The sequence below is a fragment of the Mesorhizobium sp. ISC15 genome (assembly GCF_037162615.1).
Classification (GTDB): Bacteria; Pseudomonadota; Alphaproteobacteria; order Rhizobiales; family Rhizobiaceae; genus Mesorhizobium; species Mesorhizobium mediterraneum.
Map to the genome: position 1 here is coordinate 5,009,366 of NZ_JAVSPX010000001.1, position 448,036 is coordinate 5,457,401.

At 63.1% G+C, this 448,036-nt stretch carries 433 protein-coding genes, 1 tRNA gene, 2 other RNA genes and 15 pseudogenes (2 of these 451 cut by a window edge); 165 read left to right on the forward strand and 286 right to left on the reverse strand.

Annotated features, from left to right (window positions below; translation table 11 throughout):
* Window positions 1-238 carry the 3' portion of a DUF1772 domain-containing protein gene (locus tag RPG13_RS24060; RefSeq protein ID WP_127292338.1) on the forward strand. It extends 191 nt beyond the left edge of the window, so only the last 238 of its 429 coding nucleotides appear in the window; its start codon lies off the left edge, out of view; it ends in the stop codon at window positions 236-238.
* A gap of 19 nt (window positions 239-257) precedes the next feature.
* Here the strand turns inward: RPG13_RS24060 and RPG13_RS24065 are convergent, their stop codons facing one another.
* A complete protein-coding gene (locus RPG13_RS24065) occupies window positions 258-716 on the reverse strand; it encodes a MarR family winged helix-turn-helix transcriptional regulator (RefSeq protein ID WP_292222924.1) in 459 nt (152 codons plus the stop codon).
* A 98-nt stretch (window positions 717-814) separates the two neighbouring features.
* Here RPG13_RS24065 and RPG13_RS24070 point away from each other — a divergent pair, with 98 nt between their 5' ends.
* Complete coding sequence (locus RPG13_RS24070; protein WP_128243768.1) at window positions 815-1,576, forward strand: glutathione S-transferase family protein; 762 nt, start codon at window positions 815-817, stop codon at window positions 1,574-1,576.
* Here RPG13_RS24070 and RPG13_RS24075 read toward each other — a convergent pair.
* Together RPG13_RS24075 and RPG13_RS24080 are read right to left on the reverse strand one after the other, a co-directional pair.
* Window positions 1,539-1,772 (reverse strand): annotated as a pseudogene (locus RPG13_RS24075) (FAD-dependent oxidoreductase); the annotation flags it as partial. The gene RPG13_RS24070 and the pseudogene RPG13_RS24075 overlap by 38 nt on opposite strands.
* A 2-nt stretch (window positions 1,773-1,774) precedes the next feature.
* Window positions 1,775-2,185 (reverse strand): winged helix-turn-helix transcriptional regulator, encoded by a 411-nt coding sequence (locus RPG13_RS24080; RefSeq protein WP_095483407.1) that lies wholly within the window; start codon window positions 2,183-2,185, stop codon window positions 1,775-1,777.
* Window positions 2,186-2,321: 136 nt separating this feature from the next.
* On the opposite strand from RPG13_RS24080, the gene RPG13_RS24085 reads away from it, so the two are divergent.
* Window positions 2,322-3,215, forward strand: coding sequence for an SDR family oxidoreductase (locus RPG13_RS24085; protein WP_128243767.1), 894 nt, complete (start codon window positions 2,322-2,324; stop codon window positions 3,213-3,215).
* A gap of 52 nt (window positions 3,216-3,267) precedes the next feature.
* On the opposite strand, the pseudogene RPG13_RS24090 reads toward RPG13_RS24085, so the two are convergent.
* Together RPG13_RS24090 and RPG13_RS24095 are read right to left on the reverse strand one after the other, a co-directional pair.
* A pseudogene (locus RPG13_RS24090) lies at window positions 3,268-5,180 on the reverse strand (potassium transporter Kup).
* A 103-nt stretch (window positions 5,181-5,283) separates the two neighbouring features.
* Entirely contained in the window at window positions 5,284-6,024 is a 741-nt protein-coding gene (locus RPG13_RS24095; RefSeq protein WP_337126199.1) for a pyridoxine 5'-phosphate synthase, read from the reverse strand.
* Between the two features lie 111 nt (window positions 6,025-6,135).
* On the opposite strand from RPG13_RS24095, the gene RPG13_RS24100 reads away from it, so the two are divergent.
* On the forward strand, window positions 6,136-6,540 hold the full coding sequence (locus tag RPG13_RS24100; protein ID WP_095483403.1) for an STAS/SEC14 domain-containing protein: 405 nt from the start codon (window positions 6,136-6,138) through the stop codon (window positions 6,538-6,540).
* A gap of 36 nt (window positions 6,541-6,576) precedes the next feature.
* Here RPG13_RS24100 and RPG13_RS24105 read toward each other — a convergent pair whose 3' ends face one another.
* The 9 genes from RPG13_RS24105 to RPG13_RS24145 form a co-directional block, all read right to left on the reverse strand.
* A complete protein-coding gene (locus tag RPG13_RS24105; RefSeq protein ID WP_292500221.1) occupies window positions 6,577-7,704 on the reverse strand; it encodes an ATP-dependent DNA helicase in 1,128 nt (375 codons plus the stop codon).
* Window positions 7,705-7,853: 149 nt separating this feature from the next.
* Window positions 7,854-8,240: a nitrile hydratase accessory protein gene (locus tag RPG13_RS24110; RefSeq protein ID WP_337126201.1), complete on the reverse strand. Its 387-nt coding sequence runs from the start codon at window positions 8,238-8,240 to the stop codon at window positions 7,854-7,856.
* Window positions 8,227-8,886 (reverse strand): nitrile hydratase subunit beta, encoded by a 660-nt coding sequence (gene nthB, locus RPG13_RS24115; protein WP_337126203.1) that lies wholly within the window; start codon window positions 8,884-8,886, stop codon window positions 8,227-8,229. Before nthB ends, RPG13_RS24110 begins: the two co-directional genes overlap by 14 nt.
* Window positions 8,883-9,494, reverse strand: a complete 612-nt coding sequence (nthA, locus tag RPG13_RS24120) for a nitrile hydratase subunit alpha (RefSeq protein ID WP_095483485.1) — start codon at window positions 9,492-9,494, stop codon at window positions 8,883-8,885. The genes nthB and nthA overlap by 4 nt, the downstream gene beginning before the upstream one ends.
* Before the next feature lie 66 nt (window positions 9,495-9,560).
* A complete protein-coding gene (locus RPG13_RS24125; protein ID WP_337126205.1) occupies window positions 9,561-12,725 on the reverse strand; it encodes an efflux RND transporter permease subunit in 3,165 nt (1,054 codons plus the stop codon).
* On the reverse strand, window positions 12,722-13,957 hold the full coding sequence (locus RPG13_RS24130; RefSeq protein WP_337126207.1) for an efflux RND transporter periplasmic adaptor subunit: 1,236 nt from the start codon (window positions 13,955-13,957) through the stop codon (window positions 12,722-12,724). Before RPG13_RS24130 ends, RPG13_RS24125 begins: the two co-directional genes overlap by 4 nt.
* Window positions 13,958-14,124: 167 nt before the next feature.
* Entirely contained in the window at window positions 14,125-14,721 is a 597-nt protein-coding gene (locus tag RPG13_RS24135) for a LysE family translocator (RefSeq protein WP_337126209.1), read from the reverse strand.
* A gap of 151 nt (window positions 14,722-14,872) precedes the next feature.
* The gene (gene ilvN, locus RPG13_RS24140; protein WP_095483396.1) at window positions 14,873-15,445 is read right to left on the reverse strand and encodes an acetolactate synthase small subunit; all 573 of its coding nucleotides are present in this window, start codon (window positions 15,443-15,445) and stop codon (window positions 14,873-14,875) included.
* Between the two features lie 84 nt (window positions 15,446-15,529).
* Window positions 15,530-17,311: an acetolactate synthase 3 large subunit gene (locus RPG13_RS24145; RefSeq protein WP_126105945.1), complete on the reverse strand. Its 1,782-nt coding sequence runs from the start codon at window positions 17,309-17,311 to the stop codon at window positions 15,530-15,532.
* Window positions 17,312-17,786: 475 nt separating this feature from the next.
* On the opposite strand from RPG13_RS24145, the gene RPG13_RS24150 reads away from it, so the two are divergent.
* A complete protein-coding gene (locus tag RPG13_RS24150) occupies window positions 17,787-19,589 on the forward strand; it encodes an NAD(P)/FAD-dependent oxidoreductase (protein ID WP_126105944.1) in 1,803 nt (600 codons plus the stop codon).
* Window positions 19,590-19,602: 13 nt separating this feature from the next.
* On the opposite strand, the gene RPG13_RS24155 is transcribed toward RPG13_RS24150, so the two are convergent.
* Genes RPG13_RS24155 through RPG13_RS24165 form a run of 3 tightly spaced genes read right to left on the reverse strand, consistent with a single transcriptional unit; the run spans window position 19,603 to window position 21,058 of the window.
* Window positions 19,603-20,130: a GNAT family N-acetyltransferase gene (locus tag RPG13_RS24155; protein ID WP_126105943.1), complete on the reverse strand. Its 528-nt coding sequence runs from the start codon at window positions 20,128-20,130 to the stop codon at window positions 19,603-19,605.
* 48 nt (window positions 20,131-20,178) lie between these two features.
* Window positions 20,179-20,487, reverse strand: coding sequence for a hypothetical protein (locus tag RPG13_RS24160; RefSeq protein WP_126105942.1), 309 nt, complete (start codon window positions 20,485-20,487; stop codon window positions 20,179-20,181).
* A gap of 4 nt (window positions 20,488-20,491) precedes the next feature.
* On the reverse strand, window positions 20,492-21,058 hold the full coding sequence (locus RPG13_RS24165; RefSeq protein ID WP_095483391.1) for a helix-turn-helix domain-containing protein: 567 nt from the start codon (window positions 21,056-21,058) through the stop codon (window positions 20,492-20,494).
* 154 nt (window positions 21,059-21,212) lie between these two features.
* Here RPG13_RS24165 and RPG13_RS24170 point away from each other — a divergent pair, with 154 nt between their 5' ends.
* Window positions 21,213-23,051 (forward strand): ATP-binding protein, encoded by a 1,839-nt coding sequence (locus RPG13_RS24170; RefSeq protein WP_126105941.1) that lies wholly within the window; start codon window positions 21,213-21,215, stop codon window positions 23,049-23,051.
* A gap of 293 nt (window positions 23,052-23,344) precedes the next feature.
* On the opposite strand, the gene RPG13_RS24175 is transcribed toward RPG13_RS24170, so the two are convergent.
* Complete coding sequence (locus RPG13_RS24175) at window positions 23,345-24,136, reverse strand: GGDEF domain-containing protein (protein ID WP_126105940.1); 792 nt, start codon at window positions 24,134-24,136, stop codon at window positions 23,345-23,347.
* 104 nt (window positions 24,137-24,240) lie between these two features.
* Window positions 24,241-25,209, reverse strand: a complete 969-nt coding sequence (gene miaA / locus RPG13_RS24180) for a tRNA (adenosine(37)-N6)-dimethylallyltransferase MiaA (RefSeq protein WP_126107432.1) — start codon at window positions 25,207-25,209, stop codon at window positions 24,241-24,243.
* On the opposite strand from miaA, the gene serB reads away from it, so the two are divergent.
* Together serB and RPG13_RS24190 are read left to right on the forward strand one after the other, a co-directional pair.
* Entirely contained in the window at window positions 25,199-26,086 is an 888-nt protein-coding gene (gene serB, locus RPG13_RS24185) for a phosphoserine phosphatase SerB (RefSeq protein ID WP_126105939.1), read from the forward strand. The two genes, miaA and serB, sit on opposite strands and share 11 nt — an antisense overlap.
* Entirely contained in the window at window positions 26,083-26,646 is a 564-nt protein-coding gene (locus RPG13_RS24190; protein WP_095483387.1) for a GNAT family N-acetyltransferase, read from the forward strand. Before serB ends, RPG13_RS24190 begins: the two co-directional genes overlap by 4 nt.
* Here the strand turns inward: RPG13_RS24190 and RPG13_RS24195 are convergent, their stop codons facing one another.
* The 8 genes from RPG13_RS24195 to RPG13_RS24230 form a co-directional block, all read right to left on the reverse strand.
* Window positions 26,647-26,907: a pilus assembly protein HicB gene (locus RPG13_RS24195; RefSeq protein WP_337126221.1), complete on the reverse strand. Its 261-nt coding sequence runs from the start codon at window positions 26,905-26,907 to the stop codon at window positions 26,647-26,649.
* Window positions 26,904-27,314: a putative toxin-antitoxin system toxin component, PIN family gene (locus tag RPG13_RS24200; RefSeq protein WP_245457996.1), complete on the reverse strand. Its 411-nt coding sequence runs from the start codon at window positions 27,312-27,314 to the stop codon at window positions 26,904-26,906. Before RPG13_RS24200 ends, RPG13_RS24195 begins: the two co-directional genes overlap by 4 nt.
* 71 nt (window positions 27,315-27,385) lie before the next feature.
* Window positions 27,386-28,900 (reverse strand): DegQ family serine endoprotease, encoded by a 1,515-nt coding sequence (locus tag RPG13_RS24205; protein WP_126105937.1) that lies wholly within the window; start codon window positions 28,898-28,900, stop codon window positions 27,386-27,388.
* Window positions 28,901-29,047: 147 nt separating this feature from the next.
* Window positions 29,048-29,236, reverse strand: a complete 189-nt coding sequence (locus RPG13_RS24210; RefSeq protein WP_126105936.1) for a DUF2065 domain-containing protein — start codon at window positions 29,234-29,236, stop codon at window positions 29,048-29,050.
* A gap of 6 nt (window positions 29,237-29,242) precedes the next feature.
* On the reverse strand, window positions 29,243-30,187 hold the full coding sequence (gene hflC / locus RPG13_RS24215) for a protease modulator HflC (RefSeq protein ID WP_126105935.1): 945 nt from the start codon (window positions 30,185-30,187) through the stop codon (window positions 29,243-29,245).
* Complete coding sequence (hflK, locus tag RPG13_RS24220; RefSeq protein WP_126105934.1) at window positions 30,187-31,290, reverse strand: FtsH protease activity modulator HflK; 1,104 nt, start codon at window positions 31,288-31,290, stop codon at window positions 30,187-30,189. Before hflK ends, hflC begins: the two co-directional genes overlap by 1 nt.
* 143 nt (window positions 31,291-31,433) lie before the next feature.
* A complete protein-coding gene (locus RPG13_RS24225) occupies window positions 31,434-31,952 on the reverse strand; it encodes a dihydrofolate reductase (protein WP_126105933.1) in 519 nt (172 codons plus the stop codon).
* Window positions 31,952-32,971: a DUF4424 domain-containing protein gene (locus tag RPG13_RS24230; protein ID WP_126105932.1), complete on the reverse strand. Its 1,020-nt coding sequence runs from the start codon at window positions 32,969-32,971 to the stop codon at window positions 31,952-31,954. The genes RPG13_RS24225 and RPG13_RS24230 overlap by 1 nt, the downstream gene beginning before the upstream one ends.
* Window positions 32,972-33,105: 134 nt before the next feature.
* On the opposite strand from RPG13_RS24230, the gene cobF reads away from it, so the two are divergent.
* Window positions 33,106-33,879, forward strand: coding sequence for a precorrin-6A synthase (deacetylating) (cobF, locus tag RPG13_RS24235; protein WP_126105931.1), 774 nt, complete (start codon window positions 33,106-33,108; stop codon window positions 33,877-33,879).
* Between the two features lie 36 nt (window positions 33,880-33,915).
* Here cobF and RPG13_RS24240 read toward each other — a convergent pair whose 3' ends face one another.
* The 6 genes from RPG13_RS24240 to RPG13_RS24265 all read right to left on the reverse strand — a co-directional run bounded on the left by RPG13_RS24240 (window position 33,916) and on the right by RPG13_RS24265 (window position 38,536).
* Entirely contained in the window at window positions 33,916-34,257 is a 342-nt protein-coding gene (locus RPG13_RS24240) for a winged helix-turn-helix domain-containing protein (RefSeq protein ID WP_095483377.1), read from the reverse strand.
* An 89-nt stretch (window positions 34,258-34,346) separates the two neighbouring features.
* Window positions 34,347-35,459 carry a molybdenum ABC transporter ATP-binding protein gene (gene modC / locus RPG13_RS24245; protein WP_126105930.1) on the reverse strand — a complete coding sequence of 371 codons (1,113 nt, stop codon included), beginning with the start codon at window positions 35,457-35,459 and terminating at the stop codon, window positions 34,347-34,349.
* The gene (gene modB / locus RPG13_RS24250) at window positions 35,456-36,160 is read right to left on the reverse strand and encodes a molybdate ABC transporter permease subunit (protein WP_126105929.1); all 705 of its coding nucleotides are present in this window, start codon (window positions 36,158-36,160) and stop codon (window positions 35,456-35,458) included. The genes modC and modB overlap by 4 nt, the downstream gene beginning before the upstream one ends.
* A gap of 15 nt (window positions 36,161-36,175) precedes the next feature.
* Window positions 36,176-36,973 (reverse strand): molybdate ABC transporter substrate-binding protein, encoded by a 798-nt coding sequence (gene modA, locus RPG13_RS24255; RefSeq protein WP_206437506.1) that lies wholly within the window; start codon window positions 36,971-36,973, stop codon window positions 36,176-36,178.
* Window positions 36,974-37,271: 298 nt separating this feature from the next.
* The gene (locus RPG13_RS24260; RefSeq protein ID WP_126105928.1) at window positions 37,272-38,066 is read right to left on the reverse strand and encodes a thymidylate synthase; all 795 of its coding nucleotides are present in this window, start codon (window positions 38,064-38,066) and stop codon (window positions 37,272-37,274) included.
* A gap of 158 nt (window positions 38,067-38,224) precedes the next feature.
* Window positions 38,225-38,536 (reverse strand): DUF2853 family protein, encoded by a 312-nt coding sequence (locus tag RPG13_RS24265; RefSeq protein ID WP_095518624.1) that lies wholly within the window; start codon window positions 38,534-38,536, stop codon window positions 38,225-38,227.
* 169 nt (window positions 38,537-38,705) lie between these two features.
* Between RPG13_RS24265 and ssrA the strand changes: the two genes are divergently transcribed.
* Both ssrA and RPG13_RS24275 read left to right on the forward strand, forming a co-directional pair.
* Window positions 38,706-39,064: a transfer-messenger RNA gene (gene ssrA, locus RPG13_RS24270) on the forward strand.
* 143 nt (window positions 39,065-39,207) lie between these two features.
* Window positions 39,208-39,756 (forward strand): AAA family ATPase, encoded by a 549-nt coding sequence (locus RPG13_RS24275; RefSeq protein WP_337126222.1) that lies wholly within the window; start codon window positions 39,208-39,210, stop codon window positions 39,754-39,756.
* Between the two features lie 65 nt (window positions 39,757-39,821).
* Here the strand turns inward: RPG13_RS24275 and RPG13_RS24280 are convergent, their stop codons facing one another.
* The gene (locus tag RPG13_RS24280; RefSeq protein ID WP_126105926.1) at window positions 39,822-41,027 is read right to left on the reverse strand and encodes a multidrug effflux MFS transporter; all 1,206 of its coding nucleotides are present in this window, start codon (window positions 41,025-41,027) and stop codon (window positions 39,822-39,824) included.
* Between the two features lie 163 nt (window positions 41,028-41,190).
* Between RPG13_RS24280 and RPG13_RS24285 the strand changes: the two genes are divergently transcribed.
* The 4 genes from RPG13_RS24285 to RPG13_RS24300 all read left to right on the forward strand — a co-directional run bounded on the left by RPG13_RS24285 (window position 41,191) and on the right by RPG13_RS24300 (window position 43,041).
* A complete protein-coding gene (locus RPG13_RS24285; protein ID WP_126105925.1) occupies window positions 41,191-41,880 on the forward strand; it encodes a TetR/AcrR family transcriptional regulator in 690 nt (229 codons plus the stop codon).
* 118 nt (window positions 41,881-41,998) lie between these two features.
* Window positions 41,999-42,532: an SspB family protein gene (locus RPG13_RS24290; protein WP_126107430.1), complete on the forward strand. Its 534-nt coding sequence runs from the start codon at window positions 41,999-42,001 to the stop codon at window positions 42,530-42,532.
* 18 nt (window positions 42,533-42,550) lie between these two features.
* The gene (locus RPG13_RS24295) at window positions 42,551-42,796 is read left to right on the forward strand and encodes a DUF4169 family protein (protein WP_095483369.1); all 246 of its coding nucleotides are present in this window, start codon (window positions 42,551-42,553) and stop codon (window positions 42,794-42,796) included.
* A 20-nt stretch (window positions 42,797-42,816) separates the two neighbouring features.
* Window positions 42,817-43,041, forward strand: coding sequence for a ribbon-helix-helix domain-containing protein (locus tag RPG13_RS24300; protein ID WP_126105924.1), 225 nt, complete (start codon window positions 42,817-42,819; stop codon window positions 43,039-43,041).
* A 2-nt stretch (window positions 43,042-43,043) separates the two neighbouring features.
* Here RPG13_RS24300 and RPG13_RS24305 read toward each other — a convergent pair whose 3' ends face one another.
* The 3 genes and pseudogenes from RPG13_RS24305 to RPG13_RS24315 form a co-directional block, all read right to left on the reverse strand.
* A complete protein-coding gene (locus tag RPG13_RS24305; protein ID WP_337126223.1) occupies window positions 43,044-47,117 on the reverse strand; it encodes an AsmA family protein in 4,074 nt (1,357 codons plus the stop codon).
* A gap of 103 nt (window positions 47,118-47,220) precedes the next feature.
* A pseudogene (locus tag RPG13_RS24310) lies at window positions 47,221-47,734 on the reverse strand (hypothetical protein).
* 105 nt (window positions 47,735-47,839) lie between these two features.
* The gene (locus tag RPG13_RS24315; RefSeq protein WP_337126224.1) at window positions 47,840-49,252 is read right to left on the reverse strand and encodes an FAD-binding oxidoreductase; all 1,413 of its coding nucleotides are present in this window, start codon (window positions 49,250-49,252) and stop codon (window positions 47,840-47,842) included.
* A gap of 106 nt (window positions 49,253-49,358) precedes the next feature.
* Between RPG13_RS24315 and RPG13_RS24320 the strand changes: the two genes are divergently transcribed.
* A complete protein-coding gene (locus RPG13_RS24320; RefSeq protein ID WP_095483365.1) occupies window positions 49,359-49,847 on the forward strand; it encodes a thioesterase family protein in 489 nt (162 codons plus the stop codon).
* Window positions 49,848-50,097: 250 nt separating this feature from the next.
* Complete coding sequence (locus tag RPG13_RS24325; protein WP_006335908.1) at window positions 50,098-50,295, forward strand: hypothetical protein; 198 nt, start codon at window positions 50,098-50,100, stop codon at window positions 50,293-50,295.
* A 41-nt stretch (window positions 50,296-50,336) separates the two neighbouring features.
* Here RPG13_RS24325 and RPG13_RS24330 read toward each other — a convergent pair whose 3' ends face one another.
* Window positions 50,337-50,816 (reverse strand): Lrp/AsnC family transcriptional regulator, encoded by a 480-nt coding sequence (locus RPG13_RS24330; RefSeq protein WP_095483364.1) that lies wholly within the window; start codon window positions 50,814-50,816, stop codon window positions 50,337-50,339.
* 89 nt (window positions 50,817-50,905) lie between these two features.
* Here RPG13_RS24330 and RPG13_RS24335 point away from each other — a divergent pair, with 89 nt between their 5' ends.
* Window positions 50,906-51,811: an EamA family transporter gene (locus tag RPG13_RS24335; protein ID WP_337126225.1), complete on the forward strand. Its 906-nt coding sequence runs from the start codon at window positions 50,906-50,908 to the stop codon at window positions 51,809-51,811.
* Here the strand turns inward: RPG13_RS24335 and RPG13_RS24340 are convergent, their stop codons facing one another.
* Window positions 51,812-52,717, reverse strand: a complete 906-nt coding sequence (locus RPG13_RS24340) for a dienelactone hydrolase family protein (RefSeq protein WP_095483362.1) — start codon at window positions 52,715-52,717, stop codon at window positions 51,812-51,814.
* 213 nt (window positions 52,718-52,930) lie between these two features.
* On the opposite strand from RPG13_RS24340, the gene RPG13_RS24345 reads away from it, so the two are divergent.
* From RPG13_RS24345 to RPG13_RS24355, 3 genes are read left to right on the forward strand one after another with little or no spacing between them, the layout of a single operon-like run.
* Window positions 52,931-54,304: a cytochrome P450 gene (locus RPG13_RS24345; protein ID WP_126105913.1), complete on the forward strand. Its 1,374-nt coding sequence runs from the start codon at window positions 52,931-52,933 to the stop codon at window positions 54,302-54,304.
* 10 nt (window positions 54,305-54,314) lie between these two features.
* On the forward strand, window positions 54,315-55,109 hold the full coding sequence (locus RPG13_RS24350) for an SAM-dependent methyltransferase (protein WP_126105912.1): 795 nt from the start codon (window positions 54,315-54,317) through the stop codon (window positions 55,107-55,109).
* A gap of 48 nt (window positions 55,110-55,157) precedes the next feature.
* Window positions 55,158-55,409, forward strand: coding sequence for a hypothetical protein (locus RPG13_RS24355; protein ID WP_101954435.1), 252 nt, complete (start codon window positions 55,158-55,160; stop codon window positions 55,407-55,409).
* Window positions 55,410-55,418: 9 nt separating this feature from the next.
* On the opposite strand, the gene RPG13_RS24360 is transcribed toward RPG13_RS24355, so the two are convergent.
* Window positions 55,419-57,731, reverse strand: coding sequence for a glucose/quinate/shikimate family membrane-bound PQQ-dependent dehydrogenase (locus RPG13_RS24360; protein WP_127292411.1), 2,313 nt, complete (start codon window positions 57,729-57,731; stop codon window positions 55,419-55,421).
* A 253-nt stretch (window positions 57,732-57,984) separates the two neighbouring features.
* Here RPG13_RS24360 and RPG13_RS24365 point away from each other — a divergent pair, with 253 nt between their 5' ends.
* Together RPG13_RS24365 and RPG13_RS24370 are read left to right on the forward strand one after the other, a co-directional pair.
* Window positions 57,985-60,675, forward strand: a complete 2,691-nt coding sequence (locus tag RPG13_RS24365) for an ATP-dependent helicase (RefSeq protein WP_337126226.1) — start codon at window positions 57,985-57,987, stop codon at window positions 60,673-60,675.
* The gene (locus tag RPG13_RS24370; protein ID WP_337126227.1) at window positions 60,672-61,109 is read left to right on the forward strand and encodes a hypothetical protein; all 438 of its coding nucleotides are present in this window, start codon (window positions 60,672-60,674) and stop codon (window positions 61,107-61,109) included. The genes RPG13_RS24365 and RPG13_RS24370 overlap by 4 nt, the downstream gene beginning before the upstream one ends.
* 9 nt (window positions 61,110-61,118) lie before the next feature.
* Here RPG13_RS24370 and RPG13_RS24375 read toward each other — a convergent pair whose 3' ends face one another.
* Entirely contained in the window at window positions 61,119-62,315 is a 1,197-nt protein-coding gene (locus RPG13_RS24375; protein WP_337126228.1) for an MFS transporter, read from the reverse strand.
* Between the two features lie 153 nt (window positions 62,316-62,468).
* On the opposite strand from RPG13_RS24375, the gene RPG13_RS24380 reads away from it, so the two are divergent.
* On the forward strand, window positions 62,469-63,044 hold the full coding sequence (locus tag RPG13_RS24380; RefSeq protein WP_126105907.1) for a TMEM175 family protein: 576 nt from the start codon (window positions 62,469-62,471) through the stop codon (window positions 63,042-63,044).
* Between the two features lie 6 nt (window positions 63,045-63,050).
* Here the strand turns inward: RPG13_RS24380 and RPG13_RS24385 are convergent, their stop codons facing one another.
* A complete protein-coding gene (locus RPG13_RS24385; protein WP_029351415.1) occupies window positions 63,051-63,332 on the reverse strand; it encodes a hypothetical protein in 282 nt (93 codons plus the stop codon).
* Between the two features lie 133 nt (window positions 63,333-63,465).
* On the opposite strand from RPG13_RS24385, the gene RPG13_RS24390 reads away from it, so the two are divergent.
* The gene (locus RPG13_RS24390) at window positions 63,466-64,332 is read left to right on the forward strand and encodes an SDR family NAD(P)-dependent oxidoreductase (protein ID WP_337126229.1); all 867 of its coding nucleotides are present in this window, start codon (window positions 63,466-63,468) and stop codon (window positions 64,330-64,332) included.
* Between the two features lie 3 nt (window positions 64,333-64,335).
* On the opposite strand, the gene RPG13_RS24395 is transcribed toward RPG13_RS24390, so the two are convergent.
* The 3 genes from RPG13_RS24395 to RPG13_RS24405 form a co-directional block, all read right to left on the reverse strand.
* Window positions 64,336-64,764, reverse strand: coding sequence for a low affinity iron permease family protein (locus tag RPG13_RS24395; protein ID WP_164547170.1), 429 nt, complete (start codon window positions 64,762-64,764; stop codon window positions 64,336-64,338).
* 93 nt (window positions 64,765-64,857) lie between these two features.
* Window positions 64,858-65,499 carry an antibiotic acetyltransferase gene (locus RPG13_RS24400; RefSeq protein WP_337126230.1) on the reverse strand — a complete coding sequence of 214 codons (642 nt, stop codon included), beginning with the start codon at window positions 65,497-65,499 and terminating at the stop codon, window positions 64,858-64,860.
* 96 nt (window positions 65,500-65,595) lie between these two features.
* Entirely contained in the window at window positions 65,596-66,090 is a 495-nt protein-coding gene (locus RPG13_RS24405; RefSeq protein ID WP_442921394.1) for a CreA family protein, read from the reverse strand.
* 209 nt (window positions 66,091-66,299) lie between these two features.
* On the opposite strand from RPG13_RS24405, the gene RPG13_RS24410 reads away from it, so the two are divergent.
* Window positions 66,300-66,878 (forward strand): SCO family protein, encoded by a 579-nt coding sequence (locus RPG13_RS24410; RefSeq protein ID WP_337127049.1) that lies wholly within the window; start codon window positions 66,300-66,302, stop codon window positions 66,876-66,878.
* Between the two features lie 65 nt (window positions 66,879-66,943).
* Complete coding sequence (locus RPG13_RS24415) at window positions 66,944-67,816, forward strand: 50S ribosomal protein L11 methyltransferase (RefSeq protein ID WP_337126232.1); 873 nt, start codon at window positions 66,944-66,946, stop codon at window positions 67,814-67,816.
* Window positions 67,817-67,850: 34 nt separating this feature from the next.
* Here the strand turns inward: RPG13_RS24415 and RPG13_RS24420 are convergent, their stop codons facing one another.
* The gene (locus RPG13_RS24420; RefSeq protein ID WP_095483353.1) at window positions 67,851-68,036 is read right to left on the reverse strand and encodes a hypothetical protein; all 186 of its coding nucleotides are present in this window, start codon (window positions 68,034-68,036) and stop codon (window positions 67,851-67,853) included.
* Window positions 68,037-68,307: 271 nt separating this feature from the next.
* Here RPG13_RS24420 and RPG13_RS24425 point away from each other — a divergent pair, with 271 nt between their 5' ends.
* On the forward strand, window positions 68,308-70,152 hold the full coding sequence (locus RPG13_RS24425; RefSeq protein WP_337126233.1) for an aminopeptidase P family protein: 1,845 nt from the start codon (window positions 68,308-68,310) through the stop codon (window positions 70,150-70,152).
* Window positions 70,153-70,181: 29 nt separating this feature from the next.
* On the opposite strand, the gene RPG13_RS24430 is transcribed toward RPG13_RS24425, so the two are convergent.
* The 23 genes and pseudogenes from RPG13_RS24430 to mraZ form a co-directional block, all read right to left on the reverse strand.
* Window positions 70,182-70,478, reverse strand: a complete 297-nt coding sequence (locus RPG13_RS24430; protein WP_337126234.1) for an AzlD family protein — start codon at window positions 70,476-70,478, stop codon at window positions 70,182-70,184.
* Window positions 70,475-71,203: an AzlC family ABC transporter permease gene (locus tag RPG13_RS24435; RefSeq protein ID WP_337126235.1), complete on the reverse strand. Its 729-nt coding sequence runs from the start codon at window positions 71,201-71,203 to the stop codon at window positions 70,475-70,477. The genes RPG13_RS24430 and RPG13_RS24435 overlap by 4 nt, the downstream gene beginning before the upstream one ends.
* A gap of 148 nt (window positions 71,204-71,351) precedes the next feature.
* On the reverse strand, window positions 71,352-72,044 hold the full coding sequence (locus RPG13_RS24440) for a DUF2461 domain-containing protein (protein WP_337126236.1): 693 nt from the start codon (window positions 72,042-72,044) through the stop codon (window positions 71,352-71,354).
* Window positions 72,041-74,191 carry an NAD-dependent DNA ligase LigA gene (ligA, locus tag RPG13_RS24445; RefSeq protein ID WP_337126237.1) on the reverse strand — a complete coding sequence of 717 codons (2,151 nt, stop codon included), beginning with the start codon at window positions 74,189-74,191 and terminating at the stop codon, window positions 72,041-72,043. Before ligA ends, RPG13_RS24440 begins: the two co-directional genes overlap by 4 nt.
* A 237-nt stretch (window positions 74,192-74,428) precedes the next feature.
* A complete protein-coding gene (gene recN / locus RPG13_RS24450; RefSeq protein WP_292624797.1) occupies window positions 74,429-76,099 on the reverse strand; it encodes a DNA repair protein RecN in 1,671 nt (556 codons plus the stop codon).
* Between the two features lie 13 nt (window positions 76,100-76,112).
* On the reverse strand, window positions 76,113-76,982 hold the full coding sequence (locus RPG13_RS24455) for an outer membrane protein assembly factor BamD (protein ID WP_127205066.1): 870 nt from the start codon (window positions 76,980-76,982) through the stop codon (window positions 76,113-76,115).
* Between the two features lie 215 nt (window positions 76,983-77,197).
* Window positions 77,198-78,133: a UDP-3-O-acyl-N-acetylglucosamine deacetylase gene (gene lpxC / locus RPG13_RS24460; protein ID WP_095483341.1), complete on the reverse strand. Its 936-nt coding sequence runs from the start codon at window positions 78,131-78,133 to the stop codon at window positions 77,198-77,200.
* A gap of 284 nt (window positions 78,134-78,417) precedes the next feature.
* Window positions 78,418-80,070: a cell division protein FtsZ gene (ftsZ, locus tag RPG13_RS24465; RefSeq protein WP_292624794.1), complete on the reverse strand. Its 1,653-nt coding sequence runs from the start codon at window positions 80,068-80,070 to the stop codon at window positions 78,418-78,420.
* 67 nt (window positions 80,071-80,137) lie between these two features.
* Entirely contained in the window at window positions 80,138-81,445 is a 1,308-nt protein-coding gene (ftsA, locus tag RPG13_RS24470; RefSeq protein ID WP_095483339.1) for a cell division protein FtsA, read from the reverse strand.
* Entirely contained in the window at window positions 81,442-82,383 is a 942-nt protein-coding gene (locus RPG13_RS24475) for a cell division protein FtsQ/DivIB (protein ID WP_292624793.1), read from the reverse strand. Before RPG13_RS24475 ends, ftsA begins: the two co-directional genes overlap by 4 nt.
* Window positions 82,371-83,297, reverse strand: a complete 927-nt coding sequence (locus tag RPG13_RS24480) for a D-alanine--D-alanine ligase (protein WP_127205062.1) — start codon at window positions 83,295-83,297, stop codon at window positions 82,371-82,373. The genes RPG13_RS24475 and RPG13_RS24480 overlap by 13 nt, the downstream gene beginning before the upstream one ends.
* A gap of 300 nt (window positions 83,298-83,597) precedes the next feature.
* The gene (gene murB, locus RPG13_RS24485) at window positions 83,598-84,563 is read right to left on the reverse strand and encodes a UDP-N-acetylmuramate dehydrogenase (RefSeq protein ID WP_292624791.1); all 966 of its coding nucleotides are present in this window, start codon (window positions 84,561-84,563) and stop codon (window positions 83,598-83,600) included.
* Window positions 84,560-85,966 carry a UDP-N-acetylmuramate--L-alanine ligase gene (gene murC, locus RPG13_RS24490; protein WP_128285671.1) on the reverse strand — a complete coding sequence of 469 codons (1,407 nt, stop codon included), beginning with the start codon at window positions 85,964-85,966 and terminating at the stop codon, window positions 84,560-84,562. The genes murB and murC overlap by 4 nt, the downstream gene beginning before the upstream one ends.
* Complete coding sequence (gene murG, locus RPG13_RS24495; protein ID WP_337126238.1) at window positions 85,963-87,090, reverse strand: undecaprenyldiphospho-muramoylpentapeptide beta-N-acetylglucosaminyltransferase; 1,128 nt, start codon at window positions 87,088-87,090, stop codon at window positions 85,963-85,965. The genes murC and murG overlap by 4 nt, the downstream gene beginning before the upstream one ends.
* 1 nt (window position 87,091) lies before the next feature.
* Window positions 87,092-88,243, reverse strand: coding sequence for a putative lipid II flippase FtsW (gene ftsW / locus RPG13_RS24500; protein ID WP_127206669.1), 1,152 nt, complete (start codon window positions 88,241-88,243; stop codon window positions 87,092-87,094).
* On the reverse strand, window positions 88,243-89,646 hold the full coding sequence (murD, locus tag RPG13_RS24505) for a UDP-N-acetylmuramoyl-L-alanine--D-glutamate ligase (protein WP_127206668.1): 1,404 nt from the start codon (window positions 89,644-89,646) through the stop codon (window positions 88,243-88,245). Before murD ends, ftsW begins: the two co-directional genes overlap by 1 nt.
* A gap of 8 nt (window positions 89,647-89,654) precedes the next feature.
* Window positions 89,655-90,736: pseudogene (gene mraY / locus RPG13_RS24510) on the reverse strand (phospho-N-acetylmuramoyl-pentapeptide-transferase).
* Window positions 90,737-90,760: 24 nt separating this feature from the next.
* A complete protein-coding gene (locus RPG13_RS24515) occupies window positions 90,761-92,194 on the reverse strand; it encodes a UDP-N-acetylmuramoylalanyl-D-glutamyl-2,6-diaminopimelate--D-alanyl-D-alanine ligase (protein WP_128243168.1) in 1,434 nt (477 codons plus the stop codon).
* Complete coding sequence (locus RPG13_RS24520) at window positions 92,191-93,645, reverse strand: UDP-N-acetylmuramoyl-L-alanyl-D-glutamate--2,6-diaminopimelate ligase (RefSeq protein WP_292624782.1); 1,455 nt, start codon at window positions 93,643-93,645, stop codon at window positions 92,191-92,193. Before RPG13_RS24520 ends, RPG13_RS24515 begins: the two co-directional genes overlap by 4 nt.
* A 54-nt stretch (window positions 93,646-93,699) precedes the next feature.
* A complete protein-coding gene (locus RPG13_RS24525) occupies window positions 93,700-95,433 on the reverse strand; it encodes a peptidoglycan D,D-transpeptidase FtsI family protein (protein ID WP_292624780.1) in 1,734 nt (577 codons plus the stop codon).
* The gene (gene ftsL / locus RPG13_RS24530) at window positions 95,430-95,807 is read right to left on the reverse strand and encodes a cell division protein FtsL (RefSeq protein WP_095483327.1); all 378 of its coding nucleotides are present in this window, start codon (window positions 95,805-95,807) and stop codon (window positions 95,430-95,432) included. Before ftsL ends, RPG13_RS24525 begins: the two co-directional genes overlap by 4 nt.
* A 4-nt stretch (window positions 95,808-95,811) precedes the next feature.
* A complete protein-coding gene (gene rsmH, locus RPG13_RS24535; RefSeq protein ID WP_095483326.1) occupies window positions 95,812-96,843 on the reverse strand; it encodes a 16S rRNA (cytosine(1402)-N(4))-methyltransferase RsmH in 1,032 nt (343 codons plus the stop codon).
* Window positions 96,840-97,298, reverse strand: coding sequence for a division/cell wall cluster transcriptional repressor MraZ (gene mraZ, locus RPG13_RS24540; RefSeq protein WP_095483325.1), 459 nt, complete (start codon window positions 97,296-97,298; stop codon window positions 96,840-96,842). Before mraZ ends, rsmH begins: the two co-directional genes overlap by 4 nt.
* A gap of 407 nt (window positions 97,299-97,705) precedes the next feature.
* On the opposite strand from mraZ, the gene RPG13_RS24545 reads away from it, so the two are divergent.
* On the forward strand, window positions 97,706-98,821 hold the full coding sequence (locus RPG13_RS24545; RefSeq protein WP_337126239.1) for a cystathionine gamma-lyase: 1,116 nt from the start codon (window positions 97,706-97,708) through the stop codon (window positions 98,819-98,821).
* On the opposite strand, the gene RPG13_RS24550 is transcribed toward RPG13_RS24545, so the two are convergent.
* The 7 genes from RPG13_RS24550 to RPG13_RS24580 form a co-directional block, all read right to left on the reverse strand.
* Window positions 98,811-99,116 (reverse strand): type II toxin-antitoxin system RelE/ParE family toxin, encoded by a 306-nt coding sequence (locus RPG13_RS24550; protein WP_337126240.1) that lies wholly within the window; start codon window positions 99,114-99,116, stop codon window positions 98,811-98,813. The genes RPG13_RS24545 and RPG13_RS24550 overlap by 11 nt on opposite strands.
* Window positions 99,113-99,397: a type II toxin-antitoxin system ParD family antitoxin gene (locus tag RPG13_RS24555; RefSeq protein WP_126105879.1), complete on the reverse strand. Its 285-nt coding sequence runs from the start codon at window positions 99,395-99,397 to the stop codon at window positions 99,113-99,115. The genes RPG13_RS24550 and RPG13_RS24555 overlap by 4 nt, the downstream gene beginning before the upstream one ends.
* Window positions 99,398-99,577: 180 nt before the next feature.
* Window positions 99,578-99,975, reverse strand: an RNA gene (gene rnpB / locus RPG13_RS24560) — RNase P RNA component class A.
* A 59-nt stretch (window positions 99,976-100,034) separates the two neighbouring features.
* Window positions 100,035-100,814, reverse strand: a complete 780-nt coding sequence (locus RPG13_RS24565) for a lytic transglycosylase domain-containing protein (RefSeq protein ID WP_337126241.1) — start codon at window positions 100,812-100,814, stop codon at window positions 100,035-100,037.
* A 186-nt stretch (window positions 100,815-101,000) separates the two neighbouring features.
* Window positions 101,001-101,768, reverse strand: coding sequence for an N-acetylmuramoyl-L-alanine amidase (locus tag RPG13_RS24570; protein WP_337126242.1), 768 nt, complete (start codon window positions 101,766-101,768; stop codon window positions 101,001-101,003).
* The gene (locus RPG13_RS24575) at window positions 101,765-102,484 is read right to left on the reverse strand and encodes a J domain-containing protein (protein WP_095483319.1); all 720 of its coding nucleotides are present in this window, start codon (window positions 102,482-102,484) and stop codon (window positions 101,765-101,767) included. Before RPG13_RS24575 ends, RPG13_RS24570 begins: the two co-directional genes overlap by 4 nt.
* Before the next feature lie 377 nt (window positions 102,485-102,861).
* Window positions 102,862-103,065, reverse strand: coding sequence for a hypothetical protein (locus tag RPG13_RS24580; protein WP_095483317.1), 204 nt, complete (start codon window positions 103,063-103,065; stop codon window positions 102,862-102,864).
* Window positions 103,066-103,243: 178 nt separating this feature from the next.
* On the opposite strand from RPG13_RS24580, the gene RPG13_RS24585 reads away from it, so the two are divergent.
* From RPG13_RS24585 to RPG13_RS24595, 3 genes are read left to right on the forward strand one after another with little or no spacing between them, the layout of a single operon-like run.
* Window positions 103,244-107,161 (forward strand): hydantoinase B/oxoprolinase family protein, encoded by a 3,918-nt coding sequence (locus tag RPG13_RS24585; protein WP_337126243.1) that lies wholly within the window; start codon window positions 103,244-103,246, stop codon window positions 107,159-107,161.
* 31 nt (window positions 107,162-107,192) lie between these two features.
* Window positions 107,193-108,491, forward strand: coding sequence for a DUF3419 family protein (locus tag RPG13_RS24590; protein WP_337126244.1), 1,299 nt, complete (start codon window positions 107,193-107,195; stop codon window positions 108,489-108,491).
* Entirely contained in the window at window positions 108,488-109,153 is a 666-nt protein-coding gene (locus RPG13_RS24595) for a class I SAM-dependent methyltransferase (RefSeq protein ID WP_337126245.1), read from the forward strand. The genes RPG13_RS24590 and RPG13_RS24595 overlap by 4 nt, the downstream gene beginning before the upstream one ends.
* Before the next feature lie 5 nt (window positions 109,154-109,158).
* On the opposite strand, the gene RPG13_RS24600 is transcribed toward RPG13_RS24595, so the two are convergent.
* The gene (locus RPG13_RS24600; RefSeq protein ID WP_337126246.1) at window positions 109,159-110,538 is read right to left on the reverse strand and encodes a serine hydrolase domain-containing protein; all 1,380 of its coding nucleotides are present in this window, start codon (window positions 110,536-110,538) and stop codon (window positions 109,159-109,161) included.
* 222 nt (window positions 110,539-110,760) lie between these two features.
* On the opposite strand from RPG13_RS24600, the gene RPG13_RS24605 reads away from it, so the two are divergent.
* Both RPG13_RS24605 and RPG13_RS24610 read left to right on the forward strand, forming a co-directional pair.
* On the forward strand, window positions 110,761-111,552 hold the full coding sequence (locus tag RPG13_RS24605; RefSeq protein ID WP_292499778.1) for a glycoside hydrolase family 25 protein: 792 nt from the start codon (window positions 110,761-110,763) through the stop codon (window positions 111,550-111,552).
* Between the two features lie 80 nt (window positions 111,553-111,632).
* On the forward strand, window positions 111,633-112,808 hold the full coding sequence (locus tag RPG13_RS24610) for a lytic murein transglycosylase (protein WP_095483473.1): 1,176 nt from the start codon (window positions 111,633-111,635) through the stop codon (window positions 112,806-112,808).
* A 224-nt stretch (window positions 112,809-113,032) separates the two neighbouring features.
* Here the strand turns inward: RPG13_RS24610 and RPG13_RS24615 are convergent, their stop codons facing one another.
* On the reverse strand, window positions 113,033-113,926 hold the full coding sequence (locus RPG13_RS24615) for a LysR family transcriptional regulator (protein WP_337126247.1): 894 nt from the start codon (window positions 113,924-113,926) through the stop codon (window positions 113,033-113,035).
* A 131-nt stretch (window positions 113,927-114,057) separates the two neighbouring features.
* Here RPG13_RS24615 and RPG13_RS24620 point away from each other — a divergent pair, with 131 nt between their 5' ends.
* Window positions 114,058-114,789 carry an SDR family oxidoreductase gene (locus RPG13_RS24620; protein WP_095482943.1) on the forward strand — a complete coding sequence of 244 codons (732 nt, stop codon included), beginning with the start codon at window positions 114,058-114,060 and terminating at the stop codon, window positions 114,787-114,789.
* Window positions 114,790-114,801: 12 nt separating this feature from the next.
* Here the strand turns inward: RPG13_RS24620 and RPG13_RS24625 are convergent, their stop codons facing one another.
* On the reverse strand, window positions 114,802-116,022 hold the full coding sequence (locus RPG13_RS24625; RefSeq protein ID WP_095482869.1) for an alanine racemase: 1,221 nt from the start codon (window positions 116,020-116,022) through the stop codon (window positions 114,802-114,804).
* A gap of 230 nt (window positions 116,023-116,252) precedes the next feature.
* Here RPG13_RS24625 and RPG13_RS24630 point away from each other — a divergent pair, with 230 nt between their 5' ends.
* Both RPG13_RS24630 and RPG13_RS24635 read left to right on the forward strand, forming a co-directional pair.
* Window positions 116,253-117,170 (forward strand): DMT family transporter, encoded by a 918-nt coding sequence (locus RPG13_RS24630; RefSeq protein WP_095482870.1) that lies wholly within the window; start codon window positions 116,253-116,255, stop codon window positions 117,168-117,170.
* A gap of 36 nt (window positions 117,171-117,206) precedes the next feature.
* Window positions 117,207-117,338 carry a hypothetical protein gene (locus tag RPG13_RS24635; protein ID WP_280953341.1) on the forward strand — a complete coding sequence of 44 codons (132 nt, stop codon included), beginning with the start codon at window positions 117,207-117,209 and terminating at the stop codon, window positions 117,336-117,338.
* 678 nt (window positions 117,339-118,016) lie between these two features.
* Here the strand turns inward: RPG13_RS24635 and metF are convergent.
* Window positions 118,017-118,934 (reverse strand): methylenetetrahydrofolate reductase [NAD(P)H], encoded by a 918-nt coding sequence (metF, locus tag RPG13_RS24640; protein ID WP_095482871.1) that lies wholly within the window; start codon window positions 118,932-118,934, stop codon window positions 118,017-118,019.
* Window positions 118,934-119,956: an ArsR/SmtB family transcription factor gene (locus RPG13_RS24645; RefSeq protein ID WP_095482872.1), complete on the reverse strand. Its 1,023-nt coding sequence runs from the start codon at window positions 119,954-119,956 to the stop codon at window positions 118,934-118,936. The genes metF and RPG13_RS24645 overlap by 1 nt, the downstream gene beginning before the upstream one ends.
* A 143-nt stretch (window positions 119,957-120,099) precedes the next feature.
* Between RPG13_RS24645 and tsaA the strand changes: the two genes are divergently transcribed.
* The 4 genes from tsaA to RPG13_RS24665 all read left to right on the forward strand — a co-directional run bounded on the left by tsaA (window position 120,100) and on the right by RPG13_RS24665 (window position 123,076).
* The gene (gene tsaA, locus RPG13_RS24650; protein ID WP_337126248.1) at window positions 120,100-120,621 is read left to right on the forward strand and encodes a tRNA (N6-threonylcarbamoyladenosine(37)-N6)-methyltransferase TrmO; all 522 of its coding nucleotides are present in this window, start codon (window positions 120,100-120,102) and stop codon (window positions 120,619-120,621) included.
* A complete protein-coding gene (locus tag RPG13_RS24655) occupies window positions 120,618-120,929 on the forward strand; it encodes a DUF2293 domain-containing protein (protein WP_095482874.1) in 312 nt (103 codons plus the stop codon). Before tsaA ends, RPG13_RS24655 begins: the two co-directional genes overlap by 4 nt.
* A 120-nt stretch (window positions 120,930-121,049) precedes the next feature.
* Entirely contained in the window at window positions 121,050-122,009 is a 960-nt protein-coding gene (locus RPG13_RS24660; RefSeq protein ID WP_095482875.1) for a D-amino acid aminotransferase, read from the forward strand.
* Window positions 122,010-122,233: 224 nt separating this feature from the next.
* The gene (locus RPG13_RS24665) at window positions 122,234-123,076 is read left to right on the forward strand and encodes an SDR family oxidoreductase (protein ID WP_095482876.1); all 843 of its coding nucleotides are present in this window, start codon (window positions 122,234-122,236) and stop codon (window positions 123,074-123,076) included.
* A gap of 56 nt (window positions 123,077-123,132) precedes the next feature.
* Here RPG13_RS24665 and RPG13_RS24670 read toward each other — a convergent pair whose 3' ends face one another.
* From RPG13_RS24670 to ettA, 4 genes are all read right to left on the reverse strand, one after another.
* Complete coding sequence (locus RPG13_RS24670) at window positions 123,133-123,750, reverse strand: MOSC domain-containing protein (protein ID WP_292648418.1); 618 nt, start codon at window positions 123,748-123,750, stop codon at window positions 123,133-123,135.
* Between the two features lie 142 nt (window positions 123,751-123,892).
* Window positions 123,893-125,014, reverse strand: coding sequence for a beta-ketoacyl-ACP synthase III (locus tag RPG13_RS24675; RefSeq protein ID WP_337126249.1), 1,122 nt, complete (start codon window positions 125,012-125,014; stop codon window positions 123,893-123,895).
* A gap of 95 nt (window positions 125,015-125,109) precedes the next feature.
* The gene (gene tam, locus RPG13_RS24680; RefSeq protein WP_337126250.1) at window positions 125,110-125,898 is read right to left on the reverse strand and encodes a trans-aconitate 2-methyltransferase; all 789 of its coding nucleotides are present in this window, start codon (window positions 125,896-125,898) and stop codon (window positions 125,110-125,112) included.
* A gap of 47 nt (window positions 125,899-125,945) precedes the next feature.
* Complete coding sequence (ettA, locus tag RPG13_RS24685; protein ID WP_095482880.1) at window positions 125,946-127,595, reverse strand: energy-dependent translational throttle protein EttA; 1,650 nt, start codon at window positions 127,593-127,595, stop codon at window positions 125,946-125,948.
* Between the two features lie 40 nt (window positions 127,596-127,635).
* Here ettA and RPG13_RS24690 point away from each other — a divergent pair, with 40 nt between their 5' ends.
* Together RPG13_RS24690 and RPG13_RS24695 are read left to right on the forward strand one after the other, a co-directional pair.
* Window positions 127,636-127,839 carry a hypothetical protein gene (locus RPG13_RS24690; protein ID WP_095482881.1) on the forward strand — a complete coding sequence of 68 codons (204 nt, stop codon included), beginning with the start codon at window positions 127,636-127,638 and terminating at the stop codon, window positions 127,837-127,839.
* Between the two features lie 18 nt (window positions 127,840-127,857).
* Window positions 127,858-129,153 carry a GGDEF domain-containing protein gene (locus tag RPG13_RS24695; RefSeq protein WP_095482882.1) on the forward strand — a complete coding sequence of 432 codons (1,296 nt, stop codon included), beginning with the start codon at window positions 127,858-127,860 and terminating at the stop codon, window positions 129,151-129,153.
* Window positions 129,154-129,180: 27 nt separating this feature from the next.
* Here the strand turns inward: RPG13_RS24695 and RPG13_RS24700 are convergent, their stop codons facing one another.
* Window positions 129,181-130,194 carry a ribonuclease T2 family protein gene (locus RPG13_RS24700; protein WP_095482944.1) on the reverse strand — a complete coding sequence of 338 codons (1,014 nt, stop codon included), beginning with the start codon at window positions 130,192-130,194 and terminating at the stop codon, window positions 129,181-129,183.
* Between the two features lie 205 nt (window positions 130,195-130,399).
* On the opposite strand from RPG13_RS24700, the gene RPG13_RS24705 reads away from it, so the two are divergent.
* The 3 genes from RPG13_RS24705 (at window position 130,400) to RPG13_RS24715 (ending at window position 134,330) form a co-directional block, all read left to right on the forward strand.
* Window positions 130,400-131,335: an alpha/beta hydrolase gene (locus tag RPG13_RS24705; protein ID WP_337126251.1), complete on the forward strand. Its 936-nt coding sequence runs from the start codon at window positions 130,400-130,402 to the stop codon at window positions 131,333-131,335.
* 173 nt (window positions 131,336-131,508) lie between these two features.
* Window positions 131,509-132,684 (forward strand): CaiB/BaiF CoA transferase family protein, encoded by a 1,176-nt coding sequence (locus tag RPG13_RS24710; RefSeq protein WP_095482884.1) that lies wholly within the window; start codon window positions 131,509-131,511, stop codon window positions 132,682-132,684.
* Window positions 132,681-134,330: a thiamine pyrophosphate-binding protein gene (locus RPG13_RS24715; protein ID WP_095482885.1), complete on the forward strand. Its 1,650-nt coding sequence runs from the start codon at window positions 132,681-132,683 to the stop codon at window positions 134,328-134,330. Before RPG13_RS24710 ends, RPG13_RS24715 begins: the two co-directional genes overlap by 4 nt.
* A 243-nt stretch (window positions 134,331-134,573) precedes the next feature.
* Here RPG13_RS24715 and RPG13_RS24720 read toward each other — a convergent pair whose 3' ends face one another.
* From RPG13_RS24720 to RPG13_RS24740, 5 genes are all read right to left on the reverse strand, one after another.
* Window positions 134,574-135,023: a CHRD domain-containing protein gene (locus RPG13_RS24720; protein WP_095482886.1), complete on the reverse strand. Its 450-nt coding sequence runs from the start codon at window positions 135,021-135,023 to the stop codon at window positions 134,574-134,576.
* Between the two features lie 164 nt (window positions 135,024-135,187).
* Window positions 135,188-136,159: an ABC transporter substrate-binding protein gene (locus RPG13_RS24725; RefSeq protein ID WP_095482887.1), complete on the reverse strand. Its 972-nt coding sequence runs from the start codon at window positions 136,157-136,159 to the stop codon at window positions 135,188-135,190.
* A gap of 81 nt (window positions 136,160-136,240) precedes the next feature.
* Window positions 136,241-137,377, reverse strand: a complete 1,137-nt coding sequence (locus RPG13_RS24730; RefSeq protein WP_128243193.1) for an ABC transporter permease — start codon at window positions 137,375-137,377, stop codon at window positions 136,241-136,243.
* Window positions 137,374-138,252 (reverse strand): ABC transporter permease, encoded by an 879-nt coding sequence (locus RPG13_RS24735; RefSeq protein WP_095482889.1) that lies wholly within the window; start codon window positions 138,250-138,252, stop codon window positions 137,374-137,376. The genes RPG13_RS24730 and RPG13_RS24735 overlap by 4 nt, the downstream gene beginning before the upstream one ends.
* Before the next feature lie 408 nt (window positions 138,253-138,660).
* Entirely contained in the window at window positions 138,661-139,452 is a 792-nt protein-coding gene (locus RPG13_RS24740; protein WP_128243194.1) for an ABC transporter ATP-binding protein, read from the reverse strand.
* A 128-nt stretch (window positions 139,453-139,580) separates the two neighbouring features.
* On the opposite strand from RPG13_RS24740, the gene RPG13_RS24745 reads away from it, so the two are divergent.
* A complete protein-coding gene (locus tag RPG13_RS24745) occupies window positions 139,581-139,985 on the forward strand; it encodes a cupin domain-containing protein (protein ID WP_127206596.1) in 405 nt (134 codons plus the stop codon).
* Window positions 139,986-140,008: 23 nt separating this feature from the next.
* On the opposite strand, the gene RPG13_RS24750 is transcribed toward RPG13_RS24745, so the two are convergent.
* The 5 genes from RPG13_RS24750 to RPG13_RS24770 form a co-directional block, all read right to left on the reverse strand.
* Window positions 140,009-140,386: a hypothetical protein gene (locus RPG13_RS24750; protein ID WP_128243195.1), complete on the reverse strand. Its 378-nt coding sequence runs from the start codon at window positions 140,384-140,386 to the stop codon at window positions 140,009-140,011.
* Window positions 140,387-140,388: 2 nt separating this feature from the next.
* Window positions 140,389-141,840, reverse strand: coding sequence for a dihydropyrimidinase (hydA, locus tag RPG13_RS24755; protein ID WP_095482893.1), 1,452 nt, complete (start codon window positions 141,838-141,840; stop codon window positions 140,389-140,391).
* A gap of 63 nt (window positions 141,841-141,903) precedes the next feature.
* Entirely contained in the window at window positions 141,904-143,154 is a 1,251-nt protein-coding gene (locus RPG13_RS24760; RefSeq protein WP_126105854.1) for a Zn-dependent hydrolase, read from the reverse strand.
* Window positions 143,155-143,157: 3 nt separating this feature from the next.
* On the reverse strand, window positions 143,158-143,604 hold the full coding sequence (locus RPG13_RS24765; protein ID WP_128285508.1) for an endonuclease domain-containing protein: 447 nt from the start codon (window positions 143,602-143,604) through the stop codon (window positions 143,158-143,160).
* Between the two features lie 112 nt (window positions 143,605-143,716).
* The gene (locus RPG13_RS24770) at window positions 143,717-145,045 is read right to left on the reverse strand and encodes an aspartate aminotransferase family protein (RefSeq protein WP_337126252.1); all 1,329 of its coding nucleotides are present in this window, start codon (window positions 145,043-145,045) and stop codon (window positions 143,717-143,719) included.
* 254 nt (window positions 145,046-145,299) lie between these two features.
* On the opposite strand from RPG13_RS24770, the gene RPG13_RS24775 reads away from it, so the two are divergent.
* Both RPG13_RS24775 and RPG13_RS24780 read left to right on the forward strand, forming a co-directional pair.
* On the forward strand, window positions 145,300-145,929 hold the full coding sequence (locus RPG13_RS24775) for a TetR family transcriptional regulator C-terminal domain-containing protein (protein ID WP_128243199.1): 630 nt from the start codon (window positions 145,300-145,302) through the stop codon (window positions 145,927-145,929).
* Window positions 145,930-146,148: 219 nt separating this feature from the next.
* Window positions 146,149-146,985 carry an SDR family oxidoreductase gene (locus RPG13_RS24780; protein ID WP_095482897.1) on the forward strand — a complete coding sequence of 279 codons (837 nt, stop codon included), beginning with the start codon at window positions 146,149-146,151 and terminating at the stop codon, window positions 146,983-146,985.
* A 129-nt stretch (window positions 146,986-147,114) separates the two neighbouring features.
* On the opposite strand, the gene RPG13_RS24785 is transcribed toward RPG13_RS24780, so the two are convergent.
* From RPG13_RS24785 to RPG13_RS24810, 6 genes are all read right to left on the reverse strand, one after another.
* Window positions 147,115-147,492 carry a DoxX family protein gene (locus tag RPG13_RS24785; protein WP_095482946.1) on the reverse strand — a complete coding sequence of 126 codons (378 nt, stop codon included), beginning with the start codon at window positions 147,490-147,492 and terminating at the stop codon, window positions 147,115-147,117.
* Window positions 147,493-147,552: 60 nt separating this feature from the next.
* The gene (locus RPG13_RS24790) at window positions 147,553-148,011 is read right to left on the reverse strand and encodes a carboxymuconolactone decarboxylase family protein (protein WP_095482898.1); all 459 of its coding nucleotides are present in this window, start codon (window positions 148,009-148,011) and stop codon (window positions 147,553-147,555) included.
* Window positions 148,012-148,023: 12 nt separating this feature from the next.
* Entirely contained in the window at window positions 148,024-148,542 is a 519-nt protein-coding gene (locus tag RPG13_RS24795) for an RrF2 family transcriptional regulator (RefSeq protein WP_128243200.1), read from the reverse strand.
* Between the two features lie 113 nt (window positions 148,543-148,655).
* Window positions 148,656-149,969, reverse strand: coding sequence for an NAD-dependent dihydropyrimidine dehydrogenase subunit PreA (gene preA / locus RPG13_RS24800; protein ID WP_128243201.1), 1,314 nt, complete (start codon window positions 149,967-149,969; stop codon window positions 148,656-148,658).
* Window positions 149,970-149,971: 2 nt separating this feature from the next.
* A complete protein-coding gene (locus RPG13_RS24805) occupies window positions 149,972-151,336 on the reverse strand; it encodes an NAD(P)-dependent oxidoreductase (protein WP_128243202.1) in 1,365 nt (454 codons plus the stop codon).
* A gap of 139 nt (window positions 151,337-151,475) precedes the next feature.
* Window positions 151,476-152,192 (reverse strand): gamma-glutamylcyclotransferase, encoded by a 717-nt coding sequence (locus RPG13_RS24810; protein ID WP_337126253.1) that lies wholly within the window; start codon window positions 152,190-152,192, stop codon window positions 151,476-151,478.
* A gap of 178 nt (window positions 152,193-152,370) precedes the next feature.
* Here RPG13_RS24810 and RPG13_RS24815 point away from each other — a divergent pair, with 178 nt between their 5' ends.
* Window positions 152,371-153,147, forward strand: a complete 777-nt coding sequence (locus tag RPG13_RS24815; RefSeq protein ID WP_127205697.1) for a VOC family protein — start codon at window positions 152,371-152,373, stop codon at window positions 153,145-153,147.
* Window positions 153,148-153,576: 429 nt separating this feature from the next.
* On the opposite strand, the gene RPG13_RS24820 is transcribed toward RPG13_RS24815, so the two are convergent.
* Window positions 153,577-154,065 carry a hypothetical protein gene (locus tag RPG13_RS24820; protein ID WP_245461510.1) on the reverse strand — a complete coding sequence of 163 codons (489 nt, stop codon included), beginning with the start codon at window positions 154,063-154,065 and terminating at the stop codon, window positions 153,577-153,579.
* 194 nt (window positions 154,066-154,259) lie between these two features.
* Between RPG13_RS24820 and RPG13_RS24825 the strand changes: the two genes are divergently transcribed.
* Entirely contained in the window at window positions 154,260-154,652 is a 393-nt protein-coding gene (locus tag RPG13_RS24825; RefSeq protein ID WP_095482903.1) for a DoxX family protein, read from the forward strand.
* 20 nt (window positions 154,653-154,672) lie between these two features.
* On the opposite strand, the gene RPG13_RS24830 is transcribed toward RPG13_RS24825, so the two are convergent.
* The gene (locus tag RPG13_RS24830) at window positions 154,673-157,114 is read right to left on the reverse strand and encodes a GcvT family protein (protein ID WP_337126254.1); all 2,442 of its coding nucleotides are present in this window, start codon (window positions 157,112-157,114) and stop codon (window positions 154,673-154,675) included.
* Between the two features lie 243 nt (window positions 157,115-157,357).
* Window positions 157,358-158,896 carry a trimethylamine methyltransferase family protein gene (locus RPG13_RS24835; RefSeq protein ID WP_158302498.1) on the reverse strand — a complete coding sequence of 513 codons (1,539 nt, stop codon included), beginning with the start codon at window positions 158,894-158,896 and terminating at the stop codon, window positions 157,358-157,360.
* Between the two features lie 218 nt (window positions 158,897-159,114).
* Between RPG13_RS24835 and RPG13_RS24840 the strand changes: the two genes are divergently transcribed.
* On the forward strand, window positions 159,115-159,705 hold the full coding sequence (locus RPG13_RS24840) for a transglycosylase SLT domain-containing protein (protein WP_095482907.1): 591 nt from the start codon (window positions 159,115-159,117) through the stop codon (window positions 159,703-159,705).
* A gap of 13 nt (window positions 159,706-159,718) precedes the next feature.
* Here the strand turns inward: RPG13_RS24840 and RPG13_RS24845 are convergent, their stop codons facing one another.
* From RPG13_RS24845 to RPG13_RS24870, 6 genes are all read right to left on the reverse strand, one after another.
* Window positions 159,719-161,935: a dipeptide ABC transporter ATP-binding protein gene (locus RPG13_RS24845; protein ID WP_095482908.1), complete on the reverse strand. Its 2,217-nt coding sequence runs from the start codon at window positions 161,933-161,935 to the stop codon at window positions 159,719-159,721.
* Between the two features lie 48 nt (window positions 161,936-161,983).
* Window positions 161,984-163,141, reverse strand: coding sequence for an ABC transporter permease (locus tag RPG13_RS24850; RefSeq protein ID WP_095482909.1), 1,158 nt, complete (start codon window positions 163,139-163,141; stop codon window positions 161,984-161,986).
* 12 nt (window positions 163,142-163,153) lie between these two features.
* Entirely contained in the window at window positions 163,154-164,188 is a 1,035-nt protein-coding gene (locus RPG13_RS24855) for an ABC transporter permease (RefSeq protein WP_095482910.1), read from the reverse strand.
* Between the two features lie 225 nt (window positions 164,189-164,413).
* Window positions 164,414-166,066, reverse strand: coding sequence for an ABC transporter substrate-binding protein (locus RPG13_RS24860; RefSeq protein ID WP_127205702.1), 1,653 nt, complete (start codon window positions 166,064-166,066; stop codon window positions 164,414-164,416).
* Window positions 166,067-166,439: 373 nt separating this feature from the next.
* Window positions 166,440-172,487 carry a translocation/assembly module TamB domain-containing protein gene (locus RPG13_RS24865; protein ID WP_337126255.1) on the reverse strand — a complete coding sequence of 2,016 codons (6,048 nt, stop codon included), beginning with the start codon at window positions 172,485-172,487 and terminating at the stop codon, window positions 166,440-166,442.
* Complete coding sequence (locus tag RPG13_RS24870) at window positions 172,487-174,415, reverse strand: autotransporter assembly complex protein TamA (protein WP_337126256.1); 1,929 nt, start codon at window positions 174,413-174,415, stop codon at window positions 172,487-172,489. Before RPG13_RS24870 ends, RPG13_RS24865 begins: the two co-directional genes overlap by 1 nt.
* A 376-nt stretch (window positions 174,416-174,791) precedes the next feature.
* Here RPG13_RS24870 and RPG13_RS24875 point away from each other — a divergent pair, with 376 nt between their 5' ends.
* The 7 genes and pseudogenes from RPG13_RS24875 to RPG13_RS24905 all read left to right on the forward strand — a co-directional run bounded on the left by RPG13_RS24875 (window position 174,792) and on the right by RPG13_RS24905 (window position 187,493).
* Window positions 174,792-180,272: an alpha-2-macroglobulin family protein gene (locus tag RPG13_RS24875; protein ID WP_337126257.1), complete on the forward strand. Its 5,481-nt coding sequence runs from the start codon at window positions 174,792-174,794 to the stop codon at window positions 180,270-180,272.
* Window positions 180,273-180,533: 261 nt separating this feature from the next.
* A pseudogene (gene pbpC / locus RPG13_RS24880) lies at window positions 180,534-182,623 on the forward strand (penicillin-binding protein 1C).
* Window position 182,624: 1 nt separating this feature from the next.
* Window positions 182,625-183,350 carry a M15 family metallopeptidase gene (locus tag RPG13_RS24885; protein WP_127205339.1) on the forward strand — a complete coding sequence of 242 codons (726 nt, stop codon included), beginning with the start codon at window positions 182,625-182,627 and terminating at the stop codon, window positions 183,348-183,350.
* A gap of 244 nt (window positions 183,351-183,594) precedes the next feature.
* On the forward strand, window positions 183,595-184,623 hold the full coding sequence (locus RPG13_RS24890; RefSeq protein WP_095482917.1) for a sulfate ABC transporter substrate-binding protein: 1,029 nt from the start codon (window positions 183,595-183,597) through the stop codon (window positions 184,621-184,623).
* Between the two features lie 32 nt (window positions 184,624-184,655).
* Complete coding sequence (gene cysT, locus RPG13_RS24895; protein ID WP_095482918.1) at window positions 184,656-185,507, forward strand: sulfate ABC transporter permease subunit CysT; 852 nt, start codon at window positions 184,656-184,658, stop codon at window positions 185,505-185,507.
* Window positions 185,500-186,384: a sulfate ABC transporter permease subunit CysW gene (gene cysW / locus RPG13_RS24900; RefSeq protein WP_127205340.1), complete on the forward strand. Its 885-nt coding sequence runs from the start codon at window positions 185,500-185,502 to the stop codon at window positions 186,382-186,384. The genes cysT and cysW overlap by 8 nt, the downstream gene beginning before the upstream one ends.
* A 68-nt stretch (window positions 186,385-186,452) precedes the next feature.
* Entirely contained in the window at window positions 186,453-187,493 is a 1,041-nt protein-coding gene (locus RPG13_RS24905) for a sulfate/molybdate ABC transporter ATP-binding protein (RefSeq protein ID WP_126105834.1), read from the forward strand.
* A gap of 67 nt (window positions 187,494-187,560) precedes the next feature.
* Here the strand turns inward: RPG13_RS24905 and RPG13_RS24910 are convergent, their stop codons facing one another.
* Window positions 187,561-188,037 carry a GNAT family N-acetyltransferase gene (locus RPG13_RS24910; RefSeq protein WP_095482921.1) on the reverse strand — a complete coding sequence of 159 codons (477 nt, stop codon included), beginning with the start codon at window positions 188,035-188,037 and terminating at the stop codon, window positions 187,561-187,563.
* Window positions 188,037-188,318: a type II toxin-antitoxin system TacA family antitoxin gene (locus RPG13_RS24915; protein WP_127205341.1), complete on the reverse strand. Its 282-nt coding sequence runs from the start codon at window positions 188,316-188,318 to the stop codon at window positions 188,037-188,039. The genes RPG13_RS24910 and RPG13_RS24915 overlap by 1 nt, the downstream gene beginning before the upstream one ends.
* Before the next feature lie 271 nt (window positions 188,319-188,589).
* Between RPG13_RS24915 and RPG13_RS24920 the strand changes: the two genes are divergently transcribed.
* Both RPG13_RS24920 and RPG13_RS24925 read left to right on the forward strand, forming a co-directional pair.
* Window positions 188,590-189,576 carry a sulfate ABC transporter substrate-binding protein gene (locus tag RPG13_RS24920; protein ID WP_127205342.1) on the forward strand — a complete coding sequence of 329 codons (987 nt, stop codon included), beginning with the start codon at window positions 188,590-188,592 and terminating at the stop codon, window positions 189,574-189,576.
* Window positions 189,577-189,827: 251 nt separating this feature from the next.
* Window positions 189,828-190,277, forward strand: a complete 450-nt coding sequence (locus RPG13_RS24925; RefSeq protein ID WP_006202816.1) for an RrF2 family transcriptional regulator — start codon at window positions 189,828-189,830, stop codon at window positions 190,275-190,277.
* A gap of 47 nt (window positions 190,278-190,324) precedes the next feature.
* On the opposite strand, the pseudogene RPG13_RS34990 reads toward RPG13_RS24925, so the two are convergent.
* The 15 genes and pseudogenes from RPG13_RS34990 to RPG13_RS25000 form a co-directional block, all read right to left on the reverse strand.
* Window positions 190,325-190,487 (reverse strand): annotated as a pseudogene (locus tag RPG13_RS34990) (IS5/IS1182 family transposase); the annotation flags it as partial.
* Window positions 190,488-190,591: 104 nt separating this feature from the next.
* Window positions 190,592-191,139, reverse strand: a pseudogene (locus RPG13_RS24935) (dihydrofolate reductase family protein).
* A gap of 222 nt (window positions 191,140-191,361) precedes the next feature.
* Window positions 191,362-192,288 (reverse strand): SRPBCC family protein, encoded by a 927-nt coding sequence (locus tag RPG13_RS24940; RefSeq protein ID WP_127205344.1) that lies wholly within the window; start codon window positions 192,286-192,288, stop codon window positions 191,362-191,364.
* A complete protein-coding gene (locus tag RPG13_RS24945) occupies window positions 192,285-192,626 on the reverse strand; it encodes an ArsR/SmtB family transcription factor (protein WP_095482948.1) in 342 nt (113 codons plus the stop codon). The genes RPG13_RS24940 and RPG13_RS24945 overlap by 4 nt, the downstream gene beginning before the upstream one ends.
* 274 nt (window positions 192,627-192,900) lie before the next feature.
* Complete coding sequence (locus tag RPG13_RS24950) at window positions 192,901-193,449, reverse strand: gluconokinase (RefSeq protein WP_442921353.1); 549 nt, start codon at window positions 193,447-193,449, stop codon at window positions 192,901-192,903.
* A 7-nt stretch (window positions 193,450-193,456) separates the two neighbouring features.
* The gene (locus tag RPG13_RS24955) at window positions 193,457-194,443 is read right to left on the reverse strand and encodes an ABC transporter permease (RefSeq protein ID WP_337126258.1); all 987 of its coding nucleotides are present in this window, start codon (window positions 194,441-194,443) and stop codon (window positions 193,457-193,459) included.
* Complete coding sequence (locus RPG13_RS24960; protein ID WP_127293490.1) at window positions 194,440-195,420, reverse strand: ABC transporter permease; 981 nt, start codon at window positions 195,418-195,420, stop codon at window positions 194,440-194,442. The genes RPG13_RS24955 and RPG13_RS24960 overlap by 4 nt, the downstream gene beginning before the upstream one ends.
* Window positions 195,417-196,985, reverse strand: a complete 1,569-nt coding sequence (locus RPG13_RS24965) for a sugar ABC transporter ATP-binding protein (protein WP_337126259.1) — start codon at window positions 196,983-196,985, stop codon at window positions 195,417-195,419. Before RPG13_RS24965 ends, RPG13_RS24960 begins: the two co-directional genes overlap by 4 nt.
* 71 nt (window positions 196,986-197,056) lie before the next feature.
* The gene (locus RPG13_RS24970) at window positions 197,057-198,181 is read right to left on the reverse strand and encodes a sugar ABC transporter substrate-binding protein (RefSeq protein WP_095482929.1); all 1,125 of its coding nucleotides are present in this window, start codon (window positions 198,179-198,181) and stop codon (window positions 197,057-197,059) included.
* 298 nt (window positions 198,182-198,479) lie between these two features.
* Complete coding sequence (locus RPG13_RS24975) at window positions 198,480-199,508, reverse strand: LacI family DNA-binding transcriptional regulator (protein WP_126105826.1); 1,029 nt, start codon at window positions 199,506-199,508, stop codon at window positions 198,480-198,482.
* A 237-nt stretch (window positions 199,509-199,745) separates the two neighbouring features.
* Window positions 199,746-199,961, reverse strand: coding sequence for a hypothetical protein (locus RPG13_RS24980; protein ID WP_095482931.1), 216 nt, complete (start codon window positions 199,959-199,961; stop codon window positions 199,746-199,748).
* A gap of 128 nt (window positions 199,962-200,089) precedes the next feature.
* Window positions 200,090-200,500 (reverse strand): SRPBCC family protein, encoded by a 411-nt coding sequence (locus tag RPG13_RS24985; RefSeq protein ID WP_095482932.1) that lies wholly within the window; start codon window positions 200,498-200,500, stop codon window positions 200,090-200,092.
* Window positions 200,497-200,820, reverse strand: a complete 324-nt coding sequence (locus RPG13_RS24990; protein WP_128243215.1) for an ArsR/SmtB family transcription factor — start codon at window positions 200,818-200,820, stop codon at window positions 200,497-200,499. The genes RPG13_RS24985 and RPG13_RS24990 overlap by 4 nt, the downstream gene beginning before the upstream one ends.
* Before the next feature lie 314 nt (window positions 200,821-201,134).
* On the reverse strand, window positions 201,135-202,106 hold the full coding sequence (locus tag RPG13_RS24995; protein ID WP_127205348.1) for a squalene cyclase: 972 nt from the start codon (window positions 202,104-202,106) through the stop codon (window positions 201,135-201,137).
* 267 nt (window positions 202,107-202,373) lie between these two features.
* Window positions 202,374-203,546, reverse strand: a complete 1,173-nt coding sequence (locus tag RPG13_RS25000; protein WP_337127051.1) for an MFS transporter — start codon at window positions 203,544-203,546, stop codon at window positions 202,374-202,376.
* A 236-nt stretch (window positions 203,547-203,782) separates the two neighbouring features.
* Here RPG13_RS25000 and RPG13_RS25005 point away from each other — a divergent pair, with 236 nt between their 5' ends.
* Entirely contained in the window at window positions 203,783-204,070 is a 288-nt protein-coding gene (locus RPG13_RS25005) for a DUF3175 domain-containing protein (protein WP_095482934.1), read from the forward strand.
* 45 nt (window positions 204,071-204,115) lie between these two features.
* Here RPG13_RS25005 and RPG13_RS25010 read toward each other — a convergent pair whose 3' ends face one another.
* On the reverse strand, window positions 204,116-204,892 hold the full coding sequence (locus tag RPG13_RS25010) for a FadR/GntR family transcriptional regulator (protein WP_127293480.1): 777 nt from the start codon (window positions 204,890-204,892) through the stop codon (window positions 204,116-204,118).
* Between the two features lie 100 nt (window positions 204,893-204,992).
* Entirely contained in the window at window positions 204,993-205,889 is an 897-nt protein-coding gene (locus RPG13_RS25015; RefSeq protein WP_095482936.1) for an NAD-dependent epimerase/dehydratase family protein, read from the reverse strand.
* A 155-nt stretch (window positions 205,890-206,044) separates the two neighbouring features.
* On the opposite strand from RPG13_RS25015, the gene RPG13_RS25020 reads away from it, so the two are divergent.
* Window positions 206,045-206,971, forward strand: coding sequence for an NAD(P)-dependent oxidoreductase (locus RPG13_RS25020; RefSeq protein ID WP_127293478.1), 927 nt, complete (start codon window positions 206,045-206,047; stop codon window positions 206,969-206,971).
* Window positions 206,972-207,178: 207 nt separating this feature from the next.
* Here the strand turns inward: RPG13_RS25020 and RPG13_RS25025 are convergent, their stop codons facing one another.
* The gene (locus tag RPG13_RS25025; protein WP_095482938.1) at window positions 207,179-207,976 is read right to left on the reverse strand and encodes a FadR/GntR family transcriptional regulator; all 798 of its coding nucleotides are present in this window, start codon (window positions 207,974-207,976) and stop codon (window positions 207,179-207,181) included.
* A gap of 135 nt (window positions 207,977-208,111) precedes the next feature.
* Complete coding sequence (locus RPG13_RS25030; RefSeq protein ID WP_095482939.1) at window positions 208,112-209,101, reverse strand: sugar-binding protein; 990 nt, start codon at window positions 209,099-209,101, stop codon at window positions 208,112-208,114.
* A 430-nt stretch (window positions 209,102-209,531) separates the two neighbouring features.
* On the opposite strand from RPG13_RS25030, the gene RPG13_RS25035 reads away from it, so the two are divergent.
* The 13 genes from RPG13_RS25035 to RPG13_RS25095 all read left to right on the forward strand — a co-directional run bounded on the left by RPG13_RS25035 (window position 209,532) and on the right by RPG13_RS25095 (window position 221,744).
* Window positions 209,532-210,272 carry an ATP-binding cassette domain-containing protein gene (locus tag RPG13_RS25035; protein WP_095482940.1) on the forward strand — a complete coding sequence of 247 codons (741 nt, stop codon included), beginning with the start codon at window positions 209,532-209,534 and terminating at the stop codon, window positions 210,270-210,272.
* A 40-nt stretch (window positions 210,273-210,312) separates the two neighbouring features.
* Window positions 210,313-211,311 (forward strand): ABC transporter permease, encoded by a 999-nt coding sequence (locus RPG13_RS25040; protein WP_126105818.1) that lies wholly within the window; start codon window positions 210,313-210,315, stop codon window positions 211,309-211,311.
* 105 nt (window positions 211,312-211,416) lie between these two features.
* The gene (locus tag RPG13_RS25045) at window positions 211,417-212,184 is read left to right on the forward strand and encodes an SDR family oxidoreductase (protein WP_127293476.1); all 768 of its coding nucleotides are present in this window, start codon (window positions 211,417-211,419) and stop codon (window positions 212,182-212,184) included.
* 92 nt (window positions 212,185-212,276) lie between these two features.
* The gene (locus tag RPG13_RS25050; RefSeq protein ID WP_126103272.1) at window positions 212,277-213,263 is read left to right on the forward strand and encodes an IS5 family transposase; all 987 of its coding nucleotides are present in this window, start codon (window positions 212,277-212,279) and stop codon (window positions 213,261-213,263) included.
* Window positions 213,264-213,708: 445 nt separating this feature from the next.
* Window positions 213,709-214,536 (forward strand): AraC family transcriptional regulator, encoded by an 828-nt coding sequence (locus RPG13_RS25055; protein WP_127293474.1) that lies wholly within the window; start codon window positions 213,709-213,711, stop codon window positions 214,534-214,536.
* Window positions 214,537-214,639: 103 nt separating this feature from the next.
* Complete coding sequence (locus tag RPG13_RS25060; RefSeq protein WP_127293472.1) at window positions 214,640-215,083, forward strand: SRPBCC family protein; 444 nt, start codon at window positions 214,640-214,642, stop codon at window positions 215,081-215,083.
* Window positions 215,084-215,114: 31 nt separating this feature from the next.
* A complete protein-coding gene (locus tag RPG13_RS25065; RefSeq protein ID WP_127293470.1) occupies window positions 215,115-215,909 on the forward strand; it encodes an FAD binding domain-containing protein in 795 nt (264 codons plus the stop codon).
* A gap of 50 nt (window positions 215,910-215,959) precedes the next feature.
* Complete coding sequence (locus RPG13_RS25070; RefSeq protein ID WP_127293468.1) at window positions 215,960-216,442, forward strand: (2Fe-2S)-binding protein; 483 nt, start codon at window positions 215,960-215,962, stop codon at window positions 216,440-216,442.
* Between the two features lie 14 nt (window positions 216,443-216,456).
* A complete protein-coding gene (locus RPG13_RS25075) occupies window positions 216,457-217,824 on the forward strand; it encodes a xanthine dehydrogenase family protein molybdopterin-binding subunit (RefSeq protein WP_127293466.1) in 1,368 nt (455 codons plus the stop codon).
* Window position 217,825: 1 nt separating this feature from the next.
* A complete protein-coding gene (locus RPG13_RS25080) occupies window positions 217,826-218,836 on the forward strand; it encodes a xanthine dehydrogenase family protein molybdopterin-binding subunit (protein WP_337126260.1) in 1,011 nt (336 codons plus the stop codon).
* A 9-nt stretch (window positions 218,837-218,845) separates the two neighbouring features.
* A complete protein-coding gene (locus RPG13_RS25085) occupies window positions 218,846-219,727 on the forward strand; it encodes an AAA family ATPase (protein ID WP_337126261.1) in 882 nt (293 codons plus the stop codon).
* Between the two features lie 53 nt (window positions 219,728-219,780).
* Window positions 219,781-220,857: a vWA domain-containing protein gene (locus RPG13_RS25090; protein WP_337127052.1), complete on the forward strand. Its 1,077-nt coding sequence runs from the start codon at window positions 219,781-219,783 to the stop codon at window positions 220,855-220,857.
* Window positions 220,857-221,744, forward strand: a complete 888-nt coding sequence (locus tag RPG13_RS25095; RefSeq protein WP_185928306.1) for an amidohydrolase family protein — start codon at window positions 220,857-220,859, stop codon at window positions 221,742-221,744. Before RPG13_RS25090 ends, RPG13_RS25095 begins: the two co-directional genes overlap by 1 nt.
* Window positions 221,745-221,993: 249 nt before the next feature.
* On the opposite strand, the gene RPG13_RS25100 is transcribed toward RPG13_RS25095, so the two are convergent.
* A complete protein-coding gene (locus RPG13_RS25100) occupies window positions 221,994-223,427 on the reverse strand; it encodes a DHA2 family efflux MFS transporter permease subunit (protein ID WP_337126262.1) in 1,434 nt (477 codons plus the stop codon).
* Window positions 223,428-223,628: 201 nt separating this feature from the next.
* Here RPG13_RS25100 and RPG13_RS25105 point away from each other — a divergent pair, with 201 nt between their 5' ends.
* Both RPG13_RS25105 and RPG13_RS25110 read left to right on the forward strand, forming a co-directional pair.
* Window positions 223,629-224,630 (forward strand): ornithine cyclodeaminase family protein, encoded by a 1,002-nt coding sequence (locus RPG13_RS25105; protein WP_337126263.1) that lies wholly within the window; start codon window positions 223,629-223,631, stop codon window positions 224,628-224,630.
* Complete coding sequence (locus RPG13_RS25110; RefSeq protein ID WP_337126264.1) at window positions 224,627-226,108, forward strand: HAL/PAL/TAL family ammonia-lyase; 1,482 nt, start codon at window positions 224,627-224,629, stop codon at window positions 226,106-226,108. Before RPG13_RS25105 ends, RPG13_RS25110 begins: the two co-directional genes overlap by 4 nt.
* Window positions 226,109-226,125: 17 nt before the next feature.
* On the opposite strand, the gene purU is transcribed toward RPG13_RS25110, so the two are convergent.
* The 15 genes from purU to RPG13_RS25185 form a co-directional block, all read right to left on the reverse strand.
* Window positions 226,126-227,007: a formyltetrahydrofolate deformylase gene (purU, locus tag RPG13_RS25115; protein ID WP_337126265.1), complete on the reverse strand. Its 882-nt coding sequence runs from the start codon at window positions 227,005-227,007 to the stop codon at window positions 226,126-226,128.
* The gene (locus tag RPG13_RS25120; protein ID WP_095482635.1) at window positions 227,004-227,804 is read right to left on the reverse strand and encodes a 3-methyl-2-oxobutanoate hydroxymethyltransferase; all 801 of its coding nucleotides are present in this window, start codon (window positions 227,802-227,804) and stop codon (window positions 227,004-227,006) included. Before RPG13_RS25120 ends, purU begins: the two co-directional genes overlap by 4 nt.
* Before the next feature lie 37 nt (window positions 227,805-227,841).
* Window positions 227,842-228,156 (reverse strand): MocE family 2Fe-2S type ferredoxin, encoded by a 315-nt coding sequence (locus tag RPG13_RS25125; protein WP_095482636.1) that lies wholly within the window; start codon window positions 228,154-228,156, stop codon window positions 227,842-227,844.
* Window positions 228,157-228,201: 45 nt separating this feature from the next.
* The gene (locus RPG13_RS25130; RefSeq protein WP_095482637.1) at window positions 228,202-229,290 is read right to left on the reverse strand and encodes a fatty acid desaturase family protein; all 1,089 of its coding nucleotides are present in this window, start codon (window positions 229,288-229,290) and stop codon (window positions 228,202-228,204) included.
* Between the two features lie 91 nt (window positions 229,291-229,381).
* A complete protein-coding gene (locus RPG13_RS25135; protein WP_337126266.1) occupies window positions 229,382-230,563 on the reverse strand; it encodes an aldose 1-epimerase family protein in 1,182 nt (393 codons plus the stop codon).
* A gap of 16 nt (window positions 230,564-230,579) precedes the next feature.
* Window positions 230,580-231,362: an ATP-binding cassette domain-containing protein gene (locus RPG13_RS25140; RefSeq protein ID WP_442921395.1), complete on the reverse strand. Its 783-nt coding sequence runs from the start codon at window positions 231,360-231,362 to the stop codon at window positions 230,580-230,582.
* Window positions 231,359-232,363: an ABC transporter permease gene (locus tag RPG13_RS25145; RefSeq protein WP_245457993.1), complete on the reverse strand. Its 1,005-nt coding sequence runs from the start codon at window positions 232,361-232,363 to the stop codon at window positions 231,359-231,361. The genes RPG13_RS25140 and RPG13_RS25145 overlap by 4 nt, the downstream gene beginning before the upstream one ends.
* Before the next feature lie 61 nt (window positions 232,364-232,424).
* A complete protein-coding gene (locus RPG13_RS25150; RefSeq protein ID WP_095482641.1) occupies window positions 232,425-233,366 on the reverse strand; it encodes a sugar ABC transporter substrate-binding protein in 942 nt (313 codons plus the stop codon).
* Between the two features lie 68 nt (window positions 233,367-233,434).
* Window positions 233,435-234,349, reverse strand: coding sequence for a sugar phosphate isomerase/epimerase family protein (locus RPG13_RS25155; protein WP_337126268.1), 915 nt, complete (start codon window positions 234,347-234,349; stop codon window positions 233,435-233,437).
* Between the two features lie 26 nt (window positions 234,350-234,375).
* Entirely contained in the window at window positions 234,376-235,473 is a 1,098-nt protein-coding gene (locus tag RPG13_RS25160) for a Gfo/Idh/MocA family protein (RefSeq protein ID WP_337126269.1), read from the reverse strand.
* 35 nt (window positions 235,474-235,508) lie between these two features.
* Window positions 235,509-236,585 (reverse strand): ABC transporter ATP-binding protein, encoded by a 1,077-nt coding sequence (locus RPG13_RS25165; protein WP_127293444.1) that lies wholly within the window; start codon window positions 236,583-236,585, stop codon window positions 235,509-235,511.
* Window positions 236,586-236,589: 4 nt separating this feature from the next.
* Entirely contained in the window at window positions 236,590-237,681 is a 1,092-nt protein-coding gene (locus tag RPG13_RS25170) for an ABC transporter ATP-binding protein (RefSeq protein WP_127293442.1), read from the reverse strand.
* Complete coding sequence (locus RPG13_RS25175; RefSeq protein ID WP_127293440.1) at window positions 237,678-238,637, reverse strand: carbohydrate ABC transporter permease; 960 nt, start codon at window positions 238,635-238,637, stop codon at window positions 237,678-237,680. The genes RPG13_RS25170 and RPG13_RS25175 overlap by 4 nt, the downstream gene beginning before the upstream one ends.
* Window positions 238,634-239,494, reverse strand: a complete 861-nt coding sequence (locus tag RPG13_RS25180; protein WP_127293438.1) for a carbohydrate ABC transporter permease — start codon at window positions 239,492-239,494, stop codon at window positions 238,634-238,636. The genes RPG13_RS25175 and RPG13_RS25180 overlap by 4 nt, the downstream gene beginning before the upstream one ends.
* 77 nt (window positions 239,495-239,571) lie before the next feature.
* Entirely contained in the window at window positions 239,572-241,185 is a 1,614-nt protein-coding gene (locus RPG13_RS25185) for an extracellular solute-binding protein (RefSeq protein WP_337126270.1), read from the reverse strand.
* Window positions 241,186-241,555: 370 nt separating this feature from the next.
* Here RPG13_RS25185 and RPG13_RS25190 point away from each other — a divergent pair, with 370 nt between their 5' ends.
* A complete protein-coding gene (locus RPG13_RS25190) occupies window positions 241,556-242,587 on the forward strand; it encodes a LacI family DNA-binding transcriptional regulator (protein ID WP_095482648.1) in 1,032 nt (343 codons plus the stop codon).
* A gap of 67 nt (window positions 242,588-242,654) precedes the next feature.
* Here the strand turns inward: RPG13_RS25190 and RPG13_RS25195 are convergent, their stop codons facing one another.
* The 7 genes and pseudogenes from RPG13_RS25195 to RPG13_RS25225 all read right to left on the reverse strand — a co-directional run bounded on the left by RPG13_RS25195 (window position 242,655) and on the right by RPG13_RS25225 (window position 249,334).
* The gene (locus RPG13_RS25195) at window positions 242,655-243,689 is read right to left on the reverse strand and encodes an aliphatic sulfonate ABC transporter substrate-binding protein (RefSeq protein ID WP_127293434.1); all 1,035 of its coding nucleotides are present in this window, start codon (window positions 243,687-243,689) and stop codon (window positions 242,655-242,657) included.
* 40 nt (window positions 243,690-243,729) lie between these two features.
* A complete protein-coding gene (locus RPG13_RS25200; RefSeq protein WP_127293432.1) occupies window positions 243,730-244,638 on the reverse strand; it encodes an ABC transporter permease in 909 nt (302 codons plus the stop codon).
* 10 nt (window positions 244,639-244,648) lie between these two features.
* The gene (locus RPG13_RS25205; RefSeq protein ID WP_127293430.1) at window positions 244,649-245,485 is read right to left on the reverse strand and encodes an ABC transporter ATP-binding protein; all 837 of its coding nucleotides are present in this window, start codon (window positions 245,483-245,485) and stop codon (window positions 244,649-244,651) included.
* Window positions 245,486-245,502: 17 nt separating this feature from the next.
* Window positions 245,503-245,826, reverse strand: a complete 324-nt coding sequence (locus RPG13_RS25210) for a 4Fe-4S dicluster domain-containing protein (protein ID WP_126105794.1) — start codon at window positions 245,824-245,826, stop codon at window positions 245,503-245,505.
* Window positions 245,823-247,457: an FAD-binding protein gene (locus RPG13_RS25215; RefSeq protein WP_337126271.1), complete on the reverse strand. Its 1,635-nt coding sequence runs from the start codon at window positions 247,455-247,457 to the stop codon at window positions 245,823-245,825. Before RPG13_RS25215 ends, RPG13_RS25210 begins: the two co-directional genes overlap by 4 nt.
* Before the next feature lie 51 nt (window positions 247,458-247,508).
* A pseudogene (locus RPG13_RS25220) lies at window positions 247,509-248,095 on the reverse strand (thioredoxin family protein).
* Window positions 248,096-248,383: 288 nt separating this feature from the next.
* Window positions 248,384-249,334: a heme/hemin ABC transporter substrate-binding protein gene (locus tag RPG13_RS25225; protein WP_127293426.1), complete on the reverse strand. Its 951-nt coding sequence runs from the start codon at window positions 249,332-249,334 to the stop codon at window positions 248,384-248,386.
* Between the two features lie 411 nt (window positions 249,335-249,745).
* Here RPG13_RS25225 and RPG13_RS25230 point away from each other — a divergent pair.
* From RPG13_RS25230 to RPG13_RS25240, 3 genes and pseudogenes are all read left to right on the forward strand, one after another.
* Window positions 249,746-249,997: pseudogene (locus tag RPG13_RS25230) on the forward strand (TonB-dependent receptor plug domain-containing protein); the annotation flags it as partial.
* A gap of 136 nt (window positions 249,998-250,133) precedes the next feature.
* Window positions 250,134-251,648, forward strand: a complete 1,515-nt coding sequence (locus tag RPG13_RS25235) for a TonB-dependent receptor domain-containing protein (RefSeq protein WP_337126272.1) — start codon at window positions 250,134-250,136, stop codon at window positions 251,646-251,648.
* Between the two features lie 2 nt (window positions 251,649-251,650).
* Window positions 251,651-252,736, forward strand: a complete 1,086-nt coding sequence (locus RPG13_RS25240) for a siderophore-interacting protein (protein ID WP_337126273.1) — start codon at window positions 251,651-251,653, stop codon at window positions 252,734-252,736.
* Here the strand turns inward: RPG13_RS25240 and RPG13_RS25245 are convergent.
* From RPG13_RS25245 to RPG13_RS25285, 9 genes are all read right to left on the reverse strand, one after another.
* Window positions 252,733-253,170, reverse strand: coding sequence for an aconitase X swivel domain-containing protein (locus RPG13_RS25245; RefSeq protein ID WP_292225507.1), 438 nt, complete (start codon window positions 253,168-253,170; stop codon window positions 252,733-252,735). The genes RPG13_RS25240 and RPG13_RS25245 overlap by 4 nt on opposite strands.
* Entirely contained in the window at window positions 253,167-254,414 is a 1,248-nt protein-coding gene (locus RPG13_RS25250) for an aconitase X (protein ID WP_292627266.1), read from the reverse strand. The genes RPG13_RS25245 and RPG13_RS25250 overlap by 4 nt, the downstream gene beginning before the upstream one ends.
* Before the next feature lie 66 nt (window positions 254,415-254,480).
* Window positions 254,481-255,545, reverse strand: a complete 1,065-nt coding sequence (locus tag RPG13_RS25255; RefSeq protein WP_126105786.1) for an ABC transporter ATP-binding protein — start codon at window positions 255,543-255,545, stop codon at window positions 254,481-254,483.
* Window positions 255,545-256,333, reverse strand: a complete 789-nt coding sequence (locus RPG13_RS25260; protein ID WP_292650680.1) for an ABC transporter permease — start codon at window positions 256,331-256,333, stop codon at window positions 255,545-255,547. The genes RPG13_RS25255 and RPG13_RS25260 overlap by 1 nt, the downstream gene beginning before the upstream one ends.
* Window positions 256,333-257,202 (reverse strand): ABC transporter permease, encoded by an 870-nt coding sequence (locus tag RPG13_RS25265; RefSeq protein ID WP_292650678.1) that lies wholly within the window; start codon window positions 257,200-257,202, stop codon window positions 256,333-256,335. Before RPG13_RS25265 ends, RPG13_RS25260 begins: the two co-directional genes overlap by 1 nt.
* A gap of 28 nt (window positions 257,203-257,230) precedes the next feature.
* Window positions 257,231-258,292 carry an ABC transporter substrate-binding protein gene (locus tag RPG13_RS25270; protein WP_292640684.1) on the reverse strand — a complete coding sequence of 354 codons (1,062 nt, stop codon included), beginning with the start codon at window positions 258,290-258,292 and terminating at the stop codon, window positions 257,231-257,233.
* A gap of 56 nt (window positions 258,293-258,348) precedes the next feature.
* The gene (locus RPG13_RS25275) at window positions 258,349-259,323 is read right to left on the reverse strand and encodes a PfkB family carbohydrate kinase (RefSeq protein ID WP_292723434.1); all 975 of its coding nucleotides are present in this window, start codon (window positions 259,321-259,323) and stop codon (window positions 258,349-258,351) included.
* On the reverse strand, window positions 259,320-260,354 hold the full coding sequence (locus RPG13_RS25280; RefSeq protein ID WP_164547167.1) for an ADP-ribosylglycohydrolase family protein: 1,035 nt from the start codon (window positions 260,352-260,354) through the stop codon (window positions 259,320-259,322). The genes RPG13_RS25275 and RPG13_RS25280 overlap by 4 nt, the downstream gene beginning before the upstream one ends.
* A gap of 2 nt (window positions 260,355-260,356) precedes the next feature.
* The gene (locus RPG13_RS25285; RefSeq protein ID WP_095482664.1) at window positions 260,357-261,082 is read right to left on the reverse strand and encodes a GntR family transcriptional regulator; all 726 of its coding nucleotides are present in this window, start codon (window positions 261,080-261,082) and stop codon (window positions 260,357-260,359) included.
* A 106-nt stretch (window positions 261,083-261,188) separates the two neighbouring features.
* Here RPG13_RS25285 and RPG13_RS25290 point away from each other — a divergent pair, with 106 nt between their 5' ends.
* Window positions 261,189-261,662, forward strand: a complete 474-nt coding sequence (locus tag RPG13_RS25290; RefSeq protein WP_337126274.1) for a hypothetical protein — start codon at window positions 261,189-261,191, stop codon at window positions 261,660-261,662.
* Between the two features lie 80 nt (window positions 261,663-261,742).
* Here RPG13_RS25290 and RPG13_RS25295 read toward each other — a convergent pair whose 3' ends face one another.
* The 4 genes from RPG13_RS25295 to RPG13_RS25310 form a co-directional block, all read right to left on the reverse strand.
* Window positions 261,743-262,003 carry a DUF2934 domain-containing protein gene (locus RPG13_RS25295; RefSeq protein ID WP_126105782.1) on the reverse strand — a complete coding sequence of 87 codons (261 nt, stop codon included), beginning with the start codon at window positions 262,001-262,003 and terminating at the stop codon, window positions 261,743-261,745.
* Window positions 262,004-262,083: 80 nt separating this feature from the next.
* Window positions 262,084-262,290: a hypothetical protein gene (locus RPG13_RS25300; RefSeq protein ID WP_095482666.1), complete on the reverse strand. Its 207-nt coding sequence runs from the start codon at window positions 262,288-262,290 to the stop codon at window positions 262,084-262,086.
* A 100-nt stretch (window positions 262,291-262,390) separates the two neighbouring features.
* On the reverse strand, window positions 262,391-262,696 hold the full coding sequence (locus RPG13_RS25305; protein ID WP_128243938.1) for a DUF1236 domain-containing protein: 306 nt from the start codon (window positions 262,694-262,696) through the stop codon (window positions 262,391-262,393).
* 323 nt (window positions 262,697-263,019) lie between these two features.
* Window positions 263,020-263,334, reverse strand: a complete 315-nt coding sequence (locus RPG13_RS25310) for a hypothetical protein (protein ID WP_095482668.1) — start codon at window positions 263,332-263,334, stop codon at window positions 263,020-263,022.
* Window positions 263,335-263,598: 264 nt separating this feature from the next.
* Between RPG13_RS25310 and RPG13_RS25315 the strand changes: the two genes are divergently transcribed.
* On the forward strand, window positions 263,599-263,745 hold the full coding sequence (locus RPG13_RS25315) for a hypothetical protein (protein ID WP_164547166.1): 147 nt from the start codon (window positions 263,599-263,601) through the stop codon (window positions 263,743-263,745).
* Between the two features lie 56 nt (window positions 263,746-263,801).
* Here RPG13_RS25315 and RPG13_RS25320 read toward each other — a convergent pair whose 3' ends face one another.
* The 6 genes from RPG13_RS25320 to RPG13_RS25345 all read right to left on the reverse strand — a co-directional run bounded on the left by RPG13_RS25320 (window position 263,802) and on the right by RPG13_RS25345 (window position 266,010).
* Complete coding sequence (locus RPG13_RS25320; protein ID WP_095482670.1) at window positions 263,802-264,095, reverse strand: hypothetical protein; 294 nt, start codon at window positions 264,093-264,095, stop codon at window positions 263,802-263,804.
* Window positions 264,096-264,215: 120 nt separating this feature from the next.
* Window positions 264,216-264,560 carry a hypothetical protein gene (locus tag RPG13_RS25325; RefSeq protein ID WP_164547165.1) on the reverse strand — a complete coding sequence of 115 codons (345 nt, stop codon included), beginning with the start codon at window positions 264,558-264,560 and terminating at the stop codon, window positions 264,216-264,218.
* Entirely contained in the window at window positions 264,539-264,736 is a 198-nt protein-coding gene (locus tag RPG13_RS25330; RefSeq protein WP_126105781.1) for a hypothetical protein, read from the reverse strand. Before RPG13_RS25330 ends, RPG13_RS25325 begins: the two co-directional genes overlap by 22 nt.
* Window positions 264,721-264,987, reverse strand: a complete 267-nt coding sequence (locus RPG13_RS25335) for a hypothetical protein (protein WP_337126275.1) — start codon at window positions 264,985-264,987, stop codon at window positions 264,721-264,723. The genes RPG13_RS25330 and RPG13_RS25335 overlap by 16 nt, the downstream gene beginning before the upstream one ends.
* A gap of 1 nt (window position 264,988) precedes the next feature.
* Window positions 264,989-265,207: a hypothetical protein gene (locus tag RPG13_RS25340; RefSeq protein WP_127206587.1), complete on the reverse strand. Its 219-nt coding sequence runs from the start codon at window positions 265,205-265,207 to the stop codon at window positions 264,989-264,991.
* Window positions 265,204-266,010: an N-acetylmuramidase family protein gene (locus RPG13_RS25345; RefSeq protein WP_337126276.1), complete on the reverse strand. Its 807-nt coding sequence runs from the start codon at window positions 266,008-266,010 to the stop codon at window positions 265,204-265,206. Before RPG13_RS25345 ends, RPG13_RS25340 begins: the two co-directional genes overlap by 4 nt.
* Before the next feature lie 80 nt (window positions 266,011-266,090).
* Here RPG13_RS25345 and RPG13_RS25350 point away from each other — a divergent pair, with 80 nt between their 5' ends.
* The 5 genes from RPG13_RS25350 (at window position 266,091) to RPG13_RS25370 (ending at window position 268,288) form a co-directional block, all read left to right on the forward strand.
* The gene (locus RPG13_RS25350) at window positions 266,091-266,276 is read left to right on the forward strand and encodes a hypothetical protein (RefSeq protein WP_127206585.1); all 186 of its coding nucleotides are present in this window, start codon (window positions 266,091-266,093) and stop codon (window positions 266,274-266,276) included.
* A gap of 124 nt (window positions 266,277-266,400) precedes the next feature.
* On the forward strand, window positions 266,401-266,568 hold the full coding sequence (locus RPG13_RS25355; protein WP_167391021.1) for a hypothetical protein: 168 nt from the start codon (window positions 266,401-266,403) through the stop codon (window positions 266,566-266,568).
* 132 nt (window positions 266,569-266,700) lie between these two features.
* Window positions 266,701-266,901 carry a hypothetical protein gene (locus RPG13_RS25360; RefSeq protein WP_337126277.1) on the forward strand — a complete coding sequence of 67 codons (201 nt, stop codon included), beginning with the start codon at window positions 266,701-266,703 and terminating at the stop codon, window positions 266,899-266,901.
* 149 nt (window positions 266,902-267,050) lie between these two features.
* On the forward strand, window positions 267,051-267,221 hold the full coding sequence (locus RPG13_RS25365; protein ID WP_164759374.1) for a hypothetical protein: 171 nt from the start codon (window positions 267,051-267,053) through the stop codon (window positions 267,219-267,221).
* Between the two features lie 515 nt (window positions 267,222-267,736).
* Window positions 267,737-268,288, forward strand: a complete 552-nt coding sequence (locus tag RPG13_RS25370) for an acyltransferase (protein WP_127206649.1) — start codon at window positions 267,737-267,739, stop codon at window positions 268,286-268,288.
* 436 nt (window positions 268,289-268,724) lie between these two features.
* Here RPG13_RS25370 and RPG13_RS25375 read toward each other — a convergent pair whose 3' ends face one another.
* Window positions 268,725-269,438 carry a class I SAM-dependent methyltransferase gene (locus RPG13_RS25375; protein ID WP_337126278.1) on the reverse strand — a complete coding sequence of 238 codons (714 nt, stop codon included), beginning with the start codon at window positions 269,436-269,438 and terminating at the stop codon, window positions 268,725-268,727.
* A gap of 161 nt (window positions 269,439-269,599) precedes the next feature.
* Here RPG13_RS25375 and RPG13_RS25380 point away from each other — a divergent pair, with 161 nt between their 5' ends.
* Entirely contained in the window at window positions 269,600-269,875 is a 276-nt protein-coding gene (locus RPG13_RS25380; protein WP_337126279.1) for a hypothetical protein, read from the forward strand.
* Between the two features lie 16 nt (window positions 269,876-269,891).
* Window positions 269,892-270,326: a hypothetical protein gene (locus RPG13_RS25385; RefSeq protein ID WP_337126280.1), complete on the forward strand. Its 435-nt coding sequence runs from the start codon at window positions 269,892-269,894 to the stop codon at window positions 270,324-270,326.
* On the opposite strand, the gene RPG13_RS25390 is transcribed toward RPG13_RS25385, so the two are convergent.
* The 4 genes from RPG13_RS25390 to RPG13_RS25405 all read right to left on the reverse strand — a co-directional run bounded on the left by RPG13_RS25390 (window position 270,323) and on the right by RPG13_RS25405 (window position 275,286).
* Window positions 270,323-270,985, reverse strand: a complete 663-nt coding sequence (locus tag RPG13_RS25390; RefSeq protein WP_337126281.1) for an SGNH/GDSL hydrolase family protein — start codon at window positions 270,983-270,985, stop codon at window positions 270,323-270,325. The two genes, RPG13_RS25385 and RPG13_RS25390, sit on opposite strands and share 4 nt — an antisense overlap.
* 54 nt (window positions 270,986-271,039) lie before the next feature.
* On the reverse strand, window positions 271,040-273,772 hold the full coding sequence (locus tag RPG13_RS25395) for an SGNH/GDSL hydrolase family protein (protein ID WP_337126282.1): 2,733 nt from the start codon (window positions 273,770-273,772) through the stop codon (window positions 271,040-271,042).
* A gap of 329 nt (window positions 273,773-274,101) precedes the next feature.
* Window positions 274,102-274,932, reverse strand: a complete 831-nt coding sequence (locus tag RPG13_RS25400; RefSeq protein ID WP_245457989.1) for a thermonuclease family protein — start codon at window positions 274,930-274,932, stop codon at window positions 274,102-274,104.
* 57 nt (window positions 274,933-274,989) lie between these two features.
* Entirely contained in the window at window positions 274,990-275,286 is a 297-nt protein-coding gene (locus RPG13_RS25405) for a hypothetical protein (protein ID WP_126105775.1), read from the reverse strand.
* Window positions 275,287-275,503: 217 nt separating this feature from the next.
* Between RPG13_RS25405 and RPG13_RS25410 the strand changes: the two genes are divergently transcribed.
* Both RPG13_RS25410 and RPG13_RS25415 read left to right on the forward strand, forming a co-directional pair.
* Window positions 275,504-275,722, forward strand: coding sequence for a hypothetical protein (locus RPG13_RS25410; RefSeq protein WP_337126283.1), 219 nt, complete (start codon window positions 275,504-275,506; stop codon window positions 275,720-275,722).
* 374 nt (window positions 275,723-276,096) lie between these two features.
* Window positions 276,097-276,297, forward strand: a complete 201-nt coding sequence (locus RPG13_RS25415) for a hypothetical protein (protein ID WP_337126284.1) — start codon at window positions 276,097-276,099, stop codon at window positions 276,295-276,297.
* A gap of 480 nt (window positions 276,298-276,777) precedes the next feature.
* On the opposite strand, the gene RPG13_RS25420 is transcribed toward RPG13_RS25415, so the two are convergent.
* Window positions 276,778-277,200, reverse strand: coding sequence for a YidB family protein (locus RPG13_RS25420; protein ID WP_292625634.1), 423 nt, complete (start codon window positions 277,198-277,200; stop codon window positions 276,778-276,780).
* A gap of 242 nt (window positions 277,201-277,442) precedes the next feature.
* Here RPG13_RS25420 and RPG13_RS25425 point away from each other — a divergent pair, with 242 nt between their 5' ends.
* Window positions 277,443-277,655, forward strand: a complete 213-nt coding sequence (locus RPG13_RS25425; RefSeq protein WP_126105771.1) for a KTSC domain-containing protein — start codon at window positions 277,443-277,445, stop codon at window positions 277,653-277,655.
* A gap of 366 nt (window positions 277,656-278,021) precedes the next feature.
* Here RPG13_RS25425 and RPG13_RS25430 read toward each other — a convergent pair whose 3' ends face one another.
* On the reverse strand, window positions 278,022-278,207 hold the full coding sequence (locus tag RPG13_RS25430) for a hypothetical protein (RefSeq protein ID WP_126105769.1): 186 nt from the start codon (window positions 278,205-278,207) through the stop codon (window positions 278,022-278,024).
* 102 nt (window positions 278,208-278,309) lie between these two features.
* Here RPG13_RS25430 and RPG13_RS25435 point away from each other — a divergent pair, with 102 nt between their 5' ends.
* Together RPG13_RS25435 and RPG13_RS25440 are read left to right on the forward strand one after the other, a co-directional pair.
* Window positions 278,310-279,173, forward strand: coding sequence for an ATP-dependent DNA ligase (locus tag RPG13_RS25435; RefSeq protein ID WP_337127053.1), 864 nt, complete (start codon window positions 278,310-278,312; stop codon window positions 279,171-279,173).
* A gap of 75 nt (window positions 279,174-279,248) precedes the next feature.
* Entirely contained in the window at window positions 279,249-279,542 is a 294-nt protein-coding gene (locus RPG13_RS25440) for a hypothetical protein (RefSeq protein WP_126105767.1), read from the forward strand.
* Window positions 279,543-279,891: 349 nt separating this feature from the next.
* Here the strand turns inward: RPG13_RS25440 and RPG13_RS25445 are convergent, their stop codons facing one another.
* From RPG13_RS25445 to RPG13_RS25490, 10 genes are all read right to left on the reverse strand, one after another.
* Complete coding sequence (locus tag RPG13_RS25445; RefSeq protein WP_337126285.1) at window positions 279,892-280,245, reverse strand: hypothetical protein; 354 nt, start codon at window positions 280,243-280,245, stop codon at window positions 279,892-279,894.
* A gap of 297 nt (window positions 280,246-280,542) precedes the next feature.
* Window positions 280,543-281,406: a hypothetical protein gene (locus tag RPG13_RS25450; protein ID WP_206437503.1), complete on the reverse strand. Its 864-nt coding sequence runs from the start codon at window positions 281,404-281,406 to the stop codon at window positions 280,543-280,545.
* Window positions 281,406-281,897, reverse strand: a complete 492-nt coding sequence (locus tag RPG13_RS25455) for a hypothetical protein (RefSeq protein WP_126105766.1) — start codon at window positions 281,895-281,897, stop codon at window positions 281,406-281,408. Before RPG13_RS25455 ends, RPG13_RS25450 begins: the two co-directional genes overlap by 1 nt.
* Before the next feature lie 2 nt (window positions 281,898-281,899).
* Complete coding sequence (locus RPG13_RS25460) at window positions 281,900-282,343, reverse strand: hypothetical protein (RefSeq protein ID WP_337126286.1); 444 nt, start codon at window positions 282,341-282,343, stop codon at window positions 281,900-281,902.
* 52 nt (window positions 282,344-282,395) lie between these two features.
* Complete coding sequence (locus tag RPG13_RS25465; RefSeq protein WP_337126287.1) at window positions 282,396-284,861, reverse strand: hypothetical protein; 2,466 nt, start codon at window positions 284,859-284,861, stop codon at window positions 282,396-282,398.
* Window positions 284,861-285,460: a hypothetical protein gene (locus tag RPG13_RS25470; protein WP_126105763.1), complete on the reverse strand. Its 600-nt coding sequence runs from the start codon at window positions 285,458-285,460 to the stop codon at window positions 284,861-284,863. The genes RPG13_RS25465 and RPG13_RS25470 overlap by 1 nt, the downstream gene beginning before the upstream one ends.
* Window positions 285,461-285,758: 298 nt before the next feature.
* Window positions 285,759-286,010 (reverse strand): hypothetical protein, encoded by a 252-nt coding sequence (locus RPG13_RS25475; protein WP_095482685.1) that lies wholly within the window; start codon window positions 286,008-286,010, stop codon window positions 285,759-285,761.
* Between the two features lie 214 nt (window positions 286,011-286,224).
* Window positions 286,225-287,214, reverse strand: coding sequence for a Coat protein (locus RPG13_RS25480; protein WP_126105762.1), 990 nt, complete (start codon window positions 287,212-287,214; stop codon window positions 286,225-286,227).
* Between the two features lie 203 nt (window positions 287,215-287,417).
* A complete protein-coding gene (locus tag RPG13_RS25485; RefSeq protein WP_337126288.1) occupies window positions 287,418-288,329 on the reverse strand; it encodes a hypothetical protein in 912 nt (303 codons plus the stop codon).
* 212 nt (window positions 288,330-288,541) lie between these two features.
* Window positions 288,542-289,114, reverse strand: coding sequence for a hypothetical protein (locus RPG13_RS25490; protein ID WP_337126289.1), 573 nt, complete (start codon window positions 289,112-289,114; stop codon window positions 288,542-288,544).
* Between the two features lie 285 nt (window positions 289,115-289,399).
* On the opposite strand from RPG13_RS25490, the gene RPG13_RS25495 reads away from it, so the two are divergent.
* Window positions 289,400-289,717, forward strand: a complete 318-nt coding sequence (locus RPG13_RS25495; RefSeq protein WP_095482688.1) for a YMGG-like glycine zipper-containing protein — start codon at window positions 289,400-289,402, stop codon at window positions 289,715-289,717.
* 200 nt (window positions 289,718-289,917) lie between these two features.
* Here the strand turns inward: RPG13_RS25495 and RPG13_RS25500 are convergent, their stop codons facing one another.
* Together RPG13_RS25500 and RPG13_RS25505 are read right to left on the reverse strand one after the other, a co-directional pair.
* Window positions 289,918-290,241, reverse strand: coding sequence for a Bbp19 family protein (locus RPG13_RS25500; RefSeq protein WP_337126290.1), 324 nt, complete (start codon window positions 290,239-290,241; stop codon window positions 289,918-289,920).
* Entirely contained in the window at window positions 290,238-291,998 is a 1,761-nt protein-coding gene (locus tag RPG13_RS25505; RefSeq protein ID WP_128243029.1) for a portal protein, read from the reverse strand. The genes RPG13_RS25500 and RPG13_RS25505 overlap by 4 nt, the downstream gene beginning before the upstream one ends.
* Before the next feature lie 108 nt (window positions 291,999-292,106).
* On the opposite strand from RPG13_RS25505, the gene RPG13_RS25510 reads away from it, so the two are divergent.
* Entirely contained in the window at window positions 292,107-292,721 is a 615-nt protein-coding gene (locus tag RPG13_RS25510; protein WP_128243030.1) for a methyltransferase domain-containing protein, read from the forward strand.
* Window positions 292,722-293,060: 339 nt separating this feature from the next.
* Here the strand turns inward: RPG13_RS25510 and RPG13_RS25515 are convergent, their stop codons facing one another.
* The 8 genes and pseudogenes from RPG13_RS25515 to RPG13_RS25550 all read right to left on the reverse strand — a co-directional run bounded on the left by RPG13_RS25515 (window position 293,061) and on the right by RPG13_RS25550 (window position 299,560).
* Window positions 293,061-293,630, reverse strand: a complete 570-nt coding sequence (locus tag RPG13_RS25515; RefSeq protein WP_337126291.1) for a hypothetical protein — start codon at window positions 293,628-293,630, stop codon at window positions 293,061-293,063.
* Between the two features lie 197 nt (window positions 293,631-293,827).
* Window positions 293,828-294,025: a hypothetical protein gene (locus tag RPG13_RS25520; protein ID WP_158302493.1), complete on the reverse strand. Its 198-nt coding sequence runs from the start codon at window positions 294,023-294,025 to the stop codon at window positions 293,828-293,830.
* A 33-nt stretch (window positions 294,026-294,058) separates the two neighbouring features.
* Window positions 294,059-294,256, reverse strand: coding sequence for a hypothetical protein (locus tag RPG13_RS25525; RefSeq protein WP_127205320.1), 198 nt, complete (start codon window positions 294,254-294,256; stop codon window positions 294,059-294,061).
* A gap of 61 nt (window positions 294,257-294,317) precedes the next feature.
* On the reverse strand, window positions 294,318-296,384 hold the full coding sequence (locus RPG13_RS25530) for a hypothetical protein (protein ID WP_337126292.1): 2,067 nt from the start codon (window positions 296,382-296,384) through the stop codon (window positions 294,318-294,320).
* 626 nt (window positions 296,385-297,010) lie between these two features.
* Window positions 297,011-297,760 (reverse strand): annotated as a pseudogene (locus tag RPG13_RS25535) (phage terminase large subunit family protein); the annotation flags it as partial.
* Between the two features lie 325 nt (window positions 297,761-298,085).
* Window positions 298,086-298,734: pseudogene (locus tag RPG13_RS25540) on the reverse strand (terminase large subunit domain-containing protein); the annotation flags it as partial.
* Complete coding sequence (locus RPG13_RS25545) at window positions 298,694-299,134, reverse strand: hypothetical protein (RefSeq protein WP_337126294.1); 441 nt, start codon at window positions 299,132-299,134, stop codon at window positions 298,694-298,696. The gene RPG13_RS25545 and the pseudogene RPG13_RS25540, both read right to left, overlap by 41 nt.
* A gap of 3 nt (window positions 299,135-299,137) precedes the next feature.
* A complete protein-coding gene (locus RPG13_RS25550) occupies window positions 299,138-299,560 on the reverse strand; it encodes a hypothetical protein (protein ID WP_337126295.1) in 423 nt (140 codons plus the stop codon).
* A 77-nt stretch (window positions 299,561-299,637) separates the two neighbouring features.
* On the opposite strand from RPG13_RS25550, the gene RPG13_RS25555 reads away from it, so the two are divergent.
* Window positions 299,638-299,877 carry a hypothetical protein gene (locus RPG13_RS25555; protein ID WP_292716529.1) on the forward strand — a complete coding sequence of 80 codons (240 nt, stop codon included), beginning with the start codon at window positions 299,638-299,640 and terminating at the stop codon, window positions 299,875-299,877.
* 234 nt (window positions 299,878-300,111) lie between these two features.
* Complete coding sequence (locus tag RPG13_RS25560; RefSeq protein WP_126107416.1) at window positions 300,112-300,417, forward strand: hypothetical protein; 306 nt, start codon at window positions 300,112-300,114, stop codon at window positions 300,415-300,417.
* Between the two features lie 45 nt (window positions 300,418-300,462).
* Here the strand turns inward: RPG13_RS25560 and RPG13_RS25565 are convergent, their stop codons facing one another.
* Window positions 300,463-300,897 carry a DoxX family protein gene (locus RPG13_RS25565; RefSeq protein ID WP_337126296.1) on the reverse strand — a complete coding sequence of 145 codons (435 nt, stop codon included), beginning with the start codon at window positions 300,895-300,897 and terminating at the stop codon, window positions 300,463-300,465.
* Between the two features lie 130 nt (window positions 300,898-301,027).
* Complete coding sequence (locus RPG13_RS25570) at window positions 301,028-301,774, reverse strand: tryptophan 2,3-dioxygenase family protein (protein WP_337126297.1); 747 nt, start codon at window positions 301,772-301,774, stop codon at window positions 301,028-301,030.
* A gap of 160 nt (window positions 301,775-301,934) precedes the next feature.
* Between RPG13_RS25570 and RPG13_RS25575 the strand changes: the two genes are divergently transcribed.
* Together RPG13_RS25575 and RPG13_RS25580 are read left to right on the forward strand one after the other, a co-directional pair.
* Complete coding sequence (locus RPG13_RS25575) at window positions 301,935-302,405, forward strand: Lrp/AsnC family transcriptional regulator (protein ID WP_095482700.1); 471 nt, start codon at window positions 301,935-301,937, stop codon at window positions 302,403-302,405.
* 596 nt (window positions 302,406-303,001) lie between these two features.
* Window positions 303,002-303,517, forward strand: coding sequence for a hypothetical protein (locus RPG13_RS25580; protein WP_095482702.1), 516 nt, complete (start codon window positions 303,002-303,004; stop codon window positions 303,515-303,517).
* A gap of 66 nt (window positions 303,518-303,583) precedes the next feature.
* Here the strand turns inward: RPG13_RS25580 and RPG13_RS25585 are convergent, their stop codons facing one another.
* On the reverse strand, window positions 303,584-303,970 hold the full coding sequence (locus tag RPG13_RS25585; RefSeq protein ID WP_095482703.1) for an ester cyclase: 387 nt from the start codon (window positions 303,968-303,970) through the stop codon (window positions 303,584-303,586).
* 126 nt (window positions 303,971-304,096) lie between these two features.
* On the opposite strand from RPG13_RS25585, the gene RPG13_RS25590 reads away from it, so the two are divergent.
* The 4 genes from RPG13_RS25590 to RPG13_RS25605 all read left to right on the forward strand — a co-directional run bounded on the left by RPG13_RS25590 (window position 304,097) and on the right by RPG13_RS25605 (window position 305,492).
* Window positions 304,097-304,170, forward strand: a tRNA-Gln gene (locus RPG13_RS25590).
* Window positions 304,171-304,337: 167 nt separating this feature from the next.
* Window positions 304,338-304,520, forward strand: coding sequence for a DUF3606 domain-containing protein (locus RPG13_RS25595; protein WP_095482704.1), 183 nt, complete (start codon window positions 304,338-304,340; stop codon window positions 304,518-304,520).
* A gap of 156 nt (window positions 304,521-304,676) precedes the next feature.
* Window positions 304,677-304,886 (forward strand): hypothetical protein, encoded by a 210-nt coding sequence (locus RPG13_RS25600; protein WP_126105746.1) that lies wholly within the window; start codon window positions 304,677-304,679, stop codon window positions 304,884-304,886.
* Between the two features lie 420 nt (window positions 304,887-305,306).
* Window positions 305,307-305,492 (forward strand): hypothetical protein, encoded by a 186-nt coding sequence (locus tag RPG13_RS25605; RefSeq protein WP_127293357.1) that lies wholly within the window; start codon window positions 305,307-305,309, stop codon window positions 305,490-305,492.
* A gap of 143 nt (window positions 305,493-305,635) precedes the next feature.
* Here RPG13_RS25605 and RPG13_RS25610 read toward each other — a convergent pair whose 3' ends face one another.
* The 5 genes from RPG13_RS25610 to RPG13_RS25630 all read right to left on the reverse strand — a co-directional run bounded on the left by RPG13_RS25610 (window position 305,636) and on the right by RPG13_RS25630 (window position 311,323).
* The gene (locus tag RPG13_RS25610) at window positions 305,636-307,732 is read right to left on the reverse strand and encodes an EAL domain-containing protein (protein WP_337126298.1); all 2,097 of its coding nucleotides are present in this window, start codon (window positions 307,730-307,732) and stop codon (window positions 305,636-305,638) included.
* Window positions 307,733-307,976: 244 nt separating this feature from the next.
* Window positions 307,977-309,182 (reverse strand): NAD-dependent formate dehydrogenase, encoded by a 1,206-nt coding sequence (locus tag RPG13_RS25615; protein ID WP_164759188.1) that lies wholly within the window; start codon window positions 309,180-309,182, stop codon window positions 307,977-307,979.
* A 265-nt stretch (window positions 309,183-309,447) separates the two neighbouring features.
* On the reverse strand, window positions 309,448-310,047 hold the full coding sequence (locus RPG13_RS25620; protein ID WP_292506463.1) for a YdeI/OmpD-associated family protein: 600 nt from the start codon (window positions 310,045-310,047) through the stop codon (window positions 309,448-309,450).
* Window positions 310,048-310,351: 304 nt separating this feature from the next.
* On the reverse strand, window positions 310,352-310,549 hold the full coding sequence (locus RPG13_RS25625) for a tautomerase family protein (protein WP_126105741.1): 198 nt from the start codon (window positions 310,547-310,549) through the stop codon (window positions 310,352-310,354).
* 33 nt (window positions 310,550-310,582) lie between these two features.
* Entirely contained in the window at window positions 310,583-311,323 is a 741-nt protein-coding gene (locus RPG13_RS25630) for an SDR family oxidoreductase (RefSeq protein WP_337126299.1), read from the reverse strand.
* Between the two features lie 100 nt (window positions 311,324-311,423).
* Between RPG13_RS25630 and RPG13_RS25635 the strand changes: the two genes are divergently transcribed.
* The 3 genes from RPG13_RS25635 to RPG13_RS25645 all read left to right on the forward strand — a co-directional run bounded on the left by RPG13_RS25635 (window position 311,424) and on the right by RPG13_RS25645 (window position 314,137).
* Window positions 311,424-312,329 carry a LysR family transcriptional regulator gene (locus tag RPG13_RS25635; RefSeq protein WP_337127054.1) on the forward strand — a complete coding sequence of 302 codons (906 nt, stop codon included), beginning with the start codon at window positions 311,424-311,426 and terminating at the stop codon, window positions 312,327-312,329.
* A 315-nt stretch (window positions 312,330-312,644) separates the two neighbouring features.
* Window positions 312,645-313,295 (forward strand): hypothetical protein, encoded by a 651-nt coding sequence (locus tag RPG13_RS25640; protein ID WP_292504193.1) that lies wholly within the window; start codon window positions 312,645-312,647, stop codon window positions 313,293-313,295.
* Window positions 313,296-313,414: 119 nt separating this feature from the next.
* The gene (locus RPG13_RS25645) at window positions 313,415-314,137 is read left to right on the forward strand and encodes an SDR family oxidoreductase (protein WP_442921354.1); all 723 of its coding nucleotides are present in this window, start codon (window positions 313,415-313,417) and stop codon (window positions 314,135-314,137) included.
* Here the strand turns inward: RPG13_RS25645 and RPG13_RS25650 are convergent.
* Together RPG13_RS25650 and RPG13_RS25655 are read right to left on the reverse strand one after the other, a co-directional pair.
* Window positions 314,088-315,029 carry a LysR family transcriptional regulator gene (locus RPG13_RS25650; RefSeq protein WP_337126301.1) on the reverse strand — a complete coding sequence of 314 codons (942 nt, stop codon included), beginning with the start codon at window positions 315,027-315,029 and terminating at the stop codon, window positions 314,088-314,090. The genes RPG13_RS25645 and RPG13_RS25650 overlap by 50 nt on opposite strands.
* A gap of 22 nt (window positions 315,030-315,051) precedes the next feature.
* Window positions 315,052-315,954, reverse strand: a complete 903-nt coding sequence (locus tag RPG13_RS25655; RefSeq protein WP_127204758.1) for a S1C family serine protease — start codon at window positions 315,952-315,954, stop codon at window positions 315,052-315,054.
* Between the two features lie 279 nt (window positions 315,955-316,233).
* On the opposite strand from RPG13_RS25655, the gene yghU reads away from it, so the two are divergent.
* Together yghU and RPG13_RS25665 are read left to right on the forward strand one after the other, a co-directional pair.
* Window positions 316,234-317,100 (forward strand): glutathione-dependent disulfide-bond oxidoreductase, encoded by an 867-nt coding sequence (gene yghU, locus RPG13_RS25660; RefSeq protein WP_095482716.1) that lies wholly within the window; start codon window positions 316,234-316,236, stop codon window positions 317,098-317,100.
* Between the two features lie 846 nt (window positions 317,101-317,946).
* Window positions 317,947-318,687 (forward strand): sulfotransferase family protein, encoded by a 741-nt coding sequence (locus RPG13_RS25665; protein WP_095482855.1) that lies wholly within the window; start codon window positions 317,947-317,949, stop codon window positions 318,685-318,687.
* Window positions 318,688-318,718: 31 nt separating this feature from the next.
* Here the strand turns inward: RPG13_RS25665 and RPG13_RS25670 are convergent, their stop codons facing one another.
* From RPG13_RS25670 to RPG13_RS25690, 5 genes are all read right to left on the reverse strand, one after another.
* Window positions 318,719-319,600 (reverse strand): DMT family transporter, encoded by an 882-nt coding sequence (locus RPG13_RS25670; protein WP_337126302.1) that lies wholly within the window; start codon window positions 319,598-319,600, stop codon window positions 318,719-318,721.
* A 341-nt stretch (window positions 319,601-319,941) separates the two neighbouring features.
* Window positions 319,942-320,214 carry a cell division topological specificity factor MinE gene (minE, locus tag RPG13_RS25675; protein ID WP_095482719.1) on the reverse strand — a complete coding sequence of 91 codons (273 nt, stop codon included), beginning with the start codon at window positions 320,212-320,214 and terminating at the stop codon, window positions 319,942-319,944.
* The gene (gene minD, locus RPG13_RS25680; RefSeq protein WP_337126303.1) at window positions 320,211-321,026 is read right to left on the reverse strand and encodes a septum site-determining protein MinD; all 816 of its coding nucleotides are present in this window, start codon (window positions 321,024-321,026) and stop codon (window positions 320,211-320,213) included. The genes minE and minD overlap by 4 nt, the downstream gene beginning before the upstream one ends.
* Before the next feature lie 115 nt (window positions 321,027-321,141).
* Window positions 321,142-321,906, reverse strand: a complete 765-nt coding sequence (gene minC, locus RPG13_RS25685) for a septum site-determining protein MinC (RefSeq protein ID WP_337126304.1) — start codon at window positions 321,904-321,906, stop codon at window positions 321,142-321,144.
* Between the two features lie 170 nt (window positions 321,907-322,076).
* Window positions 322,077-322,514 carry a hypothetical protein gene (locus RPG13_RS25690; protein ID WP_337126305.1) on the reverse strand — a complete coding sequence of 146 codons (438 nt, stop codon included), beginning with the start codon at window positions 322,512-322,514 and terminating at the stop codon, window positions 322,077-322,079.
* 279 nt (window positions 322,515-322,793) lie between these two features.
* On the opposite strand from RPG13_RS25690, the gene RPG13_RS25695 reads away from it, so the two are divergent.
* Complete coding sequence (locus tag RPG13_RS25695; RefSeq protein WP_337126306.1) at window positions 322,794-323,507, forward strand: SOS response-associated peptidase; 714 nt, start codon at window positions 322,794-322,796, stop codon at window positions 323,505-323,507.
* Here the strand turns inward: RPG13_RS25695 and RPG13_RS25700 are convergent.
* The gene (locus RPG13_RS25700) at window positions 323,504-323,764 is read right to left on the reverse strand and encodes a hypothetical protein (RefSeq protein ID WP_337126307.1); all 261 of its coding nucleotides are present in this window, start codon (window positions 323,762-323,764) and stop codon (window positions 323,504-323,506) included. The two genes, RPG13_RS25695 and RPG13_RS25700, sit on opposite strands and share 4 nt — an antisense overlap.
* Before the next feature lie 3 nt (window positions 323,765-323,767).
* Window positions 323,768-324,028 (reverse strand): hypothetical protein, encoded by a 261-nt coding sequence (locus RPG13_RS25705; protein WP_337126308.1) that lies wholly within the window; start codon window positions 324,026-324,028, stop codon window positions 323,768-323,770.
* A 135-nt stretch (window positions 324,029-324,163) separates the two neighbouring features.
* On the opposite strand from RPG13_RS25705, the gene RPG13_RS25710 reads away from it, so the two are divergent.
* Entirely contained in the window at window positions 324,164-324,343 is a 180-nt protein-coding gene (locus RPG13_RS25710) for a hypothetical protein (RefSeq protein WP_337126309.1), read from the forward strand.
* Between the two features lie 192 nt (window positions 324,344-324,535).
* Here the strand turns inward: RPG13_RS25710 and RPG13_RS25715 are convergent, their stop codons facing one another.
* Window positions 324,536-325,753: a hypothetical protein gene (locus RPG13_RS25715; protein ID WP_337126310.1), complete on the reverse strand. Its 1,218-nt coding sequence runs from the start codon at window positions 325,751-325,753 to the stop codon at window positions 324,536-324,538.
* Window positions 325,754-325,933: 180 nt separating this feature from the next.
* On the reverse strand, window positions 325,934-327,235 hold the full coding sequence (locus tag RPG13_RS25720; protein ID WP_337126311.1) for a hypothetical protein: 1,302 nt from the start codon (window positions 327,233-327,235) through the stop codon (window positions 325,934-325,936).
* A 148-nt stretch (window positions 327,236-327,383) separates the two neighbouring features.
* Between RPG13_RS25720 and RPG13_RS25725 the strand changes: the two genes are divergently transcribed.
* Entirely contained in the window at window positions 327,384-328,916 is a 1,533-nt protein-coding gene (locus RPG13_RS25725) for a nucleotidyltransferase domain-containing protein (protein ID WP_337126312.1), read from the forward strand.
* Window positions 328,917-329,384: 468 nt separating this feature from the next.
* Here the strand turns inward: RPG13_RS25725 and RPG13_RS25730 are convergent.
* From RPG13_RS25730 to RPG13_RS25755, 6 genes and pseudogenes are all read right to left on the reverse strand, one after another.
* A pseudogene (locus RPG13_RS25730) lies at window positions 329,385-329,486 on the reverse strand (BA14K family protein); the annotation flags it as partial.
* A 195-nt stretch (window positions 329,487-329,681) separates the two neighbouring features.
* Window positions 329,682-329,831 (reverse strand): hypothetical protein, encoded by a 150-nt coding sequence (locus RPG13_RS25735; protein WP_127204769.1) that lies wholly within the window; start codon window positions 329,829-329,831, stop codon window positions 329,682-329,684.
* A 3-nt stretch (window positions 329,832-329,834) separates the two neighbouring features.
* A complete protein-coding gene (locus RPG13_RS25740) occupies window positions 329,835-330,164 on the reverse strand; it encodes a DUF2934 domain-containing protein (RefSeq protein WP_128243053.1) in 330 nt (109 codons plus the stop codon).
* A 122-nt stretch (window positions 330,165-330,286) separates the two neighbouring features.
* The gene (locus RPG13_RS25745) at window positions 330,287-330,937 is read right to left on the reverse strand and encodes a BA14K family protein (RefSeq protein ID WP_127293590.1); all 651 of its coding nucleotides are present in this window, start codon (window positions 330,935-330,937) and stop codon (window positions 330,287-330,289) included.
* Between the two features lie 157 nt (window positions 330,938-331,094).
* Window positions 331,095-332,180, reverse strand: a complete 1,086-nt coding sequence (locus tag RPG13_RS25750) for a KamA family radical SAM protein (RefSeq protein ID WP_442921396.1) — start codon at window positions 332,178-332,180, stop codon at window positions 331,095-331,097.
* 182 nt (window positions 332,181-332,362) lie between these two features.
* Entirely contained in the window at window positions 332,363-333,667 is a 1,305-nt protein-coding gene (locus RPG13_RS25755; RefSeq protein WP_127293592.1) for a mechanosensitive ion channel family protein, read from the reverse strand.
* A 596-nt stretch (window positions 333,668-334,263) separates the two neighbouring features.
* On the opposite strand from RPG13_RS25755, the gene RPG13_RS25760 reads away from it, so the two are divergent.
* Window positions 334,264-334,695 (forward strand): SAM-dependent methyltransferase, encoded by a 432-nt coding sequence (locus tag RPG13_RS25760; RefSeq protein WP_126105722.1) that lies wholly within the window; start codon window positions 334,264-334,266, stop codon window positions 334,693-334,695.
* 69 nt (window positions 334,696-334,764) lie between these two features.
* Here the strand turns inward: RPG13_RS25760 and RPG13_RS25765 are convergent, their stop codons facing one another.
* On the reverse strand, window positions 334,765-336,387 hold the full coding sequence (locus RPG13_RS25765) for an ABC-F family ATP-binding cassette domain-containing protein (RefSeq protein WP_127204773.1): 1,623 nt from the start codon (window positions 336,385-336,387) through the stop codon (window positions 334,765-334,767).
* A 223-nt stretch (window positions 336,388-336,610) separates the two neighbouring features.
* Here RPG13_RS25765 and RPG13_RS25770 point away from each other — a divergent pair, with 223 nt between their 5' ends.
* Window positions 336,611-336,940, forward strand: a complete 330-nt coding sequence (locus RPG13_RS25770) for a hypothetical protein (protein ID WP_292651232.1) — start codon at window positions 336,611-336,613, stop codon at window positions 336,938-336,940.
* 64 nt (window positions 336,941-337,004) lie between these two features.
* Here the strand turns inward: RPG13_RS25770 and RPG13_RS25775 are convergent, their stop codons facing one another.
* The 5 genes and pseudogenes from RPG13_RS25775 to RPG13_RS25795 all read right to left on the reverse strand — a co-directional run bounded on the left by RPG13_RS25775 (window position 337,005) and on the right by RPG13_RS25795 (window position 342,134).
* Complete coding sequence (locus tag RPG13_RS25775; RefSeq protein WP_337127102.1) at window positions 337,005-338,228, reverse strand: hypothetical protein; 1,224 nt, start codon at window positions 338,226-338,228, stop codon at window positions 337,005-337,007.
* 119 nt (window positions 338,229-338,347) lie between these two features.
* Window positions 338,348-339,019, reverse strand: a pseudogene (locus RPG13_RS25780) (amidase family protein); the annotation flags it as partial.
* A 100-nt stretch (window positions 339,020-339,119) separates the two neighbouring features.
* Entirely contained in the window at window positions 339,120-340,592 is a 1,473-nt protein-coding gene (locus tag RPG13_RS25785) for a WD40 repeat domain-containing protein (RefSeq protein ID WP_337126313.1), read from the reverse strand.
* Window positions 340,593-340,709: 117 nt separating this feature from the next.
* Entirely contained in the window at window positions 340,710-341,480 is a 771-nt protein-coding gene (locus RPG13_RS25790) for an exodeoxyribonuclease III (protein ID WP_337126314.1), read from the reverse strand.
* Window positions 341,481-341,489: 9 nt separating this feature from the next.
* On the reverse strand, window positions 341,490-342,134 hold the full coding sequence (locus tag RPG13_RS25795) for an alpha/beta hydrolase family protein (protein ID WP_337126315.1): 645 nt from the start codon (window positions 342,132-342,134) through the stop codon (window positions 341,490-341,492).
* A 224-nt stretch (window positions 342,135-342,358) separates the two neighbouring features.
* On the opposite strand from RPG13_RS25795, the gene RPG13_RS25800 reads away from it, so the two are divergent.
* Window positions 342,359-343,345 (forward strand): IS5 family transposase, encoded by a 987-nt coding sequence (locus tag RPG13_RS25800; protein ID WP_126103272.1) that lies wholly within the window; start codon window positions 342,359-342,361, stop codon window positions 343,343-343,345.
* Between the two features lie 170 nt (window positions 343,346-343,515).
* On the opposite strand, the gene RPG13_RS25805 is transcribed toward RPG13_RS25800, so the two are convergent.
* The 12 genes from RPG13_RS25805 to RPG13_RS25860 all read right to left on the reverse strand — a co-directional run bounded on the left by RPG13_RS25805 (window position 343,516) and on the right by RPG13_RS25860 (window position 357,716).
* Window positions 343,516-344,610 (reverse strand): tetratricopeptide repeat protein, encoded by a 1,095-nt coding sequence (locus RPG13_RS25805; protein WP_126105715.1) that lies wholly within the window; start codon window positions 344,608-344,610, stop codon window positions 343,516-343,518.
* Window positions 344,607-345,518, reverse strand: coding sequence for a non-homologous end joining protein Ku (gene ku / locus RPG13_RS25810; RefSeq protein ID WP_126105714.1), 912 nt, complete (start codon window positions 345,516-345,518; stop codon window positions 344,607-344,609). Before ku ends, RPG13_RS25805 begins: the two co-directional genes overlap by 4 nt.
* Before the next feature lie 88 nt (window positions 345,519-345,606).
* Window positions 345,607-348,087: a DNA ligase D gene (gene ligD / locus RPG13_RS25815; protein ID WP_337126316.1), complete on the reverse strand. Its 2,481-nt coding sequence runs from the start codon at window positions 348,085-348,087 to the stop codon at window positions 345,607-345,609.
* Window positions 348,088-348,196: 109 nt separating this feature from the next.
* Window positions 348,197-348,421: a hypothetical protein gene (locus RPG13_RS25820; RefSeq protein ID WP_126105712.1), complete on the reverse strand. Its 225-nt coding sequence runs from the start codon at window positions 348,419-348,421 to the stop codon at window positions 348,197-348,199.
* Between the two features lie 200 nt (window positions 348,422-348,621).
* Complete coding sequence (locus tag RPG13_RS25825) at window positions 348,622-349,722, reverse strand: class II histone deacetylase (protein WP_337126317.1); 1,101 nt, start codon at window positions 349,720-349,722, stop codon at window positions 348,622-348,624.
* 8 nt (window positions 349,723-349,730) lie between these two features.
* A complete protein-coding gene (locus RPG13_RS25830; protein ID WP_337126318.1) occupies window positions 349,731-351,314 on the reverse strand; it encodes a GMC family oxidoreductase in 1,584 nt (527 codons plus the stop codon).
* A gap of 10 nt (window positions 351,315-351,324) precedes the next feature.
* Window positions 351,325-352,398: a branched-chain amino acid ABC transporter permease gene (locus RPG13_RS25835; protein WP_337126319.1), complete on the reverse strand. Its 1,074-nt coding sequence runs from the start codon at window positions 352,396-352,398 to the stop codon at window positions 351,325-351,327.
* Between the two features lie 7 nt (window positions 352,399-352,405).
* Complete coding sequence (locus RPG13_RS25840; RefSeq protein ID WP_128243067.1) at window positions 352,406-353,293, reverse strand: branched-chain amino acid ABC transporter permease; 888 nt, start codon at window positions 353,291-353,293, stop codon at window positions 352,406-352,408.
* Between the two features lie 4 nt (window positions 353,294-353,297).
* Window positions 353,298-354,026, reverse strand: a complete 729-nt coding sequence (locus tag RPG13_RS25845) for an ABC transporter ATP-binding protein (RefSeq protein ID WP_095482747.1) — start codon at window positions 354,024-354,026, stop codon at window positions 353,298-353,300.
* The gene (locus RPG13_RS25850) at window positions 354,023-354,841 is read right to left on the reverse strand and encodes an ABC transporter ATP-binding protein (protein WP_337126320.1); all 819 of its coding nucleotides are present in this window, start codon (window positions 354,839-354,841) and stop codon (window positions 354,023-354,025) included. The genes RPG13_RS25845 and RPG13_RS25850 overlap by 4 nt, the downstream gene beginning before the upstream one ends.
* 90 nt (window positions 354,842-354,931) lie before the next feature.
* Window positions 354,932-356,227: an ABC transporter substrate-binding protein gene (locus RPG13_RS25855; protein WP_095482749.1), complete on the reverse strand. Its 1,296-nt coding sequence runs from the start codon at window positions 356,225-356,227 to the stop codon at window positions 354,932-354,934.
* A gap of 55 nt (window positions 356,228-356,282) precedes the next feature.
* Window positions 356,283-357,716, reverse strand: coding sequence for an amidase (locus RPG13_RS25860; RefSeq protein WP_292713324.1), 1,434 nt, complete (start codon window positions 357,714-357,716; stop codon window positions 356,283-356,285).
* A gap of 136 nt (window positions 357,717-357,852) precedes the next feature.
* On the opposite strand from RPG13_RS25860, the gene RPG13_RS25865 reads away from it, so the two are divergent.
* Both RPG13_RS25865 and RPG13_RS25870 read left to right on the forward strand, forming a co-directional pair.
* Window positions 357,853-358,818, forward strand: coding sequence for a LysR family transcriptional regulator (locus tag RPG13_RS25865; RefSeq protein ID WP_337126321.1), 966 nt, complete (start codon window positions 357,853-357,855; stop codon window positions 358,816-358,818).
* A gap of 126 nt (window positions 358,819-358,944) precedes the next feature.
* The gene (locus tag RPG13_RS25870; protein WP_337126322.1) at window positions 358,945-359,952 is read left to right on the forward strand and encodes an aldo/keto reductase; all 1,008 of its coding nucleotides are present in this window, start codon (window positions 358,945-358,947) and stop codon (window positions 359,950-359,952) included.
* Between the two features lie 4 nt (window positions 359,953-359,956).
* On the opposite strand, the gene RPG13_RS25875 is transcribed toward RPG13_RS25870, so the two are convergent.
* The 3 genes from RPG13_RS25875 to RPG13_RS25885 form a co-directional block, all read right to left on the reverse strand.
* Window positions 359,957-361,396 (reverse strand): LuxR C-terminal-related transcriptional regulator, encoded by a 1,440-nt coding sequence (locus RPG13_RS25875; protein WP_337126323.1) that lies wholly within the window; start codon window positions 361,394-361,396, stop codon window positions 359,957-359,959.
* Between the two features lie 340 nt (window positions 361,397-361,736).
* On the reverse strand, window positions 361,737-363,167 hold the full coding sequence (locus RPG13_RS25880; protein WP_292225403.1) for a LuxR C-terminal-related transcriptional regulator: 1,431 nt from the start codon (window positions 363,165-363,167) through the stop codon (window positions 361,737-361,739).
* A gap of 26 nt (window positions 363,168-363,193) precedes the next feature.
* Window positions 363,194-363,415 carry a hypothetical protein gene (locus RPG13_RS25885; RefSeq protein WP_185928315.1) on the reverse strand — a complete coding sequence of 74 codons (222 nt, stop codon included), beginning with the start codon at window positions 363,413-363,415 and terminating at the stop codon, window positions 363,194-363,196.
* Between RPG13_RS25885 and RPG13_RS25890 the strand changes: the two genes are divergently transcribed.
* From RPG13_RS25890 to RPG13_RS25900, 3 genes are all read left to right on the forward strand, one after another.
* Window positions 363,399-363,605, forward strand: a complete 207-nt coding sequence (locus tag RPG13_RS25890; RefSeq protein ID WP_127293630.1) for a hypothetical protein — start codon at window positions 363,399-363,401, stop codon at window positions 363,603-363,605. The two genes, RPG13_RS25885 and RPG13_RS25890, sit on opposite strands and share 17 nt — an antisense overlap.
* Window positions 363,606-363,830: 225 nt before the next feature.
* Window positions 363,831-364,715, forward strand: a complete 885-nt coding sequence (locus tag RPG13_RS25895; protein ID WP_245457983.1) for a hypothetical protein — start codon at window positions 363,831-363,833, stop codon at window positions 364,713-364,715.
* 72 nt (window positions 364,716-364,787) lie between these two features.
* Window positions 364,788-365,675, forward strand: coding sequence for a DMT family transporter (locus RPG13_RS25900; protein ID WP_126105698.1), 888 nt, complete (start codon window positions 364,788-364,790; stop codon window positions 365,673-365,675).
* Window positions 365,676-365,720: 45 nt separating this feature from the next.
* Here the strand turns inward: RPG13_RS25900 and RPG13_RS25905 are convergent, their stop codons facing one another.
* Entirely contained in the window at window positions 365,721-367,142 is a 1,422-nt protein-coding gene (locus tag RPG13_RS25905) for a LuxR C-terminal-related transcriptional regulator (protein ID WP_337126324.1), read from the reverse strand.
* A gap of 249 nt (window positions 367,143-367,391) precedes the next feature.
* Here RPG13_RS25905 and RPG13_RS25910 point away from each other — a divergent pair, with 249 nt between their 5' ends.
* The 7 genes from RPG13_RS25910 to RPG13_RS25940 all read left to right on the forward strand — a co-directional run bounded on the left by RPG13_RS25910 (window position 367,392) and on the right by RPG13_RS25940 (window position 374,527).
* On the forward strand, window positions 367,392-368,120 hold the full coding sequence (locus tag RPG13_RS25910) for a gamma-glutamylcyclotransferase (RefSeq protein WP_337126325.1): 729 nt from the start codon (window positions 367,392-367,394) through the stop codon (window positions 368,118-368,120).
* On the forward strand, window positions 368,104-368,334 hold the full coding sequence (locus RPG13_RS25915) for a hypothetical protein (protein WP_337126326.1): 231 nt from the start codon (window positions 368,104-368,106) through the stop codon (window positions 368,332-368,334). Before RPG13_RS25910 ends, RPG13_RS25915 begins: the two co-directional genes overlap by 17 nt.
* A 64-nt stretch (window positions 368,335-368,398) precedes the next feature.
* Window positions 368,399-369,943: a winged helix-turn-helix domain-containing tetratricopeptide repeat protein gene (locus RPG13_RS25920; protein ID WP_337126327.1), complete on the forward strand. Its 1,545-nt coding sequence runs from the start codon at window positions 368,399-368,401 to the stop codon at window positions 369,941-369,943.
* A gap of 251 nt (window positions 369,944-370,194) precedes the next feature.
* On the forward strand, window positions 370,195-371,145 hold the full coding sequence (locus RPG13_RS25925) for a substrate-binding domain-containing protein (protein ID WP_292504108.1): 951 nt from the start codon (window positions 370,195-370,197) through the stop codon (window positions 371,143-371,145).
* Window positions 371,146-371,391: 246 nt separating this feature from the next.
* Complete coding sequence (locus RPG13_RS25930) at window positions 371,392-372,969, forward strand: sugar ABC transporter ATP-binding protein (RefSeq protein WP_337126328.1); 1,578 nt, start codon at window positions 371,392-371,394, stop codon at window positions 372,967-372,969.
* A complete protein-coding gene (locus RPG13_RS25935; protein WP_337126329.1) occupies window positions 372,966-373,982 on the forward strand; it encodes an ABC transporter permease in 1,017 nt (338 codons plus the stop codon). Before RPG13_RS25930 ends, RPG13_RS25935 begins: the two co-directional genes overlap by 4 nt.
* A 47-nt stretch (window positions 373,983-374,029) precedes the next feature.
* Entirely contained in the window at window positions 374,030-374,527 is a 498-nt protein-coding gene (locus RPG13_RS25940; protein WP_337126330.1) for a GNAT family N-acetyltransferase, read from the forward strand.
* Window positions 374,528-374,561: 34 nt separating this feature from the next.
* Here RPG13_RS25940 and RPG13_RS34995 read toward each other — a convergent pair whose 3' ends face one another.
* The 4 genes from RPG13_RS34995 to RPG13_RS25960 are packed head-to-tail and all read right to left on the reverse strand — an operon-like array spanning window position 374,562 to window position 377,508.
* A complete protein-coding gene (locus tag RPG13_RS34995; RefSeq protein ID WP_442921355.1) occupies window positions 374,562-375,191 on the reverse strand; it encodes a DUF982 domain-containing protein in 630 nt (209 codons plus the stop codon).
* On the reverse strand, window positions 375,184-375,477 hold the full coding sequence (locus RPG13_RS25950) for a hypothetical protein (RefSeq protein ID WP_337126331.1): 294 nt from the start codon (window positions 375,475-375,477) through the stop codon (window positions 375,184-375,186). Before RPG13_RS25950 ends, RPG13_RS34995 begins: the two co-directional genes overlap by 8 nt.
* Window positions 375,478-375,503: 26 nt before the next feature.
* Window positions 375,504-377,135: a chaperonin GroEL gene (groL, locus tag RPG13_RS25955; protein ID WP_095482766.1), complete on the reverse strand. Its 1,632-nt coding sequence runs from the start codon at window positions 377,133-377,135 to the stop codon at window positions 375,504-375,506.
* Between the two features lie 58 nt (window positions 377,136-377,193).
* Window positions 377,194-377,508, reverse strand: a complete 315-nt coding sequence (locus tag RPG13_RS25960) for a co-chaperone GroES (protein ID WP_095482859.1) — start codon at window positions 377,506-377,508, stop codon at window positions 377,194-377,196.
* A 355-nt stretch (window positions 377,509-377,863) separates the two neighbouring features.
* On the opposite strand from RPG13_RS25960, the pseudogene RPG13_RS25965 reads away from it, so the two are divergent.
* Window positions 377,864-378,104: pseudogene (locus RPG13_RS25965) on the forward strand (usg protein).
* A gap of 193 nt (window positions 378,105-378,297) precedes the next feature.
* On the opposite strand, the gene RPG13_RS25970 reads toward RPG13_RS25965, so the two are convergent.
* The 3 genes from RPG13_RS25970 to RPG13_RS25980 all read right to left on the reverse strand — a co-directional run bounded on the left by RPG13_RS25970 (window position 378,298) and on the right by RPG13_RS25980 (window position 380,170).
* The gene (locus RPG13_RS25970) at window positions 378,298-378,975 is read right to left on the reverse strand and encodes an outer membrane protein (protein WP_158302496.1); all 678 of its coding nucleotides are present in this window, start codon (window positions 378,973-378,975) and stop codon (window positions 378,298-378,300) included.
* Between the two features lie 563 nt (window positions 378,976-379,538).
* Entirely contained in the window at window positions 379,539-379,796 is a 258-nt protein-coding gene (locus tag RPG13_RS25975) for a DUF982 domain-containing protein (protein ID WP_095482768.1), read from the reverse strand.
* 155 nt (window positions 379,797-379,951) lie between these two features.
* Window positions 379,952-380,170, reverse strand: coding sequence for a hypothetical protein (locus RPG13_RS25980; RefSeq protein WP_164759062.1), 219 nt, complete (start codon window positions 380,168-380,170; stop codon window positions 379,952-379,954).
* Window positions 380,171-380,401: 231 nt separating this feature from the next.
* Here RPG13_RS25980 and RPG13_RS25985 point away from each other — a divergent pair, with 231 nt between their 5' ends.
* A complete protein-coding gene (locus RPG13_RS25985) occupies window positions 380,402-380,863 on the forward strand; it encodes an Hsp20 family protein (protein ID WP_095482769.1) in 462 nt (153 codons plus the stop codon).
* A 55-nt stretch (window positions 380,864-380,918) separates the two neighbouring features.
* Window positions 380,919-381,455 (forward strand): Hsp20/alpha crystallin family protein, encoded by a 537-nt coding sequence (locus tag RPG13_RS25990; RefSeq protein WP_337126332.1) that lies wholly within the window; start codon window positions 380,919-380,921, stop codon window positions 381,453-381,455.
* Here the strand turns inward: RPG13_RS25990 and RPG13_RS25995 are convergent.
* The 8 genes and pseudogenes from RPG13_RS25995 to RPG13_RS26030 form a co-directional block, all read right to left on the reverse strand.
* Window positions 381,430-381,714, reverse strand: a complete 285-nt coding sequence (locus tag RPG13_RS25995) for an EF-hand domain-containing protein (RefSeq protein ID WP_245329727.1) — start codon at window positions 381,712-381,714, stop codon at window positions 381,430-381,432. The genes RPG13_RS25990 and RPG13_RS25995 overlap by 26 nt on opposite strands.
* A gap of 823 nt (window positions 381,715-382,537) precedes the next feature.
* Window positions 382,538-382,855 carry a hypothetical protein gene (locus RPG13_RS26000; RefSeq protein WP_095482771.1) on the reverse strand — a complete coding sequence of 106 codons (318 nt, stop codon included), beginning with the start codon at window positions 382,853-382,855 and terminating at the stop codon, window positions 382,538-382,540.
* Between the two features lie 255 nt (window positions 382,856-383,110).
* Window positions 383,111-384,006: pseudogene (locus RPG13_RS26005) on the reverse strand (ribokinase).
* Window positions 384,003-384,878 (reverse strand): MurR/RpiR family transcriptional regulator, encoded by an 876-nt coding sequence (locus RPG13_RS26010; RefSeq protein WP_337126333.1) that lies wholly within the window; start codon window positions 384,876-384,878, stop codon window positions 384,003-384,005. The pseudogene RPG13_RS26005 and the gene RPG13_RS26010 overlap by 4 nt, the downstream one beginning before the upstream one ends.
* Window positions 384,875-385,852: an ABC transporter permease gene (locus RPG13_RS26015; protein ID WP_164897828.1), complete on the reverse strand. Its 978-nt coding sequence runs from the start codon at window positions 385,850-385,852 to the stop codon at window positions 384,875-384,877. Before RPG13_RS26015 ends, RPG13_RS26010 begins: the two co-directional genes overlap by 4 nt.
* 16 nt (window positions 385,853-385,868) lie before the next feature.
* On the reverse strand, window positions 385,869-387,395 hold the full coding sequence (locus tag RPG13_RS26020) for a sugar ABC transporter ATP-binding protein (protein WP_337126334.1): 1,527 nt from the start codon (window positions 387,393-387,395) through the stop codon (window positions 385,869-385,871).
* 69 nt (window positions 387,396-387,464) lie between these two features.
* Entirely contained in the window at window positions 387,465-388,523 is a 1,059-nt protein-coding gene (locus RPG13_RS26025) for a sugar ABC transporter substrate-binding protein (RefSeq protein ID WP_292713337.1), read from the reverse strand.
* Between the two features lie 44 nt (window positions 388,524-388,567).
* Window positions 388,568-389,557, reverse strand: coding sequence for a sugar phosphate isomerase/epimerase family protein (locus RPG13_RS26030; protein WP_292649674.1), 990 nt, complete (start codon window positions 389,555-389,557; stop codon window positions 388,568-388,570).
* Between the two features lie 298 nt (window positions 389,558-389,855).
* Here RPG13_RS26030 and RPG13_RS26035 point away from each other — a divergent pair, with 298 nt between their 5' ends.
* From RPG13_RS26035 to RPG13_RS26060, 6 genes are read left to right on the forward strand one after another with little or no spacing between them, the layout of a single operon-like run.
* The gene (locus RPG13_RS26035) at window positions 389,856-390,458 is read left to right on the forward strand and encodes a CDP-alcohol phosphatidyltransferase family protein (RefSeq protein ID WP_337126335.1); all 603 of its coding nucleotides are present in this window, start codon (window positions 389,856-389,858) and stop codon (window positions 390,456-390,458) included.
* 29 nt (window positions 390,459-390,487) lie between these two features.
* Complete coding sequence (locus RPG13_RS26040) at window positions 390,488-392,278, forward strand: bifunctional alpha/beta hydrolase/class I SAM-dependent methyltransferase (protein ID WP_337126336.1); 1,791 nt, start codon at window positions 390,488-390,490, stop codon at window positions 392,276-392,278.
* An 8-nt stretch (window positions 392,279-392,286) separates the two neighbouring features.
* Window positions 392,287-393,621, forward strand: a complete 1,335-nt coding sequence (locus tag RPG13_RS26045; protein WP_337126337.1) for a phosphatase PAP2/dual specificity phosphatase family protein — start codon at window positions 392,287-392,289, stop codon at window positions 393,619-393,621.
* A complete protein-coding gene (locus RPG13_RS26050) occupies window positions 393,618-394,052 on the forward strand; it encodes a hypothetical protein (RefSeq protein ID WP_095482780.1) in 435 nt (144 codons plus the stop codon). The genes RPG13_RS26045 and RPG13_RS26050 overlap by 4 nt, the downstream gene beginning before the upstream one ends.
* An 8-nt stretch (window positions 394,053-394,060) precedes the next feature.
* Window positions 394,061-394,768 carry a lysophospholipid acyltransferase family protein gene (locus RPG13_RS26055; RefSeq protein WP_095482781.1) on the forward strand — a complete coding sequence of 236 codons (708 nt, stop codon included), beginning with the start codon at window positions 394,061-394,063 and terminating at the stop codon, window positions 394,766-394,768.
* Window positions 394,769-394,790: 22 nt separating this feature from the next.
* A complete protein-coding gene (locus RPG13_RS26060) occupies window positions 394,791-395,720 on the forward strand; it encodes a phosphatidate cytidylyltransferase (RefSeq protein ID WP_095482782.1) in 930 nt (309 codons plus the stop codon).
* A gap of 15 nt (window positions 395,721-395,735) precedes the next feature.
* On the opposite strand, the gene RPG13_RS26065 is transcribed toward RPG13_RS26060, so the two are convergent.
* Together RPG13_RS26065 and RPG13_RS26070 are read right to left on the reverse strand one after the other, a co-directional pair.
* Window positions 395,736-397,727 (reverse strand): AI-2E family transporter, encoded by a 1,992-nt coding sequence (locus tag RPG13_RS26065; RefSeq protein ID WP_245329728.1) that lies wholly within the window; start codon window positions 397,725-397,727, stop codon window positions 395,736-395,738.
* Between the two features lie 206 nt (window positions 397,728-397,933).
* Entirely contained in the window at window positions 397,934-398,863 is a 930-nt protein-coding gene (locus RPG13_RS26070; protein WP_095482784.1) for a hypothetical protein, read from the reverse strand.
* 313 nt (window positions 398,864-399,176) lie between these two features.
* Here RPG13_RS26070 and RPG13_RS26075 point away from each other — a divergent pair, with 313 nt between their 5' ends.
* Both RPG13_RS26075 and RPG13_RS26080 read left to right on the forward strand, forming a co-directional pair.
* Window positions 399,177-399,434 carry a hypothetical protein gene (locus RPG13_RS26075; protein WP_095482785.1) on the forward strand — a complete coding sequence of 86 codons (258 nt, stop codon included), beginning with the start codon at window positions 399,177-399,179 and terminating at the stop codon, window positions 399,432-399,434.
* A gap of 259 nt (window positions 399,435-399,693) precedes the next feature.
* Entirely contained in the window at window positions 399,694-399,924 is a 231-nt protein-coding gene (locus tag RPG13_RS26080) for a hypothetical protein (RefSeq protein WP_095482786.1), read from the forward strand.
* A 155-nt stretch (window positions 399,925-400,079) separates the two neighbouring features.
* On the opposite strand, the gene RPG13_RS26085 is transcribed toward RPG13_RS26080, so the two are convergent.
* The gene (locus RPG13_RS26085; RefSeq protein WP_337126338.1) at window positions 400,080-400,433 is read right to left on the reverse strand and encodes a cupin domain-containing protein; all 354 of its coding nucleotides are present in this window, start codon (window positions 400,431-400,433) and stop codon (window positions 400,080-400,082) included.
* Between the two features lie 143 nt (window positions 400,434-400,576).
* Here RPG13_RS26085 and RPG13_RS26090 point away from each other — a divergent pair, with 143 nt between their 5' ends.
* From RPG13_RS26090 to RPG13_RS26100, 3 genes are all read left to right on the forward strand, one after another.
* Entirely contained in the window at window positions 400,577-400,798 is a 222-nt protein-coding gene (locus RPG13_RS26090) for an alkylphosphonate utilization protein (protein WP_337126339.1), read from the forward strand.
* 251 nt (window positions 400,799-401,049) lie between these two features.
* Window positions 401,050-401,412, forward strand: coding sequence for an SPW repeat protein (locus RPG13_RS26095; RefSeq protein WP_095482788.1), 363 nt, complete (start codon window positions 401,050-401,052; stop codon window positions 401,410-401,412).
* Between the two features lie 282 nt (window positions 401,413-401,694).
* A complete protein-coding gene (locus RPG13_RS26100; protein WP_337126340.1) occupies window positions 401,695-403,662 on the forward strand; it encodes an acyltransferase family protein in 1,968 nt (655 codons plus the stop codon).
* 33 nt (window positions 403,663-403,695) lie between these two features.
* Here RPG13_RS26100 and RPG13_RS26105 read toward each other — a convergent pair whose 3' ends face one another.
* The 5 genes from RPG13_RS26105 to msuE all read right to left on the reverse strand — a co-directional run bounded on the left by RPG13_RS26105 (window position 403,696) and on the right by msuE (window position 408,389).
* Window positions 403,696-404,457 carry an ABC transporter ATP-binding protein gene (locus RPG13_RS26105; protein WP_337126341.1) on the reverse strand — a complete coding sequence of 254 codons (762 nt, stop codon included), beginning with the start codon at window positions 404,455-404,457 and terminating at the stop codon, window positions 403,696-403,698.
* Between the two features lie 16 nt (window positions 404,458-404,473).
* On the reverse strand, window positions 404,474-405,472 hold the full coding sequence (locus RPG13_RS26110) for an ABC transporter substrate-binding protein (RefSeq protein ID WP_337126342.1): 999 nt from the start codon (window positions 405,470-405,472) through the stop codon (window positions 404,474-404,476).
* Window positions 405,473-405,544: 72 nt separating this feature from the next.
* Window positions 405,545-406,393 carry an ABC transporter permease gene (locus tag RPG13_RS26115; protein WP_128284062.1) on the reverse strand — a complete coding sequence of 283 codons (849 nt, stop codon included), beginning with the start codon at window positions 406,391-406,393 and terminating at the stop codon, window positions 405,545-405,547.
* A 25-nt stretch (window positions 406,394-406,418) separates the two neighbouring features.
* Window positions 406,419-407,783, reverse strand: coding sequence for an LLM class flavin-dependent oxidoreductase (locus RPG13_RS26120; protein WP_127293684.1), 1,365 nt, complete (start codon window positions 407,781-407,783; stop codon window positions 406,419-406,421).
* A gap of 48 nt (window positions 407,784-407,831) precedes the next feature.
* On the reverse strand, window positions 407,832-408,389 hold the full coding sequence (gene msuE / locus RPG13_RS26125; protein WP_337126343.1) for an FMN reductase: 558 nt from the start codon (window positions 408,387-408,389) through the stop codon (window positions 407,832-407,834).
* A 237-nt stretch (window positions 408,390-408,626) separates the two neighbouring features.
* Here msuE and RPG13_RS26130 point away from each other — a divergent pair, with 237 nt between their 5' ends.
* The 3 genes from RPG13_RS26130 to RPG13_RS26140 all read left to right on the forward strand — a co-directional run bounded on the left by RPG13_RS26130 (window position 408,627) and on the right by RPG13_RS26140 (window position 410,976).
* On the forward strand, window positions 408,627-409,223 hold the full coding sequence (locus RPG13_RS26130) for a DUF922 domain-containing Zn-dependent protease (RefSeq protein WP_337126344.1): 597 nt from the start codon (window positions 408,627-408,629) through the stop codon (window positions 409,221-409,223).
* Between the two features lie 210 nt (window positions 409,224-409,433).
* Window positions 409,434-410,420 carry an IS5 family transposase gene (locus tag RPG13_RS26135; protein ID WP_126103272.1) on the forward strand — a complete coding sequence of 329 codons (987 nt, stop codon included), beginning with the start codon at window positions 409,434-409,436 and terminating at the stop codon, window positions 410,418-410,420.
* Between the two features lie 187 nt (window positions 410,421-410,607).
* Window positions 410,608-410,976 carry an endonuclease domain-containing protein gene (locus RPG13_RS26140; protein ID WP_337126345.1) on the forward strand — a complete coding sequence of 123 codons (369 nt, stop codon included), beginning with the start codon at window positions 410,608-410,610 and terminating at the stop codon, window positions 410,974-410,976.
* 3 nt (window positions 410,977-410,979) lie between these two features.
* On the opposite strand, the gene epmA is transcribed toward RPG13_RS26140, so the two are convergent.
* The gene (gene epmA / locus RPG13_RS26145; RefSeq protein ID WP_337126346.1) at window positions 410,980-412,023 is read right to left on the reverse strand and encodes an EF-P lysine aminoacylase EpmA; all 1,044 of its coding nucleotides are present in this window, start codon (window positions 412,021-412,023) and stop codon (window positions 410,980-410,982) included.
* 129 nt (window positions 412,024-412,152) lie between these two features.
* Here epmA and efp point away from each other — a divergent pair, with 129 nt between their 5' ends.
* Window positions 412,153-412,719, forward strand: a complete 567-nt coding sequence (gene efp, locus RPG13_RS26150; RefSeq protein ID WP_095482799.1) for an elongation factor P — start codon at window positions 412,153-412,155, stop codon at window positions 412,717-412,719.
* Between the two features lie 285 nt (window positions 412,720-413,004).
* Entirely contained in the window at window positions 413,005-413,601 is a 597-nt protein-coding gene (locus RPG13_RS26155) for a CatB-related O-acetyltransferase (protein ID WP_337126347.1), read from the forward strand.
* Window positions 413,602-414,651: 1,050 nt separating this feature from the next.
* Here the strand turns inward: RPG13_RS26155 and RPG13_RS26165 are convergent.
* The 3 genes from RPG13_RS26165 to RPG13_RS26175 all read right to left on the reverse strand — a co-directional run bounded on the left by RPG13_RS26165 (window position 414,652) and on the right by RPG13_RS26175 (window position 416,561).
* A complete protein-coding gene (locus tag RPG13_RS26165; RefSeq protein ID WP_337126349.1) occupies window positions 414,652-415,254 on the reverse strand; it encodes a DUF6456 domain-containing protein in 603 nt (200 codons plus the stop codon).
* A gap of 116 nt (window positions 415,255-415,370) precedes the next feature.
* Window positions 415,371-416,045 carry a GcrA cell cycle regulator gene (locus tag RPG13_RS26170; RefSeq protein ID WP_337126350.1) on the reverse strand — a complete coding sequence of 225 codons (675 nt, stop codon included), beginning with the start codon at window positions 416,043-416,045 and terminating at the stop codon, window positions 415,371-415,373.
* Window positions 416,046-416,213: 168 nt separating this feature from the next.
* Window positions 416,214-416,561 (reverse strand): hypothetical protein, encoded by a 348-nt coding sequence (locus RPG13_RS26175; RefSeq protein ID WP_337126351.1) that lies wholly within the window; start codon window positions 416,559-416,561, stop codon window positions 416,214-416,216.
* An 82-nt stretch (window positions 416,562-416,643) separates the two neighbouring features.
* On the opposite strand from RPG13_RS26175, the gene RPG13_RS26180 reads away from it, so the two are divergent.
* Window positions 416,644-417,339, forward strand: coding sequence for an XRE family transcriptional regulator (locus RPG13_RS26180; RefSeq protein WP_164759060.1), 696 nt, complete (start codon window positions 416,644-416,646; stop codon window positions 417,337-417,339).
* Window positions 417,340-417,605: 266 nt separating this feature from the next.
* The gene (locus RPG13_RS26185; protein ID WP_126103272.1) at window positions 417,606-418,592 is read left to right on the forward strand and encodes an IS5 family transposase; all 987 of its coding nucleotides are present in this window, start codon (window positions 417,606-417,608) and stop codon (window positions 418,590-418,592) included.
* Window positions 418,593-418,762: 170 nt separating this feature from the next.
* On the opposite strand, the gene RPG13_RS26190 is transcribed toward RPG13_RS26185, so the two are convergent.
* Window positions 418,763-419,098, reverse strand: a complete 336-nt coding sequence (locus RPG13_RS26190) for a hypothetical protein (RefSeq protein WP_337126352.1) — start codon at window positions 419,096-419,098, stop codon at window positions 418,763-418,765.
* A 185-nt stretch (window positions 419,099-419,283) separates the two neighbouring features.
* On the opposite strand from RPG13_RS26190, the gene RPG13_RS26195 reads away from it, so the two are divergent.
* From RPG13_RS26195 to dinB, 3 genes are all read left to right on the forward strand, one after another.
* Complete coding sequence (locus RPG13_RS26195; protein ID WP_127204169.1) at window positions 419,284-419,652, forward strand: hypothetical protein; 369 nt, start codon at window positions 419,284-419,286, stop codon at window positions 419,650-419,652.
* A gap of 124 nt (window positions 419,653-419,776) precedes the next feature.
* Entirely contained in the window at window positions 419,777-420,235 is a 459-nt protein-coding gene (locus tag RPG13_RS26200; RefSeq protein ID WP_127204196.1) for a GNAT family N-acetyltransferase, read from the forward strand.
* A 500-nt stretch (window positions 420,236-420,735) separates the two neighbouring features.
* On the forward strand, window positions 420,736-421,977 hold the full coding sequence (dinB, locus tag RPG13_RS26205) for a DNA polymerase IV (RefSeq protein WP_337126353.1): 1,242 nt from the start codon (window positions 420,736-420,738) through the stop codon (window positions 421,975-421,977).
* Window positions 421,978-422,060: 83 nt separating this feature from the next.
* On the opposite strand, the gene RPG13_RS26210 is transcribed toward dinB, so the two are convergent.
* Together RPG13_RS26210 and RPG13_RS26215 are read right to left on the reverse strand one after the other, a co-directional pair.
* Window positions 422,061-422,936, reverse strand: a complete 876-nt coding sequence (locus RPG13_RS26210) for a DUF2182 domain-containing protein (RefSeq protein ID WP_128243111.1) — start codon at window positions 422,934-422,936, stop codon at window positions 422,061-422,063.
* A 9-nt stretch (window positions 422,937-422,945) separates the two neighbouring features.
* The gene (locus RPG13_RS26215; protein ID WP_126105651.1) at window positions 422,946-423,578 is read right to left on the reverse strand and encodes a DUF1326 domain-containing protein; all 633 of its coding nucleotides are present in this window, start codon (window positions 423,576-423,578) and stop codon (window positions 422,946-422,948) included.
* Between the two features lie 538 nt (window positions 423,579-424,116).
* Here RPG13_RS26215 and RPG13_RS26220 point away from each other — a divergent pair.
* Window positions 424,117-425,274 (forward strand): sulfite oxidase, encoded by a 1,158-nt coding sequence (locus tag RPG13_RS26220; RefSeq protein WP_128284045.1) that lies wholly within the window; start codon window positions 424,117-424,119, stop codon window positions 425,272-425,274.
* Window positions 425,275-425,998: 724 nt separating this feature from the next.
* Here RPG13_RS26220 and RPG13_RS26225 read toward each other — a convergent pair.
* The 5 genes from RPG13_RS26225 to RPG13_RS26245 form a co-directional block, all read right to left on the reverse strand.
* Window positions 425,999-428,467 carry a PAS-domain containing protein gene (locus RPG13_RS26225; protein ID WP_337126354.1) on the reverse strand — a complete coding sequence of 823 codons (2,469 nt, stop codon included), beginning with the start codon at window positions 428,465-428,467 and terminating at the stop codon, window positions 425,999-426,001.
* A gap of 84 nt (window positions 428,468-428,551) precedes the next feature.
* Window positions 428,552-429,835, reverse strand: a complete 1,284-nt coding sequence (locus tag RPG13_RS26230; protein ID WP_442921356.1) for a branched-chain amino acid ABC transporter substrate-binding protein — start codon at window positions 429,833-429,835, stop codon at window positions 428,552-428,554.
* Window positions 429,836-429,858: 23 nt separating this feature from the next.
* A complete protein-coding gene (locus RPG13_RS26235; RefSeq protein ID WP_128243113.1) occupies window positions 429,859-430,956 on the reverse strand; it encodes a branched-chain amino acid ABC transporter substrate-binding protein in 1,098 nt (365 codons plus the stop codon).
* Window positions 430,957-431,267: 311 nt separating this feature from the next.
* On the reverse strand, window positions 431,268-431,780 hold the full coding sequence (locus RPG13_RS26240; protein ID WP_027155108.1) for an OmpA family protein: 513 nt from the start codon (window positions 431,778-431,780) through the stop codon (window positions 431,268-431,270).
* Window positions 431,781-431,790: 10 nt separating this feature from the next.
* Window positions 431,791-432,450, reverse strand: a complete 660-nt coding sequence (locus RPG13_RS26245) for a L,D-transpeptidase (protein ID WP_077380658.1) — start codon at window positions 432,448-432,450, stop codon at window positions 431,791-431,793.
* 362 nt (window positions 432,451-432,812) lie between these two features.
* Here RPG13_RS26245 and RPG13_RS26250 point away from each other — a divergent pair, with 362 nt between their 5' ends.
* The 8 genes from RPG13_RS26250 (at window position 432,813) to lhgO (ending at window position 442,806) form a co-directional block, all read left to right on the forward strand.
* Window positions 432,813-434,531 (forward strand): adenylate/guanylate cyclase domain-containing protein, encoded by a 1,719-nt coding sequence (locus RPG13_RS26250; RefSeq protein WP_337126355.1) that lies wholly within the window; start codon window positions 432,813-432,815, stop codon window positions 434,529-434,531.
* An 846-nt stretch (window positions 434,532-435,377) separates the two neighbouring features.
* Window positions 435,378-436,502 carry an Ldh family oxidoreductase gene (locus RPG13_RS26255; RefSeq protein ID WP_292713381.1) on the forward strand — a complete coding sequence of 375 codons (1,125 nt, stop codon included), beginning with the start codon at window positions 435,378-435,380 and terminating at the stop codon, window positions 436,500-436,502.
* Window positions 436,499-437,176: a GntR family transcriptional regulator gene (locus RPG13_RS26260; protein WP_337126356.1), complete on the forward strand. Its 678-nt coding sequence runs from the start codon at window positions 436,499-436,501 to the stop codon at window positions 437,174-437,176. Before RPG13_RS26255 ends, RPG13_RS26260 begins: the two co-directional genes overlap by 4 nt.
* A gap of 25 nt (window positions 437,177-437,201) precedes the next feature.
* On the forward strand, window positions 437,202-438,374 hold the full coding sequence (locus tag RPG13_RS26265) for a mandelate racemase/muconate lactonizing enzyme family protein (RefSeq protein ID WP_337126357.1): 1,173 nt from the start codon (window positions 437,202-437,204) through the stop codon (window positions 438,372-438,374).
* Window positions 438,375-438,453: 79 nt separating this feature from the next.
* Window positions 438,454-439,431, forward strand: a complete 978-nt coding sequence (locus RPG13_RS26270) for a tripartite tricarboxylate transporter substrate binding protein (protein WP_337126358.1) — start codon at window positions 438,454-438,456, stop codon at window positions 439,429-439,431.
* A 58-nt stretch (window positions 439,432-439,489) separates the two neighbouring features.
* Window positions 439,490-439,957 (forward strand): tripartite tricarboxylate transporter TctB family protein, encoded by a 468-nt coding sequence (locus RPG13_RS26275; RefSeq protein WP_337126359.1) that lies wholly within the window; start codon window positions 439,490-439,492, stop codon window positions 439,955-439,957.
* A gap of 126 nt (window positions 439,958-440,083) precedes the next feature.
* A complete protein-coding gene (locus RPG13_RS26280; protein WP_337126360.1) occupies window positions 440,084-441,592 on the forward strand; it encodes a tripartite tricarboxylate transporter permease in 1,509 nt (502 codons plus the stop codon).
* A gap of 14 nt (window positions 441,593-441,606) precedes the next feature.
* Window positions 441,607-442,806 (forward strand): L-2-hydroxyglutarate oxidase, encoded by a 1,200-nt coding sequence (gene lhgO / locus RPG13_RS26285; protein WP_337126361.1) that lies wholly within the window; start codon window positions 441,607-441,609, stop codon window positions 442,804-442,806.
* A gap of 61 nt (window positions 442,807-442,867) precedes the next feature.
* Here the strand turns inward: lhgO and RPG13_RS26290 are convergent, their stop codons facing one another.
* The 3 genes from RPG13_RS26290 to RPG13_RS26300 are packed head-to-tail and all read right to left on the reverse strand — an operon-like array spanning window position 442,868 to window position 445,291.
* Complete coding sequence (locus RPG13_RS26290; RefSeq protein ID WP_337126362.1) at window positions 442,868-443,794, reverse strand: dihydrodipicolinate synthase family protein; 927 nt, start codon at window positions 443,792-443,794, stop codon at window positions 442,868-442,870.
* Window positions 443,791-444,495 carry a ribonuclease activity regulator RraA gene (locus tag RPG13_RS26295; protein WP_126105639.1) on the reverse strand — a complete coding sequence of 235 codons (705 nt, stop codon included), beginning with the start codon at window positions 444,493-444,495 and terminating at the stop codon, window positions 443,791-443,793. The genes RPG13_RS26290 and RPG13_RS26295 overlap by 4 nt, the downstream gene beginning before the upstream one ends.
* A gap of 10 nt (window positions 444,496-444,505) precedes the next feature.
* A complete protein-coding gene (locus RPG13_RS26300; protein ID WP_337126363.1) occupies window positions 444,506-445,291 on the reverse strand; it encodes an SDR family oxidoreductase in 786 nt (261 codons plus the stop codon).
* Between the two features lie 91 nt (window positions 445,292-445,382).
* Here RPG13_RS26300 and RPG13_RS26305 point away from each other — a divergent pair, with 91 nt between their 5' ends.
* The 3 genes from RPG13_RS26305 to RPG13_RS26315 form a co-directional block, all read left to right on the forward strand.
* Window positions 445,383-446,276 (forward strand): LysR family transcriptional regulator, encoded by an 894-nt coding sequence (locus RPG13_RS26305; RefSeq protein WP_127204162.1) that lies wholly within the window; start codon window positions 445,383-445,385, stop codon window positions 446,274-446,276.
* 69 nt (window positions 446,277-446,345) lie between these two features.
* A complete protein-coding gene (locus RPG13_RS26310) occupies window positions 446,346-447,281 on the forward strand; it encodes a LysR family transcriptional regulator (protein WP_337126364.1) in 936 nt (311 codons plus the stop codon).
* 129 nt (window positions 447,282-447,410) lie between these two features.
* A protein-coding gene (locus RPG13_RS26315; RefSeq protein WP_337126365.1) for a mandelate racemase/muconate lactonizing enzyme family protein crosses the window boundary here: on the forward strand, window positions 447,411-448,036 show its 5' portion. 532 nt of this gene lie beyond the right edge of the window; the window shows 626 of its 1,158 coding nt (coding positions 1-626); the start codon lies at window positions 447,411-447,413; the stop codon falls past the right edge of the window.

A 448,036-nucleotide genomic window follows, 5' to 3' on the forward strand; every position in this document is an offset into this window, starting at 1 on the left:
CGTTGCCTGGTGGCAGACCGGCAGTCTCGCCTATCTGGTCGGGGCGGTGCTGATCATCCTACCCTGGCCATGGACGCTGATCGCAATGATGCCGACAAACCGATTGCTGGAGGCGATGGACGCGGCTGCCACCAATCCGCGGGCCAGGGAATTGATCATCAAATGGGGCAATCTGCATCTGGTTCGCGTCATGCTTGGCGTGCTGGCGGCACTGGCATTCCTCTGGGGCAGTATCTGAGGTCGCGCCAACGGCCACATCACTCCAGGGCGGCTGGATGGCGCAGCCGCCCAAGCAGAGCCGACAAGGTTTCCAGGTCATCGTTGGAAAGCCTGGCACCGACCAGCTCCACGATCGATCGTCCGTAGACGGCCCACATGCGGCGGCGCGTCTCGCGCCCCTTGCCCGTAATGCGGATAGTCTGTCCTCGCCCGTCATCGGCAACCCTGAGCTTCTCGACCAGCCCGTCCGCTTCGAGCCGCGCCAGCAGCCGGGAGATGTTGTATTGCGCAAACAGTGTGCGCTCGATCAGCTGGAATGGCCGCAACCCACCCTCACCCGCTTCGGCTAGCTCATGCAGCACGTCGTACCAGGCAAGCGGCGGTAAGCTGCTGTCCTTCAGCGCGTCTTCGGCTCTTTCCACCAGCTGGCGCGAAACGCGCATCAGGCGCGCCCAGGCCTTGATGGCCGCGGGCGAAGGATTGGTTTTCTCCGTCATGATTGCAGCATAGGCGATAGATGCAACTGCATCAAGCTTGCCAGTGGATGCAAATGCATCTATATAGATGCAACTGCATTGATAGCGGAGGTGCTACCATGAAACATGAAATCTGCAAGATCGCCGACATCCCGGAGACGGGCAGCCTGGTGGCCGACAAGCTCGTTCTCGTCAGCCACCACCTTTGTCCCTATGTGCAGCGCGCGGCGATCTCGCTCGCCGAAAAGGACGTGCCGTTCGAACGCCTCACCATCGATCTTGCCAACAAGCCGGCCTGGTTCAAGGCGATATCGCCGCTCGGCAAAGTGCCGCTGCTGCGCGTGCAGCAGAATGGCGAAGAAACGGTGATTTTCGAGTCGGCGGTCATCCTCGAATTCCTCGAGGAAACGCAACGGTCCCCGCTTCATCCTGCCGATCCGCTGGCCCGCGCCCGCCATCGCGCCTGGATCGAGTTCGGCTCGGCCATCCTCAACGCCATCGGTCGACTCTATTCCGCACCGACCGCGGCCACCTTCCTGGCCGAAAGCGAAGGTCTGTCGGCAATGTTTGGTCGTCTCGAAGCGGAACTGGCGACTGGCCGAGCTGGACCATGGTTCGCCGGCGAGCGCTTTTCACTGGTCGATGCTGTCTATGGACCAATCTTCCGCTATTTCGACGCCTTCGATCGGATCGGCGATTTCGGCATCCTGAACGGAAAGCCGCTTGTCGAGGCCTGGCGGAAGGGATTGCACGAACGCAAGTCGGTGAAGAACGCCGTCACCCCGGATTATCCACAGCGCCTTCATGCATTCCTGCAAGCGAGGGGTTCACATCTTTCGACCATCATCCGCCGCACCGAAGCGGCCACTGCGCTTTTTTGATCCCGATCCGCCTGAACGGATCGACCACGGTTCCAGCCACCATCGAGGCAAGGATGTTTGGCGCCGGCGGGATTTTTGCCACTGACGCCACCAGCCTGTCGCGGACGAACGGCATCACGGTCGAATCCGACTGGTAGAACGGCGTCAGCATCAGCGACAGCGCCTGAAAGACCCGGACGTGCCACCGCCGCGCCTGGGTTAGGCCTCGGTAGCGTCGAAGGCGTTCCGCGCGGCGCGCACAGCGCCATGATTGAGCTCGGCCCACTGGAGCAGCTGGTGCAGCGGCCCGAACATCGAGCGTCCGAGATCGGTCAGACTGTATTCGACGCTCGGCGGCTTGGTCGGGAATACCTCACGATGGACGTAGCCGTCGCGCTGCAAATCGTGCAGCGTCTGGGTGAGCATGCGCTGTGAAATGTCAGGCACCAGCCGCCGCAATTCGCCGAACCGGTACGGCTTCTCCGCCAGCGCCATCATCAGCAGCGAACTCCATTTGTTGCTGATGCCCTGGATCACGTCGCGGACCGGACAGTCCGCAATGTTGCCCCCGCCGCTGCCCGCTTTATAGATCTCGAGCTTCGATCTCAGACTGACGATCTTGCTGTCCATCGCTGGTTCCCTACGCCTGCCTACCTCCCGCAAAACTGCCTTCTTTACGGGGGTCGGTCAATTCCTATTTTAGTGCTGGTCTCTTTTTGAGACTCATATAAGCACCCGCCGCTCCGGCGCAACGACAGGACCTCCCATGACCGAAACCCTTCTCGTCACCGGCGCTTCCGGCCAGCTTGGCCGCGCCGTCATCCATCATCTGCTGGACACGCTCAAGGTGGCGCCTGCGCGCATCATCGCCACCACACGCAACCCGGAAAATCTCGCCGAGCTGGCGGCGCGTGGCGTCGTCATCAGAGCCGCCGACTTCGACGACACGGCGTCGCTGGCCAGCGCATTCAAGGGCGCCGACAGGGCTCTGATCATCTCGACCGGCGAAATCGACCTGCTTCACGGCAAGCGGCTGAAGCAGCATCAGAACGCGGTCACTGCAGCCAAGCAGGCTGGCGTTTCGCACCTGCTCTACACCTCGATGCCCAACCCGGAGCCGGGATCGCCGGTGCTGTTTGCGGGCGATCACTACGGCACCGAACAGGCGATCAAGGCGAGCGGCATCCCCTACACGATCTTCCGCAACGGCTGGTATCAGGAGAACCTGTTCATGTCGCTGCCACACGCTATTGCCTCAGGGCAGTGGTACACATCGGCGGCCGACGGCCGCATCGCCCATGGCGCTCGCGACGACATGGCCGCGGCGATCGCCGCCGGCCTCGCTTCCGGCGCGACCGAAAGCACGACGTACACGCTGACCGGCCCGCAGGCCTATACGGTCGCCGAGATCGCAGCCCTGGTGACCGACGTCACCGGCAAGCCCCTCGAGGTTGTCCAGCTTTCGGACGAAGCGCTCACCGAAGGGCTGAAGGCGGCAGGCGTTCCCGAAGGCTTCGCCCCCATCATCACTTCCTTCGACACCAACACGCGCTCCGGTCGGATCGCCATGGTGACCGACGCGGTCGAGACGCTTTCAGGCAAAAAGCCGCAATCGCTGAAAAATTTCATCGAGGCGAACAAGGCAGCTTTGGCTGGCTGACCGCGGAGGTTGCGACAAAGGCCGTGCCCTTCGACAGGGCACGGCCTTTCGACTAGATAGCCACCTGCGTTCCGATCTCAACCACACGTCCGGTCGGGATCTGGAAGTACTCGGTCGCATCCGCTGCCGTGCGCGCCAACCCGATGAACAGCTTGTCCTGCCATACCGGCATGCCGGAATTGGGTGATGCCTTGAGCGAGCGCCGCGACAGGAAGAAGGAGGTCGTCATGATGTCGAACTTCCAGCCCTGCTTGCGGCAGATCGCCAGCGCACGCGGAATGTTGGGCTGTTCCATGTAGCCGAAGGTCAGCGTCACCCGCATGAACAGCTCGTTGATCGTTTCCATCTTGACCCGATCGCTATCGGGCACGAGAGGCTGCTGCGCAGTGACCACCGACAGGATGACGTTCTGTTCGTGCAGAACCTTGTAGTGCTTCAGGCTGTGCATCAGTGCGGTCGGCGCGCTGACTGGATCGCTGGTGAGGAACACGGCCGTACCGGACACCAGCTGCGGTTTCTTCTTCAACAAATTGCCGGCAAGGAAATCGAGCGGAATCTCGTTCCTGCGCGTCTTGTCGAAGAGATAGTGACTCCCGCGTATCCAGGTCCCCATGATCAGCCCCATGAGGCAGGCAACAGCGATTGAAACCCATCCGCCTTCCACGAATTCACAATATTTGCCAGGAAGAAGCCGGTATCTATCGTGCCAAAGAGCAGCGCGAGCGCCGCAGCGAGCGCGATCTGCCATTTCCATTGCCACCGCATCACCACAAATAGCAAAATAGTCGTCATCAGCATTTCGCCTGTCACCGAAATTCCATAAGCGGAAGCCAGGGAACTCGAACTGCCAAAGCCGACGACCAGCAGCATTACGCCGAGCGCGAGAATGAGATTCACGCGCGGCATGTAAATCTGGCCGAGTTGCATCTCGGAAGTATGCTGAACTTCGATTCTGGGCAGAAGATTGAGCTGCACCGCCTGCCGGGTCAGCGAAAACGCCCCGGAGATGACGGCTTGACTGGCGATGACAGTCGCCGCTGTTGCGAGCCCGACCATCGGTATCAGTGCCCAATCTGGCAGCATCTGGAAAAACGGATTGTCGGGCACCCCCCCGTGAGCAAGAACGAACGCGCCTTGCCCAAAATAGCTGAGTAGCAGGCATGGGAAGACGATCCAGAACCAGGCTAGCACGATTGGACGGCGACCGAAGTGCCCAAGATCGACGTAAAGGGCTTCAGCACCGGTAACCGCCAGAAAAACCGCGCCGACGGTGAGAAATGCGCCCGTTTTGGCTTCGGCAAGATAGACGACTGCATAGTAGGGGTTGATTGCCAAAAGCACCGACGGATCGTCGTGAATGTGCACCAATCCGGCAATGCCGATCGCCAGAAACCAGAGCGCCGTCACCGGCCCGAAAACGGAGGCCACTCTACCGGTCCCGAAGCGCTGCACGGCAAACAAGACGGCAAGAATCACCAGTGTAATGGGAACCACGTATGGATCGAACGCCGGAGTCACGACGCTCAGCCCTTCCACTGCTGAAAGCACCGAGATGGCCGGCGTTATGATCGCGTCGCCGAAAAACAGTGCGGCTCCGCAGAGACCAATGGCAAGAATGATGCCAGAACCGGCCGGATAAGCTTTCCGGGCCAGCGCCATAAGCGACAGGGTACCGCCTTCACCCTTGTTGTCCGCCCGAAGCACGAAAGCGACATACTTTATTGTCACGATAATCGTCAGTGCCCAGACGATCAGCGACAGAATGCCCAGAACGGCACTGCGCGGATCGGTGCCGGACGAAGCATGCAGTGCTTCGCGAAGCGCATAGATCGGGCTGGTGCCGATATCGCCGTAGACCACGCCGAGCGCGCCAAGCATCAGGACCTTGGTGCTGTGCTGTTCGACCTTAGAATGGCTTGATTGTTCGACGGGTTCTGCCTCACTACCACTGTTGGTAAGGGCCATGGACAACACTCCGATAAGCGCGCGGTGCTCTACGCTTGCTGCGATGCAATATCAAGTGCCCCAACGTGATGGCTGCCATGTAAGCAATGCGAGGCTTCCATCTCTACCACCCACAGGCCTTCAGAAATCTCTTGACCGTGCCGGCCATGCCATACTCCAACGCATCGGCTGTCAACCCATGTCCGATAGACACTTCGGCCAACGCCGGGATGCGCTTTGCCAATGCCGGCAGGTTGTTCACCACCAGATCATGCCCGGCATTGACCTGAAGCCCGGCGGCAAGTGCGGCATCGGCGGTTTTTCCCAATCTTTCCAGCTCTTTCGCGGCCTTTTCCGAATCGGAATGATAGCTGCCATACGGACCCGTATAGAGCTCGATCCGGTCCGCGCCGGTGTCGCGCGCGGCCTTCACGCCTGCTGGATCCGAATCAGAAAACAACGACACGCGAATGCCGGTTTTCTTCAGGCGTTTGACGATCGGTGTCAGGAACGCCGCGTCGGCAACGAAGTTCCAGCCATGGTCGGAGGTGGCCTGCGCCGGGTCATCCGGCACCAGCGTCACCTGCTCAGGCTGGTGCTTTTCCACAAGCGCCAGGAAATCTTCGCTCGGATAGCCCTCGATGTTGAACTCTGCCCTGGGGAATTCGTCGTCGATCAGCGCCCGGATCTCCGGCAGGTCGGAATGCCTGGTATGCCGTTCGTCGGGCCGCGGATGAACAGTCAGCCCATGGGTGCCCGCGGCAAGCGCGATGCGTCCGAGCCCGGTCACGCTTGGCCACGGCAGATCGCGCCGGTTGCGCAGCATGGCAATGGCATTGAGATTGACGGAAAGTTTTGCGGGCATTTTGCGGGTCCGGGCTGATCTTGTCGCGCATCTATACCGCCTTTGACGGGAACAGACAGGGGGTTTCCGGTGTTCCAGACGGATGGATAATGGCCAGCAAGAGGAAGAGCCGTGAACTATCTTGAAGCCGTGCCGGCGGTTCGCCGCATCGACACCGACCGCGACGACCTGTTCGCCATCGACGTCGTCGGCCATGTGGCGGCGGCCGACGCCGAAAATCTGTTCGGTTTGCTGGAGGCGGCTTACGCGCTGCACCCGAAAATCGACGTGCTGGTGCGCTTGATCGACCATGATGGCGTCGACTGGGTCGATGTGTCGGACGAAACGCTTGAACAGGGCACGGCCCGTGCCGTGGAGCATGTCGGCCGCTGCGCGGCGGTCGGCGAGCCGAACTGGGTACCCGACGCGCAGAGCTTGCTGCCTGCTTCCTTGCCCGTCGACCTCAGGCATTTCGAGGCCAAGGACGAAGCTTCCGCCTGGGAATGGCTCGGCGCCAGACCGATTGCCCCGCGCTGACGCAATCCCAGTCCACGGGGCTGCGGCTCGATCGGCCTATCTGACGATCGTCAGCCGTTCGGCCGCTCGCGTGATCGCGGTATAGAGCCAGCGCTGGCGGGTTTCCTTGAACGCCCAGCTTTCGTCGAAAAGCACGATCTCGTTCCACTGCGAGCCTTGCGCCTTGTGCACGGTCAGCGCGTAGCCGTAGTCGAAATCGTCAAAGCGCTTCTTCTGCTGCCAGGGAATATCGGCGTCCGGATCCTCGAACGCCGCCTTGAGCAGCTTGATCTTGGCGACGCCGCGGTCCGGATCGTCCTCCTCCGGTGAGACCAGCAGATTGATGCCGGGTTTCACCGTCTCGCGCGACGAGGTCATCACCTTCCACAGCGAACCGTTGAGCAGCCCCTTGGCCGGGTCGTTGCGCAGACAGACGAGTTTGTCGCCGGCCTGCGGGTAGTCGGCATTGAACCCCTTCAGCTCGCGCAGCCGCTGATTATAGCGACGCCGCGTCCTGTTGGTGCCGACCAGCACCTGGTCCGCCTTCAGCACCAGCTCCTGGGTGACGTCTTCCTTGCCGATCACCTGCGCCGTGCCATAGTCGCCGCGCATGAATTCGCGGCCCTCGCGCACGTCGAGCGCCAGCCGGAGGATCGGGTTGTCGCGCGCCTGCCGGTGGATTTCGGTGAGCAGAATATCCGGCTCATGGTCGGTGAAGAAGCCGCCGCCCGAGATCGGCGGCAACTGGCCGGGGTCGCCGAGAACAAGGATCGGCGTGCCGAAACTCAAGAGGTCACGGCCAAGCTGCTCGTCGACCATCGAGCATTCGTCGATGACGACGAGCTTGGCTCGCGAGATCGGGCTTTGCCGGTTGAGTGAAAACGTCGGCGACATCGAGGTCTTGCCGGTCACCTCGTCGGCTACAGATTCCTCGCCCTTCGGCCGGTAGATCAGCGAGTGAATGGTGCGGGCATTGAGCGCGCCCTTGGAACGCAGCACTTGCGCCGCCTTGCCGGTGAAGGCTGCGAACTGCACCTGGCCGTCGACATGTTCGGCGAAATAGCGCGCCAGCGTCGTCTTGCCGGTGCCGGCATAGCCGAACAGCCGGAAGAGCTGCGGCTTTCCAGTCTTGAGCCAGTTGGCGACCGCTTTCAGCGCATCGTCCTGTTGAGGAGAGAATTCCATCAGCGCGAGAGACCGGATTCGCGAGGGAAAGACAAGGCCGACGGCCACCGCCACCAAATTGTCGGCGGCGGGCTGCACCGCCTCCAATAACGCAAACTATCAGGCAGAAAGCGGAACGTAAAGAGAACAAAAGGTCGGTCAGCCACGACCTATCCGGTCGGGCCGGCACGACCTTCGGTCGGCCTGGGATCGTTCTCGAGCAGGATCGGCTTGCCGTGCGGCGTCGCATGCGCGGCGCGTTCCCAGGCGCCAGCGAGCGCATCGACGTCGCCCTTTCCGGCAACGCCTTTGGCCGACAGCAAATTTTCCAGCGCCGCCAGCCAGTGCTCGTAATAGTCATGGCCATCGCTTGCTGCACCCGGCTTCTTGACCTCGGCGGACAAGGCGTCCGCCCATTCGCTCCAGGAAAACAAGCCCTTGTCGTGCAGCGCAACCGTCATGGCGAAGGCTTCCGCCTGCCACGGCTCGGCGAACACCGGCGCATCGAGGCCCGCGGGCAGCTTGGCAGCGTGTGACTTCGCCTCACGCTGGCTCAAGGTAGCTCTCCCAGGCGTCGATCGACACGGTCAGCGTCGGGTCGGCGCTATCGCCCCAAATCTCCGCGCCGTCGAAAGCCACCGTATAGACCCATTGCGGGTTTTCGCCCTGGCCGTGCGCATTTGTATCAGGGAAGACAAAACCATCGCGCACAGCCTCGACGACGCCCTGCTTGCCGCGTGCGTAGCGCGGCAGCCTTGTGTGGCCGGTCGGATGAAAATTCTTCGTCCGCACGAGGTCGCCCAGTTTGAACCGCGCCGATGTGGCAATCGGCCGGTCGCAGGGGCCGCCCTTGGCCAGCACCGCCGGCACGTTTTCGGCCTTCAGCACTCGCTTTGGCGTCGCCGCAGGGTCGACCGCCTTGCCCGTGGCCAGATCGCTATCGCTGACGAAGCCGTGTCGCTTCAGCAAGGTTTCGAGCGCCTTGATCCAGATCTCATAATAGCTGGAGGCATAATAGTCGGCGGGATGCAGCGATTCCCGCGCATGCCGGCTCTCGTCGATATTCCAGGCGCCCATAGCGCCGGCGCACAGCGTCACGCCCAGCGCCCGCCTTTCCCAGTCGGCATGGAAATAAGGTTCGTCCTTTTCGGGCGCGACCGGCCCGAACCCCATCTGTCCGCCGAGATCCTGCGGCCCGTTCATGCCGGCTCCCGCGCCAGTCCGGTGCCGATCATGGCGTCGCGCGTCACCAGATCCGCCAGCCGCTCCTCGCTCCAGCCCTCGGTGCCTTCAGGCCGCATCGGCACGACGAGGTAACGCAACTCGGCGGTGGAATCCCATACCCGGATTTTTGTCGTCCTCGGCAGTGTCAGTCCGAATTCCTCGAGCACGCCGCGCGGATCGATGACCGCGCGCGAACGATAGGGCGGCGCCTTGTACCACACCGGGGGCAACCCAAGCACCGACCACGGGTAGCAGGAGCACAGCGTGCAGACGACGAGGTTGTGCGTGTCTGCCGTGTTGAAGACAGCCTGCATGTGCTCACCCTGCCGGCCGGTGTAGCCGAGCGAGCCGATCGCCGCCGTCGCGTCGCGCTTCAGCCACTCGGCATAGTCGGCATCGACCCACGCCTTCGCCACCACCTTGGCGCCGTTGCGCGGACCGATTTTTGTCTCGTAGGTGTCGACGATCACGTCGATCGCGGTCGGATCGATCAGCCCTTTCTGGGTGAGGATAGTCTCCAGCGCGCGCACCCGGGCGGCAAAAGGATCAAGCTCGTTATCGTGGTGGTGATCATGGTTGTGGGACATGGCCATAAAACTACGACTGCAAGCATCTCATCGCAAGCGCCGCGGCTTGGGCCAGCCCATTGGCCTCTATTCCGCTGCCGCCTTCTGCGGCTCGCCCTGCAACTCTTCTTCGCCCTCGAACAGCGAAGGCTGGTCGACGGCTTCGACGGGTGGCTGCTCGTCCCGACGCCTCGGCCACAGCCTGACAAGCCAACCGGAAAGATGCTCCATGTAGACATAGATGACCGGGGTGACGAACAGCGTCAGCGCTTGCGAAGCGACCAGGCCGCCGACCACCGCCACGCCGAGCGGCTGGCGCAGTTCGGCGCTGGCGCCGGTGCCGAGCGCGATCGGAATCGTGCCCATCAGCGCCGCCAATGTCGTCATCATGATCGGACGGAAGCGCATCAGGCAGGCTTTGTGAATGGAATCGAGCGGCGACATCCCGTCGCGCCTGAGCTCGAGCGCGACATCGATCATCATGATGCCGTTCTTCTTGACGATGCCGATCAGCATCAGGATGCCGATGACCGCAATCACCGACAGGTCCATTCCCGCAAGCCGCAACGCAACAAGCGCGCCGAGCACCGCCGACGGCAGTCCGGTCAGGATGGTCAGCGGATGGATGAAGCTTTCATAAAGGATGCCGAGGACGATGTAGATGGTCAGGATCGCGCCGCCGATCAATAGCCCCTGGTTGGCAAGCGAATCCTGGAACGTTTTCGCCGTGCCCGAAAAAGTAGTCGAGATCGTCGCCGGCATGCCGATCTTTTGCTTCAGCGCATTGATGCGGGTGACGCTGTCGCCGAGCGCGACGCCCTGCGGCAGATTGTAGGAGATGGTCACCGCCGGAAGCTGGCCGAGCTGATTGACGGTCAAGGCACCGGCGGTCCGATCGACACGAGCGAAGGCGCCGAGCGGCACCAGGCTGCCGCTGGCCGTTCTCACCTTGATCGCCAGCATCCTTTCTGGCGACCACTCGATTCTCGGGTCGAGCTCCATGATCACCTCGTAGCTGTCGGCGGAGCCGAAGATGGTCGACACCTGCTCGGTGCCGAAACCGCCATAGAGGCTGGAGCGCAACGTATCGGTGTCGACGCCGAGCGTCGCCGCCTTGTCGCGATCGACCACCAACGACGCCTGCAAGGCGTTGTTCTGCAAATCATTGGTGACGTCGGTGAAGGCTGCGTGATCGGCGGCCATCGCATCGGTGAGCTTCTGCGCCCAAACGTCCGCCGCGCCTATGTCAAGGCCCTGCACAACGAGCTGATAGGCGCTGGCCGAAGCGCGCGCGCCGAGCCGCAGGTTCTGCACCGGCTGCATGAAGGTTTCGATGCCTGGGACATTGGCCAGCTGCCGCCGCAGGTCCGAGAGCACCTTGTCGAGATCGGGGCGCTGGTCCTTATCCTTCAATTGCACATAGAGCCGGCCCTGGTTGAGCGCATTGTCTCCGCTGCCTACCGACCACCCGACATGCGAGACATAGGGTGAATGGGTGAAGACATCAGCCACTTGCCCCTGCAGCTTCACCATGGCGTCGAACGAAATGTCCTGGCGCGCGGTGGTCGTCACCGAAATCTGGCCGATATCCTCCTGCGGGAAGAAGCCTTTCGGCGAGGTCTGGATCAGCCAGACCGACATTGCGGCCGTCCCGACGAAGACGAGAAAAACCAGGAAACTGTGCCGCAGGCAAAAGGTTAGCAGCCAGTCATAGCCCCGCATGAAGACATTGTGTTTGTGACCTTCGCCCTGCGCTGCCTCGCGGTCGGCCTTCGACACCGACAGAAGCCGCGAACACAGCATCGGCGTCAGCGTCAGCGACACGAACATCGACGCCAGGATGGCGACCGTCACCACCACCGCGAATTCGTTGAAGATGCGGCCGATCACTCCGCCCATCAAAAGCACGGGGATGAACACCGCGACCAGCGAGATCGAGATTGAGATGATAGTGAAGCCGATTTCGCGGGCGCCCTTGAGCGCCGCGTCGAGGGCCGATAGCCCGTCCTCCTCCATGTGGCGAAAAATGTTCTCCAGCATGACAATCGCGTCGTCGACGACAAGGCCGACCGCCAGCGTCAGACCCATCAGCGAGATGTTGTCGATGGAAAAGCCGAACAGGAACATGGCGCCGAGCGTGGCGATCAGTGAGATCGGCACCGCCACCGCCGGGATGATCGTTGCCGTCACCCGGCGCAGGAACAGGAAGATCACCATGACCACCAGCGCGATGGTGAGCAGCAGCGTGAACTGCACGTCGTCTACCGCCTCGCGGATCGAAGTCGAGCGGTCGTTGAGCAGCTGGATGCTGGCCGCCGCCGGCATCTGATCCTGGAACGACGGCAGCATCGCCTTGACGCGGTCGACGACGTCGACGGTGTTGGCATCGGGCTGGCGCTGCACGGCCATGATGATCGCGCGAGTGCCGTCGTACCAGCTGGCTGTCGTCGTGGTCTCGACTGAATCGATGACGCGTGTCACCTCGCCGAGCCGCACCGGACGGCCGTTCTTGGTGGCTATGATGATGTTGGAAAATCCCGCCGCGTTGGTCAGCTGCGTATTGGCGGTGATCGTCAGCTGCTGCTTGTCGTTCTGCAGCACGCCGAGCGGCGTGTTGCTGTTGGCCGAGGCGATCGCCGTCTGCAGCTGGTCGATCGAAATGCCGCGTGCGGCGAGCGCCGTCGGATCGATCTGGACGCGCACGGCGTATTTCTGCTGCCCGAAGATCGAGACCTGCGCCACGCCGTCGATCGTCGACAGCGACGGCGAGATCACATTCTCGGCAAAGGCATCGAGATCGGTCAGCGGAACCGTGTCGCTGACCAGCGACATCAGCAGGATCGGCGCATCGGCCGGATTGACCTTGCGGTAGCTCGGCGGGCTGGTCATCTCGGGCGGCAATTGCCGCTGCGTTCGCGCGATCGCCGCCTGCACGTCGGCCGCCGCGGCGTCGATATCGCGGTTGAGCACGAACTGAATGGCGATCGAGGTCGAGCCGAGCGAGTTGGTGGTGGAGATCGAATCGATGCCGGCGATGGTGGCGAACTGCTTGATCAATGGCGTTGCCACCGAGGTCGCCATGGTTTCCGGCGAGGCGCCGGGCAGCGAGGCCGAGACGTTGACCACCGGAAACTCGGCGCTCGGCAGAGCGGCCACCGGCAGGAACTTGTAAGCGAACAGCCCGCCCAGCACGAGCGCGAAGGACATGAGTAGTGTGGCGACGGGCCTGCGGATGCAGAATTCGGAGATCATGGACGCGCCTCGCCAGTCTCGGCAACCTTGGGAGACGCTTGATCACCAGGCCCGATCGAAGCTTCGGCTTCGCGGACCGGCGAGCCGTTCTTCAGCCTTGTCTGGCCCTCGACGACGACACGTTCGCCGCTCTTTAGCCCTTCGCCGACAGCGCTGTTGTCGCCTTCAGTCAGTGCGACCTGCACGGGCCGCATCTCCACCGTGTTGTCAGGCTTGATCACATAGACGAACGGCCCCTTCTGGCTGGGCTGGACCGCAACCGTGGGAACGGAAGTCATTTCCGGCATGATGCCGGCATCAAGCACGACATTCACATATTGGCCCGGCCACAGCGAAAGATCGGCATTGGGCACGCTGGCCCTGGTTGCGATCGTGCCGGAGGCGGTGTCGACGCTGGAATCGACGAAATCGAGGGTTCCCTTGCCGATCGGTGTCGGGTCACCGTCCCTGGTCAGAGTGACTGCGCCTTCCTGCGGCGCCGCCAGCGCGTTGTGCAGCAAGGCAAGATCGCTTTCCGGAAGATTGAAGTTCACCTGCAGCGGGTCCACCTGGGTGATGGTCACCAGCGGGGTCGACGTGCTGTTGCCGTTGCTGGTAGTGACGAGATCGCCAATCGTGACGCTGACCGCGCCCAGCCTGCCGGAAATCGGCGCCGTGATCGTGGCAAAGCCAAGCTGGACCTCGTCCGCATCGATCGTCGCTTTGTCGGCGTCGACCGTGGCCGCGGCGGACTTCTGCGCGGCGATCGCCTGATCGTAGGTCTGCTGCGTGCCGGCCTGCCTGGCGACAAGATTCTTGGCGCGCTGAAGATCGGCCGTGGCACTGGCAAGCAACGCCTGGTCCTTGGCGAGCGTCGCCTGGTCACGGGCCAGTTGCGCCTTCAGAGCACGATCGTCCAGCGAGAACAGAAGGTCGCCAGCCTTCACCATTTGCCCGTCCTTGACGGCGATCGATGTGATCTGGCTCGAGATCCGCGCGTTCACGCTGACCACGGCGGGGGAGGATACGAAGCCGATGGCGTAGCGCCGGACCGGGAAGTCGGCCTTCGAAGCGGTGGCGGCAACCACCGAGGTAGAACGTGCGGCATTTGCGGCGGCCGCCGGTTTGTCAGGTGCCGCCTGCCCCGCTGACAGCATCTGCCGGACCTTCTCCGTTGCAGCGGGCGAAAGATAGAGCCCAGCCGCGACAAGGCAGGCGATCGCAAGCACCGCAAGCACGATCTTTCCACGCATCGCCAAAAAGCCTTCTATCCGACACGCCGTGGTTCGGTGGTCATATCTGGCATAACTCGCAGCCTGGTGCCGCGGTTTCACCAAATAGATAGAAGGCGCCGAGGGCGAAAAAGTGCCAAAACCCGGCATTACGAAGATTTAATGTGCAGTGCACAATAAAGCGACGGCTACCGCAGCATCGGCCACAGCGTCGCCGCCAGCAGCACGCCCATGGCGATGTTGAACCATTTCAGCCGCACCGGATCAGACAGAAAACCGCGCAGCGCCATGCCGAAACCTGCCCACGCCGAAACGCTCGGCAGGTTGACGACGGTGAAGGCTATCGAGATCAACGCCACCGAAAGAAATGGATGCTCCGGAATGGCATAGACGGCCATGGCGGTGATCGCCATCACCCAAGCCTTGGGATTGACCCACTGGAATGCTGCCGCATCGATGAAACGCATCGGTCGCGCCTTAGCCTCGCCCTTGCCGCTGAGCGAACGCGACATGGCGATCTTCCACGCGAGATAGAGCAGGTAGACGCCGCCCGCGATCTTCAACCCGGTGTGCAGCAGCGGAAACGCAGTCAGCACGGCGCCCAGACCGAAGCCGACGGCCAGCAACAGCACGAGGAAGCCGATGCTGATGCCCAGCATATGCGGAATGGTTTTGGCGAAACCGAAGTTCACACCGGAAGCCAGAAGCATGAAGTTGTTCGGACCCGGCGTGATCGAGGTCACGAAGGCATAGACCAGCAGGGCGAAGAATGCGTCGAGGGTCATGGGCTTCTTCCCAAGCAGGTCAGCAATATTGTCCTTTTACCGCAGACGCACAAAGGCCACCTCACGGCGGCAGCCGGGCCAGAAGATCAGGATCAAGGCGACAGAATAAATACAGGTGGCGCCAGAGCACTGGACCCAAAGCGCCGCACGATCACATCCCTTGCGGACCGCGGTTCAACGCCGCCACGCCGGTGCGGCAGATTTCGACCAGGCCGAGCGGCTTCATGATGGCGATGAACTGGTCGATCTTGGAACCCTTGCCGGTGATCTCGAAGATGAAATGCTCGGTGTTGGCGTCGATGACGCTGGCGCGGAAGGCATCGGCCAGCCTCAGCGCCTCGACGCGGGCTTCGCCGGTGCCGGCCACTTTCACCAGCGCGAGCTCGCGCTCCAGAGGCCGATCCTGGCCGAGCTCATGCGAGCGCACGGTGAGATCGACAACACGGTGCACCGGCACGATGCGCTCGAGCTGGTGCTTGATCTGCTCCAGCACATGCGGCGTGCCGCGCGTCACGATGGTGATGCGCGACAAATGCTTCTCATGCTCGGTTTCGGAGACCGTCAGGCTTTCGATATTGTAGCCGCGTCCGGAGAACAGGCCGATGACCCGGGCCAGCACGCCCGGCTCATTGTCGACCAGCACGGAAAGCGTGTGAGTCTCCGGCTTTTCCGTTTCCTTGGCGATGAAGTAGGCGGAGCCGGTCGGTTGAAGCTGTGCGTTCATGACATGAATCTCGATTTCAAACTTTTGAGCTAATTCTCTGTTTCCGCACGGCTTCTTCCAACAAGCCCTGCCTCGGCCTGGGGGCTACACCAGTTCCCTGCCCTTGGCGTCGATGGCGTTGGCCACCGCCTCGTCGGTCGCCTCGTCCGGCAGAAGCATCTCGTTATGCGCCTTGCCCGACGGGATCATCGGGAAGCAGTTGGCAAGTGTGGCGACCCGACAGTCGAAGATCACCGGTTTCTTCACCGCGATCATCTCCTTGATCGCGTCGTCCAGCTCGTCCGGTTTCTCGCAGCGAATGCCATGGCCGCCATAGGCTTCGGCGAGCTTGACGAAATCCGGCATCGCCTCGGTGTAGGAATGCGACAGCCGGTTGCCGTGCAGAAGCTGCTGCCACTGCCGCACCATGCCCATATACTGGTTGTTGAGGATGAAGATCTTGATCGGTGCGTCGTGCTGCACCGCCGCGCTCATCTCCTGCATCGTCATCTGCACCGAGGCATCGCCGGCAATATCAATGACCAGCGCATCCGGGTGTGCGATCTGCACGCCGAGCGCCGCCGGCAGGCCGTAGCCCATCGTGCCGAGCCCACCGGAGGTCATCCAGCGGTTCGGCTTCTCGAAATGATAGTGCTGCGCCGCCCACATCTGGTGCTGGCCGACCTCGGTGGTGATGTAAGTGTCCATGTCCTTGGTCAGCGCGTAGAGCCGCTGGACGGCATATTGCGGCATGATCACATCGTGATTCATCTTGTAGGCAAGCGAATCCCGCGCGCGCCATTTCGCGATCTGCTCCCACCATGGGTGGAGCGCCTTCTTGTCGGCCTTGGCAGTCGCCCGCCACAGCCGCACCAGATCCTCCAGCACCCGGCCGACGTCGCCTATGATCGGCACATCGGTGTGGACGTTCTTGTTGATCGAGGACGGATCGATATCGATATGGATCTTCTTCGAGTTCGGCGAGAACGCGGTGAGCCGGCCGGTGATACGGTCGTCGAAGCGCGCGCCGATGCAGACCATGACGTCGCAATCATGCATCGCCATGTTGGCTTCATAGGTGCCGTGCATGCCGAGCATGCCCATCCAGTTCTTGCCCGATGCCGGATAGGCGCCAAGGCCCATCAGTGTCGAGGTGATCGGGAAGCCGGTGAGGTCGACCAGTTCGCGCAGCAAATGGCTGGCTTCCGGGCCGGAATTGATGACACCGCCGCCCGTATAGAGGATCGGCCTTTTGGCGTTGGCCATCAGTTCGACCGCCGCCTTGATCTTTTCCAGGTCGCCCTGGACCTTAGGCTGATAGCTCGTGCGCGGCGCCGTCTGCGGCGGCACATAGATGCCCTTGGCGAACTGCACGTCCTTCGGGATGTCGACGACGACCGGACCGGGACGTCCTGTCGTCGCGACATGAAACGCCTCGTGGATGATTGCCGCGAGCTCGTTGACGTCCTTCACCAGCCAATTGTGCTTGGTGCAGGGCCGCGTGATGCCGATCGTGTCGCACTCCTGGAAGGCATCCGAGCCGATCAGCGATGTCGGCACCTGGCCGGTCAGGCAGACCAGCGGGATCGAATCCATCAGCGCATCCTGCAGCGGCGTCACCGCATTGGTGGCGCCCGGCCCCGAAGTCACCAGCATGACGCCGGCCTTGCCGGTCGAGCGCGCATAGCCCTCCGCCGCATGGCCCGCGCCCTGCTCGTGACGGACAAGGATGTGCTCGACCTCATCCTGCTGGAAGATCTCATCATAGATCGGGAGAACCGCGCCGCCCGGATAGCCGAAAACATGCTTGACGCCATTGTCCTTCAGCGCCTGCACCACCATTTCGGCGCCGGTCATTTCGCGCCGCTCGTTCTGTCCACTGCTCATCGGTCTGGTCCCGTACTGTCCGCCATCAGGCGATTGCTGGTCGTTTAGTCGTGTTTCGGGCAATAAAAAAGGCCCCCGAGGGAGCCTGTGTGTGCGCATGGGAGGTTTTCGCCCGGCGGTTACACCGCCTTGCCCACGCGCTTTCCTACTACGAGAATGAGTGCCGTTTTCATGGTGGCGGACAATAGAATTGGTTTTGCGCCGCTGTCAACGGCCAATGTGCACAACGCCAAAACGGTTCGGGGCGGTTGGCCGTGTCAGACAGGCCCGTTGGCGCCCATCGCGTTGAACCACCGTTCCGGTACGACCGCCGGCAGGATCAGTGTCCGCGATCGTCCCGATAAGCCATTGAAACCACGCCAAACTATTTGACGACGTGACGCGGCGCATAGTTTGCCGCGATACTCCGGCCAACCGGACTGGGAGGGTCCGGCAAAGCCACGATGACGACCAGGACTTCACGGGAGGAAATTTGATGCTCGACAAGGCCCCAGCCCAGAAACTGACCGACCTGCTCGACCAATTCGGTGCAGCGCTCGCCGCCGGCGACATCGACAAGGCGGTCGGGTGCTTTCAGGAAGACTGCTACTGGCGCGACCTGGTGACCTTCACCTGGAACATCAAGACCATGGAAGGTCGCGACCAGGTGCGCGACATGCTGATGAGCCAGTTGGCGAAGACAAAACCTTCGAACTGGGCGATCGCCAAGGGCGAGGACGCCAGCGAAAACGGCGAGCTGCTGGAGGGCTGGATCAGCTTCGAAACGGAGGTTGCGCGCGGCTTCGGCCATATCAGACTGAAGAACGGCAAGATCTGGACGCTGCTCACCACCATGGTCGAGCTGAAGGGCCATGAGGAACCCGCCGGCTTCGCCCGGCCGTTGGGCGCCAAGCATGGCCACGGCAAAAATCGTCCAACCTGGAAGGAGGAGCGCGAGAAGGAGGCGACTGAACTCGGCTTTATCAGTCAGCCCCACACGCTCATCGTCGGCGGCGGCCAGGGCGGCATCGCGCTCGGTGCCCGGTTGCGGCAGCTCGGCGTGCCGACCATCATCGTCGAGAAGAACGAGCGCGCCGGCGATTCATGGCGCAAGCGTTACAAGTCGCTCTGCCTGCACGACCCGGTCTGGTACGATCATCTGCCCTATATCGATTTTCCGAAGAACTGGCCGGTCTTCTCGCCCAAGGACAAGATCGGTGACTGGCTGGAAATGTACGCCAAGGTCATGGAGCTGAATTACTGGTCCTCGACCGAGGCCAAGAGCGCCACCTATGACGACAAGAAGAAGGAATGGACCGTCATCGTCCACCGCGACGGCAAAGATATCACGTTGAAGCCGAAGCATCTGGTGCTGGCGACGGGACAGTCAGGCAAGGCCAATTTGCCGAAATTCAAGGGCATGGACAACTTCAAGGGTGATCAGCACCATTCCTCCAAGCACCCCGGCCCCGATGCCTATGCCGGCAAGCGCGCCGTCGTCATCGGCTCGAACAACTCAGCCCATGACATCGCCGCAGCCCTTTGGGAGGCCGGCGCCGATGTCACCATGGTGCAGCGCTCGACCACCCATATCTCCAGATCCGACACGCTGATGGAAATCGGACTGGGTTCGCTCTACTCGGAAAAAGCCGTGCAAGGCGGTATGACCACGGCCAAGGCCGACCTCGTCTTTGCGTCCCTGCCCTACAAGATCCTGCATGAATTCCAGATCCCGGCCTACGCCGAGATGAAGAAGCGCGACGCCAAATTCTACGAGGGGCTGGAAAGGGCAGGATTCATGCTCGACTGGGGCGATGACGATTCCGGCCTGTTCATGAAATATCTCAGGCGCGGCTCAGGCTACTACATCGATGTCGGTGCTTCCGACCTCATCATCGATGGCTCGATCAAGCTGAAAAGCGGCGTCGAGGTCAAGGAGGTCCGGGAGCATTCGGTCCTGCTTAGCGACGGATCGGACCTGCCGGCCGACCTCATCGTCTACGCCACCGGCTATGGCTCGATGAACGGCTGGGCGGCCGACCTGATATCCAGGGACGTTGCCGATAAGGTCGGAAAATGCTGGGGCCTCGGCTCCAACACTACCAAGGATCCCGGCCCCTGGGAGGGCGAATTGCGCAATATGTGGAAGCCGACGCAACAGGAAGCACTGTGGTTCCATGGCGGCAATCTGCACCAGTCGCGCCACTATTCGCAATTCCTGTCGCTGCAGTTGAAGGCGCGGCACGAAGGCATCGCAACGCCGGTCTACGGGCTGCAGCAGGTCCATCACAAGGGATAGAAATTCAGAGCAGTCACCGGGACTGGCCGATGCGCTTCCAGTAGATAAGCGTACCGGTCAGCCCGCCATGCGGCTTCAACGCGTAGTCCGGTATTTCGCCGGCTAGCGTGAATCCCAGCCTCTCATAGAGGCCGGAGGCGCCCTCCTCTGCCGCTGTATCCAGGACCAGCAACGTGCGGCCTTTCTCGACAGCGAGGCTTTCGGCCGCCCGCATCAGGCGAGTCGCCACGCCCTTGCCGCGATGATCGACACGGGTCATCAGCTTGGCGATCTCGGCCCGGTGCGGCTGGTTGGGAGGACAGTCGTGCAGCAAGGTGACGGTGCCGACCAGAGCCTTGCCATCCCATGCACCGAGCACCGCTCTTTCGCCTCTTGCCGCGGCCATAAGCGATCTGGTCCAGAAGGCGCCTGCAGCTTCCGGCGCCAGCGGATGCATGAAACTGACTGATCCGCCGGTCGCAACCGTCTCAATCAGCATATCGACCAGCATTGCCTGGGCTCCCGCAGCCTGGGTCAGAGCCTTGATTTCGATGGAGCTCATGCGTGCGATGTCCTTTGACTGCGTGGAGCGATCTGCGTGTTCCAGCCGTCAATCCAGACGACTGACTCGGCGTCGCTTTCGTGCTGCCTTGATCGCGGCGATGCGATCGGTGTCCTTTGGCTGCAGATGCAGCCCGCGTTCCAGGATTTCGAGCGTATATTCCTCATAGGTCAGGCCCAGCCGCTCGGCCTTTTCCATCCGCATCAGCATCACGTCGCGGCTCGGCGCCTTCCACGCCTTGGCATGCGCAGCCTGCCAGGCAAGGAAGATATAAGGGTCGCCCTTGCCCCATGGAGGTCCCTTGTAGTCGTCGAGTGGCGGTCCGCCATTGTCGGTGCGTTTGGGACGGCGTGCCATGCGTTCAGCCTCTTGCCAGCGCAACCAAATAGTCGGCGGCGTCCGGTCCAGGAGCATGGAAGGTGCAATTCGACGGCGCGCCAAGCGCCAGGCAGTCACCGGGTTCGAGACTATGCACGACATCGCCCTCGGTGAATTCCAGCCGTCCGGAAATCAGCCAGATCTGCTGTCTGATGAAGGCGTAGGACGCGGCCGGAAAACTCACCTTGGCTCCCGCCGGCAATTGCACCCGGATCAGTTCGAGCGGCATGTCCGAGACCGGCGAAAGATGCCGCCTGATATAGCCGGTGGCGGGATCGCGCCAGACCGGCTGATCGCTTTGGCGAAGCAGCCCGCCGCCCTGCAGCTCCGCCCGCGCGATGAGGGTGGAAAGCGTCATGCCGAAGGCCGCTGCGATGCGCACCAGAAGTGCTGCGGTCGGGCTCGTCTTGCCGCGTTCTATCGTGCTGAGCATGGCCTTAGACACGCCGGAGCGGTCCGCGAGCTCCGCCAGTGACCAGTCCTTCAAAGCCCTTTCGGCGCGTATTCTCCTGCCGATGGTCGAGGAGATATCGTTCGCTATAACAGTCATTAATCCGATATATCGAAATTTCGGATTCGAGCAAGAGGCCGATCGGTTCAATTTTCGCGAATGGCTTAATGCCCTCTACACCATCCGACCTCACCCCACCTTAACCTCGCCGCCGTAAGGTCGATCGCCTGGGGAAATGGGAAACAGCCTGTCCATGTTCGTCGACCGCGAAGCCTCCGTTGGAGAGCCGGCATTGCAGGAGCGCCGCAAGGCGGAGCAGAGCGACAAGCGCATTCTGGGCAATGTCGTCCAGTGCGACGGCGCGCGCGCCACCATCAGCGCCTATGCCGCCGATGTCGAAGGCACGGTCACCGGCCATTGGAGCGTCGGCAAGATGATCTCCATCAATCTTGGCACCACGCGAACCGTCGGCCTGGTCTACGAGATCGGCAAGTCGGATCGCGCCTGGAGCAATGAGGGCCAGAACCCGATCGAGGTCAGCATCGAGCTTATCGGCGAGGTGCGCGACGGCGCCGAGCCCGGCGCCAAACCGATTTTCGACCGCGGCATCACCATCTATCCGCATATCGGCGCCATCGCCCACCGCATTCGCAGCCGCGACCTGCAGGCAGTCTATGATCTCGCCGGACGTCATTCGATCACCATCGGCACGCTGTCACAGGACGAGGCGATCGACGCCAACATCGCCATCGACGACACGCTGGCGCGCCACTTCGCTATTGTCGGCACCACCGGCGTCGGCAAATCCACCGCCGTCTCGCTGCTTTTGCGCAAGTCGATCGCCGCCCGGCCCGACCTGCGCGTCCTTATCCTCGATCCGCACAACGAGTTCGCCGCATCCTTGCCCGAACACTGCGTCAGGGTCGATTCGACGACGCTGGACCTGCCCTTCTGGATGTTCAAGCTCGAGGAATTTGCCGAAGTGCTGTTTCGCGGGCGCGAGACCGTGCCGGAAGAGATCGATGCCTTGCGCGATCTCATACCCGCCGCCAAGAACCTGTACCGCAATCCGAATTCGGGCGGCTATCTCAGGCGCGGCAGCGATGCGCTGACCGCGGATACGCCGGTGCCCTATCGCGTTGTCGATCTCATCAAGCAGATCGACGAGCGCATGGGACTGCTGGAAAGCAAGAACGACCGCCCCACTCTCAAATCGCTGAAGACGCGCATCGAATCGGCGGCCTCGGATCCGCGCTACCGCTTCATGTTCAACTCGCGGCTGATCGAGGACACTATCCACGAGACGATCGGCAATATTTTTCGCGTGCCGCATCACGGTCGCCCGGTGACCTGCTTTGAGATGGCCGGCATGCCGTCGGAAGTGGTCAATTCGGTCTGCTCGGTGCTGGCGCGCCTGGCCTTCGACCTAGCGTTGTGGAGCGAAGGCCGGCTGCGATTGCTTTTGCTGTGCGAGGAAGCCCACCGCTATATGCCGGCCGATCCGCGCCTCGGTTTTGCTCCGACCCGGCACGCGCTGTCGCGCATCGCCAAGGAAGGCCGCAAATATGGCTGCTATCTTGGTGTCGTTACCCAGCGCCCGGGCGAACTCGATCCCACCATCCTGTCGCAGTGCTCGACCTTCTTCGCCATGCGGCTCGCCAACGAGCAGGACCAGGCGATCATCCGCTCGGCGATCGCCGATTCCTCGGCCTCGACGCTGGCGTTCCTGTCTTCCATGGGCCAGCGCGAAGCCATCGCCTTCGGGGAAGGCGTTGCGACGACCATGCGGCTGAAATTCGAAAAACTGTCCGAGGATCTGATCCCCGGCACGGCCAAGCGCGAGGAAGCCTTGCCTTCCCAGGTCGGCAACGATGTCGATCTGGTGGCGATCGTCGAAAGGCTGCGCAACGTGCCAAAACCGCAGCAGGCGATGGCCTTCGCCGAAGTTGTCGATTCGAGCCGGCAGGCCGGCGATCCCAACTATCGCAAGCCGCCCGCCCCGACTGTCGCACGCGTCCAGCCGGACGACGATTTCGACATGCGCTACGGCCTGAAACCCGCGACCTTCGGCCTGCGCCCGCAGAACGATTGAGCCCAGCAGCGAATAAATCCTGAAAACTTTGTCAGTCTCTAAGCTTGGGTAAATCCCGGAAGGGAATTCATCAGGCCGGATCGAATGACGTGGCTTTCGAGAACCGGAGCGGAGCGGACATTCGAGTCCGTGAGCACGCGCATGCCCCCGAAAATCGGAATCGATTTTCGGAAAGGATCATGCGCAAACTAAAAGTGCTACAGCGTCCTTTGCGCGTCCAAAGGACGCGCGGCGCTGTAGTAGCGCAGAGAACTGCGTCAGTCGGCCGGCCTCATGAATTCTTCTCCGGGATTTCAGGCGCAGACGCGGTTGCGGCCTTGCCTCTTTGCCTCATAAAGCTGGCGATCGGCGCGGCGATAGAACTCTTCGGCGGTTTCCTTGCGATCCCAGACGGCGAGGCCGACGCTGGTGGTGATCTTCAGACGAACATTGCCTGACAGTATCGACATGTTGGCGATTGCCTTGCGGATGCGCTCGGCGAATTTGGACAGCAGTTCGGCGTCCATGTTGGGGGTGACTACTGCGAATTCCTCGCCACCCAGGCGCGCAACCACGTCGTGATAGCGCGTCATGTCCTTGAGACAATTGGCGACTGCCCGCAACACCTCGTCGCCGACATCATGGCCGTGGGTGTCGTTGACCTGCTTGAAATGGTCGAGATCAAGGATCATCAGCCCGACCGGCTTCTCGATGCGGCGGAACTCTTCGAGATATTCCTTCAGTGCATCGTCGAAATAGCGCCGGTTCTGCATGCCGGTCAGGCTGTCGGTCAGCGCCGCATGCTCCAGCGTTTCCGAACGGGCGCTGAGCGAAACCGTCATGGCGCGCAGCTTGCCTTCTTCCGTCGCCTGCTTGCGGATCAGTGGGTAGATGAAGAAAATGCCGAAGAACAGGGCAGTCGCCAAAAGAACGCCGGTCGCAAACAACAGTTTGTTGAGATAGATGATCTTCTCAACCCCGGAAGGCGTATTGATCTCTGCCGCGAAGGCCTGCAGAAGCCCATAGGCGTGAAGCGTCACCAGGCCGGCGGCCAGGATCACAAAGATAAAGACGAAAAAGGCTGATTCCGCCTTGTGAAAACGCATCTGCTCCCCGTTGGAAAATTCCCAAAGGCTTTATGGCACGGACGACCTTACGGACGGTTAATTAGGACAACTTCGACGGGAAGTCTCCCCTCAAGATCAACTTTTCAGGTTGCACTGGAAAAGGCGTCCGAGATCGTGGATCCCGCACGATCATCGGGGCGCAGTCTCAGCCATTCCGGACCCAACTGATGCCTGAACCAGGTCGCCTGGCGCTTGGCATATTGTCGCGTCGCGATCTTTGCGCGCTCGATCGCTTCCGGAAAACTCAGCTCCCCGGCTATTGCGGCTTGGAGTTCGCGAACGCCGATCGCCTTCATCGCCGGCAAATCGGAATCGAGACCAAGACTGGCGAGTTGCTTGACCTCATCGACGGCGCCCTTCTCCAGCATGCGGTCGAACCGCGCCTCGATCCGCTCCACCAGCGCCGCCCGGTCCGGTTCGATCACGAAGAAGCGTGCGCTGTCCCTGTCGATCAGCGGGCGGCCACGCGCCGCCTGCCATTCCAGGATGGAACGGCCTGACGCGTCGAGCACCTCCAACGCCCGCACGATGCGCTGGCCATCGGTCGGCTTCAGCATCATGCCTGCTGCGGAATCCTCGCGCAGCAAGATGCGGTGCAGCTTGGCCGCGCCCTGCTCCCGGAGTTCGTAGCGCCAGCGGTCACGGATCGGCTGCGGAATGTCGGGCATTTCCGAAATGCCTTGCGCAAGCGCCCGGAAATAAAGCCCGGTGCCGCCGACGAAAATCACCGGCCGCTCTGAGAGCGTGCCCTCGTCGATGAGCTTCATCACGTCGCGCAGCCAGGCGCCGGTGGAATAGGCGATGGAGGGATGGACATGCCCGTAGAGATAATGCGGGACGCGAGCGAGTTCGGCAGCGGTCGGCCGCGCCGTCAGCACGTCGAGCACAGAATAGCCTTGCATGGAATCGGTGTTGACGATGACGCCGCCCTTGCGCTCGGCGAGATCGAGCGCGAGAGCGGACTTGCCGCTGGCGGTCGGCCCGGCTATCAGGATCGCGTTCTCAACGCGGCCCTCGCCCGCCTGCCCGCCGGAATTTTTGATGCCGCTGATCGCCACGCTCGTATCCCATCCCGCCGGCCGCGCATTGTCGCCGGCGCTTGCGAATATGGCGTCACGGTCGGTCGGCGCAAGCACTGTTCGCTGGCTGGCCGAAGGCATCGCCTGCGAATTCGCTTTGCCCGAGGCGGCCGGAGCCGCTGAAACGACCGCCAGCCTGCGCGCCGTGCTCGCACCCGAACCGGTCGACGTGATCGTTCAGCAGGTCGAGGCAAGGCGAAAGAAAATCCTTATCGCCGATATGGATTCCACGATGATCGATCAGGAGTGCATCGACGAGCTTGCCGATGAGATCGGCGTCAAGGATTACGTCGCCGCCATCACGGCGCGATCGATGAATGGCGAGATCGCTTTCGAGCCGGCCTTGCGCGAGCGGGTGGCGCTGCTGAAAGGCCTCGACACTGCCGTGGTCGACCGCGTCATCACCAACCGCTTGACGCTGGCTTCCGGCGGCCGCGCGCTTGTCCAGACCATGCGCGCCAATGGCGCATGGACTGCACTCGTGTCGGGTGGCTTCAACGTCTTCACCGCACGCATCGCCGCCATGCTCGGCTTTCAGGAGAACCGCGCCAATCGGCTGATCGAGCAGGGCGGCCACTTCACCGGGCTGGTGGCCGAGCCGATCCTGGGGCGCGCCGCCAAAGCCGATGCGCTACTCGAGATTTCGGCCCGCCTGGGGCTGACGACCGCAGACGCCATTGCTGTCGGCGACGGCGCCAACGACCTCGACATGATCCGCCTTGCCGGCGCGGGTGTGGCACTTCATGCCAAGCCTGTCGTGGCGGCGGAGGCAAAATTCCGCATCGACCACGGCGACCTGACCGCGCTTCTCTATCTGCAGGGCTACCGGCGGGAGGAGTTTGTAGAGTGACGCCGATCCGCACCGAGCGGCTAATCCTGCGCAACTGGGAGGATCGCGACCGCGAGCTCTTCCACCGGATCAATTCCGACGAACGCGTCATGGAATTCTTTCCATTTCGCCGCGACCGCGCTGCCGCGGACGCCAAAATGGACGAGTTCCGCGCCTGGATCGCCGAGGATGGCTACGGTTTCGCCGCCGCCGAGATAATTGAAACGCGCCAATGCATCGGCTTCGTCGGCCTCCTCGATACCGATCATTTGCCCTTCCTGCCCGCCGGCACCGTCGAGATCGGCTGGCGGCTGGCGCCCGAATTCTGGGGCCATGGCTATGTCACCGAGGCGGCCGAAGCGTGGCTCGCCTACGGCTTCGAAACGCTCGGCCTCGACGAAATCGTGTCCTTCGCCGTTAGGGATAATCACCGTTCCACCGCGGTCATGAAGCGCCTGGGCATGATCGCCGACCCGGCCAGCGATTTCGACCACCCCGGCATTCCGGACAGCCACGCCGCGCTCAAGCAGCATGTGTTCTACAGGCTGACAGCCAAGGATTGGCGAAAAAACCGACCCTAATCAGTGCTTGTCAAACGGAAGCTCGTCGCCGGGTTGCGGCGGTTTGACGCCGACGCGATCGAGCACTTTCGAGAAATCCTCGCCCGATGCATCACCAGCCCGTCGACGCAGGAAATCGGCCGCTGTCTCCATGGCTCCCACCTTTTGCGCCACAGCCGAAGCGATCCACTGGTTCAGCGACACACCATCAGCCTTTGCCAGACGTGCAGCCGCCTCCTTGATCGACAAGGGAAGTTTCAACGGATAAGTCGCCTTGCTCATATTCGAAATCCTTCTAACAATTCGGCGGGGCTGACGACTGGAACTTCAAAACGGCCTGCCGCAGTCACAAAATCGCGGCGATTGTGAGTGACCAATGCGTCTGCCCGACCATTGATCGCTGCCTCAAGCACCATCTCATCCTTCGGGTCATTCAATTGCGGGCGCCAGAAAAAGTGCAGTTCGACCGGCTCTGCCAAGACAGCGAAGCCGGCCAGCAAACGATCCAGATCTGCAAGCGACAATCCGTGAATTGCCCTTTGCTCAGGGCGGGTCAGCACGGTTTCATATTCAAGAAACAGCGCTGTTGTCACCAATGGGCAAAACTGTCGATTTGCGACCAACCGCAAAACGGCAAATGACGCACCATTCCTGCTGCGCAGACCTGCGGTCAGAACGTTTGTGTCCAATGCGATCCGCTTCACAGGTCAAAATAGTACATCCCATGGGATGTTTCAACGTGCCTGTGAAGCTACCAGACTCAATCCATCCGGATCGTCACAAACCGCAACTCGCCGGTCTTCGACGCCAGCATCAGCAGGGCGTTCTTGCGTCCCTGCTCCTTCAATGCGGCAATCCGGTCCATGACATCCTTGGGCGTGGCGACCGATTCCTGCGCGATCTCGGTGATCACCTCGCCGGCCTGGATGCCGCGTTCGGCGGCGGCCGAATCCTTGGTGACCTCGGTGATGACGACGCCGGAGACTTCGGCGGCGATGCCGAATTTCGTCCGCGTCTCGTCGTTGAGCTCGCCAACGGTCATGCCGAGCACGGAAGCCGTCGAAACGGCAGGCGCCTTGTCGCCATTGTCCTGATCGGTGCTGCCGTCCTCGCTGCTGGCAAGCTTTTCGCCATCTTCGAGCCGGCCGAGCGTCACCTTCACGGTCTGCTCGACACCCTTGCGCACGATGACCACGTCGACAGCCTTGCCGACCGAGCTTTCCGCGACGACACGCGGCAGGTCGCGCATTTCATTGACGTCCCTGCCGTCGAACTTGATGATGACGTCGCCCGCCAGGATGGTGCCGTTGTCGACGGGTCCGCCCTTGATGACGCCAGCGACCAGCGCGCCCTTGGCCGTCGCCATGCCCAGGCTTTCGGCAATGTCGTCCGTCACCGGCTGGATGCGCACGCCGAGCCAGCCGCGCCGCGTCTCGCCAAATTGACGGAGTTGGTCGACGACGCCCAACGCGAGCTGCGAGGGAATGGAAAAGCCGATGCCGATCGAGCCGCCGGACGGCGAGATGATCGCCGTATTGATGCCGATTACCTCGCCGCTGCTGTTGAACAGCGGTCCGCCGGAATTGCCGCGGTTGATCGCGGCATCGGTCTGGATGAAATCGTCGTAGGGACCGGAATTGATGTCGCGGTTGCGGGCCGAGACGATGCCCACCGTTACGGTGCCGCCAAGGCCGAACGGATTGCCGATCGCCATCACCCAGTCACCAACACGCATCTTGCTGGAATCGCCGAATTTCACCGCCGTCAGTTTGTGCCCTTTCGGATCGACCTTCAGCACCGCCACGTCGGTCTTGGTGTCGGTGCCGACCAGCGTCGCCTTTAGCGTCACGCCGTCTGAGAAATTCACCTCGATGTCGTCGGCATCGGCGATCACGTGGTTATTCGTCACCACGATGCCCTGCTCGGCGTCGACCACGAAGCCGGAGCCCAGCGACTGCACCTTTTGCGAGCGATCGCCCTGTTCGCCGGGACGGTTCTTGAAGAAATCGTCGAAGAAATCCTGAAAGGGCGAGCCCTCTGGAAGCTGCGGCATCGGCACCGCGCCAGGCCCCTCCGTGCCCTTCACCCTCTGCGAGGTCGATATGTTGACCACGGCACCCAGCAGGCCCTGCGCGAGATCGGCGACCGAAGCCGGGCCATCCGCGGCGGCCGTCGGCGTCACCAGCGACGGGACGGTAGCGGCGCCAATAAGAAGTGCTGCAGCACCCGAAGTGAACGTCCGCCTCGCCGCGCGCAAAAAGCTGTTGGATGTCATCGAGAAGTCTCCCGGTGTCTCAGAAAGGAAAAGCGCTCGCCGAAAACGCTGCGTCGAGTCATGTTGGCAAGAAATACGGCACGTTTGCGGCTATGGCTATCGGCATAGGATAAATCCTCCGTTATCCGAAATCATAGTCCGATCACGTCACCCACCACGCACCAGCCAGACGATGCCGACGCCAACGGCGATTGCGATCAGCCCGGCGATCCGCAGCGCACTCTCCGGCATCGACAGAACTTCGCCGGCAAGTTTCTTGGCGAGGCCAGGAAAGCCGCCATAGACCAGGCCCTCTACGACGAGAACCAAGCCTATTGCCGCCAGAAAATCCTGCACCGGCCGTTACTGGCCGGTGCCTGGCTGCGCTGCCGGCGCAGCAGATGCTGCGGGCGGCGCTGTCGGTGTATCCGCGCCGGCAGGGTTGCGGAAGAAACGGAAGAATTCCGAATTCGGCGACAGCACCATCGTCGTCCCGGTATTATCCAGCGCCGTGCCGTAGGCATTCATCGACCGGTAAAAGCCGAAGAAGGCCGGATCGCGCTGGTAGGCGTCCGCGAAGGTGGCGCTGCGTTGAGCTTCGCCTTCACCACGCAGGATTTCAGACTCCCTCCGTGCCTCGGCGACGATCTCCACCACCTCGCGGTCGGCGCGAGCCCTTATGCGCTGCGCCGCCTCGTTGCCGCGCGCCCTCAGCCGCTCGGCTTCGGCCAGACGCTCAGCCTTCATGCGGTCGTATGTCTGTTGCGAGACTTCCGCCGTCAAATCGGTTCGGCGAATGCGGACATCCTCGATCTGCAGGCCGAGCGACGTGGCGTCGGGCCTCAGTTGATCGCGCACTTCACGCATCATCACGGCTCGCTCTTCCGAGAGCGCCGCCTCGAAGTCGCGCAGACCGTAAACACGGCGCAAGGCGGCGTCGAGACGCGTCCTCAATCGTGCCTCGGCCAGCTCGATCTGACCGGACACAGCGGAGCGGAATACGCGCGGATCCGAGATCCGATAGGCGATGAAGGCGTCGACCTCATAGAACTTGCCGCCCGAAACCTGGACGCGGATGTTGTCGAGGTCGAAGCGCAGCACCCTGTTTTCGATCAACTGCACGCTGTCGGCATCGAAGAAGGCGAACGGCGCCTTGAAATAGATGCCCGGCTGGCTCTTGACGTCGACGATCTCGCCGAACCTGAGCACCAGCGCCTGCTGGCGCGCATTGACAACGAAGACCGACGAATAAAGCAGGAACAGGATGACCGCTGCGATGACGGCGATGATGGGAAGACGGTTGGCCATCACTGGGTTCCTCCGAGGACCGGCGCCGGCGCCTTCTGCTGCAATGCCGGCAGCGGCAGATAGGGAACAACCCCTTGTCCGTTGCCTTGCTCGATAATGACCTTGCTGGAATCCTTCAGAACCCTCTCCATCGTTTCCAGATAAAGCCGCTGGCGCGTCACATCCGGCGCTTTGGCGTATTCGTCATAGACCGAGATGAAGCGCTGCGCCTCGCCTTCGGCCTCCTGCACGACCCGGTTCTTGTAGCCGGCCGCCTCCTCACGGATCTGTGCGGCCTCGCCGCGTGCCTGGCCGAGCTTCTGGTTGGAATACTGGTTGGCCTGCTCGACGAACTTGTCCTCGTCCTGTTCGGCGCGCTGCACCTCGTCGAAGGCATCGGCCACTTCGCGCGGCGGTGCGGCATCCTCGATCGAAATCGCGTTGACGTTCAGGCCGGCCTTATAGCCGTCCAGCGTCGTCTGGATGATTTCGCGCACTGACGCCGCAATGCCCTCGCGATCGTCGCGGAAGATGTCCTGCGCCGGCCGTCGACCAACCGCTTCGCGCATGGCGCTTTCGGCGACCTGCCGCAGCATGCCATCGGGATCGGACACGTCGAACAGATAGGCCCGAGGATCGGAGACCTGATAGGCCACAGAGAACTGGACATTGACGATGTTCTGGTCACCAGAGAGCATCAGGCCTGAACCGTTGCCTGAGGCCGTGCCGCCACCGATGTCGACGAGTTGTTCGGCGATGACGGCGGTCTCGACCGTTTCAATGGGCCACCAATGGAAATGCAGGCCTGGCTGGGAGAGCTCAGCCTTTGGCACGCCGAATCTGAGTTCGACCGCAACCTCGTCGGGCTGCACGGTATAAACCGCCTTGAACGCCCACAGCACGACAAGCGCTGCCGCGATCAGCCCGAACACGGCTGGGCTTGCGCCACCGCCACCCGGCAAAGCACGCCGCAACCTGTCCTGGCCGCGCCGGATGATGTCTTCGAGATCGGGAGGCGAGCCCTGCGGACCGCTTGGCCCCTTTGGTCCCTGCCCCCAGGGTCCTGGATTGTTGCCGCCGCCCCATGGGCCGCCGCCTCCGCCGCTTTTGTCATTCCAGGGCATGAATGTCCTTTCGCTCCCTCACGCGCCGGCCTGACGACGCAAAAATCCAGTATGGTTCTTCTATAGGGACGCGACGGCGCGCTTTCAACGCGATCGGTCGTCGTCACCGTCCGTTTTGGACCGTCGCGACCCTTTATCGTCTCTCAATGCACGTCGCGGCGTCGCTCGTAAACCGAATAGCGTGTCGCATGGCTATCCTTTTCACCGGCAGGAATGTCCTGCGAGCGGACGATGCGCCACGAATCCGGGTCGATAGGCGGGAAATGCGCGTCGCCGTCGACCGCGGCAAGGATATGGGTGACATGCAAGCGGTCGGCCAGCGGCAGCGCCTGGGCATAGATCTCGCCGCCGCCGATGATGCAGATTTCGTCGGCGCCTGCCATGCAGCGCCCGCGCACCTTCGCCAGACCGATCGCGTCGTCGAGCGAATGCACGACTTCGACGCCCTCGGCGCGCCAGGTCTTGTCGCGGGTGACCACGACGTTGAGCCTCCCAGGCAGAGGCCTGCCGATGCCTTCATAGGTCTTGCGGCCCATGATGATAGGTTTGCCCATCGTGTCGGCCTTGAACCGCTTGAGATCGCTGGAAAGTCGCCACGGCAAACCGCCGTCGCGCCCGATCACGCCGTTTTCGGCGATGGCGACATAGATCGCGACGTCCATCAGCCACCGCTCCCGCCATCGCCGCTATCGGTAGGCACCAGCAGCAAAATGTCGATGTCGCGCTCGGGGTAGAAATTTTGCGCCGTCATCTCGAAACGCGTCGGCCCGACTTTCCTGACGTTTTCGCCACAGAACGAGACCAGGTTCTTCGGGTCGCCCTTGTCGACAGTCAGCTTGAATTTGCCGATGGTGCCCGTCGCCCAGTTGCCGCCAGTGGTCAGGATATAGGCGATGCGGTTTTCGAAATATCTCGGAGTGCCGTCGGGATTGCCCTTCGCTGCCTTGCGGATCGCATTCTCGAACGTCTGGTCCATGCAGTAGCGGGTCTTATAGGCGGCGTATTGGCCCTGGAACTGGCCGTCATAGAAGAAGCTGACCGAGGAGGTGCCGCCAACGCTCGGCTTGTAGCGGTGGGCGACGCGGACTGCCTTGTTGGCTGGAAAGGTCGAGCGCCACCAATAGGTCGAGCGCAATTGCCAGAACGGCACGTAGACGGTCTTCATGCCCGAACCGTCGTCGGCGGTGTCCTCGATGATAAGGCCGCGATCGACCCAGTCGTCGGCAACCGCTTGCGGCAGCTTTGCCAATGCCGCCTTGGCCGCGTCGCCGAACGGGTAAAACGGCACGTTATGCGCCTTCAGATCGGCGCTGATGTCGATGCCGAGCGCAAACGCCTTCTGCTCAAGCTGCGGTTTTGCCACCACGCCGTCGATCGTCACCTCGAAGCCGAGGAAATTGTCGCTCTGACCGTCGGGAATCGCCGGCATCTCGTTGGGGTCGCCTTCGATGTCGGGCATCGGGAAGGCGACGATCGCGTCGACATCCCTGTCGGTGTTGTTGCGGAAGACATAGTCGACCGTCACCTTTTCCGGCGAGATATAGAGATCCTCGCTCTCCATCGCGACGGCGTCGCTGCGCGACAGGATCAGGCCGCCCGTTCCCAATTCGGCGATTGAATCATTGGCGAATACGGGCGTGGCCGAGAGCGCCAGCGCTGCGGTCAGGACATAACGGAACATGGAAGCTCCCTTGGCGAGAATGCCGGTATGACTCTAGCCGTTTCAATGTGGAGTTTCAAAGCCCTTCCGCGTACTCGTCGGCGCTTGCCAGGCTTGTCTGGACACCGACGTTCCGATCGGGCAGGAGTTCGGCCATGCGCAAGCTTCTCGTCATCGGCATCGGCGCCGGCAATCCCGACCACATGACCGTGCAGGCCATCGACGGCTTGAACCGCGCCGAGGTGCTGTTCATTCCCGACAAGGGCGCGAAGACGAACGATCTCGCAGAACTGCGCCGCCAGATCTGCGACCGATTCGTCACCAATCCAAACTCGCGCCGCGTCGAGTTCGACGTGCCGGTGCGGGCCGAGCCGGCCCCCTCCTATCGCTCGACCGTCGACGACTGGCACGAGGCGATCGCCGCGATCTATGAAGGCCTGATCCGCGATGAGCTTTCGCAAGACGGCTGCGGCGCCTTCCTGATCTGGGGCGATCCCTCGCTCTACGACAGCGCGTTGCGCATCCTGGAGCGTGTGCGCGTGAGAGGCAATGTCGCGTTCGAGCTCGAGGTGATCCCAGGCATCACCGCTGTCCAGGCGCTTGCCGCCAGCCACAGAACCGCGCTGAACCGCATCGGCGATGCGGTTCAGATCACCACCGGCCGTCGGCTCACCGAGGAAGGTTTGCCCGACAATGCCGGCAGCACCGTCGTCATGCTGGACGGCAAATGCGCCTTCAACACGCTGGACGACAAAGACCTCGTCATCCACTGGGGCGCCTATCTCGGCACGCCCGACGAGATCCTGATTTCCGGCCGCCTCGGCGATGTCGGCGACGAGATCGCGAAGACACGCGAGGAAGCCCGCCGGAAAAAGGGCTGGATCATGGACACCTATCTGCTGCGCAAGCCCGGCGAGCCTGAGGAGTAGGAGGGGTAGGCTTGGCCGGCACAGACTCCACCGACCTCACCCGGCATCGATCTCCGCCTGCAGTGCCTCCATATGCGGCGCCGCCGCGGAAGCCGCAGCCCGTTCGATGGCGCGAAAGCGGCTGACCACCGCGAGCCCCACCGAGGTCAACTGGGCGCCGCCGCCCTTTTTCCCACCGGTCTGCGCCGCGACCAGCGGCTTGCCGAACACCCGGTTCATGTCCTCGACCAGATCCCAGGCGTGTTTGTAGGACATTTCCATGCCGCGCGCCGCAGCCGAGATCGAGCCGAAGGCGGCGATCTGCTCCAGGAGCTCGATCTTGCCCGGCCCGATGCGCCCTTCTGGATCGAGGTTTATCCGCAAGCTCAGCGACGGCATTTGCTCCTCCGCAGTCACGCCACATCCATCCTAGAAGCTCTCCAGCGATACCGCTATTCTAAAATGATATAGCGACAATCATCCGGTGGTCATCCATCCGCCTCGACAGGCAAGCCGGCGCCCGTGTTCGCCCGGTCGAAGCTTACCGTCTTGACCACCGCGTAGACCTTTCGACCGAGCCGAAGTTTCAGCGTCTGTCGCGATTGCTCGGTGATCCGGGCAAGCACGGTTGCGCCATTGCAATCGATGCCGATCTCGACCGTAGGCCCCTCACCCGGTTCTATCGCCACGATCGTGCCCGGCAAGATGTTGAGCGCGCTGAGGCCCGTCGGCTGTCCGGTGGCGATCATCACATCGCGGGCACGGATGCGGATGCGCACCAGCGCGCCGACCGGCGTTGTCAGAAGCGGCACGCGGATCTCGCCCGCTGCAGAGCCAAGCACGGTCATGCCAAAGACTTCGTCGTGGCGCAGCACCGCGGTGTCCAGCACCGCGCCGCCCTCGCCGCGCTCTTCTGCCGGCAACAGGTCGAGCCGCTGCATGATCGCCCCGGTCGGGCCGCAAGCAGCGACTTTGCCTTGCGCCAGCACAACGACGTCGCTTGCCAGCCGCGCCACCTCAGAGATCGAATGGCTGACATAGACGATCGGGATTTTCGTCTCGTCGCGCAGCCGCTCGATATAGGGCAGGATTTCTGCCTTGCGAGCCTCGTCGAGCGAAGCCAGCGGCTCGTCCATCAGCAACAATTTCGGGCTGGCGAGCAGCGCCCGGCCGATCGCCACGCGCTGTTTCTCGCCGCCGGAGAGCTTTGCCGGGCGCCGGTCGAGCAAAGGACCGATGCCGAGCAGTTCGACCACCGCATTCATGTCCGCATAGCGTTCCGCCGTCGGCGTGAACCAGTGGCCGTAGCGCAGATTGCTGGCCACGCTCATATGCGGAAACAGCCGCGCATCCTGGAACACCATGCCGATGCGGCGCTTGTGCTTCGGCACGAACAGGCGCGCATCAATATCGACGAGCACACGGCCGTCGGCCGCGATCCGCCCCTTGTCGGGCCGGATCAGTCCGGCAATCATGTTGATCAGCGTCGTCTTGCCGGAGCCCGAGGGCCCGAACAGCGCAGTCAGCCGCCCGGCGCTCTCAAAGCGGGCGTCAACCTCGAAATCGCCAAGTCTATGGCTGATATCGACCACGACCGTCATTCGGTATCCATCCGCTTGCCGACGCGCCGCGCCAGCACTTCCGACGCGATAAGTGCTGCCATCGAAATGACGATCGAGATCAGCGTCAGCCTTAGCGCGCCGGCATCACCGCCCGGCACCTGCGTGAACGTGTAGATCGCCGACGGCAGCGTCTGCGTCTCGTTGGGGATGTTGGAAACGAAGGTAATCGTTGCGCCGAATTCGCCCATCGCCTTGGCGAAAGACAAGATCGCGCCGGCGATCAGGCCGGGCAGGATCAGCGGCAGCGTGATCGTGCCGAACACCCACAGCGGATTGGCGCCAAGCGTTCCGGCTGCCGCCTCGATTCTGCGGTCGACCGCCTCGATCGACAGCCGGATCGCCCGCACCATCAATGGAAAGCCCATGACAGCGCAGGCCAGTGCCGCACCGGTCCAGCGAAAGGAGAAGACAATGCCGAAATGCTCGGCCAGAAAGGCCCCAGCCGGGCCGCGCCTGCCGAAGGAGAGCAGCAGCAGATAGCCGACAACCACCGGCGGCAGGATCAACGGCAGATGCACCAGCCCATTGAGCAGCGTCTTGCCCCAGAATTGTCCACGGGCCAGCACAAGCGCGATCAATATGCCGGGCGGCAGGCTGGCAATCATCGCCACTGTCGCCACCTTGACGGACAGCCGGACCGCATTCCATTCGTCGGGAGTGAGGTCCAGCAGCCAGTTCATCTTTTGGCGTGTGCCTCAGTTGCTCGGCGTAAGGACCGTAAAACCCTGCGCCTTGAAGAGCTCGCCGGCCTTGGCGGACTGCAGGCATTTCAGGAATGCCGGCGTGTCCTTGTCCTTCGAATCCGCCATCTGGGCAATCGGGTAGACGATCGGCGGGTGCGAATCCTCCGGGAAGGTGCCGATCACCTTGACGCCGGGCTCGGCATGCGCGTCGGTGGCGTAGACGATGCCGAGCACTGCTTCGCCGGTCGAAACAAGCTTGAGCGCGGCGCGTACATTCTCGGCCTGCGCCACCTTGCCTTCGACCGAGGACCAGACGCCGAGCGATTCAAGTGCTGCCTTGCCATATTTGCCGGCCGGCACCGCCTTGAAATCGCCCATTGCAAGCCTGCCGTTGGCGATCAGCCCGGCAAGATCAAAACCGTTTTCGATCCTGGTTTCGACCATCGAATCCTTCGGCGCCACCAGCACGATCTCGTTGCCGAGCAACTTCACTTCCGTACCCGGCTTGGTCAGCTTCTTGTCGGACAGATATTTCATCCAGTCGAGGTCGGCTGAGATGAAGACATCGGCTGGCGCGCCGCCCTCGATCTGCTTGGCCAATGCGGAGCTTGCGGCGTAGGAAATAGTCGCCACCTCGCCGACATCGGCCTCGCAGGCGGTGTTCACGGCGTCCAGTGCGTTCTTCATGCTTGCCGCGGCGAAGACAATCAGCCTGTCATCCGCATGGGCAGCCGGCATAGCGGCGATCAACATCGTCATGAGACCGCCAATGGCGGCCGCCGTCAATCCGAAACCCTTGCGCACCAGCATGAAACTCTCCCCGGGGGCTTGAAAATCCGATCAGCGCGAGTCTGCCAATCGATATATCCAAATGAATATAACAAGGGAAGGCTTTTGCCAGACTTAGCCCGGACAATGGCTCAGTTAGTGGCCCGGTCAATGGCATTGCGTGTTGTTGCCACCGCTCGCGATCGATTGAGGTGGATACAGCGCAACGTCGCGGGCCGGTGCCGCAAGTCAAAGCATCGGATATCGTGGTCGGCACCGACAAACGGACAGCAGCCGAGCGATTTCGAGACAGGATCGGTAAAAGCCCGATGTTTGCGGCTCACACCGCGATCGGCGCCTTGATTGTCGCATCGGCGAGGTAGTTTTCCAGCCGGAAATCCTCGAAGCGGAAGGCAAAGAGGTCCTTCACCTCCGGATTGATCCATAGCGTCGGCAGCGCCTTGGGCGTGCGGCGCAACTGTTCGCGCGCTTGCTCGAAATGATTCGCATAAAGATGCGCGTCACCCAGCGTATGGACGAAATCGCCGGGCTTCAGCCCCGTCACCTGCGCCACCATCAGAGTGAGCAGCGCGTAGGAAGCGATGTTGAACGGCACGCCGAGAAAGATATCGCCGGAACGTTGGTAGAGCTGGCAGGAGAGCCTGCCCTCCGAGACATAGAACTGGAACAGGCAATGACAGGGCGGCAGCGCCATCGCTTCCACTTCGGCCGGGTTCCACGCCGAAACGATCAGCCGTCGGGAATTAGGATTCTTGCGTATCTCCTTCAAGAGATTGGCAATCTGGTCGATGGCGCTGCCATGGCCGTCCGGCCAAGAGCGCCATTGCTTGCCATAGACCGGGCCGAGATCGCCATTCTCGTCGGCCCATTCGTCCCAGATCGAGACGCCGTGGTCGTTGAGGTATTTGATGTTGGTGTCGCCGGCCAGGAACCACAAAAGTTCATGCACGATCGACTTCAGGTGAAGCTTCTTGGTGGTGGTGACCGGAAAGCCGCGCGCAAGGTCGAAGCGCATCTGGTAGCCGAACACCGAGCGCGTTCCGGTGCCGGTCCGGTCGCCGCGATCGGCGCCGTTTTCCAGCACATGCTTCAAGAGGTCGAGATACTGGCGCATCGGCTTCGGCTCGATTCGGGGGCTCGATTCGGGTTACCGGCCATCATAACCGACTGGCTGCCGGCCGAACATATCAAAGCGCAGAATGCTCCAACAAACAGTTACACTCTGGGGCTGGCGCGAAAATCGCGCCAGCATCCGCCGCTGCAGGATGATCCTCAGAGGCTGGCGAGCTTGCCCAGGTCCTTGGCGACCAGGTAATAGAAGGTCACACGGCTCTTGGTGTTGTCGGCCTCCATCGCCTTGCAGGTCTTTTCGATGGCCGCGTCCGCCTTGCTGCCGTCGGCGATGCCGAGCTTTTTGGCAACCCAGTTGGCCTTGACGCGATCGAGTTCCTTGGGGTCCGTGCAGGACACCAGCGAGGAATCCCGATTTCTGAGCGCAATGCCCAAATGCTTCACGATCTTGGCGACCGCGTCGGCATCTGCCGCGGCGTCGTACTTCTTCACGTCTGCGAGATAATCGGCCATCAAATTTCCCCTCGTCGGCGCCACGGGATCCGGTCGATGAGGGTTGTGGCGCGCTGCCGCAAAATGTGCGCTAAGTCGGTAACGCCTCACCGCCGCAAAGCTTCGGTTGAGACCGTTCACAAGTCAAGCCTTCGCGATGCCGTTCGACTCAGCGACAAAGCATCATTGAGGCCTTTCATTTTCCACGATCGGTCCCTATATCTGTTTGGTCGGCTTGACCGACTATGGCGATAAACAGGCGATGAAATAAGCCGTTCGGACCCGGGGGCGGTACCCGGCGCCTCCACCAAAAACCGCTCTTGTCGAAGAGCGGCTTTTGCTGGGGGCGAAATAGGATCGACGAAGGTGTAAAGATCGTACTTTTGCCCGGCATTGTACCACCGTTATCGGGCTAAACTTATAGTTGCCAACGACAACTATGCGGAAGCACGTCTCGCCGCGTAAGCGGTGCGATAGCTTCAATTCAAGCCCTAGTGGTTCGCACTTCTAGGCGGGGTTCGGAGGTACCTGGCAACAGAAACCTCCACTTCTCCCCCTTCGATTTCCCCCTTTCGATATCAAGCCTTATGACGGCAGCAGGCTTGCCGACCGTGCTTCTTGCGCTGCGCCCCGTCGCGAAGCTGTCTTGCTGGCAAATGCGGGCTGCCGCATTCATCCAAAGGACCAAAAGAATGCAAAACGATTCCGATCGATTCTTCGTGCTGACCGGTGGTCCGGGTTCCGGCAAGACCACATTGATCGAAGCCTTGCGGAAGGCCGCCCTCGCCACCTCGCCCGAAGCCGGACGCGGCATTATCCGCGACCAATCGGCGATAGGCGGCCTTGCCCTGCCCTGGCGAGATCCGGCACTGTTCGCCGAACTGATGCTGTCTTGGGAAATGCGTTCGTATCACGCAGCGCTCGAACAGAACGGCCCCGTCTTCTTCGATCGCGGCGTGCCGGACACCCTTGGCTATATCAGGCTAACTGGCCTGCCGGTGCCCGGCCACGTCAGGAATGCCGCCGAACGCTTCCGCTACGCCAGTCATGTCTTCATCGCACCACCTTGGCCGGAGATCTTTCGGCAGGACAGCGAGCGAAAGCAGACCCTCGACGAGGCTGAACGCACCTATCGCGCGCTGGCCGAAGTCTACACGGAATTGGGCTATGAGCTGGTCCCGTTGCCCTTGGCGCCGGTCGAGGCGCGACTGCTATTTATCTTCGCCGAGGCAGGCTTGTAGCTTGATCTCAGACGTCAAAAAGGCCGGGAATGAACCCGGCCTTTCTGTCGTCGATAGCGATTGCTTTATTCGGCCGGCGCTTCGACAACCTCCCGCCCACGGCCGAGCGTCACCTTGGCCAGCGTGAACGAGATCACCGCACAAAGCGTGATGCCGGCCACCATCGGCAGCGGCGTGCCGTCGAAGAACACCCCGGCGATGCCCATGGCGACCGCACCGATGGCGAAGTGCAGCGTGCCCATCAGCGCCGAGGCCGTGCCGGCGATCGCGCCATGCTCTTCCATGGCCAGCACCGAAGTCGTCGGGATCACTAGGCCGAGGAACCCGTAGCCGACGAACAGCAGCGCCGCCATCACGTCGAGCCGGTCGACGCCGGACGCCATCACGGCGAACAGGACCACCATCGTCGTCGCATAGCCGACCACCGCGAGCCGCACCACGGGCCTTAGCCCGAACCGTTCGGACAGCACCCCCGTCAACTGCGACATGCCGATGAAGGCGACCGCGTTGATCGAGAAGAACACGCTATAGACCGACGGCGATAGCCCGTAATGGTCGATCAGGATGAAAGAGGAGCTCGATAGATAGACGAAGAAGCTGGCGATCCCGAAGCCGCCGATAGACGCCAGGCCAAGGAAGTTGCGGTCGCCCATCAGGAAGCGATAGGCGGAGAGCGCAGTGCCGAACGAACTGCCTGCACGCGCCTCGACCGGCCGTGTCTCCTTGAGCGAGGTCGCCAGCAGGATGGTGGCAAGCACCGCCCCACCCGTCACCGTCCAGAACACGGCACGCCAGCCGAAATTCTCGATGATGACGCTACCGGTCAGCGGCGCCAGGATCGGCGACACCGAAAACACCAGCATCAAGAGCGACATCAGCTTGGCAGCGTCGGTCCCGGTATGCAGGTCACGCACGATGGCGCGCGGCACCGCCATGCCTGCGCTGGCGCCGAGCCCTTGCAGGAAACGGAAGGCGATCAGCCATTCGACCGAGGGCGCCAGCGCCGAGCCGATGCCGCCGACCATGAACAGTGCGAGGCCGCCATAGAGCGGCAGCTTGCGCCCGACCATGTCGGAGATCGGTCCGACGACGATCTGGCCAAAGCCCATGGACAGAAAGAAGATCAGCAGGCTCATCTGCACGGCAGCGGTGCTGGCCTGCAGATCCGCGCCGATCGAAGGCAGCGCCGGAAGATACATGTCGATGGCGAACGGACCGATCGCGGACAACAGGCCGAGCACGACCGCGATGCGGAGGAATTGGGGATTCATGGTAGCAGGTTCTTTCAAATCTGGTTTGCCGCCGACCGGCGTGTAATCCTAGGACGTTCCACCCCCATGGAATTCCGACTTCTTCAGCGGAGGGAAACCTTCATCTAAGTCCATAAATTTAGACACCCTTGTCTAATTCGTCAATCACCTCTATATAGTTTTTATGAAAGCCAACGCTTCTCCTGACACCATCCCGCCACGCGGCCACGAGGCCAAGCGCGTCTCCATCATGGAGGCTGCCGGCGAGGTGTTCTGCCGCGAAAGCTTCGCCGGCGCCAACATCGACATGATCGCCGCCGAGGCCGGCGTTTCGCGCCAGACGATCTACAACCACCATGGCGACAAGGAGAAACTCTTCGTCGCAATCGTCCGCGACCTCACCGAGCGTTGCAATGCCGGCATATTCGCCACCATTTCCACCTTTCCCGACCAGCCCAAAGACCTCGAGGCCGATCTGATCGCCTTCGCCGTGCGTATGAACCGCAACTGTGTCTGCAACCGCGATGGAAAATTCCTGCGCAAGCTGATCCAGACCGAGGGCGAGCGCTATCCCGAGCTCTTCGCCGAATGGCGAGAACAGGGACCGGGCAGGACATGGCCAGCGATCGCCGCCCGCTTCGCCCGCCTCGCCCATGCCGGTTTCCTCGACATCGATGACCCTGATGTCGCGGCACGCCAGTTCCTGGCTCTTGCCAATGCCGAATTGCAGACGACCTTCATGCTCGGCGGCACGCCTGATGACGACGAGGTGCTGCAATCGGCGACACATGGCGTGCGCACCTTCCTGCGCGCCTTCGGCAAGCGGCAGCCGGCTGCCGATGCGCAAAAGCACAGCGCGCTCGCTGGCGCATGAGCGATCAAATCTGAGGCATGCCCTCTCGCATCTGCCCTGCCGGCGTCTATATCCGGTTTACGCCGCGCTCAAGCTTGATTACAGCTATGCAGACGATTCAATGGAACCCGACAGCCACATGGCCGACGACCACATCCGCTACGACATTCTGGCCCAGGAGGCATTGCGCGGCGTCATGCGCAAGGTCCTGGCCGAGGTCGCGCGCACCGGCCTTCCCGGCAACCATCATTTCTTCATCACTTTCCTGACCGGCGCCCCGGGCGTGCGCGTGTCTTCCCGCTTGCGCGAGCGCTATCCCGAACAGATGACCATCGTCATCCAGTTCCAGTATTGGGACCTGAAGGTGACCGACACCGGCTTCGAGGTCGGGCTGTCCTTCTCCGACGTGCCGGAAAAACTGGAAATCCCGTTCTCGGCCGTGCGCGGCTTTTACGACCCGTCCGTCAATTTCGAGCTCGAATTCGACGTGAAGACGGAGACCTCGGCGGACGAGGAATTGGCCGGCCAGCCCGCTTCCGAACCGCTGGCCATCGTCGCCGAGAAGAAGCCTGAGAAGAAGAAGGCCACTGAGGCCGAAAAGAAGCCTGCCGCGGCCGACGCCGCCGCCAAGGGCGCCGAAGTGGTGTCGCTCGACGCCTTCCGCAAGAAGTGATCCGACGGGCCGCGCTATATGGCCGACATCGTCAACCTCCGCCAGGCCCGCAAGCAGAAGGCACGAGCCGACAAGGAGCGCCTGGCCGAACAGAACCGGACGCTGCACGGCCGTTCCAAGGCCGACCGGGAGCGTGACCGTCTGATCGCCGACAAGGCAGAGAAATTCGTCGCCGGCCATCGCCGCAAAACCTCGAGCGATCCGGATTCCCCCAACATCGGACCGAAAAGTGCGCCGCGGTTTTCGGACAAATCCGATGCTTGAAGTGAAGTGAGTCACGCCCGGTGAGCCCGGTCGAGAAACGCTCGGTGACCATACGCGGCCATCGCACCAGCTATTCGCTCGAAAAGCCGTTTTTCGACGATCTCGTCGCCATTGCGGCAGCGCGCAAACTGACGCTCGCCGCCCTCGTCGCCGAAATCGACGAGGCCCGGCCGCGCGATGCCAACCTGTCTTCGGCGCTCAGGCTCTACGTCTTGGATTGGGCGAAGCGAGGGATGGAAAGGTAGATCTACCCCCCGCCCAGCGACTTCAGCAGACTGTCGATCGACGAAGGTTCAAGCTTGGGTTTTGGCGCGGATTCTGCTGGCGGTGGGTTGTCATTGGCCGGCGGCGGCTGAGGCGCGCGCTCCACTTTCTGCGCCCGCGCCGCGGCGGCCCTACGTTCGGCGGCGACCCTGCGTTCGGCGTCGAGTTTGGCCTTTTCTTCCGAAGCGATCCGCATCGCCTCTTCCGCCTTCCGGCGTTGCTGTTCCTTCGCCGCCTCGTCCGCCGCTTTTTGCGCCGCCTTGGCCTTCGCTTCGGCATCCGCCTTGGCCTTTGCCTCCGCCTCGGTCTTCGCTTTGGCCTCGGCTTCAGCCATCGCCTGCGCATCCGCCTTGGCTTTCGCTTCCGCTTCAGCCTGAGCCTTTGCCTCGGCTTCAGCTTTCGCCTGCGCATCCGCCTTGGCCTTCGCCTCTGCTTCGGCCTGAGCCTTTGCCGCGGCTTGAGCCTTTGCCTCGGCTTCAGCCTTAGCCCTCGCATCTGCCTCGGCTTGCAGCCGCGCCGCTTCCTGCTGCTTGCGCAATTCCTCGGCTGCCCTGTCACGCTCGGCCTGCAGGGCCGCGTAGTAGCGCACCTCGCGCCGCAACCGCTGTTTTTCAAGCAGTGCCGCCTGCATGGCCTCGACCCGCTGCTGCTCCTTTTCAAGTGCGCGCTGGGTCAGAAACTGCGCCAGCGGCTCACTGTCGAATTGCCGCTTCGCGGCGCCAAACGGCCCATCGACGCTGAAATTCACAGTCGGATCGGAGCCGACCAGCGCTTCGTCGCCGGGCCGATAAGTGATCGAACCACTGGTGGCGACCGTGCTGGCATTCAGGTCCGCCGTGATGTCGGCGGACAGCGTCGCCGCCGGATTTTCAAGATTGACCGGCGGTGCCCTCAGCGTGCCGCCGGCAATTGTGAAGGCAATGTCCGTATCCCCAGCCGGAAAACTGCCGTTTGCGGCGATCTGCGGCGCGAAACCGGCGGTCTTGGCCGCATCGATATCGCGCCCGATCGCGTCGGCCTTGGCGATGAAGGCGCCAAAGGCGTCAGGATTGACGCCGGCAACAGTCAAGCCTTTCAGCGCCGCCGTGCCGGAACCGGACAACGCCGCAATCATCGCATCGACCGATTTGCCGCTGGTCGAAAGCGTCGCCGAGAAATCGCCGCTTCCGCTGATGCCGGCCTGTGGCACTACGGTGGCCAGATCGGCCCCGGCAAGTTTCATCTGGCCGGAGAAAAGCCCGGTGCCGTCATTGTTCTTCAGCTCGAATAGCCCGGAAAGCGCACCGCCGGAGTACTTTGCCTTGAGGTCCGAGACGCGGATGCCTTCCTGGTCGAGCTTCAGCGAAAGCGCCGCGTCATAAGCTGTGGCAAGCGGGCCGGCGACCAGCGATGCCGTGGTCAGGTCGAGTTCGGCGGTGAACGGCAGGCTGGACTTCTGGCTGAATGGAGCAGTCGGCCAAGCCCCGCCGGTGCTCAGCAAGGCCTGGTCGCCAAACAGTGCCACCGCCATCGGATCGAGATCCAGTTCATCGAGCGCCAGCGCGCCAGCAAGATGCGGCACCCCGTCCTTGACGTCGACATTGACGTCACCTGAAACCGCCGCCTCGTTGATGGCGCCGCTGAGGCCGGACAACACCAGAAGGCCATTGCCGAAGTCGGCGTCGGCCGCAAGCCACGTCGACATGCCTGTCCCCATGCCAGGCAAGCCGACGCCTGTCGTCATCAGCCACGGCTCGATGTCGGCGGCTTCCAGGCTGACCTTGCCCTTGGCGGTGGGGCCTTGTGGCGTGCCGGCAACCGTCCCGTCGAAGCCGGCTTTGAAGTCGTCGCCGGCGAGGCTGAAGCTCGTCATCATGCCGCCGCCAAGCGTGCCTCTTGCCGAGACGTCGGTGGTCGCCTCGCCAACCATGCCGAGCGGCAGCGCCGGCAGGCCGTAAAGCGCTAGAAGCGCGGTTGCGTCGGCATTCCTGGCGTTGAACGTCAGCGACACCGGTGCCTCGAAAAGCCGATCGGCTACTCCTTTGCCGGACAGCGACGCCGAAAACGCCGAGCCGCCTGCCTTGCCTTGCGCGCTGACCGCCAGTCCCGTCGTGCCATCGCCATTGGCGGCGGCACTCGTCACCAGATCGACCCGCGCATCCTGGAACAGCTCGGGATAGGCCGCCCCACGCGCTGCCAGCCCCTTCAGCACGGCGTTGCCCGGATAGTGCTGCGCCGCGACATCGACCAACGGCTTGAGGTCGACGGCGACCACGGAGGCATCGAGCTTGCCGGTCGGGCTCGCTGGGAAATCCTTGATCCGGCCGGTGGCGCTGATCGAGGCGCCGGCAAGCCCGCCAACCGAGAGCCGGTCGATTTCGAGCAGACCGTCGCGCAATCTCAGCGCCGCATCGACCGTATCGGCGGTCAACCCGCCGGCATTGACCGGCCCAGCCTTGATCTGGAAATCGAGGTCGCGGTCGGAAAAACGGTTGGCACCCTTGTCGCTGATGAAGATCGAGGCGAAGGCGGCGAGGCCGTCGACATCGAGCTCGCCACCTTCGAGCCGCATCAGCACCGACGGCCTGGCATCGTCGGGCTGGCTGGAATCGATGCGGCCCGAAAATTTCGCCTTGCCGAGAACGAGCTCGAGGTCGCTGAAGGCCTGGCGCTTGCCGGTCAGGTCGACCTTGGCCTTGAAGCCGGCGGCCGGCAGCCGGCGGATCGCCTCGTCGACATCCTTCGACAGCCAGGCGGCAAAGCCGGAAGGCTGCCCCACGGCCAGAAGCAGCGAGCCGGTGAAGCCGAAATGATCCTCGACGCTAAGCATACCGTTTGCTTCCAGCCTAGCGCGGCCGGGCAGCGTCGCGGCCAGCGACTTCACCGACCAGCCGGCATCGGCCGGCTCGGCGGAAAGGCGGACGTCGCGAACCGTCGTGTCGCCGGCCACCACCGCCGGCAGCTTCACCTCGACGGTGCCCGGTATGGTCGGCTTCGGCAAATCGAGCAGCGCCTGCTCCAACGCCGCGACACGCGCCGACAGCGTCAGCCCAGTGCCGGCCGCGGCACCAACCGCCTCATCGAACTGTACCTGCGCGCCATTGGCCTCGATCGAAAAGCGAGGGTTCGGCCCAAGCTCGACGGCAGCCTTGCCGTCGGCGGTGTAAGGATTGTCGAGCGGCCCGGTCTCGAAGCGGAATTCATCGACACCAAGCTTCCGGTGGTCGAGCGAGAATTTGCCGTTCAGCCTGAATCCCGGCTCCGGCTTGCCGGCGCTGGCCTTTATCGTCCCACTGTCCGCGCCGTCAATCAGCGCCGAACTCTTGTCGGCGCTATTCTTGTCAGAACCTGCGACCTTGAACTGGCCCGAATAGATCGCGGCGCCGTTGACGATACCGGCATTGCCGTCGGCCTCGACGACCAGCGGATAGGCATCCGGATCGGCCTTGAGCCTGAGCCGCATCTGCCCGTCGCCGCCGGCCCTGCCTGTGGACGCGATGACAGTGCTGCGCAGGCCGTCGAGCCGCAGCGAGCCGTCCATCCGCCAAGGCCCGGCCAGCGATTTGGCAGAGATCGTCGAATTGATCTCGGAAATGAGATGGCTGCGCCCGCCGGCGGCATGGCGCAGCGCGATCTCTCCGTCCGTCACCGTCAGCTTCTCGATCGAGATCTGGCCGGGATCGAAGGGCGACGACGGGCGTATCGCCCAGTCGACCGTGCCGTCGGCGGCAATGTCGATCGTCGCCTTCGGCCGCACCAGCCGCATGTCGAAAATCAGTACTTCGCCGCTCAGGAAGGGCGCCAGTTCCGCATCCATCGAAAAAGTCTCGACGGTCATTGCCGGCTGGCCGGCAGGACCGCCGGCAACAGTGACGTTCGAAAAGGTCACCGAGGGAAACGGCAGCAGCCTCGCCGTCGCATCGCCCTGAACGGTTACCTTGCGGCCCAGAATGGCGCTCGCCTCGCGCTCGAAATCGGCACGGTAGCCCGTCCAGTCGATAAAATACGGCACCACCAGCGCCGCACACAGCACCAGCACGAAAAGGCCACCGAAGATTACGAACAGGCGTGCGAGCATCAGCTCCGAAGCAGTTGATTGAAAATCAGCCGCACTCTACCCGCATCCGCGTGTCGATAAAGTGGCAATTTCTCAAACCGGCCGGCTTCCGGCGCGCGGAAACTCAGCGAGCGTCGCGCTTTGCCTGCGCCACCTTGGCCGCCTTGCGCTGCCGGCCGAGTTCCATCGCCGAGCCAGGTTCGGCGCCCTCTGGTTCACCACCGCCCGCATGCCTTTGTGCGCGGTACGCGTGTTGAACTCGGGACCGTCTGCCGCAGCACCTTGCTTCATGGACAGCGCCATGCGTGCATTGTCGAAACACGCGCCGCCAACTGGCGGCGGCGTTCGGCCTCGCCATTGAGCCGCCGCATGGCCATCGCCAGAACCTCGAGCTTCAACTGCGAGCCACCGTCGGCCTTCGAGGCGCCGGCTCCCTTTGGCGCACCCTTGCCGCGTATCTCGCGGCGGCGGCGATGCGCCTCGCCCTGGGCCTTGTCGCGCCGCTCCCGCAACAGCTTGACCAGGCCGGCAAGCTCGGCGTCGGCAAGATCCTGCACCGCCGGATGGTGCGATTTCTCTACGAGAGCATGTTCATCGGCACTTAGCGCCCGAGCCTCTTCCTTGCGTGAAATCGCCATGACACCATTCCTTCGTCTGTGACGCCTGCCTCAAAACCTCATGTCCTTGGAGTCTCGATCCAAATGGTGGTGCGGTCAAGCCGGGCACCATTTCGATCTTCACCACTATGCGGCGGGCAGTATCTTCCCAGGGTTCATGATGTTCTGTGGATCGAGCGCTTGCTTGATCGTGCGCATGATGTCGACGCTGTGGCCGAGCTCATGGCGCAGGAAGCCGACCTTGCCCTGTCCGATGCCGTGCTCGCCGGTGCAGGTTCCATCCATGCCGATCGCCCGCATGTTCAGCCGCGCGACAAACTCTTCCGTCGCCGCGATTTCCTTCGGATCGTCCGCGTCCATCAGCACCAGCACATGGAAATTGCCGTCGCCGGCATGGCCGACGATCGGCGCGATCAGCCCCATCTCGGCGATGTCGGCCTCGGTCTGCGTGACGCATTCGGCAAAACGCGAGATCGGCACGCAGACGTCGGTCGACAGCCCCTTGGCGCCCGGCCGCAGCGTCAGCGACGACCAATAGGCGTCGTGCCTGGCCTTCCACAGCTTCGTCCGCTCCTCGGCGACGCTGGTCCACAGGAACGGGCCGCCGCCATATTCCTCGGCGATCATGCCGAACGTCTCGGCCTGCTCGGCAACGCCGGCGTCGCTGCCATGGAATTCGACGAACAGGCACGGGCTTTCGGGATAGTCGAGTTTCGAATAGCTCTTCATCGCCCGCATCTGCAGCGCATTGACCAGTTCGATGCGCGCCACCGGAATGCCCATCTGGATCGTGGCGATCACCGCGTTGCAGGCCGCCTCGACGCTGGGAAACGGACAGACGCCGCCAGAAATCGCCTGCGGAATGCCTTGCAGCTTCAGGGTCAGCTGGGTGATGATGCCGAGCGTGCCTTCCGAGCCGATCAGGAGCCGCGTCAGATCGTAGCCGGCCGAGCTCTTTTTTGCACGCTTGCCGGTCGTCACCGTCTCGCCGTCTGCCATCACCGCCGTCAGCGACAACACATTCTCGCGCATCGTGCCGTAACGCACCGCATTGGTGCCCGATGCCCGCGTCGCCGCCATGCCGCCGAGCGATGCATTCGCGCCCGGATCGATCGGAAAGAACAGGCCGGTGTCGCGCAGGTGCCGGTTGAGATCCTCGCGCGTCACGCCGGGCTCGACCGTGCAGTCGAGATCCTGCGGGTTGACCGCGAGGATGCGGTTCATCCGCGACGTATCCAGCGAGATGCCGCCGCCCGGCGCATTGGTGTGGCCTTCGAGCGAGGAGCCGACGCCGAAGGCGATCACCGGCACGCGGTGCGCGGCGCAGGCCGACACGATCTCCTGCACCTCCGCCGTCGTCTCCGGAAACGCCACGCCATCCGGCGCCTGCGTCGGGATATAGGTGGTGGTGTGTGCGTGCTGGGCGCGAATCGCCTCGCCGGTCTGGAACCGCTCGCCGAGCCGCTGCTTGAGGATGCCAAGCACGGCGGCAATCCCTTCTTCGTTGCGCTCGACCGGATTGAGGTCGCTCAAAGCCATCGATTCCTCCGCGAATGGACCAGCATGCACGCTTGTCATGCATTTAATGATGATGCCTAGTCTCACCAACCACACCCTGTCCAGCGCCAGAACAAGGAAGTCTTCGATGCCGATCCCTGCCCCTTTCGTTTCCCGCCCCATGGACATCGAGAAGGACTGGATCGACTACAACGGCCATCTCAACATGGCCTATTATAACGTGCTGTTCGACCGTTGCTCCGACGAAGCGTTCGAAATGATGGGAATGGGGATGGAGGAGTATGTGAAGCAGCGGCGGCTGACCATCTACACGGCCGAAGTCCATGTCTGCTATGTCAGGGAGCTGCATCTCGACCACAAGGTCATAGTCTCCTTCCAGCTCCTCGATCACGACGAAAAGCGGCTGAGAGCCTATCAGGAAATCCGCCATGTCGACGGCTGGCTCGCCGCCACTTCCGAATCGCTGTCGCTCCATGTTGACATGTCTGGACCGAAAGTGGCGCCCTTTCCGGCCGATGTGCTGGCCAAGATCGAGGCCATGCGCGCCGCTCATGCCGCGCTGCCGATGCCGGAGCGCGCCGGCCGTTCGATCGGTATCAAGGCGCGCCGCGGTTAAAAGTGTTCCGAGGGCAATGCTAAGCCATTGTTTTCATGCGTGTCGTTGCCCTAAAGCCACTATCCGCTGTTGACTGACAGCCATTCGTCGTAAGCCGGCTTGAACCGCGACCCGACCGCCGTTAACCTTACCGAGGTTTTAACGTGAACAAGCCGAATTGAGGCGTTGAACGACTCAGCACGGCGGTCGAGAACCGTCCCTATCGAGTTGCGATACGGGCGGCTGGGCGGAAGCGGTTCGGGGAACGTGCATGAAAACCGACATCAAGGTCGAGGCGGACAGGCTAGCGGCCGACCCACGCATTAGCGACTATGACTTCTGGCGCTCGCTGAAGAACCTCAACAACGAGATCTTTCACATCGCCAACAACAACGAGCCGATCCCTTTCGCCATGATCCGCTGGCGCGCCATACTGAAGCAAGCGCGGATGAAACGCGGGCACGCCTGATCGGAGGTCACGCCGAGGCCAGCATTGCCCTTCCCTGAGAATCAAGCCGACCCCTTAAGCGCTCCCAGCGGCGAACGCGCCACCACCGGTGACGACTGAATAATCGCGGTGTTGGTCATCGCAAACGGAATGATGCGGTCGATCACTCGTTCGAGCTCGGCCACCGAGCCGACATGCGCCAGCGCGATGAAACAGTCCTCGCCGGTCACCCGGTCGCACTGGGCGATTTCCGGCAAATCGCGGATGATCTCGGCCACCACAGCCAGTTGCCCGGGCACCGGCCTGATCCGCAGCCATGCCGATAGTTTCATGCCGAGCGCGGCCGGATTGATCCGCACCGTGTAGGCCTCGATCACGCCGCTCTCCTGCAGCCGCCGGATGCGCTCGGCCACGCTCGGCGCCGACAGGCCGACCGAGCGCGCCAGTTCAGCCGTGCTGGTGCGCGCATCCTTTTCCAATAGGCGCAGGATTTTCAGATCCGCCGCATCCAGGTCGGCATTTTCGTTTCGAAGGCGCTTCAACGAAAAATCCTTGGCATTGGAAGATCAATGGTCTCTTTGGTTGATCATTATCCATATAAACCGGAAAGAAAGCCTGCGATAGTGATCCAATGGATGATTCAGCGCAAGCCCCCGCGGCAAGCCCTGCCCTCGCCGGCCCTGCCTTTGGCAAGCTGGCGACCTCGCTGCCGCCGCATGTCTGGTTTGGTGTCAGCGCCGTGTTCCATTATCTCGGGCCGGCTTTCGCCGTGCTGCTTTTCCCGCATGTCGGCGTGCTCGGCATGGCCTGGCTGCGCATCGTCACGGCCGCCCTGGTCTTCGCGCCAATGACCCGGCCGTGGACGGTCTTTGCCCGCGCCGACCGGCCGACACGACTGTTGCTTCTGGCCTTTGGTGCTTGTCTGGGCGTGATGAATTGCTCCTTCTACCTGGCGCTCGACCGGTTGCCGATCTCGCTGGTCGCGGCGATCGAATTCGTCGGCACCATCGGTGTCGAGCTGGTCGGCGTCAGAAGCCCGCGCAATCTCGGCGCGCTTGCCGTTGCGGTCATTGGCACCTTGCTGCTGATCGACGTCAAATGGTCGAGCGACCCGATCGGCCTGTTCTGGGCCTTCCTCAACGGCGCCCTGTTCGTTGGCTACATCGTGCTTGGCCATCGCGTCGCCCGCGCCGGCGCTGGCGACGGCATCGCCGGCCTTGGTGCCGCCATGGCGGTGGCCTTCCTCATCGTGCTGCCGATAGGCTTCAGCGATGCGTTGCCGGCTTTCTCGGCCCCGCCACTGCTCATCGCCGCCATCGGCGTCGGCATCTGCTCGTCGGTCATCCCCTATATCTGCGACCAGCTTGCCATGTCGCGGCTGCCGCGATCGAGCTTCGCGCTGATGCTGTCGTTGCTGCCGGTCACCGCCACGCTGATCGGCGTCATTGTGCTCCGCCAGATACCCAGCCCCATCGATTGCCTCGGCATCGCGCTGGTGGTGGCCGGCGTCGCTTTCCACAAACCGGCAAATGTCTGATCAGGCCAGCTTTTCCCTGAGGAAGGTGCTCGTCCGGCCCCAGGCGAGGTCCGCCGCGTTCTTGTCGTAGCGGGCCGCGGATGTGTCGTTGTTGAAGGCATGATTGGCACCTTCATAGACATAGACCGTGTACTCGATCTTGGCTGCATCGAGTTCCTTCTTGAAGGCGTCGATACCGGCATTGATGCGGGTGTCGAGCCCGGCATAATGCAGCAGCAGCGCCGCCTTGATCTTCGGCACATCCTCGGCCTTCGGCTGCATCCCGTAATAGGCGACGGCGGCAGCCAAATCCGGCGTGTTGGCAGCCAGTGTGTTCACCGTGCCGCCGCCCCAGCAGAAGCCGACCGCGCCGACCTTGCCGTTGCCATCCGCGTAGCTCTTGAGGAAAGCGACCGTTGCGACCGCATTGGCGGTGGTCTGCGCCGGATCGAGCTTGGAAAACTGGTCACGCGCCTTGTCTTCGTCGGCCGGCGTGCCGCTGAGCGGCGACAGGAAGTCCGGGGCGAGCGCCACGAACCCTTCCAGCGCCACGCGCCGCGCCACATCGCGTATATGCGGGTTGAGCCCTCTGTTCTCATGCACGACGATGACGGTGCCGAGCTTGCCGGATTGGCCGGCTGGCTTGACCAGATAGCCCTTCATCTCGCCACCGCTGCCGGGATAGCTGATGTCCTCGCCCGTCACGCGTGAATCGTCCTCGGCAACGATCGCCGCCCGGGCTGAATTCGCCGCCAGCAGTGGTGCGATTGCGGCGGCCGCCGCACCTGATCCGGCAAGCCTGGTCAACTGTTCCATGAAGCGCCGCCGGTCGAGCGTCAGATGCGTGTATTCATCATAGGCGTCGATCATCGCCTGGGTAATGGCGGGTCTCGTGACGGCTGGGCTGGCAGGGCTCGGTTTCGTCATGGCGCGCTCTCCTCGGCTTCTGGAAATACTCCCGCCGCGCAACATAGGGTAGAAGCCGGCATGATCCAGTCACGGATGAGTGAGGTCCCAGCACGCAGCGCGCTCCACAATGTCGGTCGCGGCCTGCATTAGCTATGGACCGCCGGAGCGTTTTCCTTAGGATGCCCAAGGGGACATCCGTAAGCTTGCGGCTATGTCGAGCTTGGGTGGGGCATGCTGGCATACAAAGTGGGGAAATGGCGCACGCTCGGGCTGATGGCCCGTTTCGCGGCCGAACCGCTGACGGCAGCGCGTAACGCGCATCGCGCCTTCGGCCTCTTCATCCGCGCTGACTACCCGCACTCGACCGCGGCAAAGCCGCGCCGCGTCTTCATGATCGCCGATGCCGAACTCTACAAGACCATGCTGTCCGATACCGAGACTTGGCGCAACGTCCAGATCAGTGCGACCAGCAAGAGGTCGGGCGCCTCACAACGCCTGTCCTACGGCATGACGAGACTGCGCGGCGAACGTCATGAGCACTATCGCAAACTTTTCGCACCGCCGCTGAAGCGACCAGCCGTCATGGCGATGAGCCCTGAGATGGCGCGGATCGCCGCTGAACAGGTCGCGAGTTGGCCGCTCGGCGCCGCCTTTCCGCTGACAGAGGCCGCAAAGACGATGGCCAAGCATTTGGCGATCGGCCTTCTCTTCGGCGACGACCACCGGCGCGCCATGCCGATCGCCGAGATGATTGCGCGGGCGATGCAGGCGAGCTGGATCGTCCCCACCCCCGCTTTCTTCCGCTGGCTCCGCGAGGCCGAGGGTCAGGAACGCGCCATCCTTTCCTGGGCGGAGGAAAAGCGCGGCAACAAGGACGCGCAGGACATCCTGTCGATCCTCGTCAACAACACCGACGAGGTGGGCAAGCCACCCTCGGTCGAACTGATCGGCGGCATCGTCAGCTTCGTCTTCGGCGCTGCCTATGACACCTGCCAGAACGCGCTGGCCTGGACCGTGATCCTGCTCACCCAGCATCCGGACGCCATGGCAGGACTGGTCGCGGAGATCGACGCGGCAACCGGCGGCAGGCCTGCTACAATGAACCGGATCGGCACGCTGCCGCTGCTCGACGCAACGATCAGGGAAGCGATGCGGCTTTTCCCGCCGGTGCCCTTGCAGATGCGCAGGGCGACCAGGACGACGATACTGGGCGCAGAGCCGATTACCCGCGGCGATCTGGTTTTGATCAGCGCCATGACGATCAACCGCGATCCATCGCTCTATCCCGATCCCGACAGCTTTCGGCCGGACCGCTGGGCCACAATCCGGCCATCGCCGTTCCAGTACACGGTATTCGGCGCAGGCGGCCACATGTGCCCCGGCGTCACCTTCGGCCTGCAGATGATGAAGATCGCGTTGGCCACCATCCTGTCGAAGCGCTCGGTGGAGCTGTCGCCGGCAGCGCGGATCGCCTACCGCACCAGAGTAACCCTGGCGCCGATCGGCAACGTCGAGGTGATCATGCGCCCGCGCGGCGAGGCTGCCCGTTCGGTCCGGGCGACCGGCCGGTTCCGCGAGCTCGTCGTGATCCCGGCACTGACATAGGAAACTGCCAATGGTCGCGCAGCAGAAAATGATCCGCATCTACGACCGGGTCATGAAGAGCAGCAAGCAGCGCCGCTACTACGGCGGCAGCGGATTCTACAATTTCGGCTACTGGGCGACGGGCGCCACGTCGCAGCGCGAAGCCAGCGAAGCGCTTGTCGACACGTTGCTGGCGCGGCTGCCGAAGAAGGACGGCCGCATCCTCGACGTCGCCTGCGGGCTCGGCGCATCGACGAAACGGTTGCTGCTGTCCTATCCGCCAGAGGCCGTCACCGCCATCAACATCTCCGCCGCCCAGGTTGCGACGGCGCGCCAGAACGCTCCCGGCGCAGCGGTGCTGCAGATGGATGCCGTCAAGCTCGCCTTCGCCGACGAAAGTTTCGACGCGGTCATCTGCGTCGAGGCGGCCTTCCATTTCGATACGCGTGCGGCTTTCGTCGCGGAAGCCTTCCGGGTGCTCAAGCCCGGCGGCGTGCTGGTGCTGTCCGACATCCTGTTTCGGGGCTTCACCTCTGCAATCTCTGATCGCCTTGGCGTGCCGAGGGCCAATCTGGTCTCCGACATTGCTTCCTACCGGGTGCTGTTCGGCGTGGCCGGCTTTCAGGACGTCAAGGTAGAAGACGCCACCGACAATTGCCTTGGCGGCTTCCGCCGCAGCCTCGTCGCGTGGCCGGCATCGGAACGGGCGAAAGGCACCATGAGCCTGAAGTCCAGCCTCGGCACCGCCATCGTCTGCCGGCTCATCGCTGGTTATTTCGGCGCTGTCGCCAAGGCCTATCTGCTGGTCTCGGCGCGAAAGCCGTAACGCGATCGCGCCACGCCGTCATCACGTTTTTGTAATTGATGGCAAATCTTGACGTTCCTGCCACAATATAAAGGAAAGCTGCTGGTGGTGACGTCGCCCACGCTGGCTGGCTCTGACAAGAAGGAACAAACGCGCATGACCTTCCCCACCCCGATCCTCGTAAGCGCATTCGTGCTTGCCGGCGCTGCCCTACTGACGCTCCGGTCCGCAGCCTTCGCTGCCACCAGGCGATCGATGGTCAAGGTCCGCAGCAACCGGCGCCGGCCTGCAAGCAGCGTGAAAAGCAATCCTGGCCTCTGAAAGAACTCTCTACTTCGGCAGCGTGTAGGCCATCACATAATCCCCCGGCTTGGTGCCGACCGAGCCATGGCCGCCGGCGACGATGACCACGAATTGGCGTCCATCGGCGACCGTGTAGGTCATCGGCGTCGACTGCCCGCCGGCCGGCAGCCGGGTCTGCCAGAGCTGCCTGCCGGTCGTCAGATCATAGGCGCGGAAGAAGTCGTCGACCGCAGCACCAAGGAAGGCGACGCCGCCGGCGGTGATCATCGGCCCACCGATGCCCGGCACGCCGACCTTGAACGGCAGCGGCAGCGGCGTCATGTCGTAGACGGTGCCGTTGCGATGCTTGTAGACGATCTTGCCGGTCCTGAGATCGGCGCCCGCGACATAGCCCCAGGGCGGTGCCTGGCAGGGGATGCCGAGCGGCGACAGAAACGGCTTCAATATCACTGCATAAGGCGCACCTTCATTGCGGTTGAGGCCCTGTTCGCTGCCTTTGGTATCGCCCGGCGGCGGCACGTCCGCGCGCGGCACCAGCTTGGAGATGAACGCCAGGTATGTCGGCATGCCGAACATCACCTGCCGGACCGGATCGACCGCCACGCCGCCCCAGTTGAACGTGCCGAAATTGCCGGGATAGATCAGCGAGCCTTGCAGCGACGGCGGCGTGTAGCGGCCCTCGTAGCGCAGTTTAAGGAACTCGATCCGGCAAGCCAGCTGGTCGAACATGGTGATGCCCCACATGTCGGCGCCGGTCAGCGGCTTCGGATTGAAGCTCAGGTCCGAAACCGGCTGCGTCGGCGAGGTGTGGTCGCCCTCGATCGCGCCGCCCGGCGCCGGCACTTCGTTGATCGGGACGATCGGCTCGCCGCTGCGCCGGTCGAGCACATAGAGGTCGCCCTGTTTGGTCGGCCCGACCAGCGCCGGCACGACGCCGGCAGCCGTGGTGATGTCGACCAGCGTCGGCTGCGCCGGCACGTCCATGTCCCAGAGATCGTGATGCACGGTCTGCCGCACCCACCGCAATTGTCCGGTGTTGAGATCGAGCGCTGTGACCGAAGAGGAGAATTTCTCGTCATTGGCGCTCCGCCCGGCGCCGAGCTGATCCGGCGTCTTGTTGCCGAGCGGCACATAGAGCAAACCGAGCTTCTCGTCGGCGCTCGCCGTCGACCACATGTTGGGCGAGTTGTTGGTATAGGTCTGACCCGGTGCCAGTGGCGTCGTCTGGTCCGGATTGCCCGAATCCCAGTTCCAAATCAGGGCGCCGGTGTCGACGTCGAAGGCACGGATGACGCCGGACGGCTCCTGCGTTGAATAATTGTCGTTGACCGCGCCGCCGACGATGATCTTGTTGGCGACGATCAGCGGCGCCGACGTCGAATAATAATAGCCCGGCTTCGGATATGGCATGTTGGCGAGCAGGTTCAACGTGCCGCCTTCGGCAAATGTGGGACAGACCTGGCCATTCGCGGCGTCGAGCGCGATCAGCCGGGCGTCGGATGTCGGCAGATAGACGCGTGCTGCACAGGGCTGGCCGGCGGCGATTTTGGCATCGGCATAATAGGACACGCCGCGGCACGTCTGGTGCTGGCGGTCCTTGTCCAGCTTGACCTGGGGATCGAAGCGCCATTTCTCCTTGCCGCTCGCGGCATCTATGGCAATGGCGAAATTGTGCGGGGTGCAAATGTAGAGCGTGTCGGCGACCTTCAGCGGCGTCACCTGATAGGTTGTCTCAGTGACGTCGTCGGGCCCTTTCACGTCACCGGTGCGATAGGTCCAGGCCGGCTGCAAATTGGCAACGTTTTCGACGGTGATCTGGTCGAGCGGCGAATAGCGCTGGCCATACTGGGTGCGGCCGTAAAAATGCCATTCGCCGGCTGGCACGTTGCCGCCGAGGTCGGCCGTTGGCGTCACCTCATCGGTATTGAGTTCGCCGGCGATATCCTTTGGATCGGTTGTCATCGAATAGCCGGCGACGGCAAGCGACGCCAGCACCGCGAGGATCAGCGGCGCGCGTCCATCGGGACCGGTGAGCCCGCGCCGCGCCCACGGCGTCAATAGCCACAACGCGATAAGCACGATGATGCCGCCGCGCGGACCGAGTTCCCACCAGTCGAAGCCGATTTCCCAGACCGCCCAGCAGAGCGTGCCGATGACGATCGCCGCGTACAGCCACAGCGCCATGGATTTGCGCCTGTAGAGCAGCCAGCCAGCGACGAGGAAGGCGATGCCAGCAATGATGTAGTACCAACTGCCGCCCAGCGAAGCTAACCAGATGCCGCCGCCACCAAGCGCCAGGCCGATGAGGAAAAGGATGAGGGAGGTAACGACGACAGCCAAGACGATGCTCCTTCGACTGGTGCGCGCTTCGCAACGCGTCTATGGGCAACCCGGCATTGCGTTCCTGCCCCGAGCACAACTTTCTCCGGCCCGCCGTGGCTGTCAAGCAAGCTCCGCGTTTTAGGCGTGGACCCACAGCAAGCTCGACGTTTTGGGTCGCGGACCCATCCAGATTGTGGTTCTACGGACTGGATAGAGAACAAAACGGAGACACTTCTGGCCTTTCGCTGCCGAATCACTACATTCGGGGGAGATGTCCGGCTTTTCGGAAGATATGCCTTTTTTTGACGAACCGAACGCGCGGCCCGTGGCCCCGTCGGGCATTGCTGCGCGCGCCATGGCTGCCCGCAGCGGCCACAACAATGCGCCCGATTATCTGAACGGGCTCAACCCCGAGCAGCGGCTGGCGGTGGAAACCACCGAAGGCCCGGTTCTGGTGCTGGCCGGCGCCGGCACCGGCAAGACGCGCGTCTTGACCACCCGCATCGCCCACATCCTCGCCACCGGTAAGGCCTTCCCGTCGCAGATCCTCGCCGTCACCTTCACCAACAAGGCCGCGCGCGAAATGAAGCAGCGCATCGGCCTCTTGATCGGCGAAGGCAATGTGGAAGGCATGCCGTGGCTCGGCACCTTCCACTCGATTGGCGTGAAGCTCTTACGCCGGCACGCCGAGCTTGCCGGGCTCAAATCCGATTTCACTATTCTTGACACCGATGATGTCGTGCGCCTGATCAAGCAGCTCATCCAGGCCGAAGGGCTGGACGACAAGCGCTGGCCGGCCAAGCAGTTCGCCCAGATGATCGACGGCTGGAAAAACAAGGGGCTTGGCCCCGCCGACATTCCCGAGGGCGACGCCCGCGCCTTCGCCAACGGCAAGGGCCGAGAACTCTACAAGGCCTACCAGGAGCGGCTGAAGACGCTGAACGCCTGCGACTTCGGCGACCTCCTGTGCCATCCGATCCGCATCTTCCGCGCCAATCCGGACGTGCTGAAGGAATATCATAAGCGTTTTCGCTACATCCTCGTCGACGAATATCAGGACACCAACACCGCGCAGTACATGTGGCTGCGCCTTTTGGCGCAGCGGCCACAATCCTCCCCCCTTGAGGGGGAGGTGCCCGCGAAGCGGGCGGAGGGGGTTGCCGCAGAAGGCACCGCCAGAGCGTCGAGCACTGCCGCACGGACCCCACCCGGCCGGGCTTTGCCCGGCCACCCTCCCCTCAAGGGGGAGGGAAACCCGCGCCCGGCCACGGTTAATATCTGCTGCGTCGGCGACGACGATCAATCCATCTACGGCTGGCGCGGGGCCGAGGTCGACAACATCCTGCGCTTCGACAAGGATTTCCCCGGCGCCACGATCATCCGGCTGGAGCGCAACTATCGCTCCACCGCGCACATCCTCGGCACCGCCTCCCACCTCATCGCCCACAATGAAGGCCGCTTCGGCAAGACGCTGTTCACCGAAAAAGTCGCAGAGGACGATGAGAAAGTGCACGTCCATGCCGCCTGGGATTCCGAGGAGGAGGCCCGCGCCGTCGGCGAAACCATCGAAGCCTATCAGCGGCAGAAGCACAATCTCAACGACATGGCCATTCTTGTCCGAGCGTCCTTCCAGATGCGCGAATTCGAGGACCGTTTCGTCACGCTCGGCCTCAACTACCGCGTCATCGGCGGCCCGCGCTTCTACGAACGCCTCGAAATCCGCGATGCGCTGGCCTTCTTCCGCGTCGTCGCGCAAGGCGCAGACGACCTTGCCTTCGAGCGCATCGTCAACGTGCCGAAGCGCGGGTTGGGCGAAGCCACCATCCGCCAGATCCACGATACCGCCAGGGCGCTGCGCATCCCGATGCTGGAGGCCGCCGCCAAGCTCGCCGAAAGCGACGAGCTGAAGCCGAAGCCGCGCGCCGCGCTGCGCGAGGTATCAGCCAATTTCGAGCGCTGGCAGAAGGCGCTGGAAACCACGCCGCACACCGAGCTGGCCGAGACCATACTGGAGGAGAGCGGCTATACCGATATGTGGAAGAACGACCGCTCGGTGGAAGCTCCTGGCCGGCTGGAAAACCTGAAAGAACTGATCCGCTCCATGGAGGAGTATGAGTCGCTGCGCTCCTTCCTCGAACATGTCGCACTCGTGATGGACGCCGAGCAGAACGCCGAGCTCGACGCCGTCAACATCATGACGCTGCATTCGGCCAAGGGCCTCGAATTCGAGACCGTGTTTCTCCCTGGCTGGGAGGAAGGCCTTTTTCCACACCAGCGCGCACTCGACGAGGGCGGCCGCTCCGGGCTGGAGGAAGAACGGCGGCTGGCCTATGTCGGCCTGACCCGTGCCAAGAAGAACCTGCATTTGTGGTTCGTCTCCAACCGCCGCATTCATGGTCTGTGGCAATCGACGATCCCGTCGCGTTTCCTCGACGAATTGCCGGAAGCCCATGTCGAGGTCGCCGAAAGCGGCAACAGCTACGGCGGTTATGGCAATTCCTATGGCGGCGGCTCGTTCGCATCGGGCCGTGGCGGCCAAGGAGCAGGAAGGCAGAACCCCTATGGCGCCTCGCGTTTCGACAATGTCGGAGCCGAGAAATCCGGCGCCTTCTCCAACACCTATGCGACGCCGGGCTGGCAGCGCGCGCAACAGAACCGCACCGAGGCAACCGACCGCAACTGGGGCTCGCGCTCCGGCCATCAGGTCGAGCGCATTGGCTATGGCGAGACCGACTCGGGCTATGGTGCCGGCCGCACCAGCGTAAAAGGCCGGACCATCGACGGCGAGCTGGTCGCCAAATCCGTCGCTGACACGCCGTCGGCCTTCAATGTCGGCGACCGCGTCTTCCACCAGAAATTCGGCAACGGCAACATTTCGGCCATCGACGGCAACAAGCTGACCATCGACTTCGACAAGGCCGGCCAGAAACGGGTTCTAGACGGGTTTGTCACCGGGGTGTGAGAGACAGCAAAATCAATAAAAAGAGCTGGATCAGACGCACGCCGACCCTCGCCGCAATCGACATCGCCACCCACATCAACAAGGTCGCGTCCTGGTCCTTCATCCTGTTCGGCGTCACCATCGTGCTCTTCGCCACGGTGCGCGCCACCGGCGCGGTGATGCCGCCTCTGATCATCCTGGTGATCTCGGTGCTTCTGGTGCGCACCAGCTTCGCCTATTTCTTCCGAAGCGTGATCGGCGAGGAAGCGCTGTGGTGGAGCTTTCCGGTCGGCTCGATCACCTCGCTCGCGCTGGCAGCGGCCTATTACCGCTTCGGTCGCTGGCGCACTATGCACATGATCGAGGACAGGCCGGCCGCCGCCGAGCCGCCGGACACCGGTCTTGGCGTGCCGCGCCAGCGCGCGAATCTTTCGCCCGAAACGCCGAACGGCTGAACGAAGGGCTCACAGCGCATATCTGGCGCCAAACGCGAGCGCCACCAGGGAAAAGATCGTGATCATGCCGGCAAAGGCCAGGCTTGCCATTGTCGCGCTTATCACCGTCGACAGGATGCCAATACCGATGACCGGCAGCGCATTGCCGCAAAAGCAGCAGATAAAGAAGGCTGAGACCACTTCGGCGCGGCGGCTGGCCGGCGCGATCTGGTTGACCACTTGCAGGCCGCCACGATAGCCGAGCGCTGCCGCGACGCCGCAGAACGCAGTCGCGGCGATCATGATGGCCATCGAAGCGAAGACCTGCGCCGCCACGACCAGGACGACGGTCGGGATCATCAGGGCCAAAGCCGCGAGCATGGTGCTGCGGCTCGAAAGGCGTGTCGTCACCAATATGGTGACGGCGGCCACGATCGCCAGTTCGAAGAACAAGGCGCCGGCCAGGGCATGGTTGATCATATGGAGCTGCTGCGCCAGTATGCTCGGCGCGAGCGCCGCGTAGAAACCGACCAGCGCCATGGCGCCGAAGCCGGTTACCGCTGGCGCCACGAAACCGGCGCGGATTTCACCAGGCACCGAGAACCGTGGCTGCATGGAGATATCGGCCAGTTTTCCCGGTTGTGAAATGGTTTCTCGCGTGCGCCAGACCAGCGCCGCGACAAGGGCAAGCACCGCCAGATAAACGACGAATGTCAGCCTTAGTGGCCACGGCGCATATTCGGCAAGCAGTCCCGCCGCCAGCGCGCCAAGACCGAGACCAAAGAAATTGGTGCTGGTGGCAATGATGGCGGCACGTGATTTGTCGTCGGTAGCGACCAGCTCGGCGAGCCAGGCGGTGCCGGTTCCCGCACCGACGCCTATACCCAAGCCGCTCAGAATCCGGGCGATGTCGAGCCACGCGACATTTTCGGCGAACAGGAAAAACAGCGCGCTGACGACCGCCACCGTCATCGCCGCCAAGGCGGCCGGCCGGCGGCCGATGACATCCGACACGCGCCCGAACATCAAAAGCGCCGCCAGGTTACCGATGACATAGACGGCATAGACCAGGGTAAGGGTGATCTGCGAGAAGCCGAACGCCTGTTTGTAGATGACGTAAAGCGGCGTCAGCACCGTGCTGCCGGCGAAAAGAACTGCGATCATGGCAGCAACGGCGGCCATTGCCGCCCTGCCGCCGAGCTCGTTATCGCACGTCATGGCGATCATTTCGACCTCCAGTTGTCAGGGAATCGTGACGCTAACGCCTGTTTCGGGCCAGGTGTTCCCCTCCTCGGACGTGCTCCTGACAGGTTTGGCGGTATTGCCGGTGGCGCTGCGCGAAATCATCTTTTAACTTCAGCGCATTGGTAAGGAGAATCCATGGGCAAGGGACGGGTCGAGGCATTTACCGATGGCGTCATGGCCATCATCATCACCATCATGGTGCTGGAATTGAAGGTGCCGCATAGCGCGGAATTTTCCGCGCTGGCACCTCTATGGCCCACTTTTCTCAGCTATGTGCTGTCCTTCATCTATGTCGGCATCTACTGGAACAATCTGCACAACATGTTCCACACCGTGCAGCGCGTCGATGGCCGCGTGCTGTGGGCCAATCTGCATCTGCTGTTCTGGCTGTCGTTGATGCCCGTGACCACCGCCTTCATGGGTGAAAACCATTTCGCGCCGGTGCCTGTCGCCGTTTACGGTGTTGTCCTGGCGCTTTGCGCGGCCGCCTACTTCATTCTGGTCGTCATACTGCATCGGCTGCATGGCAACGACACTGCCTTCGCCAGAGCGGTAGGCACCGACCGCAAGGAAAAGATCTCGGTGGTCCTCTACATCGCCGCCATTCCGCTGACCTTCGTCAATCAATGGATCAGCGTCGCGCTCTATGTGCTGGTTGCCATGATCTGGTTCGTGCCGGACAAGCGGTTCGAAAAGCAGATCGAAAAATAGGTCCGCCTAGCCTCGCATCGCTTTCAGCTTTTCCGCCACCGAGGCAGCAAGGTCGGCGTAGCGCTCCTCCAGCCGCTCGGCCGCCTTGATCACCGAAAAATCATGGCCGAATTTTTCCAGTGCCATGCGCAGCTTCTCGACGAATTCCGCCTGTTTTTCGAGCGCCGAAAACAGCGTCTTCACTTGCGCTTCGCTGATGTCGGGATTGGCAAGCATTTGCGGCACTTCGCGGCTCATCTGGTCGCCGGTAGCGGTCTGTTCTTTCAGGATCTCGATCCAGTCGGTCAATCGGTAAATCTCCTTTTTGTCAGGACAGCATGCGCAGCGCCTGCCGATGTGGTCAACCCAAGGGCGCCAAAGCGGGCTTGCGCGAGCCCCTTGCCGCGTTAAGTTCGGCGCAACTTGAACGAGGACAATCGCCATGACCACCGACGCCGAAATCCAGACCGCTTTGCCTGCGCTAGCCTCCGGCAACGTTGCCGTCATCACCGGCAGCGCCAGCGGCATCGGCCTTGCCGCGGCCAAGCGGCTGGCGGCGATGGGCCTGAAAATCGTGCTGGCCGATATCGGTGGCGCGCGGCTCGACGAGGCTGCCCGCGCCGTTGCCACGATTGCCGGCGATAACGCGGTGCTTGCTGTCGCCACCGATGTTTCCAAGGCCGACGAACTAGACCTGCTGGCCGAAAAGGCATTCGGTGCCTTCGGCGAGGTGTCTTTGTTGATGAACAATGCCGGGGTCGGCAACAATCCCGGCAAACCCTGGGAGAACCGCGACGCCTGGAAGCGGCTGCTGGACATCAATTTCTGGGGCGTCGTCCATGGCGTCGAGGCCTTCGCGCCGCGCATGCTGGCGGCCGGCAGGCCGGGCCTGATCGTCAACACCGGCTCCAAGCAAGGCATCACCACGCCGCCCGGCAACCTTGCCTACAACGTCTCCAAATCAGGCGTGAAGACCTTCACCGAAGGCCTGGCACACGCGCTGCGCAACGAGCCCAGCGCAAAGGTTGCGGCGCATCTGCTCATTCCGGGGTTCACTTTTACCGGCCTGACCGAGGGCGCGACCAAAAAACCCGCCGGTGCCTGGACAGGCGAGCAGGTGATCGACTTCATGCTGACCGCGCTGGTGCGTGGCGACTTCTACATCCTGTGCCCCGACAACGAGGCGACACGACCCATGGACGAAAAGCGCATGGCCTGGGCGATCGGCGACATCATCGAGAACCGCCCTGCTCTGTCGCGCTGGCACCCGGACCACAAGGACGCTTTCGCGGCGTTCATGGAAAGCTGACGCTTACGCCGCACGGCTCTTCGAGCCGCGCTTTTGCGCAGCGGCTTTCTTGACCGCCGCATCGGCGATCTTCTGGTCATGCCGTTTCGCCGCCTGTTCACATTTTTTGCGGATCTCCTCGACCTCGGATTCGGTCAGGTGCTCGATGCCGATAAAAGTATTGTGAGCTTTGCCGGCCCGGATCAACTCGTCGAGTTTCGTCTGAATCGCCGTGCCATCGCGGTTCTGGGTGTTCTGGATGAGGAACACCATCAGGAAGGTGACGATCGTCGTGCCGGTATTGATGACGAGTTGCCACGTATCGGAAAAGCCGAAAATCGGCCCGCTTATCGCCCAGGCCATGATGATCAGGCAGCAGATGGCGAATGTCGACGGCAGACCGGCGAGATGGGCGACGTAGTTGGCGATCTTCGTGAAACGCTTCTCTATCATGGTAGGGAGAAACAACCGGCAACCGCTCCGGGTTCCCTGAAAGGAGGGATTTCACGGAATTTCACGGACATAGCCGTGCACGCACCCGCAAGATCAGGGTATTTCGTTTTCCCAGCGGTCGAGGAAAACCTCGATGGACAGCGCCTGCATGTCGGGGACCGCCTTGGCCAGTTTCTCGACCGGCCAGTCCCACCAGGCAAGGCTTTCGATCCGCGCGGCGATGTCCGTCGCGAAGCGTTGGCGCAATTGCCTGGCCGGAACGCCGGCGACAATCGCGTAGGCAGGAACGTCGTGCGTGACCACCGCATTGGCGCCGACGACCGCGCCATTGCCGATGGTCACATCAGGCATGATCACCGCGCCATGGCCGATCCAGACATCATGGCCGATGCCGACGGATTGCGCCCGCCGCCGTTCCCGGAAAGCCGCGTCGACGCCCAGCCAGCGAAAATACTCGTTCGGGCGGTAGCTGACCTTGTGCTGGGTCAGCCGCTCAATCGGATGCTCCAGCGCGTTGATGCGGCTGTTGGCGGCGATCGAACAGAACTTGCCGATGGTCGTGTAGATCGCCTCGGCGTGGCGCTCGAAATAGGAGAAATCGCCCACTATGACTTCACGCAAGATGACCCGCTCGCCGATCGAGGCGTAGCGTCCAAGCTTGCACGCCTTCAGCTCCGCGGTCGGGTGGATACGCGGCTCGGGGTCTTTCAGGACGAGGTTTTCGGGACGGTCCATGCCGGCGCTTTACGCCGCCGCGCATGACGCTGCAAGCCGACTACAGCGCCGCGCGTCCGTTTGGACGCGCAAAGGACGCTGTAGCACTTCAAATTTCTATTTTGGCTTGCCGTTGGTCCACACCACGTTCTGGCCGTAGAGCGGCACGGTGGTGACCGACATTTTCGCCGAACCGTCCTGCACTTGGCGCGAGTGCGACAGATAGATCAGGGTCTCATTGGTTTTGTCGTAGATGCGGTTCACCACCTGCTTCTTCCAGATCAGGCTGATGCCTTGCTTGAAAACCTCCTCGCCGGCCTCGCTCATGTCGATGTCGCTGATGGTGATCGGCCCGGTCTGGCGGCAGGAGATCGAGGAATCGGACGGATCCTCGAACCAGTTGCCCTTTTGCAAGCGATCGATCACGCCGCGGTCGAAATAGGAGACGTGGCAGGTCACGCCTTCGACCTTGGGGTCCTTGATTGCCTCGACGATGATGTCGTTGCCTAGCCAGTCGACGCCGACCTTTCCGACCTCCTGGGCGAAAGCCGCACCAGCACCGATGACAAGGCATGCGGCCAAAGCGCCGCCGATCAGTTTTCGCCCAATCAGTCCTTGCAAGGAAGCCTCCTGCGGTTCGAGTTTTGCCGACCTCAGGTGGGACCGGCGGCAGCGCTTTGCAAGCGGATCATTTTTTGACAGGAATGCCGGTTGCGGCAACGCGACATCTTTGCGCGCGCGAGATCAAACCGTTAAGAGTGTTCGCCGAACAAGCTTGCGCCGATACGGCGCCAATGAAAATCACGACGGACACCCAATTGATGATGCGTTCGATACTGGTCGGCATTCTTGTCCTGATGGCAGCAGGCATCGGCTGGCTCACCTTCGACTGGTACCGCGGGCACTATGGCGGCGAGCCGTTCGGCGCGCCGTTCACGCTGGTCGACCAGAAGGGCGCTCCGGTCACCGAGGCTGCCTTTCGCGGCCACCCCAGCGTCGTCTTCTTCGGCTTCACCCATTGCCCGGAGGTCTGCCCGACCACGCTGTTCGAACTGGCCGGCTGGCTGAAGACGATGGGTGACGACGGCAAGAACCTGCGCGCCTATTTCGTCTCGGTGGACCCGGAACGCGACACACCCGAAATCATGAACGCCTATATCAGCAATTTCTCCGACCGCATGCTCGGCATCACCGGCGATCCTGACAAGGTCCACGCCATGGCCAAATCCTTCGGCATCTATTCGAAGAAGGTCGATACCGGCAACGGCGACTACACGATGGACCACACCGCTTCGGTGCTGCTGCTCAACGCCAGGGGCGACTTCGCCGGCACCATCGCCTACGGCGAAAGCTCGGACACCGCCATCGCCAAGCTCAAGCGGCTGGCGGCGGAAGGTTAGTGCATGATCCCGAAAAGTGGGAACCGGTTTTCGGACAAGATCATGCTCACAAAGAAAATCCGTGGATGACCCAAACGCGGCTTTATTTCACCACTGGAAAGACCGAGGCCGACCGTATCTTCGCGGCGTTCGAAGCAGCCTTTGAGGACGAGGGCCTGCCGATTGCCATCCTCGAAGTCGATGAGGATCGCGACATCCACGAAGTGTCGCTCTATGCCGACGGCGATGTCGATGCCGTCGAGGCGCGCGTGGAAGAGGTTCTTGCCGGGCTTGCCCTGTCGAGGCCGATTGCGCGCGAGCCCGTGCCTGATATCGACTGGGTGACGCGCTCGCTGGAGGGACTGAAACCGGTGCGCGCCGGCCGGTTCTTCGTCCACGGCGCGCATGACCGCAGGAAGCGCCACAGCGGCGAGCTCGCCATCGAGATCGAAGCGGGCCTCGCCTTTGGCACCGGCCATCACGGCACCACGGCCGGCTGCCTCGAAACACTGGAACAGGTCGTGCGGCGCGAGCACCCGCGCAACGCGCTCGACCTCGGCACCGGCAGTGCCGTGCTGGCGATCGCGGTGGCCAAGCTCGCCCACATCCCGGTGCTGGCGACCGATATCGATCCGGTCGCCATAAAGGTCGCAGCCGCCAATGCGCGGCTCAACCACGTCACGGCGCTCGTCGAAACGGCGACGGCGCCGGGCTTCCACCATCCGATCTTTGCCGCGCGCGGCCCCTTCGACCTCATCGTCGCCAACATACTGGCGCGGCCGCTGATGCGGCTGGCGCCCGAAATGGCCGGGCATGTCACCTTGGGTGGCTCGATCGTGCTATCAGGCATCCTCGACCGGCAGCGTGACGCGGTGATCTCGGCCTATGTCGGCCAGCGGTTCCGCCATGTCAGGACGTTGCACCGCGAGGGCTGGGTGACGATCCACCTCAAGCGGTGACGCGCAGCGCCTTCAAACGCAAGCAGCAAGTCGCTCAGACGTAGGGCGACCTTGCCGCCTTCCTCAGCTCTTCGCGATCGTAGCCGTGCGCTTTCAGCGTTTCGTCGTCAAAGCCAAGCAGAACGCCGCTCACATAGCGGCTCGCTTCGCGCTGGCGCGCTTCGATGAGAGCGTTCATGGCGCTTCGGAAAAATCCGCGTCTGGCTGAAATCGTGGACATGATGGTCTCCTTTGCAGTGCAATAAGAGTCGTTCCTCCACTCCAAAAAGGTAAGCTCTGCTGACCTATTTGAAAATCGCTGATTCTGCATGGCGTCTATGCGCAAAAGCGATGCTGCTGGACCAAATCCCGTCGGTTGTCAGGCGGCTGATGCTGTAGCACTTTGATCTTGCGCTGATTTTCTCCGAACCGAAGATCAGCCCAGCAAAAGTCGATTCCGATTTTCGGGGTCATGCGCTACGGTCGCGCCAGCATCCGAGGAGAGCCCCGTCATGTTCCAGACTTTTGATTCCGCCGGCGACCCAGCCGTCGGCAAGCCGCGGGTGGCGCTGCTGCGTCAATGGCTGGCGGCCAACGGCCTGGATGGCTTCATCGTGCCGCGTGCCGATGAGCATCAGGGCGAATATGTCGCCGACCGCTCGGCGCGGCTGAAATGGCTGACCGGCTTCAGTGGCTCGGCCGGCATCGCTATCGTGCTCGGCGGCCGCGCCGTCATGTTCGTCGACGGACGCTATACGCTGCAGGTGCGCCAGGAAGTCGATCTCGACATCTTCTCGATCGAAAGCCTGGTCGACAATCCGCCTCCCACTTGGATCAAGGACAATCTCGGCAAGGGCGTGCGGCTTGGCTTCGATCCGTGGCTGCAGACGATCGGCGACGTGAAAGCGCTGAAAGCTTCGGCCGAAAAATCGGGGGCGGTTTTGGTGCCGCTCGAGAAGAATCCAATCGACGCCATCTGGAAGGACCAGCCCGACCCGCCGCGGGCGCCGGTCGAGCTCCATCCGATCGCCTTTGCCGGCGAACTGGCCAAGGACAAGCTGGCACGGCTGGCGTCGGCCATCGGCAAGGATGGCGCCACCCATGCCGTGCTGACCGACCCGTCCTCCATCGCCTGGGCCTTCGACATCCGCGGCGGCGACGTGCCGCATACGCCGCTGGCGCTCGGCTTCGCTGTGCTCGCCGGCGACGGGTCGCACCAGCTTTTCATGGACCAGCGCAAGTTTTCGCGCACCGTCGCAGCTTATCTGACGCAGCTTGCTGAACTGCACGAACCCCGTGACTTCGAAGCGGCGATCGCGGCTCTGGCCAAGGGCGGTGCAAAAATCGCGCTGGACCCGGTGCTGGCGGCGGAGAAGCTCAGCATGCTGGTCGAGGACAATGGCGGCACCGTCATATCGGCGCCCGATCCAGCCCGCATTCCACGCGCCACGAAAAACCAGGCCGAGATCAACGGCGCCCGCGCCGCGCATCGCCGCGATGGCGCCGCCGTGGCCAAGCTGCTCTGCTGGCTCGACCGCCAGAAACCCGGCAAGCTCGACGAAATCGCCGTCGTCACCAAGCTCGAGGAGTGCCGCCGCAGCACCGGCGAGGAAACGCAGATGCCGTTGCGCGACGTGTCTTTCGACACGATCTCGGGCGCCGGTCCGAACGGCGCCATCATGCACTACCGCGTTTCCCGCGCCACCAGCCGAAAGCTTCAGTCTGGCGAGCTGTTCCTGCTCGATTCCGGCGGGCAGTATCAGGACGGCACCACCGACATCACCCGCACTGTGCCGATCGGCAATCCGACCGAGGAAATGCGCGAACGCTTCACGCTGGTGCTGAAGGGCATGATCGGCATTTCCATGCTGCGCTTTCCCCCGGGCACGCGCGGCTCCGAAATCGATGCCGTGGCGCGTCTTGCCCTGTGGAGACATGGCTGCGATTTCGCCCACGGCACCGGCCACGGCGTCGGCTCCTATCTGGCCGTTCACGAAGGCCCGCAACGCATCGCCAAGACCGGCACTGAGAAGCTGCTGGCGGGCATGATCCTCTCCAACGAGCCGGGCTACTACAAGGAAGGCTCTTACGGCATCCGCATCGAGAATCTCATCCTGGTGACGCCGGCCGAACCGATAGAGGGCGGCGACATCACCATGCACGGCTTCGAAACGCTGACGCTGGCTCCGATCGACACCAGGCTGGTGCGCACCGACCTGTTGACGCGTGACGAGCTGCACTGGCTCGACCAATACCACGCACGCGTGCTGGCCGAGATCGGACCGATGCTCGATGGCGAGACGCTGGCCTGGCTGGAAAAGGCAACCGCACCGCTGCCGCACGACCAGAAGTCGTGATTTTCACAAAGGCGTGTAGCAGGTTTCGTCTATCCGACGAACTGCCGGGCGAGGATCAGCACGGCGGCACCGGCCAAAAACATCGCCATAAGCCCGCCGCGCAGCGAGACCAGCCCGGCGACGATCAATGCCGCCCATTCCGTCGGCCCGGCGCCAAGGGCCGCGGGCGCCACCAGCGTCGTCAGCACCGCCGCCGGCACGGCGTTCAGCCCTGCCTCGACGCGCGGATGGACGTTTTCGAAGCGCGAGATCACCAGATGGCCGCCGATGCGGGTCAGATAGGTGGCGATCGCACCGGCGATGATGATCCACAAGGTCATGCTCATGACCGCGCCTCCACACCGCTGTGGTGCGGCGGCAGGATGACCGCGAGCAGCACGCCGGCTACGGCGCCAATGGAGACGTGCCAGGGCGAGCCCACCGTCTTGTAGGCGATGATGGAGGCAGCAGCACTGGCGACGACCACTGGCAGCCACAGTGGCCGTTTGCGAAAGCTCATGACCAGTCCGAGAAAATAGATCGGCAGCAGGAAATCAATGCCCAGCGCACGCGTATCGGGAATGAGCTTGCCGAACATCGCGCCGAGCGCGCTTTCGGTTACCCAGAACACATAGACCGGCAGGCCAAGTCCCATGTACCAGGCGAAGCCGACCGTCTCGCCGGCCTCCGCCTTGCGCTCGGCCACCGCGAACTGCGGATCGGTGAGCAGGAAATAGCCTACCGCTTGCTGGACCAGCGGCCAGTGCGCGATGCGCCGGCCGATACCGGCGGAATAAAGCACATGGCGGAAATTCACGGCGAAGATCGACAGCACGATCAGCCATGGCGCGACATGCTGCCCGAACAATTCGATACCCACCATCTGGCTCGCGCCGCCGTAAACCATGGCGCTCATCAGGACGGCTTCGAGCACCGAAAAACCATTGTCGACGGCAAGCGCCCCGAATAGCAGCCCAAACGGCGCCGCCGCCACCACGATGGGCATCGAGAGTCGCACGCCTTGCCAGAAATCGCTCTTCGCGCGGTTTTCGGAGATTGCTTCCGCCGACATCAGCCACTCCTTGGGGGATCAGTCCTAGGGAAAAGCCGTATGTAGGGAGCGCCGCTTGCCTTGTCACACCAATTCGCTTGAGCCAATGATCAGCGGAAATGATCGGCGCAGCCGTGTTGCACGTTCAGGCCTGCGCATCGGTCCGGAGCTAGTCTACCGGGATCTTGCCTTCGATCACCCTGCCCCAGTCGAGCAGCGGCCTGGCGCGCAAAGTGAAATCGACGAGCTCGTCGACCAATGCCGGCCCGTGGATTCCCGCCGGGTCGATTTCGTGCCGGACGGCGAAATGCCGGTTGCGGATGGCCGCCGCGAGATCGGCCTCAGTGACATGCTCGAAGCCACGTGGTGCACGCTTCATGCAACCTTCCGCATCAAGTTCGAGACGGTTTTGCTTCAGCGTCTTGATCAGCGCCCGGAATTCACCCGGCCGCGTCGCGATAGCCTGGCGCATCGCCAGCAGCAGCGCCGGCCCGGGCTGCCACCAAGCAACGCCGGCAAAACAGCGCTCGAGCCCGATATAGACGAACAACACGCCCTGTTCCATCTTGGTGCCGTCAGGCGAAAGAATTGCCGACAGATGCCGGTTATAGGGTCGTTTATCCTTGGCGAAACGCACGTCGCGATTGATCCGGAACAGCGACTTCTTGCGATCGCCGCGCAACCCCAGCCCCACTACAGCAAAGCGCTCGGAGAGCGTTTCGACCAGATCGCCGAAAGGATCGCGCAACTCGCTTTCGAAAAGGTCGCGGTTTTCGACAAACCACTCCCGGCGCTGATGAAAATTGAGCGCCTTGAGGAAAGGAAGGGCCTTTTGGCCGAAACCGCTAAATGCCACCGTCACGCCCTGCCGATCCGCACGAACCACGCATCCTCGTCGATCACTTCGATGCCGAGCTCGGTGGCGAGCTTGAGCTTGGAGCCGGCACCTGGTCCGGCAACGACGAGATCGGTCTTCTTCGACACCGAGCCGGCGACCTTGGCGCCTAGCTTTTCGGCCATTGCCTTGGCCTCGTCGCGCGACATTTTCTCCAATGCGCCGGTGAAGACCACCGTCTTGCCGGAGACCGGCGACGACACGCCACCGACCGGCTCCTCGTCGAGCACTGTTACTTCCGCCAGCAATGCGTCGAGCGCCTGCCGGTTATGGTCTTCAGCGAAGAAGTCGACCACCGCTTCGGCCACGATCGAGCCGATGCCGTTGATGCCGTTCAACTCCTGCCAGGCGGCGTTGCCCGGGTCGCCCTTGCCGGACGGCATGACGGCGCTTTGCCCGGTTTCGCGGAAAGCGGCAAAGGAAAGAAAATGGCGGGCCAGCCGCTTGGCGTTGGTCTCGCCGATGTGGCGGATGCCGAGCGCATAGAGGAAGCGCGAGAACTCGACCTGCCGCCGGTCGTCGATTGCCGCGAACAGCTTGCGCACCGAGGTCGCGCCGAAACCGTCGACATTCTCGAGCTTGGTCAGCGATGCTGCCTGCCGTGCCTTCAGCGTGAAGATGTCGGCCGGCGAATAGATGCGCAGCGACGGATCCTCGGCATGGAAGAAGAACTCAATCTGCTTCTCGCCCAGCCCCTCGATATCAAAAGCGCCTCGGGACACGAAATGGCGCAGACGCTCCACCGCTTGCGCGGGGCAGATCAAACCGCCTGTGCAGCGCCTGACCGCTTCACCCTCCTCGCGCACGGCGTGGCTGCCGCAGGCCGGGCAAAGCACTGGGAATGCATATGGCATGCTGTCGGGCGGCCGCTTTTCCATGACCACGTCGATGACCTGCGGAATGACATCGCCAGCACGCTGGATGCTCACCGTGTCGCCGATGCGAATGTCACGGCCTTCGCGGATCGGCTGGCCGCTATTGCCGATGCCCTTGATGTAGTCCTCATTGTGCAGCGTCGCGTTGGTCACCACGACGCCGCCGACCGTCACCGGCACAAGCCGCGCCACCGGCGTCAGCGCGCCGGTGCGGCCGACCTGGATGTCTATGCCGGTCAGGATCGTCGTCGCCTTCTCGGCGGGGAATTTGTGCGCGATCGCCCAGCGTGGCGAGCGTGACACGAAGCCCAGCCGCTGCTGCAGCTCAAGGCTGTTCACCTTGTAGACGACGCCGTCGATGTCGTAGCCAAGCGTCGCCCGGTTGGATTCGATCAGCCGGTATTGTTCGAGCAGCCCTTCGACACTATCGAACAGCTTCATCAGCGGGTTGACCCTGAAGCCAAAGCGCTCGAACGCTGCCACCATGCCCATCTGCGTGTCGGCGGGCATGGCGTTCACCGCGCCCCAGGCATAGGCGAAAAACCGCAGCGGCCGGCTGGCGGTGATCGAGGTGTCGAGCTGGCGCAGGGAGCCTGCCGCCGAGTTGCGCGGATTGGCAAAAACCTGCTTTCCGGCCTCGGCATTGCGGCGATTGAGCTCGGCGAAATCAGTGAGGCGCATATAGACCTCGCCGCGCACTTCCAATACTTCGGGAAAATCCCCCGAAAGCACATTGGGAATCTCAGCGATGGTGCGGGCGTTGGCTGTCACATCCTCGCCGACCTGGCCGTTGCCACGCGTTGCTGCCGTCACCAGCCGTCCCGCCTCGTAGCGCAGCGACAGCGACAGGCCGTCGATCTTCGGCTCGGCCGTCATGGCCAACGGCGCGTCGGCGCCGAGCCGCAAGAAGCGGCGAATGCGGCCGACGAAATCGATCACGTCCGCATCGGCAAAAGCGTTGTCGAGCGACAGCATAGGAATGGCATGGACGATCTTGCCGAATTTTTCCGAGACCGCCGCGCCGACTTTCCGTGACGGCGAATCCTCGCGCACAAGATGAGGAAAACGCTGCTCGATGGCGAGATTGCGCCGCCGCAGCGCATCGTAGGCGGCGTCCGAAATCGTCGGCGCATCTTCGGCATGGTAGCGCAAATCATGGCCGGCGATTTCCTGCGCCAACCGCTTCAGCTCGCTTGCTGCCTCGCTTTCATCAAGCGAATCGACAGGTTTTTCGGACATGCACTGCTCCTCGACGCATGATCCCGAAGCTCGGAACGATCTTCGGAAATGACTATGCGCAAAATCAAATTGCTACAGCGTCCTTTGCACGTCCGAAAGGACGCGCGGCGCTGTAGCGGCGGCGCCACAATAGATCAGGATTTTCCCGCAAGGGAGCCAGATCGTGAGAAAATCATTCCGGAACAGCAGCATGGAGCCACATCCTGACTCGATCCATAACGCCGAGCGTGAGTTCCGCTATGCTGCGGTGTTCTCCCGCAGCAGACGCTCGGCCGCCGCGCGTGCCTCGTCGGTGATCGTCGCTCCAGCCAGCATCCGCGCGATCTCTTCCTGACGCGCTGCCCGGTCCATCTCGGCGATACCGGTCGCAACCCGGTCGGCGCTGCCGGATTTGGAGATCAGGAAATGCGTCGCCGCACGCGCCGCCACTTGCGGCGCGTGGGTGACCGAAAGCACCTGCACGCGCTTCGACAATCGCGCCAGCCTTTGGCCTATAGCGTCCGCAACCGCGCCGCCAACCCCAGTGTCGATTTCATCGAAGACCAGGGTCGGCGCCGAGCCACGGTCGGCCAGCGCCACCTTCAGCGCCAACAGGAACCGTGAAAGTTCGCCACCGGAAGCGACCTTCATCATCGGCCCCGGCCTTGTGCCGGGATTGGTGCGCACCCAGAACTCGACCTGATCGATGCCGTCTTCCATGCGGCTCTCGGCCTCACTTGCCATCTCGACGATGAAGGCGGCCCGTTCGAGCTTGAGTGCCGGCAGTTCGGCCATCACCGCCTTGGTCAATCCGACCGCCGCCGCATGGCGAAGCGACGAAAGCTGTGCCGCGGAAATGTCGTAGGTCTCGCGGGCGGCGGCGGCTTGCTTCTCCAGCCCATGCAGGCGCTCCTCGCCGGCGTCGAGGTCGGCGAGATCGGCCGCCATCGTGTCACGCAGTTGCGCCAGATCGTCGACCGCCACACTGTGCTTGCGTGAGGCGGCACGCAGCGAAAACAGCCGCTCTTCGGCCTCCTCCAGCCTCCGCGGATCGTATTCGGTGGCGCGAAGTGCCGCTTCGACCCCCGACTGTGCCGCGTCGAGCGACAACATCGCCTCATCGAGCGATTTGACCACGTCTTCGAGCAAGCCGGGCGCCTCGGTCACCTTGCGCTGCAGTCGCCGCAACAGGCTGGCGAGTTGCGGCAGGGGCGAGGACGGGCCCGAGAGCACATCCTGTGCGTCGTGGATTTCCGATGCGATCTTTTCCGCCCGCATCATCGAGGTGCGCAATTCGGCTAGGTCGGCTTCCTCGCCGGGCTGGGGATCGAGCTTCGTCAATTCGGCGACCGCGGCGCGTAGATAGTCGGCCTCGCGGGCCGCCGCTTCCACCTTGGCGCGGTGTCGCGAAAATTCCTGCTCGCAGGCCCGCCAGTGCCGCCATGCCTCGCCGGTCGCCCGGGCCGCGCCGAGATGGCCGCCAAAACTGTCCAGCAATTCGCGATGGGCACCGGGATCGACCAGGGCACGCTCGTCATGCTGGCCGTGGATCTCGACCAGCGCGTGACCGACGTCGCGCATCAGCGTCACGCTCGAAGGCTGGTCGTTGACGAAGACGCGGGTACGGCCGTCTGCCGTCTGCACGCGGCGCAGGATGATGTCGCCATCGTCCTCGATAGCGTTGTCGGCAAGCAGCATGCGGGCAGGATGGTTGCGCGGCACGTCGAACACGGCGATGACTTGGCCCTGTGCCGCGCCATGCCGCACCAGCGAAGCGTCACCGCGGGCGCCAAGCGCCAGCGACAGCGCGTCGAGCAGGATGGATTTTCCAGCGCCGGTTTCGCCGGTCAGCACCGAAAGGCCGGACGAGAAGTCGATGTCCAGCTTCTCGATCAGAACGATATCGCGGATCGACAGTCTGGAAAGCATGGTGACGCGCCGCTCAGGCGCCGGTGATCAGCTTCCCGGCCTTGGCGATCCACGACCCGGCATTCTCGCGCGGCTCGAGCCCACCACTCTGCAGGAGCTTGTAGGAATCCTTGTACCACACGCTGTCGGGATAGTTGGTGCCGAGCACAGCCGCGGCAGTCTGCGCCTCCGATGTCAGCCCCATCGCATAGTAGCTTTCGGTAAGGCGCGCGAGCGCCTCCTCGACATGGCGCGTGTTGGAATAGGTCTCCACCACGTTGCGGAACCGCTTGACGGCGGCGATATATTCACGGCGCTCGAGATAGTAGCGGCCGATCTGCATCTCCTTGCCGGCGAGCTGGTCGTTGGCGAAGCGGATCTTTTCCTTGGCGTCATCGACATACTCGGAATCGGGCCAGCGCGTCACCAGATCCTGCATCGTCTGCACGGTCTGACGCGCTTCCTTCTGGTCCTGGGTGACGTCCCTGATTTGCCGGTAGTAGCTCAGCCCGATGATGTACTGGGCATAGGCGGCGTCGTCGGTCGAGGGATAGAGCGTGAGATAGCGCTTGGCCGAACCGATTGCCTCGCTATAGTTGCCCTGGCGATAGTCGGCAAAGGCGCCCATCACCATCGATTTGCGGGCATATTCCGAATAGGGATGCTGGCGGTCGACCGCACTGAATTTGCGGCTCGCCTCCTGCAGGCGCCCGGCATTCAGATTGGCGAGGCCCTGATTGTAGAGAACGTCGGCCGGCTCGGTCTGCTCGACATAGGTCGACAGGTCGACATCCTTCTCGGACGACATGCAGGCCGACAGGAACAGCGATGGAACAACCACCGAAAGCGCCAGGAAAACAGACCGATGCGGCGCTTTCGATTGACCAATTCGCTTAAAAAACATGATTGGATTCCGCCCTTTCGGCGTCATTTCAGTCGTCATTCGCTCTGGGGCAGCAGCCATAAACCATAACCGCCGTGCCCGGCAACGCTATCCCCGGCCAATCGCACATTTTTGTGGCGGCTTGGCACGGCCCGCGCACTTACATGATTTCGCCGGCCAATGATGCATTCATGCAACACAGGCCGGCGGCTATAAAACCCGAAAAACGTTAAGAATCAGATCATCCAGGGCGCGTAAACGGGCGCATAGACGGCGCTCATATCGGCCGCACGACCGCGCTCGCGGCGTGTCGTCTCGACGATCTCGAACGCCGAACGGTCCGATAAAAGGCGGCGCAACGCTGCCGCGTTCAGCCTGTGGCCGCCGCGATACGAACGGAAGCAGCCAATGAACCGGGCGCCGGCCAGCGCCAGATCGCCCATGGCGTCCATCGTCTTGTGGCGCACGAACTCGTTGGGATAGCGCAAGCCTCCCATATTGATCACGCGGTTGTCGTCACCGATCACCAGGGAGTTTTCCAGCGAGGAGCCAAGCGCATAGCCGGCTGCCCACAGCCGCTCGACATCCTTCATGAAACCAAAGGTGCGGGCCCGCGCGATATCGCGGCGAAAAATGTCGGCGTTCATGTCGGATGCGAAGAGCTGACGGCCGATCGCCGGGCTTTCGAAATCGATCTCGATCTCGAAGCGCGTGCCGTCATAAGGCCTGAACTCCGCCCAAGAGGCACCGTTCTCGATGCGAACCGGCTTGACGACACGGATATAGCGGCGCTTGACCGGCAGCGTGTCGATGCCCGCCTGGTCGATTGCCTCCACGAACGCCATGGCGCTGCCGTCAAGGATCGGAACCTCGCGGCCATCGATCTCGATGACGACATTATCGATGCCGAGCCCGAAAAGCGTGGCCATCAGATGTTCGACGGTGGCGATATGCTCACCTGCCGGGTCGCCGAGCATCGTGCAGAGATCGGTGGCGCCGACTTCGGAAACGAGCGCACGGAACTCACGGCCCTCGCTTCCATTCGAAAGCTGGAACACGACACCCGTATCGGCGTCCGCCGGCAGGAAATGAACGGTAACGGAATTGCCGCTGTGAACGCCGGTACCCGTCAGCGTCGCACGCGATTTAAGTGTCGTCTGATAGTCGTGCAAAACAAACCCCTTAGCCCACACTGCCTACGTCCGCTTCATTAGCCCGAGGGCGCGGCTCTTTTATCGGCAGGCAGGGCATTCCCCCGAATCCCGGCAAACCGACATTGCTCGGGGCGAAGATAGTGGTCCGGCAAGAAGTCTCCAAATCACGGTTTCTTACTCACTGTAACCGCGAGCCGAAGCGGATCTGGTCTCGTAACGCCCTGTTTTGCAACTGCTTTTAACGTTAACAGGCAAACGATCTCTTGTCTGCCTGTTAACAATTATTACGGACCGTTAACAGGTCAATTGGCCTGGCGGCGCAGGAATGCTGGAATCTCCAGCTGATCGTCTTCCTGGACAGCCCTGCTCTGCGGCGTCAGCCGGCCTTGGTCGTCCAACTGGCCGCGACGCGGCGCGTAAAGCTGCGGATCCTGGCTGGCAAGGCGGCGCACTTCGGGTGCCGCCTGGCGCAGTTTCGGCTCGCGCGGCTGCGCCGGCTGCAGTCGTGCAGGCTCCTCTTCGCGGCGGGTAAGGCCGTTCGTCAGGCGCTTGAGCAGTCCCATCGGTCCGCTGTTCTCATGGTCGGCCGGGCGGCCCTTGGCTTCCACTTCGGCTTTCACCACCGGCGGGAAATCCTCGACGCGCGGCATGCGCTGGGGTGCTGCGGCTACCGGTTGAAGCATCTCGCGCTGTGGCGCAGGCTGCATCACTTGCTGAACCATTGGCTGCGGCTGAGCCGGCGGCGCCTGGAAGATCTTGCTCTGCGGGCGGAAATCTTCCGCCTGGGCAGCCGGCGCGGGACGCGCCATCGCCGCGGCATTCGCCTCGGCAAGCTGGATCGCCTCAGCTACAGGATCGGCGGCGCGTGGCTCGTAGCCTCCTTGCTGGACAGGCGCCGGACGGCTTTCCGTGACCGGAGCGGCCGGGCGGCTGACCGGCTTTGGCGGAGCCGTGCGGATGGCGATCGGCGCGGCGGCGATGTCAGCCGCCGATTTGTCGATGCCGGTAGCAACCACCGAGACGCGGATAACGCCTTCGAGATCCTCGTCGAACGTCGCACCCAGGATGATGTTGGCTTCCTGGTCGACCTCCTCGCGAATGCGGGTCGCCGCCTCGTCGACTTCGAACAGGGTCAGGTCGCGGCCGCCGGTGATCGAGATCAACAGGCCCTTGGCGCCCTTCATCGAAGTCTCGTCGAGCAGCGGGTTGGCGATCGCGGCTTCGGCGGCGGCCATGGCGCGGCCCTCGCCGGAAGCTTCGCCCGTCCCCATCATCGCCTTGCCCATCTCGCGCATGACCGAGCGGACGTCGGCGAAGTCGAGATTGATCAGCCCTTCCTTGACCATTAGGTCGGTGATGCAGGCGACGCCGGAATAGAGCACCTGGTCGGCCATGGCGAAAGCGTCGGCGAAGGTCGTCTTGTCATTGGCCAGCCGGAACAGGTTCTGGTTGGGGATGACGATCAGGGTGTCGACGCATTTCTGCAATTCCTCGATGCCCAGATCCGCCGTCTTCATGCGGCGCTGCCCTTCGAAATGGAACGGCTTGGTGACGACGCCGACGGTGAGAATCCCCTTCTCACGGGCAGCGCGTGCAACGACCGGCGCGGCCCCCGTGCCGGTGCCACCGCCCATGCCGGCCGTGACGAAGCACATATGGGTGTTGGAGAGATGATCGATGATCTCGTCGATGCATTCCTCCGCCGCCGCGCGGCCGACTTCCGGTTGCGATCCCGCACCCAGGCCCTCGGTGACATGCGCGCCGAGCTGGATCAGGCGATCCGCCTTGGACATGGTCAGCGCCTGTGCGTCGGTATTGGCCACCACGAACTCGACGCCGCGCAAGCCGGCGGTGATCATGTTGTTGACGGCATTGCCGCCGCCGCCGCCGACACCGAACACGGTGATACGCGGCTTGAGCTCGGTGATGTCCGGCTTCTGCAGATTGATGGTCATTGTCTCCGTCCTTTGCCTTTCCCGCCGCTTCGCCGCCGCGGCCGCCTATGGGGCTGTCCCCGTCAATTTAAAAACTGTCTCTCAACCACTGACTCATTCGATGCAGTTTTCCGCCCGTTCCGGTCATCCTGAGACCAGAAATTCCTTTCGCCGGATGGCTCTCGAAATTCGCCATCTGCGGATAGATCAGAAGCCCGACCGGCGTCGAGAAAGCCGGTCCCTTGGCCGCCTCGGGCAGCCCCGCCACGCCGAGCGGACGGCCAATGCGCACATTGCGTCCGAGAATGCGGCGCGCCGCCTCGGGCAGGCCGGAAAGCTGGCTGGCACCGCCGGTCAGCACGACGCGCTTGCCGACGGCATTGCCGTAGCCGGATCTGTTCAGCCGATCACGCAACAGTTCGAGCGTCTCGTCGATGCGCGCCCGGATGATGCGTGTCATCACCGAACGCGGTATCTGCAGCGGCATCTCGCCATCCTCGCCGATCGGCTGTATCGAGACCAGATCGCGGTCGTCGGCACTGCCGGGCAGCGCCGAGCCATGCATCACTTTCAGCCTCTCAGCGGCGTCGAGCGAGGTCGACAGGCCCTTGGCCATGTCCAGTGTGACGTGGTTGCCGCCGATGGCGATGGCGTCGCCATGGACGAACTTGCCTTCCGAAAACACCGAGATCGTCGTGGTGCCGCCACCCATGTCAATGCAGGCTGCGCCCATTTCGAGTTCGTCGTCGACCAGTGCGGCAAGCCCGCTGGCATAGGGCGTCGCCACCATGCGCTCGACCGACAGGTGCGAACGGTTGATGCAAAGCTCCAGATTGCGCAAGGGCGCCGCGTCACCCGTCAGCACATGCATGTCGACGCCGAGCTGGTCGCCAACCATGCCGCGCGGATCACGCACGCCGCGCTCGGCATCCAGTGAAAAGCCGACGGGAAGCGAATGGATCACCTCGCGCTCGGCCCGCAGCGCCTGCTTGGCGCCGGCGGCAAGCACGCGCTTGATGTCGGCCTCGTCGGCCTCATGGCCACCGAGGTTGATGGTTGCCGAGAAGCTCTCGCTCTTCAGCCGGCCGGCCGTCATGTTGACGATCAGTGAATCGACGGTCAGGCCGGCCATGCGCTCGGCGGCGTCGACGGCGAGGCGGATGGCATGCTCGGCCCTGTCGAGATCGATGACGACGCCCGACTTCACACCTTGCGATTTCTGGTGGCCGATGCCGATCACCTGGATGCGATGCGAGCGCCCGCGCAGCAGATTGCCGTCCTCGCGTGGCTTGAGCTTGGCCACCACGCAGCAGACCTTGCTCGAGCCGACATCCAGCACCGTCATGATGCCGGATCGGCGCGACGAGGCATCGCTGTTGCCGCCAAGCCAGCTCATATTTTCGTCTCCGCCTTGCGCTTCGGCATTTTCGGCTTCTCGTTGAGCGCGGCCTGGCGCTGCGTCGCCGCCTCCGGCGTCAGCTGGACGACGAGGCGATCGGAAAGGCGCATGTCGACGGCGGCGATGTCGCGCGTCAGCAGCCCGTTCTCGTGGTCCATCCTGACCAGATCGGCGATCGCCTGGTCCTCGCCATCCTCGGGAAGCTTGACCGTGATGCCGTTCTCCAGCTTCAGGTCCCAACGCCGTTCGCCGATGCGAATATAGCCTTTGACCCGCGCAGCAAGCTCTGGATATTTCTTGACCCTGCCCAGGAAATCCGGTGCCTTGGCCGGCGCGCCAGTGCCGACGATCAGCGGGAGCAGCGCCTGCTTGCCGCCGGAGAATGGCGCGATCACGGCGCCGGACCGCTCGATCACGGAAAGCTCGCTGCCCTGCTGCCAGAGCGCGAAAGGCTCTCGCTCCTCGATGCGCACCTCCAGCGTGTGCGGATAGACCTTGCGCACCGCCGCAACCTCGACCCAGGGCAGCGTGGCTATGCGCTCCCGCGCGGCTTCGACATCGAAGCCGATCAGCGACGTCCAGCCATCGAGCTGCATCCTGTCGAGAATATCGATCTCGGAGGTTGCGCGGTTGCCAACGACCTTGATCTGGTCGACGGCAAACCCGGTGCGGGCGGTGATGCCCTGGACGATGCCGTCGACATGTCCTCCGAGATAGGCGCCATAGGCACTGCCCGATACGAGCAGCGCCGCCGACAGGATGGCCGCGGAAAACGGCGGCACCTCGAAGTCGTCCTCGCCCAGACGCGCCAGCACGCGCGCCGGCCGGCGAAGCAGACGCGGCAGCACGAAATGGTCGAACGACAACGACACACCGAACAGCGTCGGCCCGGCCGCGCCCTTCCCCTTGCCCTGTCCCCACCTCAACGCAGACACGAAGCGTCCTCCACCATCCAACTCAACAAATCCCCGAACGAGTGTCCCGCCTGCGCAGCGATTTCAGGCACCAAGGATGTCGGCGTCATGCCCGGCTGAGTGTTGACTTCGAGCCAGACAATTTCGCCGTTCTCGGAGTGTCGATCATCATAACGGAAGTCCGACCGGGAAACGCCCCGGCAGCCAATAGCTTGGTGAGCCTTGAGCGTCAGTGTCTGTATTTTTTGGTAAATATTCGGTGAAATTTTTGCAGGGCATTCGTGTTTTGATCCGCCCGCGACGTATTTTGAATCATAGTCGTAGAAGGAATGGCCGGTCGGAATGATCTCGCAGACACCGAGCGCCACGTCGCCCATCACCGCGCAGGTCAACTCCCGCCCGTGCACATAGCGCTCCACCATGACGGTATCGCCATACTTCCAGTCGGACGAACCGATGACCTGCGGCGGATGCGACTGGCCTTCGTGCACGATGACGACGCCGAAGCTCGACCCTTCATTGACCGGCTTGACGACATAGGGCGCCTTCATCGGGTGCTTGTTCTGGATGTCGAAGCGATTGACCACCTTCGATTCGGCAACCGGGATGCCGACAGACTTGGCGATCTTCTTGGCCTGCTCCTTGTTCATCGCCAGCGCCGAAGCGAGCACGCCGGAATGGGTGTAGGGAATGGCAAGATATTCGAGGATGCCCTGGATGGTGCCGTCCTCGCCGAAAGGGCCGTGCAGCGCATTGAAGGCAACATCAGGCTTGAGCTCGGCCAGCACCGATCCGACATCGCGCGAGACGTCGACGCGAGTGACCTGGTAGCCTTCCTTCTCGAGCGCATCGGCACAGGCATTCCCCGAAGACAGAGACACGGGCCGCTCGGACGAGAATCCACCCAGAAGGACGGCCACGTGCTTGCTTTTCATTTCCCGTCATTCCCTCTCACGGCGGGCCCTCTCACGGCGGGTCTGCATCTCACACGACCCGGAAAGGGCCACACACTCAAACGCTCGGAGCAGTCTCTGCTCCCATGATTTTCGCAACATCGCTTCCAGAGTCTCCCGTAGGTTGCCCCCGGACGGAAAACGCTGGTAACGCGTCGAAACGACTCAAATCAGGAAACGCTTCAGGGCAGAGAATCAGAGAGTTGATTCGCTGGCAAGTCCTTACGATTCCGAGAGATTCACTTTCCGCAAAAACGGCAACGAAAACTGTGTTGTGAGTCTTTACAGCAACTGTCCCAGGAACTCCTGGACCTCGTGCCCCGGCCGGAAATTGCCGATGCGCTTGATTTCCCAATGCAGCCGGATGCCCGAGTTTTCGAGCACACGCGTGCGCACCGTCTCGCCAAGATATTCGAGGTCGTAGCCGGTCGCGGTTCCCGTGTTGATCATGAAGTTGCAATGCATCGGCGACATCTGCGCGCCGCCGATCATCAGTCCCCGACACCCCGCCCTGTCGATCTCCTTCCAAGCCGAGGTGCCCTCCGGATTCTTGAAGGTCGAGCCGCCGGTCTTTTCGCGGATCGGCTGCACGGTCTCGCGATGGTGCTGGACAGCATCCATCGCCGCCTTGATCGCGGCCTTGTCTTCCAAAACGCCTTCGAGCACGGCCGATGTGAAGATCAGCCCGGCGGGTGCTGCCGAATGGCGATAGGCGTAGCCCATATCGGCGTTGCTCAGCGTATGCACATTACCCTTGCGGTCGAGCGCCCGCACCTCGACGACGCGCTCGCGCGTCTCGGCGCCATTGGCGCCGGCGTTCATCCTCAGCGCGCCGCCAATGGCGCCCGGAATGCCGTGGTAAAAATCAAAGCCGCCGATACCGGCCTGGTAGGCAACGGCCGCAACGCGCTTGTCGGGCGTGGCAGCCCCCGCCTTGATCGTGGTCGGCGCAATCACTTCGGCTTCGCCAAAGCCCTTGGCCGAAAGCCGGATGACGAAGCCCGCAATGCCGCCGTCGCGGACAAGCAGGTTCGAGCCGACGCCGACGATGGTCAGCGGTATCTCTTCGGGCACCGCTCTAAGGAACGCGGCGAGATCGTCCTCGTCGGCCGGCTGGAACAGTGCGTCGGCAAGTCCGCCGGCGCGAAACCAGGTGATCTTGTCCATCTCGGCATTGGGCGTGATGCGGCCGCGCAGGCCGGCAAGCCGGCCGCCAAGCTTGTCGATCAATGCCTGGCCGCGCATCATGAGGCGGTACCGCCGAGTTCCTTGGGCAGCGCGTAAGCCCACTGCGTGATGTTGCCGGCGCCGAGGAAGACGATGAAATCGCCCGGTTTCGCCAGGTCGCGGACAACAGGTGCAATCGCCGCCGGCCCTTCGATGTAGCGCGCGTCGCGATGGCCGCCGGCGCGAATGCGCGACACCAATGCGTCGGACGTCACCCCGTCGATCGGCTCTTCGCCTGCCGCGTAGACCGGCGCCACCATCACTGTGTCGGCATCGTTGAAGCAGACGGAAAACTCGTCGAACAGATCATGCAGCCGGGTAAAGCGGTGCGGCTGCGCAATGGCGATGACGCGGCCCTTAGTAGCATCGCGCGCCGCCTTCAGAACCGCCGTGATCTCGACCGGATGGTGGCCGTAATCGTCGAATATTTCGACGCCGTTCCACGAACCGGTTCGGGTGAAGCGCCGCTTGACGCCGGCGAAGGACGACAGGCCCTTCCTGATTGCCTCGGCCGAAAGCCCGAGCTCATGCGCGACGGCGATCGCCGCGGTCGCATTAGAGACATTGTGACGGCCGGGCATCGGCAGGCGCAGGCCCGATATCGTCGACTGGCCGCGGGTCTTGCGGTCGCGGATCACCACGTCGAATTCCGAGGTCGGGCCGTCCATCCGGTGATTGGTGAAACGCACATCGGCCTGCGCATTCTCGCCATAGGTGATGACGCGCCGGTCCTCGATGCGGCTGACCAGCGCCTGCACCTCCGGATGGTCGGTGCACATGACGCCGAAGCCGTAAAACGGCACGTTCTCGACGAACTGGCGAAAGGCTTCGCGCACCTTGTCGAAGGAGCCGTAATGGTCGAGATGCTCGGGATCAATGTTGGTGACGACGGCAATCTCGGCCGGCAGCTTCAGGAACGTGCCGTCGCTCTCGTCGGCCTCGACCACCATCCATTCGCCGTCGCCCATGCGGGCGTTGGTGCCATAGGCATTGATGATGCCGCCATTGATCACGGTCGGATCGAGCCCGCCGGCTTCGAGCAGCGTCGCCACCATAGAGGTCGTCGTCGTCTTGCCATGCGTGCCGCCGATGGCCACCGCCTGCCGAAAGCGCATCAGTTCGGCAAGCATCTCGGCGCGACGGACGACGGGAAGCAGTTTCTCCCGCGCGGCCTTCAGCTCCGGATTGGATTTCTTGATCGCCGTCGAGACGACAACCACTTCGGCATCGCCGACATTATCGGCGTGATGGCCGACAAAGCACTCGATGCCCTTGTCGCGCAGCCGCTGCACATTGGCGCTGTCGGCCTGGTCGGACCCTTGCACCTTGTAGCCGAGATTGTGCAGCACCTCGGCGATGCCGCTCATGCCGATACCGCCAATGCCGATGAAATGCACAAGGCCGATCGTCTGCGGCATCTTCATGCGTGCGTCTCCTTCCTGAATTCCGATACGCTTTTCTTCGACGCAATAGCCTCTGTCAGATCGGCGAGCAACCGTGCCGCGTCCGGTTTTCCGGCCGATTTCGCCGCCGCGGCCATTGTGGTCAGCCGATCCGGATTGTCCATCAGGGTACCAATCAGCGCGGCAATGCGCTCGGACGAAAGCGTGGATTGCGGATGCACTTCGCCTCCGCCTGCCGCGGCCAATGCCGCGGCATTGGCCGCCTGGTCGTGGTCGAGCGCGTGCGGATAAGGCACCAGCAGCGCCGGACGGCCGATCACCGCGATTTCCGAAACGGTCGATGCACCGGACCGCGACATCACCAGATGCGCCGCAGCGATGCGCGCCGCCATGTCGGCGAAGAAAGGCGACACCTCAGCCTCGACGCCAAGGGCGGCATAGGCCGCCTTCACCCGCTCGACATCGTCGGCGCGGGCCTGCTGCGTGATATCAAGCCGCTTGCGTTGTGCATCGGAAAGCAGTCCGACCGCCGCCGGCATTGCATCGGAAAAGAACTGTGCGCCCTGGCTGCCGCCGAACACCAGAAACCGGAAGCGCTGGTTTCCGGTCGAGATCGTGTAAGGCGTCTTTGCCGCCTCCAGCACTTGCGGCCTGACCGGATTGCCCGTCGTCACCGTCTTGGCGCCTGCAGCGCTTGAATCTTCCGGCAAAAACCCGCCGGCGATGGCATCGACGCGGCCGGCCAGCGCCCGGTTGGCGCGCCCCATCACCGCGTTCTGCTCGTGGATCAACGTCGGCACCTTGCGCCGCGTCGCCGCATAGAGCGGCGGCAGCGTCGGATAGCCGCCGAAACCGACTACGACGGCGGGCTTGATCCGGCCGATCACGGCGGATGCCTGCCGCACGCCACCCCAGATTTTCCAGAAGGCGGCGAGCACGGCAAAAGGATTTTTCGAGCCGATGGTTGCCGACTGGATCGGATGGATGCCTGCGGCCCGAAACTGACCGGCAAAACGCTCGGCGCGGTCATCGGTCGCGAGATGCACCGTCCAGCCGCGCCTGATCAGCTCGTGCGCCAGCGCCTCGGCCGGGAAGAGATGCCCGCCCGTGCCGCCGGCCGCCAGTAGGATAACGCCCCTCGACATTTCACTCCGCCGGCATGGCGCGCTGCGACGGTGCGAAGCCCAACTGCTTGCGCTTTTCCGGCCGCTTGCGGGTCAGCGCCAGCACCATGCCCATCGAGATTGCGATGGCGATCTGCGAGGAGCCGCCATAGGAGATAAACGGCAAGGTCATGCCCTTGGCAGGCATCAGCTGCAAATTGACGGCCATGTTGATAACCGACTGCAGGCCGAAAACCGTGACCAGGCCGCCAACCGCATAGCGTGTGAAATCGTCCTGCTCCTTGAGCGCGGTGCTGAGCCCGCGCAGCACGATGAAGGCGAAGATGGTCATGATGAAGAAGCACATGATCAGTCCGAACTCCTCGCCGGCCACCGAGAAGACGAAATCGGCATGGCTGTCGGGTATGACCCGCTTGACGGTGCCCTCACCCGGCCCGACGCCGAACCAGCCGCCATTGATCAGCGCATCGCGGCCCATGTCGACCTGGAACGTGTCGCCCTCGCCGGTCATGAAACGGTCGATGCGGCCGGCGACATGCGGGAACACCGTGTAGGCAGCGAACACGCCGCTGATGCCGGCGGCGCCCAGGGCGATGATCCACAGCCACGGCAACCCGGCCATAAAGAACATCACCCCCCAGGTGCCGAGCACCAGCATGGTCTGGCCGAAATCAGGCTGCGCCACCAGCAGCGAGATGACGAGGGCTAGCAGCAGCATGGCGAACAGATTGCCGGGAATATCGGGCTGACGCTTGTGTTCGGCAAACAGCCAGGCGCAGATGACGACGAACGCCGGCTTGAGGAATTCCGACGGCTGGATCGACAGGCCGGCAAGCGACACCCAGCGCCGCGCCCCCTTCACCTCGACGCCGATGTAGAGCACCGCCACCATCAGGAACAGCGTGGCGCACAGCATCACCAGCGCCATGCGTCTGATCTGCCGCGATTCCAGGAAGGAGACGGCCAGCATCACGCCAAGTGCGGGAATGGTGAAGATGATCTGACGTGTGGCGAAGTGGAAACTGTCGAGGCCGATGCGTTGGGCCACTGCCGGGCTTGCCGCGAAGGACAGCACGATGCCGAGCCCCATCAGCGACAGGAACGCAGCCAGGAACCAGCGATCGATCGTCCACCACCAGGTGGCAACCGGGCTTTTGTCGAGACGACTTTGCATTACCGTGTCCCTCCGATGAGCTTCACGCCATCAATAGTGCTCGCAGCTTGCCTGAAGGCTTCGCCACGCACTTCGAAATTCTTGAACTGGTCGAAACTGGCGCAGGCCGGCGAAAGCAGCACCACCACCTCGCCGTTGTCATCATCCCTGGCCGCGTCGCTTGCGGCATGCTCGACTGCCGCGGCCAGCGTGCCTGAAATTTCGTAGGGCACCGCCTCGCCGAGCGTCGCCGAGAAGGCCGGTGCGGCCTCGCCAATCAGATAGGCCTTGGCGATGCGCGGAAAGAGGCCCCGCAACGGCTCGATGCCACCCTCCTTCGGCAACCCGCCGGCGATCCAGTAGATGCGCGGAAAGCTGGACAGTGCGGGCGCTGCCGCATCGGCATTGGTCGCCTTGGAATCGTTGATGAACAGCACATGGTCCTTGCGGCCGACCTGCTCCATGCGGTGCGCTAGCCCAGGAAAGCTTTCCAGCCCCGACTGGATCTCGCCCAGATCGAGCCCGACCTTGAGGCAGGCGGCGACGGCGGCCAGCGCATTCTGCGCATTGTGCTGGCCGCGCAACGAGCCGATGCCTTCGAGAAAGGCAACGCGGCTATACCGGCCATGCACCGCTTCCATCAGATCGGTGCCGTCGGCGAAATAGCCGTCGGTCAGTGGCAGGCGCTTGGAAATGCGGATGACGTGCCGGCCTGCCCGCTCCAGCCGGTCAGCGAGCTGGGCGCACCAGGAATCATCGACACCGACGATGGCCGTTTCGCTGCCGGCCGCCAGCCGCTCCTTGATCGCGGCGTAGTGCTGCATCGTGCCATGACGATCGAGATGATCGGGCGTCAGGTTGAGCAGGACGCCGGCGGTCGGATTGATCGAGGGCGCCAGGTCTATCTGGTAGGACGAGCATTCCACGACATAGTGCCGCCCGGGCTCCGGCGGATCGAGCGTCATCACCGCACGGCCGATATTGCCGCCCATCTGCGTGTCGCGTCCGGCCGATTTCAGGATATGCGCCGTCAGCGCCGTGGTCGTCGATTTGCCGTTGGTGCCGGTGATGGCGATGAACGGCGCTGCCGGCGCAAGCAACGTCCGCTCGCGGCAGAACAGCTCGATGTCGCCAATGATCTCGACGCCCGAAGCGCGCGCGAGCTCTACTGTCCAGTGCGGCTTCGGATGCGTCAGCGGCACGCCGGGCGACAGCACGAAGGCTGAGAACTTCGCCCAGTCGGCGCCGCGCAGGTCGCCGGTCGCAATACCGACGGCCGCGGCATTGGCGACGCTGCCGGGATTGTCGTCCCAGGCCAGCACGTCCGCTCCGCCCTCGATCAGCGCGCGCGCCGTGGCGATCCCCGAGCCGCCGAGCCCGAAGAGCGAAACGCGCTTGCCTGCGAAGGATACGGCGGGGATCACGCGGCCTCCTATCTAAGCTTCAGGGTCGACAGGCCGACCAGTGCCAGGATGACGGCGATGATCCAGAAGCGGATCACCACCTGGCTTTCGGTCCAGCCGAGCTTTTCGAAATGATGATGGATCGGTGCCATCAGGAACACGCGCTTGCCAGTCATCTTGAAGTAGCCGACCTGGATGATGACCGACAGGATCTCGACGACGAACAGGCCGCCGACGATGACCAGCACGATCTCGTGCTTGGTGGCAACCGCGACCGTGCCGATCAGGCGCCCAGGGCCAGCGAGCCAGTATCGCCCATGAAGATCGCCGCCGGCGGTGCGTTGAACCACAGGAAGCCGAGGCCGGCGCCGATCACCGCGCCGAGGACCACCGCCAATTCGCCGGTGCCGGGCACGAAATGGATCTGCAGATATTCGGCGAACACCGCGTTACCGGACAGATATGCGATGACGCCGAAGGACGCCGCCGCGATCATGATCGGCACGATCGCCAGCCCGTCGAGGCCATCGGTCAGGTTCACCGCATTGCCGGCGCCGACGATGACGAAGCACGAGAACGGGATGAAGAACCAGCCGAGATTGACGAGAAACTCCTTGGCGAAAGGAAAAGTCAGCGACGACGAGAACGGCGCCTGGCCGTTATGCATGATCACCCAGGCGGCGATGCCGGCGATGACGAATTCAAGCGCCAGCCGCGCCTTGCCGGAAAAGCCGAGATGCGATTGCTTCGTCACCTTGAGATAATCATCGTAGAAGCCGATCGAGCCGAACCCCAGGGTCACCAGCAGCACCACCCAGACATAGATGCTGGACAGGTTCGCCCACAAAAGCGACGAGCCGATGATGCCGCACAGGATCATCAGCCCGCCCATGGTCGGCGTGCCGGCTTTCTTGAAATGCGTCTGCGGCCCGTCGGCGCGGATCGGCTGGCCCTTGCCCTGCCGCAGCCTCAGCGAATTGATGATAGCTGGCCCGAAGATGAAGACGATCAGCGCCGCTGTGATCAGCGCGCCACCGGTGCGGAAAGTTATGTAGCGGAAGACGTTGAAGACCGAGATCTTGTCCGCGAATTCGACGAGCAGTGTGAACATGCGATTCGGCCCCCGGACCTGGCTCTAGGTCTGTTTGGTGGTTGCGGCTACAGCCGGAAATCTGCCGAGCAATGCGTCGACCAGCTTGGAAAACCCGATGCCTTTCGACGATTTGATCATCACCACGTCGCCAGGCTTCAGGGCCGACAGAAGGACCAGTTTCAGATCCTCGGCGCCGGCGCGATACTCCGTCTTGATCTCACCGGGCAGGATATCGGCCAGCGCCCGCATTTCCTGGCCGGCGAGAAAGACCGTGCGCGTTTCGGTGCCGACGATGAGATCGGCAAGGGCTGCGTGAAGCTTCGCCGAGTGGTCGCCGAGCTCGAGCATGTCGCCGAGCACCGCGATGCGCCTGCCTTCGCCGGACACCGGCGTCGCGTTGAGCAGCGCCATTGCAGCGCTCATCGACGCCGGATTGGCGTTGTAGCTCTCGTCGATCAACGTGATCGAACCCCTGGGGTGGCGCAACACATGGCGCTTGCCGCGTCCACGTTCGGCCGAAAGATCGGCCAGCGCCAGCGCCACCCTGGCGATGTCGGCGCCGACCAGATGCGCGGCGCCCAGCACTGCCAGCACATTTTGCACCATGTGGCGGCCCGGCGCGCCTACCCTGGCGGTGATTTCCTGTCCGCCGATCTTGGCGGCGATCACCGAATGATCGGCATGCAGCGCGCATTTGAGCAGTTTGAAGGTCGCGCGGGCATTCTCGCCAAACCCGTAAATGTGCTCGACGCCGGCGGCTCTCGCCATCTTGTCCAGAAGCTTCCAACGCGGGTCGTCGCGGTTGAGAAGAACGGCGCCGTCCGGTTCCAGCCCCTCGAAAATCTCGGCCTTGGCCTTGGCGATCTCGTCCAGATTGCGGAAGAAGCCGAGATGAGCCGCCGCGATCAGCGTGATGATGGCGACATGCGGCCGGACCATCTTGACCAGCGGCCGGATCTCGTCGGGATGGTTCATGCCGATCTCGAACACCGCAAAGTCGCAATCTGCCGGCATCCGCGCCAGCGTCAGCGGCACACCCCAGTGGTTGTTGAAAGACTGGGGCGATGCGTGCACCTTGCCGACCGCGGACAACACATGGCGCAGCGCTTCCTTGGTGGTGGTCTTGCCCGCCGAACCGGTTACCGCGATGATCTTGGCGCTGGACCGCGCGCGTGCGGCCAGCCCTAGCTTTTCCAGTGCGGCCAGCACGTCCTGCACGACGATCATCGGCGCCGTCAGCCGTCCGAGCGACGGCAGCTTGCCCTCGGCGACGACCAGCACGCCGGCGCCGGCCTTGATGGCGGCGGTCGCGAAATCATGGCCGTCCATCGCCTCGCCCTTGATGGCGAAGAAAGCATCGCCCGGCTCAAGGCTGCGGCTGTCGATCGAGATGCCGCTAATACCTTCCGGCATCGGCCCGAGCGGTCGTCCGCCCATGGCGGCGACGAGATCCTCGGAGGTCCACAGGAAGCTCATGCGACGCGCTCCTGGAGCGCGGAGCGGACTTCCTCATGGTCGGAAAAATGCAGCGTCTCGGCGCCGACGGTCTGGCCTTCCTCATGCCCCTTGCCAGCCACGATCAGCGTGTCGCCGGCATGGAGCATGGCGACTGCCTCGTGGATCGCCTTGCGCCGATCGCCGATCTCTATGGCCCCGGGTGCGGCGGCAAGGATCGCGGCGCGGATCGTTTCGGGCACTTCCGAGCGCGGATTGTCGTCGGTGACGATAACGACATCGGCGAGCCGCGTCGCGATCTCGCCCATGATCGGACGCTTGCCCCGGTCGCGGTCGCCGCCACAGCCGAACACGACGATGACGCGACCGGTGGTGAACGGCCGTACCGAAGCCAACACGTTTTCCAGCGCGTCCGGCTTGTGCGCATAATCGACATAGACCGGCGCACCGTTGACAGTGGTGCCGACAAGGTCCAGCCGACCCGGCGCGCCCTTCAATTTCTCCAACGCCATCAGGGCTTTGGCGGCAGGCGTTCCAGTAGATATGGCGAGGCCCGCCGAAACCAGCGCATTGGCTATCTGGAAATCCCCGGCCAGCGGAAGGTCGACCTCGTGGAGAACGCCATCGACCTCGACCTCGGCACGCTGGCGGTGGCGCTCGTGCTCGACCCGCTTCAGTCTCAGGAACTCGCCATGACGGCCAACCGTCAGCACATTCAATCCCGCCGCTCTCGCCGCCTGGATCGTCGGCTCTGACCATGGATCGTCGGCAAAGATGACGGCCGGCGCGCCCTTCGGCAGCAGCGTGTCGAACAGGCGCAGCTTGGCGCGATGATAGTCCTCGACCGTCGGATGGTAGTCCATGTGGTCGCGACCGAGATTGGTGAAACCGCCGGCTGCAAGCTTCACACCGTCGAGCCGGCGCTGGTCGAGGCCGTGGCTGGAGGCTTCCATCGATGCGTGGGTGACGCCGGCATCCGCCAGTTCCGCCAGCAGCCTGTGCAGATCTACCGGGTCGGGGGTGGTCAGCGAGCCATATTCGTTGCGGCCCGGCGCCACCACGCCGGTCGTGCCGATTGAAGCGGCAGCGAAGCCCGACTGCTCCCATATCTGCCTGGTGAAAGCCGCAACCGATGTCTTGCCGCTGGTGCCGGTCACCGCGACCATGGTTTGCGGCTGCCTGCCGAAGTAGCGGGCGGCACTCAGCGCCAGCGCAAGGCGCGGATCGTCGACGGCAAGAACGGGCACCGGCAGTCCGGCGACGCGACCGCCCTTGCCGGCCACGATCGCTGCTGCGCCGCGTTTGGCGGCATCGGCGGCATAGGCGGCGCCATCCGCCTTGGTACCGGTGAGCGCGAAAAAGACCACGCCCGGTCTTACCTGGCGGGAATCCGACGAAATCCCGGTAACCTCCGTATCGAAGGAAGCTGTCCCCTCGACAGGCAGGATACCGGCTAGATCTTTCAGCTTCATCGAACCCCGTTCATCGCAACAAAATAGCGCGCAGTTGCCGGCGCGCCCTAAGAATCACTGATAGGAAACCAGCGTTGCGCCATTTTCATGGCTGAAATCTGGCTTCACGCCAAGCATGGAAGCCGAACGTCGGATGATGTTTGCAGCCATGGCGCCTGCATTCGAGGCGGCCGTCGCACCCATGCCGGGCTTTTCCGGCTTCGGTTCGTCGGCGATCGTGAGCACGATGTATTGCGGATCGTCCATCGGGAAAGCCGCAACGAAGGCGTTGAAATTCTTGTCCTTTGAGTAGCGGCCGTTGACAACCTTCTCGGCCGTTCCCGTCTTGCCGCCGACGCGATAACCTGGAACCCTGGCGTTCCTGCCTGACCCTTTCTCGGCGTTCAGTGCGTAGAGATAGCGCATGCTCTCGGATGTCTTGTCGCTGACCACTTTCTTGGCCACCGACATCGCCTGTTCCTGGGTGCGCGTCAGGAAGGTCGGATCGATCAGATAGCCGCCATTCATCAGCGCGGCGCAGCCGACCGCCGTCTGCAGCGGCGTCGTCGACACACCGTGACCGAAGGCGATCGTGATCGAATGGACCTGCTTCCAGACTTTGGGCTCGGTCGGGCGGGCAACCTCCGGTAGTTCCGTCTGCATCTTCTCGAGGATCCCCAGGCGATGCAGGAATTCGCGGTGCCCCTCAATGCCAACCGCTTCGGCTTCCTTGGCCGAACCGATGTTGGACGAGTAGATGAACACTTCGGGCACCGACAGGACCCGGGCCTTGCCATGAAAATCATGGATGGTCTGACGGCCGATCCTGATCGGACGCGAAGCGTCGAAACGGCTTTCCAGCGTCACTTTGCCGGAATCGAGCGCCATGGCGGTGGTAAAGCTCTTCAAGGTCGAGCCCATTTCGTAGAGGCCGGCCGACATGCGGTTCAAGCGGTCCTTTTCCTGCGCATTGTAGGGGTTGTTCGGATCGAAATCCGGAACCGAGGCCATCGCCATCACTTCGCCGGTCTTGATGTTGAGAACGACAGCGCCCGCCGCGATTGCGCGGTATTTCTCCATGCCTGTGGCGACCTCGTCTCGCACGATATGCTGGACGCGCAGGTCGATCGAGAGCCGCACCGGCTTCAGATCCTTGGCCACCGCAAGTCCCGACGCTTGAAGGTCGCTCAGTCCCTGTTCGTCGATGTATTTCTCCATGCCGGAGATGCCCTGGTTGTCGATGTTGGTGAGGCCGACAATGTAGGAAGAGGTTTCGCCGGCCGGATAGAAACGGCGCTTTTCGGTGCGGAAGCCGAAGCCGGGAATACCGAGTTGCATGATATCCGATTGCTGCTTGGGCGTCAGTTGCCGCTGCAGCCAGACGAAGCCGGCGCCGCTCTTCAGCTTATGGTAGGTCTGCTCGTAATCGATTTCGGGAAGCACCGTCGCCAGCTTTTCGATCGCCTCGTCGGCGTCGACGATGCGGCGTGGCTCGGCAAACAGCGATGCCGTCTTGATGTCCGTCGCCAGCACCTCGCCGTTGCGGTCGACAATGTCGGGCCGAGACGCCGTCACCCGGCTCTGCGGGCCGCCGGACAGGTCGGGATTCTGAAAACCCAGATAGACCAGCCGCCCGGTGATGGTCGAATAGATGCCGAAGAACACCGCCATCGTCATCACAATGCGGGTCCTGCCCTTGCCGCCGGTCGCCTTGCGGGCGCCTTCGACCACAATCGATCCGTCCTCCAACTTGGCGCCGCTCTTCAGCAGTCTGGCAACCCTGGCGATCAATGGAACCCTCGGAATCATTGGACGATGCCTCCGGTGACCACAGGGTCCTTGCCGCCACTATCGGCCATGCCGCCCAACGGCTGGGACGAAAGGTCCTCGATTGTGACGGGTTTTGCCGGCAGATCGTCCAGCCCGATGATCTGGCGGGCGCTGACCGGCTCGAGCTCGAGTTGCGATTTATAGATGTCGGCCAGCTTTTGCAGGCGCGACGGCTGGGTAAGCAGGCTCCAGTCCGCCTTGAGCAGGTCGATCGTATCCTCCTCGTAGCGGATCTGCGCTTGGATCTTGTGCACCGCCGCCAATTGTTCCTCGGCTTCGCGCTTGGTCTTGTAGGTCAGGGCCGCAGCCGAAACCATGACGGCGATCAGGACTATGTCGCTGGTACGAAACACGTGCTCACCTCTCTCCCGGCCGGTCGGCACCGGGAAGTTTTGGGTCAGGAAGTTTTGGAAGCCCGAAAATCGAAACGTCGCCGGCGCGCGCCGGTGCGTCGGTGCGGGCAGCAGCGCGCAGCCTAGCCGAGCGCGCGCGCGGATTGGCTGATATCTCGGCCTCATCCGGCGTCACGCCGCTACCCACCTTTTTGAAGGTGGCGGTGCGCGCTTGCGCCTCGGGCAGGTGCCGCGATCCGGTCGCCGCATCAGCGCGATCGGCGATGAAACGCTTGACGATGCGGTCTTCCAGGGAGTGGAACGTCACCACGGCCAGCCGTCCGCCCGGTTTCAGCACGCGTTCAGCCGCAAACAGCGCCTTGGCCAGTTCGCCGAGTTCGTCATTGACGAAAATGCGTAGCGCCTGGAAGACGCGGGTTGCTGGATGGATCTTGTCCTTCGGCGCGCGGCCGATATGCGTCTCGATCGCGTCGGCAAGGTCGAGCGTGCGCTCGAACGGATGTTTTTCGCGACGGTTTTCGATCATCCGGGCGATGCGGCCGGCATGGCGCTCTTCGCCAAGAAACCCGAAGATGCGGGCAAGGTCGCCCACCTTGAAGCTGTTGACGACATCGGCGGCGCTCAGGCCAGCCTGCGCCATGCGCATGTCGAGCGGTCCGTCGGCGCGGAACGAAAAACCGCGCTCCGCCTGGTCGATCTGCATCGAGGAGATGCCGATGTCGAGCACGACGCCGTCAGCGCTTTCCAGATGCTCGTCCAATGTCGAGAACGGCGCCTGAACCAGTCTGAGCTTGCCGCCCGATTGTTGTTCGAGGACACGACCCGCAGCGATCGCATCCGGATCGCGGTCTATGGCGACGACCGAGGCGCCGCTCGCAAGAATTGCTTTGGTGTAGCCGCCGGCGCCGAATGTGCCGTCGACGATCACCTCGCCCGCTGCAGGCGAAAGCGCCTTCAGCACCTCGGCAAGGAGGACCGGAATGTGACGAGCCGGTCCGCCAGCGGCGTGAGGGTCGTCGCCGTAGCCCGCCATCATTCCGGTCGCTCCCCAGGCTTCGTCCCCTGCCGAAGCTGCAAAAGCCGGGCGCGTGCTTCCGTCCCATAGGCGGTGAGCCGTCCAGGCTCCCAGATCTGAAAGAAATTGCCGCGACCGACAAACGCCGCTTCCGCGGAAATGCCCGTGTGCTCGCGGATGAAATCGGTCATCGAGATGCGGCCGTCCTGATCCAGCTTGAGAAAGGTTCCATCGCCATGGCAGAAGAACGACATGTCGTCCGCCGTCTGCAGGAAGGGGTCTTCCTGCGCGATGCGCTGCTCGTAACGGTCGAGCAGGTCGAGGCCGCCGACATCCATCGCCGGACGATCCAGGCAGCGCAACGCGTAGAGTTCCGAATAGCCGCGCTTCTGCACAACCGCACGGAAATGCGCTGGAACGGACACCCGCCCCTTCGCATCGATCCTGTTCACCGCGCTTGACAGAAACCGGTCCATTACGCGTTACGGCCGCTTGCGCCGCCGCACCCCTCTGCATCTTGCCGTCCGCGCCGCCCCGGCGCGGTCCCTGCCCAAAACTCACTTCGTTCTGAAAGGCGAAAGCAGGCAAACGCGCAGCCGCCGCGGCTGCCCGATTGGCGTACGCTTCACCCTGACGCGGAACGAAGGCTTGAATATCGAAATGGGATATCATGGGGCGTTATGGGCGTCAACGGGAATAGGCTTCACAAACGCGCGCGCCACAACCGATGAGAGCAGCTTTGACGGCACTCCCGTCTTTATGCTCCATTAAGCCTAACGAAGCGTTTAGAGCCGCTTGGCCTAACCGGAGTCGGCTTGCCGCGGGTCGCTGCCACGCATAGCGTCGGCCCGTCCTTTCCCGGTCAGAAACAAGGTTGAAATCCATGTCCGAAACAGCCAAGTTCCGCGCGGCCGCACTTCCCCATCTGCGTCGCGGCAGGCTTGCCAAGGGCGCCCCAATCCCTTTGCCCCTGACTATGGCGGCCATTTTCCACGCGCCCGGCGACGCCACCGGCTTCGATCAATATGGCCGCTTCAGCAATCCGACCTGGGACGCGGTCGAACACATGCTGGCGCATCTGGAAGACGCGCCGTGTGTTGCCTTCCCCTCGGGAATGGCTGCAATCTCGGCGGTGTTTTTTGGGTTGCTCAAATCCGGCGACCGTATCCTGCTGCCGTCGGACGGCTATCACACCACCAGAGCGCTGGCGGAGCGCTTCCTGAAATCTTTCGGCGTCGCCCACGATGTCCGGCCGACATCGACCTTCCTCGACGGCGGCTTCGATGGATATCGACTGGCCTTCGTCGAAACTCCCGCCAACCCGGGACTGGATATCTGCGACATTACGGCTGTCGCCGAAGCGGCGCACAAAGCGGGCGCGATCCTGGTGGTCGACAACACGACGATGACGCCCTTCGGCCAACGACCGCTCGATCTCGGCGCCGACATCGTTGTTGCCGCCGACACCAAGGCACCCAATGGCCATTCCGACGTGCTGTTCGGCCATGTCGCCAGCCGCAATGCGGATATCATTGCTGCCGTCACTGACTGGCGCGAAACATCAGGCGCCATTCCCGGGCCGTTCGAGGCATGGCTGGTGCATCGCGGCCTGGAAACGCTCGACGTGCGTTTCGACCGCATGTGCTCTTCCGCGGAAGTGCTGGCGCGGCGGCTGAAGGACCATCCTGCGATCAGCGGCTTGCGCTTCCCGGGGCTTAAAAGCGATCCGTCGCACAATCTTGGCCACGCCCAGATGGAGCGCTTCGGCTTTCTCATCTCATTCGTGCTCGCCTCGGAGGACAAGGCCGAGGATTTCATCAACAACTGCGCATTGATGCAGGCGGCGACGTCGTTCGGAGGCGTGCACACTTCGGCGGAACGGCGAGCGAAAAGAGGAGACGCTGTTCCGCCCGGCTTCGTTCGCCTGTCGGTCGGCTGCGAACCGGTGGAAGAGCTTTGGCAGGCGATCGAGGCGTCGTTGGACGGCATCAGCGGCTGAAGATCACGAGCCGACGTCGTCGGCCTCGATATTGCGCCGGCCATGCAGCACGCGCAGGATTTAGACTGAATCCTCGCCGACACGGTACAAGGTGAGATATTCGCCGACGACTAGATGGCGAATGCCGGGCGCAATGTCTTCGCGCGGCGCCTGAGAAAGGATGCAGGGTCAGCAAATCCCAACGCCTCTCCAAGGTGTCCACGAGGCGGACCGCCGCATTAGGATTGTGTTCGGCAATGTAGTCGCCGATAAGTTCGAGGTCGATCAATGCCTGAGGAAGCAGGCGGTATTTCACTCCTCAAGGCCCTTGGCCTCGGCTATTTTCAGATATTTGGCGCGCAATCGTTCCATGATTGGCGGCCCGTCCAGCGCCGGTCCGCTGTCGATCCCTTCCTGCACCAGCTTGCGCAACTCCTCGACAGTATAGCCGTGCAAGGCGCGCCGGTCCTTCCATTGCCTGAGCGCGTCACGGATCACCTCGCTCGCCGAAGCGTACTCGCCGGCGGCGACCACGTCGTCGACCGCCGCCGCCAGTTCCGGCGAAAGCGTGATGCTGCGTTTATCGACCTGACCCATGATGCGCTCCTGATATTGCCCGTATATATGGTACGATTTAATCGCACCAACTTCAAGAAACGCTTGTTCCTGGCACAGGCCCCGCAAGCTGATTCAGTCAATGAAGCGCCTGAACCAGCAGGCGCGCCCGAAGGCGCAACCTGCTGATATCAGGGAATTTCCTTGTAGAATCTAGAAGAAATTGCCAGCTGGCCTGTAAGCCGGGTTCTGTATGGCCCTCGCCCCTTGCGGGACGAGAACGTGGCGGCCATTCATCTTGGGCGCATGTTGCCATGCGCCTCACGCAACCTACCCGGACGGTGAGCCGGAAACAGCCCTCGAGGGTTTCCCCTCGCACCGCCCCTATTCGGTCTTGCTCCCGGTGGGGTTTACCGTGCCGCTCCTGTTGCCAGTCGCGCGGTGGGCTCTTACCCCACCCTTTCACCCTTACCACGACGGATCGTGGCGGTTTGCTTTCTGTGGCACTTTCCCTAGGGTCGCCCCCGCCGGCCATTAACCGGCACCGTGTCTCCATGGAGCCCGGACTTTCCTCACCCGCAGCCTTTCGGCTTCGCGGGTGCGGCCGCCCGGCCAGCTGGCAAGGCGTATAAAGGGGTTCACGTCCGAAAACGCAAACAAAAAAGCAGGTTGTGACTTATTACGCCGGCGCCCCAAGCGCGGCCAACTGCACCTTTACCTTGCCGCAATAGGCCGCGGATATCGGGTTCATCCGCTTGGCGCCATGCCCGGCATTATACTTCAGGATCGTGCCGCAGGTCGTGCCGCCGCCGAGGTTCCGCGCCATGGCGAGATATTTCATGCCGTATTTGATGTTGGTCTCGGGATCGTAGAGACCCTTGATCGAGCCGCTGTAACCCATCATCCGCGCCGTCGACGGCTTGATCTGCATCAGGCCGATCTCACCGGCGCTGCCGACCTGGTTCGGCTGAAAGCTGCTCTCGATCATGATGACGGCCTTGGCGAGCGAGACCGGCACACCGTTGCTGGCGGCATGACGCTCGATGATCGTAGAATACTGGTCATTGCCGCCAGCGGCCGCCGCCTTCGGCGCCGTCGCCCGACTTTTCCGGCCGATCGACGCCGTCGTCGCCTGGTCGATGCGGGTCCTGTTGCGCTTCACATGCCGCTTGGAGACTGCCTTTTTTGCAGAGGTTGGCTTTTTCACTTTTACCCCAGCTTTTTCCGCCTTTGCGGGTGCTGGTTTTTTCACCTTTACCGCAGCAGCTTTTACCGCCTTTGCGGAGACCGTCCTTTTTTCCTTCGCAGCTTGGCCGGCTTTCGGCGTGGCGATTTTGTCGGACGCAATAATGAAACCCTGGTCGGCTCGCTGGCTCAGTGGCGCGCCATTGGCCGCACCGATGGCAAAAGTCATTACGCCGGCAGCAACAGCTGCCGTTAAAACGGTCAATTTCTGCATGGGATCCTGTTCTGTCTGAACCGCGCGAAGAACTTCACGCAGGTACGCTAAATCAACATCGGAACATATGGGGGGCTGTAGGTCCGACAACTTGCACGGACCGCCTTTGACGGTCGAATTAGCGGCAATGAAGGCGAGGCAAGTCACTTTAAGTGACAGATTGTAATTTAACGACTAAGATAAAGACTACCTGGTCGGAGCTGCCCTTACGGAAGCAAGCAGTCTTTCCAGCGTGCGGATTGTCGATCCGTCGGCCACGCCATCCACTTTGCGTTGCCGGAAATGCCGCTGGAAAGCCTCGACGACGATTTCGGTCTGCCGGTCGAAAGCACCTGATATCTCCACGCCATAACCATAGAGCGCCAGCATCGACTGCACCGCCTCGACTTCAGCATCCGTGTCGCCGACTTTCAGCACCGCGCCATGCCTGACGGGTGCCGCTTCGACGAGGTGGCCGACACCGGCTTCGGACAGGGCCTTCCAGGGGAATTTCTCGCCCGGATCGATCTTGCGTCCCGGCGCGACGTCGGAATGGGCGAGCACCCGTTGAGCTGGAATCGAATGGCGCTGAACAATTCCCTTGCACAAACCGATGACGGCATCGATCTGCCGTTTCGGAAAATTCCGATAGCCCAGCGAATGCCCGGGATTGACGATCTCGATGCCGACCGAACAGGAGTTGATGTCGCTGCGTCCGAACCACGAACTCTTACCGGCATGCCAGGCACGGTCGCTTTCCCTGACCATCTGGACGATGCGGCCATCCTCATGGACGAGATAGTGCGATGAAACCTCGCTCGCCGGATCGCACAGCCAGGTTTCGGCGCCGGCGCCGGTCTTCATACCGGTGTAGTGCAGCACGACCATATCGGGCTTGGCCGTCTCGCGTCGTGGACCGAAATTCGGCGATACCCTTACCTCGGCGCTCGGCTCGTCGGGCAGGAAGCCGCTCATGCGTGCCGCAGGCCTCGTTCGATCATCTCATAGGCCGCGTTGATCGCCGCTATCCTGCTCGTTGCGATCTTGATGAACTCTTGCGGCAGGCCGCGTGCGATCAGCCGGTCGGGATGGTTGTCCGAAACCAGCTTGCGATAACGTTTTCGGACCTCCTCGAACGGTTTTCCCCGCTCGATGCCAAGCACGACATAGGGATCGGCCGCACCCAGGTCGACGTGCCGAGCCAGAATGCTCTGGTAATGCGCCTCCTCGATCCGGAAGATCTCGGCGATACGATGCAGGAACTGGCCTTCGCGCTCATGAACCAGCCCGTCAGCCTTGGCGATGTGGAACAGCCCGTCGAGAATGTCCTCCAGCATCGCGCAGTTCGAATGGCCGGAGCCGCAAAGCTGCGCCATGCGCGCGGCATAGGTCTCGAAGCCGGCGATGTCGCGCTTGGCCAGATCGTAGAGCCGCGCCACATTGCGCGTCTGCTCCTTCGGCACCTCGAATATTTGCTGGAAGGCGCGCACCTCGTCCTGCGTTACGATGCCGTCGGCCTTGGCCATCTTGGCCGACAGCGCGATCATCGCCACCGAGAAGGCGACGCGCCGGCGCAGATCCGGATCGCCGGAGAAAACCGTGCGCACGGCTTCGACCACGTCGGCGACACCCGACGAGGTTGAGGACGAAACGCGCGTGATGAAGTCGCCAAGGCGATCCCAAATCGACATGAGCACCTATTAGGGCTAACCGGGCACCGCTATCAAGCGAAGACAATGCCGCAGGGCCGGCTAACCGATTTCGCGGGATGCCTGAAGCAGCTGGCGCTAACCGTCGATCATGGAATGCACCGGCATAGCGCGCAAAACCGCAGGCCTTTGCGACATCTTGCTGTTCGTTACCGCCATGGCGGCGAGCTTCGGCTATGTCGTCTCGGGGAAACGGGCGCGGGAAATGCCGGCTGATAGGTCCTCTGCTGGGGCGAAAAAGTGACAGACAAAACCATCGCGCTTGCGGTGATGGCCATCGCCGCAAGGCGCGCGTGTCTTGAAACAGATGCGGGGAAGGCCGGCATCATACCGGCCTTCCCGGTCCTCAGTCAGATAAACTACTGCGCCGGCGCAGGAGCAGGCTCTGCCGGAGCCGGCTCAGCCGGCTTCGTCGCGTCAGGAGCCGGCTGCATCGGCTGTTCGGCCGCCGGCGGATTGGTGCTCTGCGTGGTTGTGGCGTCCCCGCCCGTGCCGCTGTCGCTGCAAGCCGCAACGCCAAGCAGAGCAAGCGCCGAAAACGACGCAAGAATGAGTTTCTTCATGGTATCTCTCCTCTAATCACGCCCCCGCTAACGGTGACGATCGAGGACAGAATGCATCAGGCGCCTATGAGTTTCGTAACGTTGCATTTCCGTATGTAACATCATCTGCTTTTGCCGTTGCCGGTCGGGCTACTGCGAATTAACACATTGAATCAATAAAATGCCTGGGAGAGCTGCCGTGACCGCCAAATGGGATTTCTGGATCGACCGCGGCGGCACCTTCACCGATGTCATCGGCCGTGACCCGAAAGGCGGGCTGCGTCCACGCAAGCTGCTGTCCGAGAATCCTGAAGCCTATGCCGACGCCGCTATCCAGGGCATTCGCGAGCTGCTTGGATTAAAATCCGGCGCTCCGATCCCATCAAGCCTGATCGGCGACATCAAGATGGGCACCACCGTTGCCACCAACGCGCTTCTGGAGCGCAAGGGCGACCGTGTGCTGCTGCTCATCACCAGGGGATTCCGTGACGCGCTGAGGATCGCCTATCAGGCGCGGCCCGACATCTTCGCCAAGGAAATCATTCTTCCCGAACAGCTCTACGAACGCGTCATCGAGGTCGACGAGCGCGTGCGCGCCGACGGGAATGTCGAACGGCTGCTCGACATTGCCGCCTGCCGGCCGGCCATCGAGCAGGCCAAGGCCGACGGCATCGACGCCGTGGCGATCGTCTTCATGCATGCCTGGAAATATCCCGGCCACGAAAAGGCGGTTGCAAAAGTCTGCAGGAAACTGGGGTTTTCGCAGATCTCCGTGAGCCATGAGGTCTCGCCGCTGATCAAGCTGGTCGGCCGCGGCGACACCACGGTCGTCGACGCCTATCTGTCGCCGATTCTGTCGCGCTATGTGCAAAAGGTGGCGGGAGAGCTGGGCGCGGCGCCAATCTCCCCCCTCGTGGGGGAGATGTCGGCAAAGCCGACAGAGGGGGGCGCTGTCCCGCCAGCAACTCAGCATCCCAGTGACGTCAATCATGACACAAAGCACCCTACGGCGCCCCCCTCTGCCCTGCCGGGCATCTCCCCCACGAGGGGAGAGATCGGCCAATCCCCCCGCCTCATGTTCATGATGTCCTCCGGTGGCCTCACGGCTGCCGATATGTTCCAGGGCAAGGACGCGCTGTTGTCCGGCCCGGCCGGCGGCGTCGTCGGCATGGTCGAGACAGCAAAACTCGCCGGTTTCGACAAGGTCATCGGCTTCGACATGGGCGGCACCTCGACCGACGTCGCCCATTATGACGGCGACTATGAGCGCGCCTTCGACACCGAGGTTGCCGGCGTGCGCATCCGCGCGCCGATGATGCGCATCCACACTGTGGCCGCCGGCGGCGGCTCGATCCTGCATTACGAGGCCGGCCGCTTCCGCGCCGGGCCGGATTCCGCAGGCGCCAATCCTGGCCCGGCTGCGTACCGGCGCGGCGGCCCGCTGGCCGTCACCGACGCCAATGTCATGTTGGGCAAGCTGCAACCCGACTTCTTTCCGGCCATTTTCGGACCCGGCCAGAACGAGCCGCTCGACGTGCAGACCGTGCGCGAGAAATTCGCAGCACTCGCCGCCGAAATCGGCGATGGCCGGGCGCCGGAAGCTGTCGCAGAAGGCTTCGTCACCATCGCTGTGGAAAACATGGCCAACGCCATCAAGAAGATTTCCGTGCAGCGCGGCTACGACGTCACCGAATATCTCTTGAACTGTTTCGGTGGCGCCGGCGGCCAGCACGCCTGCCTCGTTGCCGACGCACTCGGCATGGAAGCGGTGCTGATCCATCCTTTCTCCGGCCTGCTTTCGGCATACGGCATTGGATTGTCCTCGATTTTTTCGTCGCGCCAGCAGGCGCTGCTGAAACCGCTGGCGGAAGACTCCAGGCCGGCAATCGACGATCTCATCGCGACGTTGCGAAAAGCCGTCATCGACGAGCTTGCCGCGCAAGGCATCACCGAGGAAGCCGTCGTCTCGAAACCGGTGCTGCAGATCCGCTATGACGGCACCGACACTGCATTGCCCGTGAATTTCGAGCACGGCTCGATCACACGGGCCAAGGGCGATTTCGAAACGGTCCACAAGGCGCAGTTCGGTTTCGTCTATGACGACAAGCCGATGATCGTGGAATCGGTCGGCGTCGAAGGCATCGACACCGGCGGCACCGGCCGCGAGGAAAGTGATTCAGCCCTTGAGGACATCGCCGCAAACCCTGCGGAGAATAGGAAGATCTTCGCCGACGGCACTTGGCGCGACGCCAATATCTTTCCTCGCGAAACACTGAAACCGGGCAACAAGGTTGCCGGCCCTGCTTTGATCATCGAGCCGAACCAGACCATCGTCGTCGAGCCGGGCTGGCAGGCCGAGATCACCGCCAAGAACCATGTGCTCTTGCGCCGCATCGAGAAAAAGCGCCGGCAGGCGGCGCTCGGCACCGAGGCCGATCCGGTCATGCTGGAGGTGTTCAACAACCTGTTCATGTCGATCGCCGAACAGATGGGCGTGACGCTGCAAAACACCGCCTATTCCGTCAACATCAAGGAACGGCTGGATTTTTCCTGCGCCGTCTTCGACCGTCATGGCGCGCTGGTCGCCAACGCGCCGCACATGCCGGTGCATCTCGGCTCCATGGACCGTTCGGTGGAAACCATCATCCGGCTCAACTCCGGAGACATTCACCCCGGCGACGTCTTTGCCCTCAACGCGCCCTACAATGGCGGCACGCATCTGCCTGACATTACGGTGGTGACGCCCGTGTTCGAGGAAGCGCGCCCAATCTCCCCCCTTGAGGGGGAGATGTCGGCGAAGCCGACAGAGGGGGGCGCTGTCCCGCCAACCTCTCATTCTGTCACGCCCCCCTCTGCCCTGCCGGGCATCTCCCCCTCAACAAGGGGGGAGATCGGCCAATCGCCGGAGATCCTCTTCTACGTCGCCTCGCGCGGCCATCATGCCGACATCGGCGGCACGGCGCCCGGCTCGATGACGCCGCTTGCCACCACGGTCGACGAGGAAGGCGTGCTGTTCGACAATTTCCGCATCGTCGACCGCGGCCGGTTCCGCGAGAAAGAACTGGAGACGCTGCTCACCGACCACCCCTACCCCGCGCGCAATCCACACCAGAACATCGCCGACCTCAAGGCGCAGATTGCCGCCAACGAAAAGGGCGTTGCCGAGCTGCGCAAGATGGTCACGCATTTCGGTCTCGATGTCGTCGAGGCCTATATGGGTCACGTCCAGGACAACGCAGCCGAAAGTGTGCGCCGTGTGCTGGAGCGGCTGCCCGACAGTTCCGTCTACGAGTATCCAACCGACACCGGCCAGATCATCAAGGTGAAGATATCGGTCGACCGGCAAAAGCGTGAGGCGACCGTCGACTTCACCGGCACGTCGCCGGTCATGAAGAACAATTTCAACGCTCCCGAGCCGGTCGCCCGCGCAGCCGTGCTCTATGTCTTCCGCGTCATGGTCGAGGACATGATCCCGATGAATGCCGGGTGTCTGAGACCCATCAACATCGTTATCCCCGATGGCTCGATGCTGAAGCCCGCCTATCCGGCTGCCGTCGTCGCCGGCAATGTCGAGACCTCCCAACATGTCACCAATGCGCTGCTCGGCGCCATGGGCGCGATGGCCAACGCGCAAGGCACGATGAACAACCTCACCTTCGGCAACAAGCAGTACCAGTATTACGAGACGATCTGCTCCGGCTCGCCGGCAGGCCGGATGAACAACGGCCGCGGCTTTGCCGGCACCTCCGGCGTCCACACCCACATGACCAATTCGCGCTTGACCGACCCGGAAGTGCTGGAATTGCGTTTTCCCGTCTTGCTCGAGGATTTCCACATCCGCGAAGGCTCCGGCGGCAAAGGCAAATGGAGTGCCGGCGACGGCACCAAGCGCACCATCCGCTTCCTTGAAAAGATGGAGTGCGCCATCCTGTCCTCGCACCGCAACCGCCCGCCGCAAGGCCTGGACGGCGGCGGCGATGGCGAGGCCGGCTCGACCAAGGTCCGCCGCAAGGATGGCCGCGTCGAAGTCCTAAAGGCTTGCGACCAGACGGTGCTGGAGGCCGGCGACGCCGTCATCCTCACGACACCGACGCCAGGTGGGTTTGGCGAGGCCTGAGTTAGCTTCAACAGGTTGTCACCGGCCTGTCATGACGCTGCGCTACCCGCTTGCGCCAGAGCAAATGGGGAATCGCCTTGTCATGACGGATCTTTCCGGAGAACTGGTTTTTCGCCGCGGCAAGGAAGTTGGCAAGGCCGTCTACCAGAACCGCCCGCTGTCGAAGGCCGGCCTCTCCGAACGGCTCTTCGCCTTTTTGTTTTCCGGCCTCGTCTATCCGCAGATCTGGGAAGACCCCGATGTCGACATGGACGCGATGCAGCTTGATCAGGGCCACCGCGTCGTCACCATCGCCTCGGGCGGCTGCAACATCCTCGCCTATCTCACCCGGTCGCCGGAACGGATCGACGCCGTCGATCTCAACACCGCCCACATCGCGCTGAACCGCATGAAGCTCGAGGCGGTGCGTCATCTGCCCTCGCAGGGCGACCTGTTCCGTTTCTTCGGCGCTGCCGAGACCCGTCACAATTCGCAGGCCTACGACCGCTTCATCGCGCCGCATCTCGATCCGGTCAGCCGCCATTATTGGGAGCATCGCAACTGGCGCGGCCGTCGCCGCATCGCCGTCTTCGACCGCAATTTCTACCAGACCGGCCTGCTCGGCCTGTTCATCGCCATGGGCCACCGCACTGCCAAGTTCTTCGGGGTCGACCCGGCCGGCATCATGGAAGCCAAAAGCCTCGCCGATCAGCGCCGCTTCTTCAATGAGGAGTTGGCGCCGGTCTTCGAAAAGCCGCTGCTGAAATGGGCCACCTCGCGAAAGGCCTCGCTGTTCGGGCTCGGCATTCCGCCGGCGCAGTACGATTCGCTGATCACCTCGGGCGACGGCACCATGGCCAGCGTGCTGAAGGCCCGGCTCGAAAAGCTCGCTTGCGATTTTCCGCTAGAGAACAACTATTTCGCCTGGCAGGCTTTTGCCCGCCGCTATCCCAATCCTGGCGAGGCGGCGCTGCCCGCCTATCTCGAAAAGCGCAACTACAAGACGATCCGCAACAATATCGACCGCGTCGCCATCCACCATGCCAATCTGATCGAATTCCTCGCCGGCAAGGATGCCGGTTCCGTCGACCGCTTCGTCCTGCTCGACGCGCAGGACTGGATGACCGACGACCAGCTCAACGCGCTATGGGCCGAGATCACCCGCACCGCGTCGACTGATGCCCGCGTCATCTTCCGCACCGCGGCCGAACCCAGCCTGCTGCCCGGCCGTGTCTCGAATTCGCTGCTCGACCAATGGAGCTATGCGGACGAAGCCTCGCGCGAATTCTCGGCCCGCGACCGTTCGGCCATCTATGGCGGTTTCCACCTTTATGTGAAGCTGTCCGCATGAGCACGACCGAACTGCCGGCCAGGCACGCCGAACTGATGGACGGCGTCTACCGCTGGCAGCGCCATATCTACGACCTGACCCGCAAATATTACCTGCTCGGCCGCGACCGGCTGATATCAGGGCTGGATGTGCCTGCCGGCGGCACGGTGCTCGAACTCGGCTGCGGCACCGGCCGCAACATAGTCCTCGCCGCCCGCCGCTATCCCGACGCCCGCTTCTTGGGTCTCGATATTTCGGCCGAAATGTTGGAAACGGCCATGGCTGCCATTGCCCGCGAAGGCCTGTCCGGCCGCGTCAAGCTGGCGCGCGGCGACGCGACGGATTTCGACGCGAAAGCACTGTTTTCTGTCGAAAGTTTCGACCGCATTTTTGTCTCATATTCGCTATCGATGATTCCCGGCTGGGAGAAGACGGTTTCCGCGGCACTTGCAGCCCTGTCACCCGGCGGCTCGCTGCACGTCGTCGATTTCGGCCAGCAGGAGGCCCTGCCCGGCTGGTTCCGCACACTGCTGCGCGGCTGGCTGAGAAAATTCCATGTCGAGCCGCGTGAATCCCTGCGCGATGTCCTGGAATCGGAATCCGAGCGGATCGGCGCAAGCCTTCGGTTCAGAACACTGTATCGCGGCTATGCGTGGCTCGCCGTGGTCGGATCGCACAAATAGCTTTTCTATTGCAGCGCCTTCACCAGCGCTGCCAGCATCATCTGCGGCCGGTAGCCGAGCTTGGCCGGTGTCAGCCCAAGCCGCACCACCACTAGCTGCTCCGAGGGGACGATGGCGATGGTCTGCCCGTCATGGCCCTCCATCCAGTAGGTGTCCCCAGGCAAGCCCGCAGCGGTGCCGGCGCCGGGGCTCTCCTCGTCGCCCGGCCCCTCGATCCACAATTGGCCTCTGCCGTAGACTTTCGAGGCCGGTGCAGCTTCCCGCATCCAGCCGACGAAACCGGCAGGCAGGATCTCCTGGCCGTTCCAGACACCATCCTGCAGCAAGAACTGGCCAAAGCGCGCCCAGTCGCGCGCGGTGGCGTAGAGATGAGACGAGCCGACGAAGGTGCCGTGCTCGTCGGCCTCCAGCACCGCGCTCTGCATGCCCAGCGGGTCGAACAGCGCAACCCTCGGCCACGCCAGCGCCTTGTCCTTGTCGCCGATGGCATCCTGCCAAAGCCTGGACAGCATCACTGCCGTGCCGCTCGAATAGGAAAACACCTTGCCGACCTCGCCGGTCAGCGGCTTGGATCCGGCAAAGCCGGCCATATCGGGCTCGAGATAAAGCATCCGCGTCACGTCGGCGACGTCGCCATACTCCTCGTTGAACTCCAGCCCGCTCGACATTGCCATCATATCGGCGAGGCTGATGGCAGCGCGGCCGTCCGTTTTCCAGGGTCCGAACAGCCCCTGGTTCGTCATCGCCATCTTGCCGTCTTTCACCACCGTGCCGACGATCGCGGCGTTTACCGTCTTGGTCATCGACCAGCCGAGCAGCGGTGTCTTCTCGGAAAAGCCGGCGCCATAACGCTCGGCGATGATGCGGCCGTTCTTGACCACCACCACCGCTCGCATACCGGCGCCAGTCATTGCGGGATCATCAAGGATTTGCGCGATTTCGGGGTTCTGCGAGACGTCGACCTTGTCGCCGTCCGGCCAGAGCAAATCGAGCGGCGGTGCTGGCGTCAGCGCCGCCCCGATGACCGCCTTGGCAGCGGTGACATTGCCGTCCGGAACCGACGTGCAGCCGAGCCCGTCACGAACGACCGCGACGCTCTTGCCGAACACGCCAAACAGCCCCGCCGAAACCGTGCCCTGCTTCTTGTCGACAGAGATCCTCATCAGCCTCAGCAATGGATGGCCTGGCGCCTGCACGTCGACGGCGAGCACCTCATTGGCATCGCGTCCGGCGATAAAGACATTCGAGCAGACGATCTTGGCCGAATAACCCGAGCCGACGCGGATCAGTTCCGGCGGCGCCAAATACAGCCAGGCGGCGAGTGCTGCGACCGCCAGCACGACCAGCCCGACCAGCCATTTCACCAGCCTTAGAACAGTCCGCATTTTCCGACTCCCCCGGACGCTCATCTATGTCATTGATTTGCCGCCATTGCTTCGGCAAAATCGCGGCTCCTGTCGAGCGCCGTGAACGGAATATCAACCATGATCGGCGATGACCAGGGATAGGAGCGGTCCTGTGGGGTGATCGCTTTGGGGGTACGGTCGAGGGGGCCACCTGCAGCAACAACCCATCAGCGGCCGGCTGAAACCGGTTCAGGAGTAGCGATGCGCCGTTTCGCGGCTTTCATCATGCTGACGTTGCTGGGCGCCTGCTCGACCGTCGACGATCTTGCCCCGTCGCTGCCGAGCGCCCCGACCGTTGCGGTGCGTGCACCCCGTTTTGACGACTCCGACCCGCATGAGTGGGAAAGCGGCGCGCCGTGGAGCTATGCGGTTCACGGCACCGACGTCTCCAAATACCAGACCTCGGTCGATTGGCCGGCGGCCAGGGCCAGCGGCATTTCCTTCGTTTTCATCAAGGCGACTGAAGGCGGCGATCGCTTCGACGAATATTTCGACGAGCATTGGAGCCGCACGAAAGCCTCGGGAATTCCGCGCGCGGCCTATCATTTCTACTATTTTTGCACGCCGGCCGCCACGCAGGCGCGCTGGTTCATCAAGAACGTGCCCAAAGACCGCTCGGCGATGCCGCCGGTTCTCGACATGGAATGGAACGCCAAGTCGCCGACTTGCAGGCTGCGGCCCGATGCGGCCACGGTGCGTAGCGAGATGAGCATATTCCTCGAAATCGTCGAAAGACACTATGGCAAGAAGCCGATCATCTACACCTCGATCGATTTCTTCGACGACAACGGCCTGTCGGCTTTCCGCGGCTACCCCTATTGGCTGCGCTCGGTGGCCGGGCACCCGCGCGAGAAATACGGTAGCCACCCCTTCACTTTCTGGCAGTACACCGGAACCGGCGTCGTGCCGGGCATGAGGGGCAATGCCGACATCAATGTCTTCAACGGCTCGGAAGCAGCCTGGAAAAAGTGGCTGCGGCAGAACACCCGTTGACACCGGGCCTGCCGCCTGCTTTTCGACACAGCCAGTGAAGGACGCCTGCAACCGCCGGTAATCTTCTTGGAAGGATGGCGATGCGATTGCGCTTGGAAATTCTCGCGGCGCTGCTTCTGGCCGCCACGGCGCCAGCGGTGGCACAGCAATGCGGCGGCGATTTCGAGGCGTGGAAGCAGGGCGTGGCGGCTGAGGCCAAGAGCGCCGGCGTCGGCACTGCCGGCCTTGAGGCGCTGGAAAACGCCACCGCCGATGAAAAGGTGCTGGCACGCGACCGCTCCCAAGGCGTCTTTACCCAGACCTTCGTTGAGTTCTCGAACCGTATGATCTCGTCCCATAGGCTGAAGCAGGGCGCGGCCAATCTGAAGAAATACGCGGATGTTTTTGCCCGCGCCGACCGGGAATTTGGCGTCCAGCCACCGATCATCGCCGCTTTCTGGGCGCTAGAAACCGATTTCGGCGCTGTGCAGGGCGATTTCCACACGCTGAACGCACTGGTCACGCTCTCGCATGACTGCCGCCGCCCGCAACTCTTCCGGCCGCAGATCACGCCGCTGCTGACCCTCATCGATCGCGGCGTCGTGCCGGCCGATGTCACCGGCGCTTGGGCGGGCGAAATCGGCCAGACGCAGATGCTGCCGTCCGACTATCTCGGCCGCGGCGTCGATGGCGACGGCGACGGTCTGGTCGACCTGCGCAGCAGCGCGCCGGACGTGATCATGACCACGGCCAACAAGATCATGTCGCGCGGCTGGAAACGCGACCAGCCCTGGATCGAGGAAGTCCGCGTGCCAGACGACATGCCATGGGACCAGACCGGCCGCACCAACAAGCTGCCGCTGACGCAGTGGGCTCAGTGGGGTGTCACCAACCCGAATGGCACGCCGCTTGTCGACAACGGCCTAAAGGCAGGTCTCGCGCTGCCCATGGGTCGCAAGGGACCGGCCTTCCTCGTCTACGACAATTTCGACGTCTATCTCGAATGGAACCAATCCTTCACCTATGCGCTGACCGCGGCAAATCTCGCCACGCGGCTGGCGGGCGCGCCGCAATTCGATCCGCGCAATCCCGAACCCGGCCTCAACGGCGACCAGATGAGGGCCTTGCAGACGAAGCTCGAGGCCAAAGGCTATGACGTGGGCACGGTCGACGGCATCCTGGGCACCAACACCCGCGAGGCGATCCGCAAGGAGCAGAAGCGGCTAGGCTTACCGGTCGACGGCTGGCCGACACCGGAGCTTTTGGGGAAGCTGTAGCTCCTCTTCCTTCTCCCCTGTGGGAGAAGGTGGATCGGCGCGCAGCGCCGAGACGGATGAGGGGTGTTGGAAGAAACGCCAGCGCCGCGATCCGTCCAGCACCCCTCATCCGACCGAGCTGCGCTCGGCCACCTTCTCCCACAAGGGGAGAAGGGAAGAACTCACCCTGCCATTGTCTCCAAGGCTGGCAAATCCCTGCGGCGCGTCACCTTCATCGAACGGCATCATCGCCTGGCAAGCAGGAAGTCGATGAAGACGCGCAAGGCCGGCGGAACCTGCCGGGAGCTCGTATGATATAGGTAGAAGCCGGGAAATCGGGGCGACCAGGCTTCGAGAAAACGGATAAGCTTGCCGGCCTCGATCCACGGCCGAACCTGGTATTCCAGCATGTAAGCCACGCCGACCCCGTCCAGGGCCGCCCCGATCATCAGTTCCGTGTCGTTGACCGTCAGACCGCCGTTCACGGCTATTTCCAAAGCGCGCTGGCCTCGCGCAAACTCCCATCGATAGATGTTGCCGCCACCGGGCCATTGGAAATTGATACATTCGTGATGATGCAGGTCAGCGGGATGGCGGGGTATGGGGTGATGCTCCAGATAGCTGGGCGCCGCTACCGCGGCCATCTCCAGCTCCTCGCTGAGCTTCACCGCCACCATGTCCTTATGCAGCCGCTCACCAAGCCTGATACCGGCGTCGAATCGTCCCTCCACAATGTCGGTCAGCATGTCATCGATGATTATGGTGAGGGCAATATCGGGATAGGTGCGGCGGAAATCGCCGAGGATGGGCGCGATGAAACGCATCGCGGCAATGCGTGGAACATTGATGCGCAGCGAGCCTGCCGGTCGATCGCGTGAAGCATGCGCGTCGGCGACAGCCCCTTCGAGCTCGCTGAATGCCGGAGCGAGGCGGGCAAACAGCGTTTCGCCTGTTGCGGTCGGCGACACGCTGCGGGTCGTGCGGTTGAGCAGCCGGACACCGACACGCTCTTCCAGCCCGCGTATCGTCTGGCTAAGTGCGGATGGGGAAACCCTGAGCCTGGCCGCGGCGCGGACGAAGCTGCCTTCCTCGACGATCGCCGCAAACGCGTTCAGCTCGCAGAACTCGGTTCCTCGCATTATGTACCCCAAACTTAACAAGCCTATTCGATAATAGGCTATTATCTGAGCAATAGCATGCCCCTAACTTCGACATGGCACTGCCGCCCGATTTGGTGCGGCCGCACACTCAGACGAACAAAGGGACAGCTATGTATCGTTCGCTTGAAGGCAAAACCGCGCTCGTGACGGGCAGTTCGCGCGGCATCGGACGCGCCATCGCCGAGGGGCTCGCGGCAAACGGCGCGGCCGTGGTCGTCAACTATGTCGGTAACGAAAAAGCCGCTCAGGAAGCCGTTGCTGCCATCCGCGAGAATGGCGGAAAGGCCGTCGCCATTCGGGCCGATATCTCCAATATTTCCTACATAAGCCGGCTTTTCGATGAGACCGAAAAGCAGATGGGGCCAATCGACATCGTTGTCGCCAATGTCGGCGTCGCCGTCATAAAGCCGTTCGTCGAGGCCACCGAAGCCGATTTCGACCATGTCTTCGGCGCCAATGCCAAAGGCACCTTCTTCACGCTTCAGGAAGCAGCGCGCCGCGTGCGCGACGGTGGCCGCATCATCGCCGTCTCCACCGGTGGAACCAAAATGTTCTTCACGCAGACGGCCCTTTATCTCGGCAGCAAAGGGGCCGTCGAGCAGTTCGTCCGCGTCCTCTCGCGCGAGCTCGGACCGCGCGGCGTCACCGTGAATACGCTTTCGCCAGGCTTTACCGACACCGACCTGCTTCCGGAGCGGGACCGGGCCGTGGCCGCCGACATGTCGCCTTTCGGCAGGATCGGAGCGCCGCGGGATGTTGCCGATGTCGCGGTTTTCCTCGCCTCCGACGAGGCGCGCTGGCTGACCGGCGAGAACATCCAGGCCGGCGGCGGCGTAGCCTGACCTGCGTATGGCCTAATCCGCCATCGTCTCCAGGCTGGCAAACCCCTGCGGCGCGTCGCCTTCGTCGAACGGCGTTGTCACCTCGACGAATGTGTCGGGATAGAAGCCGTTGAACCGTGTCCTGAGCGACAACGAATAGGCGCCGATATGGCCGATCTCGATCCAGTCACCGGTATCGACCGTTTCCGGCAGCCAGAACGGCCGCGACAGGATGTCGACGGAATCGCAGGTCGCACCGCACACCTTGAACGGCACGATGGTCTTCTCCACGCCATTGCGCGAGCGGATCGCCGGGTCTGGAATGAAGCGCGCCGGCAGCGTGATCTTGCCGGTCCATGAATCCGACAGCGACGCCCAGATGCCGTCATTGATGTAGAGCCGCTTGCCCTTGCGCAGCAGCACGCGCACGATCAGCGACAGGCAGCGCGCCACGATCACCCTGCCCGGCTCCGCCACCAGCGGCATCTGGTCGAACTGGTATTCCTTCAAATCGCCCGACAGCCGCGACATGATCTGGCCGAGCGACGGCATCTCGATCAGCTTGCGGTTGGGATCATGGCCGTACTCGGCGGGAAAACCGCCACCGACGTCGAGCCCGGCAATGTCGAAGCTGACGCGGTTGCGCACCCAGTCGGCCGAGGCCAGCGCCCGCTCATAAGTGTCGGGATCCTCGATCTGGCTGCCGACATGAAAGCACAGCCCGACCTTGTAGCCCGTCCGGTTCAGCCTTTCGGCCAGATCGACCGCATTGGCCGGCCCGGCGCCGAATTTCTTCGACAACTCGTAAGCCGCCGATCCTTTCGTCTGGATGCGCACGAACACCGTGATCGCACCCGGATCGATATCGAGCGCCCGAACCACGCGGGTCAGCTTGGTGATCTCGTCCTCATGGTCGAGCGAGATAACGCGGATGCCATATTTCTCCAGCGCCAGCTTGATGTCCGACTGCGCCTTGACCGGATGCATGTAGAGCATCTCGGCGTCGGGCGAGACCGCGCGCACGGCGGCGAACTCACCGGGCGAGGCCACGTCGAAGGCATTGACGCCGGCCTCGACCAGCGCCTTCAGCACGATCTGCTCGCCGTTGGTCTTGACCGCATAGGCGGTCTTGCCGGGAAACATGCCCATGAACTGCCTGGCGTCCGCCTTCAGCACCTGCGGGCGGAAGCAATAGATCGGATCGTCCGGGCGAAGCGCCAGCGCCGCCTCGCGGGCATTTTCGAATCGCTGCATGGACGAATCCCTTGACCTGAACTGCGCACAATTAATCCAACCTATGCGTGAATGAAAACAATTCTGTGTCTCGCGCCGCTGAAGCTGCGGCGCTACGCCGGATGACAGGCCAGACGACAGGAAAGCTAGCCCACCGATCTGGTTTCGGGTGGCCCTTGCCATCGAACAGGATATGGCCTGAACAGACGCTTGATTGGCTTGGCATTCAGGGCCATCTGGGAGGACGATCCATGGCGATCACAACCACGACTGTAATGCGCGGCCCAATGGCCCTGAAAGACTGGGGGCAGCTTCTGCTGCTCGGTGCGATCTGGGGCGGCTCGTTCTTCTTTGCCCGCATTGCCGTTGCTGAGCTCCCCCCGCTGGTGCTGGTGCTGTTTCGCGTCGCCATCGCAGCGCTGGCGCTGCACCTCTATCTTGGCCTGCGCGGCCCGTCCTTCCGCCTCGCCTTGCCGCATGCCGGCCTGTTCTTCCTGCTGGCGCTCGTCAACAACGTCATTCCCTTCTCGCTGATCTTCGCCGGGCAGACCGAGCTTGGCGCCGGTGTCGCCTCGGTGCTCAATTCGACGACGCCGTTCTGGACGTTGATCCTCGCCAACGCGCTTACATCAGACGAAAAACTCTCCTGGAACAAGCTTGCCGGCATCGCGCTCGGCATCGTCGGCACAGCGGTGATGATCGGTCCCGGCCTGCTTGCCGGGCTCGGCGGACCGGTCTGGGCAAAATTCGCGCTGATCGGCGCGTCGCTGTCCTATGCCGTCGCCCTGATGGTGGCCCGCCGCTTCAAAGGCGTGCCGTCACCGATCATCGCCACCGGACAATTGACCGCCTCGACCATCATCATGATCCCGGTCGTGCTGCTCGGCTATGGTCCCGCCAACCTGTTTTCGGCCTCGCCGCCGGTCTGGGCGGCGGTGTTAGCGCTGGCGTTGCTGTCCACTGCCTTCGCCTACATTCTCTATTTCAACCTCGTCGCTTCGGCCGGCGCCACCAACGCCTCGCTGGTCACGCTCATCGTGCCGGCCAGCGCCATCCTGCTCGGTTTCCTGTTCCTGGGCGAACGGCTTGAATTGTTCGAGCTCGGCGGCATGGCGCTGATCGTGCTCGGCCTCGTAACCATCGACGGCCGCATGTTCAGCCGACGGTAGCGTCATTCCTGCGACATCGGTTTCGGGAACGACGGGTTGGCTCAGATGAAGCTGCGTCCCGATCGGTCGGTTCATGAGGTCGGCGAGCGGCACAGCCTGGCCTTGAGCGAGCACGCCCCCCTGCTCCACCTGTATGATGTCATCGGGGAAGACGTCGTCGATCCGTAGTACCCGCGACCCTTCGTAGAACCTGCTCATCAGTTGGCACCCGCGGGATTTTCGACGAGGACGGGGCCGGCGATCGGCGGAGCTGGAATGGTTGCTGTCATGGTTCCAAACGCGCCCTTGCAGACCGGACGTTGGCTAAACGCCTCGTGTTACATTGCTTTACGCTGGGTCAAGATAAAGCAAGCCGCGCATCGGGACAGTCGTCATATGCCGACTGTCGGCAATCCTGATTTCAGAACCGAAAGTCCGCGCAAAAGACGAATCCGGCTTTTGGGCCGACGCGGTAGCGCTGCCATCCTCGATATTGCCCAGGCTTCGCCACAATTTATTCACAGGTCCGAAGCCGGCTTTTGCCGAAGAGTTTCAATGCCTAACGGCAAAGAGCCGGTCGCAAATTCCACAATGTCGTCGCATTGCAACATATTTTCCGCTTGCCTGTGGCACAAATGACCCTAGACTCTGGCCATAGCTCTTTAAGAGGAGGCTATGACATGGGACTCACGAGGCCAATCAACGCATTGATGATTTGTGCTGCATTTGCATTTATCGGAGCCCTGATTATGGGCTTTCTTCCGTAAGACCCGCCAAGCGACGGAAGGCCAGCACCGAATAGTTCCAACTCATTGAAAAGGCCGGGTTTTTACCCGGCCTTTTTGGTTTTCAAAACGGCGATAGAGATTACGCCGCGGCAGACCCCGCAGCTTCCGCCTCATGCGAGCGGATGCCGATCATGTGGCAGATGGCGAACACCAGATCGGCGCGGTTCATGGTGTAGAAGTGGAAATCGCCGACCCCGCGCTCGACAAGGTCGAGCACCTGCTCGGCCGCAACGGCCGATGCCACCAGCGCGTGCGTCTGCGGGTCCTTCTGCAGCCCGTCGAAGCGCTCGGCCAGCCATGCCGGCACCAGCGCGCCGGCGCGCGACGAGAAATTGGCCACCTGGGTGAAATTGTGGACCGGCAATATGCCCGGCACGATCGGTATGTAAATGCCGGCCCGCCGCGCCCGCTCGACATAGCGCTCATAAAGATCATTGTCGAAGAAGAACTGGGTGATCGCCCGTGTCGCGCCATTGTCGACCTTGCGCTTCAGCATGTCGATGTCGGTGGCGAAATCCGGGCTCTCCGGATGCTTTTCCGGATAGGCGGAGACCGAGATGTCGAAATCGCCGACACCTTTCAGCGCCCCCACCAGTTCGGCACCGTTGGCGTAGCCGTCCGGATGCGGACGGTAGGCGGCGCCGACGCCCTCGGCCGGATCGCCGCGCAAGGCGACGAAGCGGGTGACACCCATCTCGGCGAATTCCTGAATGACCTCATCGACCTCGTGACGCGCCGCGTTGACGCAGGTCATGTGCGCCGCCGGCGTCAGCGCCGTTTCGTTGAGGATGCGCTTGACCGTGCGCGCCGTGCGCTCTCGCGTCGAGCCGCCGGCGCCATAGGTGACGGAGACGAATTTCGGCTTGAGCGGCTCCAGCCGGGTGACTGTGTCCCACAGCCTTGCTTCCATCTCGTCGCTCTTCGGTGGGAAGAACTCGAATGAAACCCGGATCTTGTCGCCAATGTCAGGGCGGCGGGAGAAGCGGAACTGGTTCATCAGGCGGTTTCCCCTATCGGATAGGCATTGGCCGGTTGTGCGTGGCTGGAAGGATCGGCGATCAGCATGCGCTGGTCACGGCCGAGCCACAGCTTTACGGTGAGCCTGGCCTCGTTGCCGCCGCGCGGCTCGAATTCCTGGCTGTCCTCGAGGTCGAGCCCGGCCTCGGAAAACCACTCAGTGATCTGGCGGTCGGAAAAGCCGAGCCGCACATGCGCGTGTGCATCGCGCAGGAATTCCAGCGCATGCGGAGCGAAATCGACGATCACTAGCCGGCCTGCCGGGCGCAACAGCCGTGCTGCCTCGCGGATGGCGCGGGCGGGATCGTCGAGATAGTGCAGCACCTGGTGGATGGTGACGAGATCGAAGGCATCGCGCTCGACCGGCGGCGCAAAAATGTCGCCCTGGCGCACCTGCGCATTCGAAATGCCTGCCTTGTCGAGGTTGGCGCGCGCCACGGTCAGCATCTCGCGCGACATGTCGATGCCGACGCCGCGCCGGTAGAGCGGCGAAAAGATTTCGAGCAGCCGCCCGGTGCCGGTGCCGAGATCGAGCATCGACTGGAACGGCCGCTTGCCGACGAGCTTGAGCAGCGCTGCCTCCACGGCGCGGTCCGGCACATGCAGCGAGCGGATATGATCCCAGCTTGCGGCATTTACGGAGAAATATTCGGCGGCGCGATCCTGCCGCTTGCGCTTGACCGCCGCCAGCCGCTCGAGGTCACGCTCGACCTGCGGGTCGGCGCCACGGATGCTGGAAACCAGCCGCAGCACGAAATCGCGCGCCGCATCCGAATCCGACAACCGGAAGAAGGCCCACGAGCCCTCCTGGTAGCGGCCGATCAGTCCGGCTTCCAGCAGCAACTTCAGGTGGCGCGAGACGCGCGGCTGCGACTGGCCGAGGATTTCGGTGAGATCGGAAACGGTCAGGTCACCGCGCGACAGCAACGCCAGGATGCGCAGCCGGCTGGATTCGGCCGCCGCCTTCAATGTATCTACCATAGTGTCGAGAGCGACATGCATGCGAGCATTCTCTTTGAAAAAGATATAAACATATGTTTATGTCGATTTTGATGGCCTTGCAAGCGCTATGTCGCTTCCGGACAAGAAAATGACGCATGCGTGGTGGATTGCGCAAAGCTGGAAGCATGATCGAGGCGAAAACTATGTTCGAGACGCGCAACGGCGAAAAGCTTCTGGACACCGATCCGGCTGATATGCCGCCGGACGGCCATATCGTCTTCATCGGCCGTATCGCCTCGCCCTGGACCGCGCGGGAAACTTGCCCCAAGAACATGAAAGCCGCGCGGGAGACGGGACAGCCGGCGGTTCTCACGATCGACCAGCCCTATCGTAACGGACTGCTCGGGCTGGAGCGTGCCAGCCACGTCATCATCCTGTCCTGGCTCCACCACGCGCCGCGGGCCCTGATTGTCCAGAAACCCCGCCATGCGGCTGAACCGAAAGGCGTTTTTTCGCTGCGCTCCCCTGCCCGGCCGAACCCGGTCGGGCTGCATATCGCCAAGCTCGTCGCACTCGACATCGACACCGGCCGCATCGATCTCGACGCCATCGACGTGCTCGACGGCACGCCGGTCGTCGACATCAAGCCCTACTTCGCCTCGACCGACGCCTTCCCCGAGGCAACCGTGGCCGGACGGGACGAGCCCGGAAGGGTCGAACGATGAGCGCGCCGACCGGCCGCCGCCGGGCCATCGCCAAGGCGCTGACAGCCCTTCTGCCACTGGCGCCCTATGCCGACATGGAAAAGATCCGCGCTGACGCCGGCGCGGTGCACATGAAGACCTTGCCGCCGACGATCGCCGTGTGGCTGGCGACGACAGCCCATATCCGTCATGTGCACACCGACTACGAAAAGCTGCTGGCAGAAGGCTACGACCGCGACTCGGCGCGCTTCTTCGTGATGGAACAGATCAACGTTGTGCTGACCCGCTGGCGCGCCACGCGTCTGCTCGATGACAACGAGGAAGAATAGCTGGTTCTTCGATGGCCCAGCAGCCAATGGTCCAGTGGCAAGCCCAGCCTGTGTCTTGTGCCACCCACCGTGCCGCTCTATTCCGCCATCTGGTCGGCGAAAACGACCAGAGGGGGCGTGATGAGCAAGTCGATCGATCCGCAAGCCAACCGCCTGCCTGAGCTCTCCGCTCATCATCAAGACCCGCACTCCTATCCGGATGGCATTGCATTCCTGGACGGGCAATATCTGCCGATGTCGCAAGCCAAGATCTCGGTGCTGGATTGGGGCTTCCTGCATTCCGACGCCACCTATGACACCGTGCATGTCTGGAACGGCCGATTCTTCCGTCTCGACCTGCATCTCGACCGCTTCTTCGGCGGGTTGGAAAAGCTGCGCATGACGATCCCGTTCGACCGCGAAGGCGTGGCCGAAATCCTCCACAATTGCGTGGTGCTGTCGGGTCATCGCGCCGCTTATGTCGAGATGCTGTGCACGCGCGGCGTCTCCCCGACCTTCAGCCGTGACCCGCGCGACGCGGTCAACCGCTTCATGGCTTTCGCCGTTCCCTTCGGCTCGGTCGCCAATGCCGAGCAATTGCAGCGCGGCCTTCATGTGGCGATCAGCGACAAGGTGCGCATCCCACCGGCCTCGATCGACCCGGCTATCAAGAACTATCATTGGCTCGACCTGGTGCGAGGCCTCTACGACGCCTATGACCGCGGCGCGGAGACAGCACTGGTCCTCGATTTCAACGGCAATGTCGCGGAAGGCCCCGGTTTCAACGTCTTTTGCGTGAATGATGGCAAACTGTCGACGCCGGCCGTCGGCGTGCTGCCCGGCATCACCCGCCGCACCGTCTTCGATCTCTGCGCGGAGGCAGGACTTGCCGTCACAGCGGCCGATGTCAGCGTCGCCGCGCTGCGTCAGTCCGACGAGATCTTCATCACCTCGACCGCCGGCGGCATCATGCCGGTGACGGTGATCGACGGTGTTCCGGTCGCGGACGGCAAAGTCGGCGCGATTACCAAGCGCCTCATGGCGATGTATTGGCAGAAGCACGAGGACCCGGCCTGGTCGAGCCCGGTGCGCTATCCCTGACCCCTGACCGACATCTTCTGGCGTCGGGTCTCATCAACAAAATGTGCTCGACCTTGGAAAAACGGAGCGTGCTTCGTATATGCCGGAAGCGGAGCAGCCTCCGTTTAGACCATGATCCCGAACCGAAGGTCCGCGTCAGTGAAAAGTGGAATCCGGTTTTCGGAATATCATGGTCAGACAAGAACTCACAATCAAAGACCCGCAAGGGCAGGAACTGGTGGATCATGACATACAAGGTTTGGTTTATTACCGGATCGTCGAAGGGTTTCGGCCGCGTCTGGGCGGAAGCCGCGCTCGCCCGCGGTGACCGCGTCGCGGCAACGGCCCGCAATGTCGGCACGCTCGCCGATCTCGTCGATAAATATGGTGACCACATCGCCGCAATAGAGCTTGATGTCACCGACAAGAAAGCCGTCGATGCCGCCATTGCCGAAGCGCATGGCCGTTTCGGCCGGCTCGACGTCGTCATCAACAATGCCGGCTATGGCCATTTCGGCGCCATCGAGGAAGTCAGCGAACAGGAAGCCCGCGACCAGATCGAAACCAATGTGTTCGGCGCTCTTTGGGTGACCCAGGCCGCCCTGCCGATCATGCGGGCGCAGCGTTCCGGCCACATTATCCAGATCTCGTCGATCGGCGGCGTCAATGCCTTTGCGTCGCTCGGCCTCTATCATGCGTCGAAATGGGCGCTGGAAGCGTTTAGCCAGTCGCTCAGTATCGAGGTCGCGGAGTTCGGCATCCATGTGACGCTTGTCGAGCCGGGCGGGTTCTCCACCGACTGGGCCGGCCCGTCCGCCAAGGTTTCGAAGCCGATCGCTGCCTATGAGCCGGCCCGTGCCGCGATGGCGGAGCGCCGCAAGCGCTCGGTGGCTGGTGATCCCGCCGCCACCGGACCGGCAATGCTTGAAATCGTCGATGCGGCCGAACCGCCGCTGCGGGTATTCTTCGGCGATGGCGGCCTGCCGATGATCCGCCAAGAATACGCCAACCGCATCGCGCTCTGGGAAAAGTGGGATCACGTGTCCGTCATGGCGCAGGGCGAGAACAAGAACCGCAAGGCCGCCTAGAGGCGATCCGGAAATCGCTACGCCGCCATGGCGGCGTAGCCCCAGTCTCACCTGCCCTAAGCTCGGTAAATCCACTGCTCCGGCACGCGCACCGAAATCTCCTCGCCTGCCGTGATGCGGCCTGGCTTTTCGACCCAGGCGACGAGGCCGCGCAACCGCTTTGCCGCCTTCGGAAACAGCAGCGCGCCGGCCTCATGGTCGGCCATTCCGGCATTTTCGGCGACCGAGCGTCCGGCGATGCGGCAAGGCCCGTTCTGCGCGTCGACCTTGATGGTGACGCCGCCTTTGAAGAACAGCAGCGTGCCGGACGGCAGCATGGAGAGATGCGGCAAGCCTTCGATCAAGAGGTTGGCGCCGATCCACTCCGGCTTGATCTCGGCGATGCCCATCCGCTGGGCGACGATCGCCAGCTCGTCCGCCGCCACGACGGACAATTGCCGCTCGTTGCGCATTTCGGTACCGCGTGGATACCAGGGTTCGCGCCCGCCGGAGCGCCGCGTCGCGCCGGCGTGGAAATCGCCGTCGATGCCGTCGAAGCCAAGCCGCAATTCATTCACCGCGCGGGTCTCGAAATGATCCGATGGCGCGACGTAAAGCGCTGCCACCTGCGCGGCAAGCTTCCGCGCCGGGATGATTTCGATCGGATTTTCGGCCTCGGGGAAGAGATCCAGCATAGGCTTCGCTCCTTGCGTGATGCCGCGCAATTAGCCGCAGTCAGCTCATCAGGTCCAGTCTAAAGCGCTGATGCTCCGATCAAGGAGACTGATGCGATTGTACCGGCTCGTTCCAATGCTGACGCGTACGCGCCAAAATAGATCAGAGCATGCGCAATAGCGCCCCGCCAATCGAATAGCCGGCACCGAAGGCGCAGAGCAGGCCGTAGTCTCCGGCCTTCATGTCGGCGTGGTTCTCCGACAGGGCGACGATCGCGCCGGCGCCGGCGGTGTTGCCGAGGCGCTCCAGCACCATCGGCGCGCGGTCATGATCGACCTCGTGGCCGAACGACAGTTTCAGGATCATGGCGTTCATCCGCGCATTGGCCTGATGCAGCCAGAAGCGCCGGATCGCCTGCGGCGTCAGCCCGTGTTCGGCCAGGAACTCGACGATGAATTTATGCCCGGCAACGGTAACTTCCTTGAACACCTTGTTGCCGACCTGCTTGATCAGATTGCCTTCCAGATTGATCATATACGGATCGTCCTGGGCGGTGCGCGTGTGGTAGCCGAGATTGGTGCGGATATTGTTGGACATCTGCGTCCAGGTGCGCGTGTCGAGCACTTCAAAACGTCCGGGCCGCTTCTCGCCCTGGGCAAGCCCCCCGACGATCATCGAAACAGAGGCATCGCCGAAGATGAAATGCGTCTGCCGGTCGCGGAAATTGAGATGGCCGGTGATGATCTCGGGCGTCGTCACCAGCACGCGCCTACGGGCGCCGGCCCGCACCAGATTGACCGCAATGTGCAATGCCGCCGCCGCCGACGAGCAGCCAAGCCCCATGTCGAAGCCGGCGCCCTTCGTGCCCATCGCCTGCTGCATCTCGATGGCGATCGCCGGATAGGGCCGCTGGTGATGCGAGGCCGAGCAGATCACCAGGTCGATATCCCCAGGCTCCAGGCCGGCATGGTCGAGCGCTTTCCTGGCCGACGCGATGCCGAACTCGGCTTCCAACGACAGCGCATCGTCCGGCCGCGCCGGAATGCGCGGCGCCATGCGGGTCGGGTCGAGAATGCCTTCCCGCTCGATCACATGGCGGGTCTGCACGCCCGAAGCATGAACGATGAAGGCGCTGTCCGACTTCTGCAGCAGCGTCTCGCCCGTGGCCCGGCGGCGGACATTCTCCATGTCGACCCAGGCATTGAAGCTGCCGACCAGTTCTTCATTGGTGATCGAAGGCTCGGGGATTTCAACGCCGATGCCGCTGATGATGACGCGATGCATTTTCAGTTCGTCCCCATGCGCAGGCGTTGCGGCTTGATGTGGGCGCCGCGAGAGCTCGGCGCAACATCTTTCGCATCAAGCAAGTTTATGCGGGCTTAAATCAAGTGCCTGAGCAAAGCGGCGCGCCGCGCGACGATGAAGAGGCGAGGAAAGCGCAGCAGCACCTTGCCGTTCGCCGTCTTCGGATAGGCTTGCGCGATCGCTGCCGTGTAGCGGTTGAGGAAAAGCCGCCGCTCGTCCTCGTCGAGCGGATCGAGGAACGACTTCAGCCCAGTCGACTTCAGCCACTCGACGATGGCTTCGGCATCGGCCAGCGGGTGATTGTAGGCCGTGTGCCAGATGTCGAGCCGGTCGGAGAACGGCGACAAAAGATCGTAGTAGAACGATACCGGCGGCAGTTGCCCGCGCGCTGCATTCCTCAGCTTGTCGGCAAACGGCATTTCGGCCGCCGTCTCCCGCATCAGCCGGTGCGAGGGCTCGCTCATATTGTCGGGCATCTGCACGGCAAGCGCGCCGCCGGGCGCCAAAAATCCTATCAGCCGCTGCAAGATCGCCGGATGCTCGGGCAGCCACTGGAACACTGCGTTGGCGAAGATCACGTCGACCGGTTTTTCGGGCTGCCACGCCGCCGCATCGGCCAACTCGAAGGTTACATCAGGCAAACGTGCCCTCGCCTTCTCGATCATGTCGGGCGAGGTGTCGAACCCGCTGACCTGCGCGCTCGGCCAGCGTTCGACCAGCAATCCGGTCGAATTGCCAGGTCCGCAGCCGATATCGACCACCCGCTGCGGTGCCTCCACCGGCACCTGCGCGACGAGATCGCGCGACGGCCGCGTGCGCTCGTCCTCGAATTTCAGATATTGGGCGGCGGACCAATCAGCCATTTCAGCTCCTCAGGTCATTCGAGAATTCGCCGCCCGATATGCGCACTCTACCTCGTCAGCCGCTTATACGTCATCCTGTGCGGATTGACGGCATCGGGGCCCAGCCGGCGGATCTTGTCCTGCTCGTAATCCTCGAAATTGCCCTCGAACCATTCGACATGGCTATCGCCCTCAAAGGCGAGGATGTGCGTCGCCAGCCGGTCGAGGAACATGCGGTCGTGCGAGATGATGACGGCGCAGCCGGCGAAGTTTTCCAGCGCGTCTTCGAGGGCCGCCAGCGTTTCCGTATCGAGATCGTTGGTCGGTTCGTCGAGCAGCAGCACATTGCCGCCGGTCTTCAGCATCTTGGCCAGATGCACACGGTTGCGCTGGCCGCCGGACAGATTGCCGACCTTCTGCTGCTGGTCGCCGCCACGAAAATTGAACGACGCGCAATAGGCGCGGGTGTTGGCCTCGAACTTGCCGAGCTTGACCACTTCGGCGCCGCCCGAGATTTCTTCCCACACGGTCTTGGTTGGGTCGAGTGCGTCGCGGCTCTGGTCGACGTAACCGAGCTTGACCGTCTCGCCGACGCGGATCGTGCCGGCATCCGGCTTTTCCTGGCCGGTGATCATGCGGAACAAAGTCGTCTTGCCGGCGCCGTTCGGGCCGATGACGCCGACGATGCCGCCCGGCGGCAGCTTGAATTCGAGATCGTCGATCAGCAGCGTGTCGCCAAAGCCCTTCGACAGGTCGTCGACCTCGATCACCACATTGCCGAGCCGCTCGCCATGCGGAATGACGATCTGTGTGTCGCTCGGACGCCGCTTGTCGGCTGCGTCCAGCAGATCCTGGAACGCCTGGATGCGCGCTTTCGATTTGGTCTGCCGGGCCTTCGGGCTGGACTGGATCCACTCGCGCTCGCGGCCGATCGCCCGCTGGCGTGCGTCGTCCTCGCGGCCCTCCTGCTTGAGCCGCTTGGCCTTGGCTTCGAGATATTTAGTGTAGTTGCCCTCATACGGAATGCCGCGGCCGCGGTCGAGCTCGAGGATCCAGCCGGTGACATTGTCGAGGAAGTAGCGATCGTGGGTGATGATCATCACGGCGCCCGGATAGGCGCGCAGATGCTTTTCCAGCCAGGCTGTGGTCTCGGCGTCGAGATGGTTGGTCGGCTCGTCTAGCAGCAGAAGGTCGGGCTGGCGCAGCAGGAGCTGGCAAAGCGCGACGCGGCGGCGCTCGCCGCCCGACAGCTTGGTGACGTCGGCTTCCTTAGGCGGACAGCCCAGCGCTTCCATCGCCATCTCGACCTGTTGTTCGAGATCCCACAGGTTGAGCCGGTCCATCTCGTCCTGGAGCTTGGCCGACTCGTCGGCCGTGTCGTCGGAATAGTTCATCATCAATTCGTTGTAGCGCTCGATGATGGCAGTCTTGGCGGCGACGCCTTCCATGACGTTCTCGAACACGGTCTTGCTCGCATCGAGTGCCGGCTCCTGCGCCAAGTAGCCGACGGTCGCGCCTTCGGCCAGCCACGCCTCACCGCTCCACTCCTTGTCGATGCCGGCCATGATCTTGAGGATCGTCGACTTGCCGGCGCCGTTCGGACCGAGGATGCCGATCTTGGCATCCGGGTAGAAGGAGAGGTGGATATTCTCGAGCACCTTCTTGGTGCCATAGGCCTTGTTGAGGCCGGCCATGTGATAGATGAACTGGCGTGCCACGCGCGCTTTCCCTGAAAAGTCGACTGGAATGTCGGATTGAATGGAAGTTGCGCGCTATGTAGGCGATGCCGCGCCGAACGGCAAACTGTTTTGGCATTTGTGGCTCATCTTCGGGCCGAAGACGCTCATCGAACTGTCGCCGCTTTCGGTTCGCTGCATAGCCCGGCGCAAGCTCCGGTTAACCATTCCGCGTCAAAAAGGTGTCGGATGGGGAATCGCCGGCAAGCCGCGATTTCTGCGGTGAAAGATCGGATCGACGGCGTTGTTGAACAGTTGCCTGCTCCTTGCCGAAGCGGTTCTCTATTTCGGTGTCATGGTCACGCTTTTCCGGTTCAGGCACCGCATCGGCCTCGGCGTGTTTGTCTGCGCGCTCGGGGTCATGCATTTCCTCGAAACCTACCTCGCCAGCGTCTTTTACGTCGCGCTACCGTTCGGCATGGTTTCGCCCGGTTCCGCCGTGCTGTTTTCCGGCAAGCTTGTGATGCTCCTGCTGCTTTACATCAAGGAGGACGCGGCAACCGTCCGGCAGCCGATCTACGGCCTGTTGCTCGGCAATGCCCTGATGATCGGGCTTGTGCTCGTCCTGCGCCTGCATGAGATCGCACCGCTTCCCAGTGGCAAGCTTCCCGACATCGGCTTCATCGACCAGATGGGCTGGCTGATGGTGTGGGGCACGATGCTGCTCTTCGTTGACGCCATCCTGATCATCCTGCTCTACGAAAAGCTTGGGCGTTATCTTCGCAAGGCGCTTTTTACCCGCATCCTGGTCTCCGTCGCCTGCGTGCTGACATTCGACCAGGCTGGGTTTTTCACCGCGCTGCACTTCGTCACCGGCGCACCAATCGCGGTTTTCTTCGGCGGCGGGTTCGCCAAGATGGGCGCGGCGCTTGCCTACAGCATCATGCTTGTCGCTTACATCAGATGGTTCGAGGCGCGGCAGATCCCGGCCCCGCGCGGGCTGTCCGACATATTCGACACGCTGACCTACCGCGAGCGCTATGAGGCGCTGATCGAGCATGTCGGCCGCGACGGCCTCACCGGCCTGCTGCACAGAGGACGCTTCGACAGCGACGGCGAAGCGGCCGTTGCCGCCAGCCTGCGAACGGCCAAGCCGCTCAGCCTGCTGATCATCGACGTCGACCACTTCAAATCGATCAACGATCGCTTCGGCCACGCCGAGGGCGACAAGGTGCTGAAATCCGTCGCCGCCCTGCTCGGCGAGATTGTCGGTCCCGAGGATCAGGTGTTCAGGATCGGCGGAGAGGAATTCGCCATCCTCTGCTCACGTCCGCATTCGGTCGCCAGGCTGCTTGGCGAAAGCATCAGGCACGCGGTCAAGACATCCGCAAACACCAGCCGGTTCGACATCACCGTCAGCGCCGGCATCTCCACCGTTAGTGAGACAACCCGCTGCCTTGCCGATCTTTTTGCGCTGGCCGACCAGCGCCTCTACAAGGCCAAATCGACCGGGCGCGACCGCGTCGTCGGCGAACCGGGCGGCCACGAGGCCGACAGCCTCACCGCGTGGACCAGGTCAGGGCGCAGCGCCGAAGCATAATTTCCGGCCTGCCTGCTGGCTTGCCTGTTATTGGAATCCTGTGGGATCGACAACGCCTTTCGGGCAGCCGGCTTTGCTTGTCGGCGCGGCAGCCTGCATCAGGTCGCCGAGCCGACTGCTCGGACCGATTGGGCCGGTGAGGCCAAGCGTCAGCTCACCGATCAGCCGCCTACCACTCGTCGAATCGACCAGGCAGGATAGCCGGACCCGCTCACCTGCCCCGGCGCCAAACGCGCTATCGAAGGCACTGCGGATCTGATCCGACGTCAGTTGCTTGCCGATGTTCTTTGCAAACAGATCACGCACCGTTGAAGCATTTACCGCGCGCGTCAGGTTCAGCGCATCGGAAAAATACTCTTGCTGGCTCTTGCCGTAGCAGGTGCCATGCTTGATCCATTCATGTCTTTCCAAGTCGGATGCGGTGCCCGGCATCACCCGATCGAGCTCCGAACGCGTGTTCGGGGCGAGCTCGACCGGCGGCAGATCCTGCCAGTGCGCCGGATTGTCGTTCGCCTTGTCGGCCGCTGCCACCTGGCAATAGAAATTTCCGTTCGGCTGCGGCCACAGCCCGTGCAAAGTGAAATGCGTGGCGTCGAAACCGGCCGCAGTCTGCGCCTTGCATTCAGTCTTGCCGGGCCTGGTTTCGCAAAAGGCCGGCTGCCAGCTCAGCGCGAGGACATATTCGGGCTTTCCCGAAACCGGCGCAGCAGATTTGTCCCCTTCGGTCGGCACCGGCGCGGCCGTGGATGCGCTGCCACCCGAAACATGGCCGCAATCGACCTTCACCCATCGGCGCTCCGGATCCGCACCCGGCACGCGGATCAGATAATGCGTGGGAGCATCCTTGTTGCCGGCCAGAAGCTCGTAGCTCTGTCCCGCATCGGTCGAGATGTCGCCGGGGTTCTTGCCGCTCTTGATGGCCTGCGTCGCTGGACAGGTGGCGTCGGCTACGAAAGAGCCGCTCATCTTGACCTCGGCCCGCGCAGCACCCGTTAGCAACGCGGCGACAAGCGCCAATCCGAAAACAAGACCTGTCCGCATGCGCATAGAAGGACCCGGCTGAAAGATGCTGCGGCAACAGACTGCCGCCCTCTCTCGGTATCAAATTTTCCATGTCAGAATTGCGATACCGCGCGTTGCGACGCAAGAACAGCGTTGCGAAAACACCGCCAACGGATTGACGCAAAACCGGCGTCGGCGCACACAAACGCCGGAGGCGCGAAAACGCGTTGGAGACGAAGCGACAATGTCATTCAGCCAGCAGCGCGTGCTCCGATCGCCGACCGGTGCTGCGCTAAACCTTTATGTGAAACGCGCCGAGGGCCGCCCGCGCGCCGCTGTCCAGATCAATCACGGACTGGCCGAACACGCCGCGCGCTATGTCCGCTTCGCTACCTTTCTGGGTGAGCGCGGCTTCCATGTCTACGCCCATGACCATCGCGGCCATGGCGCAACCAAGGCGCCAGACGCGCCGCTCGGCCAGTTCGCTCAATCAGATGGCGGCGCCAAGGTCATCGCCGATGTCGCCGCCGTGCACGATCTGATCGCCGACGAACATCCCCACCTGCCCGTCATCGTGTTTGGCCATTCCATGGGCGGCCTCGTCGCCCTGAATTTCATGCTTCATCATTCGAACCGCCTGCACGCCGCCGCCATCTGGAACGCGAATTTTTCAGCTGGGCTCGCTGGCCGTGCCGCGCAAATGATCCTTGCCTGGGAAAAGTTCCGGCTCGGCTCCGACATGCCGTCGCGCATGCTGCCGAGACTGACCTTCCAGGCTTGGGGCAAAGCCGTCCCCGATCACCGGACGCCGTTCGACTGGCTGTCGCGCGACGCAGCCGAGGTCGACAAATACATCGCCGATCCGCTGTGCGGCTGGGATGCCTCGGTGTCGATGTGGCGCGATGTGTTCGGCTTTGTCTTCCAGGGCGCCGCCGACGCCAATTTTTCCGGCGTCCGCAAGACCCTGCCGATCTGTCTGGTCGGCGGCCAAAAGGACCCCGCCACCGACGGCGGCAAGGCAGTCAGCGACCTCGCTGGACGCCTGCACAGGATGGGCTTTTCGAATCTCGTTTCAAAGGTTTACGCCGAGACCCGCCACGAAAGCCTGAACGAAGTGAATCGAGATATCATCATGGATGATTTCGCCGCATGGAGCGACCGCGTGCTGAAACAAGCGTGATCAAGATAGGCATGGCCGACATTGACACAATCGGATTGGCCTATCTCAAGGACCGTGACAGCAGCACGCGGGATTGATAGTGCATGTTGCCCAAAAGTGCGCAGCGGTTTTGGGACAACGACATGCACAAAAAAGAAATCCAAGGCTGCGCTTCCGACCAATCACGGTGATCCATGACTGAGCCTCCGCTGAAAGGCATCCGCGTAATCGAACTCGCCCGCATCCTGGCCGGGCCGTGGGCCGGGCAGCTGCTTGCCGATCTCGGCGCCGATGTCATCAAGGTCGAGAGCCCGGAAGGTGGCGACGACACCCGCAAATGGGGTCCGCCCTTCGTCATGAGCCATGACGGCGAGAACCTTTCGGCCGCCTACTACCATTCCTGCAATCGCGGCAAGCGCTCCATATCAGTCGATTTCTCGACGCCCGAAGGCGCCGAGACGATCCGCCGGCTGGTCGCGACCTCAGACGTGCTGATCGAGAACTTCAAGCTCGGCGGCCTGAAGAAATATGGGCTCGACTATAACAGCTTGCGCAAGAGCAACCCGCGGCTGATCTATTGCTCGATCACCGGCTTCGGCCAGGATGGGCCCTATGCGCCACGCGCCGGCTATGACTTCATCATCCAGGGCATGGCCGGCATGATGTCGATCACCGGCGAGGCTGGCCGTGAGCCGCAAAAGGCCGGCGTCGCCATCTCCGATATTTTCACCGGCCTCTATTCGGTGATCGCCATCCAGGCCGCACTTCGTCACGCCGAGAAGACCGGCGAAGGCCAACATATCGACATGGCGCTCTACGACACCCAGATCTCGGCGCTCGGCAACCAGAACCTCAATTATCTCGTCTCCGGCAAATCGCCTGTGCAGATGGGCAATGCGCATATGAACATCGCGCCCTACGAAGTGGTGCCGGTGAAGGACGGCCACATCATCCTGGCCATCGGCAATGACGGCCAGTTTGCCAAATTCTGCGCGGCCGTCGGATTGGTCGACCTGCCATCGAACCCCGACTTCGCCACCAATCCCGCTCGGGTCGCCAACCGGGCGAAACTGCGCGAACACATGATCGATGCGCTAAAAACCTTCGATCGCGATCCGCTGCTGACCAAGCTGGAGGCGGCAAATGTGCCTGCCAGCCCGATCAACACGATCGGCGAGATGTTCGCCGACCCGCAGACCATCGCGCGCGGCATGCGGCTCGACCTCGACGACGGCCACGGCAATCTCTTGCCCTCGGTGCGCGCGCCGATGGTCATGTCGGGCACACCGCTGGTCTATGAGCGGCCCTCGCCGCGTCTCGGCGAGCACACAGAAGAAATCCTAGCCGAACTGGAGAGGTCAGGAAAATGAAGACCGGCGGACAACTGATCGTCGATGCGCTCGAAGCCAACGGCACCGACCGCATCTATTGCGTGCCCGGAGAATCCTATCTTGCGGTGCTCGACGCGCTGCACGATTCGACGATCCGCACCATCGTTTGCCGCCAGGAAGGCGGAGCTGCGATGATGGCCGACTGCCATGGCCGCCTTACCGGCAAGCCCGGTATCTGCTTCGTCACCCGCGGACCCGGCGCCACCAACGCCTCGGCCGGCATCCACATCGCGATGCAGGATTCGGTTCCCGTCATCCTGTTCATCGGCCAGGTCGCCAGCCACGCCAAGGAGCGCGAGGCCTTCCAGGAGGTCGACTACGTCAGGTTCTTCGGTGACATCGCCAAATGGGTGGTCGAGATCGATGATGCCTCGCGCATCCCCGAATTCGTCACGCGCGCCTTCGCGGTGGCGACGTCCGGCCGCCCCGGCCCGGTCGTCATCTCGCTGCCGGAAGACATGCTGACCAGCCTTGCCGAGGCGCCAGCAGCCCTGCCCCACACGCCGGTCGAAACGCGGCCGGGCGAGGCCGAGCTCGATGCTCTCGAAAAGCTCCTCAACAGGGCGAAGCGCCCCTTCGTTATCCTCGGCGGCACGCGCTGGGATGCGGAGGCCGTCGCGCGGATGCGGACGATCGCCGAAGCCTGGTCGCTGCCGGTCGGCTGCTCCTTTCGCCGCCAGATGCTGTTCGATCATCTACACCCGAACTATGCCGGCGATGTCGGCATCGGCATCAACCCGAAGCTGGCCACCGCCATCAAGCAGGCCGACCTCGTGCTGCTCGTCGGCGGCCGCATGGGCGAGATGCCGTCCTCCGACTACACGCTCCTGAAGAGCCCCTACCCCGACCAGACGCTGGTCCATGTCCATGCCGATGCCGGCGAGCTCGGCCGCGTCTACCGGCCAACGCTGGCGATCAACGCCTCGCCGTCCGCTTTCGTCGAAGCCTTCGCCGGGCGCAAGCCGGCCGCCACGCCGGTCTGGGCGGATGAAACGCCAAAACTTCACGCCGCCTATCTCGACTGGTCGACACCGCCGGAAAGCGGTCCCGGCTCCGTCCAGATGGGGCCGATCATGAACTATCTCGAAACGGTGCTGCCCGACGACGCCATCCTCACCAATGGCGCCGGCAATTATGCCACCTGGGTCCACCGTTTCCACCGCTCCCGGCGCTTTGCCACGCAGGCAGCCCCCACTTCCGGCTCGATGGGCTACGGCACGCCGGCCGCGGTCGCCGCCAAGGAGCTCTTCCCCGATCGCGACGTGATCGCCTTTGCCGGCGACGGCTGCTTCCTGATGAACGGGCAGGAATTCGCCACCGCCGTGCAATACGATCTGCCGATCATCGTCATCGTCGTCAACAACGGCATCTACGGCACCATCCGCATGCATCAGGAGCGCGAGTATCCGGGCCGCGTCGTCGCCACCGATCTCAGAAATCCCGACTTCGCGGCTTTGGCTCGCGCCTATGGCGGCCACGGCGAAACGGTCGAGAAGACGGCCGACTTCGCGCCGGCCTTCGAACGCGCCCGCGCCAGCGGCAAGCCGTCGATCGTCGAGATCAGGCTCGACCCCGAGGCCATCACGCCGACCCGGACGATGACCCAGATCCGCGACAAGTCCTGAGCGTCAGACGCATAGGCCGAGTCCCTTCGCGCCCCCCTCTGTCCTACCGGACATCTCCCCCACTGGTGGGGAGATTGGATGTCGCGACTGCTTTCGCCAATTTTCGAAGTTGAACAGGCGCCAACGCCAAAGCTGCCGATCTCCCCCCTTGTGGGGAGATGTCCGGCAGGACAGAGGGGGGCGCTGTCCCGCAAACTTCGACGGGCTAATGCAGCGCTATAGTCACCCTCGGGCGACATTGCGCTACATCGTCGCCGCCTTCTCGATCTGCCCGCGGATCTCGCCATCCTCGTGGGCCGCCGTATGGATGTTGATGTAATATTTGCCGGCCATCAGGTCGGCAGCCTGCGCGTCGGTCAGCACCGCCGCCCCCTTGAACGGGCTTTTCGGAGCGCCCTTGAACGGGACGGCGACGCCGGCATTTTCACCCTTTGCTGCCGGACCGTGAATATGTCCGGCCGTCGCAGGCCCACTGAGACCTGAATACGTCACGTTCCAGGTGAGCTGTTTCGTGGCGGTGTCGAAGACGAGAGCGGCGGTACCCTTGCCCTCGGTGGTGATGGGCGGATTCTGCTGAGCGCCATCCAGCGTCGCCTTCATCTTCATCATGTCGGCCAAAGCCGGTGAAGCGCACAGGAACGAAGCCGAAACGGCCAGCGCCGAAAGCATCGGCGAGAAGGATTGCATGCGCATGGAAATCTCCGTTGTGGCGATGACATCCGCTGAAGCTGGATGCACCGCAACAACGGTTGTGCGAGCAGATGTTTCCACCGGTAACGGCTATTTTACGTCCCAACAAAAAGGGGCGGTCGCCCGCCCCTTTTCGAATGCAGGCTTCAGAAGCCCAGTTGATCGCCCTACTTGATCGCCTTGTCGGTGATGGCGGTCGTGTAGGCGCCGGTCGGCTCCTTGGTGATGATCTTCTGGTCAAGCAGCGCCTTGGCGGTGCGTGCGTAGGTCGCCGGGTCGAGCTTGCCGTCGGCGTTGTCGATCAGCTTGGCGACTTCGCCCATCATGCGCTTCTGATGGTTCTCGTCCTGGCCGCCATTGTCCATGACGATGCCGGCCGCCTCGTCGGAATTGTCGACGGCGTATTTCCAGCCCTTCATCGAGGCGCGCACGAAACGCACCATCTTGTCCTCGAAGGCCGGATCCTTGAGCTTGTCCTCGGACGCATAGAGCCCGTCCTCAAGCAGGTCGTTGCCCATCGCCGAGTAGTTGAACACGATCAGCTCTTCCGGCTTGTAGCCGGCGTCGATGAGCTGCCAGTATTCGTTGTAGGTCATGACCGAAATGCAATCCGCCTGCTTCTGGATCAGCGGCTGCACGTCGAAACTCTGCTTCAGCACGGTGACGCCGTCCGGACCGCCGTCGGTCTTCAGGCCGAGCTTGTTCATCCAGGCGTAGAACGGATATTCGTTGCCGAAGAACCAGACGCCGAGCGTATGGCCCTTGAAGTCGGCTTCGGTCTTGATCGGGCCATCCTTCGGACAGACCAGCTGCATGCCGGCCTTCTTGAACGGCTGGGCGATATTGACCAACGGCACGCCCTTTTCGCGTGCGGCGAGCGCGCCGCCCATCCAGTCGACGATGACATCGGCGCCGCCGCCGGCGATCACCTGCTCGGGCGCGATATCGGGGCCGCCCGGCTTGATCTCGACGTCGAGGCCTTCGGCCTCATAGAACCCCTTGTCCTTGGCGACGTAGTAGCCGGCGAACTGGGCCTGCGTGACCCATTTCAGCTGCAGCGTCACCTTGTCTGCAGCCATCGCCTGGAACGCGGCAAGCGACATCGCGCCGGCCAGCATCGAAATAACAAGTCTTTTCATGTTTTTACCCTCTGAAGTTAAGTGTTCACCCTTTAGGATCAGGACCTTCAATGCGCTCCTGATTCCAAACCCGCCACCGCCCTATCCACCACGGACGGAGGGATGCCAAAACGTGACTGCTCTCTCGAAAAGAGCGACCACGCCATAAAAGACCGAACCCGCAAGTGCTGCAACTGCGATTTCGGCCCAGACCATGTCGATGTTCATCCGTCCGACCTCGGTCGAAATCCGGAATCCCATGCCGACCACCGGTGTGCCGAAGAACTCCGCGACGATGGCGCCGATCAACGCCAGCGTCGAATTGATCTTCAGTGCGTTGAAGATGAAGGGGGCTGCCGCCGGCAACCGCAGCTTGAACAGCGTCTGCCAATAGCTCGACGCATAGGTGCGCATCAGGTCGCGCTCCATATGGCCGGAGGCGGCAAGGCCGGCGACCGTATTCACCAGCATCGGGAAGAAGGTCATGATGATGACGACGGCGGCCTTCGACTGCCAGTCGAAGCCGAACCACATGACCATGATCGGCGCCACGCCGATGATCGGCAACGCCGACACCATGTTCCCGATCGGCAGCAAACCGCGGCGCAGGAACGGCACGCGGTCGGCCGCGATGGCGGCGAGGAAGCCGGCACCGCTGCCGACGACATAGCCGAAGATCACCGCCTTGAAGATGGTCTGCCGCACGTCGGCGGCCAGGACCGGCAGCGAATTGGCGATACGCACGCCGATGGCGCTTGGCGGCGGCAGCAGGATGAAAGGAATGCCCGCGCCGCGCGTCACCGCCTCCCAGATGATCAGGATCCAGGCACCGAAAATCGCCGGGATGATCAGCCTCAAAGCGGTCGCCGCCCAGCGCGAGGTCGGGCGAAGCGCGGACAGAACCGTCACGCAGCGCCAGGCCAGAAGCCATGCCGCGGCAAGCATCAGATAGAAGGAGGCGCGAGCGCTCCCCTCATTGCCGGTTATGCCGGCGAGCAGCAGCCACGCCGCGCCATGCGCGCCAATGAAAAGGAATATTGCCCTGGCTACGGGCGGAAAATGGTCAAACTGAATTGCGAGGAGCAGCAGGAAGAAAATCAAAACACCAGTCGTCACATCGTAACCGGGAGTGGCATCGACAAGCGGCCAAAGAAGGAACGCGCCGGCAAGGAGGGCAAGCGCTGCAAACCCCTGCCATGAACGAGGCGCGATCGACGAAAGGCTGAGGAGATCGCTCATGCCGGCCTCCCGCCCATGGCGCGATCGACGATGCGCCCGGCGATGCCGACGACCATCACCAGCAGAGCCGCCACCACCGAGCCGGCCACCAGCGCTGACCAGATGTCGATGGTCTGGCTATAATAGGCGCCGGCGAGCAGCTTGGCGCCGATGCCGGCAACGGCACCGGTCGGCAGTTCGCCAACGATGGCGCCAACCAGGCTGGCAGCGACCGCGACCTTCATCGAGGTGAACAGGAACGGCACCGAAGCCGGTACGCGCAATTTCCAGAAGGTCTGCGAAGGGCTGGCATTGTAGGTGTACATCAGATCGAGATGAGTGAGCTCGGGCGAACGCAAACCCTTGACCATGCCGACGGCGACCGGGAAGAAAGACAGATATGTCGAGATCAGCGCTTTCGGGATCAGGCCGGTGACGCCGACCGCCGCCAGCACGACGATGATCATCGGCGCCACCGCCAGGATCGGAATCGTCTGCGAGGCGATGATCCATGGCATCAGGCTGCGGTCGAGCGTCGCCACATGCACGATGCCGACGGCGATGACGATGCCGAGCGCGGTGCCGAACGCGAAGCCGAGCAACGTCGAGGACAGCGTCACCCAGGCATTGTAGACAAGGCTGCGGTTGCTGGTGATCTTGCGCAGAAACGTGTTCTCGAAGAAATTCACCGCCACCTGATGCGGCGCCGGCAGTGTCGGCTTCGGCTGCGACATCGTCTTGCCGATAAATTCCACAACATCAGGCGTCTCGCCGGCGCGGCGATCGAGATCGCGCTGGAACGGCGCGTTGAGGATGACGGCCATAATGTACCAAACGACCATCACGCCCGCGAGGATCGAGGTCACCGGGATGAGCTTGTCGCGGAAGGAGTCCATCAGCGGCCCTCGCCAGACTGGCGCACGCTCTGCGTGACGCGAGAGGGTGACCGCGCTTTCGTCATCCTAGGGCAGAGCACCCGCGAAGCGGCGTGCGCAGACCCTAGGATCCATGCCGTGACGTTGGCCGAAAAACCCAAACGCTTCAGAATGTCCGCAGGGCAAGCCACGACGGCTGATGGTTTCTTTAGGTCGGGAGCAATGTTTCGCACCGTTGCGGGGCGGGAAGGTAACGGCATGGATCCTAGGGTCTGCGCCGCGTCGCTTCGCTCCTTGCTTCGCCCTAGGATGACGAGGGCGTGGTTTGGCGCTCCCTTTACGCACGCCGGTTCGCGGCGGGTCCGCCCTAGGATGACGAAGGGAGGGTCAGCCACTCCCCCGTCAGGAGGCAGCCCATTCTCCACCGCCTCAATCATCATAGCTGTGCCCTGCCCTGAGGCCATCACGCACGCGCGCGGCGATCGCCAGGAATTCCGGCGTCTCGCGGATGTCGAGCGGCCGCTGCTTGGGCAGCGTCGATTCGATGACGTCGCTGACGCGGCCCGGACGCGGCGACATGACGATGATGCGCGTCGAAAGGTAGACCGCCTCGGGAATGGAATGGGTGACGAAGCAGATGGTCTTGTTGGTCCGTTCCCACAGTTCCAGCAGCTGTTCGTTGAGATGGTCGCGCACGATCTCGTCCAGCGCGCCGAACGGCTCGTCCATCAACAGAAGATCGGCATCGAAGGCCAGCGCCCGCGCGATCGAGGCGCGCTGCTGCATGCCGCCGGAAAGCTGCCACGGATATTTCTGCTCGAAGCCGGACAAATTGACGAGATCGAGCGTGCGCTTGATCCGCGCCGCCTGCTCTGCCTTGGACAGGCCCATGATCTCCAGCGGCAGCGCCACATTGCGCTCGATCGTACGCCACGGATACAGCGCCGCCGCCTGGAAGACATAGCCATAGGCGCGGCTCTCACGCGCCTGCTCGGGCGTCATGCCGTTGACCGAGATGCTTCCCGAGGTCGGCTTCTCCAGATCGGCGATGACCCGCAGCAAGGTCGTCTTGCCGCAGCCGGACGGCCCGATGAAGGACACGAATTCGCCCTTGCCGATGGTCAGGTCGACATTCGACAGCGCCTGCACCGGACCGTCACTGGTCTGGAAGGTCAGGCCGAGCTTGCTTGCCGAAACGACGGCTGGCGATGCTCCCGTCATAGGCCGCAGCCTGCCTTTTCGCACCGCTGCCGCGCCGGTCGGAATCCGGTTGATCTTTCCTCGATGTTGCTTTCCACTCGCCCTGTCCTATCCGGCTGAGAGTTCCCACTCGATCGAGAGTCGCCCCGATGTCGCCCAAACCCACTTGTCATCTTATCCGCCCTGAAAGCTCTTATGAAGGCAAGCAGGGACTGAGTTATTTCACCGGCATCGCCGCCGAGACCGTCGGTTCCTCCGGTATCTGCATGCACCTGCTCACCATGCCCCCCGGTGCCCGCGCCAAGGCGCACATGCATGAAAGCCATGAGACGGCGATCTATGTGCTCTCCGGCGAGGTCCATACCTGGTATGGCGACCGGCTCGAACAGCAGATCGTGGTCAAGTCCGGTGACCTCTTCTACATTCCTGCCGGAGTGCCGCATCTGCCGGCCAATCTGAGCGCCAGCCCGGCCTCGGCGGTCATCGCCCGCACCGATCCCAACGAACAGGAAAGCGTCGTCCTGCTGCCGCAACTGGATGGGCAGGTCGCCTGAGGCCGACGCTGAGGCAGCGGCCATCATCGGCAACGGGAGACTTCCCCCATGACCATGCCGTCCTCGTCGGCAATCACCAGCCTCTTGGCGTTCTTCAGGCTGCGCCTGATGGTGAACTGGATTGGCGACTGACCTTCCTCGCCTTCCGCGTCGCACAGTGATTTCACCACCAGCGAACCGTCGGCCTGTGCCTGCTTTTCGGTGAAAGTGCAGGCGCTGGCCACAGTGATGAATTCCTTGTCGGTCAGGAGCAGCATGTCCTCGGCATAGACCTGCTGACCGTTCTTGTTGATACAGCCTGACTTGTTGCCATAGGGCTTGGAAAGGTCGATCGCGGCGGCCGAAGCCTGGCCGGCGGCCAGCAGGGCCGCGGCTGCTATGGCGACATGAACAGCGTGCATGTTCAGACCCCGGTCGCCGGAATACCTGTGCGTTCCACTTTGCGCGGCGCAGAAATCTCCTTCCAGGTCGACAGCGCCCGGTTGACCGCTGCATTCGGCTCGCGGCCGACGAACTCGCCATGGCCGGGCTTCGCCTTGACCTCAGCCTCCTGGATCGACAGTTCGCCGCGCGAGAAGACAAAGCGCGGCAGGCCGGTGACCTCAAAACCTTCGAAGACGTTGTAGTCGATCACCGATTGCTGTTTCTTGGAGGTGATCGTCTTCTTTCGCTTCGGGTCCCAGACCACGATGTCGGCGTCCGCGCCTTCGACGATGGCGCCCTTCTTCGGATACATGTTGAGGATCTTGGCGATGTTGGTCGAGGTCACCGCGACGAATTCGTTCATCGTCAGCCGGCCGGTGTTGACGCCCGCCGTCCACAGCACTGGCAAACGGTCCTCGAGCCCGCCGGTGCCGTTCGGGATTTTGGTGAAATCGCCGACGCCGTTGCGCTTTTGGCTGGTGGTGAAGGCGCAATGGTCGGTCGCCACCACTTGCAGCGATCCGGCCTGCAGGCCGGCCCACAGCGAATCCTGATGCAATTTGTTGCGGAAGGGCGGGCTCATCACCCGGCGCGCCGCATGGTCCCAGTCCTTGTCGAAATATTCGCTCTCATCGAGCGTCAGATGCTGGATCAATGGCTCGCCAAACACGCGCATGCCTTTCTGTCGCGCTCTGCGAATGGCTTCATGGGCCTGCTCGCAGGAGACGTGGACGACATAGAGCGGCACGCCGGCCATGTCGGCGATCATGATGGCGCGGTTGGTCGCCTCGCCTTCCACTTCCGGCGGGCGCGAATAGGCGTGCCCTTCGGGGCCGTTATTGCCCGCGGCCAGCAGCTTCTGCGACAGGGCGGCAACCACGTCGCCATTCTCGGCATGGACCAGCGGCAGCGCGCCAAGATCGGCGCAACGCTGGAACGACGAATACATCTCGTCGTCGTCGACCATCAGCGCCCCCTTGTAGGCCATGAAGTGCTTGAACGAGGTTATGCCCTTGTCGACGACGGTGGCCATCTCGTCGAACACCTGCTTGCCCCACCAGGTGATCGCCATGTGGAAGGAATAGTCGCAGGATGCTTTCGAGGTCTTGTTGTCCCACATCTGCAAGGCCTCGAGCAGAGACTGCTGCGGCGCCGGCAGGCAGAAATCGACAACCATGGTGGTGCCGCCGGCAAGCGCGGCGCGCGTGCCGCTCTCGAAATCATCGGCCGAGTATGTGCCCATGAACGGCATTTCGAGATGGGTATGCGGGTCGATGCCGCCCGGCATCACATAGCAGCCGGTGGCGTCGAACTCGTGGTCGCCATGCAGATCCGGGCCGATGGCGATGATCTTGCCGTGCTTGAACAGCACGTCGGCCTTCCAGCTGCGGTCGGCGGTCACGATGGTGCCGTTCTTGATGACTTTGGACATTTTCTTGTTCCCTTGTTCTCTTCGCGCTTCTGGCGAGCGGCGTTCGGAATCTTGGTTTCTAGCTCACTCCACGATGACAGCCGTCTCCACCACCGCATGGAACAAAACATCGGCGCCGGCCGCCGCCCATTCCTTGGAGATCTCTTCGGCCTCGTTGTGCGACAGGCCATCGACGCACGGGCACATCACCATCGCCGTCGGCGCGACGCGGTTGATCCAGCAGGCGTCGTGGCCGGCCCCGGAGACGATGTTGCGATGCGTATAACCCAAGCGCTCTGCCGCTTCCCGCACAGCCTTGACGCAGCCCGCATCGAAGGTGACCGGATCGAAATGGCCGACCTGATCGATCACGTATTTGATGTCGAGCGCTTCGCAGATCGTGTCGATCCCCTCACGGATGCGCCCGTCCATCGCGTCCAGCACTTCCTTTTCCGGCGAGCGGATGTCGATGGTGAATACGGTGCGTCCGGCGATGATGTTGCGCGAGTTCGGATAGACCTCCATATGGCCGACCGCGCCGACGGCGTCGGGCTGGTAGTCCATGGCGATCTCGTGAACCAGCTCGATCACCCGCGCCATGCCGAGCCCGGCGTTGCGGCGCTTGGGCATCGGCGTCGAGCCGGTATGCGCCTCCTTGCCGGTCAGCGTCACCTGCAGCCATTTCAGCCCCTGGCCATGGGTGACGACGCCGATATCGATGCCCTCGTCCTCGAGGATCGGCCCTTGCTCGATATGCAGCTCGAAGAAGGCGTGTATCTTGCGGTCACCGACTTTCTCGGCGCCCTTCCAGCCGATGCGTTCGAGCTCCTCGCCAAACTTCTTGCCGTCCTTGTCGACATGCGAATAGACATCGGCCTGGTCGAGGACGCCGGCAAAAACGCCGGATGCCATCATGGCCGGCGCAAAGCGCGCACCTTCCTCGTTCGTCCAGTTGGTGACGACGATCGGATGTTTGGTCTTGATGCCGAGCTCGTTGAGCGAGCGCACGATCTCCAGCCCGCCAAGCACGCCGAGCACGCCGTCATACTTGCCGCCGGTCGGCTGAGTATCGAGATGGCTACCGACATAGACAGGCGGCAGATCAGGGTCGGTGCCTTCGCGGCGGGCAAACATCGTGCCCATCTCGTCGAGGCCCATTTCGAGCCCCGCCGCTTCGCACCAGCGCTTGAACAGATGCCGCCCTTCGCCGTCCTCATCGGTCAATGTCTGGCGATTGTTGCCGCCGGCAATGCCGGGGCCGATCTTCGCCATCTCCATTATCGAATCCCACAAACGGTCTGAATTGATTCGCAGATTCTCGCCGGGAGCGGCCATTTTCTAAAACCTCATCGATTGCGGCACGCCGGCGTCCCCCTCCCCCTCGAGGGGAGGGTGGCCGCGAAGCAGTCGGGAGGGGTCGCCGAACATGCGCACGACCTTCTCCTTCACCACCTGCGCGACATGCCATGCGCTGTTTATGACATCGGGCTCGTCAACGCGAAATATATCGAATCCGAGCGATCGCAGATAGGCGTCACGGACAGCATCGTGCCGCTTGCCCCTCTCCTGTTCGTGCAAGTCGCCATCCACTTCCACCACCAGCCTTACCGCAAGACAAGCGAAGTCGACGATATAGGGTCCGATCGGGCACTGGCGGCGGAACTTGAACCCGCCCGATTTCAATTCGCGCAGTTCATACCACAGCAGGGATTCGCCTTTGGTCGCATGAACTCGAAGCGCGCGCGCCTTTTGACGCATTTCGAAGCTCACGCGGGTACGGGGCATCAGAAACAATCTCGCAGCAAGAGATCAGGTCGGCGCGCGTCGCCACCGACCCCACCCGACCGCTTCGCGGCCACCCTCCCCTCAAGGGGGAGGGAAAGCTGCGCCCAGTTTCTCAATCCACTGCCCTCAGCACTTCACGCACATGGTCGATCAATTCATTGATCTGGCCCTTGGTGATGATCAGCGGCGGTGACAGCGCGATGATGTCGCCGGTGGTGCGGATCAGGGCGCCGCGCTCAAACGCCTTGACGAAAGCCGAGAAGGCACGCTTGGTCGGGCTGCCGGGGATCGGCGCCAGCTCGATCGCGCCGATCAGGCCGATGTTTCTGATATCGATGACGTTCGGCTCGCCCTTCAGCGAATGCAGCGCGTCTTCCCAATACGGCGCCAGTTCCTCGCCGCGGGTCAGCAGCCCCTCTTCCTTATAGGTGTCGAGCGTGCCCAGCGCCGCCGCGCAGGCGATCGGATTGCCCGAATAGGTATAGCCGTGGAAGAACTCGATCATGTGCTCGGGGCCGGTCATGAAGGCGTCGTGGATTTCCTTCTTCACGAACACCGCGCCCATCGGGATGACGCCGTTGGAGACGCCCTTGGCGGTCGTCATGATATCGGGCGTGACGCCGAAATAGTCGGCGGCAAACGGCGTGCCGAGGCGGCCGAAACCGGTGATGACCTCATCGAAGATCAACAGGATGCCGTGCTTGGTGCAGATCTCGCGCAGCCTCTCGAGATAGCCCTTCGGCGGCAGGATGACGCCAGTGGAACCGGCCACCGGCTCGACGATGACCGCCGCGATGGTCGAGGCGTCGTGCAGCGCGACGATGCGCTCCAGCTCGTTGGCCAATTCCGCGCCATGTTCGGGCACGCCCTTGGTGAACGAATTCTTCTCGGGCAGATGCGTGTGCGGCATGTGGTCGACGCCGCCGAGCAGCGTGCCGAACATCTTGCGATTGGTGACGATGCCGCCGACCGAGATGCCGCCGAAATTGACGCCATGATAGCCGCGCTCGCGGCCGATCAGGCGGGTGCGCGAGCCCTCGCCTTTGGCGCGGTGATAGGCGATCGCCATCTTCAGCGCGGTCTCGACCGATTCGGATCCGGAATTGGTGAAGAACACATGGTCCATGCCCTTCGGCGCGATGTCGACCAAGCGGTTCGCCAGCTCGAAGACGATCGGATGGCCCATCTGGAAGGCCGGCGCATAGTCGAGTTCGGCGGCCTGTTGCTGGATCGCCTCGGTGATCTTCGGCCGGCAGTGGCCGGCATTGACACACCAGAGGCCGGCGGTACCGTCGAGAACCTTGCGCCCGTCGCTCGTCGTGTAATGCATGTCCTTGGCGGACACCATCATGCGAGGCGCCTGTTTGAACTGCCGGTTTGCCGTGAACGGCATCCAGAATGCGCTGAGATCGTTCGGCGTGACTTTCAGCCGGTTGGACATGACCAAGACTTCCCCTTGTAACCTGTTTCGGTGCGGCTAACGCTTGGTCTTTCCGACACTTGGTCTCTGCTGCGTTTTCGTGCTACGCAAATTTTGACCGATTGGACAAACGTTAGCACCGCCCTGTCGGCGGTCAAGGGATTACTAGCGGAAATGCGGCAGTTGAAGCGCGCTCCACAGGCCGGAGAAAAACTGGTCCAGAGAATTGGTCCAGATAACCCTCGCAGCAGTGTCCTGCGGGGATGACGGCCGACATGGACACCCCCGCCCCTCGCCGCACCCGCATCCAGCAGGAAAAGCGCGAACTCATCCTGGAGGCGGCGCTCGAGGTCTTCTCAACCAACGGCTTTCGCGGCTCGACCATCGACCAGATCGCCGAAGCCGCCGGCATGTCGAAGCCTAACCTGCTCTACTATTTCCGCCGCAAGGAGGACATTCACGAGACGCTGATGCAGCGGCTTCTGGACACCTGGCTGGCGCCACTGCGCGAACTCGACGACATCGGCGACCCCCTGACCGAATTGCGCAGCTATATCAGGCGCAAGCTCGAAATGGCGCGCGATTTCCCTAGGGAAAGCCGCCTGTTCGCCAACGAGATCCTGCAGGGCGCGCCGCGCATCATGCCGATGCTGGAAGGCGAGTTGAAGACGCTGGTCGACGAGAAGGCCGCCGTCATCAAGGGCTGGATGCGCGCCGGCAAGATCGCCCGCACCGACCCTTGGCACCTGATCTTCTCGATCTGGGCGACGACGCAGCATTACGCCGATTTCGACGTTCAGGTCCGCGCCGTGCTCGGTCCCAACCGCGGCGGTGACGGCCGCTTCGAGGATGCGGCAAGATTTCTGGAACAGCTGTTCATCGACGGGCTGAAGCCGAAAACCTAACTCTCGTTTCGTCATCCTGGGATCTGCGCTGCATCGCTTCGCGGCTGCTACGCCCTGCGATGACGAAGCTTACGGGGCTGCGGCCAACCATCGGCTGATTGCGTCGGGGAATCCATCGACGCCATTATAGCAGTATGGATGCCAGGATAATGTTTGAACTGTTTGAGGCGTGTCGGATGCCCCATCTTCCACCCAGAGCAACAATGTGGAGGCTCAAGCATGGAACTGAACGACAAGACAATCCTCATCACCGGATCGACCGACGGCGTCGGCCGCGTGGTTGCGCAAAGGCTCGGCGCCGGCGGCGCGCGTGTCCTGGTGCATGGCCGCGATGCGACACGAGGCAAGGCGACGGTCGCCGAGATCGAAACCGCCGGCGGCAAGGCCGAGCTTCTCGTCGCCGACCTTTCGTCGCTCGCCGAAATCCGCCGTCTCGCCGAGGCTGTCCGCGCCCGCACGGATCGGCTCGATATCCTCATCAACAACGCCGGCATCGGCACCGCCGGCACCAAACGACAGGTCAGCGCCGACGGCTACGAACTGCGCTTTGCCGTCAACTACCTCGCCGGCTTCCTGCTCACTTCGCAGCTTCTGCCGCTGCTCAAGGCGAGCGCGCCGGCGCGCATCGTCAACGTCGCCTCGGCCGGCCAGCAGGCGATCGATTTCGACGATGTCATGCTGACCCGCAGCTACGATGGCGTCCGTGCCTACTGCCAGAGCAAGCTGGCGCAGATCATGTTCACCATCGATCTGGCGCAGGAGCTGAAGGGCAGCAATGTGACCGTCAACAGCCTCCATCCGGCAAGCTACATGAATACGACCATGGTCCGGCAAGCCGGCGTCACGCCGTGGAACTCGGTCGAGACCGGCGCTGACGCCATCCTTAACCTTGCGATATCGCCTGACCTGGAAGGGCGGAGCGGCCTGTATTTCGACGGTCTGAGGGAAGCCCGCGCCAACGCGCAGGCCTATGATGCAAAGGCAAGACAGCATTTGCGGACATTGAGCCTCGATCTGGTCGAGCGTCAGCCGGCCACCTTAACATCGAAGGGATAACGTTCACGAGCGAGAAACCCTCACATGCCGTGATCGTCGGCGGCTCTTCCGCTTCGGCCTCGCGGCGCGGAAACTGGCATGTCGCCACAGACCGTGGCGGCTGCCGCCGCGAGGCGGCCGTCCGAACCGTCAAAGCGGCTGCGCCACCAGCGCCAGGAACCCTCCAGTCAACGCCACATTGCCGACAAAGCCGTTGATGCGGGACGCCCGCTCGGGCCCCTGATGATCCCAGAAATTGTGGAACATCGGCGTGGCGACAATCAGGAACAGCACCAGGCACAAGGCGGCGGCAGCGGTCCAGACACCTGATATCACCAGCGCTCCGGAGACGACCTGCAGGACGATACCCAGCCACAGCATCAGCCGCGCCTGCGGCACGCCGCGTGTCGTCATCAGCTGGGTCAGGAAGGTAGCGTTCTGGATGTTGCGCAGACCGGCAAAGACAAAGGCGCCGCCAAGCAGCAGGCGGGCGGCAAACAGAATTTCATTCTCAAAATTTGCCATCATGTTCTTGATCCTCAAACAAAAATGGCACGCGGCGCCCAGGCCGCGCGCCGGTTCGACCGCTCAGGCAGCTTTCGCCGCCGGCATCGGATGAATGGCCTGGAACGGGATGCAAAGCCGGTTCCAGGCGTTGATCATGCCAAGCGCGACAGACAGCTTGACCAATTCCTCTTCCGAGAAATGCTCGAGCGTGCGCGCATAGAGTTCGTCCGAGACACCGTTATCGGCGATCTTCGTCACCGCTTCGGTCCAGGCGAAGGCAGCGCGTTCTCGTTCGGAAAACAGCGGCGATTCCTTCCAGGCGGAGACGAGATAAAGCCGCTGCTCGGTCTCGCCGTCATGGCGCGCCTCGCGGCTGTGCATCTCGACGCAATACGAACAGCCATTGATCTGCGATGCCCGCAGCTTGATCAGATGCAACAGGCTTTCCTCGAGCCCGCATTCGTCGACCGCCTTGTTGAGCGCCGATACCGCTTTCATGATTTCCGGCGCAGCGCCGAAGAATTGCAGCCTCTGTTTCATCGTCTTTGCCTTTCACGCTTGCTTGGTTGAACTGGATTTCTGTGGTCGCTGATGGCGCTCGACAAAGGCGCAGTTCGCGGCGACTGAACGGGGATCGGCATCGCTTACATATTCCGCCACGATGTCCGACAGCCGGGCCTCGGCAAGAGCGGCGCGATAGGCGCGCTCAGCCTTCATCATCGCGACGCTGATGCCGCAGGGTTTGACATAGACGGAAGCATCGAGCCTGGCCGGTCCGCGCTGACGGATTTCGCCGCAACGAAAGGCCGGTTCGCGTCCTTCCACGGCGAGCACGATATCGAGCAGCGTTATGCGCTCCGCCCGCCGCGCCAGCCGGTAACCGCCCGATGGCCCGGGCACCGATTCCAGAATGCGCGACGCCGTCAGCGCATTGAGATGCTTGAGGAGATAGCTCGGCGACAGGCCGAACGCTTCGGCCATGGCAGCACCCGGTATAGTCGCCGCGCCTTCCACGCCGGCAAGCATCGCGGCGCAGTGGATGGCCGCTTCGACGCCCTCGCCCAGCTTCATCGTGCTGATCTCCAATTCACGGATATATCCTATCGTGGATAAATTTTATCTTCAATATACTTTTGAAAAAAGCGGCGCCGCAGACGCCGCTTTTCCACAACAGGCGGCCGCCCCTATTCCGCCGCCACCTTGGCCATCGGATTGTTGGGATGCGTCGTCCAGTTGGCGTAGACCGGCGACACCGGTCTGCCGGTGCGCTGGTCCATCACGCCGGCCGCCAGCGGCTCCATGGTGATGCAGTTCTCGACCGGGCAGACATTGACGCAGAGATTGCAGCCGACGCATTCGGCCTCGATCACTTCGAAGTGCCTGGCGCCGTCGACCATTGCGGTGATCGCCTGGTGCGAGGTGTCCTCGCAGGCGATGTGGCAGCGGCCGCATTTGATGCAGGCCTCCTGGTCGATATGCGCCTTGGCGATGTAGTTAAGGTTGAGATATTGCCAGTCGGTGACGTTGGGCGTGGCGCGGCCGACGATATCGTCGAGCGAGGCATGGCCCTTCTCGTCCATCCAGTTTTCCAGGCCGGCGATCATCTCCTGCACGATCTTGAAGCCATAGGTCATCGCCGCGGTGCACACCTGCACATTGCCGGCGCCGAGCGCCATGAATTCGGCGGCGTCGCGCCATGTGGTGATGCCGCCGATACCGGAGATCGGCAGGCCATGCGTTTCCGGATCGCGGGCGATCTCGGCGACCATGTTCATGGCGATCGGCTTCACCGCCGGGCCGCAATAGCCGCCATGCGAACCCTTGCCGTCGATTGTCGGTTCCGGTGCAAAACTATCGAGATTGACGCCGGTAATCGAATTGATGGTGTTGATCAGCGACACCGCATCCGTGCCGCCGGCAAGAGCGGCACGCGCCGGCTTGCGCACATCGGTGATGTTGGGCGTCAGCTTGGTGATGACAGGCATGCGGGTGTTGGCCTTGCACCAGCGCACGACCATTTCGATGTATTCCGGCACCTGGCCGACGGCGGCACCCATGCCGCGTTCCGACATGCCGTGCGGGCAGCCGAAATTAAGCTCGATGCCGTCGGCCTCCGTCTCCTCGACCACCGGCAGGATCGCCTTCCACGCGTGTTCCTCGCAAGGCACCATCAGCGAGACGACGATGGCGCGGTCGGGCCAGTCCTTCTTGACCTGCTTGATCTCGCGCAGATTGACCTGCAGGTCGCGGTCGGTGATCAGCTCGATGTTGTTGAGGCCGAGCAGGCGGCGGTCGGCGCCCCAGATCGCGCCATAGCGCGGACCGTTGACGTTGACCACCGGCGGGCCCTCTTCGCCGAGCGTCTTCCACACCACGCCGCCCCAGCCCGCTTTAAAGGCGCGGATGACGTTGTAGGCCTTGTCGGTCGGCGGCGCCGAGGCCAGCCAGAACGGATTGGGCGATTTGATGCCGACGAAATTGTTTCTGATATCTGCCATGCTCATGCCCTCCCGTTCGAGGTCAGTGCCCGGTGGATCGATTCCGCGGCGTCACGGCCCTGAGCGACGGCGGAGACGGTGAGGTCGTCGCCGCCATGGATACAATCGCCGCCCGCCCAGACATTGGCCAGCGAAGTACGGCATTCGGCATCGACCTTGATGCGGCCAGCCTCCAACGCAAGCAAGGCCCCGCTGCCATTGAGCGCAGCCGGGACAAAGCTCTGGCCGATCGCCTTGAACACCTGGTCGGCAGTGAGCGTCAGGCGCTCGCCGGTGCCGACGAGTTTCTCGCCATCCATCGCCGTGTATTCGAGCTCGATGCCCGACACCTTGCCGCCTTCGGCAATGACCCGCTTCGGCTGCAGCCAGTGACGGATCGTGACGCCGTTGGCGGCGGCCAGATCCTGCTCGAATTCGGAGGCGTTCATGTGCTCCTGGCCGCGCCGGTAGCAGATCGTCACCTCTTCGGCGCCGAGCAGTTTCGATTGCACCGCTGCGTCGATCGCCGTCATGCCGCCGCCGATGACGACGACACGCCGGCCGACCGGCAGGCTGGCAAGGTCACTGGCCTGGCGAAGCTCCGCGATGAACTCCACGGCATTGGTCACGCCTTGCGCCTCCTCGCCGTCGGCACGCAGCGCATTGACGCCGCCAAGCCCCATGCCGAGAAACACCGCGTCGTAGTTCCTGGTCAGGTCCGACAGCTGATAGTCGCGGCCGAGCGCCTTGCCATTCTGAACCTCGATGCCGCCGATCGACAGGACGTAATCCACCTCGGCCTGGGCGAAATTGTCGATGCTCTTGTAGGCGGCGATGCCGTATTCATTGAGACCGCCGGCCTTCGGGCGGGCCTCAAGGATGGTCACCTCATGACCATGGCGGGCGAGCCGATGCGCGGCGGCAAGCCCCGCCGGTCCGGCGCCAACCACGGCGACCGTCTTGCCGGTCGGCTCAGCGCGCCGGTAAAACTGCTTGTCCTGCGCCATCGCGACATCGGTGGCGTAGCGTTGCAGGCGGCCGATCTGCACCGGCTTGCCTTCGGCCACTTCGCGCACGCAGACCTCTTCGCACAGCGTCTCGGTCGGGCAGACGCGGGCGCACATGCCGCCCAAAATGTTCTGGTCGAAAATCGTCTTGGCCGAGCCGATCGGATTGCCGGTCGAGATCTGGCGGATGAACAGCGGGATGTCGATCGAGGTCGGGCATGCGTTCATGCATGGCGCGTCATAGCAGAAATAGCAGCGATCGGACTCGACCAGCGCCTCGTGATGATCGAGCGGCGGATGCAGGTCGGAAAAATTATCCGCATATTGTTCGGGCGAAAGCCGTCCGCCGGCAATGCCCTGCTTGAAATGACCAGTCGCCATTCCGCTTCCCCATTCTTGTGGTTTTGCCGAAGGCTAGCACGTTTTGTTTTTTTATCAATTGGTCAATTTTCGATGCAAGCCGCTGAAAAGGCTTGATAAAAACATGATAGATATACTCATGTTTTTATTTCACGCGCGATCACTGTGCAGACAGGAGGCCCATTCCGGGGGCACGGCCATGCATCGACCTGATCTCGTTCGCGACCAGTTCCTGCAGCCGCCACAGATTGCGGTCACGAATGCCGAACGCTTCCAGGTGACTGACGGTGTTGTAGAGATATTCGGCACCGGACCCGACATGCCCGCACGCCCGCGCCAGCACTTGGGCTACCCTCTCCAGCGGCTGGTTGAGCGAGGTGCCCCTGCCGGTCACACCGACCCAGAAGCCCAGCGCCCTTAGCCTGCCTTGAGCCGTACGCACCGGAAGCCACCTGACTGAGCCGATACTCTCGTGATCGCTGATCTCGCGCCGCAGCAATCTTTCGATCTGCAGCGGTTTTTCGCCTTCCGGCAAGCGGTAGATCACGCCGTTGCACCGCCCGCCCCGTTCGAGCGCCATCATCAAGCCCGGCTGCTCGGCACTGCCGCGCCAACGGACCATGTCGAGGCAAAAAGACCGATGCCAGCCGAAAGCGGTGGCGCGCTGCTGTTCGACGGACTCGAAGGCCGGCTTCCAGATCAGCGAGCCATAGGCGAACACCCATAGCGATCCCTCGTCCGCCTCGCCTGACAGCCGGGAGGCAAGCGTCTGGAAATCCTCATCGGTCAGTTGCGTCCAGCTTCCATCGGGACCGGGATCGGCCTCCTCCCGATGGCATAGCGCGACAAGCTCTGAAGTGAGCGACATCCGGCGCATGGATCAACAACCCTCGTTGGCGGCAAGCAAAGTCGAAAACCGCGACTTGCGCAAGATTACGAATGAGGGGCGCCTTGCCGCCATCGATTTCTGGCCCAGATGTCGGATTTCCGTCGCCAAGATCGTCCTAGGATGGATCGAACCACAATCCACAACTGGAAACGCAGGGAGCACGACAATGCCAAAGTCCCCGATGCCCTTTTTCTGGTACGAACTGATGACCACCGATCTCGACGCCGCCGAAGCGTTCTACACCGCTGTCGTTGGCTGGAAGGCGCAGCCCTTCGACGGCGCGCCCGGCATGCCGCGCTATATCGTCATGAATGTCGGCGAGCGCGGCGTTGCCGGGCTGATGGCGCAGCCGGACGAAGTGCGCAAGATGGGTATGCCGCCGGCCTGGATCGGCTACATCCACACCAGGGATGTCGATGCCTCGACAAAATCGTTGAAGGAGGCCGGCGGTACAGTTCATCGCGAACCCGATGACATTCCGGGCGTCGGCCGCTTTGCCGTCGTTGCCGATCCGCAAGGCGCGGCCTTCAACTTCCTGCAGCCGGATGGCCCCGACCAGCCGCCGCTGCCATTGGCGACGCCCGGCAATATCGGCTGGCATGAGCTCTATACGACCGACTGGCAGGCCGCGTTCGATTTCTATGCCGGGCAATTCGGCTGGACCAAGGGCGAGGCCATGGATATGGGGCCGATGGGCACCTACCAGCTCTTCGCCGCCGGCGGCGAGCCTATTGGCGGCATGATGAACAAGCCCGAGCAGATTCCGGTGCCGGCCTGGCAGTTCTATTTCAATGTTCCGGCCATCGACGCGGCGGCCAAGCGCGTGACCGACAATGGCGGCAAGATCCTGATGGGCCCGATGGAGGTTCCCGGCGGCGGTTGGATCGTGCAGTGCACGGATCCGCAAGGCGCTCATTTCGCGCTGATGGCGCCGGTGCGGTAGGCGTCCTGACCAACCGAGTGCTGCCGCTGGATCATTCCAGCGTCAGCACCGCAACTTTTTGGTGCTGCTGAGTTGGACGGCTATGTGTCGTTCGGCGACGGCAAGAATTGGGGAGCGCGAGTTAGCGAAAGAGCTTCGGGGAGCCGGAGGTACCATTCGATCCGGGCGACTTTCTTAGAGCAATTCCAGGAAAGTGCGTAGCGGTTTTCCGTCCGGAATTGCGTAAGAACAAATACTTAGAGCGGTTCGGCGATTCTATCAAAAGCTGAACCGCTCTAGGCGAAATCTATCGTGCCCATGGCGGAGGCTCGCCCGTATTTCGCGCTGATCGCGCCGGGACACTGAACCAGCCCGATACCTATCAAAATTGAACAGCCGCACCGCACCGTTGGTGCGATGCGAGCAGATGAATTGCCTCAGGGCGCAAAGTCATTCCGGCGCCAGTACAGCAATCTTGAGGGTCTCTTTCTTGGCGCCGCTGAGTTGGATGGTCGCCGGGCCGGCGGCCGGCTTGAAGCGCACGCTCTTGCGTATCCCGGGACAGGTCTTCATACCACTGAAACCCGCCAACTTCACGGCTTTGCCGTCCTGAACGACATCGACCCAGGCCTCATCGGACAGGCTGATCTGGAGTTCTCCCTCCGGGGGCACGGCCACGCTTGCCATCGCGCCGAATGTACCGGCTGCCGGCGCGCGTTCCGGCGGAACGGTGAAGCTGATCGTGTCGACCGGCACCAACGCCACATCTGCAGCCTCGCCGACCGAAAGGTCAGCGCCAGACTGCGCGGCGGGCGCCACCGCAAACAAGGCCTCCTCGCGCGTCACCGGCCATTTAAAAGCAGCACAACCGGTGTCGTCGGCGATGGCGACGCTGGTGCCTGCAACGACGGCGAATAGGCTGACGACGACTTTTCTCATGGCAAACGGAACCCACATGGTTGGAGTGTCTGGCTATCAATACAACTATAGCGATTTTATACAACCATAGCGAGAAAAATATTGAGGGACGAGGAACATTTCCAATCACCGATTGTTGATGGCAGGCCGTGCGAAGTAAATGGTCCCTTGCCGGGCGATAATCTATGGCCAGTTCGGGGTAAAATGGAGCTTCGATGAAGCTTTTCGACGGTCTCGCCAGATATCAGCGGCAGGCTCTGGCTGTGCTTCGCATCATGACCGCGCTGCAGTTTATGGAACACGGCACCCAGAAACTGTTCAATTTTCCCGTCAGCGATCATGCCGGCGCCCTGAGCGGCCTATCGCTGACCGCGGGCATCCTCGAATTCGCTGGCGGCATCCTGCTGGTATTGGGGCTGTTCACCAGGCCGGTCGCGTTCCTTCTCAGCGGCGAGATGGCGATCGCCTATTTCATGGCGCACATGCCAAGCGGCTTTTTCCCGGTCAACAATGGCGGCGATGCGGCAATCTCCTTCTGTTTCATCTTCCTCTATCTGGTGTTCGCCGGTCCCGGCGCTTTTGCGCTGGACAACCGCCGCAGCGCTTGAGGCGCCGACAAGCGGCGCCTTCACCCCCGCATCCGCTCGAGATTCGCGTCGAACAGCGGCGACGGCTGCACGCGCGCGCGATAGCGCTTACCCAGAAGCTCGATCTCGAAGCCGTCGGCCTCGTCGGCGATCTCCTTCGGCACATAGCCCATGGCCACGGACGCCTTCGAATGGTGCGCGTAGCCGCCTGACGTGACCCAGCCGCGCACGGCGCCGTCGAACCAGATCGGCTCGTCGCCGATGACGTCGGCGTCGGCCGCATCGACGACAAAGGCGCGCAGCCGCAGCTTGCCGCCTTGCTGGCGCTCGGCGAGTGCCGCTTGCTTGCCGACAAAATCGGTTTCTTTCCCGTAGGCGACGAAGCGATCGAGACCGGCCTCCAGCGGCCCGTAGATCGGCCGGTATTCGCGCGCCCACGAGCCGTAGTTCTTTTCCAGCCGAAGCGCGTTGAGCGCGCGCGAACCGAACAGGCCGAGGCCAAATTCTTCACCCGCTGCCATCAGGGTCTGGTACGCCGCGCGCTGATATTCCGGCGCCACCCAGATCTCGTAACCGAGATCGCCGGTGTAGCTGACGCGGCCGACCAGGCACGGCGCCATGCCGATATCCATCTTGCGGATGGCCATGAACGGAAACGCCGCATTGGCGACATCTGCCCGCGTGACCTTTGCCAGGAGTTCCCGCGCATTCGGTCCAGCGATCGACAGGCCCGTCAGCTTCGCCGCCAGCGCCTCGACACGAACCGAGCCGTCCTGCGGCAGATGCGCCTCGAACCAGCGCATGTGATACTGCTCGGCAATGCCGGAGCCGGCGAGAAACCAGCCCTCCCCGTTGGAATTGGGACTGTCGAGATTGGCCAGCGAGAAATCGCCGATCAGCCTGCCGTCTTCCTTCAGCATCGGCGCCAGCGTCATGCGGCCGGGTCTTGGCAGCTTGCAGGCAAGCAGGCGGTCGAGCCAGACCGCAGCGCCCTCGCCGGTCACCCTATATTTGGCGAAGTTCGAAATTTCCGACAGGCCGACACTTGTCCGCACCGTTCTCACCTCGTTTGCGACATGCTCAAAATCGCTTGAGCGCCGCCACGAGAACTCATCTTTGACGCCCTCGGGCGCATACCAAAGCGGCACTTCCAGTCCAAAGGCCACGCCCCATTGCGCGCCCTTGGCCGACAAGAGGTCGTAGACCGGCGTGGTCTTGAGCGGCCGCCCGGCAGGCAGCTCCTCATTGGGGAAGCGGATGGAAAAACGCCGCGAATAATTCTCGCGCACCTTGGCATTGGTGTAGGCCATCGTTGCCCAGTCACCATAGCGCGACACATCCATCGCCCAGATGTCGGCGCCGGGGTCGCCCCCGATCATGCAGTTCGACAGTGCGAGGCCAACACCGCCGCCCTGCGAAAAGCCGGCCATGACGCCGCAGGCGACCCAGAAACCAGGCAGGCCGCGCACCGGCCCGACCAGCGGGTTGCCGTCCGGCGCGAAGGTGAAGGGACCGTTGATGATCTGCTTGATGCCAGTGTTCTGGAAGGCCGGGAAATGCCTGAAGCCGACCTCCAGCGATGGCGCGATGCGGTCGATGTCGGGCTCCAGCAGTTCGTGGCCGAAATTCCACGGCGTCGAAAATTCGGACCATGGCTTGTTGGCCTTCTCGTAAGTGCCCATCAGCATGCCGCCGCGCTCCTGGCGCAGATAGAGCTCGCCGTCGAAATCGACCGCATGGATGATCTCCGTGCCGGTCTTCTGGTTCCAGGCGGCAACCTCCGGCATGTCCTCGGTGATCAGATACATGTGCTCCATGGCCAGCACCGGCAGCTCCAGCCCGACCATGCGGCCGACCTCGCGCGCCCACAGGCCGCCGGCATTGACGACATGCTCGGCCACCACCTCGCCTTTGTTGGTGATGACGCGCCACAGCCCGTCGGCGCGGCGCACGATGTCCTCGACCTTGGTGAAGCGCTCAACCTCGGCGCCAAGTTTCCGCGCGGCTTTGGCATAGGCATGGGTGACACCCGAGGGATCGAGATGGCCATCCTCCTTGTTGCGGACGGCGCCGACGAACTGCTTCGGGTCGAGCAGCGGCATCAGCTCGGCCGCTTCGTTAGGCGAAATCTCCTCGAGGTCGATGCCGAGATAGCGGCCTTTGGCGACAACGCCGCGCAGCCAGTCGAGCCGCGCCTCGGTCGCCGCCAGAAGCACGCCGCCGGTCAGATGCACGCCGGTCGCCTGGCCGGACAGCTCCTCGATCTCCTTGTAGAGCGAGATCGTGTATTTCTGCAGCTTGGCGACGTTGGGATCGCCATTGATCGTGTGCATGCCGCCGGCCGCATGCCAGGTCGAGCCGGAAGTCAGCTCGTCACGCTCCAGAAGCACGATGTCGGTCCAGCCGTGACGCGCCAGATGGAACAGCACGGAACAGCCGACGACACCGCCGCCTATGACCACGACCTTTGCATGCGATTTCATGGGTTTTCTCGTTATTTCAATGAGTTGGAGGGGAACGATGAATCGGGACGGGAGGAGCCAAGCCACCCCTCTCTGTCCTGCCGGCCATCTCCCCCTCAAGGGGGGAGATCAGCAGCGACGGCGCCGCCATGCTTCTTTCAACGTTGGTGATTGGCGAAGGAAAACGTGACAGCCAATCTCCCCCCTTGAGGGGGAGATGTCCGGCAGGACAGAGAGGGGTATACGAGCGCAAACCTGTGGCCATCACGGCTCACCCGCCCCAATCGCTTCCTTGCGCTTCGCCACATACGCCTCCAGCGCCTCGCGCACAGAAATATCCATCGTCGGCTCGACATAATCTTCCAGCGCTTTCTTCCACAGCCGCGTTGCGCGCGCCGTGGCGTCGAGCCCGCCGGCCTCTTGCCACGCCTCGTAGTTCTGCCAGTTGGAGAGCATTGGCTGGTAGAAGGCGGTGGCGTAGCGCTCCAGCGTGTGCGGCTCGCCGAAGAAATGGCCGCCGGTCGGCACAGCACCCAGCGCCTCGACGGCGAGTTCCGCCTCGTTGACTTCGATCGGGCGCAAAAATTCCATCATGTGCTGGATCATCTCGACGTCGATAATGAACTTCTCGAACGACGCGGTCAGCCCGCCTTCCTGCCAGCCGGCTGCGTGGTAGACGAGATTGCCGTGGCCGAGCACCGCGCCCCACAGCGCCATCAGCGTCTCATAGGCGCCTTGCGCGTCGGCGGCGTTGGAGGCCGAACCCGGCGTTGTCCGGTAGGGCAGTCCGTAACGCCTCGCCAACTGCCCGGAAGCGATGTTGGCCTTGGTGTTCTCCGGCGTGCCGAAGGCCGGGGCGCCGGACTTCATGTCGACATTGGATGTGAAGGCGCCATACATGACCGGCGCGCCGGGTCGGACAAGCTGCGTCAAGACCACGCCGAACAATGCCTCGGCGTTCTGCTGCGCGAGCGCGCCGGCAAGCGTCACCGGGCTCATCGCGCCCATCAGCGTGAACGGCGTCACCGCGACCGACTGGCCGAACTCGGCCATGGTCATCAGGCCTTCGGCCATCATCTCGTCGAAGCGGCGCGGCGAGTTGACCGAGATGATGGTGGTGACGCCGGGATCATCGCGCATCTCATCAAGCGTCAGCCCTCGCGAAATCGCCATCATTTCGATGCCGTCGAGCGCCCTGCCCCGGCCGATCGCCGAGACGTGAAAACTTTTGTCGGTCAGCGTCAGATTGGCGAAGTAGGTGTCGAGATGGCGTGAATTGGCCGGCAGGTCGACAGGCGCGCAGACCTGATTGCCCAGCATGTGGATGCAGTTGAAATGCTGCGCCAGCCGGGTGAGATCGTCATAGTCGCGCAAGTTTCCGGCGCGGCGGCCACGTTCCATGTCATGCACATTGGGCGGTCCGGCGACCAGAGTGAAGTTGATGGTGTTGCCGCCGAGATGGACGGTATGGGCCGGGTTGCGCGGCGTAAGCCGGTAGCTCGACCGCGTCGTCTTCAGTGCCTCGTCGACCATGCCCCGGTCGATGCGGATTGTCATCGGCGCATGATCGACCTTGGCCCCGGCCTTCTCGAACAGCGAAAGCGCTCGCGGGCTCATCACCTCGATGCCGAAATTCTCCAGAATGTGCATCGACGCCTGGTGGATCGCCTCGATCTGGTCGGCCGAAAGCATCGCCATTGGCGGATAGGGATTGGTGACGCGCCGCAGCGGCAGTTGCGGGATGGCAACCGGTCCCCTGTTGCTGGTTCGCTCGGCGCCGCGCTTGCGTCTCGGTTCGGTCATGCGGCGCATCAAAGCGCCGGCACGAGGATCGGGCTGTCAGAAATCCGCCACCTGCGGGCGTGATTTTAGCCAAGGCGGCATTTTGGGAATTTCATTCCAACAAAAGCGACAGAAAACGTCGGAATATCCATCCTCGCTGTGCCCCGGCCAAAGCAGCCGATGAGCCGTTAAGAAACGCCGCAAGATTCCCTTTATGTTTTCGGCCTAATCCTCCTCCGATGCGTAGGTCAAGTTTTAGTAAAATTGTAGCTGTTACCGTGCTGCTCGTGCTGTCGGCCTGCGCGACGCCGCCGAGCCATATCAACGATGTCTGCGCCGTCTTCGACCAGAATGACGGTTGGTTTGACAACTGGCAGGCAGCGGCCGAACGCGCCGAGCAGAAATACGGTGTGCCAGTTCCTGTGCTGATGGCGACGGTGCGCAAGGAATCCGGCTTCAAGAGCAATGCCAGGCCGCCGCGCACCAAGCTTCTCGGCTTCATTCCCTGGAAACGTGTCTCCAGCGCCACCGGCTTCTCGCAGGCGCTCGACGGCACCTGGGCGCAGTACCAGAGCGAGACGGGCAGCTGGGCGGCGCGCCGCACCAGGTTTGCCGATGCCGTCGATTTCGTCGGCTGGTACCATTCCAAGACATCAGACACGCTCGGCATCGCCCGCAACGACACCTATAATCTCTATCTAGCCTATTATCTCGGCTGGACAGCCTACGGCCGCGGCAATCGCGGCGACGCCGGCGTGCAGCGCTACGCGCGGGCCACCGAGCAGATGGCGCAGGACTACGCCGCGCAGCTACGCCAGTGCGCGCGTTGACGGCGCCACGGATCTAACCCTCCGTCAGCTTCGGCCGCTTTCCATGTGGACGCTTGGGCGGGGTGCCGGCAAAGCCCGGACCCACACCTTGCGGCGCGTCGTCCGGCACGCCTTCATTGGCGGCATGCTCCTTGTCGAACTTGATCACCGGCTCCATTTTCGCCAGCACATCGTCGGCAAGCCAGCACAGGCTCATATGGCCGTCGCCGAGATGCTTGACCGGCGGCACCTGCGTCTCGCAAAGATTGTCCGGCACCAGCTTCTTGTAGCCGCATCGCGTCTGGAACGGACAGCCGGTCGGCGGGTTCATCGCTGACGGAATGTCGCCCTCCAGCACGATGTGCTTCTTGATCACACTGGTGTCGGCGATCGGGATCGCCGACAGCAGCGCCTCGGTATAGGGATGATAGGGCGGCGAAAAGATCTGGTCGGTCGTGCCCTGCTCGACGATATAACCGAGATACATGACGACGACCCGGTCGGCGATGTAGCGCACCACCGACAGATCGTGGCTGATGAACAGCATCGTCGTCTTGTTCTTGCGCTGGATGTCCATCAAAAGCTCGGTCACCGCCGCCTGCACCGACACGTCGAGCGCCGAGACCGGCTCGTCGGCTACCACCACCTTGGCGTCGCCGGCAAAGGCCCGCGCCACGCCGATGCGCTGCTTCTGGCCGCCGGAAAGCTGGCGCGGCTTGCGGGTCTCGAACGCCCGCGGCAGCTTCACCAGGTCGAGAAGCTCCAGCATGCGCTTGCGGCGGTCGGCGACGGTGTTGCCGACGTTGAACTTTTCCAGCGTGCGGATGATCTGCGAGCCTACCGAGTGGCTGGGATTGAGCGTGTCGAACGGATTCTGGAACACCATCTGGATCGACGACACCGTCTCGACGCTGCGCTTCTCGACGCCGGTCGACTCGATCCGCTTGTTGCCGAGCGTCACAGTGCCGGAGCTTGCCGTCTCCAGCCCGAGTAGCACCTTGGCCAGCGTCGACTTTCCGCAACCGGACTCGCCGACGATGGCGACGGTCTCGGATTCGCGTGCCATGAAGGAGATCGTCTCGTTGGCCTTGACGACGCGGCCTTCGCTTGACCCGAACACTTCGCTGCCGCCGACCTTATAGTATTTCCTGAGGTCCTCGATCTTGAGCACCGGCGCGCCGGGCTCGACGCGCTCGTTGACCTTCTTGGCGCCGGGCGGCAGCGCTTCCCAGTCGATCTCGTTGAAGCGCACGCAGCGCGAAAAATGGCCTTCATGGCCGTCGACAGCGATCATCGGGATTTCGGCGGCGTTGCAGACGCCCTCGACGAAATGGTGGCAGCGGGGGCCGAAATTGCAGCCCTTCGGCCGCTCGTGCGGCAGCGGCAGTTGCCCCGGTATAGAGATCAGAGGCCGAGAATTCTTGTCGGCGCCGGGCAGCGGGATCGAGCGGAATAGGCCTTGCGTGTAGGGATGGCGCATTCGGTCGAAGACGTCCTTGATCTTGCCGGTCTCCACCGCTTCGCCCGAATACATCACCGTGATGCGGTCACAGGTTTCCAGGATCAGGCCAAGATTGTGCGACACGAAGATCATCGAGGTGCCGAACTTCTCGCCGAGCCCCTTGACCAGGTCGACGATGCCGGCTTCCACCGTCACGTCGAGCGCGGTCGTCGGCTCGTCGAGCAGGAGCAGCGCCGGCTTCGACAGCAGCGCCATGGCGATGACGATGCGCTGTTGCTGGCCACCGGAAAGCTGGTGCGGAAAGGAGCGCATCATGCGCTCGGGATCGGGCAGCCTGACCGAGCGCACCATTTCCAGCGCGCGTTTATAAGCCTCTTCCTTCGACACTTTGTCGTGGATCAGCGGCACTTCCATCAGTTGCTGGCCGACCTTCATCGCCGGGTTCAGACTGGCCATCGGCTCCTGGTAGATCATTGCGATCTTGTTGCCGCGGATGGCGCGCAGTTCCTCGTCGGACAGGTCGCCCATGTCCTTGCCCTGGAATTTTATCCGGCCGCCGACGATCTTTCCGATGTTGGAGAGGTCGCGCATGATGCCGAGCGACACGGTCGACTTGCCGCAGCCGGATTCGCCGACGATGCCCATCGCTTCGCCGGGCATGACCGTGCAGGAGAAGTCCATAACGGCCGGTATCTCACCCTTGCGGGTGAAGAAGGAGATCGACAGGTTCTCGATCTCGATGATCGGCCCATTGGTCGGCTTGGCGGGATTTCGAACTGCCTCATTCATGGGTCGCTCCAATCCTGGTTCTTCTAAGTAGGGTCGAAGACCCGTCCATCAATCTTTCATCGATTGTTCACGCAGCGAGTCTGCCAGGAGATTAAGGCCCAGCACGAACGACATCAGCGCGATCGTCGGCGGCAGCGCCGGATGGATGAAGGACCGCAGCAGCCGGCTGGCATCCTTGATCGCGGTGCCCCAGTCCGGGCTCTCTGGCGCCAGCCCCAAGCCGAAATAGCCGAGCGTGCCGAGCAGGATCGTGGTGTAGCCGATACGAAGGCAGGCATCGACGATCAGCGGCCCGCGCGCATTGGGAAGTATCTCCCACAGCATGATGTACCAGGGCGATTCACCGCGCGTCTGCGCCGCCGCCACATAGTCGCGCGTTTTGATGTCCATGACCAGGCCGCGCACGATGCGGAACACGCCGGGGCTGGACGCGAACACCACCGCCACGAAGATGTTGAGCTGGTTGGGATCAATGTGGATGATCCTGAACGGGTCGGCGTCGAAGACGAGGCCGGCGTAGACCCAGCCGCCAATGATCAGCGTCAGCCCCAGGAGGATGTACAGGCGGTCGGGCCGCTTCTTGTAGCGCGTCCAGAATAGCACGCTGAAGAAGATGATCGGGAACAGGAAGAACAGGCCGGCCATCATGTAGGGAATCGGTGTCTCCATGATGCCCGGCGTCACCAAGAGGTAGAACAGGAGGATCACCGGGAAGGCGAGCACCAGATTGGCGAGGAAGGACAGCACGGTGTCGATCCTGCCGCCGTAATAGCCGGCCGGCAGGCCGAGCGTGATGCCGACCATCAGCGCGAAACCGGTCGCCGCCGGCGCGATGATCAGCACGATCTGGCTGCCATAGACCATGCGGCTGAACACGTCGCGGGCAAGCTTGTCGCCGCCGAACAGGTAGACAAGTCCGGATTGCGGCTCGACCGCGCCCGGCAGCGCGTCCTTCATGATCGGGATCTGGACAAGCGGATTGAAGGGCGAGATGGTCGACGCGAAGATCGCCGTGAACAGCCAGAATAGGCAGATGCCGACGCCGACGATGCCGACGCTACTGTCGAACAGCTGACCGTAGAGGCCAAGCCTCTTCTTGTAGGCGAAGCTCGCCCCCATCACCAGGACGAGAGCGATCCAGACCGGCCAGAAACGCGCAAGCACGCCAAGCACCACGTTGAAGGCGCCGATATATTCAAGCTGCATCCGCCCGATCCCCTATTGAACTCTGATACGCGGATTGAGAAACGCATAGCCGACATCGGAAATGAGCTGCGTGATCAGGACGATGAACACCGAGACCAGGGAGCAGCCGAGCAAAAGATCGATGTCGTTGTTGCCGGCCGCCTCGACCAGCGTGTAGCCGAAGCCTTGATAGCGGAACATCACCTCGACGATGACGACGCCGGTGAGCAGCCAGGGAAATTGCAGCATGATGACAGTGAACGGCGCGATCAGCGCGTTGCGCAGCGCGTGCTTGACCACGACGCTGCCGAAGGAGAGGCCCTTCAACCGGGCGGTGCGGATATATTGCTGCGTCATCACCTCGACCATCGAGGCGCGGGTCATGCGGGCGATGTAGCCGATACCGTAGATCGCCAGCGTCATGACAGGCAGCGTGAAGTTGTAGAAGGTGATGCCCCGGCTGGCCGAAGCCGCCGAACCGTTCAGCAGGCCGAGCCATGAGGCGAAGATGACGGTAAAAATGACGCCCGACACATATTCGGGCGTCGCCGTCGAGGCGATCGAGGCGACGGACAATGTCCGATCGGTTCGCGACCCCTCGCGCATGCCGGCGAGGATGCCGATCAGAAGCGAAATCGGCACCATCACCACAAGCACCCAGAACATCAGGATGCCGGTGGCGCCGAGCGCCGGGAAAAGCTTCGACGCGACCGTCGTCTTGAACTTGGTCGAGCAGCCGAAATCGCCCTGCAACACGCCGGAGAACGTCGGCTCGACAGGATCGTTGCAGAAGGAAAAACGTCGCCCGGGCTTGCCCGTTGCCGGGTCTGTGACCGGCTGCTTGGGCACGACACCCAGCCATTGGCCGTAGCGGGAGAAGAAATTCTGGCGGTAGCCATGATTGACCAGCCAGCTTTCGAGCTGCTCGGCCGAGGTGTGCATTTCGGTCTGGCTAATCGCCAGCTTTTTCAGATTGGGGTCGAGATTGATCAGGAAGAACACGACCAACGTCAGGCACAGCATCGTCAATGCCATGGTGCCGAGGCGTCGAAGGATGAAAGAAAGCATGGCGGTCCCCTGCCGGTCTGGTTGGGGTTGAGGCCGGCTTGGAACCAGCTCAGCCGCTATCGGCGGAGCTGGCTGTCAAACGGACCCTCAGAATGCGATCAACCCTGTCTTATTGCACGCCCTCATCCGAAGAGTTTGCGCTTTTTTGCTGCGCCGACTTTCGGTTGTGGGATCATGCATGGCGTGGGTGGAAGGGGCGAACCGCCCCTTCCACGATCGATCCGATCAGGCCTCGTCGAGCCAGACCTTGCCGTAATCGCGCTCGAAGGTCGGGTGCATGGCGTAGTTCTTAACCGCCGCGACCGAATGGCTGTACAGCTTGCGCCAGTAGGGCTGGATGATGATGCCGGAATCCTGCAGGATCTGCTCAATGTCCTTCATCATCTCCTTGCGCTTGGCGGCGTCGGCGACCGAAAGCGCGGCGTTGAGCTTGGCATCCCACTCGGGATTCGACCAGGCAGTTTCGTTCCAGGCTTCTCCGGTGCGGTAGCCGATCGCCAGAACCTGGACGCCGAGCGGCCGCATGTTCCAGTTGGTCATCGACAGCGGATACTTCGTCCAGTCGTTCCAGAACGTCGAACCCGGCAGCACCGTGCGCTTCACCTTGATGCCGGCGTCGCGCATCTGCGCGGCGATCGCATCGCCGGTGTTCTTGTGCCAGTCTTCGTCGACCGTGATCAGCTCGTGCTCGAAATCGGCCTGCCCGGCTTCCTCCATCAGCGCCTTTGCCTTAGCCGGATCGCGGGCAATCTTCGGCAGCTCGTAATATTCCGGATGGATCGGGGCGACATGGTGGTTTTCGGCGACAGTACCGGCATCGCCACCCCCCAGCTGGAGCACGACAGCGTTGTCGACTGCGAGCTGCAGCGCGTTGCGGACCTTCTGATCATCATAAGGCTTGTTGGCCACGTTGGTGCGGCAGACGATGGTCGCTGCGGTGACCACCTCGTACTTGACCAGGTCGACACCGTCGAGGATCGACACATAGTCGGCTGACGTCTCGAAATTGGTATGGACCTCTCCCGATTCGAAGGCGCTGACCGTGGCCGCCGGATCGGTGCCGTAGTCGATGAACTCGATGCCGTCGAGAAAGACCTCGCCGTCCCACCACTTGTTGTCTTCGCGGCGCTTGTAGACGACTTTCTGGCCGACATCGTAGGAGACGAGCTCGAAGGGGCCGGTGCCGATCGGGCAGGCTTTGAAATCGCCACCCTTTTCGTCGAAGGTCTTGTGGACGACGAGACCGGGATAGTCGCACACGTTGGGGATGAGGGCGATATCCGGCGTGCTGAGCTTCAGCTTCACCGTCAAATCGTCGACCTTGGTGACTGCGCTCTCATCCAGCTTGTCGTCCTTGACCAGCGAGCCGAGACGGCCGGGCATGGAATTGCCTTCGGCCTTCTTGTCGGCCCAACGCTTGAAGTTGAAGATGACATCGTCTGCGGTGAACGGATCGCCGTTGTTCCAGGTGACGCCCTTGCGCACATGCAGCGTGTACTCGGTGGCATCGTCGTTGACGTCCCAGCTCTCGAGCAGGTAGGGGCGGAACGTGTATTCGTTTGTGTACTTGACCAACGGCTCGAGCGCCTGGCGCTCGGCATTAGCGATTTCCGACCAGTCGGCCTTGCGCGGATCCTTCGGATCCTTGATCCACATAGCGACCTTCAATATGCCGCCCTTCTTGCCCTCCACGTCCTGCGCTCTCGCCGGCGTTGGGTCGGCGAGGCCGAGCATGCCATAGGCCATCGCCGTGGACGCGCCGAAGACGCTGGCCAAAGCGAGAAACTCGCGGCGATCGACACGTCCGGCCCTGGCTTCTTCGGCCATTACGTGGATGTGATCCGGAACGCGATCGCCATTACTCTTGTAGATTGTCATCACGAACTCCCATTGTTGGCTTTCTGCCTTTTACCATTCCGCATCCGGGCCATGATGTCAAAAACGGCACGGATTGGGAACATGCCAAGGAATGTGCAACTTTGGAAGGGAAGCAGTTCGCGTGATAACGACAGTCTTGGCGCAAAATTGCTATTGCCCGGCAGATTTCGCTCGAATATCCGGCATCGATTAAACTGAGACATTCACTACAGCGCCGCGCGTCCTCGTGGACGCGCAAAGGACGCTGTAGCGCTTTGATTTTGCGCATAATCTTTTGCCGAAAATCGATTTCGATTTTCGGGGTCATGCGCGAAGGTCTGCACGGCGCCAGTTGATCGCGGATGTCGTGCAAAAACGGCGGCGGCGGCAGGCTTCAGTACTCGCGCTCGTAGAAAACGCCGCCCTTGGCTTCGCCGGCGTCGGTGGCCTCGCCGCGCAATTTGACGCCGCGCCCGACGTCGAGATCGATCGCCGCCTTGCCCGAACCCGGCTTGTCGCCTTTCTGGATCGTCACATAGGTGCGGTCGTTGAGATATTTGCCGGCCGAGACCGCGGTGCCGCCCTCCTCGTCCGTGATGACGTCGAGATCGTCGACGCCGATCGCGCTGCGCAGGTTCTGGAGCAGCGACGTCGAGCCGCCGACACCGGCCAGTTGCGCGGCGGCTTCGGCAAGCTGGGCGATCTGCAGCGGCGACAGGTTCGACATCGAGCGGCCGAAAATCAGTTGCGCCAGAACCTCGTCTTCCGGCAGCGCCGGCACCGACGAGAAATTGAATTTCGGATTGGTCGCCTCGCCCGATACCACGATGGTGACGGTGGCGCTGCTCGTCGTCGATGTCGCTGTGAGGTTGAGATAAGGCACCAGAGACCCTGAAAAGCCGATCGTGCCTTCGGTGAAGGTCAGCCGCTTGGCAAGGATCGTCAGCCGCCCGCGCTGCAAGGTGAAGGTGCCGACCGCTTGCGGCGACGACGCCGGGCCGGTCAGCCGCAGCGAGCCGCCAAGCTCGGCATCGACGCCCCTGCCCTGGATGAATATCTGGCCCGGCGCGTTGACCGTGACATCAAGATTGAGGCCGCTGCCACCGCTGCTGCCGCTCGCCGTCGCCGGGCGCAACGCCTTGTCCTGCGCGCGCACGGCGGCCGGTGCATTCTTGTGCTTGACGTCGAGCGCCGCCAGCGAGCCCGGCAGTTTTTCGGGAACGGTGATGACGGTCTTGGCCAGGTTGACCGTGCCCGAAATCACCGGCGCCGATGCGAGCGGACCCCTGATAGTCAGGTCGCCGCCGAGATTGGCGGTGACCACCCTGCCGTCGGTGTAGCGGCCGTCGACGAGCTTGACCGTCAGGTCGGCCGGAAAACCTTGCGCCGGAACGATGCCGACGGTGCCGCTGGCAGACAGGCTGCCGCGCGTCGACAGCGTGCCGGTCAGGCGGTTGATTCTGGCGACGCCGCCGCCGATTGCGACATCGGCGGCGATATCGTTGATCGCAAGGCCCGAGCGTGCATCGATCAAACGGGCACCTGACGTGCGGACCGTGCCTGAGATCACCGGCGATGTCGCCGGGCCGCGCACCTGCAAATTGACGTCGGCCGTGCCGCTCAAGGACAGGCCTTGCGCAGCGAGTGTCCGAGTGAGGAAGGCGAACGGCACCTTGCCGGAAAAGTCGAGATCAAGGGTGGGCGTGCCTGATGTCGTCATCGTGCCGCCGCCCTTGAGACCGAGGCCGGCGCCGTCGCTCATGTCGGCGTCGAAGGCCAGTCTGTTGCCCGAATATGTGCCGGAGGACGAAACACCCATGCCGCCGAAACCGGCACCGCGGGTCTGCGACGTCTGGACGCCTGCGGCGTCGATCTTGAAGGCAACGGCCGGATTGGCCGGCGCGCCCGTCACCTTAACCGTGCCCGAGATCGAACCGGCGGCATCGAGGCCCGGCGAGAAACTGTTGGCGAGCGAGATCGGCACCCGGGCCAGCGTCGCGTTGAGATCGAGCGCCTGCCCAGCTTTGCCCGTGACCGTCGCCGTGCCGCCGCCGAGGTTGAGCACGAGCCTGTCCAGGTTGGTGGTGCCGTTGGCGATGGTGATGGTCGAGGCCTGGGCGATCGCCGCCTTGATGCCACGCATGGTCGCCTCGCCGGAGGTGAGCTCGACCGTCGTCGTGCCACTGGCGATCCTGACGCGGCCGGCGGCCCTGGCCGGAATATCCTTGACGGTGGCGCCGCCGGAAAAGCCGGTCCAGTCGGCCTCGCGCTTGAGGTCGACATCGATGCCGCGAATGACGGTGCCGCCGGAGGTGACGCTGTCGGCACGGATCTTTCCGGAGATCACTGGCGCGGCGAGATAATTGGCGATCTGCGCATCGATTGTGACCGTCTTTGCCGAAAGATCGCCGCGCGAAATCGAAGCCGTCGAAGCCTTGATGGTGACTTCAGGCGCATTGCCGGTCTTCGAGAAGACGATCGTGCCGCGCACGTCGCCTTCCGCCTTTTCCAGCGCAAGCGCTGCGAGCGGTCCGATATCAGGCAGGTCGAGCGCCACGGTGCCATCAGGCACGAAGGCATTATCAAGTGCCAGGTCGCCCGATATCCGGTTCTTGCCGAGCGACAGCAGAAGCCCGTTGATGGCGCGCTTGCCGTCGGACGTCGCCAGCACGGCACTGCCTTGCAGGGCCTGGCCCGCGACATTTCCGGTCAGTTGCACATTCGCCGCCGGGTTGGCGGCATCGGCCTTGCCGGTGGCGGTGAGTCTCAGCCCGGTGATCTCGCGTTCAGCCACCGAAAGCCGGTCGCTGTTCACCGTCAGCGACAGGTCGGGAGCCGTGCCGGCGCCTTGCGCGTTGAGCGCGAAAGCGATGGCGCCCTTGGCATCCCCGGACAGAAGCGAGATGTCGGCCAGCGCGCCCTTGATGTCGGCGGCGAGTTTGTTGTCGGCAAGGCTGGCCTGCCCGTCGGCGGTCAGCGCGCCGGACACCAGCCGGATCGCGTTGGCGGTGACATTGCCATTGGCGTCACGCTTCAGCGCGGCACTGAGTTCCGTCCGCTCCGCGAGCACACCGCGCGCCGCCGCCGGCAGCGCTGCGGAAGCCGCATCCGCCCTAAGGTTGAGATCGATGGCGCCGTCGGCCAGTGAGACCCTTCCTTTGAAGCCGGTGTTCAGCGCGTCGCCCGTCACCGACCCGCTGTCGATGACGATGGTGTCAGCGGCGAGACTGCCCGCGACCTTGGCGGTGATCTTGCCGGCGATCAGCGGCGCGATGGTCGGATTGTCCAGGCCGATCTTGTCCGCCGTCACCGTGCCGGAGATCGGCCCTGTCCGGCTTTTCACGTCGAAGGCGTCCGAGTGCAATGCCAAGGTGAGCCTCTCGACCTTGGTAAAGTTCGTCGCGACCGAAGGCAGGACAGCGGAGATATCGAGCTTCGACTGCGTGCCCTGCCCCGCAGCCTTTACCGAAAGCGCCTGCAGCTCGAGCTTGACCGGGCTTTCGGTGCTGCCAAACGCCAGCGGCAGGCTCGGGCCGGTCGAGGCCAGGTCGAGCGCAAAATCACTGATGCCGTTCGGATTGATGGTGCCGGCGGCCTTGCCGGAAACTTTGTCTCCGGTAAGCGTCGCTTGATCGATGGCGATGCCGCCGGCGGATGAGAAGCTGCCTGCCGCATCGACATTGAGCGGACCGAGTCCCGCCTGGCGCGTCTGGCTGGTTTCGGCGCCGTTGAGTTGCGCATTGAAACGAATGTCGGGGGCAGCCGACGGCCCCGTCACTTGCGCCGTTCCGCCGAGCGTGCCCGCAGCGTCGAGGCCGGGGGAAAAATCATTGGCAAGGGCGGCCGGCAGCGCGGAAAACTCCGCCGCGAGGTCGAGCGTCTGGCCGGCAGTGCCGGACACGGTCACCGATCCGCCGCCGACATCAAGCATCAGCCTCTCAATGCTGGCTGTGCCATTGGCGATGCTCAAGCTCGACGGCTGTGTGATCGCTGCCTTGATGCCGCGGATGGTCGCTTCGCCCGAGGCGATCTCGACGCTTGTCGTGCCGTCCGCGATCTTCACCCGGCCTTCGGCTGTGGCCGGAATGCCAGATACGGTGGCGCCACCGGAAAACCCGGTCCAGTCGCCGTCACGCTTCAAATCGACCCCGATGCCGCTGATCACGGTGGCCCCGGATGTGACCGTATCGGCCTTGATCGTGCCGGAGATCGCCGGGGCCTTGATGTAGTTGGCGACCAGCGCGTTGACGGCAATGGTCTTCGCCGCCAGATTGCCGCGCGAAATAGACCCGCTCGTCATGTCGATGGCAACTGCCGGCGCGCCGCCATCATTCGAGAGGCGGATGCTGCCCTGCACGTCGCCCGTCGCCGTCTGTCCGGCAAGTGCGGCCAACGGGCCGATATCGGACGCTTCGAGTGTCAACGTCCCGAGCGGCAGCAAGCTGTCGTCGAGAGCAAGATCACCCGAGATCTTGTTGTCGGCCAGCGACAGGCTAAGCCCAATGGAACGCTTTCCGTCACGCGTGACCAATGATGCCCTGAGATCGAGCGTCTGGTCGTCGACGGATCCGGTCAGTGAGACATCGGCGACGGGGTTGGCGATGTCGGCCTTCCCGGTCGCCGCCAGCTTGATCGTCTTGACCGTATGACCGGACGCCGTCAGGCTGTCGCTGTCGGCCGAGACCGAGAAATCCGGCGCCGTGCGCGCGCCGCTCGCCGTCAGCGCGAAATCGACGGCCCCGCCGACGGGTATGCCAACCATGGGCGACAGCACCGAAACGTCGCCAAGCGTGCCCTTGATGTCGGCCTGGATGTCGGTGCCCGTCGCGCTGGCGGTGCCGCTGGCGCTGAGCGTGCCCGAAGTGAATTGCAGCGCATTGGCGGCAAAGGAACCCTGCGGGTCGCGGGTCGCCGTCGCCGAGAATGTCACACGCTCGCCGAGAACCGAGCGGATCTGCGGCGGCAGCGCGGTCGAGACGGCATCGGCATTCATCTTGAGCGTCATCGCCAGATCGGCCAGCGTCACCCTTGACGTCACCGAGGCGTTGAGCGCGTCGCTGCGCAGCGTGCCTTGATCGACGACGATCTCGGCCTTGCTGACCGATCCGGCGAGGTCCGCTGTCACCCTGCCGGTCACCAGCGGCGCCAGCGTCGCCACGTCCGTGTTCAGGCCACCGGCCGCAAGCTTGATGGTGACCGGTCCGCTGCGGTCCTGGATGTCGAAGCCGTCGGAATGGATTTCAGCCGTCAGATCGTCCACCCGCGTGCCGCCCGCCACCACCGAGACCAGAGACGCGCCGATGTCGACGATCGGCGCCTTGCCGCCGCCGAACGCGCGGGCCGTGGCGCCGGTGATCGCGACGGTCACCGGCTGCGCCGCAGTGCCGAGGCTGAGCACAATCGGCGGACCCTTGGCGGCGAGCTCCACCGAAAGATCGCTGGCGCCATTGGGGTCGATGATGCCCGCGGCGGTGCCAAGCACGGCATCGCTGTCGATATTGGCGCGCTCGACTTCGACGCCGCCCGTCACGATCGCGGTTCCGGCGAGGTCGAAGCTGGTTTTGCCGGTAAACAAGGGTTTCAGATTGTCGGGTATGAAGCGCTGGAAGTCGCCATCGCCCTTGGCCTCGACATAGTTGCCCTTGTCGGTGAGCTGGTGGCGGCCGGTGAGTTGGGTGACGATCTGGCCGTCGACGACGAAGGTGCCGATGCCGCTCCAGTTGGCGACCGGCCCCGTGCCCGTGACGACGATGTCGACCGGAGGCGTATCCGGCAAATTGAGCAGATTGGCGATGATGCCTCCCGCCGGCTCGGACGCCTTCAGATCGAGGTCGAGCTTGTTGTCGGCGGGCGCAAAATGGATGTTGGCGTCGACCTTGCCTTGCTTGCCGTCGTGGCGGGTGATGTTGAGGTTGGTTTCGAGCGCCAGTGGCGCCGCGTCGGCCTTGAACGCACCCTTGGCCGCCAGCTCTGCGATGCCGCTGCCGGCCAGGGCCTGCCCGAGCGCAATTTCTGGCAGGTCGATCTGCTTGATGTCGAGCGACACCGGCAGTGTGGTGGCACCACCTTGGCTCGGCTGCGTGCCGGCCACCGGCAATCGCGCCAGCTCGATGCGATCGGCGGCGATGCGGCCGGCGCTGAAGCTTTTTGACAGAAGTTCCAGCGGTGACCAGTCGACGGCCACCTTGCGCGCCACCAGCCAGGCGCCCTGGCGATCTTCCAGCACCACGTGGTCGACGGTCAGCGCGCCGGACCAGATGCCGTCGATGCCGCTTACCGTGACCTTCCGGTCATCGGTCGACGCCACGGTCGAGATGAGGCCGGCGAGATTGTCGCGGCCGCGCTCGGTCTTGGTCAGCACGACGAGCGCACCGATCACCGCCGCCACTAGGATGAGCAGCGTGTAAAGGACAATGCGGAGGATGCGCTTGAACATTGTCATCAGAACGCCTGGCCGATGCCGGCATAGATGCCGAAACGCGGGTCGTCGGGACCCCGGTTGAGCGGCACCGCCGCATCCACGCGCAGCGGTCCGAACGGCGTAATATAGCGCAGGCCGACGCCGGCGCCGACCTTCATGTCGGAAAAATCCGGGAACTGCTCGGTCGAGACCGTGCCGGCATCGACGAACGGCACGACGCCGATCGTGTCGGTGACGGCGATGCGCATCTCGAGCGAGGTCTCGAAGTACGAAAGCCCACCGATCGGCTCTCCGTCGATGTCCTTCGGACCGATGCCCTGATAGGCATAACCGCGCACCGAGCCGCCGCCGCCGGCATAAAAACGCCGGTCGGCCGGAACGTCCTGAAGGCCGGCACCGATGATCGAGCCGATGGCGACGCGTTCGGCCAAGACGAACTTCGAGGCCGCGTCAAGCGACTGATAGGCCGATCCTTCGCCCCTCAGCTTGACGAAGGCCGCACCGTTCAAAATGTCGTAGCTCGGCTCGACATAGGCCAGCGCCCTGAATCCCGTCGTCGGATTCAGCCGGCTGTCGCGATTGTCATAGACATATTGCAGCGGAACGCTGGCGATCAGATAGGTGTGCTTGCCGAAAGAATCGGTGATCTTCGAATAGTCGAGCGCGACTTCCGCGGAAACCGTCTGCTGCTTGTCGAGTTCATAGGACAGACCGGTGTTGCCCTTGACCGCGAAATGGTCGTAGGCGTCGGGATGCTCCAATACGGTGTTGACGCCGGCGAAGAATTTCGACGCCGGCCCCACCACGCCCGGCTTTTCGAACATGATGCCGGCATTGTAGTTGAGCTCGGTCAGGTCGTTGCTGCCGATGCCGCTGATTGCACCCTCGATGCGCAGCTTTTCGGCACGGCCGAACAGATTGCGGTGGCCCCAATAACCTTCGAGGCCGAGCCCTTCGGTGTTGGAGAAGGTGCCGCCAATGCCGAAGTAGCGCGGCTTGCGCTCGCTCACTTCGACTCCAATCGGGATGTTGCCGTCGGCGTCGAGGCTGTCGGCCTCCTTCAGCGTCACGCTGTTGAAGACTTCCAGCCCGAGCAGCCGGTCGCGCGCCTCGTCGACCTCTTCCGGCGAATATTGGCGGCCGCGCTCCAGGCCGGTCATGTATTCGGTGAAGTCGCGGTCGACTTTTTCGGTGCCCTCGACCGTGGTGTCGCCGTAACCGGCAACCGGCCCGGCCGCAACGGTCAGCGTCACGTCGAGCGTCGAGGTGGCGTGGTCGGCAACGATCTCGCGATCCGTCACCTCGGCCAGCGGTCTGCCTTCCTCTTTGAGCGCCCGCACGATCGACGCCTCGGCTTTGAGCACGGCACCGGAACCGGCATCGCCGCCGGCGATCAGGCCGAAATCGGCGCCCAGCAGTCCCGCCGCATCGCCCTCCAGCCTGATGTCGCCAAGCGTGAATTTCGGCCCGGTCGCAATGTTGATCACCACCGGAATCGGCTGCGGCCCCGAAAATTCGGCGTCGGGCGGCAAATCATCGAGCGGCTTGCCTTCGATGGTGATGGTGACGACGCCCTCGTAGCGGGCGTCCGCGTAAAGTGCGGCGATAAGCTGATCGCGGTCGCCGCGCGCCTTGGCCAGCAGGCCGAGCGAACCGGAAACCGGGCGTTCTTCGTCGGCCTTCAGTGCCGACGCGTTTTCGAGCTTCTTGACGAGATCCTCGTCGGCGTCGGGCGCCTCGATGGTCACCGCATAGCGCAGCGGATCGACGATATCGGCTTCTTCGTCGTCCGACGACCCCCACAGCTTGATGCCGAATATCTCGAAAGCGGCCGCATTTCCGCTCGTGGCAACCAGTGCAGTCGAGCACAGCAAAGCGAAAAGCAGGGCGTGCGAAAGCACGCGCCTTGGCGCGGTTCCTCCCGACATCTGCCTTTCACACGCCGACATTACAACTCTACACTAGCTCCCAAAGCTAAAATTGGAATGAAGTTCTGAATTGCTCGTAAAGGAGCCACAATCCAATTGTCTGAAATGGACAGGGCTTGGAATTCACACCTTCTGCGTCGCCGCAAGAAAGCGTGATCCCTGTCCTATGGAGGTACTACCGGCCATCGGCCGGAAAGGAAACCGTTGGCAGGCGGAACCTGCCGCGTCCTCGCGTTGACAAGCTGGACTGAAGCTTGAACATGTCTGGACGTTAGAGCGAGGTGCGTCCATTCGGACGCACAAAGTACGCTCTAAGACTTTGAAGTGACGCCTCGTGCTTTCCGAAAATCGATTCCGATTTTTGGGCCGATGCGTAAGCAGTGTCTGGAGGGGTATTATGGCAATGCGCGCGGCTCGTGGTCTGTCGATCCTTTTCCTTCTCTTTTTCGCCTGGGGCGGTATCGCTCAAGCGGCCGAAGCACGCCGGGTGGTGACATCGAACAATTCCGATTATTTCGGTTTCGATCTCAGATCCGACCAGAATGTCAGCCTCGACCAGTGCAAGACGACATGTCTCGGCGATCCCGCCTGCCGCGCCTTCACCTACAATCCCAAGGCCAAATGGTGTTTTCTCAAATCCGACTATAACACGCTCAAACCGTTCAACGGCGCCGTCGCCGGCAAGAAGGTCAACATCGATGGCGACCCCGACATCGGCGCGGCGCCGGACCTCGCCTTCTTCCCCGCCTGGATGACCGACCAGGCCCAGCAATATCGCAACATGCTCACCGGCCCGGCCTATACCAAGCCTACCGATGGGCTGGCGGCGCTGAAGCAGGCGGCGCAACAAGCGTCGCAGACCGGCGACCGCCGCTCGGCCATGCAAAAATACGAAGCTTTGGTTTCGGTATTGCCCGACGACGGCCAGCTCTGGCTTGAACTGGCGCGGGAAACGCTCACCGTGCCGCCAACCGCCAACAGTGCGGAGGCGTCCACACTGCCCGCGAACGCCACCTCCGCCGCCTTCAACGCCTACAAATTGCTGCGCACCACAAAAACGCGCGCCGAAGCGCTGGCACTGCTCGGCGACGGGCTCGATCGCCGCGACCTCTCCCGGCCGGCCCTGCAGGCCTACGAAGCGAGCCTCGCGCTGGTCAATTCGTCTTGGGTCTCGGCCGCCTATCAGGATCTCAAGGCCCGCAAGGGCTTCCGCATTGTCGATCACACGGTAGACGCCGACACCAGCGCGCCGCGCATCTGCGCGCAGTTTTCCGAGGACCTGGTCAAGACCGGCGTCGACTATTCGCAATTCGTCACCGTCGACAACGCCGCCCCGAAGGGCGTCGACGCCAAGGACAAGCAGATCTGCGTCGAGGGGCTCGAGCATGGCCAGCATTACGACGTGACCTTCCGCCCCGGCCTGCCGGCCGCCATCGGCGAGGTGATCACCTCACCGGTGGTGCTGTCGATCTATGTGCAGGACCGCGCCCCGTCCGCCCGTTTCTCCGGCGACAGCTTTGTGCTGCCCGCCGGCGCGCGCCGCGGCATCCCGGTCGTCACCGTCAACATGAACGCCGCCGAAATGAAGCTCTATCGCATCGGCGACCGCTCGCTGACCCAACTTCTTTCGGGCTACCAGTTCCTGCGCCAGCTTGACGGCTACGACATCTCCAACATTTCCGATCAGATGGGCGAGCCGGTCTGGCAAGGCCAGCTCGACATCGCCAGCGACCTGAACAAGGAAGTCACCACCTCCTTCCCGGTCGACGAGGCGCTGCCGCAGCGCAAGCCCGGTGTCTATGTGCTGACCGCACAACCGATCGACGAGAATGACGAAGACTATGATTCCCGCGCCACGCAATGGTTCGTTGTCTCCGATATCGGCCTGTCGACCTATACCGGACAGGATGGATTGAACGTCTTTGCCCGTTCGCTCGGAACCGCCAAGCCGATCGCGGGTGCTGAACTGACGCTGCTCGCCAGGAACAATGACATCCTCGGCACCGCGACCACGGACGCGGAAGGCCGTGCCGTCTTCAACCCCGGCCTGACGCGCGGCGACGGCGGCATGGTGCCGGCCGTGCTGACGGCGAAACAGGGCGACAACGACTTCGTCTTCCTCGACATGGGCCGCGCCGGCTTTGACCTGTCCGATCGTGGCGTCACCGGGCGTCCGGCGCCGGGCGCGCTCGACGTCTATGCCTGGACCGAACGCGGCATCTACCGCGCCGGCGAGGACGTCCATGTCGCAGCGCTTGCCCGCGACGGCGCTGCCAAGGCGGTCGAGAACCTGCCGCTGACCTTCATCTTCACGCGCCCCGACGGCGTCGAGAACCGCCGCATCGTCAGCGACGGCGCATCGGCCGGCGGCCACGCCGTCGACCTGCCGCTCGAACCCAATGCCATGCGCGGCACCTGGACGGTGGCGATCCACACCGACCCCAAGCAGGCGGCGGTCGCCAGCCACATGTTTCTGGTCGAGGATTTCGTGCCGGATCGCATCGAGTTCGACTTGTCCTCCGACAAGCAGGAGATCGCGCAGGGCGAAACAGCCAACGTCACCGTCGACGGCCGCTTTCTTTATGGCGCCCCGGCCGCCGGGCTGGCGCTCGAAGGCGAGCTGACGCTGTCGACCACTCGCGACTGGGACCGTTTCAAGGGCTATTCCTTCGGCCTCGCCGACGAGCAGTCAGCGGAACCGTCGGTCACGCCGTTCACAGGCCTGCCGGTGGTCGGCGAGGACGGCAAGGCGACCTTCCCGGTTTCCGTCGACCAATTGCCCTCGACCACCAAGCTCGTCGATGCCAAGGTTACGGTCAGGATGCGTGAGACCGGCGGCCGCGCCGTCGAACGCTCGCTCAACATCGGCATCCGGCCGCAAGGCCATATGATCGGCATCCGCCCGGATTTCGACGGCGACGAGGTGCCGCAAGGCGGCACGGCCAAGTTCAGCATGGTCGCCGTCGACCCTGACGGCAAGCGTGAGGCGCTGCAGGGCGCGCAATGGTCGCTGGTCAAAGTCGAACGCAATTACCAATGGTACCGCTCGAGCAATTCCTGGAACTATGAGCCGGTAACGTTCACCAAGTCGGTGGCCAACGGCCAGGTCGACCTGACCGCCGATGGCGAGACCACCGTCTCGCTGCCGGTCGACTGGGGCCGCTACCGGCTCGAGATCGAGACATCGGATCCGGAAGGCCCGGCGACCAGCTACGAGTTCGACGCCGGCTGGTATGTCAGCTCCACCACCACCGAAACGCCCGACGGCCTCGAGATCGCCCTCGACAAGGATACCTATGCGGCGGGCGAAGTGGCCAAGCTCAAAGTGTCGCCGCATTTTGCCGGCGAGCTGCTCGTCACCATCGGCGCCGACAAGCTCTTGAAGACCGTCACCGCCAGTGTTTCGGCCGGCGGCAGCACCATCGACATCCCGGTCGGCGACGACTGGGGCGCCGGCGCCTATGTCACGGCAACGCTGTTCAGGCCGGGCGATGCGCAGGAAACCCGCATGCCGGCGCGCGCCATCGGCGTCAAATGGCTGAAGGTCGATCCGGGCTCGAAGAAGCTCGCCGTCACCTTGACGCCGCCGGACAAGACCATGCCGCGCCAGCAGCTGTCGATCCCGGTCTCGGTGGCCGGCGTGCAGCCGGGCGCCAATGCCTATGTCATGGTCGCGGCCGTCGATGTCGGCATCCTCAACCTCACCAATTACAAGGTGCCGGATCCGGAGACCTGGTTCTTCGGCCAGCGCATGCTCGGCCTTGAAGTGCGCGACCTCTACGGCCGCCTGATCGACGGCTCGCTGGGCACGTCAGGCAAGCTGCGCACCGGCGGCGACGGCGCCAACATGCAGTCGCAAGGCAGTCCGCCGACCGAAAAACTGGTCGCCTTCTTCTCCGGTCCGGTCCAGCTCGACGCCGACGGCAAGGCGCGGATCGATTTCGACATCCCGCAGTTCAACGGCACCGTGCGCGTCATGGCCGTCGCCTGGACCAAGGACGGGGTCGGCCATGCCCAGTCCGACGTGATCGTGCGCGATCCGGTCGTGATCACTGCCGGCCTGCCGCGCTTCCTGGCGCCCGGCGATTCGGCCGTCATGCGGCTCGACGTCGCCGACACCGATGGTCCAGAGGGCGACTATGCACTGTCGATAGATACCACCGGCGGGCTGTCGACCGGCACTGCCGCCCTGCCCGAGAAGCTGACGCTCGCCGAAGGCAAGCGGCAGACGCTGACCGTGCCGCTGATGGCTGAGAAGCCAGGCAACGCCTCGATCACGATCAAGCTCGCTCATGCCGACGGCACGGCTGTTGAACAGACGCTCTATGTTCCGGTGCGTCCGGCGCAATTGCCGGTGACCACCCGCATGGTGGTCGACCTCAAGGGCAATGGCGGGTCGCTGCGCGTCGACAAGGAGCTGCTGGCGGCAAGCGTGCTCGACGGCGCTTCGGTCAGCGTCGGCGTTTCGCAGGCGGCGGCCTTTGACGTGCCGTCGCTCCTGATGACGCTCGACCGCTACCCCTATGGCTGCGCCGAGCAGACCACCAGCCGCGCCATGCCGCTTCTCTATGTCAACGACATGGCCTCGGGCATCGGCATGGCCAGCGACCCCGACCTGCGTGGCCGCATCCAGGACGCCATCTACAAGGTGCTGAGCTATCAGGCCTCGGCCGGCAGCTTCGGCCTGTGGGGTCCGGGCTCCGGCGACCTGTGGCTCGACGCCTACGTCACTGATTTCCTGACCCGGGCGCGTGAGCAGAAATACGACGTGCCGGCCCTGGCGATGAACCAGGCGCTGAGCAATCTGCAGAACGCGATCGGCTACGACCAGGACGTCAAGGGTCGCGGCAGCGAGATCGCCTATGCGCACTATGTGCTGGCCCGCAACAAAAAGGCTTCGATCGGCGATCTGCGCTACTATGCCGACACGCAGCTCGAAGCCTTTACGAGCCCGATGGCCCTTGCCCAATTGGCGGCAGGCCTGGCGCTTTATGGCGACACGCAGCGTTCGGAAGCCACCTTCCAGGCCGCCCTGCAACTGGCCCAGTCGACCTCCGCATACGACTACTACAGGTCCGACTATGGCTCGCCGCTGCGTGACGGCGCGGCGATGCTGGCGCTCGCCGCCGAATCGAAGCCGGTGCCGACGATCGTGCCGGCGCTGATCACGCTGGTGACGAAGGAACGCGCCGCCGTCAGATGGACCAGCACCCAGGACGAGTCCTGGATGCTGCTGGCGGCCCGCGCGCTGAAGGCCGGCAACGATGCGATCGCGCTGACCATCAATGGCGCACCGCATGTCGGCGCCTATTCGGAGCAGATCGCCGGCAGCGACCTGGTCGATAGCCCACTGACCGTCGCCAACACCGGCAGCAACCCGCTGCAGGCAGTCGTCACCACGGTGGCCTCGCCGATCCAGCCACTGCCGGCCAGCGGCAACGGCTTCACCATCGGCCGCACCTACTACAAGCTCGACGGCACGGAAGCCAATGTCACGGAGGCGACCCAGAACGAACGCTATGTCGTCGTGCTCAAGATCTACGAGCAGAACAAGTGGCCGTCGCGGCTCGTGATCACCGATCTGCTGCCGGCCGGCTTCGAAATCGACAATCCGGGCTTGGTTTCCAGCGCCCAGTTGTCGAACTTCTCCTGGCTGGCCCAGACCGACGCCGCCCATCTCGAATTCCGTGACGACCGTTTCGTCGCGGCCTTCAATCCGAACGATGGCGACGGCGACCGCAACATTACGCTCGCCTATGTCGTGCGCGCGGTGACGCCGGGCACCTATGCCCATCCGGCGGCAACGGTCGAGGACATGTACCGGCCGCAATATTCGGCCCGCACCGCGACCGGGATGATGGAGGTCAAGGCGCCGTAAGGCGCCGATGGCGAACAGGAACATGGCGATGGCACCTTCGCAAAGGATTTCGCCAATCTTCAGCGCTGCAGAAAGGGAGCCGAGGTTGCGGCCGGCTCTCCCTTCTCCCCTTGTGGGAGAAGGTGGCCGAGCGCAGCTCGGTCGGATGAGGGGTGTTCCAGCTTGGCACCGATAGCGCTCTGGCCAGCACCCCTCAACCGTCTTGGCGCTGCGCGCCAATCCACCTTCTCCCACAAGGGGAGAAGGAAGAAGGGCGGAGCGATGCTCTCCAGAAAATTCCTACGCCGAACGGCCATCACCGCCGCCGCTTGCGCCGGCCTCATGGCCATCTCCGCCGCCACCCTTGGCAGCTCGACCGCGCCTTTCCGCCGCCGCTGCCGGCCGAACCCACTGTGTCGACCGAGGTGCTCGACCGCGACGGCCAGCTTCTGCGCGCCTTCGCCACGCCGGACGGCTATTGGCGGCTCGCCACCCGCCTCGACCAGGTCGACAAGCAGTTCGTCGACATGCTGGTCACTTATGAGGACAAGCGCTTCTGGGACCATGAAGGCGTCGACGTGCTGGCGCTGGCCCGCGCCGCCGGCCAGTTCGCGACCAATGGCCGTATCGTCTCCGGCGGCTCGACGCTGTCGATGCAACTCGCCCGGCTGGCCGAACCGCGCGACAGCCGCAGCTTTGGCTCAAAGGTCAAGCAGATGCTGCGCGCCCTGCAGATCGAGCGGCGGCTCACCAAGCGCGAGATCCTCGAACGCTATTTGACGCTGGCGCCCTATGGCGGCAATCTCGAAGGCGTGCGCGCCGCCGCGCTGGCCTATTTCGGCAAGGAGCCGAAGCGGCTGACGGTCTCGGAGGCGGCTCTGCTCGTCGCGCTGCCGCAACTACCCGAAAAGCGCCGGCCCGACCGCAATCTCGCAATCGCTCACGCCGCTCGCGACCGGGTGCTGACGCGCATGGTTTCAGCTGGCCTGCTTGGCGAGCGCGAAGCCGCACGTGCTGCGCTCGACGACGTTTCCGCCATCCGCCGCACGTTGCCGGCGCTCGCTGCCCATGCCGCTTATGCGATGCTGCCAAGGGCCGTCCCCGGCCAGAAGCTGCAACTGACGATCCGCAAAAGCGTCCAGGAAGGGTTGGAACAGGTGGCCAGGGATGCCGCCACCAGGCTCGGGCCCCGCCTGTCGGTCGCCATGGTGCTGGCCGACGCCCGCACCGGCGACATCCTTGGCGAGGTCGGCTCCGCCAATTTCTTCGACGCCAGCCGCTCCGGCTGGATCGACATGACCAGGATCGTCCGCTCGCCCGGTTCGACGTTGAAACCGTTCATCTACGGGCTCGCCTTCGAGCAGGGACTGGTGGCGCAGGAAACGCTGATCGACGACAGTCCGACGGATTTCGGGGGCTATCGGCCGAAGAATTTCGACATGGGCTACCAAGGCGACGTCAGCATTCGGCAGGCGCTGCAACTGTCGCTCAACGTGCCGGCGATCAGTGTGCTCGACGCGGTCGGGCCGGCGCGGCTGCTCGCGCGCTTCCGGCAGGCCGGCGTCACGCCGATCCTGCCCGTCGACAAGGCGCCGGGTCTCGCCATCGGCCTCGGCGGCGTTGGGGTGACGCTGCGCGACCTCGTCCAGCTCTATGCAGGGCTTGCCAATGGCGGCAAGGCGCATACCCTGCGTGACGGCACCGAGCCGGCCAATGCCAAACGCTCCACCACTACCATCCTCGACGATCAGGCGAACTGGCAGATCACCGACATATTGTCGGGCGTCAAGCCGCCCGAAGGTGCGGCCCAGCGCGGCATCGCCTACAAGACCGGCACCTCCTACGGCTACCGCGATGCCTGGTCGGTCGGTTTCGACGGGCGTTACGTGCTGGGCGTCTGGGTCGGCCGTCCCGATGCCGGCGCGGTGCCCGGCCTGTCCGGCTATGTCTCGGCCGCACCCATCCTGTTCGAGGGCTTTGTCCGCGCCGGTCTGGCCGCCGTGCAACTGCCAAGCCGGCCAGCCGGCGTGGTCAGACCCAGGCGCGACGATCTGCCGGTGACATTGGCGCGCTTCGGTTCTGGCGCCGATGGGCTGGTGCAGGCGACGCCGACCGAGCCCGCGCCGACGATCATCTTTCCGCCTGACGGCGCCCGCGTCGATCTCGACACCACTACCGCCGAAGCCTCGCCACTGGTGCTGAAGCTGCAAGGTGGCCGCGCGCCGTTCCGCTGGCTGGCAAATGGCAAGCCACTGATCGGCATCGACCGGCGACGCACCGCGACCTGGCAGCCGGACGGCGCCGGCTATTCGACCCTGACCGTGATCGACGCGGCCGGGCGCGCGGCCAGCGTGAAAGTGTTCGTTGAATAGAATGCGCCAAGCGATTCAGCGCATTGCGTTTTGCGCCCCGCTGTTGGCTGCCGGTATTGTCCCCGTCTTTTCCGCAGACCTCCCCGCCGGCTTCGTCCGCCTTGCCGACGTTGACCGCACCATCCGGCAGGACATCCGCTATGCCGGCACAAACAATTTCCTGCACCGCAAGGCGACCGGCTACGACGCGCCGGTATGCATACTCACCGGGCGAGCGGCGGAAGCGCTTTCCCGCGTCCAGAAAGCGATTGCCGCGGAGAGCCTCACGCTGGTCGTCTTCGACTGCTACCGCCCGGCGCGCGCGGTCTCTGATATGGGCGAATGGACCATGGAAGGCGGACCACCCGACCCGCAATGGTATCCGGCGGTCAAGCGCAAGGACCTCATCGCCAAGGGCTATATCGGCGAACTGTCGACCCATTCGCGCGGCTCGACCGTCGATGTCGCCATCGCGCGAGCCGACCGCAACACCGACACCCCGAAACCGGCCTGCGGTGTATCAGATGCCGACATGCTCGATTTCGGCACCGGCTTTGACTGTTTCGACCCAATGAGTGAAACGGCGCACCGTCCGCTCGCCGAGGAAGCAACCGCAAACCGCAAGAGGCTTGTCGAGATCATGCGCGCCGGCGGCTTCAGGAATTATCCGCGCGAATGGTGGCACTTCACGCTGAAAAACGAGCCATTTCCAAAGCAGCGCTTCGATTTTCTCGTCACCGCCGACTGAACCTGTGGCCACCGCGAAAGCAAATCGCGCCTAGATCACATCCAGCCATTGCCGAGGCGCGACCTGTCTCTAGATAGATCGCTTCATGAGCCCGGATTCTGCACCCCGGCGTCGAGAGGAAAGAATTTCTTCGTGAGGCCAAAGATCAGCGAAAAATTGCTTCTGAGGGACAAAAAAAGCAACATTGAGTGCATCTAATTTCTACCAATTCGGTAGATTTGAGGTGATCTCAACGGAGGCGTAAATGACCAATCCTCATTTCAGGAAACTGCTCGGCGCCCTTGTCGCTGCATCGGTCCAATTCGGAACACTCGGTTTCGCGTTTGCCGATACCACCATTCTCAACGTGTCCTATGATCCGACGCGTGAGCTATACAAGCAATTCGACGAGGCCTTTGTCGCCCACTGGAAGGCCGAGACCGGTGAGACGGTAACCGTCCAGCAGTCGCATGGCGGGTCGGGCGCGCAGGCCCGCGCCGTGATCGACGGCCTCGACGCCGACGTGGTGACGCTGGCGCTCGAAGGCGACATCAACGCCATCGTCTCGAAATCGCAGAAGATCAATCCCGACTGGCGGACCAAGTTCGAGAACAATTCGGCGCCCTACACTTCGACCATCGTCTTCCTTGTCCGCAAGGGCAATCCGAAGGGCATCCAGGACTGGGGCGACCTCGTCAAGGACGACGTCCAGGTGATCACGCCGAACCCCAAGACTTCGGGCGGAGCGCGCTGGAACTATCTCGCCGCCTGGGCCTATGCCAACGCCAAGGATGGCGGCGACGAGGCCAAGACCAAGGAATTCGTCGGCAACCTCTACGCCCATGTTCCGGTGCTCGACACCGGCGCGCGCGGCTCAACGGTGACCTTCGCGCAAAAGGGCCTGGGCGACGTGCTGCTGGCCTGGGAAAACGAAGCCTATCTGGCGCTCGACGAGTTCGGCGCCGATAATTTCGACATCGTCTACCCGCCGACCTCGATCCTGGCCGAGCCGCCGGTCGCCGTGGTCGACGCCAACGTCGATGCCAAGGGCACGCGAAAAGTCGCCGAAGCCTATCTGGGCTATCTCTACTCCAAGGAAGGCCAGACGCTGATCGCCAAGAACCACTATCGCCCGTCGAAGCCCGATTTGGTGCCGGCGGAGGACCTCGCCAAACTGCCGGAGATCAAGCTGATCACCATCGACGATCCACTTTTTGGCGGTTGGAAGAAGGCGCAGCCTTACCATTTCGGCGACGGTGGTATATTCGACCAGATCTACAAGCCGGCCCAGTAGGCCTAACAAGCTAGACTCTAGATCAGGACGACATGACCACAGCACCCGCAAAAGCGGGGTGGCGGTTCAGACAGCCGAGCGTCATTCCGGGTTTCGGATTGACGCTCGGCTTCTCTCTTGCCTACCTCACGCTCATCATCCTCATCCCCCTTTCCGGGCTGATCTGGCGATCGGCCGCGCTCGGCTGGGCCGATTTCTGGGCGATCGCCACCGATCGCCGCACCGTCAACGCGCTTGAAATCAGTTTTGGCACCGCTTTCATTGCCGCCGCGGTCAATGTCGTCTTCGGCACGATCGTCGCCTGGGTGCTGGTGCGCTACAACTTTCCTGGCCGCCGCATCGTCGATGCAATGGTCGACCTGCCCTTCGCGCTGCCGACGGCGGTCGCAGGCATCGCGCTGACCACGCTCTACGCGCCGAATGGCTGGCTCGGCAGCCTGCTGGCACCTCTCGGCATCAAGGTCGCCTACACGCCGCTCGGCATCGTCATCGCGCTGATCTTCATCGGCCTGCCTTTTGTCGTGCGCACCGTCCAGCCGATCATGGAAGAGATCGACAAGGAGGTGGAGGAAGTGGCCGCGACGCTCGGCGCCAACCGCTTCCAGACAATCGCCCGGGTTCTGCTTCCGGGCCTCGCGCCCGCCATCGTCACCGGTTTCGCGCTGGCTTTCGCGCGCGGTGTCGGCGAGTACGGCTCCGTCATCTTCATCGCCGGCAACCTGCCCTACAAATCCGAGATCGCGCCGCTGCTGATCGTCATCCGGCTGGAGGAATACAATTATGCGGCGGCGACCGCGATCGCGGCAATCATGCTCGCTTTGTCGTTCGTGATGCTGCTGGTCATCAATCTCGTGCAGACGTGGAGCCGCAAGCGCTATGGCTGATCCGGAGATCAAATCCTACGCACCGCACCACGAAAGCCAGTCGGCGGCAGTGACCGAAAGCCGCCCGGCGAAAGCCGTGCTGATGATCGTGACCTTTGCCTTCCTCGGCATTTTCCTGCTCTTGCCGCTGATCGTCGTCTTCAACGAAGCCTTCGCAAAAGGTCTCGGCGCTTACACGGAGGCGCTGACCAACCCAGACACGCGCTCGGCGATCCATCTGACACTGCTGGTGGCGGCGATCTCGGTGCCGCTCAATGTCATCTTCGGCATCTCCGCCGCTTGGGCGATCGCCAAATTCGAGTTCAAGGGCAAGGCCTTCCTGACCACGCTCATCGACCTGCCGTTTTCGGTCTCGCCGGTCATTTCCGGCTTGGTCTATGTGCTTTTGTTCGGCGCGCAAGGCCTGCTCGGCGCCTGGCTGAAGGCGCATGGCATCGTCATCCTGTTTGCCGTGCCGGGCATCGTGCTCGCCACCATCTTCGTCACCTTCCCCTTTGTCGCCCGCGAACTGATCCCGTTGATGCAGGAACAGGGCAATGGCGACGAGGAGGCAGCGCTGTCGCTCGGCGCCAATGGCTGGCAGGCTTTCTGGTACGTGACGCTGCCCAACGTCAAATGGGGGCTGCTCTACGGCGTGCTGTTGTGCAATGCCCGCGCCATGGGCGAGTTCGGCGCGGTGTCGGTGGTGTCCGGCCACATACGCGGGCTGACCAACACCATGCCGCTGCATGTCGAAATCCTCTACAATGAGTACAACGCCGCCGCCGCCTTCGCCGTCGCTTCGCTACTCGCGGGCCTGGCGCTCGTCACGCTGGTCTTGAAAACACTTCTCGAAATGCGCTACGGCGCCGAGATCGCCGCGACGCGCGGACATTAATGCCTGTTGCCCAAAAGTGTATAGCGGTTTTGGGATAACGACATGCATCGACAAAAAAGGGACGGTTGATGGAAGTTCGCGTTGCCAACGTGCGCAAGGAGTTTGAGCGGTTTCCGGCCCTCCACGATGTTTCGCTCGACATCAAGTCCGGCGAGCTGATCGCGCTGCTCGGGCCTTCCGGCTCCGGCAAGACGACGCTGCTCAGGCTGATCGCCGGACTGGAGCGACCGACGAGGGGAAAGATATTCTTCGGTGAGGAGGACGCGTCGCAAAAGTCGATCCAGGAGCGTAATGTCGGCTTCGTCTTCCAGCACTATGCGCTGTTTCGCCATATGACGGTCGCCGATAATATCGGCTTCGGACTCAAGGTCCGGCACGGGCCGACACGCCCGTCCGCGCAGGAAATCCGCCGCCGGGCCTCCGAGCTTCTCGACCTCGTCCAGCTTTCCGGCTTGGAAAAACGCTATCCGGCGCAGCTTTCGGGCGGCCAGCGCCAGCGCGTGGCGCTTGCCCGCGCCATGGCGATCGAACCGGCTGTGCTTTTGCTGGACGAGCCGTTCGGCGCGCTCGATGCCCAGGTCCGCCGCGAGTTGCGGCGCTGGCTGCGCGACATCCACGACGCCACCGGCCACACCACGGTCTTCGTCACCCATGACCAGGAAGAAGCGCTGGAGCTTGCCGACCGCGTGGTGGTGATGAGCCAGGGCCGCATCGAGCAGGTCGGCACCGCCGATGAAATCTACGACACGCCGAATTCGCCCTTCGTCTACGGCTTCATCGGCGAATCGAGCTCGCTTCCCGTCAAGGTCGAGGACGGCCAGGTCTGGATCGCCGATCGCCCGATCGGCCTCTCCGCGCCACAGGCGCCGCAAGGCGAAGCGACGCTGTTCTTCCGCCCGCACGATGTCGAGCTGGTGGACGAATGCAATGGCTGCATCGCCGGCACGGTCGCCGCCAGCCGCCGCGTCGCCGGCACCAGACGCGTGGAGCTCGAAATCGGCGGCGAGCGTCAGCGGGTCGAGATCGAGCTGCCCGTCGACCATCCGGCGGCGCAGAAAAGCCGGGTGGCGTTCCGGCCGCGGCGCTGGAAGCTTTTTCCGGCCGCTTAGCCGCAAGGCGATGGTGAATCCGGCTGATGGTGGTCGCCTCTTCATGCTGAGCGACATCGACTACCTTTCAACGCGCCTTTAGCGAGAGCACCAGGGTCATCGGATTTTTTGGGGAAGCCGCAAAGCCGTAGTGCTCATAGAAAGCTTTCGCTTCAGCCGATATGGCATGAACAAAAATGCCGCGAATCCCGAGGATCGTCGCGGCATGGCCGGTGCGCAGAACGGCATCTTGCAAGAGCGCTGCGCCTAGCCCCTTCCCTTGCCAGCTTGCGTCCACGGCGAGACGCCCGAGGACAGCCATAGGGACGGGATCCGGCATGTTGCGGCGAATGGCGCCTGGCGCTTCCGCAAGATCAAGCCCACCCGAGGACAGACAGTAGTAGCCGACAACGCGCACGCCTTCCGTTACGACATAAGTACGCGACGCGCCGCTGACCTGGTTGGCCCGCGCCCTGCGGCGAAGCCATTGATCCAGGCTCTCGGTCCCGCTTTGGAATAGTTCGAGATCGTGGTTGTCGGCAAGAGGCGTGGGCGCCGACAGCATCAGCCCTGCCAGGGCTTGGGCGCATTCATAAGGCGTGCAAAACCTTCGCCGCTCGGTGGCTCGTCAAGAATGTCGAGATAGTGTTGGTAACTCTCGGGATCGACCTTGATCAGCGCTTGATTGAGCAGCGTGTCCTCGGCCGCGCGGTAGGCGGCATCGATCATAAAATCGGAGCGGGTTTTACCGCGTATTTTCGCGGCGCGGTCAATCAGAACTCGCACATCCTCTCGGATGCGCAGATTGACAGGCTTGGCGTGGGTTTCAGGTGCAGTTTTTGTCATTGAGGACTCCTCTTTCCCACCATAACACTCCGCATACACAATGTGTATCTATTTCATTGCCTCATTAGGAAGGTGATTGGAAAAGCACCGGCGGTGTGGCGGGAACACACCGAAATGACTCTGCTTGGAAGAAAATCCTAGCAATGGGCTGTCTCGGCAATCTTTTTTCTCACAGCAACACCATAGATCCGGCTTGCATGCCTCGTCGTCTCGGGCATCGTCCGATTATTCTGCCGCATTCGACAAACGACATTTTCAGGAGCCCGTTTTCATGAAGCGATTTTTGCTTGGCGTCGCCACATTGGCCGGTCTGTTCCTGGCATCCTCCCAAGCCTGGTCGGCCGACAAACTGCTGAACGCGTCCTACGATGTCGGCCGCGAATTGTTTGCGCAGGTCAACAAGGCCTTCATCGCTGGGCACCCCGGCGTCACCATCGATCAGTCGCATGCCGGGACGTCGGCGCAGGCGCGCGCCATCGCCGAGGGGCTCGGCGCCGATGTCGTCACCTTCAACCAGGTCCTCGACATCGACTTTCTGGTCTCGAAGGGTCTTATCTCCGCCGACTGGCAAAAAGACTTCCCCGACAACGCCTCGCCTTTCTATTCGCTGCCGTCCTTTTTGGTGCGCGCCGGCAATCCGAAGAACATCAAGGATTGGAACGATCTCGTGCGCGACGACGTCCAGGTGATCTTCCCCAATCCAAAAACGTCGGGCAATGCGCGCTACACCTATCTCGCGGCCACCGCCTACGCCAAGGAAGCCTTCAAGGGCGATGACGCCAAGGTGAAGGAATTCGTCACCAAACTCTTCAACAACGTGCCGATCTTCGACAGCGGCGGACGCGCCGCCACCACCACCTTCGTGCAGCGCGAAATCGGCGACGTGCTGATCACCTTCGAGTCGGAAACCCGCGGCATCAGCAGGGAGTATGGCGAGGACAAGTTCGAGCAGGTGACGCCTTCGGTCAGCCTGTTGGCGGAGTTTCCGGTGGCGATCGTCGACACGGTCGCCGACGAGCACGGCACACGCGATCTCGCCAAGACCTATCTCGACTTCCTCTATACGCCGGAGGGCCAGGACATCGCCGCCCGCAACGGCCTGCGGGCCCGCGACGCGGCGGTCGCGGCCAAATACACGGCTGAGTTTCCCGATGTCCGCCTGCTGACGGTGGAAGATGTCTTCGGCGGCTGGGCCAAGGTCCAGGCCGAGCATTTCGCCGCGGGCGGATTGCTCGACCAGACCTACGGCAGTCGCTGAAGCAAGCGATCTTCGAACTGAAACGAAAGTCGGCTTTTGCCGGCTTTCTTCGTTTTTCGCTCCGGAAAGGTGATTTCCCGCTTTCCGGGCGCCTGCCATCCAAAAACGTTACGAAGAATCAACGCGTTTGCGCGCAATGTGTCAGCAGGCGGCTTGTCTGCGCGAACGGCATCGCAAGGCTCAACCGTCATGATTTGCACACAAACAGCCGCCAGACGCGGGTGGTTGGGGCTTCATGGGTTGACTCGGGCATGCTGACCAAAAAAGGCAAATACGGCCTCAAGGCCCTCGTGCATCTGTCCGGCCTGCCGGTCGGCCAGCTCGCATTCGTCAATGACATTGCGGTCGCCAACAACATCCCGAAGAAATTCCTGGATGCCATTCTGGGCGAGTTACGCAATGCCGGCTTCGTCCAGAGCCGCAAGGGCAAGGAGGGCGGCTATCGCCTCGCGCGGCCGGCCTCCGAGATCAAGATCGGCCATGTCGTGCGTGTCCTCGACGGGCCGCTGGCGCCGATCCCTTGCGCCAGCCGCACGCAGTACCAGCGTTGCGAGGATTGCGACGAGGCGACCTGCCAGGTCAGGCACATGATGCTGGAGGTGCGCCAGGCGATCGCCGAGGTGCTGGACAATCGCAGCCTCGCCGCCATGCGCGATGCCGACAATGACGATTTTCCGGTCGAACTGACGTCGCAGATCTAATCTAAATTTAGGCCGTAGACTCATAAGCGCGGAGCCAAAGCCGCATTGACCGAGACAATGATCTGGACCTCCTTTTTTGCTGTCACAGCCTGCTGGTGGGCGCGAACGGAAGGTTCTGTCGATCATCTGGATCTCGCCGTCGTGCGCAGCCGTGATACACTCCATCAGTCGGCCCCGCACGCCTGCCTTCCGCCATCGCACGAAGCGGTCGACGGCGGCTGCGCCCCTTGGCCGGCGATCGTCTGGAGCGCGCCGCTTCCCCAGGCCCTCCCATTTCGGCAAAGCCTAGTTGACGGGAAAGAGCGGATCGATCGTCATTGTCTGCTCTCCGGCGCGTAATGGAGGATACAACACCTGACTTGAGCGTCCTCGTCTCCAGATGCTTCAGGGGTGTCCGGTTCGGGCCGCCCTTGAAGAGCGGCGTGCCTCTCCCGAGAATGACGGGGTTGATCCCGAGGTGATACTCGTCGATCAGGCCGTGCTCCATCAGGGTCGCCGTGAGGTCGGCGCTGCCGAACACGAAGATGTCTCCGCCGTCCCTGGTCTTCAGCTTGGAGACTTCTTCCGCGACATTGCCGTTGAAGAGCTTCGTGTTGTTCCAGGCGGCGCTTTTCAGCGTGCGCGAGAAGACCACCTTCTCGATCTTGTTCATGAAATCCGCGATCCAGCCTTGCTCGGACGGCCAATAGGCTGCCATGAGCTCGTAGGTCACACGACCGAAGATCAGCGTGTCGGCCTTTTCCTGGGTCTCACGAATGTAGTTCTCAAGTTCTTCTTCGAAGACGAACCAGCTGATGTCCCTGTCCGGACCTTCGAAGAAGCCGTCGACGGTCACCATGTCCCATATGATCAGTTTTCTCATAGAACCCTCCTCTTCGTGTATCCCTTTGTGAATTCTCGGCCCTATCCCGCGAATCGGAAGCGCATGTTGGTGATTTGCCCCGCTTCCGAGATCTCGGTCTTCTCCAGCCTGACCGGCTCCATGCCTTCTGACTGAAGAGGCGGATGCCGTCGCCGATGAGGACGGGCGCGACACGGATGAGGACCTCGTCCACAAGCCTAATTCGGGGCGAGTCGCAGCACCTCAGCGGCATGCGACGAAGCGTTCCAGTTTGCCCAGAGTTTGCAGTCCCAGCTCCACGGCACCGAAGCCCTTCGCCTCCTGGAACTCGGCAGCCGTGCTGAATACCATGCCCAGCGTTACCTTCGTCGCCCCGTCCTGATCCTCGAACGAGGCCCAGGCGTCGGCATGTTTCGGCCCGTTTTCGCCCCAATGCAGCGTATAGCCGATCCTCTCCTCGGGCCGGACCTCGTTATAGAGATGGTGGTTCGGGAAGACCGTGCCGTCACGCGCGATCATGTCGAATACCCATTCGCCGCCCGTTCGCAAGTCGATCCTCTTCGTTCGACAGGAGAAGCCTTCCGGCCCCCACCATTGCGGCAGCGTTTCAGGGTTCATCCACGCGCCCCACACGATGGACCGCGGCGCCTGAATCACCCGCTGCAGTACCATGGCCCGTTCAGCCGCGCCCGCGAGGTTGTCTAGTCCCGCGCCGAAGCCTTCCCGATAGCCTGCCTCCATGTCCTCCGCCAGCGAGGAAAGCTGCACCGTCACGACCAACCGGCTGCGCTCGTCCGCACCTTCGAAATCGGCTGTCACCAGCGCTGCTGATTGCGTCACGCCTTCGGACGAGACCACCTCGTAGTTCACGCTGCACAGCGCCGGCTGCAACGCCAGCCAGCCGCACTCGCAGCGGATGTCCGAATGGCCCTCTATCTTGCAGAGCGAGACCTCGCGTCCACCCACCCTGGTATCGACCTCCAAGAACTCCACGGTGACCGAGGGCGATGGCGCAGCCCAGATCGCCCGCGCGGCCGGAGCCGTCCATGCCTCCCATAGTACGGCCAGTGGCGCGCCCACGTCCCGTTCGAAGGTGAGCGTCGCAAAGCGGCCCTTCCTTTCATCAGGCACCGCATGGGTCGCACTGTTTGTAGCGAGGTTCTGTGTCATTCTGCGCGCTCCTTCATCACATTCATCACAAATGCGTCCAACCGGTCGAGCCGAGCTTCCCAGATGGCCCGCTGTTCATCGAGCCATGTCCGCGCTGGGTCCAGAGCCTCGGGCACGATGGCGCAGGTGCGTATCCGCCCGTCCTTGGAGGTGGAGATCAACCCAGCCTCCTCCAGCACAGAAAGGTGCCGCATCACCGTGGGCAGACGCAGTCCCGTCGGACCAGCCAAATCCGTCACCCGCGCAGGCCTTTCGGCGAGTCGAGTCAGGATCGACCGACGGGTCGGATCGGCCAGAGCGTGGAAGAGCAGCGATAGATCGGGATAATGCTTAGCCATGTCGCTAACTATCGCCCACTTTTCCGGTGGCGCAAGCGAAAACTTCGTCAAGTCGCTAAGTTTTTTTCCCAACGCGCCGAGTTCTCGGAGTAGGCGGCTTCCATTGCCGATTCCGCTGAGAAGTTGCTCGCAGCGATGCGAGCGCAGGCCGATGCCTGCAATCGAAGACAAATTCCTGAAGCCGCCAGTCCGCTTCCCACCAATCTCAGCCGTTCGCGTTTTATGGGTTCACGGACTGGCACCCTGAAAGCGAGAGCCGCGCCGGCGAGCCGGCTCATGAATTCGCATCGAACAGGCTCACGGCGTCGGCGACAATGTCGGCGATCGGGCGCGTCGCATCGAGCGTCACTGCGTTCTCGTCGGCTGCCGGCGCTTCAAGCGTGGCGAACTGGCTGTCGACCAGGCTTGCCGGCATGAAATGGCCCTGGCGGGAGCCGACGCGCTGCTTGGCGGTCGCTGGATCGATTTCCAGATAGAGGAAAACGATATCCTGGCAAAAGCCACGCAGGCGCTCGCGGTAGCTGCGCTTCAGCGCCGAGCAGGCGGCGACGACACCTTGCCCATCGCCGACCGATCCCGCAATGCGCCGGCCGATCGCGTCGAGCCAGCCTTCACGCAATGCGTCGGTCAGCGGCTCACCGCTTGCCATCCGCGCGACGTTTTCCGGCGGATGCAGCCTGTCGCCCTCGACGAAGATGGCGCCCAACGCTGCGGCCAGCGCTTCGCCGACGGCCGACTTGCCACAGCCGGCAACGCCCATCACCACGACGGCCGGTGCGGACCGGACGGGATCCCTCTGCAATTGTGCTGCCTTTTCGTCCACGATGCGGTCAGCGGCTGGCCGGCGCGCGGCCGTAAAGCAGGAGCATGGCGACGATGACGACGCCGTAGATGATCTGCCGCCCCGCCTCAGGCATCTGCATGACCGAAAGGATGGATTGCAAAAGCGTGATCAGGATGACGCCGGCGACGGTGCCGAGATAGGAGCCGCGGCCGCCGAGGATCGAGGTGCCGCCAAGCACGACCGCTGCTATCGACGGCAGAAGATAGGCATCGCCCATCGACTGTGCCGCCTTGGAGGCGTAGCCGGCCAGAAGCACGCCGCCGAAGGCCGAGAGGCCGCCGGACGCGGCGAAGGCGATCAGCACCACGCGCCGCGTGTCGATGCCGGAGAGGTAGGCGGCGCGCTCGCGGTTGCCGATGCCGTAGACCGTGCGGCCGAAGCCGGTGCGGGTCAGCACGAAGACCATCGCAGCACCGATCAGCGCCCAGATGATGACGGCGTTGGGCACGCCGGGAATGGCAAAGCCGGTCGCCAGATAGCGCATCGCCCGGGTCGCCGAATCCTGCGGCGAGAAGCCGCCCGTATAGACCACCATCAGCCCTTGCGCGACGGCGTTGGTGGCGAGCGTGATGATCATCGAGGGAATGCGCAGATAAGCGACACCGATGCCGTTGACGATGCCGATCGCGACACCGCAGAGAATGCCGAACGGGATGGCCAGCGCCACGCCGACCGGACCGTAGGCGGCCGCCGCACAGGCCATCATCGCGCCTGCCGCCACCGACCACGGCACCGACAGGTCGATCTGGCCGAGCAGGATGACCAGCATCATGCCGGTGGCTATGACGCCGAGAAACGAGGCGACCTTGAGCTGCTGCAGCAGATAGTCCGGCGACAGGAAGCTGCGCGAATAAAGACTGCCCACGAACAGCAGCAGCACGATGCAGGCAAAGGCGGTCAGCACCGCCGGATCGGCGCGGCGGATGAATTTCGGCATGCGGCCGGCGATGCCGCCTGTTATCGTTTCGCTCACAGGAACCACTCCAGGCGGTTGCGGACCCTGAACAGGGCGAAGGCGCCGAGGCTGACCGCGATCAGCAGGATGACGCCCTGGAACAGCGGCTGCCACAGCGGATCGAAATCGAAGACGAAGAGCAGGTCGCCGATGGTGCGGAAGGCGAGTGCCCCAAAAATGGCGCCGATGGCACTGCCCTTGCCGCCGAACAGCGAGACGCCGCCAAGCACCACGGCGGCGATCGAGAACAGCGTGTAGGCATTGCCGCTGGCATAGGCCGCCTCGCCCGTATAGGTGAAGAAGGTCAGGAACAGCCCGCCGATCGCGGCCAGCAGGCCGGCCAGCGCATAGGCGGCGAATTTTCCGCGGCGGATCGGCACGCCGGACATGTAGGCCGCCATCTCCGAAGATCCGGCCGCGTAGGCCGCGCGGCCAAGCACCGAGCGGCTGAACGGCACCCAGACCACGAGCACAACGGCCAGCAGCACCACCAGGCTCGCCGGCACCACACCGAACAGCCGCCCGGTCAGCGCGTCGGCGAGATCCTCGTTGACCGAACCGCCCGGGAAGGGTCTCAGCAGCAGCGCGATGCCGAAATAGACCGCACCGGTGGCGATGGTGGTGACGATCGGCTGCAGCCGTCCGTAGATGACGATGGCGCCGTTGATCGCCCCGCACAGCAGCCCTGTGCCGAGCACCGCGACGACGCCGAAGGCGGTCTCGATGCCGGTGCCGATGACCAGCCATGAGGCCAGGCAGTTGGTCAGCAGAAAGATCATGCCGACGGAAAGGTCGATACCGGCTGTGATCACCACCAGCGTCTGCGCCATGGCGACGAAGGCGAGCAGCACGCCCTTGTTCGAGGCCGTCTGCACGACATTGGCGGTAAAGCCCGCCGGATGGTTCGAGGTGTAGATCGTAAACATCACGATGAAGATGCCGAACGCCAGCAGCGTTCCGCGTTGTTCGGCAAGCCAGTAGCGCCAGTCCTTCACTCGTCCGCTCCTCGGGCTGGCGTCTTCGCCATGCCTCTGACAGCCATCTCTTCGCCGTGGATGTTGAGTGCGCTGGCGATCAGCGCCCGCTCGGTGATCTCGGCGCCGACCAGCTCGCGCTTGACCGCCCCGTCATAGAGCACCAGCACCCGGTCGCAGCAGCCGATCAGCTCGTCATAGTCGGTGGAGTAAAACAGGATCGCCGCACCTTGGTCGGCGAGCTTGCGCATCAGCTGATAGAGCTCCTGCTTGGTGCCGACATCGATGCCCCGCGTCGGGTCGTTGAGCAGGATGATGCGCGGCTGCCGCATCAGCCATTTGGCGATGACGACCTTCTGCTGGTTGCCGCCGGACAGCGCGCCGACTGGAATATCGAGGCCTGCCGTCTTGATCGCCAGCAGAGCGACCATGTCGTCGATTAGCCGCTGCTCGGCGGCACGGTCGATGATGCCCGCCCTGGAAAGCCGGTCGAGCGCTGCGAAGGAGAGGTTTTCGCGTACCGTCATCGGCAGCATCAGGCCTTCCGTCTTGCGATCCTCCGGGATCAGCGCCATGCCGATCCGGTCATCGCGCGCCGCGGCCGGGCTGGCGATGGTCGCCGGTCTGCCATCGATCAATATCTGGCCGCTGAGGCCGCGAAGCACGCCGAAGAAGGCGAGCAGCAATTCGCGCTGACCCTGGCCGTCGAGACCGCCGAGACCGACGACCTCGCCTGCCCCGACCGACAGCGAGATATTGTCCAACCGGTCGGTCCAGGACAGTTTTCGCGCCTCCAGCACCGGAGCGGCGGTGGCCGGCGCGCGCACCGGTTTTGGTGGGAAGATGTGGCTGTATTCGCGGCCGATCATCAGCTCGACGACTTCGTTGTCGCTCTTCGTGCCTGCAGCGTAGCTGGCGACATTGCGGCCGTTGCGGAACACCGTGCACTGGTCGGCCAGCTCGGCGATCTCGTTCATCCGATGCGAGATGTAGAGCAGCGCCAGCCCTTCCGAGCGCAGCCGCTTCAAGACGCCGAATATCTTGGCGACGTCGGCCGCGGTGAGCGCCGAGGTAGCCTCGTCGAGGATCAGGATGCGAGGCTTCCTGGCAAGTGCTTTGGCGATCTCGACTATCTGCCTTCTTGAAAGAGGAAGGTCCTTGACCAACGCCAGCGGGTGGATGTCGGCGGCGCCCGCGCGCGCCAGCGCCTCCTCCGCGATGCGGCGCTGCGCCTTGCGGTCGATCATGCCGAAGCGCTTGGGCGGATCGGAAATAACGATGTTATCGGCGACGCTGAGTTCGGGGACGAGCGACAGTTCCTGGAAGATGCAGACGATGCCGGCCTGGTTGGCAGCGGCCGGCGACGCGAAGGTCACCTCGCTTCCGTCCAGCATCATGCGGCCATCGTCAGGCGCGACGACGCCGGCCATGACCTTGATCAGCGTCGATTTGCCGGCGCCGTTTTCGCCGAGGATGGCGTGGATGCTGCCCGACGTGACCGAAAGCTTGGCCTTTTCCAGCGCCCGCACACCGCCATAGCGCTTGGATATGCCCTCCATGCGGAAGAGCGGAACCGCACCGTCCATCGGCCCCTCCCAAGGCGCTTGTTTTTCGGGACCGGCGCCGCGGGATTATCCCGAGGCGCCGAGCGATCACTCTATTGGTTTTCCTTGCTCTGGCCCATGATTTCCTGCGCGGTGAAATTGATGCCGCAGGTCGGGAAGGAATTTCCGACGAAGAAATTGTCGGACTGGTCGGGGAAATAGTCTTGGCCTTCCTTGAAGTTCGGATCCTCGACGATCGCCAGCGGCAGCTTCACCGCTTGCGGGATGACCTGGCCTTCGAGCGCTGCGATCGCCGTCTTGATGGCGACCGCCACCTGGGCGGGCCCGGTTCCGGCCGACGAGCATTTCAGCCCGTCTGCGGCAAACTTGGCGCAGAATTTGCGGAAGCCATTCTCCGTTTCGCCGCCGAACGGCACGAACGGATGCTTGGCATCCATCATCGCCTGGACGATGCCGGTGTCGCCGCCCTGCCCGGTGACGCCGTCGAAGGGACCGTTAGTGGCGATCGCGTCGGCCGAGGCCTTTTGCGCCACGCCATCATCCCATTTGCCGACGACTTCGGTGACCTCCCACTTCTTGCCTGAAGCATCGAGGACCTCGTGGATGCCATTGTGGCGGTCGGTGTCGACCGACGTGCCGGCAACGCCGCGCACCTCGAGGATCTTGCCACCATTGGGAATATGCTTGATCAGCCAGTTGGCCCACAACTCGCCAAGGCCTTTCTGGTCGACATTGACGTTGATGGCGTCCTTGGTGTCGAGAATATTGTCGAAAGCGACCAGCACGACGCCGGCTTCCTTGGCGCGCTTGATAACCGGTCCGAAAGCCGTCGGATTCTGCGCGTTGACGACGATCGCGTCATAGCCGGAATCGATGAAGTTGTTGATCGCCGAAATCTGCGCCGGCACGTCTTCGCCGGTCGAGACGACTTTGAATTCTTTCAGTTTGGCGGCGACCTCCGGCTGCGCCGCATAGGCCTTCGCCGTCTGCACCATCTGGATGCGCCAGGTGTTGGCGATGTAGCCATTGGCGAGCGCAATGCGGTATGGGCCTTCCTTTTTAGGAAATTTGAAGAACTGCGTATCGGCGGCCCATGGCGCAAAGCAGTCCGGCTCGGCGGACGGGCCCGTGACGATTTCGGGTTCGGCGAGCGCCGACGAGCTCAGCATGACGAATGCAGTGGCGGCAACGATGCCACCAACGAGTGACTTGATCATCGATATTCCTCCCAGTTGCAGTTTCTGATTGTTCTTACGCGTCTCGCGCGTTTGGCCCGGCACCTCCCGCCTTGCCCGTCGCGCTTTTTCAGGTGGCCGAATGCCGACCCGATCTCCTCCCTTGCCGCTCGGCAACCGAAGTAAAAACTATCATATTATATATAATAAACAAGTTGAGCTGTCGCTTATATATAATAAACAGACTTTGGCCCTTGCCGCGAGTTTTACCCAAGCATGGATGGTAGCGCTACCATGACGTAGTGTAAAGTAGCATTTCGCGATGCCTTGCAAAGTGCTTTCAGCGGGCCGTGCTCTCGCGGCGCTTGAGCTCGAAGCCGAGGTCGACGACCGGCTCTTGCGGCCGTTTGCCTGCAATCGCCGCGAGCGCCATGGCGACCGACCGCCGGCCGATCTCGTAGCGAGGCGTCCGGATGCTGGTGACCGATGGAAAAGCCACTTCCATCATGTCGAGATCGTTGAAGCCTGTGATGCCGATCGTCTTCGGCACCGCGATCGAGGCGCGATGGCACTCGAACAGCACGCCGAGCGCGATATCGTCATTGTTGCAGAAAACCGCGTCGAGCGTCGGCACCTTGGCCAACGCGTCGCGAAACAGTTCGCGCCCGAGCGTCACGCTGGACGGCACCGGCGTGGTGGTGACCAGCCGCGCGTCGAACAAACCGGCCGCCTCCATCGCCGCGCGATAGCCGGCCAGACGCCGCTGCGAGCGCGGGTCCATGCGCGCGCCGATGAAGCCGATGCGGCGATAGCCCATTTCGATCATGTGCTCCGTCGCCGCCTTGCCGCCGTCGAAATGCGAGAAGCCGACCATCATGTCGACCGGATCAGGGCCGGTCTCCATGACCTGCACCACCGGGCAGCCCGCCGTCTCGAGCAGTCTTCGCGAAATTGGCGTCTGGTCGATGCCCGCCACGATCAGCGCCGCGGGGCGCTGCGGGCCGAAAACCTGCAGCAGCCGTTCCTCCTCGAGGCCGGAATAATGGGTGTTGCCGAGCTGGATGCGGTAGGAGCTGTCGGACAGGCTGTCATAGATGCCGCGCAGCACTTCGGCAAAGACGCTGTTGGTGAGCGACGGCACCAGCACGCCAAAGACTTCGGCGCGCGCCGAAGCCAGCGCTCGCGCATTCGGGTCGGGCAAATAGCCGAGCTCATCGACGGCCGCCTGGATCTGGCGGCGCAAATCTTCCGAGACACGCTCCGGCTCACGCAGGGCGCGCGATACAGTGATGGCGCCGACACCGGCCTTGCGCGCGACGTCGGCGATGGTCGGACGGCCGCCGCCGCGGCGCGAGCGCGGTTTGGTCACAGCCTTGCCCCGAACGTCGCACCTTCGCCGAAGCGCGGCCGCGAAATGCTATTCAGCGTCTTTGCCACTGTCGCCATGCCAACCCATGCTTGCCAGAGATTATGGCTGCCGCCTGGCGTCGCGCAGCCTTACCCCATTGTCAAGCGAACGGGCCAGGACTGCTGATCGAACTCGCGTAGGTCTCAGTTTGAATTTCGGCTGTGGGTGGATTTGCAGGTGTCTTCTCGTCCATCGCCTCTATGCCGTGCGTCGTCTGCTGCTGCGCCACCTGTCGGCATAGGGCAACGCGAACAAGTACAGACCGCTGAGCATGAGCAAGGCGAGCGGGATCAGCGGCATCAGGTATACCCAGTAGGCGGGCTCCACACCTACGCCCAACGTGATGAAGATGGCGGCGACGACCGCCGTAAAAATGATCGACAGCCAGCGGTGGAATTGCCGAATCCAGTTCATGAGGACCTCCCCTGAAGACGAGCCGAAGCGGATCGGGCGACCCGCTTGGCCTTGCAACCTTGTTTGATTTGATGGACGTCTCGTTGGCCATTGCGTTCTTCGCAGATGCCTGTTGGTGCCGGCGCGCCTCACTCTATCCGCGCCAGGACCTGCTCCAGGTTCGCAAAGAACCGCTGCCAGCCGTATTTTGCGCCCTGGTAGTACTGTTGCTGATCCGGCCGGAAACCCATCTGCTCCATGCGCAGATGGGTCCCTGTGCTCGTAGGGGTGAGCGTCCACGTGACGACACTTTTGAGATCCTTGGTATCCCAGCTGTAGGACAGCGACTTGTTGGGCTCGACTGCCTGGACCTGACAGTCGACCGCCCCCCAGTCCGCGCTAAGATTGAAACGGTGACCCTCATCTGGCTTGAAATCGTTCTTCATCAGCCACTCCTCGATCAGGTGCGATTGCGTGAGCGCGCGCCAAATCTTTTCCGGCGGAAAAGCGACCTCCCGTTCGACAACGACGGAGCGCGTTTCGGTCGCAGTATTGGTCATTGGTCCATCCTTTTGAGCAGATCCTCGAGGTCGTCGAACCGGCTTTTCCAGAACCCGGTCATTTGGTTTGTCCAGTCGATCAGCGGGGCCAAGGCGCTGAGCTCCGCGCTATAGTGCGTGTTGCGGCCTTCGTGGCGGTCGCGCACCAGCCCGGCCTGCTTCAGCACCCCAAGATGCTTTGACACGGCCGGTTGCGAGACCCCGGCCCGAGCCGTCAGGGCCACGACCGTCTGGTCTCCATCGCGACACAGCCGCTCGAAGATGGCCCGTCGCGTCGGATCGGCAAGCGTTCTGAAAAGGATTTCGTGGGGCTGCGGCATCGCGATCGATAACTCATTGGCTATTGATGAACCAATAACCGACGAGATATGTGTAAGTCAAGCAGGAACGTGGACCGGCAGCAGCGTCACAGGAGCCGCCGGCCATGTCTTGCTACCACCGATTGCGGACTGCTATCGATTAATCAGCAAGCTTCCACTCGGGGTAGCATCAGGTCGTAGCGGGAACGGCAGGTTTGGGAAGCTCCATGAAGGTCGATGGCGCAACCCAAGCCGGCCAAAGCATCTGGCCTCCGTACAGTCTCCGAGCGTTCTACCTCGCCGTTGAGTGGACGGCAGTCCTCCACTGAACGATTTTATGCGCGCTGCTTCCACCATTTGAGCACCCGCATTGCACGGAGGGTCACCCACTTGGACGGCTTGCCCGGGCCGGCGTCGACCTCGAACCATACCTGCCCTTTAGGAGTCCAGTCGAGGGGCCAAGTGCCATCTGCCAGGCACTTGGAGCGGAGGCGGGCGATGGCGTCGGCAAGCGGCGGATCAGGTTCGGCACCAGTAAGCATGGACGCGGAACGGAAATAGTCCAGCGCACGCAGTATGTCGTAATGCCAGCGGTTGGGGTGATGGAGACACAGAAACTGATCGTCCGCAGGGTTTCCCGAGCTTAGACGTCGGAAGAGGCTACGCTCCAAAAGGAACGACTCTCCAGATTGGCGAGCTTCTCTGGATTCGGATGTGCCGCCGGTCGCCTTCTCATACTCCAACAGCCCTTCCAGCACATTGATCGTGGTGTGGAACGACGAGCGGATCGAACCATTGGCCCTCTCGCAATTCCAACCGCCGTCATCGAGACGCTCGCCAAGCAGCCGAACAACAATGGATGAAATATCGGCTCCAAAATATGCACCATCAGCAACAGTTCGCCCGTTGATGCACTCTTCAACTTCCCCCTCCCAATAGGGCTGGCCACCCTCATCCCAGCGCGAGTTGAGGCCAACCAGCTCGACGATCCGCTTCGCACGATCCGACGATGGGTCGAAACCAAACTCGCGAAGCTGCGAGAGCGAGAAGGTTGTTGCCGTCCAAGGCTGGCCGAACTTTTCCCAGTCTTGAGGTTTGAAACCGCGCGGGACAAAAGAGCCTGCCGCCCATTGCCCGTCCTCATCTTGGCAAGCCAGAAGCTTGGCTCCCCAGCCAATGGTTTCGATCTTGGCCCGTTCAGCCGCCCACTCCGGTACCGGAGTATCGAGGAGGTCGCGCATCACCTGCCAGCGGATCGCTGGGTCGGAATCGAGAAGCCAAGCAATCACATCGCCTGCGGCAGTCATCTGAGCCGTCCAGTTGCCAACTTAAAATCAACATTACAGCGTGCATCGCTAGTAGGCACAGCCGACGTCTGCAATGGTGGGCGAAATTCGAACTGAGACACCAACCCAAACTCGCGATCCGTTGCTAAATGACGGCAGATATGCTAGATATTTGGGCATGGTGCTGATTTGCGCCAGCAACCCGTCCTTGAGGCGGGTTTTTTTGTATGCCTTGCTCGCCGGCTCTGCCTTCGCCAGGCGCGGCAAGTCTCGGGTCCGTTCTCCGCTTCAGGCCATCGCGGCGGCGCTGCGCCGCGCCTTCCACAACAGCAGCACCATGGCCACTATGTTCAGCAGGTTCCAGGCAATGCCGTTGAGGAACGCGGCGGCATAGGAACCGGTCAGATCGTAAATCCAGCCCGACATCCAGCCGCCGATCGCCATGCCGAAGATCGTCGCCATGATGACGATGCCTACGCGCTGGCCGGCCTCTCGGGCCGGCATGTATTCCCGCACGATGATGGCATAGCAAGGCACGATTCCGCCTTGCGACAGGCCGAAGACCAGCGAGACGACGTAAAGCGAGGCGAGCCCGTCGAAGGGGATGTAGAGCAACAGCGACAAGGCTTGCAGCACCGAGCCGATCAGCAGGGTTTTCACGCCGCCGATGCGATCGGCAAGGAAGCCGGACGCCAGCCGGCTGACGACGCCCGCCGCCATCATGATCGAGAGCATGTCGGCGCCCCGCGCAACGCCATAGCCGAGGTCCATGCAATAGGCGACGATATGGACCTGAGGCATCGACATCGCCACGCAGCAGCTAAGGCCGGCGACGACGAGCAGCACCTGCAGGGCTGCCGGCGACAGCGATATCGGCTGGACGGACCGGCTGCCGGGTGAACCGGAAATGGCGGCGCGTGGTGCGCCGCGCCTGAGCAGCAGGATCAGCGGCACCATGGTCGCGAGGCAGAAGACGCCGATCGCGGCATAGGTGAAACGCCAGCCTTCGCTCTGCATGATATAGGGCATCACCATCGGCCAGATCGCACCGGCGAGATAGCTGCCGGCAGCGGCAGCCGACACCGCGACGCCGCGTCGGCGGTTGAACCAGTGCGAGATGTCGGCGATCAACGGCCCGAAGATCGCCGAGGTGCCGACGCCGATCAAAAGCCCCTGGACAAGGGTGAACTGCAGCACCGAGGTGGTCAGCGACGCCAGCAGGAAACCGGCACCGAGCGCCACCGAGGCAATGAGCGCCGGTATCCAGTAGCACATGCGGTCGATGGCGCGACCGATCGCAACATTGCCGACGGCGAAGCCGACCATGGTCGCGGTATAGGGCATCGACGCGGCGGCGCGATCGACGCCGAATTCCGCCTGCATGGCGGGCAGGACCACGACCACCGCCCACATGCCGACACCGCCGATCGTCGACAGCAGCATCGAGATGCCGAGCCGCATCCAGGCATAGGCGCTGTCGATGCCGGGGCTGCTTGCCTGGCTAGAGACGGTTGTGATCAAGGCGTTTCCTGTCCGCGGTTCTGCAAAATCGACCGGTTCAACACCACTATCGGCACATTCGTGGCGCCGTGCAGCGCCACATCACGCAATCCGTGGCTCCAGGGATTTAAGCTGAAATGGAACAGTGGCCGCCGTCCCGGAGTTTTCCATTAACTCACCGATGGAAGGAGGTTGTCATGACCGCGAAAAGGAAATGGTCGGCCGAGGTGAACGAGCACAGCGATGCGCTGGACCTTGAGGAACATGTCTTCGAATCCCACGACCCCAAGAAGATCGCGGCCTCGCTCAAGCGATCGGCCGAGCACAGCGATCGGCGCAAGGCCGAGCCGTTCCAGTCCGCCATGTCGATGCTGAATTTCTACATCAACCGTGCCGGCAAGAACCTGCCGGCCAAGCAGAAGAAAGTGCTGGAGGACGCCAAGGACGAACTGCGCGCAGCGTTTGGACGCCCGAGAGAAGACTAAGGCGCCGGCAGGAAACTTCGCGGGCGCGACATCCGACACGCTTTGTCAGCGCGACTTGATGACGCCGTCGGTGTTGGCCAACAGCTTGCGGACCGCGTTGCGCGCCGCATCCGGCCGCTGCAGGCGGATGCTCTTCTCGATCGCCTCGTGCAGCTTCTGCGCATGCTGCAAATCGTCCAGCTCCCGCGTCGTATAGGCGAACAGATGATCGAAAGCCGATTCGATCAGAACGCCGAGCGGCACCAGGAGATCGTTGCCCGAGGCACGCAGGATGGCCAGATGAAAACGCGTATCGGCGCGGGTGCGCTCCTGCAGCGTCGTCGCCTCCCCCATCTCCCGGCAGGCCTGGCTGATCTCAGCCATCTGCTCGTCCGTGCGCCGCATCGCGGCAAAGGCGGTCGCTTCCGGCTCGATGATGTGGCGGAACTCCTGCACCGTTTTCAGGAACACCTCGCGGTCGGGCGATGTCGCGTACCAGGCGAGCACGTCGCGATCGAGCAGGTTCCAGCGCTCTTTCGGCTCGACCCAGCTGCCGATCTTGGGGCGCGAGGCCAGCAGGCTCTTGGCCATCAGCATCTTGATCGCTTCGCGCACCGCCGAGCGGCTGACGTCGAAGGTCTCCGACCACTTGGCTTCGTTGGGCAGGATGGTTCCCGGCGGATAGTCGCCGCGCACGATCCTCAGACCAATCTCATTGGCCAGCGACGCATGCACGCTCGATCCAGGCATGCGCGCCGCATCCGCACGGCGAACGGCGGTCGGGCGCTCGGCGGACGCCGCCTTGGCCGGTGTTTTTCCCTTATTCGGCTTGCCGTCCCGCATGTGCTCACAAAGTCCGGATTCCGAAGACTGTCAAGCACGGGAAAGACCCCGGGTTGGAAACCCGGCCGCCGTGCACAGATCAGCCAGGATCGACGCCCTGTCAGGCCGTCTTGACGTATTTCCGCCAGCTATGCTCAGGACGAAACCCGAGCACGTCCCGCGCTTTGCGGTTGGAGAGCAGCGTCTCGTATTCGCCAAGTTCGCCCTTAACCGGCACGTCAGGATAAAACCGCCTCAGCAGTTCGGCCGTCGGCAGGTCGGACGAAGTGTCGTCGTTGGCGGCGTTGAACACCTGATAGCCGAGCCCGTCCTTCTCGATAGCGCGCAACGTGATCTGGCCGAGATCGCGCGCGTCGATGTAGCTCCAGGCGATCCGCTTGCGGAAACCCGGATCGGCGAACCATTTCGGAAACAGCGAATATTCGTGCGGTTCGATGACGTTGCCGATGCGCAGAGCGTAGATGTCGATGCCGCTGCGCAGCGCGAAGGCACGCGCCGTCTTCTCGTTGACGATCTTGGACAGCGCATAGCTGTCCATCGGATCGACATCATAGTCCTCGTCGAGCGGGAAATGCGTCGGGTCGCGCGGCTCGTTGGCAAAGACCAGCCCATAGGTCGTCTCGCTGGAGGCGATCACCACCTTACGGATGCCGAGCTTCACCGCCGCCTCGATGACATTGTAGGTGCCGAGCGCGTTGATGCGGAACACCTCGTTGTCGGGCGTGATCATGATGCGCGGGATCGCCGCGAAATGCACCACGGCATCGACCGGCTGCGCGCGCAGCGACGGGTCGAACTCGTGCAGGCCCATATAGCTGGACAGTGCATTGAACACCTGCCCGCTGTCGGTGATATCGGTGATCAGCGTGCGCACCTTGGGATTGTCGAGCGGCTTGGTATCGATGTTGAGCACCTGGCAGCCCTGCTCGACCAGATACTGCACGACATGACGCCCGGCCTTGCCGCTGCCGCCGGTGAACATGATCCGCTTGGTCATTTTGCTCTCCACATTCCGTAGGATTCATGTGTATTGTCAGACAATATGGCATTCCGCAATCGCCTGCCAACCGTCTGCGGCAAAAACCCGCTTCAACAATTCGCCTGCCAAAGCGCAGCGCCGTCATCGACATCAGCAACACAGGACGACACGACATGAACACGACTGCCGCGAGCGAAAAGATCGGCTTCATCGGACTTGGCTTGATGGGCCACGGGATCGCGAAGAACATCGTCGACAAAGCCTATCCCCTGACGTTTCTCGGCCGCAAAAACCGCGCTCCGGCGGAAGACCTGCTCGGCCGTGGCGCAAAGGAAGCGGCGACCTCGCGCGATGTCGCAGCGGCATCCGATATCGTCTTCATCTGCGTCACCGGCTCGCGCGAGGTCGAAGCCATCATCCGCGGACCCGGCGGCCTCAAGGAGGGCCTGAAAAAGGGCTCGGTGGTCGTCGATTGCTCCACCTCGGATCCGACCTCGACCGTAGCGCTTGCCGCCCAACTCAAGGCGCTCGGCGTCGACTATGTCGATGCCCCGCTCAGCCGCACGCCGAAGGAGGCGTGGGAGGGCACGCTCGACGCCATGGTCGGTGCGTCCGACGCGGTCTTTGCCCGGCTGAAGCCGGTGCTCGACACCTGGGCCGGGCGCATCGTTCATATCGGCGACACCGGCGACGGCCACCGCATGAAGCTGCTCAACAATTTCATCTCGCTGGGCTATGCGGCGATCTATTCCGAGGCGCTGGCGCTGGCGCAGAAGGTCGGCATCTCGCCGCCGCGCTTCGACAGCGTCATCCGCAACGGCCGCATGGATTGCGGCTTCTACCAGACCTTCATGCGCTGGACGCTCGAAGGCGACCGCGACGCGCACAAATTCACCATCGCCAACGCCTTCAAGGACCTCACCTATCTCGAATCGATGGCGGGTGCTGCCGGCATCGCCAACCCGCTCGGCAATGCCACGAAGAACGCCTTCGCCGGCGCCTTCGCCGCCGGGCCCGCCGATCAATATGTGCCGATGCTGGCAACGCATATCGGCAAGATCAACGGCGTCGACCTGACACCGAGCAAGGACGGCAAGTAGTAGAAGATTTGAGGTGACCGACCTTAGTGTTTGGTCAAGGCTGGCGCTGCCCCCTCGGCTGCCTGCCGGGCACCCTCATTCCGGAGTAGGCGCGGTCGGCGAAGCGGCCGATCTCCCCCGCAAGGGGGGGGAGATTGGACGTCACTTCGGCTTTCGCCAATCGCCAACGTAAGGCAGGGGCAGACGGCGCCAGCCTTGCTGGATGAATTACCGCCGTGACCGTCCGATAACGTCGTCAGTGTTGGCGAGCAGTCTGTGCACTGCCGTGCGGGCTGCAGCCGGCCGCTGGAGACGGATGTTCTTCTCGATGGCCTCATGCAGCGCCTGCGCCCGAGGCTGGTCGCTGGTTTCGCGCGTGACGAAAACGAAGAGGTGGTCGAGCGCCGATTCGATCAGCACGCCGAGCGGCACCAGGAGATCGTTGCCCGAGGCACGCAGGATGGCCAGATGAAAACGGGTATCCGCGCGGGTGCGTTCCGGCAGCGTCGCCGCCTCCCCCATCTCCCGGCAGGCCTGGCTGATCTCGGCCATCTGTTCGTCGCTACGCCGGATCGCGGCAAAGGCGCTGGCTTCCGGCTCGATGATGTGACGAAACTCCTGCACCGTGCGCAGGAACATTTCGCGATCGGGCGCCGTCGCGTACCAGGCGAGCACGTCGCGATCGAGCAGGTTCCAGCGCTCTTTCGGCTCGACCCAACTGCCGATCTTGGGGCGCGAGGCCAGCAGGCTCTTGGCCATCAGCATCTTGATCGCCTCGCGCACCGCCGAGCGGCTGACGTCGAAGGTCTCCGACCATTTAGCTTCGTTGGGCAGGATGGTTCCCGGCGGATAGTCGCCGCGCACGATCCGAAGACCGATCTCGTTGGCCAGCGACGCATGCACGCTCGATCCGGGGATCAGCGCCGCGTCGGCACGGCGAGCGCCGACCGGACGGGCGGCCCGTGCCTTGATCTTGGCCCGTTCCTTGACCGTGGTAAGTCGCTTTTTCGGTCTTGCGTCCGGCATCCACGTTCCCCCGGTGCAGGCTGAACTCAAGGCGCGGCAAAGCAGGAGCGGTTCGCCCCGGCAATGTCGCCTCGCACGTTTCATGAACCGGCGTGACGGGGCGCCCGTCGATCGGACGCCCCGAAAACTGCGAACCTACTTCTGGATGCAGGTGTCGACCGTATCTTTGGTGCACTCGTCGAGACCGGTGAAGACCGGATCGGCGACGGGCTTGCCTTCGACCAGGTCGATCATCACCGAGGGCGCCTTGTAGCCCATCTCGAACGGCCGTTGGCCGACCAGCGCGGTCACCAGACCCTCCTTGGCAATGGCCACTTCATCACCGATCGTATCGGCGGCGCCGATGACGAACTCGTTCTTGGCGATCTTGTCGGCCATCGGCTTGAACAGGTCGCGATAGGGCTGCGGCGCGCCGAACAGCGGCCAGCCGCCCATGATGCCGAAGGCGTCGAGATCGGGATTGGCGGCGAGGATATCGGTCATCGCCTGCACGCCCTTGGCGCCGTCGTCATTGGTGAACACCGGGCAGCCGGCAACTTCGGTCCAGCCGCCCTCGCCGGCGAGCGCCGGGAGATCCTTCTGGCCTGTAAGCGCGTCGCGCATGCCTTGGGCGCGGCGCAGGATGTTGTCGGCCGCCGGATTGCCTTGGATGGTGCAGATCTTGCCGCCATCCGGCTTGCCCTTCTTGATGTACTCGCCGATCTTGTATCCCATCAGGTAGTTGTCGGTGCCGAGATAGGTCTTGCGCAGCCCCGCATCTTCCTTGCTGAGGTCGGCGTCGAGCGTCATGATCGGGATCGACGGATTGGCGCTTTTGATCGTCTGCGCGATCAGCGGCGCGTTGGACGGCGAAATGGCCATCGCCACTGTATCGGGCTTGCTCAGCATGTCCTGAACGATCTGGGCTTCGCCGGCCTCGTCCGAGGTCGATGCCGGGCCGGTGTAGAAGCACTCATACTCCGAGCTGGCATTTTCCTTGTTCCATTTCTGGCAACCCTGGTTGATGGCCTCGAAGAACGGATTGTCGAGCCCCTTCACCACGATGACGAGCTGTTTCTTGGCCAAAGCCGGCCCGGCACCCAACGCCATGACGGCGACGGCGGCGAGCAATAGTGATTTCCTCATGTCAGTCCTCCCTTGAAACAGACGGACACGGCGTGCCCGCCACACAGACCAGCCCGGATCAAGCGATGACAGAGGTTCGTTTCGCGAGCGCTCGTGTCGCCAAGCCGGGCCGATAAGCATTTCCAGATGCGGTAGCAGACCAGCGCGATACGGACGCTGCCAGATCCTCGACCGATAAACCTCCGCCTACTCCGCCCGGCGAGCCGGAACAGGAGATCGGCATAATCTCCTCCGACGCTTAGCTAATATCGGCTTGCGACGAACGTCAATTGCTATTTGTCCTACAAAACGGATTTTTCGAAAGAAGCCACTGTTGACGCCAAGGGGGCATGTGCGTAAATGGGCGAAAGCGCTGTTTCCGGGAGGGGCCGGGAAAGAGCGAGGGCCGCGGCAGAACCGCTGGCCGAAAGCACGGGGAGGAAGCAGTCTGGTGTCGGTTCTCGAACTCACCAATATCTCGAAACATTTCGGCGCCATCCAGGCTGTCAACGACGTTTCGCTCTCGATCGAGGCCGGACAGGTGGTCGGCCTGATGGGCGACAACGGCGCCGGCAAGTCGACGCTGGTCAAGATGATCGCCGGCAATTTCCCCCCGAGCCATGGCACGATGCAGATGGACGGCAAGGATCTGATCCTGCACAAGCCGGTGGAGGCGCGCCAGCACGGCATCGAGATCGTCCATCAGGATCTCGCGCTGTGCAACAATCTGACGGCCGCCGCCAATGTTTATCTCGGACGCGAGCTGCGCCGCGGCATCGGCCCGTTTCGCATCCTCGACTACGCCGCGATGTACAAGCGCGCCGGCCAGATCTTTGCCGAGCTGAAATCCGAGACCCGCCCGCGCGACCTGGTCAAGCAGATGTCGGGCGGCCAGCGGCAAGCGGTGGCGATCGCCCGCACCATGCTTTCGCAAGCCAAGATCGTGCTGATGGACGAGCCGACGGCGGCGATCTCGGTCCGGCAGGTCGCCGAGGTGCTGAACCTGATCCGCCATCTGCGCGACCAGGGCATTGCGGTCGTGCTGATCAGTCACCGCATGCCAGACGTCTTTGATGTTGCCGATCGCGTCATCGTCATGCGGCGCGGCCGCAAGGTCGCCGACAAGACGATCGCGTCGAGTTCGCCCGAGGAAGTCACCGGGCTCATTACCGGCGCCATCGAACAGGTTTGATGTCAGCGGGTTCCACCACGCAAGCAAATAAAGGTCGACGATGGCAGTAACTCTTGACCAGACGATCGCGCAGAAACAGCACACTTTGCTGAGCAGGGTGTTTGCCAGCCAGACTTTCTGGGTGGTGATCGCGGTCATCCTCGCCTGTCTGTTCCTGTCCGTGGCCACGGATTCCTTCGCCACGACCAAGAACCTGTACAACATCACCCGCAACGTCACCTTCGTCGCCATTGTTGCGCTCGGCATGACATTCGTCATCATCACCGGCGGCATCGACCTGTCGGTCGGCTCGGTGCTTTGCCTGTGCTCGATGGTGCTGGCCGTCACCATGCATGCCGGCTACGGCATCGAGGTCGGCATCGCCGCTGCGATCGCGACAGCGCTGATTATCGGCGCCTTCAACGGCATTTTGATCGCCTATCTCGGCTTTCCGCCCTTCGTGGTGACGCTCGGAATGCTGTCGATCGCCCGCAGCCTGGCCATGGTCGCCTCCAACAACACCGTCGTCTTCCAGTTCGGGCCCGATCACGACAAGCTTCTGGCGTTGGGCGGCGGCGCCTGGGTGTTCGGCATCGCCAATCCGGTGCTCTACACCATCTTGCTGGCGCTGATCACCGGCTTCGTGCTGCGCTGGACGAAATTCGGCCGGCACATCTTCGCCATCGGTGGCAACGAGCATGCGGCGACGCTGACCGGCGTTCCGGTGCGCCAGATCAAGGTCGCGGTCTACATGATCTCGGCGCTGGCAGCGGGCGTTGCCGGCATCATCCAGACCGGCTGGCTGGGCGCCGTCACCACCAATCTCGGCAACGGCATGGAGCTTCAGGTTATCGCCGCCACCGTCATCGGCGGCGCCAATTTGGCGGGCGGCATGGGTACTGCCTTTGGCGCCGTCGTCGGCGCAGCGCTGATCGAGGTGATCCGCAACAGTCTCGGCCTGCTCGGCATCAATGCGTTCTGGCAAGGTACCTTTATTGGCGGCGCTATTCTGATGGCGGTCCTGTTCGACCGGTTACGCAATTTCAGGCGCAACGAATAGGACCATGATCCCGAACCGAAGGTCCGCGCCAGCGAAAGCAAAAGTCGGTTTTGCGGCGCTGACCTTCGGTTCGGATAAGACCATGGTCAAACAAAAGACAGTCTGATGGTGAAATCCCTCTTCAGCCTCGACGGGCGGCTGGTGCTGATCACCGGTTCCGGCCAAGGAATCGGCTTTGCCCTGGCGCGGGGCCTTGCCGAGCATGGCGCGAGCGTGGTGCTGAACGGCCGCGATCCGGGCAAGGTCGCTGGTGCGGTGGCAAGGCTGGACGGCGCCGGATTCAAGGCGCATGCCTCGATCTTCGACGTGACCGATTTTCATGCAGTCGATGAGGATATTGCCCGGATCGAGGCCCAGATCGGTGCCATCGACATCCTCGTCAACAATGCCGGCGTGCAGTTCCGCGCCCCGCTCGAGGATTTTCCCGAGGAGCAGTGGGAGCGCCTGTTCAAGACCAATGTCTCGGGCGCCTTCCACGCCGGCAAGGCGGTGGCCCGGCACATGATCCCGCGCGGCAAAGGCAAGATCATCAACATCGGTTCGGTGCAAAGCGAGCTCGCCAGAACCGGCATCGCCCCCTACACGGCGACCAAGGGCGCGATCAGGAACCTGACCAGGGGCATGTGCGCCGACTGGGCGAAACACGGCCTGCAGATCAATGCCATCGCGCCCGGTTATTTCCGCACCGAGATGAACCAGGCGCTGGTCGACAACCCGGAATTTTCTGCCTGGCTGGAGAAGCGCACGCCGGCCGGACGCTGGGGCAATGTCGATGAACTGATCGGCGCCGCGGTCTTCCTGGCGTCGGATGCATCGTCCTTCGTCAACGGCCATACGCTTTATGTCGACGGCGGCCTGACCGCGTCGGTTTGAGAGGTGGCGCCTTCACCTTCTCCCCTTGTGAGACCTTTGCACAGAAGCCGAACGGTGATTCTGTGGTGAAGGTTGGAGCAGGGAGATTCGGGATGGCGGATCGTGTTTTGGGTCAGTTGAGTCTGGCGGACGGTCTGGCGGCGTCGGATGAGACGATTTTCGACCTAGTATCGAAGGAACTGGACTGGGCGCCGATCCGAACATTGCTGGGTCAGCGCAGCGGTCCTGGCTCGGGCAACACCAGCTATCCGGCGGAACCGCTGGTGCGCTGTCTTTTGCTGGGCATGTGGCATGGGCTGAGCGATCCGGCGCTTGAGGCGCAGATCCGGGACCGATTGTCGTTCCGCCGCTTTGCCGGTTTCAGCCTTTCGGACCGCACGCCCGACCATTCGACACTGTGGCGCTTCCGCGAGGAGCTGACGCGTGAGCGACTGATCGACAAGGTCTTTGAGGAGATCAACCGTCAGCTGGAGGAGAAGGGCCTGATCGTCAAGCGCGGCACCTTGGTCGATGCCACGTTCCTGCAGGCTCGTGGCCGTCCGCCCAAGCAGCCGAAGAAGGGCCACCAAGGTCCGGTCAAGCCGTCGGCCGACAAGGATGCGCGTTGGGGCAAGAAGGGCAAGAAGAGCACCTTCGGCTACAAGATGCACATCGGCGTCGACCAGGAGCACACCTTGATCCGGCGTGTCGAGGCGAGCGACGCCTCGGTCACCGACACCGAGCCGGCCGACCAGTTGATCTGCGGCGACGAGAAGGCGGCCTATGGCGATCAAGCCTATTACACCCACGCCCGCCATGCCCGGCTCGCCGCCGCCAACATTAAGGACCGGCTGATGCGGCGGCCCAACAAGCATCACCCCGAGTTGCCGCCGCGCCACAAGCTGCGCAACCGGCTGATCGCCAAGGTGCGGGCGGCAGTGGAGCGGCCTTTCGCCGTGTTCAAGGAGCGTTACGGCATGCGACGCCTGCGCTTCTTCAACCTCGCCACCAACCGCACGCAGTGCATACTGGCCGCCTGCGCTTACAATCTGCGCACCATGATTGGCGTCCTCTATCCACCCGATGAGAGGCGGACATGAGGGAGGAGTGCGTCCACAATCCGGCAGGATGGCTGCCTAAACCGACAAAGGCCCCGCAAGGGCCGCGGAAAACCGCTCTGCCGGCCTTCAAAAAGGCCCTCACTGACCACCGAAATCCACTTCGCTCCCCGTGCAAAGCCCTCCTTGTGGGAGAAGGTGGCTTCGCGAAGCGAGGTCGGATGAGGGGTGTTCCAGCTTGGCAATAGCAAAGATCCACCGCCTCATTTCTTCCAACACCCCTCATCCGTCTCGGTGCTAACGCGCCGATCCACCTTCTCCCACAAGGGGAGAAGGGGCGCTAAGCTATCGCTCAGTCTGAAAATCCGCTGCTATAGCTTATCGCAGGCGCCAGGCGTGCGCATGCGCCTTGACGCGGACATGAAGCGCGCCGCACTATCCCCATTGCAGGCGAAGGGAGGCCAGTCGCCTGCGGGAGGATATACCCATGACGGAAGCGATCAGGCTCTACTGGGGCCGGTTCGGACATGTTTCTGTCCTGAACGTCGCCAGCGACTTCGTCACCCATGCCCATGTCGAGGCGCACATCATCATCTGGCTGGAAGGTACGGCCGGCGAGATGACAATCGGCCGCGAGACGGTGCGGCTTGGGCCGGGCACCGCCGCCGGCATCAATTCCTTTCAGCCGCACAGCCACGCTCTGTCTCGCGACGGCCGGCCCGGCCTATTCCTCGCCTTCTACATCGATCCGGACTGGGCGCGCCGCCGCCGCGATTTGCCGTCCGCCGCGCCGCTGTTCTCGACGCCGGCGATCACACTGGAGCCCTGGCTGCACAAGGCGGCAGCCAACCTTCTCGACCATCTCAGCGACAATGAGAGCATCGACGACATCGCCAATTACGAGATCGAACGCTTCATCGACAGCGTGCTCGATGCTGCCGACGCTTCGGCTCCGCCGGTGACGCGCGCCCGCGTCCATACCATGCAGGACTTCCGCGTCCGCAAGGCGATCCAGCTGATGAAGGCCAATGTCTGCGAGCGCATCTGCTTCGATGACGTGGCGCGCAGCGTCGGCCTGTCGCGGCCACATTTCTTCGCGCTGTTCAAGGAGCAGACCAATCTGACGCCCAACGTCTATTGGAACACGCTGCGCATGGAAGAAGCGGTGCGGCAGTTGCAGTGGTCGCAGGAGCCGCTGATCTCAGTGGCCTGCAATCTAGGCTTCACCACGCAGGGCAATTTCTCGCGCTTCTTCCGCGACCATGTCGGCGTTCCGCCGACACTCTATCGCGAGGCGGCGCGGGCCATTTCCTGAACCATTTTCAGACTATTTGATAGGCGTTCAAGACGCATTGATAAGCGCCGCCGGGCTCGCCGCCCTACCCTCGCGACATACATATTCGCAAGGGAACGATCATATGGCGAAAGTCACCATCTCCAGCGTCATCGACGCACCGGTCGAAAAGGTCTGGGCGCGCATACGCGACTTCAACGGCCTGCCGAGCTGGCACCCGCGCATGGTCGAGAGCCATATCGAGGACGGCAAGGATGCCGGCACGATCGGCTGCGTGCGCAATTTCGAGCTCGCCAGCGGCGCCCGTATCCGCGAAAAGCTGCTCGACTTCTCCGACGACAATTTCCTTGTCAGCTATTCCATCCTGGAGACGCCGCAGCCGCTCACCAATCACAAGGCGACACTGCAATTGCGGCGGGTGACCGACGGCGACCGCACCTATGCCGAATGGACCGCCAGCTTCGACGCTGCTCCGGAAGAGGCCGACAAATTGGCCGAGGGCATGGGCGCCAACGTTTTCCAGGGCGGCTTCAACGCCCTGAAGAATCATTTCACCGGTCAAGGTTGAACTGAATTGGGCTGACAAACAGGAGCGTTCCATGGCGCTTGCATTGCAGACTTTTTCGACGGTCAAGGACGCGAATGCGGCGCTGAAAGCCGCCGGCACCCGCTATCTCGGCGGCGGCACGCTGGTCGTGCGCGCCGCCAATGAAGGCGATGTCTCGGTCTCCAGCCTTATCAGGTCGACCGAACCGGTGCTGTCGGCCATCACCGTTTCCGGCAGCGAGGTCCGCATCGGCGCTTCGGTGACCATGGCGGCGATCGCCCGTCACCCGGATCTCGCTGCGCTTAGCGGCGCGGCGCGCGCCGTCGGCGGCCCGGCGATCCGCAACATGGCGACAGTCGGCGGCAATCTCTTCGCCCCGGCGCCCTATGGCGATTTCACCGTCGCGCTGCTGGCACTGGATGCCACCGTCAGCACCGATGGGGGCGACCTACCGATCGAAACCTTCCTGGCAAAACGCGAAAGCAACCACGCCATCATCACCGCGGTCGGCTTCACCCTTCCGGCAGATGGCGGCCTTCGTTTCCTGAAAGTGTCGAGGGTCAAGCCGAAGGGCGTCTCGGTGCTGAGCATCGCCGCCGTGCTGGAGCAGGCTCCGGACGGCACCGTGTCTTCGGCGCGGATCGCGCTTGGCTGCATGGCCGACCGTCCGATGCGTGCGAAGGCGGCGGAGAAGGCATTGGTAGGCCGGACGCTGACCAGCGACGGCATCGCGCCGGCACTGACTGTCGCGAGCGATGGCACCTCGCCCGTCACCGATCCGATCGCCAGTGCCTGGTATCGCAATGAAGTCCTGCCAGTCCATCTCGGCCGGCTGCTGCTCGGCTGAAATTGCTCATTGGGGCGCGCGCTTGCTTGGCTGAGCGCAAGGAGGAAAACATGGCAAAGGTCCCGGTTCAGTTCACGCTCAACGGCGCGGAAAAGGCCGAATTCATCGACAGCGGAACGACGCTGCTCAACGCATTGCGCGACAAGATCAACGACACCTCGCCGAAAGGCGGCTGCCACCAAGGCACATGCGGCGCCTGCTCGGTCATCATCGACGGCGAACTCAGGCTATCCTGCCTGACGCTGGCCGAGACCTGCAACGGCGCGACCATCACCACGACGTCGGGGCTTTCGGAGAGCGGCGTGCTGCATCCTTTGCAGCGCGCCTTCCTCGACGCCTTCGCCACGCAATGCGGCTTCTGCACGCCGGGCATGATCATGGCGGCCAAGGTGCTGCTCGACCACACGCCGAACCCCAGCCGCGAGGATGTTGTCGAGGCGCTGTCGGGCAATATCTGCCGCTGCACGGGCTACGAGCCGATCATCCAGGCGGTGCTGACCGCCGCACGGTCCAATTCGCAGCACGCGGCTTGAGGGGAGTCAAAAAGATGGAACTCCGCAAGAGCTATTTCGCCGACCAGCGCAAGGATGATCTCCACGAGATCGGCCAGCCCCGGCCGCGCTCCGATTCACCCGGTCATGTCACCGGCAGGACCGCCTATTTCGCCGACCGCAATTTTCCCGGCATGCTGCATCTGAAGATGGTGCGCAGCCCGCACCACCACGCCCGCATCCGCAGCATCGACATATCAGAGGCCGAGAAGCACCCGGGCGTGGTGAAAATCCTGACCGCCAAGGATGTGCCGCACAATGTCTACACCATCCTGATCCTGATCCAGATCGGGCCGGAAGACGAGACGGTGCTGGCCGACGGCAAGGTGCGCTGGAAGGGCGAGGCGGTGGTGGCGGTGCTGGCTGAGACGGAGCGTGCCGCACAGGAAGCGGCGGCCAAGGTCAAGGTCGACTACGAGGTGCTGCCGGCCGTCTTCGACATGGAGGAAGCGCTGAAGCCCGGCGCACCGATAGTGAACGAATATCACGGCCAGAATTATTACCTCTATGACAGCGGCGAATGCCGCAAGGTGCGCTTCGGCGATGTCGAGGCCGGTTTCGCCGGGGCCGACCATATCCTGGAACAAACCTACCAGTCGTCGCCGATCGAGCACGCGCCGACCGAGACGACCGGCTGCATCGTCGCCCCAGAGGGCAATGACCGCTTCACCTGCTACACCAACACGCAGGCGATGTTCTTCACCCTCGACAATGCCTCGATCATCCTGCAGATGCCCGGCAACAAGCTGCATTTCGTCGGCGGCACCGTCGGTGGCGGTTTCGGCGGCAAGGTCGACGTCATCGTCGAGCCAATCGCCATCCTCGGCGCCAAGCTGACCGGGCGTCCGGTCTCCTTCATCTACAGCCGCGAGGAGGAGATGCAGATCTCCTCGCCGCGCGCAGCGGAAAAGGTCGTCATCAAGGACGGCGTCATGAAGGACGGCCGCATCGTCGCCCGCAAGGTCACCGGCTATACCGATGCCGGCGCCTATTCGCGCCACTCACCCTATGGCGCGCAGAAGGGCGCTGGCCACTATCCTGGTCCCTACACCATCCCGAACGTCTGGATCGATACCTACTGCGTCTACACCAACCGCACCCCCTCCTCCGCCATGCGCGGCTTCGGCGTCACCATCGGCGATTTCGCGCTGGAAGTGCAGATGGACAAGCTCGCCCGGCTGATCGGCATGGACCCGCTCGAATTCCGCTTCATCAATGCCTACCGCGACGGCGACATGAAGGCGCATCGCCAGCCGACCGAAGGCGCTGCGCTGATCGAGTGCATGCAGGAAGCCTCGCGTGCCGCCAACTGGCCGGTGGCGGAAAAGTACCTCTCCATGTCGTCCTACACGAAGGGAGCTTGAGATGGCGATCAGGCGCGGACGCGGCGTTGCCGCGATCAACTATCCGACCGGCATGAACCTCGGCGGCGACCCGACCCAGGCGCTAGTGCATTCGACGCCGACCGGCAATTTCATGGTGACGCTGTCATCAGTCGATCTCGGCCAGGGCATGAAACAGATCATGGCGCAGATTTGCGCCGAGACGATCGGCGTGCCGACCGACCGCGTCGTCGTCGACACCGCCGACACCGACACCGGCCCGCACTGCATGGGCACCTTCGCCTCGCGCGGCACGCACCGCGCCGGCAACGCCGTCATCCAGGCGGCCAGGGAAGCGCGCCAGGTGATGCTGGAAGTGGCGGCCGAGGAACTGGAAGTGAATGCGTCGGACCTCGAGACCGACGGCCAGGGTAACATCCTGGTCAAGGGCGCGCCGCAGAGATCGATCTCGATCTTCGATGTCGCGCTGTCGGCGCATTTCAAGCGCGGCCGCTCGATTTCCGGCCGCGGCATGTTCCTCATCCCGCGCTCGTACCCCGAAAAAGAAACCGGCGCGATGAAGCCGTCGACCTGTTATGCCCATGCCTGCGCGGTGGCGGAAGTCGAGGTCGATGATGAGACCGGCGAAGTCACCGTGCTGACCGTGAAGAACGTTTTTGAGATCGGCCGCGCGCTGAACCCGAAAATGGTCGAGCAGCAGCTCGTCGGCGGCTCGTGGATGGGCATCAGCCACGCGCTCTACGAGACGACCGAACCCTATTATCCCAACCGCGACCATGGCGGCACAGACTTCAACCAGTATCTGATGCCGGGACCGGGCGATCTTGCGCAAACCGAGATCATCGTGCTGGAACGGCCCTCGACCGACGGCCCGTACGGCGCCAAGGGGCCGGGCGAGATGTGCGCCAACCCGCAAATCCCGGCGGTCGCCAACGCCGTCTTCGACGCCGTCGGCGTGCGCATCGACACGCTGCCGATCACACCGGAGCGCATCCTACGGGCGCTGAAGGCGCAAGCCGGCGCGCCAAACTGAGTGTTGGAAATGCCCAAGAGAAGCGCCGAAACTGTCGCGACCTCGCCGGAGGCGGTGGCATCGCGCCTCGCCGCTTCGCGCTATCTGGCGGACGAGAGCCTGGCGACCGCCATCTTCCTGGCGATCAGGCTGGGCAAGCCGCTGCTGCTCGAAGGCGCGCCCGGCGTCGGCAAGACGGAAGCGGCGAAGGCGATAGCCGAGCTGCTCGGGCGCGATCTGGTGCGGCTGCAATGCTATGAGGGCATCGATGCCGCGCATGCGCTCTACGAATGGAACTACCAGCGCCAGTTGCTCGCAATCCGCCATGCCGGCGAGCATGAGGTCGACATCTATGACGACCGTTTTCTGATCGCGCGGCCGCTGCTGCAGGTGCTGAAGGCGCCGGAAAAACGCGTGCTGCTGGTCGACGAGATCGATCGCTCGGACCATGAGTTCGAAGCGCTGCTCCTGGAATTCCTTTCCGATTTCCAGATCAGCATTCCCGAGCGCGGCACCATCCACGCGACGGCGCAGCCGATCGTCATCCTGACCTCGAACCGCACCCGCGAGCTGGCGGAAGCGCTGCGGCGGCGCTGCGTCTACCACTGGATCACCTATCCCGGCGCCGAGCGCGAGGCCGAGATCATCATGCTGCGCGCCGGTGAAGTCGCCGAGGCGACCGCACGTGCCGTGGCTTCTGCCGTGCGCGACATCCGCGCCCGCCCGCTGGCCAAGCCGCCGGGCATCGCCGAAGCGGTCGAATGGGCGAACGCCGCGACGATCCTCGAAAAAGGCGGCAGCCCGTGGCCGGAAGCGTTCCGCCGCGCCATCGGCGTGCTGATCAAGGACGAGGAGGATCTGTCCTACATCGCGCCTGAGCTTGGCCGGATCGTCGAGGAGGCACTGGCGTGAGCGCCACAGCCTTGCCCCGGGCGGCTGCGCCCTTGCTCGGCTTCGGACGGCTGCTGCGCCGCTATGGCTTTCCGGTGGCGCCCGAGCAGGTGTCCGGCTTCATGCAGGCGGTGACGCTGCTTGGCCCGCGCTCGATGAATGACATCCACGAGGCCGCCCTTGCCACGTTGGCGCCACCGCCCGACCGCCGCGACGAATTCGAGGCGCATTTCCAAAGCCATTTCTACGGCAACACCGCGGCCGCGGTCGAAGGCGAGGCCGACGAAGAAACCCGCATCAAGGACGACGGCGGCTCCAGCGACGAAGAGAGCGAGGTGGCGCGCCAGGAGGAAGGTGGCGAGCTATCGTCTGGCGCCGAACAGTTGAGCGCCCGCGACTTTCAGCGCGACGGCGACGGGCTGGCCGCCTTCCGCCGCAAGCTTTCCGCCGCCCTGCCCGCCCGCCGCTCCTTCCGCACCGTGCGCGCGCACGCGCGCGGCAAGCTCGATCTGCGCCGGTCGCTGCGGGAAATCGTCAGCGCCGACGGCGACGTGCCATCGCCGCTGCTGCGCCGCAGGCAGACCGTGCCGCGCAAGCTGCTGATCCTGATCGACGTGTCGGGCTCGATGAAGCTGCATACATCGGACTATCTCAAACTGGCGCATGCGGCGGTGCAGGGCGCAGACCGGGCTGAAATTTTCACCTTCGGCACGCGGCTGACCCGCATCACCGGGGCGTTGCGCATCCGCGACCGCGACCAGGCGCTGGCCCGCGTGGCAGCGCTGGTCGACGACTGGGACGGCGGCACCCGGATGGGACCGACGCTGCTCGCCTTCCTGTCGGTGCCGCGCTTTTCCGCTTTCGCGCGCGGGGCAGCGATTGTCATCCTGTCGGACGCGCTGGAGCGCGGCGATCATGCCGAGCTGGAAACGGCGATGCGTCGGCTGAGCGCCCGCGCCTTCCGGCTTTCGCTGGCGACGCCGCTGGCCGGCGATCCGCGTTTCCAGCCGGCGACGGCAGCACTTCGCGCCATCCTGCCGGTGCTCGACGATCTGGTCGACGGCTCGTCGATCTCGGGTCTCTCCGATTTCATCCTGTCGCTCGCCCGCCCCGCTCCGGCGGCCGCAGCAATCTGGAAAAGGGCTTCATGATGCAAAAGGCGATCGACGCGCATTTCCACATCTGGCGCCAAGAGGATCAGCCCTGGCTGCGCGGGCCGATGGTGCCGCGCATCTTCGGACCTTATGAACCGATCCGCCGCGACTATCCGATCGAGGAATTCCTGGCCGATCAGAAAGGCTCCGGCGTCGAGAAGGCGGTCTATGTCCAGACCAACTGGGCGAAGGAGGATTTCGAGACCGAAGTCGCCTTCCTGCAGAAGACAGCTGACGAAACCGGCTGGCCGCATGCCATCGTCGGCTATGCCGATATGACGGTGGACGATGTCCGCCCCCAGATCGATCGCTTGAAAAAATATCCGCTGCTGCGCGGCGTGCGCATGCAGCTGCACTGGCACGAAACGCCGGCCTTCCGCTTCGCCGCCGCGCCCGATCAGGTCGTCGACCCGAAGGTGCGGGCCAATGTGGCGCGGCTGAAGGACTATGGCCTGTCCTTCGACCTGCAGCTTTTCCCGGCCCAGATGAAGGACGGGCTGACGCTTGTCGCAGAGAACCCGGAAACGAATTTCATCCTCACCCATGCCGGCATGCTGACCGGCATGGACCCGGAGACCACGGAGGCCTGGAAGACCGGAGTGCGCACGCTTTCAGCCGCGCCCAACCTCTATGCCAAGCTCTCCGGCCTCGGCACCTTCGTCCACCGCAACGACCCGGCGCTGATCGCTTACATCGTCGACAACGCGATCGACATGCTCGGCAGCGATCATCTGATGTTCGGCTCGAACTTCCCAATCGAGAAACTTTGGACCAGCCACGCCGAACTGATCAAGGCGCACCGGGAGGCGGTGGCCAAGCACGGCGCGGCCGCCGAGGCGAACATCTTTTGGAACACTGCGGAGAAGGTATATCGGCCGGGGTAGCGCAGCCCCCCTTTCCTTCTCCCCTTGTGGGAGAAGGTGGCCGAGCGAAGCTCGGTCGGATGAGGGGTGCTGGAAGGATCGCTATCTTGAAGAACTAAGCACTTAAAATCCCTCGATCTTTTTACGCTGCATTTCTTCCAACACCCCCTCATCCGTCTCGGCGCCACGCGCCGATCCACCTTCTCCCACAAGGGGAGAAGGAAAAGCTCCCCGCCTCCGCCGACACAGGACGGACAACTGCCGCCGGTCTCAATTCTGCGGATGATGACCCGAGACCTCGGCGCCCGCGGCCGGTGGCAGCGCCAGGAAGCGGAACGAGGCCGCGAGCCCGATAGCGCCGATCGCCAGGAAGGCGAGGCGGAAGTCTGTGAGGTCGAGCGCCGGCCCGCCCCTCGCGATCTGCGACAAGTTGAGCAGCGCCGCGGCGATCGCCACGCCGAACAGCATCGCCACCTGCTGCAGCATGCTGGACAGCGTCGCCGCCGAGCTGCGCTGCGGCGGGGCCACATCAGCGAAGGCCAGCGTGTTGAGCGCAGTGAACTGCATCGAACGCGACAGTCCGGCGATCAGCATCAGCGCCACCACCAGCGCTTGCGGGGTCTGCGGCGAGATCGCCGCGCAGGCCATGATCGACAGGGATGCGATCACGCCGTTGATGATCAGAACCGAACGGAAACCGAAGCGCCTCAGCGTCGGCGTCGTCACCGTCTTCATGCCGAGATTGCCGAGGAAATAGGCGAGGATCAGCATGCCGGCATCGACCGGGCTCAGCCCGAAGCCGACCTGGAACAGCAGCGGCAGCAGGAACGGCGTCGCGTTGATGGCGACCCGGAAAATGGTGCCGGCCGACAGCGTCGATAGGGCGAAAGTCTGCACCTTGAACGCTGTGAGATCGAGCAGCGGATTTTTGGCGCGCGCCAGATGCCGCACCGCCAGCCAGCCGACCAAGATGCCGGCGGCAAGCAGCGCCACGGTCGGCAAGGCGCCGTCTTCCACATGCGCGATGCGTTCGAGACCGTAAAGCAGGCAAGCAAGCCCGACAGAGGTCAAAAAGAAACCTGGCCAGTCGAGCGGTTTGGTCTCGGACTCGCGGTCGCCCGGAATGAAGCGGGCGACCAGCGCCAGGCCGGCCACGCCGAGCGGGATGTTGATGAAGAAATTCCAGTGCCAGGAGAGATAGGTGGTGATGAAGCCGCCGAGCACCGGCCCGACCACCGGCGCGAACAGCGCCGGCCAGGTGATCAGCGCCGTGGCATTGAGCAGCTCGGACTTCGGTGCGTTGCGCAGCACCAGGATACGGCCGACCGGCGTCATCAGCGCACTGCCCAGGCCCTGCACGGCACGTGCGGCGACGAACTGGGTCAGGTTCTGCGAGACGCCGCAGGCGATCGAGGCCAGCGTGAACAGCGCGATCGCCACGAGGAAGATGTTGCGCGCGCCAAAGCGGTCGACGAGCCAGCCCGACAGCGGCACGAACACCGCCATGGTCAGCATATAGGCGGTGATGCCGATGCTCATCGCCAGCGCCGGCACGCCGAAGGATTCTCCCATCTGCGGCAGCGACGTCGAGATGATCGTCGAATCCAGGAGCTGCATGAAGAAGGCAACGGCGACGATCAGCGCCACGCGGCGCGCCTGTGTCGCGCTTTCGGGCAAGGCTTCGTTTTCGGGAATGGCGGTCATGCGCAGGCCTGTACGAGAGGTTTTTCCCGCGCCACTGGGAACCAGGCAATTGTCCGGCAAATCGATGACGCACCGGTTTGAACAGCATTTGGGCGGCGCCGTCCAGACATGGCCCAACAAACTTTCGTGTCGTATCGCGACCTGTTATGCGATGACTGAACCTCGCCATCGAACCTCTTCTGACTTAGGAATTGTGTGCGCATGAAGCCCGTCTACATCGATTATCTCAACGCCCTCGACATCGAAGCGCTTGATATGACCGATGCGGAAATCATCGAAGCGGTCGAGGCCGGGCTGGTGGCGCAGGGCAACGGCCAGACGGTGATCGAGCCGCGCGTCCATCTCGAGCCGGACCCGTCCTTCAACGGCCATTTCAACGTCCTGCGCGGCTACGTCGCGCCGCTCGATTCGGCGGGCGTCAAGATCGTCGGCGACTATGTCGACAATTACCTGCACGGCCTGCCGTCGGAATTCGGCATCCTCAACCTGTTCGATCCGCGCACCGGCACGCCGCGTGCCATCCTCGATGCCACCGTGATCACCGACATGCGCACCGGCGCCGTCACCGCCATCGGCGCAAAACATCTGGCGAAAAAGACATCGAAGATCCTCGGCCATGTCGGCGCCCGCGGCACCGCCTACTGGAACGTGCGCCTGCTCGACCATCTCTTCGACTTCGACGAGATCCGCGTTCATTCGCGCCGGCCCGAAAGCCGCGACGGCTTTGCCGCAAAGCTATCCGCCGATCTCGGCAAGAAGGTCACGGCGGTCGCCGACTGGCGCGCTTGCGTCGAAGGCGCCGACATCGTCGTCGAGGCCTCGCGGCTGCTGGAACCGCAGGCGTTGCTGAAGACGCAATGGATCAAGCCCGGCGCGCTGGTGATGCCCTACGGCACGATGAGCGCGGTGGAATTGTCGCTGACCGACATCATGGCCAAGATCGTCGTCGACGACTGGGGCCAGTGCAAGGGCGGCAAATTCGGCTCGCTGCGCGCCCATGTCGAGGCCGGACGCCTCAGCGAAAGAACGCTGCACGCCGAACTTGGCCAGATCGCTGCCGGCCTCAAGCCCGGGCGTGAGAGCGACGACGAGACGATCCTGTTCTGGCATCGCGGCCTGTCGCTCTCCGACATCGCGCTGGGCGAAGCGATGCTGGCCAAGGCGCAGGCGCAGAACATCGGCCAGCGGCTGCGCTTCGCATGAGCGCGCTCATCCTCACCGGGGCCGACATCAGGGTCGAGGATGTCGCGGCGGTTGCCCGCGACGGACGCAAGGTCGAGGTGGCGTCTGTCGTCCGCGAGAGGCTGGACAGAGCGCGAAAAGTGCTCGACCGCGCCGCCGCCTCCGGCCAGCAGATCTACGGGCTCAACACCGGGCTCGGCGCCAATCTCGGCACGTCGGTCAGCGGCGACGCCAGCGCCTTCCAGCGCCAGTTGCTGGAAGGGCGCAGCGGCGCCGTGGGGAACGCGCTGCCGCAAGACATCGTGCGGGCGACGATGCTTGCCCGGGCGGGCATGTTTTCGGCCGGCGGTTCGGGCATTTCGTCAGAGGTTTTCAACGCACTCATCGACGCGCTCAATGCCGGCGTGCATCCGGTGATGCCGTCGCTGGGCTCGATCGGCGACAGCGACCTGGTGCTGATGGCAACGCTCGGCCGCATGCTGACCGGCGACGGCGAAGCCGACTTCCAGGGCCGGCGCATGCCGGCGGCCAAGGCGCTGGCGATGGCGCGCCTCGCCCCCGTCAGCCTCGCCCCCAAGGACGGGCTGTCGCTGATAAGCGCCTCGGCGGTGTCCGCCGGCAGCGGCGCGCTGGCGGTGGCCGACGCACTGTCCGCTTTCGCGCAACAACAGCAGGCGGGCGCGTTGACCATGGAAGGCATCGGCGCCAACCAGACGATCCTTGATCCGCGCTTGCATGCGGCACGACCGGCCGCTGGCCAGCAGCGGGCCGCGCAAGGCTTGCGCGATCTGCTGGCCCGCGACAAGGCGCCGGCGCCGGCCACCTTGCAGGACCCACTATCGATCCGCTGCATGCCGTCGATCCATGGCGCGCTGTTGCAGGCAATCGATCAGGCCAAGCAAGCCGTCGAGATCGAGCTCAACGCCGCTGCCGACAACCCGCTCGTGCTGGGCGACGACGCCATTGTGCTGTCGACCGGCAATTTCCACACCCCGTCGCTGTCGCTTGCCTTCGAGACGCTTGGCCTCGCCATAGCTCAATGCGCGGCCGCCTCTGCCGCTCGTTTCATCCAGCTTACCGGCTCAGGCCGCAACGGCCTGCCCAGATATCTATCGCCGGTCGGCGGTGCTTCGGCCGGTTTCGTGCCGCTGCAAAAGACGGTGAGCGCGATCCTCGCCGCCATCCGCCACAAGGCCAACCCGGTGACGCTCGACTTCCTACCGGTCTCGGAGGGCGTCGAGGACCATGCGACGCAAGCACCGCTGGCCGTCTCCAAATGCGCCGACATGATCGTGCTGTGGCAGCGGCTGATCGCCTTCGAGCTGATGGCGGCCGCACAGGCCGTAGACCTGCGCAACGGGCTGACGTTGGCGCCGGCAACCGCCGCGATTCATGCGGCGGTGCGCGCGCTTGTCCTGCCGCTCAAGGAGGACAGGCCCCAGGGCATCGATGCCGAGGCGATTTACGCAGCGCTCGCCAGCGGATCGTGGCAGGCGTAGCGCCGAGCGACCGCTCGTCAAAAGACGATTGTCTTGTGGCCGTTGAGCATGACGCGAGCTTCAAGATGCAGCTTGACGGCCCGCGCCAGCACGCGGCTTTCAATGTCGCGGCCGACGGCCACGAAATCCTCCGCGCTCATCGCATGGGTGACGCGCTCGGTCTCCTGTTCGATGATCGGGCCTTCGTCGAGATCGGATGTCACGTAATGCGCTGTCGCGCCGATCAGCTTGACGCCGCGGTCGAAGGCCTGGTGATAGGGCTTTGCGCCCTTGAAGCTCGGCAGGAAGGAATGGTGGATGTTGATCGCCCGCCCGTAAAGCCGATCCGAAAGGCCCTTCGAAAACACCTGCATGTAGCGCGCCAGGACGACGAGCTCGGACCCCGTCTCCTGCACGAGATCCAGCAGCTTCTGCTCCTGTTCGGCCTTGTTTTCCCTGGTCGTCTGCCAATGGTGGTAGGGGATATCCTCCATCTCGGCGAAGCGCCGGGCGTCTTCATGATTGGAGACGACGGCGGCGACCTCAGCATTCAGCCAGCCGACCCTGATCTGGTAAAGCAGGTGGAGAAGCGCATGGTCGAATTTCGAGACCATGGCGATGATCTTCGGGCGGCGCGCCTGATCGACCAGCGCGGTCTCCATCCCGAACCGGTCGACGGACGATTCCAGGGCTCGCTCCAGATCGTCCTTCGTCGAGCCTGCCGGGCTGGTGAACGCGATCCGCATGAAAAAGCGATTGCTCTGCCGGTCCCAGAACTGACTGCTTTCGGCAATGTTGGCGCCGTTCGCGGCAAGCTCAGTGGTGACCGCGGCGACGACCCCCGGCCGGTCTTCACACGATAGAGTGAGAATATGAACCGGCTTCACATTGCCAGTTGCAGCATTGCCGTCAGGTTTCACGCGCCGTCGACCCTTTTCATGAACAGACCGAGTTGGTCCGGGTCCATATGCACCACATGTTTGTCTTCGGGATAGGCCAAGCTGTTCACGTCGGCGACATATTCGGAAAAAGCGGCGATGCGTTCCGCCTGCAGGCGGTCATATTCAGCGGCGAAATTGCGGTAGACCTTGGAATGGCGGGGCATGTGGCCGCGGTTCTGGCCAAGGATGTCGTCGGCGAACAGATACTGCGCGTCGCAGCCGGTGCCCGCTCCCATCGACAGCATGATCAGCGACGTCCGTTCCGAAATCGCCTTGGCCACCTCGACCGGCACCACTTCGATCTCGGCGCCGACAGCACCTGCGGCCTCATACTGCTTGACTGCCTCGAAAATCTGCATGGCGCTGTCGGCGGTCTTGCCGACGGCCTTGAAGCCACCGGTCCAGGTCGCGCGGGATGGAATGAGTCCGACATGGCCGATCACCGGTATATTGTCATCGGCCAGCCGTTTGACGGTGGCATAACCAGCGCTGCAATAGACCGCGTCGGCGCTCGCCTTGTAGAGCCGGAACGCCCAGCGCACGAAATCGTCGGCTGTGCCGATCTCGTAGAAATTGTCGCCCGGCATGGTGAACAGGCTGGGTGCGGCATCGCGGTATTGCGGGTTGAGCACCAGCTCCGGCGGCACCGAGACGATATCGATCCCAGCCCTTTCGGCGGCCTCGGCCTCATCCATCGTCAACACGCGCAGCATGGTCAGTTGCCGCTTGCCCTTCATGGCGCGCAGATCGGCGATCGTGGGTCTTTTACGGCTCATCGAGTTTGGTCCCTTTGTTGCGTGAATGGAAGGCCGGTCAGGCGATCTGGATCATCACCTTACCGGCCTCGACCTTGACCGGGTAGGTCACAAGATTGACGCAGACGGGAGCCCCCTTGGCCTGGCCGGTCTTGTAATTGAAGCGGCCATTGTGCTTGGGGCATTCGATGATGTCGTCCATGACAAGCCCGTCGGCCAGATGGGCCTTCTCATGCGTGCAAAACCCGTCGGTGGCGAAGAATTCGTCGTCAGGGGAACGGTAGATCGCGAAGGTGCGGCCGCCATGGTCGAAGCGGATGACATCCTCTTCTTCGACATCGTCCACGGCGCACGCTTCGACCCAATCGGCCATCTCTACTTCTCCTGAATTTTCTGTAATGCGGCGGGTGTGCAGTGCCTATTCCGCCGCCGCTGACATGTTCACCTCGTGGAACTCGCCACGATAGGGCCGCGCCGTCGGCGGCAGCTCACGCTTGAGGAAATAATCCTCATATCTGAGCTGCCTGAGGAGGACCGGCCAAACCTCGCGATAGGCATGCCACATCGACGGGTTCGGCTCCGGCAAATCGTGCTTGATCAACTCATGCAGCCTGGGCAGCGCATGATAGGGCACCATCGGGAACATGTGATGCTCCACATGGTAGTTCATGTTCCAGTAGATGAAGCGGCTAATCGGATTCATGTATACGGTGCGGGTGTTGAGCCGGTGGTCGATCACGTTGTCGGCCAGGCCGATGTGCTGCAGCAGGCCGGTCAGCACCATGTGCCAGGTGCCGTAGAGGCGCGGCACGCCGATGAGCACCAGCGGCACCCACGACCGCATGGTGAGGGCGAGCGCAATCGTGGCGACATAGATGGCGACATGCCAGCGCGCGGCGATGACGGCCTTGTGCTGTTCCATCTCGGGAACGTAGCTTTTCTCGTCGGGCGTGAGCTTGCCGAACGCTTGGCGTACCAGCGCCGGAAGCGAATAGCGAAAATCAAGGATACCGGTGAAAGCGAGCGCTGCGCGCAAAAGGTCCGGCGGGCGCATCACGGCGATCTCGGCATCGCGTCCGACGATGATGGTATCGGTGTGGTGTCTGGCATGGCTCCAGCGCCAGGTCACGGGATTGCGCATCAGCATGAAGCTGGCGATCTGGTAGACCACATCATTCATCCAGCGCGTGCGGAAGGCAGTGCCATGGCCGCATTCATGCCAGCGTGAGTCGCTGGAGGAGCCGTAGAGCACGCCGTAGACGAAGAAGAACGGCACACACCACCAGGTGCCCCAGAAATAGACGCCACCGGCCGCCGAGCCCAGAATGGCGACGATCCAGATGATCGTGTCGCGGATCGCCGGGCCATCCGACCGTTGCATCAGCTCCTTGATTGCCTTGCGGGAGACGTCGGTGTGATACCATTCGGCCGAAGCCAGCCCTGTCTCGATCGCCCTGCGTGTGCTCTCGCCGACCAGGCTGTAGTCGCGCTTCACTGTGCCAGCCATTGTGACCTCCAAATCCTGATGGGCCGCGAGCCCTCCCCGCTCCGACCGGACCCAGCCTCCCAACTGGTGCTTCGCATCGTCCTCGCCATCATCACGACCTGTCTCCGAGCACCGGAAAATTGCCTGACGGCTGCGGATAATCTTGCTGCGGCTGCCTGGCGATGTCAGTGATCCGGCTTTCGGCCGCCGCAATCTCGTCGGCACCGTCAAGGACCCGGAACACCGCATTGTAGGAGCGGCTCTCGCCATGCTCCAGCCAGATCATCTCGCCGCGTTCGCGCGCTGCCAGATTGCCCAGCACATGATGCGTCGACGGCTCGATGCCGAGCGCATAATGTCCGGCCTGGAAATTCTGCCACTCATAGGCGCAAGGCAACTGGTGCTTGCGGGTGACGACTTCGAGACCGAGGCCGAGACGGTCGTTGACCACCGCCACCGGCACGTCGCCGTTGACGTCGGCGCCGAGTTCGTGCTGCCAGACCTGTTCCGTAAAGCCCAGTTGCGGTGCCGGCGCCGTTCGGTAGCCGACCTTCTGCGCCTCATAGCGCTCGCCGGCATGGCCCGCCCAGACGACGTCGCGGATCGGCGCCAGGTAGCGCGAGCCCTCGTCGAGCACCGGATGGCTGACATTGATGTGATAAAAGTACATATGCGGCGTGCGGCCAAAACCGTGATTGACGACGCGGTCCGAAAGCCGGATCTCGTTGGCGCCGACATCGGCCTCGATCCGCCGCAGCAGATGCAGATCCTCGCCGAACACCGTCGACTGCTGGACGATGCCTTCGGCCCACAGCACGCAGCGGTCGCCGTCCCATGTCTCGCCATAGCCGGTCAGGCGCGCCGGGATTGTGCTGACGCGGCCATGCAGCGAATGACGCACCGTCTTCTTCGGTGGATAATTGTAGCTGTCGGCGGGGACCTCGTTCATGAACAATATATGGTCAAGGCCGCAGGTCAGCAGCAGGCCGGAAAACGACCGCGCCCAGGCCAGCCCCTCCTCGCCTTCATATTCGTGCAGCCCGGGATGGCGAAAGCCGCTCGGCGAATGCCAGCCGACCGCCTGGCCCTTGAAATCGCAATCGGCGATGTCGAGCGCCCGGTCGACCAGCGCGGTGAAGCGCAGGCCGGAGCCGGTGCGGAATTCGAGCATGCGGATGCCGCGCTCCACGCCATCGCCAAGCGTCATCAGCCGCACGCCGGCGAATTGCGACAGCATGCCGGACCGTTCCGCGACCTGCCGGCGCGAAAGCGTCTTGCCGTAAAGCTCTACCATGTGACGGCCAGTTCCTTCACTTCGCTCTCGTCTCCTTGAGCAGGGCCGACATGTCGGCGCCGGTGATGATGCTCTCCACCGTCAGCAGGTCGGTATCGGCGACCGTCTGCTCGGCGACGATCTCGCCGCGGCGCATGACGATGATGCGGTCGGCGACCTGGAAGACATGGTGGATATTGTGGGTGATCAAAAGCACCGAATGACCGGCTGCGCGGACCTCCTTGACGAAGCGCAGCACGCCATGTGTTTCCTCGACACCGAGATTGTTGGTCGGCTCGTCGAGGATGATGACCTTGGCGGCGAACTGCATGGCCCGCGAAATGGCGATCGACTGGCGCTCGCCACCCGACAGCGTGCTGACCAGCGCATCGGCGTCGAGCTTTTTCGAGATGCCGACGCGCTTCAAAAGTGCCAAGGCGGCGTCGCGCACGTTGGCGAGGTCGAGCGGCGCGAACACGCCCAACCATTTGAGATTGACCGGCTCGCGACCGAGAAACAGATTGCGCGCGATGCTGAGATCCGGCGCCAGCGACGTATCCTGGTGGATGGTCTCGATGCCGAGATCCATCGCGTCGCGCGTCGAGCGGATGGAGACCTTCTGGCCGCGCACATAGATCTCGCCGCGGTCAACAGGGAACACGCCGGAGATCGCCTTGATCAGGGTGGATTTGCCGGCGCCATTGTCGCCGAGGAGAGCCACCACCTCGCCCTCGTTGAGTGTGAAGGAGGCGCTCTTCAGGGCGCGGACGCTACCGAAGGACTTTTGCAGGTTCTGCAGCCGAAGCACTTCCATGATCAGCTCCTGGCGGCGTTCTTCTGCAGCAAAGCGTGCAGGATGAGCATGGCGAGGATGATGACGCCGACGAAGATGTTGTAGGCGAGCCCCGGCACGCCGATCAGCACGATGCCGTTGCGGATGCTGCGCAGCATCAGCGCGCCGACGATCGTGCCCAGGATCGTGCCGCGCCCGCCGGTCAGCGCCGTGCCGCCGACCACCACCATGGCGATCACTTCGAGTTCGTAGCCGGTGCCGGCCACCGGCGAGGCAGCCGAGATGCGGAAGGCGCTGATCATGCCGGCCAGACCCGCCAGCACCGAGGTCAGGATGAACAGCCAGATCTTGACCGCATCGGCCGGCACGCCGCGCGCCACCGCCGCATTCCGATTGGAGCCGACGGCGCTGATCCAGTTGCCGAGCTTGGCGTAGTGCAGCACGTAGATCGCCAGCAGCGACAGGCCGACGAACCACCACAACGAGGTGTAGAACCGGAATGAGCCGATGTTGAAGCTCCCAGCCAGCAGCGTCACGAAAAAGCCGGGCTGGTCCCAGGATTTCAGCGGGAAGCCTTGTGTGATGTAGAGCGCCGCCCCTCGCACCACAAGCAGCATCGACAGCGTCACCAGGAAGGAGGAGATACCGATCTTGGTGACGATCAATCCGTTGATGGCCCCGATCGCCACGCATAACAACAGCCCGGCAAGCAGCGCCACACCGATATCAACCTGGCCGCTCTGCACCAGAAGCATGACCACGACCGGCGCGAGCCCGAACACGGCACCGACCGAAAGGTCGAATTCGCCCGCCGTCAGAAGCAGCGTCATGCCGAGGGCGATGATGCCGAGCTCGGGCAGGAACGCCATCATGTTGGAGATGTTGAGCGGCGACAGGAAGTTGGCGTCGGCGATAGCGAACGCCGCCAACAGCACGACGAGGATGACGAGCGAGGAGAATTGCGGCGAGCGGATCAGGCTCGACCTGCGCTTGACGCCCGGCATTTCCTCTTCTGCGGCAATTGTCATAACGGTTTGAACCATATCGTGGAGCGACGTCCGCCGCCTGCGCGGCGGACGTCAATTTCCATCACTTGTTGTAGAGTTTCAGGATCGGCTCGACGCTTGTCGCGTCGTAGAGGCTAAAGGTGTGGATGTCGTAGCCGATCGGTTCGCCCGAGGCGGCGAGACCGAGCAGCGCGACCGGCATAAAGCCTTGCGCCGACGGGAACTGCCAGGCGGCCGCGTTGACGAAGCCGGCCTTGACGGCTTCAGCGGTTTCCTTGGAATTGCCCCAGCCGACGACCGGGATCTTGCCGGCCGGCACGCCGGCGCCGTCGAACACCCGCTTGATGCTGGCCGCCACGGAATCGCCGAGTGCGATGATCGCCGGCGGATTGTTGGCCACCATATAGTCGGTCATCTTGGCGATGATGCCGGCTGGATCGGTGCCGCAATCGACCACGTCATATTTGATGCCAAGCGGATCGAAGACGCTGGCGATGCCTTCGGTCTCGAGCTGCTGATAGCTGGCACCCGGCACCTCCACCGGCAGGAACACCTTGTCGCCCTGCTTCACCATCTTGTTGTCGACCAGATACTTGGCCCAGATGACGCCGGCCTCCTTGAGGTCGGCGCCGACATACGCCTGCCGCCCGGTTGCCGGATCATCGGTGTTGAAGAACACGATCGGGATGCCCGCAGCCTTCGCCGCCTTGACCTCCTCGGTCCACAGGCCGGGCTGCGCCGATGTGGTGCCGATACCGTCGGGCTTGGCGGCCAGTGCCGAGTTGAAGGCCTCCTTCTGCGCCGCCATGTCGCCGCCGCTGAAGGAGATCTTGCAGGTCACCTTGAGCTGGTCGCAGGCCTTGGTGGCGCCGGCATTCCAGTCGAGCCAGAATGCATCCGATGGGCCGCCATGCGACAGGAGATAGAACGTCTTCTGGCCGTCCTGTGCGAATGCCGGCGAGCCCAACCCTATCCCTGCCAACAAAGTCGCGGCCGTCGCCAGTTTCAATCCGAATTTCAACATTTCGCTTCCTCCATTATATTTCCTCCCGGTGGAAAGCGCCGCCGCATAGCGGCGACGCAGGACTCCTATCAGAGGCCGTTGGCGCGGAACTTGCCGTCGAGGAATTTCTTGGCGCGCGGCACGTCGTCTTCCGAGAGATGCTCGATGATGACCGGAATGTTCGGGTGCTTTTCGGCAAGCCGCTTGAGATAGAGGTCGTAGTTGAGCGAACCGAGGCCGGGCGCCGGCAGCTCGATCTCGCCGACACCACGGAAAGTGTGGCTCTCCAGCGCGTCCTCGTCGCCGATATCGGCGTGCTTCTCCGACTTGTCGCCGCCCGATCGCTTGACGTCCTTGGCGTGGGCTATTCTGATCTTGTCGGTCAGCGTGTCGAACACTTGGTTCAGGATCTGGTCCATCCTGTCGATGTTATGGGTCTCGAAATAGTTGGTCGGATCCATCAGAAGGCCGAGGCCGGGATGGTCGACCTGCGCGAACATCTTCACCGTCTCCTCGACCGAGCCGACGACATTGTTGACATAGGTTTCGAGCAGGAAGACCGCCCCGTGGTCGTAGGCCGTCTGGGCAAGGTCGGCGATGACCTTACGGCATTCCTCGAAACCTTCCTCGGTCTTGTTCTTGGGATGATGGACCCAGTCGGACTCGGTGTTGTAAGTGCCGGTTTCCGAGATCACGTAGGGCGAGCCGAAATCACGGGCACTGCGGATGATCTCCTTGAGATAGCCGACGCGCTTCTCGCGCTCCGCTCTGTCCGGATGGATGATGTTGGTGTAGCCCGACACGCAGCACACCGGCAGATTGTGGTCGCGGAAGACGTCGCGAACAGCCCGGGCCTTGTCCTTGGTGATCTGCCCGGCCGACAGGTCGACATCCCTGAAATGCAGGTCGAGCTGCACCGTGTTGAAATCGAGCGCGCGGATCTTCTGCGCGGTTTCCTTGAGGCTGTACGGGAAATAGCCCGTGAAAATACCTGCCTGCATCATGATATGAAGTCCTCCCTGTAAGTGATTCAGCTGATTGGGTTTGTCGAGATTTCGGAAAGCTTGACCGTGCGGCCCTCGTCGATCGAGCGGTAGCCGGCTTCGATCAGCGCCATGGTCTTGACGTTGTCGGCGACGGAAAGTGCCGGCGGCTCACCCGTCTTCACCGCGTGCTGGAGCTGCTCCATCACGCCGATGAAGGCATGCGGGAACCACATCGTGCCCCAGCTGGGTGTCACCCATTCGCCGCCAGTGGTTTCGGTCGAAGCATAGGTCAGCGTCGAGGCGGAACCAGTCGGCCAGCCGATCGTGCCCTTGGCGACGCCCTTGGTGCCGTCGACGCGCCAGTTGATGTGCTGGTCGTCCTTGTAGCCCTCCTGGCGCGGGCCGGACCAGACATCCTCCAGCGACACGGCGAGCACGCCGGACGGGAACCGCAGCGTCGAAACGGTGATGCCGTCCGAATGATCGAAGCGGGTGCGCGGATCCTTGCGGGTCAGCGTGGTGATCTCCAGGGGATCACCGAACAGGAAGCGCAGCACGTCGAGGTGGTGGACGCTCATATTGGCGAGCGTCAGCCGATCGTAGTCCTCGAGGAAGCTCTGCCAGTGCGGGATCGCGTGCATGTCGATCTGCGCGAAGACGATGTCGCCGAGCGCGCCGCTGTCCATGATCTGCTTCAGCACGCGCATCGACTGGTCATAGCGCATGTTCTGGTTGACCGAGAGGATCTTGCCGGCCTTGGCCGCCTCGTCGCGCAGCTCGATTGCATCCTTGAGCGACAACGCCAGCGGCTTCTGCGCCAGGATCGCCTTGATGTGCTTCTGCTTCAGCGCGTGCCGGATTAGCGCCGGCTGCTGGTCCGGCGGAAAGGCAAGGTCGATGATCTCGACATTTTCGTCCTCGATCAGTTGTTCAGGCGTGCTGTGGACGGTCGGGATCTCCCAGCGCCTTGCGACCTTCTCGGCGCTGGCTTTGGTCCGCGAGGCGATCGCCACCACCGGAAAGCCGGCATCGTGATAGGCAGCAAGATGGCATTCGGCCATGATCATGCCGGCGCCGACGCAGCCGATTCTATACTCTTTCGTGCGGACCTTCACGTCCGGCTCGAACCCGTTGTTTGCCATCTGATCCTCCCGAAGCTCGTTTCTTGCAGCCGCCGTCATCGTGCCAGCGCTCCGCCGCTTTGCCCGAAATAATGCACTCTGGCCGGCTCACAGGATATCGCCACCATGGCGTCCGGCCTTATGTCCGGCTGGCCACGCAGCAGCGCCCTCAGGCGCGCCTGCCCGGCAGCGAGCGTCACCACGGTGTAGCCGCCAAGCGGCTCGACCTCGAACACCCGCGCCGGGCGGCCCGCGCGCCCATCCGATATTTCCCCATCCAGCCATGGCCGGACCTTGATATCTTCCGGCCTGAGCCCGATCTCGACGGCATCGGCCGGAGCAGCCTTGTCCGCGATACGGATCGCGCCTTCCGCCGCCTCGACGCCGCCCTCGCCGCGCACCGATTTCAAGATATTCATCATCGGCGAGCCGAGCAGCTGCGCCACATAGGTGCTGGCCGGGCGATCATAGATCTCGGCCGGCGCGCCGATCTGCCTGATCTTGCCATCCTCCAGGATGGCAATGCGGTCGGCGACCGACATCGCCTCTTCCTGGTCGTGGGTGACATAGATCAGCGTCTTGCCGAGCTCGCGCTGGATGCGCTTCAGCTCGACGCGCGTCTCCTCGCGCAGCCTGGCATCGAGCGCCGAGATTGGATCGTCCATCAGATAGGCATTGGGATCGCGCACCAGCGCGCGGGCGATCGCCACGCGCTGCCGCTCGCCGCCCGAAAGCTGCGCCGGCGGCTTGTGCAGGATGTGGCCGATATGCAGCTTGGCCGCGACATCGGCGACACGCCTTTCTATATCGGCCTCGGCGACCCGGCGTTCGACCAGGGGAAAACGGACATTGTCGCGCGCGCTCATATGCGGAAACAGCGCCAGGTTCTGGAACACCATGGCGATGTTGCGCTCGGCCGGCGACACGGTGTTGACTGGCCTGCCGCCGATCAGGATTTCACCCGCGTCAGGCGTTTCAAGCCCGAGCACCAGGCGCAGCACCGTCGACTTGCCCGACAGCGGCGGGCCGAAGAAGCAGAAGAACTCATTGTCGTTGACCGTGAACGAGGCGTCATCGACGGCGAGCGTGTTGCCGTAGCGTTTCGTCACATTGCGGAAGACTATATCGGCCATGGTCTTAGCCCACTTTCATGGCAAGGCCGGTGGCGGCGTCGAAGACGCGCACCGACTGCGCGGCAGGCGCGACGACCGCTGTCTGCCCGATCGCCAGCCCGACATCATTGTCGAACACCGCCTTCACTGCGCTCTCGCCCAGGCCGAGATGCACGATGGTGCGCGCGCCGATGCGCTCGACGAAGGTTACCGGCAAGGAGAGCCCCTGGCCGCGTTTGACCAGCGCCGCCTGTTCCGGGCGGAAGCCGTAGAGCACATCGCCCCGCGCGCCCCGCACCGCGGCGGCGATTTTGGCCGGCAGCGGCGGCGTCGCACCGAATGGCCCGAGGTCGACGACCAGGCCCCGGTCGCTTTCCGCTGGCCTGCCCTTGAGCAGGTTCATGCCCGGCGCACCGATGAAGCGGGCGACGAAGACATTGGCCGGATTGTTGTAGACCTCGAGCGGTGTGCCGACCTGCTGAAGCACGCCATGGTCCATCACCGCGATACGGTCGGCCATGGTCATCGCCTCGAGCTGGTCGTGGGTGACATAGACCATAGTCTGCCGGAACTGACGCTGCAGCTGCTTCAGTTCGGTCCGCATCACCGCGCGGAAGGCTGCATCGACATTCGACAGCGGCTCGTCGAGCAGGAAGATCGCCGGCTCCATGATCGCCGAACGGCCGATCGCCACACGCTGCAAGATGTTGACCGACAGCCGGTCGGCCTTGCGGTCGAGCAACGGCGTCAGCTGCAGCATCTCGGCAATGGCGCCGACGCGGCGATCGATCTCGGCCTTTGGCGCGCCGCGCATTTTTGGGCCGTAGGCGAGGTTCTGGCGCACCGTCATATGGGTGAAGATCGCGTAGTTCTGAAAGACGAAGCCGACCCCGCGGCGTCCCATCGGCACGCCGGCCATGTCGCGCTCGCCAAACAGGATCTTGCCACCCGTCGGCTCTTCCATGCCGGCGATCATGTTCATCGTTGTCGACTTGCCGCAGCCGGACGGCCCGAGCAGCGCCATGAACTCGCCATCAGCGATGGCCAAGTCCATCGTCTTCAGCGCGGTGAAGTCGCCGAATTTCTTGACCAGGTTCTGCAGATGGATGGCGCTCATGCCGTCACCTCGCGTGCCCGGGCCATGCGCTTCATGGCAAAGACCGCGGCGATGGACAACACGATCAAGATCGCCAGCGCGATCGCCGCGACATAGCCCCAGATCAGGTCCTGCGTGGTGAGCTTGTAGATGTAGACGGAGATCGTCTCGGTGGCGACACCGGGGCCGCCGCCGGTCATGATGTAGAGCGTGTCGAATATCTTGAAGTTCTCGATCATCCTGATCGCCAGCGCGATGATTATGATAGTCTTCATCTTCGGCAGCACGATGGTGACGAAGCGCTGCCAGGGATTGGCGCCGAGCAGCGTCGCCGCCTTGATCTGGTCCTCGGGCACGCCGACCAGGCCGGCAAGCAGGATGAGGAACATCAGCGGCGTCCACTGCCAGATGTCGGCAACCATGACGGCGATGAGCGCCAGCGTCGGGTCCGAAAGCCAGGCGATGGTGACGGGAAAGCCTGATATCGCCGACAGGATGTCGTTCACCGGACCGCCCGACTGGAACAGCATGAAGAACATGTAGCCGGCCACCGCCGGCACCACCATCATCGGCATCAACAGGATCGAGTAGAAGATCCGTTTGCCCGGAAACTCGTCGGCAAACAGCGTGGCGAGCGCCAAGCCCAGCAGGAATTCCGCCGGCACGCAGATGATCATGACAACGGCCGTGCGCTTCAGCGCGCTCCAGAAGCGCGCATCGGCAGCAAGGTCGGTGTAATTGGCGAAATTGTTCCATAGCGACCAGGCGCTCCACCAGCCGAGGCCCGAAAGCGGTGACCAGTCGGTCAGGCTGATGTACAGCTGCATCAACAGCGGGAAGACCGCGATGAACAGCACCAGGATCTGCGCCGGCAATGTCAGCCGGAAGCCGAGCTTTGCGCCTTCGTCCCGCAAGGCTGGCTTTGCCTGGACGGTCTTCATCACGTCCTCCGAAATCGTCGCAGTCACCGCGCTCATTGCTTGAGCGCCCCGAACGTCAGCCCGCGCACCAGATGACGCTGGATGGCGATGCCCATGATGACCGGCGGCACCGCGGCGATCAGACCGAGCGCGGCCTTGGCGCCATAGAGCTGTCCGGTCATCGAGGAGGAGAGCGACGCCATGTAGACGGGAACCGTCACCCATTCGCGCGTCGTCAGAAGCAGCGCGATCAGATAGTCCGACCAGTTGAGGATGAAGACAAACAGCGCGGCGCTGGCCAGCGGCGCGCGCATCATCGGTAGTGTGATGCGGGTGAAGACTCGCAACCGCGAACAGCCCTCGACCAGTGCTGCCTCCTCGATCTCGCGCGGCATGTCGTCGAAGAAGGTCTTCATCAGCCAGAAGGCAAAAGGCAGCGTGACGATGCCGTAGATCAGCGACAGCCCCCACCAGCTGTCGGTGAAGTTGAGGAAGGCCCACATGATCATCACCGGGGTCATGACCGCCATGGGCGGAAACAGGCGAAGCTGGATCAGTGCCAGCGGCAGGTTCTGGCCCGAGCCGAAGCGCGATAGCCCGTAGGCCGCCGCAGTGCCCGCTGACATGGCGATCGCCGTCCCGAATACCGCCGACAGCAGCGACGACAGGATCGGCTTCAGGGCGGTGCGGTCGAGCGCGACGATCAGATTGTTGGTCGATTCACCAAAGACGAAGCGGAAATTGCTGAGTGTCGGGTTCTTCGGCCACCAAGTCAGGTCAGCGCCGGTCGCCGACCATTCGGCGATCGGCTTGAAGGCCATCGACACCATCCACAGGATCGGAACCAGCGTCACCGCCATTGCCGCTGATATTGCGGCATAGCGGAATATCGCGAAGGGAATTGAACGCTTCATCTTGCAGCTTTGCTGGTACCATCGTTTGCGGAGGGGAAGAGCAACTCCTCCCCTCCCTTGGCGCGATCCTGGGAGGATCAGCTGATCGGATCGAGAACGGTGGGCCATGCCTCCTTGTTGGTCTTGATGGCTTCGAGAAGCTTCTCCTCGCCGGTCCGGCGCGCGATCTTCTTCCACTCGGCCTCGGTGTCGGCCATCGCCTGCTCGGCGGTCTTTGCCTTGGTCAACGCGGCGACGAGGTTCTCGTCCAGCGCATTGTGGAAGGCGGTGGCACCGGGGTAGTTGATGGTCGGCACGGTGCGGGCGACCGTCTCGCGCACCACATCCATGTGGTAGGCGTGGTAGGTCTGGCGGACCAGCGGGTCGGAGAAATCCGACAGGCGGAACGGATCGAAATAGCCACCCGGATTGGCGGTCATCCAGGCGTAGATGCGGCTCGATCCGAGCCATTGCAGGAACAGGTAGCAGGCCTCCGGATTCTTGGCCTGCGAGGAGACCGAAGCCGACAGATTGAGCCAAAGCACCGAACGGCTGATCAGCTTGCCGTCGATCTCGCGGCCCGGCGGCAGCATCGAGCCGATCTTGCCGGTGACAGCTGAATCCTTGTTGCCGGCATTGTCGAGGAATTTCGGCAGGTTGGAGAAGGCGCAGGTCATGGCGGCACCGCCCTTGGCAAAATTGCCGTACTGTTCCGGCCAGCCCCACGAGATCGCATCCGGCGAGTGATGGGCCAGCGATGCAATGTACTCGTTGGTCGCAGCAATGCCTTGCTCGGAATTGATCAGCGGATTACCGGTGTCGTCGAACAGGAACTGGTTGGGCGAAGCCATTGAGACATAACGCTGATACCAGTTGGTGTAGCCCCAGCCCTGGTTGCGCAGATCGGTCGAGCCGAACAGGCCCTTGTCCGGGCGCTGGAAGAAGGCCGCGACCTCGTCATGCTGCTTCCAGGTCTTCGGCGGCGCCAACTCGTAGCCATGCTTGTCGGAGAAGGCTTTCTTCTCGGCCGTGTCGCCGAACAGATCGGTGCGGTAGACCCAGGTCTGGAAATCGCCATCCAGCGAAACGCCATAGGTCGAGCCGCGATACTGGTTGAGCAGCGACACGCCCTTAGCGCCGTTAACATAGCCGCGCTCGGGGTCGTCCCATTCGGGCTTATGCTGGGCGACGAAGTCGTCGAGCTTCAGGATGCCGCCGGTTTCGGCGAGGTCGCCGAGGCGGTTCCACTCGACCGCATAGATGTCATAGGCCCCACCCTTGGTGGAGATGTCCTGCATCGTCTTGGTGAATTCCTGGCCATTCGGCACGCCGACGATTTCGAGCGGAATGCCGGTTTCCTTTTCCCACAGATCCTTGATCGACGGCGCGCCGGCGGGAAACGGCTGCGTCAGCTGGCCGATCGAGCCGTCGGACAGGCCGAGCACAATCTTGGCCGGCGCCTTGCCGGCACCCTTCATCGCCTTGGCCGCCTCGATGGCGCGGCCTTCCGGCGTATCTGGGCCATACTGATAGCGCTCCGAGCCGTCGAAGCCCGTGGGGCCGCCGATCATGCCCGGCGCGAGTGCGTCGGCGGCGTAGGCGCGGCTGGGACGGATGAATTTTGGCGCGATACCTGCTGCGGCAACAAGCACTGCCGCCTTTCCACCGGACGCCAGCAAACGGCGCCGCGACATGCGGATCAAATTCGACATTGGAAATCCTCCCTCGGGCCTTGTTCCTCCATGGCCCTCGTGATGGATATTGACGGCACTGGGATAAGGCTGTCAACATCATAAATAATCAAAACACGTCATAACATCGCAATCGAGGAGGAAAAATGCATTCTGCTGAGATCACCATACAGCATCCGATGCTTGCATTTGAGGGAATCATGCACCACGCCAGCAAGTTGTGGTCCGCCCAGGCGATTTGGTGTAGCGCGCCGGCTTGCGCATCGGCTAAGGCCGGATACATCATTTCCCATCAGAATCGCGGATGGCAATGAAATCATCGTCCGGCATCCGTCCGTTAAAATCCGTGATTTTGATGCGCCCGTAGCGCCCTAGCATGAGGTGATCGACTGTGCGGTCCACGCTGACAGACATAGCCCGGGAAGCCGGTGTTTCCGCCGCCACGGTCGACCGTGTGCTCAACAACCGCGCCGGCGTCAGGGCGCGCACCCGCGAAGTCGTGCTCGAAACGGCGCAGCGGTTAGGCTACATCGCCGAAAATTCGAACAGCCCGAACTCACGTACGGCGCTGCCCGGCGATGTCATGCGGCTCGACTTCGCGCTGCCCGCCGGCACCAATTCCTTCATCAAGATGCTGCACCGGCATATCGAGGCGCAGGCGCAGGCGCGGCCCGATCTCGACGTGCGCGTCGCCACGATTGAAGGCTTCAATCCCGACCGGCTCGCCCGCCTGCTGCAGGACCTGCATGGCCAGACGCAAGGCGTCGGCGTCATTGCGCTCGACCATCCGACCGTCCGCGAAGCGATCCGCTCGCTGTCGGCCAGCGGCGTCAAGGTCGTCACCATCGCGTCCGACATCCTGCACGTGCCGAGGGTTGCCTATATCGGCATCGACAATCGTGCCGCCGGCCGCCTCGCCGGCTATCTGCTCAACCGCTTCATGGGCACTGATCGTCCGGGCAAGGTCGCGTTGTTCGCCGGCTCGCTCTCCTATCGCGGCCACGAGGAGCGCGAGATGGGCTTCCGCCACATCCTGACGGAGGAATCGCCCAATTTGCAGATCGTCGAGATGCGCGAAATGCTCGACGACCGGGAAAAGGCCTATTCAGAGGCCTCCGCGCTGCTGGACCGGCATCCGGATCTGGCCGCGATCTACAATGTCGGCGCCGGCAACACCGGCATCGCCAGGGCGCTGAAGGAGCGCGGGCGCGCGCTATCGACCGTGTTTCTCGGCCACGAGGTGACGGAAGGCACCAAAGAGCTTCTACTCGACGGAACGCTCGACGCGGTCATCGACCAGAACCCGCGCGTCGAGGCCCGCGAAGCACTGAACACTTTGAGCCACGCGGTCAGGGGCTTGCCTTACGAACTGCACCAGCCGCGCTTGCAGGTGATCTTCAGGGAAAGCATCCCGGAGATCTGAACGGAACCTCAGGGATGAGAGAGAGGCCGCGCGGGCTGGCGCAGCCCCGCAGCATTTTCAACTAAGTCTACTGGACGGCGGCGACTTCCGTATAAGCACCATCGACAAAGCTCTTGTCGACCCATTTGCTATAATCGATCGAGCCTTTCAAAAGCCCGGCGCCGGCCATGAACTTCTCCTCGCCCTTGAGCGCCGCGATCGCATCGTCGGTGAGCTTCGGATCCTGGTAGAACAGGCCCTGGCTGTAGGTCTTGCGGACGGATTTTTCCGACGATTTGGTCGCCTCGACGAAGGTCTTGATCGTCTCGTCGGGATGCGCGTCGGCCCAGCGCGAAATCTCGATATCGACCTTCAGCAGCCGCTTGACGAGATCGGGGTATTTCGCCGCGAAGGCGCCGTTGACGGAGATGACGTTCGGCACGTTCCATTCCGGATGCGTGCTGGTGTCGTAGAGCACGCGGGCCTCGCCGGTGTCGACCAGCTTGGCCGCCGTCGAGTCAGTCTCGACAATGGCATCGATGTCATCGCGCAGCAGTGAGGGCCCTGACGCCTCGAAGGGTAGGTTCAGCCCTTCGATGTCGCTGGTCGTCAGGCCGACGCTGTTCAGCGCCTTGCTGAAATTCGAATGCCGTACCGTGCCGGTGAGATAAGCGACCTTCTTGCCCTTCAGATCCTGCAGCGTCTTTAGCGGCGAGTCGGTCTTGACGATGATGGAGGAGCCGCCTGCCTTCACATAGCTCGACACGCCGATGAGCTTGACGTCGGCGCCGGACGCGGCGACGCGCAGCGCTGGATTGTTGCCGGTATAGGTGACCTCGATCGCTCCGGTCGCCAATGCGGTGGTCGCCTCCGAGCCGCCGTTGAAGGTAACCAGTTCGACCTTGATGCCGTCCTTGGCGAATTCCTTTTCCCACCAGCCATGCTGCTGGGCGAGGATGAATTTGAGATGCCCCGGTGCGGTGCTGCCGATGCGGATGACCTCGGGCTTGTCCTGCGCGAAGCCAGGCACGACAAAGATAGAGGCGCCGACGAGGCCGACGGCCGCGGCTATGGCGCCCTGCAAGAGCAATCGGCGTAATGCACTGAAAGAAATCCTGGACATCTGAAATTCCTTCCTGATTGGCATGAACTGCTTGGTTGGTTCAAATCATTGAGGCTTCCGACTGGCCCTTCCAGGCAGTTGCCCAGCGCTCGAACCAGACGAGCAGATAGTTGACGACAAGGCCGATGACGGTGAGCGTCAGAATGCCGGCATACATGTCGGCCGTTTCCATCATCAGTTGCGAGTTCTGGATGAGAAAGCCGAGACCGGATTTGGCGGCCAGCATCTCGGCGCCGATCACCGCGAACAGCGAAGATTTCACGCCGAGCCGCGCGCCGGCGACGATCGAGGGAATGCTGGCCGGCAGGATGATCTTCCGGAACAGGTCGAAGTCGGACGTGCCCATCGAGCGCGCCGCCTTGATCAGCAGCGGATCGACCGACTTGACGCCGCTGATCGTGTTGACCAGCAGGAAAAACACCGAGGAGTAGAAGGTGATCGCCACCTTCGATTCCTCGCCGATGCCGAGCAGAAGGATGAACACCGGCAGCAGCGCGAATTGCGAGGTGTTGCGCAGCGTCTGCACCAAAAGATCGGAGACCTTTTCGAACAGCGAATAGCGCCCCATCAGCAGGCCGAGCGGGATGGCAACGACCACGCCCAGCGCGAAACCGATCGCCGCGCGCTGCAGGCTGATGCCGATATGCTCGACCAGCACGCCGGAGGCGAGCAGATCCCACCACGCGACCAGCACCTCGCTCAGCGGCGGGAAAAAGATGCGGTTCAGCCAGCCGAGCCGTGGCGCGATTTCCCAGGTGAGAAAGAACAGGCCAAGCAGCGGCAGGCCGTAGATGAACGTGCCGAAGCCGGCTCCTCTCCTGCGCCTGACGGCCGGGGTAGCGCTGCGGGCCTTGATTGCCGGGACCCTGGCGGCGGCCACCGCTTCACCGGCTCCGGCAAACGATTGAAAGCCGCCGGCAGGGCCGAACTTTTCGGTCAGATAGGCCATGCCAAACTCCTCAGTGGCTGAACGCCGGCGACAGCGTCCAGTCCTTTTGCGCCTTGTTGACTTCGTCGCGCAGCACTTCCCAGACGCGGGCGCGGTGATTGTTGAAGGCCGCACTTGCGCGGATATCGCCGTCGCGCGGCCGCGGCAGGTCGATGTCGATGATCTCCTTCACCGTGCCCGGGCGTGCTGTCATGACGACGACCCGATCGGCCAGGAAAATCGCCTCGTCGATCGAATGGGTGACGAAGATCACGGTGGTCTTGATCTTGCCCCAGATCCTGAGCAGCTCGCCTTGCAATATCTCGCGCGTCTGCTGGTCGAGGGCGGCGAACGGCTCGTCCATCAACAGCACTTCCGGATTGCTGGCGAGTGCCCGGGCGATCGCCACGCGCTGCTGCATGCCGCCGGAAAGCTGGTTGGGGAAGCGGTCCTCGAAACCGGCAAGGCCGAACAGCGACAGAAGATGGCGGGCCGTGGCGGTGCGCTCTGATTTGGGCACGCCGCGCACTTCCAGCGCATATTCGATATTGGCCAGCGCCGTGCGCCACGGAAACAGCGCATATTGCTGGAACACATAGCCGGTCTTCGGGTCCGGCCTGGTGATCCGCCTGCCATCGAGCTGGACACCGCCACTGGTCGCCGACGTAAGCCCGCCGATGATATCGAGCAGCACCGATTTGCCCGACCCGCTCGGCCCGACCAGCGTGATGAACTCGCCCTTGCGTATGGCGAGATCGACGCCGTCGAGCACGGTGACGCGGTCGGTCGCCTCGCCATCGACGGTGATGGATTGTCCCGGCTTGAGCTGAAAAGTCTTCTTGATGTCGCTGACGACGATGCGATCCATGTCTGTCTCCGATCGTTTCACTGCGCCACGCGGATGCGGTGCGTCGGGTCGAGCTGCGAGCCGCCGGCCTTGCCGCGCTTCCAGCCGAGCGCACGGGCATAGCCGCCGAACAAATGACGTGCCTCGACCTCCGCCTCGCTGATGCCGGTCGGACCTTCGGCGACCTCGGCCACGTAGAGCGCATCGGTCGGGCAGTAGATTTCGCAGAGAAAGCAGGTCTGGCAGTCTTCCTGCCGCGCGACCACCGGCACGCCGCCCGTCGCGTCGAAGACATTGGCCGGGCAGACCTTGACGCAGATGTCGCATTCGACGCACCGCGTGGCCGAGACGATCTCGATCATGACGCCAGCTCCGCCAACCGTTCGGGCGCCCCAGCGATACGGAAATCATCGACGCCGGTGATTACCAGCCGGTGCGCGAAGGCGGGGTTCTTGCCCGGCAGATCGGTGCGGCGATGCATGCCGCGGCTCTCGTTGCGATAACGTGCGGCAGCGATCGACCAGCGCCCGGCGGCAGCAATCGACGCGGCTTCGCGCGTGCGGATCCGCTCCAGTCCCTCGCCTTGCAGGTGATCACGCACGTCGCGCCACAGCGTCTCAAGCCGCTCGCCGCTCTTTTCCAGGCCGGTGTCGCTGCGGAAGAAATTCTTGTCGAGCGGTGTGACCTCATTGCGCACGGCTTCTATCACCTCGCCTGCGAAAACATCGGCACGCGGCGAAGCCGCCGGCCGCAGACCGGCCTGGCCGAGCGGCTGCACCTCGCTGCGGAACGCCTTGCCGCCGCGGCGCCTGGCGTGGGTCGAGGCACCCTTGCCCGCCCACCAGCCGCTGGCCAGCGCCCAAGACGAGTTGACAGCACCGCCGCCCGACACCGCACCGGTCATGATCTCGCGGCTGGCCGCATCGCCGGCAGCGTACAGGCCGGGCACGCCGGTGGCGCAGTCGTCGGAGACGATGTCGATGCCGCCGGTGCCGCGCACCGTGCCTTCGGCGCGCAGCGTGATGCGGAACAGGTCTCTGAAGGGATCGATGCCGGCGCGGTCATAGGGCACGAAGCAATTCGGCTGTCCCTGGCGCAGCCAACCCTGCAGCGCGGGTTCGGCCTGATCGAGCCGTGCATAGAGCGGCCCCTCGATCAGCGCACGCGCCACTTCCTCCTCACGGTCGCCGATGCCGTTGCGGAGCGGCTCGCCGGTCGGGCCGAGGATCGCGGATCCGTCCTCGCGGTGGAACGAGGCCCAGCGGAACGGCAGGCCCTTGTTCAGCGACGAGCCTTGCGGCGCCAGCGTGTACTTGCCGGTGAATTCCATGCCCGAAAGGCTGGCGCCGGCTTCCGCCGCCATCAGATAGCCGTCACCGGTCAGCCCGGTCGAACCGAGGATGCGTTCGCGGAAGGCGCAGCCGCCGGTTGCCAGCACGACCGCCCTGGCATCGACGCGCCAGTCGCGCTCGACCTGGCGGCCGACCCCGGCCGCACCGACGATCGCATCGCCGTCGGACAGGAGTTCGAGCGCCGGATGATGATCGAGCACGGTGACGCCGGCCAGAAGCACCCGGCGGCGCATGAAGCGCATATAGTCCGGCCCGCGCAGATTGGCGATGTAGAGCCGCCCGTCATCCTCGCTCGGAAACGGATAGCCCCACTCAGAAAGTTGCAGCAGGTTGCGGTAGGCGGTGTCGACGCAGCGCAGCATCCAGCGCTGGTCGGCAAGCTCGCCGGTGCGCTGCCAGCGCCGCTCGACCACCGCATGCCTGTTGTCGCCCGGCGGCACGCACCAGGTGCCGGTGTTCGACGGCGCCGTGGCGCCGCTGGTGCCGAGATAACCCTTGTCGGCCAACACCACGGTCGCACCGTTCTCAGCCGCGGCGACCGCCGCCCAGGCGGCCGACGGACCACCGCCCAGCACCAGCACATCGGCTGCGAGGTGCAGCCTTTCGGGAGCGGATCGGACGGCTCTGGCAGTCTTCGGCATGATCACTCACGGAAAGGGGAATTGGTGGCCGGCCGAGGGCGGCAGGTTCGGTCAGGCCGCCCTGGAGAACCACACCGGCTCGTTGCCGGCGCTCCATTTGATATTGCAGCCGATCGACGGCACCTGCTCAGCGGCCGGCGTTTCGCCCTTCAGCACCGTGTCGACCGCGGCGCGCAGATCGGCACCCGTCACCGGCTTGCCGTTGCCCGGCCGCGCTTCGTCGAACTGGCCGTGATAGGCGAGCCGCCGATCGGCGCCGAACAGGAAGAAATCGGGCGTGCAAGCCGCTCCATAGGCTTTCGCCGTCTGCTGTGAAGCGTCCTTGAGATAGGGGAAGCCATAGCCGAATTTGTCGGCCTCCTCGCCGATCCGGGCCAGCGCCTCCTCGGGATGCGCCTCATGGTCGTTGGCGTTGATCGCCACCACCTGCAGGCCCTTGCCGGCATAGTCGTTGGCGAACGCCGCGAGAGCCTCGCGGATCAGCACGACGAACGGGCAGCGGTTGGAGATGAAGGCAACGAGCAGCGCCGGCTTGGCGTCGAAATCGGCCAACCTGTGAAGCACGCCTTGCGCGTCCGGCAGCAGGAAATCGGCAGCCTCGTACCAAGGTCGATAGGATTGGATTCTGTCTTCGGCATCGATGCGCTCCCTTTGTGTCTCGCAGTCCAGCCGCGAACGCCCATGCCGTTCGCAGTTAGTCTATGAATTTAGTAGAATTATAGGCTGGAGATGCCGTTCGCGGTCAAGCTGGCGGGATGGAATATCATCCCAATGTTTGTTCCGGACCTGCAACTTTGTTCGGCCCGCAAGCGTCCTGGAGAAAACGGCGCTCCGGACCGGCGTCCGACCACGACGGCCGGCGCCTCCACATTTCGCGTTAAATGGCCGTCTCGCACAGGGGCAAAGCGGGCCTGCCGATATTGGCCTTAGTCTGCGTCCGCGACCTCTGGATACAGCGCCTGCGCCAGGTCGCGGATCGCGTCGGCGGTGCGTGGGCCGAAACCGATCATGTAGGCGCCGTCCAGCACGATCAGCGCCTTTGTCTTCGCCGCCGGCGTGGCGCTCAGCGCGCGTGTGCCGAACACCTGCTCGGCGGTCGGCCCGCCCTTGCCGTCGCTCATCATCAGGATGACATCGGGCGCCATTTCGATCAGCTTCTCCTCCGACGCCGGCTTGTAGCCCTTCACGACAGCCATCGGATTGATGCCGCCGGCATAACGGATGATCGCATCGGCCGCCGTGCCGGCGCCGGCCGCGCTGAGCCGCACGAGGCCGTGGAAGAACACCACCTTCTTGCGGCGCTCGGCCGGTATTTTTGCGGTGAGATCGGCGGCTGCCCGGAAGGCATCGAGCACGCGCCTTGAAACCTCCCTGCCCTTGTCCTCAAGGCGAAGCGCTGCGGCGATCAGGGTAATCTTGCGCTCGATGCCTTGTGGACTGTTGTCTTCCGGCACGAAGACGACGGGGATCGCCAGCGACTTCAGCACCTCGATCGCCTCCGGCGGCCCGCTGTCCTGCGCCGCCAGGATCAGATCGGGGCGAAGCGCGACCAAGCCTTCGACGGACAACTGACGCCGATAGCCGACATTGGGCTTTTGCGCGACGGCAGCGGGATATTTGCTGCCACGATCGACGGCGATGATCCGCTCGCCGGCGCCCAGCGCATCGACGATTTCGGTAACGTCGGAACCGAGCGTCAGGATCCTGGTTGCCGGACCGGTCGCGACTGTCCGCCCTGATGCATCGACGACCGTCTCGGCGGCCAGCGCTTTGAACCCGCAAGACGGCGCAAGAACAGAAAGCGCCAGCAGCAGCACCGCCATATTGCTCGATCGAAACCAGCGCACTTGTCCGCACCCGCTATCACTGCCGACCATGCCATTCGCTCCTGTGTTTAAGAATCCTGGAAGATGGTCGTGGCCTATAAAATTAAAGTTGACTAATGTCATCATGTTTCAATAAGTAGCCCTGCCCGACCGCCGGTCGAGGCTTCTCCATCATGCCAGCCAGGGCCGACGGCCGCCGCCAGCAATCTTGCTTTTCCCGGGGGCGGCATCGCTATGAGACTGACAAGCAACAAGACCTTGATGGCGAGCACCGCGCTCGCCTTCGCGCTCGGCCTGTGTGTCGCGCCGCCCGCCGCCGCGCAGGAGGAGCAGAAGCAAGGCGCCGCCGCCAAGGCCGACAGGCCGGTCAAGGTCCCCCAACAGACTGAAGCGAACGAGCCAACCGTGCTCGACCTGATCACCATTTCGGCGACGATGATCAAGACGGCTGTCATCGACTCGATGGCAGCAATCAGTGCCGTCGATCAGGAAGAGCTCGAGCGCATCCAGCCTGACACCGCCGCCGACATCTTTCGCACCACCCCCGGCGTTGCCGCCTCGATGAACGGCGACGATCCGGCGACCGCCATAAACATTCGCGGACTGCAGCAGTATGGCCGCGTGGTGGTGACGCTCGACGGCGCCCGCCAGGACTACTGGCGCGTCGGCCACGGCTCGGGCTCGTTCTATGTCGAGCCCGAATTGATCAAGGATGCGACAGTCATTCGCGGCCCGGTCTCGAATGCCTATGGCTCGGGCGGCATCGGCGGCGTCGTCTCCTTCGAAACCAAGGATGCCGGCGATTTCCTCAAGCAGGAGGAACGCTGGGCGCTGAGCGAGAAGCTCGGTTATGAGAGCAATGCCCGACGGCTTCACCACCGGCACCACCGGTGCCTACCGCTTCAGCGACGACGCCGACATCATCGGCAATCTCATCTATCGCGACCGCGACAGCTACACCGACGGCAATGGCGACACGGTGCCGTGGACCGGCGAGCGCATCACCAGTGGCTATATGAAGGCAACGCTGCGGCCGGCCGACGGTCACGAGCTGAAGCTTGGCGCCATCCTGCAGCGCTACAGCGACCAGATCACCGGATCGAGCGGCTCGACCTCGCCGACGCTCAGCCGGTACGACACCGACACAACCAATCAGACCTACACGGCCGCCTACACCTGGAAGCCGGACGACAACGAGCTGATCGACTTCAGTGCCAATGCCTACCACAACCGCACGCGCGCCGAGCAGACACAGGTCTGGCCGACTTCCGCGATCGGCAACTTCCGCTACTATGACGTCGCCACGACGGGCTTCAACGTGAAGAACTCCTCGCGCTTCGACGCCTGGGAGATGGCACATACGCTCACCTACGGGCTCGACTACTACTATCTGGAAGCCTCGTCGGAAGCCGCACATTTCGGCGCCGGCGAACAACAGGGCTATGGCGGCTTCCTGCAATGGCAGGGCGACTATGATAACTGGCTGCAGCTCATCGCCGCCGTGCGCTATGACGGCTACCAGCTCGACGGTGAGACAAAGACCGTGCCGCCGGAGGAAGCCTCGATGTCGGGCGACCGCTGGTCGCCGCGCCTCACCGTAGGCGTCACGCCGCTCGAAGGCTTCCAGCTCTATGGCACCTATTCCGAAGGCTACCGGGCACCGGGCCTGCAGGACGTCTATCGCGGCGGCGGTGCGCACGGCTCTGGCGACACCTACGTGCCCAATTTGCTTCTTCAGCCCGAAACGGCGAGGAACTGGGAAGCCGGCGTCAATTTGAAATATGACGACATACTGGCCGCTGGCGACCTGTTTCGTGCCAAGGTCAACGTCTTCCACACCGATGTCGAGGATTACATCGAAGTCGACCTGCGCCCCGACGTAACGCGCACGGCGATCAATATCGGCGACGCCCGGCTGAAAGGCATCGAGGCTGAGGCGGTCTATGACTATGGCTGGGGTTTCGTGAACCTTGCCGGCGCCCTCATCGACGCCAAGGTCGTCAGCGGCGTTTACTCCGGCCAGGCGCTGACCAACACGCCGCTCGACCGCTTCTCGGCAACACTCGGCTTCAGGATGCTCGAAGACCAGCTCACCGTCGGCGCGCAATATCTCAGCGTCGGCAAGATCACGCGCACCAACCGCACCCAGCCGAACGAGCCGACAATCGTCGATGACGGCTTCGATCTGATCAACGTCTTTGCCAACTGGCGGATCAACGACCACGCCAAGCTCGATTTCGCTGTCGATAACGTCTTTGACACCGCCTACACCGACCCGCAAAGCGCATGGTCGACGTCGGCGGCGACGGAACAGGGCAAGGGCCGCACCTTCAAGGTGGCGCTGACCGGCAGGATCGGAGGTTGAGCGTGAGCGAAGCATCGGCAAGCGGACTGGCCTGCGAAGCGCGTCTGAACCTGCGCAACCTGCCGCTTTACATCGGCCGCATCAGCGACCGGCTGCAGAGCTTCGATGCCGATGCCTCGCAGGACGGACAGCGGCTCGACTTCCGCTTCGCCTTCGGCGGCGCTTCCTTCGACATGGAGCGGCTGGTGATGCGGGCCAATGCCGCCGATCGCGATGGCCTTGCCCGCATCAAGGACCTCCTGGCCACCGCGGTCCAGGTCTATGCCAGGGAAGAAAATCCCGAGATCGTCTGGACCGGCGATCTCACCGGGGAAACCCGCCTCGCCCAATTCCGTGAGATGGTCGTCACCCAAGTTGGCGATCTCACACCGCACATGCGCCGCATCCGCTTCGCTGGCGAGGATCTTTCTCGTTTTGCGAAATTCGGCGGCATGCATATTCGCATGCTTTTCCCGACCAGCGAAGTGCCCGATCCGCTCTGGCCCATGCTCGGCAGCAATGGCCTGCCGGTCTGGCTTTCGGACGACAGGCGTCCAGCGGCGCGCGTCTACACCATCCGCGCGCTCGATATGGCCAACGGCGTCATCGATGTCGACTTTCTGACCCATCCCGGCGATAGCGTCGGCGCCGCCTGGGCCATGCAAGCGGCACCCGGCATGAAAATCGGCATCATGGGACCGGTCGGCCGCCCGGTGCGGCCGGCATCATGGTATCTCATGGGCGCCGACGAAACCGGCCTGCCGGCGTTGGCGCGACTTCTGGAGACGCTCCCCACCGAGACCAAGGGCGTTGCCTTCGTCGAGATCGCCGACGATGGCGAACGACAGGAGATCGACAACGCCACAGGCATTGAGCTGCACTGGCTGACACGGGACGGCGTTGCGGCCGGGCTCAGTGACAGGTTGGCGGATGCTGTCCAGTCGGTTGAATGGCCGCAGACCGGCTCGGCCTTCGGCTGGTTCGCGGCGGAAGCCGCCGCCGCCAAGATCGTTCGTGAACATTGGCGCGGTCAGCTTTCACTCGGCCGCGACCAGACGTTGGCCGCGGCCTATTGGCGCCGCGGTGCCGCCGGATTGATGGCCGGCTAGGTCAGGCTCACTATCGCTTGCCCATCCTCGTCGATGTCGATGGCGATCCGGTCGCCGGATACAATGCCCGACGTGTCGCAAACGACCAGCGGCATGCGGATGTCGTAGAGGAATTCGGCGACGATGGCGCCGACGGCAAGGATTGGGTCCGGCCGCTCCAGGATGATGCCGGCCGGCGCCGTACCCTTGCGGATCGCCTCGGCAAGTACCGACGAGGTGGACGACGAGCCTCGCCCACTCGCCATGACCAGGATCCGGCCGGCGACATTGCCGCCCAGAGCCGGGTGCGAATGGTCAATGATATCGCCCGTCTCGGCATCGACGCCGCCCCAGAAGCTGAGCGCTTGCGACAGCACCAGCGCTGAGCCTTGCGCCCTGCCGGCAAGCTGGAAAATGCCAGTTCTGTCCAGCGCTCGCCTGTCCTGCTCGCTCATCGCGTGCCCCGTACGACATGGCCGCCCGCGGCCGAGCGGATGCAGTCTTCCATGTCCCCGAACGCCACCGACACGCCGATATTGCCTGGTGCGTAATGCGCCCATTTACCGGAATTGGTCATCACCGCGCCATCGAGGCGCTCAAGGATCGACGTGACATAAGTGCAGGTGTCGGCGACCGGAATCAGGCCGAACGCGCCCATGCCAGCCAGAGCGCCCTCGTCCTGAAGCCGCGTCAGCGTCGCGCGCCCGGTGTTGACATAGATCGGGATGCCCCTGCCCGGCGCCACCTCGCGCAGCATCGGCAGCAGGCGCATCCACTCGTCGTGCGAGAAATGCGGCGTGCCTAACGAGACGGCCGCAAGCGGCGCGCCGTCGGGGACGCTCGACAGCTTGGCCAGCGCATTGTCAATGTCGGCGCGAGAGATCCGGATCGTCTCCTCCGGCGCCAGGCCATGCAGTGCCTCGTCGAGCGTCTGCGCCTCCGGCGTGATGCCGACGGCATGGAACAACGCCACGGCTCCGGTCGTTGCCGCCGCCGCGCCAAGCGCCTTCAACTGATCCTCGTCGCGGGGCTGCGGCAGGCCCGATATGACCGGGATGCGATCGCCGCTCCTTTGCCCGACAAGTAGTCCCACACCCACGAACAGCGCGTCGCTCGGCTCGATACTGCCAGTCAGCTCGAACAGGATCTGGCCGCGTCGATTATCACTCAGATGCAGTCCCCAGGCCGGCGCGCGCCCGGTCATCGCGCAGCACAAGTCGATGAAATCGCCATAGCGGTTGGTCCGCGCTCCAATCACCGAATTGGCAAAGACGATGGCGTTGGACTCGCCCCAGGCGATCTGCTCGCCAAGGGCCGGCCGGAACCGCGTCTGATAGGGCGCGCAGGTGAAGGTCGCCTGGCAACCGAGTTCCAGATGCGCCTTCATCAAACGGCGTGCCGGCGCCTCTTGTGACGGCGGCATCTTCACCAGTCGGGGATGGATGAGGTCGAACGAGCCGACATTCAATGTCGTCGGGACCCGAACGTGGCCACCGCCTTCGACCAGCCTCTCGACGAAATCGAGGCTGGCCTGGCCGTGATACAGGCAGCCATCGATATGAGCACCGGCAATGTCTAACAGCTCGCGCGCACCGACCGCCTTCGAAAAGGCGACCAGGATCTTCATCGCGGCGGCCACGGCCGGGCCCTGCTCGCCCTGCAGCATCGACTGGTCGCCCGCATTCAGCTCAAGCATCATCAGGTATTTCGCTTTTCCGCATTGTGCCCGACCATGCTCTCACTGATTGCGGTCCGCCTGGCAAGATCAGTTCGCGGCGATCAGCACCGTACTCTCCGGCGACCAGCGCAGCACCACCTCTTGTCCTTCCGCCAACCTTTCAATGCCTGTGTTCTGCACGATGACCTTGAGCGTTTGCCCGTCGCGTTCGACGAAATAGGTGCTGTTGTTGCCGGCGAAGATGCGCTTGGAGATTTGGCCACGGAGCACATTGGCGTTCGGATCAGACGTTCCGGAATCGGTGGCAATGCGGATGCGTTCGGGCCGAACCGCGCAGCTAGCTTTGGCGCCGGCGGCAAGCGTCGCGCCTGCCCCGGCGGCAATCGCGGTGCCATCGACCAAGCGGATACCGGTTCCGGTGCTGTCGCCGCGCAAGATATTGGCATCGCCGAGGAAGGTGGCGGCGAACTCGCTCTTCGGGCTGTCGTAGATCTCCTCCGGCGGCCCCTCCTGCACCAGCCGGCCGTCGCGCAGGATACCGATGCGGTCGCTCATCGTCAGCGCCTCTTCCTGGTCGTGGGTGACGAAGATGGTGGTGATGCCGATCTCGCGCTGGATCCGCTTCAGTTCGATCTGCATGTCGACCCGCAGCGCTTTGTCGAGCGCGCCGAGCGGCTCGTCGAGCAAAAGCACACGCGGCTTGGTGACGATGGCGCGGGCCAGCGCGACCCGCTGGCGCTGGCCGCCGGACAGCTGATGCGGCCGGCGGCCACCGAGCTTGCCGAGTTGCACCAGATCGAGCGCGCGCTGCACCTCGCTGGCGATAATTGCCTTGGCCTCGCCACGCACCGACAGGCCGAAGGCGACATTGTCGGCAACGCTCATATTGGGAAACAGCGCATAATTCTGGAACACCATGCCGATGCGCCGCTTCTCGACCGGCACCCGCTCGACGCTCTCGCCGCCAATCGCGATGCGGCCGGAGTCGGGAAAATCGAAGCCGGCGATCTGGCGCAAGAGCGTGGTCTTGCCGCTGCCCGACGGCCCGAGCAGCGCATAGAAGCCGCCGTCGGCGAAGTCGATGGAGACGTCATCCAGCGCCTTGTGCGCGCCGAAACTGCGCGACAAATTCGATACCTGCACGCCGGCCATTATTTTTCTCCGCCGAATTTGAAGAACCGTGCCGTGAGCAGCATCAGCGCCATCGAGACGACGATGATGATCGTCGAGACCGCGTTGATCTCGGGCGTGAAACCCTTGCGGATCGCGGCGTAGATTTCGACCGGCAGCGTCGTCTGGCCCGGCGTCGACAGGAAATAGGACACCACGAACTGGTCGAACGACACGGCGAAGGCGAACAGCCCGCCGGCGATGACCCCCGGCATGATCCACGGCAGCGTCACGCGCGAAGTTACCTGCCATTGGTTGGCGCCGAGCGACCGCGCCGCCTCTTCGAGTTCCGGCGCAAACGTCTGCAGCCGGGCCGAGACGACGACGATCACATAGGGCAGCGCCAGCGCCACATGGCCGAGCAGGATTGCCAACAGACCCCGCCCGATACCAACGCCGAAGAAGAAGATCAGCATCGCCGTGCCGGTGATCAGCCACGGAATGGCGATCGGCGGAAACAGCAGCGCTTGCAGGAATTTCTTGCCGCGAAATTCGTAGCGGAAAAGCGCTAGCGACGCCGCCGAGCCGAGCACGACGCAGATGATGGTGGTGATGATCGCGATTTCGAGGCTGTTCCAGGTGGCCGAGATCAACTGATCATTCTGCCACAACGAGGTGTACCACTCTGTCGTCCATTCGAACGGCAATTGGTAGAAGGGCGAAACGTTGAACGACATCAGCGCCATGATGATGATCGGCAGATAGAGGAAGGCGAGCAGCAGCCAGATGTAGAGCCGGCCGAGCCATTCCAGGATACGGGTCGTCGCCATCACGCAGCCCTCCGCAGTACCGGCGACGCCAATGCCAGGATGACCAGCACGACGGCCAGCAGGATGAAGGAGAGTGCTGCACCCAGCGGCCAGTTGAAGACGGCGACGAACTGGTCCTCGATGACCGTGCCGTAGAAGGTGCCGGTGCGCCCGCCTAGGATGCGCGGCTCCATGAACGAACCGACGACGGGCACGAAGATCAGCGCCGCTCCGGCGACCAGCCCCGGCATGGATAGCGGGATGATCACCCGTCTCAGCATTTGCAGCCGCGAGGCGCCGAGCGAGCGCCCCGCCTCGATCAGCGAGTCATCGATGGCCTGCAGCGTCAGGTAACAGGTCAGCACCATGTAGGGCACGTAGGAGTGCACCAGGCCGATGATGACCGCGGAGTAGGAATACATCAGGTCGATGTTGATCTTGACCGGCAGCACGGCGTTGAGCGCCGTGTCGAGAATGCCGCCTTCGCGCAGCACCATCGCCCAGGAGAAGATGCGCACCAGCCCGTTCGACCAGAACGGCAGGATGACTAGCAGGAAGATCGCCTCGCGGCTGCGTCCCTTCAGCACCTTGGCCAGCACATAGGCCGCGGGATAGCCGATGAAGACGCACCACAGCGTCACCTCGAGCCCGAGCCGGAGCGATGCCAGCAGCAGCGTCCAGTAGAGCCCTTGCGAGAAGAAGGTGGTGTAGTTCTCCAGCGTGAACGCCCACGCCTTGCCCGACAGCGGCAGCTCGGTCATGAAGGAAAAGAAGACCATGGCCGACAGCGGCAGGAAGATCGCCACCGTCAGCCAGAGATAGGCAGGCAGGAGCAGGGGCAAAGCCGATCGCAATCCGCTCCTCGAACCGGTCGCGACCTGTCCAGCCATATGCTCCTCCTACCCGAAAAGCCCGCCGTTACTTCACGTTGACCTTGAGCTCCTGCCACAGCGCCAGATAGGCCTCGCGCTGCGCATCGGTGATCGGCGCCTGGAACTGGATACGCTTGGCGACATCAGGATCGCCCATCACCTTGCGGTTGAAAGCATCTTCCGGAAGGGCTGCGACCGCTTTGGTATTGGCCGAGACCGGCGCACCGACCTTGGTGACCCATTCGACATAGAAGGACGGATCGATCATGTAGTTGATGAAGGCCTCGGCCCCAGTGACATTCTTGGCGCCGACTGGAATGGAAAAGGCGTCGAGCCAGGCGACGGCGCCTTCCTGCGGGATGACCAGCGCGACCGGCAGCTTGAAATGTGTCTTGGCGCGATCGGCCGAGCCGCTCCAGTAGGTGCCGATGTCGATCTGGTTGGAGGCCACCATCTGGTTCCAGTCGTTCTCCGAGCTCCAGAATGTCTTGATCTGCGGCATCAGCGAGGTCAGCTTCGCCTTGACCGCTTCCATGTCCTTGATGTCGTTTATGTTCTGGCCGGTGGCGATGGCGCCGAACTGGACCGCTTCGACAGCGTCGTCGCGAATGACCACGCGACCCTTATGGGCCTCGTTCCACATTTCGGTGATGCTGGTCGGCGGCGTCTCGAAGGCCTTTTCGTTGATGGCGAGCGCGGTCAAGCCCCACACCCATGGCACGCCATAGACCTTGCCGTCGCGGGCGAGCATGGGCGAGCCTGCCTTGTCCGGGCTGATGTCGGCATAGTTGGGGATCTTCGAGACATCGATCGGCTGGATCAGTTTTTCCGCCATGGCCTGGTCGTTGAAGGCGGCGTTGATCATGACGACGTCGTAGAGGCCGGGATTGGTCCTGAGCTTGGTCAGCATTTCCTGTTCGGAATTGAAGAAGTCGTTGACGACCTTGTTGCCGGTCGCCTTCTCGAAGGCCGCGATGGCCCAGGGCTCATCGGCCCCGTAGCCCTTCCAGTTGAGCACATGCACTTCGGCGGCAGTGGCGGCCAGCGTGAATACGGAGGTGACGACGGCAGTCGCCGTCAGGAAAGCAGTCAGTTTGGGCATGCGCATGTTCGTTCCTCTCATTGTTTGCCCGGTTGGCGGGGCTTGTTACGTCATCTAGGCTGTCAGAAATGGGCCTCTTGCTCCCGGCCGTGCACGGTCGTCATTCGATCGTCATGGCTGAGGAATGTCTGGATCTCCTGGTCGGTCGGCGCGGACGACCCGCCATGGCGGGTGACCGAGAGCGCCGCCGCCGCATTGGCGTAACTTGCCGCCTCGAAGGGCGGCACGCCGCGCGACAGTGCGCTGACGAAGGCGCCGATATGCGTGTCGCCGGCGCCATTGGTGTCGACGGCGGCGACCTTGAAGCTGGGCACGGCCTGCCTGCTACCGTCTGCCAGCCGCACGAAGCAGCCTTTTGCCCCGGCGCGGATGATGACCCCGTCGGCGCTCGGGCAATGATTAGAAAGAAGCCCGGCGGCAATGGCCTCGACATCGCCGGCACCGGCGATCTGGACCGCTTCGGCGGTGTTGCAGCTCAGCCAGCTCGTGCGCGCAAGCACCCGATCGAGAATGGCGCGCGGAATGTCTGATATGACCGGCGTCGGATCGAAGACGAAGGGAATTTCCGCCGGCAGCGCCTCGATCCAGTCGGCCAGCGCATCGCGGCTGCCGGGATAGCTCAGCGTGTAGCCGGAGGCGAACACCCAGTCCCCCGGCGCAACCCGGACAGACGCCATCATGTCGAGATTGAGCATGCTCTCGGCGCCAGGCCACGACACGAAGGTGCGCTCGGCGTCGCCGCTGATCATGGCGACGCAATTGCCGCTATCCATCACTGGCGATGGTGGCGTCAGCGTTGCGATGTCTTCGGCGGCGAAGGCGGCCCGCAGGAAATCGCCATTCGGCCCGCTGCCGAGCTGGCCGCCGAAGGCGACCTTCATCCCGGTGCGGCTGGCCGCGACCATCATGTTGAAGCCGCCGCCGGCGACCTGGGCATAGCTCGATGCGGTCTTTTCGGTGCCGGGCGCCGGCAAGGCGTCGATGCGGTAGACATAGTCCACCACCGCGCTGCCGACATGGAGGAGACGGCCGCTCATGCCGCCGCATCCTTGCCGGAGCTGCTTTTCGCCATCCGCATAGCGACCAAGTCGGCGGCAAGAGCGCGCACCTGAGCAATATCGAGGCCTTTCAGCCGGGCGATGTTTTCCTGTGGCAATCGGGAAAAACCGGCGCAGGCGCCCGCCATGCCGGCGGCGATGGCCCCGATCGTGTCGGTGTCGCCGCCGAGATTGGCGCTGATGACGGCCGCCTGCCAGGGATCGCCGCCGGCGATTTCCAGCACCGCGAAGGCCGCAGGAACCGATTCCTGGCTGGCGACGCCGGTGCCGACCAGATCGACGATCAGCCGGATTCCGTCAGCGACAGCCTTGCCGCGGACGAGGTCCCTCCCCCAGTCGATGCGTGCGGCAATATCACCGCCGGTGACCCAGTGTCCGAGCACTGCGCCGCGCCTAGCCGCCGCGATAGCTCGGTCCGAAGCTGCGCGCCAGCCGCCGCCGGCAACGCCGCAACTGACAGCGGCGGCGACGGCAGCGGCCGAGGCGATGGCGATCGAGGTGTTGTGCGTGGCGCGGCAGGTTTCGGCGACCTTGGCGACCAGCGCGTCGAGCGGCTCGGCTGGCATCATGATGCCGACCGGCGCGATGCGCATGGCCGCGCCATTGGTGTCACCGCCGCTTCCGGCCTCCTCAGCCGGCACGCCGTCATTGATGGCATCGATGGCGCGCTTGGTCGAAGGTCCGAGCAGATCGTAGCTGCCGCGCGCCTTCACGTCGCGCTCCCAGTCGAGCAGTGCGTTGACCCAGCGCGTATGGTCGAAGCTATCGCCTGAAACAACCAGGATACGGCCGAGCAGCAGCGCCTGTTCGGTGTCGTCGGTGACAGTGCCGGCGACCAAGCCTTTCGATACCGGATGGTCGACGACGGGCGCAACGAAATCCTCGACATTGCCGTAGAGCTCGGCGATGCGGGCCGGCGACAGCAGCTGCGTCGGCATGCCGAGCGCATCGCCCAGCGCACCGCCGATAAGCGCCCCCATCGCTCGGTCGATCGCCTCGGCGGCGTCCATGCTCAGAACTCCAGGTGAAGGGCGAAATGCGCCGGATTGAGCAGGCTGGTGACATATTCGATGGCGCGGCCATCGGCGGCGCGCGTCAACCGCCGCGTGCGCAGGAACGGCGCGCCGGGCGCGCAGTCGAGAATGGCCGCGTCCTCGGCGCTCAGCATCTCGATATCGACCCATTCCTCGCCATGGTCGGGGACAAGCCCCGCCCCGCGCAGTGTCTGGTGCAGCGAGCCTTCGCGCAGGCCGCGCAACGGCACGTCCTCCAGTTCGGGTGACAGCGGCAGGCGGCTGCGTTCGATCGAGATGGCGTGGCCGTCATCGGCGTTGGAGCGCACCCGGTCGACGGCGATGAAGAACGGGCTTTCGACGCCCAGCCTGGCGGCGAGCTCGGCATCCTGCATGACTTCGAGCCTGAGCGTGCGCGTCTCGGCATTGGCGCCGGCATTGGCCAGCGCGCGCGACCAGCCAACGGCGTCGTCGACCGGCATGCCGTCGAAGGTGACGAACGAGCCGATGCCGACCTTGGTGGTGATCAGCCCACGGCTCGACAACTCCTCAAGACCTTTGCGGATGGTGTTGCGGCTGACGGAGAAGCGCTGGACGAGTTCGTTCTCGCTCTGCAGGCGGTCGCCGAAACCGAGCACGCCGGAGCGGATCTCGTGCTCGAGGACGGTGGCGATCCGTTCGGGCTTGCCCGTTCCGGGAGATGACAGAGCCGTGCGACGCGCCATGGAATACCTGTTCAGTGGACCTGTATAGTCCTGTTCAATACTGTGACGTGGCCGTCATGTCAACGGCTCATGGCCAGCACGCTTGTTGAGTTCCCTGGCGTCCTCCATGCCGGGCAAGATCGCCCTGCTGATCACGAACGGTTCGTCGCAGGCCGGAATTTTATGGGAACCTTCACCACCCCCGAGCGGTTTTTTCTATAGTCGCAAATGCGGCGACAATCGAAAAAATGGAGACAAATGGAGACAAGCTATGCTTACGAAAATTCTCGCAGCGTCCTTACTCGCCGCTGGTGTGGCGACCTCTGCGATGGCCCAGAATGCCAGCGACCCAGACGCTGACATGGGTACCGGCAGCGACAGAAGCGTCGTCACCGACCCGGCCCCGATTGATCCGAACCTGGCCGAACCGGATACTGTCGATCCCGGGATTACTGGTAGCATTATTGCGGGCCCTGATGGCTTGAATTCCAATGCCGATCAGAACTGCCCTATAGGCCCGCAGGGCGCGATGCCCGATGCAACGAACAAGGCTCCCGGCACGGTTTCACCGACCGTCAACGACAATCACTGCGGCAAGTAACCGAGATCGATTTCGGGAACTCACGCTTTTCGGCCGCGGCACGGACAGAGCTTCGTCTCGCGGCCGAAGCGCTATATGTTCTAGCTCGCTGAAGCCTTGCGCGGCCGGGCAGCCTTTGGCTTAGTGCCCTTGGGCTTGCTATCCTTGGCCGTGCTATCCTTGGGCTTGGCGGCCGCCGGCCCCTTCGGCCGAGCCGCCTTCGCTTTCGGCTTGCTGTCCTCACCGTCGATCTCGGCTGTGGCCTGGTCCCAGTGCTGCTGATGCGCACCGTCGGGCCGGCCGGCTTGTTCCCAGATCGCGTGGGCCCGCTGACGAATGCGTTCTTGCCTGTCGTCCGTCACTGTTGCCTCCATCGGCTCGAATCCGTGAGCGACAACTGTTTTAGCTGAAATTTCGATCGGCGTCTTGAGCGGCTTCAGCCCTAGTCGGATAGAACCGCGACACCGAGGAGTGCTGCCTTCTTGGTGATCAGCCCCGCCAGATCCGCGTCCGAGCGCTCCGTTCCAGTTCGCTCACGCACCGCTGCAATCAACTCCTTCATCGACAACAGGGCAGTGCCCCGTTCAGCAAGCAATTTGTCGACAGATGCGGCCACATTGACATTGGAAGACTCGACATGCGGCAACATGGAAATGGCTCCTTCCCGCGACAAGACGATCAACAGCCGGCTGCCTGCCGGCGAGCCGCCGCTCCCTCTTGCGTCTTCCCGAGAGAGCGGCGGGTGAAGGTCAGTCGATGACCTGCACAATCCTGCGGGTGCCGGGATCGACCAGCACGGTGCGATCGTCGACGACCACGTATCTGTATTCCACGTCGGGAACGTCGATCGGATGAAGCTCAACCGTGTCGGGCAAGGTGGAACCGACATTGAGCTCCACTCCCAGAAGGCTGATCGACGCCAGCGGGTGCCTCTGCACGTATTCGCGGACGACTGTCTGCTGCTCGGGCGTGATAATCACCTGGTCTGCGGTGGCCACGCCGACACCGGCGAGCAGAACCAGCCCGGCGGCGGCAGGAACAAGGTGGATTTTCATCGTCTTCTCCTGTCTGGTTTGCGGACTCCGCCTTCCACAGTCAGGAACGGCAAGCCCAGATTGCAAAACGCCCACGCAACCTTCTTGTTCCGTGAGCGGCCGCTAATCGATCGCCGCATTGGCGCAGCCTTGATGCGTTGCTGCGAGAAATCGCAGTGGCCCGCGTTCCTGTCCGCAGGCACGCGGGCCGATCGGATCTCCCGATCAGCAGCGATACCGGAGGGGGTGATATCGACTGCTTCGACAAGAACAATTAGCAAGAACTAATGTTCCGGGCCGCAAGCGAAAAAGCCTGCGAACCGCCGCGAGACGGCGAGCGCGGCCTATTGTTTCGGCGGCTGCGCCGGCACCTCGCCGGGCTTGATCACCGGCGTCCTGCCTTCGTCCGGCGGCGGTGCGGCCATGCCCTGATCGCCCGTCGGCGGCGGCTGCAGCACGCCGTTGCAGGGATCAAGCATCTCAGTCAGGCTGTTGTTGATGGCCGGCGGCTTCTGCTGCTGACCGTTCTGCGGTTCGGCCTGGCAAGGGCCGGCGGGCGCCTGGTCGGGTGTCTGGTTATCCGTCTGGGCGGCAACCGGCGCCGCCAACGCCAGTGCGCCCAGCATCAACATGCTCGGCAAGAGTGCGAAAGGTTTCATATCGAACTCCTTTCCTGCGAAGGACCATCTCCTAGCCAAAGCAGTGGGCGGCGATTGGTTCCCGCATGCGGCAACGCGCCCAGCCCCATGCTGGTTCAGGAAACGCCCGCAAATTCATGAGCTCCGTGCTATTCGACCGACACGATAGTTTTGAGCGGCAATGCGGATGACATCCGTTGAAGACGCAAAAAAACCGCCCCGTTTCCGGGGCGGGCGCGGCATGTTGAGGAATCGTTAATCAGCGATTGCTACTATAGCGAGATCATGACCAAGAACCTCGGAAACGCCGTCAGGAACGCCCCAAAGGAACCGGCAAGGAACTCCGTGCTCAGCCGGCTGGCGCCGGCCTTGTTTCCCCTGGCGGTCGTCGCGCTGGGGTATCTGGTCGGCCGGCAATTCTTCGGCTTCTAGGGCATCCGGTCCCGCGGCTTCACACGAAAAACCTTGGATCGAGCGCCGGCTGCTTCTCAGTCCGGGAAATCGAAGACCGGTTCCTCGCATCGATGGACACGACATTGACCGTCACGCGTCCGGATATAGGAGGTGACAGGCACTTCGGGCCAGTCGCATTCATTGCCGAATTGGCGGACATATCGATCATAGGTGTTGCGGCCGGTGGTCAGGACGACTGCACGCCGGCTCTGGATCAGAAGTTGCGTCTGTTCGCATGTCATGGTGCGCGCATCCGGCCGGGCGTAAGCCATGCTTGTGGCGGCGAGCAGGATCGCTGCGGCTGTCGAGACGATTGGGCGAGCTGGCATGGGTACATCCTCACAAGGGTCGTGCCTAACGCGCACCTTCGCCCGTGGTTCCGCAATCTTCACCCCGAGCGGTATCTCCCGCGGGAGACTGTTTACCGCGGCGCAATAAGACAGGCGCAATCACTCCTCCTTCCCCGGCTTGAACCGCCTCACCACCACCTCGAAGACGATGTCCGAGATCCACATCGCCGAGACGCCGATGAGGAACGCCGCGGCCAGCGTCGTGGTGTCGTCGTCAGGCGACGGAATCGGCAGGCCGGTGGCGCGGAAGTAGTGCACCACTGGCAAAGTCAGGTAGGCCGCCGCCAGCGCGCCGCAGATCGGCGACGCCACCATCTCGCGAACCTTGTAGCGGTGGCGTGACAAGGCTCGCAAGATGCCGCCGGAAAGGCCGGCGACCACCACCGGCGCCTTGATGCCGAGAGCATCGAGAAGCTCCTGTATCATGGCTTCCACCCGCACCATCTGGCGCCCTTCCCGTTGTAGGCATTCACCTCGTCGAGCTCGGGTCGCGTCATGGCTGCGACGACCGCCACCGACGGACGGCGCTGCTGGTTGTGTTCGCACCAGACCTGACGCGCCGGCGAAACCGGCGTTGTGCATCCGGCGAGCAACAGGCAGAGGATCAGTGCTTTGCCCATCGCATCGCCTCCCGCCGTGCCGCTTCGTCCGGCAGGTCGCGCGCCGCGCGTTCGGCATCGGTCGCCTCGCGGCCCATTTCGAGGCAATCCTGCGCGGCGGCGAGTTCTTCCGCCGCTGGCTTGGCCGCGTCCTTCTTGGCCCGGCTGATGCCTCCGGCGACATAGAGCCCGACGCCGCCAACCAGCGCGGCGAAGATCGACATGACCGTCTTGTTGCCGGCGAGCGCGCTCAGCATGGAAAGCACCCACATCTCAATTGCCCTCCACGGCGGGCTGCTTTTTGACGAGGCCGGCGACGCCGTCGCGGACGACATTCATCAGAATCTTGAGCAGGGCCAGCACCCCAGTGATCTTGAGCGCCAGGGCGGCGTCGATGCCGAACATCGTCCAGTCGAAGCCGACCAAGCTGGTGAGCAGCAGGATCAGCACATTGATCAGATTGTGTGCGGCATTCGTATTGAACCACTTCATGGCTTTGCCTTTCGAAACAAAGAGGGGACCTTTCGAAACAAGGAAAGGATTGCGGCGACCAAGGAGGCCACGACTACGGCCCAGGGCCGGACTCCAGCCTTGCCCGGCTCTGCCTTCGGGGCCGAAGGCGTGGGACCGTCCGGTTGTGGAGCCTGTGGGATCGGGACAGGCGCTGGAGGCTGCGCTGGGGCAACGGGCGGCCACGGCGTGTCCTTGATCCCAGACCATTTGCGGAACGCGTCGGCAAGCCGGGTGTCATAGGCGTTCTTCCTGTAGGACGCGCCGTTGTAGCCCTTGGCAAAGCCGGCCCAATCATGCTTGCGCAATTTGTCGTCGAGCCGGTTCGCGGCGATGAAATTGACCGCCGCCGCCAGCTGCAACGCCTCGTCCTCCATCATGGCTTCGACCATGGCCTGCACGGTGAGGAAGCCGGCCGCCTCGAAATTCTCGCCGAGGACCTGGCCGAGACCCCATGACGCCGATCTGAGCGCCGCCGTCTCGTCGATCGCGCAGGCGGCTTTCAGGCGCGGATAGCTGTCCCGGGGATACGGCTTTTCGCCCCACCTGACATAGGCAAGGCCAGCCGCGACAGCTTGTGCCCGCGCCGTCCCCGACAGATTGCGAAAAAAGACATGCGGCTCGAACAGGATGATCGGCCGGCCCTGGGCGTCGAAGCCATGCCCGCTGGTCTCGACATCGAGGAAGGCATGGATCTCATCCTCGCCAACGCCGATCCTGGCGCCAAGCCTCGGCAGATCGAGATCGGTGAGGCGCCTGGCGGCGCCCTTGAACGTGGTGTCCATGGGTTTCCTTTCCGCCCTCGCGGGCAGGTTGATGTTTGCAAGCGGTTGTGTGAAATGAGCCCAAAGGGGAGGATGGGCCCATGTCGCAAGATGACGGAACGGCCGCAGCGCGCTGGACGGTGAAGGCCGAGCTATCCGCGGTCGGCCGCGACAAGCCGTTGCTTGTGGCTCTGGCAGCGATCTTCTGCCTCTATTGCGGGGTGGTCGCCGGGCCAATCCTCTATGCGTTCCTGGCCATCCGGGGCATGGCGGAGTTCTTCAAGTGACGGTGTCGACCATCTGAGAACAGCTCGATCCGTCTTGCCACCTCAACCGAAATTGCTTAGCCGGGATGAAACTGCTCCCATCAACCGTTCGTGCTTCGTGGGGACACAGGGTGCGGGAGGGCACGTGACAATAAGGATCAGGCTTCCGGGCGGGACGTTGAAGATCAAGAAAAGGGACGAGCTTCGCCGCCGCGAGCAGAAGCGCGAAGTCCCAGTCTGGCAGGTCGGAAAGTACTTCATCGTCTGGTGGCCGAGCAGCATGTCGCCGTCCGGGCGCCCGCCAAAACAATGATCCCGAGCCTGCGACCCGGACCCTTCTGGAACCAGTTGCAGAAATAACCCCAGAAATAGTCAATGACCGACTGTTGACTCTTCCGCGGCGGAAGCTCTCTAATTGCTGCGCTGCACAATGGGGATTGGGCTGATGACGGTTCGTATCAAGTTGCCTGGCGGCACCTTGAAGATGAAGGTGTATCGGGAATTGCGCGAGCGCGAGCGCGCCCGCCGCGTGCCGGTTCTGAAGATGGGCTCGCTGTATTTTACCTGGTGGTCGAGCCGCCAGCGTCCTTTGAACGACCAGCCGGGTGCACCGGACGATCCTGACCGGCCCCAGGCAATGCGTTGACGACCTGGACCATCATCGGGCGCCTGCGCTCAAATCCTTCCGGAAATAGTCAAAGAACTCGCCTATCGGCTGTTGACTCTTCCCTGGGGAAAGTTCTCTAATTGCTGCATTGCACATCATCGTTGCGTTGCACGGCGGGAGTTGAACCGATGGCAGTGCGTATCAAATTGCCGGGCGGCACCCTGAAGATGAAAGTTTATCGCGAATTGCGGGTGCGCGAACGCGAGCGCCGCGTGCCGGTCATGAAGATAGGTTCGCTGTATTTTATCTGGTGGTCGAACAGCCAGCCTCACAATAAGCCGCAAGACAACCATCAATAGACGCTGCGCCATTCGCCTGCGTATTTAGCGCCGCTACGGCCTCGGCGCCGTTGATAAAGTTACCGGACCACTCATCCGGTATAGCCCAGCCGATCCGGCGTCACCCGCTACGTTCTTTCCAGAACGTTCCGTTGGATTTTTGCGCCTGGCGACTACGCAGGGGGCTCTTCTTCGGAGCGAGAGAATTCTCTTCGGCAATTTTGAAGGGCGTCTCGATCAGAGTCGCGATCGATATGCAAGTCCGTGCGAATGGCGAACGCCAACTGCGCAGGCTCTCCATCAGAGACACTGTTAAGCCAAACGTATTAGAGCGTGAACGCGGGACTATCGCGCTTGCAAAGCGCCGCCGCTTGCCGCAAATAGCGGCAGAAACGTGGGCAGCCTAATGATAGTGATGCGTACTGACCAGCCGGTAGCACAAAGCCTCAAGCGCTTTTCGGCCCATTTCCGATTCTTCGCGGGATCGCAGCTTATCGCCGAAAGGTTGCCGAAATCGCGTTTCGGGCGAAACTGAGATGCCGTTCGTTCCACGGTTCATGTATCGCCTAGCTGGCATCAACGCCGGCGCCGGCGCGAAGATGAGTATCCAAAGCATTCGCACCGCACGGCGTGGCCATCATGCGATCGGCGAGGAATGTATCCTCCACTGCGCTTTTTCCTTTGACCGGCCCGACGCAAAGATCACCGTCGGCCAGCGCAGCTACATCGGCAAGAGCCACCTCGTCGCGGCCGAGCGCATCGAAATCGGTAATGACGTGATCATAAGCTGGGGCACCACGGTCGTAGATCACAACTCGCATGCGACAGGATGGCAGAATCGGAAGGCCGATGTCGCCGACTGGCATCAGGGAAAGAAGGACTGGTCGAACATCACCATCGCGCCGGTGAGAATTGAAGACAACGTCTTTATTGGCTTCAACACCGTTATTCTGAAAGGTGTGACGATCGGCAAGGGCGCAGTCGTCGGCGCCGGATCGGTAGTAACAAAAGATGTGGCGCCCTTCACCATGGTTGGCGGCAACCCTGCCAGGCAAATCGGCGACCCAGTGGCTCGATCAGTGGCTTGAGCACAGAGCTCCGGCCATGTAAGCGACACTGCGCATTGCGGCTTTAGGCGCAATTTTCAGGAACTCTGTCCGCACCTTGTACTTCAGCCATCCTTTTGTACGACCTGCCAAGTGTTGCTCATAGGCGAGATCATGAGGAAAGACTTTAAGCCGCTCGACCGGCGTGTTCCTGTGCTGAAGATGGGCTCGATGTATTTCATCTGGTGGTTGAGTAAACAAAAGCCGGACAACGACCAGCGGAGAAGCTGAGCCAGGCACCCGCGCTGATCACATCGAGGCTAGCAAGCCTCATAAATAAATAATCGCGGCAACGACACTGGGAAGAAACAGCATAACCATCATGACAAAGAACGGCCAGAACCCAGGACCTGAGAAGTAATCATCGATCTTTTCGCGCAGCTCTTTCATGACTGGCGTCACCCTTCTACTTCTGAGCCTATTTGGACGAACAAAGCGCGCCGGCCATGTATGCCATGTTGCGCACTGCGGTCTTTGGGGCGAACCTGAGAAATTCGGTTCGAAGCTTGTATTTCAACCATCCCTTTGAGGGGCCGGTCAGGTGCTGCTCGTAAGCTAGATCGTGGGCGAACGTCATCAGCCTTTCGACTTTGAGGCCGGACGTCTTGAGCAGGTTTTCGAACGTCAGTGGCGTGTAAAAATTGATGTGCCCATACGGTCCTGACATTCGGATCGCCTTGCTGAGATTTCGGGTATGTTCTAGCGGCACTTCGATATAGAGCATCTTGCAGACCCGCGCCGCCTCCATCAAAAACATCCGCTCGTGCTCGACATGTTCAACCACGTGGATCGCAAGACCGAGATCAAACGACTTGTCGGGATGTGGGATATGATAGCCGTCGAAAATGTCGAGGCTGGCTAGATTGGCGATCTTCCTAGCCTTGATGGCCTCTAGGCCACTTGTCGAAATCTCCACGGCCCCGAGGGTTTTGCCGAGACCCTTCTTGTTCAGCTTGTCCAGGACGGCGCCTTCGCCGGCACCGATGTCGAGTATCTTCTCGAACCTTTGCCCCCTGATAATCGCGTCGATGTGCCCGACAGATTGCTTGGAAGCGATCTCCCGTTTTGCGGCTACTTTCCCGTCGGTGTAATAGTCGTCATAGATGGCAATAATGCTGTCTGCGTTAGCCATAAAAACAGTCTCCCTCGCCCTTCTGGCGACCGTGCCGCGATCCTTGTCAAGCGTCTAGCAGATCGTCGTTTCGGATGGTAGAGCACCAGCGCCCGCTGAACTTTTCATGCGTCATGGTCTCGTGATACTCACCAACTACCTCTAAGCCAAAAGGGACACCAATGCGCAGACTGATCAAGCAATTTACGCCTCTCAGGCGCATGTTCTATCGGTCGTTGGTCGCCAAGGGCATCGGTGGCCAATCCGACGAAGGACAAATCCTTTTGCGACTTGCGAAGGAGACTGGGGCGCCGAACACCTTCATTGAATTCGGATTTCACCCGATCCAGTTTAATTGCGCAGCGCTGATGGGCTCCTTCAAGGGGCTGCTCATTGACGCCAACAGCCAGCAGATCGCCGACGCGAGAGCGGTGCTGCCATCCAACATCCCGGATTGAAGAGCGCTTCCTCGACTTGGAAAACCTCGATTTCATCCGGAAAGCCTTTCCCAAGGTTGGCGTTCTCTCCATCGACATCGACGGCAACGACTACTGGTTCCTGGAAAAACTCCTGGACATCGAGCCTTCGGTAATCTCGATCGAATACAATCCGAGCTTTTTGGACCGCTCGATCTCCGTTGTCTATGATCCAGTTTTCGACCGCCACAAGAAGCATTCTACTGCGTGGTATCACGGCGCTTCACTGGCAGCGATGGCGAAGCTCTGCGCAACCAAGGGATATGGTCTGGCGGCCGTATCGGATGGTGGCGTCAATGCGTTTTTCACCAAGACCGGAAAACTCGATCCGAAGACGGCTTGGAGGCCGTCGGAACTGAGGGCGAAGTGGTCTGGCACCACGCCACAGCAGCAGTGGGAAGCTGTCAAAAACATGCCATTTGTCGAGATCTAGCGCTGGCGTATCGCCTCGATACACTCGTGCAATAACGGCTTCCAATGCCGATAGCCAAGCTCTGAAATGTGGACACCGTCCGAAAATCCGGACGAAACCGGCAGCCCAGCTTTTGCCATTGAGGCCCTGAACTTGGCGTCCATGTCGAAGACGATTGCCCGTTGGCTCACTGCGCGGATTTCGGCATTCTGGCGTTCGATCAGTTCACGGCTGAACCGATCGACATGCGCGCCTTGCTTGTCGGGCTCGGTGATCGTGAGGATCGCAAGCGGGATATCGAGGCTGGCGCGTATGAGGGCGTCCAACACGGATCTGAAGTAGATTGCCCTCGATTGCAGATCGTCGCCCTCGCGCCATTCTGCATCGTTGATTCCCACCCCGACGACGAGGCCACCCACGTTGTCCCATACCCCGTTCGACTTGATGCGGCTGACGATCCCCAGGACATCGGCAATTCGGGACCTTCCGACGGCCCCCATGATAACGTCAGGGTGGCCGCTGTGAGCCAGAGACGCGGCTACCAGACTGTCACCCAACAACAGAATCGAACGCTTCCGCGATTGGGTAAGCTTAGCTATCAACTCAGCTTCCCGGTCCTCTCGGGATCTTCCGAGAACCGCCCGGATCAGGTCAATGACCGGCTTGAATGAAGGATGCAATGTAATGCCCCAAGTTTTGCCCGGAGCACATCTGCCACACAGGACCATTCCAGTCTAGGCACCGAAGAGTCCCCGCCGCGCCATCTGACGCAGGCATTCGGCGTCGTAGGTGGCATGGCGCAGACTGCCGGCAGCATTCGGATGAAGCTCATCGCCCATGTACAGCGTCGATGTCAGGTAACCCATACCGCTCTGGGATATGTCGATGAGCGCGATGCCAAGCGCGTGCGCCACCTCGCGCTCGGCCTGGAAGAACTGGTCCATCGTGTTGCCCTGACCGTTGACGCGGCCGATGCGATGGGTCGCGTGGCCTGGACCGCCGCTGTAAGTTCCGATCATGACGATCTTGGCGTTCGGTGCCTGTGCCCGAATGGCGACGCATGCCGCCCACAGCGACCCGTAGTGCGTGGCATAGGTACTGTCTCCAAAAGCACCCAACGGCGTCTCCTGTGCGCCGAAGGCATTCGGGCCAGGCTCTAGCGTGACCAACTCCGTATCGGCCGGAATGTCGATGATCCTGTTCGACATTCCGTAGCTAGGGTAGGCGGTAGTGCTCAGTCCCAGTGCCGAGCCACTGACGCCGAGGTTGGTCAGGACCATGCCCGTCTGGCCTGCGAGCAGCGTCGCATAATAGGCGCCGATCGTGATGCTTGATCCCAAAGCCGCCCATTTAACGCCAACCAGGGCTTCGCTTTCATCGTCGTCGGGATCGCCACCAATGTTGGACGGGTCTGCTAGGAGGCCGAGATACAAAGCGGCATTCGGGGTGACCGTGAGACCTGCGCTTTTCGACCAAGAAGAGGTGGACAGGTCCTCCGAGGAGAAGAAGGCATTCGTCCCGCCATTGATGCGGAATTCCGACCGCTGAATGTAGAGGCCTGACACACCGTCGCCTACGTAAGGGTGCGTCCCCGTCTCTTTGAAGATGCGGTGCTGCCAATTAGAGGAAGCCGATGCCGTTGCTGTCGCCTCGACCGTGCATTGAAACCAACCGTTGCCAAGAGCCAGAACGCTCGCCGCAGTGACTGCCGCGCCTCCCTGTGAGACAGTTCCGAGTTCCAGATCGAAGGTGCAGTCGATGACCGCCGCGCTATTCGAAAACAGGTTGAGGCGTTTTCTCTCAGCCCTCTTGGCGATCACCTTCCAGACAATGAGGTCCCCGACGGCAACAGATTTCGCCTGCCAGGTCGAGGGACTTCCCGACACAGCCGACTCAACGACCTTCGATGCCGTTATGCGGCCTCTGACGATCACGTCTAGGTCATCAACAATCGGAGGCAGGGGGATTAGGACCGGTTCATACGGACTGGTCGTGGTGGTCACAGTGACGCTCTGCTTGGTGAAGGCCGCATTGGCTGGGTCGCTGCTCGGGAACAGGTTGGCCATCAGGCCCTGTTTGCGCAGCACGATGCTTCGGATGTACATGCCGCTCACACCGTCAGCCGCGTATGGCAAGGCGCCGGCAGCAGACATGCGGGCCTGCACATTGTTCGTGACGTTGGCGGCGACAAGAACGACGGCCTTGCACTCATACCAACCTCCGCCGAGAGCTGCCATGGCTGTGCTGACCAAGTTCGCTCCCGAACTACTGGAGACGAGACCTTCTTCGAGGTTGAAGTTGGCTGTGTAGGATGCTCCAGCCGCAGAGTGGATAAGCTGCAGGGCGCTTCGCTCTCCAGCCTTGGCAACGACAACGTGCTCGATCGTCTCGCCCGACACAAAAGAGTAGGATCGATAGACGGACGGGCTGACCGCCCCGACCGCCTCTACGAGCTTGGCGGTCGGAACGCTTAGGCCTTCGATCATCGCCAAGCTATCGACGTTCGAAAGCAGCGCGGACGTTGCCGCCCTGACGCCGGTATCGGTCGCTGCCGGGCCGACCGTCACATTGTAGAGGCCAAGAACGCCGGTCGAAACTTCGGTCCAGAAATATTCGCCAACTGCCGCATTTGTACCGAGCACGACAGCGGCGGCCGCGCCCGCCAATCCCGCCGACGCCGCGAAGCTAAAGCTCGGCGCCATTGTGTAGGAGCCGGACGCGGTGATCAGGATTTGCGTCAGCGCGCCGCCGGCGACCACGAAGCGGCCGGCGGCACCCGAACCGGCACCGCCGGTAAACGCCAGGTCGAAGGTGCCGTCTGTGCCACTGGCGCCCGCCGTGATCGCACCGCTGCCGACGACGCCAAGGCCGATCGCCGCCGCGATCGTCGGAAAGACGCCCTTGCCATACAAAGACGCATCACGCGCCGCCTGGGCGCTGGCCAGATTGGTCGCGGTAGTGACGACATCGGCGGCGGTTTGTCCGGCGTTGGCGGCGGAGGTGGACGCGCTGGCGGCTGCCTGGCCGGCTGTGGCGCTAGTGGCATCCTTCAGCACCTGCGTTTCATCGCGCAGCGCTTCGACCTCATCGACAACGTGCGAAACGTCGGGCGGCACAAACGGGATAATGGCGATGGCGTCAGTGCCCACGACCGGCTCGTCGGCCGTAAACTGAAACATCCGGTCGGAATTGGCTGACCCGACCTGCGTGTGAACCGTCGTTCCCTTCTGCAAGGTGCGGGCGGTTCGGGCGTCGGCGGCGCGGAACCATTCGCCTTCGCTCGCCGTGTAGATGCCGTTCTGCGTCGGGTCGATCTGGTCCTTGACCAGCACCCGGTCGCCGACCGCCGCCAGCACGCCGTCGATGGTCTGCAGGCCCTGGAGGATGACGTTGACCGTGGTCGCCAGACGCACAGGTTCGCGTTCGCCGGTCAGAAGTCGAACGGCGGCAGTTGCAGGTCGGGCCATCAGGCTTGCTCCATGAAAAAAGCCCCGCGAAAGCGAGGCTTGACAGTGCTATGATTCCAGCGGGCGCGGGACGCGCGGTCTATGGCACATCCGCGGTTGGCGTAACCGGCGAGCGCCCCTGCGTGATGGGTGGCCAGCGCAAGGCCGGCGACAAGGACGCTGATGACGTCTGCTGGACTGATTTGTTTCGGATGCGCCGTTGTTTTGGATCGTCTCTGCCGCTTCCACTGCATCCTCGCTGAGATGTCGGCCCAGCAGTCAGTTGGGGACGAGCGAGCGTATTTCGCATTCTGCGGGACGCCGCGTAGGCACGTTAGGTGCTGCGCATTTCAGCAAAGGGTTTCACAGGCTATGCCGTCCTTGTCGCGGTCTAGCTTCCCACCCCACGAGCAGTTGCCGAGATACCATCGGGCTTCGTCGCAAGAGCTTATCTGAGAGCACGTTCGGCGAGGCTGGCAGGTCCAGCTTTGAACAAGAGCACTTGGCGACACCAGGCCAAGGGGTTTGCCTGTCGAAAGACCTTGGTCATGGCGCTCTGCGCGCCAGTCCCAAGGCTCCTGAAATGAACCGGCCCAAATGCCGCGCATGGCTGCCTTTGCAGCTGCCTGCTGGCCCGCATAGATGCCGCTGCTGTATTTCGGCCAGTCGAGTGCCAGACCTTGCTCTACAAGCCACTGCTGGACGCCGCGACCGTCAGCACGCTCACAATCACCGACGAGCCGACCGTAACGATCCCGGTCGACAAAGGTACAGTGCAGGGGCCGTGATGCGGCAAGGAAGGTGTCCAACGCGTCGGCAGCGCGGCGCCCACAGGGATATTCGAATCCCTTGGCGTCATCGCAATACTGCCGGCTCTCAGGTGCGTCGATGCCGTTGAATCGAATCCTTTGGCCTGCAATCTCTACCGTGTCGCCATCGATCACGGAGGCGCGGCCTTCCATCGAACCGGGCAACGGCTCGGTCCAGTTTGTTATCCTGCTCTGAAGGCTTGCGGTGCTCTGTATTACGAATTGGGTGATTGTGGCGGCAAGCGTACCAACGGCGAGAAAGAGGAGCCCCAAGAGCGGTCGCGGCAGCCGCCGTGACGGCCTTCTTCTGCCGGCGTGCCTTCGCCAGCGGCCAGCCTGATTGGCGCCTTGATAACGGTGGTCTTTGCCCACGCCCGCTCTCCCCGAAGAGAGAATGCCGCCATTCCGGGCGAGAGTCCAGAAGCTGCCCTAGCCGGTCGGCAGCGGCGTTGTGCCTTTCGGTCGGCGGGACTTTTTCACCAGTTCGACCGAGCTGGCATCGACCGTGATCCGCCCGAGCACCTGCACCGTTACGCGGCGCAACTCCTCGTCAACGTGTACGACCTCGCCTTCAAGCCTGATCCTGTCGCCTGGCTTGGCCTTCGGATCGATGGTTGAATAGGGCTGATTTGCCGTCCAGATATGCAGGGTCACGCGATCCTCAATACGCTTGCCCACCGTGGCCATGATCGCCACCTTGTCGCCGATATTGATCTCCCGCGGCATGGATAGGATTCTGGTGCGGGTGGGGTCTTAGTCAAGAGATTGGTAATATCCGAGACAGCGCGCTTCGCTCTAGCGGGGACGGCCCCAGCGGCTTGGTTGCGAGGTAGGGACTTCCCCGGCACAGTCAGATCGCTCCGTCCCGGCGCTGCGCCGCGTGCGGTCGGAACAAATGGGATCGAAGCCGGTTAACAATCGAAGGGACCGCAAACGAAGCGGTATGATGATTGATATTTTTAGCTTCGAATTGGCCAATGCCAGGCTGCGCGTAAAACGAGCCGAGCGATCGCTTAAGCAAGCGAAGTTGGCGGACGATGGCTGCGTCGCCGTCAATCTCGCGTTGTGCAACCGCATACGGTCCGAGCAAAGGCGCGTGAGCGAGGCGAGGCAACGCATGACGAAGATCGATGCCAACAGCCCCGCCAGCAATCATATGTGAGTGTTCGCCTCACCTGAAATTGCCCCGGCTACTTTGCCCCGCCACATCTCTAAAGGGGTGGTGGTGAGGCTGTATAGTTGCCACGGGCGCCACACCTTGCCACACCCGCAGGTGAGGCTGTGGGGCAGATGCCGGCGAAGAAGAGGCCTTCGTCTTTCATGCCGGCTCACCGCAGACATAAAATGCGAGCGGGTTCCGCTTGCTGTCGAGGCGTTCCTCAGTGCCAATAGCGCCGGTTTCCTGCCATGTCCGAAGAATGCACTTGATCTTCGCTCTGGCAGGCTTCTAAAGCCCCGTGCGTTCGCTCGACTTCCTGCCAGCACCGTTTCGCCCGACATCAGGGAACGATATTGCCCGCCATGTGTTAGAAACTCATGGACACCATGGAACCCCACGGGCGCGGGATGACGGCCGATACTGCCGAGCAGCGCATCAAACGCGCAGAGCTCGCGCTTCAACGCACTGAAGAAATGCTGGCCGAGAACCTCGCGCTGCGCAACAGGACTGCGGTCGAGGCCGCAGACCGCTTGGTGAAGATCGATCCCCCCAGCTTTGAAGGACGTCGCGCGGGTTGAACTGGGCCGGCGTTTCATTCGTCGCGACCTTCAGGCCACCGGCGCCACCACTCTCGCCCCAGAACCACATCAACGTCTGGGCTGCACGCTCGCGAACAGCCGGAACCACCGGCGCCCACAAGCGGTTTACCAATCGAAGGGACCGCAATGGATTCGAAATAATGGAACTTTTAGATATGGAACTGGCGCGAGCCCGACAGCGGCTTAATCGGGCCGAGCGCTCCCTTGAGCGTGCGAACGAGATGCTGGATGATGACCGCGGTGTCGGCCTCAATATCGCGCTGTGCAGCAGGATACGGGCTGCGCAACAGCGCGTAATTAAGGCCAGATCGCGGTTGACGAGGATCGATCCCACCAGCGTTGACGGAGTTCGCACGGGTTGAACCATCCGGCCCGTCGACATGAAGGGGCAGCCGGGGGGGGTACGGTCTCCCTCCGATCAGCCCGCGACCTCTCCCGGGGGCGCGGGCGTTTTTCGCGCTAGGTGCGACTAGGTCCTGGTACCTCGTCGAGGAGATTTGGACCATTGCTCACAGGCATCTGGCCAACGGGAGTAAGCTTGTCCACCGCGTCGGGCAGTTCTCTTGTGAGCCGGTCGAGAAGTTCGTCGCGGGACAATCCGGTTTGCTCAGCGAGATCGCTCAACGTTTGCGGGTCGATCGCTTGCTCAACCTGGTCGCGCTGAACGGGGCGATTTGATCCTGTACCGACCCAAGAATCTACTTGATCACCCGCCCCCGCGTTCCGCAGACGGTCCAGGATATCGCCGAGCCCGCCGGGGGAGCCCGCGTTTTTGGGATCTGTCGTGTTCGTGCCGGCGATTAACTCGCCGATCTTGTCCCTGTTCTTGTAGGCAAGCAGGCCAAGCAAGGCTATGGCGACTTTTCCTATGTCAAGGCTCATTTCGGATCTCCTTCCATGAAGAACGGACAAGGCATGCGGCTTTGAAAGGTTCCACGGAATTGCTGCTGGGCTGGTTTTCCGTTCGGGTAGGGTGGTTGGGGCGCCCCGGTCGGCTCCTGGCAAGACTTCAGCACGCGCGCGTCGCGCAGGAATGACGCGCGATCGTCCCCGTTTGGGGCGCGCCAACAGAAGGAACACGACGGCCTCTCCCCTCGTTGACTGCTTTTGGTGGAGCCATCGTCATGCCATCCACCTCGATAAGCAAAACGGAATACGATCCGGAGCGCAAAATACTTTCGGTGTGGTTCGTCGCCAGTGGCAAACGCTACGAGTTTGAGGACGTGCCGCCGGAGACCTTCGCCGAGTTCCGAGCCGCCTTCGCCAAGGGCCGCTTCTTCAACGACCACATCCGCAATCACTTCCGCTACCGTCTGGTTGGACCCGCGGTCGGCTGAGCAGCATCAGCGGACCTTTTGGCAGGGATGCGGCTCATTCGCCGTTCCCTCCGGCCAGCCCTTTGCGAAGGCAGGTCCGACATCGGAACGAAAGGCGGATTCGCGAATTCTACTGCTAGATAATCGGAATCGTCGCCCATGAGGCTCGCGACTCTCCACCTTGAAACTGCGAGATACGGCGACGTATATCGCGCCGAAAGGCTCGCGCGGCTGAGGCAGCAAATGATCCGGCACATCAATCGCACTGACGCCTCGGCTCAAAAAGTCGAGCAAGCGCTGGCTAGTCTGGCCGAAGTAAACGCACCCATGGACCGGCTCGCGCGGCATCAGTAGGGCCCGCGCTCATGCGCAAGATGCCGCACTCTTTCAATTCACAGGCTGCAGCGGTTGATGCTCTGGTTTCGCGTGATGAAGGACCTGGCCAAGATCGCGCATGTCGAAATCTTGTCCGCACACTGGACAATGTTCGAAATGCTCCGCCTCGGGCTTGATCGGCCGGTCGTGGTCTTTGCCCGTGTAGCCAGTGGCCTCGTTGTCGGTACGGATCTTCATTGACCTGCAACGTTGACGATGCCAGTTTTGTTGCCCGCACCGTTTATTTCCGGAACCTAATATAACCAGACGAATTGAATGGCGGTCTCGTGAGTGCCGTTCATGCGTTTAGAGTTTATCGAGCCGTTGATGCCGACGTTGGTGGACAAGCCTCCGGAAGGAGGCGACTGGATCCACGAGGTCAAGTTCGACGGCTACCGCTCGCAAATCATCATCGACGAAGCGGGTACGCGCATCTTCACGCGCAACGGAATGGACTGGACGGCGAAGTATCCCGATTTGGTCGAGACGGCGAAAGGGCTTGTTGTCGAAAGCGCGATCGTCGACGGGGAGATTATCGTTCCGAATGAAACTGGTCTCGCCGATTTCGCTGCTTTGCGGAGGGCGATTACCCGCCGCCAGCATGACCTCTATTTCGTCGCCTTCGATCTCCTGCACTTTAATGGTAATGACCTGCGCGACTTGCCCCTGGAACATCGGCGCGAGCTGCTTGCCGATTTGATCCCCTCGGAGACTCGCATCCAATTCAGTCAGTCTCTCCCCGGGGAAGCCAAAGCAATTTTTCATCTGCTTGATCAGGCCGGTCTCGAGGGGATGGTCTCGAAGCGCTGTGGCAGCAAGTATCGCAGCGGCCGGTCGATCAACTGGCTGAAGGTGAAGTGCTACACTGTCGACGAATATGAACTGCTCGGCGTCGAGCGCGAGGCCGGCAAGCCGGCATTCGCCCTGATGGGCGAGATCGGCACGCGCAGGTATGTCGGCTCAGCTTTCATCAATTCGAGCCGAGCGATCCGCGAGCGGCTATGGAAGCGGGTCCAGGAGCACGCCGGCGAGGCCCCTAGGGGTATGAAGAAGCGCCCGGCAACACAGTGGGTGAAACCGGGGATCAAAGCCCGCGTGAAGCACCTCCGGGGCGAGGAAGGCCTTCGGCACGCTTCGCTGCAGGATTTTTGGGATGAGAGTTAGCGACCAGTGGCAAAGGACCAACATTTCAGGAATATAATCCTCCCGTTGCGGCGAGCCCTTCAACGGAGATTCGCCATGCCTCGAAAGACCCTCGCCGACACTCTGACCGCCGGCGAAACCATCTATGTCAATTGTGCGCACCCGATGTGCTGCAAATCGACGAAACTCGACATTCAGGCGCTGATTGACAGGCTCGGCCGTGACCACGGCTCGATGCATGACGACTTGGTCGGGCTCTTTGTCTGCTCAAATTGCAATACTGCCGGCCGTGACCGCCGGCAGGTGTTCTTCACATGCATTCCTGACTACGAAGGCCAGCAGCGGGCACGCAATCGCGACTTGAAGCCAACCTTCGAACGAAGGGACTGAAAGTGGCGGGCGCCGCTTGGGGGGCGTTGGGGTAGATTGCCTGTAGACGCAAGCAGCGCCCGGCAGGGCGCGCTTGACGATTGGAGCGTGGGCTCGTCTGTGCTTAGGGCCCTGCTTTGACGGCGCATTGCGGAAACTGTCCCGTTGCCCGATCTGCAAGCGCCTTTTTCGTCTCAGCTTCTGTCACGCAGGCTCGGCCAACCATCTTGACGGTGAAGCCGTTGGACTGGAGGCAGCGAACTATATATCGGTCGCGCAACTCCATCTCCTATGCTGGCGATTTGCCACCTGACAGGAATCTGTCGCGTTCGCCTGCCGGTCGGCCTCGATCCGGTCGAAAGGCTGCGGCTTATGACAATCCGACAACGCGCCTCTTTGTCCAGCCGGCGATTGTCAGTCCCAACGCCATGCCGGCGCAGTCGGCAACCCAGTCCAGCCCATCCAGATCGCGCCCTATCAGCTGCGAGCCCTGAAGAACCTCGATCGCCGCGCCGGTAAAGGCGAGGACGAAAATCAGCTTTGCCCTGTGTTCCGGCCAGCCGAGGCTTCCCAAGGCCGCCAGCACGACGAAGGCGATGGCGTGGTTGAGCTTGTCGTCATGAAACGTGACGGCCATGCCGAGATCCGGCAGGAACCGCACCGGCAGAAGAGCGAGCAGGAGAACGCCGGTCAACGTGACCAGAAAAACGATCCTTGCCAGCATCGGATAAGAGTCTAAGCGCAAAAAGATGGGGTCCTTCATCTGAAAAGCCTAGTTGGGCCAGGTGAATTTCCGTTCCAATGATCGCATCAGCGTTTGGGAATTTCAAATCCAGAACCACAAGCCTGTGTCGTAAGAAAGGCCGCCGTCGCTCTTGTCGTCCTTGGATAACGACCACATACCTGTGTGCATTGCCACCGGCGATTTCAGAAACCTTGGGTTTTCCCATGAAAAGGCCTGCGGCCAATGCAACAGGGGCAGGTAACGAGAAAATCTAGCCCCGCCGCCTGGTTGCGGACATCAGTTTTGCGCCACCGAGGCGCCGGCCAGCCGGGCGAGCGCAGCCATATCGTCCGGCGTAAGATCAGCAAGGCGGTCGTCACCCGAAGCGGGCCAATTCGGGTTTTTCGCCGACAGATCAGTGCCTTCAGCGCCCGTGGTTTCACCGTCACCGGCCTGCGCGACAGGCGCGGCGCCAAGTAGTTCGATAGCGCGGCGCGGATCCTTGGCGATCATCGCCTGGACGAGCGCCTTTGCCGTGTTGCTGCGCCAGCCGGTTTCGGCCAGCTGCCGGGCCATCGGGTTGCCCATCTTGGCGATGAAGTTGAACCCACTCTGCCTGATCGCCTCGAACGTTGCGGTGTCGTCCGGATTACTCTGCGCGATAGCATTGAGCTCCGCAGCCTGCGCCTTTGACCATTCGGCCTGCTCATAGTCCTGGCGGCGCGCATATTGCTGTGCGGCCATGCGCGCCGAGCCGGCCAGCCTCAAAGCCTCTTTTTGCCTGATGAAGCTGGCGCGTTCGCTTTCCGGAATTTTTGGCACGGTGCTGTCGAAGATATTGTCGAACAGGCCGGGCTTGACGACACCATTGCGCGGGTCGACCTGGCCATACATGGCGTCGTGCAGGCCGCGGCCGTCGGCCGGCGCATTCTGGATCGCTTCTTTCTCGGCCTCGGCAATCCGCCCGTTCAGCTCGCGGCCGATGACCTCGGCGTCGAACGCATCCTGCTGCTGTTTCTGCTGCCGGAAACGCTCGGCGACGGCCGAGACCTCGTCGCCCAAGCCCTGCATGGCGGCGCCGACCGGCGAGCTGTTGGGATAAGAAACTGCGTTGCCGGTATCGAGCCGGCGCTGGGCGAGTTGGAGGGGGATGGTCGCCATCAGTAAAGCCCTCCGCCCGGCGCCGACGGAAAGGCGCTCTTGCCGAACGTCACCGCTCTGCTGGGGTCGTACAGCCCGGAAAGGCCGGACACGAGATTGCCGCCTGCCCTGAAGATCGAGGCGCTCACCGCCTGCTTGCCGGAAAAGCGCGAGATCGCGGCCTGCGTGGTCAGATTGTTCTGGCGCAGTTGCGAGCCATACTGGATCGCCTTGATGTCGAGTTGGCCCTGCCTGGCATTAGCGGCCAGCACCTCGGTCGGCGAGCCTGATATGCCGACGCCTGAGGCACCCGCCTGGGCGCGCGCCTGCGCTTGCAAGAGGTCCTGCTGGTGGCGCTCCTGACCCTGTTCGAAGGCCGCGCTTTGCGCGTCGGCCCGCGCATGCTGCTTATAGGCCTTGGCCTGGTAGTCGGCCATCTGCCTCGACTGCTGGCCTTCGACCAGCGCGCCGCCAACCGAAAGAGCCGTGCCGATGAGGGCAAGTGTGCACATGGTCAGCCACGGCCCCGGCCACGCAGCGAATATCGACCCGCGATGCCTCCGACCGGCGCGCCAAGCGCCGGGCGCGGGTCGAGCGCGCCGCCGGGGCTGAGCAGGGACAGAAGCAGTCTGTCGGCCTGGATCGCTGCCGCGCTGAGGCGAGCGGGGGCTGCGGCTCGCCGCCCGGTCATGGCGGCGCGCCGGATGGCGGTCGGGTTGATTTTCAGGTCGGCAACGCCGGCGGCGTCGAACTGGCTGTTGGCGGTGGCGACGGCGCGACGCAAGGCATCGGCGTCGAACAATTGCTGGCGCAGCTGCTCGATCAGCCATTGGGCCATGCGCCAGCGCTCGTCGAGGGAAGCGGCGTTTGCCCTGATCTCGTCGGCAAGTGCTCCGATGTCGACGCAGGCTGCACTTTGCGCGGCGGCGCGGCGCTCGTCATGGGGGAATGGGGTCACGGGAGGGTCCTTTTGGGAGGGCGATGAGAGGGGTGGGGGAGATCAGCGGTTCCTAAGGCTCGGCATCAAAAACCGGCGTGAACGCCCGGATCGTACAGGGTGTCGGGTTGACGTGGCGGATCTTCACTCTGCCCTGCCCTTCCCAGCTGTCGTCGATCGGTACCTCGACATTGCCGGTGAACAGGCTGGCTCTGCCGTCAGGCGCGACAATGCTCGGCATGCGCACCTTCTCCCAGCGGCCGCGCAGGAAGGACTGCACTTCGAGCCCCGACATGTCGGTCTCAAGCAGCGAAAGCATCACCTTTGCGATCTTCTTGCGGCGGCCGACAATGGAGCCGTCGCGCCCGCCGACATCGAGTTCCAGCGTGTTGGCCTCACAGCGGTAGCCGAGCCCGACCTGCCATTTGCTGGCCACGGCGCCGCCCGGCAGCGTCACCTGGCCGGCAGCGACGGGCAGGCCCTTATAGACTTTGCCGCCGGCCAGCACGTCGACGCTCTCGCCGTCGAGATGATCGAGCCCGGAGATGGCGTTGACGGCGGCCCCCAAATAGGTCAGGCCGCAATCGACCTGAAAGGCGTCGTCGAGGCCGCCATATTCGAACGGCGCCGTCATGATCTCGATGGTGCGCTTGGTCACGCCACTGAGCGTGCGCTTGACGAACAGCCAGACATCGTCGGCGCCGTTCTGGCCTGGCGTCACAACCGCACTTTCAACGATCGCCCATTCCGAACCGGCAAAGCCGCCACCGAGGCGATGCCGGTGCATGCCGCGCACATCCTGCGACGGCTGGTGCGTGTAGCCGCCGAGCTCGCCATTTTCGAGCGGGAACCACAGCACCGGATCGGGGTCGGTCTGGAACGCCAGCTCGACGACGCCTTGCTTGGGAATATGCTCGGAGATCTGGCCGATATCGTCGGAGGTGAATTTGCTGACCGAGGTCTGCACCAGCTCGGCGATCGACTTGCGGCTGCGGGTGACATAGAGGAACGACTGCCCGGCGGCGACCGGGCGGATGCGGGCGCAGCCGAAGGTGCGCGAATTGCGGTTCTTGAACGACGACGGTGTCAGCGCCTCGTCGATGCCGGAGCCCGACAGCGCCCGGACACCGCCTGATGTGCCGATCAAAAGCGCGCCGTCGGAATCGGCGATCCAGACGATGTCGTTGGCCTGGCCGCCGCCGGCCTGCACGAATTCCAGTGCGGCGTCGTCCTTTTCACCGAGCGCAAAATTGTCGAAGTCGCCGGTCGCCGAGGCATAGACCGAGAATCTACGGCTGAAGGCCAGCCGTTCCTCGTAGAGCGAGCCGGTCTCGACATATTTGCCCGGCACGAAGGTGCCGAGCCGCCAGCGGGTGATCGGGCTCAGGTTCGGCAGAGCATGGTTGTGGAGCACGATCTTGACGAAGGTGGGGCTGGTGCGGCTGGTGATCCTCGCCCAGCGCCAGCGACCGTCCGAACCCAGCAGCCGGATGGCGCGGCCGACATCGCTTGACTGGAAGCCGGCGTCGCCATTGATGCCGACGATCGAGGAAGCAGTCAGGTTGAATGGCGTCTGGTCCGAAGCCTTGATGTGGAAGGCGATTTCGGCGCAGCGCGTGTGCGTCGCGTCGTCGCCGCCGCCGCCGCTGAAGACGATCTGGTGGTATTCATAGGCTGTCGAATTGGTGAATTCGTAGAACCTTGTCTCGCTGTTCGACCAGCCAGTCTCCGCCGTCCTGGTGTCGAGGGTGACCCAGTTCGCTCCATCGTTGGAACCCTGGATTTCCCAGGCCGTGAAGAAGTCGAAATTGGTCGTCGCCTTGCTGGCCGCGGTGATCCAGTAGGCATCGACGACGCGCTGCGCGGCGGACGCGTTGCGGTAGCGGATATAACCGATCGAGTCGCCGGCGATCAGTATGTTCTGGACCCTGTCGCGGTCGAACATCTGGTAGGCGTCGGGATCGCCGCCCGCATTCGAGACCGTCCCACCTGGCGTCGTATTGCCAGTCATGGCCGGCGTCAGATGACTGGTCTCGGCTGGTGTCAGCGTCGTGCCGGTCTCGTTGATGTCGTCATAGGGACCATCGAGGAATTCGAAATCCTCCAGCGTCCATGTCTGATGCGCGGTGCGCGTCAGCACCTTCGGTGGATAGTCCTTGTGGCTGATCCACATCTGGTCGGCAGACTGCACATAGGCGAGATCGAAGAGGTCGGCTTCCGCATAGGGCGAAGCGATCTCGACCGTGCCGACGCGGGCGCCATAGGCATAGACGCGGATATAGAAATCGCCGAACTCCAGGCAGTAGGCCTGCTCGGATGAGAAGATGAACGGGATGCCGCGCGTTGTCTTGGCCGCGCTCTTTACCTCGCCGACGAAGATGGTGCCGCCGCGCTTCCTGATGCCGCCATGCGGCAAGGTGACGAAATTCTCGCATTTGGAAAGCGCTGCCCGATAAAGATCGAGCGAGGCGCGCGCATGCAATCGCGGACTGATCTCGCCACGAACGAATGCGTCCTGGACCGGATAGAGCGTCGTCATCAGCGCACAAACCGGTTGTCGCCGCGCTGGATCGCCCAGGACGACGTCGAAAGCCTGCCGCCACGCTGGATGGCGTTGGTGTGGAACGCCGCATCGAGCGCCCGGTCATAGGCACCGCGGGCGATGTCGATCATGCCCGCCTTGTGGGTCAGCGGATGCGCGATCTTGATGGCGAGCGCTGCAACCAGCACCTCCGTGAACAGCGCGTCCCAGTCGTTCGGATCGGTGAGATTGGCGACGTAGCGGATGAGGCGCGGCCCGGACTGGTCGGAATAGATCAGCCCGGCCTCCTGGCGCCACGAGATCGGCATGCCGTCCGGCTCGCCACTGTGGGTCAGCGGCAACGGCCGCAGGCAGTCCAGCGGCAATTCATAGGCAAAGTTCAGCGTGCCCGCGCCGCTACCAGTGTCGGCTCCGGCGACTGCGGCCGCGAGGATGGCGAAGACCCAGGCGTGTTTCGTCAGCTCGGCTTCGCGGGTCAGGTCGAAATGCAGGTTGAGCAAGCGCGCGGCTTTCACATCTTGGTCAAGGCTGTCGATCGGCGCCTCGTCGAGGACGCCAAGCGCCATGTTGGCGATGTCGAGCGGGGTGATGGCCATGGTTTAGGCCTCCGTGAGTATGGATCGGGAAAAGCAGGGCATGGCGGCCCCACGGCAAAAAGCCGCTTCGTAGCGGCTGGGGATCTGGTGATTTTGGGCTTGGGCAAAACGTTCGCACGTCTTGTGCGTGGAACCCGTCACGATACCAACCACCCGTCAGGAAACGGGTGGCGTGGGATGTGTTTTCAGTCCCTTGTGCTCGTTCGAGCAACGAAAAGACGACAATATTGTCGCTATTGCAGTTTCACGATGTCGCCGCGCAACGCGGCGATGATTTGCGGCCTGAATTCCTGCGGCATCAGCCGAGGCGTGCGCTCGTCGAGATCCGCCGCCCTGCTTCGGCTGACTTGGCAAAGGCGCTTGCTTGCAGCCTTCCGGTACCTCTTCCCATCGCCAAACCCTTGTCCAGGGCATCTTGAAGACTTGTCGTGTAGTAGGCGGTGTTTTCCAGACCGCTGAAGAAGTTTATACGGTGAACTTCCCCCTTTTTGCTTATGACAATGCCCGCTTTTCGGAGCACTTCCTGAACCGCCTTATATGTCATACTCATGGTTACCCTCCTTTGCCAAGACAAGGCAGCATCGCCCTTTTGTGTAACCGTTTGGTGACGGCGATTGATTAAAGTGCAACATGAATATGTTGCGAGCCCCAAGACTTGTTTCACTCTGGAGCAGCACAGCGCGTGAATCTGGAATTCGCTACATTGGGCCGACCTGGTGTCCGGAAGGGGCGGGAGGTCTGATGCTCCCGCCCTTCCGGTCCGATCACGCCTCGGTCGTCTTCAGCGCGATGAACGTCATGTTCTTGACGCTCGACGCAGTGCGGTCCCAGTTCGCCGCCAGCGCAAGCTCGGCGTCAGTGGCGAATTCGCCGGCCGAGGAGGCGTCGAGGAAGCGCGTGCCCGGAACGTGCGGGACGAAGTGCCGGCGGCCGACCATTTCGGTGACGCCGCCGCCATGGCCCTGGCGCGGCTTGCGGTCGAACTCCAGCGGCCCGCCTTCGGTGTTGACCGGCAACTCGTTCCACAGGATCGCCTTGTCCTTGAACATGAATGCAGTGTAGACGCCCGCCGCGACCGGGATGTCGTCGTCGACGACGGCCCGCAAGCCCATGTAGTACGGGATCAGCGGCCCGCCCTGCTCGGAGGGCGGCACATAATCGATGAGGTCGGCAAGCTTCAGCGCCTTCATCTGCTTCGAGTGCATCCAGATCGTCTTGAACTTGTCGGCGCGGTCGCCCATCAGATAGGCGGCCTCGATGATATCGGTGTCGACGATGGAGGCGCCGGTGACGCGGACGAGGTCGCCCGCATCATTGGCGAGGTTGTCGGCCAGCACGCCTTTCAGGATGCCGAGCAGCGTCAGCTTGTTGGCACGCTGCCAGTAGTCGGTCTGGCGACGCACGATCAGCTTCTGCGGATCGTCGCCAGCCAGGATCGAGGTCAGGTCCGGAATGCCCCACGCCTGGGCGCGGACATTGCGGGCAGCCACCTCGCGGCGCGCGCCGATCTTCTTCATCTCGATCGAGTCGGCCGGATCGTCATTGACCGGTTCGGACGGATCGTTGCCGAGATCCTTCCAGCCGGGCATGTCGACGGAGCGGCCCCCCATCGAGAGTTTCGAGGCGATGGCCGGGTCGGAAAACAGGATCCCGGCTTGATAGATCTCGAGCGACTGGACATGCTCCTCGAACGAGTATTGTGCATAAACGGACGGAACGATCGCGTCCGCGATACGGGTGTAGGCGTCTGCCATTTTTGTCTTCCTTCATGGGTTGATTGGCGGAGAAGGTGTGTTGAGATTCAGGTCAGGCCGAGCCGGAGTCGAAGACGGGCGCGAAGCGACCAAACAAGGTGGCTTTTGAGAACTGGAGCGGAGCGGACATTTGGGTCCGTGAGCACCGGAAGCGCAGAAAGCCGTCGTTTGCAGGCCGGCATCACCTGGATATCGACACAGCTTTAGAGGGGGTTGTTGGGCATCCACAGATCGGGGTTTTCGCCGGCCTCGCGTGCCAGCCGCCGGGCGCGGGCGGGGTCGCTTTTGACGAGGGCTGAGATATCAGTCAGGTTGCGTTCGCCGGCGGCGTTGCGCTTGAAGGGGTTGCCTCCACTCAAAGCCGCGCCGCCGTCGATCGTGTCTTCCCTGAACATCGCCTCGCCGATGGCGTGGAACGCCTTGGCGATCTGCGGATCGGTCAGCGCCCCGTCAGACAGAAGGATGCCTTTCGCCTTGTAGGCATCGACCAGGCCGAGCTTCTTCATCGCCCGGTTGGCGACCTCCAGCCTCTGGCGAAAGCCATCGCTGTCGGTCGGTCCCCAGTCCCTTACCAAGTCGTCGTGGGTGGTCTCGACCGAACGCGCCAGGGTTTCTTGCTGCATCTTGGCCTGCTCGGCCATGTAGCCCACGAACTTGTCGTGATAGGCCTGCGCGACTTTTGGGGTCGCGCCTGCCTCGACCGCCCACGCCTTGGAGGCGTTGGCAAGCTCGTCCGAATAGGCGAAGTTTTCGGGGAGCCCGTCGGGGCGTTTGTACTCGACCTTGTCAGGCGACGTCAGCGGACGCATCGCCAGGGGAAGCAGGGCATGGAACCTGTCCCAGTCTTCCCCAGGTGCGTCCGCCGCGGGAACGCGCAGGCTCTCACCCTGTTGCCGTTCCAGCTCCGCATAGGACGTGAAAACCCGATCGAGGCTTTCAGGCTTGGTCCAGCCCTTGGTTTCAGCGAGCTTGCGGTTGCCTTCGGAAAGACCGTCAAACCAACTCTTGCCGGCCGACGGGGCTGACCCGTTGTCCCCGTTGGCCGGTGGCCGTGCAAGGTTGCCCGCCGGCTGCGTCTGCGCAGCCACGGACCCGGCGTCTGCCAGATCTGTCATGAGATGTTCCTTTTTGTGAGGTTAAAGGCCGATGATAGGAGCTGGCGGCGGAGCCCAGTATCTCCCCCCTCGAGGGGGAGATGGCCGGCAGGCCAGAGGGGGTACCAACGCGTGGAGCGCCAACCTCCATCTGTCGCTGAGGTCGCGCCCGGTCGCACCGACCCCCTCTGTCGCCTTCGGCGACATCTCCCCCTCAAGGGGGGAGATTAACGCTACGCGTTATCGCCCCAGTTCTCCCACAGCAGCGTGATCGTGCCGGTGATGGCGAGCGTGCCATCGGCGTCGATGTCGGTGCCGGTGGCGAACGCCAGGTTGAGGTAGAGGTCGACCGGCGTCACCGTGCCGTCGAGCGTCGCTGCCGCAGCCACGTCGGCGACCGAGGCGGCCGACAGCGCGGCACCGGCGCCGTCCAGCGTGCGGCCGGTCGCGGCCAGAACGTTGACCATGGTGCCTGTGAGCGCGGCGCTCGACGCCGCCGCCGACCCGAGCGACCAGGTGAGTGCCGCATTGTCGTTGATGGTCGAGGCGCGTGTGGTCAGCACGGCGAATTGCAGCCTTGCGGTGCCGCCCTTGATGCGCACCTTGCCGTCGAGAAAATCGAAAAGCTTCTGACTCGCATAGGCAAGCGCATCGGTGACCGGCACTTGCATGGCGTTGAACGAAAAGACGGTGCGATATGCGCCGCCTTGCCCGCTCGTCCTGACGGCAAGCCCGGCTTTGGGCGTCGCAAAGCCGGCTTCTCGGGCCGCGGCACGGGAAAGCGTCCGGGAAAGACCTCGGGTCATGGCATTCTCCATTCTTGGGGGATTTGGGGGATCGGCTGGACCGCCGCAGGCGGGTTCGTCACGGCCGGAGCCTGATTCATTTCGATAGGGTCCAGGCTCTATCGTCTTGTTAAACCATGATCTTTATGATCTTTTTGTCTAACCATGATCTTTCCGAACGGAAGGCTTGGGCCGTCAAGACGAAAGAAACCATGTCTTATTTCGTGAGGCATGGTGCCCCTGTTCCGCCGCAATGCGACCGCACTTGGCAAAGCATTGACCCAAGGCTTTAAAGGAGGACTCCAAATGACCATGCAGAAAGCCATTGCCGCCGCGCTTCTGACTGCCGTGCTGGCAGGGTGTGCGCAGACCGAAGGCCAGCAGAGAGCCGGAACCGGCGCATTGATCGGCGGCGCCGGCGGCGCTCTCGTCGGTCAGGCGATCGGCGGCAACACCAAGAGCACCGTCATCGGCGCAGCCAGCGGCGCCCTGCTGGGTGCGGTGGTGGGCAGTGCGACCACGCCGCAGCGGCGCGGCGAACAGCTTTGCCGCTATCAGGACCGCAACAGCGGCCGCATCTACACCGCACCTTGCGACGACCGCTACTACGACGGCAATTATTGAGCGTAGCGCCGGCGCTGGTCTTCCCTTCTCCCCTTGTGGGAGAAGGTGGCCGCGAAGCGGCCGGATGAGGGGTGTTCTAGCTTGGCGCACACCTCGTCCAGATCGGTGACTCGGTAGCCAGCCTCTCATTTCTTCCAACACCCCTCATCCGTCTCGGCGCTAAAGCGCCGATCCACCTTCTCCCACAAGGGGAGAAGGGATCACTTGCTTTCCAGCCTCGCCGCCTTCTCCAGCGCCGCCAGCTGCGCCTCATCCAGCGTCAGGAACCCCATAATGTGCTGCACCACTTCGGCGCGCGCGTTGCTCAGCGCGCTGTGCAGTTCGAAGCCATTCGGTGTCCTGGTCCGGGCCATCCATTCGCCATAGGACGGGCGGCGGTAATAGCCCGTCGTCGCCGCGAGATCGGCCAGCACCATCTCGCCGTCTTGCCCGGAGAAAACCCTGAGATAGGCCTTGGTCAGCGCATCACGCGCCTTGGCCGGACCGCCGGCCTGCCCGGAACGGGCAAAACGTTTCCGGCTCATGCGCCGGCACCCGGCGCAGCCGGGCCGCCCGACGTGTCAGGCTGACCACCCTGCAGCATGCCTTGCAAACCATCGAGCAGGCCGCTGTCGCGCGCCTGAATCGCCGCCGGCACCCCATCCTTGGCCACTTTGCCGGCAGTGGCGATCGCCGCCATACCAGCCTGGGCTTGTTGAGCCTTGGCTCTGGCGTCGCGGATACCGGCGACCTCGTCCTGGCGGCGAAAGATGCGTTGCGGGCTGCGGCCGGCGCCCTGCACGATCTTCAGCGCCTCGTCGCCGTCGATATTGTCCATGACGCCGGGATCGAACTGCGCCATCTGCATGGCCGTGGTGACCACCTGGATGGTGTCGCGCGCCTCGGCCGAGCGGCGCAGGACGTCGAGCGGCCCGGTGAAGGTCGGTCGCACCGCCTTGCCGGCCAGGCTCGCCGGCGGCAGGAAGCGGCTGTCTTCCTCATACAGTCCTTTGTCCTCGAGGATGCCCAACTCGCGGTCGAGATTGCTGGCGAATCCAGCCTGGATGATCGAGCCGGACGGTCCGAGCAGCGCGCCCTTCTCTTCCTGCCTGATCAAGGCTTCGGTTGCCGTCATCTGCGGGTTCTGCACCAGCGTCTGGAACAGGTTGACGAACATCATGTCGCGGATCTCCTCGGCCCGGCTGTCGGCATAATTGAACGCATAGGTCGGGTTCTGGCCGGTGGCGATCGGCGCGATCAGCGGCCTTCCCTGGTCGTCGATCAGGCCGGGATAATTCTCGCCGGGATTAAGCACCGGCACATAGTCGAGCCGCGCCTTCGAGGCGGTCGCCGGATCGGTGATCTGCTGCAGCGCCCTGAGGCCCGACCGGCGCACGGCGTTTTCCTCGCGCACCGTCGTCAGCGCCTCGATGGTCGGCGAGATGCCATAGGGGTCGCCCTCGTAGCGGCGCCAGTTGAAGCACGACACCGGGAAGGAGCGGAAACCGCTTTCCCTGACGATGACCTCCTCGTCCTCGATGACGTGATAGGAAGCGAATGCCGTGTCGAGATACTGGTAGGAGCCGCTGAGCCGGTACATCTTGCGCTCGTCGCGCGGTTGGATGCACTGGATCAGCGAAATCTTCGTCTCGCATTTGGCCGGGTCGTCGACCAGCATCTTGATCCGTGCCGGCAGCTTCTCATAGCCGAGCAGCTGCGCCGCTTGCCGCGCGGTGCGCTCATAGCGGCGGTGGAAAATATCGACCTGACCCCAGCGGTTGCGCGAGAGAAAACCTTCGACCACCGGGATCGAGGCATAGCGGATCAGCGTGCCGCCAAAACCCTCCTCGGCATAGAGATAGGCCGGACCGTAGCGCACGACATTGCGCAGGCAGGCCTGTGTTGCCGGCACGAAATTCGAATTGGCGGAATAGCGCAGCGAGAACAGGAAATCGCGAAGCGCTTCCGCCCATTCCTTTTCCTCGTCGCTCTCCTCGTCATTCATGGCGGCGGTCGACAGCCCGTGCCATTTTTCCGACTGCGGAATGATCAGGCTTTCCAGCCCGGCGGCCAGCCGGTTGGCGGCCGAGTTGATCGTGTTGGCGTAGACACGGGCACCGCGCCGCTCCTGCCGTTCGGCCTGCGAGGCCGGTCCGGACCGCCGGCGGCCGCTCCAGATGTCGGGGGCATCGGGATCGCAGAATTCCGACACCGCCTCCCAGACAGCCTCATACTGGCTGCGCTCGCTCTCCAGTTCGGCCTGTCGCGACAGGATATCGTGGGCACGGGAATCGCTCGTCATGGCAATCTTTCTTCGGTGATCTCAGCTTATTTTAGCGCGGTCGAATTTTGTCCGCTTTTGCGATGTTCAAGGGAGGCGCGGCGGGCCTTTAAGGAGGTCGATGTGACAATGACGGAGAGCCTACCCGGTGCCCTGACGAGGCGAAGCAAGCAGGTTGCAAAGCGGCTTATCGGCTACGATTCCCGCAACTGGCTGCGCATCAGGCAGATCGAGGCGTTCACCGCGTTTCTTGAGGCGGACGGCCGCAAATCATCTGACGTGATCGAGATTTCGCCCGGCTGGAACCGCTATTGGAAGACGATGTGCTCCAACTATACCTCGGTCGATTTCCCCGATTTCGACATCTGCAAGGACCGCACCGACCGGCAATATTCCGTCGTCATTGCCGACCAGGTGCTGGAGCATGTGCAACGCCCGCTCGCCGCGGCACAGAATATCCATGCCATGACCAGACCGGGCGGCTGGGCGATGGTAGCGACACCGTTCCTGTTCAGAGTGCATGCCAGGCCGCACGACTACAACCGCTGGACCCCCGCCGGCCTGAAGCAGGTGATGGTCGAAGGCGGTTTCGCCGAAGCCGACATAGAAGTGTTCGGCTGGGGCAACAAAGCTTGCGCCAAAGCCCATATCGGCGGCCCGGTGCGCGCCTACGGCCTATGGCGCGATTTGAGCAACGACGAGGAATACCCGCTGATGGTCTGGGCGTTCGCGAAAAAGGCGTAATCTCCCCCCTTGAGGGGGAGATGGCCGGCAGGCCAGAGGGGGTCGGCACGACCAGACGCGGCTTCCTCTCTTGCGGCAGTGGAGGTTGGCGCTTTACGCGCGACGACCCCCTCTGTCGCCTTCGGCGACATCTCCCCCTCAAGGGGGGAGATTATCCTCGCCGCTTCACCAACCTTGCCAGACGCCGCCAATACCACCAGGGCCAGTCGCCCCGGCTCCTGAACACCCGTTTCATCGCGCCCATTTCACACCCCCAGAAGCACGCGGCGCTGGCCGGTGAGATCACCGGGCGACAGATCGGTCTTGACAGTGCTCAGCGTTCCCTGGCGCTGCTCGAGCTCAGCCCGGAGCGCTGCCTCGCGCGCCTGCACGTCCTTGTCGGCAATGGTCGGTGTCGGTGGCAGCGGCTTCAGGGCGGGTGGTTTTTGAAACAGGCACATGGTTCCAGCTTTCTCTTGTCCAGTCATAGAGGATGAAGGTTTCGCCGTTCCGGCCGTAGCCCGGCAGACGGCAACGTTGCGTAGCGCCGAGCCGGGCAAGCCAGCGCAGCGCCAATTCATTGGCAGCCAGCGCCCGCGCCTCGACCCGCCAGGCGCCGCGCGCAGCGACCTGCGGCCCGAGCACAGCGTGAAAGAACTCAGTAATCCCAGGCACGCAGCGCTTCATGCGGCGCGTGCCCCAGCTCCAGGCGATCCATAAGCCGCCGCGCTGCTCGGCGGCGCCAAAACCGGCTTCCGGATTGCCACCGAGCTCGGCGACATAAGCAAAACCCTGCAGTGCGGTGAGCGCCAGCAGCGCCGGCGACCAATGGTCGAGCTGGCAGTCGATCTCGGCCCGGTCCTCGGGGCGCAGATTGGCGGCGATGTAGGAGAGATCGCGCAAGGTTGCGGGGATGATACGGAGCGTCATGCGTATCCTTCGTCATCCCGGTGCGAGGGCGAAATTTCCGAAGCTCGTGCACTGTGCCGTGCCAATGCTGTCCAAGCTTTGGGCCGTCAAGCTATATATCCAGACAAGATTACTCTCATCCGAAACCTTGGGATTTGCATAATTCAGATATCACCGACCACAGACGGCGCACCGCCTTTACTTAAAGGCGTTGAAAATCAGAATGGGCTGTCATGCATCAGAATGGCAACTACGAATAAAAAATAAATAGTAAAAAATCCGGGAACGCTAAGTGCTGCAGCTCCAAAAAGGACAAAAGCGCGCTGAAGCGGGGTCAATGATTTGGACCTGACGCCTTTTACTGCCAAGTATATCGCCAACACAAGGCTCACAAATCCCCAAAAAAATAATGACATCTATTGTCTCCTGCGGAATCGGGAACACACAGCTTAACCCCACCAAAAAAACCAAATCTCTTTATAGAAAGCAAAATCCCAAATAACTATATATCCTGGAACGCTGATAATTGCCGCAACAAAAATAACAGAAACACGCCGATTGGAATCGATACTTTTTGATATAACACCAAACACTGCCAATATTATTGCCAATACAAATGAGACAGACCCGAAAATATAAAATTCCATCGGTTATCCCCTAAAAAATTATCACAATATATGACGATGGGTGCTGAGCTTATCCAGATCGTTACCAATTGCCAAATGACATCCTACTTCCAAATTGCGCCTGTCCAACGGCTGATTGTGCGTCATCGTAAGCCCTTTGCGCATCATCGCGAGCCGAAATCTCTATGGCGCTCGGTATATGGAGCGCCATCTCTCCAGCAATTTTACCTTGGAAAAGTTTCATTGCGCGCGAAGCATATGTTGACGCCTCGTTGCGCTCTTCGTCGGTCTTTAAGGCCGGATCTTTCATGTAATCCTCATTGTCGAGGTATGTTTTCAAAGACGCTACAAGTTTCCTATCGGCCGCGATTACATCGCCCGGCGTTTTCGCGTCGCGATAGTCCCCGTCATGTTGCTTATAGAATCCGTCCTGAATATCAAAAGGTGGTAGGTCAAAACCACCACCCCGAGTACCGCCAGTCCAGCCAGGCCCGCCGTAAATGCCATAGGTAGGAATCTTCCTGTTGAACCAATCGGACCAGCTTAGGGCCTGGTCGCCATCCTGATCATGGCTTATCGGGTGGTCGGATTCCCAATGCTGTTCCGAGTGGCCATCTCCCAAGGGAGTATTGGCGAGGTCGAGCAGACCCATGGGATCAACCACTGCCGCCCGAAGCGACCTGTCGGCCGTATTGTCGGCAACCTTGGATACGCTGGTTCGAAGCAAATGATCGAGCACTGCCCGGCGTTGCTCACGAGGCGTCGCGATGAGCACATTGCGCAAAACCGCGTCCTGGTCCTGTGGAGGTCGATTCTGATCTCGGAGCGTGTCGACAACCCGTTCCGCCACGGAATTCGGCAGCGGTTGTATGGTCTTAAAGCCCATCTGCTGCTGGGCTGCGATGGAGCCGACGATTGCCACTTGATAGTCTTCCAGCTTCGACAGATTGTTCCAGGCAGCATCGAGCTTCGCGAAAGCCCTGCGAACATATCCGCCCGGATCGCCTTGCCTTGCTTTGAACGTCAGATCGGCGGCCGCGGCGATGGCGTCGTGTCGCGCTTTGCCCTCCTCCGGCGTTGCGCTGGCCGCCTTAGTGTTGGCGTCGTTGACCATAGCGTCTATTGCGTTGTTGGGCACATCACGCATGTCGTGGAATTGACGGCTGACATTGACCGCCCGGTTGAATAGCTGAAAGCGCCTGTCGCCTTCCGTCGCGCCATGAACATTGACGAACTGCTCGGGAGTGGGAAGCGGACCGTCATAGGCTCCGGTATCCTTGATGGCTTCAGGTGCATTCTGTTCGGCAAGACTGATATTGGCGCGTGTATCTACCTGTCGTGCCGCATCGACGGCGAGGGCCAGCCGGACCAAGGCCGGCCGGTCTTCGGGCGCAATGTCGTCTTGAAACGCCTGCGCTGTTCGCTCTTCCGGGGTTAGCTGTCCGACGCGGTCGCCCTTCGAGCCCGATGGGCTTGCAGTGTCTTGCCTCGGCTCGCCACCAACCGCGGCGGTATCGTCTTTGGTCCTATCGCCGGCTTGTGTCGCACCGAGCATTTCGGCGGCGCGTTTCGGGTCCAGGCCGATCGTCGCCAGCATCAACGCCTTGGCCGTGTTGCTCCGCCAGGCAACTTCCGCCGCTTGCCTGGCAAGCGGGTTGCCGATCTTGGCGATCAGGTCGAGGCCGTGCTGTCGGATCGCCTCGAAGTTCGCGGTATCGTTAGGGTCGCTCCGTGCGATGGAGTTGGTGGAGATATTCTCGACCTTGGTCCACTGGTCCTGCTCGTACTCGTCGCGGCGCGCCTGCTGCCGCGCCGCCATGCGCTCGGAACCCATCGCGCGGATTGTCTCCTTTTGCCTGGCGAAATTGGCACGTTGGCTTTCGGGTATTTTCGGCAGGGCATCGTCGAACAGCGTGTCGAACAGGCCGGGCTTCACCACTTGGCTGCTGCGCGGATCGACTTGGCCGTACATGGCGTCATGCAGGCCGGCACCATCGGGCGCTGCATTGCCCGCCACATCGGCCTCGGCTTGGGCGATCTGGTCCATCATCTTGCGGCGGGCAATTTCGGCGTCGAACGCCACCTGCTGCTCTTTGCGCTGTTGAAAGCGCTCGGAGACGGCCGAAAGCTCGCCGCCCAGGTCTTGCATGGCGCCGCCAGTTGGCGATCCCTGCGGATATCGCACCACGTTGCCGGTATCGAGCCGGCGCTGCGCCAGTTGGAGAGGTATGGTCGCCATCTAATTGTTTCCTGCCCAACTGGCTCTGAACAAAAGGGGGTCGCTCTGCGGGAGATCACGGCATGGCTGATCGCATTGCATGCCGGCCGCCGCATTCGCGGGCTTTGTCGGATCGACGATTATTGGAGAGACGGCGGAGTTGCCGGCGTTGCGGATCCCCGCCGCCAGAAGCCCCGTGAATTCCGTCGAAACAATGCGTCCGCCCCGCCTCACAGGTTTCGGAGTTTTGCGGCATCATGGATATCGGTGCGGCCAGCACCGGGGAGACAGGCGGAACCCCATGCCGTCGGCGACCAGGAGCCCAGCGCGATATGGCGCACGAACCATCAGCCGTCGACGCTCCAGACAAACGCACCCCCGGTCGAAGTCGGGTGGGTCTAGAGTGGGGCGGCACGCCAATCGAGATGAAAGTTATTTCAAACTTTACACATTAATTAAACCGCTAGTTAATCAGCACATTCACGATCACGTATGCTAACGGCCCCCCTGCTTTGGGGGACTTGTTGACGTGTTAGAAGAGGATGTGTTGGAGAAGATCACCGATAATCTTCCAGCGGGTCGGAAATCTTACCGCTTTTCCGCAACGTCCTGAACTCCGCCGGGTCGACCACCGCTTCCCTCAGCATCATCACGCCGTAGCGGGTCGCCGCCATCAAATCGTCGCGTAGCTTCACCACTTGCCCGTCCTTGCGGTGATAGAGCCGAAACTCCTCGAACCAGGGCAAAAGCGTCGAGAACACCTTGAAGCGGCCGGATTGCATGCGGTCGAGCATTTCCATCAGCCCGGCTTCGACCGAGACGGAGCCGTCGGCGAACTGCGCATGGCTGGAAAGCATGTTCAGCCCGTGCGCGGCATATTGTTTGGCCAGCGCAACGCCCGCCCCTTCCAGCGTCTCGCGGCGGCCGTCGCGCGGCCAGGCCCAAGGCAGCCATTCGCCCCAGGGTTTGAGCGTCAGCGCCTGCATGGCGGGCGTCTGCTGCGACGCGCGGCAGGCTTTCGAGACATAGACGACATCGGCCTCCGTATCCCAGGCGAGCTCGACAGCGGCCGAGGGATGGTCCCAGCCGAAATCCAGCGCGCCGAGCCGCGGCCAATAACGCGGCAGCCGGAACGGCTCGCAGACGATCAGTTCTTCCGCCACCGGAAAGATGCGGCCGGAGCCCAGCACCGGAATGCCCTTGGCCCGCGCCTCGCGCTCATGAGCTGGATAGGCTGATATGATCTCGGCGCGTTGCTGCGGCGTGTAATGCTCGGCATCGTCGATGGTCATGAAGGTGACGTGGCGGGTCATTTGTGCGGCTTTCCGGCTTGAATCGTTTTGGCAGTCGTCGGACGTATGGTGTTGTTTGGGCGGAAGCTTTTGAAAGCTGGCGGGACAGCGCCCCCCTCTGTCCTGCCGGACATCTCCCCCACTTGGGGGGAGATTGGCAGTTTCCGCGTCCCGCTTGCCTGCAACCGTTGGAGATTGGCGAAAGCCAGGGTGACATCCAATCTCCCCCCTCGTGGGGGAGATGTCCGGCAGGACAGAGGGGGGCGCGCAGGAACGCAACGGGTGAGCGGAAGCGAAAGCTCCGTCTCAAAACCACCTCACCTCCCCATTCCCTCCACTTCCTCCGCCGACAAAAACAACAACACCACCTCCGACATGCCGAGCAGCGGCGTGAAGGTGACGATGGTGATGCCGCCCGTCGCGTTGGTGCGGGTCAGCCCTTCGGAATAGATGTCGAGCGGCGGCTCCTCGTCGAACCAGACGCCGTGCAGCGTTTCGCCCTGCCACTTCTCGCGGCCCTTCTCAAAACTCTTGAACGACAGCACCGATTCATCGGCCTGGACATCGCCGCCACCGCCATGGCGGACCACGACGCTGTCGAGCCCATGCGGCGCGCCGCGCCCCATGATGGTGCTGACAATGGCGTCGGCCGGGATCATGCCGGTGCCCCACGCGGCCGGCTGCTGCGGCGGGCCGATCAGGATGCGTTGCGGGTTGTCGCGCGTGCCCTCGGCGGTGACGCCGGCCGCCCAAAACCGCACCGGCGTGTCGAAAACCTTGCCTTGCCACCACTCGGGATAACGGCCGGTGAGGTGCATCGCCCATTCGGCGCCGCCGGCCCTTGTCTTGCCGAGCTGGTTGCCGGCCATGAACAGCCGCTCGCGGCTGGTCGCGCCCGCTGCATGGAACTCGGCCTGTTTTGGATAGGGCCGGTACGCGGCAAGCTGATTAGCGCGGCGTCTGCGGTCCAATTCCCTCAGCAGGCTCAGATACTCGGTCTTTGCCGTCGAGGCCCGGCTTTGCGTGACCAGGCTTGGCGAGGCCAGGCTTTGCAAGGCCCGGTTTTGCGAGGCCCGGTTTTGCGAGAAATGGCCGGAGGACGGCTTCGAGGCCGCGGATGCGCTGCCTGATTTCGTCATCGCTCAATGCTTCCAGACTGTTGATGTTGAGATGCAGATCCTTGGGCAGAACCGAGAGCACGATCTTCAGATACTGGTCGGGCTTTTCGGTGCGAACCTCGGCGATGACGCCGGCGCCATGCGCCCGGAAATCGGCGCGGATGGCTTCCAGAAAACCATCGGCCAGCGTCTTTTTCGTCCGCTTCGGCCGGCCGGAGGACCTGGGTTCCGTCACGCCAGGCGGTTCGTCGTCGAAAGTATCCTCGGCCATGCCCTACCCCGCAGCCCCGGCGAGCGCCACGATCTCGGGCTTCGCCGTTTTCTTGACTGCCGGCGTGGGTCGCTTGGGGGATTTCGCCCGCTTGCCGGCGCGCTTTGCCTTTGGTTTCCGCGGCCGGCTTGCCGCTTCGGGCTTTGCCACAGCCGTGCTGCCGGACTTTGCCTTGCCGGTCGCTGACACGGCTTTGAGCGCCGCCCTGACGACACTCACGGCATTGTCGCCGACGCCCGCCAAGGGAAAGCCAAAGCCACCAGCCGCATCGACGGGACCGCCCCGGACCATGCCGATCCGCACGCCGGGCGAAACCTGTTCGACACGGCCGCGCCGCATATCGGGGGCGCCCTCGAACTGGCCAATGGCGCTGATGACCTCGCGGCCGTCATCGTCGATGATGATGGTGGCGTAACGACTGGACATGGGGGTTCTCTGGACGCGCGTTGCGGAACGGATGCATCGATGTGATGCTTGCCACACAACAGTGGCGTGGCGAGACTATGAATGACCGGATCACGAAAACCCTGACCGACCTGACGGCCACCCGCCGAATCGTAGTGTTCGAAATCCGCGGCGGCCTCTTCCAGCGGATGGAAGAGGAACTAATTCCCGCCGATCCGGAAAATGGCTATCCCTTGCCTGAATGGCGTGGATGGCGGACATCCGGGCTGTTCTCCCTCAGCCATGAGGCTGAGCACGAAGCGCGCATGACCGTTGCATGGCTGCGGGAGATTGGCTGAAACAAAAAACCCGCCTCGGCGGGCGGGTCGTTGGCGCAAATCAGCACCATGCCCAAATCAATAGCATAACTGCCGTCACGAAGTCAATGGTGGAGCGGTCAATTCAAGGAAAAAATTCCTCGATCGAGCGGCTCTCGCGCGCGAATGCCTGCGAAGCGCTCGATCCCGGTACCGCCATGCCGGATCGGAACCGGCATTCGTGCGTTTGGACTCTAGCCAATGGGAGCAACAGCCATGAATGTCGCCAATCTGCAACTCGAAGGCCTGCTGATGGCCGTCGCATCGATCAATCAGGTCCTTGTCCGCAAGGGCGTGCTCTCGGTCGAGGAGATAGACATCGCCTTGCGCAGGGCCGAAGCCAGCGAGACCAGCGAGGAGCGGTCTGAAGGCATGTCGGCATCGAGCCGCGATGCCGTCAACTTCCCGATCCGGCTGCTGGAATTGGCCAATCAGTGTCAGCCGGAGACGGACATGCCGTCGTTCTCGAAACTGGCGCGCATGGTCGGCCAGATGAAGGAACCCTACAACGACCAGATGTGACGCCCTCCCCACATCAAAGATGGCAGGTCGACCGAAGGTTCGCGATCAGCTCGCCGATCCAGGCTTCCAGGTCAGCACGCCGCCAGGCCCATGCACGGCGGCAAACAGCAGTCCGGCCACGAAGGTGAAATGGTCGACGAAGAAGCCGAACTCGGCCTGGTTGCCGGCCCAGTGCGACGGCCCGTGGAAGGCAAAGGCGAGGAACAGCACATAGGCGGCGGCGACAAGAGCGGCCTGTGAAAAGAAGGCACCGGTCAGGAAGCACAGCACGAGGACGACTTCGAGCAGGGCCGCGCACCAGGCCAGAAACAGCGGGAACGGAAATCCGGCAGCGGCGATGTAGCCCGCTGTGCCGCCCATGTCGGCGAATTTGAAAGTCACCGCCATGAGGAAGACGGCCGCGAAGATCAGCCGGCCGATGAGAATTGCCGCGGTTTGCCACGCTGATTGACCGGGTGAATGAGCGGTTTCCAACGACATGATGTCCTCCAGGGTTGCGACGGTTCCGCCCCAAGGACGATACACCAGCCGCAAACCCGACATCGTCCCCTGAGAACCTGGCTGGGACAGCGCAAGTGGCCAGGCCCGCCGCAAGACAGGGTTCCTGGATCTACTCGGCGGCCTGGTGGCTGATCGAATCCCGCACTGTGCCGTACTGGCTGCCCCAGCGGTCGGTCATCTCGCAGCGGACATCCCACAGCTCCGGGAAGAAGCGGTGGCGGGCGCCGGCCTCAAGCAGTTCGACCGGCCGGCCCTTCAGCGATTTCGCGCCCAGCCCGATCGAGCGGTGGATGAGATAGAGATGGTTGGCGCGGAACTTTTGGAACAGCTCGTCGAATTCGATCAGCGCTTCGGCGACGACATAGCTGTCGCCGTGATCGTATCTCGCATCGTAGACATCCTCGACCGAGAGCCCGCGACCATCGAGATAGGACGCCTTGAAGGCCCGCCACAGATCCGGCGGCATGCGCAGCAGGAGTTTGAAGCCCGGCGATTCCTGGCCGCTGCCATTGCCGAGCTGCAGCCGGATCTCTTGGTATTCCTTGGGCGACATGGTTTCGAGCAGGTCGAGCTGCGCCGTCATCATGCGCATCAGCCGATGCACGCGCCCCATCAGCGTGACGATGCGATGCGTGTTCTGCTGCTCGAGGAAGTCGACGACATCGACCAGCGTGTAGGTGATGAGCTTCATCCACAGCTCCTCGACCTGGTGCACGATCTGGAACTGCAGCTCGTCGGCATTGACCATCTCGGCCAGCGGCTTCTGGCAGGCGAGAAGCTTGTCGCACCTGAGGTAGACGCCGTAATCGCGCATTTCAGGCGCTTCGATGCGGGCATAGTAGTCCGGCTTGTGCATGGCAGCTGCTCCTTTGCCCGGCCCATAGGGCTCAGGGCATCTGTTCGGTCCGAGCTTGAAGGATAAGCGCTTTTGGCTTGAACATTGTTCCTTTTTGTTATCCAAATGCAGGAAATGAAGGACGAACGTCCGTTAATGAAGAGATTTTGGAGAACGATATATGCTGGATGCCCTCGATCGGAAGATCGTCGCGGCGCTGGAACGCGACGCGCGAATCTCCTTCGCGGCGCTTGCCGACGAGGTCGGCTTGAGCAAGACGCCGTGCTGGAAGCGGGTCAAGGCGCTGGAGGACGCCGGCATCATCCGCGGTTACTCGACGCGGATCGATCCGGCCAAGCTCGGCTTCGGCATCGAAGCCTTCATCCAGGTGTCGATCGATTTCGAGCTTTCCGAAGCCTTCGAGGCCGCAGTCCAGGCACATCCGCTGATCCGGCGCTGTCACGCCACGACAGGCGAAGCCGACTATCTCCTGCAGATCGTGACGGTCGACATGATGGCGCTGGACAGGATGCTGCGCGTCGAGCTCAGCCGCCTGCCCGGCGTGCGGCGGACGATCACCTCGATGGCCATGCGCGAGATCAAGGGTGGCATTTCTTTCGCCAATGCCGTTGGGCATACGCAGAAGCGATAGACGCTCGACAGAGGCTGGGGTTTAATTCGATTGGATGGTTTTGGATGGTTCAGGCTGCGGTTTTGTCGGGCTTGTCTATCCTCGGTGCCGGGCTTTGGGCTGGATCGACGTCCGGCTCCTTCTGCTGTTCGGCGTCAGCTTTCCGCTTCGGGCAGTCCTCGTAGCCATGGTCGCGCCCGCCGCAATATGCGCAGCATTTTGCCGGGATATCGGGGCGAAACATCGTCGTCATGCATTGAAATGCACGCGGCGCCCGTCTGGTTGCGTCGCACCGTTACTTTTCGCTTACATTAGGGATTTGGGCGCCGAATCCGAGGCTTTAAGGCGTGTAGCCCAGCGCGGCCAGGACCGACAGCCCTGCGACCAGGCCAATTGCAATAACAATGCCGAAATGCCGTTCCAGGAATCTGGGCGGCCCCTGCCAGTCGTATCGCATATCTGAAACTCCGCCGGGTAATCTGGGGCAGAGTGTTCAGGCGTCAAGGCCGGCGGTCCTGACAGGCGATAGACTTGACACCCGGTAGACTTGATAGGCGGTAGACAGGCAGCTGCCATTGTTCATATCGTTGTTCATATCGGAACGCGGGACGGCACTCATGCCCGAGCATCCTTCATCAGCGGGAGAAAGCCATTCCCAGCCCGCTGCGGCACCTGACCCTCGTCTGGCCTTTGTTTATGCGGAGGCGGTGCGTGGGCTCCAACACCAGCAGAACGTGGTGGAGAGCCTCAATACGCGCGCTGGCAATCTGATCTTTGCAACCGCGTTCGTGAGTTCTCTCCTCGGCGGCAGAGCTCTCTTGGATGGGCTCGGGCCGTGGGACTGGCTGGCGCTGGCGCTGCTTTTTCTGATCGGGCTGCTGGTCGTCATCATGTTGTGGCCCTACTACGCCTATACGTTCCGCTTCGATCCAGAGCAGTTGCTCCAGGACTTTGTCGATCAAAACCCTTCCGGATCTATGGATGTGATGCACCGCGCGCTTGCGCTCCGCATTAAAACCGACATGGCCAACAATTGGCGGATCATTCAACGCCTGCGCATGTCGCTACAGCTTGCCCTGTTTCTATTGTTGCTGGAACTTTTGGCATGGCTGTTCGCGATAACCCGCGTCTAGGCTCAGGGCCATTAATCCAGCAAGGTTAAGACTGCCTTGAGACTATACACGCGATAAACTCTCGCGCTAAAGCTGAGCTTCGATGGCCGCCTTGTCTATGACAGACCATACTTGTACGATCTTTTCGTCGCGAAGTTCATAGATCACGTTCTCGGCGAAGGAAACTCTCCTCCCACCTACAGGGAGACCAAGGAACGTTCCTTTCGGCGTGCAGTCGAAACCTAGTCGGCTCGCTATATAAGGCGGATCGGAAATCAGCATCTGGACATTGAAATAAAGGTCCGGAATTTCATCAAAGTCTCTCTCCAGCATTTCGCGATAACCTGACAAGCCGAGCCGCCGGCCGTTGTGGATCACCTCATCATCGACGAACTGTCCCAGCTTCGGCCAGTCCTGCTTATTCAGGCAGGCAATGTAGTCTCGGTAGACGTCGCGGAGGTCGGTTTTAATCACGGCGATTGCTCCTATCTCTACAAGGCCCTGCTGAAAAGGCAGTGTCTCACATGCTCAAGCAGATGACTGCATGAAGCGGCTTCATGCGCGGATGAGAAAGTGCTAGACAGCGTCCACTTCCTCTATTCCCGCTTCGTCTAATGGTAGGACAGCGCCCTTTGAAGGCGTGAATCGTGGTTCGAGCCCATGAGCGGGAACCAGCATCGGACCGCCCGTGCCGGGCAGCCGATCAGTCTTGATCCGATCAGATCGCTGCAACGCGCCAACAATGCCAGGACGAGGCCGGCGTGCCGTCCTTTTCCCAACGGACAAGGATGGTCGGTCGGACCAAGGAGCCCTATAAAGACCACATGTGACGGAGGACGACATGGCCGACGACAAATCCAAGACCAAGCAGGATCGCAAGCTGGCTTCCAGCGAGCAGCCTTACGAAGTCGCCGCCTTTGCCAAGAAATACGGCATACCGCCGAGCGAGGCCGCGACGATCATCAAACGGTACGGGCCTTCGAGGAAGAAGCTCGATGCGCATATGGCGAGCCGCAATGCCTGATCTGCACCCGGCGGCGTCGGCCTGGATCATCACCGCGGCTTGACCATGCCGCCTGTTTCCGGCCTGCCGGCGCTATCGACCGGATTCAACGCCAGGTTTCAATAACTCGTTTACTTTGACGCGATACCACCCAACGGTGAATCGTTGGGAGGTCGGATGTCGGACCGTGCATTGCGCTTTGAATGTGTCATGGAGCCAAACGGCCGATGGATGGTGTGGGACGCCAGGCGCGATCTTCCGGCCCAGTTTTCGGCGCTTGCGCTGATCGGCCTGCGTCACGACGAGGCCGCTTCGCTTTGCCGCCTCTTGAACGAGACAGCCTCCGAGACAGACGCCATCTATGCCCGGCAGAGCCGCGCGTCCTGATGGTTGCACCGCACAGCGCTGAGACGGCTGGCGCTCCGAACTGAATCCATCGATCTGTAGAAGCAGGTGGCCCTTGCCGAAGTCATCGGCTCGGCTTCGCGGGCCTCGGAAATCTTGAACAGGAAGCGCTTGCTGACGATGGATATGGTGCACCAAATCCACAAGAATTGGCACATTCCAGCGGAAGTGCTTATCCAGCCTTACCATCTTTCAGATGATGAGAAGGCCGAACAGCGCCGGGCCCGAGCGGCTGCAGGATAAACCTCCCTCCCCGTGGAACGCTGCCTTTGGCTACGGATGGCGTATTGGCACGGCAGGCGGATCTCGCCCACTTGCCGCTCGCCATTTGCCCGGGATTTTGCCTTGACAAACAAAGGTGCTATATTAGCTGACTAATCGATTCACAGTCGGCGAACCGGCATGGCCAAGAAGAAGTCAAAACTGGAACCGTCCAGCATTTCCGCGGTCTCTTCGGCGGAAGCCTATGAGGCGACCTATTTTGCCCGCAAGTGCGGCCTGACGCGGGATGAAGCGCTGAAGATCATGCGCGAGGCCCAGGGCTGGGTGAGCATGACGATGCCGTCCACCGCCAAGCGGAAGAATTAGCCCCACGAGGCGGCGCAGTGGGCGGTAAGGCATCGGCCAGGGAGGCGCAGCCGCCCCCTCAAGCGGCACGACGAACACGCGCAGCATTGAGCGGAGGCCGCGTTCCGTCCCACCGGCTCGACTCATCAGCCCTGGATAGAGTCCTACGCTTGCCGTCCCACCGGCAAAGCCGCTTGCGCGCTCGCTCGTGCCACGATCGCTTGCAGCGGCTCCGGCCGGTGCAGCAGAAATCCCTGGCCGAAGGCAACGCCCATATCCCTGAGGATGTCGAGCGCGTCCTGCTCTTCGATCTTCTCCGCCACCACGGAGCAGCCGAGGCTTTTGGCGATGCCCGATATGGCCGAGACGATTTCGCGGTCGAAGCGGCTCTCCGCAATATGCTCGATGAAGGACCCGTCGATCTTGATCGCATCGACGGGAAAGCGCCGGAGATATTCGAACGAGCTCATGCCCGCCCCGAAATCGTCGAGGCTGACGCGGCAGCGCCGCTCGCGCGCCTTGCGGACGAACTGTTCAGCGGCAGTGAAATTGGTGACCGCGGCGGTTTCCGTGATCTCGAAGCCGATGCCGGAATGCGGCGCCCCGGTCTCATCGATGACGGCGTCGACGAAATCCCAAAGCTGCGGGTCGCTCAGCGTCTGCGCCGACAGGTTGAAGCCGAGCGTCAGCGCCCCCGACTTCAGCGCCGGACCATGAAGCGAGAGCGCCGTCCTGATGATCCAGCGGTCTAGCCGCGACGCGACGCCGAACCGCTCCGCCGCCGGGATGAACTCGCCCGGCGGGATCAGCCGCCCGTTGCGCCCGGCGAGCCGTGCCAGGACCTCGACATGGCGGCTCTCTTCCCAGGGCTTTCCGAGCCGATGGATTTCCTGGCCGAACAGTTTCAGCCTTCCGTCTTCCATGGCATCGACAGTGTCGGCTGCCAGCCGCGCCGCATTGAGGCCGCCGGAACCGGACGTTGTCTCAGGGGAGAACACCGCGAAGCGATTGCGCCCGGCAGCTTTGGCCGCATAGCAGGCGTCGTCGGCGCAGGCGAGCGCGTCGGCCACCGCGGTATTCGCATCGGCGACAAAGGCGATGCCGATGCTGGCCGCGAGCTTGCGCGACGCCGCCGTCGAGCCGAGGTCGGCGTCGCGAACCGCCGCGAGAACGGCGCCGGCGATACGCCCGGCTTGGGCTGCGTCGCAATCAGGCACCATCAGCGCGAACTCGTCGCCGCCGAGGCGCGCGGCGTGCACCGACCGTGGCAGGCAGCCCAGAATGCCCTCGGCGACGCTCTTCAGCGCGAGGTCGCCGGCGGCGTGGCCGGCGAAGTCGTTCAAGGCCTTGAAGTAGTCGAGATCGACGTAGAAGACCGCGAGCGGGCGCGCCGTTGCGATATGATGGGCCAGCAGCCGGTCGAATGCGGCGCGGTTCAAAAGGCCGGTCAGCGCGTCGTGATCGGCCGCGTGGGCAAGCTCCTGCTCGCGTTGCTTGGCCTCGGTGATGTCGCGCACCGTGCCCAGGATCTGACCCGACGATTGAGCGTCGGCGATGAACCGTATCAGCGATTCGATATGTCGGACCTCGCCGTCCCGCTTGATGATGCGGTATTGCACGGCAACGACCTTCTGGGTTTGCAGCGGCACCTTATGCGCCCGCTCGGCGTAGTCCCTGTCGTCCGGATGCAGATAGCTGTGCCAGAGGTCGCTCGACACCTCGTCGGTGTCGGCGACAAGCCCGAAAATTTCCCTAGTGCGCTCGTCCCAGTAGCTTTTGCGTGCGGCGAGGTCGTGATGCCAGATGCCGGTGCCGCTGGCGGCCAATGCCAGGCGAAAGCGCACATTCACCTGCTCGAGCTCTGCTTCCGCTTGCTTCTGCTTGGTGATGTCGGTCTGGACGCCCATCAGCCGGACCGGCCGGCCCCCGGCATCGCGCTCGACCACCCCGCCACGATCGAGAACCCATACCCAGTGACCGGATTTGTGCTTCAGCCTGAGCTCGGTCTCGATGGAATCGGTCAGGCCGGCAATGTGGCGCTCGCCGCTGGCCACCGCCCGCTCGCGATCGTCGGGATGCGTCAGCTGCAGCCATAGATCGCTTGTCTTGGCAAGCTCACCCTCGCCATAGCCGAGCATCTGCGACCACATTGCCGAATAGAAACAGTCGCCGCTCGCGAGATCCCAGTCCCAGACGCCAAGATGCGCGCGTTCGAGCGCCAGCTCCCAGAACTCTCCGTTGCGTTTCTTCTTGTCGGCCATGCCCTGGACTTTGCCCGCTCCGTCGCGGCCATTCTGCGGCGAAATCAGAGAAGAAACCGTTACTGTGCAAAGAGCGGGCGAAGGGGCCCATCGGAGACATCACGGCTGGCAGTTTCTTTGGCCCCGCCGGTCGATGCAACGAGGGATGCGGAGGCCATCCGGCCCATCGCCTACACGATACCCGCGAACTGCCGCATTCGACCCCTGCGGAGACCTGATCCCGCCTGGATCAGGCCCTGTTGGCTCACACCTTGGCCTTGAAGCGCGCCGCCTCTTCCGAACCGCTTGTGGCGTCGCCCGCGCTATAGGAATGCGCCCCGGCACCGGCCAGCTTGCCGCCATCGACGATCAGGTAGTCCTCGCGGATCGGCCGGCTTTCGAACCAGCATTCCAGGATTTCGCGCGTGCCCGCGGCATAGCGCGCCTGGGCCGAGAGCGACGATCCCGAAATATGCGGCGTCATGCCGTGATGCGGCATCGATCGCCACGGATGGTCCTTGGGGGCCGGCTGCGGGAACCAGACATCGCCGGCATAGCCCGCGAGCTGGCCGCTCTCCAGCGCACGGGCGACGGCGTCGCGATTGCAGATCTTGCCGCGCGCGGTGTTCACCAGATAGGCGCCGCGTTTCATCCTGGCGATCATCGCCTCATCAAACAGGTTCTCCGTCTCCGGATGCAGGGGAGCATTGATCGTCACCACGTCGCAGATGCCGACCATGGCTGCGGCGTCCGGGTGGAAGGTGACGCCAAGGTCCTTCTCGACCGCCTCGGGCAGGCGGTGGCGGTCGGTGTAGTGCAGCTTGACGTCGAACGGCCGCAGCCGGCGCAGCACCGCGCTGCCGATCCGGCCGGCGCCGACGGTTCCGATCTGCATCCCCTCGACATCGTAGGAGCGCGCCACACAGTCGGCGATGTTCCAGCCGCCCTTGATGACCCACTGGTAGGACGGGATATAGTTTCGCACCAGCGCCAGGATCATCATCACCACATGCTCGGACACGCTGATCGAGTTGCAGTAGGTCACCTCGGCGACGGTGATGCCGCGGTCCATCGCGGCCTGCAGATCGACATGGTCTGATCCGATGCCGGCGGTGATCGCAAGCTTCAGCTGGTTTGCCTTGGCTATTCGCTCTTTGGTCAGATACGCCGGCCAGAATGGCTGCGAGATGACGATTTCGGCATCACCGAGCTCGCGTTCGAACACGCTGTCGGAACCGTCCTTGTCCGAGGTCACGACCAGGCTGTGCCCGGCGCTTTCGAGAAATGGCCTCAGGCCGAGCTCGCCCGACACGCTGCCGAGCAGGACGCCCGGTTCGAAGTCGATGGCCTTCGGCGTGGGAAGCGTCTGGCCGCCGGGATAGCGGTCGAGCTTCGGCAGCCCATCCCGCGCATAGTTTGACGGATAACCGTCGACGGGATCGTCATAGAGGACGCAAACGACCTTTGCCATTTTGATCTCCCTTCGTCCGACAACGAGGAAGACGCTCGATTGTTAAGGCTGCCCGCCAAAAACCAGCGGGCGGCCACTCTGGTTTGTCGGAGGCCAGCAACTCCTGGCGCTTCCTCGGAAAGTTGCGCGCTATTGCGAACTAGATGGAGGAGCCTGACGTGGTTTCAAGGCCAGCGGCAGGCAACAGTGCCGCGTCCATCGTCGGACTTGAGCGTACGCCCGATGACGATCCGCAGCGACTGCCGTGACGGCCGGCCACAAACCCTCATTTCTTCCCTTGCGGGTAGATCGTCTCACCGCGCTTCAGCATTTCGACAAACGCCGCGATCTTCTTCTTGCGCCCGGCTTCGGTCTTCATGTTGTGGATGCGGAAGGCGAGCGCGAAACGGTTCTGTGCGCTGAGCGTTGCCAGCATCGCCTTGGCCTTGGGCTCGGCATCGATTGCCGCCTGGAGGTCGTCGGGGATTTTCATGTCCTTGCCGCTTCCATAGGCGCGCGCCCAGCGCCCGTCGGCCTTCGCCGCCTCGACCTGCCTCAGCCCATGCTCGGTCATCCGCCCCTCCTCGATCAGCCGGGCGACGTTGTCGACGTTGATCTGGCTCCAGGTGCTCTTCCTGCCGCGCGGCGTGTAGCGTTGCAAATAGCTCTTGTCGTCGAGCCCCTTGCGCACGGCATCGATCCAGCCCCAGCACAGAACGACATCGATGGCCTCCTTCGGCGTGATCGAAGGCAGCCCCGAACCGACCTTGTGGATCTTGATCCAGACTTCTGTCTCGGTGTCGTGGTGCTTGCCGAGCCAGGCATAAAAGCTGGCGGCATCGCTGAATTCGTGCACCTTGGCGGGATCGACCTTGACCGGCGCCATCAGAGGGTCCGCCTTTTTGCGGTGGTCATCGGTTTCCTCCTTGCCTTCATCTGATGAAGCAGCAACGGAGCCACCGTTGCAAGGCTGGCGAGACAGCGAAGCTGCCATCTCCCCCCTTGTGGGGGAGATGTCCGGCAGGATAGAGGGGGGCGCTGTCCCGCCGACCTTCAACCCTTTGCAACTGCCCCATGTTAATTCAGGAAACGAGACGCTGGCGATCCGTCGCGCCCCCCTCTGCCCTGCCGGGCATCTCCCCCACAAGGGGGGAGATCGGCAGCGTCACCGACGGCTCAAGATGCCGCCCCTAATCCCCGGGAATCGTGAACACCTCGTCGGCGCGGCCGTAGCCGCCATCGGCGACCTCCTCGATCAGCACCATCGTGTAGGGGCGCACGCCTTCGCCGAACATCTCGACGAAAAGGGCTGTGGTCTTGTGGACGAGGTCCTCCTTCTGCCCGGCGGACAGAGCGCGCTCCGGCACCTTGAAGTTTGCAAACGGCATGATGTCAATTCCCTGTGGTTGTTGCGGAAAAAATCAGACTGTGCCGCCATTGGCGCGCAGCACCTGGCCGTTGACCCAGCCGCCGTCCGGACCGGCGAGGAACGACACGACGCCGGCGATGTCGGCGGGCTGGCCGAGCCGCCCGAGCGGAATCAGCTTGGTGATTGTCTCGACCAGCGCCTCGGACTTGCCGTCGAGGAACAGCTCGGTCGCCACCGGCCCCGGCGCCACGACATTGACGGTGATGCCGCGCGGCCCAAGCTCCTTGGCCAGCACATGCGTCATCGCCTCGACGCCGGCCTTGGTCGCGGCGTAGACGCCGTAGCTCGGCTGGTAGAGCCCGACGACGCTGGACGAGAAGCTGACGATGCGGCCGCCGTCGCGGAGCCGTCTTGCACCCTCGCGCATACCGCGGAACACACCGCCGAGGTTCACCGCGATCTGTCGGTCGAAATCCGCGTCGTCCATCTGCGCGATCGGCGAAAGCTTCATGATGCCGGCATTGTTGACCAGCACGTCGAGCCCGCCGAAGGCCTGCTCGGCTGCGTCGAACAAACGCGTCACGCCCACGGGAACGCCGACATCGGCCTGGACGGCGATCGCCGTACCGCCTTCAGCCGCGATCTCGCGCACCACGCTTTCGGCGGCTTCAGCGCCTCTGGCGTAATTGACGACGACCGAAAAGCCGTCGCGCGCCAGCCTTCTGGCGATTTCAGCGCCAATTCCCTTCGAGGCGCCGGTCACCAGCGCCGCCCTTCCATCCTGCATAGCCATGTCAGATCTCCAATTCTTGTGGACTGAAGGTAGGTGACAAACTCGCAGGGATAATCGCTCGGATCTTGCCAACACCATTCGGATATGGCGAACAATGGCGATGGACAGTCTCGACCGGATGCGCCTTCTCACCCGCGTGATCGAACGCGGCAGCTTCACCGCGGCGGCCGCCGATCTCGGCCTGTCTCGATCGACCGCCACCGAGGCGATCAAGGCCCTGGAGGCGCGGCTGGGCGCCAGGCTGCTCGAGCGCACCACGCGCCACGTCACCCCTACCCTCGACGGCCAGGCCTATTACCAGCGCTGCCTCGCCATCCTGTCCGATGTGGAGGATGCCGAGGCCGGCTTCCGGGCGGCGCAGCCGCAAGGGTTGCTCAGGATCGACGTGCACGGCTTCATGGCCCGCCACTTTATCCTGCCGCGGCTCGCCGAATTCCTCGATCGTTATCCCCGGATCGACCTGCATATCGGCGACGGCGACCGGCTGGTCGACCTGGTGCGCGAAGGCGTCGACTGCGTGCTGCGCTCCGGCGAACAGGCCGACAGCGGCATGATCGTGCGAAGGGTGGCGACGCTGCGCGAAGTCACCTGCGCCAGTCCGGCCTACCTGGAGAGGCACAGCGTGCCGGCCACGCCCGACGATCTCGGCGGCCATGCGATGGTCGGCTTCCGCTCGTCGCGGACCGGCGAGGTGATGCCGCTTGAATTCACGGTTGCGGGCGAGCTGCGCACCATCACGCTGCCGAGCCGGGTGACGGTCAACGGCTCCGACACGATGGCGGAGCTCGCCCGCCTCGGCTTCGGCCTTGTGCAGGCGCCGCACTACCGCTTCGCCGGCGATTTCGCGCGCGGCACGCTGGTCGAAGTGCTGCCGGACTATCCGCCGTCGCCGACGCCGCTGTCGGCGCTGTATCCGCAAAACCGCCAGCTCGCGCCGCGCGTGCGGGCGTTCATCGACTGGGTGATCGGGATTTTTGGCGAGGATGGGAAATCGGGCCGGGTGTGACGAGCCGGGGGCCGCCGGCTACTTTTGCGCAGGGGCCGCGTTCCTTCGCGCCCCCCTCTGTCCTGCCGGACATCTCCCCCACTTGGGGGGAGATTGGCAGCTTCGCCGTCCCGCCTGCCTTCCAGCGCTGGTGATTGGCGAAAGCCGAAGTGGCAGCCGATCTCCCTCCTCGTGGGGGAGATGTCCGGCAGGACAGAGGGGGGCGCCGTCCCGCCAACGTCGCTGACGCCCGTCTGCCCACGTATCACGCTGTCCCGCGGCGCCCATAGCGGTTCGTCCCGTCGTATTGTAGGAATCTCCCTGGCGGAACCGGCCATGGCGGACACGGCGGGCTTCAACTGGGGTTATATTGCCATGCGAGCGATGCTGTTCGGCGTGATGCTGCTGCTGCCGACCATGGCCCTGGCGGAACCGATCGAAACCCAGAAGATCATCACCGCGCTGACCGGCGACTGGAACGGCGACGGCGCCGTCGATCTGGTGATGATCGTCGAGACCAAGCCCGGCGACCCGATGGACATGTATTTCTTCCTTAGGGACCGCGAGGCCAATTTTCTCAAACCTGCCGGCATCGTGCGTGAGCAGATCTACGGAGAGTGGAACGGTTACGACCGGCCGGGCTACGGGGCTTCCGACACCGAGCCGGAGCTGTCCACGCTGCCCAACGGCTCGATCAACCTATACCTGCCGGCAATGCCGGTCGGCAGCAAACGGACCAACACGACGCTGACGCTCGCTTACCGCAATGACGCCTTCATCGTCGCCGGCTTTGCCTATGACTATCACGATTATCTTGAGGACAATGTCGCAAGCGACTGCGACTACAACGTTTTGACCGGCAAGGGCAAAAGCAGCAAGATGCAGCCCGATGGCGCCACAAAGCAGAAGACCGTGGCGGTGGAAGGCAAGGTCATTGCCTTTTCGGAGTGGAGCCCCGGAATAGGCTTCAGCGCCTGCGGCGAGTGAGGCACGCCGCACCATCGGATTTTCCGATAGCACTATCGTTTTCTTCCGTTTCCGCTTCGAGCCCAGACCTGCGACTTCCCTGACCAAGTGATCGTCTGTGGAAGCGAAGGATGGCGGATATGGCAAACAGGAAAGTTCTGGTCGTCGGCGGCAGTTCGGGGATGGGTCTGGCGCTGGCAAGGCAGTGTCTCGAGGCTGGCGCCGAGGTCATAATTGCCGGGCGCAACGAGGACAGGCTGAAGCGCGCGCGCGAGCAACTGGGCAACCCCGCCGCGCTGGACACGGTCGCGGTCGACATCACCCGGGAGGATCAGGTCGCCGCTTTGTTCAGGCGGATCGGCCGGCTCGACCATATCGTCAGCACAGCAGCCGATATCGAAGGCGCCTATGAGCTGTTGCCTGCGCTCGAGCTGAAGGCGGCGCAGAGGGTGGTGGAAAGCAAATTCTATGGGCCGCTGCTGCTGGCCAAACATGGCGCGCCGATGCTTTCGGCCACGGGCTCCATCACCTTCACATCAGGCATCGCGGCCTATCGGCCGGCGGCGCGGGGCTCGGTCGTCGCCGCGGTCAATGCGGCGCTGGAGGGGCTCGTGCGGGCGCTCGCCATCGAGCTGGCGCCCATCCGCGTCAACGCGGTCTCGCCGGGCTGGGTCGACACGCCGATCTGGACCTTCGTTGCCGGCGCCAAGAAGGACGACACGCTGAACGCGATGGCAGAGCGGCTGCCGGTCGGGCGGGTCGGACAACCCGACGACATCGCCGACGCTATTTGCTTCTTGATGGGCAACGCTTTCACGACAGGGACGACACTGCATGTCGAGGGCGGGCATCGGCTGGTATAACCGGCGCGAAATTGTCGCCCGCGGCCGCCAGCAGCAGTTTCAAGGCTGGCGGCTGCACCCGCCTGCGGCGCCAGATCATGGCAATCGACGCCGTGCGGACCGGGCCCGGCCAGGGCATTTCGATGACCTCGCCACGATCGAGCGCCTCGACCACGGCCAGGCGCGGCACCAGACCAAGGCCGGCCCCAGCCGCCACCAGGCGCGCGATCGTGCCGATGCTGCCGACTTCGGCGGCAAGCCTCGGCGATGCAAGGCCTGCCTCGGCAAAAGCCTTGTCGAACAGGTGCCGAGAGATGCATCCAGCTTCGGTGACGACGAAGCTCATTTTGCCGAGCGCCGTCAGATCGCCTCTCATCGCTGCCTCCCCAGGAGGAAAGACAAGGATCAGTGGTTCCGCCGATAGCGTCCGTCTGGCGAGGCGTTCGTCGACCTTCTCGAAACCGTCCCTGTCGAAGCAAAAGGCGACGTCGATCTCGCCATCTTCCAGCTTGCGCACGAGATCACCGCTGCCCGCGACCTTCAGCCGAAGATCGACGTCGGGATGGGCGACCTGGAAATCCGGGAGCCATTGCGCCAGCTTCGCCGAGGCGATCGTCTCCAGCGCGCCGATCGTCACCGATCCGGCGGCGTGTCCGGCGGTCACGTCCACGGCCGCCCGTGCCTGTTCGATCAGCATCAGAATGTCCACGGCATAGGGCTTCAGCGTGTCGCCCGCAGGTGTCAGCTGCAGGCCCTGCTTCGACCGCGTGAACAGCACCGTGCCAAGCTCGGTCTCAAGCGTCTGGATCTGATCGCTCACGCTCGACTGCGCGAGGTGGATCTCCTCAGCGGCGCGGGTGATGTTTCGACACCGCGCAACCGCGAGGAACGTCTTGAGCAGTCTTGGATGCATCGGGTGACCCGTATTGACTGCTTCACTGCAGCTGCGGTTTTTTGAGAAAGCTGTTGCGGTCGGCCGACTTGACGCGCAGCCAGGTTTCGCGGCCGTCGCGCACCACCCGCAACGGGATCTCGGCGCCTGCCGGATTCTGCCACAGCTTGCGATAGAAATCGGCGAGCCCGTCGACTTCGCCGTCGCGCACATCCGAGATGATGTCGCCCTGGCGCAGGCCGGCTTCGGCGGCCGGGCTGCCTTCGGCGACGCTCATCACCACCACCTCGCCATTGCTTTCGGCGGAGAAGGCGCCGAGCCAGGGGCGCGGTGGCTTGGAAACTTGGCCGCGTGTCAGGAGATCGTCGAGGATGGGCGGCAGAAGGTCGATCGGCACCACCATGTTGATATCGGCGATCTCGCCGGCGCGGCTCATCTGCAGGCGCAGCGAACCGATGCCGAGCAGTCTGCCGTCCTGCCCGATGAGTGCCGCACCTCCCCATGACGGATGGGCGGGCGCGGTGAAGATCGCCTCGTCCAGAAGATATTCCCAATAGCCGGCGAATTCCTGCTTGGTGATGATGTGCGCGCTGACCGACTGGCCGATGCCGTCGGCGAGCACCACGGGATCGCCGGCCATCGCCTTGGCCGCGTCGCCGAATGCCACCGCGGGCAGGCCGAGCGGGGCCAGCGCCTGCACCAGGCCGAAGCCCGATTCCTGGTCGTAGGCGAGCGCGTGCGCGGGAACCACGCGCCCGTTATGATCGGTCAGCCAGACTTCTTCCGCCTCGGTGATGAGATAGCCGATGGTGAGCACCAGACCGTCCTCGCGTATCACCACGCCGCTGCCCTCCCGGCTCGTGCCCAGCGCATTCGCGGTGAAGGCGTCGTCGGGGATCGAGGCGCGCACCGCCACGATGGACCGCAAAATCGTATCGATGGTCATGCTCTCAATCCCGGCAATATTCATGGCGGCCGCCAAAGGCCCGATATCCTCTATAGGTATGGCGCACGTGACGAGGCGCAAGGGCATCCGTGATCCCTTCCCAAGGGGGAGAACGTGGGCCGGCACCCGGAACCGACAATAGTTCAACACAAGTTGAACTTCCTGCTGCCAGCACTACCTTTATCTATGTGCGGATGAATCTGCCCATCCTCGCTCCCTTTCATTGCGCAAGCTGATCCTCCCCAAGACCCTCCCCGCTCCCAACAAAGGCCTCCCGAGATGAACGACTACACACCGCCGAAAGTATGGACCTGGAACAAGGAAAATGGCGGCGCCTTCGCCAGCATCAACCGGCCGATCGCGGGCCCGACGCATGACAAGGAGCTGCCGGTCGGCAAGCATCCGCTGCAGCTCTATTCGCTGGCGACGCCGAACGGCGTCAAGGTGACGATCATGCTGGAGGAACTCTTGGCGCTCGGCCACAAAGGCGCCGAATATGATGCCTGGCTGATCAGGATCAATGACGGTGATCAGTTCGGCAGCGGCTTCGTCGAGGTCAACCCTAACTCCAAGATCCCGGCGCTGATGGATCGCAGCGGGCCAAAGCCGATCCGCGTCTTCGAATCCGGCTCGATCCTGGTGCATCTGGCCGAAAAATTCGGCGAATTCCTGCCGACCGAGCAGCCGGCGCGCGCCGAAACCCTGTCATGGCTGTTCTGGCAGATGGGCTCGGCGCCCTATCTCGGCGGCGGCTTCGGCCATTTCTACGCCTATGCGCCGGAAAAGATCGAATATGCCATCGACCGCTTCGCCATGGAGACCAAGCGCCAGATGGACGTGCTCGACCGGCGCCTCGCTGAAAGCGAATATCTCGGCGGCGATGACTACACGATTGCCGATATAGCCGTGTGGCCCTGGTATGGCGGGCTGGCCAAGGGCCGCATGTACAATGACGCCGGCGAGTTCCTGTCGGTCGCGGACTACAGACACGTGCAGCGCTGGGCCGACGCGATCGACGCGCGCCCCGCGGTGCAGCGCGGGCGCATGGTCAATCGCGCCTTCGGCGAGCCGGCGATGCAGTTGCACGAGCGTCACGACGCCAGCGATTTCGACACCAAGACGCAGGACAAGCTGGCGGCGGAGTGAGCGGCGACGGAGCTGAGCGGATGACGCGGCTGATCTCTCCCGGGGAGATCAGCTTCAACCTGCCACGTCTCGACGGCGGATCAGGATTGCACAAGCCGCACACAGGCTCCCGCGCCGCCCAAACCCAGGCATATGTATTCGGAAATATATACTGGTTGACTAAAGTAACGGAACGTCCAATGCACATTCCCAGAACCGAACAAGTCCGCTTTCAAAAGGCTTAGACCATAATGTCTATTTCGGGAACATCATGATCTAAGCATATAGATATTCAGCCGGATTGGCGTCGAATCTCGACACGTCGTAAAACCGGATACCGTCTCGATGGTCCAGCACTCACGGGTCGCGGATCACCTGTGTGTCTTTCGCCCGGTTCTATAGATCAGCCGGACGACGAACACAAAATATCCAACCTGCAAAACGATCAGGGTCAGGACTGTCCAGCCTAGCGCCTTCCAGATTGAACCGGTTGCCAAAAAAGTCGAGAGCGCCACGACGAGTGACGCGGTGGTCATCCCCACCAGGAACTGTGGAAAATTCATTGCTTTTCAAGGCCGTCCCGGGCTTGCAACAGCCGCGACGACCCCCCTTGCCCATTTACCCCAGACCAACGTTTTCACCCTTTCAATGGTTGCGCAAGTGGCAAATGGAACAGAAGTGTGCACATATTTAACGCAATCTTTGGTTGAGGCTCTACCTTGGCTATCGCTGGTCCATTCAAAAAGAGACGACCTGTAACGGGAGGACATGATGGAAATTTGTTGCGCGCCGGACACTCCGGGCGCAACGTAGGCCCTACGGACTGACATAAAATAAGAATATCAGTCCATGGGAGGGATGGGGAACATGGCGCTCAAGGTAATCGGCGCGGGATTCGGACGCACGGGCACATGGTCGACCTTTGCCGCGCTGAACAGGCTCGGCTTTCCCTGCTATCACATGCAGGAAGTGATCCTCAACAAGGCCAACAAGGGCCACCTCAACTTCTGGCGCAAGGTGGCGAACAGCAAGCCCGGCACGCCGCACGACTGGGACCGAGCGTTTGCCAACTACACGGCGACGGTCGACAATCCCGGCTGCTGCGTGTGGCGGGAATTGTTGGCCGCCTATCCCGATGCCAAGGTGCTGCTGACGCTTCACCCGCGCGGCGCCGAAGGCTGGTACGACAGCACGATCGATACGATCTACTTCACCGAAAATCTCTGGCAGTTCAAGATTTTGGAGTGGCTGACGCCGTTCGGCCGGAAATTCGGCGACATGTCGCGCAAGCTGATCTGGGGTCGTGTGCTGGCCGGCGTGATGGACGACCGCGAGCGGGCAATCGCGCGCTACAACGCTTACACCGAGGAGGTGAAGGCCGCAGTGTCGCCGGAAAAACTTCTGGTGTTCACGGTGACCGAAGGCTGGGGGCCGCTGTGCCGCTTTCTCGGCGTGGCGGAACCGCGGGAGCCGTTCCCGAACCTCAATGACCGCGAAAGCGTCAAGAAGGTGATCCGCGACGTCATCAAGGGATCGTACATGATGCTCGGTCTGTCGATCGCGGGCGGCGTGGCGGTGCTGGCTGCGCTTTGGTGGTGGCTGGGGTAGCCGGCCTCAGCCAAGGTGCCGCCAGCGAACCCTATTCGGGCGAAGGCACAGGCGGCTTGTTCGTCATGGTGGCGCCGAAGGCAGCGGCTATGACGGCGGCTACCCCCAGGCATTGCAGTCCGGTCAGGATCTCGTGCAGGAACAGGAACCCCGCCAGCGCGCCCAGCGCCGGCTCCAGGCAGGTCAGCGTGCCGTAGAGCCTGGCGGGCATCCTGGTCAGCGCCACCATCTCCAGCCAGAACGGCAGGGCGCTGGAAAACAGCCCGACCAGCAGGGCGCCGGCCAGGATCGACGGCGCGACCAGCGCCGGCCCCGCCTCGGCCACGCCGAACGGCAGCGCAAGCACTGCGGCGATTGCCAGGCCGTAAGCCGTGGTCTGGCCGCCGAGTTCGGCGCCCGCCTTCTGCGCGAACACGATGTAGAGCGCCCAGAAGCCGCCGGCCGCCAGCGCCAGCATCACGCCGGTCGGATCGAGCGCCTGGCGCGAATGCACGAGGGGCGACAACAGCACGATGCCGGCGACGGCAAGCGCCACCCAGGCGAAGTCGCTGCCGCGCCGCGACGACAGCGTCGCGACCAGAAGCGGACCGGTAAATTCGAGCGCCACCGCGATGCCGAGCGGGATCGTCTCGAGCGCCGCATAGAACAAAAGATTGAGCGCGGCGAGCGTCACCCCATAGGCGATCAGCCACGGCCAGACGGCTTTGGACGGCCGCACCCGCCAGGGCCGCAGCACCGCCGCCAGCATCAGCGCGCCGACGACCAGCCGCAGCGCCGTCGTGCCTTGCGCGCCGACCAGCGGAAACAGGCCCTTGGCGAAGGCCGCGCCGATCTGGATCGACACCATGGCGCCGAGCAGTGCCGCGATGGGCAGGGTTTCGGAGACAGGCTTGATAACCGGCGTCGACGTCACTGTGGTCGGTCCTCCCCTGCCGCCGGGCTATGCGCGACGGCATGCGGCGGAGATAGGACCAATGGGCTTGCCTGTCGTGAGGCAGCGAGGGGTGGTTGGGTGGGGCAAGCAAAGACTCTGATAGACGCTGGCGGGACAGCGCCCCCCTCTGTCCTACCGGACATCTCCCCCTCAAGGGGGGAGATTGCGCGCTCAGCCGCTTTCGCCAATCTCAAGCGTTGCAGAGGTGAGCGGAGCGCTGAGGCTGCTGATCTCCCCCCTTGAGGGGGAGATGTCCGGCAGGACAGAGGGGGGTACTGTCCCGCCGGCGCCAAAAATTACTACAGGCGCAACCCTGCCGCTCAGGCCGACATCGCCAGCGGCCTTGCGCTCTTGTTGGGAATCTGGATGTCGATATCCAGCGTCGACATCGTCTCGCCGCGCTCCATCGAGACCTGCAGATAATCCTGGTCGATCTGCACATGCCTGGCGATGACGGCCATGATCTCCTCGCGCAAGATGGAGACGAGATCGGGCTGGCTGCGGCTGCGGCGCTCATAGGCGAGCAGCACCTGCAGCCGCTCGCGCGCCACCGGCGCGCTGCCGCGCCGCTTGAAAAGGTCCAACAGGTTCATGCTGCCCTCCTTCCAAAAAGCCGGTCGAGAAAGCCCTTGCGCTCGAACGGCACGACGACCGGCAGCTCCTCGCCTTCGAGCCGTTTGGCCGCCTCGATATAGGCGCGGGCGGCAGAATTGGTGGGATCGCTGAGCGTCACCGGCGAACCAAGGTTGGAGGCCCTGAGCACGTCCTGGCTCTCGGGAATGATGCCCAGGAGCGGCGTCGATAGGATCTCAAGAACGTCGTCGATCGAGAGCATTTCGCCGCGCGCCGCGCGGGCGGCATCATACCGCGTCACCAGCACATGCTTGGCGATCTGCTCGCCCCGCTCGGCCTTGACGGTTCTGGCATCGAGCAGGCCGATGATGCGATCGGAATCGCGCACCGAGCTGACTTCCGGGTTGGTGACGATGACCGCCTCGTCGGCAAAGCGCATGGCAAGCTGCGCGCCGCGCTCGATGCCGGCCGGGCTGTCGCAGAAGACATAGTCGAACACCGAGCGCAGCTTGTCGATCACCTCGCCCACGCCCTCCTCGGTCAGCGCATCCTTGTCGCGCGTCTGCGAGGCCGGCAGCAGGAACAGCGTGTCGACCCGCTTGTCGCGGATCAGCGCCTGCGAGAGCTTGGCCGTTCCCTGGATGACGTTGACCAGGTCGAACACCACCCGCCGCTCGGCGCCCATGATCAGATCGAGATTCCTCAAGCCGACATCGAAGTCGACCAGGGCCACCTTCTTGCCGGTTCTCGCGACCGCGGCACCAAGGGCGGCCGTCGAGGTCGTCTTGCCGACGCCCCCTTTGCCTGAGGTGACCACCACTACCTTGCCCATATATGCCTCCATTATTGTTGTTGGTATTGTTAAGCGTCTGATTTATGCGATGCGCTTAAGTCATTGTTTTCGTAAATGTTTCCTAAAGCCGCTGCGTTCCTTTGGTCGGCATGCATTAGCTGAAAGGCGCGATGCGCAGCGTGTCTTTTTCGAGAAAGGCCTGGACGGCTTTGCCGCGCAAGGACGGCTCCATCTCCTCGGCGGTGCAATACCAGCCGTCGACCGACAGCAGCTCGGCCTCGTTTTTGCGGCAGAAGATGCGCGCCGCCGAATGGCCGAGCACACCGGCCGACGCGCGCCCGCGCAGCGTGCCGTAGACATGGATGGAGCCGGCGGCGACGATCTCGGACCCGGAGGCGACGGAGCCCAGCACGATGACATCGCCATGCGCATGAAAGACCGACTGGCCCGAGCGGATCGGCGTCTTCACCATCAGCGTGGCCGGCGCTTCCGGCTGCCTGTCGTCTGGCTGCTTGCCCTGTTCCGCCCTGCCGGCCTCTTCCGCCTTGCCCGTCTCTTCCGGCCTGCCCTTGCTGTCGGCCTGCATGAGCAGCCCGGCGGTGGCCTCCTTGGCGCCGATCAGCACGGGCGGCAGATTGGCCTCAAGCGCCGTGTTGCCGTCGAGCTCGATGGCGTAGATGCGGATGCCGCGCAGGCCCAGCTCAGCAACCAGCGCTGCGATCTGTCCGACCTCCGGCTTCAACGTGTTGAGATTGAGCACCACCGGCCGGCCGGCAAAGTAACCCGGCGAGTTGCCGATCCAACGATCGAGGCTTTCCAGCCATTCCGAAAGCGGCGCCTCCGGCGTCAGCGTGAAGGCGACGAACGAGCGGGCGCGAAAGCGAATGGATTTGGTCTCGACGGGGGCGGCGAAGGTCACGGACAGCGATTCCTTACTGATAGGTAAACGCTAGCCAGCCATGGTTAACGAAAGGTTAACGGAGGGGGTGTTTGCGGCATCTGGAAAGCTGTTACTGACAGACTTGGCGGTGTCAGCAGCCTTGCGGACAGCGCTGGAAATTGCCTGCCCTTTCCTCGACACCTTGCTGGCTAAGTGTCCTTCGCTGCCTCCTCGATCAGTTCCGCTAGCAAGCTGGAGAACGGCTCGTCAGACCTATCCCCTATGTTTCCCACTTCTCTCGCCACGATCCCGGGCGAAGAGACTGAGACTTCCCCGCTCAGATGAACGTCGACCGTGAACGTCCTTCTGATTACCTCCTCCTCCATGCCCCGCTTCCTGTAGACTTGGAACCGAATAGACGGTGTTGACGCTTTGGCTTGGTGGCTTGGCGCGGTGTCTATGTCGACAGTCACCTCGCCCGTCACGTCAGCTTGGGCCGCTTGCAACGACGCAACCACGACGTCGTTTAGCCAGGCCCGGGCTTGTGCGCCGAAGTCCACCCCCTCGGCCTTCTCATTGCGGACCTTCTCCTCTTGCTCACGGGCTTCCTTCCCGCGCTCAAGGGCTTCTTTGAACTTGGATATCATGGTGTGCCTCCGATTGTGAGCGCATGAGACCGGCCGTCACATCCGCCATGATCCTCCTAATGGGTAGAACGCGCGGAACCGGCGTGCGTTGCGTGAGCGGAGCCCGTGGGTTCGCCGCCGCGCACGGTTGTCTCCTTCCGGCGCGGTCGACCGCCGGGGTGGCGGCGGTGATCGCGGCGCTGTCGTGTTGGCTGGGGTAGCGTGTCAGCAGCCGAGCGACAGCGCTGGAAATTGCCTGCCCTTTCCCACAAGATGCCTGAACATCCCTGAGGGCTCGACATGTGCAACCTCTACAACATCACCACCAGCCAGGAAGCGATCCGCCAGTGGACCCGCGCCTTGCGCGACATTCTTGGCAATCTCGAACCCTCCATCGACATCTACCCCAACCAGCCCGGCCCGGTGGTGCGCAACGCGCCGGACGGGACGCGCGAGCTGGCCAACCTGCTGTGGGGCATGCCGACGCCGATTGAGCGGGTGAAGGGCAAAGCCGACTACGGCACCACCAACATCCGCAACCCGCAATACGGCCACTGGCAGCAATATCTCGGCGTCGAGAACCGCTGCGTGGTGCCGCTCACCAGCTTTGCCGAGCCGAGCCCAACGCCGGGCGACAAGGACCAGGATACCGGTATCCAGAGGAACTACTGGTTCGCGCTGACCGAGGAGCGGCCGCTGTTCTTCTTCGCCGGCCTGTGGACGCGCTGGCAAGGCGTGCGCAAGGTCAAGGACGGCCCCGGCGACTTCGAGCTCTACGGTTTTCTGACCACCAGACCGAACGCCCTGATCGCGCCGATCCACGAGAAGGCTATGCCTGTCATCCTGACCACGCAGAAGGAAACCGAGACGTGGCTGACCGCACCGTGGTCGGAGGCCAGGCACCTGCAGCGCACGGCACCGGATGTCGCGCTGGTGATCGTCGACAAGCCGGCCACACAGATAAAATTTCCGCCGCAGGCGCCACAGGCGCCGGTGCAGGGTTCGCTGTTCTAAAGCTTGAACTTCTGCAACACCCAGACGTAGCCCTTCGGCGGATGGTCCTGGTCGATGAACTGGGTGCGTACGGTGGTATCCTTCCGGCTGCACCTTTTGCACCTGAACCTGATGGCTTCCAGCGGCTTGTTCCAGCCCACCACCTGCGCGACATCGTTCGCCCTGAAACGTCCGACATGGAAGCAGTGGCCGCACTCCACGATCAGCAGCATGTTGGCCTTCGCGGCACGTCCAACGCTGTCCATCGGCCCGGCCATCGGTCATTTCCGGGTCGAGTAATCCTCGGGAAGCGGGAGCAGGCCGAGATTCGGCATCCGGAAATCGGGCTCCTTCTCCGCTAGGCTGGCCATCACATCATGCAATTTGTCGGTAAGCCCGCAAAGCTGCCAATACAGCTCGCCATGCGCCTTCAGATGCAGTTGCGACGAAAGCACAGTCTTGCGCAGGCTCAGAGCGTCCCTGATGATCGCCTCGGCATCCCTCGTCGACAGCCTGTCAAACCGGCTTTTTCGTCTGCCCATCGCGGCTCTCCCCATTTGCGAGCAACCGCCCCACCTGCTGACAAATAGGAAGGCATTCCTCGCGGAGTCAATTCGCCCTTGACATTTTTGTTCCCGTTTTGTTCAATTTGAACAGAAACTATTGGAGGCATCGCCATGGACCACATCGTGACGCTGGACAGCCGCCAGGAGGCAGCCCTTCAGGCCATCGCCGACAAGTTCATCGCCCAGCACAAGGGCGATGCGGTGAAGGCGCTCAAGGAGATGATCGTGCTGAATGGGCATCTGCAGGAGCGGCTTGATGCGATCGAGAGCCGGCGTCGGGCGACGCGGTAGGAGTGCACCTGCCAATGTCCAGGAGGTGAAGGGTCGTTGGACGGCTTCGGTGTTCACCGAGGGCTGGGGTCCGCTTTGCCTTTCTGGGCCTGAGAGGCGGAAAAGCGGTTGCTGACAGCCCCTGCTGGCGAGTTCGAAATGTCTGCGAGTCGCCTTTCATCGAAGTGCCCGGCGCCTGGGCGTCGAGGTCATTTAAGCCACACCATACAGCTCTTGCCCGGCGTCGATGACCTCCTTTGGGGTTAAGTCGATCAGCTCCCGCAGGTAAGCTAGAAAGTCAGCTGAACGCCTTAGACAAAAAATTCGCGCCTTGAGCTTTACTGCCCTCGCAACGCCCTTTTGCTCCAGGAGGGCTGCGCACTCGTTGTCCAAAAATATAGCGTCCACATATGGCCCATACAGAGAGATAGCTTTGATATCATTCATCATTCCTCGCGACGGGCGCCGCTTCTGGCCATGAGCGAGCCTGTCGGCAATTGCCGCAAAGAGATGCGCTGAAATCCAATGGTGCGGTAACAACCGGTTCTTCGGCCAATTCAAAAATTTCGCCGTCTCTCGAAGCGCCGACTCTGGAGGCGTGCCACGCTTGATGAACTCATGGTTGATGTGATGGATCAAAGTAACGACCGGAGAGAGCGCGCCGTCCATATGCATTTGGACGTCGCGGGATGCCTCACCTACCTGAGCGGCCGCCATGAAGTGGAAATAGGCTTCGATATAGCCTCGAGCCAACACCCCAAGTTCGTTGTTCAGCACCTCTTCAAACGTTGGTTTGTCGCGTGCCCATTGGTCGTACAACGGCGCGAAGTCCCCTGCCGCTTTATCTCGAGCAATCCTGACGTTTTCGACGAAGCCGCTCCAGTCAGTCTCCACCGTTATGTGCAGGTCAGGCAACCAAGCGTTTCGGTGGCCGTTGAGAATCTCGTCGACATCAAAGTCAAAGGACGGCGGATCCTTGCCTTTAAGATACGCTTCAAGGTGCCGGTAGATCTGTCGATGCTCGATCATGGTCGTATCCTCGAACGAGGTGTCCCCGCCCATCATCTCGTGAGCAAGATCAAGCGCATTTCCATCTCGATAGACCATCGTCTCATCGCGATGAATGTTTGATGCGGGGCAAATGATCTGCTGGCGCATAATTGCCCGCTCTACTAGGTTATTAACTTCGGCCCAGAACTCTCCATGGGGGGCGTCAGCACGGCGCTTGTGTTTCTTTACCTTGAAGATTTCGCTGATTGCGAACTGGTCTAAGTAGAGGACCTTCTTGTTGAGTTCGGGTAGAAAGTAAGTAGCTTTGGCTCGGCAAAATTTGCAACGCCGATCATAGGATTCTGACGATACCCATAAGATACCGAACCCCTGCTCGCGACCGCACGTAGGACATTTTTTGAAGGGCGGACGCTCGAACATTCTTCAATCCTTGGAGGCTTGTAAAAGGGCAGGTGCTCGGTTGAACGGAAGTCCCGCTACGGGCAATGCGAGGTTTTGGCGCGACGAAAAAGGACGGTAGTGTACGCCGCTGGATATTCTGGAGCCCTATACTTTACGCACCGGGAGCTGACGACTGTCGCTGTGGTCTGGCTGATATTGTTACCCAAGTCTCGCCCGCTCAAACACGAGAGAAGGGGCCTTGGAGGTCACGACATGCAGCAGCGCCGGATGCGAGCACACTGCTTGGACCGTGTGAGCACCCGGGTGTTTCCATGTGCTATAACGGTCAGCAGCGGCGATGCAAATGCGCGGCCCTACCTTCCCAAGCAGGTCGATATCGAAGTTGCCATCAGATCCATGGTGAGGCAGCGTCAATGTAACCACTTCTTTCATCAGTTCCCCATAGTGGATTGCGAAATCGGCTCTACGCCGCTTCTCTTTCAAAGCCGCATCGCCGGTCGCCAACCATCCGATCGGGCCTTGCGGGCCGGTGCAGTGGGAGACGCATCCGAACTCACCTTCATGGTGCCGGGTGAGGTAGAGGCTTGATCCACGCGCCGGTCCTGAATACAGGCAAAGCGACGTGATGTTGAGGTTACCAACCAAAGCTCCATAAGCGGCTGCCAGCTGGTCTAGATTTGTCGTCACGAGCTTTTCTACATTGTCGGATACTTCCAACCAGGCGCCGATTTTGGACAGTGACACATGACATTGTTTCGCCAATTCCCTTAGGAACTGCTTGCGATGCGCAGCGACCGTTGGGTCGACGAATGGAGCGAGAAGCCACTCACCTTTAGCCGCTGACAGCATTATGGCCAGCGTGTCTGGTATCACGAGCCGCAGGGCCGAGTTTCCGGCTCCGGCGCGTTGCGGTCCAATAAAAGGACGAACCGATCCACGGCCAACCAACCTCCAAGCAGGATCGCGCCTGCCGCGGCCCTCACCGCTTACTTTTGGCCCATCAGGCGGATCGAGCGGCCGCTCTGCCCCGTCCGGCGCTCCGTCATCGCGGTTGCCTTGCTCCACGTAGATAATGCGGCGCGGGCGGAATCGCTCAAGTGCATCGCCAGGATCGATGACGAAATCGCGATAAAAGCGGCTCTCCGCGGATGCGCGATCCTCCGCCACTGTCCGCGCGAACGCGATCAGCCGATCGGCGACGTTAACCAGAGGTAAGACGACTGTATCGACGTCAAGGCCGCGAGTGTCGTCGAGGAGTTGCTCTAGCCCGTTCAGATGGTCCGCATGGACATGCGACATGAATAATAAATCCAGGGACGACCGTGCCCCGACTCTTTGGAGATACTTTCTTATCTCGCGCTTGCGCTCAGTTGCGTAGCGCTCCATGGCTCCACAATCATAGACGTAAGATAGGCGAAGCTCATCATCTCCGTGAAGGACGGCGGTGTGAAAAAACCCTTGCCCCACAGCGTGCTGGTATCGCGAGTTCTCTATTGCCAACTTATTGTCTCCCTCCTGATCGCGATCGCTGCGTACGCCCTTCGCTATCAGGCAAACTAGCAGCGTGCCGGACACGCATTCTTATGTTAGCTATCATATTCATGGAAAACGAAGGCATATCTTCTAGCATGCCCAACGGAGGATCAGTTTGTCTACTAAACCGGTGTCAGAAGCAAAGGACTACCTATTCCGGTGGGCAAAAGTCACAAGAGGTGATCTGGCGCCATTAGGGATTTATGTCTTCGGAAGCTTGATTTATCGTGATGGTACTCTGTTCGGAGACAGAAGTGACATCGACATTGTCGTCGTCATACCGGAGACGCCGGACGCGATCGACCGCGCAGACTGGCTGGAAAAACTACTTCGCCACAAAATTTCGTTAGAGGATGAACTTGGCAAGGTTTTGCGCCGGCCAAGTCGCGACACCTTGATCTGCAGCATAGTTGCCGTCACCTCACTGGAGATTTCATCAGACATTCATAAGGATGGAGCCCGAAATTTCTTCTCAGCAAACACATTCCTTGATCTCGTCAGTGGCCAGATAGTGAACGGACTACCAAACGCTGGGTCCCGTGAAATCAAAGAGCGGCTCGTCGGAGAGTGCATCCGGTTCGCGCAAAAAACTCGCAGTTCGTATCTCGGCGTTAATGCGCTCGGAGCCGAGACGCTTAGACCTTTCGATGATGCTGACGCTGCCCCAAAGCAACTGATGCGCCATGCGGCTATGGTGCAGTACCTCGAGGACGATGGCGACGGTGACCCTGGTAGGGAGTATGACGTCGATATCGGCGCAACTCACCTCACGGTTTTGCTGCACGAACGTCGAAAGAAAGTCGCGGATCTTGGCCGCCGTTTTGAGGCGAGGCGCAGCGGGAGAGGTACTCGAGCGCCATTGTCTTCGAAAGATCAACTCCTTCTATCAGAAATTGTACTCGACACAGCAATCTACCTGGAGGCGAGGGCAACTGCAATCCAGGCCAAACCAAAACGACCGTCGATAGGCGGCGCTCACAGCACGGTCATCTTTGCAAAGCGTTTCGAGAGCGCATTTCCTGGCGTCCGTGGAGTTGAATGGTTTGAGGATTCGAACCAAATCAGGCAGCGAGTGGCAAGATTGCTTGAGGAACCCCTTGAGTTCGAAGATGGCACACCAATTTGGTGGTCCCGAGGCAACAGCAATTTGCAGATTTTCTCATTTGCTGACGAGGGCGATCGCTTTGTTCTCAACGGCGAAGAAATGAACATACGTCGCGTCGCCGCAATCAATCCGGGCTCCTACAAGTATGAGTTCGTTTATGTTGAACTCGCCCCTTTGCAACCAACGGGTCTCTATCCGCGTACACAGGAAAATATTGCTGAGGTTGAGCGTGGCGATGGATTCTTCCCTTATTATTGGGAGGAATATGGAATCGTTGACGGCAAACACTTTGTGACCCGGGCAGTTTACGATGATGGCTCCGCATTTATCGATGGCGAACTCCAATCCCTTCGTGGAAGGGCGGAGCTTCGCTCGCGGTACGTGACGACCTACAATTTCCTCGTTGCTGCCTCCGGCTCACCCCTCTTTGACTCTTCTTATGATCAACAGCTTGAAGACCATCTAAATGCAATGCTTCGCGGGGAAGACCGTCTAGATGCGATCGCCAGAGACGGAAGACAACTTCCCACTGGGCGGTTTTAGGTTCCGAGCCCACCATGGGTATGGCGCTGACAAGGCATTATGATTCGTCACTTTCTTGCAAGAACGGCTCTCGCCTCAAGGACACTGATTTTTATGTGGCGAGTTTCGATCAGTCCGGTTCCTGCTGGTGCGGTCAACCCTATTCAGCGTCGATACAGTACGTCCTATTCCCTCAACAGCTCCGCATACCCTCACCTCGCCATCCTGCCCGCGAATCCGCCACGTCTCCCCGCCCCTCCGCAACGTCTCCCCGCCCCTCCCTCGTCAAAGCATGACCCCGGCAGCACCTTGTCGCCGCCTTCCGGGAGGTCCAGCACGGGACGGCAGATGCCCGACAGGCGCAGGGCGCTGACCAGCGCCTTTTCCCTCGGCGATCGTGGTGCGCCAATGCGCCATGCCGCGCGAAATCGCTGGTGAAGTATAGGATGGCGAGCGCGAGGTGCGCACAAACGGCCTCCCAGCCCCCGCCTACTTGCACTGCCGTCGGGGGCCGCCGGAGTAAGGCTGATAGCTGTTGTCTTCCGGCCGGTAGGAGCGGTAGCGGCTGAAGCAATATTGCACATGGTGGGGCGGAAGCCAGGCGGCGCCGGCTTCCTGCGACGGAACGTAACCATCCATTGGCCACGTCTCGCTCACCTCGACATAGCTGGCGCCATCGTCGGGAGGCTGAGCGGCGCAGTCGGCAGCGCCGGCATCGGAATAGCAATTCAGGTTCCGCCACGCATGCGGCGCAAATGGCCGGCGGGCACGGGCCACCAACGCCCCTCAATGCCTCTTGAAATACTGCACCTCGCGTTCGTGCTTCTCCGCAGCCTCGCGGCTGTCAAATGTCCCGAGATTGCGGCGCTTGCCGGTCTTTTCGTCCTTCTTGCGCGAATAGAGGCGGTATTTTCCGTCTTTGAGTTTTCTGATCATCTGTCACTCCCCGAGCTGCTGCTTCCCCTTGAGGTTGCGCGCGGCTTGCTCGATCGCCGCTCGGTCGTTGCCCAGCCTGTCGATCAATTCCTGCGCCTGTTCGCCCGATATGCCGGTGCGTATCGCCAGGGCCTCCACCGTCAACACGTCGGAGCTCGCGACCTCGCGGGTTTCCGGCAGGGCATCGCCTGCCGTCAACGGCAGGGCTGCCTCCCTGTCGATCTCGGCCTCGGCCCGGTGCCAGTGCCGCTCGGGATCGCCATGGATCCGGCCTTCACGTTCCCAGATCTGGTATGCGCGCTCACGAATCTTGTCTTCCCGGTCGTCGCCCATGTTGATTCCTCCTTTGGGTATCGGATGAACGCCGCGCCAACCCGAACGATCCAAGAAATCTGCGTGATCGTTGGGTGGGGTCGCACAAGGCGCCATGCACTGCGGCCGCCAGCCCGCCCTGCCTACTCGCACTGCCTGCGCGGGCCGCCGGAGTAAGGCTGATAGCTGTTGTCTTCCGGCCGATAGGAGCGATAGCGGCTGAAGCAATATTGCACGTGGTCGGGCGGAAGCCAGGCGGCGCCGGCTTCCTGCGACGGAACGTAACCATCCATTGGCAACGTGTCGCTCGCTTCGACATAGCTGGCGCCATCGTCGGGAGGCTGTGCGGTGCGGTCGGCAGCGCCCGCATCGAGATAGGGCGAGATGCAGGGGCGCTGCTCTCCGCTGTAGGACGTGTAGTGGTCGTCGCTTGGCCTGTAGGAGCGGTAGCGGCTTGCGCACCATTCTGCATGGCCGGCAGGCACCGCCTGCTGCTCGCCCGTCTGCTGCTCGTCCGCTTGCGGCTGGATAGAGCCGGTAACGATGGGCGCCGAAGCCGCGGCATCGGCAGGTGTCGAGCTGCGATCAACTGGGCGGGCGGGAAGTCGCTCAAGACGCTGCGAAGCAGCGTCCACCTTCCGCGGCTCCTTGGGCCACAGTTCGGCGACGCTGGACGTCGGGGCGACCTGCCGCACCGGCTCGGCGGCAAGAATCCAGAGGGCGAAGGCCAATCCGCTGGCAAAAACCGCCAGCGTCAGCACGAAGCCGCCAAGTAAGGCTGATAAAGCTTTCACCCTGCGCTCCTTTGCCCCTCATCTCTAAAATGCGAGGCATTGGATCCGGTTCCAACCAGGCCCAACGGCAGGAGCTTCGGCGCTCAGGGGAAAACCCTCCCCGTCTCGGCTTCGCCGAGCCACCTCTCCCCGCTTGACGGGGCGAGGAACCCAGGTTTCAAAGATCGCCGACAACCTCCCTATACGCCCTCACCTCGCCGTCCTGCCCGCGAATCCACCACGTCTCTCCGTCCTGCGCCTCGACATAGGACGGGCCGAGCGGCACCTTGCCTCCGCCGTCCGGCAGGTCCAGCACATAGACGGGGTTGCAGATGCCCGACAGCCGCGCGCGCAAGGCGCTGACCAACGCCTGTCCCTCGGCAATGGTGGTGCGCCGGTGCGCCATGCCGCGGGCGAGATCGCCGTGGTGCAGGTAATAGGGTTTGACGCCGAGGCGGTACATCAGCTCCCGGCACAGCTCCTCCAGCACCTCGACCGTGTCGTTGACGCCTTTCAGGAGAACGCTCTGGTTCAGCAGCACGAAGCCGCCCTGTCGCAACGTGCGGCAGGCCGCTTCGGCCGCCGTCGTGATCTCCCGCGCGTGGTTGAAATGGGTAACGATCGTGACCATCAGCCGGCCCTGCAGGGAGCGAACCAGCCCTGACGTGACGCGCGAGGGCAGAGCGACGGGCACGCGCGTGTGGATGCGTAACAGCCGCACATGCGGAACCGCCTCGATGCGGGCGCGGATTTCGGCCAGCGCCTTGTCCGGCAGGGACAGCGGATCGCCGCCGGTCAGGATCACCTCGCGGATTTCGGGATGAGCCTCGATATAGGCAAAGGCCGGCTCCAGCGCCTCGCGCGTATAACCACGGCCGATCGAGGTCAGCGATTCCTTGCGAAAGCAGAACCGGCAATAGACCGCGCATTGATAGGTCGGGAACAAAAGAACCCGGTCGGCATGGCGATGCGTCAATCTCGGCACCGGACTGAAGGCATGGTCGGCGATCGGATCGTCGAGCTCGCCTTCCTGCTCGGCCAGTTCTTCGGGCGACGGGATGACCTGCGCCCGGATGGGATCGGCGGGGTCGCTCCAGTCGATCAGGTCGAGATAGGCTTTTGGGATGCGTACCTTGTGGCGCGTGGCCGCGGCTTGGGCCGCCGCGCGCTCGGCTGGCGACAGTGGCAGCGAATCCAGATCGCGCACATGCCGCACGCCCGCGCGAACATCGTCCTGCCACGCGGCGTCGTCATCGGCCGGCATGCCGGCTGCATCGACAACCATGCTGGCGTCGGCGAGATGTGAGGTCATCGAGGGGCTCCTTGAATTCGGGGCTGGATACAGCATTGGAGCCGAGGCTTGAAGGGAATAAGCGGCGTTGCGATGGCACGGACGAAAAGGCCGCTCTCAGCTTCGGCGCCGCGACCCTGCTGCACCCTGCCCCATCAGCGCCCGCGTGATGTCCCAACGCGCCCGTCCGGCTTCATGATGATCTCACGATGCGGATAGGGGATGTCTATGCCGTTTTCCCTAAAGGTGTCCCACAGCGCCAGCAGCACCCTTCCGCGCACGTTGGTCAGGCCTTGTTGAGGATCGTGGATCCAGAAGCGCAGGACGAAATTGAGCGAGGAGTCGCCGAAGTCCGTGAGCCAGCAGACCGGCCGCCGGCCCGCTTCGACCCGGCCGACGCTCGTGGCGGCCGCTATCGCCAGTTCACTGACCTTATGCGGGTCGGCGTCGTAAGAGACCCCGAAATTGACGTCGAGCCGCACAAGGTTATCGCTGAACGACCAGTTGATGACCCTTTGGGTGATGAAGTCTTCGTTCGGGATCAGGTATTCGCGGCCGTCGCGCGTCACCACCGAGACAAATCGCGCCCGCAGTTCGCGTACCCAGCCGAAGGTGCCTTCGAGCGAAATGGTGTCGCCCGGCTTGATCGACTTGTCGAGAAGGATGATCATGCCGGAGACGAAATTTGAAACGACCTTTTGCAGCCCGAAAGCCAGGCCGACGCCGACGGCGCCGGAGAATATCGTCAGAGCCGTCAGGTCGAGACCGACGGAAGACAGGGCGATGACACCCGCGACCAGCACAAGGCCGACCTTTGCGACCTTGCCGACGAGGACGCGGATCGAGGGTGTCAGCTCTTCGGAGATCCGGACGCGCTCATCGATATATTTGCCGACGACCACCGCAAGCCAAACCGTGGCGATCAGCAACAGCGCCGCTTTCAGCACCATGAGCGCCGAAAGGCGAACCGCGCCCAAAGGTATTGCGAGGCTGTCCAGGAAAGCCGCGGTGTCGTCATCGATGCCCAGGATGACGAGGGCCGCATAGATCCAGGTGAGCCAGGCGAGAGCCCGCGCGACAAAGCGGTTGCGGATGATGCGCGACAGCACCGACGCGAACAGCCACGCGAGGGATAGCGAGAGCGCGATAGTGATGAAATGGCTCCGGCTTGGCCAGGTGACGGCGCGCATGAGAAAGAGCGCGGCAAGCAGGAAGACCGTGAACAGGATCCAGTCGGTGCGCCGCAACAGGGCAACCACGACCCTCAACAGTCCGGGATGGCCCTTTATCTGGCGTGCCCGGTTCTCCACGAGCGGTTCGATGCGCTGCGCCGCAAGCTTCGCGACGAGGAAGAGCACGACGATGATTGCGGCCTGATAGAAAAACCACGGCGTGACGGCGTAGTCGAACCATCGGCTGGCCCAGGCCAGCGATTCATCGATGGCGTTGCGAAAATCCATTCCCACACGACCGTTATGGACTGGCGAACAGCAACTCGCCATCCACAATGTCGCCGGCCTCCTGAATGGTCAAGCCGACCACCAAGACGCCTTCCAGGCCTCCGCTCTGCGCATCAGCCCTGCAAGTCCGGCGGCTCCTGCCAAAGCGTTCGGGACAGTCAGGTATAGCCGCTGCCATAGGTGTGGATGTCTCGGGCGTCAGTTCGGCACCCGGTTCGAGCGCACGGCCGATCAGAAACAACCGCTGGAAATCGCTAACTCATAACATTAGCTTGCGCTTACATTAGCTTGAGCGTATGTATCTAAATTGGCCGGTGATCTACCCCCCAACCGGTTAGGCTCGGCGCCAGTCCCCCCCCTCAGGCCAACGACGCCGGGCCGCTCCGGGCTTGGTCCGGGAAGCCCTGCTTTAAGTGCCCCCCACTGTTCCTGTCGCGGCAGTTGAGAAAGTCGACCGATCGTCGGCCTTTTCGATATCGATCAAGGGGCCTCGCCCACCGGCGGTGAACACATCGACGATGTCCCCTCAGGTGTCGGCCTTCCCGTCGCCAGCCATGGTCGCTAATCTCGGCTCAGGGAAAGGCTGGAGAAGAGGAATGGCGAACGACTTGTCGCCAAGGCTTTTGGCGATCGTCGATGCGCTGCCTTTGCGGCAGGGCATGCGGGTGCTCGAGATCGGCTGCGGACCGGGTGCTGCGGCGCGCGAGATCGCACGCCGGATTGGCGACGGCCACGTGCTGGCGATCGACCGCTCGGCCAAGGCCATCGCGCAGGCCAGGGCCGCCTCGCGCGCCGAGATTGCAGCGGGCCGGCTGAGCCTTCGTCAGGTCGCTATCGAGGACTTCAACCTAGAGGCGGACGAGAAGCCCTTCGACATTGCCGTTGCGGTGCGCGTCGGCGCACTGGACGGGCGTCATCCCAAGGCAGGAAAAATCGCCCTGCAACGGCTTGAGGCCGCGTTGACGGCGCAAGGCCGGCTGTTCATCGACGGCGGCGATCCGCTGCGCGAAATTGTGATACGCGGCTGAGCAGCCGGTGGCTTTCTCTCCGGAATCGAGGGTTTGAGTGACGGTGAGCGGCAGCGTCGGGCCTGCGCCTCAGCTCCTCAGCCCCGGCGCTTCCTGCCCGGTGCGCTCGACATATTCCGTATAGCCGCCGCCATAGGTTTGAATGCCCTCGGGCGTCAGTTCCAGCACCCGGTTCGACAGCGCTGCCAGGAAATGCCGGTCGTGCGAGACGAACAGCATGGTGCCCTCATACTGCGAGAGCGCCGTGATCAGCATTTCTTTGGTGGCGATGTCGAGGTGGTTGGTCGGCTCGTCCAGCACCAGAAGGTTGGGCGGGTCGAACAGCATCAAGGCCATCACCAGCCGCGCCTTCTCGCCACCCGATAGCACCCGGCATTTCTTCTCGATCTCGTCACCGGAAAAGCCGAAGCAGCCGGCAAGCGCCCTGAGCGGCGCCTGGCCGGCCTGCGGAAACGCGTCCTCCAGCGTCTGGAACACGGTGCGTTCGCCCTCCAGCACTTCCATGGCGTGCTGGGCGAAATAGCCCATCTTGACGCTGGGCCCGCGCGCCACCGTGCCATTGTCCGGCTCGGAAGCACCGGCCACCAGCTTCAAGAGCGTCGACTTGCCGGCGCCGTTGATGCCCATCACGCACCAGCGCTCGCGGCGGCGCACCTGGAAATCCAGCCCCTCATAGATCGAGCGACTGCCATAGCTTTTGTGGATGTTCTTCAACGTCACCACGTCCTCGCCGCAGCGCGGCGCCGGCTGGAAATCGAACGACACCTTCTGGCGGCGCTTGGGCGGCTCGACGCGGTCGATCTTCTCCAGCTTCTTCACCCGGCTCTGCACCTGGGCGGCATGCGAAGCGCGCGCCTTGAAACGCTCGATGAAGGCGATCTCCTTGGCCAGCATCGCCTGCTGGCGCTCGAACTGCGCCTGCTGCTGCCGGTCGGCGATCGCCCGCTGCTGCTGGTAGAATTCATAGTTGCCGGAGTAAGCGGTCAGCGAGCCGCCATCGATCTCCACCACCTTGTTGACGATGCGGTTCATGAACTCGCGGTCGTGCGAAGTCATCAGCAGCGCGCCGTCGTAACCTTTCAGGAACTGCTCCAGCCAGATCAGGCTTTCCAGGTCGAGATGATTGCTCGGCTCGTCGAGCAGCATGGCGTCGGGCCGCATCAGCAGAATCCTGGCCAGCGCCACGCGCATTTTCCAGCCGCCGGAAAGCTTTCCGACGTCGCCGTCCATCATCTCCTGGCTGAAGCCGAGGCCGTCGAGCACCTCGCGGGCGCGGCCATCCAGCGCATAGCCGTCGAGCTCCTCGAACCGCGCCTGCAGGTCGCCATAGCGGGCGATGATCTCGTCCATCTCGTCGGCCCGCTCCGGGTCGCCCATGGCGGCTTCGAGCTCACGCATCTCGGCCGCCACTTCGCTCACCGGCCCGGCGCCGTCCATCACTTCGGCAACCGCACTGCGCCCTTCCATGTCGCCAACATCCTGGCTGAAATAGCCGATGGTGACGCCGCGATCGACCGATACCTGGCCCTCGTCGGGCTGTTCCTCGCCGTTGATCATACGAAACAGCGTCGTCTTGCCGGCGCCGTTGGGGCCGACCAGCCCGACCTTCTCGCCCTTCTGCAGGGAGGCAGAGGCTTCAATGAAGACGATCTGCCTTCCGTTCTGCTTGCTGATGCTTTCCAGTCGAATCATACTTTTCACGCGTGCCCAAGGGATTTTCCCTGGCCCAATACGCGATAGGCCGCGCCTGCGGAAGCCCGCAAATCAATGGGAATACGTCGCCAGATAGATGCCGGCCAGATAGATGCCGGAACGATCCGCTGAGCGTTCAGATCGAGTTCGAACTGAATTAGCGGAACCTTGGATACCGCCGGCAGTTTAGAAAGATAGGCTCAAACACCGAAAGGAGGATGAGATGAAAACCCTAACCGCTATTTTGCTCGCCACCTCTATGATCGGCCTGAGCGCCGGCACGGCAAGCGCCACCTGCCATGACACGACCGCATCGATCGAAGCGCAATCAGGCGTCGCAAAAGACGCAACGCGTGCGCCCCTCGAAACTGACGCGAATGCCGGCAACAGGGTCGAGGGCGGCCCGGCCAGCAAGGACGCCAACACCATGCCGCTTGCCAACCAGGAAGGCGGTGGGGATAAAAACCTTGCCACTTCGCAGCAGGATGTCGAAGCGCAGCAGGAGGGCGAAAAGACGGCAGCGGCCAAAGCCGACCCCTGCAAGCCGGATTGACGCGGATTGAAAGACTGGCCGCAGACGCTGCGCTGGATGCCGTGGCACCAGCCGAAGCGCGATGTTACCCAATCCCTCCCGTCTCCGCATAGGCGCCGGCGACGCGTCCGTCCTCAAGACGCACGACGGCGGTGACGATTGAGCCGTACGAGCCGCGCCAGACGCTGTGGATCGCCTGGTGCGTGGCAGCCGGTACGACCGCACGCCCGGTGAAGCGCGCGCCGGTCCGCTGCATGGCCACAGGCTCGCCGTTGACATGAATTTTCACGCTGGTCTCGGCTCCGGCCTCGCCATGCACATCAAGCGTGATTGTTATCTCGTCATGGCCACCCGCATGCCGCGCCTCGGCGGCAAGCGTGACGGTCACCGGCACATCCTTGGTCGTGATGTCGCCATGCCGGGCGGCAAAGACATCGTCGGCCAATTCCGGCGTGCGCGGCGGGCGGGTGCGGCGCAGGCCGAAACGCTCGAAGTCGCCGGCGAGGCATAACAGCCTGGCGTCATCATAGGCCTTGCCAGCGAAGGTCAGCCCGACCGGCATGCCGATATCGGCCATCGTGCCCATCGGCACGGTGACGGTCGGAATGCCGAGATGGCGCGGCACGAGATTGCCGTTGGCGACCCAGGTGCCGTTGCGCCAGGCCAGCGCCGCGGACGGCTCGTTGACATCCGCATCGGCCGGCCCGACATCGGCGACGGCGGGAAACACCACCGCATCGAGCCCCTGCGCGTCGAGCCAGTCCTCGAAATCGATCCGCCGCGTCGCCTCCACGCCCTTCAAGCCGGCCTCCAGCTCGGGAATGGCCTCGAACGGTGTGACGCCGCGCTTGGCTCGCTCGGCATACTCCGCCAGATCGAAGCTGTCCTCGTAACGATCCGGCAGCGTGCCCGGCGGCTGAGGAAAGATTTTTGCGCCGTCGACCGAGGCGAGATCGGGGATGGCAGGGTCGGCATTGGCGCGCAGGAAATCGTCCCAAGCCGAAATGCATAGGTCCCATATCTCGCGCTCGGCGAATTCTTCCTGAACCAGCCCACGATCGACCATGTTCCTCGTGCCCGGCCGGTCGCGCTCGTAGTTGGAGACGACGGGAAAATCGACCTCGACCACATCCGCGCCGAGCCGTCGCAAATCCGCTGCCGCCTGCTCCCACAGCTCCAACACCGACGCGCGGGTCTGGATCGGAACGTCAGCCTCCGTGTCGCGGCCGATATACATGCGGGGCACGCCGAGCCGCACGCCTTGCAGCGCCCCCTCCAGTCTGAGGCCGGTGTAGCGTGGCGGCCGCACGGCCGAGCTCTTCGGCAATGCCACCCAGGGCTGCGCACGCCAGAAATCGCCCCTAGTGTTCGGTCGTCGGCGACGATCACGTCGAGCAGTTCCAGCATATCCGGCACACTGCGCGTATGCGGCACCACCACGTCCATCGTCGGCACCAGCGGCCAGTTGCCACGCACGGAAATGACGCCACGCGACGGCGTGTAGGCGACCAGCGCGTTGTTCGACGCCGGCGCGCGGCCGGACGACCATGTCTCCTCGCCAAGCCCGAAGGCAGCGAAGCTGGCGGCGGTCGCGGTTCCGGAACCGTTCGATGAGCCGGACGCGAAGGCGGCGGTCAGGTAATCGGCGTTGTAGGGGCTTTCCGCCCGGCCGTAGACGCCGCGCTGCATGCCGCCATTGGCCATCGGCGGCATGTTGGTGAGCCCGATCAGCACCGCGCCGCCGGCCCGCAACCGCGCGATGGTGAAGGCATCCTCGTTGGCGATGAGATGTTCGAAAGCGGGCGAGCCGGCGGCGACCGTCAGGCCGGACACTTTGTAGCTGTCCTTGGCGGTGTAGGGGATGCCGTCCAGCGGACCAAGCGTCGCGCCGTTCCGGCGGCGCCGGTCAGATGCGGCCGCCTCTTCAAACATCTTAGGATTGAGCACGGGAACGGCATTGAGAGTGATCCCATGCCGGTCGTAACGCGCAATCCTGCGCAGGCAGGCCCCGACCAGCTCGACGCTGGTGGCGGTGCCGGCCTCCAGCGCCCGCCGCAACTGTTCGATCGAGGCCTCGACGATGTGGAGATCGGTCGTCATGTTCGGTCCCTGCACCCTGCGCGACGATGGGGCCTTGGGCCGATTTTGTACAGGTCGCGTTTGCCCTCGAAACTAATCTGCGCGGAGGAGCTTACGGCGATCACTCCGGCGCGCCCGGAAACAGCGCTACCGCGTCACCGCCGCCTGCCGGCCAGTCCCGGATGGTGCGGTCGTAGCCGCCGGTCAGCACCGTGCCGTCGGCGGCGAACGCCACCGCGTAGACCGGGCCAGACCGGCTGTCGAACAGGGCGGTTTCGTTGCCGGTTTCCACGTCCCACAGCCGTGCCGTGCCGTCGAGCGAACCGGAGAGCAGCCGCTTGCCGTCGGTCGACAGCGCCAGCGCATAGACCGTACCCGAATGACCATCGAGGCGGCGGACTTCGCGACCGACGTCGAGATCCCAAAGCTTGATCGTATAGTCGCCGCTGCCGGTGATCAGATGGCGCCCGTCGGCCATGAACACCACGCCATAGGGGCCGCGCTCATGCCCGTGCCAGCTGCGCAGCTGCTTGCCGGTGCCGATGTCCCATAGCTTCAGCGTGCCCTCGATGCTGCCGCTGATCGCGCGTGTGCCATCGGGCGAGACGGCGATCCCGCTGATCGACCAGTCGTGCCCCGGCATCACATGCAGCACCGAGCCTTTCTCGATATCCCAGACGATGACCCTGCCGGTGTCGTGCCCGCTGACCGCACGTTTGCCGTCGGGACTGATCGCGAGCTTGTTGACGCCACCGTTCTGGCCTGACGAGAATACATGCAGCACAGCGCCATCGGAGAGCTGGCGCAGCACGATCTCGCCATCGTCGCCGGCCGTCAGCGCCCGCGCCCCATCGGGCAGGAAAAGCGCTGTCCGCGCCATGTCCTTGTGGACGCCGAGAGTGCGGATCAGGCGCTTGCCGTCGATATCCCAGAGCTTGATCGTGCGGTCGGTGCTGGCGCTCAGGATCGAGTGCCCGTCAGGCGCAACTGCCAGCCAGACGACGGGCTCGCGGTGGCCATCCGCCTGCGTCGGCTGCGGCGGCGGAGCCTGGGGCAGCGGCGCAACAGTCTGCGGTGGCGGGGCTGGAGCAGCCTCCGGCGGTGAGGCGGGTGGGGCAAGCGCGACCTCGGATGGCGAGGCAGGAGCCGGCGGCTGTACCGGTTCCGCGCTGGCGACGTCTTCGCCCTTCGGCGTGCTCGGCGCGGGTTGCTCGGCGGTCAGGCTTTTGCCGGCGTCCTGTGGCTGTCGCAACCAGGGGCCGAGTTGGTCGGCCACCAAAGCGAGTACGGCAAGGAACGGAATGACGACGAAGATCTTCCGCAGGCGTGGTCGTCCGGCGGGTTGCGTTTCGGCACCCCTGCCGAACAGCGGCACCTTCGGATCTTGCGTCGATCGGCCCGGCAACAGGCCGGCCCAGAACAGCAGGGCTGCAAGGGCTGAGCAAACGCCCGCCGCCCCGACCAAAGCCAGGCGCACGGACGCGAAGCCTTCGCCGGCGCCCTCGCCGCCCAGCGCGAAATACACACGTGTGAAACAGAGCAAGCCGATCGCCAGCAGCAGCACCGCAAGCAGCCTGTCGACAAACCTGTTCATCGGGCTCCCCTCGGGCCGCTATCCGCTTCGCCCGCAATGATGCCGGTCAGCGCCGGGCTTGTCGATGTCCTTCTGATAGTAGCCAATCTCCCCCACAGGGAGATTGGCTCTCCCCCCTCACCGCAACTCCACCCACACCGGCGCGTGGTCGCTGGCGCCGGTCTCGCCGCGCACGTCGCGGTCGATCTCTGCCCCGGTCAGCCGACGCGCCAGCTTCTTCGACAGCAGGATGTGGTCGAGGCGCAGGCCGGCGTCGCGCGGCCAGCGGTTGCGGCGATAATCCCAGAATGTGTAGAGCGTGTCCTTCGGGTGCTTCTTGCGCAACGCATCTAACCAGCCCTGGTCGAGCAGCGCCGCGAACGCGGCGCGGCTTTCCGGCTGCACCAGCGCGTTATCGTCATAGGAGCGGGTCGGGTAGATGTCGCGCGGCTCGGGCACGATGTTGTAGTCGCCAGCGAGCACCACCGGCAGGCCGGTGTCGAACAGTTCAGCCGCATGCGCGTTCAGGCGCTCGTGCCAAGCCAACTTATAGGTGAATTTCGGACCGGGCTGCGGATTGCCGTTCGGCGCATAGAGGCAGGCGACGACGATGCCGTTGACCGCCGCCTCGATGTAGCGGGCCTGCTGGTCCGCCTCGTCGCCGGGCAGCGCCTCGCGGGTCAGAACGGGCTCTGAACCACGCGCCAGTATGGCGACGCCGTTCCAGGTCGGCTGCCCCACCCACACCGCGCCATAGCCGGCATCCGCGAGCGCGGTGCGCGGAAACTGCGTCTGCCTCGCCTTGAGCTCCTGCAGGCAGACGACGTCGGGCTTGGCGACAGCCAGCCAGGCCAGCAGGTTTTGCAGCCGGCTGTTGATGTTGTTGATGTTGAAGGTGGCGATCTTCATCAGCCTGCTTCAGCGCACGATGCGCTCGGTCCACGCCTTCACCGCATCAGCGAGTGTCTTCAAATGATCGGCGGTGGAGAAGCCGGAGATGCGCTTGCGCGGCTTGAGATCGTGGTCGCCGTCTTCCAGCCACAGCATCTCGATGCGGTCGGAAAGATCGTAGGTCGCGACCTCGTCCGGCGTTCCGAACTCGTCGCGTGTGCCTTGGCAGATTAGTGTTGGCGTCTTCAGCCCTGCGAGATGTTTTGTCCGCAACTGCGTCGGCTTGGCCGGCGGATGGAAAGGGTAGCCCAGGCAGAGCAGCCCGGCGATCTTGCCTTCGGCGAACGTTTCGTCGGCGATCATCGAGGCGACGCGTCCGCCCATCGACTTGCCGCCGATGATGAGCGGCCCCTTCACGCCCTTCGCCCTGAGGTCGGCGATCGCCTTGATGTATTCGGGATTCACCGTCTCGGCGCGCGGCGGCGGCTTGCGGTGGCCGTAGCGGCGGGCGGCCATGTAGTGGAATTCAAAGCGCGCGACGCGGAAGCCGGCTGCGGCAAGTGCTTTGGCTGTCGCAGCCATCGAAGCCGAATCCATCGGCGCCCCGGCACCGTGGGCGAGCAGGATGGTGAGGGGGGCGGTTTCGGGGCCGTCGAAGAGGAAGGTGGTCATTGGAACTCCAACGTTGACGACCCCTTCTCCCCTTGTGGGAGAAGGTGGCCGAGCGAAGCTCGGTCGGATGAGGGGTGTTGGACGGAATACCAACGTCTCATTTCTACCAGCACCCCTCATCCGTCTCGGCGCCAATGCGCCGATCCACCTTCTCCCACAAGGAGACCTTTGCACAGAAGCCGAACGGTGATTCTGTGGTGAAGGTTGGAGCAGGGAGATTCGGGATGGCGGATCGTGTTTTGGGTCAGTTGAGTCTGGCGGACGGTCTGGCGGCGTCGGATGAGACGATTTTCGACCTAGTATCGAAGGAACTGGACTGGGCGCCGATCCGAACATTGCTGGGTCAGCGCAGCGGTCCTGGCTCGGGCAACACCAGCTATCCGGCGGAACCGCTGGTGCGCTGTCTTTTGCTGGGCATGTGGCATGGGCTGAGCGATCCGGCGCTTGAGGCGCAGATCCGGGACCGATTGTCGTTCCGCCGCTTTGCCGGTTTCAGCCTTTCGGACCGCACGCCCGACCATTCGACACTGTGGCGCTTCCGCGAGGAGCTGACGCGTGAGCGACTGATCGACAAGGTCTTTGAGGAGATCAACCGTCAGCTGGAGGAGAAGGGCCTGATCGTCAAGCGCGGCACCTTGGTCGATGCCACGTTCCTGCAGGCTCGTGGCCGTCCGCCCAAGCAGCCGAAGAAGGGCCACCAAGGTCCGGTCAAGCCGTCGGCCGATAAGGATGCGCGTTGGGGCAAGAAGGGCAAGAAGAGCACCTTCGGCTACAAGATGCACATCGGCGTCGACCAGGAGCACACCTTGATCCGGCGTGTCGAGGCGAGCGACGCCTCGGTCACCGACACCGAGCCGGCCGACCAGTTGATCTGCGGCGACGAGAAGGCGGCCTATGGCGATCAAGCCTATTACACCCACGCCCGCCATGCCCGGCTCGCCGCCGCCAACATTAAGGACCGGCTGATGCGGCGGCCCAACAAGCATCACCCCGAGTTGCCGCCGCGCCACAAGCTGCGCAACCGGCTGATCGCCAAGGTGCGGGCGGCAGTGGAGCGGCCTTTCGCCGTGTTCAAGGAGCGTTACGGCATGCGACGCCTGCGCTTCTTCAACCTCGCCACCAACCGCACGCAGTGCATACTGGCCGCCTGCGCTTACAATCTGCGCACCATGATTGGCGTCCTCTATCCACCCGATGAGAGGCGGACATGAGGGAGGAGTGCGTCCACAATCCGGCAGGATGGCTGCCTAAACCGACAAAGGCCCCGCAAGGGCCGCGGAAAACCGCTCTGCCGGCCTTCAAAAAGGCCCTCACTGACCACCGAAATCCACTTCGCTCCCCGTGCAAAGCCCTCACAAGGGGAGAAGGGAGCGCCATCGCCTCACCCCGCCGACTTCTGCGCCAGCTGCAAATCGACGAACTGTATCCCCTTGGCCGCCATGCGTGCCCATTCGGAGCTGGCGTCGAGCTCGAGATAGCGCGACCAGTTCCGCCGTGCCTCGGCAAGGTTGCCGGCGTCGAACTCCAGCCGGGCAAGATTAAACACCGCATCGGCATAATTGGCATCGAGCGCGATCGCCTTTTGCAGATGCCGGCGCGCGGAGGCCTCGCGGCTTTGGTCGCTCATCAGCCCGGCCAAATTGAACCATGCCTCGACAAAACCGGGATCACATTTGATGGCGCGGGCATAGTCATGCGCCGCCTCGGCTGCGCGTCCAACGGCGCGCAGGCAGTTGGCGCGGTTGAAGGCGGCAATCGCATCGCTCGGGTCGATGGCTAGGCAGCGCTGGTAGAGTGCCGCCGCCTGCTCGTGGTGTTCAGCCTCTTCCGCGGCTTCGGCGTCGGCGAACAATTCTTCCAGCGTGTCGTCATCCGGCGACCCCAGATCGAACAGCAGCTGGCCGTCCAGTTCACTCTGGCCGCCCTCGAGATAGATCGCGTCTGCGCGCCCATGCTGCGAGCCGACATTGAGTGACTTGGCGGTGAGCGAGGCGACCGGGCCGGAGCGGTGCACGGAGCGCGCGATCGCCCCCCACGAAGCGCCGCCAGCAACCAGCCCGGCATATTTGCGGGCGAGGATCAGGTCGCGAAACGAATAGGGTTCGCCATCATGCTCGAAGGCGTCGAAAAGCGACAACAGGTCAAGGTCGGATGCGGCCAGCCGCGACTGGTCGAGAAGCGACTGCCGCGACAGGGCCGAGGCCTCCGGCGCCTTCATCAGCCCGAGCAGGCGCAAAAAGCCGTTCTCGCTGATCAGCTTACGGCCGGTCGCGCGCTCGGCCGCGACGCGGCGCTCGATCTCGGCATCCCCGGCCTTGGCGAGATAAATGCGTCCGAACACCACATGGCTGGTGCGCCTGTTGACGCCGCGTCGCAACTGGCCCTGCTGGCGCGCGACCTCACGCGCGGCCAGCCGAAGCGGAAACGCCGCCAGCGCGCCGACGACGCCGAAGATGCCGCCGGCGGGGACCGTCACGCCTTGCTCTTGCCGACGGCCTTCAGCAGATTGGCCTTCAGCGGATTTTCCTTGGCAGCACCGCCTGCTGCCGCCTTCTTGGCCGCGGGCTTCGCCGCCTCATCGGCCTTGCTCTTCGACTTGGCGGGCGGCTTGGCCGATTGCGACAGGCTCGCCTTCAGCGCATCCATCAGATTGATGACATTGCCCCGTTCGGGCGCAGCCGCGATGATCGGCTTGTGGCCCTTGAGCTTCTCGCGGATCATCGCCATCAGCGCGATCTCGTAGCGGTCCTCGTAATTCTTCGGATCGAAGGTGGTTTCCTTCTGCTTGATCAGCGCTTCGGCCAACTGCAGCATTTCCGGGTCTGGCTTGCCGGCCGGGATGTTGCCGAAATATTCAGCCGTGCCGCGCACTTCGTTGGGATTCCTGAGCGTGCAGACGAACATGCCGTTCTCGCGCGCGCCGATCGTCACCACGCGTTCACGGCTCGATAGCACCAGCCGCGCGATCGCCAGCTTGCCGGATTGGCGCATCGCTTCGCGAAGCACGGCGAAGGTTTCCTCGGCCATCGCGCCATCGGGTGCCAGATAATAGGGCGCGTCCTGATAGATCACGTCGACTTCGCCCTCGTCGACAAAGGCCTCGATGTTCATCGTATGATTGGATTCGATGCGCACCGCGTCGAGGTCGGTATCATCGATGATGATGTACTGCTTGTCCTCGTACTCGTAGCCCTTGACGAGGTCCGAGCGCTCGACCAGCCCGAGCTCGGGATCGACCGGCTTCATGTTGATGCGGTTGTGGGTCTTCTTGTGCAACTGGTTGAAGCTGATGCGCTCGCTCGCGCTCGTCGCCGGATAGAGCCGGACCGGACAGCTGACGAGGCTGAGCTTGAGGTAACCTTTCCAACTTGCCCTGGGCGCCATGAGTTTCTCCTACGCGGCCGTGCACTGTCGAACTTTTGCAGCGCTTCGTCCAAAGGACGAACGGCGCTGCGCAAAACCTACATCCCACCTACAATACCGGCAAATCCCTAGCGAAATCTTCCATGTCGGCCCAGGGATCGCCGGAGCTGGCCAGAAGGCCCGGCAGCGAAGAATAATTCAAATCTTCCGGAGCGTCGATGGATTCCAGATCGGACCAGCTCACCGGCGTCGAGGCCGGCAGGTTTGTGCGGGCGCGCAGCGAGTAAGGTGCCGCCGAGGTGTGGCCGCGCGCATTGCGGTGGTAGTCTATGAAGATGCGCCGCTTGCGGTTGTCCTTGCCCATGGTGGTGGTGAACGTGTCGGGCGCGGAGGCGGCCACCGCCGAAGAAATGGCGCTGGTCGCCTGGTGTAGCTTCTTCCAGTTCTGTTTCTGCGTCACCGGCACTGATATGTGGATGCCCTTGCCGCCCGAGGTTTTGGCGAACGGCACCAGCCCCATCGCCTCCAGCTCGCCCTTGATATGCACTGCCGCCTCGACCACCTCGCGCCAGGCGATGCCCTCGCCGGGGTCGAGGTCGAAAACGATCAGGTCGGGCTTGTCGAGCCGCGTGCGGTGGGTGCCCCAGGTATGGAACTCGACGACGCCGAACTGCGCCAGCGCCAGATAGCCCTTGGCGCCCTCGACCGACAGATAGGACTTGGTCTCGCCCTCGGAATTGGTCGCCTCGAATGTGACGACCGAAGGCGGCATGCCGGTGAAGGCATGGCGCTGGAAGAAACAGTCCTGCGGCTTGCCGGTCGGGCAGCGCACCAGCGACACCGGGCGGCCGAGAATATGCGGCAGCATGAAGTCGCCGACCAGCGCGTAGTAGACGGCAATATCGAGCTTGGTCGGTCCGGTCTTTCCGAACAGCCGCCGCGTCGGGTTGGTCACCCAGATCGTGGCGAGGTCGGCCTCAGCGATCAGCCGCTTGCGCTTGGCCGAAACCGGCGTCGACAGGCCGACATCCCTGAGCCCGCGGAACACGCCGTGGCGCAGCGCATTGTCTGCTGTGCGGTTGGCATAGTGGATGCGGGCCGAGAGCAGCGGCCGCACCCAGTTCATCTCGCGCATGATCTCGCGCGGAACCCCTTCGGGCGCCGACGCGCCGGCGCGCAGCGGCTCCAGCCGGGCCAGCAATTCGCCTGCTGTCGCGGCATCGAAGCCGGTGCCGACCTTGCCGCGATAATGCAATTCGCCGTCCTCGAATTCGGCCATGCCTAGCGCCGCCAGCCCCTCGGCCGCGTCGGAGGTGGTGTAGCCGGCGATGACGAAGTCGTCGGACTTGAGCGCCTTGGTCTTGGTCCAGGTCTTGGTGCGGCCGCTCTGGTACGTTGCCGTGGCGCGCTTGGAGACGACGCCTTCCAGCCCCAGTTCGGAGGCCTGGTCATAGAGCCCCTGCCCGTCGCCTTCGACATGATCGCTGAACTGGATGGCGGAGTTGGCGCCCAAGCCGGACAGCAATTGCGACAGCAGCGCCTTGCGCCTGATGAGCGGCGCTTTTCTCAGGTCCCAGCCGTCGAGATACAACAGGTCGAAGGCATAGAAGTGCAGCTTGTTGCCGGCACCCTCGGCCAGCGCATCCTGCAAAAGGGCAAAGCGGCTGATGCCCTTGGCGTCGAGCACGACGATCTCGCCGTCGATGATCGCATCGCGGCAGGGCAGTCTGGCGAAGGCATGCGGCAGGTCGCCATAGCGCTTGGTCCAGTCGAGGCCCCCGCGGGTGATCAGCTCGACCACGCCGTCGGCCAGATGCGCCATGGTACGATAGCCGTCGAACTTGATCTCGTGCAGCCAGGTTTCGCGCGTTTTTTCCGCGGGGTGTTCACTGCCGGGAGGCTTCGGAACCTGCGTCGCCAGCTGCGGCTCGATGCGGGCGGGCGCCTGCGCTTTGATCGCGCCCGGCAAAGCGCCGGGCTTCAGCACGACCGGTTTCGCGGGCCTCGCGGCAGGCCGCGGCGTTGCCACCAGCTCCTCGATGCGGCGGCCGGATTTGACGCTTTCCGGCCGGGCTTCCAGTATGTCGAGCTTGGCGTCGGCGGCGAGATCACGCTCCTTGAACAGCAGCCAGTTCTTTTTGCCCTCATCCTCGCCGGGCTTCGGTTTCAGCCGCGCCAGCATCCAACCGCCATTCAGTTTCTCGCCGGCCAGCCGGAACTTGAAGGAACCGGTGCGCAAACTCTTTTCGACGTCGTCCATCGGCGCCCAGATGCCGGTGTCCCAGACGATCATCGGCCCGCCGCCATATTCGCCCTCGGGAATGACGCCTTCGAAGTCGATATATTCGAGCGGATGGTCCTCGGTCTCGACCGCGAGCCTTTTGTCGGCTGGGTTGAGCGACGGGCCGCGAGGCACCGCCCAGCTCTTCAGCACATCGCCGACCTGCAGGCGAAGGTCGTAGTGGTCGGCGGTGGCGTGATGCTTGTGGACGACGAAGCGATTGCCTTCTCCGGCAACCAGACCGCCGACGGGTTCCGGCGTCTTGCTGAATTCGCGCTTGGCGCGATAGGCCTTGAGTTTTGGGGTCATGTCCGCATGCCAGGCGGGATGCGTCGGCTACGCAAAAACAAGGACTTGACCCACATCGCTTGAATCATTTTGTCAGCATGCGGCGGGCCGATGTCGTGCCTCACCCAGCTCAATCGTCGGCGGCCGGCGTCAATTCGAGCTCGGCCGGCGACAGACCCTGCTGGAGCTGGCTCAGCCGGAATTCGTCGACCCAGTAGGCCTCGCCGTCGACGAGGACACGCGCCTTGTAGGCGCCGGCGGAAAAGCTCTGTGCGGTGATATAGACCTTGTGACGGTCGAGCGCCTTGCGCACCGCGGCGCGCTTGGACTTCTGGCTGGTGACGGAACTGGCCATGGACTGCTCATACACACGCCGCCGCAACACATAACGGCGGGCATAAGGATGGCCGAGACCGGCTGTCGTGTCAATTTGGGATGATCAGGCCACCTTTTTCACTCAGCCAGCCGGGGAGAGTCAGCTTTCGAAGCCGCCGCCGCATGACATTGGGCAAGCTGCGCCGGGGCGATGAGCGCTCCCGGAACTACTCACATCCACTATCCGATACCGCCCACCAATTCCTCCGCCCTGGCTATGACGGCCGCCTGATGCGGCTGCAGGGGCTGGCCGGCGTAGCCTTCGAAGACCGGCAGGAAAGGATCATCGATATCAGTCCTGATGCCGGACAATTGCTCCATCACCGCCAGGCCGCAATAGGGCACGTAGGAAGCCGAATAGCCGCCTTCATGTGACATCATCAGCCGCCCGCCGCAGAGATCGTCCGCCGCTTGCATCAGCAGCCGCGTCATCTCGCGGTAGCTGCCGCTATGCAGCATCATGCGCCCCAGCGGATCGGCCGCCGATGCATCGAAGCCCGATGGCACGACGATTAAGTCAGGCTTGTAACGAGTGAGCGCGGGCAGCACGATGCGTTCGAATACCGACATGTAGGCGCCGTGACCACATCCGGCCGGCAGCGGCACGTTGATATTGTAGCCTTCGCCCCTGCCGCCGCCGCGTTCATTGTGGAACCCGCTGTCGGGCGGATAGAGCCCGTCCTGGTGGATTGAGATCGTCAGCACCGACGGGTCCCCATAGAATGCCGCCTGGGTGCCGTTGCCGTGATGGACGTCCCAGTCGACGGTGGCGACCCGCTCAAAGCCGTGTTTGGCCCGGTTCTTCAGGATGGCGACCGGAACATTGCCGAACAGGCAAAAGCCCAGGCCTTGCGCGCGCTCGGCATGATGACCGGGCGGCCGCACCAGCGCGTAGCCATTGTCGATATCGCCGCTCAGCACCGCATCCATCACCGCAGCGGTGCCGCCAGCCGCCAGGCAGGCGATCTCGTAACTGCCGTGACCGAAGGGGGTGAGATAGCTCGCATCGCCGCCGCGCTCGTCGCTGAGCGTCTTGATGCGGCGGATGTAGTCGCGATCGTGAAACAGGGCGAGATCGTCCTCACTCACCGCGACCGAGGCGACCTTCGACAGTCTTTCGGTGAGGCCCGAAACCTCCATCAGGTTGCGGAACCGGCGTTTGGTCGCGGCATTCTCGGCATGCTCGCCCGGTTCGATGGTCAGGCTCGGCTGAAAGTACTGCGCGGCGTTGCCAGTCTCGTGCCAGAGATAGAGTTCATGGAAGTTCCAACCCGTCGCCATGTTGTTTCTTATCCTCCCAGGATCATCGATGCGGCGCGTTCGGCGATCATGATCGTCGGCGCGTTGGTGTTGCCCGAAACCATCTTTGGAAAGACTGAAGCGTCGGCGATGCAAAGCCCGTCCAGCCCATGCACCTTCATCGACGCGGGATCGACGACGGCCATCGCGTCGGTGCCCATGCGGCAGGTGCTGGTCGGGTGATAGAGCGTCGTGCAGTGACCACGAATGTACTCGGCGATCTCGGCATCGCTTTCGCATTCGGCGCTTGGCGTGATTTCGCCGACCAGCATCTCTTTGAGCGGCGACTGCGCCGCGATCCGGCGGCTGATGCGGATGCCTTCTACCAGCGTGGCAATATCCGATCCGTCCTCGTCGCTGACGAAGTAACGCGGGTCGATCGCCGGATATTCGACGGGATTGGCCGAGCGCAGGCGGATCTCGCCGCGGCTGTCAGGCCGCTGCAGCGTGGTATGCAGCGTGATACCGGCCTTCGACGACAGGAACCGCACATAGTCGCGATGCGGGCTGATGGCGCCGTAAAGCTGAAGGTCCGGTTCGACATCCGGTCGGCTCCTGACGAAGCCGCCGGCCGCCACCCAGGGTGAGGAGCGCGGGCCGCTGCGCGATGTCTGCCACTCGGCAAAATCCCGCTGCAGCGTCTCGTCGGTCCAGGCGCCGACGCCGATCTTGTCCTTGGTGTAGAAGGTGATCGGAATGTTGATATGGTCCTGCAGATCCTTGCCGACGCCCGGCAGATCGTGGACGGGATCGACGCCGACGCTCCTGAGTTCGTCGGCCGGGCCGATGCCGGAAAGCAGCATCAGCTGGCAGCTGCCGATCGAGCCCGACGACAGCACCACCTCGCTGTCGGCAAAGGCAGTCTCCGGCACGCCGTTGACCAGATAGCGGATGCCTTTGGCCCGGCCCTTCTCGACGATCAGGCCCGTCGCCAGCACCCCGGTTTTCACCGTGAGGTTGGGACGTTGCCGCGCCGGGCGCAGATAAGCCTTGCCTGTGCCCCAGCGTTCGCCGTTCTTGATGGTGAACTGGAAGAGGCCGACGCCTTCCTGCTCGACGCCGTTGAAATCGCGGTTGTGCTGGTAGCCGGCGGCCTTGCAGGCCTCGATCCAGGCGAGCTCGTTGGGATCGACATGCCCGACATTGCCGATATGCAGCGGCCCATTGGCGCCGTGCAGCGGATCGTTGCCAAGCTCGGCATTGCTTTCGCAGGCCTTGAACACCGGCAGCACGTCTTCCCAGGCCCAGCCCGGGCAGCCCATGGCGGCCCAGCCATCATAGTCGGACGGCAGGCCGCGAATATAGATCATCGCGTTCAGCGCGCCGGAACCGCCGATCATCTTGCCGCGCGGCCAGAACACCCGCCTGCCGCGGCAGCCGACCTGCGGCTCGGTGTAATAGCCCCAATCGACGGCGGTGTTGAACATGGTCGGCCAGTCCGACGGCACGTCCGAGGCGAGCGGCGCCTCGCGCCCTGCCTCCAGCAGCAGCACCTTGCGGGCAGGATCGGCGCTGAGCCGGTTTGCCAATACACAGCCGGCCGAGCCGGCACCCACTATGATCGTGTCGAACATCGTCGGTCTCTCATTTTCCGGCCGCAGCCGGGCTTTGCACAATGTTGCTCACTGCTGGCTTGCTGTTCTTTGGGCCGCTGCGCTTGCGCGTCAGCCAGCGGACAAGATCGCCAAAGCGGCCGACCAGCCCCTTCGGCATCAGCACCACCGACAGGGCGATGATCAGGCCGAGGCCGAGCGTGCGGAACTCGCCGCTCTCGCGCATCAACTCGTCGGCCAGGACCAGCACCACGGTGCCGACAAGCGGTCCCCAGAACGTGCCGACACCGCCGACCACGACGATGGCGATGATGAACATCAGCTGCGACATCGACAGCACACCGGGGCCGATCGCCTGGAAATGCGCGGCATAGAAGCCGCCGGCCAGCCCGGTGAAGAAAGCGGAAATCCCGAAGACCAGAAGCTGCGCCTGGAAGCGGTTGACGCCGCGCGCCACCGCATAGCCGGGATTGTCCTTCAGCGCCCGGAAGGCGAGGCCGATCGGGCTTTTGACGATCGCGTAGGTGAAGACCATGGTGATGCCGAACAGCACCGCAATGATCGCATAGTTGCCGACCAGCCACTGCGCGCGCAGCAAGGCCCTGGTGCCGAGATCGCCGAAGCGCGCAAAGCCGACGGCGCCGCCGGTGAACTGGCGGCAGACGGAGCCGACCATGACGAAGCACTCGGTGTCGGTGACGATCAGCAGATACATCGTCTGGGCAATCGCCAGTGTCAGCAGCGCGACATAGACGCCGGTCAGCCGCAGACAGGCGAGGCCGACGACGAGCGAGAACAGCACCGCGCCGAGCGCGCCGGGCACAAGCGCTGCCCACACATTCCAGCCGAAATAGAAGCAGAGCATCGCCGTCGCGTAGCCGCCGAAGGCGAAGATCGCCATTTGCGCCAGCGAGAAGATGCCGGAGAAGCCGAACAAAAGGTTCCACTGCGATGCGATCGTTGCATAAAACAGCGCCAGCACGATCTGGCCGAGAATGTAGCGGCTGTCGATCATGAAGGGCAGCGCAACCGCCGCAGCGATCAGCACCAGGCTGATGGCAAGATCGGTCCTGGCTGAGCGGGACATGCATCTGGTGTCTGTCATGATGCCCTCACATGCGCCGGATTTCGGCGCGGCCGAAGAGGCCGGACGGTCGCCAGATCAGCACGGCAATGACCACGAACAGCAGCGACGGAAAGCCCCAGCGGGCGCCAAGCGCGTACTGGACGAAGGATTCGAGCAGCGCCAGGCCAAGCGCGGCGGCGACCGCGCCCGGCAGATTGCCGAGGCCGGCGACGACGCACATGATGAAGGCTTTCAGCATCGGATCGTTGCCGAGCGGCGGTGACAATTGCGTCATCGACGAGACCATGACGCCGCAGATGCCGGCGAGCGCGCCGGACAGCATCAGCACCTGCAGATAGACGCGGTTGACGGCGACGCCCATGAGCTGGGCCGCATCGCGGTTCTGCGCCGTCGCCCGGATTGCACGACCCATCCGCGTGCGGCCGAGCGCCAGCGAGACCACCACCATCATGACGACGACGACCGCGATGATCAAAAGGTTCTGCCAGGGCAGCGTCAGCGGCCCGAGGCGAAAGGCGCCGGCGATCGAGACCGGCTGCTTCAGCGGCTGTCCACCATAGGTCAGCAGGATGGCATTCTCCAGCGCAATGCCGATGCCGACCGTGGCGATCATGACGTTGGCTTCGAACGTCGACTTGTCGTTCTTCAACAGATTGCGCACGATCGCAAAATAAAGGATCGCACCGGCCGCGGCCCCCACAAGGATGGCGCCGGCAAAGCCGATAGCGATCGGCAGGCCGAGCGAGGTGATCACCGTGAAGGCGACATAGCCGCCAAGCGTCAGCATCGCCGCATGGGCCATGTTGAGCATGCCCATCGAGCCCCAGACCAGCGACAGCCCGACCGTCGCCAGGGCATAGAGCGCGCCGGACGTGAAGCCGGCGACAAGAATGGCCATGAGAACGTCGGTCATGGCGTCAGCCTCCAAGGTAGGTTGCGAGGAGCTCGTCGCGCGCCATCAGTTCGGCGGGCTTGCCCGACCAGACAATAGCGCCGTCGTCGAGCAGATGCAGGCGGTCGGCGAGGTCCTCGACCCGCGCCGGGTTCTCCTCGACGAGGAGGATCGTCCGGCCGGCTTTGCTCAGTTCGGCAATGACGCCGTAGACCTGATCGATGATCAGCGGCGCCAGGCCGAGCGACGGCTCGTCGATCAACAGGATGCGCCCGCCCATCATCAGGCCGCGGCCGATGCCGGCCATGCGCCGTTCGCCGCCGGACAGGCTCGAGGCGACCTGGTCGCGGCGGTCGGCGAGCTTCGGCAAAAGCGTGTAGACCTCGTCCAGCCGGCGCTTGATCTCGGCCTTGTCGGGCGCCAGATAGGCGCCCATCAGCAGGTTTTCGAGCACGCTCATCTGCGCAAACAGCATGTCGCCCTGCGGCACGTGGGCGACGCCCAGCATCGCCGTTTCGTGTGGCTTTCCGGACAGGCGCTGGCCGTCGATGCTGATCTGCCCGCCGCGTAGCGGCACGAGGCCGGAGATCGTCTTGAGAAGCGTCGATTTGCCATGGCCGTTCGGGCCGACGACGGTGACGAATTCTCCGGCACGGACGGTCAGCGAAATGCCCTTGAGCACCTCAAGGCCGTCATAGCCGGAGACGATGGCGTCGAGCTGCAGGACGGGCGGTTTGGCGGCTGCGCTCGTCATTGCGCCCCCTCGACCGGGCTCGTTGCGGCCTGGTCGTCGAAGAATTTCTTCAGCCGCTTCTGCGTGCCTTGTCCCAGATAGGTTTCGACGACGGTCTGGTCCTCGGCCACCTTGTCCGGCCTGCCCTCGAAGATCACCTTGCCGTGGTGCATGATGATGACGCGGCTGGACAGCGCCAGGAGAAAGCGCATGACATGCTCGATCAGCACGATAATCAGTCCCTGATCGCGCAATTTCAGCACCATCGCCATGATCTGGTCGATCTCGGCGACGTTGAGCCCGCCGACCGGCTCGTCGAGGAACAGCATCTTCGGCTTGGTGGCGATGGCACCGGCGATCATCAGGAGCTTGCGGTCGAGCACCGGCAGCCGCGCCACGGTCTCTTCAGCCTTGCCCGCAAGTCCGACGAAATCCAGCGCCTCCATTGTTGCCTGCCGGACATCCTCGCCGAGGCGGAAGCCGGCCAGCCAGCGCCGCTGGCGGCCGAAATAGGCTGCGATCTCGATGTTTTCGCGAACCGTCAAGCTATCGAAGGCGGCATTGAGCTGGAAGGTCCGGGCCATGCCGAGCTGGCAGATGCGGTCGGCTCCTAAAGTTGAAATGTCGGTGTCGCCGAAATGCACGCGGCCGGCGCTGGCCGGCGTGATCCCGGTCACGACATCGAAAAAAGTCGTCTTGCCGGCGCCGTTCGGCCCGCCAATGCCGACGATCTCGCCCGGATTGGCCACCATCGACACGCCGTCGACGGCGGCCAGCGAGCCGAACCGTTTGACGACGCCGTCACAAACCAGCATCGGGCCTGCGGCCTCAGTCATCTCGTTTGCCTGGCATCTCTTCTTTCACCTCATGGAGACCGGTCGGACGCACGAGCCGGCCGGTCTTGTCCGCTGCGTCCCTTCATCCGTTCATTTGATCCATGGCGGCAGGATAAAGCCGTCCGTCGCATAGAGCACCGGCGCGATCAGTTTCGGATCGGTCTTGTAATCCTGATGTTGCAGGAACTGGTGCGGCATGCCGAGCGACGGATCCGCCACCTGCGTCGGGTAGCAGAACGCCGACTGACCCGCCGGATCGGCCCGGTAGGTGCCGTTGACCCCGCGATAGACCAGGCGTTTCATGGCATTGGCTACCTTGGTGGTCTGCTCCTTGTTGAACGGCTCGCCCGGACCGCCGGCGATTGCCGCCGCAAGCGCCCACATCCATAGGCCGTCATAGGTCTGCGATCCGGTGATGTAAGCCGAGTTCGGACCAAATTTCGCCCGGTAACTCTCGCGGAACGATTTGGAGAAATCGTCCGGCAGGCAGCCGATCACCGTCGAATAGACGACGCCGTTGACCGCTTCGCCGCCGATCTCGCGGAACGCGGGCAGCGACGGCCCGTACTGCATATAGATCAGACTGTTGATCGGCTCGGCGAGGAACTGGACCATGAACTGCGCCAGGTCCTGCGGCAGGAAATGCGTGACCAGGATCGCCGCCGGCGGATCCTGCCGGAGCTTCGCCAGTGTCGGACCCCACTGGTTGGTCGGGAACGGAACCGTCTCGAACAGGCTAACCTCGAATCCATATTCGGCGGCCTTGTCGCGGATCGCATTGGCGATGACGATCGAATATTCATTGGCCGACGGGATGATGGCGATCTTCTTGTTCGGCGCCTTCCATTTGCCGTCCGCGGCTAGCGTCTTGAGAAAATTCAGGCAGCCGGGACCATACCAGAATTCCGGCGGATCGCCCTGGAAGGAACTGTAGTAGCGGGCCGGGTCGGTCTTGAACTTCTCATTGTGCGAAATCAGCGTGTTGTAGTGCATCATGATGACGTCATTGTCGGCGGCGACGTCCATCTCGATCATGTTGGTGCCGAGATTGTAGCCGTTGATGATGACCGGGGCGGTGAAACGATCGATCAGGCGCTGCATCGACTGACTGACCAGATCGGCGCCCATTTCCTTGGTGTCTTCGATGTGGATCTCGACAGGCCGGCCGAGAATGCCGCCCGCCGCATTGATCTCCTCGGCGGCGAGGTCGAGGCCGTTCTTGAACTCGATACCGTCGGCGGCGGCGATGCCGGACATCGGCAGGGCCGAGCCGACCGGAATGGGGGTAGCGTCCTGGGCGATCGCCGCATTGTTCATGTCGGCAAGAAGAGCAGCGCCAGCTCCCGCGCCGACCACCCCTTGCAGCATTGCACGTCTGTTGATCATGGCAAAATTCCCCTTTTTTGTCGTCGGTTACGGTCTGTTCTTTATGCGAAATAGATTAGGCGAAATCCTTCAGGCGAAACGCTTGCGTCAGGGGCCGAAAGGCGGCTTCCAGGTCGGCCGCCGCGGAAAGCACTTGGGCATCGTCGCCACGCGCACCGACGATCTGGAAGCCGACCGGCAGGCCCGCCGCCGTCATGCCGCAAGGGATGACGCAGGCCGGTTGCTGGCTGAGATTGATTGGATAGCTGAATGCTGCCCATTCGGTCCAGCGCGACAGGCCGCTGCCCGAGGGAACTTCAAGCCCGACGTCGAAGGCCGGGATCGATGCTCCCGGCGAAACGATGAAGTCATAGGTGTCGAGCAGCCGATCCATGGCGGCGCCGAATTCGCCGCGCTGTAACTGTGCGGCGACCAGTGCCTTGGCGTCGAACGCCGCCCCGGCCCGTGCGATCTCCAGGAAGCCCGGATCGATCCCTGCCCGTTCGTTCTCAGGGATCAGCGCCAGACGCGCAGCGGCACCGGTGAACCAGTGGTATTGGAAAAGATCGAGCAGATCGCCGCCGGGGAGATCAATGGGTTCGACCGTCGCGCCAAACGCGCTGAAATACGTCAGCGCGTGGGACACGGCGGCGGCAATCTCTTCATCCAGCACGCCGGATGGCGGCTTCGACCAGTAGCCGACCCGGGCTCCTTGCAGCGTCGCCTCGATCCGGCCAAGCGGCGCCAGCGTTCCCGCGCCTTGCTGCCAGTCGCTGAGATCGCGACCGGACATCGCCTGCGTCATGACGGAAAGATCCTGCGCGGTCCGCGCCATCGGCCCGATATGGGCGACGGTTCCAAACGCGCTCGACGGATAGGCCGGCACGCGGCCGAAGGTCGGCTTCAGTCCGGCGATGCCGGTGAAGGAGGCCGGGATACGGATCGATCCGCCGCCATCGGTGCCGAGGTGGAAGACGCCGGCTCCGGTGGCGGCCGCCACCGCCGCGCCGCCGGAAGAACCGCCGGGCGTCTTTTCGGCATTCCAGGGATTGCGCGTGATGCCGCAAAGCCCGCTGTCGGTGATCGCCTTCCAGCCGAATTCGGGCGTCGTCGTCTGTCCAATGAAGACAGCGCCCGCTCGGCGCAGCAGGGCAACGGCGGGCGCATCCCTGTCGCAAGGCGCAGCCGGCGTGGTCCTGCTGCCATAGCGAACGCTCCAGCCCTCGACCCAGACGATGTCCTTGAGCGTCGTGGGTATGCCGTCGGCGGCGGACAGCGGCTCGCCTGCCCGCCAGCGTTTTTCGGAGGCGCCGGCGGCCTTGATCGCAGCCTTGCGGTCGATCATGGTGAAGGCGTTGAAAAGCGGATTGATCGCTTCGGCGCGAGCAAGCGCCGCCATCGTCACCTCGACGGGCGATAGCGATCCAGCGCGATAGGCAGCGTTAAGCTCCGCGGCGCTCAGGCGGCACAGATCATCGGCGTCGGCAATGGGAGATATCCCATTCGGCATGCAGTTCGAACCCCTCGTTCCATGGCCACTCTTTCGGCAGCCTTGTCAGCAGAGGCAGTCTGGCGGGTTTCTGCATTTCCACAAAATGTATTATTGCGAGTAACATGCGCTATTAAATGCAACAATTGGATTTTCTATGAACCTGACAGTCCGGCAATTGCGCTATGTCTGCGAGGTCGCCCGTCTCGGCAGCGTGCTGGCGGCCTCCAAGTCGCTCTACATCTCGCAATCCTCCATCCTGGCGGCGATCACCTTGGCCGAGGCCGAGATGGGGGCGCGTATTTTCGACAGGCGGCCGGCGCGCGGCGTCTCCATCACGCCGGCAGGCCAACGCTTCGTCGCAGCAGCCCGCGTCATGCTGGCGGCGGAAACCGAGTTCAACCGGTCGATCGGCGATCTCAGCGGCCGCGTGCCGAAAGTCCTGCGCATCGGCTGTTTCGAGCCGTTCGGCGCGCTATTCATGCCGGAAATGCTGCGCGGCTATCTCGATAGCGTCGGCGATGTCGAGATCGACCTGGTCGAGGCCGACCAGGTCCAGCTTCAGGAACGGCTTGTCGCCGGCCAGATCGACCTAGCCATTCTCTACGACATAGGGCCGATCGGCATCGACAGCGTCACCCGCATCTGCAAGGTGCCGGCGCACGCCGTGCTCAATGCCGATGATCCCCTCGCCGTGCGCGACGGCATCTGGCTGGCGGAACTGGCGGAGCGGCCGCTGGTCCTGCTCGATCTGCCGCACACCGCAACCTATCTCCTGACCTTGTTTGACGTGCTGGCCAAACGACCGGAGGTGCGCTTTCGCACGCGCTCCTACGAGACGGTCCGCTCGGCGGTCGCCTCGGGCTTCGGCATGGCCATCCTCAACATGCGGCCGATCGGCCGGGCCACCGCCGATGGCGACGAGATCGTTCGAAAACCGATCTTCGACGAATTGCCGCCACCGACACTGATCGTCGCCGACATGTACGGTACGGCAAAGCCGCTCTTCGTGCGGGTCTTCATCGAGATATTCCACCGCTTCTTCGATACGGTCGGCCCGTCCGGCTTTTCGGTGACGACGCCGGAGCGCGAGCCTTTGCTGCTGGTTGCCAGGAAAGGCTGACGGTGATCCTCTTCGGCTCACGCGATCGTGCGATTAGCCCTCAGCCGAGCGACTGTGGAAACTAAGCGAACGCTCTATATCGTCCTGACGCACACGAACCCTGACGCTTTTCCGGAGATCTCTTCCATGACCTTGAGCACACGCAAGCTGGGCAGCCAGGGGCTGCAGGTATCGGTGATCGGCCTCGGCTGCATGGGCATGAGCCAGTCCTACGGCCCGGCCGACGAGGCGGAATCGATCGCCACGCTGCATCGCGCCATCGAGCTCGGCTGCACCTTCCTCGACACGGCAGAAGTCTATGGCCCGCACACCAATGAGGAACTGCTCGGCCGCGCCCTGAAGGGCCGGCGCGACGAGGTGACGATCGCCACCAAATTCGGCTTTCGTATCGAAAACGGCAAGCAAATCGGCACCGACCGCAACAGCCGGCCCGAGCATATCCGCGAGGCGGTCGAAGGCTCGCTCAGCCGGCTCGCCACCGACCATATCGACCTGCTCTACCAGCACCGCGTCGACCCGGCGGTGCCAATCGAGGATGTGGCGGGTGCTGTTGGCAAACTGATCGCTGAAGGCAAGGTGCGTTACTTCGGCCTGTCGGAGGCCGGCGCCGCCAACATCCGCCGCGCGCATGCCGTGCATCCGATGTCGGCTGTGCAGAGCGAATATTCGCTGTGGGAACGCAATCTGGAACCGGAGATCATCCCGCTGCTCAGTGAGCTCGGCATCGGCCTGGTGCCGTTCGCGCCGCTTGGCCGCGGCTTCCTCACCGGCGACGTCAAGCGCGCCGAAGACTACCCGGAGGGCGACTTCCGGCGCGGCGACCCGCGCTACCAGGGCGCCAACTACGACGCCAATGTGCAGGCGGCCGGGATTGTCCGCGACATCGCCACGGCCAAGGGTGTCAAGCCGGGCCAGGTCGCGCTGGCCTGGCTGCTGCACAAGGGCAGCGATTTCGGCATCGACATCGTGCCGATCCCCGGCACCAAACGCAGAAAATACCTTGAGGAGAACGTCGCCGCCGCCGCGATCAAGCTCGACGCCGCCGCAATGCAGGCGCTCGACGACGCGCTGGCGCCGGGCAAGGTCTCGGGTGAGCGCTACAACGAACGCGTCATGGTGACGATCGACCGGTAGGGGTCTACGGCAGCTTCGCCAGTCCGGCAGCGTGGCGGATAGCAAGCAACGCGTCCCGGTTGATCACGGGATAGCCTGCGATGAAGCGTTCGACCGAAAAGCCTGGAAATTCGGCTCTCAAGCGGGCCGCGGCGCGCGCCGTCTCGCTGGCCTCGCCCATGGCCGCATGTGAAAGCGCCAGGAACATCAGCACGTCCGGCGACTCCGGCGAACTCCTGCGGAGCGCCGCGATGGCTTGGTCGTGCCTGCCGGCCACGAACAGGATGCGACCTTGCATGCCGAAATACCAGGGCGGGGCCAGTGGATTGAGACGCATGGCACGCTCGATGAGCGGGATCGCCTCGGCCGGATCGCCGACGACAAGCGCCTTGCTGCCCGCCAGCAGCGGCAGTATGCCGGCGTGGTTGGAGCCGTATTCGAGAGCGCGCCGGTGCGCGCGCTCCGCTCCTTCGAGATCGCCAAGGCATGCCCTGACATTGCCAAGGCATGCGTGAGCGCAGCTGTCCGTCGGGTCGAGGCGCAAGGCGTTTTCGGCCGCCGTCCGCCAGTTCTCGATCGACGTCAGCACATCGTCGCCAAAGCCGTTGCAGGCCTCGACCGAATAGGCATAGGCGAGTTCGGCCCAGCAGTTGGCGAAGGTAGGGTCAAGCTCCAGCGCGCGTGAAAACAGGCGGATCGCCTCGGCATTGCCGGCGCGGCTGAACGTGGTGTGCTGTTCGAGGGCAAGCAGATAACAGTCATAGGCCCGCAAGCTGGCCGGCGGCTTGCGGCGAACCGCATTGCGGCCGACGGTGGCAAGCGTTCCGTAACTGCCGGCGAACACATTGATGATGCTTTCGGTCAGGCTGTCCTGCAGCGCGAAAATGTCCTCGACAGGGCGGTCGTAGCGCTCCCTCCACAGGCTGACACCGCTACGGGCATCGGCAAGCTCTATCGTCAAGCGAATCCTCTGGTCGTCGGCGCGCAACTGGCCCGATACGATATAGGTGACGCCGAGCGCCTTGCCGTCCGCCGCGAAATCGGCCGGCTTGCTGCCCAGCGATTTCATCGTGTGGAAGGCGATGACAGGCAAGCCCGCGTAACGTGCCAGGTCGATGGTGATGTCCGACGACAGGCCGTCGGCAAAGCGGCGCCAACGCTCTTCGGAATTGAGGCATTCGATCGGGAATATGGCGAGCACTGGAGGAGCGTCCGACGGGAGTGATAGCCCGTCCGGCCGAGCGCTGGAAGCGCCACCAAAATACGCCGCGAGCCCGATCTTGGTGCGCACCCCAAGTTTTTCGTAGATGGCCGCAAGGTGGGTGCGAACAGTGGTCGGGGCAATAAAAAGAGCTTTGCCGATTTCGCGATAGGTCATGCCGGCTGCGAATTTTTCCGCGACCGCGCGCTCGCGGCCCGACAAGGCATCGAGCGTCTGCGCTTTCGAAGCGTCATTGACCGTCATGATGGAAACCGCCCCAGGACAGAATACTACAAATGCAGGAGGTCGAATACTGCATCTGAATGAAAGGGCAGGTTCCGAGATCGGCGATCTGATCGCTGAACGGCGTGGATGCGGCGCATTGTTCCGTTTCGAAATGGATGTCCTGGGGCAGGATCGCTGATCAATAAGGGTCAAAGTTGCATAAATGCGGCCCGGAACTTGGGTCGCGAGGTGGTCTAAATAATCCCAGATCGATACGAGCCGAGCCTCCATCGGTCGCGGTGATTTCTGGTTGGAGCCCGCCATGGCCGCAAGTTGACCCGGAACCGGACCTTATGCGGCAAATGTCATTCTCGATGAGTCACTTCCACGGCAGTCCTGCGGCGCTGAGGCGTGACAACAGTTTATTCCTGAACTCCGGACCGCGCGCCTGCTGCAATTGATCGACATGCTTGCCGGTCAACGTGGGCGACTCGCGCGAGACGAACGACACGTCTTTCCGGGCAGACTTGAGATCGCCTATCCCGACGTATGATGCAGCCCGCAGGAGCCGTGCCCAGTGGTATTCAGGCAGGACCATCAGAAATCGATCAAACGAGGCAGTCGCGGCGTCATAGTTCCCCGCGGCGTATTCGGCATCGCCCCTGAACAGAAAGATCGGATGATAATCCGGACTGAGAAGGTTGGCCCGCGCGAAAGCTGCCTGTGCGCCTTCGAGATCTCCGGCGTAAGTCAGCCCGATTCCCAGCCAGGTACGGCACTCTGCATCGTTCGGATTGAGTGCGATGGCCCGCCGCAGGCAACCAAGGCCTGTCTGCAAGTTTCCGAGATAAGTCTCGGCCAATCCGAGAGCACTGTGCAGACATGCTTCCCGGTCATCGTAACGAAGTCCGGCCCGCGCCTCATCACCAGCCCGGCGAAAGGCCTGGATGGGTTCACTGGACCATCCGTTGAAGCAGGAGTGGAAATCGACCCAGGCAAGGGTCTCTCTTATCAAGGCATGGTCTGGCTCGCCAGCGAGGAGCCTTTCACAGAGGCGCCGCGCTACGCCCATGCCTTTCGCCGTCGGCCGTTCGACGTGGTAAAATGCCTTCAGATAGAGCTTGTGGCGCTGAACTGCTTCCTCGAGGGCGGACGGGCCTGCCGCGTGCTTCATTAACACCTGGAACAGGTTTCCGCTGATCACGCCTGTCAATTCGTCATGCGATGACGGCTGGGCGAGATCGTATCTTGCGCTCCAGACCTCAACTTCCTCCTGGGCGTCCACGAGATGCGCGAAGGCGTGCGTGGCCTTGTCCTGGCGATGGACCGCGACTTCCAGGACATAGTTGGCTCCCGTGGTCCTGCCGATTTCCTTGACAGTGAGATGCCGCTTCGCGAGCGCGAACATTGTGGCCGCTGCGACGATTCCGATCTGGGAGAAGCGGCCGAGCTCTGCGGTCAACGCGCGCGTCAATGCATCCGCGCCGGTCTTTGTTTTGCCGAACTGACCCTTAACCGGCATCACCGCCAGCCGCGGTTTTCCGCTTTGATGGCCGATCTCGACGTGCTGGCCCGAGCCGTTGCTAGCGCCGGAAGCGCCGGCAAAATACACCGCGAGCCCGATCTTGGTGCGCACGCCAAGTTTTTCGTAGATGGCCGCAAGGTGGGTGCGAACAGTGGTCGGGGCAATGAAAAGTGCATTGCCGATTTCGCGATAGGTCATTCCGGCTGCGAATTTCTCCGCGACCGCGCGCTCGCGACCCGACAAAGCATCGAGCGTCTGCGCTTTCGAAGCGTCATTGACCGTCATGATGGAAACCGCCCCAGGACAGAATACTACAAATGCAGGAGGTCGAATACTGCATCTGCCCGATCCCGCCGCAGGCGCATAAATCGCACGATCGCTTCCAGCAACAAGCTGCAATCAGGGGAGGTTTCCATGCGTCCTGTTTCCATAGTGCTGGCGTGCACGATCTTGAGTCTTTCCGCCGCCCAGTCGCCGTCGTTCGCAAGAGGATGCAGGCAGGCGCTGGAATCGGATGTGAAAATCGCGAGCATGCGCCTCTATGCCGACATCCTGGCCAATGCCGCCCGCAACGGCTGGGACTACACGCCTGAATCGATCGTCAGCGGCTCAAAGCGGCATTTCGAGGAGATGAAGCTCCAGTTGAACGACGCCGGGTATGAGATCGTCCCCGTCGGCGTCCGCCTGTATTGCAAACGGTTGGACAAGCTGGCCGCCCGCTAGCAACCAGCGATCCGCCCTTTGCGGCGCAAGCTTTCGGCAATGTTGAGCTGAAGAGCGTGCCGGATCATCTCGATCCGCTCAGCGCCGTGGGCTGTCAACGAGCGTCCATGAACCTTCCCGATGCTGCCGCCGGACAGCCCAGGCGACACCTCAGGCAAAACGCGTCGGGCGGGCAGCAAACCATCCCACCACCCACTGGACGTCGTAACTCATGAGGGGGATTTGATGAGGCTCGAAGACGACCATGCGCCACTCCGCCTGGACCATGCGCTGTACCATTTGGACGGCACGCCAGCCTGCCGGCGCAACGCCTCGGCGCTGGCCGATGTCCTGTCCTTCGAACCGTCGATACTCGACGAAAAACCGTTACCGAAGCTGCGGCCGAAAAGCGCTATCCTCGATTGGTATCGGACGGTGCGGGCTCTGCCGCGGCTTACCGCGGCAATCCGCTCACGCATGGCCGGTCCCGGCGGATATTACAATCTCGGCAATGCGCTCGGGCTGGTGACGGGTGTCACGGTCCAGATCGTCGCCGTGCCGCGGGGTTCCGGCCTGAGTGGCTCTGCCGCGCTCCTCGATTATTTCGCCGGCAGCATCGCCGCCATGGCACTGACACTGGCCACGCTGGTCTTCTTCTACAGCGGCGAAATCTACTGCCGCGCCTGGGCTGGAAAGCCGAGCCCCGACGCGTCCCTGAACCGCCTTGGCGACGTGCTGTCGGGGGTCGGGGCGATCGGGCTTGGCATCGCCCTGTTCCTGTTCGGTGAGCCTGTGCTTGCGGCGACCTCGGGCCTGCTGCATGCACTAGGCAAGTTTGGCAGCGCTTTCGCTGCCGGCAGGCCGTTGCCCGGCTGGCAAGCCACCTGGCCCGACCCGTTCCGCAGCGCCGTTCTGGCCAGCCGCCTGCCGGCGATGGTAGCGGCAGCGGCCGGGATCGGCGGTGCCTTGCCGCCGGTGTGGTCGGGCGCTTCCTCGACGCTCGTTGCTGCGCCGCTGACATTGCTCGTCTGCTACCTGCTATGGGCAAAGGCCGACCTGCTGCTGCTCCAGGACGGGCGAGCCGAGCGCGCGCTGGCTTCGCACGCCGGGAACCGCCGAGACGCAGTGTGACGCTCGCATCGGCTTTCCATCAACCGACTTGCGATCCGCCCTTTGCGGCGCAAGCTTTGTCGAGACATTGATATGTCGAGGGCGCAGGCCAACTGTCTGCTTCTGCTTGCTGCTGCCTTTTGGGGCTTCGGCAATGTTGCGCAGAAGACTGTGCTGGATCATCTCGATCCGCTCAGCGCCGTGGGCATGCGCTGCCTGATCGCGGGGCTCATGGTCGCGCCGCTGACGATGCTCGAATGGGGAAGGAAATTCGGGCCTGGCTATTGGATGAGCCTCACCAAAGTCAGCGTTCTGTTTTCGATTTCCATCATCGTCCAGCAGATCTCCTATCTCGACACCTCGGTTACCAATGCCAGCTTCCTGGTGAGCACGGCAACGGTGATGACACCGCTCGCGGCCTGGTTCCTGATTGGCGAGCGTCCGAATGCTGTCGGCGGGCTTGCGGCTGCCATGACATTGGTCGGTGTCCTGCTGCTGTCCGGAGGCTTGACCGCCAGCTTCAGCCAGGGCGATCTCGCTGCGATACTTTCGGCCGCGTGCTACGCGCTTTGGATGGTGGAGCTTGGCCGCCACATGCAGACCCACGGCGCGCCGGTCGCGACGGCTGCCGCGCAATTCCTGGGCGCCGCCGTGATCACTCTGCCGTTCGGCGCTCTTCAGGGTAATTTGTCGCTGGCCGCCGTCAGCGATGCAGGTCCGGAACTCGCCGTGCTCGGCATCTTCTCGACCGGTGCCGCCTTCGGCATCCAGACGATCGCTCAACGCTTCACGTCGGCCAGCCATGCCGCCGTGATCGTCAGCGCGGAGAGCGTATTTGGAGCGATTGGTGCGGCAATATTTCTGGGCGAGCGGCTGTCGCCGGTCGGAGCAGTCGGCGCTGCGGTCGTATTTGCATCAATCACCTTGCTGTCGCTGACGACCGACAAATCCGAAATCAGTAGGCCGGCGGTCGCAGATTGAGAGATTATCGGGGCAATACGGAGTCGCGGACTCCTCGGCAAGGCCTCAACCTAGCCTTGCCAGCTTTGCGGCGTCGCGTATGGCTTGCACGGCATGCGGGTTTGTCACGGGATAGGCTGCGATGAAGCGTTCGACCGAAAAGTCCGGGAATTCAGCTTTCAAGCGGGCTGCAATCCTGGCCGCCTCGCCGGTCTCGCTCACGGCTGCATGCGCCAGCGCCAAAAACATCAGCACGTTCGGAGAGTCCGGCGAACCTCTGCGGAGCGCCGCGACAGCTTCCCGATGCCTGCCGGCGGCAAACAGGATGCGGCCTTGCATGCCGAAATACCAGCGCGGGGCCAGCGGATTGAGGTGCATGGCGCGCTCGATGAGCGGGATCGCCTCGGCCGGATCGCCGGCGACAAGGGCCTTGCTGCCGGCCAGCAGCGCCAGCGTGTCGGCATGGTTGGAGCCGTATTCGAAGCCACGCTGATACGCGCGCTCTGCCCCCTCGAGGTCGCCAAGGCATCCCCTGAGATCGCCAAGGCAGGTGTGGGCGGTGCTGTCCGTCGGGTCGAGCCGCAAGGCGTTTTCGACCGCCGTCCGCCAGTTCTCCATCGAGCCCGGCACATCGTCGCCAAAGCCGTTGCAGGCCTCGATGGAATAGGCATAAGCAAGCTCGGTCCAGGCCCTCACCAGAGTGGGGTCAAGTTCCAGCGCCCGTGAAAACAGGCGGATTGCCTCGGCATTGCCGGCGCGGCTGAACGTGTTGTGCTGTTCGACGCCAAGCAGATAAAGGTCATAGGCGCGCAGGCTGGCGGGCGGCTTGCGGCGGACCGCATTGCGGCCCACCGTGGCGATCGCCCCAAAACAGCCAGCAAGGACATTGATGACGCCTTCCGTCAGGCTGTCCTGCAGCTTGAAAACGTCCTCGACCGGACGGTCGTAGCGCTCGCTCCAAAGGCTGACGCCGTTCTCCGCATCGGCAAGCTCTATCGTCAACCGAACCCGCCGCTCTTCGGCGCGCAACTGGCCCGACACGATATAGGTGGCGCCCAGCGCCTTGCCGTCCGCCGCGAAGTCGGCCGGCTTGCTGCCCAGCGATTTCATCGTGTGGAAAGCGATGACGGGCAAATCCGCGTATCGCGCCAGGTCGATGGTGATGTCCGACGACAGACCGTCGGCAAAGCGCTTCCAGCGCTCTTCGGAATTCAGACATTCGATCGGGAATATGGCGAGCACCGGCGAGGCGTCGGACAAGGACGGAGCCGGCTGCGCGCTGGTGGCGCCGGCAAAATACGATGCGAGAGCGACTTTGTTGCGGACGCCAAGTTTTTCATAGATCGAGGCGAGATGGGTGCGGACGGTCGAGGGGGCGATGAACAGCGCCTCGCCGATCTCGCGATAGGTCAGGCCGGCGGCAAACTTCTCCGCGACCGCGCGCTCGCGGTCGGATAGAGCCGGCGAAGACGTCGCGATGCGGTTCATGGCAAATTTCCTGCCACCGGACGGAGAGACGGGTTCAACTGCTGCCGACGCAGGATACTACAAATGGAGAACCCTAAACACCGCATCTGGCCGATTGTGATGTCGCGCTTCGAAGCCGAAAGCTTCTCGCACGCCGCTCCGACCAGCCGCTGCGCTCCATTCGATTTCAGCACAATATCAGCATCCGTTCAGGACGCGGATGCCACGTCGCGGCGATGCTCTCTCGGGAGACAAACCCGATGAGCGGCCATGACAATCGCCCTGACAGAAGACCTCCTCGCCAGGATCGATCGCAAGATCGAAGATGCCGGCCCGGCGCCCGGACTGCGCAATCTGGAGGATCGCGACTATGCCGAGATTCGCAAGCAGCTGCTTGCGGGACGCCCGCGTGACGTTTGGGTGTTCGCCTATGGCTCCCTGCTGTGGAACCCATGCTTCGAATTCGTCGAGGAGCGACCGGCGACAGTGCACGGCTGGCATCGGCGATTTTCACTGTGGCTGACCCGCTGGCGCGGCACGCGCGAGCGGCCCGGCCTGATGCTTGCGCTCGACCGCGGCGGCAGCTGCCGCGGTGTCGTCTACCGTCTCCCCGACCTTGATATCGACGCGGCAATCGACCGGCTGCTGCGCCGGGAGATGAGCGCCAACCCGCCGACCAACATTCCGCGCTGGGTCTCGGTTCGAGGCGCGGCTGGGAATTTGCGGGCCATCGCCTTCGTCGCCGACCGGAATGGCCCCGCCTATGCCGCAGGCCTTAACGAGCAGACCACGGTGGAAATCCTGTCGCTCGCCGCCGGCCACATCGGAAGCTGCGCCGACTATCTGCGCCGCACCGTCGTTCAGCTCGAAGCCCGCAACATCCGCGACGCCACGCTATGGCGGCTGCAGGGCAAGGTCGCCGCCTACCTCGGATCACTGCAATCCGGCACGCCCTTGCCGGCACCAATCCTGGAGATCGAACATGCATGCGAAGGCTGAAGAACCATTCCTCCCGTCGGCTCTGGCACGGGAAGCGGTGCACCGGATCCTGTCGACGGGCAACGTTGAATTCTGTGGCGGCGAAACGGCTCAGATGCTGCACTATCTCGACCTGCTGATGCCGAGTGAGACAGCCATGATCCCTGCCAAAACGATTCCTGCAGAAACGAGGCCGCGCCTGTGGCAGCGCCTTTCCGGCATCTTTCGGGCTTGACCTTTACCGGCTTATGCGGCTCCGATGATCGCTGCGCAATCAGGCGCAGCGGTGGTGCAGGAGCTTGGCACACCAGGTCGGCAGCTCGGTTCTCGATCTCGACCGCGGCACATTGCGGCGTGACGGCGAGATCGTGCCGGTGCGGCCAAAGACCTTCGACCTGCTGGCCTTCCTGGTGCGTAATCCTGGCCGAGTGCTGAGCAAGGACGAACTGTTACAGGCGGTCTGGCCCAGCACAATCGTGACAGAGGATTCGCTCACGCAATGCATTCGCGATGTGCGCAAATGCATAGGCGACGAGACGCAGTCGCTGGTTCGCACCGTGCCCCGGCGCGGCTACATGTTCCAAGCTGCCGACGACGGTCTGTCCGCTTCGCTGCCGCCGGCCACCGCTGCGGTTCAGATTGAACGAGCGCCCGAGCCGATGGTCGCCATCCTGCCGTTTCGCGTCAACATTGAAGATGCGACGGCAAAGCCGCTCTTCGACGGCGCGGTCGAGGAGATCATCAACGCACTTTCCTACTTCAAGACCATCGCAGTGCTGGCGCGCCATTCGGCCTTCGCGCTTGCCGAACATTCCGACCAGGACATCTGGGCGACCGCCGAGCGCCTCGGCGCCGACTATGTTGCGCAAGGCAGCGTCGAGAGCGCCGACTGCGGCTACAGCACGCACGTCGTCCTGTCCGAGACAGCGTCCGGCCGGCGCATATGGGCGCAGACGTTTTCATTCAGGACGAGTGAGATTTTCGCTTTTCAGAGAACAGTGGCGCAACGGATTGCGACCGCGCTGGTCGCCAACATCGAGAGCGCTGCCATGCGGCGCACATCCCCGGCGCCCGCCGCCAACGTCGAAGCCTATGTCCACATCCTGCGCGGCATGGCGCTTCTGCGCAGCTATGGCGAGGGCGTCAACCAGCAGGCCCGCGAACATTTGCTGAAGGCGCTCGAACGCGATCCGGATTCGGGGCTCGCTCACGCCTATCTCGCCTTAGCGGACATGATCATAGGCGGCTATGGCGGCGCGCCTCGCGCCTTGCTTGATCAGGCGCGGGACCGTGCCCTGCACGCCACGGCACTCAGCCCGGACGAGGCCCGTTGCCACCGCATCCTGGCCTTGATCCTTATCTACCTGGCCGAATTCGACGCCGCCGCACGCCATTTCGCGCGCGCATTGGATCTTAATCCCTACGACGCCGACACGTTGGCCCAGACGGGCTTTTTCGAGGTCATACGCGGTCATGGCGAGACCGGCCTGATGCTGTTGGACCAGGCGATCCAACTCAATCCGATGCATCCCGCCTGGTATTATTACGACCGGGGTGAGGCCCTGCTTGTCCTTGGTCGCTACCCGGAAGCGGCGGCGTCTTTTTCCTGCCTTCCGCGAAAGAGTGCCTGGCAATGGGCGCGGCTGGCTGCTTGTCACGCGCTTGACGGCAATATCGACAAGGCAAGGGCCTGCGCGAGGGAAGGCCGCCGCCTAAATCCCGGCCTGACCGAACAGGCAATTATGACGGACCTTCACATGATGCGCTCGGAAGATCGGGAGCGGATACGGTCCGGTCTCGAGTTGGCTGGATGGGATGACGCGCAAATGCCGACAACATCATGAGCAGCACCGGCGGCGCTGGGCACATGACGCGGCTCCGAGTCGAATCCGCCCGTTCTTGCGCAAACCTCCGGCCTTGGCTAGCATCCGCCCGCAGGCACCGAGCGGAGGAGAACGTCGCGGTGGACCGGCTGGAGCGCCGTTGCGTCCCCTTGGGCGCTCAAAGACACTCCATTTCTAGATCGACGCATGAACCTGCCGGAGACCCATTCCGGTTTTCGGGGTCGTGCGCTCATGTGGAGGAGACTAAATTGATGAACAGACGTGAATTCCTGCTGTCGTCCGTGGCGATGGGCACATTGGCGCTGGCCGCTCCGCAACCGGCATTCGCCCAGGACAAGCTGACCATCCTGGGTTCGGTGCCGAGCCTCGGCTTTCCGTTCTTCGTTCACATGCTGAACCAGATCAAGGCGGAGGCGCAGGCGCAAGGCGTCAATCTGACCGAGAGCGATGGCCAGAATTCGGCACCCAAGCAGACTGCCGATATCGAGGCGGCGCTTGTGCAGAAAGTCGACGCCATCGTCATCTCGCCGCTCGACGTCAACGCGCTGGCCCCGGCCATCGAGCAGGCGGTGCAGGCCGGCATTCCCGTCGTCACCATCGACCGCCGCGTCGACGGCGTCGAAGGCATCCTCGCCCATGTCGGCGCCGACAATGTCAAGGGCGGCGAGGCCGAGGCGCAGGCCATGGTGGCGGCGTTCCCGAACGGCGCCAAAATCTTCCATCTGCAGGGCCAGCCAGGTGCTGGGCCCGCGATCGACCGCAACAAGGGCGTGCACAACGTTCTCGATCCGCTGAAGGACAAATACCAGATCATCTTCGAGCAGACCGCCAACTTCGCCCGCGCCGAGGCGCTCTCCGTCACCGAAGCCGGCCTTGCCGCCAACGGCAAGCCCGACGCGATCATCTGCGCCAACGACGACATGGCGCTTGGCGCGGTGGAAGCCTGTGCGGCGCGCAACTTCACCGACGTCAAGATCTACGGCTTCGACGCGCTCCCCGAAGCGCTGGTCGCTGTGCGCGACGGCAAGCTGGCCGGCACCGTCGAACAGTTCCCCGGCGAGCAGTCGCGCACCGCGGTGCAGATCGCTGTCGCCTATGCCAAGGACAAGACCGAGCCCAAGGAAAAGCTCGTGCTGCTGACGCCGATCGTCATCGGCAAGGACAATCTCGATAAGGCTGAAAGGCTTGGCGAGACGAAGTAGGAGCACAAAAGGGGCGCACAGCAGCAAAAGTAGCGTTCTGTCGCGCCCCCCTCTGCCCTGCCGGGCATCTCCCCCACTTGGGGGGAGATCGGCAGCTTCGCCGATAGCGCCTTTTTTGCAACGCAGGAGATTGGCGAAAGCCAAGGCGACATCCAATCTCCCCCCTCGTGGGGGAGATGTCCGGCAGGACAGAGGGGGGCGCTGTCCCGCCAGCCTGCGTGGGAATCGGAATTCAAGGAGGATCGCTTGTCTCCAGCAGAAGCCGCAGCGCCGTCGCTATCCCCGGCCCTCCTCGCCGTCGAGGGCGTGACCAAGCGCTTTGCCGGCGTGACCGCGCTCAGCGATGTCTCGCTCGAAGTTCGGCCCGGCGAAATCCTCGGCCTGCTCGGCGAGAACGGCGCCGGCAAGTCGACGCTGCTCAAGATCCTGTCCGGCGTGATGCCGCCCACCAGCGGCCGCATCGTCTTCGACGGCGTCGAATTCGCTCCGCACAATCCGCAGGACGCCAAGCGCCTCGGCATCGTCACCATCTACCAGGAACTGAGCCTGATCCCGACGCTGACGGTGGCGGAGAACATCTTCATCGGGCGCGCGCCGCTCGGGCCGCTCGGCCTGGTGAGCTGGCGGAAGATGGAGGAAGCCTCCCGCGGCATCATAGCCCGCGTCGGTCTGGATCTCGACCCGGCGACGCCGGTGTCGGCACTGTCGGTGGCCGAGCAGCAGCTGGTCGAGATCGCCCGGGCGCTGTCGCTGAAGAGCCGCCTCATCATCATGGACGAGCCGACCTCGGCGCTGACCGAAACCGAAGTGCAGAAACTGATGTCGATCATGGGCCGGCTGCGCAAGGACGGCGTCGCCATCATGTTCGTCACCCACCGGCTGGAAGAGGCCTCTGCCATCTGCGATCGCATGACAGTGCTGCGCGACGGCAGGTTGGCCGGCCATCTCGATCGCGAGGGCGGGCCAATCAAGCTGCCGAAAATCATCGAGAAGATGGTCGGCCGCGCCGCATCCGAGCTTTATGCCAGGCCGACACTGCGCGACGTCGCCGGCGACGTCAGGCTCTCGGTGCGCGGCCTGCGCACCGTGCGCGATCCGCAGGCGCCGCACGCGATCGTGCTCGAAGGCGTCGACCTCGATCTCAAGGCGGGCGAGATCCTCGGTGTCGCCGGCCTCGTCGGCTCCGGCCGCACCGAGCTTGCCCGCGCCATCTTCGGCGCCGACCGCATTGCCGCCGGCACCATCACGCTCGACGGCAAGCCGATCGCGCCCGCATCTCCCGCCGACGCCATCGCGCTCGGCATCGGCCTGGTGCCGGAAGACCGCAAGCATCAGGCGATCTTCGCCGCGCTCGGCATCCTGACCAACTTTTCCATCGCGGCACTCGGCCGCTACTCCAACGCCGCCGGCTTCATGACCGAACGGCACGAGCGCGAAGCGCTGGCAAGCTACCGCAAGACGCTGTCGATCCGCATGGCCTCGCCCGAGCAGCCCATCGAGGGGCTATCCGGCGGCAATCAGCAGAAGGTCATCCTCGCCCGCTGGCTGGCGCGCGATCCCAAGGTGCTGATCGTGGACGAACCAACGCGCGGCGTCGACGTCGGCGCCAAGGCCGAGGTGCATCAGATCCTGGTGCAGCTCGCGGCGCGCGGCATCGCCATCATGATGATCTCGTCCGAATTGCCGGAAGTGCTTGCGGTGTCGGATAGGATCGTCACCATGCGGCGCGGACGCATCACCGGCGAGATGCCCGGCATCGAGGCGACAGAGGAAAAACTGATGGAACTGATGGCGCTCGATCAAAAGCAGGAAGCGACGCAATGACCAGCACGACCGAACAGAGCCAGCGCGGCAGCATCAATGTCGCGCGCCTGCTGATGAGCTTCGGCCCGCTGATGTTCCTGGCGCTGCTGATCGTCGTCTTCACCGTGCTGAAGCCGAGCTTCATCGACCCCATCAACATCTTCAACATCATGCGGCAGATCTCGATCACCGGGCTGATCGCGCTCGGCATGACCTTCGTCATCCTCACCGCCGGCATCGACCTTTCGGTCGGCTCGCTGCTGGCCTTCTGCGGCATGGTCGCGGCGGTGGTGGCCAAGGGCGGCACCGCCAACACGCTGTCGCTGGCCACCTCTGGCACGCAAGGCTATGGCTGGTTCGCCGCCCTTCTGGCCGCCGTCGTCGTCGGCGCCCTGGCCGGCGGCGTCCAGGGCTTTGCCATCACCAGGCTGAAGGTGCCGCCCTTCGTCGTCACGCTCGGCGGTCTCACCGTGTTTCGCGGCCTGACGCTGACGATCTCCAACGGCGGCCCGATCTCCGGCTTCGATGCCTCGATGCGCTGGTTCGGCACCGGCCTGATCGGACCGGTTCCGGTGCCGGCGATCATTTTCGCGATTGCCGCGATCCTGTGCCACATTGTGCTGCGCTACACGCGCTACGGCCGCGCCGTCTACGCCGTCGGCGGCAATGCCGAGGCAGCAAGGCTGTCCGGCCTGCGCGTCGACCGCATCCTGATCTCGGTCTATGTCATCGTCGGCTTCTTCGCCGGCCTTGCCGCCTTCGTGCTGTCGGCGAGGCTCAATTCCTCGGAAGCCGTCGCCGGCATCGGCTACGAGCTGACAGTGATCTCAGCGGTCGTCATCGGCGGCACCTCGCTGTTCGGCGGCATCGGCTCGGTCGGCGGCACGGTGGTGGGCGCGGCGCTGATCGGCGTGCTGCAGAACGGGCTGCAGTTCAACAACGTCTCGTCCTACACCCAAAGCATCGTCATCGGCCTTATCCTCATCCTCGCGGTAGCCTTCGACCGCTGGCTGAAATCGCGAGTGAGGCGGTGATCCGAGGAGCGAAGGCTGCGATGCAATAAACTGCCGGGGAGGTAGCGATGACCCAGATCAGAACCATGACCGAACAGGACGTGCCGTCGGTATCGCAGCTCCTTGGCGAGTCCTGGCGCCGCACCTATTCGCCGATCATCGGCGCCGAGACCACGGCACGCATCTCGGACGGCCGTCACGCGCCGCAAAAGATCGCGGCGGAACTGGCCGACGACAACAAGATGTCGTTCGTCGCGGAACGGCCGGACGGCTCGATTGCCGGCTACGCGATGGCCGAAATGGACGAAACCGGCGACGTCATGCTCGACCGGCTCCACATCGACAAGAGCGAGTTCGGCACGGGGCTGGCCGCCGATATGCTGCATGCCGTCCTTGCCGCCCATTCGGGCATCCCCAGCATCGCCCTCGAAGTGATCGAAGGGAATGACCGGGCGATCGCATTCTACCGCAAGCACGGGTTCGAAGTGGTCGAGCGCAGGTCTGCGTCGCACGGCGTGGAAGGCCATGCGTCATTCATCATGCGCAGGCTGCTGCCACGGGCTTAGCACAGGTTTCCCCGCGCTCGCGATTTTTCGTCCGTCAAGCGGGTGCGTTCACACGCGGCGAACGCGTCGCCCAATCGGCAATCGTCCCACCCGCGACCGGTGGGCTCGTCTGCGGCGCGAGGAGATTGTTGCGGCGGGCAAACGCCACGAATGTCGCCCGCGCCGTCTCGGCGTCGATCTCGCCGTCCATCGCGGCCCGGCAAGCCTTGGCGGCGATGTCATGCGCGGCCGTCCGGCTCGCCGCCGGCCAGTCGGCAAGCAGCGCATAGGCTTCAGCGCCGCTTTCTATCTTCGACGGCGTGCCTAGGCCGGTAAGGATGGTGACCGGCTTTTCAAAAGAAGAACGATCCATGACACTCTCCTTTCGGAGTTCAACTGTCTCCATTCCGGGTTCAAGAATCTGGCCGGGTTCCGCGCGAATTTCGGACGCAGCTGACATCAGGATAGAAGACGTGGCGCCGGCGAGCCGGCGAGCCGGCACGGCCGGCGTGCTCGGCCGTGGTAGCGACCGATGCGCCTTGACCAGCGCCTCCAGCCAGGCCACCACGCCGAGAGGCGGATGCTCGCGCCCGCAGAGCCAGTTCCTTGCTCTGGAGACCGCATAGCCCGCCTCTTCGGCGAAATCGGTTTCCGACCATCTCAGCAGGCGCAGGCACTCACGCATCCGCGCCGCAATCATCTCCTCTGCCCCCTTTGCCGGCTCCCAATCGCTGAGCCGACAGGAACATCAGCGTATAGGCCGCCTTGCGGCGATCCCAACCGGCCGACTCGACTGCGTCAAGCAATCCGTCGACAAGCGGCGCCAGCGCCGTCTTGCACTCCGTTTCATAGTTGAAATCGGTCCTGGGAAGGGTCGGCGCGGCGATCTTTCCAAAACTGTTCATCATGTCCATGGCAACACCTGCATATGGTCCGGGCACGACCGTGCGCGCCTTCGCATCGGCGGGCACGGTCGTTTGTCCTCAGAGGCCTGGCGTCAGTAATCCATGCCGGCACCGGCAGGCATCGCCGGCGTGGCCCCTTCCTTCTTCGGCTTCTCGGCCACCATCGCCTCGGTGGTGACGAGTAGGCCGGCGACAGAGGCGGCGCCCTGCAGCGCAGTGCGCACGACCTTGGCCGGATCGATGACGCCCTGTGCGTAGAGGTCGCCGAACTCGTTGGTCTGCGCGTTCCAGCCATAGCCGAAGTCGGTCGTCTCGCGCAGCTTGCCGACGATGATCGAACCTTCCGCACCGGCGTTCTCGGCGATCTGGCGCACCGGCGCTTCGATGGCGCGACGCACGATGTCGACACCGGTCTTCTGGTCGGGATTGTCGACGGCGACGTTGTCGAGCGCCTTCGCCGCCCTGAGCAGCGCCACGCCGCCGCCGGGCAGGATGCCTTCCTCGACCGCCGCGCGTGTGGCGTGCATGGCATCGTCGACGCGATCCTTGCGCTCCCTGACCTCGATCTCTGTCGAGCCGCCGACGCGGATGACGGCGACACCGCCGGCGAGCTTGGCCAGCCGCTCCTGCAGCTTCTCGCGGTCGTAGTCGGAGGTGGTTTCCTCGATCTGCGCCTTGATCTGGCTGATGCGCGCCTGGATTTCATCCTTGCGGCCGGCACCGTCGACGATGGTGGTGTTCTCCTTCTCGATCAGCACCTTCTTGGCGCGGCCAAGCATCTCCAGCGTGACGTTCTCAAGCTTGATGCCGAGGTCTTCCGAGATCGCCGTGCCGCCGGTCAGGATGGCGATGTCTTCCAGCATGGCCTTGCGGCGGTCACCGAAGCCCGGCGCCTTGACGGCTGCAACCTTCAGGCCGCCGCGCAACTTGTTGACGACCAGCGTCGCCAGCGCCTCGCCCTCGACGTCCTCGGCGATGATCAGCAGCGGCTTGCCGGATTGCACGGCGGCCTCGAGCACGGGAAGCATGGCCTGCAGGTTGGAGAGCTTCTTCTCGTGGATCAGCACATAGGGTTCTTCAAGTTCGACCCGCATCTTGTCCTGGTTGGTGATGAAATAGGGCGAGAGGTAGCCACGGTCGAACTGCATGCCTTCGACCACTTCCAACTCGGTCTCAGCGGTCTTGGCCTCCTCGACAGTGATGACGCCCTCATTGCCGACCCTTTCCATCGCCTCTGCGAGGAAACGGCCGATCTCGGCATCGCCATTGGCAGAGATGGCGCCGACCTGGGCGATTTCGTCGTTCCTGGTCACCTTGCGGGCATTGGATTTCAGGTCGGCGACGACGGCGTCGACCGCCTTGTCGATGCCGCGCTTCAGGTCCATCGGGTTCATGCCGGCAGCGACCGCCTTGGCCCCTTCCCTGACAATGGCCTGAGCAAGAATCGTCGCGGTCGTGGTGCCATCGCCGGCGGTGTCGCTGGTCTTCGAGGCGACCTCGCGCACCATCTGCGCGCCCATGTTCTCGAACTTGTCCTCAAGCTCGATCTCTTTCGCCACCGTCACGCCGTCCTTGGTGATGCGCGGGGCGCCGAACGACTTGTCGAAGACAACGTTGCGGCCCTTGGGACCGAGCGTCACCTTCACCGCATTGGCGAGAATATCGACGCCGCGCAACATCTTCTCGCGGGCTTCGGTATGGAATTTCACATCCTTGGCAGCCATTGGATAACTCCTTCAAATAGGCAGCTTTTCGTTGACTGATTGCTTGTTGCGGCCCCGCTCAGGCGGCCTTCTTCACTTCGCCGGTCAATTCGATCACCCCCAACACGTCGCTCTCCTTCATGATGAGCAGGTCTTCGCCATTGAGCTTGATCTCGGTGCCGGACCACTTGCCGAACAGGATGCGATCGCCGACCTTGACGTCCAGCGGCTGCAACTGGCCGCTATCGTCACGCGCCCCGGGACCGGCGGCAATCACTTCGCCTTCCTGCGGCTTTTCCTTGGCGGTGTCGGGAATGATGATGCCGCCCGCGGTCTTCTCGTCGACCTCGATGCGGCGGACCAGGATACGGTCATGCAATGGACGGAACGCCATGTCGTTCTCCTCATAGGACAAACAGATTTTCTTGGACCTCCCTTCGCAGCCGGCCGGTACAACGGCCGATGCGACGGTGCGCGACCCTTGCTCAGGCATCGCGCATATCGAATTAGTCTGCCGATTCAGGCTTTCAAGAGGACGCCGAAAAAATTTTCGCACTCGCCATGGTCGAGTGCCAACACACTGTAATTGTGGCGCTATTCCAGAATTTGAACTGACGGATGCGGCTTGAAATCGCGGCGCAGCCTTTCCGACATCCTTGTCGGTCCCGGCACGCCTGCCGGCGGCCGGAACCGATGAGTAAGCGGAGGCGTTTTTCCATGCGGAGGACGGTAACGATTTCTGGCTCCAGATGCAGGGTTTTGGCCCGATAACGGCAGAGATCCATTATCGTCTTCCCGACTATCAGGACCTGCTGCAGCTCTTAATTTGGCAGGAATACGACATCACCCCGGATTTCCCGACGCTGAAGCATTTCCTCGACTATTGGGAACGTGAGATCGAAGGCCCGCTGCATTCCGTGCGCGTCGCCCACCACCCTGATCCAGCCCTCCGAGTGGCGAGCGGTGGGCGGCGTCATCACCCTGCAATGACACAGCAAGAGGCGGCGCCTTCATGAAAGTCGCCGCTTTTGCAACACAGCGCGTCGACGCTGCCGGTGGCGTCGCACATCGTCCCACGTCGCGACCGACGCCTACGGGCCTGTAGAGCGGCCGGCGACAAGGTCAACCTGAGCCGTCCCTTGGCCAACTACTCGGACACCAAGATCATGAGCCGCTAGGGAGATCAGAACTTGTAGGCCGCTCCGATGCGGAAATCGTGTGTGTGGATATCGACGGAAAGGTCCTCGTCTACCGGTTGGGAAACAAAATCCTTCTTGTCGAATTCCGTGTAGCGGTACTCGCCACGCAGGAGCCAGTTGTCGGTCAGCGCATATTCGCCGCCCGCGCCCAAGGTCCACCCGACAAGGTTGTCGTCGGCGGAGCCGTAGGGAGCGCCCGCGGCGAATTCCTCGAAACCGAAGCGACCAAAGGCGACGCCGCCCGTCACATAGGGCAGGAAGCGGTCAATGGCATAACCCAGGCGCATCCGAACCGAGCCGGTCCAGTCGATCTCGGTCGTGCTCGAGAAAATGTCGTCGCCCGGCGCTACATCCGAACCTCCGACATCGCCCCAGGCGATGTCGGCTTCGGCGCCCAACACGATACCGTTGGTGAATTGATAATTGTAGCCGACGTAGACCCCGCCGATGAACCCGTCGAGGTCATGGCGGTAGTTGTAGGCGGGGTTGATATAGATATAGTCGGCGCGGCCTTCGAAGACATAGCCGACCTGGCCGCCGACATAGAGCCCTGACCAGCTGTAGGCCGACTCGGCGACACGGACCTCCTCGACGACCGCGTCGGCAGCGAAAGCGGTCGACGCGAGGAACGATAGCGATAGACCGAGAAACAGCTTCTTCATTGGTGGCTTCCCCCTCATTGATGTGTGCTGTCGTTAACACAACCTGACGGCCGGCACTGTGGCATAAGCGCAACGGATAGTAGTATACGCGCAACAGAGGGGCGCGCATGAGTGCGATCGCAGGATACTTGGCACATGGAGCCGAAGAAAGGCTCTGAAGTGGCCGTGGAACGGCCGGAGATCAGCAACTGCGAGGGTGAAGAGAACGCACCTATCGCGACCATCCGTCGAGCCATCAATGAGTGAACCACCCATGGCGTGGGATCGAGCGATCTCGATCCTCGGCATCAACAGAACCCGCGACAACGATCTAGGCCCATGGTGAAAGCCCTGGGCCTTCTTCCTTGGAGCAACCCCCAAAAGGACTGTGACCCGGCGCAGCCGCCCGGACGTCCTCCTGCGCTGGAAGGAATGTTGCGCCGAATGCAAGCGAAGGAGAGACCTGAAATGACGTTCCCGAGCTACATAAACCGGCCGGGCAGAAGATCGTCGGAGCCCTGACGTTCAGGTAGTTGACTTCAGGTAGTTGACGTTCAGGTAGTTGACGTTCAGGTAGTTGACGTTCAGGTGGATTTACGTCCCGTGACAAGCAGTCCGGCCGTGCGAGCCGCCTTGACGAAGGCCGTGCGAGCCTCGCGGGCGGTGCGCCAACCGTCGAGCGCGTCGCGGCAGGCGCGATAGGCTGCGCGCCAGCTCCGGCCCCGCGCCCGGTCCGGCCACTGCTGCATGCATTCGATGGCTTCCCAACTGCTGGCGACCTTGCGCTCTCCGACGGATTGGAGCTTGAGTGTGATCGGCTCGGAAAACGGGACGTCCTTCATCACTTTCTCCTTCTTTCTGTTTTTAGAGCAAGTAGCATCCTCGAGTAAGCAGGAAGGCGGCCCGATCGGCGCCGGTGAACGAGATGGTTCGTCTGCCTGCGCGCTTCAAGACCTCCCTGCCCAAACCCCTATCCCCTGCCCGACGCAACGGCCGGTTATAAGTCGTCGTCCGGCGGCTCGAGAAGCCCGATCAGCGTCGCCACCCTTGCCGACGGCAGAGGGCGGCCCTCGTTCACCAGCGCCTCATCGGCGCCGACCCAGGCAAAGGCCTCGCGCAACTCCTCGATCGTCGCGCCGGTCGAGGCGATGTCGGCGATGACGGCGTCGTCCACCGGGCCCAGCACCGATATGATGTCGTCGCGTGTCATGGTCATGATATCCTCCATGCGGCGTGCCGGCGCGACCCACAAATGAAGGTTGAAACCGGCATTGCCAGCCACAATCTGGCAACAAAAAATCTGGCAGCGGGACAGAATCTGGGTCTTGATTTCGGGCTGACAATAACCAAATCAAAATTGCCGGTTGCTGAATGGGGCCGGCAAAACCCAGGGAGCGCCAGCTCTTTGGCGTTCCTCGTACTATATTGCTCTATGGAGGATGTAGCTATGAGAACCGCATCCGATTTTTCCCCGCTCTATCGGTCGAGCATCGGTTTCGACCGCATCTTCGACCTTCTGGAAAACGCGCCTCAGACTGACAGCTGGCCGCCTTATGACATCGAGCGAAGCGACGAAAACAGCTATCGCGTGACGATCGCGGTCGCCGGCTTTTCCGAAGACGATCTCGACATCAGCCACGAGCCCAACCTTCTGATCGTCTCTGGCGAGCGCAAGGAACAGGACAAGGTTGAATATCTGCATCGCGGCCTGCCGGTGCGACCGTTCACACGGCGCTTCGAGCTTGCCGATCACATGACGGTCACCGGCGCCTCGCTCAACAACGGCCTGCTGACGATCGACCTCGTGCGCGAAGTGCCCGAGGAGATGAAGCCGCGTCGCATCACGATCACTAGGGAAGACGGCGCGCCGAAGGCCGGGCAGGTTGAGAAGCCGAAGCAGGCCGCCTGAGCGAGGGTGAACTCTGGCGCCGCCTGGCACAACCAGTCGAGAAAGGAGAACACCAATGGCTATTCGTGATCTCATTCCCTGGGGCCGGGAGAATAGTCCGGTTCCCAGCTTCTATCGTGACGATGACCGGGATCCGTTCATGGCGTTGCATTGCGAGATGAACCGCATGATCGACGACGCATTCCGCGGTTTCGAAACGCGCATGCCCTCGTTCAGCGGATTTTCGTCGGCGCGCGCCAACTGGCCGAGCGTTGAGATCTCCGACGGCGAGAAGGAGGTCCGCGTGACCGCCGAAATCCCCGGCATGGACGAGAAGGACATCGAGGTGCTGCTCGACGACGGCGTGCTGACGCTGCGCGGCGAGAAGCGCTCCGAGACCGAGGACAAGGACAGGCACTTCTCCGAGCGGTTCTACGGCCGCTTCGAGCGCCGCATCCCGCTCGGCTACGAGGTCGAGGAGGACAAGGTGAATGCTGCCTTCCATAACGGCGTGCTCAGCGTGACGCTGCCCAAGACCCAGCGCGCGCAGACGAAGGCCAGGCGCATCGCCATCAGCGGCAGTGCCGTCAGTCCCGGCAAGAGCAAGCACTGACAACATCGGCAGCCGGACGCGCACGCGCCCGGCTGCGCTCAGTCGGTGCATACGCCACCCGACTCCCGCGCTTGCGATCGAGCTTCGTGAACATGCGCTCGCGCGCCGCAAGCATCTCATCCCTGGAAATCGCGCCGTCGCCATTGGTGTCGAGCCGTTGCAGGATGCGCTTTCCCGGCGTGTCGTTTCCCTGGCCGTGCGCTGCGGAAAGCGGCACGAGCCCCATAAGCAGGGCCGCAATGAGTGCTGAACGTTGCATGGTGATGGTCCTTTCGCTGTCATTGGTCGCGCCGTCGTGGGTTTTGGCGGCGACTGCTGACCGATACGCAGGAAGGACCCTGCCCCTACGCTCGCCGGCGAAAAATTCTCGCCAAGCAACCGGCCCGCGCTGACAGACGATCAAGCAATATCATGCGGGCCGTGATCGATATCTAGTCAAGCAAACTCACTATTTGCAGGACCAGGACCAACAGCACAAAGCCAAGGACGGATGCAAAGAGAGCGATCCAAAAAACGGAGCGTTGCTTTCTGCTCACGGCTTTCCCCCAGCGCACATCCCCTGCCCACCATACGAACGTTGGTCTCATAAAGTTTGCTTGAGGCCGGCGGAGAGGAGCAACCATGACTGCTTCAGGCAAAAAGAATCTCTTGCCAGGGTGCTCGTTCACGAGGGCGGTTACATCCTTCATCCAGACTATGCGGAACATTAGCATCTTCTAATAGTTGTATTTGAGCAGTGGAGCCTTCGGGCTCCCACTGCAGATCGGGCTGCAACCTGATCGGCCCGCGCTCTCCGCCAGAGGCGCGGGCTTTCATTTGTTCGGCCGATGCGCCAGGCCACACGCTGGCCGCACATTGGAAGTCTGCGGGAGCATTAGTAGCAGAGGTCGCTACCGTGGCGTTCCTGGCGCCCAGGCAACGGAGCCCGTCGTCCGACAGGGCGGCGGGCTTTCGTTTCAATTGTCGAACTTTATCGGCTTGTCGGAGCTGAGCGAACAGCCTCGCCATCCGCTCGCATCCGGTACGATGCAGAAACGCTAGCCCACATGAGCAATCCTGGCATGGACGCTGCTGGAGCAAGTCTACAGAACAGGAGCCAATTCCAGCATCACGAAAGCGGTGACACCCAGCACGACAAGGGCATAGGCCGCATAAAGAACAAGCAGCAACACTTCAAAATCGCGGAACAAGGCTGTGGTAGCCTTGATCTGTTGCGGCTCTCTTTTCTCGATGAGGTCGGCTTCGGGGTGCCCCGCTCTGACGACGACATAGCCAATCCTGTCGTTCTCGGCTGCCTGCAATATCCGTTCCGCGATATCGAGAGCGATCACCGGATCATCGGCCAGCTGATTGCCCGCTATCCGGTATTCAGTAACAGTCTGGATTTCATGCTCTCTCATGCACGCTTAACCGCGTCATTTAAATTAGGTTCCACTAAAATACCGATGTCTGCGACCGAGCCGGTCGTCACATAACCGGGCGTCAACAATCCTAGGCCGCGAACCCCTGCCCCGCGTCCTCCAATTAAATGGCTCCCTATGGGCTGTTACGCATCTGCCGCGTGCCCGACAAGGCACCGCAAAAGAGTTCCCCGGCGATGTCGAAGTCACCGGGGCCAGGCGGGAGGCGCGCGCCCCCTTCTCAGCGCCCTTGCCTCAGATCGCCTCGCGCTCCCGTTCCGGCGTAGCGACCAGCAAGGCCGCGGCGGCATTGGCGGCGGCGATGGCGGCCTCGACCTGATGCCCGCGGGCAAGGCCTGCCGCGAACGCGCCAACGAACTCGTCGCCGGCTCCATGGGTGCTGACGACCTCCACCGGGATGGCGGGCAGCGCGAACGCGTGACCGTCACGGTCGCAATAGGCAACGCCCTCCCCGCCTGCCGTGACGATCGCGGCCGGGCAGAAATCGATCAGCATGCGTGCCGCCTCGGCAGCACCCTCGAGCGCATCGACGACCGGAACGCCGGCCAGAAATTCCGCCTCGATGGCGTTGACGATCACGACATCAACCAACGCGACCAATTCGTCCGACAGTTTCCGGGCGGGTGCGGCATTGAGCACGACGCGGCCGCCATGCGCCTTCACCGCCCGCGCTGCGGCGATGTTGGCGGGTTCCGGGACCTCGTTCTGCAGCAGCAGCACCGCAGTTTGCGCAACCATTTCGGTCGCGGCCGCGATGTCCTTCTCACCCAAGGTGAGATTACTGCCTGAGACGATCACCGCGCCATAGTCGCCGCCGTCGTCGAAGATCGCCACGCTCATGCCCGAGCCGGCGCCAGGCGCGACCCGCACGAAGCGGCTGTCGACGCGCAGCGACCGAGATTGTCGAGAAGCGCGCGGCCGAAATCGTCATCGCCGACCGCGCCGATCATCGCTGCGCGCACGCCGGCCCGTGCCGCCGAGACAGCCTGGTTCCCGCCCTTGCCGCCGCATTTCGGCTGCCAGGCATGGCCGGTCACCGTTTCACCCCTGCGCGGGCGGTCAGGCGCTTCGACCATGATGTCGTAATGCAGGCTGCCGAACACGGTGACCAGCGGTCTCGGTGGCGTCATGTGCCCCTGTCCCGGCGCTTCGACATCACCGCCGACATCGTGCGGCCGAGATTGCGCTCCGCCGCCTGGTAATCGCGCTGGGCCACCGCCACGAACAGCGCGTCGAGAATGTTGAGCTGAGCGATACGCGCCGCCGCGTTCTCGCCCATCAGCGGCGAGCCTTGCGCGGTCGAGCACAGCACGATGTCGGCGATATCAGCCAGCGGCGAGTTGTCGTAGTTGGTGATCGCCAGCGTCCGCGCGCCGCTCTTGCGGGCGAGCTGGATGGCATCGATGACAGCGCTGGTGTTGCCGGAATGCGAGAAGCCGACGGCGATGTCGTCGGCGCCGAGCAGCGAGGCCGACATCAGCATCATGTGCGAATCGTCGTAGACGGACGCGCGGATGCCGATGCGCAGGAATTTATGCGAGACGTCGCGCGCGATCTGCGCCGAGCCGCCGACGCCGTAGAAATCCCGGTTCTTGGCGCGATAGAGAAGATCGGCGGCGCGGTCGAAATCGTCCATGTCGAGGATGGCCAGCGTCTCCTCCAGTGCCTGGATGGAGGTGCGGAACACTTTTTGGACGATCTCGGCCGAGCTGTCGTCGACCGACAGCTCCTGGTGCATTTCGGCGGTCGGCAGACGACTGTATTCGTAGACGGCGGTGCGGAAGTCGCGATAGCCGGAAAAGCCCAGCTTCTTGGCGATCTTGACGACCATCGCCTCCGACACGCCGGCTTCTTCGGCGATCTGCTTGAGCGGAATGGTCTCGTCGAAGCCGCGCCTCCCGAAGACGGTTTCCACCACCTTGGCCTCGAGCGGCGTCAGATGCGGCATCATCATGCGGATCCGCGGTCCTACTGCTTTCAGATCCAGGCTGGTCAAGGTCATCCACGTCCCCTCGTCACGCGATCGATAAGCATCGCGGCGAGGATTATAAGGCCAGTTGCCAGGAGCTGATAGAAGGACTGGACATTCATCAGCGTCAGGCCGTTGCGCATGGTGCCGAGGATGACGGCGCCCAGGATGGTGCCGACCACGCTGCCCTTGCCACCCATCAGCGAGGCGCCGCCGATGGCCGCCGCGGCGATCGCATCGAGCTCCCAGAGGTTGCCGAGAATGGGCTCGGCGGCACCCAGCCGGCCGATCAGGATCTGCGCAGCAAGGGCCGCAAGCAGACCCGAGATCATATACGCGGCGATCTTGGTGCGGGCGATCGGCACGCCGGCTATGTAGGCGGCCTCCTCATTGCCGCCGACGGCGAGCAGATATTCGCCGAACGGCGTCTTCTTGAGGATGATCCAGGCGATCAGCGCGACGACGGCCACGATAATGACCGCCAACGGCAATCCAAACAGCGAGCCGTTGAAGATGGCGCGGAAGCCGGCAGGCAGGCCGAGCACCGGATTGCCGCCGGTATAGATCAGCGCCAGCGCCCGGTAGGTGCTCAGCGTTCCCAGCGTGACGATGAAAGGCTGTAGCCCGACATAAGCGACCAGCACGCCGTTGAGCAGGCCGCAGACGAGGCCGATGGCGAAACCGGCGGCGATGGCCAGCGGAAACGGCACGCCGGCGACCAGCATCGAGGCAGAGATGACGGCCGAAAGGGCTGCCGTCGGCCCGACGGACAGATCGATGCCGCCCGAGATGATCACCAGCGTCATGCCCAGCGCCAGGCAGGCGTTGATGCTCGATTGCTGCAGGATGTTGATCAGGTTGCGCTCGGCAAAGAAGCCCGGGACCAGCGCACCGAAGACGGCGAGGATCACCACCAGGCCGATCAGCGTGCCGGCGTCGCGCACGGAAAACCGGTGCAGGAAATCCGCCCGTGGGCGCGCTGCTGTGCGTTCGGTTATATCAGTCATCCGCTGGTCCTGTCCGTTATGCATCGGCCCGATGGCCTTGCGCCGTGCCGGCCTTCGCTTCCGTTTGCGGTATCGCGTGGGCCGCGATCGCCTGTTCGCTGAGATCAGCCCGACCGAGTTCGGCGGCGACCATGCCGTCGCGCATGACCAGCACGCGGTCGGCGAGCCGGATCACCTCGGGAAGCTCGGACGACACGACGATTACCGAATGGCCTTCGGCGGCGAGCTCCTCGATCAAGTGGTAGATCTCCGCCTTGGCGCCGACATCGATGCCGCGCGTCGGCTCGTCGAACAAAAGGATGCGCGTTCCCGCCGCCAGCCAGCGGCCGATGATCGCCTTCTGCTGGTTGCCGCCGCTGAACAGCCGGATCGGCCGGTCGAGCAGGAACGGCCTGAGATTGACCCGCTTCATCTTCTCGGCCGCGACCCGTTTCAGCCTGGTGTGATCGATGACGCCGCGCGGCGCGAACACGCCCATCGATGCCAGCGCCATATTGCTGGAGATCGAGCGCAGCGGCACGATGCCTTCGCGCTTGCGCTCCTCCGGCACCAAGCCGATACCGGCGGCGATGGCATCGCGCGGACTGGAAAGTTTTACCGCCTTGCCGTCGATCTCGACCGCGCCTGATGAGGCGCGGTCGGCGCCGGCCAGCAGCCGCAGCAGTTCGGTGCGGCCCGAGCCGACCAGGCCGGCAATGCCCAGCACCTCGCCGCGATGCAGGTCGAACGAGACGTCATGGACCTTGGTCGGCGAGGCGAGGCCGCGAACGCTCAACCTGACCTCGCTGGAGGTGTGCGAGCGGTGCTGTTCCTGGGCAAGCTCGCGGCCGACCATCATCGAAACGACGGCCTTTTCCGACACCTGCGCAAGATCGACGGACCCGACCACGACGCCGTCGCGCATGATGGTGGCGCGCTGGCAGATGCCGAACACCTCGTCCAATTTGTGCGAGACATAGACGACCGCGACACCGTCGCGGGCCAGGCCGGCAATGACTTCGGCCAGGCGCTCGAATTCTTTCGGCGTCAGGCTCGATGTCGGCTCGTCCATCGCCACGATGCGCGCGCGATCGAGCAGCGCCCGGGCGATCTCGACGATCTGCCGCTGCGCGACCTTCAGGCTGCCGAGCGGCGCTGCCGGATCGATCGTTGGGTCGATGGCCGCAAGGGCTTCCGCAGCGCGGCGTTCCTGCTCGCGCCGTGCGACGAAGATGCCGCCACGCGTCAGCGGATGGCCGAGGAACATGTTCTGGGCGACGCTGAGGTGCGGCACCTGCTGCAATTCCTGATGGATCATGGCGACGCCCGCGGCGCGTGCGGCGACCGGATTGCTCAGCGTCACCGGCTTGCCGTCGATCAGCACGCTTCCCGCCGTCGGCCTGTAGACCCCCGAAAGGATGCGCAGCAGCGTCGATTTGCCGGCGCCGTTCTCACCGAGCAGGCCATGAATTTCGCCGCCGCCGACCGAAAAGGACACATCGCTCAGCGCCCGCACGGCCGGAAACGTCTTGGAAATGCCCTCGAATTGCAGCCGGGGTGACATTGGTTCGTTCTCCGGGCAAGGGTGCCAGCCGTGAGCGAGATGCTCTTGCCGGCACCCGCCCTTGTGCCCTTAGTTGCCCGCTGCCGCGTCCTCGAGCAGCGCCTTGCGCACGGCGTCGCCGGCGCCGGAGTAACGGTCGGCATTGTCCTTGGTGATCAGCGCCTGCGGCGTGGCGACGACGCGCGGCAGCTTCTGCCCGGCCACCAGTCGCAACGCCGATTCCAGCGCCACCTCGCCGGTCAGCACCGGGAAACTGTCGACGGTGCCGGTCAGCTCGCCGGCGCGGATCGAGGCATAGGCGTCGGAGATGCCGTCGGTGCCGAAGACGGCAACCTTGTCTTGCAGGCCGGCGGCCTTGACCGCTTCGACGATGCCCAGCGCCATGCCGTCATTGTTGGCATAGAAGCCGATCAGGTCGGGGTGCTGCTGCAGGATGTTGGTGGCCGCGTCGTAGGAGGTCTGGCGATCCCAGTTGCCGGGCACGCTGGCAACGACGTCGAACTTGCCGGCTTCGGTGATCGTGGTCTTGAAGCCGTCGGTGCGCTGGACAGCCGCATAGACGCCGGCCTGCCCTTCGACGATGGCGACCTTGCCGCCGTCCGGCCGGTTCTTGATGAACCATTTGGCGACGCGCACGCCATTGTCGCGCTGGACATTGCCGACATAATGCTCGGCCTGCGGGATGACCGCGTCATTGACGTTGACCACCGGCACGTTGGCGGCCTTGGCCTGCTCAATGATCGGCTGCAGGTTGGAGTCGGTCTGCGGCGAGACGAGCAGCACGTTGTAGCCTTGCGTGACCAGGCCTTCGGCGATGGTGAGCTGGCCGAGCTGGTCGCCCTCGCTCTGCGCCGCCTGATAGACGACCGGGACAGCGACGCGGTCGCCAAACGACTTGTAGCCCTCACCTAGCGAGCGCCAGTATTCGTTGGTCAGCGTCTTGGAGACGGCGCCCGCCTTGGTGCCGTCGGGCAGCTTGGGGAACGCACCGAACTTGGCCTCGAGCTGCGACCAGTCGATGCGATCCTTCTCGGTGTCGGAATTGAGCGGCGCGAGGTCCGCGGAAAAAGCCGAGCCGATGGACAGCGCCATCAGTGCAGCGGTGGCGGTGGCAAGCAGAAATTTCATGGTCTTTCCTCCCTTGTTGAAAAACGGTCTATGCCGCCGGAGCCTCAGCTGTCCGGTCCGAGCATGGCTTCCTGGATGATGGCCTGCGACGCGACCGCGTCCTGACGGTCGACGGCGGTGGACAGGCGGTTGTCCTTTTCCAGCCGATCGACGACGCGCAGCATGCGCTTGACGGTGGTGATGTTGACTTCGCATTCGTGGACCGGATCGAGCCCGGTCATGTCGGGGAACGTGTCGAAGTAGATGGCGCCGGCATAGCCGTCGCGGCGGATCTGCCTGAGCAGCTCGATCGTCTGCAGCGTGTGCACCGCGCCGACCATCAGGCCGTCGTCGCGCTTGGCGTAGCCATCGTTGAGATGCACCCCGAGCAGCTTGCTATGGCGCGCCACGAGTGCTGCGGCAAAGGCCGGCTGCTCGTCAGCATAGAGCACATGAGCGAAATCGAGCGTCACGCCGAGATTGGGCAGGCCGATCTCGCGGATCGCCAGCAATGTCGTCGCCGCGTCGGGCATCAGGCTGTAGGAGCGCGGCTCGTTGGGCTTGTATTCGAGGCTGATCTGGCAATCGGGATCATGCGCCGCAACTTCACGGATTCCATCGATTTCGTGTTGCCACAGCGTCGTGTAATCGGCCTGGAAAGCATAATCGAAGCCATCCTGCCCTAGCCACAGCGTCATCAGACTGGCGCCCGCTTCGCGCGCTGCGTCAATGCCGGCCTTGGTCAGGTCGATGGCTTCGCGGCGAACCGCGGGATCAGGATTGGTGAAGGCACCGAGCTTGAAGGCCGGGTTGGAATAATAACGCATGGCGAAACCATTGATCGAAAGCCCGAGATCGCCGAGCTTTCGCGCCACTTCTGCAGGTTTTTCGCCGACATGGTCGGGAAAATTCAAGTCGAGGTCGGTCAGCCCCGCAACCTTCGCCGCACGCGCCGCCATCTGCAGCATCGACGGCTTGCCGACAAGATCCGGCCATTCGGCCTGCGGCCGCGAAGCAAAGGAATTCAGGCGCGTGGCGAAACGATTGGTTGTCATGGATGACCCTTCCATGGACATAACTTCACATATTTTAGGATATTTGTAAAGTTCTTATTCGAGAGATGAGCCATCCGCTGCGACCAAGCGGCGGACGCTGTTTCGATCCGGCATGATAGCGGCCGCAGACGAGCTCGGCCTCGAAGTGGTGGCCGCGCCGGAACCTTAGGGCTTAGCTCTCAAATGATCTGTCCGGCGCCGCCGATCGTAACCATGTACAACCGCTCGCAGCCCTTGCGTCTTGGGCGCCAATTGATCATCGTCGTTGGCACTATGTTGTGGCCGGGGGGTTCCGCACATGCCGACGCTTTATGCGCTGAAACCGGCCTTTCAGGCCAAGCTGCGGCCGCTCGCCGACCGGCTGGCCGTGGCTGGCGTCACCGCCAACCAGATCACGCTGCTGGCCGCCGCATTATCGGTCGCCACCGGCATACTGGTCGCGGCCCTTGCCGGCCATCGCGCGGTCTTCCTGCTGATGCCGGTGGTGCTGTTTGCGCGCATGGCGTTGAACGCCATCGACGGCATGCTGGCGCGGGAGCATGGTCAGGCCTCGAAGCTTGGCATGTACCTCAACGAGCTCTGCGACGTCGTTTCGGACCTCGCGCTGATCCTGGCCTTTGCCGTCATCTTCCCAGCCTGGGGCGTCGTCGCTTTCGCGATCGCGGCGATCGTCGTGGAGTTCACCGGCGTGCTCGGCATAGCGGCGGGAACGGGGCGCAACTATGGCGGGCCGTTCGGCAAGAGCGACCGGGCGCTGGCGCTCGGCATCATCGCCTTCCTCATCGCCTGTGGCCTGTGGATCGCGGCGATCGCAGCGTTTGTGTTTCCGGCAATGGCTACACTCTCGCTGGTGACCGCCATCAACCGGATACGCAGCGGCCTTAACGGGAGCGACGATTGAAATTCCGGTCGCGACCGCTAGGGGAAAACATGCTTCACGAACAGACGATTGCCGCCGCCGCGGCTTTAGCAAACCTCAAGCGGGTGGCGCAGGAGCGCGTCTTCAAGAGCCATGACGGCACCGAGATCTTCTACCGCTACTGGCCGGCTGTCGGGCAACCTGCCAAGGGCGCGGTTCTGCTGTTTCACCGCGGCCACGAGCATGGCGGCCGCATGGCGCATCTGGTCGACGAACTCGACATGCCCGACCATGCCTTCTACGCCTGGGACGCGCGCGGCAATGGCCGCTCGGCCGGCGAGCGCGGCTACGCGCCGTCCTTTGCCGCGTTGGTGCGCGACATCGATTGTTTCGTGCGTGAGATCGGCAGCGACGGTTTTGGCCAGCGTGACATCGCGCTGATCGCGCAATCCTTCGGCGCCGTGCTCGCCGCCGCCTGGGTGCATGATTATGCGCCGCAGATTCGCGCTTTGGTGCTGGCCTCTCCGGCCTTCTCGGTCAAGCTCTACGTGCCCTTCGCCAAGCAAGGCATTGCGCTGTGGCAAAAGATCAAGGGGCGCTTCTTCGTCAATTCTTACGTCAAGGCCAAGTTCCTGACGCATGATGCCGAGCGCATCGCCTCCTTCGAGGCCGATCCGCTGATCACGCGGCCGATCGCTTCCAACATCCTGGTCGAGCTCTACGACCACGCCGCGCGTATCGTCTCGGATGCCCGCGCCATCACCGTGCCGACGCAATTGCTGATCTCGGGCAGCGACTGGGTGGTGCGGCACGCACCGCAGCACGAGTTCTTCGTCAATCTCGCCAGCCCGGCCAAGGAACGGCATGTGCTGCCCGGCTTCTTCCACGACACGCTGGGCGAACGCGACCGCAGCCAAGCGCTCGACCTGATCAAGCCGTTCCTCGAAAGACAGTTCGCGACGTCAGCGAAGCCGGTCGACCTGACCGCGGCCGACCGCGCCGGCTACACGCGCGACGAGGCCGACCGGCTCGCCTCGCCGCTGCCGCTGCTATCGCCCAAGGGCCTCTATTGGGCAATGAGCCGTGCCTCGATCCGCATGGGCGCATGGCTGTCATCAGGCCTGCAGACAGGCATTGCCACCGGCTTCGATTCCGGCTCGACGCTCGACTATGTCTACGAGAACGAGGCGCGGGGCAGCAGCCCGCTCGGCCGCATGATCGACCGCACCTTTCTCGATGCCATCGGCTGGCGCGGCATCCGGCAGCGCAAGCTCAATCTGGAAGAGCTGATCGGCAGCGCCACCGAGACGCTGCAGGCCGCGGGCCGCCCGGTCCATATCGTCGATATCGCCGCCGGCCACGGCCGCTACGTGCTCGACGCCGTCGCCAAATGCGCTGTGCCGCCGGCCAGCGTGCGGCTACAGGATTTCTCCGACCTCAACGTTTCGCGCGGCTGCAAGCTGATCGCCGAGCGGCACCTGCCGACCAGCGTCTCGTTTCATCAGGCCGACGCCTTCGACCCCAAAATGCTTGCCGGGCTGAAGCCGGCGCCGGACCTCGCCATCGTCTCCGGGCTCTACGAGTTGTTTTCCGACAACACCATGATTGCCCGCTCGCTGGACGGGCTGGCCAACGCGATGCAGCCCGGCAGCCTGCTTCTCTATACCAACCAGCCCTGGCATCCGCAGCTCGAAATGATCGCGCGCAGCCTTACCTCGCATCGCGGCGGCCAGGCCTGGGTGATGCGCCGGCGCACGCAAGGCGAGATGGACCAGTTGGTGGCGGCGGCCGGCTTCGAGAAGCTCGACCAGCGCATCGACCAGTGGGGCATCTTTACCGTTTCCGTCGCGCGGCGCGTCTGAGCATGGTCATGCCTATCCTTGGCGCTGACCCTGCCCTTTCTGCTCCTGCGCGCGAGCCGTACGCCGGGATCGTGCTGCGGGCGGCATTGTGGCTGGCGTTTCTGGCGCCGTTCTTCTACGCCACCTACGGTTTCGCCAACTGGCTGGCGTCGCAGCGCAACGATGTCGGCAGCATCGTCTTCGCCTGGGAGCGCGCCGTCCCGTTCATCGCCTGGACGATCGTGCCCTACTGGTCGATCAACCTGTTCTACGGCCTGTCGCTGCTGTTGAACGATACCAAGAGCGGCGTCGACCGTCTCGCCGGCCGCTATCTCACCGCCCAGATCGTCGCCGTCGCCTGCTTCATCGTCTTCCCGCTGACCGCGACCTTCATGCGGCCGCAAACATCCGGCCTGCCGGGCTTCATGTTCGCTGTGCTCGGCGGCTTCGACAAGCCGTTCAACCAGGCGCCGTCGCTGCACATCGCGCTGCTGGTCATCATCTGGGATCACTGGCGTTATCGGCTCAAAGGCACGACCAGCATCGTCTGGCATGCCTGGTGTCTGCTGATCGGCGCCTCGGTGCTGACGACATGGCAGCACCATGTCATCGATATCCCGACAGGCGCGCTGCTCGGCTTCTTTGCCCTGTGGCTGTTCCCGCGCGAGGGCGAATTGCCGTTCGCCGGCTTCCACCTAGCCGCCGATGCCAAGGCCCGGCGGTTGGCTCGGTTCTATGCGCTTGGCGCAGCGCTGGCGCTGGCCGGCACCGTTGCCGGCGCCTTTGTCTCGGCGCTGTGGCTCATCCTTTTGTGGCCCGCGCTGGCGCTGGCCATCGTCGCCTTCGCCTATGCCGGGGCCGGCGCCAAGGTGTTCCAGAAAGCGGCCGACGGCAGCGCCTCGCTGGCCAGCCGTATTTTGCTGCTGCCTTACCGGCTTGGCGCAAGGATCAATGTCTGGGCGTGGACGCGCACGCTGCCGGCGCAGATCGCGGTCGCCGACGGCGTCTTCCTCGGCCGCTTTCCGACAGCTGCTGAGGCCGACACTTTCGGCACGGTGATCGACTTTGCCGGCGAGCTGGAAAGGCCGCGCGGCGTGACCTGTCGCTGGACAGGTATCGCCATGCTCGATCTTTTGCCGCCGTCGCCAGAGGCGCGAGCGCAAGCGGTGGCGGCGATCGAAGCGGCTCGCAGCCACGGCACCGTGCTGGTCTGCTGCGCGCTCGGTTTCCAGCGCAGCGCCGGCGTCGTTGCTGAATGGCTGGTTGCCACTGGCCGCTCGCCGACGCCGGCGCAGGCGCACAAGCGGCTCGCAGCATCGGGCCGGCCGGTGCATCTTCAGATCAGGGTGGACGAGCCGGCATGAAAAGCGACGCCTATCAGGACAGGGCCGAGGCGTTCGCAGCCGGGCTGATGGTGCAGGCGGCGTGGCCGATTCTGCTGCTGGCGGCCGCCTTGATGGCCGCGCCGATCATTGGCGCGGTGGCCGGGCCGCAGGCAACGCCCATATCGGCCGCGGCCTGGCTGATCGCGGCAGCAAGCGCGGCGGCCACCCTCGCCTACTCTGCTTTGCTTGTCTTCGACGCGCTGCTGTTCCGGCTGATGGCCAGCCACGCCAGCGAGGCCGCAGCTGGTGCCGCGGTCGACGAGGTGCTGGCGCGCATGCGGCTGAAACCTCCCTCTGCCGGCGGCCGCTCGCTCGACCGGCGCATGGCGGGCACGCACCGCCTGCTGGCCAGGCAGCGCATCGCGATCGGCCTGTTCGGGGCGGCGTCCCTCGTCGCGGCCTTTGTCTGAGCCAGCCGATGAGCAAGCTCGGCACTCGCACCTTCACCATGCTGCAGACCGTGACCTCGGTCGGCCTGTCGGCGCTGGCCTGGGCGGTGACCGGCGTGCGGCCGATCTGGAACGGCAGCCAGCCGTCTGACCGGCAGCGCATCTACTTCGCCAACCATGCCAGCCACGGCGACTTCATCCTGCTGTCGGCCTGCCTCAGCGAGAAGGAGCGCGCCCGCACCCATGCGGTCGCTGCCGCCGACTATTGGGGAAAATCGCGGCTGCGCCGGTTCATCGCGCAGGACATGCTGTCCTCCGTGCTCATTCACCGGCAATGGACCGATGAGGCGCAGAATCCGATTTCGATCATGCTGTCGGTGCTCGACGAGGGCCATTCGCTGATCGTCTTTCCCGAAGGCACGCGCAACATGACCGACCAGCCGCTGCTGCCGTTCCGTTCCGGCCTTTACAATCTGTCGATGGCGCGGCCCGACGTCGAGCTCATCCCGTGCTGGATCGAGAACATGTCGCGGGTGCTGCCCAAGGGCCAGTTCGTGCCCGTGCCGCTGCTTTGCCGCGTCGTCTTCGGCGCGCCGATCGCGATTGCGCCTGGCGAGGAACGCCGCGCCTTTCTCGACCGCGCCCGCGAGACGCTGCTTGCGCTGAACCCCCGCCCGCCAGCGCATGATGCGGAAAAGTGGAATCCGGTTTTCCGAAAAACATCATGCGACCCCTAAGAGACGACCAGACAACATGCCAATGCGCGAAATCCTCATTCTGATTGTCGGACTCACTGCGGTGCTGATAACGGCGAGCCTGGTCGCCGGCATTCTGTCGTGGCGCGCGCCGAAGCCGCTGCCCTCGACGCTGATCAACCTCAACCAGCGCATCAATGCCTGGTGGGTGATGGTCCTGGCGATCACCGTCGCCTTCTTCTTCGGTCGCCACGGCATGACCATCCTGTTCGCGCTGATCTCGTTTGCGGCGCTGCGCGAATTCGTGACTTTGACGCACACCCGCCGCAGCGACCACTGGGTGCTGCTCGGCATGTTCGGCATCATCATCCCGTTCCAGTATTGGCTGGTGTGGACCGCCTGGTACGGCCTCTTCACCATATTCATCCCGGTCTACTGCTTTCTGCTTATGCCGGCGATCACCGCGCTCCACGGCGATACCGAACGATTTCTCGAGCGCGTCTCGGCGCAGCAATGGGCCGTCATGATCTCGGTCTACTGCGTCAGCCACGTGCCGGCGCTGCTGACGCTCGAGGTGCCCGGCTTCGAAGGTCGCAATTTGCTGCTGATCGCTTTCCTGATCATCGCCGTGCAAGGCAGCGACGTGCTGCAATACATTTTCGGCAAGCTGTTCGGCAGGCATCTGATGTCGCCCAAGGTATCGCCGTCGAAGACTTGGGAGGGCCTGATCGGCGGGCTGGTGGCATCGAGCCTGCTCGGCGCGCTGCTGTCGTTCCTGACGCCGTTCTCGCCGCTCCAGGCAGCGGGTGTCGCCTTCATCGCCTGCCTGATGGGATTTCTCGGCGGACTGGTCGCCTCCGCCATCAAGCGCGATCAGGGGGTGAAGGACTGGGGCCATCTGATCGAGGGCCATGGCGGCATGATGGACCGCGCCGACAGCCTGGTCTTCGCCGCCCCGGTTTTCTTCCACACGGTTCGCTATTTCTGGACGTGACAGCGCACTGCAGCCTTATTTTGCAGCCGCAAGCGGCGCTTTCTTGGCGGCCGGCGGCCGACGGCGAATGCGGCGCCTGGCAGCGGCCTTCAGCGCGACGGGCGGATCGCTCGACAACGCGCCCAATACGGCATCGACCATGCCATGGGCCACAAAATCGGCATTGATGTCGTTGGCCAATTTGGCGGCTGTCTCCTTGTTGTCGCCGTCGGTCGCTGACCAGAACACGATGCCCACCCGTAGCGCCCTTTTGATACGTTTCAGCCGACGAACCAGGAAACGGGCGTGCTTGACTGAGTCACGGTTCAGAAAGCCGACCACAACGGCGTCGACAGCGTCGAGCTCAAGCCGGCGAATGCTCGCCGGATCCATTTCGGCAAAGCTCGCCTTCGATATCGTTGCGCCCTGGACTTCGAGCACCTGCGCCAGCATGGCGGCGGCGGCATCGTCGAGTTCGCCGCGTCCGCCGGCGCACACCACCGCCATGTCCGTGCCATCAGGCAACTCGACGTCGTCCTCGCCTTCCCCCTGAGTCTCCTTGTCCTTGCGCGAGCCGGTTTCCTCGGCGGCGGCTGGGTCTTCCTCCTCTGCTTCTTCCTGTGCGCTGTCGTCGAGGTTCGCCACCAGCGTCTGCGCACTGGCCGCCACCTGCCGTCTTTGCTCATCGCCCATGACGCCCCGCACGCGATCCTGTTCGCCGAGCAGAAGTGCGGGAATGGCGACCTTATCGTAGAATTCGAACAGATATTTTTCCTCCAGGATCTCCTCGGCGTGATCTGTGGCTTCCTCTGGATCACCGGCCAACAGCCGTTGGTAGAGCCGAGCATGCGGTTCGAGCACGGGTTCGTTGCCGAACAGGACGTCGAGGAATTCGAACTGCGGCACGTGCCTGCCGAGCACGACGAGACAGACAGTGAGCGGCGTCGACAGAACCAGGCCCAGCGGCCCCCAGAGCCAGGTCCAGAAGATAGCCGCAACGATGATGGCCAATGGTGAAAGCCCCGTTCGTGAACCGTAGAGCCACGGTTCGACCACGTTGCCGGTTATCATTTCCATGGCCACGAACAGCCCGGCGGTCCACAGCACGAGCGACCAGCCGGGAGCCACGGCAAGCGCCAGAAACAGAGGCAGCAGCGCACCAACGATCGGGCCGATATAGGGAACAAAGCGCAGCGCCAACGCCAGCAGGCCCCACAGCATCGCATTCGGTATGCCCAGAACCCAAAGCCCGAATGCAATCGGCACGGCATAGACGATGTTCACCACTAATTGCATGAGTAGATATCGGCCGACCCGCTTGCCCGCTTCCTGGAGCGCCTCGGTGGTCCGATGAAGATCACCGTACCCGACGAGGCGTATGAAACGATCGCGCAGGTCCTCGCGCTCGAGCAGCATGAAGATGACGACGACGATGATCAGGCCGGCCGACGCTAGCGGGCTGATCAGCGGGCCGATCAGGTTCTGAAGAACCTGGAGCGGCCTTTCGCGCGCGATGATCTCGACAGGCACCGGCTCGCGCTCTGGCTCATCTGCGGTAAGCGGTGAGGCTTCCTGCCTGTCGAGTTCCTGGCCAACGCGTTCGATCACCCCGCCCAGCCTGGCGATGATGCCGCCGCCGACGCCGGTTTCCTTCAGGGACCTGACCTTGGTCAGGATATTCGACTGGTAAAGCGGGATGTTCTGCGCCAGTTCGCTGACCTGAGTGACGACAATGAAGGAGAATAGCGCAAGGACCGTGAATGCACTCAGCACGCTGGCGATGACGGCCGGGAGACGGGGAAGGCCGACTCGTTTGAGTGCCGAAACCATGGGCGCAAGCGCAAATGTAAGCAGCAGAGCGATTGCGATCGGCAGGAAAACCTCGCGCCCGAAATACAGGGCCGCAACCGCCGCGACGACAGTCGCGACGGTGGGCAGTGACATGCGCGGGAGGGTTCTGGCAGAGGAAACAACGCCCATCACCCCAAGCTCGGCGGAGTGCATGCCGTTTCGACGATTGGCCGCCACTTGATACCTCCGCCCTGCCATAGCCATGATCGGGCATGTTGAGCCGGCGTGCAACTTCCGCTTCTTCGCGCCGGCGAGTTCGAAGACGCGAGCGGCAAGGGCGGGCGCTTGGCGGTCCGACTGGACATCAGGACGGGCGCTTTAATCGCCGGACACAACAACTGACGTAGTGATCGGTTCCGCAGAGGCAGAAGACGAGCTCCGGCCTAGCCCGAATGGCTCAGCCAATGACGGTCGAACACGTCGAGAACGGCGCGGAATTCGGCCGGCGGGATCTGGCTGGCGCTACCGTCGCTGTCTCCGGCGAGGAATTGCGCCAGCTGCCGGTCGACCGCTTCCGGCTGCTCGACGGTCACGCCTAGCGATGCCAAATCCCTAGCAATCGACCCGTCGGGCGGCAGATATCCGCCCCATGCCTCGGGCACCGGGTCGCGCAAGCGGACGATCAGGATTCTAGTCAAGGATGGCTGCGGCTCCGGGCCGATGATTGTGGTGCCGCACATATAGCCGCCAAGCACGCTTCCCGGCCGCGACTGTGGGAACAGGCAGAGGAAGAAATGGGCATCGCCGCCGGTTTCCTTCAGAAACGCATAAAGGCCGCGTTTTGCCGGGCTCACCGGACCGCCGACCAGCAGTTGTCCGGTCGGCAACACCTCTCGATAGGCGGCAGTCAGGCCGCGCGCACCCGGCCCAGTCTCAATCGACAGGCTGCCCCTGATCAACTGGCCGCGATAATAGGGCGACAAAGCATGCGAATAGCACGCATAGGTTCCGGCAAGGGCCAATCCGAGGCTTCGCTCCTCATGCCCAGACGATGCCTCGAACTGCGCGCCGACGCGGCGTTCCAGTTCGGCCCTCTCGATGCCGTGGCGGGCGCAGATCGCCGCGGTGAAGCCTGGCAGGTCGCTCTCGGCGATCCAGGCGCCTGGCTGCTCCAGCTTGAGAACCTTCGACCAATCGTCGTAGACGCTGAGCTGGCGTGGCTGGGCGCGGCCCTGCAGCCATTTGTCGGCGCGGCCGAGATCGAACGCCGTGTTCGGGTTGACGTTCCGGAACGCCGCCGCAAGGTCCTTGCGGCTGATGGTTCCCAGCAGGGCCACAGTCAGCCGTAACTTCTGCGCGATATGCTGTGCCATCCCACCTGCCCCTTTATGCCACCGCAAGGCTTAACATGTGCCAGCACTTGCTCCCACCGCATTCATCGCGGGCCGGGCCTCTCCTAAAGTCGATATTCCAGGAAATCCGCAGAAATCCATGCCGTTCCACGCACCTGCCCTTTTCGCCCCGGCAGGCGGCGCTAAGGTCGCGGAGGGCAAGGGCAAAACCGTATAGAACTCACGCTAATGTAGGCTTGAATACCAACACCCTTCCTCAGTCATTTGAACGACGGCGAAGCCGAGTTCTCGCAACCAGCGCAAGATGCCGCCTCAACAAGGAAGGAATAATTCGATGTCCTGGACTGCATCTCCCAAAATCTCCTTCACCGCGATTGCGGCTGGATCCGCCGCACTGCTGCTGCTGACCTTCGGGCCGGACGGACCGTCGCGAGCCGCTGCCGGCTCGCGCGCTGCAGCGACATATGGCAAGCAGGCTAAGCCGGCCATCGAGCCGACGCGCATCGAAGTCGACGGTGGCGCGCACGTGATACGCTTTTACATCGACGGCAAGCAGGTCGCCCTGCTCGACTCCACCGGCTTCAAGGATTGATCTCACACCGGCGCTGGCCGCGACATCGGCGGCCAAGCGCGACTGGATGTCCGTGTTCGGCCGCGCCGTTCCGGGCTTCGGCCGCCTGATGCGGCTGCGAGCCTAATACGCGCCGGCACCTGCTCCGTTCCCCACGGGCCGCACTTTTCCACAAGCCGATATTCCAGGAATTCCACAGAATTCCACGCCCTTCCACACAGCGGCCGTGTTCGGGCCGGCGGCCGGGGTTAACCTTACGTTAACCATAGAGGGATCCGTCATGAAACTTGCCCTATCTGCACTGCTCGCCGTGCTCGCATTGTCGCAAACCGTGGAGGCTAAGACGAAAGTCGTTGCCGCCGATGCGAAAGCAGCCACAGCCGAGAAAAGCCGGCCGGTGCTCGACAATAAGGCTACCGGTGGGATTACCGCGTCGTCCGGTGCGATGGCGGCGCCGGCCGGCAAGGATGTGCCCAGTCCGTATCCGCCGGCGATCTATTTCAATTTCTAGAGTCTCATGCATCCCTAATGGACGGGACTCTATCTTTTTATTCGACCGTGCCACTTGCGGCGCCCGACAGGCCCCGGGGATCAACACACCCGGGATCGACAGGTTTGGCGGCGGCGTGTCGGGCCATGACAGGATTGCCAGGCTCGCCTCCTGCCTCAGCCGATCCTGACGACGAAATGCTTCGTGACCGGCTCGATGATCTTCCACGTTCCCTTGAAATCGGCCTCGACCACGAAGGCATCGCCGGGACCGACTTCGACGGGCGCGCCGCCATCGGGGGTGATGACGATGCGGCCTGATATCATGTGCACGAATTCATAGTCGCTGTAGGTCGCGTGGTAGGTGCCGGGGGTAGCCTGCCATGTTCCCGACATGACCTTGCCGTCCTCGGTAGTGTGCTGGACGGCAGTCTTCATGGTCGGGTTGCCGTCGACAACGATCCAGCCCACGAGATCGCCCGCCTCCCCGTTTTTGACCGCGCCGAATTTGAGGATGGTCTTCTCTGTCATGGTCGGGCTCCGTTGACCTGTGCCGGCATTGGCTGTCGGTCAATAGCCGAAGCACCTGATATGGGCAACGTGGGTGCCCGGCATGCTTGACCTGGCCGCCATCCGCCGGATAGTCCGTGGACCGGCCCCATGAAAGAACCGACATGACAGACGCGATCGTAAAAGACAGCAACGGCGCCCAGCTGAACGAGGGCGATTCCGTGACCCTGATCAAGGATTTGAAGGTCAAGGGCACGTCGGAAACGATCAAGCGCGGCACGCTGGTGAAGAACATTCGCCTCACCGGCAATCCGGGCGAGATCGAGTGCAATACCAAGCAGGTGAAGGGCCTGGTGCTGAAAGCCGAGTTCCTGAAGGAGGCGTGATCGGCTGAGAACGCCGCCTGCCCCATGATCTGCGCGGGCTCCTCGACCTTGCAAGCGGAAGCCTCTGGGAATCGGCGCTTCTGAACCGCGCAGGCAGATGGCAGACACGGCATCGCTGCGGTGCGAAATGACGACGCCATGGCCGCGCAGGGCCGCTCCTTGAAGGCCGTCGAAAGCGCAATATATCAATGACTAAGCGTGCGTTGCACGCGACGTGGTGCTTTGGTCAAACTTCATCTGTGGAGGTTGTCATGGCAAACAATGTGATGGAAGGAAAGAAGGCCCAGGACTGGATCAACCTGATCCTTGCGGTCTGCCTGTTCGTCTCACCCTGGGTACTCGGCTTCGCTGCTGAAACCAATCCGGCGTGGAACGCCTGGATCGCCGGCGTTGTGCTCGGTGCTTTGGCTATCACGGCGCTTTCGGTATTCGCCGAGTGGGAAGAGTGGGTAAATCTTGTTGTCGGGCTCTGGCTGATCGTTTCGCCCTGGCTGCTCGGCTTCATGGCGAACGCCAACGCGATGGCGACCCATATTGTCCTCGGCGTGCTGGTGGTTGCGGCATCGGCCTGGGCGGTCTGGGACTCGCGTCATCATCCGCCGGCGCATGCGTGATCGGTGACGACCAAGGGGAGGAGCCCGCCGCTCGCGCGCCGGGCTCCTCTAAAGCCTGAGATCGGTACGCAGGCCCGCTAGCCGGGCCAGTTATTCTACTTGTGCTCAAAAATCGGCCGCCGCGGCGGATGCAGGCGGCGGTGCTGATGCGCACGCCGACGAGCACGCCGCGAACCTCCACTTATGTTGCACTGCGTTAGATTTGTTGCATTGCAATATCCGCGCATCGCGTCGAGTCTTCGCAACGGGTGGGCTTTTCAACGACCTACGCGAGGTATCGCCGTGTCAGCATCGTTTCGGCCTGATATCGAAGGGCTGCGTGCGCTGGCGGTCTCGGGCGTCGTCGCGTTCCATTTCGGTCTGTCGGACCTGCCGGGCGGCTTCACCGGCGTCGACATCTTCTTCGTCATCTCCGGCTATCTGATCACCGGCCAATTGCTGCGGGAAATCGCCGAGGACGGCCGGCTGAACCTGTGGCGCTTCTACGCAAGGCGCGCCCGGCGCCTGCTGCCGGCCTCGCTGTTCGTCATCCTCGTCACGCTTGTCGCAGGTTACTTCATCCTGTCGCCGGACGAACAGGCACTCTATTCGAAAGGCGCCATGTTCGCCTCGGCCTATGCGATCAATTTCTGGCTGATCCGCTGGGCGTTCGACTATTTCGCCCCCGATGCGGCGAACAACCCCTTCATCCACTTCTGGTCGCTCTCGGTCGAGGAGCAGTTCTACCTCGTATGGCCGGGGCTGCTTCTGCTGGCCGCATGGCTGCGCCCGGGCAAGCGCGCCGCGATCCTGGTGATCGGCGTCGCCGGCGTGGTGTCGTTCGCCGTCTGCGCCTGGCTCACCACCGTGGCGCAGCCCTGGGCCTTCTATTTCTCGCCGCTCAGGGCCTGGGAATTTGCCGCCGGCGGCCTGGCGACGATGGCGCCGGCAAAATTCTGGCGGGCGCGCCCGCAACTGGGCGCAGCATTGGCATGGCTTGGCCTGGCGCTGATCACCGGCGCCTATCTGACCTTCAGCGAGCAGGACACCCCCTTCCCCGGCGTCGCGGCGGTGGTGCCGGTGGCCGGCACCGTGCTCCTGCTGCTCAGCGGTTCCGGCAATGCTCAAAGAGGACCCAGCGCCGTGCTGGCGCTGCCGCCGTTGCAATGGGTGGGGAAACTTTCCTACTCGCTCTATCTCTGGCATTGGCCGGTCATCGTCTATGCGACGATGATGGTTCCCGATCTTTCCTGGCCCGGGCGGCTTGCCTGCGCAGCATTGACGCTGGCGCTCTCGATCTTCACCTATAATTTTATCGAGAACCCGATCCGCCGCAACGGCTGGCTGATGGCGAATGCGGCGCGCGCGCTTGTCCCCGCCGCAATGCTGACCGGTGCCAGCGTGGTGGCGACCTATGCCAATGCGCGCCTTGCCGTGCACGATCTCGACCCCTCACAACGCATCATTGCCGAAACTGCCGCACAGCCTTCCACTGCGCGCGCCAAGGTGGGCTGCATTCTCGACTACGAGACCGTCACGCCGAAGGCCTGCGAGTTCGGCGCCAAGAACGCCGAGCACTCGATCGCGCTGTTCGGCGATTCGCATGCCGACCACTGGTCGACGCCGCTGATCGAGGCGGCGAAGAAGAACAACTACAAGGTCGTCACCTGGCTCAAATCCGCCTGCCGGGCCTCACGGCTGACGGTCTGGAGCTCGAAGCTGAAGCGCGACTACACCGAGTGCGATCAATGGCGCGAGCAATCGATCAAGGAGATCATAGCCCTGCGCCCGAGCCTGGTGGTGATCTCGGAGATATCGCTGACGAGCTCGCGCAAACTGTCGCCCGACGCGAAGGTGCCCGACACCCAGGATCAGGACTGGCAGGCCGGTCTGCGCTCAACGCTGGAGGCCTTCAGCCAAGCCGGGCTGAAGGTCGCCTTCATCCGCGATGTGCCGTTCAACGGCATGTTCGTCGACACCTGCGTGGCCCGCGCGCTGTGGCGCGGACAGGCGCCATCGGTATGTGATGCGCCGCGAAGCGACGCCGCCAACGACGCCGTGGCCGCGGTGGAGCGCGATATCGTGCGCGCCATTCCCAACGCGACCTATATCGATATGACCGACCGGTTCTGCGACGCCAAGACCTGCCATGTCTTCATCGACGGCAAGCTGGCCTACCGCGATCGCCACCACATGGCGACGCCCTTTGCGCAAACGCTGGAGCCGCCGGTCGAGCGCGCGCTGTTCTCGAAGGTGGCGGCGGAGAAATAAGGGCGGCGCAAGACGCGCCTTTCACCCCTCGCCTCAGTGCAGGCCAAACTCACGCAGCAGTTCTTCGCGATAGCGCACGAACTGGCTTTCGCTGCGATCGCGGGGGCGCGGCAGCTCAACCTCGATCAGCCGTGCCGTGCCGCCTTTCTCCCTGGGCAGGATCAGCACCCTGTCCGCAAGATAGATCGCTTCCTCCAGATCATGAGTGACCATGACCATGGTGACGTTCTCCTCGCTCCAGATGCGCGCCAGCTCCTCTTGCATGCCGATCTTGGTCATGGCGTCGAGCGCGCCTAGCGGCTCGTCGAGCAGCAGGATTTCAGGCTGCACGGTCAAGGCCCGGGCGATGCCGACGCGCTGCGCCATGCCGCCCGAAAGCTGCCGGGGATAGGCATCGCTGAATTCGGCCAGGCCGACGAGCGCGGTATAGAAGCGGGCCTTGTCCTCGGCCTCCGCCTTGGGCACGCCCCGCACTTCGAGGCCAAAGGCGACGTTGCCGAGCACTGTCAGCCAGGGCAGCAGGCGCGGTTCCTGGAAGATGACCGCGCGCTCGGCGCCGACGCCATGGACCGGCTTGCCGTCGATCGCGACCCCGCCGCTGTCTGCTGCCTCCAGCCCGGCAAGAATGCGCAGCAGCGTGGTCTTGCCCGATCCGCTGGCGCCGACGATGACGAGACATTCACCGGAGCGGATATCGAGGTTGAGCGCCCTCAGCACGGCAAGAGGGCGCCCACTGAGGGTGAAGGATTTGGAGAGGTCGCGTATCGTGACCTCGCCGCCGCTTTTGCTGGCCATGGCACCCGTCTCCCGGTCAGTTGGTCTTCGTTTCGCCGCGCCGGTAGAGGATGTCAGCGGCTTTCAGCTTGCCCTTGGGCAGGCGGCCGTCGCGTTCGAGCACGCTGACCCAGAAGTCGATGTCGCGATCGTCAGCCTTCGCCCCTTCGCGCAGGCCGAAGCCGGTCCAGTAGCGCGCCAGCGCGCCATTTTCGCCGCGCTTGTCGAGGATATCAGCAAGCACCTTGCGCGCCTCGTCCGGGTTCTGGCGCGACCAGTCGGCGGCGCGCGCCGACTGTTCGACGAAATTGCGGGCGCCATCCGGATGCGCCGTGATGAAGTCGCGCCGCAGGACAATGAAGCCGCCGGCCAGTTCGCCCAGCACATCGGTGTCGTTGAACACGCCGCGCACGCCGCCATTGTCGACAAGGGCGCCGGCAAACGTCGCCTGCCAATAGCCGAGTGCCGCGATATCGACCTGGCGCGACCGCAAGGTCTGCTCGAGCTGCGGCCCGGGCACCACGACGAGGTTAGCGGCATCCGGCGGCAGGCCGGCTCCGTGCAGCGCCTCGCGCACGGTATAGTCGAGATGGGCGCCGAGCGTGTTGACCGCAATGGTCTTGCCGGTGATGTCGGCAATCGATTTGATCGGACTGTCTTCCAGCACGTAGAAGACGCTGCGCACTTGGCTGTTGATGCCGTTGCTTGGATAGGCGGCGACGAAGTCGTTGCCACCGGAGATCGAATTGATCACCGCAGCGGTTGCGGCCGAGCCGAGATCGACGCTGCCGGAGGCGAGCGCGAACAGCGATTCCGGGCCGCCGCCGGAGTAGCCGACATTCTCCAGCTTGACGCCGAAATCCTTGAAATAGCCGAGCTCGTCCGCCAGCTCATGCGGCGAGATGCTGCCGCGGCTGGCAAGGTAGCGCAACGTGACCGGCGCGGCTTGCGCAGCGGCAAAGCGAGGCAGGCCGGCGGCGATGATGCCGGCGGCAAAGGGAGCGCCGGCAAGCAGGGAACGGCGAGTGATTGGCATGGTCCGGTCTTTCTTGTTGGAGAGGTTGGCCTGTTGGAGAGGATGGCCTGTTGGAGAGATGGTGAGAGCTGGTCAGTCGATGGGATCGCTCCAGCGGCAGAGCCGCCGCTGCAGGCTGACCAGGGCCTGGTTGGCGATCAGGCCGAGCCCGGCGAGGATGACGATCGCCGCAAACATCAGCGGGATCTGGAAGTTGTACTGCGCGTTCATCACCTGGAAGCCGATGCCCTTGTTGGCGCCGATCATTTCGGAGGCGATCAGCAACAAGAGCGCCGTGGTCGCACTCAGCCTTAAGCCCACGAAGATCGACGGGACGGCCCCTGGAAGCACGACACGGCGAAACACGGTGAGCCGCGCGGCGCCGTAGACCCGGGCCATCTCGAGCAGTTTCGGATCGACTTGCTTGACGCCGCTGATGGTGTTGAGCAGCAGCGGAAACAGCGTCGCCCAGAAGATGACGAAGACCTTTGATGCCTCCCCCAGCCCGAGCAGCAGGATGAACACCGGGTAGAGCGCCAGCGCCGAGGTCTGCCGGAAAACCTGCAGGATCGGGTCAAGCGCGGTTTCGACGGTGCGCACCTGGCCCATGAACAGGCCGAGCGGGATAGCGACCGCCACGGCCGCCGCGAAGGCGAGGCCGGCGCGCTGCAGGCTGATGGCGATGTCGCCAAGCAAGGTGCCGCCGGCCAGGCCGTTCCACAATGCGGTGACGATCGTGTCGATCGGCGGCAGCACAGCGGCGTTGACCCATCCCGCGCGGCTCGAGACCTGCCAGATCGCGAGGAAGGCGATCAGGATGCCGTATCGGGACAGGAAGCGGACGACAGTCCGGTTGGCCAGGCGCGGAAAATCGGCGCCAAGGCTGGTTCTGCCGTCATGTGCAGCGATCGTGACCGGCTGCTCGATGTGTTGCAGACTCATCGTCTTGCCCTTTGCTTAAAAGAATTTATTCGGCGGCCAGCACCTTCGAGCGGGCTGCGGTCCAGGGGTTTTCCGGCCGCCTGAGGCCGAGATTCTCGCGCAGCGTCCTGCCTTCATAGGCGGTGCGGAACAGGCCGCGGCGCTGCAGCTCGGGGATCACCAGGTCGACAAAGTCATCAAGCGCGCCAGGCAGCCATGGCGGCAGGATATTGAAGCCGTCGGCAGCCTCGTTGCCGAACCATTCCTCCAGCTGATCGGCGACCTGCACCGCGCTGCCGATGACGGTGTAGTGGCCGCGGGCCGTTGCCACCCACTGGTAGAGCTGGCGGATGGTGAAGTTGTGCTCGTCGGCGATCTGGCGGATCAGCGCCTGGCGGCTCTTCATGCCTTCGGTTTCCTTGCTCGGCGGCAGCGGTCCGTCGAGCGGGTAACCGCTGATGTCGAGCGTTTGGCCGGCCAGCCCGTTGAGCAGGGCGACGCCGTCCTCGGGCAGGATCAGCTCGTTCAGCTGCTGGTACTTGGCGCGGGCTTCGTCTTCGGTGCGGCCAACGAACGGTGCCACGCCCGGCATGATCAGCACCTGTCCGGGATCGCGGCCGGCAGCCGCCACGCGCGCCTTGATGTCGCGATAGAATTCTTGCGCCGAGGCCAGGTTCTGATGAGCCGTGAAGATCACCTCAGCCGATTGGGCGGCGAGCTTGCGGCCGTCCTCCGACTGCCCGGCCTGCACCACCACCGGGTGCCCTTGCACCGGGCGCGGCACATTGAGCGGGCCTTTGACGCTGAAATGCTGGCCCTTGTGGTCGATGTCGTGAAGCTTGTCCTTGTCGTAGAAGCGGCCCGACTTCTTGTCGCGGATGAAGGCGTCGTCTTCCCAGCTGTCCCACAGCGCCTTGACCGTCTCGACATGCTCATGCGCGCGGGCATAGCGCTCGGCGTGGTTCGGCTGGGCGTCGCGGTTGAAATTGCGCGCGGTGTCGTCGCCTGCCGAGGTCACGACGTTCCAGCCGGCCCGGCCATTCGACAGAAGATCGAGCGAGGCGAATTTGCGGGCGAGCGTATAAGGCTCCTCATAGGTGGTGGAGGCGGTGGCGATGAAGCCCAGATGCGTGGTGAGCGGCGCCAATGCGGCGAACAGCGTCACCGGCTCGAACCCGGCGATCTTGGCATTGCCGCCTTCGCGGGCGCCGAGGCCAACGGTCAGATTGTCGGCGAGGAAATAGGCGTCGAACAGGCCGCGTTCGGCGGTCAGCGCGAGCTGCCTGTGGAACTCGAAATTCGTCGCGCCGTCGGCCGGCGCCTCAGGATGGCGCCAGGCTGCGATATGCTGTCCGCCACCGGGCAGGAAGGCACCAAGCTTGATCTGTCTGGACTTGCTGGGTCTGGTCATTGCGGGTTCCTTCTGTGCTGTGCGGAAAGGGAATCGGCTGACCGGCGTTCAGGCGGCAAGACCGACGCTGCGTGGCGTTCCGGCCACCCGGCATGCTTCGGCGACCGCTTGCCTGACGCGAGAATGGATGGCTTCGGAGACCAGCACGCCGTCGGCGAAGTCCTTGTCGGAGGCGTAGATCGCGGTCGGCAGGGTCAGTGCCTCGAAGAAACCGAACAGCGGCCGCAGCTGATGTTCGACAACCAGCGAATGACGATCGCCGCCGCCAGTTGCAGCGAGGATGACCGGTTTTCCCCTCAGGGACGACGGGTCGAGCAGGTCGAAGAAATGCTTGAAAAGCCCGGTGTAGCTGCCTTTGAAAGTCGGCGAGCCAACCACCAGGACATCGGCACCCAGCAATCGCTCGACGATGCTCCTGGCCAGCGGAACCAGATCGCCGATGCGCCTTGCCAGCGGGAAGGATTGGCCGAGATCCTCGATGTCGAAAACGGTCGAGGCTGCACCGGTGCTGCTCGCCACCTCCGCGACGATGTGGCTGATGAATGCCTTGGTCTTCGACGGACGGGTCAGGTTGCCCGACAGCCCCACCACCAGTTTCTTCGACATTTCGGTCTCCTCGCAAAACGGCTTGTGTGTAGTAACTCTACTTAGTTTATAGAATTAAATGAGCGAGAAGATTTCAAAACGAGCCCGCCAAGCGGATTGAGTTTGCGGCACATCGCCGTTGATTGGTTCATTCGACGCGCAATGCGGACGCCGAGGTTTAGGGCAAGGGCGCCTTGACCGCATTCCGGCCACGCGTTGATGATCAAGCGCACCAAAGGCATCGCCCGGGGGATTCGCATGAAAACAGCTGTTCTGACGTCTCTGCTCCTGGCCTGTTTGTTGGCATCGCCGGCGCAGGCGGGATGGAAGCCGATTGAGACGGTCGAGACCTACGCCGTTTCAGGACAGACCGGTCCCCAGCTCCATGCCTCGATGGGCGAGCGGGGGCCGATGATCGGCAAAGGCAAGGTCCGTGCCATGGCCTACACCAATTTCAAGCTGACCTGGGTCAGGGATTATCAGCGACAAGGCAATGCCTGCGTGCTGGTATCGGCGCGGCCGAAGCTCATCATAACCTACACCTTGCCCAAAACGTCCGGGCCGGTGCCGGCCGCCGTGCAGAAGAGCTGGGACGTTTTTGCCACTGGCCTCGCCGCCCACGAAAAGGTGCATGGCGACATCATCGTCGACATGGTCCGCAAGATCGAGACGGCCACCATCGGCCTGTCCGTCCCCGACGATCCCGGCTGCAAAAAGATCAGGACCGAAATGACCAGGCGGCTTACCGAACTCTCCCAGGCGCAGCGACAGGCAAGCCGCGATTTCGACCGGGTAGAATTCGCCCCGCGCGGCAATCTGCAGCAGCTCATCGTGAATTTGCTGATGGGGCGGTAGGGGCGGATGGAGCGAAGCACCCCCCCTCTGCCCTGCCGGGCATCTCCCCCTCAAGGGGGGAGATCGGCTGACCGCAACGCCGCACCTCGTCCTTCAACATCCGCGATTGAGGCCGGAGCGATACGAAGGCGCAATCTCCCCCCTTGAGAGACCTTTGCACAGAAGCCGAACGGTGATTCTGTGGTGAAGGTTGGAGCAGGGAGATTCGGGATGGCGGATCGTGTTTTGGGTCAGTTGAGTCTGGCGGACGGTCTGGCGGCGTCGGATGAGACGATTTTCGACCTAGTATCGAAGGAACTGGACTGGGCGCCGATCCGAACATTGCTGGGTCAGCGCAGCGGTCCTGGCTCGGGCAACACCAGCTATCCGGCGGAACCGCTGGTGCGCTGTCTTTTGCTGGGCATGTGGCATGGGCTGAGCGATCCGGCGCTTGAGGCGCAGATCCGGGACCGATTGTCGTTCCGCCGCTTTGCCGGTTTCAGCCTTTCGGACCGCACGCCCGACCATTCGACACTGTGGCGCTTCCGCGAGGAGCTGACGCGTGAGCGACTGATCGACAAGGTCTTTGAGGAGATCAACCGTCAGCTGGAGGAGAAGGGCCTGATCGTCAAGCGCGGCACCTTGGTCGATGCCACGTTCCTGCAGGCTCGTGGCCGTCCGCCCAAGCAGCCGAAAAAGGGCCACCAAGGTCCGGTCAAGCCGTCGGCCGACAAGGATGCGCGTTGGGGCAAGAAGGGCAAGAAGAGCACCTTCGGCTACAAGATGCACATCGGCGTCGACCAGGAGCACACCTTGATCCGGCGTGTCGAGGCGAGCGACGCCTCGGTCACCGACACCGAGCCGGCCGACCAGTTGATCTGCGGCGACGAGAAGGCGGCCTATGGCGATCAAGCCTATTACACCCACGCCCGCCATGCCCGGCTCGCCGCCGCCAACATTAAGGACCGGCTGATGCGGCGGCCCAACAAGCATCACCCCGAGTTGCCGCCGCGCCACAAGCTGCGCAACCGGCTGATCGCCAAGGTGCGGGCGGCAGTGGAGCGGCCTTTCGCCGTGTTCAAGGAGCGTTACGGCATGCGACGCCTGCGCTTCTTCAACCTCGCCACCAACCGCACGCAGTGCATACTGGCCGCCTGCGCTTACAATCTGCGCACCATGATTGGCGTCCTCTATCCACCCGATGAGAGGCGGACATGAGGGAGGAGTGCGTCCACAATCCGGCAGGATGGCTGCCTAAACCGACAAAGGCCTCGCAAGGGCCGCGGAAAACCGCTCTGCCGGCCTTCAAAAAGGCCCCCACTGACCACCGAACTCCACTTCGCTCCCCGTGCAAAGCCCTCCTTGAGGGGGAGATGCCCGGCAGGGCAGAGGGGGGTCGGCGGCGATGAGCCACTATCCTGTGCCGCCAATCAACCGCCGCAATGCGCGCAAGATGCGTAAAGTCATGACGGATGCCGAACTGAAACTCTGGAACGAGATCAGAGCGCATCGCCTCATGGGACTGGCGTTTCGGCGCCAAATGCCCATCGCTGGCTACATCGTCGATTTTGCTTGCCCGGACAGAAAGCTGATCGTCGAACTAGATGGTTCCCAGCATGCCCAGGCCGAGGCCTCGGCGTCGGATGCCGCGAGAACGGCAAAGCTTGAAGCGCTGAGCTGGACCATCCTGCGCTTCTGGAACGACGACGTCATTCGTGACCTCGATAATGTCTGCCAGCACATAGTCATCGAGGCCGGCGCGGACAGGCGCTGACTCTCACTCCACCACCGGCGTCCACATCACATCCTCGACCCGCAGCGCCCCAGTTGCCAGCATCACCAGCCGGTCGAAGCCGAGCGCGGCGCCGCTTGCCTGCGGCAGGATGCTCAGTGCGGCGAGGAAATCCTCGTCGATCGGATAGCGTTCACCATAAACGCGCTCCTTCTCGTCCATCTCGATGGTGAAGCGCCGGCGCTGCTCGGCGGCGTCGGTCAGCTCGCCGAACGCGTTGGCCAGCTCGACGCCGCAGCAATAGAGCTCGAAGCGCTCGGCGGTCCTCGCATCATCCGCGCTCGGCCGGGCGAGTGCCGCCTCCGAAATCGGATAGCCGTAAAGGATGGTGGCGCGCCCCTGCCCCAGCGTCGGCTCGATCTTTTCCACCATCACCCTGCTGAATAGATCGGCCCAATTGTCGTCGGACGCGGTGCGCAAGCCCGCCTGGACCAGAGCCGCGTGCAGCGCTTCGCGATCGGTGCTGCCGTCGGCGGCGACCGTGGCTAGCAGGTCGATGCCGGCATGGCGCGAAAAAGCCTCGGCGACGCTTAACCGTTCCGGCTCGGCGAACGGATCGGCCTCGCGGCCGCGAAAGGAGAAGCGTTTTGCGCCGGCGCGCTCGGCGGCCAGCGCGACAAGCCCGGCGCAATCCTCCATCAGGCTCTCATAGGTTTCGTTGGCCCGGTACCATTCGAGCATGGTGAAGGACGGATGGTGTAGCGGGCCGCGCTCGCGGTTGCGATAGACGGCACTCAGGCTGAAGATGCGCTTCTCGCCGGCGGCGAGCAGCTTCTTGCAGGCGAATTCCGGCGATGTGTGCAAATAGAGCGGCTGGCGCTGCCCGTTCGGGCCGATCGCCTCGGTGGCGAAGGCTGACAGATGCGCCTCGTTGCCTGGCGAGACCTGCAGCGCCGCTGTCTCGACCTCGATGAAATCGCGACGGGCAAACCAGTCGCGCAGGGCAGCAGTGATGGCATTGCGCAGGAGCAGCCGCGGCCGGCGGTCGGTGTGGACATCGGGCGTCCACCAGGGCGAGGCGGCGGTCATGACAGGCCGATTTGCATCGAGGACTGGCGATTGCAGCCAAGATGCGCTAGTCCGCACCGGACGGCTCCCGCAGCCGATTTGCGCCGGTCGGCGCTTCCAGGCCAGTCAACGCTCTTAGGAATAAAGCCCGTGAAGGTCATCGCCAGTTCCCTACGCAAAGGCAATGTCGTCGAAAAGGACGGCAAGCTCTATGTGATCCTCTTTGCTGAAAACATCCATCCCGGCAAGGGCACGCCGGTGACCCAGCTCGACATGCGCCGCATCTCCGATGGGGTGAAAGTCTCGGAGCGCTACCGCACCACCGAGCAGGTCGAGCGCGCCTATGTCGAGGAGCGCGAGCACACCTTCCTCTATCGCGACGGGGAAGGCTTCCACTTCATGAACCCGGAAAGCTACGACCAGGTCGCGGTGTCGGAAAGCGTGGTTGGCGAGATGGCGCCCTATCTCACGGAAGGCATGGCGGTGCAGGTCTCGCAGTATAATGGCATCGCCATCTCGCTGGTGCTGCCGCAGCGCGCCACTTTCGAGGTGGTCGAGACCGAGCCGGTGACCAAGGGCCAGACGGCATCGTCCTCTTACAAGCCGGCAACGCTCTCCAACGGCGTGCGCACGCTGGTGCCGCCGCACATCAGCGCCGGCACCCGCGTGGTGGTGATGACGGCGGATGGCGCGTATGTGGAGCGGGCTAAGGATTAGGGGCACTCAGCACCCCACATCGGCTTCAACAATTGAAGGATGGATCGTGCTCGACGCGCTCGGTCAGCGCCATCGACCTGGCGCCGTCCTGCTCGAGACGCGGAAATCCTCGCGCTAGCGGGAGGTGCCCGATCCGTCGCGCGGCCATAGCGCACTTGCGAAATGCCCTCTCTTGAGCAATGCTCCACCCTTAGCAGGGGCTTGAGGAATGACATTTAAGGCAGTCGCGCGGATCGATACGGTGGTGTCGATTGCAGGCTCACCGAATCCAGGCGGTAAACCGGGATGGCCTTCAAGAAACTGCGGATTTGGCTGGGATTGAAAGACGATCCCGCAGCGATCTCGCGCCACGCTAAAATCGGACGCGGAACCTATGGTGTCCACGGCAGGACATTCCTCAATTGCACGGCGGAATCACCAGTCGAGATAGGCGCATTTTGTTCTATCGGACCAGGGACGCTCTTTCTGTGCCAGACTGATCACCCAACGGATACGGCTTCCACTTTTCCTCTTCAGTCGCGGATTTTCCGGCAGAAAAAGAACTTGGAGTACCTTGTTTCGAAAGGCCCGATCCTCGTCGGCAATGATGTCTGGATCGGAGCCCGCGCGATCATCCTTTCAGGCGTGACCATCGGCGACGGAGCAATCATTGCCGCCGGCAGCGTCGTAACCAGGGACGTTGCGCCATACACGCTTGTTGGCGGCAACCCAGCCAAGGTGATCAAGCGCCGGTTCTCCGACGAAACGATTGCCGCGCTGCTTGAAATCCAGTGGTGGAACTGGCCCATGGCGCAGCTAAAAAAGGAACGCGCCGCCTTCGACCTGTCTGCAGAGGTTTTCGCCAAGCACTATGCGGCCCGTCAAAATTCGACGCGGATGTAGACTTGACTGCGAAGGCTGAACGCTGCGCCAAAGCCAGAGGTTGTGCGGGTGCTGCGTATAGTTTGGAGCGTTAGGTAGATTTCGGCAACAGCTGGGCTGATTTGCCTTCAAATGGAAGCCGGCTGGATGCGCGGCATTCAGCCAAGGATAAGACCCGCTACCAGAACCGTCAGGATAAGCGAGAGCGGAACAGCGAGCAGGCAGCACGCCTCTAAAGTGTTGATTTGCCAAGAGTTCATCGGGCGCTTTCCCATGTTGGTTTCCTATCTAACGGGCAGACCGGGACGGCAGTTCCATGGAAAATGCCAGGGCGTCATCCGCGCCGCTATCGTGCTGATTGGCGCGAAGCCGCATTCCGAGTTATCCAGCGGGCACGCGCCAGATGCGTCGCCCAAGCCCGGAATGCCCGTTCTGGCTCTTGCTCCGGGTCAATGTGCAGAACGGTGTGGGCGACCTCACGCCAATCGGCCCCGTCCGCCGACGCATCGAGCAGCCGGATATAGGTAAGCATGTGGTCCTCGTCATAGCCGGTCAGCGCCGAAGACGTCGGCGCGACGTCTGCAAAATGAGGGTCTAACAGCGGCTTTAACATTGCGATCTACCAGCAATGGCGCACCGTAACAGACCATGGAGAAGCCTGCGCCCTTCAATTGGAGGACGCGGGTGGGTCGAGGCTCGCTGCCTCGCCCCGAAAATCAGGTCGCCTCCCCCGTAATCGCCACGGCCGAACCAGAACACGGATGATGTTGAAGGCGGCAGCCACGTCCTGGCATCTATGTGGTCGACGGAAGCGGCTTGGCTACATTCGCTTCAGGGGCTTTAGATGAGCCCATAGCACTGCGGCGGCAAACAAGAGCGCGAAGACAAGCGAAACGTTAAAAATCGGATGGGTACTGGACACAGCCGCCGTTGCCACAACAATGCCGACGATCACAAAGATTGCCCCTAAAACAACGCCCATGAAACGCATTGCCAACCCTCACATCTCTTGGTCAGGTAGGCGGCCTCTGGCGGCGTGACAAGTTCATTGTTCCCACCCCGCTCGCGCCCCTACCCCCGCGGCCGTCGCATCAGCATCATCCCGTAATGCACCGCCAACAAATCCAGCCCTACCTTGAGCAGTTTAGACACAACGTCCCGCGCCTCTCCCGTCTGCTCGGCCAGGCTCTTCACCGTTTCGCCATGGCAGCAGACTTTTTGCACCACGACTGACACTTCCCAATGCACAAGCGCCTTGGTGGCGTCGGCGTAGGAGCGGCCGGCGGACAGGATGCGGTCGGCAACGCCGCCGCCGATGCGCCCGCCATCGACGCGCTCGGTCAGCGCCGTCGGCTTGACGCCGTCCTGCGCCGAGACGCGAAAATCCTCGCGGTAGCGCATGCCCGCCTCGCGCTGCTGGCGCGACAGCGAGGTGATGCCGGTCAGCGGGTCGACATTGCGCACCCGCACGATGCCGCCGGGCGGGCCGTCGTTGGAAACCTCATAGACACGCCTCGCCTCCAGCGTGCCGACCGCGAGCCGTTTGCGGCCGAAGGCATCGTCCTTCAGCGCGAAATCATGGCCAACCTCCTTGCGAATGCGCACCTGCTCGGCCTCGCCCTTGGCTAGTTTGGGCGGCTTGGGTTTGGCCTTCTGGGCGGTCTTCCTGCTCATCGGTTGCTCCTCGTTGGTGATTTCATGTCTGCCCCTCTCCGTCTCGGCTCGCCGCGACACTCTCCCACAAAGCGACGACTAGGAAACCCAAAGCCGCCGTCCGTTCGGCGATCAGCTCATGCCGCATCCGCCAGAGCCGTACGGCGATGATCGCAGAAGCGCGCCGCGTGATAGGCGCAGTAGCTTTTCAGCGGCCGCGTGCGCAGGCCGCAGCACAGCATGTCCAGTCCCGGCCGGCTGCCCGGCGCGTCGTTTTCGAGATCCTCCTCCAGCGTCAGGTCGAGCGGCGCGCGGCAGCGGTTGAACAGGCAATCGATGAAGCGCATGGCCGCGACATGCGGCTGGCGCCCTACGGCAGTGGGGTGCGGCGTCGGCACCTTGACGGCCTCGCTATCGGGCCCGTGGATCTCGTGCACGAACTGGCGCTGCGGCAGCCAGACCGGCGGCGCCAGCCTGGCCGGCGTCACATGCCTCGCAGGCCCGCTTTGTTTTGCCAGCCTCGCTTGCCCAGGCAGCTCTGCTTGCCCAGGCAATCCGACCGGCTCTGCGGATTTGCCCGGCCTGACGAGCTTTGCCGGGTTTTTTCTAGGCCGGCCGCCGGATCTGCCCTGGGGATTGGCAAAGCCGATGGCGCGCAAGTCGGCGTTGCGGTGGACGACGCCGATTATCGCGTTGCGCGACGCCGGGCCGCCGCGCAGCGCGCTCAGCCGGTCGGCGATCCTGGCGGCGGACAATCCGTCCTTCAGCCAGCGGGCGATGCTTTGCAATTCTGTGTCGGTATAGGCGGGCATGGTGTTCTTCCGTCTCAAGAGATTGCGTGAATGCCGAAGCTCGTCCCTCTCCCCGTTCACGGGGAGAGGATGCCGGCAGGCAGGTGAGGGGCAGCGCGGCGTGGCCGATTGTCTTTGCCCCAGGTCATTGCCGGCATTGCCCGAGCAGCCCGGCGATGGTGCCGCCCCTCATCCGCCTGCCGGCACCTTCTCCCGTGAACGGGGAGAAGGACGATCACCTCCGGCGATAAAACTTGCCTCGGCCGCCTCGCGGGTGGCGCCGGAAACCGCCCTGCCCGTTTGCCGGTCGAAGGCGATGACCGTGCCGTCCTCGGTGCGGATGCACGAAACGCCGGCATGGCACGCGCCAAAATTCGTGGCCGGAGCCGTGAGGGATACGGCTCCGGCCGTTCCGGTCGCCGCCGGTGACGGCAGAGCGACCGGATCCGAGGCGTGAGCCTCGGGCTTCGTCCCGGCCGGGGAGGAGGACAGCCGGGACGGACGGGAAAGCGAGATGAGGCGACGTGGCTTGTGCATGGGTTGTATATAAGCATAACTCAAAAACAATGCAAGCCATTCTTTCATGGACGGAACCGATTCTTATGTTTCAGATGGCGCCATGGCGAAAACCTCATTGTCGATCAAGGTCGGGGCGGCGATCCGCAAGGCGCGCAAGCAGCGTGGCCTGGTGATGCGCCACATTGCCGAGCACAACGACACCGACGTCGCCGCCGTCGGCAATTGGGAAACCGGCCGCAACCTGCCCAAGACCGAGAACCTTTTGAAGACCGCCGCCTTCCTGCGCGTCGACCCGGTGGCGCTCGGCAGGGGCGAGGTCGTCTTCCTCGACGACGCCGACAATGTCGCCGACGCCGAGATCGTCACCGACGCCGCTCCCCTGCCCGCCGGCGCGATGGACATCGAGCTTCTGGGTGCCGCGGTCGGCGGCGACGACGGCGACTTCACCTTCAACGGCGAGGTCGCCGGCTACGTCCAGCGCCCGCCCGGCATCGCCCATTTGCGCAAGGTGTTCGCGCTGCATGTGCTCTCGGACTCGATGGTACCGCGTTACGAGCCCGGCGAAATACTCTATTGCGGCGGCCGCGACGCCGTGCCCGGCGACCACGTGGTGATCGAGATGTTTCCCGAGGAAAACGAGCGCAACGGCAAGGCCTTCATCAAGAAGCTGATCAAGCGCACCGCCGCCGAGCTGGTCGTCGAGCAGTACAATCCACCGAAGACGCTGACCTTCAACCGCTACGCGATCAAGGCCGTCTTCCGCGTCATCCCGCTCAAGGAGCTGCTGGGGTATTAGGGCGGCGGGGCGCGCTCCCTTCTCCCCCTGTGGGAGAAGGTGGATCGGCGCGCCAGTGCCGAGCCGGATGAGGGGTGCTGGGCGGAATGAGGCATTGGCAATCCGTCCGCCCTCATCACTTCCCCGGAGCAAGGGCAGGCGTTGGCGATCCGTCCAACACCCCTCATCCGACCTCGCTTCGCGAGGCCACCTTCTCCCACAAGGAGACCTTTGCACAGAAGCCGAACGGTGATTCTGTGGTGAAGGTTGGAGCAGGGAGATTCGGGATGGCGGATCGTGTTTTGGGTCAGTTGAGTCTGGCGGACGGTCTGGCGGCGTCGGATGAGACGATTTTCGACCTAGTATCGAAGGAACTGGACTGGGCGCCGATCCGAACATTGCTGGGTCAGCGCAGCGGTCCTGGCTCGGGCAACACCAGCTATCCGGCGGAACCGCTGGTGCGCTGTCTTTTGCTGGGCATGTGGCATGGGCTGAGCGATCCGGCGCTTGAGGCGCAGATCCGGGACCGATTGTCGTTCCGCCGCTTTGCCGGTTTCAGCCTTTCGGACCGCACGCCCGACCATTCGACACTGTGGCGCTTCCGCGAGGAGCTGACGCGTGAGCGACTGATCGACAAGGTCTTTGAGGAGATCAACCGTCAGCTGGAGGAGAAGGGCCTGATCGTCAAGCGCGGCACCTTGGTCGATGCCACGTTCCTGCAGGCTCGTGGCCGTCCGCCCAAGCAGCCGAAAAAGGGCCACCAAGGTCCGGTCAAGCCGTCGGCCGACAAGGATGCGCGTTGGGGCAAGAAGGGCAAGAAGAGCACCTTCGGCTACAAGATGCACATCGGCGTCGACCAGGAGCACACCTTGATCCGGCGTGTCGAGGCGAGCGACGCCTCGGTCACCGACACCGAGCCGGCCGACCAGTTGATCTGCGGCGACGAGAAGGCGGCCTATGGCGATCAAGCCTATTACACCCACGCCCGCCATGCCCGGCTCGCCGCCGCCAACATTAAGGACCGGCTGATGCGGCGGCCCAACAAGCATCACCCCGAGTTGCCGCCGCGCCACAAGCTGCGCAACCGGCTGATCGCCAAGGTGCGGGCGGCAGTGGAGCGGCCTTTCGCCGTGTTCAAGGAGCGTTACGGCATGCGACGCCTGCGCTTCTTCAACCTCGCCACCAACCGCACGCAGTGCATACTGGCCGCCTGCGCTTACAATCTGCGCACCATGATTGGCGTCCTCTATCCACCCGATGAGAGGCGGACATGAGGGAGGAGTGCGTCCACAATCCGGCAGGATGGCTGCCTAAACCGACAAAGGCCCCGCAAGGGCCGCGGAAAACCGCTCTGCCGGCCTTCAAAAAGGCCCTCACTGACCACCGAAATCCACTTCGCTCCCCGTGCAAAGCCCTCACAAGGGGAGAAGGGAGCGTCACTCCATCAAGCCCGCCTGGATCTCTCCAGCGGAACCTCGCGCTCGCTAAGCATCCGCGCCTCGGCGCGGCGTCGCTCCTGCTCGTCGATGAACGCCGCCTGGATCACGACCGTGGCGCCCGGCAGCCCGTCCGCGCGGCAGGCCGAGCAGCGAAGCCGCCCCGAAAGGGACGCCAGCGCCGTCTGCCCAGTCACCCCGAAGCGCCTCAGCTCAGCCGACTTCCACCATCTGCTGCGGCCGCAATCGATACATTCGACCGCAATCGAGACCACCTCGGCGATCGTCGCTTCCTTGCCCGGCAATGCCATCGCCCCTAGTGCCTCCGTTCCTGTTTTGTTCACAACATTATGGGTTTCTCCCCAAGAGTCGAGTCGGTTCCGCTCAAACCCGTGCAAAAGTTTCACTTGTGCAAGTTTTTGAGTTATGCTTCTATCCCATACCGACGAATAGTACCGCCGCGGACGATCCGGATGGGGCAGCAGGACCCGGACATCCGTCGCGGCCGCCGAAAGCCAAGGAAACGAAGATGGACGCCCTCTCCGCTCAATTCGCCCGCGATTGCGGCTATACCGGCGACAGCCCGGCCATGCTGGCGGCTTTCGCGGCCATCCGCCTCGACGGCATAGGCAAGGCTCGCCTGGGCCATGACCAGCGCAAGGCGATGGTCGACCGGCTGAAGCACGGCGAGGCCTTGTTCCTGGCAGCGATGCGCCCGGCGCAGTCGGCCGAGGAGGCGCTCGAGGACGCCGCCCGCTTCATCGCTTGTTATCGCAACATGCCGCGCTGGCGCCAGGAAAGACGCAGCGCCGATCTCGCCCGCGCCAGGCAGCAGCGGCTTCTGGCGCGCTTCTTCCGCCGCTACGGCCATCGCCTCTGGGCACGGCAGGCAGCGTAAGCGGAGGTTGCCGAGCCATCGGCCGCGAGTGTCTGGCGCTGGCCGCCTGCACCGCGACGCGCCCATCGCGAATGGCTGGACGGCACTTGCCGTCGCCAAACCCGCGCCGTATGTCATCGTCTCGATGAGCGAGATTGAGTTCCGTCGCGCGCAAGCGCCCGATCTGCCGGCGATTGTCGCATTGCTAGCCGACGATGCGCTTGGCGCCGGCCGGGAAGACGCGTCGACGCCGCTCGCGCCGTCCTACCTCGATGCCTTCAGGGCAATCGGTGCCGATCCCAACCAGCTGCTGGCGGTGGCCGTCGAGGCCGGACAAGTCGTCGGAACGCTGCAGCTCAGCTTCATTCCGGGTATTTCCAGGAAAGGCGCCTGGCGCGGCCAGATCGAAGGCGTTCGCGTCGCCCGGCACCGGCGTTCCGGCGGCGTCGGCAAGCTGATGATCGAATGGGCGATCGAAGCGTGCCGCTCGCGCAACTGCAGCTTCGTTCAGCTCACCACGGACAAGAGCCGACGGGAAGCGCACGCTTTCTACGAGCGCCTCGGCTTCACCGCCAGCCATCTTGGCTACAAGATGGCGTTGTAGGGCGCGGCACCCGTTATCGGGGCAATCGCTTCAGCAAAAGCTAGCGCTCGGCCCGCCAATTGTCGAAGTTTGCCCTGCCCTGCCTGCTGGGCACCTCAAAGATTCCGGAGTAGGCGCCGTCGGCGAAGCTGCCGATCTCCCCCCTTGCGGGGGAGATGCCCGGCAGGGCAGAGGGGGGGTGCTGTCCCTCCGACCTGTCGACCAATTACAGCCACGCCCTCAGGCTGATTTCCGGTTGGGAACGGGTTAAATCGAGAGTCGGCGATCCTTCCCACCCCCCTCTGTCCTGCCGGACATCTCCCCCGCAAGGGGGGGATTGGATGTCGCTTCGGCTTTCGCCAACCACCAACGCTGGAACGCAGGCAGACAAGCGGCGGCGCAAACCTGAAGCGATTGCGCTCCGCGCTCCTTGACAACCCACCCCGTCGTTCTCTTTATGTTCCACACGAAACGACCTCAAGACAATGCGGCGTTCGAACCGCCGCGGGCGAACGGGCCGGATGGAAGCCAACATCCTCCACGCGGATCTCGACGCCTTCTACGCCTCGGTCGAACAGTTGCTCGACCCGGCTCTGCGCGGCAAGCCGATCGCCGTCGGCGGCGGGGTCGTGCTGGCAGCCTCCTATGAGGCCAAGGCTTTCGGCGTGCGTGGCGGCATGCCGGGGCGGCGCGCGCGCGAACTCTGCCCCGGGCTGATTTTCGTCGGCGGCCATTTCAAGGACTACCAGCGGCTGGGCGACGCGGCTATTCAAGTGCTTGGCGATTTTACGCCGGTGGTCGAGCGGATTTCCATCGACGAGGCCTTTGCCGACGTCACCGGCTGCACCCATCTGTTCGGCTCGCCGGCCGAGATCGCCGGCACGATCCGCCGCCGCGTGCGGGCCGAGCTCGGCCTGCCGATCTCGGTCGGCGTGGCGCGCACCAAGCACCTGGCCAAGATCGCCTCGCAAGTGGCCAAGCCCGACGGGCTGGTGGTCGTCAATCCCAGCCATGAGCTGGAATTCCTCCACGATCTGCCGGTCGAGCTGATGTGGGGCGTCGGCCCGGTCACCAGGGAGCGGCTGGCCGGCATCGGCGTCAACACCATCGGCGAGCTGGCGAAGACGCCGGGCTGGTCGCTGGAGCGGCTGCTCGGCCCGGCGGCGGGCGAAAAGCTCAACGCGCTGGCCTGGAACCGCGATCCGCGCAAGCTCGAGACGCAGCGCCGGGCGCGATCGGCCGGCGCGCAATCGGCGCTCGGCAGGAAGCCGGCAGAGGAGCAAGTCTTCGTGCCGGCGCTGCTGCATCTGGCCGACAGGGTCGCCACCAGGCTGCGGGCGAAATCGCGGCCCGGCCGCACGGTGACGGTCCGCGTCCGCTTTGCCGACCTGCGCTCGGTGACGCGCTCGATCACGCTCGACCAGCCGATTTCGGCAACCGCCATGCTGGCCGAGATCGCCGAGGCGCTGGTGCGCAAGGTGCTTGTCGATCATCCGCACGAAAAGACCATCTCGCTGCTGGCGATCGCCGTCTCGCATCTTGAGAAGCAATCGGCCCTGCAGCTGGAACTGCCACTCGGCCTCGACGACGACCGCCGCCGCCCCGGCACCAGAAGGGGTGCCGCGCGCTGGACCGCCGACCGCGCCATCGACAAAATCCGCGACCGCTTCGGCTGGGAAGCGGTCGGCTATGCCTCGGTCGCGCTCGGCCCGCAGCGGTCGGTTCCCGACGCGTTTCGCGAGCTGGCCGAAAAGGAATTGTGAGCCGGCTTGGCCGGGCGGTGCGATGCGCATTGCATCAGAAGCGATCGGGTTTCCTGCAAATGCGACATCCGAGGCGCTGGTCGTCAGACCAAAAGCGTTGCGCTGCCCCAGGCGATCAGGGCGATGCCGGCCACCCGGCCGACCCACTGGCCGGCAGGAAACACCTTTTCGACCAGCACCAGAATGGCGAGTGCGGCAACCCACACCAGGTTCATTACGCCACCCACGAACAACAACGCCATCAGCATCCAGCAGCATCCGACACAGAACGCCCCGTGCAGGGCGCCCAAACGCAGCGCGCCAAGTGCGTGGGGACGCCAGTGTCGGGAAAGGAACGCCGTCGGCGTCCGGCAATGCGACAGGCAGGCGTTCTTGAGCGGCGAGAGCTGATACAGGCCCGCGGCGATCAGGACGATGCCCGAAAGCCAGCGGCTCTGCGAACTCATCATCGCTGCTGAAACGAATGCCTCACGTTCGAGCAGCCAATGCAACGCGGCTGCCGCGACGGAGAACCCCAGCCAGACCAGGAGGTAGCCTGCCATGAATACGCCGGTGGGCGCGAGCTTGTCCTGGATCTGACCCTGTGCGAGCGCATGGCGATGCACGCGCGCATAGAGCAGGATAGTCGGCGCCGCACTCGGGGACATCATGGCGACCATCATGACCCACCACATCGCAATCATCAGCGTCCAGATCGCGGCCCCCCAGACCCGCGGTTCCGTCGCCATGGCCATCCCACTCATGTCCATGCCGGACATGTCCGAGGGCATATCGGAGATCACTTCGGCGGTTTGCTGGTGGGGGAAAAGCGCGAGCCTCGTCATCTCCCACGCATTCATGCCGAGCCCTGCACCGGCGACGATATAAAGCCAGGCCAGCAGGCACAGCGCCACCACTCCCGCAATCGTGATGACGCGGTCGCGCCTAAGCAGGCGTTCCAGTGGCGACGCGCCGTCCATGCGGGCGCGTCAGGCTCGCACCACCCCGTGATTGTTGAGATGCAGCCGCGCGAACTGGCCGTAACTGTCCTTCGTGCTCACCTGAACCGGTCCGCTGGTTGTGCTCGAGGCACTGCCGATCTCGGCGACCGCATATTCGAAGCCGTTCGGCAACACGATCTGAGCCCGCGAGTCCGCGCCCGTCACCTTGTTGCGGATCGGTTCGCCGACCGTATCGATATAGTCCTTGACGAAGATGCGGCCCCTGCGGCCGTCGATATCGAGTTCAAGATCGATCTTCGTGAAAACCGGCTCATTCATTTTTGTCACGGTTGAGGCGTAGACGGCGAACATCGTCGCGAACGGGTCGGTGTCCTGGCCGGTCATGATGCGCAGCAGCGCGTTACGCTGCCGGTCGGTTGCGCTCTCGTCGACGAAAGCGATGGCTTCGCCATTGCCTTCGTGGATGGCGCCAGGCCATTTGAAGATCGCAGCGATCCGGAGGCCGTCGAGAGCGGTCTCGCCATGATGGCCTTCATCGATCTGGATGCCCGCCACCGCATGGCAATGGCCCTTATCGGGCAGCGCATTGAATTGACAGTTGCAGCCATATTCGCAGGTGCAATTGACGAGTTCACGTCCCTTGATTTCCCAAGACGTCATGCTGTCCTCCCTCATCTCGAAATATTAGACCATCATCATACACCTGCGCCGGCCGCGCCGCCATCCTGTCGCGCTAAGAGTGATAGCGACAAGAGACGGCAGGCCAACGCGTTTTCTCGCCGAAACTGGGTGAACATCCGCCCTGGAGATGGCGCGGCCGGTATCGGAACGGCAGAAATCGGGTCGGAACGGGCCTTTCCGACCGCACCCGCGAAGGTCCGGAAATGACCCGGAAGCGGGCGTTCGGCTGCGATCCGAGCAGCAACGATTTTGGCAGGAAATCGGTCTCGAATGCTGCAATCATCATCATGTCCCGTCCAGGTTGTGGACACGTCCTTCTCAAAGGCGCACTCTTAGCGTGCGAAACGCGAGCTAGTGTTTCGTCCAATGCTTCACATGCTTGACTTGCGTCGGTGATTGTCTGACCTGTCCGGATACTTCCGGGTGGGCAGACCTCACATTGTGTCGCCTATCCGTGATCAGGCTACGGCCTAAGGCACGTTGCAGCCCGTTCCGGATCAACTGGGAGGTAAACAACATGCCTGATTTTCAGCGCAGAGAACTTCTTGTTCAAGGAAGCGCGGCTCTTGCCGCAATTGCCGCTCTCTATACCTCGCGTCGGGCTTACGCTTTTCCAACACGGCCGAGCGAGGAAGTTATCCCGTGGCTGGATCAGCCGACCGAAAATCCCGATCCGGTAGGTATCCAGAAGCAGCTTGTCTGGGAGGATTTGAATAGCTGGATAACTCCAAACGACAAGTTCTTCAGCATCTCGCATTTCAACCGACCAACGATCGACGAGAAGACATGGTCGATGGAGATCGGCGGCCTGGTCAAGAAGCCCTTGAAATTGACACTCGCCGACATCAGGGCGCGGCCGCGGCAGGAGGTCGTTTTCACCGTGGAATGCTCGGGCAATCACGGGTTTCCCTTTTTCACCGGCGGCATCGGCAATGCCCGCTGGGCAGGGACGCCGCTCGCCCCGATCCTCGAGGAAGCCGGCGTTCTGGAGAAGGGCATCGAGGTCGTCTTTTTCGGCACTGACACAGGCGAGGTCGCGATACGCGACGTCAAGATGCAGCAGAACTTCGCTCGCAGCATGTCGCTCGCCGACGCGATGAACCCCGACAATCTCCTCTGCTATGAAATGAACGGAGCCGCCTTGCCGGCGCCCAACGGCTTCCCGGTGCGGCTCATCGCTCCAGGCTGGTACGGGATCGCCAACGTCAAGTGGCTGAAGCGCATCGAGGTCCGCGATACGCGGTTCATGAGCCTTCTGATGGCCCGTGACTATGTCACCATCCGGGAGGAAGACCACAACGGCGAGACCGTATGGGTCGAGACTTCGGTCGGGCGAGCGCTGATAAAGTCCGCGCCTGCGAAGGTCACCCGGAAAGACTCAGATTACTCCATCATTGGAGCAGCCTGGGGGGCGCCGATCGACCGGGTGGAAGTGCAAATCGATCAAGGGCCTTGGGCACCAGCGACCATCGACCATAGTGAGGAGGCCGAGCACGCCTGGAAGATCTGGTCCCTGGCTTGGGCAAATCCCGCCCCTGGAGAACACACGGTGACCTCGCGCGCGGTCAGCACCACGGGACAAATTCAACCGGCAATGGACGATCCCTTGATTGCCAAGAAACACACATACTGGGAAAGCAATGGCCAGGTGACGCGCCGCGTGCGTGTCGACTAATACCTTGCCGCCATGTGGCAATTGCGTTTGGATCTGCCTGATCCGAAAGCTTGCGGAGAGGGCTGGCGCGCCCCTTCGCAAGCTCGATCAAAAGGGCTGTGGTATGGCGGGCACACCGCCGGTCGACTTTGACCACGGCTTCGATTCCCTTCTTCTTCGACACCAATTACGACGCGTTTCTGCTGCCGAGCTGCAGCGGCGAAAACCGGCGGCCAAATATCCGCCGCCGGCGAATACGTTGCCGGACGCCTGCCCGAAATCTGCGCGCACACCACCACGCCCTGAGACTGCGCGGGGCGCGGTGGCTGGCGAGGGAGTATTGAAGCCGATGCTCTACGTCGCCCCCTTGCCGGCCCACTTGATCGGATATCGCCATCGCGTTCGCCAGTCTCCAAGGCTGGATTAAAAAACGCTGCCGGTGGAGCTGCCAATCTCCTCCTTGTGGGGAGATGTCCGGCAGGACAGAGAGGGGCGCCGTCCCGCAGCCTTCGCAACAAAAAATTCCGATTTTCGAACTGACCGAAAAGGAACCGGAATCGTGAGCCGGCTTGGCCGGGCGGTGCAATGCCGAAGCCCACTTTGCGCCAGAAGCGGACCTTGCCAGCGACGCCGGGACGGTCAAGTCACGGCCCCCAAAGAGGCGCTGGCGAAGGAGCCATCCCTGCATTGGTCGACAAGGTGAGCGCTGTAGAAGGCGACGATCCGGGTGCGGGCGCGAAGCCTGCTACCCGGGCTTGTGACAAAGTCGATCGAGCACGTCGCGAAGCGCAGTCGCGGCTTCCTCTCGCTCCCCAGCAGACATCAACTCGGGTTCAGCTTCTAGTCTGAGATGCGGCAGCTCGGTTCGAACGGCGCTGCCGGCGGCGACCAGATTGGCCTTCAGATCGAGGACGCGATAGGTGGCGACGGGATAGGCGATGCCCCTGACCTGGACGTGTCCTAGTTCCACGCAGTCGATCGTGTCCTTCACCTGCGCAAACGTCTCATAGGAAATGAGCACGGCACCCGGTGGCGCCTCCTGCTCGAGGCGTGAGGCGAGATTCACGGCGCCGCCGATGATCGTGTAGTCCATCCGGTCCTCACTGCCGAAGTTGCCGACGGTGCAGTAGTCGGTGTGGATGCCGATGCGGCAGCGCAGCGGCGTTTCGATGCCGATGTCGCGCCAGATTTCGGCAAGGTCGCTCATCCGCTTCTGCATGGCGAGGGCCATCTCGACGCAGGCGAGCGCGTCCTCCTTGACACCACGAGTCTCCGGATCGCCGAAAAACATCAAGATCGCGTCACCGACATACTTATCGATCGTCGCGCCGTGATCCGAAGCAATTTTCGACATTTCCGTCAGATAGTGGTTGAGGAGCTGGGTGAGGTCCTCCGACTCCATCTTGTCGGTGGTCTCGGTAAAGCCGGCGATATCCGAGAAGCATATTGTCAGCTTCTTCCGCTGGCTGGCGATCCTGACATCCTGACGGCCGGTGAATATCGAGTTGTACACTTGCGGCGCCAGATACTTGGCCAGCTTGGCTGAGAGCGCCTCGAGCGCTGCGGATTTCTCGGCGAGGTTCTCCTCGCGTTTTTTCAGCTCCGTGATGTCCGAGTAGACGGCGACCGTGCCGCCGCCCGTGATGCGCCGCTCGCCTATCATGATCCATCGTCCATCGGCGCGCCGCTGCACCCAGGGCTCGCCAGGGTTGCGGTGCCGGGAGAGCCGCTCGGCGACCCATTCCTCGAACCGCCCCTCGGCATCCTTGATGTAGCCGCGCTCGGCGGATCGGCGGATGATCTGCTCGAACGTCGTGCCGGGCGCCAGTTCGATCGCAAGGTCGCTGTAGAGCAGCTCGCGATAGCGGCTGTTGCTGAGGACAAGCCGGTCCTCCCCGTCGTAGAGAGCGAACCCTTCGGAGATGCTCTCGATGGCATCGACGAGCCGCTGGCGCGCCTCGGCGACCTCGCGCAGGTTCTTTTCCTCGATCTCGACCGCGGTGTCCCGGAACAGCCTGAGCGCGTCGGCCATGCGCCCGATTTCGTCGCGGCCGGCGGCAGGCAGCGGCGCACGAAGATTGCCGCCGGCGATCGCGAGCATGCCCTGGCTCACGCTTCCCAGACGGGCAAGGAGGCTGCGGTCGACATAGAGCCAGACAATCAGAACCGAACTCAGGAGGCTGAGAAAGGCGGAGCCGAGGACAACTCCGGTGCCGTAGCGCTGGACGAGCGCGGCCTCGAGACCGGACGCTGTGATCTCGCTGTCTGCCGCTGAGACAAGGCGATCGACGGCAGCGGTGAGACTGCGCGACAGCCTGCTATTCTCGGCCAGAAGCTTTTCGCCATCGGCCAGGACAGCAAACTCGTCCTCCCGCGCCTTCGGGATGCTGTTCTCACCATCGACAAGCGCCTTCAACTCGTCCACCCGCTGCCGGAAGCGGACCCGCAGCCTCTCGTCGATCTCGGTAGAAATCGTGTCGAGAACGGCGAGCGACCGGCGCAGCGGGAACAGGATCAACGTCAGATCGCCCGGTGTCGGCGCGTCTGCCGTCTTGACCAGCGCGTCATTGACAGCCGAGATCTCCTGATGCGCCTTCTGCTGAGGGAGGTAGGCCGCAATCGCCTGGACCACGTCGGCCGCCGTCGCCGCGCCTGGATCCGCGGCGCGCGACGTGTCGGCCGTGACCGCCTGCCATTGCGGGAGCTTGGAGTTCAGAACAAGGATGCCGGGCGCCACAAGACGCTGACCTGCATTTGTGGTGGCGGACAAGCGGCGCAACAGGTCCTCCTTGCGCGCGACCACGCTGAGGCGGGCGGCGACAAGATCGTCGAGAGCGCCGAGATTGCGCCTGAGACCAAGCACTGCCGCCTCGATCCCGGCCACGGCCGCGACGTCGAGCGCCGCACCTTTGAGCGCAGCAAGCAGCTCCTCGAGGCGCGTCATCTCTGCCCCGATCGCAGCCGAGACCTCGTTGTGCCGAGCCTCGCTGGTCGAGGTAAGTATGGCGGGCGCAGTGGCGGCGACCCGCTCGGCCTGGCGCGACAGCTGGAGGGACGCCAGCGCCGACGGCACCCGATCCCTGGTGATGCTGTCGACGACCTCTCCCACCTGGAGGAAGGCGTAAAGAGCGGCCGCCGTGGCGAACACCGCGAAGGTGCTGATACCGAAAAAGGCCAGCAACAGGCGGCCACGTATGCCGAGGCGTTCAACCATCACAGCGACGCATTGATCTGAACGATCGCTCTAACTTGCCCTGCATCAGATGCCTCGACCAGCGCGCCGGCGATTGGCGGATTCTTATTCTGCCGGCACGTACGCTCCACTCCGCCAGACGTACCAAACCCAGCTCTGGGTCGTAAGATCGCCCTTGTCGTCAAAGTCGATACGGCCCAACACAGTCTCGAATTGATTGTTCCGCAGCGACGCAACCACGGCCTGGGGCTCCAGCGAGCCTGCCTTCTCGACCGCCCGCGCCCATACCTGGACGGCGCCATAGCTCAGCAGGGTATAGCCTTCGGGCTCGAAGTTCTCGGAGCGGAACTGCTCGACGACTAGCGCCGCTTCTGGATTTCGACGCGGGTCGGGGACAAAGGTGAAGAGCGTGCCCTCGGCCGCGGGGCCGGCGATGAGGCCGAACTCCTCGGTCGACATGGCATCGCCCGAGACGAGTTGAAGTGCGTATCCGCGATCATGTGCCGCACGGAGCATGAGGGCGGCTGCGTCATAACGGCCGCCGAGGTACAACACCGCAATATCTGTTGCCTCGAGAGCAGCGATTTCAGACGAATAGTCGGTCTTCCCGGGGTCGTAGGCTTCATAGATCGCTTCGGTCACGCCCCGCTGGTTCAACTGCTTTCTTGTCTCATCGGCAAGACCCTTCCCATAGGTCGTACGGTCGTGAAGTATTGCGATCTTCTTGTCGGCCCAATGATCGGCCAGGTAGTTGCCGGCCACGGTACCCTGCGCGTCGTCGCGGCCAATGACTCGAAACACATTGGCACGGCCCTGCTCGGTCAGCATCGGGTTGGTGGACGACGGCGAAATCTGCAAGATTCCCGCAGCCTCATAGACCTTCGATGCCGGGATCGACGACTCGGAGCACATGTGCCCGACGACGAACACGACGCCGTCAGCCACCAGCTTTTGGGCGGCCGCCATAGCTTGCTCGGGATCGCAGAAGTCGTCGACTGTGATGAGCCGCACCTGCTGCCCGAGTACGCCGCCCGCTTCATTGACTTCGGCCACGGCCATTTCGGCACCGCGCTCCATCTGCCCGCCGACCCAGGCGAGCTGCCCCGTGACCGGGCCCGCCGCCCCGATCAGGACCTCGGCCCCCGCGGGGAGGCTGAACGCGGCTGCAAGCGCGACGATAGCTACGGTGATGATGCGGTGGATGGATGCACCCCCAAACCGCCGCTTACGCCAATCCGGTCGGCGCGACAGCCCTTTCCGCAGGCGCAGCGTCCTTGGGAGCCGCGATCCCGCCAGCGGCAGACGCAAGAGGCAGCCGCGTATACGGAGGCGCTCAAATATCGCGCCGATGCTTGATCCGAACGATCGTGCTAACCCGGTCTGCATCATTTGTTTCAGCGTGCGCCGGACCCTTACTCGACCGGCACGTACTCTCCACTCCGCCAGACGTACCATACCCAGCTTTGGGTCGTGAGATCGCCCTTGTCGTCAAAGTCGATACGGCCCAACACCGTGTCGAATTGATTGTTGTGCAGCGACGCAATCACGGCCTTCGGCTCCAGCGAGCCTGCCTTCTCGACCGCCTGCGCCCAGGTCTGGGCGGCGCCGTAGCTGTGCAGCGTCCAGGAATCGGGTTCGAAGTTCTCGGCGCGGAACCGCTCAACGACATCAGCCGCTTCCGGATTTCGACGCGGGTCGGGGACAAAGGTGAAGAGCGTGCCCTCGGCGGCAGGGCCGGCAATGAGCGCAAACGCCTCGGTCGCCGTATCGTCACCCGAGATCACCTGAACCGGGTAGCCCCGGTCGCGCGCCGCGCGGACCATGAGCGCGGCCTCGGTATGGTACCCGCCCACATAGAGCACCGCGATATCCGCCGCCTGCAGCGCGACGATCTCAGCGGAGTAGTCGTCTTTCCCGGGAACGTAGGCCTGGTAGATCGCTTCGGTCACGCCCCGCCTGTTCAATTGCTTCCGGGTCTCGTCGGCGAGGCCTTTCCCGTAGGTCGTGTTGTCGTGGAGGATCGCGATCTTCCTGTCGCCCCATTGATCAGCCAGGAAGTCGCCGGCCTCGAGGCCCTGCGCATCGTCGCGACTACAGACGCGGAAGACGGTGGCGCGGCCGTGCTCGGTCAGCACCGGGTTGGTCGAGGATGGCGATATCTGCACAACGCGCGCCGCCTCGTAGACCTTCGAGGCCGGGATCGAGGCTCCGGAGCAGTAGTGCCCGACCACAAATACCACGCCGTCGGCGACCAGCTTCTGGGCTGCCGCTACCGCCTGCTCGGGATCGCAGAAGTCGTCGACCGTGATGAGCCGCAACTGCTGGCCGAGCACCCCACCCGTCGCATTGATGTCGGCCACGGCCGCCTCGGCGCCGCGTTTCAATTGTGTGCCGGTCCACTCGAGCTTTCCCGTCATCGGGCCGGCGACACCGATCAACACCTCCGCCCCCGCAGGGCAGATGAACAACGCCGCGAGCGCGGCGACAGCAATGGTGACCGCGTGGTGCATGACTGCACCCCCAAATTTTAGCTTACGCTAATCCAGCCGGCGCCGACAGTCCTTTCCGCAAGCGCGGATACCTCGGCTGGTTCTGCGGCGCATCCGGCTCTTTTCTGAACGAGCGACCAGGGACCAGGATCGCCATGTGGCCTTGTGCGGTACCTGATGACTGGCTGAAGCGCTGGATTGCTGAGCTCTCAACAAAATCGGTGACTGAGCGGTAGTTCCGGCCTCTCGCGACGAGCCGAATTGCCCCGTTTGCAGACCTTCCGGTCTGACCTATGGAGGTCGCCAACGGGTCACAAGCAGAACAGCAGCCCCTACGGCTCGTCCCTCTCATCGCGCAAATTAGACACAACGCGGCGGTTCTGCGACCTGCAGGCGGTGTCGGGGCAGTCGCGGACGAGCCTGTCCTTACCGTAGCCCTTGGCCCACATACGGTTGCGGTCTATGCCGCCGGCGGCGAGGTAGTCCATCACCGCATCGGCGCGCTGCTGCGACAGCGCCGTTTCACTTGCGCCGGGATCGTCGGCGAAACCCTGCAGCTTGAGCAGCCAGCGCGGATGCTTTGCTAACCAGGCGATCTGGGTGTCGAGGGTGGCCTTGGCGACAGAATCGAGCGCGGCCGAACCTTGCGTGAAATAGGTGCGGCGGCCGACATTGAGGATAAAATCCTCCTCGCTGCCCGGCTGCACGTTCTGGAAGCCGGCAACCTCGGTGTTGGTGATGTCGGGCGTGGAAGGGGCCAGCGTGTTGCTGGTCGAGCAGGATGCGGCCAGCACCAGCAGGCCGGCGGCGAGCAGCCGGCGCGTGTTTTCAATCATGCGGTTCATGAGGCGCCAATCATTCGACAGTGGTGGAAGCGGGCGCCTGGTCGGCGATGTGCGGCAGGACCTGCACCGCGGTGCCGATCGGGCAGCGCTGGTAAAGGTCGATGATGTCTTCCGGGAACATGCGGATGCAGCCGCTGGAAGCGTCGGTGCCGATGCTCCATGGCTCCAGCGTGCCATGCAGGCGGTAGCCGGTGTCGGCGCCGTTGCGGTGCAGATAGAGCGCGCGCGGCCCGAGCGGATTGTTGGACGCGCCGCCTGCGACCATGTGCGGTAGGTCCGGCTTGCGCTTACGCATTTCGGGGGGTGGGACCCATTGCGGCCACAGCGCGCGGCGGTCGATCGTCGCGCGGCCGTACCATTTGAAGCCGTCCTTGCCGACGCCGACGCCGTAGCGGATGGCGGTCTTGTTTTCCATGATGACGTAGAGGAAATGGTGGCGGGTATCGACCACGACGGTGCCGACCGGCTCACTGCTGAAATACTTGACGATCTGGCGATGCCATCTCTTGTCGATCTTGGCGAAGTTGGTCTTGCGATAGACAAAATTGTTGTCGCTGGCGGTACCGGCGAAAAAGGATTTTGCCGCCGCGGCTTGAGCAATATTGCTGGTTGCACCCACCGCGACCAGCGCCAGGCCGCCGAGCACGACACCCCTGCGTGATAAAACCATCGGCAATATCCCCCCATGCCAAAAGCCTGGCGGACCATAGTTGAGAATTACTTCGCCTCAAAGTGGAAAATGCTGCGTTGCTTCAGTCTGCCGTGCCGGAAGCGGAACGTCCGCTTTCGGGATGATGGGGCTGGAAAAGCCGACCTTTTCATCCAGGGTGGTGCCGACCGCATTGCGCCAGAAGCAGCGGGATGGGTCGGACGCGCGTCAGTGGCCCTGCGGCAGGAGAGCTGGGGCGTCGCGCGAGCCATAGTCTCAAGAGGCGTGATCTGTGGTATCATAGGTCGGTAAGACCGGAGGCGCCGGTCCTGCCTGCCTCTGGCCTGCGGCTTGCGAGTCGTGAATCTTTACTGAGGCTCAACATGGAGCGGAAGCTCGCTGCCATCCTTGCCATCGATGTTGTCGGGTACTCGGCGCTCATGGAGGCGGATGAAGCGGGCACCTTCGACCGGCTGAAACGTGGCCGCAAAGAGCTGTTCGAGCCGGAAATCGCGACGCGACACGGGCGAATCTTCAAGCTGATGGGAGACGGCCTGCTGGCGGAGTTCGGCAGCGTGGTGGATGCGGTCGAATGCGCGGTCACGCTTCAGCGCGGCATGGCGGAGCGTAACGCGAGCGTCGCCGAAGACCAGCGCTTCGAAGTCCGGATCGGAATCAACCTTGGAGAAGTGATCGTCGAAGGGGACGATCGCTATGGCGAGGGCGTGAACGTGGCGTCGCGTCTCCAACAACTCGCCGAGCCCGGTGGCATCTGCGTTTCGGAGAAGGTGTCCAAGGAGGTCAGGCAGAAGCTGGCGTTTGCGTTCGAGCCCATGGGCGAGCAGCGGGTGAAGAATATAGCCGAGCCGATATACTGCTATCGCGTGAACCTGCACGTTCCGAGAGCCGCTCCGGTCGGCCGACTGGCATCGCTCGAATTGCCCGACAAGCCCTCGATCGCGGTCTTGCCTTTCACCAACATGAGCAACGATCCGGAGCAGGAAACCTTTGTCGACGGCTTGACCGAAGACCTGATCACCGACCTGTCTCGCTCAGCCGGCCTCTTCGTCATCGCGCGCAACTCAACCTTTGCTTACAAGGGGCGGTCGGTCGATGTGCGTTTGACCGCGCGTGATCTTGGGGTGCGCTATGTGGTTGAAGGCAGCGCCCGGCGCGCCGCGGCGCGCGTGCGCATCAATGCGCAGCTGATCGACGCGATCGGCGGCGATCATATCTGGGCCGAGCGCTACGACAGCAGCCTCGAGGACATCTTTGCAGTGCAGGACGAGGTCACGGCCAAGATCGTCGAAGCCCTTGTCGGCCGATTGGCCGGACAGCCGGCGCGTAAACGGCCGACGAGTCTCGAAGCCTATGATCTTTGCGTGCGAGCCCGCGGCGTCAGTTTTCAGACCGGGTTAGGCGCGCGGGAAGCGCGCATGCTCCTGGAAAAGGCGATCGGACTCGATCCCGACTATGCCGAGGCACATAGCTTGCTGGCCCTCAATCTTTGGCTCGGCTGGCTGTTCTGGAACGAGCCGAAGCAAACCAACCAGCCTCGCGCGCTGGCGGAAGCGCAGCGGGCTGTGGCGCTCGACCCTAACGATGCGGGGAACCGCTGGGGGCTGGGCATCATACTTGGTCACGAACGGCGCTTCCCGGAATCGGATGCCGAGTTCGAGGCGACCTTCAAGCTCGATCCCAATCATGCCGATGCCTGGGCGATGCGCTCGGATCTCATCACCTTAAGGGGCGACGCGGTCAAGGGCATCGAATTCGTGAAGCGGGCGTTGCGGCTCAATCCGCACCCTCCAGGGTGGTACTATTGGATGGCGGGCCAAGCCTATTATGCGCTCGGCGACTATCAATCTGCGGTCGATGCCTTACGCAAGCCGGAAACCTACCGCACCACGTCGCGGCGCATCCTAGCGGCAGCCCTCGCGCAGCTCGGGCGCCTTGACGAAGCCCGTCAAGAGGCGGAATTCTTCCTGATGAGCGATCCCTATTTCAGCATCAGGCACTGGGCAACATCGCAGCCATTCGACGACGAAGAAGTGCTCCAGCGCTTCGTCGAAGGTTACCGCAAGGCTGGCCTTCCCGACTAAGGAGCGCATCGCTTTGGATCGCCGACTTGCTCTCGTCAGGACATACGCTCGTCTTTTGGCTGTGAGGGCAATGCCCGTGGGTTCCATCGATCAATGTCCGTTGATGGCGCGCGAGTACGACGTTGGTGATGGATCCTGCAATGTCCGCTTTCGAAAAGCCGGAAAAGCAGTTTTTGTGACCGACTTGGGGCGCAGAGCTGCCGTTCAGAATCTGAAATGTGAACATCGCCTTCGAGTCATGGCCTGCCGTTGGGCGGCCGCGAAGGAAAGAGTAGTGAAAGGTTCAGACGTTGTGATGAGGCGACCCGTCACAGGGTCGCCGTTGAGTTCCGCCCTGCACTCTTATGCGACTTTTCGAGCACAGACCGAGAACATCTGGCCGTTTTTCGGGTCCACCCGACCCTGAAGTCGCGCTGCCGAGCGTCCCGCATACGCGGACCTTGCCGCCAACCTCGGCCTGTCGGGGTGGCATCACCGTTGCCTTCGCGTGGACAACGTCGACGAGGCGTTGCCGAGTTGAAACGCCGTATCGTGACATTTGTGCATGTGTTCCGGCGATCAGCAGCCGCATCGCGTTCTTCTCCGATCCTTGGGGCCATCTTCGAACGGATGCAGCCAACAATTGGTCAATCTCAAAAGGGTCCTTTCCGCCTATCGCACGGAGGGTAGACGCCCACACAGTTCGGAGGCACGAACAAATTTCGGCGTATGGACCTGTCTTCCGGAACCAAGAAAAACTATCGTTTAAATCAATTGAAGCTGACATTGTTTTTCGATCGGTCGATTCCTTATTCTTGATCCTCGGATGGCTGTCGATCATGGCGCAGCCTTCCCCGGGAGGTCAGGATGAGGCATGATTTCGAGACGCACCGCCGTCAGGCGATGAGCATTTTCCGCGCCTGGGGCATGCCTGCGGAGAAGGCGGAGAAATCGGCGGACGTGCTGGCCTGGGCCGATCTCCATGGCCTCGAAAGCCACGGCATCGCGCTGTTGGTCGAATACAACGAACGACGGCAGACGCGGCCGATCAACTTTCAGTCGAAGCCCGCAATCGTGCAGGAGACGGCGGTCAGCGCCCTGCTCGACGGGGACGGCGGCCTCGGCCACGATCCCGCCATACGAGCGATGGAAACCGCGATCGCCAAGGCAAGGGCAGCCGGCGTCGGCGTGGTGTCGGTCCGCAACTCCGGTCATTTCGGCGCGCTGGGCTACTTCACCACCAAGGCCACCGATCACGATCTGATTGGCATCGCCGCCACCAGCGTATTCGGCATTCGGGTTCCGCCGACCGGCGGCGCGGCGGCGCGCTTCGGCACCGACCCGTGGTCCTTCGCCGCCCCCGCCGAGCCCGGCCGGCCCTTCGTGCTCGACATGGCCACGACGACGGTGGCGTCCGGCAAGGTCCGGAACAAGATCGTCGAAGGCCAACTCATGCCGTCGGGCTGGGGCATGGACGGGAAGGGCGTGCCGACGCTCGACCCGAAAGTGGTGATGGAGGGAGGCTTCCTGTCGCCGCTGGGCGGCGCGGCGGAGAGCGCCGGCTACAAGGGTTACGGGCTGGCTGCGATGGTCAATATCCTCGCCTCGTGCCTGTCCGGCTCCACACTGATCACCGATCCCAACCATTCGAAACAGCCATGGGGCCTCGACGTCGGTCACTTCTTCATGGCCATCAACCCCGCCTTGTTCCGTCCGATTGCAGACTTCCGCGCCGACGTTGCCCGCTTCTGCGACGATCTGCGCGCAACACCCCCCGTGGATCCGCTAAAGCCTGTCCAGGTGGCGGGCGACCCTGAGCGCAGGGTCCGCGCCGAGCGCGAGAAGACCGGACTACCCATCGGGCCCGGCCTCCATCGACGCTTGTATCAAATTGCGCAGGAATCCGGCGCGGACTGGGTGCTTTCTCCCCTCGATTTTACTGTCGACAGTTTTCAGTTTACTGACGGCAAGGAAACGAGGGGCAAGGCATGACTTTTGCAGCAAGGCCGATCGAGCGAACCGCAAGTCTTGCCGTTCGCGTCTACGCCGAAATCGAACGAATGATTCTCGCGGGGGACATGCAGCCCGGCAGCAGAATCAAGGAGGCGGTGCTTGCCGAGCAGATGGCGGTAAGCCGTGCGCCGGTGCGCGAGGCGACGCGTGCGCTGGTCGAGGCGGGGCTTCTTGTGTTCGTCCCGGCGCGCGGTGTTTTCGTACGTGAAATGTCCCACCGCGAGATCGCCGAAAACTACGATGTGCGCTCATTGCTCACCGGATTGATGTGCGCTCAGGCCGCGGAACGGCGCACCGCCTCCGACGTGGCAAAGCTCAAGCGCCTGATCGCCGACATGGACATAGCGATCGCCGCCGGCAGGATCGCGCACTACTACGAGATCAATCTCGAGCTTCATCAACTGATCGGCCGCATAGCCGACCACTCCTGCGCGCATCGTGTCTACAACGACCTGATCCGGGAGACCCATTCCTTGCGGCGCTCTCTGTCATCGCCCGGCCAGACAAATCTGGAGCATCGCTCAATCGTCGAGGCGATCGAATCCGGTGACGCTGAGCTCGCTCGGCGCCGCGGGAGCGAGCACGTCCTTAACGGCAAGGCGCGTTGGGAAGCGTCCATCGAAACAACGGCGGCCGCCGTGGCCGCCATATGACCCATTTGTCCCAAGGAGACCTCACTTGAAAATTGCAAACATCACCGCCAGCCTGCATCGTCACGAGATCGATTTGCCTGGCATCGGCGAATCCATCGAATCTCGCATGTTCGTCTTTGTCGAGGTCGAGACCGACACGGGCCTCAAGGGGCTCGGCTGCACCGGCCAGTTCCTGCCTTGGTCGACCATGCCCTGCATCGAGGATCATATATTTCCGTTGATCAAGGGCATGGATGTCTTCCACACCGAGGCTATCCACTCCAAAGTATGGAAGCAGCTCAACAACCGCGCCTATACCGGTGTCATTTCCAACGCTCTCTCGGCGATCGACATCGCGCTGTGGGACCTCCAGGGCAAGATTGTCGGCAAGTCGGTCTCGGAGCTTCTGGGCGGCTATTCCCGCGAGGCCTACACCTATGCGACGTTTGGCTACCCGTTCTTCGACGAGCAGCAGATCGCCGACTACGCCAAGAAGTTTCTGGCCGACGGGCACACCATGCTGAAGATGGTCGTCGGCGGCGAGCCGACGCGTACCTGGAAGGACGACGTGCGTCGCGTCTATGCCGCACGCGAGGCAATCGGCCCCGACGTCGACCTCATGATCGACGCCAACTGCTACTTCAACCCGCATGACGCCTTCATGCTGGCGAAGGCCGTGGAAGACGCGAACCTGAAATGGTTCGAGGAACCGATCCAGCAGAACGACGCGCGTGCGCTTGCCGACCTGCGCAGCCGCGTCAAGATTCCAATCGCCGCCGGCCAGATGGAAGGCAACCGCTGGCGCTTCCGCGAACTCGTCGTCCACCATGCGGTGGACGTGCTGCAGCCGAACGTCCTCTACAATGGCGGCTACACCGAGGCGCTCAAAGTGGCGCACCTCGCCCAGGCCTTCAATTTGCCGATGGCCAATGGCGGCGGCTGGCCGATTTTCAACATGCACATTCTGGCGGGCGTGATGAATGGCGGCCCTGTCGAATTCCACTACGGCATGTGGATGACCGGAAAACATTTCTTCAACGGCACGCCCGACCCCGTGAACGGCAAGATGACAATCCCGGACGCGCCGGGCCTTGGCTTCACGCCGAATTACGAAGCGCTGAAGGATGCCCGGGTCAAGGATCCCAAAGGCAGCCAGTTCACCGGTCGTGATGCGCACGGCTACCTGCTGCGTGAAACCATCGAAAAGAAGAACGCCTGACAATCGCAGCCCCGGGACCGCCAAAAATGGTTCGATCGGTTCCGGTGCTGTTCCAAGTTCTAACTGGGAGGAAATGACTATGACCTACGGACTCTCGAACTTCGTCAACCATGGCCGCGTTGTCGGCCTTAGTTTGCTCACAGCTGCGGCCATCGCGGTCAGCGCCGCGGCAGCGGAGTATCCGGACAAGGACATCAAAATGATAATCCCGTTCGGCGCCGGCGGCGGCAGCGATACGCTCGCCCGCACCATCGCCGGCGTGATCGAGGAGATGAAGCTGATCCCTGTAAAGATCCTGCCTGAGAACCGTACAGGCGGTTCGGGCGCGGTCGGCTACAGTGTAGTCGCCAAGGAAAAGGGTGATCCCTATCATCTGGCGACCGTCAGCGTCAGCTTTTTCACAACGCCACTCCTGGGTGGCTCGCCGGTGAGCTACAAGGACTTCACTCCACTCGCTGCGATCGCGCAGTCGCCATACATCATGGTTGTTCCTACCTCTAGCGAATACCAGAAGCTTGACGACCTGAAGAAGACGCCGCGCTTCACCACCGGTACGACGGGCGTCGTCTCCGACGCGGCACTGCTGGCCAAGATGACGTCCAACGCGCTCGGCATCCAGATTGACTCCGTGCCGTTCGACGGTGAGGGCGAGGTGATGGCGGCGCTGCTTGGCGGACATGTAAACGTCGGCTTTCTCAACCCATCCGAGGCGATGGCGCAGATGAAGGCCGGCAAGCTGCGGCCACTTGCGATCACGTCGGCCGAGCGCTCGCCGGCCTTCCCCGACATCCCGACCTTCAAGGAACTCGGCTATGGCGAGATTTTGCACACCCAGCTTCGCGGACTGGTCATGCCCGCGGACGTTCCACCGGAAGTCGTGACCTACTGGGAGGGCGTACTGCAAAAGGTTGCGACCAGCGAGCAGTGGAAGAAGCAGTATATCGACCGCTTCCACGACATCCCGGACTATGTCGACGCGAAAGGCTTCAAGGAAGTGCTCGAGCGCACCAACGCGCGCTACGAGACGATGATGAAGGAACTCGGCATCATCAAATAGTGACGTTGCTCGGAGCCACCCGAAATGGTGGCTCCCATCCGTCGCGAGGAGGAAAGCGATGAGCGTTCAACGGCTCGACCTGCTGGTCGCCGCACTGCTGATAATTTTCGGTCTCTGGCTGGTCTACACGGGCATCGGCTACGGGGTGATGCAGGGCACCACGCCCGGGGCCGGTCTCTTCCCCATCATCATCGGTTCGTCGATCGCCCTGCTCAGCGCAATAAATCTCTATCGGGCGCTTGGTGGGGTCGAGAAGCTTGGCCCGGGCATATCGGGCCGCGAGGCGGCAAAAGCCGGGGTCGTGATTGCGGCGCTGCTCATCGCTGTCTGGCTGACGCCGTATCTCGGCATGATGATCGCCACCATGCTGGCCATGGCAGCGATCGGCTTGGCTCTGCGGACCGAGCCGGGGCCGGTTTTCTTTGTCAAGCTTGCGGCGGTGTCGGTGATCACGCCGATCATCCTTCTGCTGCTGTTCCAAAATCTTCTGGGCGTGCCGACCCCCAGGGGACCGCTCGGCTTCTAGAGCAATTCCAGGAAAAGCGTGAAACGGTTTTCCGTCCGGAATTGCGTCAAAACAAAGAGATGTAGCGGTTCGGCGTTTCCGTGAAACGATGAACCGCTCTAATGGCCACCCAAGAGAGGTACCGCGATGGAAACGCTTGCGCTGCTGTGGGACGGAATTCTCGCCGCCACCGATCCGGCGATCTTCGCCTGCACCATACTGGGCGCTGTGGTCGGCTTGCTGATCGGTGCGCTCCCTGGCCTCGGACCGACCGCCGGTGTTGCGATCATGCTGCCGGTGGCGGCAGGCTTTGGCGGCATCGCGGCAATCGCGTGCCTCGGTGGTGTCTACTATGGCTCGATGTTCGGCGGCGCCATCACGTCGATCCTGCTCGGCATTCCCGGCGACGCGCCTTCCGTGATGACGGTCATCGATGGCTATCCGATGGCCCAGAAAGGCGAGGCCGGGCGGGCGCTGGGGACGAGCGTCTTCGCCTCCTTTGTCGGCGGCCTTCTCGGCATAGCCGGGCTGGTGGCTCTTTCGGTTCCGGTATCGCGCTATGCACTCGCCTTTGGCCCGACCGAGATGACGGCGATGATGTGTTTTGCGCTTTCGCTGCTCAGCGTGTTGGGCGGCCGCAACGCCTTCAAGGGTTTCGTCGCGTTGGCGCTTGGCCTATGGCTGGGCATGGTGGGGCTCGATCCCATTTCCGCCTTGCCGCGCTATACCGGCGGGTCGATGAACCTGTTCGATGGGCTCGACTTCTCCATCGTCGCTGTCGGCCTGTTCGGGCTTACCGCGATCTTCACCTCCCTGGAGGCGAATGTGGACAAGCCGGTTGCCAAATACACTTTCGCCTCGCTGTTGCCGAGGATGAGCGATGCCGTTCAGACACGCTGGCAACTGCTGCAAGGGTCGGTGCTCGGCTTCTTCGTGGGCGTCCTCCCCGGCGTCGGCGCCTCGGCAGCGACCATGCTCTCTTACGCACTCGCCAAGCGCCTGTCGCCGACGCCCGAAAAATATGGCACCGGCATCGTCGAGGGCGTGGCAGCGCCGGAGGCGGCCAACAATTCAGCGTCCTACGGCGCGATGATTCCGCTGTTCACGCTTGGCATCCCGGGCTCGGCGACCACGGCGGTGATGATGGGCGGGTTGATCATGATCGGCCTGCAGCCAGGCCCGCTGCTGTTCACCGAGAATCCGCAGTTTGTCTGGTCGGTGTTTGGCTCTTTCGCCATCGGCAACCTTGCACTTGTGTTCTTGACGCTGTTGCTGACTCCGCTACTGGCGGCGGCGCTTTTCGTTCCGACAGCCTATCTCTATCCAATCGTCATTGCGATCGTCGTCTACGGTGTCTTCGCCATCGACAATTCGACGTTCAATGTGATGCTGACCATCCTGGCAGGCGGTGCCGGAATCATCCTTGCCAGGCTCGACTATCCGGCCGTGCCGCTGATCCTCGGCCTGGTGCTAGGACCGCTGCTGGAGCGCAACATCCGCCGCACGCTGATCCAATCGCAGGGCGACTTGCTCGTCTTCATCGAGCGGCCCATTGCGCTGGGGCTGTTCATCGCCACGGTCCTCGTGCTCTCGATCCCACTTTTCCTCAAGCTGACCGGGCGCAAGAAGATCGCCGCGGACGAGGCTGAGGTCTGACAGGACTGCGGTATATGACATTTCAATATTGCATCATTGGCGGCGGCATCGTCGGGCTTGCCACCGCCTCCGATATCCTGGCTCGCGATCCGGCGGCTCGCATCCTGGTCATCGAAAAGGAGGCCGGTTTCGGCGAGCACCAGACCGGCCACAACAGCGGCGTCATCCATGCCGGCATCTACTACGCCCCCGGCTCCTTGAAGGCGAAGCTCTGCCGCGAGGGGGCGAAGGCGACGAAAGCCTTCGCGCGAGACAACAACATTCCGTTCGAGGTGTGCGGCAAGCTGCTTGTCGGCACCAGCCCGGTCGAGATGGAGCGCATGGAAGCGCTGAAGCATCGCGCTTTGGAGAATGGCATTGGTTTCGAGGAGGTCAGCGCGGCGCGTCTGCGTGAGATCGAGCCAAACATCGCTGGCCTGGGCGCGTTGCTCGTGCCGTCGACCGGCATTATCAACTATAAGCTGATCTGCGACGCTCTGGCCGAGGGTCTCAAGGCGAATGGTGCCAAGCTGATGACCGGCACCCGCGTCAAAGGCATCTCTGAAGACGACACTGGCGTGGTGGTGACCACCGATCGTGGCGAAACGATCCGCGCCGAGCAGCTTGTTGCCTGCGCCGGGCTGCAGTCGGATCGGCTTGCGAGGCTTGCCGGGCTCAATCCCACCCACCAGATCGTGCCGTTCCGTGGCGAATATTACACATTGCCCGACGCGAAATCGACGATCGTCACGCACTTGATCTACCCGATCCCTGATCCGGATCTGCCGTTCCTCGGCATCCACCTGACACGCATGATCGACGGACGGGTGACAGTTGGGCCCAACGCCGTGCTGGGCTTTCATCGCGAAGGCTACAAAAAGGGCAGCATCGACCTGGGCGATGTCACCCAGATGCTCACCTTCGGCGGCTTCTGGAAAATGGCCCGCAAGAACCTCACGTCGGGGATCGACGAGTTCCGCAACTCGATTTTCCGCCGCGGCTACCTGGAGCAGTGCCGTAAATACTGCCCTTCGCTCGAACTCCCGGACCTTGGCCAACCAGGCGCCGGCATCCGTGCGCAGGCGGTTCTGGCCGATGGCACGCTGGTGCACGATTTCCTCTTCCTCGACAGCCCGCGCCAGTTGCATGTCTGCAACGCGCCGTCGCCCGCGGCGACGTCCGCCATGCCGATCGCGAAGATGATCGTCGATCGGATCGAGGAGCGGTCACAATGATCCGGGCCCGATACAATCATTGCCCCACGCGTATCCCGCGGCAGGCGCTCGGCATGCATCGTCACAGCCTTGCGCGAGGGTCCTTTCGAGCCAACCGTTCCAGTAGGTAGTCGACTTCGGATCGACCGGCCGGCGTCAGCGACGAGCGCGGGCTGCGCTGCACGTCCGATGTTATGGCGCCGCGCCGCATCAGCACGTATTTGCGCACCGCGAGGCCAACCCCCTGTTGCTGCTCGAAACGGATCAACGGCAGGTGGGCATCGAAAAGATCGTGTGCTGCGTCGCGCTCGCCTTCGCGGTGCAGCCGATCGAGTTCGACCAGCATGTCTGGAAAGGCATAGCCCGTCATCGCGCCATCCGAACCGCGTTCCGGCTCGAAGTCGAGGAAAAGCCCACCATTGGCGGTCAGGATCGAGAATTTCCGCAGGTCGCCCGCGGCTTGGAGCTTGCGGATCGCCGAGATTTTCTCAAGTCCCGGCCAGTCCTCTGCCTTCAGCATGACGCAGGACGGATGTTCCTTCATTATGCGCGAGATCATCGGCACCGACAGGACCACCGATAGCGTCAGCGGATAATCCTGCAGGGCCCAGGGTACGTCCGGACCGATTGCTTCCACGCAGTGATGGAAATAGGCGGCGATCTGCTCGTCGCTGCGCAGGTGCGAGGCCGGAGCCAGCATCACGCCGGCTGCGCCGGCATCCGTCACCTCGCGCGCCAGCCTGCGCATGGCGGCAAAGCTCGGATTGGACACTCCAACAACGACAGGCACACGCGAGCGCGCGATCACGCGCTTTGCGATTGTCAGCGATTCCTCGGGCTCCAGTTTCTGGGCTTCGCCCAGGATGCCGAGGATCGTCATGCCGGCGGCGCCGGCATCCTGGTAGAACTCCGTCAGCCGGTCGACGGAGTCGTAGTCGACCGACATGTCCGCATTGAACGGCGTCGCCGCGATCGGGTAGACGCCTTTGGCATCGACGCCGAAGGTCATGTCTTCTTCGCGAAAGCGGCATAGCGCGCCTTCGTCTCCTCGTTCATCGGATAAAGACCGGGCAGCGGCACGCCGCGGTCGACCTCGGTCATGATCCACGCTTCCATCGTCTCCTGCTCCGGCGCTTCGGCCAGCACCTGCTCGAGAAATGCCGCGGGGATCAACACCGCGCCGTCATCGTCCACCACCACGATATCGTCGGGAAAGATCGCCACGCCGCCGCATGCGATCGGCTCCTGCCAGCCGACGAAGGTGAGACCGGCCACTGAAGGCGGCGCGGAAATGCCGTTGCACCATACGTTGAGGCCGGTACCGAGCACGCCCGCGGCGTCGCGCATCGCGCCGTCGGTGATCAATGCGGCGACATTGCGCTTGGCCATGCGCGCGCAGAGGATATCACCGAAAATACCAGCGTCGAGCACGCCCATTGCGTCAGCCACCGCCACGCAACCTTCGGGCATCGCTTCGATCGCCGCCCGGGTCGAAATAGGCGAGGCCCAGCTTGCCGGGGTGGCGAGGTCCTCACGCGCCGGCACGAAGCGCAAAGTGAAGGCCGGCCCTACCACGCGCGGCTGGCCTGGACGGATAGGCTTGGTGCCGCGCATCCAAACGTTGCGCAGGCCCTTCTTCAGGAGGACCGTGGTGAGGGTCGCGGTGGAGACGCCCTGCAGGGTCTCTACGACTTTCGGGTCGAGGGTCATCGGGGTCTCCTTAGATGCTGGGGATCAAGCCGCCGTCGATGCGAATGACGGAGCCGGTGATATAGGATGCGCGCGGGCTAGCCAGGAAGGTGACCATGTCGCCATATTCCTGCGGTCGGCCATAGCGCCCGACCGGAATGGACGCAGTGCTTTGAGCGGCTACTTCCTCGACCGAGCGCCCCTCGCGCTTGGCTTTCTGTTCGTCGAGAAAGGTGATGCGTCCCGTGGCGATGCGCCCCGGCAGCACGATGTTGGCGGTGATGCCGTCGCGGCCGACTTCGGCCGCCAGCGTCTTGGACCACCCGACCAATGCCATCCTGAGCGTGTTCGACATGCCGAGATTAGGGATCGGCGCGACCACGCCGGAGGACGTCGAGGTGATGATGCGGCCCCATTTGCGCTGGCGCATGCCGGGCAGCACCGCGTCGGAAACGGCGATCACCGAGCGCACCATGCTGTCGAAGAATTTCGACCAGTTCTCCGAGGACTGGCCGGCTGCCGGCGTCGGCGGCGGGCCGCCCGTATTGTTCACCAGAATGTCGACCGAGCCGAAGGCCTTCTCGATCGAGGCCAGGCGTCCCTCGATCGACGATAGGTCGCCGATATCCCAGCCCATTGTCAGCGCCTCGTTGCCGGCGCCCTTGATGGCCGAGGCGGTGTTTTCCGCGGCCGCTTCATCGATGTCGGCGACGACCACGCGCACGCCTTCGCCGGCCAGCGACCGCGCGATCGCCCCGCCCAACCCGCCGCCGGCTCCAAAGACGAGCGCGACCTTACCCTTCAGTTCGAGATCCACAGGAAACCCTCCAATTCAAGGCGGATTATCATCAACGGTGCACAGAAGAAAACATGGCTTGCCGTATAATTTGATGATAGTTTTTCTATCGATGGAATCACGCTTTCTCGAAACCTTCCTGCTCGTGGCCGAACTTGGTTCGCTGGCCGAGGCGGCCCGCCGCCTGGCAATCACGCCGGCCGCCGTGGCCCAACGCATGCAGGCGCTGGAGGACGAATTCGGCAAACGGCTGCTGGTACGCGCGGGCCGCGTGGTGCAGCCCACCGATGCCGGCCATGCGATTCTGGAACAAAGCCGCAGAATCCTCGGCGACATCCGCCACCTGAAAACGCTTGCACAGACCGATTCGCCATCAGGTGAGATGAGACTCGGCGCCGTGTCGACCGCGCTGACCGGCATCCTTGCGCCCGCCCTGCGGCACCTTGTCGACACGGTTCCTTCGGTCGAGGTCTTCGTTCTCCCCGGCACTTCCACTGATCTCTATCAGGCGCTCGGCGACGGAAGCATCGACGCGGCCATATTGGTGCGACCGCCCTTTCCGATCCCAAAATCGCTGCATTGGAGCGTGCTTCGGACCGAGCCTATGATCCTGCTTGCGCCGAGCGCCCTCGCCACTGGCGATCCGGAACAGTTGCTCGCAACGCTGCCTTTCATCCGGTATGACCGCAACAACTGGGGTGGCCGGCTGGCCGACGAGTGGCTGCGCCGCCAGAAGCTTCGGCCCCGGGAGTGGCTGGAGTTGGATTCGTTGGAAGCCATAGCCGTGATGGTCAGCAACGGTCTCGGTGTTTCCGTTCTGCCCGACTGGGCGCCGCCATGGCCGGAGGGGCTGTCGGTCGCGCGCCTGCCGCTGCCCGGCCCGCCGCTGGTGCGCGAGATCGGCATGTTGTGGCCGCGCAGCGCGCCTTCAGGACGGCTGGTGGGTGTCCTTCTGGACGCTTTTGCGGCAGTCTCGTCAGGCGGGAAGAGGGCTGACGATGCTTGATCCGCCTGGCTGCGACCATGACTCCGGCCGCGCTGGCATGGCCAAGGAGGATCCTAGGGTGCGACACCAATGAGCGAACTGAAACCGCCGCTGGACGCGAATGCGGCCGCTTTGGCGCGGGTCAACCTCAAGCTGTTGCAAACTTTTATGCTGGTCGCCGAAAACCGCAGCTTCAAGGAGGCCGCCGACCGGGCACATCGTTCGCAGTCCGCCATCAGCATGCAGATAAAGCAGCTCGAGGACCAACTCGGCGCCAAGCTGTTCAACCGCACCACGCGCGACGTGAAGCTCACGCCTGAAGGAAGCAAATTGTTCGCCAGCACGCAGCGCGGCCTGCAAGAGGTTGGCATCGGCTTGCGCAACGTCCAGGAGGCACTAGCCATCCGGCGCGGCCAGGTCGCGCTGGCCTGCGCGCCCACCATCGCCTCGACCCATCTGCCGCGTATCCTCGCCGAGTTCGAACGCGACTATCCGGGAATCAAGATGCTTTTGTCGGAACTTAAGTCCGCCGACCTTTACCGGGTGATACAGGCCGATGCTGTCGACTTCGGAATAGGCCCGATCTCAGGCGATCCGGACCTCGATTTCGAGCCGCTGCTCGACGATCCGCTGCACGCGCTGATCCCCACGCGGATGTGTCCGCACAATCGTCGCACCATCACGCTGGCGGAACTGTCCAGCCTGCCCTTGCTCCACTACCACACCACCACCCTGATGGGTGCGATGTTCGAGCGCGAGGCTGCCGCTCGCGGCATCGCGCTGAACGTGCGGTACCGCTGCATCCAGGCGGAAACACTCGTCGCGATGGCCGAGGCCGGCATCGGCGCGGCAATTCTCACCCAGTCGATCGTCCGTTTCGCGGAGCCGAACCAGTCGCGCGTCTACCAGATCGTCGAGCCCGAGCTCATTCACCGCTACGGCATCGTGCGCAAGCGTGGCAAGGAACTGTCGCCGGCCGCCGAACGGCTCGCACAATTGATCCGGGTGTCGCTGCGCCAGGCCTGAAGGCCGGCGCGATCAAGGCGACTTCAGATTTTCAGAATAATCGATGGGATTTTTGAATTTTTTCTGAAGTTCGGCTTCCGCTAGACAGTGCCTTCCCGGCACACGGAACGTCGGGAAAGGAGAGAATTCGTGCTTCAGGATGTTTATGTCCAACAGGACAACAATGTCATCGAGACCAGGAGCAAGATCGCTCGTATCCAAGCGCACAAGCTCGCCAACATTCCGATCACGCCGCCGCCCTATCGCGACAAGCCGAACAAGGAAGGCGCACTGCTTCTCCAGGTCGAGACCAACGACGGCCTCGTCGGTTGGGCGACCAGCGGCTACACCCACCACGTCGCCATCGACCTGATCAACAAATACATCGCGCCGACGATCATCGGAGAGAGCCCGATGCGCACCGAGCGCATTCCCCTGCTGTTCGATCGCGCCAGCTTCGAGCGGCCGCTCGGCAGGACGCTGATCTCGGCGCTGGCGATGATCGACATCGCGCTATGGGACATCAAGGGCAAGATGCTCGGCCAGCCGGTGCATCACCTGCTGGGCGGCGCGCGCGACAAGGTGCCGGTCTATGTCACGCACGGCGCGGCCTACGACAACGCCCCCGTTTATTCGCCGGAGGAACTCGCCGCGGAGGCGGCCCACCTCGTCAAACTCGGCAACAACCATCTCAAGAACACTGTCGGCCGCCAGCCCATTCCCGATCCCAAGGATGACTACTTCCGCATGAAGGCGATGCGCGAGGCTGTCGGCCC

Excerpts from the sequence above, each read along its gene's own strand:
- RPG13_RS24065 (WP_292222924.1), bottom strand. The coding sequence starts at position 716 with ATGACGGAGAAAACCAATCCTTCGCCCGCGGCCATCAAGGCCTGGGCG.
- RPG13_RS24070 (WP_128243768.1), top strand. The coding sequence starts at position 815 with ATGAAACATGAAATCTGCAAGATCGCCGACATCCCGGAGACGGGCAGC.
- RPG13_RS24080 (WP_095483407.1), bottom strand. The coding sequence starts at position 2,185 with ATGGACAGCAAGATCGTCAGTCTGAGATCGAAGCTCGAGATCTATAAA.
- RPG13_RS24085 (WP_128243767.1), top strand. The coding sequence starts at position 2,322 with ATGACCGAAACCCTTCTCGTCACCGGCGCTTCCGGCCAGCTTGGCCGC.
- RPG13_RS24095 (WP_337126199.1), bottom strand. The coding sequence starts at position 6,024 with ATGCCCGCAAAACTTTCCGTCAATCTCAATGCCATTGCCATGCTGCGC.
- RPG13_RS24105 (WP_292500221.1), bottom strand. The coding sequence starts at position 7,704 with ATGGAATTCTCTCCTCAACAGGACGATGCGCTGAAAGCGGTCGCCAAC.
- nthB (WP_337126203.1), bottom strand. The coding sequence starts at position 8,886 with ATGAACGGGCCGCAGGATCTCGGCGGACAGATGGGGTTCGGGCCGGTC.
- nthA (WP_095483485.1), bottom strand. The coding sequence starts at position 9,494 with ATGTCCCACAACCATGATCACCACCACGATAACGAGCTTGATCCTTTT.
- RPG13_RS24125 (WP_337126205.1), bottom strand. The coding sequence starts at position 12,725 with ATGATCTCCGAATTCTGCATCCGCAGGCCCGTCGCCACACTACTCATG.
- RPG13_RS24130 (WP_337126207.1), bottom strand. The coding sequence starts at position 13,957 with ATGCGTGGAAAGATCGTGCTTGCGGTGCTTGCGATCGCCTGCCTTGTC.
- RPG13_RS24135 (WP_337126209.1), bottom strand. The coding sequence starts at position 14,721 with ATGACCCTCGACGCATTCTTCGCCCTGCTGGTCTATGCCTTCGTGACC.
- ilvN (WP_095483396.1), bottom strand. The coding sequence starts at position 15,445 with ATGAACGCACAGCTTCAACCGACCGGCTCCGCCTACTTCATCGCCAAG.
- RPG13_RS24145 (WP_126105945.1), bottom strand. The coding sequence starts at position 17,311 with ATGAGCAGTGGACAGAACGAGCGGCGCGAAATGACCGGCGCCGAAATG.
- RPG13_RS24150 (WP_126105944.1), top strand. The coding sequence starts at position 17,787 with ATGCTCGACAAGGCCCCAGCCCAGAAACTGACCGACCTGCTCGACCAA.
- RPG13_RS24155 (WP_126105943.1), bottom strand. The coding sequence starts at position 20,130 with ATGAGCTCCATCGAAATCAAGGCTCTGACCCAGGCTGCGGGAGCCCAG.
- RPG13_RS24160 (WP_126105942.1), bottom strand. The coding sequence starts at position 20,487 with ATGGCACGCCGTCCCAAACGCACCGACAATGGCGGACCGCCACTCGAC.
- RPG13_RS24165 (WP_095483391.1), bottom strand. The coding sequence starts at position 21,058 with ATGACTGTTATAGCGAACGATATCTCCTCGACCATCGGCAGGAGAATA.
- RPG13_RS24170 (WP_126105941.1), top strand. The coding sequence starts at position 21,213 with ATGTTCGTCGACCGCGAAGCCTCCGTTGGAGAGCCGGCATTGCAGGAG.
- RPG13_RS24175 (WP_126105940.1), bottom strand. The coding sequence starts at position 24,136 with ATGCGTTTTCACAAGGCGGAATCAGCCTTTTTCGTCTTTATCTTTGTG.
- serB (WP_126105939.1), top strand. The coding sequence starts at position 25,199 with ATGCCGCTGATCGCCACGCTCGTATCCCATCCCGCCGGCCGCGCATTG.
- RPG13_RS24195 (WP_337126221.1), bottom strand. The coding sequence starts at position 26,907 with ATGAGCAAGGCGACTTATCCGTTGAAACTTCCCTTGTCGATCAAGGAG.
- RPG13_RS24205 (WP_126105937.1), bottom strand. The coding sequence starts at position 28,900 with ATGACATCCAACAGCTTTTTGCGCGCGGCGAGGCGGACGTTCACTTCG.
- hflC (WP_126105935.1), bottom strand. The coding sequence starts at position 30,187 with ATGGCCAACCGTCTTCCCATCATCGCCGTCATCGCAGCGGTCATCCTG.
- hflK (WP_126105934.1), bottom strand. The coding sequence starts at position 31,290 with ATGCCCTGGAATGACAAAAGCGGCGGAGGCGGCGGCCCATGGGGCGGC.
- RPG13_RS24225 (WP_126105933.1), bottom strand. The coding sequence starts at position 31,952 with ATGGACGTCGCGATCTATGTCGCCATCGCCGAAAACGGCGTGATCGGG.
- RPG13_RS24230 (WP_126105932.1), bottom strand. The coding sequence starts at position 32,971 with ATGTTCCGTTATGTCCTGACCGCAGCGCTGGCGCTCTCGGCCACGCCC.
- cobF (WP_126105931.1), top strand. The coding sequence starts at position 33,106 with ATGCGCAAGCTTCTCGTCATCGGCATCGGCGCCGGCAATCCCGACCAC.
- RPG13_RS24240 (WP_095483377.1), bottom strand. The coding sequence starts at position 34,257 with ATGCCGTCGCTGAGCTTGCGGATAAACCTCGATCCAGAAGGGCGCATC.
- modC (WP_126105930.1), bottom strand. The coding sequence starts at position 35,459 with ATGACGGTCGTGGTCGATATCAGCCATAGACTTGGCGATTTCGAGGTT.
- modB (WP_126105929.1), bottom strand. The coding sequence starts at position 36,160 with ATGAACTGGCTGCTGGACCTCACTCCCGACGAATGGAATGCGGTCCGG.
- modA (WP_206437506.1), bottom strand. The coding sequence starts at position 36,973 with ATGCTGGTGCGCAAGGGTTTCGGATTGACGGCGGCCGCCATTGGCGGT.
- RPG13_RS24260 (WP_126105928.1), bottom strand. The coding sequence starts at position 38,066 with ATGCGCCAGTATCTCGACCTCTTGAAGCATGTGCTGGAAAACGGCGCC.
- RPG13_RS24265 (WP_095518624.1), bottom strand. The coding sequence starts at position 38,536 with ATGGCCGATTATCTCGCAGACGTGAAGAAGTACGACGCCGCGGCAGAT.
- RPG13_RS24275 (WP_337126222.1), top strand. The coding sequence starts at position 39,208 with ATGCAAAACGATTCCGATCGATTCTTCGTGCTGACCGGTGGTCCGGGT.
- RPG13_RS24280 (WP_126105926.1), bottom strand. The coding sequence starts at position 41,027 with ATGAATCCCCAATTCCTCCGCATCGCGGTCGTGCTCGGCCTGTTGTCC.
- RPG13_RS24285 (WP_126105925.1), top strand. The coding sequence starts at position 41,191 with ATGAAAGCCAACGCTTCTCCTGACACCATCCCGCCACGCGGCCACGAG.
- RPG13_RS24290 (WP_126107430.1), top strand. The coding sequence starts at position 41,999 with ATGGCCGACGACCACATCCGCTACGACATTCTGGCCCAGGAGGCATTG.
- RPG13_RS24295 (WP_095483369.1), top strand. The coding sequence starts at position 42,551 with ATGGCCGACATCGTCAACCTCCGCCAGGCCCGCAAGCAGAAGGCACGA.
- RPG13_RS24305 (WP_337126223.1), bottom strand. The coding sequence starts at position 47,117 with ATGCTCGCACGCCTGTTCGTAATCTTCGGTGGCCTTTTCGTGCTGGTG.
- RPG13_RS24315 (WP_337126224.1), bottom strand. The coding sequence starts at position 49,252 with ATGGCTTTGAGCGACCTCAATCCGGTCGAGCGCAACGAAGAAGGGATT.
- RPG13_RS24320 (WP_095483365.1), top strand. The coding sequence starts at position 49,359 with ATGCCGATCCCTGCCCCTTTCGTTTCCCGCCCCATGGACATCGAGAAG.
- RPG13_RS24325 (WP_006335908.1), top strand. The coding sequence starts at position 50,098 with ATGAAAACCGACATCAAGGTCGAGGCGGACAGGCTAGCGGCCGACCCA.
- RPG13_RS24335 (WP_337126225.1), top strand. The coding sequence starts at position 50,906 with ATGGATGATTCAGCGCAAGCCCCCGCGGCAAGCCCTGCCCTCGCCGGC.
- RPG13_RS24340 (WP_095483362.1), bottom strand. The coding sequence starts at position 52,717 with ATGACGAAACCGAGCCCTGCCAGCCCAGCCGTCACGAGACCCGCCATT.
- RPG13_RS24345 (WP_126105913.1), top strand. The coding sequence starts at position 52,931 with ATGCTGGCATACAAAGTGGGGAAATGGCGCACGCTCGGGCTGATGGCC.
- RPG13_RS24350 (WP_126105912.1), top strand. The coding sequence starts at position 54,315 with ATGGTCGCGCAGCAGAAAATGATCCGCATCTACGACCGGGTCATGAAG.
- RPG13_RS24365 (WP_337126226.1), top strand. The coding sequence starts at position 57,985 with ATGTCCGGCTTTTCGGAAGATATGCCTTTTTTTGACGAACCGAACGCG.
- RPG13_RS24375 (WP_337126228.1), bottom strand. The coding sequence starts at position 62,315 with ATGATCGCCATGACGTGCGATAACGAGCTCGGCGGCAGGGCGGCAATG.
- RPG13_RS24380 (WP_126105907.1), top strand. The coding sequence starts at position 62,469 with ATGGGCAAGGGACGGGTCGAGGCATTTACCGATGGCGTCATGGCCATC.
- RPG13_RS24390 (WP_337126229.1), top strand. The coding sequence starts at position 63,466 with ATGACCACCGACGCCGAAATCCAGACCGCTTTGCCTGCGCTAGCCTCC.
- RPG13_RS24395 (WP_164547170.1), bottom strand. The coding sequence starts at position 64,764 with ATGATAGAGAAGCGTTTCACGAAGATCGCCAACTACGTCGCCCATCTC.
- RPG13_RS24400 (WP_337126230.1), bottom strand. The coding sequence starts at position 65,499 with ATGGACCGTCCCGAAAACCTCGTCCTGAAAGACCCCGAGCCGCGTATC.
- RPG13_RS24410 (WP_337127049.1), top strand. The coding sequence starts at position 66,300 with ATGATGCGTTCGATACTGGTCGGCATTCTTGTCCTGATGGCAGCAGGC.
- RPG13_RS24415 (WP_337126232.1), top strand. The coding sequence starts at position 66,944 with ATGACCCAAACGCGGCTTTATTTCACCACTGGAAAGACCGAGGCCGAC.
- RPG13_RS24420 (WP_095483353.1), bottom strand. The coding sequence starts at position 68,036 with ATGTCCACGATTTCAGCCAGACGCGGATTTTTCCGAAGCGCCATGAAC.
- RPG13_RS24425 (WP_337126233.1), top strand. The coding sequence starts at position 68,308 with ATGTTCCAGACTTTTGATTCCGCCGGCGACCCAGCCGTCGGCAAGCCG.
- RPG13_RS24430 (WP_337126234.1), bottom strand. The coding sequence starts at position 70,478 with ATGAGCATGACCTTGTGGATCATCATCGCCGGTGCGATCGCCACCTAT.
- RPG13_RS24435 (WP_337126235.1), bottom strand. The coding sequence starts at position 71,203 with ATGTCGGCGGAAGCAATCTCCGAAAACCGCGCGAAGAGCGATTTCTGG.
- ligA (WP_337126237.1), bottom strand. The coding sequence starts at position 74,191 with ATGTCCGAAAAACCTGTCGATTCGCTTGATGAAAGCGAGGCAGCAAGC.
- recN (WP_292624797.1), bottom strand. The coding sequence starts at position 76,099 with ATGCTTTCCAGACTGTCGATCCGCGATATCGTTCTGATCGAGAAGCTG.
- RPG13_RS24455 (WP_127205066.1), bottom strand. The coding sequence starts at position 76,982 with ATGTTTTTTAAGCGAATTGGTCAATCGAAAGCGCCGCATCGGTCTGTT.
- ftsZ (WP_292624794.1), bottom strand. The coding sequence starts at position 80,070 with ATGACCATCAATCTGCAGAAGCCGGACATCACCGAGCTCAAGCCGCGT.
- ftsA (WP_095483339.1), bottom strand. The coding sequence starts at position 81,445 with ATGAGCTGGCTTGGCGGCAACAGCGATGCCTCGTCGCGCCGATCCGGC.
- RPG13_RS24480 (WP_127205062.1), bottom strand. The coding sequence starts at position 83,297 with ATGAAAAGCAAGCACGTGGCCGTCCTTCTGGGTGGATTCTCGTCCGAG.
- murB (WP_292624791.1), bottom strand. The coding sequence starts at position 84,563 with ATGATGCGCGGCCAGGCATTGATCGACAAGCTTGGCGGCCGGCTTGCC.
- murC (WP_128285671.1), bottom strand. The coding sequence starts at position 85,966 with ATGAAGATGCCGCAGACGATCGGCCTTGTGCATTTCATCGGCATTGGC.
- murG (WP_337126238.1), bottom strand. The coding sequence starts at position 87,090 with ATGTCGAGGGGCGTTATCCTACTGGCGGCCGGCGGCACGGGCGGGCAT.
- ftsW (WP_127206669.1), bottom strand. The coding sequence starts at position 88,243 with ATGCAAAGTCGTCTCGACAAAAGCCCGGTTGCCACCTGGTGGTGGACG.
- RPG13_RS24515 (WP_128243168.1), bottom strand. The coding sequence starts at position 92,194 with ATGAGCTTCCTGTGGACCTCCGAGGATCTCGTCGCCGCCATGGGCGGA.
- RPG13_RS24520 (WP_292624782.1), bottom strand. The coding sequence starts at position 93,645 with ATGAAGCTGAAAGATCTAGCCGGTATCCTGCCTGTCGAGGGGACAGCT.
- RPG13_RS24525 (WP_292624780.1), bottom strand. The coding sequence starts at position 95,433 with ATGATTCCGAGGGTTCCATTGATCGCCAGGGTTGCCAGACTGCTGAAG.
- rsmH (WP_095483326.1), bottom strand. The coding sequence starts at position 96,843 with ATGATGGCGGGCTACGGCGACGACCCTCACGCCGCTGGCGGACCGGCT.
- mraZ (WP_095483325.1), bottom strand. The coding sequence starts at position 97,298 with ATGGACCGGTTTCTGTCAAGCGCGGTGAACAGGATCGATGCGAAGGGG.
- RPG13_RS24545 (WP_337126239.1), top strand. The coding sequence starts at position 97,706 with ATGTCCGAAACAGCCAAGTTCCGCGCGGCCGCACTTCCCCATCTGCGT.
- RPG13_RS24555 (WP_126105879.1), bottom strand. The coding sequence starts at position 99,397 with ATGGGTCAGGTCGATAAACGCAGCATCACGCTTTCGCCGGAACTGGCG.
- RPG13_RS24565 (WP_337126241.1), bottom strand. The coding sequence starts at position 100,814 with ATGCAGAAATTGACCGTTTTAACGGCAGCTGTTGCTGCCGGCGTAATG.
- RPG13_RS24570 (WP_337126242.1), bottom strand. The coding sequence starts at position 101,768 with ATGAGCGGCTTCCTGCCCGACGAGCCGAGCGCCGAGGTAAGGGTATCG.
- RPG13_RS24575 (WP_095483319.1), bottom strand. The coding sequence starts at position 102,484 with ATGTCGATTTGGGATCGCCTTGGCGACTTCATCACGCGCGTTTCGTCC.
- RPG13_RS24580 (WP_095483317.1), bottom strand. The coding sequence starts at position 103,065 with ATGAAGAAACTCATTCTTGCGTCGTTTTCGGCGCTTGCTCTGCTTGGC.
- RPG13_RS24590 (WP_337126244.1), top strand. The coding sequence starts at position 107,193 with ATGACGCTGCGCTACCCGCTTGCGCCAGAGCAAATGGGGAATCGCCTT.
- RPG13_RS24595 (WP_337126245.1), top strand. The coding sequence starts at position 108,488 with ATGAGCACGACCGAACTGCCGGCCAGGCACGCCGAACTGATGGACGGC.
- RPG13_RS24600 (WP_337126246.1), bottom strand. The coding sequence starts at position 110,538 with ATGCGGACTGTTCTAAGGCTGGTGAAATGGCTGGTCGGGCTGGTCGTG.
- RPG13_RS24605 (WP_292499778.1), top strand. The coding sequence starts at position 110,761 with ATGCGCCGTTTCGCGGCTTTCATCATGCTGACGTTGCTGGGCGCCTGC.
- RPG13_RS24610 (WP_095483473.1), top strand. The coding sequence starts at position 111,633 with ATGCGATTGCGCTTGGAAATTCTCGCGGCGCTGCTTCTGGCCGCCACG.
- RPG13_RS24615 (WP_337126247.1), bottom strand. The coding sequence starts at position 113,926 with ATGCGAGGAACCGAGTTCTGCGAGCTGAACGCGTTTGCGGCGATCGTC.
- RPG13_RS24620 (WP_095482943.1), top strand. The coding sequence starts at position 114,058 with ATGTATCGTTCGCTTGAAGGCAAAACCGCGCTCGTGACGGGCAGTTCG.
- RPG13_RS24625 (WP_095482869.1), bottom strand. The coding sequence starts at position 116,022 with ATGCAGCGATTCGAAAATGCCCGCGAGGCGGCGCTGGCGCTTCGCCCG.
- RPG13_RS24630 (WP_095482870.1), top strand. The coding sequence starts at position 116,253 with ATGGCGATCACAACCACGACTGTAATGCGCGGCCCAATGGCCCTGAAA.
- metF (WP_095482871.1), bottom strand. The coding sequence starts at position 118,934 with ATGAACCAGTTCCGCTTCTCCCGCCGCCCTGACATTGGCGACAAGATC.
- RPG13_RS24645 (WP_095482872.1), bottom strand. The coding sequence starts at position 119,956 with ATGCATGTCGCTCTCGACACTATGGTAGATACATTGAAGGCGGCGGCC.
- tsaA (WP_337126248.1), top strand. The coding sequence starts at position 120,100 with ATGTTCGAGACGCGCAACGGCGAAAAGCTTCTGGACACCGATCCGGCT.
- RPG13_RS24655 (WP_095482874.1), top strand. The coding sequence starts at position 120,618 with ATGAGCGCGCCGACCGGCCGCCGCCGGGCCATCGCCAAGGCGCTGACA.
- RPG13_RS24660 (WP_095482875.1), top strand. The coding sequence starts at position 121,050 with ATGAGCAAGTCGATCGATCCGCAAGCCAACCGCCTGCCTGAGCTCTCC.
- RPG13_RS24665 (WP_095482876.1), top strand. The coding sequence starts at position 122,234 with ATGACATACAAGGTTTGGTTTATTACCGGATCGTCGAAGGGTTTCGGC.
- RPG13_RS24670 (WP_292648418.1), bottom strand. The coding sequence starts at position 123,750 with ATGCTGGATCTCTTCCCCGAGGCCGAAAATCCGATCGAAATCATCCCG.
- RPG13_RS24675 (WP_337126249.1), bottom strand. The coding sequence starts at position 125,014 with ATGCATCGCGTCATCATCAGCGGCATCGGCGTTGAAATCCCCGAGCCT.
- tam (WP_337126250.1), bottom strand. The coding sequence starts at position 125,898 with ATGGCTGATTGGTCCGCCGCCCAATATCTGAAATTCGAGGACGAGCGC.
- RPG13_RS24690 (WP_095482881.1), top strand. The coding sequence starts at position 127,636 with ATGGAAGTTGCGCGCTATGTAGGCGATGCCGCGCCGAACGGCAAACTG.
- RPG13_RS24700 (WP_095482944.1), bottom strand. The coding sequence starts at position 130,194 with ATGCGGACAGGTCTTGTTTTCGGATTGGCGCTTGTCGCCGCGTTGCTA.
- RPG13_RS24705 (WP_337126251.1), top strand. The coding sequence starts at position 130,400 with ATGTCATTCAGCCAGCAGCGCGTGCTCCGATCGCCGACCGGTGCTGCG.
- RPG13_RS24710 (WP_095482884.1), top strand. The coding sequence starts at position 131,509 with ATGACTGAGCCTCCGCTGAAAGGCATCCGCGTAATCGAACTCGCCCGC.
- RPG13_RS24715 (WP_095482885.1), top strand. The coding sequence starts at position 132,681 with ATGAAGACCGGCGGACAACTGATCGTCGATGCGCTCGAAGCCAACGGC.
- RPG13_RS24720 (WP_095482886.1), bottom strand. The coding sequence starts at position 135,023 with ATGCGCATGCAATCCTTCTCGCCGATGCTTTCGGCGCTGGCCGTTTCG.
- RPG13_RS24725 (WP_095482887.1), bottom strand. The coding sequence starts at position 136,159 with ATGAAAAGACTTGTTATTTCGATGCTGGCCGGCGCGATGTCGCTTGCC.
- RPG13_RS24730 (WP_128243193.1), bottom strand. The coding sequence starts at position 137,377 with ATGAGCGATCTCCTCAGCCTTTCGTCGATCGCGCCTCGTTCATGGCAG.
- RPG13_RS24735 (WP_095482889.1), bottom strand. The coding sequence starts at position 138,252 with ATGGACTCCTTCCGCGACAAGCTCATCCCGGTGACCTCGATCCTCGCG.
- RPG13_RS24740 (WP_128243194.1), bottom strand. The coding sequence starts at position 139,452 with ATGACGGGAGCATCGCCAGCCGTCGTTTCGGCAAGCAAGCTCGGCCTG.
- RPG13_RS24745 (WP_127206596.1), top strand. The coding sequence starts at position 139,581 with ATGTCGCCCAAACCCACTTGTCATCTTATCCGCCCTGAAAGCTCTTAT.
- RPG13_RS24750 (WP_128243195.1), bottom strand. The coding sequence starts at position 140,386 with ATGCACGCTGTTCATGTCGCCATAGCAGCCGCGGCCCTGCTGGCCGCC.
- hydA (WP_095482893.1), bottom strand. The coding sequence starts at position 141,840 with ATGTCCAAAGTCATCAAGAACGGCACCATCGTGACCGCCGACCGCAGC.
- RPG13_RS24760 (WP_126105854.1), bottom strand. The coding sequence starts at position 143,154 with ATGGCCGCTCCCGGCGAGAATCTGCGAATCAATTCAGACCGTTTGTGG.
- RPG13_RS24765 (WP_128285508.1), bottom strand. The coding sequence starts at position 143,604 with ATGCCCCGTACCCGCGTGAGCTTCGAAATGCGTCAAAAGGCGCGCGCG.
- RPG13_RS24770 (WP_337126252.1), bottom strand. The coding sequence starts at position 145,045 with ATGTCCAACCGGCTGAAAGTCACGCCGAACGATCTCAGCGCATTCTGG.
- RPG13_RS24775 (WP_128243199.1), top strand. The coding sequence starts at position 145,300 with ATGGACACCCCCGCCCCTCGCCGCACCCGCATCCAGCAGGAAAAGCGC.
- RPG13_RS24780 (WP_095482897.1), top strand. The coding sequence starts at position 146,149 with ATGGAACTGAACGACAAGACAATCCTCATCACCGGATCGACCGACGGC.
- RPG13_RS24785 (WP_095482946.1), bottom strand. The coding sequence starts at position 147,492 with ATGATGGCAAATTTTGAGAATGAAATTCTGTTTGCCGCCCGCCTGCTG.
- RPG13_RS24790 (WP_095482898.1), bottom strand. The coding sequence starts at position 148,011 with ATGAAACAGAGGCTGCAATTCTTCGGCGCTGCGCCGGAAATCATGAAA.
- RPG13_RS24795 (WP_128243200.1), bottom strand. The coding sequence starts at position 148,542 with ATGAAGCTGGGCGAGGGCGTCGAAGCGGCCATCCACTGCGCCGCGATG.
- preA (WP_128243201.1), bottom strand. The coding sequence starts at position 149,969 with ATGGCAGATATCAGAAACAATTTCGTCGGCATCAAATCGCCCAATCCG.
- RPG13_RS24805 (WP_128243202.1), bottom strand. The coding sequence starts at position 151,336 with ATGGCGACTGGTCATTTCAAGCAGGGCATTGCCGGCGGACGGCTTTCG.
- RPG13_RS24810 (WP_337126253.1), bottom strand. The coding sequence starts at position 152,192 with ATGCGCCGGATGTCGCTCACTTCAGAGCTTGTCGCGCTATGCCATCGG.
- RPG13_RS24815 (WP_127205697.1), top strand. The coding sequence starts at position 152,371 with ATGCCAAAGTCCCCGATGCCCTTTTTCTGGTACGAACTGATGACCACC.
- RPG13_RS24820 (WP_245461510.1), bottom strand. The coding sequence starts at position 154,065 with ATGAGAAAAGTCGTCGTCAGCCTATTCGCCGTCGTTGCAGGCACCAGC.
- RPG13_RS24825 (WP_095482903.1), top strand. The coding sequence starts at position 154,260 with ATGAAGCTTTTCGACGGTCTCGCCAGATATCAGCGGCAGGCTCTGGCT.
- RPG13_RS24830 (WP_337126254.1), bottom strand. The coding sequence starts at position 157,114 with ATGAAATCGCATGCAAAGGTCGTGGTCATAGGCGGCGGTGTCGTCGGC.
- RPG13_RS24835 (WP_158302498.1), bottom strand. The coding sequence starts at position 158,896 with ATGACCGAACCGAGACGCAAGCGCGGCGCCGAGCGAACCAGCAACAGG.
- RPG13_RS24840 (WP_095482907.1), top strand. The coding sequence starts at position 159,115 with ATGCGTAGGTCAAGTTTTAGTAAAATTGTAGCTGTTACCGTGCTGCTC.
- RPG13_RS24845 (WP_095482908.1), bottom strand. The coding sequence starts at position 161,935 with ATGAATGAGGCAGTTCGAAATCCCGCCAAGCCGACCAATGGGCCGATC.
- RPG13_RS24850 (WP_095482909.1), bottom strand. The coding sequence starts at position 163,141 with ATGCAGCTTGAATATATCGGCGCCTTCAACGTGGTGCTTGGCGTGCTT.
- RPG13_RS24855 (WP_095482910.1), bottom strand. The coding sequence starts at position 164,188 with ATGCTTTCTTTCATCCTTCGACGCCTCGGCACCATGGCATTGACGATG.
- RPG13_RS24860 (WP_127205702.1), bottom strand. The coding sequence starts at position 166,066 with ATGACAATCTACAAGAGTAATGGCGATCGCGTTCCGGATCACATCCAC.
- RPG13_RS24865 (WP_337126255.1), bottom strand. The coding sequence starts at position 172,487 with ATGACAATGTTCAAGCGCATCCTCCGCATTGTCCTTTACACGCTGCTC.
- RPG13_RS24870 (WP_337126256.1), bottom strand. The coding sequence starts at position 174,415 with ATGTCGGCGTGTGAAAGGCAGATGTCGGGAGGAACCGCGCCAAGGCGC.
- RPG13_RS24875 (WP_337126257.1), top strand. The coding sequence starts at position 174,792 with ATGGCAATGCGCGCGGCTCGTGGTCTGTCGATCCTTTTCCTTCTCTTT.
- RPG13_RS24885 (WP_127205339.1), top strand. The coding sequence starts at position 182,625 with ATGCGCCAAGCGATTCAGCGCATTGCGTTTTGCGCCCCGCTGTTGGCT.
- RPG13_RS24890 (WP_095482917.1), top strand. The coding sequence starts at position 183,595 with ATGACCAATCCTCATTTCAGGAAACTGCTCGGCGCCCTTGTCGCTGCA.
- cysT (WP_095482918.1), top strand. The coding sequence starts at position 184,656 with ATGACCACAGCACCCGCAAAAGCGGGGTGGCGGTTCAGACAGCCGAGC.
- cysW (WP_127205340.1), top strand. The coding sequence starts at position 185,500 with ATGGCTGATCCGGAGATCAAATCCTACGCACCGCACCACGAAAGCCAG.
- RPG13_RS24905 (WP_126105834.1), top strand. The coding sequence starts at position 186,453 with ATGGAAGTTCGCGTTGCCAACGTGCGCAAGGAGTTTGAGCGGTTTCCG.
- RPG13_RS24910 (WP_095482921.1), bottom strand. The coding sequence starts at position 188,037 with ATGCTGTCGGCGCCCACGCCTCTTGCCGACAACCACGATCTCGAACTA.
- RPG13_RS24915 (WP_127205341.1), bottom strand. The coding sequence starts at position 188,318 with ATGACAAAAACTGCACCTGAAACCCACGCCAAGCCTGTCAATCTGCGC.
- RPG13_RS24920 (WP_127205342.1), top strand. The coding sequence starts at position 188,590 with ATGAAGCGATTTTTGCTTGGCGTCGCCACATTGGCCGGTCTGTTCCTG.
- RPG13_RS24925 (WP_006202816.1), top strand. The coding sequence starts at position 189,828 with ATGCTGACCAAAAAAGGCAAATACGGCCTCAAGGCCCTCGTGCATCTG.
- RPG13_RS24940 (WP_127205344.1), bottom strand. The coding sequence starts at position 192,288 with ATGACACAGAACCTCGCTACAAACAGTGCGACCCATGCGGTGCCTGAT.
- RPG13_RS24945 (WP_095482948.1), bottom strand. The coding sequence starts at position 192,626 with ATGGCTAAGCATTATCCCGATCTATCGCTGCTCTTCCACGCTCTGGCC.
- RPG13_RS24965 (WP_337126259.1), bottom strand. The coding sequence starts at position 196,985 with ATGGACGGTGCGGTTCCGCTCTTCCGCATGGAGGGCATATCCAAGCGC.
- RPG13_RS24970 (WP_095482929.1), bottom strand. The coding sequence starts at position 198,181 with ATGATCAAGTCACTCGTTGGTGGCATCGTTGCCGCCACTGCATTCGTC.
- RPG13_RS24980 (WP_095482931.1), bottom strand. The coding sequence starts at position 199,961 with ATGAACTGGATTCGGCAATTCCACCGCTGGCTGTCGATCATTTTTACG.
- RPG13_RS24985 (WP_095482932.1), bottom strand. The coding sequence starts at position 200,500 with ATGACCAATACTGCGACCGAAACGCGCTCCGTCGTTGTCGAACGGGAG.
- RPG13_RS24990 (WP_128243215.1), bottom strand. The coding sequence starts at position 200,820 with ATGCCGCAGCCCCACGAAATCCTTTTCAGAACGCTTGCCGATCCGACG.
- RPG13_RS24995 (WP_127205348.1), bottom strand. The coding sequence starts at position 202,106 with ATGACTGCCGCAGGCGATGTGATTGCTTGGCTTCTCGATTCCGACCCA.
- RPG13_RS25000 (WP_337127051.1), bottom strand. The coding sequence starts at position 203,546 with ATGCGGCTCGGCATCTCGATGCTGCTGTCGACGATCGGCGGTGTCGGC.
- RPG13_RS25005 (WP_095482934.1), top strand. The coding sequence starts at position 203,783 with ATGACCGCGAAAAGGAAATGGTCGGCCGAGGTGAACGAGCACAGCGAT.
- RPG13_RS25010 (WP_127293480.1), bottom strand. The coding sequence starts at position 204,892 with ATGCGGGACGGCAAGCCGAATAAGGGAAAAACACCGGCCAAGGCGGCG.
- RPG13_RS25015 (WP_095482936.1), bottom strand. The coding sequence starts at position 205,889 with ATGACCAAGCGGATCATGTTCACCGGCGGCAGCGGCAAGGCCGGGCGT.
- RPG13_RS25020 (WP_127293478.1), top strand. The coding sequence starts at position 206,045 with ATGAACACGACTGCCGCGAGCGAAAAGATCGGCTTCATCGGACTTGGC.
- RPG13_RS25025 (WP_095482938.1), bottom strand. The coding sequence starts at position 207,976 with ATGCCGGACGCAAGACCGAAAAAGCGACTTACCACGGTCAAGGAACGG.
- RPG13_RS25030 (WP_095482939.1), bottom strand. The coding sequence starts at position 209,101 with ATGAGGAAATCACTATTGCTCGCCGCCGTCGCCGTCATGGCGTTGGGT.
- RPG13_RS25040 (WP_126105818.1), top strand. The coding sequence starts at position 210,313 with ATGGCAGTAACTCTTGACCAGACGATCGCGCAGAAACAGCACACTTTG.
- RPG13_RS25045 (WP_127293476.1), top strand. The coding sequence starts at position 211,417 with ATGGTGAAATCCCTCTTCAGCCTCGACGGGCGGCTGGTGCTGATCACC.
- RPG13_RS25050 (WP_126103272.1), top strand. The coding sequence starts at position 212,277 with ATGGCGGATCGTGTTTTGGGTCAGTTGAGTCTGGCGGACGGTCTGGCG.
- RPG13_RS25055 (WP_127293474.1), top strand. The coding sequence starts at position 213,709 with ATGACGGAAGCGATCAGGCTCTACTGGGGCCGGTTCGGACATGTTTCT.
- RPG13_RS25060 (WP_127293472.1), top strand. The coding sequence starts at position 214,640 with ATGGCGAAAGTCACCATCTCCAGCGTCATCGACGCACCGGTCGAAAAG.
- RPG13_RS25065 (WP_127293470.1), top strand. The coding sequence starts at position 215,115 with ATGGCGCTTGCATTGCAGACTTTTTCGACGGTCAAGGACGCGAATGCG.
- RPG13_RS25070 (WP_127293468.1), top strand. The coding sequence starts at position 215,960 with ATGGCAAAGGTCCCGGTTCAGTTCACGCTCAACGGCGCGGAAAAGGCC.
- RPG13_RS25075 (WP_127293466.1), top strand. The coding sequence starts at position 216,457 with ATGGAACTCCGCAAGAGCTATTTCGCCGACCAGCGCAAGGATGATCTC.
- RPG13_RS25080 (WP_337126260.1), top strand. The coding sequence starts at position 217,826 with ATGGCGATCAGGCGCGGACGCGGCGTTGCCGCGATCAACTATCCGACC.
- RPG13_RS25085 (WP_337126261.1), top strand. The coding sequence starts at position 218,846 with ATGCCCAAGAGAAGCGCCGAAACTGTCGCGACCTCGCCGGAGGCGGTG.
- RPG13_RS25095 (WP_185928306.1), top strand. The coding sequence starts at position 220,857 with ATGCAAAAGGCGATCGACGCGCATTTCCACATCTGGCGCCAAGAGGAT.
- RPG13_RS25100 (WP_337126262.1), bottom strand. The coding sequence starts at position 223,427 with ATGACCGCCATTCCCGAAAACGAAGCCTTGCCCGAAAGCGCGACACAG.
- RPG13_RS25105 (WP_337126263.1), top strand. The coding sequence starts at position 223,629 with ATGAAGCCCGTCTACATCGATTATCTCAACGCCCTCGACATCGAAGCG.
- RPG13_RS25110 (WP_337126264.1), top strand. The coding sequence starts at position 224,627 with ATGAGCGCGCTCATCCTCACCGGGGCCGACATCAGGGTCGAGGATGTC.
- RPG13_RS25120 (WP_095482635.1), bottom strand. The coding sequence starts at position 227,804 with ATGAGCCGTAAAAGACCCACGATCGCCGATCTGCGCGCCATGAAGGGC.
- RPG13_RS25125 (WP_095482636.1), bottom strand. The coding sequence starts at position 228,156 with ATGGCCGATTGGGTCGAAGCGTGCGCCGTGGACGATGTCGAAGAAGAG.
- RPG13_RS25130 (WP_095482637.1), bottom strand. The coding sequence starts at position 229,290 with ATGGCTGGCACAGTGAAGCGCGACTACAGCCTGGTCGGCGAGAGCACA.
- RPG13_RS25135 (WP_337126266.1), bottom strand. The coding sequence starts at position 230,563 with ATGGTAGAGCTTTACGGCAAGACGCTTTCGCGCCGGCAGGTCGCGGAA.
- RPG13_RS25145 (WP_245457993.1), bottom strand. The coding sequence starts at position 232,363 with ATGACAATTGCCGCAGAAGAGGAAATGCCGGGCGTCAAGCGCAGGTCG.
- RPG13_RS25150 (WP_095482641.1), bottom strand. The coding sequence starts at position 233,366 with ATGTTGAAATTCGGATTGAAACTGGCGACGGCCGCGACTTTGTTGGCA.
- RPG13_RS25155 (WP_337126268.1), bottom strand. The coding sequence starts at position 234,349 with ATGATGCAGGCAGGTATTTTCACGGGCTATTTCCCGTACAGCCTCAAG.
- RPG13_RS25160 (WP_337126269.1), bottom strand. The coding sequence starts at position 235,473 with ATGGCAAACAACGGGTTCGAGCCGGACGTGAAGGTCCGCACGAAAGAG.
- RPG13_RS25165 (WP_127293444.1), bottom strand. The coding sequence starts at position 236,585 with ATGGCCGATATAGTCTTCCGCAATGTGACGAAACGCTACGGCAACACG.
- RPG13_RS25170 (WP_127293442.1), bottom strand. The coding sequence starts at position 237,681 with ATGAGCGCCATCCATCTGCAGAACCTGGTCAAGAAATTCGGCGACTTC.
- RPG13_RS25175 (WP_127293440.1), bottom strand. The coding sequence starts at position 238,637 with ATGAGCGCGGTGACTGCGACGATTTCGGAGGACGTGATGAAGACCGTC.
- RPG13_RS25180 (WP_127293438.1), bottom strand. The coding sequence starts at position 239,494 with ATGAAGCGTTCAATTCCCTTCGCGATATTCCGCTATGCCGCAATATCA.
- RPG13_RS25185 (WP_337126270.1), bottom strand. The coding sequence starts at position 241,185 with ATGTCGAATTTGATCCGCATGTCGCGGCGCCGTTTGCTGGCGTCCGGT.
- RPG13_RS25195 (WP_127293434.1), bottom strand. The coding sequence starts at position 243,689 with ATGTCCAGGATTTCTTTCAGTGCATTACGCCGATTGCTCTTGCAGGGC.
- RPG13_RS25200 (WP_127293432.1), bottom strand. The coding sequence starts at position 244,638 with ATGGCCTATCTGACCGAAAAGTTCGGCCCTGCCGGCGGCTTTCAATCG.
- RPG13_RS25205 (WP_127293430.1), bottom strand. The coding sequence starts at position 245,485 with ATGGATCGCATCGTCGTCAGCGACATCAAGAAGACTTTTCAGCTCAAG.
- RPG13_RS25210 (WP_126105794.1), bottom strand. The coding sequence starts at position 245,826 with ATGATCGAGATCGTCTCGGCCACGCGGTGCGTCGAATGCGACATCTGC.
- RPG13_RS25215 (WP_337126271.1), bottom strand. The coding sequence starts at position 247,457 with ATGCCGAAGACTGCCAGAGCCGTCCGATCCGCTCCCGAAAGGCTGCAC.
- RPG13_RS25225 (WP_127293426.1), bottom strand. The coding sequence starts at position 249,334 with ATGGTCGGCAGTGATAGCGGGTGCGGACAAGTGCGCTGGTTTCGATCG.
- RPG13_RS25235 (WP_337126272.1), top strand. The coding sequence starts at position 250,134 with ATGAGAGCAATGCCCGACGGCTTCACCACCGGCACCACCGGTGCCTAC.
- RPG13_RS25245 (WP_292225507.1), bottom strand. The coding sequence starts at position 253,170 with ATGAGCGAGCAGGACAGGCGAGCGCTGGACAGAACTGGCATTTTCCAG.
- RPG13_RS25250 (WP_292627266.1), bottom strand. The coding sequence starts at position 254,414 with ATGATGCTTGAGCTGAATGCGGGCGACCAGTCGATGCTGCAGGGCGAG.
- RPG13_RS25255 (WP_126105786.1), bottom strand. The coding sequence starts at position 255,545 with ATGGCCGGCGTGCAGGTATCGAATTTGTCGCGCAGTTTCGGCGCGCAC.
- RPG13_RS25260 (WP_292650680.1), bottom strand. The coding sequence starts at position 256,333 with ATGGCGACGACCCGTATCCTGGAATGGCTCGGCCGGCTCTACATCTGG.
- RPG13_RS25265 (WP_292650678.1), bottom strand. The coding sequence starts at position 257,202 with ATGGCTGGACAGGTCGCGACCGGTTCGAGGAGCGGATTGCGATCGGCT.
- RPG13_RS25270 (WP_292640684.1), bottom strand. The coding sequence starts at position 258,292 with ATGCGCATGCCCAAACTGACTGCTTTCCTGACGGCGACTGCCGTCGTC.
- RPG13_RS25275 (WP_292723434.1), bottom strand. The coding sequence starts at position 259,323 with ATGAGCGGCCGTCTCCTCCATGTCGGCAGCGCGGTGGTGGACTATGTC.
- RPG13_RS25280 (WP_164547167.1), bottom strand. The coding sequence starts at position 260,354 with ATGGACGCCGCCGAGGCGATCGACCGAGCGATGGGGGCGCTTATCGGC.
- RPG13_RS25285 (WP_095482664.1), bottom strand. The coding sequence starts at position 261,082 with ATGGCGCGTCGCACGGCTCTGTCATCTCCCGGAACGGGCAAGCCCGAA.
- RPG13_RS25290 (WP_337126274.1), top strand. The coding sequence starts at position 261,189 with ATGCCGGGCAAGATCGCCCTGCTGATCACGAACGGTTCGTCGCAGGCC.
- RPG13_RS25300 (WP_095482666.1), bottom strand. The coding sequence starts at position 262,290 with ATGTTGCCGCATGTCGAGTCTTCCAATGTCAATGTGGCCGCATCTGTC.
- RPG13_RS25305 (WP_128243938.1), bottom strand. The coding sequence starts at position 262,696 with ATGAAAATCCACCTTGTTCCTGCCGCCGCCGGGCTGGTTCTGCTCGCC.
- RPG13_RS25310 (WP_095482668.1), bottom strand. The coding sequence starts at position 263,334 with ATGAAACCTTTCGCACTCTTGCCGAGCATGTTGATGCTGGGCGCACTG.
- RPG13_RS25315 (WP_164547166.1), top strand. The coding sequence starts at position 263,599 with ATGACCAAGAACCTCGGAAACGCCGTCAGGAACGCCCCAAAGGAACCG.
- RPG13_RS25320 (WP_095482670.1), bottom strand. The coding sequence starts at position 264,095 with ATGCCAGCTCGCCCAATCGTCTCGACAGCCGCAGCGATCCTGCTCGCC.
- RPG13_RS25325 (WP_164547165.1), bottom strand. The coding sequence starts at position 264,560 with ATGGTGCGGGTGGAAGCCATGATACAGGAGCTTCTCGATGCTCTCGGC.
- RPG13_RS25330 (WP_126105781.1), bottom strand. The coding sequence starts at position 264,736 with ATGGGCAAAGCACTGATCCTCTGCCTGTTGCTCGCCGGATGCACAACG.
- RPG13_RS25335 (WP_337126275.1), bottom strand. The coding sequence starts at position 264,987 with ATGTGGGTGCTTTCCATGCTGAGCGCGCTCGCCGGCAACAAGACGGTC.
- RPG13_RS25340 (WP_127206587.1), bottom strand. The coding sequence starts at position 265,207 with ATGAAGTGGTTCAATACGAATGCCGCACACAATCTGATCAATGTGCTG.
- RPG13_RS25345 (WP_337126276.1), bottom strand. The coding sequence starts at position 266,010 with ATGGACACCACGTTCAAGGGCGCCGCCAGGCGCCTCACCGATCTCGAT.
- RPG13_RS25350 (WP_127206585.1), top strand. The coding sequence starts at position 266,091 with ATGTCGCAAGATGACGGAACGGCCGCAGCGCGCTGGACGGTGAAGGCC.
- RPG13_RS25360 (WP_337126277.1), top strand. The coding sequence starts at position 266,701 with ATGACGGTTCGTATCAAGTTGCCTGGCGGCACCTTGAAGATGAAGGTG.
- RPG13_RS25365 (WP_164759374.1), top strand. The coding sequence starts at position 267,051 with ATGGCAGTGCGTATCAAATTGCCGGGCGGCACCCTGAAGATGAAAGTT.
- RPG13_RS25370 (WP_127206649.1), top strand. The coding sequence starts at position 267,737 with ATGCCGTTCGTTCCACGGTTCATGTATCGCCTAGCTGGCATCAACGCC.
- RPG13_RS25375 (WP_337126278.1), bottom strand. The coding sequence starts at position 269,438 with ATGGCTAACGCAGACAGCATTATTGCCATCTATGACGACTATTACACC.
- RPG13_RS25380 (WP_337126279.1), top strand. The coding sequence starts at position 269,600 with ATGCGCAGACTGATCAAGCAATTTACGCCTCTCAGGCGCATGTTCTAT.
- RPG13_RS25395 (WP_337126282.1), bottom strand. The coding sequence starts at position 273,772 with ATGGCCCGACCTGCAACTGCCGCCGTTCGACTTCTGACCGGCGAACGC.
- RPG13_RS25405 (WP_126105775.1), bottom strand. The coding sequence starts at position 275,286 with ATGCCGCGGGAGATCAATATCGGCGACAAGGTGGCGATCATGGCCACG.
- RPG13_RS25410 (WP_337126283.1), top strand. The coding sequence starts at position 275,504 with ATGATGATTGATATTTTTAGCTTCGAATTGGCCAATGCCAGGCTGCGC.
- RPG13_RS25415 (WP_337126284.1), top strand. The coding sequence starts at position 276,097 with ATGGACACCATGGAACCCCACGGGCGCGGGATGACGGCCGATACTGCC.
- RPG13_RS25420 (WP_292625634.1), bottom strand. The coding sequence starts at position 277,200 with ATGAGCCTTGACATAGGAAAAGTCGCCATAGCCTTGCTTGGCCTGCTT.
- RPG13_RS25425 (WP_126105771.1), top strand. The coding sequence starts at position 277,443 with ATGCCATCCACCTCGATAAGCAAAACGGAATACGATCCGGAGCGCAAA.
- RPG13_RS25430 (WP_126105769.1), bottom strand. The coding sequence starts at position 278,207 with ATGAAGATCCGTACCGACAACGAGGCCACTGGCTACACGGGCAAAGAC.
- RPG13_RS25435 (WP_337127053.1), top strand. The coding sequence starts at position 278,310 with ATGCGTTTAGAGTTTATCGAGCCGTTGATGCCGACGTTGGTGGACAAG.
- RPG13_RS25440 (WP_126105767.1), top strand. The coding sequence starts at position 279,249 with ATGCCTCGAAAGACCCTCGCCGACACTCTGACCGCCGGCGAAACCATC.
- RPG13_RS25445 (WP_337126285.1), bottom strand. The coding sequence starts at position 280,245 with ATGCTGGCAAGGATCGTTTTTCTGGTCACGTTGACCGGCGTTCTCCTG.
- RPG13_RS25450 (WP_206437503.1), bottom strand. The coding sequence starts at position 281,406 with ATGGCGACCATCCCCCTCCAACTCGCCCAGCGCCGGCTCGATACCGGC.
- RPG13_RS25455 (WP_126105766.1), bottom strand. The coding sequence starts at position 281,897 with ATGTGCACACTTGCCCTCATCGGCACGGCTCTTTCGGTTGGCGGCGCG.
- RPG13_RS25465 (WP_337126287.1), bottom strand. The coding sequence starts at position 284,861 with ATGACGACGCTCTATCCGGTCCAGGACGCATTCGTTCGTGGCGAGATC.
- RPG13_RS25470 (WP_126105763.1), bottom strand. The coding sequence starts at position 285,460 with ATGGCCATCACCCCGCTCGACATCGCCAACATGGCGCTTGGCGTCCTC.
- RPG13_RS25475 (WP_095482685.1), bottom strand. The coding sequence starts at position 286,010 with ATGAGTATGACATATAAGGCGGTTCAGGAAGTGCTCCGAAAAGCGGGC.
- RPG13_RS25480 (WP_126105762.1), bottom strand. The coding sequence starts at position 287,214 with ATGGCAGACGCCTACACCCGTATCGCGGACGCGATCGTTCCGTCCGTT.
- RPG13_RS25485 (WP_337126288.1), bottom strand. The coding sequence starts at position 288,329 with ATGACAGATCTGGCAGACGCCGGGTCCGTGGCTGCGCAGACGCAGCCG.
- RPG13_RS25490 (WP_337126289.1), bottom strand. The coding sequence starts at position 289,114 with ATGACCCGAGGTCTTTCCCGGACGCTTTCCCGTGCCGCGGCCCGAGAA.
- RPG13_RS25495 (WP_095482688.1), top strand. The coding sequence starts at position 289,400 with ATGACCATGCAGAAAGCCATTGCCGCCGCGCTTCTGACTGCCGTGCTG.
- RPG13_RS25500 (WP_337126290.1), bottom strand. The coding sequence starts at position 290,241 with ATGAGCCGGAAACGTTTTGCCCGTTCCGGGCAGGCCGGCGGTCCGGCC.
- RPG13_RS25505 (WP_128243029.1), bottom strand. The coding sequence starts at position 291,998 with ATGACGAGCGATTCCCGTGCCCACGATATCCTGTCGCGACAGGCCGAA.
- RPG13_RS25510 (WP_128243030.1), top strand. The coding sequence starts at position 292,107 with ATGACGGAGAGCCTACCCGGTGCCCTGACGAGGCGAAGCAAGCAGGTT.
- RPG13_RS25515 (WP_337126291.1), bottom strand. The coding sequence starts at position 293,630 with ATGACGCTCCGTATCATCCCCGCAACCTTGCGCGATCTCTCCTACATC.
- RPG13_RS25520 (WP_158302493.1), bottom strand. The coding sequence starts at position 294,025 with ATGTCATTATTTTTTTGGGGATTTGTGAGCCTTGTGTTGGCGATATAC.
- RPG13_RS25525 (WP_127205320.1), bottom strand. The coding sequence starts at position 294,256 with ATGGAATTTTATATTTTCGGGTCTGTCTCATTTGTATTGGCAATAATA.
- RPG13_RS25530 (WP_337126292.1), bottom strand. The coding sequence starts at position 296,384 with ATGCAAGACCTGGGCGGCGAGCTTTCGGCCGTCTCCGAGCGCTTTCAA.
- RPG13_RS25545 (WP_337126294.1), bottom strand. The coding sequence starts at position 299,134 with ATGGCCGAGGATACTTTCGACGACGAACCGCCTGGCGTGACGGAACCC.
- RPG13_RS25550 (WP_337126295.1), bottom strand. The coding sequence starts at position 299,560 with ATGTCCAGTCGTTACGCCACCATCATCATCGACGATGACGGCCGCGAG.
- RPG13_RS25555 (WP_292716529.1), top strand. The coding sequence starts at position 299,638 with ATGAATGACCGGATCACGAAAACCCTGACCGACCTGACGGCCACCCGC.
- RPG13_RS25560 (WP_126107416.1), top strand. The coding sequence starts at position 300,112 with ATGAATGTCGCCAATCTGCAACTCGAAGGCCTGCTGATGGCCGTCGCA.
- RPG13_RS25565 (WP_337126296.1), bottom strand. The coding sequence starts at position 300,897 with ATGTCGTTGGAAACCGCTCATTCACCCGGTCAATCAGCGTGGCAAACC.
- RPG13_RS25570 (WP_337126297.1), bottom strand. The coding sequence starts at position 301,774 with ATGCACAAGCCGGACTACTATGCCCGCATCGAAGCGCCTGAAATGCGC.
- RPG13_RS25575 (WP_095482700.1), top strand. The coding sequence starts at position 301,935 with ATGCTGGATGCCCTCGATCGGAAGATCGTCGCGGCGCTGGAACGCGAC.
- RPG13_RS25580 (WP_095482702.1), top strand. The coding sequence starts at position 303,002 with ATGCCCGAGCATCCTTCATCAGCGGGAGAAAGCCATTCCCAGCCCGCT.
- RPG13_RS25595 (WP_095482704.1), top strand. The coding sequence starts at position 304,338 with ATGGCCGACGACAAATCCAAGACCAAGCAGGATCGCAAGCTGGCTTCC.
- RPG13_RS25600 (WP_126105746.1), top strand. The coding sequence starts at position 304,677 with ATGTCGGACCGTGCATTGCGCTTTGAATGTGTCATGGAGCCAAACGGC.
- RPG13_RS25605 (WP_127293357.1), top strand. The coding sequence starts at position 305,307 with ATGGCCAAGAAGAAGTCAAAACTGGAACCGTCCAGCATTTCCGCGGTC.
- RPG13_RS25610 (WP_337126298.1), bottom strand. The coding sequence starts at position 307,732 with ATGGCCGACAAGAAGAAACGCAACGGAGAGTTCTGGGAGCTGGCGCTC.
- RPG13_RS25615 (WP_164759188.1), bottom strand. The coding sequence starts at position 309,182 with ATGGCAAAGGTCGTTTGCGTCCTCTATGACGATCCCGTCGACGGTTAT.
- RPG13_RS25620 (WP_292506463.1), bottom strand. The coding sequence starts at position 310,047 with ATGGCGCCGGTCAAGGTCGATCCCGCCAAGGTGCACGAATTCAGCGAT.
- RPG13_RS25625 (WP_126105741.1), bottom strand. The coding sequence starts at position 310,549 with ATGCCGTTTGCAAACTTCAAGGTGCCGGAGCGCGCTCTGTCCGCCGGG.
- RPG13_RS25630 (WP_337126299.1), bottom strand. The coding sequence starts at position 311,323 with ATGGCTATGCAGGATGGAAGGGCGGCGCTGGTGACCGGCGCCTCGAAG.
- RPG13_RS25635 (WP_337127054.1), top strand. The coding sequence starts at position 311,424 with ATGGACAGTCTCGACCGGATGCGCCTTCTCACCCGCGTGATCGAACGC.
- RPG13_RS25640 (WP_292504193.1), top strand. The coding sequence starts at position 312,645 with ATGGCGGACACGGCGGGCTTCAACTGGGGTTATATTGCCATGCGAGCG.
- RPG13_RS25645 (WP_442921354.1), top strand. The coding sequence starts at position 313,415 with ATGGCAAACAGGAAAGTTCTGGTCGTCGGCGGCAGTTCGGGGATGGGT.
- RPG13_RS25650 (WP_337126301.1), bottom strand. The coding sequence starts at position 315,029 with ATGCATCCAAGACTGCTCAAGACGTTCCTCGCGGTTGCGCGGTGTCGA.
- RPG13_RS25655 (WP_127204758.1), bottom strand. The coding sequence starts at position 315,954 with ATGACCATCGATACGATTTTGCGGTCCATCGTGGCGGTGCGCGCCTCG.
- yghU (WP_095482716.1), top strand. The coding sequence starts at position 316,234 with ATGAACGACTACACACCGCCGAAAGTATGGACCTGGAACAAGGAAAAT.
- RPG13_RS25665 (WP_095482855.1), top strand. The coding sequence starts at position 317,947 with ATGGCGCTCAAGGTAATCGGCGCGGGATTCGGACGCACGGGCACATGG.
- minE (WP_095482719.1), bottom strand. The coding sequence starts at position 320,214 with ATGAACCTGTTGGACCTTTTCAAGCGGCGCGGCAGCGCGCCGGTGGCG.
- minD (WP_337126303.1), bottom strand. The coding sequence starts at position 321,026 with ATGGGCAAGGTAGTGGTGGTCACCTCAGGCAAAGGGGGCGTCGGCAAG.
- RPG13_RS25690 (WP_337126305.1), bottom strand. The coding sequence starts at position 322,514 with ATGATATCCAAGTTCAAAGAAGCCCTTGAGCGCGGGAAGGAAGCCCGT.
- RPG13_RS25695 (WP_337126306.1), top strand. The coding sequence starts at position 322,794 with ATGTGCAACCTCTACAACATCACCACCAGCCAGGAAGCGATCCGCCAG.
- RPG13_RS25700 (WP_337126307.1), bottom strand. The coding sequence starts at position 323,764 with ATGGCCGGGCCGATGGACAGCGTTGGACGTGCCGCGAAGGCCAACATG.
- RPG13_RS25705 (WP_337126308.1), bottom strand. The coding sequence starts at position 324,028 with ATGGGCAGACGAAAAAGCCGGTTTGACAGGCTGTCGACGAGGGATGCC.
- RPG13_RS25710 (WP_337126309.1), top strand. The coding sequence starts at position 324,164 with ATGGACCACATCGTGACGCTGGACAGCCGCCAGGAGGCAGCCCTTCAG.
- RPG13_RS25715 (WP_337126310.1), bottom strand. The coding sequence starts at position 325,753 with ATGTTCGAGCGTCCGCCCTTCAAAAAATGTCCTACGTGCGGTCGCGAG.
- RPG13_RS25735 (WP_127204769.1), bottom strand. The coding sequence starts at position 329,831 with ATGATCAGAAAACTCAAAGACGGAAAATACCGCCTCTATTCGCGCAAG.
- RPG13_RS25740 (WP_128243053.1), bottom strand. The coding sequence starts at position 330,164 with ATGGGCGACGACCGGGAAGACAAGATTCGTGAGCGCGCATACCAGATC.
- RPG13_RS25750 (WP_442921396.1), bottom strand. The coding sequence starts at position 332,180 with ATGCCGGCCGATGACGACGCCGCGTGGCAGGACGATGTTCGCGCGGGC.
- RPG13_RS25755 (WP_127293592.1), bottom strand. The coding sequence starts at position 333,667 with ATGGATTTTCGCAACGCCATCGATGAATCGCTGGCCTGGGCCAGCCGA.
- RPG13_RS25760 (WP_126105722.1), top strand. The coding sequence starts at position 334,264 with ATGGCGAACGACTTGTCGCCAAGGCTTTTGGCGATCGTCGATGCGCTG.
- RPG13_RS25765 (WP_127204773.1), bottom strand. The coding sequence starts at position 336,387 with ATGATTCGACTGGAAAGCATCAGCAAGCAGAACGGAAGGCAGATCGTC.
- RPG13_RS25770 (WP_292651232.1), top strand. The coding sequence starts at position 336,611 with ATGAAAACCCTAACCGCTATTTTGCTCGCCACCTCTATGATCGGCCTG.
- RPG13_RS25785 (WP_337126313.1), bottom strand. The coding sequence starts at position 340,592 with ATGAACAGGTTTGTCGACAGGCTGCTTGCGGTGCTGCTGCTGGCGATC.
- RPG13_RS25790 (WP_337126314.1), bottom strand. The coding sequence starts at position 341,480 with ATGAAGATCGCCACCTTCAACATCAACAACATCAACAGCCGGCTGCAA.
- RPG13_RS25795 (WP_337126315.1), bottom strand. The coding sequence starts at position 342,134 with ATGACCACCTTCCTCTTCGACGGCCCCGAAACCGCCCCCCTCACCATC.
- RPG13_RS25800 (WP_126103272.1), top strand. The coding sequence starts at position 342,359 with ATGGCGGATCGTGTTTTGGGTCAGTTGAGTCTGGCGGACGGTCTGGCG.
- ku (WP_126105714.1), bottom strand. The coding sequence starts at position 345,518 with ATGGCGCCCAGGGCAAGTTGGAAAGGTTACCTCAAGCTCAGCCTCGTC.
- ligD (WP_337126316.1), bottom strand. The coding sequence starts at position 348,087 with ATGACCCCAAAACTCAAGGCCTATCGCGCCAAGCGCGAATTCAGCAAG.
- RPG13_RS25820 (WP_126105712.1), bottom strand. The coding sequence starts at position 348,421 with ATGGCCAGTTCCGTCACCAGCCAGAAGTCCAAGCGCGCCGCGGTGCGC.
- RPG13_RS25825 (WP_337126317.1), bottom strand. The coding sequence starts at position 349,722 with ATGGCGACGGGTTGGAACTTCCATGAACTCTATCTCTGGCACGAGACT.
- RPG13_RS25830 (WP_337126318.1), bottom strand. The coding sequence starts at position 351,314 with ATGTTCGACACGATCATAGTGGGTGCCGGCTCGGCCGGCTGTGTATTG.
- RPG13_RS25835 (WP_337126319.1), bottom strand. The coding sequence starts at position 352,398 with ATGACAGACACCAGATGCATGTCCCGCTCAGCCAGGACCGATCTTGCC.
- RPG13_RS25840 (WP_128243067.1), bottom strand. The coding sequence starts at position 353,293 with ATGACCGACGTTCTCATGGCCATTCTTGTCGCCGGCTTCACGTCCGGC.
- RPG13_RS25845 (WP_095482747.1), bottom strand. The coding sequence starts at position 354,026 with ATGACGAGCGCAGCCGCCAAACCGCCCGTCCTGCAGCTCGACGCCATC.
- RPG13_RS25850 (WP_337126320.1), bottom strand. The coding sequence starts at position 354,841 with ATGACTGAGGCCGCAGGCCCGATGCTGGTTTGTGACGGCGTCGTCAAA.
- RPG13_RS25855 (WP_095482749.1), bottom strand. The coding sequence starts at position 356,227 with ATGATCAACAGACGTGCAATGCTGCAAGGGGTGGTCGGCGCGGGAGCT.
- RPG13_RS25860 (WP_292713324.1), bottom strand. The coding sequence starts at position 357,716 with ATGCCGAATGGGATATCTCCCATTGCCGACGCCGATGATCTGTGCCGC.
- RPG13_RS25865 (WP_337126321.1), top strand. The coding sequence starts at position 357,853 with ATGAACCTGACAGTCCGGCAATTGCGCTATGTCTGCGAGGTCGCCCGT.
- RPG13_RS25870 (WP_337126322.1), top strand. The coding sequence starts at position 358,945 with ATGACCTTGAGCACACGCAAGCTGGGCAGCCAGGGGCTGCAGGTATCG.
- RPG13_RS25875 (WP_337126323.1), bottom strand. The coding sequence starts at position 361,396 with ATGACGGTCAATGACGCTTCGAAAGCGCAGACGCTCGATGCCTTGTCG.
- RPG13_RS25880 (WP_292225403.1), bottom strand. The coding sequence starts at position 363,167 with ATGACGGTCAATGACGCTTCGAAAGCGCAGACGCTCGATGCTTTGTCG.
- RPG13_RS25885 (WP_185928315.1), bottom strand. The coding sequence starts at position 363,415 with ATGCTCGCGATTTTCACATCCGATTCCAGCGCCTGCCTGCATCCTCTT.
- RPG13_RS25895 (WP_245457983.1), top strand. The coding sequence starts at position 363,831 with ATGAGGCTCGAAGACGACCATGCGCCACTCCGCCTGGACCATGCGCTG.
- RPG13_RS25900 (WP_126105698.1), top strand. The coding sequence starts at position 364,788 with ATGTCGAGGGCGCAGGCCAACTGTCTGCTTCTGCTTGCTGCTGCCTTT.
- RPG13_RS25905 (WP_337126324.1), bottom strand. The coding sequence starts at position 367,142 with ATGAACCGCATCGCGACGTCTTCGCCGGCTCTATCCGACCGCGAGCGC.
- RPG13_RS25910 (WP_337126325.1), top strand. The coding sequence starts at position 367,392 with ATGACAATCGCCCTGACAGAAGACCTCCTCGCCAGGATCGATCGCAAG.
- RPG13_RS25915 (WP_337126326.1), top strand. The coding sequence starts at position 368,104 with ATGCATGCGAAGGCTGAAGAACCATTCCTCCCGTCGGCTCTGGCACGG.
- RPG13_RS25925 (WP_292504108.1), top strand. The coding sequence starts at position 370,195 with ATGAACAGACGTGAATTCCTGCTGTCGTCCGTGGCGATGGGCACATTG.
- RPG13_RS25935 (WP_337126329.1), top strand. The coding sequence starts at position 372,966 with ATGACCAGCACGACCGAACAGAGCCAGCGCGGCAGCATCAATGTCGCG.
- RPG13_RS25940 (WP_337126330.1), top strand. The coding sequence starts at position 374,030 with ATGACCCAGATCAGAACCATGACCGAACAGGACGTGCCGTCGGTATCG.
- RPG13_RS34995 (WP_442921355.1), bottom strand. The coding sequence starts at position 375,191 with ATGCGTGAGTGCCTGCGCCTGCTGAGATGGTCGGAAACCGATTTCGCC.
- groL (WP_095482766.1), bottom strand. The coding sequence starts at position 377,135 with ATGGCTGCCAAGGATGTGAAATTCCATACCGAAGCCCGCGAGAAGATG.
- RPG13_RS25960 (WP_095482859.1), bottom strand. The coding sequence starts at position 377,508 with ATGGCGTTCCGTCCATTGCATGACCGTATCCTGGTCCGCCGCATCGAG.
- RPG13_RS25970 (WP_158302496.1), bottom strand. The coding sequence starts at position 378,975 with ATGAAGAAGCTGTTTCTCGGTCTATCGCTATCGTTCCTCGCGTCGACC.
- RPG13_RS25975 (WP_095482768.1), bottom strand. The coding sequence starts at position 379,796 with ATGAAGGACGTCCCGTTTTCCGAGCCGATCACACTCAAGCTCCAATCC.
- RPG13_RS25980 (WP_164759062.1), bottom strand. The coding sequence starts at position 380,170 with ATGACCATGACACGCGACGACATCATATCGGTGCTGGGCCCGGTGGAC.
- RPG13_RS25985 (WP_095482769.1), top strand. The coding sequence starts at position 380,402 with ATGAGAACCGCATCCGATTTTTCCCCGCTCTATCGGTCGAGCATCGGT.
- RPG13_RS25990 (WP_337126332.1), top strand. The coding sequence starts at position 380,919 with ATGGCTATTCGTGATCTCATTCCCTGGGGCCGGGAGAATAGTCCGGTT.
- RPG13_RS25995 (WP_245329727.1), bottom strand. The coding sequence starts at position 381,714 with ATGCAACGTTCAGCACTCATTGCGGCCCTGCTTATGGGGCTCGTGCCG.
- RPG13_RS26000 (WP_095482771.1), bottom strand. The coding sequence starts at position 382,855 with ATGAGAGAGCATGAAATCCAGACTGTTACTGAATACCGGATAGCGGGC.
- RPG13_RS26010 (WP_337126333.1), bottom strand. The coding sequence starts at position 384,878 with ATGACCTTGACCAGCCTGGATCTGAAAGCAGTAGGACCGCGGATCCGC.
- RPG13_RS26015 (WP_164897828.1), bottom strand. The coding sequence starts at position 385,852 with ATGACTGATATAACCGAACGCACAGCAGCGCGCCCACGGGCGGATTTC.
- RPG13_RS26020 (WP_337126334.1), bottom strand. The coding sequence starts at position 387,395 with ATGTCACCCCGGCTGCAATTCGAGGGCATTTCCAAGACGTTTCCGGCC.
- RPG13_RS26025 (WP_292713337.1), bottom strand. The coding sequence starts at position 388,523 with ATGAAATTTCTGCTTGCCACCGCCACCGCTGCACTGATGGCGCTGTCC.
- RPG13_RS26030 (WP_292649674.1), bottom strand. The coding sequence starts at position 389,557 with ATGACAACCAATCGTTTCGCCACGCGCCTGAATTCCTTTGCTTCGCGG.
- RPG13_RS26035 (WP_337126335.1), top strand. The coding sequence starts at position 389,856 with ATGCCGACGCTTTATGCGCTGAAACCGGCCTTTCAGGCCAAGCTGCGG.
- RPG13_RS26040 (WP_337126336.1), top strand. The coding sequence starts at position 390,488 with ATGCTTCACGAACAGACGATTGCCGCCGCCGCGGCTTTAGCAAACCTC.
- RPG13_RS26045 (WP_337126337.1), top strand. The coding sequence starts at position 392,287 with ATGCCTATCCTTGGCGCTGACCCTGCCCTTTCTGCTCCTGCGCGCGAG.
- RPG13_RS26050 (WP_095482780.1), top strand. The coding sequence starts at position 393,618 with ATGAAAAGCGACGCCTATCAGGACAGGGCCGAGGCGTTCGCAGCCGGG.
- RPG13_RS26055 (WP_095482781.1), top strand. The coding sequence starts at position 394,061 with ATGAGCAAGCTCGGCACTCGCACCTTCACCATGCTGCAGACCGTGACC.
- RPG13_RS26060 (WP_095482782.1), top strand. The coding sequence starts at position 394,791 with ATGCGCGAAATCCTCATTCTGATTGTCGGACTCACTGCGGTGCTGATA.
- RPG13_RS26070 (WP_095482784.1), bottom strand. The coding sequence starts at position 398,863 with ATGGCACAGCATATCGCGCAGAAGTTACGGCTGACTGTGGCCCTGCTG.
- RPG13_RS26075 (WP_095482785.1), top strand. The coding sequence starts at position 399,177 with ATGTCCTGGACTGCATCTCCCAAAATCTCCTTCACCGCGATTGCGGCT.
- RPG13_RS26080 (WP_095482786.1), top strand. The coding sequence starts at position 399,694 with ATGAAACTTGCCCTATCTGCACTGCTCGCCGTGCTCGCATTGTCGCAA.
- RPG13_RS26085 (WP_337126338.1), bottom strand. The coding sequence starts at position 400,433 with ATGACAGAGAAGACCATCCTCAAATTCGGCGCGGTCAAAAACGGGGAG.
- RPG13_RS26090 (WP_337126339.1), top strand. The coding sequence starts at position 400,577 with ATGACAGACGCGATCGTAAAAGACAGCAACGGCGCCCAGCTGAACGAG.
- RPG13_RS26095 (WP_095482788.1), top strand. The coding sequence starts at position 401,050 with ATGGCAAACAATGTGATGGAAGGAAAGAAGGCCCAGGACTGGATCAAC.
- RPG13_RS26105 (WP_337126341.1), bottom strand. The coding sequence starts at position 404,457 with ATGGCCAGCAAAAGCGGCGGCGAGGTCACGATACGCGACCTCTCCAAA.
- RPG13_RS26110 (WP_337126342.1), bottom strand. The coding sequence starts at position 405,472 with ATGCCAATCACTCGCCGTTCCCTGCTTGCCGGCGCTCCCTTTGCCGCC.
- RPG13_RS26115 (WP_128284062.1), bottom strand. The coding sequence starts at position 406,393 with ATGAGTCTGCAACACATCGAGCAGCCGGTCACGATCGCTGCACATGAC.
- RPG13_RS26120 (WP_127293684.1), bottom strand. The coding sequence starts at position 407,783 with ATGACCAGACCCAGCAAGTCCAGACAGATCAAGCTTGGTGCCTTCCTG.
- msuE (WP_337126343.1), bottom strand. The coding sequence starts at position 408,389 with ATGTCGAAGAAACTGGTGGTGGGGCTGTCGGGCAACCTGACCCGTCCG.
- RPG13_RS26130 (WP_337126344.1), top strand. The coding sequence starts at position 408,627 with ATGAAAACAGCTGTTCTGACGTCTCTGCTCCTGGCCTGTTTGTTGGCA.
- RPG13_RS26135 (WP_126103272.1), top strand. The coding sequence starts at position 409,434 with ATGGCGGATCGTGTTTTGGGTCAGTTGAGTCTGGCGGACGGTCTGGCG.
- RPG13_RS26140 (WP_337126345.1), top strand. The coding sequence starts at position 410,608 with ATGAGCCACTATCCTGTGCCGCCAATCAACCGCCGCAATGCGCGCAAG.
- epmA (WP_337126346.1), bottom strand. The coding sequence starts at position 412,023 with ATGACCGCCGCCTCGCCCTGGTGGACGCCCGATGTCCACACCGACCGC.
- RPG13_RS26155 (WP_337126347.1), top strand. The coding sequence starts at position 413,005 with ATGGCCTTCAAGAAACTGCGGATTTGGCTGGGATTGAAAGACGATCCC.
- RPG13_RS26165 (WP_337126349.1), bottom strand. The coding sequence starts at position 415,254 with ATGAGCAGGAAGACCGCCCAGAAGGCCAAACCCAAGCCGCCCAAACTA.
- RPG13_RS26170 (WP_337126350.1), bottom strand. The coding sequence starts at position 416,045 with ATGCCCGCCTATACCGACACAGAATTGCAAAGCATCGCCCGCTGGCTG.
- RPG13_RS26175 (WP_337126351.1), bottom strand. The coding sequence starts at position 416,561 with ATGCACAAGCCACGTCGCCTCATCTCGCTTTCCCGTCCGTCCCGGCTG.
- RPG13_RS26180 (WP_164759060.1), top strand. The coding sequence starts at position 416,644 with ATGGCGAAAACCTCATTGTCGATCAAGGTCGGGGCGGCGATCCGCAAG.
- RPG13_RS26185 (WP_126103272.1), top strand. The coding sequence starts at position 417,606 with ATGGCGGATCGTGTTTTGGGTCAGTTGAGTCTGGCGGACGGTCTGGCG.
- RPG13_RS26195 (WP_127204169.1), top strand. The coding sequence starts at position 419,284 with ATGGACGCCCTCTCCGCTCAATTCGCCCGCGATTGCGGCTATACCGGC.
- RPG13_RS26200 (WP_127204196.1), top strand. The coding sequence starts at position 419,777 with ATGAGCGAGATTGAGTTCCGTCGCGCGCAAGCGCCCGATCTGCCGGCG.
- dinB (WP_337126353.1), top strand. The coding sequence starts at position 420,736 with ATGGAAGCCAACATCCTCCACGCGGATCTCGACGCCTTCTACGCCTCG.
- RPG13_RS26210 (WP_128243111.1), bottom strand. The coding sequence starts at position 422,936 with ATGGACGGCGCGTCGCCACTGGAACGCCTGCTTAGGCGCGACCGCGTC.
- RPG13_RS26215 (WP_126105651.1), bottom strand. The coding sequence starts at position 423,578 with ATGACGTCTTGGGAAATCAAGGGACGTGAACTCGTCAATTGCACCTGC.
- RPG13_RS26220 (WP_128284045.1), top strand. The coding sequence starts at position 424,117 with ATGCCTGATTTTCAGCGCAGAGAACTTCTTGTTCAAGGAAGCGCGGCT.
- RPG13_RS26225 (WP_337126354.1), bottom strand. The coding sequence starts at position 428,467 with ATGGTTGAACGCCTCGGCATACGTGGCCGCCTGTTGCTGGCCTTTTTC.
- RPG13_RS26230 (WP_442921356.1), bottom strand. The coding sequence starts at position 429,835 with ATGATGCAGACCGGGTTAGCACGATCGTTCGGATCAAGCATCGGCGCG.
- RPG13_RS26235 (WP_128243113.1), bottom strand. The coding sequence starts at position 430,956 with ATGCACCACGCGGTCACCATTGCTGTCGCCGCGCTCGCGGCGTTGTTC.
- RPG13_RS26240 (WP_027155108.1), bottom strand. The coding sequence starts at position 431,780 with ATGAACCGCATGATTGAAAACACGCGCCGGCTGCTCGCCGCCGGCCTG.
- RPG13_RS26245 (WP_077380658.1), bottom strand. The coding sequence starts at position 432,450 with ATGGTTTTATCACGCAGGGGTGTCGTGCTCGGCGGCCTGGCGCTGGTC.
- RPG13_RS26250 (WP_337126355.1), top strand. The coding sequence starts at position 432,813 with ATGGAGCGGAAGCTCGCTGCCATCCTTGCCATCGATGTTGTCGGGTAC.
- RPG13_RS26255 (WP_292713381.1), top strand. The coding sequence starts at position 435,378 with ATGAGGCATGATTTCGAGACGCACCGCCGTCAGGCGATGAGCATTTTC.
- RPG13_RS26260 (WP_337126356.1), top strand. The coding sequence starts at position 436,499 with ATGACTTTTGCAGCAAGGCCGATCGAGCGAACCGCAAGTCTTGCCGTT.
- RPG13_RS26270 (WP_337126358.1), top strand. The coding sequence starts at position 438,454 with ATGACCTACGGACTCTCGAACTTCGTCAACCATGGCCGCGTTGTCGGC.
- RPG13_RS26275 (WP_337126359.1), top strand. The coding sequence starts at position 439,490 with ATGAGCGTTCAACGGCTCGACCTGCTGGTCGCCGCACTGCTGATAATT.
- RPG13_RS26280 (WP_337126360.1), top strand. The coding sequence starts at position 440,084 with ATGGAAACGCTTGCGCTGCTGTGGGACGGAATTCTCGCCGCCACCGAT.
- lhgO (WP_337126361.1), top strand. The coding sequence starts at position 441,607 with ATGACATTTCAATATTGCATCATTGGCGGCGGCATCGTCGGGCTTGCC.
- RPG13_RS26290 (WP_337126362.1), bottom strand. The coding sequence starts at position 443,794 with ATGACCTTCGGCGTCGATGCCAAAGGCGTCTACCCGATCGCGGCGACG.
- RPG13_RS26295 (WP_126105639.1), bottom strand. The coding sequence starts at position 444,495 with ATGACCCTCGACCCGAAAGTCGTAGAGACCCTGCAGGGCGTCTCCACC.
- RPG13_RS26305 (WP_127204162.1), top strand. The coding sequence starts at position 445,383 with ATGGAATCACGCTTTCTCGAAACCTTCCTGCTCGTGGCCGAACTTGGT.
- RPG13_RS26310 (WP_337126364.1), top strand. The coding sequence starts at position 446,346 with ATGAGCGAACTGAAACCGCCGCTGGACGCGAATGCGGCCGCTTTGGCG.